Source organism: Streptococcus respiraculi (assembly GCF_003595525.1).
GTDB lineage: Bacteria > Bacillota > Bacilli > Lactobacillales > Streptococcaceae > Streptococcus > Streptococcus respiraculi.
Genome location: NZ_CP022680.1, coordinates 1,382,480 through 1,843,852 on the forward strand (window position 1 = coordinate 1,382,480; position 461,373 = coordinate 1,843,852).

Annotated in this window: 416 protein-coding genes, 4 tRNA genes, 14 pseudogenes, 2 riboswitches and 2 other annotated features (2 of these 438 only partly in view); of the genes and pseudogenes, 127 read left to right on the forward strand and 307 right to left on the reverse strand. The window is 41.8% G+C overall.

Features of this window, described 5'->3' with window-relative positions; all coding sequences use genetic code 11:
- The 5 genes from cydD to CHF41_RS06740 all read right to left on the reverse strand — a co-directional run.
- Positions 1-1,169, reverse strand: the 5' portion of a protein-coding gene (gene cydD / locus CHF41_RS06720) for a thiol reductant ABC exporter subunit CydD (RefSeq protein ID WP_119876555.1). The gene continues 550 nt to the left of window position 1, outside the view; only the first 1,169 of its 1,719 coding nucleotides appear in the window; it begins with the start codon at positions 1,167-1,169; its stop codon lies beyond the left edge, outside the window.
- On the reverse strand, positions 1,159-2,187 hold the full coding sequence (gene cydB / locus CHF41_RS06725; protein WP_119876556.1) for a cytochrome d ubiquinol oxidase subunit II: 1,029 nt from the start codon (positions 2,185-2,187) through the stop codon (positions 1,159-1,161). The genes cydD and cydB overlap by 11 nt, the downstream gene beginning before the upstream one ends.
- Positions 2,188-3,615, reverse strand: a complete 1,428-nt coding sequence (locus CHF41_RS06730; protein WP_119876557.1) for a cytochrome ubiquinol oxidase subunit I — start codon at positions 3,613-3,615, stop codon at positions 2,188-2,190. It abuts the gene before it with no gap.
- Positions 3,616-3,756: 141 nt separating this feature from the next.
- Positions 3,757-4,965, reverse strand: coding sequence for an NAD(P)/FAD-dependent oxidoreductase (locus tag CHF41_RS06735; protein ID WP_119877159.1), 1,209 nt, complete (start codon positions 4,963-4,965; stop codon positions 3,757-3,759).
- 17 nt (positions 4,966-4,982) lie between these two features.
- Entirely contained in the window at positions 4,983-5,885 is a 903-nt protein-coding gene (locus tag CHF41_RS06740; RefSeq protein ID WP_119876558.1) for a prenyltransferase, read from the reverse strand.
- A gap of 232 nt (positions 5,886-6,117) precedes the next feature.
- Between CHF41_RS06740 and CHF41_RS06745 the strand changes: the two genes are divergently transcribed.
- The 18 genes from CHF41_RS06745 (at position 6,118) to CHF41_RS06830 (ending at position 22,729) form a co-directional block, all read left to right on the forward strand.
- The gene (locus tag CHF41_RS06745; protein ID WP_119876559.1) at positions 6,118-7,371 is read left to right on the forward strand and encodes a DUF2130 domain-containing protein; all 1,254 of its coding nucleotides are present in this window, start codon (positions 6,118-6,120) and stop codon (positions 7,369-7,371) included.
- The gene (locus CHF41_RS06750) at positions 7,371-7,793 is read left to right on the forward strand and encodes a GNAT family N-acetyltransferase (RefSeq protein ID WP_119876560.1); all 423 of its coding nucleotides are present in this window, start codon (positions 7,371-7,373) and stop codon (positions 7,791-7,793) included. The genes CHF41_RS06745 and CHF41_RS06750 overlap by 1 nt, the downstream gene beginning before the upstream one ends.
- A 111-nt stretch (positions 7,794-7,904) precedes the next feature.
- Positions 7,905-8,786 (forward strand): tRNA pseudouridine(55) synthase TruB, encoded by an 882-nt coding sequence (truB, locus tag CHF41_RS06755; RefSeq protein ID WP_119876561.1) that lies wholly within the window; start codon positions 7,905-7,907, stop codon positions 8,784-8,786.
- A gap of 36 nt (positions 8,787-8,822) precedes the next feature.
- On the forward strand, positions 8,823-9,746 hold the full coding sequence (locus tag CHF41_RS06760; protein WP_119877160.1) for a bifunctional riboflavin kinase/FAD synthetase: 924 nt from the start codon (positions 8,823-8,825) through the stop codon (positions 9,744-9,746).
- Positions 9,739-10,482, forward strand: a complete 744-nt coding sequence (locus tag CHF41_RS06765) for a potassium channel family protein (RefSeq protein ID WP_119876562.1) — start codon at positions 9,739-9,741, stop codon at positions 10,480-10,482. Before CHF41_RS06760 ends, CHF41_RS06765 begins: the two co-directional genes overlap by 8 nt.
- 76 nt (positions 10,483-10,558) lie before the next feature.
- On the forward strand, positions 10,559-10,966 hold the full coding sequence (locus CHF41_RS06770; protein ID WP_119876563.1) for a Spx/MgsR family RNA polymerase-binding regulatory protein: 408 nt from the start codon (positions 10,559-10,561) through the stop codon (positions 10,964-10,966).
- Between the two features lie 2 nt (positions 10,967-10,968).
- The gene (locus tag CHF41_RS06775) at positions 10,969-11,247 is read left to right on the forward strand and encodes a UPF0223 family protein (RefSeq protein WP_119876564.1); all 279 of its coding nucleotides are present in this window, start codon (positions 10,969-10,971) and stop codon (positions 11,245-11,247) included.
- Positions 11,237-11,995, forward strand: coding sequence for an inositol monophosphatase family protein (locus CHF41_RS06780; RefSeq protein ID WP_119876565.1), 759 nt, complete (start codon positions 11,237-11,239; stop codon positions 11,993-11,995). Before CHF41_RS06775 ends, CHF41_RS06780 begins: the two co-directional genes overlap by 11 nt.
- On the forward strand, positions 11,995-13,302 hold the full coding sequence (locus CHF41_RS06785) for an RsmF rRNA methyltransferase first C-terminal domain-containing protein (protein ID WP_119876566.1): 1,308 nt from the start codon (positions 11,995-11,997) through the stop codon (positions 13,300-13,302). Before CHF41_RS06780 ends, CHF41_RS06785 begins: the two co-directional genes overlap by 1 nt.
- Before the next feature lie 141 nt (positions 13,303-13,443).
- Entirely contained in the window at positions 13,444-14,313 is an 870-nt protein-coding gene (locus tag CHF41_RS06790) for a phosphate ABC transporter substrate-binding protein PstS family protein (protein WP_119876567.1), read from the forward strand.
- Between the two features lie 2 nt (positions 14,314-14,315).
- Positions 14,316-15,233, forward strand: coding sequence for a phosphate ABC transporter permease subunit PstC (gene pstC, locus CHF41_RS06795; RefSeq protein WP_119876568.1), 918 nt, complete (start codon positions 14,316-14,318; stop codon positions 15,231-15,233).
- A complete protein-coding gene (gene pstA, locus CHF41_RS06800; protein WP_119876569.1) occupies positions 15,223-16,110 on the forward strand; it encodes a phosphate ABC transporter permease PstA in 888 nt (295 codons plus the stop codon). The genes pstC and pstA overlap by 11 nt, the downstream gene beginning before the upstream one ends.
- 15 nt (positions 16,111-16,125) lie before the next feature.
- Positions 16,126-16,929, forward strand: a complete 804-nt coding sequence (gene pstB / locus CHF41_RS06805) for a phosphate ABC transporter ATP-binding protein PstB (protein WP_119876570.1) — start codon at positions 16,126-16,128, stop codon at positions 16,927-16,929.
- A 12-nt stretch (positions 16,930-16,941) separates the two neighbouring features.
- The gene (gene pstB, locus CHF41_RS06810; protein WP_119876571.1) at positions 16,942-17,700 is read left to right on the forward strand and encodes a phosphate ABC transporter ATP-binding protein PstB; all 759 of its coding nucleotides are present in this window, start codon (positions 16,942-16,944) and stop codon (positions 17,698-17,700) included.
- An 18-nt stretch (positions 17,701-17,718) separates the two neighbouring features.
- Positions 17,719-18,375 (forward strand): phosphate signaling complex protein PhoU, encoded by a 657-nt coding sequence (gene phoU / locus CHF41_RS06815; protein WP_119876572.1) that lies wholly within the window; start codon positions 17,719-17,721, stop codon positions 18,373-18,375.
- 300 nt (positions 18,376-18,675) lie between these two features.
- The gene (locus CHF41_RS06820; RefSeq protein ID WP_119876573.1) at positions 18,676-19,350 is read left to right on the forward strand and encodes a response regulator transcription factor; all 675 of its coding nucleotides are present in this window, start codon (positions 18,676-18,678) and stop codon (positions 19,348-19,350) included.
- Positions 19,340-20,719 carry a sensor histidine kinase gene (locus CHF41_RS06825; RefSeq protein ID WP_119876574.1) on the forward strand — a complete coding sequence of 460 codons (1,380 nt, stop codon included), beginning with the start codon at positions 19,340-19,342 and terminating at the stop codon, positions 20,717-20,719. Before CHF41_RS06820 ends, CHF41_RS06825 begins: the two co-directional genes overlap by 11 nt.
- A gap of 243 nt (positions 20,720-20,962) precedes the next feature.
- Positions 20,963-22,729 (forward strand): flavocytochrome c, encoded by a 1,767-nt coding sequence (locus CHF41_RS06830; protein ID WP_119876575.1) that lies wholly within the window; start codon positions 20,963-20,965, stop codon positions 22,727-22,729.
- 120 nt (positions 22,730-22,849) lie between these two features.
- On the opposite strand, the gene CHF41_RS06835 is transcribed toward CHF41_RS06830, so the two are convergent.
- From CHF41_RS06835 to coaA, 3 genes are read right to left on the reverse strand one after another with little or no spacing between them, the layout of a single operon-like run.
- On the reverse strand, positions 22,850-23,371 hold the full coding sequence (locus CHF41_RS06835; RefSeq protein ID WP_119876576.1) for a DNA topology modulation protein: 522 nt from the start codon (positions 23,369-23,371) through the stop codon (positions 22,850-22,852).
- Positions 23,372-23,425: 54 nt separating this feature from the next.
- Positions 23,426-23,674, reverse strand: a complete 249-nt coding sequence (gene rpsT / locus CHF41_RS06840; protein ID WP_012027069.1) for a 30S ribosomal protein S20 — start codon at positions 23,672-23,674, stop codon at positions 23,426-23,428.
- A 57-nt stretch (positions 23,675-23,731) separates the two neighbouring features.
- Complete coding sequence (gene coaA / locus CHF41_RS06845) at positions 23,732-24,652, reverse strand: type I pantothenate kinase (RefSeq protein ID WP_119876577.1); 921 nt, start codon at positions 24,650-24,652, stop codon at positions 23,732-23,734.
- A gap of 96 nt (positions 24,653-24,748) precedes the next feature.
- Between coaA and CHF41_RS06850 the strand changes: the two genes are divergently transcribed.
- The 9 genes from CHF41_RS06850 to tnpA (CHF41_RS06890) all read left to right on the forward strand — a co-directional run bounded on the left by CHF41_RS06850 (position 24,749) and on the right by tnpA (CHF41_RS06890) (position 33,187).
- Positions 24,749-25,339: a class I SAM-dependent methyltransferase gene (locus CHF41_RS06850; RefSeq protein ID WP_119876578.1), complete on the forward strand. Its 591-nt coding sequence runs from the start codon at positions 24,749-24,751 to the stop codon at positions 25,337-25,339.
- Complete coding sequence (locus CHF41_RS06855) at positions 25,336-26,613, forward strand: pyrimidine-nucleoside phosphorylase (RefSeq protein WP_119876579.1); 1,278 nt, start codon at positions 25,336-25,338, stop codon at positions 26,611-26,613. Before CHF41_RS06850 ends, CHF41_RS06855 begins: the two co-directional genes overlap by 4 nt.
- 16 nt (positions 26,614-26,629) lie before the next feature.
- Positions 26,630-27,292, forward strand: coding sequence for a deoxyribose-phosphate aldolase (gene deoC / locus CHF41_RS06860; protein WP_119876580.1), 663 nt, complete (start codon positions 26,630-26,632; stop codon positions 27,290-27,292).
- Complete coding sequence (locus CHF41_RS06865; RefSeq protein ID WP_119876581.1) at positions 27,279-27,668, forward strand: cytidine deaminase; 390 nt, start codon at positions 27,279-27,281, stop codon at positions 27,666-27,668. The genes deoC and CHF41_RS06865 overlap by 14 nt, the downstream gene beginning before the upstream one ends.
- Before the next feature lie 80 nt (positions 27,669-27,748).
- Positions 27,749-28,819, forward strand: a complete 1,071-nt coding sequence (locus CHF41_RS06870; protein ID WP_119876582.1) for a BMP family lipoprotein — start codon at positions 27,749-27,751, stop codon at positions 28,817-28,819.
- A 149-nt stretch (positions 28,820-28,968) separates the two neighbouring features.
- Positions 28,969-30,504, forward strand: a complete 1,536-nt coding sequence (locus CHF41_RS06875) for an ABC transporter ATP-binding protein (protein ID WP_119876583.1) — start codon at positions 28,969-28,971, stop codon at positions 30,502-30,504.
- Positions 30,497-31,558 (forward strand): ABC transporter permease, encoded by a 1,062-nt coding sequence (locus CHF41_RS06880; protein ID WP_119876584.1) that lies wholly within the window; start codon positions 30,497-30,499, stop codon positions 31,556-31,558. Before CHF41_RS06875 ends, CHF41_RS06880 begins: the two co-directional genes overlap by 8 nt.
- A 1-nt stretch (position 31,559) precedes the next feature.
- The gene (locus CHF41_RS06885; protein ID WP_119876585.1) at positions 31,560-32,513 is read left to right on the forward strand and encodes an ABC transporter permease; all 954 of its coding nucleotides are present in this window, start codon (positions 31,560-31,562) and stop codon (positions 32,511-32,513) included.
- 200 nt (positions 32,514-32,713) lie between these two features.
- A complete protein-coding gene (gene tnpA, locus CHF41_RS06890; protein WP_119876586.1) occupies positions 32,714-33,187 on the forward strand; it encodes an IS200/IS605 family transposase in 474 nt (157 codons plus the stop codon).
- A gap of 531 nt (positions 33,188-33,718) precedes the next feature.
- On the opposite strand, the gene CHF41_RS06895 is transcribed toward tnpA (CHF41_RS06890), so the two are convergent.
- Entirely contained in the window at positions 33,719-34,702 is a 984-nt protein-coding gene (locus CHF41_RS06895; RefSeq protein WP_119876587.1) for an L-lactate dehydrogenase, read from the reverse strand.
- 190 nt (positions 34,703-34,892) lie between these two features.
- Here CHF41_RS06895 and gyrA point away from each other — a divergent pair, with 190 nt between their 5' ends.
- From gyrA to radC, 3 genes are all read left to right on the forward strand, one after another.
- Positions 34,893-37,340, forward strand: a complete 2,448-nt coding sequence (gene gyrA, locus CHF41_RS06900) for a DNA gyrase subunit A (RefSeq protein WP_119876588.1) — start codon at positions 34,893-34,895, stop codon at positions 37,338-37,340.
- Entirely contained in the window at positions 37,341-38,108 is a 768-nt protein-coding gene (locus tag CHF41_RS06905) for a class A sortase (protein ID WP_119876589.1), read from the forward strand.
- 449 nt (positions 38,109-38,557) lie between these two features.
- Positions 38,558-39,238, forward strand: coding sequence for a RadC family protein (gene radC / locus CHF41_RS06915; RefSeq protein WP_119877161.1), 681 nt, complete (start codon positions 38,558-38,560; stop codon positions 39,236-39,238).
- Here the strand turns inward: radC and CHF41_RS06920 are convergent.
- The 7 genes from CHF41_RS06920 to CHF41_RS06950 form a co-directional block, all read right to left on the reverse strand.
- The gene (locus CHF41_RS06920) at positions 39,235-39,924 is read right to left on the reverse strand and encodes a gamma-glutamyl-gamma-aminobutyrate hydrolase family protein (RefSeq protein ID WP_119876591.1); all 690 of its coding nucleotides are present in this window, start codon (positions 39,922-39,924) and stop codon (positions 39,235-39,237) included. The two genes, radC and CHF41_RS06920, sit on opposite strands and share 4 nt — an antisense overlap.
- A 3-nt stretch (positions 39,925-39,927) precedes the next feature.
- Positions 39,928-40,566, reverse strand: coding sequence for a redox-sensing transcriptional repressor Rex (locus tag CHF41_RS06925; RefSeq protein ID WP_119876592.1), 639 nt, complete (start codon positions 40,564-40,566; stop codon positions 39,928-39,930).
- Between the two features lie 109 nt (positions 40,567-40,675).
- Complete coding sequence (locus CHF41_RS06930; RefSeq protein ID WP_119876593.1) at positions 40,676-40,891, reverse strand: DUF4649 family protein; 216 nt, start codon at positions 40,889-40,891, stop codon at positions 40,676-40,678.
- Positions 40,888-41,241 (reverse strand): DUF1831 domain-containing protein, encoded by a 354-nt coding sequence (locus CHF41_RS06935; protein WP_119876594.1) that lies wholly within the window; start codon positions 41,239-41,241, stop codon positions 40,888-40,890. The genes CHF41_RS06930 and CHF41_RS06935 overlap by 4 nt, the downstream gene beginning before the upstream one ends.
- On the reverse strand, positions 41,241-42,362 hold the full coding sequence (locus tag CHF41_RS06940; protein ID WP_119876595.1) for a cysteine desulfurase family protein: 1,122 nt from the start codon (positions 42,360-42,362) through the stop codon (positions 41,241-41,243). Before CHF41_RS06940 ends, CHF41_RS06935 begins: the two co-directional genes overlap by 1 nt.
- A gap of 9 nt (positions 42,363-42,371) precedes the next feature.
- Positions 42,372-43,349, reverse strand: coding sequence for a ribose-phosphate diphosphokinase (locus CHF41_RS06945; protein ID WP_119876596.1), 978 nt, complete (start codon positions 43,347-43,349; stop codon positions 42,372-42,374).
- A gap of 92 nt (positions 43,350-43,441) precedes the next feature.
- On the reverse strand, positions 43,442-44,020 hold the full coding sequence (locus CHF41_RS06950) for a CYTH domain-containing protein (RefSeq protein ID WP_119876597.1): 579 nt from the start codon (positions 44,018-44,020) through the stop codon (positions 43,442-43,444).
- Positions 44,021-44,102: 82 nt separating this feature from the next.
- Between CHF41_RS06950 and yjbM the strand changes: the two genes are divergently transcribed.
- The 7 genes from yjbM to mutY all read left to right on the forward strand — a co-directional run bounded on the left by yjbM (position 44,103) and on the right by mutY (position 52,471).
- A complete protein-coding gene (gene yjbM, locus CHF41_RS06955; protein WP_119876598.1) occupies positions 44,103-44,774 on the forward strand; it encodes a GTP diphosphokinase in 672 nt (223 codons plus the stop codon).
- On the forward strand, positions 44,758-45,576 hold the full coding sequence (locus CHF41_RS06960) for an NAD kinase (protein WP_119876599.1): 819 nt from the start codon (positions 44,758-44,760) through the stop codon (positions 45,574-45,576). The genes yjbM and CHF41_RS06960 overlap by 17 nt, the downstream gene beginning before the upstream one ends.
- On the forward strand, positions 45,576-46,472 hold the full coding sequence (locus CHF41_RS06965; RefSeq protein WP_119876600.1) for an RluA family pseudouridine synthase: 897 nt from the start codon (positions 45,576-45,578) through the stop codon (positions 46,470-46,472). Before CHF41_RS06960 ends, CHF41_RS06965 begins: the two co-directional genes overlap by 1 nt.
- 123 nt (positions 46,473-46,595) lie before the next feature.
- Complete coding sequence (gene pta / locus CHF41_RS06970) at positions 46,596-47,591, forward strand: phosphate acetyltransferase (protein ID WP_119877162.1); 996 nt, start codon at positions 46,596-46,598, stop codon at positions 47,589-47,591.
- A gap of 1 nt (position 47,592) precedes the next feature.
- Positions 47,593-49,326 carry an ABC transporter ATP-binding protein gene (locus CHF41_RS06975; protein WP_119877163.1) on the forward strand — a complete coding sequence of 578 codons (1,734 nt, stop codon included), beginning with the start codon at positions 47,593-47,595 and terminating at the stop codon, positions 49,324-49,326.
- Positions 49,316-51,055, forward strand: coding sequence for an ABC transporter ATP-binding protein (locus CHF41_RS06980; protein ID WP_119876601.1), 1,740 nt, complete (start codon positions 49,316-49,318; stop codon positions 51,053-51,055). Before CHF41_RS06975 ends, CHF41_RS06980 begins: the two co-directional genes overlap by 11 nt.
- A 258-nt stretch (positions 51,056-51,313) precedes the next feature.
- On the forward strand, positions 51,314-52,471 hold the full coding sequence (mutY, locus tag CHF41_RS06985) for an A/G-specific adenine glycosylase (RefSeq protein ID WP_162911957.1): 1,158 nt from the start codon (positions 51,314-51,316) through the stop codon (positions 52,469-52,471).
- A gap of 763 nt (positions 52,472-53,234) precedes the next feature.
- Here the strand turns inward: mutY and CHF41_RS06990 are convergent.
- From CHF41_RS06990 to coaB, 4 genes are all read right to left on the reverse strand, one after another.
- On the reverse strand, positions 53,235-54,956 hold the full coding sequence (locus tag CHF41_RS06990; RefSeq protein WP_119876602.1) for a phospho-sugar mutase: 1,722 nt from the start codon (positions 54,954-54,956) through the stop codon (positions 53,235-53,237).
- A gap of 88 nt (positions 54,957-55,044) precedes the next feature.
- Positions 55,045-55,614, reverse strand: a complete 570-nt coding sequence (locus CHF41_RS06995; RefSeq protein ID WP_119876603.1) for an ECF transporter S component — start codon at positions 55,612-55,614, stop codon at positions 55,045-55,047.
- Positions 55,601-56,149: a phosphopantothenoylcysteine decarboxylase gene (gene coaC / locus CHF41_RS07000; RefSeq protein WP_119876604.1), complete on the reverse strand. Its 549-nt coding sequence runs from the start codon at positions 56,147-56,149 to the stop codon at positions 55,601-55,603. Before coaC ends, CHF41_RS06995 begins: the two co-directional genes overlap by 14 nt.
- A gap of 1 nt (position 56,150) precedes the next feature.
- The gene (coaB, locus tag CHF41_RS07005; protein ID WP_119876605.1) at positions 56,151-56,840 is read right to left on the reverse strand and encodes a phosphopantothenate--cysteine ligase; all 690 of its coding nucleotides are present in this window, start codon (positions 56,838-56,840) and stop codon (positions 56,151-56,153) included.
- Between the two features lie 215 nt (positions 56,841-57,055).
- On the opposite strand from coaB, the gene CHF41_RS07010 reads away from it, so the two are divergent.
- From CHF41_RS07010 to CHF41_RS07085, 15 genes are all read left to right on the forward strand, one after another.
- Positions 57,056-58,726 (forward strand): formate--tetrahydrofolate ligase, encoded by a 1,671-nt coding sequence (locus CHF41_RS07010; protein ID WP_119876606.1) that lies wholly within the window; start codon positions 57,056-57,058, stop codon positions 58,724-58,726.
- Between the two features lie 89 nt (positions 58,727-58,815).
- Positions 58,816-59,430: a DUF5052 family protein gene (locus CHF41_RS07015; protein WP_067089964.1), complete on the forward strand. Its 615-nt coding sequence runs from the start codon at positions 58,816-58,818 to the stop codon at positions 59,428-59,430.
- A complete protein-coding gene (locus tag CHF41_RS07020) occupies positions 59,427-59,924 on the forward strand; it encodes a GNAT family N-acetyltransferase (RefSeq protein WP_119876607.1) in 498 nt (165 codons plus the stop codon). Before CHF41_RS07015 ends, CHF41_RS07020 begins: the two co-directional genes overlap by 4 nt.
- Positions 59,894-60,580 carry a DNA alkylation repair protein gene (locus tag CHF41_RS07025; protein WP_240622942.1) on the forward strand — a complete coding sequence of 229 codons (687 nt, stop codon included), beginning with the start codon at positions 59,894-59,896 and terminating at the stop codon, positions 60,578-60,580. The genes CHF41_RS07020 and CHF41_RS07025 overlap by 31 nt, the downstream gene beginning before the upstream one ends.
- A 426-nt stretch (positions 60,581-61,006) precedes the next feature.
- Positions 61,007-62,083, forward strand: coding sequence for an aspartate-semialdehyde dehydrogenase (locus tag CHF41_RS07035; protein WP_119876608.1), 1,077 nt, complete (start codon positions 61,007-61,009; stop codon positions 62,081-62,083).
- 32 nt (positions 62,084-62,115) lie between these two features.
- Complete coding sequence (gene dapA / locus CHF41_RS07040) at positions 62,116-62,997, forward strand: 4-hydroxy-tetrahydrodipicolinate synthase (RefSeq protein WP_119876609.1); 882 nt, start codon at positions 62,116-62,118, stop codon at positions 62,995-62,997.
- Between the two features lie 360 nt (positions 62,998-63,357).
- Positions 63,358-63,747 carry a stress response transcriptional regulator NmlR gene (nmlR, locus tag CHF41_RS07045; protein ID WP_119876610.1) on the forward strand — a complete coding sequence of 130 codons (390 nt, stop codon included), beginning with the start codon at positions 63,358-63,360 and terminating at the stop codon, positions 63,745-63,747.
- A gap of 2 nt (positions 63,748-63,749) precedes the next feature.
- Positions 63,750-64,166, forward strand: a complete 417-nt coding sequence (locus tag CHF41_RS07050) for a cupin domain-containing protein (protein WP_119876611.1) — start codon at positions 63,750-63,752, stop codon at positions 64,164-64,166.
- A 159-nt stretch (positions 64,167-64,325) separates the two neighbouring features.
- Complete coding sequence (locus tag CHF41_RS07055; protein WP_119876612.1) at positions 64,326-66,074, forward strand: ABC transporter ATP-binding protein; 1,749 nt, start codon at positions 64,326-64,328, stop codon at positions 66,072-66,074.
- The gene (locus CHF41_RS07060; protein WP_119876613.1) at positions 66,061-67,806 is read left to right on the forward strand and encodes an ABC transporter ATP-binding protein; all 1,746 of its coding nucleotides are present in this window, start codon (positions 66,061-66,063) and stop codon (positions 67,804-67,806) included. The genes CHF41_RS07055 and CHF41_RS07060 overlap by 14 nt, the downstream gene beginning before the upstream one ends.
- Positions 67,807-67,981: 175 nt before the next feature.
- Positions 67,982-69,322, forward strand: coding sequence for an FAD-dependent oxidoreductase (locus tag CHF41_RS07065; protein ID WP_162911925.1), 1,341 nt, complete (start codon positions 67,982-67,984; stop codon positions 69,320-69,322).
- Positions 69,312-70,784: an AcpB/EbpR/MafR family transcriptional regulator gene (locus tag CHF41_RS07070; RefSeq protein WP_119876615.1), complete on the forward strand. Its 1,473-nt coding sequence runs from the start codon at positions 69,312-69,314 to the stop codon at positions 70,782-70,784. The genes CHF41_RS07065 and CHF41_RS07070 overlap by 11 nt, the downstream gene beginning before the upstream one ends.
- A 196-nt stretch (positions 70,785-70,980) precedes the next feature.
- Positions 70,981-72,495 carry a glycerol kinase GlpK gene (glpK, locus tag CHF41_RS07075; protein WP_119876616.1) on the forward strand — a complete coding sequence of 505 codons (1,515 nt, stop codon included), beginning with the start codon at positions 70,981-70,983 and terminating at the stop codon, positions 72,493-72,495.
- 15 nt (positions 72,496-72,510) lie between these two features.
- Positions 72,511-74,337, forward strand: a complete 1,827-nt coding sequence (gene glpO / locus CHF41_RS07080) for a type 1 glycerol-3-phosphate oxidase (protein WP_119876617.1) — start codon at positions 72,511-72,513, stop codon at positions 74,335-74,337.
- A gap of 133 nt (positions 74,338-74,470) precedes the next feature.
- Positions 74,471-75,178 (forward strand): MIP/aquaporin family protein, encoded by a 708-nt coding sequence (locus CHF41_RS07085; RefSeq protein WP_119876618.1) that lies wholly within the window; start codon positions 74,471-74,473, stop codon positions 75,176-75,178.
- A gap of 56 nt (positions 75,179-75,234) precedes the next feature.
- Here CHF41_RS07085 and pepF read toward each other — a convergent pair whose 3' ends face one another.
- Complete coding sequence (gene pepF / locus CHF41_RS07090; protein ID WP_119876619.1) at positions 75,235-77,025, reverse strand: oligoendopeptidase F; 1,791 nt, start codon at positions 77,023-77,025, stop codon at positions 75,235-75,237.
- A 126-nt stretch (positions 77,026-77,151) separates the two neighbouring features.
- Between pepF and CHF41_RS07095 the strand changes: the two genes are divergently transcribed.
- From CHF41_RS07095 to CHF41_RS07225, 27 genes are all read left to right on the forward strand, one after another.
- Entirely contained in the window at positions 77,152-77,490 is a 339-nt protein-coding gene (locus tag CHF41_RS07095) for an ATP cone domain-containing protein (protein WP_075099752.1), read from the forward strand.
- 122 nt (positions 77,491-77,612) lie between these two features.
- A complete protein-coding gene (locus CHF41_RS07100; RefSeq protein WP_119876620.1) occupies positions 77,613-78,383 on the forward strand; it encodes a hypothetical protein in 771 nt (256 codons plus the stop codon).
- A 129-nt stretch (positions 78,384-78,512) separates the two neighbouring features.
- The gene (locus tag CHF41_RS07105; RefSeq protein WP_119876621.1) at positions 78,513-78,944 is read left to right on the forward strand and encodes an Rrf2 family transcriptional regulator; all 432 of its coding nucleotides are present in this window, start codon (positions 78,513-78,515) and stop codon (positions 78,942-78,944) included.
- Positions 78,945-79,026: 82 nt separating this feature from the next.
- Positions 79,027-80,025 carry an NADP-dependent oxidoreductase gene (locus CHF41_RS07110; RefSeq protein ID WP_119876622.1) on the forward strand — a complete coding sequence of 333 codons (999 nt, stop codon included), beginning with the start codon at positions 79,027-79,029 and terminating at the stop codon, positions 80,023-80,025.
- Positions 80,026-80,043: 18 nt separating this feature from the next.
- Positions 80,044-80,880 (forward strand): alpha/beta fold hydrolase, encoded by an 837-nt coding sequence (locus CHF41_RS07115; RefSeq protein ID WP_119876623.1) that lies wholly within the window; start codon positions 80,044-80,046, stop codon positions 80,878-80,880.
- A 1-nt stretch (position 80,881) separates the two neighbouring features.
- The gene (locus CHF41_RS07120; protein WP_119876624.1) at positions 80,882-81,763 is read left to right on the forward strand and encodes an SDR family NAD(P)-dependent oxidoreductase; all 882 of its coding nucleotides are present in this window, start codon (positions 80,882-80,884) and stop codon (positions 81,761-81,763) included.
- Positions 81,764-82,013: 250 nt separating this feature from the next.
- Positions 82,014-82,865 (forward strand): ribosome biogenesis GTPase YlqF, encoded by an 852-nt coding sequence (gene ylqF / locus CHF41_RS07125; RefSeq protein ID WP_119876625.1) that lies wholly within the window; start codon positions 82,014-82,016, stop codon positions 82,863-82,865.
- A complete protein-coding gene (locus tag CHF41_RS07130; RefSeq protein WP_119876626.1) occupies positions 82,852-83,643 on the forward strand; it encodes a ribonuclease HII in 792 nt (263 codons plus the stop codon). The genes ylqF and CHF41_RS07130 overlap by 14 nt, the downstream gene beginning before the upstream one ends.
- Positions 83,630-84,184 (forward strand): sugar O-acetyltransferase, encoded by a 555-nt coding sequence (locus CHF41_RS07135; RefSeq protein WP_119876627.1) that lies wholly within the window; start codon positions 83,630-83,632, stop codon positions 84,182-84,184. The genes CHF41_RS07130 and CHF41_RS07135 overlap by 14 nt, the downstream gene beginning before the upstream one ends.
- A gap of 469 nt (positions 84,185-84,653) precedes the next feature.
- Positions 84,654-85,496: a DNA-processing protein DprA gene (dprA, locus tag CHF41_RS07140; RefSeq protein ID WP_119876628.1), complete on the forward strand. Its 843-nt coding sequence runs from the start codon at positions 84,654-84,656 to the stop codon at positions 85,494-85,496.
- Positions 85,497-85,598: 102 nt separating this feature from the next.
- Positions 85,599-87,683, forward strand: coding sequence for a type I DNA topoisomerase (gene topA, locus CHF41_RS07145; protein WP_119876629.1), 2,085 nt, complete (start codon positions 85,599-85,601; stop codon positions 87,681-87,683).
- A gap of 300 nt (positions 87,684-87,983) precedes the next feature.
- Entirely contained in the window at positions 87,984-89,330 is a 1,347-nt protein-coding gene (gene trmFO, locus CHF41_RS07150; protein ID WP_162911926.1) for a methylenetetrahydrofolate--tRNA-(uracil(54)-C(5))-methyltransferase (FADH(2)-oxidizing) TrmFO, read from the forward strand.
- Between the two features lie 89 nt (positions 89,331-89,419).
- Positions 89,420-89,860 (forward strand): MerR family transcriptional regulator, encoded by a 441-nt coding sequence (locus CHF41_RS07155; RefSeq protein WP_119876631.1) that lies wholly within the window; start codon positions 89,420-89,422, stop codon positions 89,858-89,860.
- Between the two features lie 4 nt (positions 89,861-89,864).
- Positions 89,865-90,770 (forward strand): amidohydrolase family protein, encoded by a 906-nt coding sequence (locus CHF41_RS07160; RefSeq protein WP_119876632.1) that lies wholly within the window; start codon positions 89,865-89,867, stop codon positions 90,768-90,770.
- Positions 90,771-90,781: 11 nt separating this feature from the next.
- On the forward strand, positions 90,782-91,420 hold the full coding sequence (locus tag CHF41_RS07165) for a putative quinol monooxygenase (RefSeq protein WP_119876633.1): 639 nt from the start codon (positions 90,782-90,784) through the stop codon (positions 91,418-91,420).
- Positions 91,411-92,526 carry a low temperature requirement protein A gene (locus CHF41_RS07170; RefSeq protein ID WP_119876634.1) on the forward strand — a complete coding sequence of 372 codons (1,116 nt, stop codon included), beginning with the start codon at positions 91,411-91,413 and terminating at the stop codon, positions 92,524-92,526. The genes CHF41_RS07165 and CHF41_RS07170 overlap by 10 nt, the downstream gene beginning before the upstream one ends.
- 543 nt (positions 92,527-93,069) lie before the next feature.
- Positions 93,070-93,909, forward strand: coding sequence for a BglG family transcription antiterminator LicT (licT, locus tag CHF41_RS07175; RefSeq protein WP_119876635.1), 840 nt, complete (start codon positions 93,070-93,072; stop codon positions 93,907-93,909).
- Between the two features lie 16 nt (positions 93,910-93,925).
- Positions 93,926-95,770: a beta-glucoside-specific PTS transporter subunit IIABC gene (locus CHF41_RS07180; RefSeq protein ID WP_119876636.1), complete on the forward strand. Its 1,845-nt coding sequence runs from the start codon at positions 93,926-93,928 to the stop codon at positions 95,768-95,770.
- 10 nt (positions 95,771-95,780) lie between these two features.
- Positions 95,781-97,190, forward strand: a complete 1,410-nt coding sequence (locus tag CHF41_RS07185) for a glycoside hydrolase family 1 protein (protein ID WP_119876637.1) — start codon at positions 95,781-95,783, stop codon at positions 97,188-97,190.
- Between the two features lie 253 nt (positions 97,191-97,443).
- Positions 97,444-98,268 carry an alpha/beta hydrolase gene (locus CHF41_RS07190; RefSeq protein WP_119876638.1) on the forward strand — a complete coding sequence of 275 codons (825 nt, stop codon included), beginning with the start codon at positions 97,444-97,446 and terminating at the stop codon, positions 98,266-98,268.
- Positions 98,269-98,280: 12 nt separating this feature from the next.
- Positions 98,281-99,027 carry an esterase family protein gene (locus CHF41_RS07195; RefSeq protein WP_119876639.1) on the forward strand — a complete coding sequence of 249 codons (747 nt, stop codon included), beginning with the start codon at positions 98,281-98,283 and terminating at the stop codon, positions 99,025-99,027.
- Between the two features lie 14 nt (positions 99,028-99,041).
- Positions 99,042-100,208 (forward strand): ATP-grasp domain-containing protein, encoded by a 1,167-nt coding sequence (locus tag CHF41_RS07200; protein WP_119876640.1) that lies wholly within the window; start codon positions 99,042-99,044, stop codon positions 100,206-100,208.
- Positions 100,209-100,558: 350 nt separating this feature from the next.
- Complete coding sequence (locus tag CHF41_RS07205) at positions 100,559-101,311, forward strand: ABC transporter ATP-binding protein (RefSeq protein WP_119876641.1); 753 nt, start codon at positions 100,559-100,561, stop codon at positions 101,309-101,311.
- A 3-nt stretch (positions 101,312-101,314) separates the two neighbouring features.
- Entirely contained in the window at positions 101,315-103,282 is a 1,968-nt protein-coding gene (locus tag CHF41_RS07210) for an ABC transporter permease (RefSeq protein ID WP_119876642.1), read from the forward strand.
- A gap of 97 nt (positions 103,283-103,379) precedes the next feature.
- Positions 103,380-104,045, forward strand: a complete 666-nt coding sequence (locus tag CHF41_RS07215) for a response regulator transcription factor (protein ID WP_119876643.1) — start codon at positions 103,380-103,382, stop codon at positions 104,043-104,045.
- Entirely contained in the window at positions 104,042-104,980 is a 939-nt protein-coding gene (locus CHF41_RS07220) for a sensor histidine kinase (RefSeq protein WP_119876644.1), read from the forward strand. Before CHF41_RS07215 ends, CHF41_RS07220 begins: the two co-directional genes overlap by 4 nt.
- 324 nt (positions 104,981-105,304) lie before the next feature.
- On the forward strand, positions 105,305-106,816 hold the full coding sequence (locus tag CHF41_RS07225) for a phosphohexomutase domain-containing protein (RefSeq protein ID WP_119876645.1): 1,512 nt from the start codon (positions 105,305-105,307) through the stop codon (positions 106,814-106,816).
- A gap of 50 nt (positions 106,817-106,866) precedes the next feature.
- On the opposite strand, the gene xerS is transcribed toward CHF41_RS07225, so the two are convergent.
- The 6 genes from xerS to CHF41_RS07255 all read right to left on the reverse strand — a co-directional run bounded on the left by xerS (position 106,867) and on the right by CHF41_RS07255 (position 112,338).
- Positions 106,867-107,937, reverse strand: coding sequence for a tyrosine recombinase XerS (xerS, locus tag CHF41_RS07230; RefSeq protein WP_119876646.1), 1,071 nt, complete (start codon positions 107,935-107,937; stop codon positions 106,867-106,869).
- Between the two features lie 516 nt (positions 107,938-108,453).
- Positions 108,454-108,882: a hypothetical protein gene (locus CHF41_RS07235; RefSeq protein WP_119876647.1), complete on the reverse strand. Its 429-nt coding sequence runs from the start codon at positions 108,880-108,882 to the stop codon at positions 108,454-108,456.
- Positions 108,875-109,615, reverse strand: a complete 741-nt coding sequence (locus CHF41_RS07240) for a hypothetical protein (RefSeq protein ID WP_119876648.1) — start codon at positions 109,613-109,615, stop codon at positions 108,875-108,877. The genes CHF41_RS07235 and CHF41_RS07240 overlap by 8 nt, the downstream gene beginning before the upstream one ends.
- 22 nt (positions 109,616-109,637) lie before the next feature.
- Positions 109,638-111,203, reverse strand: coding sequence for a signal recognition particle protein (gene ffh / locus CHF41_RS07245; RefSeq protein ID WP_119876649.1), 1,566 nt, complete (start codon positions 111,201-111,203; stop codon positions 109,638-109,640).
- 12 nt (positions 111,204-111,215) lie between these two features.
- Positions 111,216-111,548, reverse strand: a complete 333-nt coding sequence (locus tag CHF41_RS07250; RefSeq protein ID WP_119876650.1) for a putative DNA-binding protein — start codon at positions 111,546-111,548, stop codon at positions 111,216-111,218.
- A gap of 91 nt (positions 111,549-111,639) precedes the next feature.
- Positions 111,640-112,338, reverse strand: a complete 699-nt coding sequence (locus tag CHF41_RS07255) for a GntR family transcriptional regulator (RefSeq protein WP_119876651.1) — start codon at positions 112,336-112,338, stop codon at positions 111,640-111,642.
- Positions 112,339-112,469: 131 nt separating this feature from the next.
- On the opposite strand from CHF41_RS07255, the gene guaA reads away from it, so the two are divergent.
- On the forward strand, positions 112,470-114,017 hold the full coding sequence (gene guaA / locus CHF41_RS07260; RefSeq protein ID WP_119876652.1) for a glutamine-hydrolyzing GMP synthase: 1,548 nt from the start codon (positions 112,470-112,472) through the stop codon (positions 114,015-114,017).
- A 580-nt stretch (positions 114,018-114,597) separates the two neighbouring features.
- Here guaA and CHF41_RS10190 read toward each other — a convergent pair.
- Positions 114,598-114,912, reverse strand: a pseudogene (locus CHF41_RS10190) (tyrosine-type recombinase/integrase); the annotation flags it as partial.
- Positions 114,913-114,957: 45 nt separating this feature from the next.
- On the opposite strand from CHF41_RS10190, the pseudogene CHF41_RS07270 reads away from it, so the two are divergent.
- Positions 114,958-115,200: pseudogene (locus tag CHF41_RS07270) on the forward strand (alpha/beta hydrolase); the annotation flags it as partial.
- 120 nt (positions 115,201-115,320) lie between these two features.
- Here the strand turns inward: CHF41_RS07270 and tnpA (CHF41_RS07275) are convergent.
- Positions 115,321-115,794 (reverse strand): IS200/IS605 family transposase, encoded by a 474-nt coding sequence (gene tnpA / locus CHF41_RS07275; protein ID WP_119876653.1) that lies wholly within the window; start codon positions 115,792-115,794, stop codon positions 115,321-115,323.
- Positions 115,795-115,908: 114 nt separating this feature from the next.
- Complete coding sequence (locus CHF41_RS07280; protein ID WP_119876654.1) at positions 115,909-116,145, reverse strand: hypothetical protein; 237 nt, start codon at positions 116,143-116,145, stop codon at positions 115,909-115,911.
- Between the two features lie 193 nt (positions 116,146-116,338).
- Here CHF41_RS07280 and CHF41_RS07285 point away from each other — a divergent pair, with 193 nt between their 5' ends.
- Entirely contained in the window at positions 116,339-116,791 is a 453-nt protein-coding gene (locus CHF41_RS07285; protein ID WP_162911927.1) for a helix-turn-helix domain-containing protein, read from the forward strand.
- 36 nt (positions 116,792-116,827) lie between these two features.
- Here the strand turns inward: CHF41_RS07285 and CHF41_RS07290 are convergent, their stop codons facing one another.
- The 9 genes from CHF41_RS07290 to CHF41_RS07330 all read right to left on the reverse strand — a co-directional run bounded on the left by CHF41_RS07290 (position 116,828) and on the right by CHF41_RS07330 (position 124,057).
- Entirely contained in the window at positions 116,828-117,256 is a 429-nt protein-coding gene (locus tag CHF41_RS07290) for a hypothetical protein (RefSeq protein ID WP_119876656.1), read from the reverse strand.
- Positions 117,256-118,026 (reverse strand): SDR family NAD(P)-dependent oxidoreductase, encoded by a 771-nt coding sequence (locus CHF41_RS07295; protein ID WP_119876657.1) that lies wholly within the window; start codon positions 118,024-118,026, stop codon positions 117,256-117,258. The genes CHF41_RS07290 and CHF41_RS07295 overlap by 1 nt, the downstream gene beginning before the upstream one ends.
- 111 nt (positions 118,027-118,137) lie before the next feature.
- Positions 118,138-118,737, reverse strand: a complete 600-nt coding sequence (locus CHF41_RS07300; protein WP_119876658.1) for a lysozyme family protein — start codon at positions 118,735-118,737, stop codon at positions 118,138-118,140.
- A gap of 1 nt (position 118,738) precedes the next feature.
- Positions 118,739-119,713: a nucleoid-associated protein gene (locus CHF41_RS07305; RefSeq protein ID WP_119876659.1), complete on the reverse strand. Its 975-nt coding sequence runs from the start codon at positions 119,711-119,713 to the stop codon at positions 118,739-118,741.
- Between the two features lie 5 nt (positions 119,714-119,718).
- A complete protein-coding gene (gene glyA / locus CHF41_RS07310; RefSeq protein ID WP_119876660.1) occupies positions 119,719-120,975 on the reverse strand; it encodes a serine hydroxymethyltransferase in 1,257 nt (418 codons plus the stop codon).
- Positions 120,972-121,577, reverse strand: a complete 606-nt coding sequence (locus CHF41_RS07315; RefSeq protein WP_119876661.1) for an L-threonylcarbamoyladenylate synthase — start codon at positions 121,575-121,577, stop codon at positions 120,972-120,974. Before CHF41_RS07315 ends, glyA begins: the two co-directional genes overlap by 4 nt.
- Positions 121,570-122,400 (reverse strand): peptide chain release factor N(5)-glutamine methyltransferase, encoded by an 831-nt coding sequence (prmC, locus tag CHF41_RS07320; protein ID WP_119876662.1) that lies wholly within the window; start codon positions 122,398-122,400, stop codon positions 121,570-121,572. The genes CHF41_RS07315 and prmC overlap by 8 nt, the downstream gene beginning before the upstream one ends.
- Entirely contained in the window at positions 122,400-123,479 is a 1,080-nt protein-coding gene (prfA, locus tag CHF41_RS07325) for a peptide chain release factor 1 (protein ID WP_119876663.1), read from the reverse strand. The genes prmC and prfA overlap by 1 nt, the downstream gene beginning before the upstream one ends.
- A gap of 8 nt (positions 123,480-123,487) precedes the next feature.
- Positions 123,488-124,057 carry a thymidine kinase gene (locus CHF41_RS07330; RefSeq protein ID WP_119876664.1) on the reverse strand — a complete coding sequence of 190 codons (570 nt, stop codon included), beginning with the start codon at positions 124,055-124,057 and terminating at the stop codon, positions 123,488-123,490.
- Between the two features lie 154 nt (positions 124,058-124,211).
- On the opposite strand from CHF41_RS07330, the gene CHF41_RS07335 reads away from it, so the two are divergent.
- Positions 124,212-124,397, forward strand: a complete 186-nt coding sequence (locus CHF41_RS07335) for a 4-oxalocrotonate tautomerase (protein ID WP_067090338.1) — start codon at positions 124,212-124,214, stop codon at positions 124,395-124,397.
- Between the two features lie 334 nt (positions 124,398-124,731).
- Here the strand turns inward: CHF41_RS07335 and CHF41_RS07345 are convergent, their stop codons facing one another.
- The 16 genes from CHF41_RS07345 to CHF41_RS07420 all read right to left on the reverse strand — a co-directional run bounded on the left by CHF41_RS07345 (position 124,732) and on the right by CHF41_RS07420 (position 141,416).
- Entirely contained in the window at positions 124,732-124,938 is a 207-nt protein-coding gene (locus CHF41_RS07345) for a hypothetical protein (protein ID WP_119876665.1), read from the reverse strand.
- Between the two features lie 122 nt (positions 124,939-125,060).
- Positions 125,061-126,407, reverse strand: coding sequence for an MATE family efflux transporter (locus tag CHF41_RS07350; protein ID WP_119876666.1), 1,347 nt, complete (start codon positions 126,405-126,407; stop codon positions 125,061-125,063).
- Positions 126,408-126,654: 247 nt separating this feature from the next.
- A complete protein-coding gene (locus CHF41_RS07355) occupies positions 126,655-127,686 on the reverse strand; it encodes a sensor histidine kinase (protein WP_119876667.1) in 1,032 nt (343 codons plus the stop codon).
- Complete coding sequence (locus CHF41_RS07360) at positions 127,687-128,373, reverse strand: response regulator transcription factor (RefSeq protein WP_119876668.1); 687 nt, start codon at positions 128,371-128,373, stop codon at positions 127,687-127,689. It abuts the gene before it with no gap.
- A 155-nt stretch (positions 128,374-128,528) separates the two neighbouring features.
- Positions 128,529-131,003, reverse strand: a complete 2,475-nt coding sequence (locus tag CHF41_RS07365; RefSeq protein ID WP_119876669.1) for an SSURE domain-containing protein — start codon at positions 131,001-131,003, stop codon at positions 128,529-128,531.
- A gap of 90 nt (positions 131,004-131,093) precedes the next feature.
- Complete coding sequence (locus CHF41_RS07370; protein ID WP_162911928.1) at positions 131,094-131,315, reverse strand: alpha/beta hydrolase; 222 nt, start codon at positions 131,313-131,315, stop codon at positions 131,094-131,096.
- Positions 131,316-131,360: 45 nt separating this feature from the next.
- Positions 131,361-132,053, reverse strand: a complete 693-nt coding sequence (locus CHF41_RS07375) for an alpha/beta hydrolase (RefSeq protein ID WP_119876671.1) — start codon at positions 132,051-132,053, stop codon at positions 131,361-131,363.
- Between the two features lie 66 nt (positions 132,054-132,119).
- Positions 132,120-133,103, reverse strand: coding sequence for a GMP reductase (gene guaC / locus CHF41_RS07380; RefSeq protein ID WP_119876672.1), 984 nt, complete (start codon positions 133,101-133,103; stop codon positions 132,120-132,122).
- 234 nt (positions 133,104-133,337) lie between these two features.
- Positions 133,338-133,961, reverse strand: a complete 624-nt coding sequence (gene nth, locus CHF41_RS07385; RefSeq protein WP_119876673.1) for an endonuclease III — start codon at positions 133,959-133,961, stop codon at positions 133,338-133,340.
- Between the two features lie 334 nt (positions 133,962-134,295).
- Positions 134,296-135,366 (reverse strand): ABC transporter substrate-binding protein, encoded by a 1,071-nt coding sequence (locus CHF41_RS07390; protein WP_119876674.1) that lies wholly within the window; start codon positions 135,364-135,366, stop codon positions 134,296-134,298.
- Positions 135,366-136,136, reverse strand: coding sequence for an ABC transporter permease (locus CHF41_RS07395; protein ID WP_119877167.1), 771 nt, complete (start codon positions 136,134-136,136; stop codon positions 135,366-135,368). Before CHF41_RS07395 ends, CHF41_RS07390 begins: the two co-directional genes overlap by 1 nt.
- Entirely contained in the window at positions 136,136-136,936 is an 801-nt protein-coding gene (locus tag CHF41_RS07400; protein ID WP_119876675.1) for an ABC transporter permease, read from the reverse strand. Before CHF41_RS07400 ends, CHF41_RS07395 begins: the two co-directional genes overlap by 1 nt.
- The gene (locus CHF41_RS07405) at positions 136,920-138,074 is read right to left on the reverse strand and encodes an ABC transporter ATP-binding protein (protein ID WP_119876676.1); all 1,155 of its coding nucleotides are present in this window, start codon (positions 138,072-138,074) and stop codon (positions 136,920-136,922) included. The genes CHF41_RS07400 and CHF41_RS07405 overlap by 17 nt, the downstream gene beginning before the upstream one ends.
- A gap of 140 nt (positions 138,075-138,214) precedes the next feature.
- A complete protein-coding gene (murB, locus tag CHF41_RS07410; RefSeq protein WP_119876677.1) occupies positions 138,215-139,117 on the reverse strand; it encodes a UDP-N-acetylmuramate dehydrogenase in 903 nt (300 codons plus the stop codon).
- Positions 139,118-139,264: 147 nt separating this feature from the next.
- A complete protein-coding gene (thrB, locus tag CHF41_RS07415; protein WP_119876678.1) occupies positions 139,265-140,128 on the reverse strand; it encodes a homoserine kinase in 864 nt (287 codons plus the stop codon).
- A 1-nt stretch (position 140,129) separates the two neighbouring features.
- Positions 140,130-141,416: a homoserine dehydrogenase gene (locus tag CHF41_RS07420; protein WP_119876679.1), complete on the reverse strand. Its 1,287-nt coding sequence runs from the start codon at positions 141,414-141,416 to the stop codon at positions 140,130-140,132.
- Positions 141,417-141,516: 100 nt separating this feature from the next.
- Here CHF41_RS07420 and CHF41_RS07425 point away from each other — a divergent pair, with 100 nt between their 5' ends.
- Positions 141,517-142,476, forward strand: a complete 960-nt coding sequence (locus CHF41_RS07425) for a polysaccharide deacetylase family protein (protein ID WP_119876680.1) — start codon at positions 141,517-141,519, stop codon at positions 142,474-142,476.
- 557 nt (positions 142,477-143,033) lie between these two features.
- Here CHF41_RS07425 and lacG read toward each other — a convergent pair.
- From lacG to CHF41_RS07540, 23 genes and pseudogenes are all read right to left on the reverse strand, one after another.
- On the reverse strand, positions 143,034-144,443 hold the full coding sequence (lacG, locus tag CHF41_RS07430; protein ID WP_119876681.1) for a 6-phospho-beta-galactosidase: 1,410 nt from the start codon (positions 144,441-144,443) through the stop codon (positions 143,034-143,036).
- Between the two features lie 9 nt (positions 144,444-144,452).
- The gene (locus CHF41_RS07435; protein WP_119876682.1) at positions 144,453-146,138 is read right to left on the reverse strand and encodes a lactose-specific PTS transporter subunit EIIC; all 1,686 of its coding nucleotides are present in this window, start codon (positions 146,136-146,138) and stop codon (positions 144,453-144,455) included.
- On the reverse strand, positions 146,131-146,454 hold the full coding sequence (locus tag CHF41_RS07440; RefSeq protein WP_119876683.1) for a PTS lactose/cellobiose transporter subunit IIA: 324 nt from the start codon (positions 146,452-146,454) through the stop codon (positions 146,131-146,133). Before CHF41_RS07440 ends, CHF41_RS07435 begins: the two co-directional genes overlap by 8 nt.
- A gap of 43 nt (positions 146,455-146,497) precedes the next feature.
- Complete coding sequence (locus CHF41_RS07445; RefSeq protein WP_119876684.1) at positions 146,498-147,331, reverse strand: PRD domain-containing protein; 834 nt, start codon at positions 147,329-147,331, stop codon at positions 146,498-146,500.
- Positions 147,332-147,502: 171 nt separating this feature from the next.
- A complete protein-coding gene (gene lacD / locus CHF41_RS07450) occupies positions 147,503-148,498 on the reverse strand; it encodes a tagatose-bisphosphate aldolase (protein ID WP_119876685.1) in 996 nt (331 codons plus the stop codon).
- 29 nt (positions 148,499-148,527) lie between these two features.
- The gene (lacB, locus tag CHF41_RS07455; protein ID WP_119876686.1) at positions 148,528-149,043 is read right to left on the reverse strand and encodes a galactose-6-phosphate isomerase subunit LacB; all 516 of its coding nucleotides are present in this window, start codon (positions 149,041-149,043) and stop codon (positions 148,528-148,530) included.
- Between the two features lie 26 nt (positions 149,044-149,069).
- On the reverse strand, positions 149,070-149,492 hold the full coding sequence (gene lacA, locus CHF41_RS07460) for a galactose-6-phosphate isomerase subunit LacA (RefSeq protein WP_119876687.1): 423 nt from the start codon (positions 149,490-149,492) through the stop codon (positions 149,070-149,072).
- A gap of 184 nt (positions 149,493-149,676) precedes the next feature.
- Positions 149,677-150,438: a DeoR/GlpR family DNA-binding transcription regulator gene (locus CHF41_RS07465; protein WP_119876688.1), complete on the reverse strand. Its 762-nt coding sequence runs from the start codon at positions 150,436-150,438 to the stop codon at positions 149,677-149,679.
- A 279-nt stretch (positions 150,439-150,717) separates the two neighbouring features.
- A complete protein-coding gene (locus tag CHF41_RS07470) occupies positions 150,718-151,557 on the reverse strand; it encodes an HAD family hydrolase (RefSeq protein WP_119876689.1) in 840 nt (279 codons plus the stop codon).
- 1 nt (position 151,558) lies between these two features.
- On the reverse strand, positions 151,559-152,170 hold the full coding sequence (locus tag CHF41_RS07475) for a histidine phosphatase family protein (protein ID WP_119876690.1): 612 nt from the start codon (positions 152,168-152,170) through the stop codon (positions 151,559-151,561).
- Positions 152,171-152,187: 17 nt separating this feature from the next.
- Positions 152,188-152,349: pseudogene (locus CHF41_RS10200) on the reverse strand (aldo/keto reductase); the annotation flags it as partial.
- A gap of 249 nt (positions 152,350-152,598) precedes the next feature.
- Entirely contained in the window at positions 152,599-152,967 is a 369-nt protein-coding gene (gene rplL / locus CHF41_RS07485; RefSeq protein ID WP_061564003.1) for a 50S ribosomal protein L7/L12, read from the reverse strand.
- 73 nt (positions 152,968-153,040) lie between these two features.
- Positions 153,041-153,541: a 50S ribosomal protein L10 gene (rplJ, locus tag CHF41_RS07490; RefSeq protein ID WP_119876691.1), complete on the reverse strand. Its 501-nt coding sequence runs from the start codon at positions 153,539-153,541 to the stop codon at positions 153,041-153,043.
- A gap of 37 nt (positions 153,542-153,578) precedes the next feature.
- Positions 153,579-153,707, reverse strand: a sequence feature (ribosomal protein L10 leader region).
- Between the two features lie 99 nt (positions 153,708-153,806).
- The gene (locus CHF41_RS07495; protein ID WP_119876374.1) at positions 153,807-154,760 is read right to left on the reverse strand and encodes an IS30 family transposase; all 954 of its coding nucleotides are present in this window, start codon (positions 154,758-154,760) and stop codon (positions 153,807-153,809) included.
- A gap of 117 nt (positions 154,761-154,877) precedes the next feature.
- A complete protein-coding gene (gene yihA, locus CHF41_RS07500; protein ID WP_119876692.1) occupies positions 154,878-155,465 on the reverse strand; it encodes a ribosome biogenesis GTP-binding protein YihA/YsxC in 588 nt (195 codons plus the stop codon).
- Positions 155,466-155,474: 9 nt separating this feature from the next.
- On the reverse strand, positions 155,475-156,704 hold the full coding sequence (gene clpX, locus CHF41_RS07505; protein ID WP_119876693.1) for an ATP-dependent Clp protease ATP-binding subunit ClpX: 1,230 nt from the start codon (positions 156,702-156,704) through the stop codon (positions 155,475-155,477).
- Positions 156,705-156,724: 20 nt separating this feature from the next.
- Entirely contained in the window at positions 156,725-156,895 is a 171-nt protein-coding gene (locus CHF41_RS07510; RefSeq protein WP_089503441.1) for a hypothetical protein, read from the reverse strand.
- Positions 156,896-156,897: 2 nt separating this feature from the next.
- Positions 156,898-157,410 (reverse strand): dihydrofolate reductase, encoded by a 513-nt coding sequence (locus tag CHF41_RS07515; RefSeq protein ID WP_119876694.1) that lies wholly within the window; start codon positions 157,408-157,410, stop codon positions 156,898-156,900.
- Positions 157,411-157,529: 119 nt separating this feature from the next.
- On the reverse strand, positions 157,530-158,369 hold the full coding sequence (locus tag CHF41_RS07520; RefSeq protein WP_119876695.1) for a thymidylate synthase: 840 nt from the start codon (positions 158,367-158,369) through the stop codon (positions 157,530-157,532).
- A gap of 257 nt (positions 158,370-158,626) precedes the next feature.
- Positions 158,627-160,846 carry an alpha-galactosidase gene (locus tag CHF41_RS07525; protein ID WP_119876696.1) on the reverse strand — a complete coding sequence of 740 codons (2,220 nt, stop codon included), beginning with the start codon at positions 160,844-160,846 and terminating at the stop codon, positions 158,627-158,629.
- A gap of 248 nt (positions 160,847-161,094) precedes the next feature.
- Positions 161,095-162,450 (reverse strand): carbohydrate ABC transporter permease, encoded by a 1,356-nt coding sequence (locus CHF41_RS07530; protein WP_119876697.1) that lies wholly within the window; start codon positions 162,448-162,450, stop codon positions 161,095-161,097.
- A gap of 9 nt (positions 162,451-162,459) precedes the next feature.
- A complete protein-coding gene (locus CHF41_RS07535) occupies positions 162,460-163,362 on the reverse strand; it encodes a carbohydrate ABC transporter permease (RefSeq protein WP_119876698.1) in 903 nt (300 codons plus the stop codon).
- A gap of 249 nt (positions 163,363-163,611) precedes the next feature.
- The gene (locus tag CHF41_RS07540) at positions 163,612-164,940 is read right to left on the reverse strand and encodes an extracellular solute-binding protein (protein ID WP_206269753.1); all 1,329 of its coding nucleotides are present in this window, start codon (positions 164,938-164,940) and stop codon (positions 163,612-163,614) included.
- A 224-nt stretch (positions 164,941-165,164) separates the two neighbouring features.
- Here CHF41_RS07540 and CHF41_RS07545 point away from each other — a divergent pair, with 224 nt between their 5' ends.
- Positions 165,165-166,007, forward strand: a complete 843-nt coding sequence (locus CHF41_RS07545) for an AraC family transcriptional regulator (RefSeq protein WP_162911929.1) — start codon at positions 165,165-165,167, stop codon at positions 166,005-166,007.
- 195 nt (positions 166,008-166,202) lie between these two features.
- Here CHF41_RS07545 and CHF41_RS07550 read toward each other — a convergent pair whose 3' ends face one another.
- The 25 genes from CHF41_RS07550 to pyrR form a co-directional block, all read right to left on the reverse strand.
- Positions 166,203-166,481, reverse strand: a complete 279-nt coding sequence (locus CHF41_RS07550; RefSeq protein ID WP_119876700.1) for a hypothetical protein — start codon at positions 166,479-166,481, stop codon at positions 166,203-166,205.
- Between the two features lie 26 nt (positions 166,482-166,507).
- Positions 166,508-167,467: an ROK family glucokinase gene (locus tag CHF41_RS07555; RefSeq protein WP_119876701.1), complete on the reverse strand. Its 960-nt coding sequence runs from the start codon at positions 167,465-167,467 to the stop codon at positions 166,508-166,510.
- A 65-nt stretch (positions 167,468-167,532) separates the two neighbouring features.
- Entirely contained in the window at positions 167,533-167,868 is a 336-nt protein-coding gene (locus CHF41_RS07560; protein WP_119876702.1) for a hypothetical protein, read from the reverse strand.
- 21 nt (positions 167,869-167,889) lie between these two features.
- Complete coding sequence (locus CHF41_RS07565; protein ID WP_119876703.1) at positions 167,890-169,761, reverse strand: ABC-F family ATP-binding cassette domain-containing protein; 1,872 nt, start codon at positions 169,759-169,761, stop codon at positions 167,890-167,892.
- Entirely contained in the window at positions 169,754-170,965 is a 1,212-nt protein-coding gene (locus CHF41_RS07570; RefSeq protein ID WP_119876704.1) for a CCA tRNA nucleotidyltransferase, read from the reverse strand. Before CHF41_RS07570 ends, CHF41_RS07565 begins: the two co-directional genes overlap by 8 nt.
- Positions 170,962-171,729, reverse strand: coding sequence for a 4-hydroxy-tetrahydrodipicolinate reductase (gene dapB, locus CHF41_RS07575; RefSeq protein WP_119876705.1), 768 nt, complete (start codon positions 171,727-171,729; stop codon positions 170,962-170,964). Before dapB ends, CHF41_RS07570 begins: the two co-directional genes overlap by 4 nt.
- 9 nt (positions 171,730-171,738) lie before the next feature.
- The gene (locus CHF41_RS07580; RefSeq protein WP_119876706.1) at positions 171,739-172,584 is read right to left on the reverse strand and encodes a DegV family protein; all 846 of its coding nucleotides are present in this window, start codon (positions 172,582-172,584) and stop codon (positions 171,739-171,741) included.
- Between the two features lies 1 nt (position 172,585).
- Complete coding sequence (locus CHF41_RS07585) at positions 172,586-172,960, reverse strand: DUF1149 family protein (RefSeq protein ID WP_119876707.1); 375 nt, start codon at positions 172,958-172,960, stop codon at positions 172,586-172,588.
- A gap of 100 nt (positions 172,961-173,060) precedes the next feature.
- Complete coding sequence (locus CHF41_RS07590) at positions 173,061-175,016, reverse strand: PTS fructose transporter subunit IIABC (protein WP_119876708.1); 1,956 nt, start codon at positions 175,014-175,016, stop codon at positions 173,061-173,063.
- Entirely contained in the window at positions 175,013-175,924 is a 912-nt protein-coding gene (gene pfkB, locus CHF41_RS07595; RefSeq protein WP_119876709.1) for a 1-phosphofructokinase, read from the reverse strand. The genes CHF41_RS07590 and pfkB overlap by 4 nt, the downstream gene beginning before the upstream one ends.
- The gene (locus CHF41_RS07600) at positions 175,921-176,673 is read right to left on the reverse strand and encodes a DeoR family transcriptional regulator (protein ID WP_206269765.1); all 753 of its coding nucleotides are present in this window, start codon (positions 176,671-176,673) and stop codon (positions 175,921-175,923) included. The genes pfkB and CHF41_RS07600 overlap by 4 nt, the downstream gene beginning before the upstream one ends.
- Positions 176,674-176,835: 162 nt before the next feature.
- Positions 176,836-177,066 (reverse strand): hypothetical protein, encoded by a 231-nt coding sequence (locus CHF41_RS10205; RefSeq protein ID WP_240622943.1) that lies wholly within the window; start codon positions 177,064-177,066, stop codon positions 176,836-176,838.
- 15 nt (positions 177,067-177,081) lie between these two features.
- Complete coding sequence (locus tag CHF41_RS07605) at positions 177,082-177,906, reverse strand: aminotransferase class I/II-fold pyridoxal phosphate-dependent enzyme (RefSeq protein ID WP_240622944.1); 825 nt, start codon at positions 177,904-177,906, stop codon at positions 177,082-177,084.
- Between the two features lie 244 nt (positions 177,907-178,150).
- Positions 178,151-180,982 carry a pneumococcal-type histidine triad protein gene (locus tag CHF41_RS10155; RefSeq protein ID WP_119876711.1) on the reverse strand — a complete coding sequence of 944 codons (2,832 nt, stop codon included), beginning with the start codon at positions 180,980-180,982 and terminating at the stop codon, positions 178,151-178,153.
- Positions 180,979-181,908, reverse strand: a complete 930-nt coding sequence (locus CHF41_RS07615; RefSeq protein ID WP_119876712.1) for a metal ABC transporter solute-binding protein, Zn/Mn family — start codon at positions 181,906-181,908, stop codon at positions 180,979-180,981. The genes CHF41_RS10155 and CHF41_RS07615 overlap by 4 nt, the downstream gene beginning before the upstream one ends.
- Positions 181,909-182,438: 530 nt before the next feature.
- Positions 182,439-183,164, reverse strand: a complete 726-nt coding sequence (trmD, locus tag CHF41_RS07620) for a tRNA (guanosine(37)-N1)-methyltransferase TrmD (RefSeq protein ID WP_119876713.1) — start codon at positions 183,162-183,164, stop codon at positions 182,439-182,441.
- Entirely contained in the window at positions 183,154-183,672 is a 519-nt protein-coding gene (rimM, locus tag CHF41_RS07625; protein ID WP_119876714.1) for a ribosome maturation factor RimM, read from the reverse strand. The genes trmD and rimM overlap by 11 nt, the downstream gene beginning before the upstream one ends.
- Before the next feature lie 89 nt (positions 183,673-183,761).
- Entirely contained in the window at positions 183,762-184,001 is a 240-nt protein-coding gene (locus CHF41_RS07630; RefSeq protein ID WP_067089824.1) for a KH domain-containing protein, read from the reverse strand.
- A gap of 22 nt (positions 184,002-184,023) precedes the next feature.
- Positions 184,024-184,296 carry a 30S ribosomal protein S16 gene (gene rpsP, locus CHF41_RS07635; protein WP_119876715.1) on the reverse strand — a complete coding sequence of 91 codons (273 nt, stop codon included), beginning with the start codon at positions 184,294-184,296 and terminating at the stop codon, positions 184,024-184,026.
- A gap of 224 nt (positions 184,297-184,520) precedes the next feature.
- Positions 184,521-185,291 carry a class I SAM-dependent methyltransferase gene (locus CHF41_RS07640; RefSeq protein WP_119876716.1) on the reverse strand — a complete coding sequence of 257 codons (771 nt, stop codon included), beginning with the start codon at positions 185,289-185,291 and terminating at the stop codon, positions 184,521-184,523.
- Positions 185,292-185,758: 467 nt separating this feature from the next.
- Positions 185,759-186,082 carry a DUF2628 domain-containing protein gene (locus tag CHF41_RS07645; protein ID WP_119876717.1) on the reverse strand — a complete coding sequence of 108 codons (324 nt, stop codon included), beginning with the start codon at positions 186,080-186,082 and terminating at the stop codon, positions 185,759-185,761.
- A 23-nt stretch (positions 186,083-186,105) separates the two neighbouring features.
- The gene (carB, locus tag CHF41_RS07650) at positions 186,106-189,285 is read right to left on the reverse strand and encodes a carbamoyl-phosphate synthase large subunit (RefSeq protein WP_119876718.1); all 3,180 of its coding nucleotides are present in this window, start codon (positions 189,283-189,285) and stop codon (positions 186,106-186,108) included.
- A 180-nt stretch (positions 189,286-189,465) separates the two neighbouring features.
- Positions 189,466-190,554, reverse strand: coding sequence for a carbamoyl phosphate synthase small subunit (locus CHF41_RS07655; protein ID WP_119876719.1), 1,089 nt, complete (start codon positions 190,552-190,554; stop codon positions 189,466-189,468).
- Positions 190,555-190,588: 34 nt separating this feature from the next.
- Positions 190,589-191,518, reverse strand: coding sequence for an aspartate carbamoyltransferase catalytic subunit (locus CHF41_RS07660; protein ID WP_119876720.1), 930 nt, complete (start codon positions 191,516-191,518; stop codon positions 190,589-190,591).
- Between the two features lie 16 nt (positions 191,519-191,534).
- Positions 191,535-192,065, reverse strand: a complete 531-nt coding sequence (gene pyrR, locus CHF41_RS07665) for a bifunctional pyr operon transcriptional regulator/uracil phosphoribosyltransferase PyrR (RefSeq protein ID WP_119876721.1) — start codon at positions 192,063-192,065, stop codon at positions 191,535-191,537.
- Positions 192,066-192,461: 396 nt separating this feature from the next.
- On the opposite strand from pyrR, the gene CHF41_RS07670 reads away from it, so the two are divergent.
- A complete protein-coding gene (locus CHF41_RS07670) occupies positions 192,462-193,427 on the forward strand; it encodes a DDE-type integrase/transposase/recombinase (protein ID WP_119876722.1) in 966 nt (321 codons plus the stop codon).
- Between the two features lie 214 nt (positions 193,428-193,641).
- Here CHF41_RS07670 and CHF41_RS07675 read toward each other — a convergent pair whose 3' ends face one another.
- From CHF41_RS07675 to parE, 23 genes are all read right to left on the reverse strand, one after another.
- Positions 193,642-194,316, reverse strand: coding sequence for a Pr6Pr family membrane protein (locus tag CHF41_RS07675; protein WP_119876723.1), 675 nt, complete (start codon positions 194,314-194,316; stop codon positions 193,642-193,644).
- A 75-nt stretch (positions 194,317-194,391) separates the two neighbouring features.
- The gene (locus CHF41_RS07680; RefSeq protein WP_119876724.1) at positions 194,392-194,727 is read right to left on the reverse strand and encodes a zinc ribbon domain-containing protein YjdM; all 336 of its coding nucleotides are present in this window, start codon (positions 194,725-194,727) and stop codon (positions 194,392-194,394) included.
- A gap of 77 nt (positions 194,728-194,804) precedes the next feature.
- Positions 194,805-195,704 (reverse strand): RluA family pseudouridine synthase, encoded by a 900-nt coding sequence (locus CHF41_RS07685; RefSeq protein ID WP_119876725.1) that lies wholly within the window; start codon positions 195,702-195,704, stop codon positions 194,805-194,807.
- Positions 195,688-196,152 carry a signal peptidase II gene (gene lspA / locus CHF41_RS07690; protein ID WP_119876726.1) on the reverse strand — a complete coding sequence of 155 codons (465 nt, stop codon included), beginning with the start codon at positions 196,150-196,152 and terminating at the stop codon, positions 195,688-195,690. The genes CHF41_RS07685 and lspA overlap by 17 nt, the downstream gene beginning before the upstream one ends.
- Position 196,153: 1 nt before the next feature.
- Positions 196,154-197,059: a LysR family transcriptional regulator gene (locus tag CHF41_RS07695; RefSeq protein ID WP_119876727.1), complete on the reverse strand. Its 906-nt coding sequence runs from the start codon at positions 197,057-197,059 to the stop codon at positions 196,154-196,156.
- On the reverse strand, positions 197,056-197,220 hold the full coding sequence (locus CHF41_RS10210; protein WP_119876728.1) for an exfoliative toxin: 165 nt from the start codon (positions 197,218-197,220) through the stop codon (positions 197,056-197,058). The genes CHF41_RS07695 and CHF41_RS10210 overlap by 4 nt, the downstream gene beginning before the upstream one ends.
- Positions 197,221-197,636: 416 nt before the next feature.
- A complete protein-coding gene (locus CHF41_RS07705) occupies positions 197,637-198,500 on the reverse strand; it encodes a GNAT family N-acetyltransferase (RefSeq protein WP_119876729.1) in 864 nt (287 codons plus the stop codon).
- 83 nt (positions 198,501-198,583) lie between these two features.
- Positions 198,584-198,877, reverse strand: a complete 294-nt coding sequence (gene rpmA, locus CHF41_RS07710; protein WP_067089616.1) for a 50S ribosomal protein L27 — start codon at positions 198,875-198,877, stop codon at positions 198,584-198,586.
- A 51-nt stretch (positions 198,878-198,928) separates the two neighbouring features.
- A complete protein-coding gene (gene rplU, locus CHF41_RS07715) occupies positions 198,929-199,243 on the reverse strand; it encodes a 50S ribosomal protein L21 (RefSeq protein WP_008808969.1) in 315 nt (104 codons plus the stop codon).
- A gap of 37 nt (positions 199,244-199,280) precedes the next feature.
- Positions 199,281-199,351: a sequence feature (ribosomal protein L21 leader region), on the reverse strand.
- Positions 199,352-199,464: 113 nt separating this feature from the next.
- On the reverse strand, positions 199,465-200,418 hold the full coding sequence (locus CHF41_RS07720) for an IS30 family transposase (RefSeq protein WP_119876374.1): 954 nt from the start codon (positions 200,416-200,418) through the stop codon (positions 199,465-199,467).
- The gene (locus CHF41_RS07725; RefSeq protein WP_119876730.1) at positions 200,382-201,062 is read right to left on the reverse strand and encodes a hypothetical protein; all 681 of its coding nucleotides are present in this window, start codon (positions 201,060-201,062) and stop codon (positions 200,382-200,384) included. The genes CHF41_RS07720 and CHF41_RS07725 overlap by 37 nt, the downstream gene beginning before the upstream one ends.
- 86 nt (positions 201,063-201,148) lie before the next feature.
- Positions 201,149-202,363, reverse strand: coding sequence for a tRNA uracil 4-sulfurtransferase ThiI (thiI, locus tag CHF41_RS07730; protein WP_119876731.1), 1,215 nt, complete (start codon positions 202,361-202,363; stop codon positions 201,149-201,151).
- Positions 202,364-202,374: 11 nt separating this feature from the next.
- Positions 202,375-203,517: a cysteine desulfurase family protein gene (locus CHF41_RS07735; protein ID WP_119877169.1), complete on the reverse strand. Its 1,143-nt coding sequence runs from the start codon at positions 203,515-203,517 to the stop codon at positions 202,375-202,377.
- A 97-nt stretch (positions 203,518-203,614) separates the two neighbouring features.
- Positions 203,615-204,643 (reverse strand): threonine aldolase family protein, encoded by a 1,029-nt coding sequence (locus CHF41_RS07740; RefSeq protein ID WP_119876732.1) that lies wholly within the window; start codon positions 204,641-204,643, stop codon positions 203,615-203,617.
- A 65-nt stretch (positions 204,644-204,708) separates the two neighbouring features.
- Positions 204,709-204,780: transfer RNA gene (locus CHF41_RS07745), tRNA-Arg, on the reverse strand.
- A 36-nt stretch (positions 204,781-204,816) separates the two neighbouring features.
- On the reverse strand, positions 204,817-206,022 hold the full coding sequence (gene rpsA / locus CHF41_RS07750; protein ID WP_119876733.1) for a 30S ribosomal protein S1: 1,206 nt from the start codon (positions 206,020-206,022) through the stop codon (positions 204,817-204,819).
- Between the two features lie 121 nt (positions 206,023-206,143).
- A tRNA-Gln gene (locus tag CHF41_RS07755) sits at positions 206,144-206,215 on the reverse strand.
- A 308-nt stretch (positions 206,216-206,523) separates the two neighbouring features.
- Positions 206,524-206,604, reverse strand: a tRNA-Tyr gene (locus CHF41_RS07760).
- Positions 206,605-206,656: 52 nt separating this feature from the next.
- On the reverse strand, positions 206,657-206,890 hold the full coding sequence (locus CHF41_RS07765) for a DUF2969 domain-containing protein (protein WP_119876734.1): 234 nt from the start codon (positions 206,888-206,890) through the stop codon (positions 206,657-206,659).
- A gap of 57 nt (positions 206,891-206,947) precedes the next feature.
- Positions 206,948-207,976 (reverse strand): branched-chain amino acid aminotransferase, encoded by a 1,029-nt coding sequence (locus CHF41_RS07770; protein ID WP_119876735.1) that lies wholly within the window; start codon positions 207,974-207,976, stop codon positions 206,948-206,950.
- Positions 207,977-208,254: 278 nt separating this feature from the next.
- Positions 208,255-210,705: a DNA topoisomerase IV subunit A gene (gene parC, locus CHF41_RS07775; RefSeq protein ID WP_119876736.1), complete on the reverse strand. Its 2,451-nt coding sequence runs from the start codon at positions 210,703-210,705 to the stop codon at positions 208,255-208,257.
- A 260-nt stretch (positions 210,706-210,965) separates the two neighbouring features.
- A complete protein-coding gene (gene fic / locus CHF41_RS07780; protein WP_119876737.1) occupies positions 210,966-211,571 on the reverse strand; it encodes a protein adenylyltransferase Fic in 606 nt (201 codons plus the stop codon).
- Between the two features lie 175 nt (positions 211,572-211,746).
- A complete protein-coding gene (gene parE, locus CHF41_RS07785) occupies positions 211,747-213,690 on the reverse strand; it encodes a DNA topoisomerase IV subunit B (protein WP_119876738.1) in 1,944 nt (647 codons plus the stop codon).
- Between the two features lie 151 nt (positions 213,691-213,841).
- Between parE and plsY the strand changes: the two genes are divergently transcribed.
- On the forward strand, positions 213,842-214,483 hold the full coding sequence (plsY, locus tag CHF41_RS07790; RefSeq protein ID WP_420852861.1) for a glycerol-3-phosphate 1-O-acyltransferase PlsY: 642 nt from the start codon (positions 213,842-213,844) through the stop codon (positions 214,481-214,483).
- A gap of 26 nt (positions 214,484-214,509) precedes the next feature.
- Here plsY and CHF41_RS07795 read toward each other — a convergent pair whose 3' ends face one another.
- The 10 genes from CHF41_RS07795 to CHF41_RS07840 form a co-directional block, all read right to left on the reverse strand.
- Complete coding sequence (locus CHF41_RS07795; RefSeq protein ID WP_119876740.1) at positions 214,510-215,781, reverse strand: dihydroorotase; 1,272 nt, start codon at positions 215,779-215,781, stop codon at positions 214,510-214,512.
- Positions 215,782-215,791: 10 nt separating this feature from the next.
- Positions 215,792-216,256: an NUDIX hydrolase gene (locus tag CHF41_RS07800; RefSeq protein WP_119876741.1), complete on the reverse strand. Its 465-nt coding sequence runs from the start codon at positions 216,254-216,256 to the stop codon at positions 215,792-215,794.
- Positions 216,257-216,264: 8 nt separating this feature from the next.
- Positions 216,265-216,918 (reverse strand): uracil-DNA glycosylase, encoded by a 654-nt coding sequence (locus tag CHF41_RS07805; protein WP_119876742.1) that lies wholly within the window; start codon positions 216,916-216,918, stop codon positions 216,265-216,267.
- Positions 216,918-217,916: a Gfo/Idh/MocA family protein gene (locus tag CHF41_RS07810; RefSeq protein WP_420852849.1), complete on the reverse strand. Its 999-nt coding sequence runs from the start codon at positions 217,914-217,916 to the stop codon at positions 216,918-216,920. The genes CHF41_RS07805 and CHF41_RS07810 overlap by 1 nt, the downstream gene beginning before the upstream one ends.
- Positions 217,917-217,926: 10 nt before the next feature.
- Positions 217,927-218,862, reverse strand: a complete 936-nt coding sequence (locus CHF41_RS07815) for a glycosyltransferase family 2 protein (RefSeq protein WP_119876744.1) — start codon at positions 218,860-218,862, stop codon at positions 217,927-217,929.
- Positions 218,859-220,346, reverse strand: coding sequence for a glycosyltransferase family 39 protein (locus CHF41_RS07820; protein WP_162911930.1), 1,488 nt, complete (start codon positions 220,344-220,346; stop codon positions 218,859-218,861). The genes CHF41_RS07815 and CHF41_RS07820 overlap by 4 nt, the downstream gene beginning before the upstream one ends.
- Before the next feature lie 118 nt (positions 220,347-220,464).
- Positions 220,465-221,094, reverse strand: a complete 630-nt coding sequence (gene pyrE, locus CHF41_RS07825; protein ID WP_119876746.1) for an orotate phosphoribosyltransferase — start codon at positions 221,092-221,094, stop codon at positions 220,465-220,467.
- A gap of 27 nt (positions 221,095-221,121) precedes the next feature.
- Positions 221,122-221,817 (reverse strand): orotidine-5'-phosphate decarboxylase, encoded by a 696-nt coding sequence (gene pyrF / locus CHF41_RS07830; protein ID WP_119876747.1) that lies wholly within the window; start codon positions 221,815-221,817, stop codon positions 221,122-221,124.
- Positions 221,818-222,007: 190 nt separating this feature from the next.
- Positions 222,008-222,958 (reverse strand): dihydroorotate dehydrogenase, encoded by a 951-nt coding sequence (locus CHF41_RS07835; protein ID WP_119876748.1) that lies wholly within the window; start codon positions 222,956-222,958, stop codon positions 222,008-222,010.
- A 14-nt stretch (positions 222,959-222,972) separates the two neighbouring features.
- Positions 222,973-223,746, reverse strand: a complete 774-nt coding sequence (locus CHF41_RS07840; protein ID WP_119876749.1) for a dihydroorotate dehydrogenase electron transfer subunit — start codon at positions 223,744-223,746, stop codon at positions 222,973-222,975.
- A gap of 399 nt (positions 223,747-224,145) precedes the next feature.
- Between CHF41_RS07840 and CHF41_RS07845 the strand changes: the two genes are divergently transcribed.
- From CHF41_RS07845 to glgB, 5 genes are all read left to right on the forward strand, one after another.
- Positions 224,146-225,057 carry a LysR family transcriptional regulator gene (locus CHF41_RS07845; protein ID WP_119876750.1) on the forward strand — a complete coding sequence of 304 codons (912 nt, stop codon included), beginning with the start codon at positions 224,146-224,148 and terminating at the stop codon, positions 225,055-225,057.
- A 133-nt stretch (positions 225,058-225,190) separates the two neighbouring features.
- Positions 225,191-226,318 (forward strand): glucose-1-phosphate adenylyltransferase, encoded by a 1,128-nt coding sequence (locus CHF41_RS07850; protein WP_119876751.1) that lies wholly within the window; start codon positions 225,191-225,193, stop codon positions 226,316-226,318.
- A 12-nt stretch (positions 226,319-226,330) separates the two neighbouring features.
- Positions 226,331-227,446, forward strand: coding sequence for a glucose-1-phosphate adenylyltransferase subunit GlgD (glgD, locus tag CHF41_RS07855; protein ID WP_119876752.1), 1,116 nt, complete (start codon positions 226,331-226,333; stop codon positions 227,444-227,446).
- Positions 227,447-227,454: 8 nt separating this feature from the next.
- Positions 227,455-228,900 carry a glycogen synthase GlgA gene (gene glgA / locus CHF41_RS07860; RefSeq protein ID WP_119876753.1) on the forward strand — a complete coding sequence of 482 codons (1,446 nt, stop codon included), beginning with the start codon at positions 227,455-227,457 and terminating at the stop codon, positions 228,898-228,900.
- Positions 228,901-228,975: 75 nt separating this feature from the next.
- Positions 228,976-230,823 carry a 1,4-alpha-glucan branching protein GlgB gene (gene glgB, locus CHF41_RS07865; protein WP_119876754.1) on the forward strand — a complete coding sequence of 616 codons (1,848 nt, stop codon included), beginning with the start codon at positions 228,976-228,978 and terminating at the stop codon, positions 230,821-230,823.
- A 365-nt stretch (positions 230,824-231,188) separates the two neighbouring features.
- Here glgB and CHF41_RS07870 read toward each other — a convergent pair whose 3' ends face one another.
- The 13 genes from CHF41_RS07870 to CHF41_RS07930 form a co-directional block, all read right to left on the reverse strand.
- Positions 231,189-232,004, reverse strand: coding sequence for a transporter substrate-binding domain-containing protein (locus CHF41_RS07870; RefSeq protein ID WP_420852850.1), 816 nt, complete (start codon positions 232,002-232,004; stop codon positions 231,189-231,191).
- 245 nt (positions 232,005-232,249) lie between these two features.
- On the reverse strand, positions 232,250-232,717 hold the full coding sequence (locus CHF41_RS07875) for an 8-oxo-dGTP diphosphatase (protein ID WP_119876755.1): 468 nt from the start codon (positions 232,715-232,717) through the stop codon (positions 232,250-232,252).
- A gap of 9 nt (positions 232,718-232,726) precedes the next feature.
- Complete coding sequence (locus CHF41_RS07880; RefSeq protein WP_240622945.1) at positions 232,727-233,212, reverse strand: GNAT family N-acetyltransferase; 486 nt, start codon at positions 233,210-233,212, stop codon at positions 232,727-232,729.
- 181 nt (positions 233,213-233,393) lie between these two features.
- Positions 233,394-234,935, reverse strand: coding sequence for a lipopolysaccharide biosynthesis protein (locus CHF41_RS07885; RefSeq protein WP_119876756.1), 1,542 nt, complete (start codon positions 234,933-234,935; stop codon positions 233,394-233,396).
- A 19-nt stretch (positions 234,936-234,954) separates the two neighbouring features.
- Positions 234,955-235,887, reverse strand: a complete 933-nt coding sequence (locus CHF41_RS07890; RefSeq protein ID WP_119876757.1) for an exopolysaccharide biosynthesis polyprenyl glycosylphosphotransferase — start codon at positions 235,885-235,887, stop codon at positions 234,955-234,957.
- Positions 235,888-235,923: 36 nt separating this feature from the next.
- On the reverse strand, positions 235,924-236,967 hold the full coding sequence (locus CHF41_RS07895) for a glycosyltransferase (RefSeq protein ID WP_119876758.1): 1,044 nt from the start codon (positions 236,965-236,967) through the stop codon (positions 235,924-235,926).
- Between the two features lie 10 nt (positions 236,968-236,977).
- A complete protein-coding gene (locus tag CHF41_RS07900; RefSeq protein ID WP_119876759.1) occupies positions 236,978-238,108 on the reverse strand; it encodes a glycosyltransferase in 1,131 nt (376 codons plus the stop codon).
- Entirely contained in the window at positions 238,095-239,222 is a 1,128-nt protein-coding gene (locus CHF41_RS07905; protein ID WP_162911931.1) for a hypothetical protein, read from the reverse strand. Before CHF41_RS07905 ends, CHF41_RS07900 begins: the two co-directional genes overlap by 14 nt.
- A gap of 10 nt (positions 239,223-239,232) precedes the next feature.
- Complete coding sequence (locus CHF41_RS07910; RefSeq protein WP_119876761.1) at positions 239,233-240,411, reverse strand: glycosyltransferase family 4 protein; 1,179 nt, start codon at positions 240,409-240,411, stop codon at positions 239,233-239,235.
- A 261-nt stretch (positions 240,412-240,672) separates the two neighbouring features.
- On the reverse strand, positions 240,673-241,356 hold the full coding sequence (locus CHF41_RS07915; RefSeq protein WP_119876762.1) for a tyrosine-protein kinase: 684 nt from the start codon (positions 241,354-241,356) through the stop codon (positions 240,673-240,675).
- Positions 241,357-241,365: 9 nt separating this feature from the next.
- Entirely contained in the window at positions 241,366-242,064 is a 699-nt protein-coding gene (locus tag CHF41_RS07920) for a Wzz/FepE/Etk N-terminal domain-containing protein (protein ID WP_119876763.1), read from the reverse strand.
- Positions 242,065-242,072: 8 nt separating this feature from the next.
- Entirely contained in the window at positions 242,073-242,804 is a 732-nt protein-coding gene (gene cps4B / locus CHF41_RS07925; RefSeq protein WP_119876764.1) for a capsular polysaccharide biosynthesis protein Cps4B, read from the reverse strand.
- Between the two features lie 662 nt (positions 242,805-243,466).
- Positions 243,467-254,791 carry a Rib/alpha-like domain-containing protein gene (locus CHF41_RS07930; protein ID WP_119876765.1) on the reverse strand — a complete coding sequence of 3,775 codons (11,325 nt, stop codon included), beginning with the start codon at positions 254,789-254,791 and terminating at the stop codon, positions 243,467-243,469.
- 674 nt (positions 254,792-255,465) lie between these two features.
- Between CHF41_RS07930 and CHF41_RS07935 the strand changes: the two genes are divergently transcribed.
- Together CHF41_RS07935 and CHF41_RS07940 are read left to right on the forward strand one after the other, a co-directional pair.
- Positions 255,466-255,825 (forward strand): helix-turn-helix domain-containing protein, encoded by a 360-nt coding sequence (locus tag CHF41_RS07935; protein WP_119876766.1) that lies wholly within the window; start codon positions 255,466-255,468, stop codon positions 255,823-255,825.
- Between the two features lie 179 nt (positions 255,826-256,004).
- Positions 256,005-257,273, forward strand: a pseudogene (locus CHF41_RS07940) (ISL3 family transposase).
- Between the two features lie 151 nt (positions 257,274-257,424).
- On the opposite strand, the gene CHF41_RS07945 reads toward CHF41_RS07940, so the two are convergent.
- The 11 genes from CHF41_RS07945 to cpsA form a co-directional block, all read right to left on the reverse strand.
- Positions 257,425-258,840, reverse strand: coding sequence for an MATE family efflux transporter (locus CHF41_RS07945; RefSeq protein ID WP_119876767.1), 1,416 nt, complete (start codon positions 258,838-258,840; stop codon positions 257,425-257,427).
- Positions 258,833-259,894, reverse strand: coding sequence for an NAD-dependent epimerase/dehydratase family protein (locus CHF41_RS07950; RefSeq protein ID WP_119876768.1), 1,062 nt, complete (start codon positions 259,892-259,894; stop codon positions 258,833-258,835). Before CHF41_RS07950 ends, CHF41_RS07945 begins: the two co-directional genes overlap by 8 nt.
- 2 nt (positions 259,895-259,896) lie before the next feature.
- On the reverse strand, positions 259,897-260,625 hold the full coding sequence (ispD, locus tag CHF41_RS07955; RefSeq protein ID WP_119876769.1) for a 2-C-methyl-D-erythritol 4-phosphate cytidylyltransferase: 729 nt from the start codon (positions 260,623-260,625) through the stop codon (positions 259,897-259,899).
- Positions 260,622-261,923, reverse strand: a complete 1,302-nt coding sequence (locus CHF41_RS07960) for an O-antigen polymerase (protein WP_119876770.1) — start codon at positions 261,921-261,923, stop codon at positions 260,622-260,624. The genes ispD and CHF41_RS07960 overlap by 4 nt, the downstream gene beginning before the upstream one ends.
- A 48-nt stretch (positions 261,924-261,971) precedes the next feature.
- Complete coding sequence (locus CHF41_RS07965; RefSeq protein WP_119876771.1) at positions 261,972-262,898, reverse strand: glycosyltransferase family 2 protein; 927 nt, start codon at positions 262,896-262,898, stop codon at positions 261,972-261,974.
- Positions 262,899-262,901: 3 nt separating this feature from the next.
- Positions 262,902-263,714 carry a LicD family protein gene (locus tag CHF41_RS07970; protein ID WP_119876772.1) on the reverse strand — a complete coding sequence of 271 codons (813 nt, stop codon included), beginning with the start codon at positions 263,712-263,714 and terminating at the stop codon, positions 262,902-262,904.
- Between the two features lie 99 nt (positions 263,715-263,813).
- Positions 263,814-264,665: a glycosyltransferase gene (locus CHF41_RS07975; protein ID WP_420852851.1), complete on the reverse strand. Its 852-nt coding sequence runs from the start codon at positions 264,663-264,665 to the stop codon at positions 263,814-263,816.
- A gap of 1 nt (position 264,666) precedes the next feature.
- On the reverse strand, positions 264,667-265,887 hold the full coding sequence (locus CHF41_RS07980; protein ID WP_119876773.1) for a DegT/DnrJ/EryC1/StrS family aminotransferase: 1,221 nt from the start codon (positions 265,885-265,887) through the stop codon (positions 264,667-264,669).
- An 8-nt stretch (positions 265,888-265,895) separates the two neighbouring features.
- Positions 265,896-266,585 (reverse strand): sugar transferase, encoded by a 690-nt coding sequence (locus CHF41_RS07985; RefSeq protein ID WP_119876774.1) that lies wholly within the window; start codon positions 266,583-266,585, stop codon positions 265,896-265,898.
- Between the two features lie 2 nt (positions 266,586-266,587).
- Positions 266,588-268,390, reverse strand: a complete 1,803-nt coding sequence (locus CHF41_RS07990) for a polysaccharide biosynthesis protein (RefSeq protein WP_162911932.1) — start codon at positions 268,388-268,390, stop codon at positions 266,588-266,590.
- Between the two features lie 258 nt (positions 268,391-268,648).
- On the reverse strand, positions 268,649-270,106 hold the full coding sequence (cpsA, locus tag CHF41_RS07995) for an LCP family glycopolymer transferase CpsA (RefSeq protein ID WP_119876775.1): 1,458 nt from the start codon (positions 270,104-270,106) through the stop codon (positions 268,649-268,651).
- Between the two features lie 283 nt (positions 270,107-270,389).
- Between cpsA and CHF41_RS08000 the strand changes: the two are divergent.
- From CHF41_RS08000 to CHF41_RS08020, 5 genes and pseudogenes are all read left to right on the forward strand, one after another.
- Positions 270,390-271,558 (forward strand): annotated as a pseudogene (locus CHF41_RS08000) (IS30 family transposase).
- A 788-nt stretch (positions 271,559-272,346) separates the two neighbouring features.
- Positions 272,347-273,591, forward strand: coding sequence for an MBOAT family O-acyltransferase (locus CHF41_RS08005; protein ID WP_162911933.1), 1,245 nt, complete (start codon positions 272,347-272,349; stop codon positions 273,589-273,591).
- A gap of 18 nt (positions 273,592-273,609) precedes the next feature.
- A complete protein-coding gene (locus tag CHF41_RS08010) occupies positions 273,610-275,019 on the forward strand; it encodes an alginate O-acetyltransferase AlgX-related protein (RefSeq protein WP_119876777.1) in 1,410 nt (469 codons plus the stop codon).
- A gap of 260 nt (positions 275,020-275,279) precedes the next feature.
- Positions 275,280-275,753, forward strand: coding sequence for an IS200/IS605 family transposase (gene tnpA / locus CHF41_RS08015; protein WP_119876778.1), 474 nt, complete (start codon positions 275,280-275,282; stop codon positions 275,751-275,753).
- A 260-nt stretch (positions 275,754-276,013) separates the two neighbouring features.
- Positions 276,014-277,323, forward strand: a pseudogene (locus CHF41_RS08020) (ISL3 family transposase).
- Between the two features lie 131 nt (positions 277,324-277,454).
- Here CHF41_RS08020 and CHF41_RS08025 read toward each other — a convergent pair.
- Entirely contained in the window at positions 277,455-281,627 is a 4,173-nt protein-coding gene (locus CHF41_RS08025) for a MucBP domain-containing protein (protein WP_162911934.1), read from the reverse strand.
- 574 nt (positions 281,628-282,201) lie between these two features.
- Here CHF41_RS08025 and CHF41_RS10225 point away from each other — a divergent pair.
- Positions 282,202-282,841, forward strand: a pseudogene (locus CHF41_RS10225) (transposase); the annotation flags it as partial.
- 123 nt (positions 282,842-282,964) lie between these two features.
- Here the strand turns inward: CHF41_RS10225 and nox are convergent.
- The 14 genes from nox to CHF41_RS08090 all read right to left on the reverse strand — a co-directional run bounded on the left by nox (position 282,965) and on the right by CHF41_RS08090 (position 297,469).
- Complete coding sequence (gene nox / locus CHF41_RS08030) at positions 282,965-284,335, reverse strand: H2O-forming NADH oxidase (protein ID WP_119876780.1); 1,371 nt, start codon at positions 284,333-284,335, stop codon at positions 282,965-282,967.
- A gap of 164 nt (positions 284,336-284,499) precedes the next feature.
- Positions 284,500-284,736, reverse strand: a complete 237-nt coding sequence (locus tag CHF41_RS08035) for a CsbD family protein (protein WP_119876781.1) — start codon at positions 284,734-284,736, stop codon at positions 284,500-284,502.
- Positions 284,737-284,853: 117 nt separating this feature from the next.
- On the reverse strand, positions 284,854-286,548 hold the full coding sequence (locus CHF41_RS08040; protein WP_119876782.1) for a cache domain-containing sensor histidine kinase: 1,695 nt from the start codon (positions 286,546-286,548) through the stop codon (positions 284,854-284,856).
- Positions 286,545-287,279 (reverse strand): response regulator transcription factor, encoded by a 735-nt coding sequence (locus CHF41_RS08045; protein WP_119876783.1) that lies wholly within the window; start codon positions 287,277-287,279, stop codon positions 286,545-286,547. The genes CHF41_RS08040 and CHF41_RS08045 overlap by 4 nt, the downstream gene beginning before the upstream one ends.
- A 196-nt stretch (positions 287,280-287,475) precedes the next feature.
- Entirely contained in the window at positions 287,476-288,594 is a 1,119-nt protein-coding gene (msrB, locus tag CHF41_RS08050; protein ID WP_119876784.1) for a peptide-methionine (R)-S-oxide reductase MsrB, read from the reverse strand.
- Between the two features lie 10 nt (positions 288,595-288,604).
- A complete protein-coding gene (locus CHF41_RS08055) occupies positions 288,605-289,264 on the reverse strand; it encodes a redoxin family protein (RefSeq protein WP_119876785.1) in 660 nt (219 codons plus the stop codon).
- 11 nt (positions 289,265-289,275) lie between these two features.
- The gene (locus CHF41_RS08060; protein WP_119876786.1) at positions 289,276-289,653 is read right to left on the reverse strand and encodes a hypothetical protein; all 378 of its coding nucleotides are present in this window, start codon (positions 289,651-289,653) and stop codon (positions 289,276-289,278) included.
- Positions 289,654-289,688: 35 nt separating this feature from the next.
- Positions 289,689-290,396 (reverse strand): thiol-disulfide oxidoreductase-associated membrane protein CcdA2, encoded by a 708-nt coding sequence (gene ccdA2, locus CHF41_RS08065; protein ID WP_119876787.1) that lies wholly within the window; start codon positions 290,394-290,396, stop codon positions 289,689-289,691.
- A gap of 133 nt (positions 290,397-290,529) precedes the next feature.
- Positions 290,530-291,855 (reverse strand): branched-chain amino acid transport system II carrier protein, encoded by a 1,326-nt coding sequence (gene brnQ / locus CHF41_RS08070; protein WP_119876788.1) that lies wholly within the window; start codon positions 291,853-291,855, stop codon positions 290,530-290,532.
- A 176-nt stretch (positions 291,856-292,031) separates the two neighbouring features.
- Positions 292,032-293,858: a heavy metal translocating P-type ATPase gene (locus CHF41_RS08075; protein WP_162911936.1), complete on the reverse strand. Its 1,827-nt coding sequence runs from the start codon at positions 293,856-293,858 to the stop codon at positions 292,032-292,034.
- Positions 293,859-294,340: 482 nt separating this feature from the next.
- The gene (locus tag CHF41_RS10325; protein WP_119876790.1) at positions 294,341-294,541 is read right to left on the reverse strand and encodes an SEL1-like repeat protein; all 201 of its coding nucleotides are present in this window, start codon (positions 294,539-294,541) and stop codon (positions 294,341-294,343) included.
- Positions 294,517-294,669, reverse strand: coding sequence for a hypothetical protein (locus tag CHF41_RS10105; RefSeq protein ID WP_162911937.1), 153 nt, complete (start codon positions 294,667-294,669; stop codon positions 294,517-294,519). Before CHF41_RS10105 ends, CHF41_RS10325 begins: the two co-directional genes overlap by 25 nt.
- Positions 294,670-295,026: 357 nt before the next feature.
- Complete coding sequence (gene eno / locus CHF41_RS08085) at positions 295,027-296,334, reverse strand: surface-displayed alpha-enolase (RefSeq protein WP_067085729.1); 1,308 nt, start codon at positions 296,332-296,334, stop codon at positions 295,027-295,029.
- Positions 296,335-296,458: 124 nt separating this feature from the next.
- Positions 296,459-297,469, reverse strand: coding sequence for a YeiH family protein (locus CHF41_RS08090; RefSeq protein ID WP_240622946.1), 1,011 nt, complete (start codon positions 297,467-297,469; stop codon positions 296,459-296,461).
- Between the two features lie 115 nt (positions 297,470-297,584).
- Between CHF41_RS08090 and CHF41_RS08095 the strand changes: the two genes are divergently transcribed.
- Positions 297,585-298,046, forward strand: coding sequence for a DUF1694 domain-containing protein (locus CHF41_RS08095; RefSeq protein WP_119876792.1), 462 nt, complete (start codon positions 297,585-297,587; stop codon positions 298,044-298,046).
- Between the two features lie 41 nt (positions 298,047-298,087).
- Here CHF41_RS08095 and serB read toward each other — a convergent pair whose 3' ends face one another.
- From serB to CHF41_RS08125, 6 genes are all read right to left on the reverse strand, one after another.
- Positions 298,088-298,756: a phosphoserine phosphatase SerB gene (gene serB, locus CHF41_RS08100; protein WP_276308846.1), complete on the reverse strand. Its 669-nt coding sequence runs from the start codon at positions 298,754-298,756 to the stop codon at positions 298,088-298,090.
- A 22-nt stretch (positions 298,757-298,778) separates the two neighbouring features.
- The gene (gene ezrA, locus CHF41_RS08105) at positions 298,779-300,503 is read right to left on the reverse strand and encodes a septation ring formation regulator EzrA (protein WP_119876794.1); all 1,725 of its coding nucleotides are present in this window, start codon (positions 300,501-300,503) and stop codon (positions 298,779-298,781) included.
- 88 nt (positions 300,504-300,591) lie between these two features.
- Entirely contained in the window at positions 300,592-302,544 is a 1,953-nt protein-coding gene (gyrB, locus tag CHF41_RS08110; protein ID WP_119876795.1) for a DNA topoisomerase (ATP-hydrolyzing) subunit B, read from the reverse strand.
- Positions 302,545-302,772: 228 nt separating this feature from the next.
- Entirely contained in the window at positions 302,773-303,312 is a 540-nt protein-coding gene (locus CHF41_RS08115; protein WP_119876796.1) for a DJ-1 family glyoxalase III, read from the reverse strand.
- 7 nt (positions 303,313-303,319) lie between these two features.
- Positions 303,320-304,546 (reverse strand): FtsW/RodA/SpoVE family cell cycle protein, encoded by a 1,227-nt coding sequence (locus CHF41_RS08120; protein WP_119876797.1) that lies wholly within the window; start codon positions 304,544-304,546, stop codon positions 303,320-303,322.
- A 307-nt stretch (positions 304,547-304,853) separates the two neighbouring features.
- Positions 304,854-305,078, reverse strand: coding sequence for a hypothetical protein (locus CHF41_RS08125; protein ID WP_119876798.1), 225 nt, complete (start codon positions 305,076-305,078; stop codon positions 304,854-304,856).
- Positions 305,079-305,450: 372 nt separating this feature from the next.
- Here CHF41_RS08125 and CHF41_RS08135 point away from each other — a divergent pair.
- Together CHF41_RS08135 and CHF41_RS10330 are read left to right on the forward strand one after the other, a co-directional pair.
- Positions 305,451-305,659 (forward strand): annotated as a pseudogene (locus CHF41_RS08135) (tyrosine-type recombinase/integrase); the annotation flags it as partial.
- A 225-nt stretch (positions 305,660-305,884) separates the two neighbouring features.
- Positions 305,885-306,068 (forward strand): annotated as a pseudogene (locus tag CHF41_RS10330) (tyrosine-type recombinase/integrase); the annotation flags it as partial.
- A gap of 108 nt (positions 306,069-306,176) precedes the next feature.
- Here CHF41_RS10330 and CHF41_RS08145 read toward each other — a convergent pair.
- The 5 genes from CHF41_RS08145 to CHF41_RS08165 form a co-directional block, all read right to left on the reverse strand.
- The gene (locus CHF41_RS08145; protein ID WP_067091298.1) at positions 306,177-306,419 is read right to left on the reverse strand and encodes a type B 50S ribosomal protein L31; all 243 of its coding nucleotides are present in this window, start codon (positions 306,417-306,419) and stop codon (positions 306,177-306,179) included.
- Positions 306,420-306,521: 102 nt separating this feature from the next.
- Positions 306,522-307,760 carry an NAD(P)H-dependent oxidoreductase gene (locus CHF41_RS08150; protein WP_119876800.1) on the reverse strand — a complete coding sequence of 413 codons (1,239 nt, stop codon included), beginning with the start codon at positions 307,758-307,760 and terminating at the stop codon, positions 306,522-306,524.
- Between the two features lie 17 nt (positions 307,761-307,777).
- Positions 307,778-308,380: an NADPH-dependent FMN reductase gene (locus tag CHF41_RS08155; RefSeq protein ID WP_119876801.1), complete on the reverse strand. Its 603-nt coding sequence runs from the start codon at positions 308,378-308,380 to the stop codon at positions 307,778-307,780.
- A 69-nt stretch (positions 308,381-308,449) separates the two neighbouring features.
- Positions 308,450-309,382 carry an FAD:protein FMN transferase gene (locus CHF41_RS08160; protein WP_119876802.1) on the reverse strand — a complete coding sequence of 311 codons (933 nt, stop codon included), beginning with the start codon at positions 309,380-309,382 and terminating at the stop codon, positions 308,450-308,452.
- Positions 309,369-310,307, reverse strand: a complete 939-nt coding sequence (locus CHF41_RS08165; RefSeq protein ID WP_119876803.1) for a DHH family phosphoesterase — start codon at positions 310,305-310,307, stop codon at positions 309,369-309,371. Before CHF41_RS08165 ends, CHF41_RS08160 begins: the two co-directional genes overlap by 14 nt.
- Before the next feature lie 99 nt (positions 310,308-310,406).
- Here CHF41_RS08165 and CHF41_RS08170 point away from each other — a divergent pair, with 99 nt between their 5' ends.
- Entirely contained in the window at positions 310,407-310,862 is a 456-nt protein-coding gene (locus CHF41_RS08170) for a flavodoxin (RefSeq protein WP_119876804.1), read from the forward strand.
- 47 nt (positions 310,863-310,909) lie between these two features.
- Here the strand turns inward: CHF41_RS08170 and CHF41_RS08175 are convergent, their stop codons facing one another.
- From CHF41_RS08175 to CHF41_RS08210, 8 genes are all read right to left on the reverse strand, one after another.
- Complete coding sequence (locus tag CHF41_RS08175) at positions 310,910-312,136, reverse strand: chloride channel protein (protein WP_206269754.1); 1,227 nt, start codon at positions 312,134-312,136, stop codon at positions 310,910-310,912.
- A 13-nt stretch (positions 312,137-312,149) separates the two neighbouring features.
- Positions 312,150-313,682 (reverse strand): ClC family H(+)/Cl(-) exchange transporter, encoded by a 1,533-nt coding sequence (locus CHF41_RS08180; RefSeq protein ID WP_119876806.1) that lies wholly within the window; start codon positions 313,680-313,682, stop codon positions 312,150-312,152.
- Between the two features lie 467 nt (positions 313,683-314,149).
- Positions 314,150-314,221 (reverse strand) — tRNA-Arg (locus CHF41_RS08185).
- A gap of 104 nt (positions 314,222-314,325) precedes the next feature.
- The gene (rplS, locus tag CHF41_RS08190; protein ID WP_067085767.1) at positions 314,326-314,673 is read right to left on the reverse strand and encodes a 50S ribosomal protein L19; all 348 of its coding nucleotides are present in this window, start codon (positions 314,671-314,673) and stop codon (positions 314,326-314,328) included.
- Between the two features lie 134 nt (positions 314,674-314,807).
- Positions 314,808-315,719: a DNA-binding protein WhiA gene (gene whiA / locus CHF41_RS08195; RefSeq protein WP_119876807.1), complete on the reverse strand. Its 912-nt coding sequence runs from the start codon at positions 315,717-315,719 to the stop codon at positions 314,808-314,810.
- Complete coding sequence (locus CHF41_RS08200) at positions 315,716-316,690, reverse strand: YvcK family protein (protein ID WP_119876808.1); 975 nt, start codon at positions 316,688-316,690, stop codon at positions 315,716-315,718. The genes whiA and CHF41_RS08200 overlap by 4 nt, the downstream gene beginning before the upstream one ends.
- The gene (gene rapZ, locus CHF41_RS08205; protein ID WP_119876809.1) at positions 316,687-317,574 is read right to left on the reverse strand and encodes an RNase adapter RapZ; all 888 of its coding nucleotides are present in this window, start codon (positions 317,572-317,574) and stop codon (positions 316,687-316,689) included. The genes CHF41_RS08200 and rapZ overlap by 4 nt, the downstream gene beginning before the upstream one ends.
- A gap of 10 nt (positions 317,575-317,584) precedes the next feature.
- The gene (locus tag CHF41_RS08210; protein ID WP_119876810.1) at positions 317,585-317,965 is read right to left on the reverse strand and encodes a RidA family protein; all 381 of its coding nucleotides are present in this window, start codon (positions 317,963-317,965) and stop codon (positions 317,585-317,587) included.
- A gap of 241 nt (positions 317,966-318,206) precedes the next feature.
- Here CHF41_RS08210 and CHF41_RS08215 point away from each other — a divergent pair, with 241 nt between their 5' ends.
- The gene (locus CHF41_RS08215) at positions 318,207-318,617 is read left to right on the forward strand and encodes an OsmC family protein (RefSeq protein WP_119876811.1); all 411 of its coding nucleotides are present in this window, start codon (positions 318,207-318,209) and stop codon (positions 318,615-318,617) included.
- A 28-nt stretch (positions 318,618-318,645) separates the two neighbouring features.
- Here CHF41_RS08215 and asnS read toward each other — a convergent pair whose 3' ends face one another.
- The 3 genes from asnS to CHF41_RS08230 all read right to left on the reverse strand — a co-directional run bounded on the left by asnS (position 318,646) and on the right by CHF41_RS08230 (position 321,912).
- Positions 318,646-319,992: an asparagine--tRNA ligase gene (asnS, locus tag CHF41_RS08220; protein ID WP_119876812.1), complete on the reverse strand. Its 1,347-nt coding sequence runs from the start codon at positions 319,990-319,992 to the stop codon at positions 318,646-318,648.
- Positions 319,993-320,236: 244 nt separating this feature from the next.
- The gene (locus CHF41_RS08225) at positions 320,237-321,418 is read right to left on the reverse strand and encodes a pyridoxal phosphate-dependent aminotransferase (protein ID WP_119876813.1); all 1,182 of its coding nucleotides are present in this window, start codon (positions 321,416-321,418) and stop codon (positions 320,237-320,239) included.
- Positions 321,415-321,912 (reverse strand): cell wall elongation regulator TseB-like domain-containing protein, encoded by a 498-nt coding sequence (locus CHF41_RS08230; RefSeq protein ID WP_119876814.1) that lies wholly within the window; start codon positions 321,910-321,912, stop codon positions 321,415-321,417. Before CHF41_RS08230 ends, CHF41_RS08225 begins: the two co-directional genes overlap by 4 nt.
- A 139-nt stretch (positions 321,913-322,051) precedes the next feature.
- Here CHF41_RS08230 and CHF41_RS08235 point away from each other — a divergent pair, with 139 nt between their 5' ends.
- Both CHF41_RS08235 and CHF41_RS08240 read left to right on the forward strand, forming a co-directional pair.
- The gene (locus CHF41_RS08235; RefSeq protein WP_119877174.1) at positions 322,052-322,495 is read left to right on the forward strand and encodes a MarR family winged helix-turn-helix transcriptional regulator; all 444 of its coding nucleotides are present in this window, start codon (positions 322,052-322,054) and stop codon (positions 322,493-322,495) included.
- 128 nt (positions 322,496-322,623) lie between these two features.
- Positions 322,624-323,169: an NAD(P)H-dependent oxidoreductase gene (locus tag CHF41_RS08240; protein ID WP_119876815.1), complete on the forward strand. Its 546-nt coding sequence runs from the start codon at positions 322,624-322,626 to the stop codon at positions 323,167-323,169.
- Positions 323,170-323,425: 256 nt separating this feature from the next.
- On the opposite strand, the gene yaaA is transcribed toward CHF41_RS08240, so the two are convergent.
- A complete protein-coding gene (yaaA, locus tag CHF41_RS08245) occupies positions 323,426-324,163 on the reverse strand; it encodes a peroxide stress protein YaaA (RefSeq protein ID WP_119876816.1) in 738 nt (245 codons plus the stop codon).
- A 102-nt stretch (positions 324,164-324,265) separates the two neighbouring features.
- Between yaaA and CHF41_RS08250 the strand changes: the two genes are divergently transcribed.
- The 3 genes from CHF41_RS08250 to CHF41_RS08260 all read left to right on the forward strand — a co-directional run bounded on the left by CHF41_RS08250 (position 324,266) and on the right by CHF41_RS08260 (position 326,682).
- Positions 324,266-324,718 (forward strand): DUF1836 domain-containing protein, encoded by a 453-nt coding sequence (locus tag CHF41_RS08250; RefSeq protein WP_240622947.1) that lies wholly within the window; start codon positions 324,266-324,268, stop codon positions 324,716-324,718.
- Positions 324,702-325,352, forward strand: coding sequence for a PAQR family membrane homeostasis protein TrhA (gene trhA, locus CHF41_RS08255; RefSeq protein ID WP_119876818.1), 651 nt, complete (start codon positions 324,702-324,704; stop codon positions 325,350-325,352). Before CHF41_RS08250 ends, trhA begins: the two co-directional genes overlap by 17 nt.
- Positions 325,353-325,413: 61 nt before the next feature.
- The gene (locus CHF41_RS08260) at positions 325,414-326,682 is read left to right on the forward strand and encodes an aminotransferase-like domain-containing protein (RefSeq protein WP_119876819.1); all 1,269 of its coding nucleotides are present in this window, start codon (positions 325,414-325,416) and stop codon (positions 326,680-326,682) included.
- 151 nt (positions 326,683-326,833) lie between these two features.
- Here the strand turns inward: CHF41_RS08260 and CHF41_RS08265 are convergent, their stop codons facing one another.
- The 3 genes from CHF41_RS08265 to CHF41_RS08275 all read right to left on the reverse strand — a co-directional run bounded on the left by CHF41_RS08265 (position 326,834) and on the right by CHF41_RS08275 (position 328,753).
- A complete protein-coding gene (locus CHF41_RS08265; RefSeq protein ID WP_119876820.1) occupies positions 326,834-327,274 on the reverse strand; it encodes a GNAT family N-acetyltransferase in 441 nt (146 codons plus the stop codon).
- Between the two features lie 15 nt (positions 327,275-327,289).
- Positions 327,290-327,784, reverse strand: a complete 495-nt coding sequence (locus CHF41_RS08270) for a rhodanese-like domain-containing protein (protein ID WP_119876821.1) — start codon at positions 327,782-327,784, stop codon at positions 327,290-327,292.
- Between the two features lie 123 nt (positions 327,785-327,907).
- The gene (locus tag CHF41_RS08275) at positions 327,908-328,753 is read right to left on the reverse strand and encodes a DegV family protein (RefSeq protein WP_119876822.1); all 846 of its coding nucleotides are present in this window, start codon (positions 328,751-328,753) and stop codon (positions 327,908-327,910) included.
- 183 nt (positions 328,754-328,936) lie between these two features.
- On the opposite strand from CHF41_RS08275, the pseudogene CHF41_RS10345 reads away from it, so the two are divergent.
- Positions 328,937-329,194: pseudogene (locus tag CHF41_RS10345) on the forward strand (TetR/AcrR family transcriptional regulator); the annotation flags it as partial.
- A gap of 338 nt (positions 329,195-329,532) precedes the next feature.
- Here the strand turns inward: CHF41_RS10345 and proC are convergent.
- The 4 genes from proC to CHF41_RS08300 all read right to left on the reverse strand — a co-directional run bounded on the left by proC (position 329,533) and on the right by CHF41_RS08300 (position 335,359).
- A complete protein-coding gene (gene proC, locus CHF41_RS08285; protein ID WP_119876824.1) occupies positions 329,533-330,318 on the reverse strand; it encodes a pyrroline-5-carboxylate reductase in 786 nt (261 codons plus the stop codon).
- A gap of 12 nt (positions 330,319-330,330) precedes the next feature.
- A complete protein-coding gene (locus CHF41_RS08290) occupies positions 330,331-331,569 on the reverse strand; it encodes a glutamate-5-semialdehyde dehydrogenase (RefSeq protein ID WP_119876825.1) in 1,239 nt (412 codons plus the stop codon).
- A 17-nt stretch (positions 331,570-331,586) separates the two neighbouring features.
- Positions 331,587-332,663 (reverse strand): glutamate 5-kinase, encoded by a 1,077-nt coding sequence (gene proB, locus CHF41_RS08295; protein ID WP_119876826.1) that lies wholly within the window; start codon positions 332,661-332,663, stop codon positions 331,587-331,589.
- A 233-nt stretch (positions 332,664-332,896) separates the two neighbouring features.
- Positions 332,897-335,359: a bifunctional DnaQ family exonuclease/ATP-dependent helicase gene (locus CHF41_RS08300; protein ID WP_119876827.1), complete on the reverse strand. Its 2,463-nt coding sequence runs from the start codon at positions 335,357-335,359 to the stop codon at positions 332,897-332,899.
- 128 nt (positions 335,360-335,487) lie between these two features.
- Here CHF41_RS08300 and CHF41_RS08305 point away from each other — a divergent pair, with 128 nt between their 5' ends.
- A complete protein-coding gene (locus CHF41_RS08305) occupies positions 335,488-336,123 on the forward strand; it encodes an MBL fold metallo-hydrolase (protein WP_119876828.1) in 636 nt (211 codons plus the stop codon).
- A gap of 197 nt (positions 336,124-336,320) precedes the next feature.
- On the opposite strand, the gene ftsX is transcribed toward CHF41_RS08305, so the two are convergent.
- The 11 genes from ftsX to CHF41_RS08360 all read right to left on the reverse strand — a co-directional run bounded on the left by ftsX (position 336,321) and on the right by CHF41_RS08360 (position 347,900).
- Positions 336,321-337,250, reverse strand: coding sequence for a permease-like cell division protein FtsX (gene ftsX, locus CHF41_RS08310; RefSeq protein ID WP_119876829.1), 930 nt, complete (start codon positions 337,248-337,250; stop codon positions 336,321-336,323).
- Entirely contained in the window at positions 337,243-337,935 is a 693-nt protein-coding gene (gene ftsE / locus CHF41_RS08315) for a cell division ATP-binding protein FtsE (protein ID WP_119876830.1), read from the reverse strand. Before ftsE ends, ftsX begins: the two co-directional genes overlap by 8 nt.
- A gap of 47 nt (positions 337,936-337,982) precedes the next feature.
- A protein-coding gene (gene prfB / locus CHF41_RS08320; protein ID WP_119876831.1) for a peptide chain release factor 2 occupies positions 337,983-339,078 on the reverse strand; the annotation gives its coding sequence in 2 pieces (ribosomal slippage) (positions 337,983-339,005 and positions 339,007-339,078; 1,095 coding nt in all).
- Positions 339,079-339,116: 38 nt separating this feature from the next.
- The gene (gene queG / locus CHF41_RS08325; protein WP_119876832.1) at positions 339,117-340,238 is read right to left on the reverse strand and encodes a tRNA epoxyqueuosine(34) reductase QueG; all 1,122 of its coding nucleotides are present in this window, start codon (positions 340,236-340,238) and stop codon (positions 339,117-339,119) included.
- 533 nt (positions 340,239-340,771) lie between these two features.
- The gene (locus CHF41_RS08330) at positions 340,772-341,269 is read right to left on the reverse strand and encodes a VanZ family protein (protein WP_119876833.1); all 498 of its coding nucleotides are present in this window, start codon (positions 341,267-341,269) and stop codon (positions 340,772-340,774) included.
- Positions 341,270-341,570: 301 nt separating this feature from the next.
- Complete coding sequence (locus CHF41_RS08335; RefSeq protein WP_119877175.1) at positions 341,571-341,924, reverse strand: TM2 domain-containing protein; 354 nt, start codon at positions 341,922-341,924, stop codon at positions 341,571-341,573.
- A 100-nt stretch (positions 341,925-342,024) separates the two neighbouring features.
- On the reverse strand, positions 342,025-342,621 hold the full coding sequence (locus CHF41_RS08340; protein ID WP_119876834.1) for a TM2 domain-containing protein: 597 nt from the start codon (positions 342,619-342,621) through the stop codon (positions 342,025-342,027).
- A gap of 132 nt (positions 342,622-342,753) precedes the next feature.
- The gene (locus CHF41_RS08345) at positions 342,754-343,554 is read right to left on the reverse strand and encodes a DUF2785 domain-containing protein (protein ID WP_119876835.1); all 801 of its coding nucleotides are present in this window, start codon (positions 343,552-343,554) and stop codon (positions 342,754-342,756) included.
- A gap of 181 nt (positions 343,555-343,735) precedes the next feature.
- The gene (locus CHF41_RS08350) at positions 343,736-346,432 is read right to left on the reverse strand and encodes a cation-translocating P-type ATPase (RefSeq protein ID WP_119876836.1); all 2,697 of its coding nucleotides are present in this window, start codon (positions 346,430-346,432) and stop codon (positions 343,736-343,738) included.
- A 191-nt stretch (positions 346,433-346,623) separates the two neighbouring features.
- The gene (locus CHF41_RS08355) at positions 346,624-347,010 is read right to left on the reverse strand and encodes a YwiB family protein (RefSeq protein WP_119876837.1); all 387 of its coding nucleotides are present in this window, start codon (positions 347,008-347,010) and stop codon (positions 346,624-346,626) included.
- Entirely contained in the window at positions 347,007-347,900 is an 894-nt protein-coding gene (locus tag CHF41_RS08360; protein ID WP_119876838.1) for a sulfite exporter TauE/SafE family protein, read from the reverse strand. The genes CHF41_RS08355 and CHF41_RS08360 overlap by 4 nt, the downstream gene beginning before the upstream one ends.
- Positions 347,901-348,005: 105 nt before the next feature.
- Between CHF41_RS08360 and CHF41_RS08365 the strand changes: the two genes are divergently transcribed.
- Both CHF41_RS08365 and yidA read left to right on the forward strand, forming a co-directional pair.
- Positions 348,006-349,319 carry an HD domain-containing protein gene (locus CHF41_RS08365; RefSeq protein ID WP_119876839.1) on the forward strand — a complete coding sequence of 438 codons (1,314 nt, stop codon included), beginning with the start codon at positions 348,006-348,008 and terminating at the stop codon, positions 349,317-349,319.
- Positions 349,309-350,118 (forward strand): sugar-phosphatase, encoded by an 810-nt coding sequence (gene yidA, locus CHF41_RS08370; protein ID WP_119876840.1) that lies wholly within the window; start codon positions 349,309-349,311, stop codon positions 350,116-350,118. The genes CHF41_RS08365 and yidA overlap by 11 nt, the downstream gene beginning before the upstream one ends.
- Positions 350,119-350,168: 50 nt before the next feature.
- Here yidA and CHF41_RS08375 read toward each other — a convergent pair whose 3' ends face one another.
- From CHF41_RS08375 to CHF41_RS08445, 14 genes and pseudogenes are all read right to left on the reverse strand, one after another.
- On the reverse strand, positions 350,169-351,425 hold the full coding sequence (locus tag CHF41_RS08375) for an ISL3 family transposase (protein WP_206269755.1): 1,257 nt from the start codon (positions 351,423-351,425) through the stop codon (positions 350,169-350,171).
- Positions 351,426-351,494: 69 nt separating this feature from the next.
- Entirely contained in the window at positions 351,495-351,683 is a 189-nt protein-coding gene (locus CHF41_RS08385) for a hypothetical protein (RefSeq protein WP_240622948.1), read from the reverse strand.
- A gap of 198 nt (positions 351,684-351,881) precedes the next feature.
- A pseudogene (locus CHF41_RS08390) lies at positions 351,882-353,084 on the reverse strand (IS110 family RNA-guided transposase).
- Positions 353,085-353,646: 562 nt separating this feature from the next.
- Positions 353,647-356,583 carry a GBS Bsp-like repeat-containing protein gene (locus CHF41_RS08395; protein ID WP_119876843.1) on the reverse strand — a complete coding sequence of 979 codons (2,937 nt, stop codon included), beginning with the start codon at positions 356,581-356,583 and terminating at the stop codon, positions 353,647-353,649.
- 77 nt (positions 356,584-356,660) lie between these two features.
- Positions 356,661-357,413 carry a triose-phosphate isomerase gene (tpiA, locus tag CHF41_RS08400; RefSeq protein WP_119876844.1) on the reverse strand — a complete coding sequence of 251 codons (753 nt, stop codon included), beginning with the start codon at positions 357,411-357,413 and terminating at the stop codon, positions 356,661-356,663.
- Positions 357,414-357,687: 274 nt separating this feature from the next.
- Positions 357,688-358,884, reverse strand: a complete 1,197-nt coding sequence (tuf, locus tag CHF41_RS08405) for an elongation factor Tu (RefSeq protein ID WP_067089207.1) — start codon at positions 358,882-358,884, stop codon at positions 357,688-357,690.
- Between the two features lie 123 nt (positions 358,885-359,007).
- The gene (locus CHF41_RS08410) at positions 359,008-359,976 is read right to left on the reverse strand and encodes an anti sigma factor C-terminal domain-containing protein (protein WP_119876845.1); all 969 of its coding nucleotides are present in this window, start codon (positions 359,974-359,976) and stop codon (positions 359,008-359,010) included.
- Entirely contained in the window at positions 359,957-360,427 is a 471-nt protein-coding gene (locus CHF41_RS08415) for an RNA polymerase sigma factor (RefSeq protein WP_119876846.1), read from the reverse strand. The genes CHF41_RS08410 and CHF41_RS08415 overlap by 20 nt, the downstream gene beginning before the upstream one ends.
- A 165-nt stretch (positions 360,428-360,592) precedes the next feature.
- Positions 360,593-361,672 (reverse strand): anti sigma factor C-terminal domain-containing protein, encoded by a 1,080-nt coding sequence (locus CHF41_RS08420; protein ID WP_240622949.1) that lies wholly within the window; start codon positions 361,670-361,672, stop codon positions 360,593-360,595.
- Complete coding sequence (locus CHF41_RS08425) at positions 361,653-362,150, reverse strand: RNA polymerase sigma factor (RefSeq protein WP_119876847.1); 498 nt, start codon at positions 362,148-362,150, stop codon at positions 361,653-361,655. The genes CHF41_RS08420 and CHF41_RS08425 overlap by 20 nt, the downstream gene beginning before the upstream one ends.
- A gap of 101 nt (positions 362,151-362,251) precedes the next feature.
- Positions 362,252-364,948, reverse strand: a complete 2,697-nt coding sequence (gene ppc, locus CHF41_RS08430; protein ID WP_119876848.1) for a phosphoenolpyruvate carboxylase — start codon at positions 364,946-364,948, stop codon at positions 362,252-362,254.
- Positions 364,949-364,984: 36 nt separating this feature from the next.
- Positions 364,985-366,205, reverse strand: a complete 1,221-nt coding sequence (gene ftsW, locus CHF41_RS08435; protein ID WP_119876849.1) for a cell division peptidoglycan polymerase FtsW — start codon at positions 366,203-366,205, stop codon at positions 364,985-364,987.
- Positions 366,206-366,386: 181 nt separating this feature from the next.
- Positions 366,387-366,758, reverse strand: a complete 372-nt coding sequence (locus CHF41_RS08440; RefSeq protein WP_119876850.1) for a DUF4430 domain-containing protein — start codon at positions 366,756-366,758, stop codon at positions 366,387-366,389.
- Complete coding sequence (locus tag CHF41_RS08445) at positions 366,739-367,245, reverse strand: hypothetical protein (protein ID WP_119876851.1); 507 nt, start codon at positions 367,243-367,245, stop codon at positions 366,739-366,741. Before CHF41_RS08445 ends, CHF41_RS08440 begins: the two co-directional genes overlap by 20 nt.
- 129 nt (positions 367,246-367,374) lie before the next feature.
- On the opposite strand from CHF41_RS08445, the gene CHF41_RS08450 reads away from it, so the two are divergent.
- From CHF41_RS08450 to lysS, 5 genes are all read left to right on the forward strand, one after another.
- Positions 367,375-368,220, forward strand: a complete 846-nt coding sequence (locus CHF41_RS08450) for a glycoside hydrolase family 25 protein (protein WP_119876852.1) — start codon at positions 367,375-367,377, stop codon at positions 368,218-368,220.
- Between the two features lie 26 nt (positions 368,221-368,246).
- A riboswitch (TPP riboswitch) is annotated at positions 368,247-368,342 on the forward strand.
- A gap of 64 nt (positions 368,343-368,406) precedes the next feature.
- A complete protein-coding gene (thiT, locus tag CHF41_RS08455) occupies positions 368,407-368,964 on the forward strand; it encodes an energy-coupled thiamine transporter ThiT (protein WP_119876853.1) in 558 nt (185 codons plus the stop codon).
- Positions 368,965-369,135: 171 nt separating this feature from the next.
- Positions 369,136-369,978, forward strand: a complete 843-nt coding sequence (locus tag CHF41_RS08460; protein WP_119876854.1) for a DUF368 domain-containing protein — start codon at positions 369,136-369,138, stop codon at positions 369,976-369,978.
- On the forward strand, positions 369,978-370,454 hold the full coding sequence (locus CHF41_RS08465; protein ID WP_119876855.1) for an aminoacyl-tRNA deacylase: 477 nt from the start codon (positions 369,978-369,980) through the stop codon (positions 370,452-370,454). The genes CHF41_RS08460 and CHF41_RS08465 overlap by 1 nt, the downstream gene beginning before the upstream one ends.
- 117 nt (positions 370,455-370,571) lie before the next feature.
- Positions 370,572-372,062, forward strand: a complete 1,491-nt coding sequence (lysS, locus tag CHF41_RS08470) for a lysine--tRNA ligase (protein ID WP_119876856.1) — start codon at positions 370,572-370,574, stop codon at positions 372,060-372,062.
- Positions 372,063-372,196: 134 nt separating this feature from the next.
- Here lysS and CHF41_RS10230 read toward each other — a convergent pair.
- The 6 genes and pseudogenes from CHF41_RS10230 to CHF41_RS08495 all read right to left on the reverse strand — a co-directional run.
- Positions 372,197-372,343: pseudogene (locus CHF41_RS10230) on the reverse strand (hypothetical protein); the annotation flags it as partial.
- Positions 372,344-372,358: 15 nt separating this feature from the next.
- Positions 372,359-372,742, reverse strand: a complete 384-nt coding sequence (locus CHF41_RS08475) for a hypothetical protein (RefSeq protein WP_119876857.1) — start codon at positions 372,740-372,742, stop codon at positions 372,359-372,361.
- 21 nt (positions 372,743-372,763) lie between these two features.
- Positions 372,764-373,042, reverse strand: a complete 279-nt coding sequence (locus CHF41_RS08480) for a hypothetical protein (RefSeq protein ID WP_119876858.1) — start codon at positions 373,040-373,042, stop codon at positions 372,764-372,766.
- Between the two features lie 208 nt (positions 373,043-373,250).
- Positions 373,251-374,495: an ABC transporter permease gene (locus tag CHF41_RS08485; RefSeq protein WP_119876859.1), complete on the reverse strand. Its 1,245-nt coding sequence runs from the start codon at positions 374,493-374,495 to the stop codon at positions 373,251-373,253.
- Positions 374,496-375,191 carry an ABC transporter ATP-binding protein gene (locus CHF41_RS08490; protein ID WP_119876860.1) on the reverse strand — a complete coding sequence of 232 codons (696 nt, stop codon included), beginning with the start codon at positions 375,189-375,191 and terminating at the stop codon, positions 374,496-374,498.
- Positions 375,154-376,329: an efflux RND transporter periplasmic adaptor subunit gene (locus tag CHF41_RS08495; RefSeq protein ID WP_119876861.1), complete on the reverse strand. Its 1,176-nt coding sequence runs from the start codon at positions 376,327-376,329 to the stop codon at positions 375,154-375,156. The genes CHF41_RS08490 and CHF41_RS08495 overlap by 38 nt, the downstream gene beginning before the upstream one ends.
- A gap of 233 nt (positions 376,330-376,562) precedes the next feature.
- Between CHF41_RS08495 and gorA the strand changes: the two genes are divergently transcribed.
- Together gorA and CHF41_RS08505 are read left to right on the forward strand one after the other, a co-directional pair.
- Positions 376,563-377,912, forward strand: a complete 1,350-nt coding sequence (gene gorA, locus CHF41_RS08500; protein WP_119876862.1) for a glutathione-disulfide reductase — start codon at positions 376,563-376,565, stop codon at positions 377,910-377,912.
- A gap of 130 nt (positions 377,913-378,042) precedes the next feature.
- Entirely contained in the window at positions 378,043-378,567 is a 525-nt protein-coding gene (locus tag CHF41_RS08505) for a biotin transporter BioY (protein WP_119876863.1), read from the forward strand.
- Positions 378,568-378,597: 30 nt separating this feature from the next.
- Here the strand turns inward: CHF41_RS08505 and CHF41_RS08510 are convergent, their stop codons facing one another.
- Positions 378,598-378,810, reverse strand: coding sequence for a YdbC family protein (locus CHF41_RS08510; protein ID WP_119876864.1), 213 nt, complete (start codon positions 378,808-378,810; stop codon positions 378,598-378,600).
- 101 nt (positions 378,811-378,911) lie between these two features.
- Here CHF41_RS08510 and CHF41_RS08515 point away from each other — a divergent pair, with 101 nt between their 5' ends.
- The gene (locus CHF41_RS08515) at positions 378,912-379,244 is read left to right on the forward strand and encodes a hypothetical protein (protein ID WP_119876865.1); all 333 of its coding nucleotides are present in this window, start codon (positions 378,912-378,914) and stop codon (positions 379,242-379,244) included.
- A 556-nt stretch (positions 379,245-379,800) separates the two neighbouring features.
- On the opposite strand, the gene CHF41_RS08520 is transcribed toward CHF41_RS08515, so the two are convergent.
- Both CHF41_RS08520 and CHF41_RS08525 read right to left on the reverse strand, forming a co-directional pair.
- The gene (locus tag CHF41_RS08520; protein ID WP_119876866.1) at positions 379,801-381,090 is read right to left on the reverse strand and encodes a peptidase U32 family protein; all 1,290 of its coding nucleotides are present in this window, start codon (positions 381,088-381,090) and stop codon (positions 379,801-379,803) included.
- Positions 381,091-381,098: 8 nt separating this feature from the next.
- On the reverse strand, positions 381,099-382,028 hold the full coding sequence (locus CHF41_RS08525) for a peptidase U32 family protein (protein ID WP_119876867.1): 930 nt from the start codon (positions 382,026-382,028) through the stop codon (positions 381,099-381,101).
- A gap of 154 nt (positions 382,029-382,182) precedes the next feature.
- Here CHF41_RS08525 and CHF41_RS08530 point away from each other — a divergent pair, with 154 nt between their 5' ends.
- Positions 382,183-382,503: a DUF3270 domain-containing protein gene (locus CHF41_RS08530; protein WP_119876868.1), complete on the forward strand. Its 321-nt coding sequence runs from the start codon at positions 382,183-382,185 to the stop codon at positions 382,501-382,503.
- Positions 382,504-382,809: 306 nt separating this feature from the next.
- Here the strand turns inward: CHF41_RS08530 and CHF41_RS08535 are convergent, their stop codons facing one another.
- From CHF41_RS08535 to CHF41_RS08575, 9 genes are all read right to left on the reverse strand, one after another.
- Positions 382,810-383,295: a YtxH domain-containing protein gene (locus CHF41_RS08535; protein WP_119876869.1), complete on the reverse strand. Its 486-nt coding sequence runs from the start codon at positions 383,293-383,295 to the stop codon at positions 382,810-382,812.
- Entirely contained in the window at positions 383,279-383,692 is a 414-nt protein-coding gene (locus CHF41_RS08540) for a DUF948 domain-containing protein (RefSeq protein ID WP_119876870.1), read from the reverse strand. The genes CHF41_RS08535 and CHF41_RS08540 overlap by 17 nt, the downstream gene beginning before the upstream one ends.
- Positions 383,693-383,763: 71 nt before the next feature.
- Entirely contained in the window at positions 383,764-384,540 is a 777-nt protein-coding gene (lgt, locus tag CHF41_RS08545) for a prolipoprotein diacylglyceryl transferase (protein WP_119876871.1), read from the reverse strand.
- A 3-nt stretch (positions 384,541-384,543) separates the two neighbouring features.
- Positions 384,544-385,470 carry an HPr(Ser) kinase/phosphatase gene (gene hprK, locus CHF41_RS08550; protein ID WP_119876872.1) on the reverse strand — a complete coding sequence of 309 codons (927 nt, stop codon included), beginning with the start codon at positions 385,468-385,470 and terminating at the stop codon, positions 384,544-384,546.
- A gap of 323 nt (positions 385,471-385,793) precedes the next feature.
- Positions 385,794-386,054 carry a PspC domain-containing protein gene (locus CHF41_RS08555; RefSeq protein ID WP_119876873.1) on the reverse strand — a complete coding sequence of 87 codons (261 nt, stop codon included), beginning with the start codon at positions 386,052-386,054 and terminating at the stop codon, positions 385,794-385,796.
- Positions 386,035-386,805 carry a hypothetical protein gene (locus tag CHF41_RS08560; protein WP_119876874.1) on the reverse strand — a complete coding sequence of 257 codons (771 nt, stop codon included), beginning with the start codon at positions 386,803-386,805 and terminating at the stop codon, positions 386,035-386,037. Before CHF41_RS08560 ends, CHF41_RS08555 begins: the two co-directional genes overlap by 20 nt.
- 49 nt (positions 386,806-386,854) lie before the next feature.
- Positions 386,855-387,307 carry a SprT family protein gene (locus tag CHF41_RS08565; RefSeq protein ID WP_119876875.1) on the reverse strand — a complete coding sequence of 151 codons (453 nt, stop codon included), beginning with the start codon at positions 387,305-387,307 and terminating at the stop codon, positions 386,855-386,857.
- Positions 387,294-389,423, reverse strand: coding sequence for a Tex family protein (locus CHF41_RS08570; protein WP_119876876.1), 2,130 nt, complete (start codon positions 389,421-389,423; stop codon positions 387,294-387,296). Before CHF41_RS08570 ends, CHF41_RS08565 begins: the two co-directional genes overlap by 14 nt.
- 402 nt (positions 389,424-389,825) lie before the next feature.
- Positions 389,826-390,341, reverse strand: a complete 516-nt coding sequence (locus CHF41_RS08575) for a QueT transporter family protein (RefSeq protein ID WP_119876877.1) — start codon at positions 390,339-390,341, stop codon at positions 389,826-389,828.
- Positions 390,339-390,422, reverse strand: a riboswitch (PreQ1 riboswitch). It overlaps the preceding gene by 3 nt.
- A 441-nt stretch (positions 390,423-390,863) precedes the next feature.
- On the opposite strand from CHF41_RS08575, the gene CHF41_RS08580 reads away from it, so the two are divergent.
- The gene (locus CHF41_RS08580; protein ID WP_119876878.1) at positions 390,864-391,310 is read left to right on the forward strand and encodes a GtrA family protein; all 447 of its coding nucleotides are present in this window, start codon (positions 390,864-390,866) and stop codon (positions 391,308-391,310) included.
- 57 nt (positions 391,311-391,367) lie between these two features.
- Here CHF41_RS08580 and CHF41_RS08585 read toward each other — a convergent pair whose 3' ends face one another.
- The 45 genes and pseudogenes from CHF41_RS08585 to CHF41_RS08800 form a co-directional block, all read right to left on the reverse strand.
- The gene (locus CHF41_RS08585) at positions 391,368-392,297 is read right to left on the reverse strand and encodes a YihY/virulence factor BrkB family protein (RefSeq protein WP_119876879.1); all 930 of its coding nucleotides are present in this window, start codon (positions 392,295-392,297) and stop codon (positions 391,368-391,370) included.
- Between the two features lie 22 nt (positions 392,298-392,319).
- Positions 392,320-393,180, reverse strand: coding sequence for a methionyl aminopeptidase (locus tag CHF41_RS08590; RefSeq protein WP_119876880.1), 861 nt, complete (start codon positions 393,178-393,180; stop codon positions 392,320-392,322).
- A gap of 1 nt (position 393,181) precedes the next feature.
- Positions 393,182-393,745, reverse strand: a complete 564-nt coding sequence (locus tag CHF41_RS08595; protein WP_119876881.1) for a GNAT family N-acetyltransferase — start codon at positions 393,743-393,745, stop codon at positions 393,182-393,184.
- Positions 393,746-393,825: 80 nt separating this feature from the next.
- Positions 393,826-395,091 (reverse strand): UDP-N-acetylglucosamine 1-carboxyvinyltransferase, encoded by a 1,266-nt coding sequence (locus CHF41_RS08600; RefSeq protein WP_119876882.1) that lies wholly within the window; start codon positions 395,089-395,091, stop codon positions 393,826-393,828.
- A 134-nt stretch (positions 395,092-395,225) separates the two neighbouring features.
- Positions 395,226-395,966: a PHP domain-containing protein gene (locus CHF41_RS08605; RefSeq protein WP_119876883.1), complete on the reverse strand. Its 741-nt coding sequence runs from the start codon at positions 395,964-395,966 to the stop codon at positions 395,226-395,228.
- Between the two features lie 143 nt (positions 395,967-396,109).
- Positions 396,110-397,303 (reverse strand): methionine adenosyltransferase, encoded by a 1,194-nt coding sequence (gene metK / locus CHF41_RS08610; protein WP_119876884.1) that lies wholly within the window; start codon positions 397,301-397,303, stop codon positions 396,110-396,112.
- Positions 397,304-397,876: 573 nt separating this feature from the next.
- Positions 397,877-399,094, reverse strand: a complete 1,218-nt coding sequence (locus CHF41_RS08615) for an ABC transporter permease (protein WP_119876885.1) — start codon at positions 399,092-399,094, stop codon at positions 397,877-397,879.
- Complete coding sequence (locus CHF41_RS08620; RefSeq protein ID WP_119876886.1) at positions 399,091-399,984, reverse strand: ABC transporter ATP-binding protein; 894 nt, start codon at positions 399,982-399,984, stop codon at positions 399,091-399,093. Before CHF41_RS08620 ends, CHF41_RS08615 begins: the two co-directional genes overlap by 4 nt.
- Positions 399,985-400,102: 118 nt before the next feature.
- Positions 400,103-400,570 (reverse strand): deoxycytidylate deaminase, encoded by a 468-nt coding sequence (locus tag CHF41_RS08625; protein WP_119876887.1) that lies wholly within the window; start codon positions 400,568-400,570, stop codon positions 400,103-400,105.
- Between the two features lie 191 nt (positions 400,571-400,761).
- On the reverse strand, positions 400,762-403,401 hold the full coding sequence (gene polA, locus CHF41_RS08630) for a DNA polymerase I (RefSeq protein WP_119876888.1): 2,640 nt from the start codon (positions 403,399-403,401) through the stop codon (positions 400,762-400,764).
- Positions 403,402-403,965: 564 nt separating this feature from the next.
- Positions 403,966-409,353 (reverse strand): SpaA isopeptide-forming pilin-related protein, encoded by a 5,388-nt coding sequence (locus CHF41_RS08635; RefSeq protein WP_119876889.1) that lies wholly within the window; start codon positions 409,351-409,353, stop codon positions 403,966-403,968.
- 377 nt (positions 409,354-409,730) lie between these two features.
- The gene (locus tag CHF41_RS08640; protein WP_119876890.1) at positions 409,731-413,090 is read right to left on the reverse strand and encodes an FtsX-like permease family protein; all 3,360 of its coding nucleotides are present in this window, start codon (positions 413,088-413,090) and stop codon (positions 409,731-409,733) included.
- Positions 413,091-413,260: 170 nt separating this feature from the next.
- Positions 413,261-413,962 (reverse strand): ABC transporter ATP-binding protein, encoded by a 702-nt coding sequence (locus CHF41_RS08645; protein ID WP_119876891.1) that lies wholly within the window; start codon positions 413,960-413,962, stop codon positions 413,261-413,263.
- Between the two features lie 309 nt (positions 413,963-414,271).
- The gene (tpx, locus tag CHF41_RS08650) at positions 414,272-414,763 is read right to left on the reverse strand and encodes a thiol peroxidase (RefSeq protein WP_119876892.1); all 492 of its coding nucleotides are present in this window, start codon (positions 414,761-414,763) and stop codon (positions 414,272-414,274) included.
- A 119-nt stretch (positions 414,764-414,882) separates the two neighbouring features.
- Positions 414,883-417,339 (reverse strand): heavy metal translocating P-type ATPase, encoded by a 2,457-nt coding sequence (locus CHF41_RS08655; protein WP_119876893.1) that lies wholly within the window; start codon positions 417,337-417,339, stop codon positions 414,883-414,885.
- Positions 417,340-417,466: 127 nt separating this feature from the next.
- The gene (tehB, locus tag CHF41_RS08660; protein WP_119876894.1) at positions 417,467-418,327 is read right to left on the reverse strand and encodes an SAM-dependent methyltransferase TehB; all 861 of its coding nucleotides are present in this window, start codon (positions 418,325-418,327) and stop codon (positions 417,467-417,469) included.
- 131 nt (positions 418,328-418,458) lie between these two features.
- The gene (smpB, locus tag CHF41_RS08665) at positions 418,459-418,926 is read right to left on the reverse strand and encodes an SsrA-binding protein SmpB (RefSeq protein WP_119876895.1); all 468 of its coding nucleotides are present in this window, start codon (positions 418,924-418,926) and stop codon (positions 418,459-418,461) included.
- Positions 418,927-418,928: 2 nt separating this feature from the next.
- Positions 418,929-421,271 carry a ribonuclease R gene (gene rnr, locus CHF41_RS08670; RefSeq protein ID WP_119876896.1) on the reverse strand — a complete coding sequence of 781 codons (2,343 nt, stop codon included), beginning with the start codon at positions 421,269-421,271 and terminating at the stop codon, positions 418,929-418,931.
- Positions 421,272-421,465: 194 nt separating this feature from the next.
- Positions 421,466-421,699 carry a preprotein translocase subunit SecG gene (gene secG / locus CHF41_RS08675; RefSeq protein WP_119876897.1) on the reverse strand — a complete coding sequence of 78 codons (234 nt, stop codon included), beginning with the start codon at positions 421,697-421,699 and terminating at the stop codon, positions 421,466-421,468.
- A 45-nt stretch (positions 421,700-421,744) separates the two neighbouring features.
- Positions 421,745-421,894 carry a 50S ribosomal protein L33 gene (gene rpmG, locus CHF41_RS08680; protein WP_119876898.1) on the reverse strand — a complete coding sequence of 50 codons (150 nt, stop codon included), beginning with the start codon at positions 421,892-421,894 and terminating at the stop codon, positions 421,745-421,747.
- On the reverse strand, positions 421,894-423,096 hold the full coding sequence (locus tag CHF41_RS08685) for a multidrug efflux MFS transporter (RefSeq protein ID WP_276308862.1): 1,203 nt from the start codon (positions 423,094-423,096) through the stop codon (positions 421,894-421,896). Before CHF41_RS08685 ends, rpmG begins: the two co-directional genes overlap by 1 nt.
- 4 nt (positions 423,097-423,100) lie before the next feature.
- The gene (gene coaE / locus CHF41_RS08690; protein WP_119876900.1) at positions 423,101-423,697 is read right to left on the reverse strand and encodes a dephospho-CoA kinase; all 597 of its coding nucleotides are present in this window, start codon (positions 423,695-423,697) and stop codon (positions 423,101-423,103) included.
- Positions 423,694-424,518: a DNA-formamidopyrimidine glycosylase gene (mutM, locus tag CHF41_RS08695; RefSeq protein WP_119876901.1), complete on the reverse strand. Its 825-nt coding sequence runs from the start codon at positions 424,516-424,518 to the stop codon at positions 423,694-423,696. Before mutM ends, coaE begins: the two co-directional genes overlap by 4 nt.
- A 10-nt stretch (positions 424,519-424,528) precedes the next feature.
- Entirely contained in the window at positions 424,529-424,960 is a 432-nt protein-coding gene (locus tag CHF41_RS08700; protein ID WP_119876902.1) for a GNAT family N-acetyltransferase, read from the reverse strand.
- Positions 424,961-424,989: 29 nt separating this feature from the next.
- Positions 424,990-425,223, reverse strand: a pseudogene (locus CHF41_RS08705) (NUDIX domain-containing protein); the annotation flags it as partial.
- 53 nt (positions 425,224-425,276) lie between these two features.
- Positions 425,277-426,176 (reverse strand): GTPase Era, encoded by a 900-nt coding sequence (gene era, locus CHF41_RS08710; RefSeq protein WP_240622952.1) that lies wholly within the window; start codon positions 426,174-426,176, stop codon positions 425,277-425,279.
- Between the two features lie 9 nt (positions 426,177-426,185).
- Positions 426,186-426,587, reverse strand: coding sequence for a diacylglycerol kinase family protein (locus tag CHF41_RS10235; protein ID WP_240622953.1), 402 nt, complete (start codon positions 426,585-426,587; stop codon positions 426,186-426,188).
- A complete protein-coding gene (gene ybeY / locus CHF41_RS08715) occupies positions 426,568-427,065 on the reverse strand; it encodes an rRNA maturation RNase YbeY (RefSeq protein WP_119876904.1) in 498 nt (165 codons plus the stop codon). Before ybeY ends, CHF41_RS10235 begins: the two co-directional genes overlap by 20 nt.
- A gap of 60 nt (positions 427,066-427,125) precedes the next feature.
- Positions 427,126-427,593 (reverse strand): VanZ family protein, encoded by a 468-nt coding sequence (locus CHF41_RS08720; protein WP_162911939.1) that lies wholly within the window; start codon positions 427,591-427,593, stop codon positions 427,126-427,128.
- Positions 427,594-427,733: 140 nt separating this feature from the next.
- A complete protein-coding gene (locus CHF41_RS08725) occupies positions 427,734-428,444 on the reverse strand; it encodes an HAD family hydrolase (protein WP_119876906.1) in 711 nt (236 codons plus the stop codon).
- Positions 428,445-428,534: 90 nt separating this feature from the next.
- The gene (locus CHF41_RS08730; RefSeq protein ID WP_240622954.1) at positions 428,535-429,878 is read right to left on the reverse strand and encodes a PTS sugar transporter subunit IIC; all 1,344 of its coding nucleotides are present in this window, start codon (positions 429,876-429,878) and stop codon (positions 428,535-428,537) included.
- Entirely contained in the window at positions 429,879-430,319 is a 441-nt protein-coding gene (locus tag CHF41_RS08735) for a DUF3284 domain-containing protein (RefSeq protein ID WP_119876907.1), read from the reverse strand.
- Positions 430,320-430,649 carry a PTS lactose/cellobiose transporter subunit IIA gene (locus CHF41_RS08740; protein WP_119876908.1) on the reverse strand — a complete coding sequence of 110 codons (330 nt, stop codon included), beginning with the start codon at positions 430,647-430,649 and terminating at the stop codon, positions 430,320-430,322.
- Positions 430,650-430,652: 3 nt separating this feature from the next.
- Positions 430,653-430,964 (reverse strand): PTS sugar transporter subunit IIB, encoded by a 312-nt coding sequence (locus CHF41_RS08745; protein ID WP_119876909.1) that lies wholly within the window; start codon positions 430,962-430,964, stop codon positions 430,653-430,655.
- A gap of 15 nt (positions 430,965-430,979) precedes the next feature.
- Positions 430,980-432,962 carry a BglG family transcription antiterminator gene (locus CHF41_RS08750; RefSeq protein WP_119876910.1) on the reverse strand — a complete coding sequence of 661 codons (1,983 nt, stop codon included), beginning with the start codon at positions 432,960-432,962 and terminating at the stop codon, positions 430,980-430,982.
- A 240-nt stretch (positions 432,963-433,202) separates the two neighbouring features.
- Positions 433,203-434,297: a DUF871 domain-containing protein gene (locus CHF41_RS08755; protein WP_119876911.1), complete on the reverse strand. Its 1,095-nt coding sequence runs from the start codon at positions 434,295-434,297 to the stop codon at positions 433,203-433,205.
- 8 nt (positions 434,298-434,305) lie between these two features.
- Positions 434,306-435,709 carry a glycoside hydrolase family 1 protein gene (locus CHF41_RS08760; RefSeq protein WP_119876912.1) on the reverse strand — a complete coding sequence of 468 codons (1,404 nt, stop codon included), beginning with the start codon at positions 435,707-435,709 and terminating at the stop codon, positions 434,306-434,308.
- Between the two features lie 240 nt (positions 435,710-435,949).
- Positions 435,950-437,692, reverse strand: coding sequence for an ABC transporter ATP-binding protein (locus tag CHF41_RS08765; protein WP_119876913.1), 1,743 nt, complete (start codon positions 437,690-437,692; stop codon positions 435,950-435,952).
- Positions 437,689-439,419: an ABC transporter ATP-binding protein gene (locus tag CHF41_RS08770; RefSeq protein ID WP_119876914.1), complete on the reverse strand. Its 1,731-nt coding sequence runs from the start codon at positions 439,417-439,419 to the stop codon at positions 437,689-437,691. Before CHF41_RS08770 ends, CHF41_RS08765 begins: the two co-directional genes overlap by 4 nt.
- A 446-nt stretch (positions 439,420-439,865) precedes the next feature.
- Positions 439,866-441,143, reverse strand: a complete 1,278-nt coding sequence (locus tag CHF41_RS08775; RefSeq protein WP_119876915.1) for a class II D-tagatose-bisphosphate aldolase non-catalytic subunit — start codon at positions 441,141-441,143, stop codon at positions 439,866-439,868.
- A 10-nt stretch (positions 441,144-441,153) separates the two neighbouring features.
- Entirely contained in the window at positions 441,154-442,200 is a 1,047-nt protein-coding gene (locus CHF41_RS08780; protein WP_119876916.1) for a PTS fructose transporter subunit IIC, read from the reverse strand.
- A gap of 20 nt (positions 442,201-442,220) precedes the next feature.
- Positions 442,221-442,535 (reverse strand): PTS fructose transporter subunit IIB, encoded by a 315-nt coding sequence (locus CHF41_RS08785; protein WP_119876917.1) that lies wholly within the window; start codon positions 442,533-442,535, stop codon positions 442,221-442,223.
- Positions 442,536-442,546: 11 nt separating this feature from the next.
- Complete coding sequence (locus CHF41_RS08790; RefSeq protein WP_119876918.1) at positions 442,547-443,005, reverse strand: PTS sugar transporter subunit IIA; 459 nt, start codon at positions 443,003-443,005, stop codon at positions 442,547-442,549.
- Positions 442,992-444,881, reverse strand: coding sequence for a BglG family transcription antiterminator (locus tag CHF41_RS08795; RefSeq protein WP_119876919.1), 1,890 nt, complete (start codon positions 444,879-444,881; stop codon positions 442,992-442,994). Before CHF41_RS08795 ends, CHF41_RS08790 begins: the two co-directional genes overlap by 14 nt.
- Positions 444,882-445,057: 176 nt before the next feature.
- Entirely contained in the window at positions 445,058-445,804 is a 747-nt protein-coding gene (locus tag CHF41_RS08800; protein ID WP_119876920.1) for a lysophospholipid acyltransferase family protein, read from the reverse strand.
- Between the two features lie 95 nt (positions 445,805-445,899).
- On the opposite strand from CHF41_RS08800, the gene CHF41_RS08805 reads away from it, so the two are divergent.
- A complete protein-coding gene (locus CHF41_RS08805; protein WP_119876921.1) occupies positions 445,900-446,649 on the forward strand; it encodes a tRNA1(Val) (adenine(37)-N6)-methyltransferase in 750 nt (249 codons plus the stop codon).
- Positions 446,650-446,656: 7 nt separating this feature from the next.
- Positions 446,657-446,908, forward strand: a complete 252-nt coding sequence (locus CHF41_RS08810; RefSeq protein ID WP_119877178.1) for a GIY-YIG nuclease family protein — start codon at positions 446,657-446,659, stop codon at positions 446,906-446,908.
- Between the two features lie 261 nt (positions 446,909-447,169).
- On the opposite strand, the pseudogene CHF41_RS08815 reads toward CHF41_RS08810, so the two are convergent.
- From CHF41_RS08815 to CHF41_RS08840, 6 genes and pseudogenes are all read right to left on the reverse strand, one after another.
- Positions 447,170-447,625 (reverse strand): annotated as a pseudogene (locus CHF41_RS08815) (GNAT family N-acetyltransferase).
- Positions 447,626-447,740: 115 nt separating this feature from the next.
- Positions 447,741-448,256 carry an isoprenylcysteine carboxyl methyltransferase family protein gene (locus tag CHF41_RS08820; RefSeq protein ID WP_119876922.1) on the reverse strand — a complete coding sequence of 172 codons (516 nt, stop codon included), beginning with the start codon at positions 448,254-448,256 and terminating at the stop codon, positions 447,741-447,743.
- A 134-nt stretch (positions 448,257-448,390) separates the two neighbouring features.
- A complete protein-coding gene (locus CHF41_RS08825; RefSeq protein ID WP_119876923.1) occupies positions 448,391-448,993 on the reverse strand; it encodes a DUF1648 domain-containing protein in 603 nt (200 codons plus the stop codon).
- Entirely contained in the window at positions 448,980-449,258 is a 279-nt protein-coding gene (locus CHF41_RS08830; RefSeq protein ID WP_119876924.1) for an autorepressor SdpR family transcription factor, read from the reverse strand. Before CHF41_RS08830 ends, CHF41_RS08825 begins: the two co-directional genes overlap by 14 nt.
- Before the next feature lie 321 nt (positions 449,259-449,579).
- Positions 449,580-451,145: a degradosome RNA helicase CshA gene (cshA, locus tag CHF41_RS08835; protein ID WP_119876925.1), complete on the reverse strand. Its 1,566-nt coding sequence runs from the start codon at positions 451,143-451,145 to the stop codon at positions 449,580-449,582.
- A gap of 280 nt (positions 451,146-451,425) precedes the next feature.
- Positions 451,426-452,334, reverse strand: coding sequence for a magnesium transporter CorA family protein (locus CHF41_RS08840; RefSeq protein ID WP_119876926.1), 909 nt, complete (start codon positions 452,332-452,334; stop codon positions 451,426-451,428).
- A gap of 128 nt (positions 452,335-452,462) precedes the next feature.
- On the opposite strand from CHF41_RS08840, the gene CHF41_RS08845 reads away from it, so the two are divergent.
- A complete protein-coding gene (locus CHF41_RS08845; protein ID WP_119876927.1) occupies positions 452,463-453,245 on the forward strand; it encodes a hypothetical protein in 783 nt (260 codons plus the stop codon).
- Positions 453,246-453,410: 165 nt separating this feature from the next.
- On the opposite strand, the gene CHF41_RS08850 is transcribed toward CHF41_RS08845, so the two are convergent.
- The 8 genes from CHF41_RS08850 to recR all read right to left on the reverse strand — a co-directional run.
- The gene (locus CHF41_RS08850; RefSeq protein ID WP_119876928.1) at positions 453,411-453,791 is read right to left on the reverse strand and encodes a PH domain-containing protein; all 381 of its coding nucleotides are present in this window, start codon (positions 453,789-453,791) and stop codon (positions 453,411-453,413) included.
- A gap of 14 nt (positions 453,792-453,805) precedes the next feature.
- Positions 453,806-455,350, reverse strand: a complete 1,545-nt coding sequence (locus CHF41_RS08855; RefSeq protein WP_119876929.1) for a peptide chain release factor 3 — start codon at positions 455,348-455,350, stop codon at positions 453,806-453,808.
- A gap of 292 nt (positions 455,351-455,642) precedes the next feature.
- Entirely contained in the window at positions 455,643-456,329 is a 687-nt protein-coding gene (locus CHF41_RS08860) for a YwaF family protein (RefSeq protein WP_119876930.1), read from the reverse strand.
- A gap of 23 nt (positions 456,330-456,352) precedes the next feature.
- Entirely contained in the window at positions 456,353-457,720 is a 1,368-nt protein-coding gene (locus CHF41_RS08865; protein ID WP_119876931.1) for a UDP-N-acetylmuramoyl-tripeptide--D-alanyl-D-alanine ligase, read from the reverse strand.
- 113 nt (positions 457,721-457,833) lie between these two features.
- Positions 457,834-458,502, reverse strand: a complete 669-nt coding sequence (locus CHF41_RS08870) for an ABC transporter ATP-binding protein (protein ID WP_119876932.1) — start codon at positions 458,500-458,502, stop codon at positions 457,834-457,836.
- Positions 458,503-458,512: 10 nt separating this feature from the next.
- Positions 458,513-459,586, reverse strand: coding sequence for an ABC transporter permease (locus CHF41_RS08875; protein WP_119876933.1), 1,074 nt, complete (start codon positions 459,584-459,586; stop codon positions 458,513-458,515).
- 406 nt (positions 459,587-459,992) lie between these two features.
- On the reverse strand, positions 459,993-461,039 hold the full coding sequence (locus CHF41_RS08880; protein ID WP_119876934.1) for a D-alanine--D-alanine ligase: 1,047 nt from the start codon (positions 461,037-461,039) through the stop codon (positions 459,993-459,995).
- A gap of 41 nt (positions 461,040-461,080) precedes the next feature.
- Positions 461,081-461,373, reverse strand: the 3' end of a protein-coding gene (gene recR, locus CHF41_RS08885; protein WP_119876935.1) for a recombination mediator RecR. It continues 304 nt past the right edge of the window; only the last 293 of its 597 coding nucleotides appear in the window; its start codon lies beyond the right edge, outside the window — the gene reads right to left on this strand; its stop codon occupies positions 461,081-461,083.

Genomic DNA, 461,373 nt, shown 5'->3' on the forward strand with positions numbered 1-461,373 from the left:
ATTTGCATCTTACCATCTTTAGGTCCTAAAAATCCGCTCAAGAGATTGATAAGACTGGATTTTCCAGAACCGCTCATACCGATAATCCCGATTTTTTGATAGCCAGAAAGGGTGAGTGATGTTCCGTCAAACAGCTTTTTGTCTTCGTAGGCAAGAGAAATCTTGTCCAAGGTGAGCTGACTATTTTCAGACCAAGGCGCAAGTTGTACTTGTTCTTCGCGGATACTTTTGGTCTGTAAAATCTGTTGAATACTCTGCATGGCATTTTTCCCGTCCAAGGTCGCATGATAGTCGCTTGAAAAATCACGAACTGGAAGGAAATACTCAGGAGCTAAGATGAGAATGGTCAAGGCAGGAAAGAGTAGCATCTGCCCGTTAATCAAGCGAAGTCCTAGAAGAACAGCAACGACCGCAATTGATAAGGTTGTAAAGAAGTCGAGTGCAAAGGTAGACAAAATGCCAATTCTCAAGGCGCTCATGGTTGCCTTACGGAAATTTTCGCTGGTCTGGTAAATGTTCTTCGCATAGGGCTTGCTGCGACCGAAGAATTTCAAGGTGTCAAGCCCACGGAGCGTATCCAAAAAGTGATTGGACAGTAGTTGATACTGGGCGTACTGACGATTAGCCCGCGCTTGCGCGGCATATCCCAAGATAATCATAAACAGGATGATAATGGGAAAGACGATGAGCAAGACCAAGCCAGATTTCCAGTCTAGGTAAAAGATAAAGGCTAAGATAACCCAAGGAATGATGCTCATATTCATCATTTTATTTAAAATTAGGTGTAGGTAATTTTCAACCAGAGCAATCCCGTCTAAGGTCATGGTGATGACATTTCCAGAGCCTTCTTTTTGCACGATGTGAGGGCCTAGTTCAAAGAGTTTGCGTAGCAATTGGCCTCGTAGAAGACGTGCTTGTTGGCTAGAGAAGCGATCTAAGCGTTCATCTTTGATGTAGTTGATGAGGTGGCGCCCCAGATAGGAGATGAAAAAGCAGGTAGCAGGTAGGAGTTGGCTTTGTAGGGCATTTCCCTCCCAGACACCTGTAATGGCCTGACTGAGTCCCGCGGCCTGTCCGATAATAAAGATTGCCTGAAGGATGTCTAATCCTGCAAGCAATCCGAGTAGTTTATGAACACCGGACAAGCGCATGACAGCTTTATCCAGCATGATGCTCCTCCGTTCCGAGACCTGGTAAGGTAATACGTTTTCTAAAGATGTAGTAGGTCCAAGCAGTGTACGCTAAGACAAACGGTACCAAGGTAAGAGCCACCATAGACATGATGCCAAGGGTGTAAGGTGATGAGGAAGCTGATTCAATCAGCAAGTCGTATTTGGAGCTGATAGAGCTAATCATCACACGTGGAAAGAGTCCTTGGAATAAGAGAACAACAACTGTGACAAGTGACAAGCCACTTGCAAGAAAGGCTGTCATTTCTGCCTTCTTAATAACAGACAGGTGAGCGACAACTGTAAGAACGACAATCGCAACCACCAAGACCAAGGTTGGTACAAGGTGTAGTTTAAAGAAGTCTGTCTTGAAAAAAAGCAAGACTGCAAAGGCTACTAAGCCAAGATAAAGGACAAGGTAGAGTTTTTGAGCGTATTGACGTGCACGCATGCGAATAGCTCCGTCTGTCTTGAGACTGATATAGTTCAAACCATGTAGATAGGTCAAGAGCACCATCGCCACGCCACCAACGATTGAAAAAAGGTTGAAGTAATTGCCAAAGTGGGCAGACATATTTCCATTTTCATCGATTGGCATGCCTTGCACCAAGCTGATAAACATGATACCGAAGAAGAATGGTACGACGAAGGAGCCTATTGATAAGGTCCAGTTCCAACGTTGCTTTTCATGACTAGGTACTTTGTGGCGGAATTCAAAGGAAACGCCACGGATAATCAAGCCGACTAAGATAACCAACAAGATGAGGTAGTAGCCACTAAACAGTGAAGCGTACCAGTAAGGGAAAGAGGCAAACATAGCACCACCTGCGGTTAAGAGCCAGACTTCATTTCCGTCCCAAACAGGGCCAATGGTTTCGACAATCTGATCTTTTTCCAACTCATTTTTGGCAAGTGATTGAACAGCCATTCCTACCCCAAAGTCAAATCCTTCAAGGAAGAAGAAGCCAGAAAAGAGTAGGCCAATGAGAAAGAACCATAATAATTGTAAGTTACTCATTTAGAATGCCTCCTTGTTAAATGCATCGACAGAAGAATAGCCACCGATGTGGAGTCCTTCATGTTGGTAGTCAGGTCCGTGTTGTAATTCACGGATAACGAGTGTGATCATCGTAGTTGCAAGACCAGTGAACAAGATGAAGTAGACGATGTTTGATACTGTCAAGGATGTAACAGACACGTTTGGTGATACACTTTGTTCAATGGTAAAGAGTCCGTAAACGGTCCAAGGGTAGCGACCTTGTTCTGCTACAACCCAACCGAAGGTATTGGCTAAAAATGGGGCAAAGGTTGTGAGAGCAACCAGCCAGAGCATCCATTTCTTTTCATATAGGACTGGATTTTTCTTTCTAGTCCAAAAGAGTCCTAATGCTGAGACAAGTAGCATCAAGGTTCCAAAGCCAGCCATGATACGGAAGCCGTAAAAGAGTAGGTTGACCATTGGGAAGTAGTTGCGGTCGCCATATTGGGCAATCAATTCTTCATTAGCAGTATCCATTCCTTTGACAGAACCAGACAGCTTATGGTAAGACAGGATACTGAGCATATACGGAATTTTGACACCGAAGACTTGTTTGTGCTTGGCTTCATCAGCCCAAGCTACAACAGTCCAGGCAGCAGGGTCACCAGAATCTTCATAGTCCCCTTCCATAGCTGCAAATTTCATCGGTTGATCTTCAATCAGAGCTTGCATCTGCACATCGCCTGCTCCAAGAACAGAGATAGAGCCGATGAGAGAGACGATTAAGCCGATACGGATTGATTTTTTATAGAGGGCTTGAGTGGTTTCTGTTAGGCTTTCCTTTTTCAAGAGACGGAAAGCAGACATACCAGCTACGAGAATGCCACCCATGGTAATCGCCCCTGTAATAACGTGGCTGTATTCGTAGATGAACTGTGGATTGGTAATCAAAGCACCGAAGTCTGTCATCTGCGCACGACCATTTACGACTTCATAGCCGACTGGGTGCTGCATGAAGCTATTGGCAATCAAAATCCACATAGCAGACATTAAGGAACCAAATACCACCAACCAGATGAAGGCAGCGTGGAGTTTTTTGCTGATTTTTTTATTTTCCCAAGTGAACATCCAAAGCCCTAAGAAAGTGGACTCCATAAAGAAGGCAAAGAGAGCCTCAACTGCAAGAGGGGCTCCGAAAATATCCCCAACGAAGCGGGAATAATCAGACCAGTTCATTCCGAATTGGAATTCCTGAATAATCCCTGTTACCACACCGACTGCGAAACTAAGCAGCATGATATTGCCCCAGAATTTGGTTAACTTTTTATATTCTTCTTTGTTGGTTACCACGTAGCAGGTTTCCATAATTGCTACAACCAAGGCTGTACCGATCGTAAAGGGTACAAAGAAGAAGTGAAAGATAGTGGTCATCGCAAATTGCAGACGAGCCAAGGTTTCTATCGTCATAATATCCTCCAATTCAGAAACGAGAGTGCGCTCTCATTTCTGTCCTAAAATTTCTTTTCTTAGAACCTGCATTCATAAGCTCTAGATTAGAGTTGCTGAGCTGTGAATACAGATTATTACTATAATAGTACGTTTGACGACTTAATGATAGAGGTCAAAGCGACCGTGAGCCATCAATTCTTTCAATCCTCCCATATCAAGGAGAGATTTGTTCATAATCGCCTTTTTAATCACTGAAGCAGGATAGCCTTTGACTTTTTTGTTAAAGGCAAGACCAAGGCCGTGGGTATTGCCGACAGAGGCGACCGTTCCTTGTGAGTGATAGACAAAAGGTTCAAGGGCTTCGCCTTTTAATTGGTGGAGCAGGTTGGTTGCGACGTGTTTACCCATCTGAGTGGCAATCTGAGCTGTCGTTGGATAAGGGCGATTGGTCTTAGGATCCATAAAGGCAGATACGTCACCGACAATATAGACATTGTCATAGTCGGGATCGCGTAGGTCAGGTTTGATGACGACACGACCACGACGTTGCTCAAAGCCTGACTCAGCCATTACAGGGCTACCGCTGACACCTGTTGTCCAGACAATCGTAGAAGCCTCAATCGCTTGCAATTCTTCACCAGTCTGCTCTGTTGCATAGAGGACTTGACCTGGTGTAATCTCCTTAATCATGCAGCCTGTCATAAGGCGAATGCCCAAGCTGTCAATCAAGTTCAAAGCATAGTTGCGCAAGTCGTCATCAAACATTGGTAGAATGCTCGTTGCTGCTTCCACACAGACAATCTCAATCTTTTCTGGGCTGACACCTGCTAAATCTGCGTAGCGTTTACGTTCATCGACGAAAGCCCCTGCTAGTTCAATTCCTGTAAAACCAGCACCACAAATCAAGAGGCGGAGATGACGTTCATCTTTTGTTGCACGATAGGTAGCCATTTGTTGAATAATATGTTGATGAATGGCTCCAGCTGTATCAATGTCGACCATTTGGAGGGCGTTTTCCATAGCCCCTTTGATACCGAAGGTTTCTGAAGTAAAGCCAAGAGCAACCACAAGGTAATCATAGCGAAGAGTGCCCTTTGTTTTCAAGTTCACAGTTTGCTCTTTTCGGTCAACAGAGAGGGCTTGGTCTTGAATAAAGGTTACCCGATTACTATTTACAACTTCTTGAATAGGGAAGGAAATCTTTTCCTTCGAGTGAGAACCAGCTGCGACTTCATGCAGTTCAGTCGCTTCATAGTGATAGGGATTACGATCGACGAGGGTGATATGGAAATCACCTGTTTCTTTTTGTAATCTGCGGACAGCTTTCAAGCCAGCGTAGCCCGCTCCTAATACTAGAATTTCTTTCATGTACAATACACTTCTTTCTAACATAAAATAATTCCAAGGGCGTAGGTGAGAACTTGAATCGTTGAGCCCAAGGCTAAAATCTTGATGGCACATGGAAATGTGTCTGATTTGACTTGTTTTTGCCAGAGGAGCCTAGTTTGCTTGATGACAAAGGGCAGTAAGAGTAAACTTACTAAACTCGTTATTGGAGCAATTTTCAACCAGACTTGACAGACAATCGCAAGTAGCGCCATTCCATTTGCAATCGCAAATAGAGAGAGTCCTCCTTTGATTCCAATATAATGAACCAGGGTATAGCGGTGATTTCGCTCATCTTCTTCCTTATCGCAGAGGTTATTGGCCAACATCAGATTGGCAATCCAAAGGGTATTGGGAAGAGAAATCAGAAAAATCTGCGCAAGAGCCCTGAAGCTCCAATCAAAGTCAGGAGCTGTATTGAGGTAGACACAGATGAGACTGATCATAAATCCCATTGTAAAGCCAGAAAATACTTCTCCTAAAGGCAGACTCGATAAGGGTTTTGGACCGGATGAATAAAAGATTCCAACAGCGTAGCAAAATCCTCCCATGATGAGTAAGGGCCAACCGACAAACCATGCTAAGATCAATCCAATGAGGAATGAAACAGTAAAGAGGACCAACATGATCCGTTCTACTGAGCGCAAGGATAGGTTTTCCCGCCCGATGATATTGGTTTTTGCTTGATAATCTTGATCCAAGGCATGCCGATAGTCGTTGTAATTATCCCACACATCGACAAACATGTTGAACAAGAGCATTGCGATAAAGTACCAGCCAACATAGAGGGGTTGTAATTCGCCATAGACATAGTAGCTAAAACAAATCCCAATCAAAAAGGGCAAGATACTCGCTGTTTTCGCTTTGATTTCCACCAACTCCAAAAAAATTGGTAAGGTCATTATCTCCACCTTTCTATCACATCTCTTAACCCTATTATTATATAGGAAAAGACTTGAAATTGGAAATAATTAAAACTGAAAAATGGACAAAATACGGAAATTGTTGAAAAATGCTTACTTCCTATTAGAACGGAGAGTTTATAATAGGAGTACGACACAACAAAACCTCGGAATTTTCGAGTGTTTTTTGCTATACTAGAGATAGTAGTTCGAAAGAAGCAAGGAGAAGAGTATGCAGACACTAACATGTCCTCATTGTGGGGTTGCCTTTCAAGTTAATGAAACAGAGTACAGTCAACTATTAGCACAAGTCCGTGGGGCAGAATTTGAAAAAGAATTGCATGAACGCTTAGTACGTGAAACAGAATTGGTTGAGGAAAAGGCTAAAAATGATTTGCACCGCCAATTAGCTGAGCGGGATAAAGAAATCGTAGAGCTGGCTGCCAAGTTGGAACAGGCAGAAAATAAGACAGAACTAGAAATTCGCTCTGCCTTGTCCCAAAAGGAGCAGGAAATCCTGTCTCTCGAAGCTCAGGTGGAGAAAATTCGTCTGGAAAAGGATAATGAGTGGCAACTGGCTCTCGCTTCAATGGAAAAAGAACGTGATGCGGTTAAAACAGAATTGCTCTTGCAGGAGCAAAAACAGGAATTGGCATTAGCCACGACCAAGCAAGAATTTGAACTCCAATTAAAGGCGGCGAATGAGCAGGTTGAATTTTACAAGAACTTTAAGGCCCAGCAATCCACTAAGGCGATTGGAGAAAGTTTGGAATTGTATGCAGAAGCAGAATTTAACAAGGTTCGTCATCTGGCCTTTCCCAATGCCTACTTTGAAAAGGATAATCTAGTGTCTAGCCGTGGATCAAAAGGTGATTATATTTACCGCGAAGTGGATGAGAGTGGGGTAGAAATTCTCTCCATTATGTTTGAGATGAAAAATGAAGCGGATGAAACGGTGAAAAAGCACAAGAACGAAGATTTTTTCAAGGAATTGGACAAGGACCGTCGGGAAAAGGACTGTGAATATGCGGTTTTGGTGACCATGCTTGAAGCCGATAATGACTACTACAATACAGGGATTGTCGATGTTAGCCACAAATATGAAAAGATGTATGTTATCCGGCCCCAGTTTTTCATTCAGCTGATTGGGATTTTACGCAATGCTGCCATGAATGCCCTCAAATACAAGCAGGAATTGGCTCTGGTCAGAGAACAGAATATCGACATCACCCATTTTGAAGAGGATTTGGAAGTTTTTAAAACTGCCTTTGCCAAAAACTACCAGTCTGCTAGTAGTAATTTCCAAAAGGCGATTGATGAGATTGACAAGGCCATTAAGCGCATGGAAGCGGTCAAGGCTGCCCTCACAACCAGTGAAAATCAGTTGCGTCTTGCCAATAATAAATTAGAAGACGTTTCCGTCAAAAAGCTAACTCGCAAAAATCCAACCATGAAAGCTAAGTTTGATGCCCTAAAGGAGAAGTAATGATTCGTAGCTACAAAGAGAAGGATGTTCTAGCGTGTCAGCAGTTACTACTAGAGTTGGGCTATCCTAGTCAGATTGAAGAGTTGAATGAGCGTTTGTCCTCCCTTTTGGCACAACCAGACTACGAATTGTTAGTCTATGAAGAAGAACAGGTTCTTGGTCTAGTTGGCTATGCCAAGATGTACTTTTTTGAAAGAAATGGTGCTTACTTGCGGATACTAGCCTTGGTTGTCGATAGTCAGTATCGCCATCAAGGAATTGCAACAGCCTTGCTCGATAGGGTCAAGCAGATTGGTAAAGAAACAGGCTGTCAGACTCTAGCCTTAAATAGTGGTTTGGGAGAGGAGCGACAGATAGCCCACCGGTTTTATGAACACTATGGCTTTGAGAAAACCTCAGTGGGGTTTGCTTATCCATTGTAAGAAATAAGAAGTGTGAAGCAAAGAATCTGGCAATCTGCTTTTATGAACCTTGATAAGTAAGAGGGAATTTTTTGTTCAACCTTAATTCCATTTCTATGCTATAATAGGACTATGCTTTCAGGAATTATCAATGTAAAAAAAGAAGCGGGGATGACCTCGCATGATGTGGTATTTAAACTACGTAAGATTTTAAGAGAAAAGAAGATTGGACACGGTGGCACCCTTGACCCCGATGTGACAGGGGTCTTGCCAATTGCAGTTGGAAAAGCGACCCGCCTCATTGAATATATGCAGGAAGAAGGGAAAGTCTACGAGGGCGAAATCACGCTTGGATTTTCAACAACAACAGAAGATGCGTCTGGTGAAGTGGTGGAGCGGACTGCAATTCCAATGACTTTGACGGAAGAAGAAATCGACCAAGCTATGCAAGGGTTTGTCGGAACAATCACCCAGATTCCTCCTATGTATTCGGCAGTTAAGGTCAATGGCCGCAAGCTCTACGAATATGCACGAGCTGGGGAAACAGTTGAGCGACCTGAGCGTCAGGTAGACATCTATCAGTTTGATCGGATTAGCCCACTCCTTTTTGAAAATGACTGTGTACGCTTTTCCTTTCGTGTGCGTTGTAGTAAAGGAACTTATGTGCGTACCTTGTCCGTGGACTTAGGAACTCAGCTCGGTTTTGCTAGCCATATGTCTCATTTGGTGCGGACAGGTTCTTCAGGCATGGTGATTGCAGATGCGTTGACCATTGAAGAAATTGCTCACTTAGTGGAAATGGATGATGTCACATTTTTGCAACCGATTGAGCAAGGAATTGGCGATGTACCAACAGTTTTGCTGACGGAAGAAGAAGTAACGGATGTAAAACATGGGCGTTTTGTGGTACTAGATAGGTCAGAAAATGTCCTTGCTGCTTTCTTTGAAGGGCAATTAGTTGCCATGTTAGAAAAAAGAGAAGGATCCTATAAGCCTAGAAAGGTTTTTATCTAGGTCTTTTTCAGAGCTTTATGATACAATAATACAATGATGAAACGGATAACCATAAACGATTATAAAGACATTCAGCCCCAAGGAGACACCGTATTGGTATTGGGGTATTTTGACGGCATTCATTTGGGACATAAGGCCTTGTTAGATAAGGCACGTGCAATAGCAGATCAACGTGGATTGACGGTAACTGTTCTGACCTTTCCAGAGTCACCTCGTCTGGCTTTTACCCGCTTTAGTCCTGACTTGCTTCGTCATTTGACAAGCGAAGAGCGCCGCTATCAACTTTTTGAAGAGTCTGGCGTTGACCAGCTTTACCTGACGGATTTTACGAGCGGTTTTGCTGCGACGACACCGCAAGCTTTTATTGAAAATTATATCCAGGCCTTAGAGGCGCGTGTCGTGGTTGTTGGCTTTGATTATCATTTTGGGAATACGAGGGCAACGGTTGTAGAGTTAAAAGAAATGTTTGACGGAGAAGTCGAAGTGGTCGGTGAAGTGCAATTGAAAGGCGAAAAAGTATCGTCCACTCGGATTCGTAAGGCAGTCCAAGAAGGAAATGTACACGAAGCCAATCAATTATTGGGCTATCCCTTTGAGACAAGAGGGATTGTTGTACATGGTGATGCGCGTGGACGGATGATTGGTTATCCCACCGCCAATCTAGCTCCGATTGACGCAGTACATCTACCGGGCGACGGGGTCTATGTAGCAGACGTTGCGATTTCTGGGAAACGCTATCGGGCTATGGCGAGCGTCGGAAAAAATATTACCTTTGATGGAACTGAACTACGTTTAGAAGCTCATATTTTCGGATTTGAGCGCTATATCTATGGAGAAAACATCACGATTTACTGGCTAGAAAAAATTCGTGATATGATTAAATTTGATGGCATTGATGCCCTCATGACACAAATGAAAGAAGATGAGCGGATTGCGCTCACTTGGAAGGATCATGATTAAGAAAATCATAAAAGATTCGCGCTATGAGGTAGCGATGATTGTGATGGCTGTGCTCTACGTTTTACTGATTGTTAGTGAAATGTTAGCACTTATTTCTGCTCAAAGTCTCTTTTATCATATTTTTGATACCATGCTTTGGGCTATTTTTGTGTTTGATTATAGTAGTAATCTGTATTATGCCGACAATAAAGGGAGATATATTCGCAATAATCTCCTTGACTTGATTGCGATTTTGCCTTTTGTTCAACTGGCAGCTTTTTTCAGAATTGGACGAATTGCGCGCTTTGCCAAATTGGTTGGTTTGCTAAAATTCACGCGCTTGATTGCGGTTTCCAGCAAGCTCTGGGAGATTTTGCGCAAACTGATGAATACCAATGGTCTTTCAAAAATCTTAGTCCTCAACTTTGTAGCAGTCATGGTAGCAAGTAGTGTCCTCACAATTGTTGAAAGGGAGTCCTTTTTAAACTCTCTTTGGTGGTCAATTGTGACCATGACAACGGTTGGTTACGGGGACATTGTGCCGCAGACGGCAATTGCAAAAGTCATTGCCATTGTCCTCATGCTGATTGGCATTTTGACCTTCGGGATGGTGACGGCCATTATCACACGCTTTTTCGTTGATAGTGAGCGGGATGCCAAGATTGATGAATTAAATCACAAAATTGAAGAACAAAATTTAATCTTACAACGTTTAGAAGCCAAATTAGATGATTTATCACGGGATAAACAAGGATAAATCGGATTTTATCTTGTAAAACGCTTTTATCTAGTGTATAATAGAGGTTGAGAGAATAAAATAGAAAGGTATGCTTATGATTACATTATTTTTATCACCAAGCTGTACCAGCTGTCGTAAAGCTAGGGCATGGTTAACCAATCATCAGGTACCTTTTTCCGAGCATAATATTATGACCAGTCCCTTGACGACAGAGGAATTGAAGAATATTCTAGCCTTAACTGAAAATGGTACAGATGATTTGATTTCGACACGTTCAAAGGTTTTTCAAAAGCTCAATGTTGATGTCGAAGAACTATCGATTTCAGAATTGATTGAATTGATTGCTGCCTATCCAAGTTTGCTACGCCGCCCCATTATTTTAGATGAAAAACGTATGCAAATTGGGTTTAACGAGGATGAAATCCGGGCCTTTTTACCACGGAAATATCGCAAGCAAGAATTAAAAAATGCAACATTAAAAGCGGAGATAGGACAAGTATAGATATGGACAAAAATTATTCCTATCCACTTGATTTTTCGTGGAGCACAGAGGAGCTTTCCTCCGTGCTTTCTTTTTTGAATCAGGTGGAAAAAGCCTACGAAGGTGGTGTGACAGCTCAAGCTCTTTTAGAAGCCTATGACCAGTTTAAAACCATTGTGAAAAGCAAGGGTGAAGAACGACGAATCGACCGAGAATTTGAAGTAGCCTCAGGCTATTCGACTTATCGCGCTGTGAAGCAGGCAAAAGAACAAGGAAAAGGAGTGATTTCTCTTGGAAGATAAATACCAATTTGCAAAAGAAATGGTCCTTGAAGCTGGAGATTTTTTAAGACAACACCTGCATGATGAGTTGGAAATTGAGGAAAAAGGACATTTTACAGATTTAGTGACCCAGCTGGATAAGGCGGTACAAACACGCTTGACAGATTGTATCTTGACACGTTATCCGACAGACCGCATTCTTGGAGAAGAAAGTCCTGAACACGAGCCTATGGGGCAAGGCAAGGTCTGGGTGATTGATCCGATTGACGGCACGACCAATTTCATTGTTCAGCAGGCTGATTTTGCGATTTTGCTGGCCTATTTTGAAAATGGTGTCGGGCAGTTTGGGTTTATTTACAATGTTATAGAAGATAAGCTCTATCACGGTGGCGGTCGTTTTCCAGTCTATGAAAATGATCGTCTTCTAGCGCATTTTAAATCTAAGTCCTTGAAAGAGGGTTTGGTCGGACTAAATGCTGGGCTTTATGCTCAGAATGTCGACGGGTTAGCTGATTTTGCAGACCAGACTTTAGGGACTCGCTCGATTGGTAGTGCAGGTATTAGTTTTTCTCATGTTTTGACCGGTCGATTGTTGGCACAGGCTTCCTATGTCTATCCTTGGGACTATGCCGCGGCGAGTATTTTAGGTGAAAAGTTGGGCTATACCTTGATGACGACAAAGGGAGCAAAACCAGCATTTTACGGCCGTGAATGTGTGATACTTGCTCCGACTGAAAAAATAAGAGAAATAAAAGGGTATTTACAGTGATGTCATTACCGAGAGACTTTAAAGAGAAATACGAACAATTGCTGGGTGCGGAAGCACCAGCCTTTTTTGAGAGTTTTGACGCACCTGCCATATCTGGTTTTCGGGTTAATCCTCTAAAGGAAAGCCAGCAGTCATTTGACGAAAAAATTGAACAAATGCCTTGGTCCTACTATGGAAAAGTGTCTGGGAAATCAGCAGCGCACGTCACAGGACTCGTTTATTCACAAGAGCCTGCTGCTCAAATCGTTGGACAGGTTGCAGCACCTGCACCTGGCATGAAAGTGCTAGACTTAGCAGCAGCACCAGGTGGTAAATCTACTCACCTTCTTTCTTATCTAGACAATAAAGGGATTCTCGTCAGCAATGAAATATCCAAAAAACGCTCGAAAATATTGGTTGAAAATATCGAACGCTTTGGGGCGCGCAATGTCCTTGTAACCAATGAATCTGCTGAGCGTTTAGCAAGGGTATTTGCAGGATATTTTGATATGATAGTTCTAGACGCGCCTTGTTCGGGAGAGGGGATGTTTCGTAAGGATCCAGCTGCCGTGGAGTATTGGTCAAAGGACTACCCGATTGAATGTGCGGTCTTGCAAAAGGAGATTTTGGCTTCTGCTATAGAGATGCTGGCAACAGGTGGGTACTTGGTTTATTCGACCTGCACTTGGGCACCAGAAGAAAATGAAGAGATTGTTCATTGGCTTTTGGAACATTATGATCTCGAATTAGTCGATATTCCGAAAATCAATGGCATGTCAGAAGGCATTGGCTTAAAAGAAGTAGCTCGTATGTATCCGCATCAGTTTAAGGGCGAAGGGCAGTTTGTCGCTAAATTCCGCTATACAGGTGAGGCACAAACGACCAAGAAAAACAAGGGCAACAAGTCCAATCTTAGTAGGGAACAAAGTCAATTATGGCAGGAATTTTCAACGAATATCCTCAATTTTCAGGAAGAGGGAATCTTGCAAGTCTTTGGTGACCAGCTGTATCTCTTGCCCCAGGGCTTGCCTGATATGTCAAAGGTAAAAATTGCCCGTAACGGATTGCATTTAGGGACCTTTAAAAAGAAACGCTTTGAGCCAAGTTTTGCCTTGGGATTAGCGCTACACAGTGGGGAAGTCAAGCAGCGGGTGGAGATTTCAGAAGAAGAGTTCATCCAGTATGTGGCTGGACAAACAGTAGCTGTTTCAAGTGATTTGCCAAATGGCTGGTACCAAGTTGCGGTTGCTGGAAATGGTCTCGGATTTGCCAAGATTGTCTCAGGAACCCTCAAAAATGCCTTTCCAAAAGGGCTCAGATTTTCCTAGAAAAATCGCTTAGAAATACTTTGCAACTTAAGATGTTATATGATATAGTGGAAATGTGGAAAATTCCTGTAAATGACTTGTAATCGTTAGTGAAAACCATTACAGGAAAAACCACAGAATAATGTAAAGGAAATATGAAAAATGAAACAAAAGCGTACGCTTGGCATACTGGCCTTATGTCTTTCAGCGAGCCTTAGTTTATCTGCTTGCGCTTCATGGATTGACCGTGGAGAATCGATCACAGCAGTCGGCTCGACAGCTCTTCAACCCTTGGTCGAAGCAGCAGCGGATGAATTTGGAATGGAAAACCAAGGTAAGACCATCAATGTCCAAGGGGGCGGATCTGGTACAGGCTTATCACAAGTTCAGTCAGGAGCTGTTCAGATTGGCAATAGCGATGTTTTTGCCGAAGAAAAATCTGGGATTGATGCGGACAAATTGGTCGATTATCAAGTTGCTGTAGCAGGTATCGCAGTCATCGTCAACAAAGAAATCGATGTGAAAAATATTAGCCTAGAAGACCTGAAAAAGATTTTTACAGGAGAAATCACCAACTGGAAAGAATTGGGCGGAAAAAATTTAGATATTTCCATTATCAACCGTGCGGTGGGGTCTGGTTCTCGAGCGACCTTTGATACGGTTGTTATGAAAGGGGAAGAAGCAGCCCAAAGTTTGGAGCAGGATTCAAATGGAATGGTAAAATCCATTGTCTCTCAAACACCAGGTGCGATTTCGTATCTTGCCTTTTCCTACGTTGATAATTCGGTTAAAACGATTCAGTTAAATGGATTTGAGCCAACTATGGACAATGTTGTGACCAATGACTGGCCAATCTGGTCTTACGAGCACATGTATACCATGGGTGAGGCGACTGGTCTTGAAAAAGAATTCTTAGACTATGTCATGTCTGACAAGGTTCAAAAAGGAATTGTCGTCGATATGGGCTATATCTCAGTCAATGACATGAAAGTCACAAAGACTGCAGACGGTACAGTGAAGGAGAAAAAGTAAGCATGAAAAATGAACAACTTGCCAAAGAATTGCTCTCTCCGTCCAAAAATTCTCGCTTAGAGAAATTTGGCAAGAGCATCACCTTTCTCTGCCTGGCCTTGATTGTCTTTATCGTGGCCATGATTTTGCTCTTTGTTGCCCAACGTGGCTTATCGACCTTCTTTGTGAATGGTGTTAATATCTTTGAATTTTTATTTGGGAGCACGTGGAAGCCAGCCATTAAGTCCTTTGGAGCTTTTCCGATGATTGCAGGCTCTTTCATCGTGACCATTTTATCTGCCATTATTGCAACACCGTTTGCGATTGGTGCGGCGGTCTTCATGACAGAAGTATCGCCTAAGTACGGGGCGAAAATCTTGCAACCCGTTATAGAGCTGTTGGTCGGTATTCCGTCTGTTGTCTATGGGTTTATCGGTTTACAGGTCGTAGTGCCCTTTGTTCGCTCAATCGTTGGTGGAACAGGTTTTGGTATCCTATCAGGGGTCTTTGTTCTCTTTGTTATGATTTTACCGACAGTGACCTTTATGACGGTTGATAGCTTGCGTGCTGTACCTCGTCATTACCGTGAAGCGAGCCTTGCTATGGGAGCGACTCGCTGGCAAACCATTTGGCGGGTGACCTTGCATGCTGCCAAGTCGGGTATTTTCACTGCAGTGGTATTTGGTATGGCACGGGCCTTTGGTGAAGCACTTGCGATTCAAATGGTTGTAGGAAATTCAGCCGTTGTTCCAACTTCTCTGACTACCCCAGCAGCAACCTTGACATCCGTTCTTACCATGGGGATTGGAAATACCGTTATGGGGACGGTGCAAAACAACGTCCTTTGGTCACTGGCTCTCGTCCTATTGTTGATGAGCCTCGTCTTTAACTTGATTATGAAATTTATTACGAGAGAAAGGAAGAGAAACTATGCACGCTAAAAAAGTTGATAAATTGGCAACTGGGATTTTGTATTCCATTGCAGGTATCATCGTTGCAATCTTAACTTCCCTTATTCTCTACATCTTGTTACGTGGTTTGCCACATGTTAGCTGGTCATTCCTTACAGGGAAATCGTCTTCCTATCAAGCAGGTGGAGGGATTGGGATTCAACTGTATAATTCTTTCTTTCTTCTTGTCATTACGCTTTTGATTTCTGTACCGCTATCAATGGGAGCAGGGATCTATCTTGCGGAGTATGCCAAAAAAGGTCGTTTGACCAACTTTGTGCGGACTTGTATTGAGATTTTGTCTTCTTTACCGTCTGTCGTTGTTGGCTTGTTTGGTTATCTTATTTTCGTTGTGCAATTCCAGTATGGATTTTCTATTTTATCAGGTGCCCTTGCTCTGACGGTCTTTAACTTGCCACAAATGACCCGCAATGTCGAAGATAGTTTGCGCCATGTTCACCATACTCAGCGTGAAGCAGGTCTTGCTCTGGGAATTTCTCGTTGGGAAACGGTCTTTCATGTGGTCATCCCAGAAGCACTTCCAGGGATTGTGACAGGGATTGTCCTTGCTTCTGGTCGTATCTTTGGAGAAGCAGCAGCCCTTATCTATACAGCAGGTCAATCAGCGCCAGCCCTTGACTGGTCTAACTGGAATCCGCTTAGTGTGACGAGTCCGATTTCGATTTTCCGCCAGTCAGAAACCCTTGCAGTTCATATCTGGAAGGTCAATAGTGAGGGAACAATTCCAGATGCTACTCAGGTGTCTGCTGGTAGTGCAGCTATTCTTCTGATTTTCATCTTGATTTTCAATGTTTCTGCACGCTATATCGGAAAGAAATTGCATGCGAAATTAACATCTGCAACCTAAATTAGAGGAGAAACAATGGCAGAATATAATTGGAATGAAAAGCATATCATCACCTTTCCAAAAGAGAAGATTGCCCTAGAAACCAAGGATTTACACGTCTACTATGGCGCTAAGGAATCCATTAAGGGTGTTGATATGCAGTTTGAAAAACATAAAATTACAGCCTTGATTGGGCCGTCAGGATCTGGTAAGTCAACCTATCTACGGAGTTTAAACCGAATGAACGATACGATTGATATTGCTAAGGTCACTGGGGAAATTCTCTATGAGGGAGTCGATGTCAACCGTCCTGAAATCAATGTCTATGAGATGCGCAAGCATATTGGCATGGTCTTTCAGCGTCCCAATCCATTTGCGAAATCCATTTATCGCAATATCACCTTTGCCCATGAACGTGCAGGTGTAAAAGATAAAAAAGTCTTGGACGAGATTGTAGAGACCTCGCTCAAGCAAGCGGCTCTCTGGGATCAAGTGAAAGACGATCTTCATAAGTCTGCTTTGACCTTATCAGGTGGACAGCAGCAACGCTTGTGTATTGCAAGGGCAATTTCAGTTAAGCCTGAAATCTTGCTGATGGATGAGCCAGCCTCAGCGCTAGACCCAATTGCGACCATGCAACTAGAAGAAACCATGTTTGAACTGAAGAAGAACTATACTATTATCATTGTGACCCACAATATGCAACAAGCAGCCCGTGCGAGTGATTATACAGCCTTCTTCTACTTGGGAGATTTAATCGAGTATGACAAGACCGCCAATATCTTCCAAAATGCCAAATTACAATCAACAAATGACTACGTGTCGGGACACTTTGGATAGAAAGGAACTTTGATGACAGCACCGATTTTACAAGTCAAAGACTTGTCTGTTTATTACAATAAGAAAAAGGCTCTGAACAATGTTTCCATTGATTTTTATCCGAATGAAATCACGGCTCTGATTGGTCCGTCGGGTTCTGGGAAATCAACTCTTTTGCGTTCGATTAACCGCATGGGGGATTTGAATCCTGAGGTGACCTTGACAGGAGCGATTGACTACAATGGTCGAAATATTTATAGTCCGCGGACTGACACGGTTGATTTGCGCAAAGAAATTGGTATGGTTTTCCAACAGCCCAATCCTTTCCCGATGACCATTTATGAAAATGTTGTCTATGGTTTACGCATCAACGGTGTCAAGGACAAACAGATTCTAGATGAAGCAGTGGAGAAATCCTTAATAAGCGCCTCCATTTGGGACGAAGTCAAGGATCGCTTGCACGATTCGGCGATTGGGTTATCAGGTGGTCAGCAACAACGGGTTTGTGTGGCGCGGGTTCTTGCAACCAGTCCTAAAATTATCCTCCTCGATGAGCCGACATCAGCGCTTGATCCGATTTCAGCAGGAAAAATTGAAGACACCTTATATGGCTTGAAAGACAAGTATACTATGGTCTTGGTAACGCGTTCGATGCAGCAAGCCTCACGGATTTCAGACAGAACAGGCTTCTTCCTAGACGGGGATTTAATTGAATACGATAAGACCAAGCAAGTCTTCTTGAACCCTCGTAATAAGGAAACCGAAGATTACATCACAGGAAAATTTGGATAATAAAAAGGAACAATCACAATGCTAAGAACACAATTTGAAGAAGAACTAGACAAATTGCACAACCAGTTTTATGCCATGGGAAATGAGGTTCTGGGGCAAATCAATAATACTGTCCAAGCCTTCATCACGCATGACCGTGAATTGGCCAAAGAAGTCATCGAATCAGATGCCAAAATCAATGCTTTTGAAATTAAGCTAGAGAAAAAGTCGCTTGAAATTATTGCTTTACAACAACCAGTATCAACTGACTTGCGTACGGTTATCACTGTTTTGAAGGCCACTAATGACTTAGAGCGTATGGGTGACCATGCGGTATCTATTGCAGAAGCAGCTATTCGAATGAAAGGGGAAGTCCGTATTCAGGTTGTGGAAGCTGAAATTAAGAGAATGGGACGAGAAGTTCGAAGATTAGTAGAATCTGCTTTGGAATTATACCTCAACGAAGGGGATATGGAGCAGGCCTATGAACTTGCAGCTCATGACGAAATCATCAACCAATACTACAATACCATTCAAGATTTGGCGACAGAAGAAATCAAAAAAAATCCAGAGGCCTTGATTGCTGGACGTGATTACTTCCAAGTCATTTCCTACCTTGAACGAATCGGTGATTACGCCAAAAATATCTGTGAGTGGATCGTTTATCTACGTACAGGAAATATTACAGAATTATAAAAAATCTTGACAGAGTCCAGATTTCAAAACGTAGACAAACCCTATCAGAGCTAGAAAAATGTTTATTTTTTGGCTTGACTACCATGTAACAGAAACTCTTAGAAATGCTGCTATATCGGCATTATTAAGAGTTTTTTTATTTCTCAAGTAAAAAGAAAAAAGATTGGAGGAAATTGTCAAAATGGACTTTTTCTTCAATCTGAAATCAGGCCTCTGTCCAGGTTTTTTAGCTTCTTTTAAGTTTAATGGGGTAAACTTATAGGAAATATCATGGTATAATGGAGAAATAGGAGAGGTAGAATGATTAAGATATTACTTGTAGAAGATGACTTGAGCTTATCAAATTCCGTATTTGATTTTTTGGCTGATTTTGCAGATGTCATGCAGGTATTTGACGGTGATGAGGGCCTGTATGAAGCCGAATCAGGGGTCTACGACCTGATTTTGCTGGATTTGATGTTACCAGAAAAAGACGGCTTCCAAGTTCTCAAGGAATTGCGGGCTAAAGGCATTACGACGCCTGTCCTCATTACAACTGCTAAGGAAAGTTTGGACGATAAGGGACACGGCTTTGAATTGGGAGCGGATGATTACTTGACTAAGCCCTTTTATCTAGAAGAGTTGAAAATGCGGATTCAAGCCCTTTTGAAGCGTTCGGGGAAATTCAATGAAAATGTGCTAACGTTTGGCGATTTGTCTGTTGATCTTTCGACCAATACTGCCACTGTAAATGGTAGCGAAGTCGAATTGCTCGGGAAAGAGTTTGACCTGCTGATTTATTTCTTGCAGAATCAGAATGTCATTTTACCAAAGACACAAATTTTTGACCGAATTTGGGGATTTGATAGCGATACGACTATTTCGGTTGTAGAGGTCTATGTCTCCAAAATTAGAAAAAAATTGAAAGGGACGACCTTTGGTGAGCAGCTGCAAACTCTCAGAAGTGTCGGGTATATCTTGAAAAATGCTGATTAAATTTCGCAAACTCTATCACACGGATAATTTTTCTTATTTTATCCGTTATTTTGCTGTTTTTACCCTCATTTTCGGCCTGATGACTGTGATTATTTTCCAACTCATGCGCTCGACCATGTATCAGACATCAGATGAGAATTTCAAGGAAATTGCGAGTTCGCCAGAGATGATCATGGAATTTGCACGAGCCCGTGGGCTATCGCCTGAGGCAGAAATCATTTGGGAAAAAAATACCAATGCAGAAAAGCCTGCTAAGGGTGCAAATGCGGATGACGATAAGCAGGAGGACAAGTTCTTTTATCCGACTTCCAAGATGCGTCTCAATGCCAATTACCACGTAATCCTCTATGACAGTAAGGGTAATCGTCTCAATCAAGTGGATTATTTTTCGGGGTTAGCCAGCTTAAAAGTGGGTAAAAATTCTTTAGACGCTATTACGGAGTGTGCAGTGACCACCCCTTTTGGTGAAAAAGAATATTATCGCTGCATGACGATTGCCTTGCCGACCAATGCCGTTTCAGCTTATACGGGTCTGGATATTAAGTATGCGACCATTCTCTTTAATACTAGCCAGATTAAGTCATCGATTGCCTCGTATGAATCAACCGTTATGATTGTCATGATTGGGTTCTGGCTGATTTCGATTGTGGCCAGCATCTATCTTTCGAATGTCAGCATGCGTCCGATTCTAGCGAGTTTCCAAAAGCAGAAGGAATTTGTCGAAAATGCCAGCCACGAATTACGAACCCCTCTAACAGTCTTGCAAAATCGTTTGGAAAGCCTATTTAGACATCCTGAATCAACCATTATGGATAGTAGTGAGAACATTGCCTCAAGCCTAGCAGAAGTGCGCAATATGCGGTTGTTAACGACCAATTTATTAAATCTCGCTCGGCGTGATGACGGCCTAAAACCCGAAATCGTAGAAGTCCAGCCTGCTTTCTTTGATGAAATCTTGACCAACTATAGCATCATGGCTAAGGAAAATGGGAAAATCTTGGAAGTCAATAATCAGGTCAAGGAGTTGATTCGGACAGATAAGACCTTGCTCAAGCAGTTGATAACTATTCTCGTGGACAATGCGATGAAGTATTCAGAAGAGGACGGGCATATCTGGATTGACGTCTTGCTAAAAGACCGCTTCCTAGTAATCAAAGTTGCAGATAATGGTCTTGGGATCAGCTCTGAAAATAAAAAGAAGATTTTTGATCGTTTCTACCGAGTTGACAAGGCTAGAACCCGCCAAAAAGGTGGTTTTGGACTCGGCTTATCTCTAGCCAAACAAATTATCGAAACACTACATGGTAGCATTAGTGTTCAAGACAATCAACCAAAGGGAACGATTTTCGAAGTTAGATTACCGAAGTAATACCGGAAATAATTATAAATGGGGTGAGATAGAAGTCGATTTCTAAGAAATGACGGCTTCCATCTCATGCCCATTTTGTTGCTGAAAAGACTGAAAAATAGCAATTTTCTGATTTTCCTCATAATCATGGAAAAGTTATGATAACGATTGCATTATTTCATTTTTATGCTAAAATAGGTGTGTGATTTAAAGCACACACTATTTCATATCTATTGGTTCACAATAGAAGAAAAGGAGATAAAAATGAAAAGAAGTTTGAAGGTTATACTGCTCAGCTTTGTAGCAGTATTGCTGATGATTGGCTGTTCCGCTGCGAAAAAAGGTGGAACCTTTGAAGGTGTTGGTAGTGGTAAACACGGCGACATCAAGGTAGCGGTGACTATTGAAGACGGTGCCATTACCAAGATTGATGTGTTAGAACAAGACGAAAACAAGGTCTTGTCCGAGCCTGTTTACGAAGAGTTGCAAGACATGATTATCGCACAAAACTCAGCAGATGTTGAAGCAGTATCTGGTGCTTCTGCAACCAGTGAAGGCTACATAAATGCGGTCAAAGATGCCGTTGAAAAATCAGGTATCACCCTCGTAGCAGCTAAAAAGTCAAAACAAGCAAAAGAAAAGGATCAAATCCCTACAGACCAAACCTTTGATGTAGTGGTTGTAGGTTCTGGAGGAGCAGGATTTAGTGCGGCGATTGAAGCAGCAGAAGCTGGTAAAAAAGTAGCCATTCTTGAAAAACTTCCTGCAATCGGTGGGAATACCCTCCTTTCTGGCGGTGAAATGAACGCACCAGGCAACTGGGTACAAAAGAAACTTGGTATCGAAGGTGACTCAGTGGAAACCTATTACCAAGACACCATGAAGGGTGGCGACAATGTCGGAGATCCTAAGATGGTTCGTCTAATGGCGGAAAAAGCCTTGGAATCAGCTGAGTGGCTCCGCGATGACATTAAGGTTGAATTTTTACCAGACCAATTGTTCCAATTTGGTGGACATAGCTACAAGCGTGCCTTGATTCCAGTTGGTCATACTGGTGCCGAATTGATTACTAAATTGAAAATGAAAGCTGACGAGTTGAAAATTCCCGTCTTCCTAAATGTCAAAGCTGAAAAATTGATGAAGGATGACAGTGGAAAAATCGTTGGTGTGACTGCGACAGATAAAGACAAACGTGAATTAACGTTCAATGCGAAAGATGCTGTGGTTTTGACAACCGGTGGTTTTGGTTCAAATGTTGAAATGCGTAAACAATATAACAAAGAGTACGATGAACGCTACCATTCTACGGATTCTGTTGGTACAACAGGGGACGGAATTGTCATGGCACAAGAAGTAGGTGCAGCCCTTACCAATATGGAAAGCATTCAAACCTACCCAATTGCTAATCCAAAAACAGGTATGATTTCCTTGCTAGCTGATACACGCTTTGATGGCGCAATTTTGGTTAACCAAGAAGGAAAACGCTTTGTAGAAGAATTAGAACGCCGTGACGTGATTTCTAAAGCAATCCTTGCGCAAACCGGTGGTTATTGCTACCAAATTTGGAATGACGATATCGATGCGATTTCTAAGACCAAAGAAGCCCACAAGGCAGAATACGATGAGTTGATTCGTGAAAAATTATTGGTTAAGGCTGATACGATTGAAGAAGCAGCAAAATTCTTTGATATTGATGTTCCTACCTTGAAAGAAACTCTTACTAAAGTCAATGCCTACGCTAAGGCAGGAGAAGATAAGGATTTCCACCACCGTGCAGGCTTGGTATCTCTTGAAAAAGGTCCATACTACATTGAAAAAGCTGCACCATCTGTACACCACACAATGGGTGGTCTTGTTATCAATGAAAAAACAGAAGTCCTAGATGAAAGTGGAAAAGCGATTCCTGGACTTTACGCAGCAGGTGAATTGACAGGTGTGATTCAAGGTAAAAACCGTCTTGGTGGTAATGCCATTACAGATATTATCACTTACGGACGCATTGCCGGTAAACAAGTTGGCGCGATGAAATAATATGCGATAAAAAAGGCTAAGTTTTACTGCTTAGCCTTTTATAGTGGATTGAATAAAGATTAGGACATTGTTAAGTCGCTTTGATGAACATCAGTTCTATCTGCAGCTCCTTGCCTTGTCCTATTCCTTTTTCAATCCACTATACTTATTCATAAATTCATCTAATTCTCTCTGATTGCGGAGGATAGTGACCTTATCCGCATAGGTTTGAGAGATTCTTTGGTAGCGCATCTGGGCTTTTTGAGAGCGGCCATCTTTTAGAATCCAACGGATAAACTCCCAGTCCAGTTTTTCGAGGCAGCCCTCCGCGCTACTCTCACGGACTCGTCCAGCATAGGTGATATAACGTTTTACAGCACGGTACAAACAATTCCAGCGTGAAAATGCCATCAGGATAATCTGATCCGCCTCTTCCATGCGTTCTTGATAGCAGAAGGCGCTATAATTTCCTTCAATGACCCATGAATCATTCTCTAAAAAAGTCTGGAGCTGGTTGCGCATGTCTTCATCTGGTCGTTCCTGCCAGTTAGGAAGAAATCGCAACTTATCCAAATGTAGACAGGGAATCCCATAATGTTTACTAAGATGGCTAGCTAACGTTGATTTACCAGAAGCACTGTAGCCGATGATTGCAATTTTCATGTCAAAACCTTTCTAGAAATTTGGATAAAAAAAGAAGCCAGAAGGCTCTTTTTATTAAGCAAGTTTTGATGCAAGACGTGCTTTGTCGCGGCTTGCTTTGTTTTTGTGAATCAAACCTTTAGTTTCTGCTTTATCGATAGCTGAGCTAGCAGCGCGGAAAAGCTCCTCAGAAGGATTTGCTTCAAATGCTTTGATTGCAGTACGCATAGCTGATTTTTGAGCTGAGTTTTTTTCGTTTTGTTTTACGTTCAATTCAGCACGTTTGATAGCTGACTTAATGTTTGCCAATGGTTTCACCTCCACCTTTTCTATACTAACTATACTATTATATCTGAAAAAATAGTTTTTGACAAGAGGAAATTATTTTTTCAAGTAAATTTCATCAATCTCATGATTTTTTGCCTTATGAAGAATGATATCTGCTCGATGTCGAGTTGGTTCAATATAATCTTTTAGATTGACCAAGTTAATTTTCTCCCAGATGTTATGGGCAAATGCGGTAATTTCGTCTTCAGACATGTCCAAAAAGCGATGATAGTAATTGCTAGGATTGCTTTCTGCCAGTTTCAACAATTTCTTAAAGCGCTCCAAGTACCAGCTTTCGATATGTTCTACTGTCGCATCAACATAAATAGCCAAATCAAAATAATCGCTGACATAGAGATGCTGGTTTTGAGGGTTCTGAAAGACATTTATGCCCTCGACAATCAGAAAATCAGGTGCCGAAATAGTCTGATGTTGGTCTGGAACAATATCGTAGACCTCGTGGGAATAGACTGGAATCTGGAAATCATGTCCATTTTCAATGGTGTTTAAAAAGTCGAGGAGCAACTCCATATTGTAGGACTCAGGAAAGCCTTTGCGATCGAGAAGGTTTCTCTCTTTTAGAACAGCATTAGGATAGAGAAAGCCGTCTGTTGTGACCATTTCGACCTTTGCATGCTTAAAGGTTCGTGTTAGCAAAATCTGCAAGAGCCTGCTGGTTGTCGATTTTCCAACAGCCACACTACCTGAAATTCCAATGATAAAGGGCTGGGTCTTGATTTTTTTCTGTAAAAAGAGACTTTTCGAGAACGAGAGGTCTTCACTAGCCTTCTTATAAATCCGAATCAGATTGATAAGCGGGAGATAGATATCAAGAACATCTTGGAGGCTGATCGTATCGTTAAAACTTTTAATCGAATTTAGCTCTTCCTGCGTCAGCGGAAGGGTGGTATTTCGATGCAATTGCTGCCAAGTTTGTCGGCTGATTTTTTCAAAATTGATCAATTCATTCTTCATAGCACTATTGTAGCATGATTTGTGGCAAGTGTAAAATGATTGGGAAGGGGAATGCAAATTCTTGTAAACGTTTTTATTAAATGATATAATAAGAGTATGGCAAATATGTATTACGAGAAAAATCCTAGTGTGGCTCATGATTTTCATGAGCTTCGTGTCACTCTGCTAGGTCAAGAAATGTTTTTCATGACGGACGCAGGCGTGTTCAGCAAGAAGATGGTAGACTACGGTAGCCAAGTGCTTTTAAATACAGTAGATGTAGACAAGGGGAAAAGATTATTAGACGTGGGCTGTGGATATGGCCCACTTGGTTTGACTTTGGGGAAGGTTTTTGGAGTAGTTCCAACCATGGTCGATATTAACAGTCGTGCCGTTGATTTGGCCATTAAAAATGCCGAGAGAAATAAGGTCGAAGCCACTATTTTTCAGTCCAATATCTATGAAGAAGTATCAGGAACGTTTGATTATGTAATTTCAAATCCACCAATTCGAGCAGGAAAGGCGGTTGTCCATGAAATTATTGAAGGTGCTTACAACTATTTGATAGATTCTGGACGACTGACCATCGTGATTCAGAAAAAGCAAGGCGCTCCAAGCGCCAAAGCCAAAATGGAGGAGGTTTTCGGCAACTGTACTATCTTGAAAAAAGATAAGGGATATTATATTTTAGAAAGTGTGAAAGAATGAGGACAGTCGACTTAATTCAGAAAAAGCGGGACGGTCATGAACTCACGACAGATGAAATCAACTGGCTGATTAGTGGTTATGCTACAGGTAGTGTGCCTGATTATCAAATGGCAGCCTTTGCGATGGCGATTTACTTCCGAGGCATGTCTACGAAAGAAATCTCTGATTTGACTATGGCCATGGTCGCAAGCGGGGAAGAAATTGATCTTTCGGCAATTTCAGGTATTAAAGTAGATAAACACTCCACTGGGGGTGTCGGTGACAAGGTCACCCTGATTTTGGCGCCACTGGTTGCTAGCTTTGGTGTACCTGTTGCTAAAATGAGCGGTCGTGGTTTGGGTCATACAGGTGGTACCTTGGATAAGTTAGAATCCATTAAGGGTTACCAGATTGAAGTGACCCAGGATCAGTTTATCAAGCAAGTACAGGACATTGGCGTATCGGTCATCGGTCAGTCTGATAATATGGTCAAGGCCGACAAGTTGCTCTATGCTCTTCGCGATGTGACAGCAACAGTTGATATCATCCCATTGATTGCAAGTTCTGTCATGTCTAAGAAAATTGCTGCTGGAGCCGATGCGATTTTACTAGATGTAACGGTTGGTGAGGGCGCCTTTATGAAAAACATTGAGGATGCTCGTAAGCTGGCAGAAACCATGGTTGAACTCGGAAAAGCAGTCGGCAGAAAAACGGTTGCGGTGATTACCGACATGTCTCAGCCTGTTGGAACCAGCATCGGTAATCGTCTTGAGATTCTTGAAGCCTTAGAGATTTTACAAGGCAAGGGACGCAAGGACGTAACCGAATTTATCTGTGAATTGGCACAAATCATGCTGGGACTTGCAAATGTCAAAAAGACAGTAGAAGAAGTCCTGGCGCATTTGCTCGACGGATCTGCCCTTCGAAAATTTGAAGAAATGATAGTTGCTCAAGGTGGTGACCTAGAGGACTTGTATCGTCAGGTCCGCGTTTCACATCAAGTGCCTGTTTTGGCGCAAGAAAGTGGCTACATTACAGCCTTGCCAGCCTTAGAATTTGGCCTGTTTGCTATGAAATTAGGAGCAGGACGGGCAGTCAAGACTGATTCGCTTGATTACGAAACCGGAATTGTTTTCCGCAAAAAAGTCGGGGAAGCAGTCGAAGCAGGTCAAGAAATCGCAACGATTTACGCAAATGAAAATATTTCGGAAAATATGCTTACAAATTTCCAAAAAAATGTTAAAATAGGAAATGCAAGTGTAAAGACGAAAGAAATTATAGAAATTGTTTCATAATGTACGGAGAAAAAACATGAAATTAAATAAATATATCGATCATACACTACTTAAACCAAATGCTACGAAAGAACAAATCTTAGCGATTATCGCAGAAGCAAAAGAATATGACTTTGCAAGCGTCTGTGTCAACCCAACTTGGGTAGCTCTTTCCGCTCAGGAGTTGAAAGAGACAGATGTAAAAGTTTGTACCGTTATCGGTTTTCCTCTAGGAGCAAATACGCCAGCGGTTAAAGCCTTTGAAACTAAAGATGCTATTGCAAATGGCGCAGATGAAATCGACATGGTGATTAACGTCGGCGCACTTAAATCACAAGATTACGAAGCGGTGCTAGCAGATATTCAAGCCGTTGTTGACGCAAGTGGCGATAAGTTGGTCAAAGTTATTATCGAAACTTGCTTGTTGACGGATGAAGAAAAAGTCAAAGCTTGTCAATTATCACAAGAAGCAGGTGCTGATTTTGTCAAGACCTCTACTGGCTTTTCAACTGGTGGTGCTACAGTAGAAGATGTAGCCTTGATGAGAAAAACAGTTGGACCAGATATGGGAGTGAAAGCATCTGGTGGCGCTCGTTCTTACGAAGATGCCAAAGCCTTTATCGAAGCAGGTGCAACTCGTATTGGCGCTTCTTCTGGTGTAGCGATTATGAAGGGAGAAAAGGCGGATGGCGACTACTGATTTGATTGATTTATCTATTGAAGTTAGTAAAAAAGCCTATGTTCCTTATTCGCACTTTCCGATTGGTGCGGTCTTAGTGGCAAAAGACGGTCAGATTTTTACAGGCGTTAATATTGAAAATGCTAGTTTTGGCTTGACCAACTGTGGTGAGCGCACAGCGATTTTTAAAGCTGTTTCAGAAGGTGTCTTGGAATTTTCAGAGCTCATCGTCTACGGTGAAACAGAAAAGCCAGTTTCTCCATGTGGCGCATGTCGCCAAGTCATGGCAGAATTTTTTAATCAGGATTTAAAAGTAACATTAGTTGCTAAAGATAAATCGACAGTCGAGATGACAGTCGGGGAGTTACTTCCGTATTCTTTTACAGACTTAACGTAAGTTTGTAAGACAGCCATTTGGCTGTATTATTTCCATTTTGCAACGAAAGTTGCACAAAGAATTTTTAGGAGGGTTCAGAAATGAACAAAAAACTTATTGGTTTGGGTGTTGCAACTCTTGCAACTGTAGCACTTGCTGCTTGTGGTAATCGCGCAGCTAAGAACGATTCAGCATCAAGCGATGCTTCATCAGCAGTAAAAGCAGCTGTTGTTACTGACGTTGGTGGTGTCGATGACCGTTCATTTAACCAATCAGCTTGGGAAGGATTGCAAGCTTGGGGTGAAGAAAATGGTCTTAAGAAAGACGCTGGTTACACTTACTTCCAATCAGGTAGCGAATCTGATTACGTAACAAACCTTGATTCAGCTGTTTCAGGTGGTTACAACCTTGTATTTGGTATTGGTTTTGCCTTGGAAAATGCGATTGCTGAAGTAGCACCAAACAACCCTGACACAAACTATGTCATCGTAGATAGCGTTGTAAAAGATCAAAAGAACGTGGCAAGCGTTGGATTTGCTGACCATGAAGCATCTTACCTTGCAGGTGTAGCTGCTGCAAAAGCTACTAAGACTAACCATGTTGGATTCATCGGTGGTGTTGAAGGGGTTATCATTGACCGCTTTGAAGCTGGATTTGTTGCTGGTGCAAAATCTGTAAACAAAGACATTAAAATTACCGTTGATTATGCAGCTTCATTTGCAGATGCGGCGAAAGGTCAAACCCTTGCTGCTGCTCAATACGCTGCAGGTGCAGATGTCATCTTCCACGCATCAGGTGGTACCGGTAACGGTGTATTTGCTGCCGCAAAAGCAGAAAATGAAACGCGTAATGAAGCAGATAAAGTTTGGGTAATTGGTGTAGACCGTGACCAATCAGCAGAAGGTAAATATACTTCTAAAGATGGTAAAGAATCGAACTTTGTATTGGCATCAACATTGAAGCAAGTTGGTACTTCTGTAAAAGACCTTGCTAATAAAGCACTCAAAGGTGAATTCCCTGGTGGTGAAATCATCACATTCTCACTTGCTGACAAAGGGGTAGACTTGGCTGAAACAAACCTTTCAAAAGAAGCGTCAGAAGCAGTAGCTGCTGCTAAGAAAGATATCTTGGATAAGAAAGTTGAAGTTCCAGAAACACCTGAGAAAAAATAACAACAATGTGTCATCCGAAACGGCGACCTGACTCGGTCGCCGTTTTAGGACTTGAGAGGAAGAATTATTTTCTCTCAGTAAAGCTTATCATATCGTGGGTTTGATAGGTTTTGCTGACAAAAAATAATAGTCTGAAAGGATAGAAGATTATGACAAAAGATTATGTCATTGAGATGCGAAGCATCACAAAAATCTTTGGAGATTTTGTGGCCAATGATCACATCAATTTGAATGTCAGACGTGGAGAAATCCATGCCCTTTTAGGAGAAAACGGTGCCGGAAAGTCCACCTTGATGAATATGCTAGCTGGACTCTTAGAGCCAACGAGTGGAGAAATTGCTATTAACGGAAAAAGTGTAACGATTGATTCTCCTTCTAAGGCAGCCCATTTAGGGATCGGAATGGTTCACCAGCATTTCATGCTTGTGGATGCCTTCACAGTTGCTGAAAACATTATTTTAGGAAGTGAAACGACCAAGGCTGGTATAATCGATCTAAAACAAGCTATCCAAGATATTAAAGAACTATCAGCTAGATATGGTCTGGATGTTGACCCGACTGCTAAAGTTGCAGACATCTCAGTTGGTGCACAACAACGGGTGGAAATTCTCAAAACTCTCTACCGCGGTGCAGATTTGCTGATTTTTGATGAGCCAACAGCGGTACTGACTCCTGCAGAAATCACAGAACTTCTAAAAATTATGAAGACTCTGGTTCAAGAAGGAAAATCAATCATCCTCATTACGCATAAACTGGATGAGATTCGTGCGGTGGCAGATAGTGTAACGGTTATTCGCCGAGGGAAATCAATCGAAACAGTCGAAGTTGCTGGTGCAAGTAACGAAGACTTGGCAGAATGGATGGTTGGTCGTTCTGTATCTTTTAAGACAGAGAAAATTGCTGCCAATCCAAAAGAAGTGATTCTTTCAATTAAGGATTTGGAAGTCAATGAAAACCGTGGCATTCCGGCTGTTAAAGGTTTGTCGCTCGATGTGCGAGCTGGAGAAGTGGTCGGAATTGCAGGAATTGACGGAAATGGTCAAAGTGAGCTGATTCAAGCTATTACAGGACTTCGTAAGGTTAAATCTGGCCAAATTCTTATTAAGGGAGAAGACGTTGTCGGAAAAACTCCTCGTAAGATTACAGAGATGAACGTCAGCCACGTACCAGAAGATCGTCACCGTGACGGTTTGGTCTTGCAGATGACTGTTGCTGAAAATATTGCCTTACAGACTTATTACAAAGAACCCATTTCTAAAAATGGCATTTTGAACTACGATACGATTAATAAAAAAGCTCGTGAACTTATGGCAGAATTTGACGTCCGTGGTGCGAGCGAGCTCGTGCCAGCTAAGGCGCTTTCTGGAGGAAACCAGCAAAAGGCTATTATTGCTCGTGAAATCGACCGCAATCCTGATCTCTTGATTGTCAGTCAACCGACCCGTGGTCTTGATGTCGGAGCAATTGAATACATCCGTAAACGCCTCATCGCAGAGCGTGATAAAGGAAAGGCGGTACTGGTTGTCAGCTTTGAACTAGACGAGATTTTAGACGTGTCCGACCGTATCGCAGTTATTCATGACGGTGTGATTCATGGTATTGTTGACCCTGCCAAGACCAATAAACAAGAACTCGGATTCTTAATGGCTGGTGGAAAACTGAAAAAGGAGGAAGCAAATGCCTAAGAAGTTACAAAATATCACCCTCCCTTTATTAGCAGTCGTATCTGGCTTGTTACTAGGGGCGGTCATCATGTTGATTTTTGGCTATGATCCGCTCTGGGGATATGAAGAATTATTTTATTCTGCCTTTGGTTCGGTGAAATCAATCGGTGAAATCTTCCGTGCCATGGCTCCCCTTATTTTTACAGCTCTAGGATTTGCTGTAGCAAGTCGTGCAGGATTTTTCAACGTTGGTCTTTCCGGTCAAGCCCTTGTCGGCTGGGTAACTGCTGGCTGGTTTGCCTTAGAAAATCCAGATTTACCACGACCAGTCTTGATTCTTGCAACAGTTATCATTGCCATGATTGCTGGAGGGATTGCAGGGGCGATTCCAGGGATTTTACGGGCCTATCTAGGAACGAGTGAGGTTATCGTAACCATTATGATGAACTATATCTTGCTCTATTCTAGTAACTATGTCATCCGTAATGTTTTTGCAGCAGATTTGATGAAAAATAAAGACTCAAGTATCAATATTTCGGCCAATGCCTCCTATCAGACGGAGTGGCTTCGTGCGCTGACGGATAATTCGCGGATGAATATCGGAATCTTCTTTGCTGTTATTGCAGTGATTGTCATCTGGTTCTTATTGACTAAGACAACGCTTGGTTTTGAAATTCGTTCCGTTGGTCTCAACCCAACAGCTTCTGACTATGCTGGAATGTCTGCTAAGCAAACGATTATTCTTTCTATGATTATCTCAGGTGCCCTAGCGGGTCTTGGTGGAGCAGTGCAAGGTCTTGGTACCTTCCAAAATGTCTATACCCAAGGTGGGAATTTGGATATTGGATTTAACGGGATGTCTGTTGCCTTGCTAGCGTCTAATTCGCCACTGGGTATTCCATTTGCAGCCTTCTTGTTTGGTATGCTATCAATCGGAGCACCAGGTATGGTCAAAGCACAGATTCCACCAGAATTGATTAACGTTGTAACGGCCTCAATCATTTTCTTTGTCGGTGTCAAATTTATCTTTGAACAATTACTGAAACGTAAAAACAAAGCGAAAGGAGCTAACTAATATGAATCTGACAATATTAACACTGCTAATTTCGCAAATGTTGATTTATTCTGCTCCGCTGATTTTTACTAGTCTTGGAGGAGTATTCTCAGAGCGTGCAGGAATCGTCAACGTAGGACTTGAAGGAATCATGGTTATCGGTGCTTTTGCGGGGGTCGTTTTCAACCTCGAGTTTGCAAGTACTTTTGGAAAAGCAACGCCACTGTTAGCTGTTTTAGTCGGTGGAATTGCAGGATTGCTCTTCTCGATTATTCACGCGGCAGCAACAATCAATTTCCGTGCGGATCACGTCGTGTCCGGTACTGTTTTAAACCTCTTAGCGCCTGCATTTTCAGTCTTTTTGGTCAAGGTTATGTACAATAAAGGCCAGACGGATAGTATCCCGCAGTCATTCGGAAAATTCTCTTTCCCGGTGCTTGAGAAAATTCCAGTTGTCGGTGATTTATTCTTTAAAAATACAAGTCTTATGGGCTATGTAGCCATTGCAATGGCTTTCCTATCTTGGTTTATTCTCTATAAGACAAAATTTGGCTTGCGTTTGCGCTCAGTTGGTGAACACCCACAAGCGGCTGATACCTTGGGAATTAATGTATATGCCATGCGCTACGCAGGTGTCCTCATCGCAGGATTCCTCGGAGGGGTTGGGGGTGCGGTTAGTGCTCAAACGGTTAATATCAACTTCTCGGCAACGACCATTGTCGGTTCCGGCTTTATTGCCCTGGCAGCCGTTATCTTTGGTAAATGGAATCCAATCGGTGCAATGCTTGCTAGTCTCTTCTTTGGTTTGTCACAAAGTTTAGCCGTTATCGGTGGACAGCTTCCAGGTCTTTCGCACGTACCGAATGTCTATCTCCAAATTGCTCCTTACTTGTTGACAGTTGTTGCTCTAGCTGCTTTCTTTGGAAAAGCAGTCGCACCAAAAGCAGATGGTGTTAACTATATCAAATCTAAATAATAAAAAGGGAGTGAGATAGAAGTCGTGATTTCGATGAAATCGACTACCCTCACTCCTTTATTATGGCTTCAAGCCAGTTCTTCTCGCAGAGAAGAACAAGAAAACCACCAGCTAAGCTGGTGGCTAACAAGGCTTCTAGCTTTCATTTATTTTTCCTAGTATAATCTAATTGTTCAGGTTAGACAAAGGAGGAAAAATAAATGACTAAAAGTAGTTATAGTTTATCACACACCAAATGGATGTGCAAATATCATATTGTCTTCACACCGAAGTACCGAAGAAAAGCCATATACTACAAAATTAGGCAGGATTTAATCGATATTTTCCGTCATCTATGCCAATATAAAGGAGTTGAAATTATTGAAGGTCACATGATGTCAGATCATGTTCACATATTAGTTCTCATTCCTCCAAAACTTGCGATTTCTGAATTTATGGGCTATCTGAAAAGTAAAAGTGCCTTAATGATATTTGATAAACATGCGAATTTAAAATATAAGTATGGAAATCGCAAATTTTGGGCAAGAGGCTATTACGTCAGTACGGTAGGATTAAACGAGAAAACTGTTGCGAAGTATATCCGTGAGCAGGAAAAGACTGACATCGCTCTTGATAAGTTGAGTGTTAAAGAGTATGAAGATCCATTTTCAGATGGAGGTTTTAGAACAAGATAAAAGCCCGTTGTTACGGGCATTAGTCAAGTAATAGAAGCTAACCTGAACGAAGTTCAGCGAGCGTCTTTAGACGCCCCGCTGGAGGGAAACGGCTTATAGCCGGTGTACAAGCCACCCGTTTTCACGGGTGGTTATGACTTCTAGGTTTGAATTAAAACAATCTACTGAATTATTTTATTCCCAGCACCGCAAGTTGACTTGCTTTCACAGTTGAGAATTGTGAAATGTTGGGAACAGGGCTAGCGTAGAAATTCTCGCTAGCTTCTTTATATAAAAGAAATGAGCCTGGACACTTTTTAGTCAAGGCTTATTTTTTTATTACAAATAGAAAAGAGACTAAGAAAAGACTCAATTAGTAGCCTTTCTCTTAAAAATTAAGCAATATAAAATAGCTTAGAGTCAACATTTCTTGACAATGTTCATCTAAGCCATTTATTCTTTTTAAAACTTTTTATACGTAATCTTCCAGACTACATTCCTTTGGAAGTGAGTGCGACGCGCTCATCATGGTTTGTCCAAAACTCTGTAAGATTAGTTTTTAATTGAAGCTGCAATTTCTGGATTAGCAAATGCGTCATCCATAATCTCTTTTAATTGTTTAGCAGATGCCTGCATTTTTTGCAATTCAGCATCGCTCAATGGGATATTTACTGGACGAACGATACCGTGTGCACCGATAATCGCTGGTTGTCCGATAAAGACATCTTCAACACCTTCGTATTGACCTGATTGGTAAACAGAAAGTGGAAGTACCGCATTTTCATCATCAAAGATAGCTTTTGTGATACGAGCAAGTGCAGCACCGATACCGTAGTAAGTTGCACCTTTTTTGTTGATGATTGAGTAAGCCGCGTCACGAACAGATACAAACAAGTCAACGAGACCTTGCTCATCAATATCACGGTTATCTTGCAACCAACGCTCTAATTTAACCCCCGCAACGTTTGCATGTGACCATACCGCAAATTCTGAGTCACCATGCTCACCCATGATGTAGGCATGGACTGAACGTGCATCGATACCGATTTTTTCAGCCAGCGCTTGACGGAAACGAGCTGAGTCAAGAGAGGTACCTGAACCGATAACACGCTCTTTAGGGAAACCTGAGAATTTCCATGTTGAGTAAGTAAGGATATCAACAGGGTTAGCAGCAACAAGGAAGATTCCGTTGAAGCCAGAAGCAACGATTTCGCTAACGATTTGTTGGTTGATACGGAGGTTTTTCTCAATCAATTGAAGACGAGTTTCACCTGGTTTTTGTGGTAAACCTGCTGTAAGAACAACAAGATCTGCATCGTGTGCATCAGAATATTCAGCTGAGTAGATTTTTTTAGGTGAAGTGAATGCAAGAGCGTGGCTCAAATCTTCTGCATCACCTTGTGTGCGGTCTTTGTTGATATCAACGATACCTAATTCTTGACCAATTCCTTGGTTGACAAGTGCATAAGCGTATGCAGAACCTACGGCACCATCACCGACAAGGATAACTTTTTTATGTTGTTTAGTTGCAGTCATGTTCTAAACATCTCCTTAGTTTTATTTGGGGACATACGTCCCAACCATTTATCATTCTAGCACTTTTTAAGGGGTTTGTCACTTGTGAAAGGCACTTTGAAAATGTTTACATTATAGCGTCTCGACAAGAAAATTTCTTCACAATATGTTATAATATAGTAGATACTTTCTAAGAAAAGAGACAGATTTAATGCATGATAAAAATTTAGTAGATGTAAATCTGACCAGTGAAATGAAGACCAGTTTCATTGACTATGCAATGAGCGTTATCGTAGCTCGGGCTCTTCCTGATGTACGAGATGGTCTAAAACCCGTTCATCGTCGCATTTTGTATGGAATGAATGAATTGGGCATTACACCAGATAAGCCGCATAAAAAATCAGCCCGTATCACAGGGGATGTTATGGGTAAATACCACCCACATGGTGACAGTGCGATTTATGAGGCAATGGTGCGGATGGCGCAATGGTGGAGCTACCGTTACATGTTAGTAGATGGTCATGGAAACTTTGGTTCGATGGATGGAGACGGAGCAGCCGCACAGCGGTATACCGAGGCACGCATGACCAAAATTGCCCTCGAAATGCTACGCGATATCAATAAGAATACCGTTAACTTTGCTGACAACTACGATGCTAGTGAGCGTGAACCAGAGGTATTACCAGCTCGTTTCCCAAATCTCCTCGTCAATGGTACGACAGGGATTGCCGTTGGGATGGCGACTAATATCCCGCCCCACAATCTAGGTGAAACGATTGAAGCGGTGAACTTGATTATTGACAATCCAGAGGCGACGACTCGGGATATCATGGAAGTCTTGCCTGGTCCTGACTTTCCAACAGGCGCCCTTGTCATGGGAAAATCAGGTATTCACCGTGCCTATGAGACAGGAAAAGGCTCTATTGTTCTTCGTTCCAGGACAGAAATCGAAGAGTATGGCAATGGACGTGAACGCATCGTTGTAACAGAATTTCCTTACATGGTTAATAAGACCAAGGTTCATGAGCATATTGTTCGCTTGGTGCAGGAAAAGCGCATTGACGGGATTACCGCAGTTCGTGATGAATCCAACCGTGAAGGTGTCCGCTTTGTCATTGAGGTTCGACGTGATGCGTCAGCTAATGTCATTTTGAACAACCTTTTTAAGCTGACCCAACTGCAAACCAACTTTAGCTTTAATATGCTAGCCATTCAAAATGGTGTGCCAAAGATTCTCTCAGTTCGTCAAATTTTAGATGCTTATGTAGAGCACCAAAAAGAAGTGGTAACTCGCCGTACACAATTTGACAAGGAAAAAGCAGAAGCTCGCGCTCACATTTTAGAAGGGTTACTGATTGCACTTGACCATATTGATGAGGTCATCAAGGTCATCAGAAATAGTGAGACCGATGCGATTGCGCAGGCTGAGTTGATGACTCGCTTTGAACTATCAGAACGCCAAAGCCAAGCCATTCTTGATATGCGCCTTCGTCGTTTAACAGGTTTGGAACGCGACAAGATTCAGTCAGAATACGATGAATTGGTTGCCTTGATTGCAGACTTGGCAGATATTTTGGCAAAGCCAGAACGTGTCGTACAGATTATCAAGGACGAATTAGAAGAAATCAAACGTAAATACGCGGATCTTCGCCGAACAGAGCTAATGGTCGGAGAAGTGTTATCTCTAGAAGATGAGGACTTGATTGAAGAAGCAGATGTCTTAATTACTCTCTCAAATCAAGGCTACATCAAACGCCTTGCACAGGATGAATTCCATGCGCAAAAACGTGGAGGTCGTGGTGTTCAGGGAACAGGTGTCAAAGACGACGACTTCGTCCGTGAATTGGTTTCAACTAGCACCCATGATAGGCTCTTATTCTTTACCAACAAAGGGCGTGTTTACCGTCTGAAAGGGTACGAAATCCCTGAATATGGCCGCACCGCCAAAGGGCTTCCAGTTGTCAATCTCTTGAAATTGGAGGAAAATGAGTTGATTCAGACTATAATCAATGTGACCAAGGAGCAAGAAGAAGGCCACTATCTCTTCTTTACCACCCGTCAAGGGATTGTCAAAAGGACCAGCGTTGCTGAATTTGGCAATATCCGTCAGAATGGATTGAAAGCTCTCAATCTGAGAGATGATGATGAATTGATTAACGTTTTCTTGACAGATGGCCAAACAGATGTTATCATGGGGTCTAAATTCGGCTATGCCGTTCGTTTCACAGAGACAGATGTCCGCAATATGAGTCGTATCGCGACGGGTGTGCGGGGAATGAAACTCCGTGAAGGAGATTGCCTAGTCGGAGCAGCGGTCATTTCAGACGAACAAGAAGTTCTTGTGTTGACGGAAAATGGTTTCGGAAAACGCACGCCTGCGATAGAATATCCAACTAAAGGTCGTGGTGGTAAAGGAATTAAGACTGTTAAAGTCGCTGAGAAGAATGGTTACCTAGCAGGATTGACAACCATTTCAGGTGATGAAGATATCATGGTAATTACCGATACGGGTGTCATCATTCGGACAAGTGTCGCTAATATCTCCCAAACTGGTCGTGCGACCATGGGAGTTAAGGTCATGCGTCTAGATGAAGAAGCAAGTATCGTCACCTTTGCCTTGGTAGACGCTGCAGATTCTAAAGATTCAGAGGAAGAATAGATGGCAAAACGAAGCAAAGAAAGTAGAAAAAACGGAAAGCGTGTCAGTAAGCTTAAGTCTTCGCTTGGACGAACAATCTTAACAGTTGCTTTGTTGTTTATTGCATTCTTATTGATTTTTAACACCTCTATTCGCAACATGGTCATTGCCTGGAATAGCAATCGCTATCAGGTGAGCCAATTTACAGAGGAAGACTTATTAAAAAATAAGAATGCTAAATCAACATTTGATTTTGAACAAGTAAATTCTATTTCGACTGAGGCCGTCCTAAAGGCACAGTGGGAAGCTCAAGAACTTCCTGTCATTGGTGGAATTGCTATTCCTGATTTGAATGTCAATTTACCAATTTTTAAAGGTGTGTCTAATGTTTCGCTCATGTATGGCGCAGGAACGATGAAGGAAACGCAAGAAATGGGGCAGGGCAACTATGCTCTTGCCAGCCATCATATTTTGGGAATTGTTGGCGCCAGTGAAGCTCTCTTTGCACCGCTCGAAAAAGCCAAAGAAGGGATGAAGATTTACTTAACCGATAAGCAGAACGTGTACACCTACGTTGTGACAGAGGTGAAGACTGTCTCTCCAGAGAGTATTGAGATAATCAATGATACTGAGGGACAAACTGAAATTACGCTCGTGACATGTGCGGATATGGATGCGACCATGCGAACAATCGTCAAAGGAAAACTGGAAACAAGTATTCCATATAAGAAAGTTTCCAAAGATATTCTGAAGCATTTTGAAAAGAAATACAACCAAGTTCAACTATAGGAGGCTGAGCCAAAATGGCTCAACCTCTTTTTTTATTTCTAAATGATTATGCGGAAATAATGGATGATACTCTACAAAAATCAAAATCTGACTACCTTCCACAGTCCACTGGACTAATGCCAGCGGAGGATTATTGCATAATCTTTATTTCCAACCTTCAACAGTCCACTGGACTAATGTCAGCGGAGGATTATTGCATAATCTTTATTTCCAACCTTCAACAGTCCACTGGACTAATGTCAGCGGAAGATTATTGCATAATCTTTATTTTCAACCTTCAACAGTCCACTGGACTAATGTCAGCGGAGGATTATTGCATAATCTTTATTTCCAACCTTCAACAGTCCACTGGACTGTTGAAGCAAGGTGAGTTAGCGACGTTAGACTTTGATTTTTGACGAGTATGAATTATTTTTTTGCGAATAAATAGATAAGGAGGAATGGAACAGATGTATAAGATTGCATTTAAAGAGGAACGTTTATTGCCACGGGAAAGGTTATTAGAAGTAGGAGCTGAGCGACTCAGCAACCAAGAACTGCTCGCGATTTTTATTCGTACAGGTACAAAAAAACAACCTGTTTCTGCTGTCTCACATAATCTATTAGCAAAGATTGACAACCTTGCTATGCTAAAGGATTTATCCATTGCAGAATTACAGGAGTTAACAGGAATTGGTCAGGTTAAGGCGATTGAAATAAAAGCGATGATTGAGCTCGGCAGAAGAATCAATCAGTCTGAGTTGCTTATCGAGGAACAAATTGTTGGTAGCGAGTTACTTGCAAGAAAAATGATTCAAGAATTTGGTTCTAAAAAACAGGAGCATTTAGTCGCAATTTATCTAGATACCCAGAATAAAATTATCAGTCAACGCACCATTTTTATTGGCAGTGTCAATCGTAGTATCGCAGAGCCACGCGAAATTTTACACTACGCTGTTAAATGTATGGCAACCTCCATCATTATTGTTCATAATCATCCGTCAGGTTTTGTTCAACCGAGTCGCAATGATATCGCATTTACAGAGGCACTAAAAAAGTCCTGCGATATGCTAGGACTCATATTGTTAGATCATTTAATTGTCGGAAAGTCAAGCTACTATAGCTTACGCGAGGAAAATCAGCTTGACTAATATTCTTGTACGAAGTATCTGAACAATTTTTGCGATTTTGGGCAAGTTTGGTAGAGCATTTCAGGATGCCATTGAACACCGAGAAAAGAGACGTTTTCCGTCATGAGAACAGCCTCTATGATTCCATCAGCCGCCTGACCGATGACTTGTAAACTAGGTGCGACTTGATCCAAGGCTTGTCTGTGGAAGGAATTGACTTGCGCTTGCTCTCCATAAATCCTAGCCAGTGCTGTCTCAGCTACTAGTTGGATGGTCTGAGAAGGAGTATTAGCAGCAATCGTCTGCCAATGATTGGGAATGGCTTGGTGCAAGGTTCCCCCCATAGCAACATTGAAGAGCTGCATTCCACGACAGATGCCTAAAATCGGTTTTTGCTGCGCTATCGCTTCTCGAATAAGAGCAAGATCAAAGGCGTCGCGTTTGGCGTGGTAATTATCACTATCAATCGTCTTTTCTTGTCCATAATAGTAGGGTAGGACATTCTGCCCACCAGTCAAGATGAGCTTATCAATCATGCTGATGTATATTTTTGCAGTATCAGGAGATACGATAGGTAGGATTAGCGGAACGCCACCAGCATCTTCAACGGCCTGTACAAAACTAGTAGCAGCATATGCTAAAAGTGGCTCTGTATCATCGCTAGCATTGTTAAACTCATTGCCCGAAATGCCGATAATGGGTTTCATAGGTTAACCCTTTCTCATGAAGTAAAGGAGGGTCTGTAATTCGCTTGTCAAATCTACATATTGAACGACAACATCTTTAGGAACAGACAGATTGACAGGAGAGAAGCTCAAAATTCCTTTGACACCCGCTTTTACAAGAACGTTGGCAACTTCCTGCGCCTTGCTACTTGGCACTGTCAAAATAGCAGTTTGAGCATTGGCTTCTTTGATTTTTTCTTCAATTTCAGAGATAGCGTAAATGGGTACATTTTCATCAATTGTACCGACTGCTGGATGCCCATCTGCTTCAAAAGCCATGACGATTTTCATTTTATTGCGTTCATGGAAACGGTAATGAAGGAGAGCACGTCCCATATTTCCGACCCCGATTAGCATGACGTTTGTAATCGAATTGTCGTTTAGGATATCTGCAAAGAAATCCATTAATTTTTTGACATCATAACCAAATCCACGCCGACCGAGTTCACCAAAGTAGGAGAAGTCACGGCGAACAGTAGCAGAATCAATACCGATAGCTTCAGCAATTTCTTTTGAACTAGCCTTTTCAATATTTCCAGCATGGAATCGTTTGAAGATGCGATAGTAGATTGATAAACGTTTGGCAGTAGCACGAGGGATAGCAGATTTTTTTTCGTTCTTCACAATCTTTTACTCCTTTAGGTTATTTATTCTATTTTAGTAAAAGTTTGTGAAAAAAGCAACAGATTACCCCTGGAAATAAAAGAAAAAAACAAGAAAATTTCTTGTTTTTCTACTCGTTTACAGAATTGATGGCTTGTAAATACCGATACAAGTCGCCGATTAATCCTTGATAGCCTAAGTCTTTACCATCTTGAGTTAAGGAGAGTACCTTGAGGTGATCCGGAATGGTCACGCAACCCGAGAAGGCAAGCAGTAGAGCATCAAAATTCTCAAAAGTTTGTGAGCGAATTTGTTGGTAAGAATCTTGATAACGTAATTCAATCATGATTTTTGGCTTTCTTTTGTGAAAATATCGCGGTCAACTAAACTATCCATGAGGAAATAAAATTTCTCTTGAATAACCGCATTTCCGCCGGCCTTAAAAATATCTACCAAGTGTAAACCTGACTTATCTGTTATGTTGATTTTAAAACCAGTCAAGTCTTTATTGATAATAATTTTGAGGAGGAATCCTTGGTTGGAATTTGGAATTTCTTCCAACATGCGGGTCAATTGATAGTTACCGACATGAGTTTGTTCAAACGTGTTGTCGCGCAAAGTGTATTTTTTAATTGCTGGACTGATAGAGTAGGTATAGTCACAATTTTTTAGCGTTACAGATGTTGCAAAAGCCATTAGTGAGTGCCTCCGATGATTTGATGTAATTGTTGTACGAGGAAGTCAAGTTCCTCCTTGGTATTTTCAGGTGAAAAGCTAATCCGAATGGATTCTTTTAGTCGATGCGAATCTTGACCATATAGGGCTTCAAGGACATGACTATTTTGAATGACACCTGCTGTACAAGCAGAACCGCTTGAAACAGCAATTCCTGCGAGGTCTAGTCGCATGAGAAGCTGTTCGTTGAGCTGATTAGGAAAGCCAATATTAACCACATAAGGCAAACTAGGATCTGTTTCATTGAGATAGTGGTCAATGGGTTTCAAGTTCTCTAATAAATAGTTCTTTAAATCAGTCACGGTCTGGAAATGCTGATCTAGTTGTGTAGTCTGTTCTTTTAAAGCGCTTGCCATAGCAGCAATTCCTGCAAGATTTTCTGTCCCTGCTCGGTGTTGGTCTTCTTGCCGTCCTCCGTGGATGAGTGAATCAAAGTTGGGAATCCGGCTGTAGAGGAAACCGACACCTTTTGGACCATGAAACTTGTGAGCAGCAGCAGAGAGGAAATCAATGTGTAGTTCTTCAGGTGAGATAGGTACTTTTCCAATCGCTTGGACAGCATCCACATGAAAAACAGCCTGGTGATTTGTGATAATTTCTCCAATTTCTCGAATAGGAAGTAGCAGTCCAGTTTCATTATTAGCATACATGACACTGACCAAAATGGTGTCTGGACGCAAGGCTTCCTTAATCTGCTGAGCAGAAATCACTTGATTGACAGGCTCAATATAAGTCACTTCAAACCCGAATCGTTCTGTTAAATACTCCATTGTATGGAGAACAGCGTGATGTTCAATAGCAGTTGTTATCAAGTGTTTGCCCTTATGTTGATGAGCAAGAGCATAGCCCTGAATGGCTAGGGTATCTGCCTCTGATCCGCCTGAAGTAAAGATAATCGATTCTGGCCTAGTTGCAAGAATCTGAGCAATGTCTGTCCTAGCTTGGCGTAAAATAGCATTTGCCTTTCTGCCTGCCCAGTGAATACTAGAGGGATTGCCATAGTATTCTTTTGAAATATCCATAAAGGTTTGAAGGGCAGCATCAGACAGTGATGTGGTTGCTGCATGGTCTAAATAAATCAAAGAAAACTCCTAGTTATCTTTATTGGGATTGGTAAAGTTAAAGAGTGGGCTGACTGGGCGACGTTCGTGAATACGGATGATTGCGTCAGCAATCAAGCCACTAGCGGTGATAAAAGCAATATTTTTTGGTAATTGTTCTTTGCTGGCTACGGAGTCTGTCACAAGAACTTCCTTAATCGGTGCCTGATCTAAGAGTTCAGCGGCCGTTCCTGCAAAGAGTCCATGACTTGCAACCGCATAAATTTCGGTTGCCCCACCTTCTTGGACGATACGAGCTGCTTCTGAGAATGTACGACCAGTATTTAAAATATCATCAATTAAAATAGCAGTTTTGCCAGCGACATCCCCGATAATATAGCCTTCTGAACGATCCGCATCATCTTGAGCGTAATCGATAATAGCAATCGGAGAATTGAGATATTCTGCTAGACTACGCGCACGTTTGATACCAGAATTTTTAGGGCTGACGATGACGACATCTTCACCGCACAAGCCTTTTTCCATATAATGCTCAGCAAACAATGGCACCGTAAAGAGGTTATCAACTGGAATGTCAAAGAAACCTTGTACCTGAACAGCATGCAAATCAAGTGAAAGTACACGATCAACACCTGCTTTGACGAGCATATTGGCAACGAGTTTTGCAGTAATTGGTTCGCGAGGAGCAGCTGTACGGTCCTGACGAGCATAGCCAAAATAAGGCATCACAACTGTGACAGAATGTGCACTGGCACGTTTACATGCGTCCACCATAATCAACAACTCCCAAAGGTGATTGTTGACAGGATAGCTAGTTGATTGGATGATGTAGACATCAACTCCACGTACACTTTCTTCAATGTTGACTTGGATTTCTCCGTCGGAGAATTGGCGAGTTGTCATTTTCCCAAGTGGAATTCCGGAGGCTTCGGCAATTTTTTCAGCAATTGCACGGTTGGAATTCAAAGAAAACAGTTTAATTTGTTTATCACCATAAGGTTGAACCATGATCAGAAATACTCCTTTTATTCGATAGTTCTATTTTATCAGAAAATCTAAAAATTTTCAGTAATGAAATGGATTTCTTGAATTTTATAAGGTTAGGATGTTCTGTTTATAGTAGCAGCGGTTCGGGCAACCTTGCTGCTGGCATATTTAAAGGAAATGTGGTGCTGTTTCAGATAGTCTTCAAAGTCTCGTTTCCCTTGTTCGGCATCTTGGACCTCGACTTCTAGCTCATAGTCTTTCTGGTCTTGATAGCTGTTTTCATCGAGAGCCATCAGACCGACTGTTGTCTCTTTTTCATAGCGTTTTGTGGTCAACTGTCCCCAAACAGTCAAGGCTTCAAGGGCTGTTTTGGTCTGTCGAATCAGTCTTAAAATATCGCCCTCTGGCAGCTCTACCTTTTGGAGAATGATTTGTGCTTGCTCCAACGTCAAGTCTTGATTGTATTCTTGATTGCCGATGTCCTGTGGGATTTTTAAGGTCAACTCCGCTCGGTCTTCTAAGGTGCGGATACGTAAGGAGTGACGGTGTTTTCTTAGGCTAAAATCTGGCGTATCAATGTAATAATTGGTCTGGATAACTGGCGTTACATCGGAAAAATCTGCTAACAGACGTTCAAATTCTGTCTTAGTCAGCAAAGTCTTGTATTCAATTTCTAAATGATTTTTTTTCATAGGATAAAACCTTTTCGTATGGTATAATAGTTCTTGTGTTATTCTATTACAAAAACAAGTATTTGACAAGAAAGGAGCAACCATGGAAATGAATTGGGAAGAGTTCCTAGACCCCTATATTCAAGCGGTTGGGGAATTAAAAATCAAACTGCGTGGCGTCCGTAAACAATATCGAAAAGCAAATAGGCATTCGCCGATTGAGTTTGTGACAGGCCGTGTTAAACCGATTGAATCGATTAAGGAAAAAATGGCGCTGCGGCATATTCAACTAGAAAATCTAGCTCAGGATATGCAGGATATAGCAGGAGTTCGGGTCATGGTGCAATTTGTCGATGACGTGGAAGAAGTACTTGAAATCCTTAGAAAACGAAAAGATATGCAGATTGTTCATGAACGGGATTATATCAATAATATGAAATCGTCAGGCTATCGTTCCTACCACGTGGTGATTGAGTATCCAGTTGATACGATAAATGGAAATGAAACGGTACTGGCTGAGATTCAAATTCGCACCTTGTCCATGAATTTTTGGGCAACGATTGAACATTCCTTAAATTACAAATATAAGGGGAATTTTCCAGAAGAAATTAGGCAACGCTTGGAAATTACAGCCAAGATTGCTTATCAATTAGATGAGGAGATGCGCAAAATCCGAGACGATATTCAAGAAGCTCAGGCTTTGTTTGACCCAGCTCACCGCAAGTTGAATGACGGAGTAGGAAATAGCGACGATACAGATGAAGAATACAGATAGAAAAAGAATCGCTCTGCTCAGCAGTAAAAATCCCAAAAGTCAAGCTGTTATGAATGAACTTTGGACCAAATTGAGAGATGCCCAGTTTATTTTGACACCGAAAAATCCAGATATTGTGATTTCAATCGGCGGTGACGGTATGCTCTTATCCGCCTTCCATAAGTATGAAGCCATTATGGATCGGGTGCGATTTGTCGGCATCCACACGGGGCATCTTGGTTTTTATACGGATTACCGTGACTTTGAAGTGGATAAATTGATTGAGAATTTAAAATTAGACTCAGGGGCGCGAGTGTCCTATCCGATTTTACATGTCAGAGTCAAGCTGATGAACGGACGTGAGATTGTTATGCGAGCCTTGAACGAAGCTACAATCAAACGCTTATCAAAAACAATGGTGGCAGATATCTTTATCAACGATGTGCCTTTTGAGCGCTTCCGCGGTGATGGTATTTCAGTATCCACTCCGACAGGCTCAACAGCCTATAATAAATCTCTAGGGGGGGCTGTTTTGCATCCGACTATTGAAGCCTTGCAGATTGCAGAAGTGGCTAGCTTGAACAACCGGGTCTATCGTACATTGGGATCTTCGATTGTAGTTCCTAAAAAGGACAAAATCGTCATTGAACCAAAACACGATGACAGGTACTCTATTTCGATCGATAATCGGACTTTTGTTTATGATAATATTGAGCAGATTGAGTATCAGATTGACAATAGCAAGATTCATTTTCTAGCGACACCTAGTCATACCAGTTTCTGGAATCGAGTTAAGGATGCCTTCATCGGTGAGGTGGAGTAATGCGCTTTGAGTTTATTGTGGATCAGCATGTTAAAATCAAGACCTTTTTAAAAAAACATGATATTTCTAAGGGCTTACTGGCAAAGATTAAGTATGAAGGTGGTGCCATTATTGTCAACGGACAGCCGCAGAATGCGACTTACCTACTGAATATTGGTGATCATCTGAGAATTGATATTCCAAGTGAGGAAGATTTGACAGGAAGATTAGAGCCGATTTCTCATCCCTTGGATATTGTCTATGAAGATGACCATTTCATGCTTATCAATAAGCCTGCAGGTTTTGCCTCGATTCCTAGCGTCCTGCATTCGTCAACGATTGCAAATTTTGTCAAAGGGTATTACATAGAGCAGGGCTATGAAAATAAGCAAGTTCACATTGTAACCCGTCTCGATCGTGATACGTCTGGTCTCATGCTCTTTGCTAAACACGGATATGCCCATGCAAGACTAGATAAGCAGTTGCAGCAAAAGCTGATTCACAAACGCTATTTTGCTCTCGTATATGGTACAGGTAAGTTAGAGAAAAGCGGCGATATTATCGCCCCGATTGGGCGACCAGAAGATAGTATTATCACGCGTTGTGTGACTTCGACAGGAAAATATGCCCACACTTCTTATGAAATTGTCCAGTCTTGGGGCAATGTCCATCTGGTAGATATTCGTCTTCATACGGGCAGAACGCATCAAATTCGGGTGCATTTTTCTCATATCGGTTTTCCCTTATTGGGAGACGATATGTATGGTGGCAGTATGGAGCATGGGATTGAAAGACAAGCTCTGCATTGTCATCGGATTGGATTTTTTAATCCATTTACAGAGAAAGAGTTAATTTGTGAAAGCGATTTGACAAATGACTTTAAAAGCGTTATCATGAATTTGCAAAATAAATTTTAGAAAGATGCATAGCCTTTCTGTTGAATTTATTACTAGGTAACGAGGCGCAGCCATAACTGGAGTTAGGCAAGACGCGTTAACGACGTAATAAAGAAAAGGGAAATGGCTATAAAGGTTAGAAAAATGGGAATTCGTTCACTATTTGGTGGTTTGCGTGAAAAAATTGTAGGACAACACGTTAAAATTGTCTTTCCAGAAGGAAACGATGAGCGCGTAGTTCGTGCTGCGGCACGTTTGAAATTTGAGGGCTTGGTAGAGCCAATTATCCTCGGTGATCCTGATGATGTGCGCGGTCTCTTGTCAGAATTCGGATTTGCAGATCCAAATTGTACTATTATCAATCCGAGTGATTATGCGGAATTTGAGGCGATGAAGGAAGCCTTTGTAGAAGTTCGCAAAGGAAAAGCTACCATGGAAGATGCTGATCGTTTGCTTCGCGATGTAAACTATTTCGGTGTTATGTTGGTGAAAATGGGCTTGGCTGACGGAATGGTCTCTGGTGCGATTCATTCAACTGCTGACACAGTTCGTCCAGCGCTTCAGATTATTAAAACAAAACCAGGTATTTCTCGTACATCAGGTGTCTTCTTGATGAACCGTGAAAATACGAATGAACGCTATGTTTTTGCAGATTGTGCTATTAACATTGACCCAGCTGCTCAAGAGTTGGCTGAAATTGCGGTGAATACAGCAGAAACAGCTCGTATCTTTGATATTGATCCAAAAGTTGCCATGTTGAGCTTCTCAACCAAAGGTAGTGGTAAAGCTCCACAAGTTGATAAGGTAGCAGAAGCAACACGCATTGCAAAAGAATTGGCTCCAGATTTGGCCCTTGATGGAGAATTGCAATTTGATGCAGCTTTCGTACCAGAAACAGCAGCTATCAAAGCACCAGACAGTGATGTAGCTGGTCAAGCAAATGTTTTTGTCTTCCCAGACCTACAAGCAGGGAACATCGGATATAAAATTGCCCAACGTTTGGGAATGTTTGATGCCATTGGACCTATTTTACAAGGCTTGAACATGCCCGTTAACGACCTTTCTCGTGGATCAAGCGCAGATGATATCTATAAGCTTGCTATTATTACTGCTGCACAAGCTCTAGAAAATGAAAAATAGCATAAAACGATTTAGGAAGTATGGGAAGGGCTACATCAAAGAAGCGATTCTTGCTCCCTTGTTCAAACTTATGGAAGCCTGTTTTGAACTCGCTGTCCCTCTCATCATTGCCTTTATTATTGATAACATTATTCCTCATAGCAATCACGGTCAGTTGATTGCTATGATTTTGTTATTAGTCCTTTTTGCAGTAATTGGTGTCATTGTGGCGCTCACAGCCCAATATTATTCAGCCAAGGCAGCAGTAGGCTACACCAAGGAACTGACTCAGGATCTTTATCAAAAAGTCTTGTCCCTCCCTAAGTCTAGTCGCGATAGCTTATCAAGTGATAGTTTATTGACGCGCTTGTCAAGTGACACTTTGCAGATTCAGTCGGGAATTAATATCTTCTTACGTCTCTTTTTGCGGGCTCCGATTGTTGTATTTGGCTCTTTGATAATGGCCTTCTACATCAGTCCTCGCTTGTCTCTCAATTTTTTAGGCATGATTACTCTCTTGTTCGTGATTGTTTCCATTGTTTCTATCATGGCAAGTAAGGTCTACCTGCTTATGCGCCAAAGTTTAGATAGTTTGGTCGGTCAGGTCCGTGAAAGTATTGCGGGGATGCGAGTCATTCGTGCTTTTGGGCAAAGCATGCGGGAAATAAATACTTTTCAACAGCTAAACCAGACCTATACCCGCCAGCAATTGACAGCGGGTTTCTGGGCTTCTTTACTGACACCTGCGACATTTTTAGTGGTAAATGGTACCTTACTTGTCATGATTTACCAAGGGAAGCTAGCAATCAATCAGGGATTTTTAAATCAGGGAATGTTGGTTGCCCTGCTCAATTATTTATCGCAAATTCTGGTTGAATTAGTGAAAATGGTCATGGTCATCTCTACTTTAAACCAAAGTTTTATCAGCCTTGGTCGATTGAATGAGATTTTTGAGCAAGATTCAGAAGATGTTGAACGGCCCTTTGAGTATTCGAGTGTGTCAGAGGGTTGGACGGTGATGGTTGACAATCTGTCCTTTGTCTATCCGAAAGCGGCTGAACATGCCTTAACAGGCTTGTCGTTTCGGATAAAAAAAGGAGAATTTTTTGGTATCATCGGAGGAACAGGTGCAGGAAAATCCACCTTGGTCGATTTGTTGTTGCGACTTTACCCAGTAGAGCCCCAACATCTCTCTATATTTAAATGGAATAATAACTCGCCAGTCAACTTGAAAGAATGGCGGGAGCAGTTTGCCTTAGTTGGACAACAGGCCCAGCTTTTTAGTGGGACAGTGCGTTCTAATCTTTTACTTGGCAGGCGGTCGGCTTCAGATGTTGAGTTGTGGTGGGCATTGGACATGGCGCAGGCCAAGGATTTTATCAGTGAAAAAGGTGGTTTGGAAGCAAGTGTCGAGGCTTTCGGGCGCAACTTTTCAGGAGGTCAGCGTCAGCGCTTGACCATTGCACGCGCCCTCTTGCAGGATGCACCAATTCTGATTTTAGATGATGCGACTTCAGCCCTTGATTATCTGACGGAAAGAAACTTATTAACAGCTATTCAGAGAGAACTGCCTGATAAATTGCTCATCATGATTTCTCAGCGGACCAACAGCCTCTCGCAAGCAGATCAGATTCTGGTATTAGATAAAGGACACCAGGTTGGCCTGGGGCGTCACAAGGAATTACTTCAGACTTGTGCGATTTATCAGGAAATCAATCAGTCTCAACATGGTCAGGAGGTAGCTCATGAAAACTAAGACAAGTTTCAATCAACTCTTGACTCGGATATTCCGACACCCTATTCGTATTGTGGCTATTTTACTGGGAAGTCTGGGGCAAGTTCTATTATCCGTTTATCTACCGGTCCTGATTGGTCAGACAGTAGATGCAGTGCTGTTTGAGGGAAGTTCAACTCTTTTTATCCAGTTATTGTTGAATATGGCTTTGGTAATTCTCATCAATACGGTGATTCAATTCTTCTTACCGCTTTTAGTCAATCAATTGATTTCCCGTATGATGAATGAATTACGCGAGGAGGTATATGAGAAACTTCATGCTCTGCCCTTATCTTATCTGGATCGCCAGAATATCGGAGATATTGTCGCTCGTATTGCTAGTGACAGTGAGCAACTAACCAATGGGTTGAACATGATTTTCAGTCAATTTTTGATTGGAATCTTGACGATTTTCCTGACTATTTTTAGTATGGCAAGGTTAGATATGACTATGATGATTTTGGTGGTCGTATTAACCCCCATTTCGCTCTTTGTTGCTCGTTTTATTGCCCAAAAAAGCTACGGTTATTATCAAAAGCAGACCAAATCACGAGGACAGCAGACCAAATTATTGGAAGAAAGTATCCGTCAGTTGCCACTGATTCAGTCCTTTAATGCCCAAGAGCAGTTTATCAGTCAGTTTGAAGAGTCCAATCAAGCCTATGCGGGCTATTCGCAGTCAGCGATTTTTGCGTCTTCTACTAGCAACCCCACGACACGCTTTATCAATGCGCTGATTTATGCCTTACTAGCTGGACTTGGTGCTATGCGGATTATGGCAGGGAATTTTACGGTAGGAGAGCTAACAACCTTTTTGAGTTATGCCAGCCAGTATACGAAGCCTTTTAATGATATCTCTTCTGTCCTGTCGGAATTGCAGAGCGCCCTTGTCTGTGCAGAGCGCCTTTTTGAAATAGTAGGACAGAAGTCTGTTGAGGATGGTGATGTGATACCGCTAATAGAAGAAGAGGTAGGCGGTCATATTCGCTTTGAAGAGGTTGATTTTTCCTACAATCCTCCCCAACCCTTGATTGAACAGTTGACGGTCAGTGTTCCAGCAGGTGCAAGAGTGGCTATTGTGGGACCAACCGGTGCTGGGAAATCGACGGTTATCAATCTCTTGATGCGTTTTTACGAGGTCAACAAGGGACAGATTTTACTGGATGAAGTTCCCATTTCACACTACAGCAGGGCGGATTTTAGACGTCAAATCGGTATGGTATTGCAGGAAACATGGATAAAAACAGGAACCATTCATGATAATATCGCCTATGGTTACCCTGAAGCGACACGAGAAATGGTAATCGCAGCAGCTAAGGCAGCCAATGCAGATTTTTTCATTCGTCAGCTGCCACAAGGCTACGATACAGAATTAACCGACGAAGGTGCCTCCTTGTCTCAAGGACAAAGGCAGTTGCTGTCAATTGCGCGTGTTTTTGTACATCTGCCAAAAATTCTGATTTTGGATGAGGCTACTTCATCCATTGATACACGGACAGAAATTCTTGTCCAGCAGGCTTTTGAACGTCTAATGCAAGGTCGGACCAGCTTTATCATTGCCCACCGCCTATCTACGATTCAATCTGCGGATATGATTTTGGTAATGGTAGCAGGGCAAATCGTCGAGCAGGGCAATCACGAGCAACTGATGAAAGCAAAAAGTGTCTATTACCAAATGCAAACAAGCCAAACAGTAGAAGAGTTAGACTGAATGTTCTATTCGGTCTTTTCTTTTTTCAACATCCAGACTTTAAAATCTGTATTCACAGCTCAGCAACACTATTCAGGGCTTAATTTTCGCTACTCATCGTTGCTTTTTTTCGAAATACAGGCAGTATTCCTTCAAAAAAGCGCCTAGATTATCGTAAAATAAGCTCCCGATTGCTTATGAATACAGGTTCCTAAAATTGACTGAAGATATCAGATTAGGAGCTAGAAGGATAGGACGTATTTGTGGTATACTGGTTATATGTTTGATTTTGAGAAATACGGCATTGAAATGTGGCCACAAGATAAGATAGTAGCCTTTAGAAAGGCTCTGCTGGACTGGTACGATGCTCATAAGCGTGATTTACCTTGGCGGCGTACTAAAGACCCGTATGCCATTTGGGTCTCTGAAATTATGCTCCAGCAGACGCGGGTCGATACGGTAAAACCTTATTATGAGCGCTTTTTGTATCATTTGCCGACCATTCGCGACTTAGCAGAAGCAAAAGAAGAAGTAATCTTAAAACTTTGGGAGGGGCTAGGCTATTACTCACGGGTGCGCAATATGCAGCAAGCTGCCCAACAAATGGTAGCGGATTTTGACGGAGCTTTCCCAAAAACTTATGCAGAAATTGCCAGTCTTAAAGGTATTGGTCCTTATACTGCAGGTGCGATTGCCAGCATCGCCTTTGATTTACCAGAGCCAGCTGTTGACGGAAACGTCATGCGGGTGATGAGCCGTTTGTTCGAGGTAGATTATGACATTGGTGTACCAGGCAACCGCAAAATTTTTCAGGCTATCATGGAAGAATTGATTGACCTAGACCGACCTGGAGATTTTAACCAAGCTCTTATGGATTTAGGATCAGATATCGAATCACCTGTCAATCCACACCCAGAAGACAGTCCTGTCAAGGAGTTCAGCGCAGCGTATCTTAATGGTACAATGGACAAATATCCAATAAAGGCACCCAAGAAAAAGCCTCGACCAGTTGCTTATCAAGCCTTTATTATCCGCAATGAAAAAAATGAGTTTCTGCTAGAAAAAAATCAGCAGTCCAATTTATTGGCAGGATTCTGGTCCTTTCCCTTATTAGAAAAAGGAGCTGTCGTGCCTCCGCAAGTGTCTTTGTTTGAGGTGGCAGAAGACGGTCCACAAATCGATGTTCGCAAGGAATTTTGTAAGCTTTATCCACTAGCAGTCGAATGGCAGGCAGATGAATTTTCGCCAGTTCAGCATATCTTTAGCCACCGTAAATGGCAGATCGAGCTTTTAGAAGGACGTACTTCAAGCGCAGAATTTCAAACAGACCGAGAAGTACAGTGGGTTGCAGTCGAAGATTTTCATCGCTACCCTTTTGCTAAACCACAACAAAAGATGTGGGATAGCTACTTGGCAGGAAAACAAGGTTTGAAATAAGCTACAAAAAAATCCTTCCTATCAGAGCATATAAATGCTTGAAAGCGTTTTACAAAAGTGATATGATAATGGTGAACGAAAATGAAATTGAATTCGGGCTAAAAGCTCGGAAAAAAGAGACGCAGATGTTCCAACTTTAGTTGGTTACAGCTGAGGCTCCCTTTAGGGATAAATCTCATTGGTTGCAAGCTAACCTGCTTCGATTTCCAGGAGTTGCTTAACGCTCTCGTATCTTGCGTAATTGAATTCGAGCTAAAAGCTCGGAAAATAGATAAACATTCCTAGAAGGTTTGCTTCTTCGTCATGTTTCCTAATTTTCATTCGCTTTTTTAACGCTCTCGTATCTTATGAAAGGAGCATTGATTCATTTGCTTACAAATTCTTCTCTAAGGAGAGGAAGTAAGAGGAAAAGTCTACCATGTTTTATTAATATCTAAATTGAGTTTCCTTCTCGAACTCAAATTGCACAAATCAAGCTGCCCTATATTGATTACAGTGTATGTATAAAAATGAAATTATTGAACGAACTGTAGAAATCGGTTTGTAATCTAAATAGATAAGTGTAGGTAAGTATGAACTTGTTAGGGTAGCTAACGAACACGTAACACAACACACTATCTTATTTTCCAAAATAATCACTTCCTTGCTGGTAGACTTTTCCTTATTTGATAGATAGAAAAAGAGGTGTATACGCCTTTTTTCTGTTGTGAAACGATAGCATTCTAAAAAAGCAATCCCTAAAAGGAATTGCTTTTTGCATTTATTATTCTTTCACGAATGCGTTGATTTCAGCCTCAATTGCAGCAATTTTGTTTTCTGCATCTTGCATGTCTGTGCCAACTGTCGCGATGTAGAACTTGATTTTTGGTTCTGTTCCAGACGGACGAACAGCAAACCAAGAATCGTCTGTCAAGGTATATTTCAAGACGTTGCTCGGTGGAGTGGTCAAACTTGCCACATTGCCGTCTTTGTCGGTTGCGGTTTGTTCTTGGAAATCTTCTAGCAAAGCAATGTCTGTTTGGTTGAATTGGGTTGGAGCATTGCCACGGAATTTATCCATGATTTTTTTGATTTCGGCTTTTCCGTCGACACCTGATAGGGTAACAGAAATGGTTTTCTCTGCGTAGTAGCCGTATTCTGCAAAAATTTGGTCGATACCGTCAGCCAAGGTCAAACCTTTAGAGCGGTAGTAGGCAGCGATTTCTGCAACAATCAGAACTGCCTGGATTGCGTCCTTGTCACGAACGAATGGCTTGATAAGGTAGCCAAAACTTTCTTCGAAACCAAACATGTAGGTGTGGTTATGTTTTTCTTCAAATTCTTGAATTTTCTCTGCGATGAATTTGAAACCAGTTAAGACGTTGAACATGGTAGCGCCGTAGCTTTCAGCAATCTTGGTTACAAGCTCAGTAGATACGATTGATTTCGCAAGGGCTGCATTAGCTGGTAACGTTCCTGCTTGTTTGTGGGCTTCCAAGATATATTTAGCGATGAGAGCTCCGATTTGGTTACCAGAAAGGTTACGGTAGCTGCCGTCTGCTTGACGGATTTCTACACCTAAGCGGTCAGCATCTGGGTCTGTTGCGACCAATACATCGGCGTCCACTTGACGGCCTAATTCTTCTGCAAGAGCAAAGGCAGATTGACTTTCTGGGTTTGGTGATTTGACGGTTGAGAAGTTTGGGTCTGGACTTGCTTGACTTTCTACGACTTGGACAGATTTAAATCCAGCTTGAGCCAAGGCACGACGAGCCAACATTTCACCAGTACCATGAAGCGGTGTAAAGACAATCTTCATATCGCGACCATATTCGTTGATGAGGTCTTGGTTGATATTCACATCCTTGATTTCTTTGAGGTATTCGCAATCAACTACTTCACCAATCACTTCGATAAGACCACTTTCTTTTGCTGCCTCTAAGTCAGCTACAGCAACGGCAAACGGGTCAGTGATTTCGCGGATGTAGTCTGTCAAAGCATCGGCATCTGCAGGAGGCATTTGACCACCATCTTCGCCATATACTTTATAACCGTTGTAAGGTGCAGGGTTGTGGCTAGCGGTAATCATGATTCCAGCAACTGTTTGGAGATGACGAACAGCAAAAGACAGCTCAGGTGTTGGGCGCAATTCTTCAAAAACATAGGCTTTAATACCGTGTTCAGCTAGTACGCGGGCCGAATCAAAGGCAAATTCTTGGGAGAAGTGGCGTGAATCGTAGGCAATGGCAACCCCTCTGGCTTTGGCTTCTTGACCTTTTGACTCGATGAGACGAGCCAAGCCCTCAGTAGCTTGACGAACTACGTAAATGTTGATGCGGTTAGTACCAGCACCAATCAATCCGCGCATACCAGCTGTTCCAAATTCAAGAGATGTATAAAAGGCATCTTCTTTAGTTTTCTCATCCATGCTACGCAAGTCTTCCTGTAGATAGTCAGGAAGCTCTGCATAGTTGAGCCATGCTTGATAGTGTTCTTGATATGTCATTGTAGTTCTCCTTTTTTAAATATTCTATTAACCGCTTTCATTATATCATTTTTGAAAAGAAAAAGCACGCTTTCACGTGATTTTCTGATTATTTTTTTGCTTTTTGCAGAGTGGGTACGATGGCTGCTGTTAGAAAGGCTGCAATGAGCATTTCAGCGATTGAATTTGTTCCGATAATCGTGGCTAACATCTTTTGAATATTTCCATTATAGACGGAAGAAAATAGGAAGAAGATACTTCCAAGAACAAAGACTGTATTGGTCATAGAACCAATTGCACCAGCGATTAATAGTCCTACCCGCTTTTGTGATAGGCAATAGATAAAGTATGGCGTTACCCCAATCAATATACGAGGAAGGATAGCAACAACCAAAGAATACCATTGTCCATTGGCAACAAAAGGAGAGAAAAGATAGCTGGTTGGTAAGAGCATAATTGTATTATGAACAACACTTAAAATGCCCATCATTCCTCCTAGTGTAGCCCCAATCTTTGGTCCGTAAAGGATAGAAGCCACGATAACAGGGATATGAACAATCGTTGGCTTGATTGGGACAGGAAAGAGGTTAAAGATGACAGAGCTAAGAATGTCAATGACAATCATCACCGCAAAAAAGATAGCCAAGGTTGCAACTTGGGTTGATTTAGTTTGTCTCATGAAGCGTCTCACTCACTTTCTCTAAAATAATATCAATATCTGCAAGGGCGCCAACTCCGACATCACCACAAGCCAGTAAGGATTCTCTCGGTGAAATTTCCTCAAAGCCATAACTCTGCAATCGTTTGAGGTTTTCCTGGGTAGCAGGATTGAGGTACATATTTGTATTCATGGCTGGCGCAATCAACTTGGGTGTAGTGCTAGGCAAGGCTAGGGCAACAGCAGTAACAATGTTGTCAGCAAAGCCATAAGAGAGTTTGGCAATCGTCTGGGCAGAAGCAGGCGCGACTAGAAACAAGTCGGTCTGCTTAGCAATGTCAATATGCTTAATCGAGCTAGGGTCTTCCTCAGTCATCACATCGGTATGCACCACATTTTTGGATAAAGCTTGTAAGGTCAGCGGGGTGATAAATTGGGTGGCAGCAGTAGTCATTAGGACCGTGACGGAGTGGCCGATTTTTCCTAGTTGGCTTGTTAAATCAGCGGCTTTATAAGCGGATATAGAGCCGGTAACGGCAAGGGTGATATGTGCCATACTATTTCTTTTTCTCCAATACTTTTTCGAGGATTAAATCTGCAATTTCATTTTTTGTCTGAGCGGGATAGACATGTTCTCTATCAACGAGATAGGCACCGTGTTTAGTCGGACTAATATCCGCTAAATCGTTGGCTAAGATGTAGTCTGCTTGATTTTTCACGAGACTAGCGCGTGCCACTTGAAAGAGTTCTTCCTTGGAAACATTGACTAAGAGTTTAAAGCCGATCAGCTGGATGTCTGGTTTCCATTGTTTGATAAAAGAAATCACCTTTGGGGTCTTTTTGAGAAAGAGAACTTGGTAGTCATCGTTTGACGAAATCTTTCCCTCGGCATTGGTCTCATCTAGCAGGCTTTCAATATTTGACGCAGCCTTTACTTGCTCAAGTCCTGTCATGTAAACAGGGCTGTAGTCAGAGACAGCCATGCTATGAATGATGGCGTCGTGCTGGGGAACAAGCCCTTCTAGTGTACTGACTAGACTTGCTACATTTGTGATTTCTACAATGGTCAGACCATTCTGCGGTTGCGGCTTTATGGCGGTCTTGGTGGTAACAAGGGTCACGTCAAGATGGGCAGCTAGGCATTTTTCAGCGATAATTTTTCCTAAATGTCCCGTAGCGTGATTAGTAATAGAGCGGACACGGTCAATCGCTTCACTCGTTCCGCCAGAGGTAATCAAAATTTTCATGCTTTTATTGTACTAGAAAATCTGCTTTAGGTAAAGTTTTAGGAATGCGTTGTTTCTTGAAGCAGAAAGGGAAGATAACTAATAAACTGAATGATTTTTGAAATATTGTTCTAAAAATGAGTAAAATCCGTATATTAAAAATAATATATAAGAAAAACGTGCGTTTTCATAAAAATTCTGATATACTATTTTCAATAAAAAGAGTGAGGGTTGCTATGAAAACAGATATTGAAATTGCACAAAGTGTAGTGTTACAGCCGATTGTAGATGTGGTCGAAAAAGTTAGCATTACTTACGATGATTTGGAATTATATGGAAAATACAAGGCTAAATTAGCCTTTGACAAGATTGAAGCCGTGAAAGAAAATGAGCTCGGCAAGCTGATTTTAGTAACGGCAATCAATCCAACGCCTGCTGGAGAGGGTAAGTCAACGGTGACCATCGGTCTAGCAGATGCCTTATCTAAAATCGGAAAGAAAACCATGATTGCTCTTCGTGAGCCGTCTTTAGGTCCAGTTATGGGAATCAAGGGCGGTGCTGCAGGCGGTGGCTACGCTCAGGTTTTGCCTATGGAGGACATCAACCTACATTTTACAGGGGATATGCACGCCATTACCACCGCAAATAATGCCCTCTCTGCCTTGATTGACAACCATATTCACCAAGGAAATAGCTTGGGGATTGACCAGCGGCGGATTATCTGGAAGCGCGTGGTAGACTTAAATGATCGAGCTTTACGCAAGGTAACAGTCGGTCTGGGTGGTCCTTTGAATGGTGTTCCACGTGAGGATGGCTTTGACATTACGGTGGCTTCTGAAATCATGGCTATTTTGTGCCTTGCAACGGACTTGAACGACTTGAAAGAGCGCTTGGCAAGCATCGTGATTGGCTATCGTTTTGACCGCAGTCCTGTCTATGTCAGAGATTTGGCGGTAGAAGGTGCACTAACCCTTCTCTTGAAAGAAGCCTTGAAACCAAATCTTGTGCAGACGATTTATGGTACGCCTGCCTTTGTACACGGAGGTCCTTTTGCAAATATTGCTCATGGCTGTAACTCTGTTTTAGCGACCTCAACGGCTCTTCGCTTGGCAGATTATGTGGTGACCGAAGCAGGGTTTGGTGCAGATCTCGGTGCGGAAAAATTCCTCGACATCAAAACACCCAATCTACCAAAAGCACCCGATGCTGTTGTGATTGTGGCAACTCTCAGAGCGCTTAAGATGCATGGCGGTGTAGCAAAAGAACATCTTTCAGAAGAAAATGTAGCGGCGGTGGAGGCAGGCTTTGCCAATCTCAAACGCCATGTTGAAAACGTGAAAAAATATGGTATTCCAGCAGTTGTTGCCATTAACGAATTTGTCACAGATACCCCAGCAGAAATTGCAGCTTTGAAAGAACTCTGTGCAAAAATTTCTGTTCCTGTTGAACTGACAAGTGTCTGGGCAAATGGTGCAACAGGTGGTGTGGACTTGGCTGAAACTCTCGTCAAAACGATCGAAGCACAACCTGCCAAGTATAAACGTCTTTATCAGGCAGATGATAGCTTGGAAACAAAAATTACTAGAATCGTGACAGAAATCTATGGTGGTAAGGGGCTTGTCTTTGAAAAGAAAGCCCGCACGCAATTGGGTGAATTTGCTAAGCACGGCTGGGACAAGTTGCCTGTTTGTATGGCGAAAACCCAGTACAGTTTTTCAGATGATCCAACTGCTCTCGGTGCCCCTGAAAACTTTGACATCACGATTCGTGAATTCGTACCAAAACTGGGAGCAGGCTTCATTGTCGCTCTGACAGGAGATGTCATGACCATGCCGGGTCTACCGAAACTGCCTGCGGCTCTGAACATGGACGTGGCAGAAGACGGAACTGCAATTGGACTCTTTTAAAAGCCGTTACCAATCATATTTTATCGTAAAACTGGGGATTTTCTCCAGTTTTTTGGTATAATACTTTAGATAAAGGAGGAAATAAAAACATGAAAAAGAAATGGTTGAAAATAGCTCTTGTACTCAGCTTATCGGTCGGTGTATTGGCAGGCTGTCAGTCTATTCAGAACTGGTGGAAAAATACCAAGGCAGAGTGGATTGGACTAGATATGACAGTACGGACCTATGATGAAAATTCACAACTGATTGATCAAATGTCTGGGAAATCCTTATCCATTGCTCGAAATGAAGAGTTTGATTCAGTGGATAGTGAAGGCAATTCAAAGGGAGATAGTTCCGTTTTGAAAATCACCTTGGGCAAATACGAAATTGACCACGTGGGATCATCCTTGATTGCAGTAGAAGATGGCTTAGAAGATATTTTCTTGAAATACCAAAAGAATGCGACCGCAGACGATCAGCAGGCAGCAGTTCCAATTCTCAATCGTATGGTTTCGAAATTTAAAAACGACTTTACTGGAAAAGCAAAAGTGATTTTGATTCGTTCACAAAATGGTACTCCGCTTGCAACCTATGCAGGAAATAAGGTTTCTTTATACGCTTCTGATGCACCAAAGACTTCAGAACTGCTAATTGATGGCAAACGCTTGATTATTTATCGTTGTGACTACACCATTTATGACAGGGAGTTGTTGGAGAGATGATGCTAATTCGCACTGCACAGACGACCGATGCGGCAGCTATTCGAGCAATCTATGCGCCTTATGTAGAGAAAACAGCCATTACCTTTGATTTGGAAGTACCGAGTGTGGCGGATTTTGAACAGAAAATCACGCATATTACGGAGCGCTATCCCTTTCTAGTTGTAGAAGAAAATACCTCTGTGGTAGGTTATGCCTACGCCTCCACCTACTACGATAAATCGGCTTACGATTGGACGGCAGAATTAACGATTTATCTGGATGAAGAGAAGCGTGGTTCAGGCGTGGGGAGCGCTTTGTACGATGCTTTGGAGAGTGAATTGACCCAGCGTGGTTTTAAGAACTTTGTAGTCTGCATTTCCCTGCCCAATGATGCCAGTATGGCCTTTCATAAGAAATGTGGGTATGTGCAGGTGGCGCATTTTAAAAAGGTTGGCTACAAATTTGACAAATGGCATGATATTGTTTGGTTACAAAAGAGTTTATTGGAGGAATAAGGAGGCGGGTAGAAGAACTTCAAGACCAATTGAAGGCAGTTGCGTCTGCCGAAGAGGCAGAGAAAATGACGACCTACCTTCGCAACCAATTTCTTTTTTTAGGTGTGAGAGCTGGCTTACGCAGGAAAATCAGCAAGGAATTTTTTAAGCCTTATCAGAAGAATCCTATTGATTGGAACTTTGTCGAGCAGGCATGGGCTAATCCTTATCGTGAAATTCATTATACAGTAATTGATTACCTCACTATGAATAAACGAAAGTTGACACCAGAGGATTTGCCACGCTTGGAATCCTTGATTACAACGCATTCATGGTGGGACTCAGTCGATGGACTAGATAGAATTGCAGGGGAGATTGCGTTTTCCTATCCCAAAGCCAAGTCTGTTTTACTAGACTGGAGTGTTTCTGATAATATTTGGCTGCGTAGGGTGGCGATTGATCATCAACTATTGCGCAAGCAAGATACAGATACGGAGTTGTTAGAGCAAATAGTGGTCAACAATCTCGGTCAAACAGAGTTTTTCATCACTAAAGCGATTGGTTGGAGTCTACGAGATTATTCCAAAGTGAATCCAGCTTGGGTGAGGGAGTTCCTTGCTAAGTATGAGGCGAAAATGGCGCCTCTCAGCATTCGTGAAGCAAGTAAGTATATATAAAACGGCAATATCTGTTATATTATTGGCAGCCCAAAAAAGATTCGCCAGAAAATTGAAAAAGATGCAGGAGATACGGTTGAAGTTGTTATTCAGCTGCTGGAATAGCTGATAGAGACTGCCATTCATGAACAAAAGAAAGAAAAATTTGCATTAGCGGTAAAATCTGCTATAATAGAACTATGCGATGAGCCGAATGTGGCTGTAGCCACTTTCACGCTAGGGAGGTCAAAACGCAGAAGCGGACCTTGATAAGTTGTGTGAACCTGCTTATCACACGAAAGTGCCCTTAGACTAGGAGAAATCTTAGTCTTTTTTTGTTTCTGCTTTCTCATCTTTTTAGCGTAAACATCTTTTCATTTACTGAAAAAAAGTGTATAATAACAAGCATAGACAAATTTTTAGAAAATTCGAAAAAAGAGGTAGTTTATGGGATATACAGTAGCTGTTGTTGGTGCAACTGGTGCGGTTGGTGCACAAATGATTCAGATGTTGGAAGAGTCAACTTTGCCGATTGACCAGGTACGGTATTTGGCGTCTGCTCGTTCAGCTGGTAAGGTCTTGCAGTTCAAAGGACAGGATGTGACGATTGAAGAGACAACCGAAGATGCCTTTGAAGGTGTCGATATTGCCCTTTTCTCAGCAGGCGGTTCCACATCAGCTAAGTATGCTCCGTATGCGGTTAAGGCGGGCGCAGTTGTGGTGGATAATACCTCCTATTTCCGTCAAAATCCTGCTGTACCATTAGTGGTGCCAGAAGTCAATGCGCATGCCTTAGATGCTCATAAGGGCATTATCGCTTGTCCAAACTGTTCAACTATTCAAATGATGGTAGCCTTAGAACCTGTTCGTCAAAAATGGGGCTTAAATCGTATTATTGTGTCGACCTACCAAGCTGTTTCTGGAGCTGGTATGGGAGCGATTTTGGAAACACAGGCACAACTTCGTGCGGTTTTAAATGAGGGCGTAGCTCCAAAAGATGTCGAAGCGAATATCTTACCTTCTGGTGGTGATAAAAAGCATTACCCAATTGGATTTAACGCTCTTCCACAAATTGATGTCTTTACAGACAATGATTACACCTACGAAGAGATGAAAATGACCAATGAAACCAAGAAAATCATGGAGGACGACAGCATTGCAGTTTCTGCGACCTGTGTCCGTATTCCGGTCTTGTCAGCCCATTCAGAATCTGTTTATATTGAAACAAAAGAAGTAGCGCCGATTGAGGAAGTCAAGGCAGCAATCGCAGCCTTTCCAGGTGCTGTATTAGAAGATGATGTGGCTCATCAGATTTACCCACAAGCTATCAATGCTGTTGGAAAACGTGAAACTTTTGTCGGTCGGATCCGTAAAGATTTGGATGCTGAAAAAGGGATTCATATGTGGGTTGTCTCAGATAACTTATTAAAGGGGGCGGCATGGAACTCTGTTCAAATCGCTGAAACCCTGCATGAACGTGGATTGGTTCGTCCAACAGAAGAAGTCGTTTTTGAATTAAAATAAATCAAATAGTTTCATCACTTAGGAGGAAAGCAATGTCTTTAGAAGAATTGAGAAAAGCACGCATTATTACGGCGCTTGTGACGCCTTTTCATGAAGATGGGAGTATCAACTTTAAGGCGTTGCCTAAGTTGATTGAGCATTTACTTGCACACCATACGGAAGGTTTGATTTTAGCTGGAACAACAGGAGAAAGTCCGACCTTAACCCATGAGGAAGAGTTGGAGTTGTTCGCAGAGGTACAGCGAATTGTTGCGGGTCGTGTGCCCCTGATTGCGGGTATCGGAACCAATGATACGCGGGATTCGATTGAATTTGCACGGGAGGTCGCAAGCTTTGGTGGATTTGCAGCAGGACTTGCAGTCACACCTTACTACAATAAACCAACGCAAGAAGGGCTTTATCAGCACTACAAGGCGATTGCGGATGCCAGCAGTTTACCGATTATGCTCTACAATGTACCTGGGCGTACCGTAGCTGGTTTGACTGTAGAAACCTCTCTACGCTTAGCGCAACATCCAAATATTATTGCGATTAAAGATTGTACAGGAGTAGCTGCTATTTCCCATCTAGTCGAGAATGCTCCTGAAGATTTCTTGGTCTATACTGGTGAAGATGGGGAGGCTTTCCATGCTAAGGCTCTAGGAGCGCAAGGTGTAATCAGCGTAGCAGCTCATACCAATGGAGACGATTTTTATACCATGTTTGATGCCTTGGATAAGGGAGATATGGCAGAGGCAGCAAGCATTCAGCGTAAATTATTGCCGAAAGTGGATGCTCTCTTTTCAACGACAAGTCCAGCTCCCCTAAAAGCAGTGCTCAATCACCAAGGATTTGAAGTAGGCCCCCTTCGTTTGCCGCTTGTTGCTTGTACAGAAGAAGAAGCAAAAGCGATTATCGCTGTTATGGAAAAATAGACAACCGAAACTCTGAAATGAACATTTTGGAGTTTTTCATTTTTTATAGTCTTTTTAGCCTTGTTTTATACTTGTTGAAATTCAAAAATAACCTACTTACCCACTATTTACAACCATAAAACATATAAATTGGTTATATTGATAACGTTAAGATAGTGATTGGGTCAGGTTGGAATACAATAAGCCGAAGGTATTTAAACATAGGAGGATACTGTTGCAGTACTGGTACTAGGCAACGGGTTGCAGGTATAGCTGAAGTTAGATAAGACGAGTTAACGACGTAATAGATTAAGACAAAATAATTATATTTGACTTGGAGTGCACTCTAAGGTATATACTAGTGGAGAAAGAGGTGATCAGATGAATATTAAAAAAGCTAGTGAGTTATCCGGCTTGTCTAGTGATACCATTCGTTACTATGAGCGGATTGGTCTGATTCCAAAGATTCCGCGAAATAGCGCAGGTATTCGTGAGTTTAGCAAGCAAGATTTAGCTGCATTGGAGTTTGTCCGTTGTTTTAGGAATGCTGGAATATCCGTTGAGAGCTTGATTGACTATATTAGCTTGTGCCAAGACGGAGAGGACCAACATCTTGAAGAACGCCGTGCGATTTTGATGGACGAACGCGAAAAATTACAGAAAAAGGCTGATGAGCTCTTAAAAGCTATCAGCAGATTAGACTATAAGATTGACAATTATGAAAAAGTCATGGTGGAAAAAGAAAGAAAACTGTTTAAAAAAGGAGACTAAAGATGGTAGATTTAGACCTATTGAGACAAGAAAGTCCCTTTAAAATGGGAGCAAAAAATGAGGCCTATCAGACAGTATTTACGGGTCAATCTTACTTGGAGATGCTGGCGCAAGCTCCAGATGGACAAGTCGCTGTTGCCAATGTGACCTTTGAGCCAGGCTGTCGCAATCACTGGCATGTTCACGTAGATGGCTATCAGATTCTCTTAGTAATAGGCGGAACAGGTTGGTATCAAGAAGAGGGGAAGCCAGCTCGCTTGCTAACAGCAGGAGATGTCGTTGTGACAGAAAAAGGAATCAAACACTGGCACGGAGCGACCAAAGATAGCTGGTTTGAACACATTGCCATTACTTCAGGAAAAAGTGAATTTTACGATGCTGTGAGTGATGATGAGTATGCTAAATTAGATGAGGGATGATTGGGATTTCTAGGGTTAATGGATTGAAAGATTAACAGAGAGGAAATGAGGATTTTATCTCTGTTCTATTTTGCCAAATCTCAGCATGAATCTTCTCTTTCGATTTATGTTATAATAGAAAAAGCCTGCTTAAACGGCACAGCAACAGAAAGGAAATTCATGTCGATTATTAAAAATCTCTGGTGGTTTTTTAAGGAAGAAAAACGGCGCTATCTCATTGGAATTGTTTCTTTGAGTTTAGTTGCTGTTTTAAATTTGATTCCACCCAAAATCATGGGACAGGTTATTGATGCGATTACACGTGGGAATTTGACGAGGACAGACCTGCTTTTGCAACTTTTGTATTTAGTGCTAGCAGCCTTTGCTATGTATGGTTTACGCTACATTTGGCGGATGTATATTTTAGGTACCTCCTATCGTTTAGGCCAAATTATTCGCTATCGTCTGTTTGAGCATTTTACTAAGATGTCTCCGTCCTTTTATCAGAAATACCGAACAGGGGATTTGATGGCGCATGCGACCAATGATATCAACTCCTTGACCCGTTTGGCGGGTGGGGGCGTTATGTCGGCTGTTGATGCTTCGATTACAGCTTTGGTAACCTTAGTGACCATGTTTTTCACCATTTCTTGGCAAATGACCTTGATTGCAGTAATTCCGCTACCATTTATGGCGCTTGCAACCAGCAAGTTGGGTCGTAAAACCCATGAAACGTTTAAAGAATCCCAAGTAGCTTTTTCGGAGTTGAATAATAAGGTACAAGAGAGCGTAGCGGGGATTAAGGTGACTAAGTCCTTCGGCTATCAAGAAGCAGAGGTAGCGGCGTTTCAGGAAGTCAACGAGATGACCTTTGCTAAAAATATGCGCACCATGAAATATGATGTTATGTTTGATCCTTTAGTCTTGCTCTTTATCGGAGCTTCGTACGTCCTAACCTTGACAATTGGTGCTTTTATGATTGCGCAAAATCAAGTAACAGTCGGGGATTTGGTAACTTTTGTGACCTATCTCGATATGCTGGTTTGGCCATTGATGGCTGTTGGGTTCTTATTTAACATGGTGCAACGTGGAAGCGTATCTCATGAGCGCATCCAGAGTCTTTTGAACCAAGAGTCAGACGTCAAGGAGTCAACACATCCTGTCGAGCTAGCTGTAAATGGTCGTTTGGTCTATAATGTGGACCAATTCAGCTACGGAGAATCCGCGACCTTGTCTGCTATTCATTTTGCCTTGGAAAAAGGGCAGACCTTGGGGCTTGTAGGGCAGACTGGTTCTGGTAAGACCAGCTTGATTAAACTACTGTTGCGGGAACACGATGTAACAGCTGGAAATATTCACCTCAATGGGCATGATATTCGGGACTATCGTCTATCTGATTTACGCCAGCTAATCGGCTATGTCCCGCAGGATCAATTCCTGTTTGCGACGACGATTTTGGAAAATGTTCGCTTTGGTAATCCTAATCTGTCACGAGAAAGAGTAGAAGAAGCGACAAAATTATCACAGATCTATGAAGATATTGTAGCCATGCCAGACGGCTTTTATACGCTGATTGGTGAAAAAGGTGTATCCTTGTCAGGCGGGCAGAAACAGCGGATTGCCATGAGTCGTGCCATGATTTTGAATCCAGATATTTTGATTTTAGATGATTCCTTGTCGGCAGTCGATGCTAAAACGGAGCATGCGATTATCGAAAATCTCAAGGAAACACGACAAGCTAAGACAACGATTATCTCTGCCCACCGCCTGTCAGCAGTGGTTCATGCGGACTTAATTTTGGTTATGCAGGACGGAAAAATCATTGAGCGTGGTCGCCATGAGGACTTGCTTGCGCAAGGTGGCTGGTATGCGGAAACTTACGCTTCACAACAGCTAGAAATGGAGGGAATGCCAAATGACGACAGCTAACCAATGGACTGTTTTTAAACGCTTATTGACCTATTTAAAGCCCTATAAATGGCTGACAGCACTTGCTCTTGGCCTCCTCTTGTTGACAACCATTGTGAAAAATATCATTCCTCTGATTGCCTCGCATTTCATCGACCATTATTTGAACCATGTCAATCAGACGGCAGTTATATTGTTAATCGGTTACTATCTGATGTATGTCTTACAGACCATTATTCAGTATTTTGGAAATCTCTTTTTCGCTAGAGTGTCTTATAGCATTGTACGTGACATTCGTAGAGATGCCTTCTCCAACATGGAGCGTTTGGGTATGTCTTATTTTGATCGAACACCTGCTGGATCGATTGTCTCTCGAATTACCAACGATACCGAAGCCATTTCGGAGATGTTTTCAGGGATTTTATCGAGTTTTATCTCAGCGGTCTTTATCTTTACGGTGACGCTTTACACCATGTTGATGTTGGATATTCGTTTAACAGCTTTAGTGGCTCTTTTGCTGCCAGTCATTTTTATCTTGGTCAATCTCTACCGTAAAAAATCGGTCGCAGTCATTGCTAAGACTAGAAGCCTTTTAAGTGACATCAATAGCAAACTCTCTGAAAGTATAGAGGGAATTCGAATTATTCAGGCCTTTAGCCAGGAAGAGCGCTTGAAAACAGAGTTTGAGGAAATCAACCGAGAGCATGTGGCCTATGCTAACCGCACGATGGCTCTTGATAGCCTATTTTTAAGACCTGCCATGTCACTCTTGAAACTCCTCGCCTATGCACTTTTAATGGCCTATTTTGGTTTCCGTGGTCTCAATATCGGGATTTCAGCAGGGATCATGTATGCCTTTATCCAGTATGTCAATCGCCTGTTTGACCCTTTGATTGAGGTAACGCAGAATTTCTCTACTTTGCAAACCTCTATGGTATCGGCAGGTCGAGTTTTTGACTTGATTGATGAGACTGGTTTTGAACCAGTTCAAGGAACTAGTGCTGCGCAGATTGAAGAAGGTATGATTGAGTTTCGTGATGTAGTTTTCTCTTATGACGGGAAACGGCGGATTTTGGATGGCATTTCTTTTCAGGTCAAGCAGGGAGAGACGATTGCCTTTGTCGGAGCAACCGGTTCTGGGAAGTCTTCGATTATCAATGTCTTGATGCGCTTTTATGAATTTGAATCGGGTCAGGTTTTGATTGACGGACAGGACATTCGTCAATTTTCACAAGCAGAATTGCGTAAGAAGATTGGACTTGTCTTACAAGATCCATTCCTTTATCATGGAACAATCGAGTCTAATATCAAGATGTACCAAGATATTTCTGATGAAGAAGTACGAGCAGCTGCAGCATTTGTCGATGCTGATCAATTTATTCAGAAATTACCAGAACGGTATCAAGCTACAGTATCCGAGCGTGGCAGCAGTTTTTCAACTGGTCAGCGGCAATTACTTGCTTTTGCGCGGACAGTTGCTACTCAGCCTAAGATTTTGATTTTGGATGAGGCAACGGCAAATATTGACTCCGAAACTGAGCAGATTGTCCAGCATTCCCTTGAAAAAATGCGTCAAGGACGTACAACAATTGCTATTGCTCACCGCCTATCGACTATTCAAGATGCTAACTGTATTTACGTTCTTGACAAGGGCAAGATTATCGAAAGTGGCACACACGAAGAACTACTCGAAAAAGCAGGTACATATCATAAAATGTATCAATTACAAGCTGGTATGCTTATTCATTCGTAAAACAAATAAAAAAGAAATGAATGTTTCAAAAAAATGTAAAAATTTTTTCTAGAAGCATTCGTTTTTTGATGGAAATAGCGAATAGATTAGTTGAAAAGGTAACATGTGTATAGAGAGCGTATCTTGTAATCCCTTACAATGTTTGTGGTATAATAAGGAAAACGGAGGAAGTACTATGAAAATCATCGTCGTAGGAGCATCGTTTGCAGGGATGAGTGCCGCTTTAGAATGCGATAAACTCTATCCTGAAGCGCAGATTGTCTTGGTCGATAAGGAAAAGGAAGTCGGCTTTTTTCCGAATGCACTGAATTGGCAATTAAAGGGTGAGTTAGGGCATATCGAAGCCGCACGGAGTGATTTGTGGAGACAAGTGCAGCGGACGATGATTGATATTCGATTAGAAAGTACATTAGTTCAAGTGGATGCTGACAAGCAGTTGCTTTGGCTTCAGCAAGGCTGTCAAGTCATCGAAGAAAGTTATGATGTGCTCATTTTAGCCATGGGAGCAGGGCAAGTCTGGGAGGTCGAAGATGAGAGGCTAAAAGAGCGGATGTTATCGTCCAAGTATTTTTCAGATGCCCAAGAAAGCCAGAAAAAGATAGAAAAGGCTCAGTCTGTCATTATCATCGGTGGAGGACAGATTGGACTAGAGAGTGCAGAAGCTCTGAGCCAACGCAAGCTCTCTCTCAGGCTATTTGAAGCTGAAACGTCACCCTTAGCCAAATATATAGATGATGATCTAATGGTCGGTATTGAAGATGAGCTGAAAAAGCGCAAGATTGACCTACATACGGCAGAAATCGTAGAGAAAATTAGTGTGTCGCCTGCTGGTGATAAGATCAAGGTTGACACCTTAAAAGGCTGCTACGAAGCGGACTATTTGCTGGTGGCGACGAATTTTCAACCCAATACAGATGTCGTAGCCGAAATCCTTGACCGTAATCCTGACAAGACCATTATCGTAGATGACTATTTGGAAACCAGCAAGCCCCATATCTTTGCGATAGGTGATTTGATTCAACTGCCGTTCGCCTTTTTTGGAAAGGCGTATCTGCCTCTCATCAATCATGCTATTCTGACAGGACGCTTGGTGGCTTATAATTTGGTAACAAAACGTCGACCATTGCAAGAAGTGCAACGAATTGTTTCCAGTCATCTTTTTGGCTACAATATTACGAGTGTCGGCTTGACGGAGCGTCAAGCGCAACTCTGGACAGACGTGGATACGATTTTTTTACAAGCGCCTTTCAGCCAGTGGGAAGCAGAAGAATTGACCTTTAAACTGATTGTGCAGCGTTCAGACGGTCGTCTCTTAGGTGGACAGTTGATTTCCACCTCGCACCATATTCATCAAATGAATACCTTAGCTCTTGCCATTTCAAATGGGATGACAGCGCAGGATTTGGTGGAACAAAGTTGGCTTTGTTTGCCACGTTATACCAATCTAGTTCCTATTGTAACAGAAGCTTGCCAGCTCTATCTTCGTCGCAAAGAGGAGGCTGTGTATGAGGATTGAGGACCTTTTTGAAAAGCGAGAGCGGGCCATTTATCTTCTGGTAGAGCGTTTAAGGGATAGTCGAACAAGCCTCTCATTAAAGAGTCTATGCCAGGAATTGGAGTTATCACGTACGACCTTAGTTCGTTATATTGAATCATTTGACGAAGAAGCAAGACAGGACCAACTGGGTTTATCTTTTCAGGTCAGAGACGAAGAGGTCAGTTTTACGAAAAAGGATAGTCTATTACATGCGGAATGGTTAGCATATTTGTGCCAGTTTAGTACCAAATATCAGATTTTAGTCTATCTTTTTGAGAAGGAAGAATTTGTCATTCAGGCGCTAGCTCAACACTTGCTAATTAGTGAGGCCAGTCTCAATCGGCAATTAGCTGCCCTGAATCACCTCTTGCAAGATTTTCAAATTAGTATACGCAACGGTCGTCTCAAGGGAAGCGAGTTGCAGATTCGCTATTTTTATTACCAGCTCTTTTTGCAAACTAAGAGCTTATCTCATATCAGCACATGCTCACATTTCCGTCAGATAGCAACCTATCTTCCACTTTTTGAACGATTTTTTGATACCAAGTTCAATACTTACCAGTATCTCCAATTGTGTCTCTGGTTTGGGATTTCTCAGCGGCGCATGAGGGGACATGATGTAGATTTTAGTGAGTTAATCCAGCTGATGCAGCCCTATGTTGAGCAGAAATGGTATCAGGAATTGCGCTCCTTTGCCTTAACCCTTTATCAATATCAGCCTTCGACTGTCCGCGAAGGGGAGGTAATGAGTCTGTTTGCTTTTCTAGTTAGTCAATCCATTCTAGCACCACCGAAGATTGAACACATCTTAGCCTTTGGTGGTCCGATTCGTGAGGCGACTACATGGTGCTACCAGACTATTCGTGAAGAAGTGGGGCATCAGTTACCGGTCTATGAACAAATTTTATACTATCTCAATCAGTTATTAGGCAACGTGTATTTTTTCAAAGGAAGCCTGGATCAGATGGTCTTCCATGAAAATCAGTATCAAATGTCAAGTGCCCAATTCTTTTTGTCTACTGTTGTAGAGCGATTTTACCAGCCTCAGTGTCCAAAACTTATCTTTCAATCTGACGATGAATTGGCTCATTTGGTAGAGCTTTTTGACTATCTCAAGCAAGTGCAGCCAGTAGTGGTGCGAATTGGCTTTATTTCCTGTCAGTCTCCAGTTATTGCCGAGCTAATTTTATTCCAACTGCAAAGAGAATTTGAACGAAAACAGGCTGTTGTCATTGAACCTTTTTCAGCTTCTAGTGATTATGACCTGCTGATATCAGATGAGCCAGTTCATCTAGCAATAGCCTCTTATTCTTTCCATAGAAAGTTGTATACAAGTGATTTGTTGGCATTGAAAAAGAGGATTGCTGCGCTTCAGGAAGAAAAAGAAAAACGAGCTCATCGTCGTCTAGAAACTAGTATGTTTTCGATTGAAAGGCGTTGAATACTCAAAAATATAATAAAAAGGGTAGGACATAGCTTGTCAGATGAGGGCTAAGGTCTTACTCTTTTTATTCTTATCAAAAATTTTTTAGAAATAATATTTTTTGATAGGAGATAGGTGAGGAAATAGGTTACAATAAGGATGAGAAGAAAACGGAAGCGTTTTCAAAAAATAAAAAAACTAATGGAGGTCTCCTATGACACAAGAAAAATACATTATGGCTATTGACCAAGGCACGACAAGCTCACGTGCGATCATCTTTAATAAAAAAGGTGAGAAGGTCGGAAGTTATCAGAAGGAATTTCCGCAAATCTTCCCAAAACCAGGATGGGTTGAGCATAATGCCAATCAGATTTGGAACTCAGTTCAGTCAGTTATTGCAGGAGCTTTTATCGAAAGTGGTATCAATCCTTCTCAAATCGAAGGAATTGGAATCACCAACCAGCGTGAAACTACAGTTGTTTGGGATAAGGAAACAGGGCTTCCTATCTACAATGCCATTGTCTGGCAATCTCGTCAAACCGCCCACCTAGCGGACCAGTTGAAACACGACGGCTACTCTGACATGATTCATAAAAAGACCGGTCTTGTTATTGATGCTTACTTCTCAGCGACCAAGGTGCGTTGGATTTTGGATCAAGTACCTGGCGCTCAAGAACGAGCTGAAAAGGGCGAGTTGCTCTTTGGGACAATTGATACCTGGCTTGTTTGGAAACTGACCAACGGTCGTTGTCATGTGACAGATTATTCTAACGCCGCACGGACTATGCTTTACAATATCAAGGAGCTCAAATGGGATGATGAAATTCTTGCCCTCTTGAACATTCCAAAAGCCATCTTGCCAGAAGTCAAGTCTAACTCAGAAATTTATGGTAAGACAGCGCCATTCCATTTCTACGGTGCAGAAGTGCCGATTTCGGGTATGGCAGGTGACCAGCAGGCAGCCTTGTTTGGACAGTTGGCTTTTGAGCCTGGTATGGTGAAGAATACCTATGGTACAGGTTCTTTCATCGTCATGAATACAGGTGAAAACATGCAGTTGTCTGAAAATAGCCTCTTAACAACAATTGGTTATGGTATCAATGGCAAGGTCTACTATGCTCTTGAAGGTTCTGTTTTCATTGCAGGTAGTGCAGTTCAATGGTTGCGTGACGGTATGCGCATGGTCAAAGAATCTCCTGAATCTGAAGAATTAGCGCGCAAGTCTACCAGCAATGATGAAGTATACGTAGTACCGGCCTTCACAGGTCTTGGCGCACCTTATTGGAACTCAGATGCGCGTGGATCAGTCTTTGGCTTGACACGTGGAACAACCAAGGAAGACTTTGTCAAAGCAACCCTTCAATCCATTGCCTACCAAGTTCGTGATGTCATTGATGTCATGCAGATTGACTCTGGCATGCCAATTTCTGTCTTAAAAGTGGACGGTGGTGCAGCGATGAACAGCCTTCTCATGCAGTTCCAAGCAGACATCTTGGGTATTGAAATTGCAAGAGCTAAAAACCTAGAAACGACAGCGCTCGGAGCTGCTTTCCTTGCAGGACTAGCAGTCGGTTTTTGGAAAGATTTAGAAGAGTTAAAGAGCTTGAATGCGGTTGGTCAATCCTTCCAACCAGCTATGAACGATGCGCGTAAAGAGCAATTGTACAAGGGCTGGAAGAAAGCTGTTGCAGCGACACAATTATTTGCTGAAATAGACGAAGAAGAATAGAAAAGAGAGTACAAAATGGAATTTTCAAAAGAAACAAGACGATTAGCCATTGAAAAAATGCAGGACAGACAGCTTGATTTGCTGGTTATCGGTGGAGGAATTACTGGTGCAGGTGTAGTGCTTCAAGCAGCAGCAAGTGGAATGGAAACAGCCTTGATTGAAATGCAAGACTTTGCAGAAGGTACCAGTAGCCGTTCGACAAAATTGGTTCATGGTGGCTTACGTTACTTGAAACAATTTGACGTGGAAGTCGTATCAGACACAGTTTCAGAGCGTGCCGTGGTACAACAAATAGCCCCTCACATTCCAAAACCAGACCCAATGCTTCTTCCAGTCTATGATGAAGAAGGTTCCACTTTCAGCATGTTCCGCCTAAAAGTTGCGATGGACTTGTACGACCTCCTAGCAGGTGTCAACAATACAGATTTAGCTAATAAAGTTTTAACAAAAGAAGAAGTTCTAGAGCGTGAACCGCATTTGAAACAAGAAGGTCTTGTGGGCGGCGGTGTCTACCTTGACTTCCGTAATAACGATGCCCGTTTGGTCATTGAAAATATCAAACGGGCAGCCAAAGATGGAGCCTTGATTGCGAGCCGTGTCAAAGCAGAGCACTTTATCAAGGATGAAAATGGCAAGATTGTAGGAATTGTCGCACGTGATCTTTTAGCTGACAGCACCTTTGAAATCCGTGCCCGCCTTGTAATCAACACAACCGGACCATGGAGTGATGAAGTACGTAATCTCGGTGGTGAAGGTAGCGGTGTGTTCCAGATGCGACCGACAAAAGGCGTGCATTTGGTCGTAGATAGTGCTCGCTTATCTGTTCCTCAACCAACTTACTTTGATACAGGAGAAGCAGACGGACGAATGGTCTTTGTACTCCCTCGTGAAAATAAGACTTATTTTGGAACGACTGATACAGACTATACTGGCGATTTGGCAAATCCAATGGTGACACAAGAAGATGTTGACTACTTGCTTACCATTGTCAATAATCGCTTCCCAGAAGCAAACTTGACCATTGATGATATTGAAAGTGGTTGGGCAGGGCTACGTCCATTGTTATCTGGAAATGGTGCTTCAGACTACAACGGTGGAAACAATGGTAAACTGAGTGATGAGAGTTTTAACAGCCTAATTGATACGGTCAAAGCCTATCTCAATCATGAAAAATCACGCGATGATGTCGAACACAATTTGACACAATTAGAAGGTAGCGTATCTGAAAAGACCTTAGATCCGTCAGCAGTTTCTCGTGGCTCATCGCTTGACCGTGATGATAATGGTTTGTTGACTCTAGCTGGTGGAAAAATTACGGACTTCCGTAAAATGGCAGAAGGCGCTCTGGAAAAAGTCGCAGAAATCCTTGAAACAGAGCACGGTCGCAAATTCAGATTGATTAATTCAAAAACCTATCCTGTCTCAGGCGGAGAATTAAATCCAGCTAATGTAGCAGAAGAAATCGAACACTTGGCACAATTGGGTGTGAAAAAAGGTCTGAACTATGAAGAAGCGCTCTACCTAGCGAATTTGTACGGTTCAAATGCGCCAAAAGTGTTTGCCCTTAACCATAAGGTAGAAGCTGTAAGCAATCTAAACCAACGTGATTTACTCTCTCTTCATTATGCAATGAAAGAAGAGATGACCTTGACTGCGGTAGACTATCTTCTCCGTAGGACAAATTATATGCTCTTTATGCGGGAGCAACTAGATAGCATTGTTGAGGACGTGCTCCTTGAAATGGCAGCTTACTACTGCTGGTCTGAGGAAGAACGGATAGCACAACGTGCATTATTGGATGAAACCTTAGTCAAGAATGACTTGGCTTACTTAAAAAAATAACGAAACGATAACATTATAGTGGACTGAGAAAGGAATAGGACAAGGCAAGGAGCTGCAGATAGAACTGGCGTTCATCAAAGCGACTGAACAATGTCTGAACCTTTATTCAATTCACTATATAAAAGGAGTTTATATGGAAAAAGAATTATTAGGTGAAGTACTCGGGACTGCCCTGCTGATTTTGTTGGGAAATGGTGTTGTAGCAGGCGTGGTACTTGATAAGAGTAAGAGTAGAGATGCTGGTTGGATTGTCATTACAATTGGTTGGGGGCTTGCAGTTGCAATGGCAGCTTTTGTGAGCGGTGTATTAGGTCCTGCTCACTTGAACCCTGCTGTATCGATTGCAATGGCTTATGCAGGCAATCTCCCTTGGGCATCTGTTTTCCCATACATCATTGCTCAATTTGTCGGAGCTTTTATCGGAAGTATCTTGGTGTATTTGATGTATAAAGATCATTATGATGCGACAGAAGATACTGGAGCGGTGCTTGCGACCTTCTCAACAGGTCCTGCAATCCGCAACACTATAAACAATACCATCAGTGAAGCAATCGGTACATTCGTTCTTGTCCTTGGTTTGCTCGCATTTGGACATTACGATATGCCAGCAGGTCTTGGAACTTTGACTGTTGGAGCTTTGATTGTTTCCCTCGGAGTATCTCTTGGCGGTCCAACAGGATATGCCTTGAACCCAGCTCGTGACCTTGGTCCTCGGATTATGCACGCCCTTCTCCCATTGAAACACAAAGGTGATTCAGATTGGGGCTATGCACTTGTACCAGTTCTTGGTCCAATCATCGGAGGTTTACTCGCAGCCATCTTTTATGGATTCGCTTTCTAATTTGTTAGAAAATGCAAAAAACTGTCTCAGCTGAAAAACTAAGGCAGTTTTTGTTTTTAGACTAATTTTTCTAATTTATCAACCAAGGAACCAACATAGGCAATGGTCTCTTTTAACGGTTTATCAGTTGACACATCAACACCCGCATGCTGAGCCAATTCTTGAGCCGATAAGCTAGCACCTAATGAAAGGGTTTCAAGCCATTTTTCGACAACTGCTTCTGGATTTTCCTCAAGCTGTTTCGCCATGGCTGTACCAATGGTGAGACCTGCAGAGTAGGTATATGGATACAAGCCCATGTAGTAGTGTGGCTGACGCATCCAGATGAGACCGGCATCTTCTCCGATTTCAAAGTCTTCACCCCAGAATTTCTTGATGATATCCAGTTTAATCTGGCAGAGAATATCTCCGTTGAGGTATTCATCTTTGTCCAAACGAGTGTAGACTTCACGTTGGAAAGCCGCTTCTAATAAGTGAGTGACCATATTGTGGAAGTAGGTCCGACTAATCAATTCACTGATGAGATAGGCTTGGAAAGCTGGATCTTGATTTTGTTTCAAGAGAGTATTGCAAGTCAAGACCTCATTAGCAGTAGACGGTGCTTCAATGAAGTAAAGCGATGGATCATAGTTGAGAATGCTTTGTTTTTTCGCTAGTTGGAAATGGCCCGCATGTCCAAGTTCGTGTGCAAGAACAAGCACCTCATTCATCAAACCAGTCCACGATAAGAGAATGTAAGAAGGTCCATCATAAAGGGTTGCACAATAGCCACCAGTTGCTTTACCTTCATTTTGAGCAAAGTCAATCCAACGCTCATCAAAGGCTTGTTCAATCATCTTGATATAGTCCTCACCCAAGATACCGAGACAGTCAATCAAGAATTGTTTGGATTCTTCTGGGGTAATTCGTTGGTTGAAATCAGAAGGAAGACTAATTTTTAAGTCTGCATGGGTAATCTTTTCAAGACCGTGTGCTTTTGCAACTAATTTGACATAGCGACGCATGTGGGGTGCTAATTCGTTCATAATCACATCGATTTGGCGGTCAAATAAATCACGGGACACATTTTGACCAAAGAGAAGGTAATCAATGGTAGAATCAAAACCGCGTAATTTGGCTTCGATTTGCTCATTTTTGATATGAGATAAGTAGTCTGCGGCTGTAGTATTTTTGTATTTGCGAAGAGTTGAGTAGAAGCCAGCTGCGGATTGACGACGAATCTCCGTATCGTGGTTGATTTCGTAGTCATTTTCAAACAAAACGTAGCTGTTTCCGTATGATTGACCATTTGCAGTGAAGTTTTCAAAGGTCATATCTTCGAATTTGGTCGTTTCATAATTGCTGTAGGCTTGACCAAATGTTGGAGCAAAGTTGGCCAACAATTCTTCTTGTAAGGGGTGCAATTGATGTGGTTTTTGACGAAGAATATCCTCAATATAGCTAGTCCACTGTGGCTCTTGATTGCTCACTTGTCTTAGAACTGCTTCATCAAGCAGGCCTAGTTGAGTTGGTAAAAAAGCGACTTTTGGATAGCTATAAGCCATGGTTACTTGGTATTCGTTTGCAAGGGCAGCAAGCTCTGTATTCATCTTGTCAACATCAAGATTGAGTAAAGCATAGTGGCTCAATTTGCTGTTAATGGTTTCAATCATTTCGTACTCTTTGAGAGCCTTGATAATCACTTCAAGAGAAGTAAGCTTATCTTTGTAGTCGTTTTCAAACTGCTCAACCTGTACCTTGTAGGCAGCAAGACCTTCTTGATAGGCTTGGTGAGACGGATAAATAAGGGACGTATCCCAGGTTAATTGCACGTCAATTTCTTGACGTTTTGGCATAGCATGTGACATCTGAATTCTCCTTTTTTGTATTGAAAATATTATATCATATATCGGGGAAAAAACTTGACAAATCTGTATAATCCTTGGATAATAGTAGTATAAAAGGGTTGTGAAACCTCAAGAAAGGAGCTTTTTATGCAAGTCATTAAACGGAGTGGAGAAGTCGTTGACTTTGATCCAGAAAAAATTTACCAAGCGATTATAAAAGCTGCTCGTACTGTCTATGTCATCGATGATACTTGGCGTCAAAACTTGGCTCAAGTAACCAAGAAAGTAGTTTTAGACTTGGAAGAAGCTCATACAGAGCGCCCAACAATTAGCATGGTGCAATCACAAGTAGAACACCGTCTGATTGATGCAGGCTATATTGCGATTGCTGAGCACTATATTTCTTACCGCCTCCAGCGCGACCTTGAGCGCAATGGCTACGGCGATCGTATCAATGTACATCTGCGCTTTGAACAAGTACGATAATCAAGAAAGCTATCTATCGATGGCTTTTTATTTTTTACAAATCGAGCAAAAGACTTGCCAAGTTGATTTTCTTATGCTAAACTTGTTCTTGTAATCGATACAACAACAAAGAGGGGAAAACCATGACAAAAGAATACGACAAAAAATTTTCGGTATCTATTTTACTTTGGATGAGAGAGGACAAGCCTCGGCAAGAGGGAATGGACTATTGGTCTGGCCCACATTCACAGATTATTGCCGCCTCACCAGGGCTGTCAGAATACCGCCAACAACATCTTAGTGAAACCCAGCATAGTTTTTGGCCAAGTACAGCTGGTCTTGAAACAAGTATTTCACCTGACCGCCGGATAGATGGCATTGCAGAAGTCACCTTTGACAATCTGTTGTCACCAGTTGCAGGTCGTCATCAAACCGCCTTGGCTTTTAAAGACGAAGTAAATGTCTTTCGTCGGACACTGATGCACATGGGCTTTCCCTTTTCGTCCAGATGGTTTAAAACTGCTGAGCAGTCAGGTAGTCAGCTACGAGATGTCCTTTACATCCGTCGAAAAGAAGGGGTCAGCAGTGCTTCCTTTAAAAAATTTATCAACGACAGTTTAGCTCCTGAAATTTCAAAAGTAGCTGGAGTAACGGAAACACGCTCTCAAGTCTACATGCCTTGGAACAAGGCAACTTGGGATACGCCACACGTTGCGCATGACAATCCCAAAGCAGAACACCTACATGCCTCCATTATCATTGGTTTTAGAAATCAGGAAGCCAGAGAGCAATTTTACAAGACAGTTGCTCCTAAACTGAACAATCAACTGATTTCCCATGCCTCAGCAGTTCATGCCTATCAAATTGATCAGACCTTGACCTATGTTGAAAATGGGCAGAAAACATCCCTGTAGTTGATTTTCAGGAATTTTCTTGATAGATTGCTCGATATTTTTGAAAAAATTGAGCAAAAGACTTGCCAAGTTGATTTTCTTATGCTAAACTTGTTCTTGTAATGAATACAAGAACAGAAAGGAGTCACTATGGATACAAAATTTTCTGTTGCACTCCATATTTTAACCATGATTAGTGAAAGTAAGGAAGTCCTGAGTTCGCAGGCCTTGGCTGTGAGTGTTGGAACCAATGCAAGCTATATTCGGAAGGTCATTGCGCTCTTGAAAAACGCAGGATTAATTACGTCCCAGCAAGGTCGCTCAGGCTATCAGTTGAGCAAGAACCCTAAGGAAATATCCTTATTAGAGATTTATTTGGCTACTCAGGAAGTAGACCATATCCGTCTTTTTCAAATTCATCAACATGCCAATCAAGACTGTCCAGTTGGTCAGCATATCGAGGGTGCAATGACCCCGATTTTTGCCAGTGTTGAAAAACAATTGGAAGTAGATTTAGCTCATCAAACCCTCGGCAATGTGATTGATAACCTTTATCAAATCGCAAAGAAAAGCCGTATCTGACCTGTGTGTCAGATTTTCTTAGATATCAGATATACCTGTAATTGATACAAATACAAATAAAGAGAAGAGAAAAGAGAAAAACATGAAAGCAGCACAACACACAAGCTATGACAAACAGAATATTACACTAAGCGTAACTGAAATTGCTAAACCGTCGATTACTAGCAATCAAGTTCTTATTAAGGTAACAGCAGCAGGAGTCAATCCGCTCGATAACATGATTTCACGTGGAGAAGTCAAGATGATTGTTCCTTATAAGCTACCACAAACTGCTGGAAATGAAGTGGTTGGCTTGGTAGAAGAAGTAGGATCTAATGTGACGAAATTTGCAGTTGGAGACCGTGTTTTTGGTCGTCTTCCTCTCAATAACATCGGTGCTTTTGCTGAATACGTAGCAGTTGAGGTTCAAGCATTGGCGAAGGTACCAGATTATTTGACAGATGTGGAAGCAGCTGCGGTTCCGCTCACAGCATTGACCATTATGCAGGCCTTGGATTTGATGAAAGCTCAAGCAGGTAAAACTATCTTTATCTCTGGAGGAACAGGGGGTGTTGGTGGTATGGCTATTCCAATTGCGAAAGCTAAGGGCTTAACCGTTATCACTAATGGTGACGGAGTAAATGGAGAGCGTGTCTTGGCTCTAGGAGCAGATCGTTTCATTGATTACAAGACAGAAGATTATACCGAAACCGTGAAAGATGTAGATTACGTTTTGGACACCCTTGGCGGAGCAGAGACTGAAAAGCAAATGTCAATTATGAAAAAAGGTGGGCAATTAGTTTCCCTTCGAGCGATGCCAAATGGGGACTTTGCCAAACGCATGAATCTACCAAAATGGAAGCAGATTTTATTACAACAAGTTGGACGTAAGTTTGATAAAATGGCAGATAAGTACGGTGTTCACTATTATTTCATCTTTGTTGAAAGCAATGGGGAACAGCTACAAGAAGTCGCAGATATTTTCAGCAAACTGCAAATTAAACCTTCTATTGATACGGTCTATCCATTTGAGGAAGTGAATGCAGCACTCGATAAGGTCGCTAATGGACGTTCACGCGGAAAAACAGTCCTCAGTTTTTAGAAAGAATAGGAGAATTACATGTCTTACATCACCACAAAAAATCAATATGTGACAGTCGCAGGCCAGCAGATTGCCTATCGTGAGCTTGGGCAAGTGAAGTCAGCTCTTCCCTTGGTCATGTTAGTGCATTTGGCAGCGACTTTGGATAATTGGGATCCTAAGTTACTGGATCTACTAGCTGAAAAACAGCATGTCATCGTAGTAGACCTTCCTGGTGTTGGAGCTAGCCAAGGAAAAGTAGCCCCGACTATACCAGAAATGGCAGAACAAGCTATCGAAATTCTTATGGCACTAGGCTATGAGCGGATTAACCTCCTTGGTTTATCTATGGGAGGTATGATTGCGCAAGAAATTGTCCGCATCAAAGGTGGTATGGTCAATCGCTTAATCCTAGCTGGAACAGGTCCCCGTGGTGGACTTGAGATGGATAGGGTGACGGGCAAAACCTTCCGTTACATGCTAAAAGCAGGAATTGAGCGCATTGATCCCAAACGTTATATCTTCTATAATCACGATGAGGAAGGCAAAATCGAAGCCAATAAGGTGTTAGGGCGTATGGGCATGAGAAGGGCTGAACATACAGACAAGGATATGAATATTCCTGGTTTCTTGACACAATTAAAGGCAATCAAACGTTGGGGCAAGGCTGCTAAAGACGATATGCGCTATATTACCCAGCCGACACTGATTGTTAATGGGGAAAAGGATATGCAGGTTCCGACAGAAAATTCGTATGTGATGCATGAGAAGATTGCAGGAAGTAAGTTAATCATTTATCCTAAGGCAGGGCACGGTTCTATCTTCCAATACGCAGATGAATTTTCCAAAGAATTGCTAGCATTTTTGGAGGCCTAGAATGTCTAAAACTATTTTAATCACAGGTTCTACGGATGGAATTGGAAAGCACTTGGCTCTGAAATTAGCCAGTGAAGGACATGAAGTCATTCTCCACGGTCGAAATCCGCAAAAATTGGACCAAGCGTTGACGGATATAAGAGAACAAGTTCCTGTAGCTCGCCTTCATACGTACTTGGCTGATTTATCCCAACTGTCGGATATTTACCGTCTGACGGCTGATCTGAAGCGTGATTTTACCAAGCTAGATGTTCTTGTGAACAACGCTGGGATTTTTGCAGGTCAAAACCGTCAGCTGACGAAAGAAGGGGTAGAAGTGACCTTTATGCTCTCTGTACTTGCACCTTATGTCTTGACGACAGAGTTGCTACCGCTATTAGAGAAGGCTGATGCAGGTCGTGTCATTCACACGTCATCCTATATGCATCATTTTGCTAGGATTGAGGAAGAGGATTTTTCACTGGAGGAGAACTATACTCCAAGCTTAGCCTATAACAATGCTAAACTCTACACTATCTGGCTGACCCGCTACCAAGCTGAGCAGTTGGAAAAAGTTGGCTCAAAAGTGACGGTGAATTCTTATCATCCAGGCTTGATTGCCACTAATTTAGTGAAAAATTCGAGAGATGAAAAATCTCAGAAGTCTCCGTCTGATAGGAGCAATCAGTTTGTCCCTAAGGGCTTAGATGAAGGGATCAAAACAGGCTATTATTTAGCACTCTCAAATGAAGTAGAAAGCCTTAGCGGACGGTATTTTGACGAGAAACAGGAAAAACGGGTCTCACTCCATGGGTATACTCCTGAAAAAGCTGCAAAACTCATGGATTATTGCCAACAAGCGGTAGCCAATTACTCAACTTTCTCGGTAAATAAACCTATTTGAGAAAGACTTTGCCTATAATTAGAAAACAAGATTTGAAATGTAGTGCAAATCTTGTTTTTTATTGCTGTTTTAAGAGTGTTTGTGATAGGACAGCACGATTGTCGGTTTATAGCTTGACAAATCACATTGGGAACGAGTGATTAGCTGATAGAAATAAAAAGAAGCCCACTCAAAATCGGAAAATCGTGATATAATAGTAGTTGATTATCTAGTGATGAGCGATAGATTAAAAGAAAAGGAATGATATACAATGGCTACTATTCAATGGTTTCCAGGCCACATGTCTAAAGCAAGACGGCAGGTGCAGGAAAATCTTAAATTTGTTGATTTTGTAACGATATTGGTGGATGCACGATTGCCCTTATCGAGCCAAAATCCGATGTTGACAAAGATTGTGGGGGACAAGCCAAAATTATTGATTTTAAACAAGGCAGATTTAGCAGACCCAGTGGCGATCAAGGAATGGCGAGCTTATTTTGAAGCACAAGGCATTCCAACCTTAACTGTCAATTCCAAGGAACAATCTACCGTCAAAAAAGTAACAGAAGCCGCCAAAAAATTGATGCGTGAAAAAATCGAACGTCAAAAAGAACGAGGGATTCAGATTGAAACCTTGCGTACTATGATTATTGGGATTCCCAATGCAGGAAAATCGACGCTGATGAATCGCTTGGCTGGTAAGAAAATTGCGATAGTTGGCAATAAACCCGGAGTTACCAAGGGGCAGCAGTGGCTCAAGTCCAATAAAGATTTGGAAATCCTTGATACACCGGGGATTTTATGGCCAAAATTTGAAGATGAGCAAGTAGCTCTCAAATTGGCTTTGACTGGGGCGATTAAGGATAATCTTCTACCAATGGACGAGGTCACGATATTCGGATTGAATTATTTCAAGACACATTATCCAGCAGCCTTGAAAGAACGCTTTAAGCAGATGAATCTGGATGATGAAGCCCCTGAAATCATCATGGATATGACGAAAAAACTTGGTTTCCGTGAGGACTATGACCGCTTTTATACCTTGTTTGTGAAAGAAGTAAGAGATGGTAAATTAGGTCTCTATACCCTTGATACAGTTGGTGATGAAGATGGCAACGATTAAGGAAATAAAAGACCTCCTTGAGACCATCACAGATAAAGAGGACACGCGTTTAGAGGAACTGGCTAAGGATACTCGAGCGGGGGTGCAAGCCCTACTCCAGAAGAAACACAAGGATTTTCTGGCAGAAGAAGCAGAAGATGCTCGTTTAGAGCACATGCTTTCCTATGAAAAAAACTTGTATGCGCAAGGAATTGAATTGATTGCAGGCATTGATGAGGTCGGTCGTGGCCCCTTAGCAGGTCCTGTTGTAGCAGCTGCCGTTATATTGCCAAAGGGTTGTAAAATTCGCTTTTTAAATGACTCAAAAAAAATTCCCAAAAACAAACACCAAGTCATTTATGAAGAAATCATGGATCAGGCAGTAGCAGTAGGAATTGGAATTAAGGACAGTCAAGTCATTGACCAAGTAAATATCTACGAAGCGACCAAGTTAGCCATGCTTGAGGCTTTAGAGCAATTAGCTGTTCGTCCACAGCATTTGCTGATTGACGCAATGAGATTGAATACGCCGATTGCACAGACCTCTATTATCAAAGGAGATGCCAACAGCCTGTCCATCGCTGCTGCTAGCATTGTCGCAAAGGTGACAAGAGATTGTTTGATGGCTGAGTTTGAGGCGAAGTATCCAGGATATGATTTTGCTAAAAACGCAGGTTATGGAACCGCCAAACACTTGGAAGGCCTGCATGAAAAAGGTGTGACCCCCATTCACCGTAAGAGCTTTGAACCGATTAAATCAATGCTTAAGAAGAAAGGGAGCAAATATGACAGAACGTGAAAAAATGCTAGCGGGCAAACTATACGATGCTAGCGATGCAGAATTAGTCCAGTTACGCAGCTTGGCACGTCGCTATCGCATGGAATTTAATCAAGAACTAGATAGTACAAAACGGAGCGAATTGCTTAAATCATGGTTTGGGAAAACTGGTAATCAGATTTATATTGAGCCAGATTTTGCTTGTGACTATGGTTGTCATATTTACGTAGGAGAAAATTTTTACGCTAATTTCAATTGCACATTTTTAGATGTTTGTCCGATTAGGATTGGTGATAATGCCATGTTAGGCCCCAATGTACAACTTCTTACTCCGCTTCATCCCTTGGAGGCAAACGAACGGATTTCAGGTATGGAATATGGTAAACCAATTACAATTGGAGACAATTTCTGGGCTGGTGGTGGTGTGACGATTCTCCCAGGCGTTTCTTTAGGGAATAACGTTGTCGTGGGTGCTGGTTCTGTTGTGACCAAATCTTTTGGAGATAATCTTGTCCTAGCGGGTAATCCTGCTCGTATTATCCAGACACTTGACTTTCCCTAAAGCCCTCGATTGTGTGATTCTAGAAAGAACTAGGCTAATTTGATTAGCATCAGAATGTAGACAAACCTCACAATTCAGAAAAAATACAAATATATTTAAGTTTCTGTAGTTTTAAGATTAGAAAATTTGCGAGCACAATACCGCCACCTCCGCCGTGCTAAAAGTGGGAGTGAGACAGAAGTCGTGTTTTCATTGAAATCGATTATCCTCGCTCCTTTGTTTCTGGGCTCGGGCTAAAATAATCCACTGGATTATTTTACTACGAAGGGAATCGCTGATGTCCGAAAGCACATGAGGATGGTGGCAATAAAAAGGCTTTTTCTTCAAGCTGAGGCTAATTTGATTAGCATTACTTGAGGTTGCCAAAAAATCTTAGCATACGATGTTAGGATTTTTTCTTTTTGAAAAATATGAATAATTTATACAGAAAAATAAATTTTTTTACGAATAAAGAAGGAGAGGTGAAAAAATGAATAACTTTGAATTATTTACATTAAAAAAAGCAGGATTAACAAATCTGCAAATCCATAAGGTATTGGCAGCTCAAGATAGTCATAAAAAATCATTATCGCTTAAATCAATAGCTCTTTATTCCACGTGTAAAAATCCTGTCATATTCATCGAAAAATATAAACAGCTGGATCTTAAAAGATGTCGAGAGGAGTTTAATCGCTTTCCTTCTTTTTCCATTTTAGATGACATTTATCCATTAGAGCTAAAACAGATGTATAACCCACCGGTTTTGCTGTTTTATCAGGGAGATCTTAGTTTGTTGGAACATCCTAAACTTGGAGTAGTTGGAGCCCGTTCAGCAAGTACAACGGGTACTCAGTCAATCAAAAAAATCATCAACGAATTGAACAACCGTTTTGTGATTGTCAGTGGTTTAGCTAGGGGAATTGATACAGCAGCTCACATGGCTACTTTAAAAAATGGTGGTAAGACGATTGCTGTTATTGGGAGCGGATTAGATGTCGCTTATCCAAAAGAAAATAGAAGATTACAAGCCTATATTGCCAAACATCACTTAATCTTATCCGAATACACAGCTAGAGACCAGCCACTCAAGTACCATTTTCCTGAGCGAAATCGGATTATCGCAGGTTTGTCACAAGGAATTATTGTGGCAGAAGCAAAAATGCGCTCCGGTAGCCTGATTACCTGCGAGTATGCATTAAATGAAGGACGGGATATTTTTGTTATTCCAGGCAGTATTACAGACGAAAAATCTGTAGGTTGTCATTTTCTAATTCAAGAGGGCGCAAAGTGCATTACATCAGGGATTGATGTCCTTTCAGAATACAAAATCTAAAATGAGTTTTCCTATAGGAAAAGAAAAATCTTGACACTTACCTAAAAATAGTATATTCTTTTTGGTGCTATACTAGTTTAAAAATATTGTAAAGGTAAGAATATGGTAACAACGAAGAAAAAAGCAACTACTAAGAAAAATTTAGTCATCGTGGAGTCGCCAGCAAAGGCCAAAACGATTGAAAAATATTTAGGACGCAATTACAAGGTTGTTGCCTCAGTCGGACATATCCGTGATTTGAAAAAATCCAGCATGTCGATTGATTTTGACAATAATTATGAGCCAGAATATATCAATATTCGTGGAAAGGGGCCACTCATTAACGACTTAAAAAAAGAAGCCAAAAAAGCCAAACAAGTCTTTCTCGCCAGTGACCCGGATCGCGAAGGAGAAGCAATTTCTTGGCATTTGGCTCATATTTTGGGGCTGGATGAAAAGGATAAAAACCGTGTTGTTTTTAATGAGATTACAAAAGACGCAGTAAAAAACGCCTTTAAAGAGCCACGTGCCATTGACCATGATTTGGTTGATGCCCAGCAGGCTCGTCGTGTTTTAGACCGCATTGTGGGGTATTCGATTTCTCCTATTTTATGGAAAAAAGTCAAAAAAGGCTTGTCGGCGGGTCGTGTGCAATCCGTAGCCCTAAAACTAATTATTGACCGTGAAAATGAAATCAACAATTTCAAACCAGAAGAATACTGGACCATTGACGGAACCTTTAAAAAGGGGACCAAGAAATTCCAAGCTAGTTTCTATGGTGTAGATGATAAGAAGCTCAAGTTAGAGAACAATGAGCAGGTCAAAGAAGTCCTAGCACGTATTAAAGGCGATGAGTTTTCGGTTGATAAGGTAGAACGCAAGGAGCGTAAGCGTAATGCACCATTGCCGTATACAACTTCAACCTTGCAGATGGATGCGGCTAATAAAATTAATTTTCGGACCCGTAAGACCATGATGGTCGCTCAGCAATTGTATGAAGGAGTGAGCCTTGGAACAGGTGGGACACAAGGTTTGATTACCTATATGCGTACCGATTCAACTCGAATCAGTCCAGTCGCTCAGGCACAGGCAGCAGATTTTATTACTGAGCGTTTCGGGTCTAAGTATTCTAAGCACGGTAGCAAAGTCAAAAATGCTTCTGGAGCCCAAGATGCCCATGAAGCGATTCGTCCGTCCAATGTCCAATTAACGCCTGAGTCCATTGCTAAATATCTAGACAAGGATCAATTGCGCCTCTATTCTCTAATTTGGAATCGATTTGTAGCTAGTCAAATGACAGCAGCAATCTTTGACACCATGAGTGTGCGTTTGGAGCAAAATGGTGTCTTATTTACCGCAAACGGTAGCCAGGTTAAATTTGACGGTTATATGGCTGTTTATAATGATTCAGACAAGAGCAAGATGTTGCCGGATATGGAAGTCGGTGACAAGGTGCAGCGTGTCTTGACCAAGCCAGAACAACATTTCACTCAGCCACCTGCCCGCTACTCAGAAGCAACCTTGATTAAGACGTTAGAAGAAAATGGTGTTGGCCGTCCGTCAACCTATGCGCCAACCATCGAAACCATTCAAAAACGCTACTATGTGAAGTTGGCTGCCAAGCGCTTTGAGCCGACAGAACTAGGTGAGATTGTCAATAAATTGATTGTCGAATTCTTCCCAGATATTGTCAATGTAACCTTTACGGCTGAAATGGAACAGAAACTCGATGATGTAGAGGTTGGAAAGGCGCAATGGCAGAAGATTATTGATAGTTTTTACCAGCCGTTCAAGGTTGAATTAGCCAAGGCTGAAACAGAGATTGAAAAAATTCAAATCAAGGATGAGCCCGCTGGTTTTGATTGTGATGTTTGTGGCCATGAAATGGTGATTAAATTAGGGCGTTTTGGCAAATTCTATGCTTGTAGCAATTTCCCAGATTGCCGTAATACCAAGCAGATTACGAAAGAAATAGGTGTAACCTGTCCTGAATGTCACAAAGGGCAAGTCATCGAACGCAAGAGTAAGCGCAATCGTGTTTTTTATGGTTGCGATCGCTATCCAGAATGCGAATTTACTTCATGGGATAAGCCGATTGGGCGTGATTGTCCAAAATGTCAACACTACCTTGTTGAAAAGAAAGTACGGGGTGGTGGCAAGCAAGTTGTCTGTCCAAATGGTGATTACGAAGAAAAAAAGGTTAAATAAGAAGGAACCGCTAAATCGTAAAAATGGGTCAATGATTAAAACTAAGAACTGATCCTCTACCATACAGGTTCTTCTTAAAAGATTACCTTGTCTGCCATAGGTGGAATCCTATGGTAGATTTTTTGATTTCATCATTTGATCAAACATATTGCTTATTCTATTTAATTGGTCTTTGATCGAATTTATGTTATGATAAACAAGTATCAAATTAGAAAGGTTCAGATGTGGGTAGCCCCCACATCTGGGAAATGAATGGTAGCATAATCTCCTTTTCCATTCATTTTTAGAGGTATTAGTCTATTGTCTCAATCCTATATTACAGTCATTGGAGCTGGTTTAGCTGGCTCTGAAGCAGCTTATCAAATTGCAAAACAGGGAATTCCTGTCAAACTTTATGAGATGCGGGGCGTAAAAGCAACACCCCAACATAAGACAGATCACTTTGCAGAATTGGTTTGTTCTAATTCTCTGCGTGGCGATAGCTTGACCAATGCAGTCGGTCTCTTAAAAGAGGAAATGCGCCGTTTGGATTCGATTATTATGAAAGCAGCGGAACAGACCCGCGTCCCAGCTGGAGGAGCCTTGGCTGTTGACCGAGAAGGTTTTTCACAAATGGTGACAGATGAATTGCAGCAACATCCTCTGATTGAAGTCATTCGTGAGGAGATTACAGACTTACCAACTGACGGCATTACCGTTATTGCGACAGGTCCTCTGACGAGCGATGCCTTGGCAGAAAAAATCCACGCATTCAACGGTGGAGCTGGTTTTTACTTTTATGATGCGGCGGCGCCGATTGTTGATGTCAATACGATTGATATGGACAAGGTCTATCTAAAATCCCGCTATGACAAGGGAGAAGCTGCCTACCTTAATGCTCCAATGACCAAGGAACAGTTTATGGCCTTTCACGATGCTCTTGTCAATGCAGAGGAAGCGCCTCTTAATTCTTTTGAAAAAGAAAAGTATTTTGAAGGGTGTATGCCGATTGAGGTCATGGCAAAACGCGGGGTGAAAACCATGCTTTATGGACCAATGAAACCAGTTGGACTGGAATATCCAGAAGATTATACCGGTCCACGTGATGGAGAATTTAAAACACCCTATGCTGTCGTTCAACTACGTCAGGACAATGCCGCAGGCAGCTTGTATAATATTGTCGGCTTCCAAACTCATCTGAAATGGGGCGAGCAAAAGCGGGTCTTCCAAATGATTCCAGGACTTGAAAACGCTGAATTTGTTCGCTATGGGGTGATGCACCGCAATTCCTACATGGATTCGCCCAATCTTTTGACGCAAACTTTTCGTTCTAAGAAAAATCCGCAGCTCTTCTTTGCTGGTCAAATGACAGGGGTTGAAGGCTATGTTGAGTCTGCGGCGTCTGGCCTCGTAGCCGGTATCAACGCAGCTCGCTTGTTCAAAAATGAAGAAGAAATCATCTTCCCTGAGACAACGGCAATTGGAAGTTTACCGCACTATGTCACTCATGCAGATAGCAAGCATTTCCAACCGATGAATGTTAATTTTGGCATTATCAAAGAGTTGGACGGTCCTCGCATTCGTGATAAAAAAGAACGCTATGAGAAAATCGCTGAACGCGCCTTGGCAGACTTGAGCCAGTGTATAGAAGTGTTGAATAATCAGTAAAGGCTAGGTTTTCCTAGCTTTTTTGACAATCTAGCTTGACTTATAGTTCACTTCAAGTGATATAATGATTTGGATAAAGGAGAGGTACAATGACCAATACAGAGAAGACCTATACGATTACAGAAGTCAGCGAACTTTATCAAGTTAACTCCAATACATTACGCTATTATGAGCGTATCGGATTATTGCCGACTATTCCAAGAAAATCAAATGGAAATCGTTATTTTACAAGAGAAATGCTGAACTGGCTTGAAATGGTGATTTGCCTGCGGCATTCAGGAATTCCAATAGAAGCTTTAAAAACTTATGTCAAACTACTACAACAAGGAGAAGAAACCCAAAAAGAGCGAGAATGGCTTCTAAAAGAACAATTAGAGACTCTATACCAACGAAAAGAAAATTTGCAACGCTCCATCGACCGCTTAGAGCATAAAATTTCCCTTTATGAGAGTGGTGAGATCAATCAAGCTACCTCTTATTTTGAAGAATATGCGATTTTAGAAGATCAGGAAAATAGTTGGAAGGAATAAAAAGATGAAAATTGATGTATTTGCCCATGTTTTATTACCAAGGTTTTACCAAAAAATGCTTAGGCTAGATCCACATTTGTCGGATAAAATGCCCTTTTTACAGAATCCAGTTTTGACAGATATGAAGAGTAGAGCACAGTATCAACACAAAGATACCCAACAAATTATATCTTATGTTAATGTCAATCCAGAAGATTATGTAGAGGCCGATGAGGCTTTAAAACTCGTTCAGGAAGCCAATCAAGAATTGTTAGAAACGCTGCAAGCTCATTCGGAGCAATTTGCAGGAGGTGTGGCGATGCTCGCCCTCAATCACATGGATGGAAGTCTTGAGATTTTAGAAAAATTTGTTACCCAAAATCAAAATATTGTAGGTGTCCAATTATTTAGTCGCCATCTTGGTCAGTCTGTTGCTGCACCAGAATTTGCACCTATTTTTGAAACTTGTGCAAGGCTAGAGATTCCAATTTGGCTTCATCCTGTATTTGATGCGAGAAAACCTGACAATAATATTGTCTTTTCATGGGAGTACGAGCAGACACAAGCCATGCTTGAAATAGTAGAAGCGGGCTATTTTAGAAAGTACCCTAATCTGAAAATTATTGTTCACCATGCAGGGGCAATGGTTCCTTATTTTGCAGAGCGGATTCGTCATATCCTGCCAGAAGAGATGGTGCAGGATTTTAAGAAATTTTACGTCGATACAGCCTTATTAGGCAATCCAAAAGCTCTGGAATTAGCTGTCGACTATTTTGGTATTGAAAAGGTTCTTTTTGGAACAGATGCTCCTTTAGGAATTTTACCTGCAGGTCCTACCAAAGAGATTATTGCTGCGATTGAAGCGATGGCTCTCTCAACAAAAGAAAAACAAGCTATCTTTGCGGATAATTGGTATCGCTTATTGAAATAGAAAGGAAGCGAATGCAGCCTATTTTTAACGTATTTAAGCTAAAAGTAGCTGAGAATCATGTAGAGGAATTTTTCCAGATTGGACAGACAAATTTCAATCAATCCATCACAAAAGAAGAAGGAACTTTAGCGATGTATTTGACAAAAGTTGATGATCAGCAAACATTTTGTGTGATAGAAGTCTATCGTGATGCTATGGCCTATGAAGCACATATCACTTCTTCTCATTTTAAGGATTTTGCTACTTTTGCACAAGATTACATTCCTTACAAAGAACGTGTAGAACTGATTCCTCAAATTTTGTATGAACAAGAACAGCCGGTTCAAGAAGATTTGTCTAGTCTATTTGTCAGATTGATATCTGTACGTGTGAAAGAAAGTAGGGAAACGGCATTTAAAGACAAGCTTTTTGATGTGGTAAATCAGGCAAAAGACACGAAGACTCTCTATGCAGGCTTTGTTGCAGATTCTCCCAATACATGGTATATCATTGATATTTCTAGTACAGAAAATAGCATAGTAGCAGCATTTTTAGAACAAAACGCTTCTATTGAGCAGCAGTTCAAACAGAACTTCTCACTGCTTGAATGTGTCAACAAAGGGAATTTGAGATATAGAGCTGTCACAGAAAAGGAGGCAAAATGTCACTAATTCGCCATAAAAAGGTAGAACTAACAGAACTCTTTTATGATTTAGTCTATGTCTATGCCATCTCTCAGATGACTCATCTGTTATCCCATGTTCGCCATGGAAGGTTCCTTTTAGAAAATGTGATTGTCTTTAGTATTGCACTGATTATTTTTATCAATTCTTGGATGATTCAGATGGTTTTTACCAACCGTTTTGGAAAAAATAGCTTGACGAATACTGTCTTTATGTTGCTACAGATGATATGCCTGCTAGTTGCTGCAGGTTTGCTATCCAATGATTTCCAAAGCATGGTCATCCCTTTTTTTAGCACGATGGCAGTTCTCACGGTACTCTTACTTGCACAATATGGTCTCGAGTATCGCATCACCAGAAATACGGCCGATCAATACTTCATCAAGCAATTTTTCTCTATTTTGGGAGTACGAATCCTGAGTCTCTTGTCCTGTCTTTTTCTCCCTTATTCATCTAGTCTAGTAATTGCTGTTTTAGGAATCATTGTGACATGGCTCATGCCGTCTTTCGTACTTAATCCAGCAAAAACCAGAGCTTTAAAGGAATTAACTCCAATTTCGTTTCCTCACCTTGTTGAACGTTTATCTCTGCTTGTGATTATCACCTTTGGCGAGATGATTATTGGGATTGCTCCTTATTTTTCTATCGATAAATTGTCACTTTCTTCCTTCTTTCCTTTTTTGATTGTGGCAAATTTATTTCTCTTTTATATCACAGAGATGGATTACAGGATTGATGTCAATAAAACGAATGTATCAGGAAACGGAGCTATTTATTATCATTACTTTATTTTCTTTGGTTTAAGCTTTATTACGGCGGCTTTTACCTTATTGCAGGAACATCAGCTATCAAACAATGCTATTGCGTGCCTTCTCTATAGTGGTATTTTCTTGTTTTTGGTTGGAATTCTCCTACATGCACCTTATAACAAGGCAGACTTTAGCTGGACTCCTAAATTTTACCTTGCCGAATTGGCTTTGCTGACTATCGGTTTCCTGCTTAGTCTACTGGTTGCTGAAAATTCTCTGATGTTCACCTTGGTTACTTTCTTTGTGACAGTAGGAATAACGAGTTTAATGATGCGGCAAAGATGATCATGTAGATTTATGAGTGAGAGGAGCGCATTCTCACTCCTTTTCTGTTATACCAGAGTAGCTGAATCGTAGTATATAAAGGAACTTTGCAACGAAATATGAGAAATAGAAATCAATCATTTTTGCTAAGTAAGGACTTACGAAATCCAAAACGGTAGAAGAAATTTGCCAGAGTTTGAATGGATTGCAGGCACAATGTCAACCCTATATTGATGTTAGATTTAAAACACGTCTTTCGGAACAAAAGTTCACAGCTGAGGTGTGGATGGAAAAATTGGGCCGAGAGCATTTTCATCCAATTCCGTTGAAAAGACTATGAGGAACAGCTTTTAGAAAAAAATAAAAATTTTTCTTGACAAAGTTTTGGCTTTAGGATAAAATTAAAAACGGTTACAATGTTATTACAGATGTAAGCATGATGTAGCTGAATCTTATAATATTATAAAAATGGATGTTATCGCTTTATTGCGAGCAGGAACCTATTTATACGATGCTTTTTGCGTACGATAAATAAGTTCCTTTTTGTTTTTAGGGAAACACTTTATGATCATAAAACGAATTTTAAACCATAATGCAGTTATTGCGACGAATAAAAAAGATGTTGATATTCTGTTATTTGGTAAGGGAATTGCCTTTTCAAAAAAGGTTGGCGATACGGTAGAAGTAGATGCGATTGAAAAAAGTTTTCTATTGAAAAATAGGGATAATATGACTCGCTTCACAGAATTGTTTATCAATGTACCGCTAGAGCTAGTCTATGTGTGCGAGAAGATTATCAATCTTGGAAAAATCAAATTAGGAAATAATTTTGACGAGATTATTTATATCAATTTAACTGACCATATTCAATCGAGCATTGAACGACACAAGGAAGGGATTGTTATTGCAAATCCTCTAAAATGGGAAATTGCCAAATATTATCCTGAAGAGTATAAGGTTGGAAAGCAGGCGCTAGAGATTATCAAAAAAGAAGCCAAGATAGAGTTGGCTGAAGACGAAGCTGCTTTCATTGCTCTTCATTTTGTGAATGCGAATCTGGAGAATAATTTTCAAGAATCGTACAAGATTACTGAAATTATCATGAATATTGAGCAAATTGTGAAAAACTTTTATGTCACAGAATTTGATCAAGAATCAATTGAATACTATCGCTTTATTACCCATATCAAACTTTTTGCCCACCGCTTATTAGCGCATGAATATTATCAAGAAGATGACGACGATGATTTGCTTGCTTTAATGCGGAAGAAATATCCTAAAGAATATGACTGTGGAGAAGAAGTTGCTCGCTATATTCAGAAAGAGTATGATTACCGTCTGAGTTCGAGTGAATTGCTCTATTTAACTGCACATATTCGAAGACTAACTAAGAATCTGTACTAGAATAAAGGAGAACATGATGAAATATAAAGATACTGCTAAAGCCATTTTAAAAGCAGTCGGAGGAGAAGCAAATGTTGCGAGTGCAACTCACTGTGTTACTCGACTACGCCTTGTTTTAAAAGATGAAGAACTGGTTTCGGATGCGGTTGTTAAAAACATTCCTAATGTCATGGGTGTGATGCGTAAAAACGGTCAGTACCAAGTGATTTTGGGAAATGATGTAGCTAACTATTATCAAGCCTTTGTAAAATTGGGGAACTTTGGTGGCGAACAGCCTGTTTCTACCGAAAAGAAAGGATCTGTTTTCGGTAACATTATTGAGTATATTGCCGGATCCATGACTCCTTTAATTCCAGCAATGCTGGGTGGCGGAATGCTCAAGGTTCTTGTGATTATTCTCCCAATGTTGGGATTGTTGTCTGCTGATTCACAAACGATTTCCTTTTTGAGTATCTTTGGTGATGCGCCCTACTATTTCATGCCAATCTTCCTAGCATTTTCAGCTTCGAAAAAGCTCAATGTTACACCAATTTTAGCGATGTCTGTAGCAGGAATTTTGCTTCACCCAAATTTTGTACAAATGGTAGCAGATGCGAATCCTATGGCTCTCTTTGGTGCCCCAGTTACACCGGCTAACTATGGATCATCTGTTATTCCAATTCTCATTATGGTTTGGTTGATGAAATATATTGAAACAGCGGTTAATAAAGTTGTACCAGCTGTGACCAAAAGTTTCTTACAACCAACGATTGTCTTGCTTATTTCAGGTTTTATTGCCTTAGTTGTAGTTGGTCCTATTGGAGTGATTGTAGGAGAAGGACTATCTACCCTCATTCAGCAAATGTATGGAACAGCAGGTTGGTTGACCTTGGCAATTTTAGGGGCTATTATGCCATTTATCGTTATGACAGGAATGCATTGGGCATTTGCTCCGATTTTCCTAGCAGCTTCTGTCGCAACACCTGATGTACTCATTTTACCAGCTATGCTTGGAGCAAACCTAGCTCAAGGAGCAGCTTCTATGGCAGTAGCCCTAAAAAGTAAAAATCCAAATACCAAACAAGTCGCATTTGCAGCAGGTTTTTCAGCTCTTTTAGCTGGAATTACAGAACCAGCTCTTTATGGGGTTACCTTGAAATACAAGAAACCAATTTATGCAGCGATGATTGGTGGTGGTGTTGCAGGATTGTTTGCTGGAATTGTCGGAATAAAATCTTTCTTGTTTGCAGTACCATCTTTGATTGCCTTACCACAATTTATCAATGCTGATCAGCCAGCCAACTTTACAAATGCATTGATTGCGACAGCTTTAAGTGTTGTTATTACTTTCATTATTGCTTACATTTTGGGTATCGATGAGGAAGTACAGCCGTCTGATTTGGAAAATGTTCCAACAGGTGTGTCAAACAAAAAAAAGATTGCTTCACCTTTAAAAGGAACCCTTCTTCCACTTGAACAAGTTAATGATGAAACCTTTGCAGGTAAATTACTCGGTGAGGGGATCGCTATTGTCCCTTCAAATGGAAAAGTCGTTTCCCCTATTGATGGAGTGATTGCCTCTGTCTTTCCTTCTAAACATGCCATTGGGTTGATTAGTCAGGACGGAGTAGAAGTACTAATCCATGTCGGATTAGAGACTGTTAATCTTAACGGTGAGGGCTTTACAAGTTTTGTAAAAGAAGGGGACAAGGTCCAAAAAGGAGATGTTCTTCTTGAAGTCGATATTGCCTCGCTTATTGACAAAGGATATGATGTCACAACACCAATTATCGTAACCAATACTCAAAACTTTTTAGATGTTTTACCGATGAATGAAAAAGCAACTGTTGAGGCAGGAGAAGACATACTAGCTATTTTATAAGGAGGAAACAATGGGAGTATTTCCAGAAAATTTTCTATGGGGTGGCGCATTAGCTGCTAACCAAGTTGAAGGAGCTTATAACGTTGACGGAAAAGGACTTTCTGTGCAAGATGTACTACCAAATGGCGGTCTTGGAGCTTGGACAGAGTCTCCTACTCCAGATAATTTAAAACTTGACGGTATCGATTTTTATCATCGCTACAAGGAAGACATCGCTCTAATGGCAGAAATGGGATTTAAGGTCTTTCGGACATCCATTTCGTGGAGTCGGATTTTTCCAAATGGAGATGAAGAAACGCCAAATGAAGCTGGTCTTCAGTTTTATGATGATTTATTCGATGAACTTCATAAATATGGAATTGAACCATTGGTGACGTTATCACATTATGAAACACCGCTCTATCTTGCACGCCAGTACCATGGCTGGATCAATCGAGACATGATTGGCTTGTTTGAAAAATATGCCCGCACAGTGTTTGAACGGTATAAACATAAGGTTCGTTATTGGCTCACATTTAATGAAGTGAATTCTGTGTTAGAACTCCCATTTACCAGCGGTGGTATTGATATTCCAAAAGAGCAATTGACAAAACAGGATTTATACCAGGCGATTCACCACGAATTGGTTGCTTCTAGCTTAGTGACCAAACTAGCTCATGAAATCAATCCAGATTTTAAAGTCGGTTGTATGGTGCTAGCTATGCCAGCTTATCCAATGACTTCTGATCCCAAAGATGTCTTAGCTGCTCATCAGTTTGAGAATTTGAACTATCTCTTTTCTGATATTCATGTTCGTGGAGAATACCCGAAATATGCTAACCGATTCTTCAAGGAGCATGGAATTGAGATTCAATTTGAAGAAGGGGATGCTGAACTGCTAAAAAACTATCCTGTCGATTTCTTATCCTTCAGTTATTACATGAGTATTACTGAAGCCTTTGACAAGAGCAAATACGCTTCTGGACGTGGCAATATCTTAGGTGGCTTAAGTAATCCATTTTTGGAAGCCTCTGATTGGGGTTGGCAGATTGATCCAATTGGTCTACGCTTGGTACTCAATCGTTACTATGACCGCTATCAAATTCCCTTATTCATTGTTGAAAATGGTCTGGGAGCCAAAGACGAACTAGTTGTTGGTGCAGACGGCACAATGACTGTTCTTGATGACTACCGTATTGATTATATGCACAAGCATTTAGCACAAGTAAAAGAAGCGATTTTAGATGGGGTAGAGATTATGGGCTACACATCTTGGGGCTGCATTGATTGTGTGTCGATGTCTACCGCAGAAATGTCCAAACGCTATGGCTTGATTTATGTCAATCGACATGATGATGGAAGTGGTGATTTGGAGCGGTATCGGAAAAAATCATTCTTCTGGTATCGCGATGTGATTGTAAGCAATGGTGAAAACTTGTGAGATAAGTGATACGAAGCTGAGCAGTAAATGCTTGGCTTCTTTTTGCATTTGAGCTAAATATAGCTGGTCTATGTTCCCTAGCAAACCCTCATTTCTACCAATGAGGATAAACAGTTTTTTAAGGAATGACAAGAGATTTTGAGGGATTTCGTTCGTTTTTTCTGGCTATTTTTAAAAATAATAACTAAATTTTCTGAATATTTCATCAAAAATATGCTATACTAGTCTTAATTGAAATGGAAATGAGAATGTGATGAATAAGTCTTACTTTTATCTTGAGATGAAAACCCACGAATTGGAGGTTCCCTATTCAAAGGAGAAGCGGCGTGTCCGTGTTTTGCTCCCCAAAAATTATGAAACAGATACAGAGCAAACCTATCCTGTCGTTTACTTCCATGACGGACAAAATGTCCTTTATAGCAAGGAAGCATTTAGCGGACATTCTTGGAAGGTGATTCCGACGATTAAACGCAATCCTGACATCGCCAAGATGATTGTTGTCGCTATTGACAACGACGGTTTCCAGCGCATGAATGAATATTCTGCTTGGAAATATAAAGAACTCAATATTCCCGGTGTTCAATTTGGTGGTAAGGGAACAGAATATGCTGAATTTGTTATGGAAGTAGTCAAACCCTTCATTGACAATACCTACCGTACTAAGGCTGACAAAGCCCATACAGCCATGATTGGGTCTTCCTTGGGCGGCAATATTACCCAATTTATGGGCTTGGCTTATCAAGAACAGATTGGTTGCTTGGGGGTCTTTTCATCTGCTAACTGGCTCCACCAAGAAGCCTTTGACCGCTATATTGAACGCCAAGAGCTAGACAAGGAGCAACGTGTCTATATTTATGTAGGGACAGAAGAAGCAGATGAGACCGATAAAACATTAATGGCAGGCAACATCAAGCAAGCCTATATCCACTCATCACTTTCCTATTATCGCCAGTTGATTGCAGGAGGAGTGGAATTGGACAATCTCACGCTAGAGATTGTTTCAGGCGCTATTCACAATGAAGAGGCTTGGGCAAAATATCTACCCGATTGTCTGCGATTTTTAAGTGAAAAATGGTAAGGAGATAAATAGATGCACGTAGAATTTTTAAGTCATTGGTCAGGGAATTTAGGTCGAGAGATGAATCTCAATCGCTATGGACATGCTGGTATTCCAGTCGTTGTTTTTGCTTCATCAGGCGGTTCCTATACCGAATATGCCGATTTTGGCATGATTGAGGCTTGTAAAGGATCCATTGAAGCTGGAAAAGTACAGTTTTTTACCCTAACTAGCGTTGATAAAGAGAGCTGGTTGGCAGATTGGAAGCCAATACACGATCGTGCAGAAGCTCATCGTGCTTACGAACGGTATGTGATTGAAGAAGCTATTCCGTTTATCAAACATAAGACAGACTGGTTTGAGCCAATGATGACAACCGGTTGTTCGATGGGGGCTTACCATGCCTTGAACTTCTTCTTGCAACATCCTGATGTGTTTAATAAGGTTATTGCGCTTTCTGGTGTATATGATGCCCGTTTCTTTAATGGGAATCAAGATTATGGCCAAGATGATGCCGTTTACCAAAATTCCCCTGCGGATTACATTTGGAACCAAAATGATGGTTGGTTTATTGATCGCTATCGCCGATCTGACATCATTGTCTGCTCTGGTCTTGGGGATTGGGAGCAGGATGGTCTGCCAAGTTTTTACACTCTCAAAGCAGCCTTTGCTGAGAAAAATATCCCTGCCTGGTTTGATGAATGGGGAAGCGATGTGGCTCATGATTGGGTATGGTGGAGAAAGCAGATGCCTTATTTCCTACGTACACTAGATTTATAGAAAGGTAATCTTATATGAATTTCATTGTTATTTCGCCCTATTATCCTGAAAATTTTCAACCCTTTACGCTTGAATTGGCTAAAAAAGGAATCAATGTCTTGGGAATTGGTCAAGAGCCATATGAACAGTTGGGTCCTGATTTACAAGGGGCATTAACAGAGTATTTCCGTGTCGAAAATCTAGAAGATATTGAGGAAGTCAAGCGTGCAGTTGCCTTTTTATTCTATAAGCACGGACCAATTGACCGAATCGAATCCCACAATGAATATTGGCTAGAAAATGATGCGGTTTTGCGGGAGCAATTCCATGTCTTTGGTGCTAAGCCAAAACACCTGCGTAAGACCAAGTTCAAATCAAAAATGAAGAAATATTTCAAGCAAGCAGGTGTTCCAGTCGTTCCTGGTCAGGTCATAAAGACTGAAAAAGACATTGCTAGAGCAGTAAAAACAATTGGTCTTCCGATGATTGCTAAACCCGATAACGGGGTCGGTGCAGCAGCAACTTACAAATTGACTAGTCTAGCAGATGTGGATCATTTTGCAGAGCAATGGGATCATGAAACCGTCTATTTCTTTGAAAAATTCGTTCATTCAAGTGAAATTTGTACCTACGATGGCTTAATAGATGCTGAAGGAAATATTGTCTTTGAAACAACCTTTGATTACCACTATACTCCGCTTGAGCTTTTAGAAGGTCAAAAAGACAATGCTTACTACATTTTAAAAACGATTGATCCAAAACTCCAAGCCTATGGTCGTTCGATTGTCAAAACCTTTGGCATGAAAGAGCGCTTCTTCCATATTGAATTTTTCCGTGAAGGCGATGACTATATTGCGATTGAGTACAATAATCGTCCTGCAGGCGGTTTTACAGTAGACGTTTATAATTTTGCTCATTCGATTGATTTGTACTGTGATTACGCTAGTATTGTCGTAGGAGAAGAAGTAGCTGAACGTCGCTTTGCTCCTCAGTACTGTCTTGCTATTACACGTCGTGACCAAACCCAGTATCAACATAGTGAAGAGGAATTGCGTGAGCGGTATGCCAATCAACTAAAAATGGAAAAACGCATGCCACGCGCCTTTGCTGCTCTTCAGGGAGATACAATCTACCTTCTCACAACGGATAGCCGAGAAGAACTCGATGATATGATTGCTTATATCAGTCAAACTCGCTCCTAAAAAGCTCGTCCTGCGCTTAGCAGGCGAGTTTTTTTATGGTATACTCTAAGAAAGAAAATGAGCGATTGCAAAATCTTATACTCTATAACAATGAACATCTGATTAGACAACGACATCAGATGTTCATTGTTGACGAATATTACAAAATTGTAAGGTAGAGTGACAAGTCTGTAAGGTAAGGCTCTATGAAATAAGAGTATAATAAAAGCATAAAAGGAAGTAGGAGAAGTACTAGTTGAAGGAGCTTGAGCAAGCACTATGAACAGCAGTCGCATAGCTGCAAAGTCCTCATGTCAAGCAGGGTCATCTTTCTCCTACAAATACATACTGCAAAAGGAAAAGGAGTTTTTATGTTTTTAGAAATCAATCATTTAGAAAAAGTCTATCGTACCCGTTTTTCAAAAGAAGAAACACGCGCCCTTCAAGATGTCGATTTTAAGGTCGAAGAAGGAGAATTTATTGCAATCATGGGAGAAAGTGGCTCTGGTAAAACAACCCTACTCAATATCCTGGCTACCCTTGATAAACCAAGCAATGGCAATGTTATTCTCAAAAATCAAGACATTACCAAAATCAGGGAAAGCCAACTAGCGGATTTCCGCCTGCGTAACCTCGGATTTGTCTTCCAAGATTTTAATTTATTGGATACCCTGTCAATACGGGATAATATTTTTCTGCCACTGGTACTGGCAAGAAAATCCTATCACGAAATGGAAGCACGACTAGCGCAACTTGCTCCAACCTTACGGATCGAAGACTTACTCAACAAGCGTCCCTTTGAACTTTCAGGTGGACAAAAGCAGCGAATAGCCATTGCCCGCAGTTTGATTACCCAACCTCAATTGATTCTTGCTGATGAGCCAACAGCAGCACTTGACTATCGTAATTCAGAAGATCTATTAACTCTCTTTGAAGAAATCAATACCGCAGGTCAAACCATTCTAATGGTAACCCATTCAGCCAATGCAGCTAGTCATGCTAGACGAGTCCTCTTTATCAAGGACGGCCGTATCTTTCATCAGCTTTATAAGGCTAATAAATCAAGTGGCGATTTCGCTAAGGAAATCTCACTCAGCATGTCTGCACTTCTAGGAGGTGAGTAAGGTATGTTCTATCTCAAATTAGCTTATGGGAATATTCGGAAATCCTTTCAAACTTTTGCGCCCTTTATTCTAGCGACTTTAGTCCTTTTTGTGCTAAATTGTTCGATTATCCTCTTGATGCTAAGTCCTATTGCAAAAACAATGGGAACAGGAGCGCTGGCGCTTGGTTTAGGTAGTGGAGTTCTTACGATTTTTTCTCTCATCATGGAAATCTATAGCTTTAATTTCCTAATGAAGCAGCGTGGTAGAGAATTTGGTTTATACAATATGCTTGGCATGAATAAGAAAAAGCTGGCCCTGATTGCAACGCTTGAATTGCTGATGATTCTTATTCTGGTCATTGTTCTAGGAAGTATCTTGAGTGTAGCATTTGCCAACCTAATGTACTTGATTTTTGTCAATCTACTCCATGGAACCAATCTGCATTTTGAAATCTCTTTCCTGGCTCTTTTCCTCAATAGCCTTATTTTCTCAGGGATATTTTTCCTTTTGGAACTCTTAACTATTTATAAAGTACAGTTCTCATCTCCTCTTATTTTGTTCAAAAGTAAGGAAGAAGGTGAGAAAGAACCCAAAGGGAATCTGCTTCTTGCTATTTTGGCCCTCATTTGTCTTGGTGTAGGGTATTATCTATCTCTTTCATCTAGTCAAGTTACGCCGATTGTCGTTTTATACAGATTCTTTATTGCGGTTTTATTCGTCATTGCAGGAACCTATCTCTTTTATATTAGTTTTATCGCCTGGTATTTGAAACGTCGTCGCAAGCAGAAGAAGTATTTCTATACACCGGAACATTTCATCGCAACATCCCAGATGATTTTCCGTATGAAACAGCACGCAACAGGGCTTGCCAATATTACTATTCTTGCTATTATGGCCTTTGTGACGATTGCAACAACTACGTCGCTTTATACTAATATGACAAATACTATGGATGTGCTCTTTCCGAAAGAAAGTAGCATTACCTACCACGTTCAAAGCAGGCAAGAAGGAGAAGCAGTTTTTCAGAAAACGGTGCTTGATACCTATCCGGAAAAAGCAAACGATAGTATCCGTTATCTGAGTTTTGCTGAAACGATTTCCTATGACGGTAGTAAGACCCTTCCTTTAAATAAAGAGACTCTGAATCATCCTTCTATTACTGGAATGACTTCATTGTATATTATGACCCAAGAAGATGTTCGAAAATTGGGCAATACAATTCCTGAGTTAAAAGAGCAGCAAGTTGCCTTTTATCTACCACATCGGACCAGTCACCTAGAATCAGTTGTTCTTGGAGAAAAGACCTTTGACGTCGTAGAAGGTGTACAAAATATTCAGGTTTCTGACTTGCTAAACACCTATAATCCTGCTCTACTTATCGTCAGCAATGATCAGGTACTCCAAGAATTTGTCCAAGTCTTTAAAGAAAGTAGAGACAACGGAGAACAGTTGATGAATTATCAAGTCCAGACCAATCTAAGCCGTGAGGAATTTCAAGCCTTGGTCGGAGCAACTGCTGGAGATTTCATGACAGAAGACGGTAGTCAGAGTCTGGGGGTTGTTGTCCAAAAAGAAGACTTCCAAAATGAAATACTAGGTTTTGTAGGTGGTTTCCTCTTTACAGGCTTCCTACTCGGTATCAGCTTCTTATTGGGGGCTGCCTTGATTATCTACTATAAACAGTATTCTGAAGGGCATGAAGATAAGAAATCTTACAAGATTCTTCAAGAGGTGGGAATGAGCCAAACCGCCGTTAAAAAGACCATTAACTCTCAGGTTTTACTTGTCTTCTTTATGCCGCTAGGTATGGCCATTCTCCATTTTATCGCCTCCCTTACCATGTTGAAGCAGATGTTGCTCATGTTTGGCGTAACCTCACACAGGATGATTTATACCGTAAGTGGCATAACAATTCTCCTTATCTGCCTGCTGTATTATATCATTTACAAATGGACAAGTAGGGCTTATTACCGCATTATTGAAAGATAGGCCTTGTTCATTAACAACTGGATATTAGGCGTATTCTGTATAGACTAGATTACAGAAAAAGTGGCTTTGTCGGTCACTTTTTTGATACAATAAGACTATGAACAAAGACAAAATTTATATCGTAGAAGATGATGAAACGATTGTACAGCTATTGATGAGTCATCTGAGCCAAAACTATCACGTGAAAAGTGTCCATAATTATCGTGCAGTGAGCCAAGAAATAGCAGAATGGCAACCCGATGTGGTTCTTATGGACATCAGTCTTCCGTACTTTAATGGCTTTTATTGGACGACAGAAATTCGCAAGACCATGACCATGCCGATTATTTTTATTTCCAGTAGCGATGATGAAATGAACGCTGTCATGGCTATGAATATGGGAGGAGATGATTTTATCGCCAAACCCTTCTCCCTTCCTCTTTTGGATGCTAAAATTGCTGCCTTTTTGCGCCGCATCCAACAGTTCACACAGATTAATCACCTTGTCTTAGAGGGCTACCAATTGAATATGGACGGGCGTTTCAGCTACCAAGATAAGCACATCCAACTCTCACCGACGGAGACTAAAATTCTCACTACCCTTATGCAACAACAAGGACAGGTTGTAACCAAGGAAAAGCTACTGGAACAACTGTGGGAAAACGAGGAATTTATTGATCAAAACACCTTGAATGTCAATATGGCACGTTTACGTAAAAAAGTCAGCGAACTAGGATTTGATCGCATTCATACCATTCGTGGAGTGGGGTATATTGTTCAATGATGATAAAATTTTTAAAAGAATATGCTGGTTGGTACCTCGTGTATTTCATCATCGGGATCAGTATAGTAGTCCTGTTTCTTCTCTATCAGCTTCCATTTGATTTCCTCTTACAAAGTCTCTTTTTTACCAGTATCCTCCTTGCTATCTGGACTGTTTGGCTATTTTTTCATTTTAAACGAAAACAAGAAATCATTGAAAACTTTACGGGAGAAATAAAAGGAACAGAGCTCAATTTGCCATCTGATTTGGCTTATTTAGCCTTGTTAGAACGCGAGAAAGAAGCAAGTAACGCCCTCATCCTTGCCTACAAATCTCGTGAAAATGAGTGGCAGTCCGTGGTCAAAATGTGGTCTCACCAGATGAAAGTCCCCTTGGCTGCCCTCTCTTTGATGAGCCAAACAAATCAGCTTTCTCAAACTGAGGTCAATCACCAATTACTGCGACTTGACAATTATATGACAAATCTTCTCAATTACATGAAGTTGTCCAATCAGACCAGTGATTTTCGCTTTGAGATGATTGAGGTTCGAGAACTGATTGTCGACTTGGTTAAAAAGTACCGCAGTCAGTTTTTGCAAAAGGAGTTGAGTCTTGACATAAAAGGGGAATGGCAGGTAAAGAGCGATCGGAAGTGGCTATCCTTTGCCCTGTCCCAAGTGATCGATAACGCTATTAAGTACAGTCAAAATAAAAAATCCATTATCATTCATCTGGAAAATGGCGTCACGATTATCGATCAGGGGATTGGAATTTTACCAGAGGATCTTCCCCGCTTATTTGACGAAGGATTTACCGGTTACAATGGGCGTGAACATCAGAAAGCCAGTGGATTTGGTCTTTATTTGACCAAACGGGTGCTCACCCAGTTAGCCTTATCGATTGATATTAGCAGTCAAATTGATCAAGGAACTCAGGTTCGTATTTGGAAGAAGTAGGAGAAGCAGATGAAGCTAGCCCTTGTCTCTGCTCTCAGGACCAGTCTCATGCAGTTGCAACAGCCCAGAAGAATGGCAGATTTTACCGCATGAATATATGAAGTAGATAAGAGACTCTCTAAGCCTATCTCGCTTTAGAAAATCAAGGAATTATAAAAATAGAAGGAGTATGCTATTTACATAATATAAATTACGTAAATAGCATACTCCTTCATCTTTTTTTGCTATACGCTTCAAAAGGGAGAAATCTTTCACTATATTGTTACTTAAGATTTGAAAACGGTTTAAAAGATGATATACTAGGAGTAGATAAAGGAGGAAGTTATGTCACATCATGTTTTGCAAAATGGTTCAGATATTCGCGGGATTGCGATTGCAACAGACGAATTAGCAGTTAATTTGACTCCAGAAGCGGTCACAAAGATTGTGCGCGGCTTGGTCTACTGGCTTTGTCAAGATGACGAGCTAGATAAGATTTATCAGGCTGGTAGACTGACGATCGGGATTGGACGAGATAGCCGCCTTAGCGGTCCTAGTCTAGTTGAAGCCTTTACAACAGAAGCGGTGCGACTAGGAGCTCAAGTCATTGATTTCGGTCTAGCTACCACTCCAGCCCTCTTTATGAGTACCCAATATGAGGAATTTGCCTGTCATGCTGGCGTTATGGTAACGGCTAGTCACTTGCCGTATTATTTCAATGGAATTAAAATCTTTAGCCGAAAAGGTGGCGCAGAACACGAAGATATCGCCTGCATTCTAGAGCACGATCAAGATTTAGGGGAACAAGCAGGTGGAGCAGTGACAACCGCAGATTTGTTAACACCATATGCCGCAGATTTGGTTGGTAAAATTCGCCAAGCTAACCAAGGACAAGAAAGACCGCTTGATGGCTTGCACATTATTGTTGATGCAGGAAATGGGGCAGGAGGCTTCTTTGCAGACAAGGTTCTTCGGGTCTTGGGAGCTGATACAACTGGCTCACAATTTCTAGACCCAGACGGCACTTTCCCAAATCATATTCCAAACCCAGATAATAAGGAAGCCATGGCTAGTATTCAGGCTGCTGTATTGAAACATCAGGCGGATTTGGGGATTATCTTTGATACCGATGTCGACCGTGCTGCCTTAGTGACTAAATCAGGCGAGATTTTAAATCGAAACAATCTCATTGCCATCCTTGCTCAAATCATTTTGCAGGAACACCCAGGCACAAGTATTGTCACCAATTCACCAACTTCAGAACATTTAAAACGCTTTATTGAAGAGTTGGGTGGCAAGCAGATTCGCTATATTTCAGGTTATCGCAATGTCATCAATAAGGCTATTGAGACCAATCAAGCTGGCATTGATTGCCAGTTAGCGATTGAAACTTCTGGGCATGCGGCCTTTAAAGAAAATTATTTCCTTGATGATGGTACCTACGCCGCAGCAAAAATCCTCATGCTCTTGCCACGTTTACAAGCAGAAGGAACTAGCTTAGATGACTTAATTGCTCAATTGAAACAGCCAGTAGAAACGCAAGAAGTCCGCTTTAAACTAGAAGCAGAAGACTACAGAGCGCTTGGTCAACAAGTGATTGCAGACTTACAAGCTCAAACGATTGAAGGCTTCCAATTTAATCCTGAAAATGAAGAAGGAGTGCGTTTTGATGTAACTGCTCCATACGGTGACGGTTGGTTCTTGTTGCGAATGAGTCTCCATGAGCCGCTTTTGGTCCTCCAAGTAGAAAATGATCATTCAGGCTACATTTTGCCAATTCTCAGACGTCTCTCTGAATTTTTAGCCACCTATCCTCAGGTAAATCAAACAAAGATGAAAGAAATTATTGAGCAATAATACAATAAAAAATTTACATAATATTTGTTATGTAAATTTTTTTGTTGTTTTTATAATTTATCCAGAGCATTTTTTTGTTCATCATTGACGATATGGGTATAAAGGTCTGTTACCTGAGTATTGGCATGCCCCAGTTGGTGACTGACCAAAACCTGAGACTTGGTCGCATCATAGAGACGGGTAGCTAGTGTATGTCGGAGTTTGTGAGGGGTCACCCGAATCTTGAAGTCGGCAGAGTATTTGGCAACCATTTTTTCGATACTTGAGGCATCCATACGATTGGGTAGACCACGGTATTCAGATAAAAAGAAGGCGATGTCGGTCTTTTCAGCCTTGTACCGTTGCTGACGAATGGCAAGATAATTCTCCAGGTAGGTTTTGGCGAAATTTGCCACGTTGACCGAATCCCGTTTGCCACCTTTTCGAGTCACCTCAATCATCATCATCTTTATATTAACATCAGAGAGATTGAGATTAACCGCCTCTGACAGCCGCACACCAGAAGCAAGGAGAAGTGCCAAAATCGCCAAATCACGCTCCTTATTTTTCTGGAAAGAAGAGAGTGCACGTTTCGATAGGTTGACCTGATACTGGGTGTCCACATAGTCCAAAAAGTCCATTGTTTCATCGCCTAAAAAGAGCTTTTGCTTGATGTTTTCCGCCCTAGCAGCAAGGGTCTCTTTTTTCTTCTTGGTGGAAACTTTTTTCATGACATTGCGGTAAAAATAGGGCTCGCCTTGCTCGTTTTCGACCTCTTCAGTCAAATATTTATAAAGGCTCGAAAGGGCAGACAAGGTGCGGTTTATCGTCGTCTGCGAGACCCCATTTTGAGTCGTATTAGCATTCAGCAAGGGCCTTTCGCGTAAATACAAGATAAAGGCTTCCATGTCTTTCTTGGTCAAATGTTCCAGAGTATCCAAAGAAATTTCTGAAATGCTTGTTACAGATACCAAGTCGGCCTCCATCAGCCATTCAAAAAAACGACGATATTCTTTCAAGTATTCATACAAGGTAGTAAAACTGTACGGAACAGCCAACTTGGATTGGTAGTAGTCTAAAACATACCAAGGCATGACCTCCTTTAATTGCTCAATTTTTTCCAGTAATAATTCACGACGCATAATAATCTCCCCATTTGTTCTTATCTATAGTATAGCACAAGTATAAATATATTTCAAGAAAATTATAGTTTTTCGGAAAGATATATGGAGGACTATCAGAAATACTCGTGATAATCAAATTAGCCCGTGTTTTACCATAGTATGTAACTCATCAAGAATTTTTTATAAAACTGTTCTACCTTTTCTTAGATAGACTTAACCATTGTATCTCACCTATCTTCCTAATGAAAATGAAATAGAACAGACTTTCTCATATTTATCTTAATTCTTTAACGTTCTTACATGCTCTTCAAGTACTTTGTTTAATATTTGTGTAAAAACAAGTTGACATAAAATCGAGATAGATATCCACCATAAGGATCTTCATCGCGTATTTCAGTAGCCTTAGTAACCGTTATGCACTTTTATTTTTGAAGAAAATGCTAACGATAATCCATTTATTTCGCGTATACCATTTTTCAATAAGAAAAAGTTTACATAATCATTATTACGTAAACTTAGCTTATTCCTTATCTACTAATAATCTTGCTCTATGATTTTATCATCTCGATACCAGACTTCGATGTGATTTGTATATTGAGCAGCCTCGTTTTTGTCGAATATCTGACGAAGCCAAGTTGCAAAACCCTTGTCAAGCTGCTCACGGTCAATTACCTTATTGACCAAGTCAACATTTTTTCCTGATACATTATGTCGGCTTAGATCATCGTTTGCAGAGGCTAACGAGGGAATGCAAATAACAATCCGCTGATAGGGTTTATCTGAAAAGAAACTACTTTGGGTTGTCCGAATCTCAACTCCCGGCACATTTTCAAAAATCCCGTTCAAATCGAGGCGCTCTCGTAAGGTTGCATGCCTCGTATGATTGAGAAATGCCATACCAAGGGTCAGGAGAAAAATGATGAAGAAGCATAGCCATAGCCAGCGTTTTTGGTACTTAGTCATTTTTTTCTACCTCCAGACTCTCTGCACGTAAGTGCCATTTGCCATCCATCTTCTGATACTGGGCTTTGACATGATAAGACTCGCTGTCAAACATTCCTTTGGAACTGAGAAAAACGCCTTCCAGATAAATAACTTCTTCCATTGGATCGTAGCTGAAGTCAACATTTTCCTTGCCAAAGAGAAAATCCCAGCGCTTAAATTCGATTTTTTTATCCTTAGCCAAGGTTTTTCGCAGGGCCTCTTCTACTTCTCTTCTGACATCTGCTGGAGTATTACGGAAAGTTGAGGTCTTACGACCGTATGCCCAAGTTGCAATCGTTGCGCCATTATAAAATAATGTAAACTGCTCCGTTTGATCTTCGACATTGTCTGTATTGATAGAGGCAATCAGCGTGTCTTTGAGTAAATCACGGTACTGATCATCGCGAAACAGGGCTGAAGTATTACTTAATTTGGGAATATAAAAATCGATTTCCTTGTATTCCCTACTGCTAAACCAGCCTGAAATACTGTCTTTTGAAATGGCATCTACTTTTGAGCCCAAAACGCCAGAAAAAGCATCGTCAACCTGATTTCGTTTTGAAATTGCAACCTTTTCTTGATACCAGGGCGAGGCCGTCTCAATTATTTTTCCAAATGCAGGAAAGAACAAGAATCGAATACCCGCTATCGCAACGAGAATGAGAACGATAAAGACGATTAGGTCGATGATTTTTTTCTTCATTTTTTTCATAATTGATATCAAAAGAAGAGAATTATTTTCTCTTCTTTTTCGCTTTCTTCATTTTGTTGGCCATGCGTTTCATGGATTGTTCCATGGCAAATTTACCGATTTTACCTTTCAGACCTCCGCCGAACATCTGACTCATATCTGGCATACCAGCGCCACCTAGGGCTGATAAATCAGGCATTCCACCTTGTCCCATCATGCCTTCAAGGGCTGACATATCCATGTTGTTTGGCAGATTTTTCGGAAGATTGTTAGGGTTGATCCCCATTTGCTTCATCATCTTGTTCATATCACCAGACATGACACCTTGCATCATAGCCTTAGCTTGGTTAAAGTCCTTGATGAATTTGTTAACCTCGACAAAGGTATTTCCAGAACCGTTGGCAATACGACGGCGACGGCTAGGTGTGAGCAAGTCAGGATTTTCCCGCTCAGCTGGTGTCATAGACGATACAATCGCCCGTTTTCTCGCAATATCCCGCTCATCGACCTTGAGATTAGCGAGAGCAGGATTTCCTGCCATTCCTGGAATCATCTTGAGCAAGTCTTCCATTGGCCCCATGTTTTGGACTTGGTCCAATTGAGAAATGAAATCGTTGAAATCAAAGGTATTTTCCCGCATTTTTTCAGCAAGTTCAAGCGATTTTTTCTCATCGTATTCTTGAGAAGCCTTCTCAATCAAGGTCAGCATGTCTCCCATACCGAGAATACGGCTGGACATACGGTCTGGGTGGAAGGTTTCGATATCGGTAATCTTCTCACCAGTACCTGTGAACTTGATTGGTTTTCCTGTAATGTGACGGACAGAAAGGGCCGCACCACCACGAGTATCCCCATCAATCTTGGTCAAAATCACACCAGTTACTTCGAGCTGGTTACTGAATTCACGAGCGACATTAGCTGCTTCCTGACCAATCATAGCATCAACTACAAGGAGGATTTCATTTGGCTGAGCAAGTGCCTTCACATCTCTCAATTCGTTCATCAATACTTCGTCGATTTGCAGACGACCCGCCGTATCAATCAAGACATAATCATTGTTGTTTTGAGTAGCAACTGCAAGACCTTGTTTGACAATCTCAACTGCTGGCACACCTGTTCCCAGCTCAAAGACAGGCACTTCAATCTGTTGTCCCAAGGTTTTCAACTGATCAATGGCTGCTGGACGGTAGATATCTGCCGCAATCAGCAAGGGACGAGCATTTTCGTCTTTTTTGAGCTTGTTGGCTAATTTTCCTGCAAAAGTCGTTTTACCAGCCCCTTGCAGACCGACCATCATGATAATGGTTGGAATCTTTGGAGACTTGATGATTTCCGCAGTGTCAGATCCTAGAATCGCAGTTAACTCTTCATCAACAATTTTGATGATTTGTTGAGCAGGATTCAAGGTTTCTATTACTTCGTGACCAACTGCGCGCTCGCGAACTTTCTTGATAAAATCTTTTACGACTGGTAGGGCCACGTCCGCTTCAAGTAGGGCGAGACGGATTTCCTTGGTTGCTTCTTGAACATCGCTCTCACTGATTTTTCCCTTGCGACGTAGGTTTTTAAAGACGTTCTGTAAACGTTCGGTCAAGCTTTCAAAAGCCATAGTATACTCCTTTTATTCTCTATTATCAATGCTACTTAGTATAGTGATTTTTTCTTGCAAAAATTCATCTGCTGGATAGCGTTCTAAGATTTGATCAAAAATTTGACTACGGACAATGTAATCTGAATACATGTGCAATTTCTTCTCGTAATCTTCTAAAATCTTTTCTGTCCGCTTGATATTGTCATAGACCGCTTGACGGCTGACCTGAAATTCTTCTGCAATCTCAGCCAAGCTATAATCATCAGCATAGTAGAGCTCGATATAATTCATCTGTTTATCGGTCAATAGTGCCGCGTAAAATTCAAACAAGGCATTCATCCGATTTGTTTTTTCAATTTCCATACCTTTTATTATACCAAATTTTTCCTAGAGGATAAAGCCTATCTATATCATTTGATCTATAAAAAAGTTTACATAATAAATTTTATGCAAACTAATTATTTTCTAAGTAAAATTCAAAACGTTCACCAACGTACTGGCTGTTCACATACTCAAACGGTTGACCATCTTCTAAATAGGAAACTTGACGGAGGGCTAAAATGGCTTGATTCTTTGTGATTTGTAGGTGTTTAGCTACCTGTTCGTTGGCCAGACGGGCATAAATCGTCTGGTGACTTTTACCGATGCGATAGCCGTTTTCCGTCAAGGTTTTAAAGAAATGGTTGGTCACATCGCTCTTTTTGACATTTTGAATTAAGCGTTCTGGGATACTCGCTACTTCATAGACAACAGGAATATTATCCGCAAAACGCACACGTTCCATCCGCACGACATACTCTCCCGCCTGTAAATTCAATTGGCTCACTTCTTTATCATTGGGCTTTGTTCGGATATAGGACAACAATTGACTGGACGGTGTTTTTCCCTGAAGCTGAATAATATCTGTAAAAGACATGGTTCCACGCATTTTTTCTTGCACACGAGTGCTTGCCACGTAGGTGCCCGACCCGACTTTGCGCTGCAAAATCCCTTCTTCTACCAAAAGCGTAATCCCTTGGCGCAAGGTCATTCGCGACACACCAAACTCATCGGCCAAGTCCCGCTCACTCGGTAGGCGCTCGCCGATTTTCCAGACTCCACGGTCAATTTCTTCTTTTAATTTATCATGAATGGCAATATAAGCAGCTTTCATACTCACTCCTCTTTGTTTCTCTTTCTATTGTACCAAATTTCTATCTTTTTAACCATTCTTACTGCAAATTGTTCGTTTTTATGATAGAATAAGAAACATCAATTTGATATTTTTATTTGAAAGGAAATAACATGACACTCCAAGACGTCGAAAAAATCATCGTTCTGGACTACGGTAGCCAGTATAATCAGCTGATTTCACGCCGTATTCGTGAGATTGGTGTCTTCTCTGAACTCAAGAGCCATAAGATTTCAGCAGCTGAAGTCCGTGACATCAATCCTGTCGGACTTATTCTCTCAGGTGGACCAAACTCTGTTTATGAAGAGGGCTCTTTTGGTATTGATCCTGAAATTTTTGAATTAGGCATTCCAATTTTGGGAATTTGCTACGGTATGCAGTTGATTACTCATACACTAGGCGGTAAGGTCGTTCCTGCTGGAGATGCTGGAAATCGTGAATACGGTCAGTCTACGCTCACTCATACTCTTTCTCCTCTCTTTGAAGGCACACCTGATGAGCAACTGGTCTTGATGAGCCATGGCGATGCCGTCACTGAAATTCCTGACCACTTTATCCGTACAGGAACGTCAGCAGATTGTCCTTATGCAGCGATTGAACATTCAGATAAGAAGATTTACGGCATCCAGTTCCACCCAGAGGTTCGTCATTCTGTTTATGGAAATGATATTTTGCGCAACTTTGCGATTAATATCTGCGGAGCAAAAGGCGACTGGTCCATGGATAATTTCATTGACATGCAGATTGCCAAAATCCGTGAAACTGTCGGGGACAAAAAAGTCCTTCTTGGGCTTTCTGGTGGGGTTGATTCATCCGTTGTTGGCGTTCTTCTTCAAAAAGCAATCGGGGACCAGCTTATCTGTATCTTTGTTGACCACGGACTTCTTCGCAAAGGCGAAGCTGACCAAGTCATGGAGATGCTAGGTGGAAAATTTGGCTTGAACATTGTCAAGGCAGATGCTGCCAAACGTTTCCTTGATAAATTGGCAGGCGTATCTGACCCTGAGCAAAAACGCAAAATCATCGGAAATGAATTTGTCTATGTCTTTGATGATGAAGCAAGTAAACTGACTGATGTTGCATTTCTTGCCCAAGGAACGCTCTATACAGACGTTATCGAATCAGGAACAGATACAGCTCAAACCATTAAATCGCACCACAACGTAGGTGGTTTGCCAGAAGATATGCAGTTCAAATTGATTGAACCACTCAATACCCTTTACAAAGACGAAGTTCGTGCCTTGGGAACAGAGCTTGGTATGCCTGATGAAGTCGTGTGGCGCCAGCCATTCCCTGGACCAGGACTGGCTATCCGTGTCATGGGGGAAATCACTGAAGAAAAACTTGAAACTGTCCGTGAATCCGACGCCATTCTCCGTGAAGAAATCGCAAAAGCTGGACTTGATCGCGATATCTGGCAATACTTCACAGTGAACACTGGTGTACGTTCTGTTGGGGTTATGGGAGACGGTCGTACCTATGACTATACGATTGCCATTCGAGCCATTACTTCTATCGACGGCATGACCGCAGACTTCGCCAAGATTCCATGGGAAGTCCTCCAAAAAATCTCCGTTCGCATCGTTAACGAAGTTGACCACGTCAACCGCATCGTCTACGATATCACCAGCAAACCACCAGCAACTGTTGAGTGGGAATAGAGTTAATAAGTATAAAAAGCCTATGAAATCAATATTTCTAAGGCTTTTTATCTTGTATTGACAACAGTTTAACAACAAAAACAGATTATTTTTTTATCAACTGCGTTGAGGACTCCTTTTTTCGTTCAACAGACTACGCTAGTCAAACTTCAAAAAGGAGTGTCAATAGTTAAGGTTTATGATATAATCATGTGGCAATGCTTTTCCTCAAGCAAATCTTTTGCTAGAGAGGAGGTGTTCATTAATGGGCTACTTCTCGGAGCTCCTTATTGCCATTACGGCAGAAGTTGTGGCAGGAATTATCTTGTACTTCATCTGCAAATGGTTGGATGGCAAAAAATAATAAGTATTGCCAACCTAAAAACACCCGTTAATCTGAAAAGAACGTAAAAAAAGCCCTCAACTATTGGCACTAGTTGGGGGCTTTGGTGTTCTAATGAACTACTTCTCAGTATCTAAAGTATACAGTATTTTACTAGGATTGTCAAATAAAAAAATGCTAGAGATAGAACTCCAATATTTCTTTATAAACTTCGTTACAGTTCTTGCATGATTATTATCACATAAATTGAGATAATTGTCAAATTTTACTATCCAAATTGATAGTATGTTGGTTGCCGTTAAACTTACTTTTTCTAACGTTATTTTCCGTCACTACTACTTGCCCTGTCATTCGATTAGCAACTTCTTCGATAGCATTAGGACGTAGATGAGAGTAAGTACCAAGTATAGTCTTAATATCTGCCATGTCCTAAGCGATTTTGCATTTCTAAGTCATTCATACCGAGCGACAACATAAAATTTGCATGAGAGTGCCTTAAATCGTGAATACGAATCGTTTTTATACCTATGAATTCACATGTACTTGTAGAACGCATTTCAATGTTGATTTTACTCGCTTCTTATCCGTCTGATAAGATAGACTTCAAAGAGCGACCTTCCTGTCCTCTCACTGACTGCGTCAGAAGACAAGGTTTTACAATGGGGCAAATACGAAAACGAGAAAAAACAACTACCAGCAGATACCCACTTTGTGACCATTGAAGGGGGCAACCATAACGGATTTGGTCTCTACAGCCAACAACGAAAAGATGGGATTGCCACTATTTCTGCTTCTCAGCAACGAGATATGAACATTCAAGAAATAGTAGATTGTGTAGAAACAAGTCATAACCACCCGTGAAAACGGGTGGCTTGTACACCGGCTATAAGCCGTTTCCCTCCAGCGGGCGTCTAAAGACGCTCGCTGAACTTCGTTCAGGTTAGCTTCTATTACTTGACTAATGCCCGTAACAACGGGCTTTTATCTTGTTCTAAAACCTCCATCTGAAAATGGATCTTCATACTCTTTAACACTCAACTTATCAAGAGCGATGTCAGTTTTTTCCTGCTCACGGATATACTTCGCAACAGTTTTCTCGTTTAATCCTACCGTACTGACGTAATAGCCTCTTGCCCAAAATTTGCGATTTCCATACTTATATTTTAAATTCGCATGTTTATCAAATATCATTAAGGCACTTTTACTTTTCAGATAGCCCATAAATTCAGAAATCGCAAGTTTTGGAGGAATGAGAACTAACATGTGAACATGATCTGACATCATGTGACCTTCAATAATTTCAACTCCTTTATATTGGCATAGATGACGGAAAATATCGATTAAATCCTGCCTAATTTTGTAGTATATGGCTTTTCTTCGGTACTTCGGTGTGAAGACAATATGATATTTGCACATCCATTTGGTGTGTGATAAACTATAACTACTTTTAGTCATTTATTTTTCCTCCTTTGTCTAACCTGAACAATTAGATTATACTAGGAAAAATAGTGGTTTTCTTGTTCTTCTCTGCGAGAAGAACTGGCTTGAAGCTATAATAAAAAAGGCTTGCTAGCCTTTTTCTTCTGACAGGAACTCTTTTACTAATTCCATCGTTTCCATGATAGCTTTGTAGCGCGATTGGTGGAGATTTAGCTCTTCCTTGTCTAGTTCATTATACATTTCATTGGTCAAGAGGATTCTTTTCCTCAATTTTGGCGAATACATAATATAGCCGACCAGTTCTAACTCGGTCAATTTTCCGATAATATCTGTCAATGTCTGAGGCTCTGTAGTGCAATGTTCCATCTTCTCTCTCCTTTTATGCTTTCAAGCACTGTGCAAACTCTTTATCTGATTATAGGCAATTAGCCTAATTTATGGTAAAATAAATGTACAATATTTAGATACATTAAATACCAAACGGTATATCTATATTATACTAGTTGGTATCGAATTTGTCAATCAAAATATACGATTGTGAATAAAAATGGAGCCAACCATGGATACGAGTAAAAACCTTTTTACCCAGCGATTGAAAGAGTTGCGAAAAAATGCAAAACTGACTCAGCAACAACTATCAAATGAACTCAATATCAAACAAGGTACCTATTCCCGTTGGGAACGTGGTCTACTAGAGCCAAATCTTGCTCAGATTACTGATTTAGCGATTTTCTTTCATGTCAGTGTCGACTACCTAACAGGAAAACGCGATAAGGAATATAGCACCATTTCAGCTCAGGAACGCGAAGCCATGTCTGTCGAAGAAAGCAGCAAAATTGCAGACTATGTCATTTCAAGCATCTTTACGGCCCTTTCTTCTGCTAAAGAAAAAGGCATTTCTGAAGCCGCTATGGTGGCACTACTTTCTGAACTCGGTTTTGAAAAAGAAGCCCAGACAAGTCTAATTGAGCAACTTTATGAAACAGGTACATTGAAACAGGCTGAAAAATAAGAAAAGCTCCACGAATGGAGCTTTTCTTATGTCATTTTACGGTTGATGTACAACCGTGTCATTCATATCAACGATTACACCATTTTGATAGACACGATAGAGCGACCCGTCTGTTCCTTGAAGAAGATTATAGGGAATAGAGTCAGTACGATTGTAATTATCTTCTAGGACTGTCCAGCCCTTATCTCCAAGAATACTATTGGCATAGTCAATCGTATCTTGACCGCTTTCTAAGGTCACACCGCTATTTGTATTTTGGAGGGCATCTGTAGTATCTGTATCAGACAGTGTAGATGAGCTAGCAGGAACAGAGCTTGCCTGCTGACTCGTAGAAGATGAACTTTTAGATACTTGACTAGCCGTTGTACTGCTACTTGAATCGCTTTTATCCGTCTTCTTAGAGCAACCTGTAGACAAGGTCAAAACAGCCAGTAATGAGATAGCAAGAAGTGTATACTTTTTCATCAGTGATCCTCCCTTTCTCTGTGAATCGTAAATCCTGTCGCTTGCTTGGTTGCCATAATGGTCATATCAGAAATCTGTACATGACGGGGTTGATTGGCAACAAATAGGACGCTCTGGGCAATATCTTCTGCCTGCAAGGCTTCAATTCCTTGATAAACAGTCGCTGCCTTCTCCTTGTCCCCGTGAAAACGCACCTGGCTAAAATCCGTCTCGACAATCCCTGGCTGAATGGTTGTCACCTTGATGTTCTTATCAATAGTATCGATACGGATACCGTCACTCAAAACCTTGACAGCTGATTTTGTTGCTGCATAGACTGCTGCACCTGCATAGGCATAGATTCCTGCTGTTGAGCCAATATTGATGACATGTCCTTGATTACGTTCAACCATGCTTGGTAAAATCTGTCGGGTCACATATAGCAATCCCTTGACGTTGGTATCGAGCATAGTGACCATATCTGCCACCTCATAGTCCTGAAATTTTTCAAGTCCTAAAGCCAAGCCTGCATTGTTGACCAAGATATCAACCTGCGGAACCTCTTCCAATATTTGCCCACACACCGCTGCCACTTCTGCTGCTTGCGTGACATCCATTTGGTAGTAATGGACAGTGACACCATATTTTGCTGTCATATCTGCCTGAATCTCTTTTAACTTCTCCACTCGTCGTCCGGTAATGATCAGATGGTCTCGGTTTTTAGCAAACGCATAGGCAATTGCCTTTCCAATGCCACTTGTTGCACCCGTAATCAGTACGTATCGTGTCATATCGCACCTCCCTTTTTTAGCTTCATTATACCACTTTTTTTGAGAAAGGAAAAAAGGAAAGCAAAAAAGAGCAGGAAACACGAACATTGTGCCACTGCTCTTTCATTATGGCTAAAGCAGGCTCATTAATCGAATCAGATAAACATTGAATCGTACCTGTCTGGAATAATAGATATTGCCTCCGTTTACGTAGAGTTTGCCTCCGTTGATAAGGGCAATCGGATGGTAATAGATGTAGGTCTGTCCCGTCGTATTCCCAAGGCTGGGGGCTACGATGTCTTTTGAATAGTTCGTTGACAGTTCAATGGTATTTTTTCCACCATTTTGGGCAACGTAGCCAATATAAGCTGGACCGTAATTATAGGCCTGAACGGCTGTCCAGACATCAACCCCTGCATCTTCAGCTAAAGAGAGATTTTGACTCAAATACTCCACCCCTTGACGGATGCTTTCCTTGCTGTCTGTAATGGTATCAGCATAGCCTGAAGCAGACTCGCTCGACTGCATGACATCAGCTTGTTTTCCTTTCGTTTCCGTGTAGATCATCGCTAACACCAATTCTTCGTTGGCTTTTGTGTCGTTTTCAGCCAAGATTTCCTGCACCATAGGTTGATAGGTCATGACTTGTTTGACATCTCGGTGAGTTTTATAGAATTGGTAAGCTAGAAAAACAAGGACGATGAGGGCAATCGTTCTTGCTAGTTTTCTCATGTTATTTGCTCTTAATATCTTCTATATTCTTGATGAGGATAGAATAAGTCCCATTATCGTTCTGAATAAATTCAACAGCTTCTGCATCCTCGTAAATAGTGGTCGGCACAATCAATTCAATCCCGTTTGATAGGGATAGTTTTTGATTTTCAAATTTTTTCAATTGGCGACTGCTGTCAATCTCGTCAAAGCTAACCTTTTCTGGAATCACCTCTTTCAGCTCATCGACAAAGCTGAGACGGGCTGTCAGATTGGTGTCAAAGAGTTGATCGGCCAATTTTTCAGGTGACAATTCATTGTCTTCTTCCAGATGATTAAAAATGGCGGATTTGACCTTAGAATGGAATTGGAAGTCTGCCTGATTAAAATTCTCCGCAATTTTCTGAGCTGTCTGCTCAACTGCCTTGATTGATTTTTTGGCAGAAATCGCTGGACAATCTTGCAAGACATTGTCCGAAAAATAGTTCAAAAAAGTCCCGTTGTACTTAATCCGCTTTTCAATCAAGTGGTATTTGCGGGTTTGCAGGTTGAGAATCAGAGCCTCATCAGGTGCTGAACCTGCGCTTGGCAGATTGTTCTGCGTGAGTTTCAAGGGACTATCACTTTCAGCTCCGACATGAACCAAATTTTCACGAAGGGAAATCCGTAAAAAAGCAAACTGCTCCACCCCATTTTTCTCAAAACGAACAAAGACCAAGTCATTGGTCTTGAGATTTTCAGAAACAGAAAACTCTTCTTTCCAAAGTTTGGCAATGGCAATGGAACTCTCTAGCAAATCATCAGACAGATAGTCAAGAAAGGGGCTTTCAGCCCCCAATTGCCCCGTTTTTGCTTCATCTGAATAGGACCGTTCAATCTTCTTACGCAGATACTCCTCAATCTTGGGGCTAATGGTCAACAATTTGTTTGCCAAGTTTAATTCCGTATCTTCTGGAGAAAACTGGTGAATAACAGCTTCTTTAATGTAAATATCCATGAATATTATGCCTCATAGAGCGGAAAGGCATCTGTCAAAACACGCACTTCCTTACGCACTTCATCAAGGACAGCTTCATTATCCGCATTTTCTAAGGCTTTCACCGTCAGTTCTGCCACCTTACGTGCTTCTTCAACACCAAATCCACGAGCCGTAATCGCCGCAGATCCAATCCGAATACCGCTTGTCTTAAATGGCGACAAGGTCTCAAATGGAATCGAATTTTTGTTCAAGGTGATGTGTACTTCGTCCAAAAGATTTTGGGCTACTTTTCCATTTTCAACGACCTTGGTCACATCAACAAGGAAGAGGTGATTGTCTGTTCCGCCTGTAATGACACGGAATTTGTCATGTGCTAGGAAGATATCTGCCATAGCCTTACTGTTGTCAATGACTTGTTGGGCGTATTCTTTGAAAGCAGGGTCTAAGACTTCTTTAAAGGCAACTGCTTTAGCAGCAATCACGTGTTCCAGCGGTCCACCCTGGATACCAGGGAAGATAGCAGAGTTGATTTTCTTTGCCAAGTCCTCATCATTTGTCAAAATCAAACCGCCACGAGGACCACGGAGGGTTTTATGGGTCGTTGTTGTCGTGATATGAGCATAAGGTACTGGATTTGGATGTAAACCAGCTGCGACAAGTCCAGCGATATGTGCCATATCGACCATAAGTTTTGCCCCAACGCTATCTGCAATTTCACGGAATTTAGCAAAATCAATGATACGAGAATAGGCAGAAGCCCCTGCGACAATGAGTTTTGGTTGTACTTCTTTTGCTTGGACTAAGAGGGCATCGTAGTCAAGCAAGCCTGTTTCTTTATCAACGTTGTAAGCAACAAAGTTGTAGGTTTGACCAGAAAAGCTGACAGCAGCCCCATGGGTCAAGTGTCCGCCAGCTGCCAAGTCCATTCCCATGACCGTATCGCCTGGCTCAATCAAGGCCATATAGGCTGCACAGTTGGCTTGGCTACCAGAATGAGGTTGGACATTGGCAAATTTAGCGCCAAAGATTTCCTTAGCACGCTCAATAGCAAGGCTTTCCACGATATCTACGCACTCCGTTCCACCATAATAACGGCGGCTAGGATAGCCTTCTGCGTATTTATTGGTCAAGATGGAGCCTTGTGCTGCCATGACCGCTTTTGAAACAACATTTTCTGAAGCAATCAATTCAATATTGTGCTGCTGACGCTTTTCTTCTGCAGAAACAGCTTCCCATAGTTCTTTATCAAACGCCTTGTAATCTTCTTTATCAAAAATCATGCAATTTCTCCTTTAAATGTGAGTTCTGGTAGCTGGGCGAGGAGGTCCTCGCGAGTGATGGCGCCTTGGCGTAAAATCTGGGCTTTCTCCCCTGACAAGTCTAAAATGGTAGAATCTTGCCCTGTTAAGAAATCATCATCTTTTACCCCGGTAACCTCATCATAGAAGCCCTCGATAATCTGGTCAAACAAGACACCGCTGGTCTTGCCAGAAAGATTCGCAGACGGTCCAATCAGAGGTCCAAAGGTTTTGATCAAATCAAGTGTTACTGGGTGGCTAGGAATGCGAAAACCGACCGTAGTCATGCCTGAGTTAACCCAGTGTGGGACTTGTTCATTTGCTTGTAAAATAATGGTCAAGGGACCTGGTAAGAAAGCTTGAAAGAGTTTTTCGAGATAATCTGGCTGATTCTTAGAAAAAGCACGGACATCCTCTAAACTCGCCACATTCAGATTCATAGCTTTATCTAAGGGCCGCTTCTTGAGCTCGTAGACACGCTGAACAGCTCGTTCATCCAAGGCACGACCAAACAAGCCATAGACTGTTTCCGTAGGGAGCACGACTGCCCCACCAGCTTCTAAAATTTGTGCAATCTTATCCATGATCCACCACCACCATCCTATCTTGTCCAAATTGGTCTTTGAGAATGCGGACACGCTTGTCTGGAAGGGCTGTTTTGAAAAGGTCTTTTACTTGTTGCCCCTGTTTATACCCGATCTCTAGGTAAATTTTCCCTTTTTCCGTCAGAAATTCTGTTGCTCTTTTGGCAATCTGTCGGTAAATGGCAAACCCGTCTTCTTCTGCAAATAAGGCTATGTGTGGCTCTGAATGAAGCACATTTAAGCCCACTTCTTCCACATCTGCTCGTGCGATATAGGGCGGATTGGAGACGATGATATCATACTGTCCCTTGATGTCCTGCCAAACATTGGACTGGACAAAGGCAAGTTCAACTTGGTTTCGCCAAGCATTTTCCTGAGCAACAGCAAGAGCATCTAGTGAAATGTCTGAGGCTGTTACCTTCCAGTTTGACTTCGCCTTAGCAAGACTAATCGCAATCGCTCCGCTCCCTGTCCCAATGTCGAGTACCGCAAGGTTCGTTGCATTATTTTCTGTCAGAATAAGGTCAACTAGCTCTTCTGTCTCAGGACGGGGAATTAATACTCTTGGATCTACCGAAAATTCCAAACCATGAAAATTTGTCTTTCCGATAATGTATTGAGCTGGAACATGCTGGGATAGCTGTTGAAAAATCAGCTCTAACAGCTCCTTATCGTCTTTCGTTACTTCTTTCGTTAGCAATAAAACGAAAGCTGTCAGAGTCAGCTTCTTCAATGCACGAAAGGTATAAGCTAGACTTTCTGGCTCTTCTCCTATCTCATCCAACTTGCTTTCATAACGTGAAAACAATTGCGCGTAATTCATTATTTATTCAACTCTTCTAATTTTTGCGTTTGGTCATAGAGCACCAAGGCATCAATCACCTCGTCCATTTTACCAGATAAAATCGTATCGAGTTTTTGAAGCGTTAAACCAATACGGTGATCCGTCACACGGTTTTGAGGGAAATTGTAGGTACGAATTCGCTCTGAACGGTCTCCTGTACCAATGGTTGATTTCCGCTCTGCATCTTGCTCATCTTGAGCAATTTGGGCAAAATGATCTGCCACACGAGCCCGAATGACCTTCATTGCCTTATCACGGTTTTTCTGCTGGGTTCGTTCTTCCTGCATTTCGACCTTGATATTGGTTGGCAAATGGACAATCCGCACGGCTGTTGCAACCTTATTGACGTTCTGTCCACCAGCACCTGAGGCATGGTAAATGTCAATCCGTAAGTCTTTTGGATCGATGTCGTACTCGACTTCTTCGATTTCTGGCATAATCAAGACTGTTGCCGTTGAAGTATGGACACGACCTTGGCTTTCTGTAACCGGTACACGCTGCACACGATGAGCGCCTGATTCATATTTCAACTTAGAATAAACCGATTGTCCAGATACCATAGCAACAACTTCTTTAATCCCACCAACACCATTATAAGAAGCCTCCATGACTTCAAAGCGCCAGCCTTGACTTTCTGCAAATTTCTGGTACATGGTCAGCAAGTCTCCTGCAAAGAGGGCTGCTTCATCTCCACCAGCTGCTCCACGGATTTCCAAAATGATGTTCTTGTCGTCGTTTGGATCTTTCGGCAGGAGCAAAATCTTCAATTTTTCTTCATAGGCTTCCTTATCAGCCTTGGCTGTCTTGAGTTCTTCCTTGGCCATTTCTTCTAAGTCAGCATCGCCAGAAGCATCCTTAATCATCTCTTCTGCATCAAGAATATTTTGCAAGACTTTTTTATACTCACGGTAGGCTGTCACAGTGTCACGGGTTGCTGCTTCTTCTTTTGATAACTCCATAAAACGCTTGGTATAGCTGACCACATCTGGGTCACTCAGCAATTCCCCAAGCTCATCGTAGCGGTCTTCTACCGCCTGCAATTGATCGTAAATATTCATCTTTTCTCCTATCTTTCTGGTGCAAAATAGTGTCTGCGACACACAGGGATATAGGTTTCATTTCCCCCGATTTGAATCTGCTCGCCCTCATAAACAGGCTCACCATTCACTGTCCGCAAGACCATGGTTGCCTTTTTGGAACAATATTGACAAATGGTCTTAATCTCATCTAACTTATCAGCTAAAAGAAGCAAGTGCTTAGAGCCCTCAAATAAGTCATTGCGAAAATCATTTTTGAGACCGAAGGCCATGACCGGCACATCTAATTCATCAACCACACGCGCAAAATCATACACATGCTGCTTGGTCAAAAACTGAGCCTCATCAATAAGTACACAGTAGGGTTTTAAGGACAAATTTGCAATGTAATCATAGACATTCATCTCCGTTGTAATGGCAACTGCTTCTCGTTGCATTCCGATACGACTAGCAACCACTCCTACACCTGCCCGTGTATCCAGCGCGGAGGTCATGATAACCACATTCTTGCCCTGTTCCTCGTAGTTATGCGCCACTTTCAAAATCTCAATGGTCTTTCCAGAGTTCATCGAACCATATTTAAAATAAAATTGAGCCACTTTTTTCTTTCCAATCTATCAAACTCATTCATTTCATTCTACCATAAATTCACCAAATGCGGTACTAGAGAAAATGAAAAAAGCGTTTCCGTTCGGCTATCGCTCTATCAAGAAATATGCTATACTAATTCTAGTAAAGAAAAAGGAGAATCTTATGCCATTTGTACGAATTGACTTATTTGAAGGACGGACTGAAGAACAAAAAATTGCCTTAGCACGTGAAGTGACAGAAGTCGTCTCTCGTAATACCAATGCCCCAAAAGAAGCCATTCATGTCTTCATCAACGACATGCCAGAAGGCACCTACTACCCTCACGGCGAAATGAAACGCAAAGGGTAAAACATTCTAGACTAATTTTAGACTTATCCACGCAAGTCTCGGATTGAAGAAAAAGCCCATCTTGGATAATTTTCTTCAATCTTTTTTCTTTTGCGTGAAAAAATAAAAACTCTTAACAATACGGTTCTATCAGTATTTCTAAGTGTTTCTGTTATATGGTAGTCAACTTCAAAAATATGATGAAGTATTTTCGATAACATCATGCAGATAAGCAACTGCCTGTTCTTCATCTGTTTTTATAAAACTAGTCACCATTTTGGGATGATCAATATAACTTTATCCGTTTGACCTTTAAGAGCTTTAGTTGTAGCTCTTAAAGCTAGATTAGTAGCATTCATGTAGCATTTACTCCTGAAATGAACATATTAGCTTCTCGTTCGGTCACTTCCTCGTAATCTGAAAAATCTCCAAAAAATAAACGGTCATACCATGCCTCATTCTCCACCCAACCATCAGACACAGAATAAACCTCCGTTATCCCATTACAATAACGAACAATTTTAGGATGTTTCGTTTTAATAAAGAAATACTTTGCTTCCATAGTCTATCTCACCAACCTATACTTGTCCTGCTGTTATACGCATTAGCTACTATTCTATAATAAATATGATTCTATTATACCCAAAAAAGCCTTGGAAAGCTCCAAAGCATTGGTGTATTGTCTTAAACTTTTTCTGTTCGTTTGGCAATACTACGCAAGCGCAGATTCAGACAGATTCCACATATGAAAATTCCCACAACAAGGCCAATCCAGTAGGCGAATGGTCCGAGTGTGGTCCTACTATCAAGGAAAAAAGCGATTGGGAAGGTCAGACTCCAATAGGAAACAAGACCGATGATAAACGGCATGGTCGTATCCTTGTAGCCACGTAAAATTCCCTGAATCGGTGCTGTAAAGGCATCTGCCAGCTGGAAAAAGAGGGCATAGGTCAGAAATTGAGACGTCAGCCCAATAAAGGCTGAATCATGACCATACAGAGTTGCCACCATTGGTCTAAAGAAATACAGGAAAGACAAGGTTAAAGAGGCAAAACCGATGGCACTCAAGCGGCCCAATCGACTATATTCTCTGACATCTTGATAGCGTTTTGCACCAATTTCATAAGAAATCACAATTGGTAGAGCTGAAGAAATACTCAATGGGAAGGCATAGAGCAAGGTCGCAAAGTTCATCGCGGCTTGGTGTGAGGCAATGACCTGTGAAGAGAATTTAGACATATAGAGTCCAACAACGGCAAAAATCGCTACTTCCGCAAAGATTTGTAGCCCAATTGGCAATCCTAAACGCACATCTTCCTTGATAAAGGAAACATCGAAGGAACTCTTTTTCCAAATCTGATACTCTCTTATCTTGGGGTGGCGGTGCATCACCAAGAGTACAACTCCCAAAACAGCCCAGTAAGCAAGAGCCGTTCCTAAACCTGTTCCTGCACCACCCAGCCTTGGTAGTCCAAAACGCCCATAAATCAAGAGATAGTTGAAAAAGGAGTTAAAAGGCACAATCAGGAGCATCAAATACATGGATAATTTAGTCAAGCCAAGCGAGTCAAAGAAGGATCGAAAGACACTAAAGAGTAACAGCGGTAAAATCCCAATCGAAATGTAAAAAAGATAGCGCTCTGCAACTTGAAAGACTGCCTTTTCCAGATGAAGCATTCCCAAAATAGGCACTGCTCCTCCAAAGACTAGGATAAACAACAAAAGGGCTAAGCCGATTGCCAAGTAGATAAAATGGTGCAACTCCTGCCGAATCCGCTCTTGATTTCCACGTCCTAGGTGTTGTCCGACAATGGGAACAAGGGCTGAAACAATTCCTGTCAAAAGAGCAAAAAATGGATTCCACAGACTGGTCGCCATGGACACACCTGCGAGGTCTACGGTACTATACTGCCCTGTCATCATGGTATCGATGAAGCTAGCTGAAAAATTCGCAAATTGATAAATTAAAATAGGCACAAAAATCTGGATAAATAGGCGGATTTTTTCTCGCCAAGTTGCTGTTTGGTACATGAATACTCCTAGTTTCTAACATATACTATGTGAATTGAATAAAAGTTAAGACACCGTTAAATCGCTTTGCTGGATGTCAGTTCTATCTGCTGCTCCTTACCTTATCCCATTCCTTTCTAAATCCACTATAATACCTCATTTTAAGAAAGAAATGCACAAATGTCAACTTAAAGAACATAAAAAGGAAGGTCAAGCATTTCTGCTAACCTTCTGATTCTTGTATCCTACTTTCTTTCCATGGAAAAAGCTACTCTCTCGTCCGTAAAGTGAGCGAAAAAGTCGATCCCTGACCCAATTCACTTTGTACCGTAATCTGTCCATTGAGTTGATGAGCCAATTCTTGTGCAATATACAAGCCCAAGCCATAGCCACCTGTATTCATATTGCGAGAAGATTCTACGCGGTAGAGGAGTTTAAAAATCTTAGGCAATTCGTCCTTAGGAATACCCTGTCCTTGGTCTTCAACGGTGATTTTTAACTGTTCATTTGTTAAGACAGCATGAATTTGCAAGGGCGATCCACTCGGAGAATATTTGAGTGCATTGCTAACGAGATTGACTAAAATGCGCAAGAGCTTATCATAATCACTTATTATTTTAGCAGAAGCAGGTTCTACCTGAATGTCCACCTCTCGACCTTCTTGGTCCAACTTCAATTGAAACTCTGACAAGGTATCAATTAGTAGCTTATCGATAAAAATAGCTTGCAAGGGACCTTCTTCTCGCTCAAGAGCGTTGAGAGTGACATTATTGAGAGATTCGACCAATTTATTGAGCCGATCTGTCTGCCTACGAATGGTTTTGAGATAATAATTGCGTTCATTTTCTAAAATCAGACCATCCAGCATTCCCTCAACCGTCGCCTGAATAGAGGTAATCGGTGTTTTAATATCGTGCGAGAGCTGCGCAATCATCGTATTTTTTTCTTTTGCACTGATCTCTAATGACTGAAAACTATCCTCTAACTTTGAAGTCATGGTATTTAAGGTTTGAGCAAATTCCTGAAATTCAATCGGGCTTTGAATATCATCAATGGTTTCAAAATGATTTTGAGAAATTCCTTCAATATGCTTAGCTAGCTTTTCTAAGGATGTAAACACCCGACTCATCAACATCAGACTGACAAAAGTACCAACAAGACTAGCAACAAACGTTGTCAACAGAATAAAAATTTCCCCTTTTTCAGGAATCAGCATCCGATTGACAGCCCACATGAGTGATAAGAAAATAATCAAGGTGGAGGTCAAATAGCCGATAAGAATAAAATATTTTAATTTCATTTATACCTCCAACTTATACCCTAGACCCCAAACCGTCTTGATAGTCGGCGTTTCAGAGGTCGCATATTTTGCAAGAGCATTCCGAAGACCATGGATATGGACATTAAGCGTATTAGTATCATCAATATATTCTTCCTGCCAGACACGGTCATAAAGCTCTGTTTTTGAAAAAACACGTTGCGGATTGCTCAACAAAATCCAAAGGAGATCAAATTCCTTATTGGTCAAGTTTAATTCCTTATTTTGGATAAACGCTTGATGCGTGATCTGGTTAATTTTTAAATCACCCACTTGAATATGGTCTTCCTGATGCTGATGACGATGAATACGACGCAGGATATTATTGACTCGCAAGACCAATTCTCGTGGACTAAAGGGTTTACTGATAAAGTCATCTGCTCCCAAGCTGAGCGAATAAATCTTATCCATATCAGAGGTTTTTGCGGTAATAAACAAAAATGGCTGGTCAGGCGTGATAGCTTGAACTTCACTCATCAAGTCATAGCCATCCATAATAGGCATCATGATGTCCGTGATAATCAAGGCAATGGATTCTTTTTTATAAAGTTCTAGCGCTTCGGCTCCATTGTTGGCAATATGAACTGTATAACCTTCTTGAGACAAATAGCGACAATTGATTTCTGTAATCTCAATCTCGTCATCGACCAATAAGATTGTTTTATTCATCACAAATCCTCCTTTATGCAAAATAGTGCTATACTTCTGCAAGTATAACACTATTGTGGTAAATCTTTCAAGTCATACTCTCAAAAAAACTTAGTCAATATCCTATTCTTATTGGACAAGCAAATTTTTCTAAGTAGACAAGAAATCATTGAATGTCATTCGTTTTCTGATTTTTTACGTAAAGCAAATCCTGCAAAGCTAGCCAAGGCCATTCCAATCAGCGTAAGGGTAGCTGAACTTTCTGATCCTGTCTGTGGCAACTCTTTTTTCATCATCTTGTCATCCATCATTGCTGCTGTATTTTGTTTCATATTAGTCATTGGATGAGCTTGATCTACTTGAGCCTTCATATTCTCTTGCATAGGAGTTTGAGAATTTTGCACCATGTTATTTGGCATGGCTGGTGCAGTTGGAAGCTGATTTTGTTCAGTTTGTTTTTCTATCTTGCGAGTAGAGCCTCCAAAACCAAATATAGATAGGGATACTTGGCGAGTTGCTACAACATTGCTTTCATCAGCTTTACCGTCTTTGTTTCCGAAGACCTTAACGGTTGCAGTATAGGTATGAGTTCCAGCTGCTTTTAATGCGTTAAGCAATTCTTGACCAGTTTTGCCAGTTGCAGGTCCGTCAAGGGCTACTTGGTAGAAGTATTGACCATTTGTCAAACTTTCAAGTGCTTGTAAAGCTGGGTTCATCGCTGAACCGTTGTCAGACCATGGAGCTGTCTCAGAAGCCTTAAGCAGTAAGCGAGTGAGCATGCCATCGCCACCGAAGAATTCAAATGGAATTGTTCCATTAACACCTGCAAGGAATGGACCTGTGCCGTCTGCGTTGGCCTTTTCAAGATAGGCTGCTGGAACTGTTGTTTCTTCTTTGATATTGCCCTCGACAGCTTTCTTCACATCTTCAACAGCAGTCAAGCCATTGATTGTCACTTTCACTTTGCGAGTTGCCACAACATTGTCTTCGTCAGCCTTACCATTTTTGTTTCCAAATACATTGACTGTTGCAGTGTAAGTGTTCGTACCAGTTTTTTTCAATATGTCAAGCAAGTCTTTACCAGTCTTACCTGCTGCTTCTCCGTCAAGAGCTACTTTATAGAAATAGCTATTTTTACTGAGGTTTTTAAGAGGGGGAAGAGCAGGATGTTTAGCAGAGCCATTGTCTGACCATGGTGCTTTATCAGATTCTTTCAGAAGGGCACGAGTAAGCATGCCATCGCCACCAAAGGCTTCAAATGGAATGACCCCATTAACACCAGCAAGGAATGGACCTGATCCATCTGCATTTGCTTTTTCAAGATAAGCTGCAGGAATTTCTGTGTCTGCCTTGATATTTTCTTCGACTGCTTTCTTCACATCTGTTGCGGCAGTCAAACCATTGATTGTCACTTTCACTTTGCGAGTTGCCACAACATTGTCTTCGTCAGCCTTACCGTTTTTGTTTCCAAATACATTGACTGTTGCAGTGTAAGTGTTCGTACCAGCTTTTTTCAATGCATCAAGCAAGTCTTTACCAGTCTTACCTGCTGCTTCTCCATCAAGAGCTACTTGGTAGAAGTATTGACCATTTGTCAAACTTTCAAGTGCTTGTAAAGCTGGGTTCATCGCTGAACCATTATCAGACCAAGGAGCATTTTCAGATGCTTTAAGGAGCAAGCGAGTAAGCATACCGTCTCCACCGAAGGCTTCAAATGGGATTGTTCCATTTACCCCTGCAAGGAAAGGTCCTGAACCATCGGCATTTGCTTTTTCAAGGTAAGCCGCAGGTAGAGTGGTTTCTGCTTTAATATTTTCTTTAACAGCTTTCTTCACATCTTCAACAGCAGTTAAGCCATTGATTTTAACTGTTACTTTGCGAGTTGCCACAACATTGTCTTCGTCAGCCTTACCGTTTTTGTTTCCAAATACATTGACAGTTGCACCATAAGTGTTCGTACCAGTTTTTTTCAATATGTCAAGCAAGTCTTTACCAGTCTTACCTGCTGCTTCTCCGTCAAGAGCTACTTTATAGAAATAGCTATTTTTACTGAGGTTTTTAAGAGGAGGAATAGCCTCGTTTTTATCTGAACCATTATCAGACCATGGAGCATCTTTAGCTTCTTTGAGGAGGGCACGCGTCAACATACCGTCTCCGCCAAAAGCTTCAAATGGAATAATACCATTAACACCTGCAAGGAATGGACCTGTGCCGTCTGCGTTGGCTTTTTCAAGATAGCTTGCGGGAATTTCTGTGTTTGCATTGATGTTTTCTTCGACAGCTTGTTTTACTTCGTCAGCTTGTTTTTCCTCGTCAGCTGTTGTTTCATTTGCTGCTCTAAATCCGCTTCCAGCTGGGATTGATTCAGCTTCTTTTTTTACAGCCTCTGTCTGAATAGCTGTTTCTGCTTCAGCAACCTGTTTTTCTACATCTGCCGCGTTTTCCTGTTCTTCTGTGGTAGGAATAAGTTCATCAGTTTTCTCATTTACTGGGGAAACTACGGCTTCTGCTTGTGGAGCTAGCAGTTCGTCTGCCTGTGCAACAGTCTGATGCCCTAAGAAAATAACTAATCCACTAGCAATCAAAACAGAAGCAACTCCTGCTTTAAACTTACGAATTGAAAATACTGTATATCGTTCTCTATTTGCCATTTCTGGTCTCCTTTAGTATTGATACACGTATTGTAGCAGAATATTCTTAAACAGATGTAAGCGAATTATTAAGTAATTCTTAAGTGTTTCTTATTTATTACTTATCTCGTTTTGTAAGAGATTTTGCAAATAGTCATCAATTGACATCAAAACCTCTGTAATTTCCTGACCACTAAAGATATGGTTTGCTCCGTCTACCACCTTTAATTGTGCATTCGGTATGCTCTCTGCTGCTCTCTCAGCATAAGGTAAAGGAACAACATCATCTTGATTTCCTTGGATAATCAGCGCAGTTGCTTGAATTTTTGACATTTGTTGGTAAATATCATAATCCAAAAGCCGTTCAAAATAGACTTTTCAAAGATTCGTCCCTCTATGATTGTAAATATCTGGAATGCTAGCTGTATCTTTAAATAATTCCCGTGCATCATCAAACAATACAAAAGCGGCATTTAAGGTCACAAGCCCCTTAATCTGCGGATTTTCACCCGCTACAAGGGTTGATACAACACCTCCCTGACTATAACCCATAAGAATGAATGCATTCGTATCCACATAGTCCTTATTACGCCAATAATTTAACACCGTCTGCAAATCTGATTGCTCGGTAAAGACAGACATATCCAGCATACTGCCTCCACTTCTACTTTGAGTGCTGCCGCCGACAAAGTCAAAAGCGTAGACCAAGTAACCCTTATGAGCAAACTCTTCAGCATAGGAAGCGACAAATTCCAAGGTATTGTTAAAGCCGTGTGAAAAAATAATCATAGGCAACTGCTTGTCTTGATACCCTACTGGCGCAAACAGACGACCGTAAATCTGATTCTTATCCCGTGGAATGAGCACTTCTTCCTGCACAATTTCCTGACTGGGTGTTACCTTATCTGTTTTGGCATTTTCTTTTCTTGAGCTACTTTTAGCATCTGATTTCCTGGTCGAGGAATGACTGGATGAACTAGTAGCAGAAATAGATTGCTTGCTACAAGCACTCAGTAGCAACCCCATCCCAAGTATGGAAACCATAGAAAGTATGACAAATTTTCGCTTCATCTTTCCTCCTATTCAAAAAAGAATCTGCTGAACGCTCTATCCAGCAGATTCTTATCCTATCTAGTATTAGTGGGCATCGCCATTCCAAATCGAATTTTTCACGATGACGTAGTCTACATGTTTGAGACTTGAGATGTCTTTTCCACCTGCGTAAGAAATCGAGCTTTGCAAGTCTTGTTCCATTTCAATCAAGGTATCTTTCAAATGTCCTTTAGCTGGCAGCAAAATTTTCTTGCCTTCTACGTTCTTATAAGCTCCTTTTTGGTACTCAGATGCAGAGCCGTAGTATTCCTTGAATTGCTCACCGTCAACTTCGACTGTTTTTCCTGGGCTTTCAATATGTCCTGCAAAGAGTGAGCCAATCATGACCATGCTTGCACCAAAACGAATGGATTTGGCAATATCGCCATGGGTACGAATACCGCCATCTGCGATGATTGGTTTACGAGCAGCTTTGGCACACCAGCGTAGGGCAGCTAATTGCCAACCACCAGTACCGAAACCTGTCTTCACCTTGGTGATACACACTTTTCCTGGGCCAATCCCAACCTTGGTCGCATCTGCTCCCGCATTTTCTAATTCACGAACTGCCTCAGGTGTTCCAACATTTCCTGCAATGACAAAGGTTTCTGGCAATTCTTTTTTGATATGTTGAATCATTCGAATCACACTATCGGCATGACCATGAGCAATATCAATGGTAATATATTCTGGTGCATCGTCTTTCAACTGGGTTACAAACTCATACTCGTATTCTTTAACACCAACTGAGATAGAAGCAATCAGGCCCTGTTCATGCATACGCTTGATGAATGGAATCCGTCCAGCCTCATCAAAACGGTGCATGATATAAAAATAACCATCTTTTGCCAATTGTTCTGCAACTTTTTCATCAATAATGGTCTGCATGTTTGCAGGCACAACAGGTAGTTTAAAAGTATGATTGCCCAAAGTCACCTGAGTATCCGCCTCTGAACGGCTCTTAATGATACATTTGTTTGGAATCAATTGAATGTCTTCATAGTCAAAAATAGGGAATTCGTTAAGCATCTCAGCTCTCCTTTATGATAATGACCTACCTATGCCCTTTGGCATCGCTACGTCTTTCCAGACGCTTCCTTAACTTATTATACAAGAACGTTTGGTTTTTGTCAATTTTGAAACTATATAATTTTTAAATATTCGTCATTTTAGATATTTACGTTCTTTTCAGTCCGGAATCATTCGTTTTTATTGTGTTTTGATTCAAAAAAATCGCAATCTGACAATTGCGATGAGAGAAATTTAATCAAATTCATATAGCTGAGGGTAGTTAGAACATTCGGGATTCTTAGGATGACACACCTCACGACCAAAGTAAATCATCGCCTGATGAGCTTTGAGCCACAATTCTGGTGGCAATACTTCCATGACACGCTTTTCGGTTTCAAGCGGTGTAGCTGATTTCTTAACAATATCATGGTGTTTACATATCCGACCGACATGGGTGTCAACCGCAAAGGCTGGAATACCAAACCCAACACTCATGACGACATTTGCTGTCTTGCGTCCCACGCCTGACAAGGCTTCTAACTCTTCTCTCGTCTCTGGCACCACACCAGCATGTCTATCAAGCAACTGCTGGGCGCATTCTTTAAGGAATTTTGCCTTATTGCGATAAAGCCCCAGTCGTGAAATATAACTAGCTATTTCAGATTCGCTAGCTGCGGCCATTTTCTCAGGAGTGGGGAGTGCTGCAAAGAGAGCTGGAGTCGCCTTATTGACCGCTGCATCCGTTGTCTGAGCAGATAGCATGACCGCCACCAACAGTTCAAAATGATTCCGAAAATCTAGACTAGGCTTGGCATCGGGATATAAGGCAATAATTTCTTCAATGACTTTTCTAGCGCGTTTTTTCGATAATACCATACACTCTCACTTCTTCTCTTCTTCCTTCTATCCTATTATACCATATAGGATAGAAGAAAGAAAAAAAATGACTTGACAGATCGAGTTCTTCCAGGTTTTGCATTTTTTCATCTGGCATTGTATAGTGAATTGAATAAAGATGAAGACATCGTTAAGTCGCTTTGCTTCAAGAGTCCAGTGGACTGTTGAAGGTTGGAAATAGGGATTATGGAGTAATCCTCAATTCACGCCAGTTCTATCTGCCGCTCCTTGCCTTGTCTTATTCCTTTCTCAATCCACTATAAAAATACTACAGAAAGTCTGTCAATGCGACGTCGTCTCTGCAGTGTTTTGCTTATTTGCGGTACATTTTAAATTGTAGATAGAGATCGTTGTAGTCACCTAGGAGTTTGCGACCGAGGTTATCGTAGACTTCTAGGTTTTTCAAGGTCTCTTCTGAAGGGTAAAAGGCCTTATCGTTTTTGACTTCATCTGGTAGCATTTCCTTGGCCTTGGTATTAGGTGTTGCATAACCGATATACAAGGCATTCTGGTAGGCATTTTCTGGACGCAGCATAAAGTTAATAAAAGCATAGGCACCCTCAATATTTTTCGCAGTTTTTGGAATGACCATATTATCAAACCAAAGATTTGAACCTTTTGAGGGCACAACATAATGCAGGTTCTCATTACCGTCTAGCATTTCACTTGCTTCACCAGAGAAACTGACGGCAATGGCCGCTGCATCTTGAATCATGTAACCTTTGATTTCATCAGAGACAATCGCCTTGATGTTAGGGGTCAATTCGTACAAGTAATCCGCTGCTTTTTCTAGCTCGTCTTTGTTACGAGAATTAAGACTGTAGCCAAGGGTCTGAAGACCAATGCCCATTCCCTCACGAGCACCGTCTACCAACATGATATTGTCACGGTATTCTTCTGACCATAAATCTTCCCATTCCCGAGGAGGATGTTCGACCATCGTCTCATTGTAGACAATTCCTAGAGTTCCCCAGAAATAAGGAATGGAGTAATCATTGTTTTTATCAAAGCTCAAGCCTAGAAACTTCGGATCGATATTTTCAAGCCCCTTGATTTTTTTCTTGTCGAGCTTGACCAGCAGATGTTCATCCATCATCTTAGAAATCATGTACTCAGACGGAATGGTCAAATCGTAAGTTGTTCCACCCTGCTGAATCTTGGTGTACATAGCTTCGTTCGAATCAAAGGTCTGGTAATCAACTTTTATACCTGTCTCTTCTGTAAATTTCTCTAGCAAGTCAGGGTCGATATAATCTCCCCAGTTGTAAATGACTAATTTTTCGGTTGTTCCCTCGTTGGACTTACTTTCTAGCTTGTGGCTAATTCCAAAGAGAGCAAGAACAATCACGACAATACCGATTAAAAAAGAATATAATCGTTTCATTAGTTGGCCTCCTTTTCACGTGAAATAAAATAATAGCCCACTACCAATAAGATACTAAACAAAAAGACTAGGGTTGATAGGGCATTTATTTCAAGGGAAATTCCCTGACGAGCACGTGAATAAATCTCAACAGAAAGGTTGGAATAGCCATTTCCTGTTACAAAGAACGTCACGGCAAAATCATCTAATGAATAGGTAAAGGCCATAAAGTAGCCGGCGATAATGGCTGGTGTCAAATACGGCAACATGATTTCCTTGAGCATTTGGAATTGACTAGCTCCCAAATCATAGGCTGCAAGCACCATATCATCATTCATTTCCTTGAGTCGTGGTAAAACCATCAGAACAACGATTGGAATCGAAAAAGCCACATGGCTCAAAAGAACAGAGACAAATCCAAGTTGGAAGCCAATCACGGTAAAGAGAATCAGGAAGCTTGCCCCAATCATCACATCTGGTGCTACCATCAGAATATTATTGAGGGACAATAAGGTGTTCTGCCATTTTTGTTTGCTTTGATAGATATAAATGGCTCCAAACGTTCCAATGATCGTTGCAATCAAGGAACTAAGAAAGGCTAGTAGGAAGGTCTGAGCTAAAATCAGCATTAAACGGCTATCCCCTAACATAGAGGCAAAATATTCCGTAGTGAAACCCGTAAATCCATTCATATCACCGCCTTCATTAAAAGCATAGGTAATCAGATAAAAAATCGGGAGATACAAAACAAGGAAGGTAATGGTGAGGTAAACTTTTCCAAATTTTTTCATCATTTCTTCCTCTCTTTCGTTAACCACATGGTCAAAAGCATGGCCAAAATTAAGACCACACCTACGGTTGAACCCATTCCCTGATTTTGAGTTGTAAGGAAATGCTGTTCAATCGCTGTACCAAGTGTAATGACACGATTACCACCAATCAAACGGGTCAGCATGAACAAGCTCAAACTTGGAATAAAGACAGCTTGAACCCCACTTCTGACACCATTCATTGAGAGAGGAAAAATAACTTTTGTAAAGGTTTGCCAAGAACTAGCCCCCAAATCACGACTAGCATAGATGAGATTTTGATCTAAATCATCCAAAGCATTGAAAATTGGCAAAATCATAAAAGGAATTTCAATGTAGCTAGCAACTGTGATAAAGGAAAAATCAGTAAAGAGAATCTGCTGCGTTCCCAAGCCTAAAAAACTCAAAAATTGATTGATTGACCCGTGTTGGCCAAAAATTCCGATAAAGGCATAGGCTTTCAAAAGTAAATTCACCCAAGTCGGTAAAATAATCAACATCAACCAGAGCTGCTTGTGTTTTAACTGAGTAAGAAAAAAGGCAGTTGGATAGCTAATCACTAAGGTCACAAGGGTAATGATCCCTGCATAGAGAATCGAGTTCATACTCATCCGCAAATAGGTCATATTGGGCGAGTTAAAGTAAGTATAGTAATTATCGAAGGTAAAATGCCCATCAATCCCCAAAAATGATTTATAAATAATCATGACAACAGGCGCCAAAACAAACAAGGCAATCCAAAGGACATAAGGAAGGACGAATAAGCTAGAGGTTTTCTTCATTTCGTTCCTCCTCAATGGCATTGATCAAGCCATCTTCGACTTCTTCGACCTCCACATATTCTTCAATACGAGCATCAAACTCCTCTTCTGTCTCGTTAAGACGCATGATATGAATATCTTCAGGTTCAAAGTCTAATCCGATCACTTCTCCTTCAATGGCTTTACGAGTAGAGTGAATCATCCATTCATTGCCTAAATCATCGTAGGCGATAATCTCATAGTGGACACCACGGAAAAGCTGGGTATCGACTTTCACCTTTAATTTGCCCTCATCTGGCAAGGTAATTTGCAAGTCTTCGGGACGAATGACTACCTGAACATGTTCGTTTGGTTTCATTCCTCCGTCAACTGCCTCAAACCGTTTGCCGTTAAATTCAACCAAGTAGTCTTCAATCATGCGACCAGAAATGATGTTGGATTCTCCAATAAAGGTCGCAACAAAATGGTTGATTGGCTCATCATAAATATCGACCGGTGTCCCTGATTGGACAATCTCGCCTTCATTCATGACAAAAATCCAATCACTCATGGCTAGCGCTTCTTCTTGATCGTGCGTGACAAAGACAAAGGTAATACCAAGTCGTTGCTGCAATTCACGAAGTTCATACTGCATATCAGTCCGCAATTTCAAGTCAAGCGCTGACAAGGGCTCATCTAGCAAGACCACTCGTGGCTCATTGATAATAGCGCGTGCAATAGCCACCCGTTGGCGTTGCCCACCAGATAACTTTTGAATAGGGCGTTTTTCATATCCTGCCAAACGAACCATTTTCAAGACTTCTGTTACCCGTTGTTCGATTTCTTCCTTAGGGATTTTTCGTAATTTAAGGGGAAAAGCCACGTTTTCAAATACAGTCATGTGCGGAAAGAGCGCATACGACTGAAAAACTGTATGGACATCACGTTTATTGGTTGGTACATCGTTGATTCGCTCACCATCCAGATAAATATCACCTGAAGTGGCATCTAAGAGCCCAGCGATAATATTTAAAATCGTTGATTTTCCCGAACCAGAAGCACCTAAAAGGGTATAAAACTTCCCTTCTTCTAGCTCAAAGTTAATATCCTTTAAAACGACTGTTCCACTGTCTTCAAATACTTTTGAAACGTTCTTAAATTCGATAATTGGTTTCTTCAATTCTCATAAATTCCTTCTTTATATGGATTACAGATTAGAGGCTCTGTTAGGCCTTTTCTGACTCTAAGGTATGATAACTACCTTCTATACTACCGGCTACGATAGGCTTCACCTCCCTTACTGCGAATATTGTTTTGATTTTATTTTAAAGAATCACCTAAAATCCGTACTTCACGCTCGAGTGTAATTCCTGAGTGCTTTTCGACTGCTTCAATGACATAGGCCACTAAGTCTTCGTAATCTTGCGCAGTTCCGTCTGCGACATTGACCATAAATCCTGCATGTTTTTCAGATACTTCAACACCGCCGATACGATGACCTTTCAAGCCTGCTTCCATAATCAACTGGCCTGCAAAGTGACCCATAGGGCGTTTGAAAACGGAGCCACAAGACGGATATTCCAAGGGCTGTTTCAGTTCCCGTAGGTGGGTCAAACGTTCCATTTCTTGTTTAATTGTTGTATGATTTCCAGGTTTCAAAGCAAATTTTGCTGACAGGACAATCGCACCATTCTCTTGTAAAATGGACGAACGATAGCCAAAGGTCAGTTCACGAGCGTCCAGCGTTTCCACATAGCCTTTCGGTGTTAAAATCTGCGCCGAAACTAGGATATGGGCAATTTCGCCACCATAAGCACCCGCATTCATAAAGACGGCACCACCAACGCTTCCTGGAATTCCGCAGGCAAATTCAAAACCTGATAGAGAATGGTGAGCAGCTACCTGCGTTGTCTGGATTAGATTGGCTCCTGCTTCTGCTTCAATCGTGTAGCCCGATACAGTAATGCTGTTGAGCTTGTCCATACGAATGACAAAGCCTCGAATCCCACCGTCACGCACGATGATATTACTGGAATTTCCCAGTACCATCCATGGAATGTTTTCCTGATTGGCGAATTCAACAATCCGCACCAATTCATAACGATTGCGAGGAAAGGCCAGATAATCCACTTTACCTCCAACCTTGGTGTAGGTATAATCTTTCAATGGTTCATCGAAACGAATATCTATTTCTGTTAGTGTTTGTTTTATTTTCTCTTTCATATTTTCTTACCCCAAAAGTGCATTCAGTCCATTATATCAAAAATCCTAGTAGAAAACGATAAAAAAGAAACAAAAGAATTGATTCCCTGTTTCTTTTTGAGATATTTTTTCGTTGATGTTTGATACTCGTTCAGTTAGATGACAGGCTTAGTTTTCCACCCGTACACCTTGCTTATCTACCGCCAAGATAAAGCTCTCACCTTCTAGTTGCAGGGCATCAATGGCTTCTTTAATCACAACTTCTTTGGTCTTTTCTGCTAAGACCATGATAGTTGGCCCTGCTCCTGATAAATAGGTCGCATAAGCTCCCAATTCCCGCCCTAATTGACGGATTGGATAAAATTCCTGCACCAATTTTTGACGGAAGGGCTCGTGGAACAGATCTGATTCAATGGCTTTTCCAGCCTCGACCAAGTCTCCTGTCAACAAGGCTGCAATCGCGACATTGGCAATAGCGCTTGCTGCAACAGCCTTTTTAGCTGAAAATTGTGTCGGCAAGACCCCACGACTTTCACTTGTCCGCAACGGATAGTTGGGAATGAAGGCGATGAAACTTGCTTCTGGAAAATCAGTCATAACCTTCGCTACCTGTTTATTGACATAACTTGAGATGACCAAATTTCCAAAAATCGCAGGTGCTACATTATCAGGATGTCCCTCGATTTCCGTTGCAAAATGCAATTTTTCATCGTCGCTCAGCTGCAAATCCGCTAGTTGATTGGCAAGCTCAATCCCTGCTACAATAACAGAACTTGATGAACCAAGCCCACGCGCCAGTGGAATGTCGCTTAGCATACGAACATGATGTGGTTGCAAGTCTGGACATACTTTTAGAGCTGTCTTTATCAAAAGATTGTACTTGTCTGACGGCACAAATTCTAAATCATGCTCAACAAACCACTCTTCCTGCTCTTTCACAACTTCAATAGTCAAATATTTAGACAAGGCCACACCGAGAGAATCAAATCCTGGACCGATATTGGCACTGGTTGCTGGTACAATAATTTTCATCTTATTCTCCCAGCACTTTGAATGTATTTTGAAGCTTGAAGTCTGTTGCTTCTGCTAGCTTAGCCGTGACATTTTCCAATTGCGTTTTGCTCATGCTATGAGTGACAACGACTAAACGTGCCTGCAGGCCGTCAGAAGCCTGTTGGAGAATTTGCTTGAAGGAAATTTCTTCTGCATTGAAAATCTCCGCTAATTGCAACAAGGTCCCATTTTTGTCAGGTGCTAGGATAGAGAAATAATATTCGCTACGCACATCAGCAGGCGCTGCCAGTTGAAGCGGACGAGAAAATTCATTGAAAGCCTTGCCGATTGTCTGGTCTTTCAAACGGCGAACAATGCGAATAATATCGGCTGTAACACTTGCTGCGGTCGGTTTTTGTCCAGCCCCTGGTCCATAGTACATGGACTGACCGATACCGATTGACTCAACAAAAACCGCATTCATTACACCATTAACGCTTGCTAATGGATGATTTTTCGGCAAGAAAGTTGGTGAGACTTCCGCCGATAAGCCAGAATCTGTCTCGCGAATATCTCCGACCAATTTGATGACGTAACCCAATTCTTGTGCGACCGCTACATCGTCTGGGGAAATCGTTGAAATGCCCTTGTGTTCTACATTTTCAAAATCAATGGTCATCCCAAAGGCGAATTGACTGAGAATAACAGCCTTATAGGCAGCATCGATTCCCTCTACGTCATTAGTCGGGTCAGACTCTGCATAGCCCAATTCCTGAGCCGTTTTCAAGGCTTCCTCATAAGTCCAGCCCTCATCAACCATTTTGGTCATCATGAAGTTAGAAGTTCCGTTCAATACTCCAAGGATACGAGTGACTTTGTCAGATACAAATGAGTTTGACAAGGTCCGCAAAATCGGAATACCACCTGCAACGGCTGCTTCATAGTAAAGCGCAACACCGTACTCTTCTGCAAGCTTGCGCAACTCACTTCCATGTACGGCGAGCAAGTCTTTATTTGCTGTCACAACGTGCTTACCTGCTTCTAAGGCACGGCTGATAAAGGTCTTAGCAGGCTCGATACGCCCCATTAACTCAACGACAATCTGAATCTCGTCATCTGCTAAAATCTCATCGACATTTGTGACAAAATGATATGCGTGTCCTGCTGCTTCCAAGCGTGATTTTTCCACATCATCCCTTACCAAAACCTTAGCAATTTCGATGTCATCTTGGGCGGCTTGCTGGATCTTTTCTGTGTTTTCTTTCAACAAAAAAGGAATACCGCTTGCTACTGTACCAAATCCTAATAATCCAATTTTTACTGTCATGCCTACTCCTTTAAAAACTATTTTTACTATTATATCAGATAATTAAAGCAGTTGGCAAAAAATTTGCTATAATAGAGGAAGATATCAAAAGGAGGTCCTTATGCCAGCACAAAGAAGTCGTTCGACTCGAAACCACAAAAAACGCCGCAACCATACAAAAGGTCTATGGGCTGCAATCAGTACCTTACTACTCATTCTACTGGCTATCGTTTTTTATCTCAATCGTGACAACATTCTAGCAGTTATACAGCCAAGCACTCGAGAAAGCCAAACAGTAGCTACAAAGTCAGCTGCCACATCCACTAGCCAAGGAGCAACTAGAGAGACAAGTGAAGCAAGTTCGTTAAGTAGTGAGGACATTACCTGGGAAAAACAAGCCGAACCTGTCAAAATTCCCATACTCATGTACCACGCTGTCCATGTCATGGCGCCTGAAGAGGCTGCCAACGCCAACCTGATTGTTGATCCGACGACATTTGAAAGTCATCTCAAGGCCTTTCAAGAAGCAGGCTACTACACACTTACTCCTGAAGAAACCTATAAAATCTTGACCGAAAATGTATTACCAAAGGGCAAAAAAGTCGTTTGGCTCACCTTTGATGATAGCTTGTGGGATTTCTACAGCATTGCTTATCCACTGCTCAAGCAATACAACATGAAAGCAACCAATAATGTCATCACAGGGGTGACCGACACCCAGCCAGACCATCTGACCTTGGAACAAATCAAAGAAATGCGAGACAATGGCATGTCCTTCCAGAGCCATACCGTCAATCACCCGGATTTGGAATATAGCTCGCTAGAAGCTCAAAATACGGAACTAAAAGATTCCAAGTCCTACCTTGACCAAGAGCTCAATCAAGACACCATCGCAATCGCCTACCCCGCAGGTCGCTATTCTGATCAGACTATCAAAACGGTCGAAGAAGCTCAGTACAAACTCGGGGTAACCACCAACGAAGGACTTGCTTCTGCGGCAAATGGTCTCCTCACCCTCAACCGCGTCCGCATCCTCCCTGTCACAACGGCCGAAGGACTGCTACAGACGATTGGGCAATAAATGAAAGCTAGAAGCCTTGTTAGCCACCAGCTTAGCTGGTGGTTTTCTTGTTCTTCTCTGCGAGAAGAACTGGCTTGAAGCCATAATAAAAAACGAGCTTGGGACAAAAAGTGTCCAGGCTCGTTTTTTTATACTTTGAATAGTTTGGCATATATCAATAGTCAGAGAAGTAACTATTAATACCTAAACCTAGAAACTAGAGAGCGAGGACAGTCCACCGAACCGTTAATACTTGAGCCTAGAAATGAGAACGCAAAATTAACAAAATCGATTTCATCGTAAGGCGTCTGCCGTATAAAGTGCAGGAGCAATATCAGAAGCCTCAATCGTCACCACTTTCTGCGATAACTGCTCTGTCAATATGCAACCAATTTCTTTCATCGATGATGTGTCAAAAAGAATCGACTTTAAAATCGTGTCTCCTAAAACCTCTCCCTAACTTTTCATCTTAACCTATTGTCACTAGCCTTTTTCAGCGCCCTTTGTAATGTAAAAACAAGAGACCGTGCTCAAAACCAGTCTCTTGTTATGTCAAAACGTTGACTATTAAACAATTTCTATTCGATTATCTGACTTTCAGCAACCTGCTTGTACCAGTAAGCACTTTTCTTGGGATAGCGTTTTTGGGTGTCAAAATCAACATAGAAAAGCCCGTAGCGTTTTTCATAGCCGTTTGACCAGGAGAAAACATCCATTAAGGACCAAAGGAAATAGCCTTTAACATTCGCTCCAGCAGCAATGGTATCTGAAACCACGCTGAGATGCTGTTTCACATAATCAATCCGTGCATCGTCATAAACGGTACCGTCTACAAATTCATCCTTATAGCCCAGACCATTTTCGGTAATGTAGATTTTTTTGTAGTTTGGATAGTCTGTCTTGACCCGCATAATCTGGTCGTACAATCCTTGCGGATAAATCATCCAATCCCAGTCCGTCCTTGGCACATCCACCTCAAATTCTCTGCGGCCAACGCCTTTAATCTGATACTTGGATCCGCCTTTTTCTCCTTTTCCGTTATGAGTAATTTCTGTCACATCGACTGCGTCTCCCCGCATCCAATCACTCATATAGTAATTGATACCTAGGAAATCATTCAAATCTTTAGCAGCTTGTAAATGTTCAAAATCTTCATCTAGTAATTCAATCTGACCCCCATTTACAGCTAAGATGTGGTGTACACCCTCCATGGTCTCATCTGAATATTTTCCAAGATAAGTCGCATCCAAAATAAAGCGATTGTGAATAATGTCTTCTAAGGCTGCTGCCCGAACATCAGCTGGATTTTCAGGATTGTAAGGATATTTTGTCGGCAAAGCATGGACCACTCCGATCTCGCCTGCATAGCCCTTATCCTTAAAGAGTTTGACTGCACGTGCGTGAGCCACCATCATATTATGGTGAGACTGAAAGACTTTCTCTAAATTGTATTGGATGCCTGGAGGAAATTTTCCGACCAAGTACTGTCCATCACCAATCGGACCAATCTCGTTAAAGGTAGTCCAGAAATTCACTTCAGAGAATTCTTCAAAGCAAAAAGCTGCATAGTCCACAAAATGATTAATCGTTTCTCGGTTGAGGAAATCCCCTTGAGAATGCAAGGCTTCAGGTGTATCAAAATGATGTAAGGTTACAAAAGGCTCTACATGTCGTTTGTGGCACTCTGCAAACAAACGATGATAAAACTCGACTCCCCTCGGATTTACCTTGCCATACCCTGTTGGAAAAATACGCGACCAAGCAATGGAAATCCGAATACCATTCACTCCGAATTTCTCTGCCAATTCCAAATCAACTGGATAGCGATGATAAAAATCACTAGCAGGGTCTGCACGGTACCAATAATTATCTTCTAAATATTTATCCCATGCAACAGGACCCTTACCGTCTAGCTTAGTCGCTCCTTCTGCCTGATAGGCTGCTGTCGCTCCACCGAAAATAAAATCTTGCGGTAATTGTTTCGCCATACTTCACTCCTAATTTTCTAACTGTTGCTGAACAAAAGCAAGAGCTCCCTTACCGTCACGCGTTAACTTAATGTACTCAGCCCCTTCTGTTTTCGCCAATCGAATATTTAGCGCATCTGTTTCTTGTTTCATATCGGCATAGTTTGAAGCCACTTGAGGCGCAAGGATGACTAGGTCATATTCTGGTAGGATCTCACGGTGAGCACCATAACTTCCTGCCGCAGCTGTTACAGGTACGCCATATTCTTTTGCTGCTTTGGTGAGAGCATTGGCCAATAAACCACTGGTTCCACCACCTGCACAGAGCACCAACACATTGGTTTCCTTGGTGATTGTCTTATCAGACAACTGACGTTCAAGAATAGCATCTGCTTTTGCAGTATTAAAATTCGCTGCTACTTTTTCATGAAGCTGATTATTTTCCTTACCTGCTTTTTCCTCAGCCAAAATTTGGTGGTCATACACCTTTAAGAATGGATAGTAAATCACAATATCTACTACGACCAACAAAGCAGCAAGAACAAAGGCTAGAGGTGCAAAGTTTGTCCCCATAATGATACCCAGTGGTCCAGGTGTTGTCCACGGTAAATTAACACTGAAACTGTTCATGCCCAATGTATCAACAAAGAATTTGAAAATCCAGACATTAACAATCGGCGCGAAAATGAAGGGAACAAAGAACACAGGATTCAAAACAATTGGCGCTCCAAACAAAATCGGCTCATTGACACCAAAGAAGGTCGGAACAACGGAAGCACGTCCAATCGCCTTATTACGCTCGGATTTACAAAACCACATAAACATGAACGGTACGACTAAAGTTGCTCCTGTCCCCCCCATGGTAACAATAAACATCTGTGTACCAGAAGTAAGCACTTTATCTGCATGCTGACCTGCTTGTAACAATTGAAAGTTTGTTTCAATATTGGCATAAGTAATGGCCGCAATGGCAGGCTCAACAATAGACGGACCATGAATTCCGACAAACCAGAAGAGGGCATAGGCACCAAAAATAATGGTAATGCCTAAGTAACCGTCTGCTGCTGTAAATAATGGTTCAAAGAGTTTTAAAATAGCTTCAGCTACGCTCGTTCCCACAGCATGACGAATTCCCAAATCAATAGCATAGATGCCTAAAATAGTAATAGCATATGGAATAATGTCCTTAAATACTTGTGAAATATTTGGCGGTACTTCCTCTGGCATCCGAATCGTGATATTATTTTTTACACAAACTCGATAAACATTTACTGTAACAAAAGCGGCTACAAAGGCTGTTAACAAACCTTTTGTCCCCATATAGCCATTTGCAAAACCACCTTCAATACCATCTGAAGCAAGGAGCAAGAAGCCAGAGATTGATGCAATCATTGTAGAAATAAAGTTGATTTGATTTGTTTTAGGCAAATCACGGTTGATATTATCTGTCAGAGATTTTGCAGTTGTCCCTGCTACTAATACCGCCACAATCCCCATGGTATAGCCATAAGGCTTCATAATCATACCGACTGCTTCATCCGACCACTTGAAACCAAAAATATTTGGCACAAAAGCAACGAGTAAGAAAATACTTGAAAATAGAATGGCTGGAATAGCTGCTATAAAACCATCACGAATGGCACGCAAGTAGATATTCCGTGAAATTTTCTCAAAAAGAGGTTTTCCTCTCTCAATTTGTTCAATCAGTTTATTCATGATTTAATCCCCTTTTATATAATTCAATCATATGTGACATCATATCTTTTAACAATAAGGTCGTCATCAAATGATCCTGACCGTGCATCAAGGTCACGCTAAATGCTAAATCTTCTCCAGCTGCTTCTTTTTGAAGAAGAGCTGTTTGGGTGTGGTGAGCTTCTACAATACATTCATTTGCCGCGACAATCAACTGCTCTGCGCGGTCAAACTCGCCTTTTTGAGCCGCTGTCAATGCCTCCAATAATTTGGATCTGGCGTCTCCTGCAAAGGCAACAATTTCAAAACCAAGTAATGTAATTTCTTCTCTATTCATGTTATTTCCTCCTTGTGATATGGTTGATGAAAGAGTATTTTATTTATAGTAAACGTTGAATATGAAGGACGATGTACATTTTTTCGCCTTCGTTTGAGGTCATTCCCAGTTCGTGTGTAATCAAATCATGGATTCGTGTCCCTAGAGCATAGGCCTTAGGATAAGCTAGTTTCATGGTAGCTACCATTTGTTCTAATGAGGAAGTGCCATCCCTTTCCTTATCTGCATAGCGGATAAAGTAGGTCAAATGAATCATCAAACGGTCATAGAACTTGCTATTTTCTTTGGTTCTCAAAATACCATATGTGGCTAATTCTCGCTCAACCAAGGACAAGACCATCTGCAAAGTTTCTACTTTTAGGATTTGCTCTTCTGTTTTCTCACCTTTCGCATTAATGAAATGCAGGGCAATTCGACCGATTTCATCATCTGGAAAGTCTTGGAGAATTTTTTGACGGAAAATAGCCAAGGCTTCTGCTGCAATTTGATATTCAATCGGGTAATCTTGCAGCATATTCGGGAGCTTGCTTTCCTGATAGGTCTGATCTAAGACTGCTTTATAGGCACAATGGATATGAGTTGTTAAGGTAATATAGATATAATCTTGTACAGGATAGTCATATTGCTGTGATAGCTGATCAATAGCCTGATAAGTAACTGTAATAAAGTCGAGTGGAACATCTTTTAGCAACATCAAGAAATGGTCCTTGGATTCGGAATTTTTGAGGGAAAAGACCTTTTCAATTTTATGAGCAATCACTAGGTCTCCTTTTTTCTTCTGAAAGGCAACCCCCATCCCCATAACAACAGACTGCTCTCCTCGTTCATTTTTGACTAAAGCCGCATTATTATTTAAAGGTTGTACAATACGATACATCTACAAAATAATCTCCTTTATCTTTCAAAATACAAAAGACCACAAATGAGCTAAGGATGTTCCCACCCCTATTCATCTGCGGTCTTGCCTAATTTTCTTAGTTACAATCCACTCTATACAAACTAATGAAACAATTATATCACGAAAAAATATTCTTGTAAACCTTTACATTTATCCGCGTAAACGGACTCTTTCTTTCCATGAGGACGCTGTTGCAGCAAGCACTTCATTCAGAGACTCAATATTCTTGCGCCCTGTTGTTCTCAGCCAATTTCGAGCTGCTTCTTCGCCTTCTTCCATGTAAATTTGAACGGAGTCAGCCCAAGTCGCGCGTCCGCACAAGACACCATTGAAAGCCGCTCCAGATTCATGAGCAAATTGCAAGGTTTCTTGGAAAAGGCTAGCCGACACACCCGCGCTCAAATAGATATAAGGCAGGGGAGTTGCCGCATCTTGCTCTTTGAAGTAGGCCGCAGCTTCTTCGCGTGTATACACGATTTCATTGCCTTGTGCAAATCCTTCAACATAAGCCATATTGACTGGGACTTCTACTTTCAAGACATCTACTCCAAAAGATTTATCAGAGAACACTCTCATTGCTTCAATGACTTTTCTCGGTTTGACCTTAGCAAACTCTGGACTGCTAGCATCTGGAATATGTTCATCGTAGCTCAAGATTTCCAAGAAGAAAGGAAGACCTTCAGCAGCACATTCTGAACCCAAGCGTTCGATGTAGGCATGCTTTTGTAAATTAACGTATGGATCTCCGTCTACATCATAGTACAAAAGGAACTTGATAGCATCTGCCCCCTCTTTTTTGAGGCGTTTGACCGACCATTCGACCAAGCAATCCGGTAAGCGGCTAGTGCTAGTTACATCGTAACCTGTCTTTTCGTAGGCTAATAATAATCCTGACTGACTATCACGGATATGAGAAGCCGGAAGACCGTACTCTGGATCAAGCAAGATAGACGATGAATACGGCGTTAGCTCTTCTGATACAATGCTTTTTAAGAGTTCAATATCTTCAACTGTAGGCTCTGTAGCCTGGTACTTGGCCATCATTTTTTTCAGAGCACCTCGCTGGTCAAAGGCAAGAGCAGAGATAATTCCCTCTTGGTTACTGACCTTTTCCATTAGGGTATACTTTTGATTTTCTATTGTCATCTTCTATTCCACCTATCTAGTCTCTCGACCTAGTCATGGTACTCGCCGCGATTCCATTTTTCAATGAATTCGTCAAAGAAAGTACTGTCTGTTTGATCCTGGTTGATGGTTTCGATTTTAGCTAGTTTTTCAATCAGATGTTTGTTTTCATCTGTCGGTTGGTATTCTGCTTGAATGAAGGCATCAATGATATCACACATTAACAATTCACCAGTCACTTTCGCACCAAAACCGATGACATTTGCGTTTAACTCTGTTTTGGCATAGAGAGCTGATGTCATATCTCGAACAAGTGCTGAACGGACACCTGGCACTTTGTTTACTGCGTTGTTGATTCCAACACCTGTTCCACAAATACAGATTCCCAAATCCGCCTGACCACTGACAACGGCTTCTCCAACCTTTTTCCCAAAAATCGGATAATGGGTTCTGACACTATCATAAGTCCCACAATCAAGCACCTCATAGCCTTGATTTTTCAAATAATTGACCACTGCGATTTTTTCATAGGTCACAATATGATCGCATCCAATTGCAATTTTCATCTTTTTCTCCTTTATCTACGCTAAACCTAACACATCTTATTTAGCATATCGACACGAATCTGGTGACGACCGCCGTCATAGACACCTTCGACAAATCCTTTGACGATATTTTTTGCCAAACTTTCCCCAACAATCTCACTACCGATGGTAATGATACGGGAGTTATTGTGACCTCGTGTCATATAGGCAGAGCGTTCGTCTGAGACTTCTGCTGCAATCATGCCCTTGATTTTGGTAGCGGTCATGAAAGAACCGACTCCGTAAGCATCAATTGCAATTCCTAGATTTCCCTCTTGTCGATTAACTTCCTGCGCAATAGCTAAGGTAGTATCGACAAAATCTTTGCCACTACTTACATCAAGCACGGGATAGCCCAACTCAATAAGAAAGACTTGAAGAACGTTTTTTAGCTTTTCTCCTGCTGGATCAGCACCAATAATAATTGTCATTGTTTTCTCCTTGTAGGTCTTGTATATTCTTCCGGAAAAAATGTTTTGCAAAACAGGTAAAAGCAACTCGCTTTTATGTTTGTATTATACATAAAACTCAACACAAAGTCAACATATTTTGTTTACATTTTTGTTTATTTCAACAATAAAACAGCAGGTTGTTCCAATCACTGCTGTTCAACTATTATTCACTAATCACTTCTGTATAGGCTGTTAGGTGGCGATACTGTTCTTCGTCCGCTAAATGTGTACTAATCACAGCGGTTACATCTTTTAATTGACAGAAAGTGGTAAAATCTTCCTTGCCAATTTTACTGGAATCAATCAGCAAATATTTCTCCAAGGAATGCTTGAGGGCGAGCTGTTGAGTGTAGGCTTCTGTCAGAGTAGAGGTCATGACGTCATTTCCTTTAACAGCATTGCTACTAAAAAACATCTTACTAAAGTGCATTTTTTCTAGGATTGTATTAGTCATCTCACCAACAAATGATTCGGTTACTTGGCGCCATTCACCGCCAAGAAGAAAGACTTGAAAATCTTCTGATTTCTTCTGAGATAAGATGGTAAAAATAGGGAGGCAATTAGTAATCACTGTTAGTTTTGAATTGCTAATAGCCTCTGCAAGACAGGCAACAGTAGTACCTGGTCCCAAGAAAATCGTATCACCATCTTCAATCAGACTGGCTGCTGTTGCAGCAATCGCTCGCTTGGTCTCAATATTTTGCACATGCTTTTCTGAATGAGAAAACTCCCTCAACTGAAAGGCCTTGTTGCTTCTCGCACCACCATGAATCTTGGTTAACACTCCCTTGTTCTCAAGCTCGCTGAAGTCTCTTCGGACAGTCATGTCCGTCACATTTAGCAAATCGACAATCTCTGAAATGCGAATTGTCCCTTTTTTATGCACTAATCGAGTAATTTCTTCTAGTCGCTCTTGTTTGTTCATCTCTTGCCCCCTTGTTTTTTACTTTATTATATCAAATTTTGATAAAAATGTTGAAAAAAACAACATCGAATGTTTGATTTGGGAAAATAACAAGATATGGAAAACGGATGGTTACGACTTAGAACCTGTATTTATAAACGAAGTAATTCTAATCGGGATCCTATTTTACAATAATCAAGGCGTTTTTTTGAAGGAATACTGACTGTATTTCGAAAAAAGTAATGATGAATAGCGAATAATAAGCCCTAAATAGAGTTGCTAAGTTGTGAATACAGGTTCTTAAATCAAACCTAACCTTTCAAAAGCATGATAAAGCCCGTCGTGTTCAACATCATCTGTCACCATATCAGCCATGGCTAGAATTTCAGAACCTCCATTTCCCATTGCTACACCGATAGCACAATACTCCAACATCGGAATGTCAATTTTCGCATCTCCAAAGGCAATGGTATCTTCTTGAGGGTGTCCGAGATGTTCCAATAGAACCTTAATAGCGCGTGCCTTATCTAAATTTTTGATTCCTAAGTCACCAAAGAGTGCAGTCTCACCACGACCACCCCAGGTATTGGCTGCTAATTGTGGAAAGGCCTCTTTGGAGTCCAAATGGTCTTGGTAAGAAGAGAGAATAAAGCTGATTTTATTGAGGTCATCGCGGTAGAGTTCCTCACCAAAAACCAGACCGTGAATCATGTCACCAACTTCTAAATCTTCTACTTGTTCAGCTGGTATCCCCTTACCAAGCATGTAAGTGTGAAGAACTGGCTTTCCCTTTTCTTGAAACTGGTTACTCGCAAAAAGTCCGTTATTGCTTTCAAGATAGAACTCGAGTCCTCTGTCGTAAAGCCAGTCCACGACTGCAATGGCATCTTCTTTTGCAATTAACTGGTGCATGATGACTTGTCCATGGTGTTCTACATAGGAGCCATTTCCCCCAATCATACCATCGATGCCGATTTCCCAAATGTCTGTCTGCATCTCTGCTCGGCTACGTCCTGTACAGACATAGACCAAGTGACCATTTTTTCTTGCCTTCTGAATGGCTGTCACCGCGCTAGATGGAATGCGGTTGTGATAGTCCACCAAGGTACCATCTACATCTAGAAAAATGATTTTTTTCATCCTATTCTCCTTCTTTAAAGGAATGCACCTTAAACTCTTCTGCCGGAAGAATTACTTCTGCCAAGGTCAAGTAATCGTCTGTCAAGGTCCATTTTAGAATTGCACAATTACTAAATCGAAGTTCTGGTGGAAATTCAAGCTTCAATAATTGAATTAGGCCCCACATAGCCGCTCCGTGGCTGACAAATAAGCAAGGACCGTGGCGATGAGACATCGTGTCCAAAAGTGTTTGACGAACACGCCTTCCGACTGCGATAATATCCTCTCCACCATAGGGAACCAACAAATCCTCAAACGATTTCGCATTTGGTCGATGTTTGGGCAATAACATTTCAGATTGGGCTTCAAAAATCCCAAAGTTCATTTCTTTAATGCCCTTTAATTGTGTTATTTCATCTGTCCTTGCTACAATTTTTGCCGTATCTGTTGCCCGTTCTTGGGTGGAGCTGTAAACAGCTTCAAAATGCACCCCTTCCCGCTCAAAGTAGTCTGCAACGGTTTGTGCCTGGGCGATTCCATTTTCTGTCAAGGGAGAATCTGACCAGCCCTGCACACGTCTTTGCGTATTAAAGAAGGTTTCTCCATGCCTCATTACATAAAAGGTCTTTGCCATTATCTATCCTTTCTCGATTAAACTGCCCCTACAATCGGATGGGGAAGATAACATTCTTCTAGATAAGCTATATCTGCATCGGATAAGCTCACCACAAAGGCTCCCATATAATCATCCAAGTATGTTTCTTTGGTTACCCCCACAATGGGTGCTACTACCCCTTTTTTCCATAGCCAGGCCTCCTCAAAAATTATGGAAGAAACACGGTTCGAGTAAAGAGAACGATAGAATGATCATGCACCACCAAATAGGCTGGTGCTTTGCTTTTGAAAAAATGAAGTGATCTACTCAAAATTAAAATACACTATTTTCATTTTTTGAAAAATAGTATATTTAGACTGGCTATATGATTCACTTCTAACTATGTCAATTATTTGACACAAAAAAACATGGAACAAGATTCCATGTTTTGTGAAATTGGTACTCTATTATTTAAGAGTAACTGAAGCTCCAGCTTCTTCCAATTTAGCTTTGATTTCTTCAGCTTCTGCAGTTGCAACGCCTTCTTTAACGACTGCAGGTGCACCGTCAACAAGTTCTTTAGCTTCTTTAAGACCAAGACCAGTAATTTCACGTACAACTTTGATAACGCCAACTTTTTTGTCGCCGGCAGATGTCAATTCAACGTCGAATGAATCTTTAGCAGCACCAGCGTCAGCAGCACCAGCTGCAGCAACTGCTACAGGAGCAGCCGCAGTTACACCAAATTCTTCTTCGATCGCTTTTACAAGATCGTTAAGCTCAAGGATTGAAGCTTCTTTAATTTCAGCAATAATGTTTTCAATGTTCAATGCCATTGTTATTTCCTCCAAATAGTTTTGTTTTTAATAAATAATAGATGGGTGTAGCACTAGGCTACGCGTTGACGCATTAAGCAGCGTCTTCTTTGCTTTCTGCAACAGCTTTGACAGCGTATGCAACGTTGCGAACTGGTGCTTGAAGTACAGACAAGAGCATAGAAAGCATACCTTCTCTGTTTGGCAATGCTGCAAGGGCTTGGATTTCTTCTTTAGAAGAAACTTTACCTTCGATAGTACCACCTTTGATTTCAAGGGCTTCAGCTGTTTTAGCAAAGTCGTTCAAGATTTTTGCTGGCGCAATAACATCTTCATTTGAAAATGCAATGGCAGATGGTCCAACAAAAACTGATGCAAGTTCTTCAAGACCAGCTTTTTCAGCTGCACGACGTAAGATTGAGTTTTTGATGACCTTGTACTCAACTTCGCTTCCGCGTAAGTCACGACGAAGAACGGTATCTTGCTCAACTGTCAAACCACGTGCATCCACAACTACGATAGATGCTGCAGCTTTCATCTTCTCAGCAACTTGATCAACTAATTCTGCTTTTTTAGCGATAATAGCTTCACTCATTAGTGTTTTACCTCCGTTATTATTTTGGGTTTGAGCTTGTTCCAATAAAAAAACGCGCCAAACCTAGACACGAAAGTACAAATACGTTTTCTATCCGTTTTGTGCCTCGGTAGGATGTTTATGAGTTGAACTCCCCTACTGTCTTAGGTCAGTTTTTTCAAACCTTATTCATACTATCATACTTTTTGCGTCTTTGCAAGAGTTTTTACTCAAAAAAATTAAAAAATGTAGCATGTCTTACTACATGGCAAATTTCAAGTTCAAGTTAGCCAGTCTGTAAAAATTCTCTAGGAGATTTGTAACCCAATATCTTCTTTGGATAGTTGTTAATCCAGTTTTCAATAAATGTGACTTGTTGTTGAGTCACATTTTTGCTTCTCTTAGGCAACCAACGCCGGATGAGTCTATTATGATTCTCATTAGTTCCCCTCTCCCAAGAGGAATAAGGGTGGGCATAGTAGATATGATCGGGGTCAAAAACTTCTGCTAAACGACTGAATTCAGTCCCGTTATCAGCTGTGATTGAGTTAATTTGATAATCTCTGAGGATCATTTTCAGAGCTTGATTGACTGAAGACGCGGACTTATCGGGAATAAGTCGGATGATTTGATAACGACTCTTTCTATCAGTTAGAGTCAACAGACACTCATTTTTTGCCCGTGTTTGAATAACTGTATCAATTTCAACATCACCAACATTCTCACGTTGATTAATGCTTTCTGGTCGTTCCTCAATCGATTTTCCAGCCGGCTTAAAGTTAGGACTCGCTTGTTTTTTCTTCGTTTTCTCTTTCCGAGGATAAAGCATGTCAGCCTTGGTCAACCCTAAGTGCCCACGATGAATCCAGTAGTAAATGGTGGAGACGGAGGCAGGTATCCCTTTTACTTTTACCATCATCTCAGGAGAGTATTTCTGTTTGATGTAGTGAAGAATTTTTTCTTTGAGTTCCTTGGTTAGGGAAGTTTGCTTCACAGAATGTTTGCGATTATTTTGATAGGTTTTTTGAGCGAAGTCAGCTGAGTAGATTATTTCAAATTTTCCTTTACGCACTTGTTGCCTAACCTGACCACGTTTGACTTCGTTGTGAATGGTTTGAGGAGCCTTCTCTAATCTTCTAGCGATTTCACGATTTGAGAACCCTTCTTGAAGCCAACGCTCAATCATTCTACGCTCAGCTAGTGTCAAATGTTTCCTTTTTGGTGTATAATAGTGTTGCATCTCAGAGTCTTTCTAATTGTTCTTGTGGTGATTACAATTATATCTCTCTGAGATGTTTTTTTATACCCTTGACTGGCTAACTTCATTGTAGAACTTTCGATGTCTTACTACATTTTTTTAAATTTCATTCAAAATGCTCTCCCAAGCTTGGTCAAATCCATGTCTAGTTTCAGATGAAAAAACGACAAACTGGTCATTCTTATCAAAATCTAGTTTTTTCTTAATCATCGATTCATGCTTATTCCATTTGCCACGGGGAATTTTATCCGCCTTTGTTGCCACAACGATGACGGGAATGTCATAATATTTCAAGAACTCGTACATTTGAACATCGTCAGCAGATGGTTCATGGCGCATATCAACAAGACTGACCACTGCTCGTAGATTTTCACGGCTGGTCAGATATTCTTCAATCATTTTCCCCCATTTAGCACGCTCAGTCTTTGAAACCTTCGCATAACCATAACCCGGTACATCAACAAAGCGAATCTTATCATCAATATTATAAAAGTTTAACTGCTGTGTTTTTCCAGGCTTGCTAGAAGTACGTGCTAGATTTTTACGGCCGAGGAGCGTATTGATAAAGGAGGATTTGCCAACATTGGAGCGACCTGCAAGAGCAATTTCTGGCATCTCATCTTGTGGATATTGTGCCTTAGATACAGCACTCAAGAGGATTTCAGCATTGTTTGTATTGATTTCCATGTACTCTCCTTATGCCGTCTCTAAGATAGGCTGGGCCTTTCCATCTACTGCTTCTTTGGTAATCCGAACGCGCTTCACCTCGTCTTGGCTTGGTACTTCAAACATGACATCAAGCATAGTTTCTTCGATAATCGAACGAAGACCGCGCGCGCCTGTCTTGCGCTCAATTGCCCGTTTGGCAATTTCTTCAAGAGCTTCTTTGTCAAAGTCTAACTCCACACCGTCATAAGACAATAGAGTCTGATACTGTTTCACAAGGGCATTTTTCGGCTCGGTCAAAATGCGAATCAGGTCTTCTGTCGTCAACTGATCAAGAGGAGCAAAGACTGGTAAGCGACCGATCAACTCAGGAATAATACCAAATTTTTGGATATCGTCTGCGATAATGTGCTGCATATAGGATTCTGTTTCATCAATGGCACGGTTGTTGTGTCCGAAACCGATGATTTTTTCTCCCATGCGCTGCTTGACAATTTCTTCGATACCGTCAAACGCTCCACCTACGATAAAGAGGATATTTTTGGTATCCAGCTGAATCATCTCCTGCTGCGGATGCTTGCGTCCACCTTGTGGTGGAACACTAGCCACAGTTCCCTCAATGATTTTTAGAAGGGCTTGCTGTACTCCCTCTCCTGAGACATCTCTTGTAATCGATACGTTTTCCCCTTTTTTAGCGATTTTATCAATTTCATCGACATAGATGATACCACGCTCTGCACGGTCAATATTAAAATCAGCCGCTTGGAGCAGTTTTAAGAGGATATTTTCAACGTCTTCTCCGACATAACCAGCTTCTGTCAAGGCTGTCGCGTCCGCAATGGCAAAGGGAACATTCAGACTTTTAGCCAATGTTTGAGCAAGAAAGGTCTTTCCAGAACCGGTCGGACCAATCATGAGAATATTGGACTTTTGCAAATCCACATCATTTTCTTCGCGACTATCTTGAAAGTTAATCCGTTTGTAATGGTTGTAAACCGCTACTGCTAGGGCACGTTTGGCACGGTCTTGTCCGATGACATAGTGGTTTAAAATCGTAAGTAGCTCCTGCGGTTTAGGGGTGTCAGCTAAGTCTGTCAAGACTTCTTCTGCTAATTCTTCACGAATAATTTCTTGGGCTAACTCCACACATTCATTACAGATAAAGACATTATTTCCTGCGATGATTTTCTTTACTTCTTCTTGATTCTTTCCACAAAATGAGCAGTAAATAAGCTCTGATGGATGATGATGTTTTGGCATTTTTTCTATCCTATCCCTATCTAAAATAATACGCCATAAAAGGCATGAATACTATTCACTAAATTGGTCACTGCATTTAAGAGAAAGAGGGTGGCTAGCCCGTACCGCTTTTTTTGGAAAGCTTGGATGGAGCAAAGCACACAGATACCGCATAAAATCGCAGTAAATAAACCAAATAAACTTTTCTGCATGATTAGTTCTCTTTTCTTTCAAATATTCTCACGGTGAAATCAACTGGATTTTCTGCATCTCGCTCGTGTCTTATCGTACTAACTTCCTCAAAAACAGACCAATCAAAGGTCACTGGAAAATAAGTATCTCCTTCAAAACTGGCATGAATATCCGTCGTTACAAGCTCATCTGTATAGGTTTCAAAAGCTGTAAAAATCTGTCCTCCGCCAATCACGTAGAGATTCTTATCCTGCTGATTGTACCAGTCCAAGACTTCCTCAACGCTATGCATCACAAGGGCACATTCATGCTCGACTTGATAATCCGCATCATGCGTCAAGATAATCGAGATACGGTTTGGAAGAGCGCGCTTGCCCATACCGTCAAAGGTGATACGCCCCATGACCATGGCATGACCAGTTGTCGTCTGCTTAAAATGCTCTAAATCAGCTTTCAATGACCACGGAAGACCACCCTCTTTACCAATCAAACCTTGTTCATCCTGTGCCCAAATGGCAGAAATCTTCTTTGTCATTGTCTCTTCCTTTTTTATTTTAATTTGACTATATTCTATCAAAATTCGATAAAAAATGCAGAGACTAGGCATGACCTAGTACCCTGTCATTATTCTATTGTTGCTATTCACCCATTACATTAAATCGCTAAATCAAACTTCAGTTGTGGTTTCACTGGGTCATAATCGACTAACTCAAAATCTTCTGGCTTGATGTCATAGAAATTAGTTCCGTCTGGCACATTCAAGACGAGTTTTGGTTGACAGCTACTTGGCTTGCGACGTAGAAGCTCTTCTGCTTGCTCAAATTGGTTGTCATAGATGTGCAGGTTATTGATGAAATAAAAGAACTTCCCAACCTTCCAGCCGAAGTGTTTAGCAATCATCATCTGAAGCGCCACATACTGCATGGCATTGATGTGATGAGCCACCAGCATGTCATTACTGCGCTGGGTCAATGTTGCGTCAAGATAGATATCGCCGTCCACACGCCGTACATCAAACATGGTCTGAAAGGCACAGGGCAAGAGCCCCTCTGACTCCTCGAAAGCCTCATAATCCCAGAGCGAGATGATATTGCGACGATTCCATGGATTTTTCTCTAATTGCTGAAGAATTTTGTCCATAATCTGATGTTTTTTAACAACAGCCCCATAGCGCTCCCCGATAGTACCTGTTTCTCCCACTTCCCAGTCATTCCAGTAGGTCACGCCATACTTGTCATTTAGAACAGAAAGACTATTGGTCTGGTCTTGGTAAATCCAGCAAACTTCCTTAACGGCTGACTTGATGGGAATCGGGCGTAGGGTGGTAATGGGAAACTCGCCCTTTGATAAGTCATACTCAGCAAAAGCGCCTGTAATGTACTTGGAATTCGCGACATTTCCGTCCTTATAACGAGGGCGGGCATTTTCTGAAAAGACACCTTCGTTCATGATTTTTTGGATATTTTCTTTAAAAATAGTATCTGCTTTTGTCATGAATCTAGTATATCACTTCTCTACTATTTTGTCTTTTTTCTAGTGTCTTAAAAGACTAGAAAAGAAAAGTAGCTAGTACGTTCCTCCTCTAAATGAGACAAAAGAAAGACACTCCTGTTGATTTCTAGTAAACTAGAATCAAGGAGTGCTCCGGCTTCTTATTTAAAATACTTGCAAGACGTTTATTCTAAAAGAATGTATTGCAAGAAGCAAAAATAATGATTTGACATATTCACCTTATCAGGACTTAACATTTCTCATAGAGCTGTATATTCATTCAAAATAAATAACCAGGATTTGAAATCTGGGACACTAACCACTCTTTCTCCTGCATATGGAGAAAGCGGAAGACAAACACCTGCATTCATCAATTCTTCACCTGTAAAAACATCATCGTATCCCTTTATTTGATAATATTTGTGACGATCTAATCCCTTAAATATAAGATGGGCAGGTGCTGGATTCGCTTCACTCAGTATCTGATAACGAGCCAATATCGAGCAAGTTTTATCTTGTGATACCACCTGCCAACTAACGATATTTTGAGTAAACGGACTCAAAATCCGATAGAATGTTCCATATTGAAATAAATGACGGTAAGTTTTATAAAAAGTAATTCCTTCTTTTATCTGTTCATATGCTTCTTTATCTAATTGAGTGAGGTCAAATTCATATCCTAATACAGAAAAGTATGACACGTGTTCTCTATAAGTTAGCGTCGTCTCCCGACCTGTTTGGTGATTAGGAGAAGCCGATACATGGCCTGTCATCATTGATAAGGGGTAACCGTATGACGTCCCATATTGAATTTTCAGACGTTCTATTGGATCAGTATTATCACTTGTCCATGCTTGCGGTGCATAATACATCATCCCCAAATCAAAACGTCCGCCACCAGAAGCACAGGATTCAAACAGAATGTTTGGAAATGCTTTTATCAATCTATCATACAGTTCATATACACCTAAAATGTATCGATGGGCAAATTCTTGTTGTCTATTGTTTTCTAAAGCTAAACTGTACAAATCTGTAATATGCCTATTCATATCCCATTTAATGTAATCCAAGCCTGTTTCTTTAATCATTTTTCCCATTTGAGAAAACAGATTGTCTACGACCTCTTTACGGCTAAAATCTAAGACAAATTGTTGTCGACCTAAGCATGGCTGACGATTCGGCGCCGCAATTCTCCAATCGGGATGACTGCGGTACAGATCGCTATCTTCTGAGATCATCTCTGGTTCAAACCAAAGACCAAATTTTAATCCAATCGAATGAATGTAATTCGCAATATGAGCGATTCCTTCTGGAAACTTCGTCTGATCATCAACCCAGTCTCCTAAGGAAGTCTGATCATTGTCCCGGTGACCGTACCAGCCATCATCAATAACAACCAACTCTATCCCTAAATCCTTAGCCTTGTCGGCCAAATCCTTAATTTTTTTTGTGGAAATATCAAAGTAAGTTGCTTCCCAACTATTAATTAATAGTGGTCTATCTTTCTTGCTAAATACAGGATTTATCAAATGCTCATGATAGAAATTAGCCAATAGTTGACTCATGCTATTAAAACCATTTGATGTATAACATTGTAAAGCTTCTGGAGTTTGAAAAGTTTCACCAGGTAATAAGGTCCAAGAAAAATCAAATGGATTCATTCCGACCAAAACACGTGCACAACCAAAATGATCTACTTCAATTTGTTCAAGGTGATTCCCTGAGTAAATCAGATTAAAACCATAAACAGCGCCTGAATCCTCAGTTGTTTCTTTACTAGCCAACATAATAAAAGGATTTTGCTGCGGGCTAGAACTTACTCTTAAACTATCTACGCTTTGAAGTCCATATCGTAATGGCGTTCTTTGAACATAGCGTTCTCTCAACCATGCACCAGAAAAATGTATAAAATCATAATCACTAGCTCGCAAATCCAACTGCAAACTCACCGTTCGCAATAGTTTTATTTCCTGTTGACTATCATTTTTAAATTTAACACTACGAGCAATCACATCTTGATCTTTAAAAATAGTATACGATAAATATACTGTCAATCCAATCGTTGGATCCACCATCTTTATTATTAAAGTGGTGGCGGATTCGTCACTTGCAAAAGTTGCTGGAAGACCATCTAAGCAGCTCTTCCCAGGCAACAACTGATACGAATCGAAGATTAAATCACTAATCCGACTTCCGTTTTCTAGTATTATTTGATAAGCTGGTTGCCTAAAATCTCCCCTACCATAGGAACTATATTCAAATCTCATCAAATTAGGCTGAGAACTCGTGTTCTTAACATCAGTATATGGTTCGAAGCCACGCTCCTCTACTACAGTTAGATAGGGATAGCTGTCTTTAATTGGTATTTTTTTTCCATAATAGACATGTCCTAAGCCACCATTCTCTAAAACTCTAAAAATATAACTTGTATTCTTTGTTTGTAAATGAAAATATTGGCTGTCTGAAACTGAAACTTTCATTCTTTACTCCTTTACAAAGTCACTCACGCTTTTCTCTACTAGGAAAATAAGTTCATACTTTGCTCATCCAATACACTTTTAATTCGTACCATCGTTTGACACTAATAACCACTCATCGTCGGTATCTACATGATCATTTTCATAAGTCAAATTTCCATTTGGGACCATATCAGTCTTAACAGCTCTGTCAGATGCGCTCTGTCCTGTCAATGTATTCATCTTCTACAATCGATGAAAGCAGTATCTCTTTACCCTTTGACACCTGAAGCAACGATACTTTTTTTCAATTGTTTTGAAAAAAGAATAGATAGTAAAATAACTGGCATACTAGTTAGCACAGCCAAGCCCATCATAGCATTTTGCTTTGTTGCCACATTGTTTGAAATATTAAATAAAGCAACATTTAATGTCCATAATTTCTGATCCTCTGTTACCAACCAAGCCCAGAAAAAGTCGTTCCAGTTCCCAATAAATGTCTGAAGAGCAATCAGAGAAATAATCGGTTTTGAAAGAGGCATGCAAATCTTACTATACAAAAACAAACTACCTGCTCCATCCAACTCAGCTGCTTCGAAATAACTTCGGGGAATTTGATCAAAAAATCCCTTGTAAAGATAAATGTAGAACCCATAAGGATAAAGGAAAGGTAAGAGTAAAGCCCAATAATTATTGTAAGCCCCCATTTGCTTATACATCACTAGTTGCGGTAACATAATACTAGCAAATGGAACCATCATTGCTCCTAAGAAAAAGAGTAGAACAATTCGTCCAGCCCGCTTAGATAAGCGTTGGCTAATGATAAAGGCACAGATTGAGCATAAAAAAACTTGAACAACAATCGCAAATCCAATCACAATGAAACTATTGAATATAAAAGTCATAAACCCAAATTTTTGAATCGTTGGATGTTCTGAATACATGTAAGCCGGCATTTGGAAATAATAGAGGAAAGTTTCCAGATTAAGCAAAGCCTTCTCTTCATTTCCAACACTTAACAAGGTCCCAACTGTTTGATATTTTTCATCTAATAATTTTTTAACCTTACTTTGGAACGTTGTTTTTAATTCAGTAGGAGCTTTTTTATTAACTCCTTTCAGATTAAAGCTATAGCCAATCGACTGACTAGCACGAAGGTAGCGATCTTCATACAAAACAACATCTTTTTTTATCGTTGTTCCCTTGTAGATGCCATAATCTTTTTCCAGCTGTAATTTCATTTGATGGGCTCGCGAATAATAGATTGTCTCCCCATCCTTAGTGCCATAAATATTGATCTCCATGATTGAGTCTTTGGGCAACTTATAACTAATTCCCATCATCACAAGGACACTATCTCGAAGAATCTGATCTTTTAACTGCGCTTCATCCTTACTTTCTTTTGAATAATCCAACACAACAGATATACTATTTGCTGTGTCAGGAAGTAATTTAGGCGGAACTTCATATATTTTCGCATTGTCTTTCATAGCGCTAGAAACGGCAAATAGCATTGGGTACAGCATTAAAGCCGCAAACACGAGCGAAAAAATAGTTGCTGTCCATTTTAAATAACGCTCAGACTTGCTAAGAGGGATTCCCTTGTTTGCTTTCTTTCTAAATAGCATATTCTCTCCTTATTCTCCATTTGATTTTTCAAAATGCATCTGAACCATTGTCACAACAGCAATGACAAGCAGTAAAATAACAGAGGCTGCCGATCCACGACCATAATTCAAATCTTTGTTAAATGAATCATAAATAAAAATCCCTTGGGTTGTTGAAGCTCCATTTGGACCTCCAGAAGCGTACATATAAGGCACATCTAGCATTTGCATGGTTGTAATCACTGCCATAATTAGTTGAATAAAAATCATAAAGGAAATATTAGGAAGAATGATGTGGCGAATCCTACCAAAGCCTGTACAACCATCTAGGGCTGCTGATTCAATAATATCTCCAGAAATTCCCTGAATCGCAGATAAATACAAAAATACCGTCAAGCCACCACCCAAGACTCCCGGGAAAATAATACAGAATTTTACTAAAGCTGGATCACTCAACCAAGCCTGTGGACTACCGCCAAAAAATTTAAGTATCTGATTCGCAACACCATATTCTGGATGCCAAATCCATTTCCAGATAATAACATTGACAGAAGTTGGAATCAAGGCAGGCAAAATATACAGGGTGGTTAATGATTTTCTTAAACGAACTAATTCATTTAAGAAAAGCGCTTGAATCAACGGAATGACGAAACACATCACCAATTGGAGACCTAATAAAACAAAGGTATTACGCCAAGCCCCCCAATAATGCTCCATCTTAAACATTTCTACATAATTAGCAAATCCGACAAATTTCCCAGGCGGATTTACTGGATTATATTGAAATAATGAAATATAAAATGCACTAAAAATTGGATAATATTTCAGCCATAGGGTAAACACAATGGGCAAAAATAAAATGAACCAAGGGGTGAGTTTTCGTCTGAAAGAATGCCTTGTCGATTTTATTTTTTTTACTGATTGTAGATACATTTTATCGCTTCCTTTTACTATTTTCTTTTTTATAAGATTTTTTCTGAATAGAACGGACTTCTTTTAACAGTTTTTATGGTCGTTCATCAAAAGGAGTTTTATACCAAATCCAATTGGGATAGAAAAAGAAAAGAACCGTATGATGTAAACATATTTCCTGAAAAGCTAGTAACATTACTAACTTAGAAAATTCAGATCATCATCGGTTCACTTTCTTTTATGAGAAAAATCTATTGACACAGATTACTATTATTTTTTATTCGCTTCATTAAATTTATCCAAAACTTCTGCTTCACACAATTTTTGAGCTTCAGCAAAAACTTTTTCTGGATCTGCGGATGGATCCGATAAAATTTTCTGTACAGCACGATCTACATATGAACCAAAATCACCTTTTCCATAAAATTCTAAACGACCAATCGTTTTCACTTTTTCTAGAACAGCGGCATATTCTTCTGGGAATTCGTAAAAATCAGTCACATTAATGTCTGAACGTGGGACAATAATTGGATTTGGTGCACCTTTCGTAGCTAAATTTTCAAAATAAGAAGAGATATACTCCTTACTTGAGTAGAATTTGATAAATTCCCATGCTGCATCTTTTTTGGCCTGGTCAGATTTTGCGTTTATAAGCCAATTCACACCACCGATAGCTGTCACTGGCTGTCCACCAGGTCCTACAGGTGGCAATGCAAGTCCAATATCATCAGGATCAATCCCATTTGTAATTGCCTCAGATACCCAGTCACTAGCAAAAGGCATCATCCCCACTTTACCAAGACCAAAGTTTGTTACTAGATCAGTAAATTTCAAGGTTAAATCACTTTGAATTACTCCTTCTTTCTTCAGCTCTTGATAGTATTTTGCTGCCTTAATAACCGCCGGATCCGTAAAGGTTAACGTTGCTGTACCATCTTCATTTTGCTTCGTCAAATCGCCACCAGCTTGCCATACATAGTATTGGAAGAACCACTCTGTCCATTCCGCTGCCAATGTCGCATAACCAGTTGTTTGTTCTGAAAGCGCAGAAATCTTCTTAGCTGCTGCTAACGCTTCTTCCCATGTTTTAGGTGCTTCATTCAATCCTACTTCTTTAAACAATGCTTTATTGTATCCAAAAAGCATTGGTGACACCCGTGTTGGAACGGCATAGATTTTACCATCCTTAGTAAACATATCAGTATAGTCTTTGGTAAAATATTGCCACTCATCCCATTTATCTGTATAGTTATTTAAAGGCTCCAAAATGCCTTTAGCTATATAAGAGTTCGTTACTGTAAATGAGGCTTCTACCAAGTCTGGAGCTGTACCAGCTGCTACTCCCTGATAAAATTCATTCCCTGGATCACCTTCTTTGACAACTTTATTCAATTTAATATTTGGATGCTCTTCTAAAAATTTTTTCTCCATAGAAGCTGACCAGTCATCTGCATTTCGACTCGTAACCCAAAGTGTTAATTCTACTTGCTCATTACTGCTGTCTTTCATTTTTTCAGCAGTTGAAGAGCCACAGCCGAATAAGGAAGCAGCCAACAAAGTGGTGCATAGCGCTGTCGAAAAGAATTTCTTTGTCACCATAACCCGATCTCCTTTTTTCTTTGTCTAAACTACACAGAACAATCCTGTGTGGTTTATTCTAATGATATTTCCTAAGAATAGAATAACAAAAAAGCGCTTCCAAGACCATAAAAAAATAGGATGACTTTTATATTATTTATTGTATAAATTCATATTTTACAATATAAAATGTCACAAAATCATATAAAATGATATAATAATAATTAAGATAAGGGGGTATTGTGGTGAGTAAACAAGAATTTCATATTTTTAATAATCGTTCCTATATTGATTTATATCCTGTTCAATTTGGTAAAGAAATCTGCCAACCTTTGCATTCTTTTGGACCAACCAAAAAACAACATTACCTCTTTCACTATATTGTATCTGGATCAGGAGATTTCTATCTCACCGAAAAGCAAAAAAGTTTTCATCTGACTGCTGGCCAGGGATTTTTGATAGCACCCGATAGTATTTGTAGCTATGAAGCAGATTTGACTGATCCTTGGACCTATATCTGGATTGAATTTGATGGTCTAAAGGCCGAACATTTTTTACACCAAGCAGGTCTATCAAGGAACCAGCCCATTTTCTCATCTTCACACCCCCCTGTAGAAAGTGATGTTTACAAAGAGATAGACTACATCCAACAACTTCATAACGCTAAAAGTGCACAGCTCATTGGGCATCTATATCTATTTATTGCTGCCTTGATTGAGGAATCTGCTACCAAACAGATAAGTAAACATAGTGATGCCAAAGACTTATATATTCGAGAAGCTATTAATTTTGTTGAACGTAATCTTGACAGACCTATATCCATTGATGATATTGCGAAACAATGCAATCTAAATCGTCATTATTTCAGTCGTCTCTTCAAAGAGCAAATGGGAATCTCTCCCCAACAATTTCTCATTCAATATCGTATGAGCCGAGCCTGTGAACTATTAAAAGATACCGATAAGCAACTCAAAGAAATTGCAGAACTAGTCGGTTATTCGAATCAGTTTAACTTTTCAACTGCTTTTAAAAATCACTACCAACTTTCTCCTAATCAATGGCGCCAAAAAAATAAAGGTGCTAGATAAAAAATGAAAGAGTTCGTGATGCCTAGATAAGTAGCAAGACAAATCAAAAAGAGGCTGGGTAAGAAGTCTTAAAAATAATAAATGGTTTAGAATCAACGTTTCTTGATAACGTTGATTCTAAGCCATTTTATGTTGTTCAATTTTTAAGACAAAGTCAAAAAGGCTGAGCTTCATGTCAGCCTTTCATCAACATATTTACGGACCAAAAAGAGCATAGACTAGCCCAAATGAAATGGGAAAGGCAAAGATGAGCAGGATACTGATGAGAAGCCACCGCCATTTTCGGTACAAAATCGAAAGGATCAAGCTCAAAAGTCCAATGGTAGGCACGATAAAGAACGTTGCATAAGCAGCCCAACTAGCTGGCCAGAACCATTCTCTAGGAACTGGTAAAAAGGCAGACCCCCAGATCATTAGGCCCAAATAGATAAGATAGTGATAGCGTTCTTTTAGTAAGGACTGTCCCACTTTCATATTCGTTTCCTTGTTTTTTCTAGTCCCTATTTCAAGACAAGAGATGCAGCACCTAGAACACCCGCATCATTTCCTAGATTTGCTAGGGTTAATTTTGTTGATTGGGCAATTTGAGGGAAAGAATTCTGAAGATAAACTTCATTGACCCCTTCTAGTAAGAAATCACCAGCTGCTGACACACCGCCACCGATGACAATATAAGCAGGATTTAAGACAGCTGCAATATTGGCACAGGCTGTTCCTAAATAGCGACAAAAATGACGGTAGACGATTAGAGCAAGGTCATCCCCTTCTTTTGCAAGATCAAAGACATCTTTTGCTGTTACATCCTGACCATCGTCAATACGTTTTTTCAATTCAGCATCGCCAGCATAACTTTCTGCATAACGACGGGTTAAGTTCACGATACCAGTTGCTGAAGCCACTGTTTCCAAGCAACCTTTTTTACCACAGGTACAAGCAATTGGCTCTTCAAAGTCAACTGTAATATGCCCTAATTCGCCACCAGCGCCGCCAAATCCACGAATCAAGTTGCCGCCAGCAATAACACCGCCACCGACACCAGTTCCTAAGGTCATAAAGACAACATCTGGATTGTTATCTCCAGCGCCGACCCACTGCTCACCTAAGGCTGCGACATTGGCATCATTGTCAATGAAAAATGGCAAACCAATAGCAGATTCAATTTGTTCCTTGACCTGTTGAAGTGTCTTCCAGTTGAGGTTATAGGCTCCGATAACTGTTCCAGCCTTGCTATCTACTACACCTGGCGAGCCCATTCCGATTCCTAGAAAATCATCTTTCGTTAATTGGTGCGTGTCAAATTGGTGCTGGATACTCTCAATAATATCTGGCACAATGTGACTACCTTCGTCTAAAATATTGGTCTTAATGGACCATTTTTCTTGGATTTCACCTTGTTCTGTTAGAATCGCAAATTTAACAGAAGTCCCACCAAGATCAATACCAATTATTTTCTTTGCCATAAGATACTCCTCATAAATTATTATTTCGCCTTATTATACCACATTGCAAAGGCTTGCACTACTTTTTACCGAAAAATATATAGTAAAACCAAAAATTGCAAATGCAAGAGAAACCGTCCCGCACTAAATAAGAAGGTATAGATAAACTGAGTTCCCTCTCTCGTGCCGTTATAAAGAAAGAGACTCGAAATCAGGGTGAATCCTAGAGCAAAGCCCATCATTTGTAGGGGATTGTAGCCTTGACTGTAGGAAATCAAGGTCACAAGCAAAAGTAAGCAAGCTCCTAGGGTCAGAACAAGGCAGAGACGGTTCATCCGCTTAGTCTTGAAATAGCTATAAGCTGCAGCTAGTAAGGTCACAATCAGATAAATCCCCATATAGACTACCATGATGATTTTCATATCAACTTGTCTCCTATCTTACTAACCTTCACTCAATTCACTGAGGTACTCATAGCGTTCATATTTTTCAAGTAGGGCTTCATTTTGCGCATCTAATTCCTTTTGCAAGTCTGATAGCCGTGTAAAGTCACTACCACAGGTCTGCATGGCTGCCTCGATTTCTGCTATGCTTTCTTCCAAGGTAGCAATATCCTCTTCAATAGTCGCCCATTCCTGCTTTTCAAAGTAGGACATGCGTTTTTGTTTATCACGCACCTTTTCCTGCTTTTCTTTTACAGGAGTCGTTGCAGTTGCTGCTGCAGAAGCTAGAAAGGCTTTTTCATCCAGATAATCCGTATAATTTCCAAAAAAGGTCCGAACCCCCTCCTCTTCAAAGGCTAAGATTTTGGTTGCTACCTTATCTAGGAAATACCGATCGTGGCTGACCGTGATGACGGGACCCGCAAAGCCTTGAAGAAAATGCTCCAAGACGGTCAAGGTCGCAATGTCAAGGTCATTGGTCGGCTCATCAAGTAATAAGACATTCGGTCGTTCTAACAAGATTTTTAAGAGATAGAGCCGTTTTTTCTCACCGCCAGACAGCTTTTGAATCAGTGTTCCATGGGTGTTGCGTGGAAAGAGAAACTGCTCCAAGAGTTCTGCAATCGAGACCATGCCTGAGTTGGTTTCAGCTTCTTCTGCCACTTCTTGAAGGAAGCTGATGACCCGCTTATTTTCATCCAATCCTTGGTTCTGCTGGGAGAAATAGCCGACGCGAATGGTCTCTCCTACAATCAATTGACCGCCTGTAGGCTGTATTTGACCTGCAATCAGATTGAGTAACGTAGACTTGCCTCTTCCGTTATCGCCGACAATCCCAATTCGATCTTTGTTTTGAACCAGCAAATCAAAGTGGCTTAAAATCGTCTTAGTCGGATAGGCAAAATCCACCTGCTTGAACTCGATGACTTTTTTTCCGATACGGCTGGTTTCAAAATTGATTTCCAGATTACTGTCATCACTCTTATGAGCCAAGTCCGACTTCAAATCATGGAAGCGATTAATCCGTGCCTGTTGCTTGGTTGCTCGTGCCTGAGGCTGCCTGCGCATCCAGTCCAATTCCTGCTTATACAACTGTTCTTTTTTGTGACGCAAAGCCGCATCACGCTCGTCCTGCTCGGCTTTCAAGCGAACATAGTCCTGATAATTTCCTTGATACTCGGTTAGGCTAGCGCGGTCTAGTTCAAAAATGCGGGTTGCCACATTATCCAAGAAATAGCGGTCATGGGTGATGAAAAGAACTGTCTTTTTAGCCTGTTTCAAAAAAGTCGTCAGCCACTCAATGGTCTCAATATCGAGGTGGTTGGTCGGCTCATCTAAGAGCAGTAAATCATCATCTCCTAATAAGACTTGTGCCAACTGAACTCGGCGTCGTAAGCCACCTGACAAATCTCCCACACGTTGGTTGGTATCGTTCAAGCCAAGTTTTGACAAAACAGTCTTAATTTGATGCTCAATTTCCCAAGCATTGAGAGCATCCATTTCTGTCATGACCTTCTCTAATCTTGTTTGGTTTTGCTCGCTATAATCTGCGACGAGGTGCTCGTACTGACGGATGAGCTCGATTTCCCGCAAGTCTGATGACAAAACTGTATCTAAAACCGTCTTGTCATCCTCAAACTCAGGCTCTTGAGTCAAATAGGCAATCGTATAGTCATTTTTCGTCCGAAAAGGAGACACATCACCATCAAACCCCAGCTTACCAGACAAGACATCCAGTAGTGTTGTTTTCCCTGTTCCATTGACCCCGATAATCCCGATACGGTCGTATTGATGAATGATAAAGGAAATAGCTGAAAAGACAGTCTTATCTCCGACTGACTTGCTTAGTTGTTCAACGATAAAATCACTCATTCTCTATCTTCTCCTTTAGAAAGGCCATGATTGGCGCAATCTCATTGGCCAAATCTCCCTCAACAATCGCATGCTCTACCTCATTTAGTAGGTGACCAAGAAGCGGTCCTGGTTTAATCTGGAAGGCCGTCATCACATCGTCCCCCTTGACCACAATCTCATGCTTATCGTGAATGGTCAAAGACTCATCAATCGTATCAATCAGCTCGTAATCAACAGCCAGTCCTTGAGCCTGTCTGACTTCTTCTACTAGATAGAGCAACTCCTTTCCATAACGATAGCAGGCCTGCTTGGTTACGGAATGTTGCTTACGCAAATGGTAAATCTCTACTAGCTTTATCACCGTCCGCTGAAAATCATTGCTGGTTTTCCAGTGCTTGAGAAAGGATTTGGTGTTTTTTATCTCCAGATAAGCCATCAACATCGCCCAGGCCTGTTCAGATGTTTGAAAGACAAAATCTTCTACAAGGGAAGCAAGAAAAGCTGTTAACTGCCTCTCTTTCCCCTTCATATCCGGCAGATAATCATAGGCTTTTGACGCAAGCAAGGCTTCCATTCCCCTGCGCCAGCCTTTTGCTAGTAAAAGTTTATCAAATTCGATGAAAATACGCTCAACTGATATCTTCTCTAGGAGCGGAGCTGTTTCTTTCATGGCCTCAAAAGTCGCTTCTTCGATGCTAAACTCAAGGCTTGCCGCAAATCGAAAACCACGCATAATCCGCAAGGCATCTTCATTAAAACGCTCGGTCGCAGTCCCCACAGCCCGCAAGGTCTTCTGTTCTAAATCCCGCAAGCCGTCAAACTTATCAATAATTCTCGCTTCTTCATCCAATGCAAAGGCATTGACTGTAAAATCACGACGTTTCAAGTCCTCTTCCAAAGAGCGCACAAAAGCCACCTGACTTGGACGACGGTAATCGACATAGACATCTTCTGTCCGAAAAGTCGTGATTTCATATTCGCCATGGTCTTCTAAGACCAATACGGTCCCATGCTCAATTCCCACGTCAATCGTACGTGAAAAAATAGCTTTCGTTTCTTCGGGATAACTCGATGAGGCAATATCTACATCGTGAATGGGTCGTCCTAAAATCGCGTCTCGCACCGAACCTCCGACAAAATACGCCTCAAAGCCCGCTTGTTTTATTTTCTCTAAAATCGGCAAAGCCTCCTGAAATTCAGAAGGCAGATTGTGTAATCTCATAATAACTGTTCCAAACCATAAACGAGTTGTTCTCGTTTGACTACTTCTTTTATTCCTAAATTCACACCACTCATAAAGGAGATGCGGTCATACGAATCATGGCGAATGGTCAATCCCTCACCCTGTGCTCCAAAGATGACTTCTTGATGCGCAACTAAGCCTGGCAAACGAACCGAGTGAATCCTCATGCCGTCAAAGTCTGCACCACGAGCTCCTGCAATCAACTCTTCCTCATCTGCTAGCCCTTGCTGCCTGCTCTCACGAACCTGAGAAATCAACTCTGCCGTCTTAATCGCTGTTCCGCTCGGTGCATCTTTTTTCTTGTCATGATGAAGCTCAATGATTTCCAGATTTGGGAAATACTTGGCTGCTTGCGCTGCAAATTGCATGAGTAAAATGGCTCCAATAGCAAAATTAGGAGCAATCAGCCCACCGATTTTTTTCTCGGCAGACAAAGCAATCAATTCTTCGATTTCTTCTGGGGTAAAGCCCGTTGTCCCCACAACAGGTGCAAAGCCGTTCTCTAAAGCAAATTTAGTATTTTCATAGGCGAAGGCTGGCGTTGTAAAATCAACCCACACATCTGCTGAAAAACCAATCAAGGCTTCTTTTGAAGTAAAGACAGGCACACCGTCAATCTCTGTTTCTGTCGCAAACGGATCAACCAAGGCAGCAAGTGTTAAACCCTTGTCCTCTTTGACCATATTGAGGGCAGTCGAGCCCATTCTTCCCTTAAAACCTGCGATAATTACTTGAATTGTCATCCACTACTCCTAGTCAATAATCGGTGAAATACCAAAGGCAATCGCCCCTTCACCTAAGTGCGTACCAATGACTGAGCCCAAGGACACAATTGGCAAGGGCCAATCGATACCATTTTCCTGTAATAATGCTTTAAATTCTTCCGCTTTTTGCGGTGCATTGGCATGAATCACGGCAATCTGATAAGAGCCATTCTTGGTCTCTTCCTGCAATATCTCTAACAAACGCTTGACTGCTTTTTTCTCTGTACGAACCTTCTCATAGACCTCAATCTTACCCTCGTCTGTAAAGTACAAAATCGGCTTGATACTGAGCAAGTTTCCTAAGAGCGCAGCTCCATTGGAAAGACGCCCTCCCTTGACCAAATGATCCAGATCATCAACCATGATAAAGGCTTTAGTCCCTGCAATCTCCTGCTCCAACTTATCTAAAATCTCCTCAAACGGCATACCAGCTTCATAACGTTTAAAGATTGTCTCCAGCATCATACCAAGCGGTGCTGAGGTAATCTTGCTGTCTGGAAAGGCAATCGTCAGCCCGTCAAATTCATCCTTAAGATACTGGATATTTTGATAAAAGCCAGAAATACCAGACGACAAGAAAAGACCAATCACATGTGTATAACCTTCTTTTTGTAAGCGAGCCAGCGTTTCTTCTAATTCTGAGAGGCTTGGCTGGCTGGTCTTTGGTAACTCCGCTTCTGCTGCCATTTTCTGGTAAAATTCTTCAACACTTAAATCTCTTCCTTCGATATAGGTCGTATCGCCAATCGTTACAGGAATATCCAACACAAAAAGATTCTCTCGTCCTGCTATTTGTAGTACAGCTGAAGAGTCTGTAATAACGGCTAATTTCATTCTAAATCTCCAAATTCACACCCGGGGCATCCAGGGCAATCTCTGTTACTTCATACGTTAGGCGTTGCAAAATATCCAAGAGTGGATTGACCAAGAAGCGTTTATCTTGCTCGCTAAACTCTTCTACTTCTTGGACAAGCTGTTCTAAAATATGTACACCTTGGCTCATAGCTCCTGAAATCACAAAGTAATCCAAGACAATCATAAAACGTAAGATTACGACGATTGACGTTTTATTTTCCTCTGTATTTCGCTCAATCAATTGAAAATCGACAGTTAATCGAGAAGTTGGTACACCATTTTGTTCTTCCCATTCTCTATTGCGGGTATCAAAATGATACTGATTGACTAGCGCCTTATCACGAATGACGTTCATATTATTCTCCTCAAAACGGTAATATGAATATTATACCATATTTTTTGGTAAACAGATAAAAAACCTTATCCATGCAACGATAAGGTTTACTATTTTTTATCTATTTCGCCTTGCGTAAAGCACCGAATAGGACACCTGATACAATTGCTCCGATAAGGACAAAGACGAGGTAAAGAAGCGGATTACTGGTGAGTGCGATGACAAAGATTCCACCGTGTGGCGCCATTAACTTGATACCAGACAAGCCGACCAAAGCTCCTGTAAGGGCGGAACCTGCGACAAAACTTGGAATGGCACGTGCTGGATCAGCTGCACCAAATGGAATCGCGCCTTCTGTAATAAAGGATAAGCCCATAATGATATTAGTCAAACCTGAGTTGCGCTCTTCCTTGGTGAATTTATCCTTAAACAAGAGAGTCGCAACAAAGACTGCAAGAGGAGGTACCATACCACCTGCCATAACAGCTGCCATTGCCACAGAGCCACCATTTGCAACGGTTGCTGCAAGGGTTCCTGTACCAAAGACGTAGGCTGCCTTATTAACTGGACCACCCATATCTACGGCCATCATACCTCCAAGGACAAGTCCTAAGATGATAGCAGAGCTTCCTTCTAATCCACTTAGAAAATCATTCATCCCTGTATTGATAGCAGCCATTGGGATATTGACGAAGAACATCACAAATCCCGTAATCATGGCACCAAGCAGTGGCAAAAGGAGAATTGATTTGATTCCTTCGAGGGATTTTGGTAAATATGCTAAGACCTTACGAAGTCCGATAATTACCGCACCGGCTAAGAAACCACCGACAAGAGCACCTAGGAAACCAGAAGATACTGCTGCTGGAATTTCAGTTGTCGCTGCACCAAATGGAATTTTTCCATAAGCCAGACCATCTTTTGCGATTGCACCTGCTACGAAACCTGCAATCAAACCTGGTTTTTCAGCAATAGAGTAAGCAATGTAACCTGCAAGCAGTGGCAGCATGAAGCCGAAGGCTGCGCTACCAATCTGCATGAACATCGATGCTAATTCATTGTAAGAGCCAAGGCTAGAGAGACTATCTTGGGGCACACCCATGACATTATCGACGAGAAAGGCAAGTGCAATCAAGATACCGCCACCGATAACGAATGGCAACATTTGTGACACACCGCTCATCAAGTGCTTGTAAAAGGCTTTTCCAAGACTCAATTTCTCAGTTGCCTCTTCTACGCTAGCCCCTTCTTTCGCTTGATAGGTATTTGCTTCGCCTTTTAGGACGATGTTGATCAATTCTTCTGTCTTTTTGATACCGTCTGCCACTGGACGAGATACGAGTGGTTTGCCATTGAAACGTGCCATTTCAACTGCTTTATCTGCTGCGATGATAACGCCCTTAGCACGCTTGATATCGTCTGCTGTCAATTTATTGCCAACACCCGATGCACCGTTAGTTTCCACCTTGATGTCAATTCCCATTTCAACAGCTTGTTTTTTGAGAGCCTCTTCTGCCATGTAGGTATGGGCAATCCCTGTCGTACAAGCTGTAACAGCAACGATAAAGTCTTTTTCTCCAGTGCTAACATTTGCTGTTTCAACCACTTGACTCGCTTTATCAGCTGCTTCAGCTTCATCAAAGACAGCAATCACATCCGCTGGGGATGAAACCTGACGGAGTTTATCTGCAAATCCTGGCTTCATCAAGTATTTAGACAATTCTGCCAGAGCAGCCAAATGGGTATCGTTAGCCCCTTCTGGTGCTGCAATCATGAAGAACAAGTCTGTTGGCTGACCGTCCAAACTTTCGTAGTCCACCCCCTCGTTTGATTTAGCAAAGAGGACAGTTGCTTCCTTAACCGCTGCATTTTTACTATGAGGCATGGCAATTCCGTCACCGAGCCCTGTTGTGGTCTGAGCCTCACGGTTCATAATACCTGTCTTAAAAGCTGTAGCATCACTGACCACTCCGTGCTCAGCAAGGCTAGTAATCATTTCATCAATCACAGCTTCTTTTGTCGTTGCTTGTAAATCCAGCAACATCACGTCCTGTTTCAAGACATCTTGAATTTTCATAGGGTTTCTACCTCCACTTTTTCATACATTTCCCGAATAAAATCAATACTTGCTAAATCATCTGAGAAAGCTGTTGCGGTCCCGCAAGCTACTCCCCATTTCAGTGCTTCAATCGGATTGTGCGACTTGGTGTACGCGCCTGTAAAGCCTGCAACCATTGAATCTCCTGCTCCGACTGAGTTTTTTACTGTACCCTTAATCGGTTTAGCAAAATAGGTCACATCTCCTGTCACAAGGAGCGCTCCGTCCCCTGCCATGGATACAATGACATTTTTAGCCCCCTTGACAAGAATTTCTTTGGCGTAGCGTACGATGTCCTCGCGCGAATGGAACGTCACACCGAAAATTGCTTCGAGTTCATGATTATTTGGTTTGACCAAGAGAGGCTCGTGTGCCAAGGAATCGAGTAAGGTTTGACCTTCAAAATCACAGACCACTTCTGCACCCGCTTTTTTCGCTTGCGGAATCAAGCGATTGTAAACTTGATTGCCCAAACTAGCTGGAGCAGACCCTGCAAAGACGACGGTGTCGTCTGCTGTCACATGTGACAAAATATCTTCCAATTCTGCCAACTGCTCATCAGTCACGACTGGACCTAACCCGTTGATTTCCGTTTCTTGGTCCGCCTTGATTTTGACATTGATACGGGTATCTTGGTCCACTTGGACAAACTGTGTGCCAATTGCTTCTGCTACTAGGCCATTTTTGATAAATTCTCCCGTAAATCCACCGATAAAGCCAGTCGCTGTACTGGCATAACCAAGCCGTTGTAAAATCCGGCTGACATTGATTCCCTTACCACCAGCAAACGTATCACTGCTGTCCATACGATTAACTGCGCCTGATTCGATATGCGTGAGACGTACAATATAGTCAATCGCAGGGTTTAAGGTGACTGTATAAATCATACTTCAATTACCCTCGTTTTTTTCTTTATAGTTGTCATCAGATTGCTGTCGGTAGCGAGGCAAATCAAATCTGCCCGCCCAATTTCCGCTACTTTTGTGAAGGAGATGTGCCCCAGCTTGGACGGGTCAACCAGCACATACGCTTGACTAGCATTGTGCAACACCGTCCGCTTAATGGCTGCTTCTTCTACATCCGGCGTCGTATAATCATTCGTGTCAACCCCATTCATACCAAGAAAGGCTTTCGTGAAATGTAGCTGACGAATCTGCTCCAAGGCAACTGCCCCAATGGAAGCATCCGTTGAGCCCTTGACCTTACCACCGATGATAATGGTATAAAACCCTTTATCTACCAGCTTAACAGCATGGTGAACCGAGTTGGTGACAATCGTCAACCCCTTTGCTGACAAATAATCAATCAGTAGCTCCGTTGTCGTTCCCGCATCGAGAAAGACCACATCGCCGTCCTCTACAAAACTGGCAGCCTTTTGAGCGATTTGCCGTTTTTCTTGAATGTTTTTGACAGATTTTTGAACAATCGACTCTTCTGCCTGTAAATTTGGGAGACTTTCTGCCCCACCATGTACACGGCGCAGTTTCCCAGCTAATTCCAATTCATCCAAATCACGTCTAACCGTTGATTCAGAAGAATGAAGCAAGTCAACCAAATCCTCTAAGCGGACAAATTGCTGTTTTTTTATTGTGTCTAAAATGACTTGTTTACGCTCTGATTTGAGAATGATTTCCACCTCCTGCAATCGTTTACAAGAATTATTATACACGTTTTTCTTCCATTGTCAATCATTTTCTATCAAAATCTTCCAAAAAAATAAAAAAAGAGTAGAAATTCGTCAGAAAACCATAGTCCTGATGAATTCCACTCTTCTATGACTCATTTGGAAAGCACCTTCTTATCCTTCATCGGCTTTGATGCTGTTGATGATCAAGGCTTTGAGCAATTCCATCTCCTCAGGCCGACCAATTGTCATACGGATATAGCCTGCTAAGATGCCGTCAGAATAGTATTTAAAATCAAACTGATTGGCAAGTGCCTCATGGTAAAATGGCTCTGCCTGCTGAAAAGTAAAGGTGACAAAGTTGGTCTGACTAGGAAGAACATGACAGCCCTCTAGCTCTGTCAAAAAGCAATAAAAATCCTATCTTGTTGCCTTGATTTGCTCAATGACTGTGCTCACTTCTTTTTGGTAATCAAGGGCTGCTGAGCCAATCTTTGCCACAACATTTGACACACTAAAAGGCGGGATAGCCTTATCCAGTTCATAAATCAATCGCTCATTAGCGATGGCAAAGCCTAACCGCAGACCTGCTAAGCCAAAGGCTTTTGAGAGGGTACGTAAAACAATGAGATTAGGGTAAGTCTCAATCAAACTGACAAAACTTGGACTATCTGAAAATTCGATATAGGCCTCATCTAAGACAACCAAGCCCTTGAAGGATTGTAGAATTTGCTCAATTTCTTTAGAATCAAAGGCTACGGAAGAAGGATTATTGGGATTGGATAACATGAGAACCTTAGCCTTCACTCGCTCTGCATAAATCAAGAGTTTTTCTGCCGACAAGTGCAGGCTGTCCTGCTCCCACTCTAAAGGATAAGCCTCGAATCTCGAATCATGTAACTGATTATAGACTTGATACATGAAAAAATCCGGATCAAGGGTCAAAAAGACATCTCCCTTTTCTAAGAAGGTCGTTACAATCATGTGAATGAGAAAATCTGATCCTACACCGGCTGTAACTTGTGTAGTACGCACACCAGCATAGCTGGCATATTTTTCAATCACATCACGATAGCAATTATCACCATAGTACATCAAATCAGAGAGACTCATATTGGCTTGAATATTCTCTAACAGTCCTGTCCAATCCATTAAACGATTCTCATTATTGGCCAAATCATGGTCTGCAATACGCTCTAGCTTATACGGTTCCCAACCCTTTAATTCTTGTCTAAACTCTACCATTTTAAACTCTCCCTCAAAATGTATTATTATACTGTTTTTTAAAACAAATCTGTATAATAATACACATTATAGCATAGAATTTCTAAAAATCAAGAAGGTATGGCAAAAAACTGCGAGCAGGAAACTCTAGACTTAGTTGCTTATGCTGTCTTTGGAGTTTAATAATCAAAATAATTACTGCATCAATATAGTTTATTAACTCTAAAAAGCTAGGCTGGACGTACGGCCAGTCTAGCTTTGTTATTTATTCCTTCGTTGGAATTTCTTCTAGTGTTTCTAAGGAAACAAGAACTGATTTGCCATCTTTTGTCACCAATGAGACTGTCTTTTGCTCTGGTTGGTAGTTAAAACTATCCATCGCTACCTTATATTTCAACGCAATTTTTACAAGTTTATCTTGGAAATCATCAACTGACATTCCAAATTCGCTTGCTAGTTTACGTTGGGCAAGTTCGTCCTCATCTGGCTCATCAACTGGCTCTTCTTCTTCCTTGTCTACAACATCTTCTTTACCATAATTACTTGAACTACCAAAGCCATCTTCTGAAATCGGACGATCTTCTGGATGCAGAACATAGTATTTAACCGTTGCAAGAAATTGTTCCAAAGTATATCCTTGTGGTGCGTGATAATGATCTTCATCAAACCAAGAAAGAGCTATGTTGTGATAATGATCATAGTGTGGAATAATCATCTGTCCGTTTTGGAAATCAACGACGTAAGCAGAGTTATACGGCATCGCTTCTACTGGAACAATCTTTTCTGGTGTCACACGATTATAGATGTCTAACGCTGATTCCTTTTCTGGGGTAGATGGCTTTTCTTCTTTCTTATCTTTTAAACCAGCTTTTGCCACATAATTACGGGCTTCTTCTTGCTCTTTTTTAGACAAATATTTTTTGGGAATATAATGACTGTGACTCATGTGAGGCACTAGATAACCATCACCAAGATCTTCAACAATATCTCGTGCATCAAAAATATAACCGTCTGAAGTAGTATAACGACCAGCTGCTTTTGCAGCCGCTATTTCCTCTGCTGTGTAAACAATTTGTGAATTCGGTTTACCATCGCGATCTGGATGACGAGGAGTCTCCGTAGGTTTGTTGCTTGAGGTAGTTGGGCTTTCTTGCTTTCCTTCATCTAGCGTTCCCCAACCATATTGAGAATATGGACGTTCCTCTGGATGAGCGAGATAATATTTAATCGTCGCAAATAAATCCTCTAGACTATAACCACTTGGCGCCTTGAAGAAATCTGAATCATTGAACCAGGCCACATCTAAATTATGATAATGATCTCTGTGCGGGATAATAATTTTACCCTTCTTCACCTCAGAAGCATATCCTACATTGTAAGGTAAGCGTTCAAATGGGATGATTTTCTTAGCTGCTACTCGTTCAAAGACTGCTTCTGCTTTTTCCTTGCTAGCATCAAAATAAGAAATATCGTCTGCTGCTGGTGCTTTTAGTCCTTTCTTCTGACAGAAAGCCTTAGCTTCTGTCAACTCTTTTTCAGATAGAGATTCTTTGTCCACCCAATGCGTATAGTTATCACGGAAAATGATGTAGGAGTCTCCCTCATCACTAATAATATCTTCTGCCTTAAAGATATATCCATCCTCGACTGATACATACCGCCCTGCTGCTTTTGCTGCATCCACCTCTTCTTGCGAATACATGGTTTTTTTATGAGGTTTTTCAGTTCCAGCAGGCTGGGTTGGTTTACTTGGTTGAGTAGAAACTGGCTTCTCTGGTTTTGTTGAATGAGATGGCTGGCTTGGTTTGCTTGGCTGAGTAGGTTGGTTCGGTTTAGCAGGTTTCGTAGGTTGCTTAGGCTTAGCAGGTTGATGCGGTTTGGCAGGTTTTGCAGGTTGCTTAGGCTTAGCAGGTTGAGGTTTTTGCGGTTGACTGACAATCCCCACTCCCTTCGGATCCTTTAAGCCTGGGAAGCTACGTCCAATCGGAATCATTTTGGCAATTTTCTGTTCAAGCGCCGATAAGCGGTCATATGGAATAAAATGATAATGATCCCCATGAGGCACAACGACACCACGATCCGTACGATTAGTAATCTGCACAGGATCAAATACCAATCCATCTTCTTCCATATAGCGCTGACTCAACGGGAGAGCATACAATTCCTTCAACAATCGAATAATTTCTTCTTCGACAGGCTGTACCACTTGCCCTGTCTGAATCGGCTGTACAGGTGTTCCTGGACGATTTGGCTGAGCTGGATGATTTGGCGCTGGACGACCTTGCTGCACTGGCTGTTGTACCAAAGCAGGAGGAACTTGGCCAATATGGATTGGAACCTGCGGAGTTGTCGTTGTTTTTGGACTGGCTACAGTAGCTTGATTCCGACTATTCCAAAAGGCTTGAGCAGCACGCAATTCGTCTGGCGATAGAGCACTCTTGGGAATATAGTGGAAATGATTCCCATGAGGAACAATATAGGCATCGCCGGTATCTTCAATAATATCGTTAGGATTAAAAATATAACCGTCATCTGTCGTATAGCGTCCCTGTTGTTTAGCAACAGCTACCGCTCCTGTGACAGGTCGATTAGCTTTCGCTTGTGCTTGAATATGCTGGCGTCGTTGCTGATCAATCGCATCTTTACTCCGCACATTTACAGGATTTTCCTTATTTTTCAAATACAGATAATATTGGCCGTTAACCTTAATAATATAGCCATCTTTTACTTCATTAACAATATCTGAATCCTGTAATTGGTAAACAGGATCTTTCATAATCAAGTCTTCACTGATAATCGCATCGAACGGAACTTTTCCATTATAGTAATGATAATGGTCTCCATGAGACGTAACATAGCCTTGGTCGGTTATTTTGATGACAATTTGTTCTGCTGCAATATTTTCTTTTGCACTAACCTGTTCTGGCGTTAATTCCTCAACTCTTGTCGGATTATTTTCTGTAGAAGTGTCCGTTTTATCTACATAGGCTACCCGATGACTTTCTGTTTTTGTCCCTCCTTGCTGCCGTCCTAGTTCATAACTGCACAGACTAAGAGCAATCATGGCAACACTCCCAATGATATATTTCTTTTTCATTTTGTTAATTCCTTTGCTAGTATAGCGATATTTTCTTCTAAATTTTCTAAATAAGATTGATCATTTTCTGGATCAGCTTCCAGAGGATTCAAGGTTTTCAAGTCAACACCCGTTGACTTCACAAGTGTTTCTGCTACTTTTGACGAAGCATTGCTTTCGACAAAAATCGTTTTTACCTGATAGCGTTTGACAAATTCTTCGATTTCAGCCAGCTGACGGGGGCTAGGCTCCTGCTCTGGTGAAATTCCTGCAATCCCCAATTGTTCTAAGCCAAAGCGCTTCGCCAAATAAGAAAATGCTGTATGCTGTGTAACAAATGTCTTTTGCCGCGCTTTTTGAAACACCGGCTGATATTTTTGAGTCAGATTTTGTGCCTCTCTGCTCAATTTATCTGCATTTTTCTGATAAAGTTCTTTGTGAGTAGGATCAGCCTTAGCCAACTCTTTAGCAATAATTTGTGCTTCTTCTGCCACTTTTTCAGGGTCTAACCAAGTGTGGGGATCGTAGAGCGTTTTTTCGTCAATTCCATCACCAGCCTCCATATCTTCGAGGCCTGCCACCTTATCCAAACTCATCCCTTGAGAGGCTTCAATCACCTTGACTTCAGAATTTTGTAAATTTGGATCAAGGCTTCCTGCCCAAGATTCCAAAGTTCGTGAATGATAGACAAAAATATCTGCATCATAAATTGCTGCAACATCATTAGCTGAAGGTTCAAAGGAATGGATACCATTACCTGATTGAATCATTCGAACATCGTTCACGTCTCCTGCAATTTCCTTAACCATGGAGTAGATTGGATAAAAACTAGTCACAATCTTCAAGCCCTGTTCTTTTTCTGCTGTCTCTTTACTACATGCCGTAGTCCCCAAGCAAACAATGAGGCCGAGAAAGGCAAGAAAAAGAAACCTCTTTTTTCTTTTCATACAAACTCCTTTACCGATTATGAACCAGTTATCTTTATATGCCAAAATAAATCCAGCTATATACTTAACTGGTTTTTAAACTAGTTAATAATATACCACTCTATAGAATAACTGTCAAGCCTTTTTCAAAAAAATTATAGTGGATTGAGAACTGAATACGGACCGAACTAGTGGTTCAAAGGGGCGAGCTGCGCTCAGTCTATTTCCAACCTTCCACAATTCTCAATTGCAAGGGGCGAGCTGCGCTCAATCTATTTCCAACCTTCCACAATTCTCAATTGCAAGGGGCGAGCTGCGCTCAATCTATTTCCAACCTTCCACAATTCTCAATTGCAAGGGGCGAGCTGCGCTCAATCTATTTCCAACCTTCCACAATTCTCAATTGTGGAAGGTTGGCAGATTTTGATTTTTATAGAGTATAACGATGTCCTAACCTTTATTCAATTCACTATAAAAAAAGAGAAAAGAAACAAATGCCTCCTTTCACTCTCTATAGTGTATCATCAAATCCATCGCACCAAACCTTAAACCTAGTCAGCATATTCTAGACTCTTGATTTCTTCTAACATATTTGCTTCTTCGGCAGATAGTTTGTAATATTCTAGCAGGTCGGGTCTACGCTGGTAGGTTTTTTTGAGACTTTCATAGAGGCGCCATTTGCGGATATTTTCATGATGACCACTCATGAGGACATCTGGCACGACCATTCCACGAAAATCATAAGGCCGAGTGTATTGGGGATATTCCAATAGGCCTGATGAAAAGCTATCATCAGTATGACTGGCTTCTTTGCCAATAACCTCTGGAATCAGGCGCACAGTGGCATCGACCATGGTCATGGCAGCAAGCTCTCCGCCTGTCAACACGTAATCTCCCAGCGAAATCTCATCGGTCACCAAATACTTAATTCGCTCATCATACCCCTCGTAGTGACCACAAATAAAAATCAGATGCTCTTCCTTCGCCAATTCTTCGGCATAAGCCTGATTAAATCGCTTACCAGCAGGATCCAGTAAAATCACCCTGGGTGCTGTCTTTTCAATCTGATCATAGGCATCAAAAATCGGCTGCGCCCGCAATAGCATGCCCTGACCACCTCCGTACGGCTCGTCATCAACATGGCGGGATTTCTCCGCATTTTCTCGAAAATTATGGTAATGAATCTCTAACAAACCCTTTTCTCGAGCCTTACCGACAATCGAGTGCTCCAAGGGCGCAAACATTTCTGGAAAGAGGGTCAAAATATCAATCTTCATCGTCTAACCCTTCTGGAATCTCTACTTGGACGCGACCTTTTTCCACATCCACCTCAAGGACAACAGGGGGAATATAAGGGAGCAGCAAGTCTCGTTTGCCTTTGCGTTTGACTACCCAAACATCGTTAGCACCAGGCTGTAAAATCTCCTTAATGGTCCCAAGCAATATCTCGCCTTCATAGACTTCTAAACCAATGATTTCATGGTAGTAAAATTCTCCCTCATCCAAATCAGATAAGTCCTCTTCAGCTACTTTGAGGGTAAAATCACGGTATTTTTCAATATCATTGATATGGTACATCCCCTTAAACTTGATGATATCAAAGTTTTTTGCCTTGCGGTGGCTGGCGATTTCCACATTCATGACAAACTGGTCTTTGGTGTCGAACAAGGCCAAGTGATTGCCTTTTTTAAATCGTTCTTCCGCAAAATCTGTTACAGACAAGACCCGCATTTCTCCTTGGAGTCCTTGAGTGTTGACGATTTTTCCAACTTTAAAATAATTCATGTGCTCTCCAAAACTCTATAATATGCCTTATTGTACCATTTTTTAGGCATTTTCTCAAGACAAGAAAAAGAGCGGACTAGCCACTCCTTTTACTTTTCATCAATGACAAGACGAACTTTTTTGTCACTTGTTGGAACAGAATAAACAATCGTCCGAATCGCAGAAATTGTGCGTCCTTTTCTGCCGATAACGCGACCAATATCAGACTGTTCTAAGTCCAAGTGATATTCTAAAAATTCAGGTGTATCAACGATTTTTATCGTCAAGCTATCTGGCTGTGAAATCAAGGGTTTCACAATTGCAATAATCAGATTTTCTATCATGTCCATAAGTGCTCTCTCTTAATTCGTTTTATTTTGAGAATTTTGAATCGTGGAATTTCTTCAATACTCCAGCTTTTGAAAGGATGTTGCGAACCGTATCAGAAGGTTGTGCTCCGTTTGCCAACCATGCAAGAACGCGGTCTTCTTTCAATGTTACTTGGTTTTCAGTAACAAGCGGATTGTAAGTTCCAACTGTTTCGATGAAACGTCCATCACGTGGAGCACGTGAATCTGCTACGTTAATACGGTAGAAAGGTTTTTTCTTAGAACCCATACGAGTTAAACGGATTTTTACTGCCATTTTCTATAAGTCTCTTTTCTTTTATAATTTATCGGTGAAATAGCAGGGCTATTGATCACATGTTCTATTATATCAGATTTTTAAAAGGTGTCAAGAAAAAAACTTGACACTGGATATTTTTTATAGACAGCACTGTACTGCTACTACTTAGAACCTGTATTCATAAGCGAAGTAATTCTAATCAGGAGCTGTGAATACAGCTTCTTAATCTCTAGCTCGTTGCTCTAGGGTATCTCCTTACCTTTTGGTTTACACCAAACACCATAGTGAAATTTCTGGTTAGGGCGAATTAAGCGTGTAAAGCCCAAATCTTCAAAAATCCTATCTCTGAAATGAGCCTTGAGGATAATCTTTTCTCTGGCGACTCGCTTGGCTTCTTCCAAGAGTTCTTCAGTTAAACGTGACGGATTGGCAAGTCCTGCAAGGCCTGATAAGTTCTGTGATTCACGAATCGTTTCAGAAAACATGGGGTCAAAATAGACAAGGTCAAAAGACTCGCTAGGTTGCTGTCGTAAAAAGGAGAGGCTGTCCATTTCCACCACTTCAATCGAGCGCATGGCAGCATTAACCTTGAGACTTCCTGCCTCACATTCTTTCAAGCCTTGGCTAACAATAAAAGCAATGAGACGAGAAGATTCCACCGCTGTCACCTCGTGACCTGCACTTGCCATGACGATACTGTCAGAAGCAAGCCCCATGGTACAATCGCAAATCCTTTGGGGACGACTCCCGATAAGCTCTAGCAAGGGATCACGCCCAGATTTGATACGCAAAAGGGCTGTATCGGGGTGGAAAAAGAGACGCTCGCCTCCCACTTGTTCAAAGACCAGTTTATCCTGATAGAAGACCAAAACGTGACCATAGCGTTCTTGTAGTTTCTTGACTGAATTTTTCTTGCGCTCCACATAGGTCACACCAAAAGACTGGGCGAGGGCTTCTGCACGCGCTACTAGTTCTTCATTCATACCGAGACTTGTTGTGATAATCCATTTCATACTGTCAGTATAGCAAAAAAGATGACTTCTGTCGAAATCATCTTCTGATATCATCTAGTTGCTATTGATGATCCATTAAAATCAATCTATCTTTTTAATACTTTCTTACGTAATGCGGACGCAAGCAAATTCCTCTTGCTAGCAACAGCAAAACAGTTGCCAGTATGTTCACTACAGCGAAAGTATTATCTTTGAATCACTGCGTTTGCTACTTTTCTAAAACGAACGATATATTCTGATGCTAGAAGAAAAAAATACAAGACTCTAAGGTGAAAATTGAGTTTTTCAGTGAAAAATTTGATGACTACTTTGTTGCAGGGTGCTTCAAAAAAAGAAGCTGGGCAAAAACTCAATTTTTGACCTTTCTCTTAAAAACTGAACAATATAAAATGGCTTAGAATCAACGTTTCTTGACAACGTTAATCTAAGCCATTTACTATTTTTAAGACTTTTTGCACAGTCTCTTTTTAGTCTATTATCTTTACCTTTGTGCGAATAACTTCTGCATCAAAGTCTGTTGCTGGTTTATAGCCTTTAGCAAGAAGTCCTTGGATATAAAGTTTGTTATAAGAGAATCCCCACATCACTAAAATGACAATAATAATGAAAATGTAGATATCAGAATTAAAGAATAAAGCTCTATATATTAACTTCACTACAAACATAATAGCCGCCCACTTCCAATCCTTACGAAATAGCGGAACACAAAAAGTGAAGAAAAAAGTTGTCCACGAAAAGCCTACTGGCGCTTGTTTGATTTGTCCAACTGGGCTAACTAAATTGACTTTCATTTACATTCCTTCTTGAGAAAAACTTAAATCGCATTAGTGGTAAAGCTGCGACTTTCGAGCACTTTTAGCATAGCATCTGCTGTATCAAGGGCGGTAAAGAGCGGTGTGCCTGTTTCGATAGCAGAGCTACGGATGATTTGCCCGTCTCCTTCTGCCACACGTTTGGTACCGACCGTATTGATAATAGCCTGTACTTGACCTTTACGGACTAGAGCAGGAATATCATTAGCCTCATCTTCTCCTAATTTATTAACCGCAATCGACTCGACCCCATTTGCCTTGAAGAACTCGCTGGTTCCTTCTGTCGCAAAAATACCATAGCCAATCGCTTCAAATCGTTTGGCTAACGCAAGAGCCTCTTCCTTAGTTTCATCTGCAATTGTAAAGACGACATTTCCAAATTCTTCCAAGTGGAAATGACTAGCTTCAAAGGCTTTGTACAATGCTTTTTCAAGGGTTCTGTCTGTTCCCATAACCTCACCAGTTGATTTCATTTCAGGACCTAAGAGGCTATCAACCTTAGCTAGTTTGGTAAAGGAGAAAACGGGAGCTTTGACATGGACATTTTCTGATTCAGGATACAAGCCGTCCTCATAGCCCAACTCCGCCAAGGTTTGACCCAAGATAAGCTTGGTTGCAACCTGCGCCATTGGGACATCTGTCACTTTCGACAAGAATGGCACGGTACGGCTGGCACGTGGATTGACCTCGATGACATAGACCGTTTCATCCTTGATGACAAATTGAATATTCATCATTCCGATACAGTTAAGCCCAATCGCTAAACGCTTGGTATAATCTGCAATCGTTGTTTGAATTTCTTTTGATAAGGTCTGCGGAGGATAGACCGCCATAGAGTCTCCTGAGTGGACACCCGCACGTTCAATATGCTCCATAATTCCTGGAATCAGCACATCTTTACCGTCAGAAATGGCATCGACCTCACACTCACGTCCGACAATATAAGAATCGACAAGGACAGGGTGCTCAGGGCTTGCCTTTACAGCAGTCCGCATGTAACTACGCAAATCTGTTTCATTTTCAACAATTTCCATGGCCCGACCCCCAAGGACATAAGACGGACGAACAAGGACAGGAAAGCCAATCTTGCGGGCTGCTTCAACTGCTTCTTCTTCATTGGTTGCCGTTTGCCCTGGCGGTTGTGGAATTCCTAAATCTTTCAAGGCCTTTTCAAACAAGTCACGGTCTTCTGCACGGTCCAAGTCTGCAACCTGAGTACCGATAATCCGAACACCTGCCCTTGACAAGGGTTCTGCCAAGTTAATCGCTGTTTGCCCACCAAATTGAACAATGACACCGATTGGCTGCTCCAGCTCAATCACATTCAAGACATCTTCGAGGGTCAAGGGTTCAAAATAGAGCTTGTCCGACACTGAGAAGTCCGTAGACACCGTCTCTGGGTTTGAGTTCATGATAATCGCTTCATAACCCGCTGCCTGAATGGCTTTTACAGAATGGACCGTCGCATAGTCAAACTCGACCCCTTGACCAATCCGAATCGGACCCGAACCTAAAACAAGGACTGATTCTCTTTCTGAGCGAATGGACTCATTTTCCCATTCATAGGTTGAATAGAAATACGGAGTAGCACTTTCAAACTCGGCTGCGCAAGTATCTACCATTTTATAGACTGGAACAATGCCATTTCCCAAGCGGAATTGGCGAACTTGATCTGGCGTTTGCTGCCACAATTCTGCAATCTTGCGATCTGCAAAGCCATTTTGTTTGGCACGTTTTAAGACATCGACATCGCCAATGTTGTTCGCTAGCTCTACTTCTATTTCAATGATATGGACCAGTTTATCCAAGAAAAAGACATCAATCTTCGTCAGATGAGCAATTTCTTCCACCGTAAACCCACGACGAAGAGCTTCAGATACATAGAAGAGACGATCGTCCTGCGCTTTGACAATCTTTTCAACAAGGACATCGTCTGTCACATCAGCCAAGTCCTTCATTTCTGTATGATAGACACCGATTTCAAGCGAACGACAAGCCTTTAAGAGACTTTCTTCAATGGTGCGACCAATGGCCATGACCTCACCTGTCGCCTTCATCTGAGTTCCCAAACGGCGCTCGCCTTTTTCAAATTTATCAAATGGGAAGCGTGGGATTTTCGCTACAACATAGTCCAAGGCAGGCTCAAACATGGCATAGGTCGAACCTGTCACAGGATTCACCATCTCATCCAAGGTCAAGCCCACAGCAATCTTAGCTGCGAGTTTGGCAATCGGATAACCTGTTGCTTTTGAAGCAAGGGCAGACGAGCGAGACACGCGCGGATTAACCTCAATGACATAGTATTTAAAGCTGTGCGGGTCAAGAGCCAGCTGCACATTACAACCTCCCTCAATCTTGAGGGCACGGATAATACTCAAGCTAGCATCGCGCAACATTTGGTTCTCAATATCAGATAAGGTCTGCGTTGGCGCAAATACAATGGAATCTCCTGTATGAATCCCGACAGGGTCAAAGTTTTCCATGTTACATACGACTAAGGCGTTGTCTGCACTATCACGCATCACTTCGTATTCGATTTCCTTAAAGCCAGCAATTGAACGCTCAATCAAACATTGGGTTACTGGAGAGAGTTTCAAGCCGTTTTCTGCAATCTCACGGAGTTCCTCTTCACTCGCACACATACCGCCACCAGTTCCCCCAAGGGTAAAGGCAGGACGGACAATGACAGGGTAGCCGATGCTAGTTGCAAAGGCAACGGCTTCTTCAACCGTATTGACAATTTCTGATTCTGGAATGGGTTGGCCCAAATCTTCCATTAACTGCTTGAACAAGTCACGGTCTTCCGCCTGAGCAATAGCCGATAATTTTGTCCCTAAAAGTTCCACACCTAGCTCATCAAGGATACCTGCTTTGGACAATTCCATGGCCATGTTGAGACCTGTCTGACCACCCAAGGTTGGCAAAAGCGCATCAGGGCGCTCCTTGCGCAAGATACGAGATACAAATTCAAAGGTAATCGGCTCGATATAAACCTTATCTGCAATCTCCTTATCCGTCATAATCGTAGCAGGGTTTGAGTTAACCAAGACCACACTATAGCCCTCTTCCTTCAACGCAAGACAAGCCTGCGTCCCCGCATAATCAAACTCCGCCGCCTGACCAATAATAATCGGACCAGACCCAATCACCATAATTTTCTTAATATCACTACGTTTTGGCATAATTAAGATATAAAGGGCGTCAAACGAACACAGTCAAAATAGGAGTTTGTTCCGCAGAACAATGAGTTCTAGGACAAACTATCTTTTTGACAAAGTTCGTAGCCCGTATTCAATTTTGCAAATACGGCTCCCTTTGTTTCTCCTTTCTATTCGTCAGCTCTCTGGCTGCCATTAAATATGTTATTTCTTACCTGTCTCAGCTTGAAAGGCATCAATCAATTCCATGAAATCATCAAATAAATAGCTGGCATCATGTGGACCAGGCGCTGCATCTGGGTGGAATTGGACTGAAAATGCTGGTTGATAACGGTGGCGAACTCCCTCGACAGATTTGTCGTTAATTTCTTCATGGGTAATCATCAAGCAGTCTGGCAAGTCCTCGCGCGACACTGCAAAGCCGTGGTTTTGGGAGGTAAAGTCTACACGACCTGTTGCAATTTCACGAACCGCATGGTTAAAGCCACGATGACCGAATTTCATTTTGTAGGTACTAGCCCCGTTGGCTTTGGCTAGCAACTGGTGCCCCATACAGATACCGAAAATAGGAATCTTCCCTTGAATACCGCGAATCATCTCTAAAGCCTCTGGCACATCGTCTGGATCTCCAGGACCGTTTGAAAGCATGACACCATCTGGTGCAAGATTTAAAATCTCCTCTGCGGTCGTATCAAATGGTACTACGGTGATGTTGCAGTCTCGTTTTGACAATTCCCGTAAAATGGAATGCTTGAGACCGAAGTCGACCAAGACGATATTGCGCCCGATACCCGGTGCAGGATAGGCTGTCTTGGTAGAAACTTGAGCGATATTGTTGGTCGGAAGCACCGTTGCCCGCAGTTGGTCAGACAGATGTTCCACTGAATCTCCTGCGTCTGCCAAGGTCGCCCGCATAGTACCGTGCTGACGAATAATCTTCGTCAAGGCGCGCGTGTCAATACCTGAGATGCCCGGGATTTTCTTAGCTTTTAAAAATTCATCCAAGGTCAACTGGTTGCGCCAATTACTAGCACGGCGTGCCCATTCACGAACCACCACCCCCTTGCAGGTTGGGATAATTGATTCATAGTCGTCACGATTGACCCCGTAATTCCCCACCAAGGGATAGGTGAAGGTCAAGATTTGCCCATTATAGGATTGGTCGGTAATGGACTCTTGGTAGCCCGTCATCCCTGTATTAAAGACAATCTCGCCTGTCACTGCAATATCTGCTCCAAAGGCTTCGCCTTCAAAAATTGTTCCGTCTTCTAAAATTAACAATCGTTTTGCCATCATTTTCCTCCTCGTCTGCTCTCTCTGAAGCTTGTTAACGTTTGTTGGCTCTTGCATGTAATACTGCTTCTAAAATTGCCATCCGAACAAAGACACCATTTTGCATCTGCCGAACAATCCGTGATTGAGGTGCCTCAACCAAGTCATCAGCAATTTCTACATCACGATTAACGGGCGCTGGGTGCATGATAATGGCTGTCTCTTTCATGCGTCGGTAGCGTTCCTGCGTCAGCCCATGCAAGCGGTGATACTCTTCTTTTGAAAAACTTTCATTTCCATCATGGCGCTCATGCTGCACCCGCAAGAACATGAGGACATCTGCTTCTTCGACAATGTCATCTAACGCAACATGCTGACCGTAGGTATCAAATTCTGCTGCATACCATTCACTTGGACCTGCAAAGAATAAGTCAGCCCCCAAGCGTTTTAAAATCTGCATATTGGACTTGGCCACACGTGAGTGGGTCAAGTCACCCGCAATCATAATCTTCAAGCCCTCAAAACGCCCAAATTCCTCATAAATGGTCATCAAGTCAAGGAGTGACTGACTTGGGTGTTGACCCGAACCGTCTCCCCCATTGACAATCGAAGCCGTAATAGTCGGACTTTCAATCAATTCTCGGTAATAATCGACTTCCGAATGGCGAATTACACAAATATCCACGCCCAAGGCACTCATGGTCAAAATGGTATCATAGAGGGTTTCCCCTTTATTGACCGAGCTGGTCTTCGCATCAAAATCAATCATGTTAAGACCTAGACGCAACTCCGCCATTTCAAATGACTTGTGGGTCCGTGTCGAATCTTCAAAAAAGAGATTCGAGACATAGGCCGTTTGAGGAAGCACTGCTGCTCCATTTTTAAAAGCAAGTCCTCGCTTGATCAAGCCCATAACCTCTTCATTAGACAGACTTTCCATGGTCACTACATGCTGGAGCGACACTTTTTCATCGATGATTGGCATCTCAATCCTACCTCTTTTATTTTGCCTCATTCGCGTCGAGTAACAAAACGGAATCCTTACCGTCTGACTCAGCCATGTGAACAATGATTTCCTCGCTTCGACTAGTTGGAATATTTTTTCCAACATAATCTGCCCGAATCGGCAACTCACGGTGACCACGGTCAACCAAAACTGCAAGGCTAACCCGAGCAGGACGACCAAGAGAGACGATATTGTCAATCGCTGCACGAATGGTCCGACCTGTATACAGCACATCATCAACCAAAATAACATCACGGTCATTGACATCTGCTACCATCACCGTCGTATCTTCTTCTACTTTCATATCATCACGGAAAGGCTTGGTATCGAGCTCTCCCAGCGGCACCTCAATCCCCTCCAGCTGTTTCAACCGCTCTTGAATGCGTTTTGCGATATAAACACCGCGAGTCTTAATCCCTGCTAGGACAATATTATCCAACTTTTTATTCCGCTCGATAATCTCGTAGGTAATCCGTGTAATGGCCCGTTTCATGGTCATTTCATCAACTATTTCTTTGGTTTTCATGACTAACCCCTTTCTTGCCTGACAGCACAAAAAAATCTCCTTGACACAAGGAGATTCCAGAAAATAAGCTCAAGAAAGTCTTCCAAAACCTGTACCATCAGACAACCTGCACCTTGCCTAGTGGCAGGTTTATCTGCGGTGCACGTTCTCACGATGATACGAGGTTTTGATACAATCCATCACCTGTTTTAGCTGATACTCCTTGCCTGTTTCTCGGAACAGTCCTTAAAGGATTCATTTCAACTAGTATAACAGAATTTTTCCCAAAAGACAAATACTATATCACCAATGACCATTGTATTTTTGTTACCTTACAATAGATGTGAGACCTGAGTACAAAAAAGAAGAAACCTGATATGATAAAAGTAACCACACTTCTCATAAAGGAATCTTCTCATGACTAGTATACCACAAAACCTTCGTTATTTGCCACACACGCTCGACACACGTTACCACGCGGTGAAAACGTATCGTGGTGGGGCTTCTGTCGCATTCATCTGCAGGCGGTATAAGGTCTCAAAAGCCTCTCTCATGCGCTGGAATAAGCGATTTGACGGAACCAAGGACTCTCTCAAAGATAAGTCCCACAGACCACACAAAACTCACCCCAAAGCTCATACTGAGCAAGAAATCAGGTGGATTAAAAACTGCATCCGCAGAAATCCAAATGCAACCCTCATCGAGATTTTCTACAAGCTAAGAGCCAACAAGGGATACGACAGACACCCTTGCTCTCTCTTTCGGCTCTTGAGAAAAATGGGATTCTTCAAGGCGGCTGAAACCAAGAAAGTGGCCTATGTTCCTAAACCCTATGATACACCCACGAAATTAGGAATCAAGTGGCAAATGGACGTGAAGTACGTCCCTAAGCACTGTTACACTGGCACGATGCCTGAAAAATTTTACCAGTACACTGTCATTGACGAAGCAAGCAGAGAGCGATTTATCTATCCCTTCAAGGAACAGTCCTCTTACTCCACTGTCCAGTTTGTCAAAATGGCCATCAAACACTTTCGCTACAAGCCACAAATTATTCAGACCGACAATGGATTTGAGTTTACTCACTTCAAGGAAACCAAGCAGATTCACCCCTTGGATGTGCTTTGTAAAGAGCTGGGCATGGTGCACAAGCTCATTCGACCGCGAACACCTAGACACAACGGCAAAGTGGAACGCAGCCACAGAAACGATAACAGACGCTTTTACCAACACTTGCGATTCTACTCCTACGATGACCTCATCAGGCAGATGAAACGATACCTCTACACCTCTAACAGACTCCCCATGCAGAGCCTAGGTTGGAAATCCCCTATTGAAACAAGAAAATATCTCCAAGGAGCTAGCTCCTTGGAGATAGAATAGCATATCATGGTTTCTAAAAATAAAAGTTTGGTCTCACATCATTGACAAAGGTACATATATCACCAATGACCATTGTATTTTCTATTTCCAACCTTCAACAGTCCCCCGGACTGACATTAGTTGAAGATTATTTCATAATCCTTATTTCCAACCTTCAACAGTCCCTCGGACTGACATTAGTTGAAGATTATTTCATAATCCTTATTTCCAACCTTCAACAGTCCCCCGGACTGTTGAAGCAAGATGAGTTAACGACGTCAGACTTTGATTTCTGACGAGTATTAATCGCTTTGACTAGGAGCAGTCCATATCCTGCTAGCAGATAAGCGATAAAAATAGTAGCTGCATAGGTCAAGACATAATGCCAGCCATACTTGGGTACATTTAAGAAGAAATAGGCAAAAGGACTGTCTTTGGCATCAGGAATCGGTAGCTTGATAACAAGACCATTGATGAGAGCAAAGGCCAAGTAGGCAACAGGTAAAGCAGTCCACCAAATAGGGTCAAACCACTTGTACTGACCTTGCTTGTCCACAAATAAGGTATCCAATAGAAAATAAAGAGGTACAATATAGTGGCAGAGAAGATTTTCCACCCGCCAAAAATCTGTCGCTAAAGGCGCCAGCATAAAATGGTAAATAACACAGGTAATCATAATCGACATGGTTACAGCTGCTTTCAACCGCAGAAAACTCTGGCGCTGCAAGTCTTTCTTCTGATACATGGCATAGACCATATAGACTGAAAAAAGCGAGACTAATAGATTCGATTGAACCGTATAGTACATCAACATACCGATACTATGCTTAACGATTTCAAGAGTCGTTCCGATGATGGCAAGTACAGCCAACAAACAGCGCGAATAAAACAATTTACTTTGATACTTCAATTTATTCCTCCTAAAATAAGAAGAGGGAGCGAGACAAGATGCTTGCCTTACTCCCAACTAGTAAAATCTATCGTATTAGATTTTCTTCACAAATTCTGATTTTAATTTCATGGCACCAAAACCGTCAATCTTACAATCGATGTTGTGGTCACCTTCAACGATACGGATGTTTTTCACACGCGTACCTTGTTTCAAATCTTTAGGCGCACCCTTGACCTTCAAATCCTTGATGAGGGTCACTGTATCACCGTCTGCCAAGCGATTTCCGTTGGCGTCGATTGCTACCACACCTTCTTCTTCTGCGACTTCTGCTGGATTCCATTCGTAGGCGCATTCTGGACAGATGAGCAATACTCCGTCTTCATAGACATATTCTGACTGACATTTTGGGCAATTTGGTAAAGTTTCCATACTCTCTCCTCTTATTTTTAACCTATCTAGTATACCATGCTGACGCCAATTGAGCAAGCCATACTCTTCTTTTCAATTTACAACAAATTCGTGTTTCTGAGCTTGTCGAGGGTTTCACGGAAAATAGCTGGGGCTTCTGCCGTAAAGGTCACGACCTCTCCTGTCCGAGGGTGGGTAAAACCGAGGGTCTTGGCATGTAAAAACTGACCGTGCCCTTTCAAGGTTTTCCGCGGTCCGTATACCTCGTCACCCGCTACGGGGTGACCGATATAAGCCATGTGAACACGAATCTGATGTGTCCGCCCTGTTTCAAGAGTTAATTCAACCAGAGTATAATCTCCGAAGCGCTCCAAGACCTGAAAGCGGGTGAGAGCTTCTTTTCCCTTAGCGGTTACCGCCTGCTTCTTACGATCCTTGTCAGAACGACCAATTGGCGCTTCAATCACACCACGGTCATTTGGCAGATTGCCATGGACAATGGCAATGTATTTCCGTAAGGATTTCTTGGCTTTTAGTTCCTCTGCTAATTTCTGGTGGGCTTCATCGTGTTTGGCAATCATTAACAGCCCTGATGTATCCTTGTCAATCCTGTGAACAATCCCAGGCCGCATGACCCCATTGATACCCGACAAATCCTTGACGTGGTACAAAAGCGCATTAACCAAGGTACCTGAAGTATGACCCGCCGACGGATGAACGACCATGTCTTGTGGCTTATTGACAACCGCCACGTCCATATCCTCGTAGACAATCTCAAGGGGAATGTCTTCTGCTACATAGTCAACTTCTTCCACCTCTGGAATTTCGTACTGGATACAATCCCCATGCTGAACAGTATATTTGGCTTTTTTTGCCTGACCATTGACAAGGACCAGACCAGCCTTGATTTGCTCATTAGCTACCGAGCGCGATAGAGGGGTAAAATCCGCCAAGGCCTTATCAAGACGCATTCCGCCTGTTTCAACTCTTACTTCCATTTTTCTCTTCTTTCATAATGTAGATAAATAAAGCCATCACACCGACTGTCAAGCACATGTCTGCGACATTAAAAACTGGAAAATCGATAAAATCAAGATGAAACATATCCACAACGTAGCCCAAACGAACACGGTCGATAAAATTCCCAATCCCCCCCGCAATCACAAGCGCAAGGCTAGACAAGAGCCGCAAACTCCCCTTGATATGCTTGATAAAATACCAAATAGCAGCCGTCATCACAACCAAGGTCACGATGGTAAAGAACCACTGCTGATTCTGGAGAATAGAGTAGGCTGCGCCATAATTACGCAAGTAATAAAAGTTGACCAATCCAGGAATAAAAGCCCGCTGTTCATTCAAGGCGATAGTGGCTACTGTCCAAGCCTTGACCCATTGATCTAAGGCAATCAAGCCCACAATTCCTAGTGGAAATCCAATTTTTCTCATACTATCCTTTCTTCTTGGCAAAATAGCCTTCCATAACACGGATAAAATCTTGCGCACACTGGCTTAGTTCCGTATCTTCTCGCTTAACATAGACCATGCGGTTGCCTTTTCCTTCCTTGAAAGGAATCACCGTAATCCCGTGCACACTCTCACTGTCTAAAAAACCTGACCCCGTTGCATAAGCATCCGTCCGCTCCAAAATCCCATTTAAGGTTGCTCGGTCTGTCACATCAAAGGTTACAGACGAATCGGACGTATCAAAGAAATTCTCAGAGTAGTAAAGATATTCGTCCTTTTCTTGGGTAAAACGAACAGTCGGAAGCCCCGCCAAATCGGCCAATTCAATCTCAGCTTTTTGCGCCAAGGGATGACCTTTGCGGATGTAGATATGGGTTTGAAAGGGGATCAAATCGACCACTTCCAAGCGTAATTTTTCCAGCTTTTGCATGATGCCCTTGGTGTTGCGGTTGTTCAGATAGATAATGCCCAACTCGCTATGGCCTTGCGACACTTCATCCAAAATCTGTACCGTCGTTGACTCAAAGAGACGAAACTTGGGATATGCTGGAAATTGCTGCGAAAACTCTGTAATCAGCGGTGGTAAAAAATCATAGTGCTGACTGGAAATCGAAAACTCAGCTTCTCCCTCATCATGCTGTAAATAAAGGTGTTCAAAGCTATCAAATCCCTTGACCAAACTCTGAGCCTTATCATAAAATTCCATTCCCCGACGAGTCAAAAACGTCCCTGAACTAGTCCGACTAAAAATTTTAAAGCCCAATTCTTTTTCCAAATCACGTACAGAAATGGATAGACTCGGCTGTGAGACAAACATTTTTTCTGCTGCTTCTCGAAAAGTCCCGCTATTTGCAATCGCCACAACATAGCGCAATTGTTGAATATTCATGCTGCCACTTCCTTTGTAAAATACTCTTTATTATACCATAATCCATTGCAAATGATATAGCGCACGTCGTACAAATTACACGCCGTACGCATGAAAACTTTCTCTTCATCCTTTTGTGCCCTGACATCAATTTTGAAAAGATAGCTTTTTAAATCAATCATCTGCTTAGCCTCTTTCTCCAAATAATTGGACTAAATAATCTTCTAAATGAACAGAAACACTTGCAAAAACAAGTATGTTGGAGTATGTTATTTTAGCAAACTGTTAAACTAGCTTGTAAATCCCCCTTTAGGTCAAGGGTAGAAAACGGGTAAAGATTATGAGAAGTCGTAAAGACCTCAAAAGGAAAGAGCACCTAGAACCTATCAAGCTAGCGATTCCCGTCGCTAAATTGATGAAAGAGTTACTAAACGCCCTAAATTAATCTTTAATAGCAAGTAGGTATTCGTCTACTTGCTCCCTTGACATTGGTTATAACATAGCTTGCTATCTTGTGCAAGGACTACACCGCTCAAGAAACTATTTCATCCACTGATAGCCCCACAAGGCTTTTTCTTTTGCTCTGCTGTATGCTATTCTAGTTCTTAGCAGCTAGGTAAACGACTTCTGTAACATCTGTGAAGCCTAGTTTGCGATACAGAGTGGCAGCTACTATGTTTTCTTTTTCAACGACAATCTGAAAGGCTTTATCATTTCGAGAAAGCAACTGACAGATGACCTCTTTCATTAAGTAACTCCCCAGTCCCTGCCCTTGATGAACAGGTGCTACTCCCAAGCCAAAAATATGGTTATAATCAGATGTCGTATCGATTGTGACCGAAGCAAGCACTTCCTTGTCCTTCATCAATACATATAACAAGGTGTCGTCTCCTTCAAGGCTAGCATGTGCATATTGCTCACTATTATCAATGCTCTTCTGAAAGGCTTCAGCTTGAACCTTGGCAATGGCTCTAATCATCTCTTTTTCAGCTAAGACGACTTTACAATCATCACGACTCTCCAGATTATAGGGCTTTAGCTCTCGCCGCAACCACAGTTCTGCATAGTCTTCCTCGACCAAGTTAAAGTGAGATAGCAACCATGGATTTTTCTCGATAAAAATTCGCTCTGTCTCATAGGAAATCCCTGACAGTTGATACTCTTTGGCAACTTGGATAAATGCTGCTTCCAAGGCTCTTGCAATTCCTTGATTTCTAGCTGACGGTAAGACAAAGAGTGATACACTTACATCCTCTCGTTCGTCCGCATAAACATAAAGACAGCCCAATAATGTCTCTTCTTCATAGGCCAGAAAGATGCAAGGCATATCTGGATCAACATTATAGTCATTCGCCAAATAAGGGATACTAGCTGTTCCATCATATTCATGACAGGTCTCTAGCAAGTTCAAGACCTGCTTCATTTCTTCATCTGGTAAACAATTCCTTTTCCTAATCCTCATATCGTCCTCCTGAACAAAAAAGAACCTGCCAAAAGGCAAGTTCTCAGGTAAGCTTTCTAAAGCCAGTAATAAGGTGTTCCTTATTATTTCGCGATAGGGTAAACAGATACTTGTTTTTTATCGCGTCCTTTACGTTCAAAACGTACTACGCCTTCAACTTTAGCGTAAAGTGTGTCATCTCCTCCACGACCTACGTTAGCTCCTGGATAGATTTTTGTACCACGTTGGCGGTAAAGAATTGAACCACCTGATACAGTTTGACCGTCAGCCGCTTTAGCTCCAAGACGTTTTGCTTGAGAGTCACGACCGTTTGACGTTGAACCTCCACCTTTTTTGTGGGCGAATAGTTGCAAGTTAGCAAGATTCAAGTTTAACATAATGTTAGTCCTCCAATATTCTGTGATGAGTGTTGTTGCGCCAGGCTAAAATTAAGCGTTGATAGCGTTGATAACAACTTTTGTATAAGGTTGACGATGACCTTGTTTACGGTGGCTACCTTTTTTAGGTTTGTATTTGAAAGTAACAACTTTCTTTTGTTTTCCTTGTTTTTCAACAGTTCCAACAACAGTAGCACCTGCTACAAGTGGAGTTCCGACAACAGTCTTTTCACCACCAACAAGAACAACTTCGTTAAATGTAACGTCTTGACCAGCTTCTACGTTCAATTTTTCAACGTAGATTGCTTGACCAACTTCAACTTTAACTTGTTTTCCGCCAGTTTTAATGATTGCGTATGTGCTCATTATGCACCTCCTATGATAATATGGGACTTGTCCCGAATTTTTTGTGAAGACTCGCCTAGCATCGTGGGACGAACCTCTTAAACGATGATCGAGCGGTTGCACAGGCTGTGCATAGTCAACATTCTTATTCTATCACTCTTAGCGGAATTTGACAAGTATTACCACTCAATAAATACAATTTTCTTCTGTGAATTGAGGGAAAGGCAAATTTCAAGTTCAAGTTAGCCAGTCTGTAAAAATTCTCTAGGAGATTTGTAACCCAATATCTTCTTTGGATAGTTGTTAATCCAGTTTTCAATAAATGTGACTTGTTGTTGAGTCACATTTTTGCTTCTCTTAGGCAACCAACGCCGGATGAGTCTATTATGATTCTCATTAGTTCCCCTCTCCCAAGAGGAATAAGGGTGGGCATAGTAGATATGATCGGGGTCAAAAACTTCTGCTAAACGACTGAATTCAGTCCCGTTATCAGCTGTGATTGAGTTAATTTGATAATCTCTGAGGATCATTTTCAGAGCTTGATTGACTGAAGACGCGGACTTATCGGGAATAAGTCGGATGATTTGATAACGACTCTTTCTATCAGTTAGAGTCAACAGACACTCATTTTTTGCCCGTGTTTGAATAACTGTATCAATTTCAACATCACCAACATTCTCACGTTGATTAATGCTTTCTGGTCGTTCCTCAATCGATTTTCCAGCCGGCTTAAAGTTAGGACTCGCTTGTTTTTTCTTCGTTTTCTCTTTCCGAGGATAAAGCATGTCAGCCTTGGTCAACCCTAAGTGCCCACGATGAATCCAGTAGTAAATGGTGGAGACGGAGGCAGGTATCCCTTTTACTTTTACCATCATCTCAGGAGAGTATTTCTGTTTGATGTAGTGAAGAATTTTTTCTTTGAGTTCCTTGGTTAGGGAAGTTTGCTTCACAGAATGTTTGCGATTATTTTGATAGGTTTTTTGAGCGAAGTCAGCTGAGTAGATTATTTCAAATTTTCCTTTACGCACTTGTTGCCTAACCTGACCACGTTTGACTTCGTTGTGAATGGTTTGAGGAGCCTTCTCTAATCTTCTAGCGATTTCACGATTTGAGAACCCTTCTTGAAGCCAACGCTCAATCATTCTACGCTCAGCTAGTGTCAAATGTTTCCTTTTTGGTGTATAATAGTGTTGCATCTCAGAGTCTTTCTAATTGTTCTTGTGGTGATTACAATTATATCTCTCTGAGATGTTTTTTTATACCCTTGACTGGCTAACTTCATTGTAGAACTTTCGGAATTGAGGGAAACAGGCACCATAGCTCCCTGAGCTGTCTCAGCTTCTCTTGCTTTTTGTTTTGTAGAGTTGGAAACATTCACTAGATGTTGCTCGCCATTTGACGCTTCAAGAGTCATTAAGATTGAAGAATAGTGGCTACGACTATAGCCAATCCTTGTTGTTACTTCCTTTACCTGCATCACCTCTACTTGGACAACTGTTTGGTTGGCAAAATACTCATAACGCTGCCATACAGTGGATAAACGGTAACATTCGTATGCAGGATAGAAAAGTGCCAAAAAGGGTAAGCCAACAAGTAGCTGTAATTTTTTCTTTGTCATGTGGCTGTCAAATAAGTTCTCTCTTATAGTAAAAAATACTGCTCTCCATCCTCGCCTTCGTAGCTTTCGATAACAGAAAAGATAGACAAGTAAGATGAGCAAAAACCGAAGAAAAGCTCCTACTACATAATACTTAGACGGCACCATTCCCATAATAGCATTTTCAACTTCTGCCTTCCAAGATAGTGTATTCCATAGCCCATCTAGCACATCTTTTCCCATTCTGTATGTTTCCTTTTCAACTCCTGATTCCTTGTCAAAGCCCTTCTTTTCGTTAATATCTACTATGTGGCAATCTCAGATGATCATTACAACAAATCGCTAATCAAGTCATCAACTTCATCTTTTTCTGCCTGAGGGGTAATTTCTGTTACCATAATACCACGAACAGCCCGCTCTACCAGCCCCTCTACATCCAGACGGCTTTCGTACTGCTCGACATTTTTTATCTTAGGATTGGTCTTTGGACGGTCTGGAGCAAAAATCGTACAGCAATCTTCAAAAGGCTGAATGGAAATCTCAAAGGTATCGATTTTCTCAGCGATGTCAATAATTTCTAGTTTGTCCATGGTCACAACAGGGCGAATGACGGGGGTATTGGTCACCGCGTTAATGGCCTGCATACTTTCTAAGGTCTGACTCGCCACTTGTCCTAGGCTTTCTCCATTGATGATCACAAGACCACCACGTTCTTCACGAATGCGGTCGGTAATCCGCATCATGAAACGACGAGTCAGAGTCATCAGATAGGCTTCGGGCGCTTTTGCCTTAATTTCTTCTTGGATTTCTGTAAATGGAACTTCGATAAACTGGATATTACCACCAAACTTAGTCAATTTCCGCGTCAAATCTTGTGCTTTTTTGAGCGCACCTGGACTGGTATAAGGAGGACTGGCAAAATGCACTGCTTCAATATCTACACCACGTTTAAGAGCTAAATAACCAGCTACTGGCGAATCGATTCCTCCAGATAGCATGAGCATCCCCTTTCCAGACGTCCCGACAGGAAGCCCACCTGCCCCACGAATGGTTTCGTAGGAAATATAGGCTGCTTCTGAACGAATCTCCACTCGCAACTCAATGTCTGGCGCCTTCATCTTGACTTGAACATGGGGAATCGCATCAAAAATGGCATTTCCCAAGGTTTGATTGAGCTCACGGCTATCCAGTTCAAAGCCATGGTCGCTTCGCTTGCTAGAGACCTTAAACGTCATTCCTTCTTGGTAGATGTCTGTCATAATTTCTTGTACCGCTGCAATCAAGGCTGGAACAGATTTCTCAATCTTATAAGACGGAGAAAAATTTTGAATCCCAAAAATCTGTTTGAGACTTTCTGCGACTGGCTTGTAGTCGGTTCCGTGGAGATAAACATGGGCCCGATCGCGATCTGCCATGACCTTGACTGCTGGATAGATGGATAAGACATCCTGAATATTATTTCTGAGTTTGTTGATAAAGTGCATCCGATTTTTGCCTTTGGTAGACAATTCTCCGTAGCGAATCATAATTTCTGAATACTGCATAGTTTCTCTTTCTATCTTACTTTTTTCGTTTGTTCATAAATGATTTTAAAGGTCGTCAGTACCTGCTCTATTTGGCTCATATCATTTTCTAAATCCAAACTCATGCGAACGGCTGTTGTTGCAAGCTGAGATTGAACCCCCATGGATAAGAGCGTTCCAGCGGGTTTTCCTGCCTTAGATGAGCAAGCTGAGGTCGTTGAAACATAGATACCATACTCCTCAAAGGCATGAACTAGGACCTCTCCCCGAACTCCTTTGAGACCAAAGGTCAGAATATGCGGGGCAAACTGGTCTTGACCGGAGAAAATTCGAATATCTTCATAGGCGGACAGTCCTTGGAGCAACACTTGCTTCATCTGACTAGTTTTGTGGGTAAATTCTTCCTGCCGCTCCATTGCTAGTCGAAGAGCTTTAGCTGTTGCTGCAATCCCTGCTAGATTTTCAGTTGTGGAACGCTTATCTGTTTCCTGCCCACCACCTGTTAGCAGAGGGGTGATTTTCTTTCCATTTTTAATGTAAGCAAAGCCGACACCTCGAAGACCATGAAATTTATGGCTGGAAAAAGTGGCAAAATCAACACGATCCGTTAAATAAGTAGCTACCGGAATCTTAGCCAAGGCCTGTACGGCATCCACATGAAAAGAAATCGTTGGTTTATCTTTTAGTAAATCCGAAATACCCTGAATGGGCTGAATCGAGCCAATCTCATTATTGACTGCCATAACGGAGACCAAGATTGTATCTGGGCGTAGTAAGGTTGCCAATTTCTCCACATCGACAAAACCTTGCTGATCAACAGGGGCAAAATCCACTTCATATCCTTGTGTTTTCAGCCAAAGTGCAGATTCCTTGACCGCAGGATGTTCAATATCAGACACAACGATATGCTTGCCAAACTGCTCCTTTTCAAAAGCAACACCCTTGATAACCCAATTATCCCCTTCTGTCCCACCAGAAGTAAAAAAAATTTCCTGAGGCATGACGCCAAGTAAGTCTGCAATTTGCTTCCGAGAAGCCTGCAAGATTCGTGTTGCTTGACTGCCCAGATGATGCAAACTGGACGGATTGCCCCAAATCTTAGTAGCAACTTCTGTATAGGTCGCAAGCGCCTCAGAATACGGTCGGGTCGTTGCCGCATTATCTAAATAAATCATCATCTATCCTCTTTTCATCTATCTTCCTATTATACCAAATTTTAGGGCCCGAGAAATAGAAAAAACTCTGTTGCGACAGAGCTTTTCGCTATGAATCCTATAAGACCTGCGCCAAGGCATTGATATCTTCCTGCGTAGTCGACCAGCTAGTGGCTAGACGGATAATGGTATCGGTATCATTATGCTTTTCCCAAAAGCCATAGCGTACACCCGCCCGATCCAGTTTCTCCAACTCTTCTGCTGTCATCAGCAAAAACTGCTGATTGGTCGGGGACTTGAGATAAAAGCGGTAGCCTTTTTCTTCTAGTAAGACAATCAGCTGCTCTGCCATTTCAATCGCATGCGTCCCCAACTGCAGGTACAAATCATCTGTAAAAAAACGGTCAAACTGGATACCTGTCAAACGTCCCTTGGCTAGAAGAGCGCCATGCTGCTTGACAATGGTCGTAAAATGCTTGGGTTGATTGCATTTTGTAAAGACAACAGCTTCTCCCATAAGAGCTCCCATCTTGGTCCCACCGATATAAAAAACATCTGTTAAGGCAGCAATTGTCGGCAAATCAAGATCCGTTGTGCTGGCAGCCAAGGCATATCCCAGACGTGCACCGTCTAAAAAGAGGGGAATCTGATAGTTCTTACACACCGTTGCTAAATCAGTCAGCTCCTCTTTGCTATAGAGCGTTCCGTATTCTGTTGGATGCGAGATGTACACCATTCCTGGAAAGACCATATGTTCGTGATTGGCATCTGCATAAAAACTTTCCAATAGGCGACGGACAGCGCTAGCCTCGATTTTTCCATTCGTATGTGGCAAGGTCAAGACCTTATGACCTGAAAATTCAATCGCGCCAGCCTCATGCACAGCAATGTGACCAGTGTCTGCTGTAATGACTCCCTCGTAGGAAGCAAGTAGGGCATCAATGACCACTTGATTGGTCTGAGTGCCTCCCGTCAAAAAGGTGACCTCAGCATTCGGACAATTAGTCGCCTCGCGAATTTTCTCTGCTGCACTCAGGCTGTAGTCATCTGTCCCATAACCAGCTAACCCCATATCGTTGGTAGCTACTAGGGCTTCTAAAATTGCTGGATGAGCTCCCTTATTATAGTCATTTTCGAAATGTAGCATGCTTCTCCTTTTTCTCCTACATAAGTCAAAAAGCCTTGAGTTTCAAGGCTTTCCATGTTCAATCATCCGTCCTGAGGGAATCGAACCCCCATCTCAAGAACCGGAATCTTACGTGATATCCATTACACTAAGGACGGCAAGAGAAAGACTTGCTTTTCGCAAGTCATTCAACATTACAACTCAATGTCACCGAAAAGGTCAGCCATTGAGAATCCAGTTTGAGTTTCTGGAAGTTCAAAATCACGTTTTTCTTGACGTTTTGGACGACGTGGACGTGATTCACGTTTTTCAGCTTTTTCTTCGCCTTCAGCTGCAGCTGGACGCTCTTCTAAAGCTTTGATAGAAAGTGATACACGCTCATCAGCAGCATTTACTTCAAGCACTTTAACAGTTACATCTTGACCAACTGTAAGGGCATCTTTTGGATTTTCAACACGTTTGTGTGAAATTTGTGAGATGTGTACAAGTCCGTCAATTCCTGGCAATACTTCTACGAAAGCACCGAAGTCAGTCAAACGTTTTACTTTACCTTCAATAACGTCACCAGCAGCTAATTTTTGTTCAACACCATCCCATGGTCCAGGTGTTGTAGCTTTCAATGAAAGTGATACACGACCTTCTTCTTCGTCAATCGCAAGAACCTTCACTTCAACTTCTTCACCAACAGTTACAACTGATTTAGGTGATACGTTGCGCTCATGTGACAATTCAGTCAAGTGAACAAGTCCGTCTACACCACCAAGGTCGATGAAAGCACCGAAGCTTGTGATACGAGCAACTTTACCTGTTACATTTTCACCAACAGTCAATTTGCTAAATACTTCTTGACGAGCTGCAGCAGCTACTTCTTCTACTACGTCACGACGTGACAAGATGAAGCGGTTTTCTGCTGGATCAACTTCTTTGATTTTCGCATCAAATTCTTGACCTACAAAACGTTCAGTGTTACGAGTGAAACGAGTATCAATCATTGAAGCTGGAATGAATCCACGTAAACCTTCAAATTCAACTGAAAGTCCACCTTTTACTGCGCGAGTTGCTTTAACAGTAACGACTTCACCTTCACGTCCAACAAGTTTGTCCCATGCTTTGCGTGCTTCTAAACGTTTTTTAGATACAAGATAGGTAACAGTGTCTGTATCTTTACCAACTACTTGGCGAAGTACAAGCAATTCAAGTGTTTCACCAACTTTAACAAGTTCGTTGATGTCAGCTTCACGGTCGTTTGTCAACTCACGAAGAGTTAGGACACCTTCAACACCAGTTCCAGAAATAGCTACATTCGCTTGACCAGCATCAACTGTCAATACTTCTGCAGTTACCACATCACCAGGTGCAACTTCACTTACACTGTTCAACAAATCTTCAAATTCGTTCATTATAAAAAAACCTCCGACAATCAAGTCTCTCGACTCAACATAAAATATATTTTATTAAGGCACACGCAAGGACTAACAAAAGAGCATCTTTGACGAATTAGGAAAATTCCTAATACCTTGACTGGGGTAGCTGGATTCGAACCAACGCATGAGGGAGTCAAAGTCCCTTGCCTTACCGCTTGGCTATACCCCAAAATTGATACTAACTATCCAGTTCATTTAGAACTGAACTCGTGCTAAATCCCTAGTAAAAAAGAGACGCAACTATTCCGGTTTTAACCGGATTACAGATGTGGCTACCTTTAGGTACAGACTTCCTTGTGTCTAAAGACTCAGCGTCACTCTTCTATTTTCATACGGGATTTTTAACGCACTCGTATCCTATCTAATTGAACACGACCTGAAATTTCGGAAAAAAAGATAAATTGTCTCTTGAACAATGTTCAATTCGCCAATTTCCTATTTTTTCTGTCAATTTCCGCGGTCTTTGTATCTTAGATATGGAGAGAGAGGGATTCGAACCCCCGAACCCGAAGGAGCGGATTTACAGTCCGCCGCGTTTAGCCTCTTCGCTATCTCTCCTTTAGCACTAACAGTCACTATTCTATCATAAAATAGTGACTATTACAAGAGGTTAATGGTGCAAATTGTAATTTTCAATGACATTTCCGACAGCTTTTTCGAGCTTTTTATAAAAACTCTCTGTATTTCCATTTTTTACGACCGCAAAATGATGTTCTGCCAGTTCTGCAATCTCACCAATGACCTTTTTCCCAATGGTTAGAGTGTAGCCTGAAAATGTTTCTCCATTGACTTGTACACTGCTTTCTTCTAGTTGGATTTCAATTTTTTTATCTTTTTTACTCATATCAAACCTCACTTTCTCCATTGTACACAAAAAGAATAGAGCTTGCAAGTGCAAGCCCTAGTTTTCATCCACTTTTACAATCCAGCCTTCTGGCGCTTCAATATCGCCGAATTGGATCCCTGTCAATTCTTCATAGAGTTTGCGTGTAACAGGTCCCACTTCTGTTTCACTGTAGAATACATGGAAATCATCTCCGTGTTGGACACCGCCGATTGGAGAGATCACAGCAGCTGTTCCGCACGCTCCTGCTTCAACAAATTGGCTCAACTCTTCTACAGAGACCTCTCGCTCTACCGCCTTCATTCCCAAGCGATGTTCCGCTAAGTACAATAAGGAATATTTAGTGATAGACGGTAAGATAGACGGACTGATTGGCGTAACAAATTCGTTGTCTTTGGTAATCCCAAAGAAATTGGCAGATCCAACCTCTTCAATCTTAGTATGTGTTGCTGGATCCAGATAAATCACGTCTGAAAAGCCTTTTTTCTTAGCATATTGACCAGGCAAGAGAGAGGCGGCATAGTTTCCGCCAACCTTAGCTGCTCCTGTTCCGTGAGGCGCCGCACGGTCATACTGATCTTGGATGAGGAAATTGGTCGGCGCCAATCCACCTTTGAAATAATTGCCAACTGGCATGGCAAATACTGTAAAGATATACTCCTCTGCGGGCTTGACTCCAATAATATCACCAACTCCAATCAAAAGTGGACGCAGATAGAGCGTTCCTCCTGTTCCATAAGGTGGTACGTAATCGCTATTAGCACGCGCTACCGCTTTACAAGCCTCCACAAACAACTCTGTCGGCACCTGTGGCATCAAGAGACGGTCAGCAGTCCGCTTTAAGCGCTCTGCATTTTGGTCTGGGCGGAACAGTTGGATAGAACCGTCCTTGGTTCGATAAGCCTTTAAGCCTTCAAAAGCTTGCTGTCCGTAGTGGAGGGCTGGAGAGGATTCGGACAGGTGAAGAGTCGCATCTTCTGTTAGACCACCTTCATTCCACTTTCCGTCTGTATAAGTTGCTAAGTAACGATAGGGTAATTTCATATAGGAAAATCCGAGGTTTTCCCAGTCAAGTGATACGTTCATAGACTTCTCCTTTTTAAGAACCTGTATTCATAGCGAAGTCATTCTAATCGGGAGCTTATTTTACGATCATCAAGGCGTTTTTTTGAAGGAATACTGACTGTATTTCGAAAAAAAGCAACGATGAGTAGCGAAAAATAAGCCCTGAATAGAGTTGCTGAGTTGTGAATACAGGTTCTAACTCTGTGCTTCCTATTGTACACCTTTTTTTAAAATTTTCAAGCATTATTTTCAATTTTCAGATAATTTAATTTAAAGAAAAATCAGCACGAGGCTGATTTTTACTTCATATAAGCTTCGCTGACTTCTTCATCTGAAATCGTATCAGAGATAAAGCTGCCATTGCTGGTGCGTTCTGAGAAAGAAAGGTCTGAAAGGTTGATCTCGTATACTTGAGCTGTGGTCGAAATCACTTTCAACATTTGACTTTCTTCTGAGGTTTCACCTTGGTGAAACAAGTCAAAATCAATTGCCTCTCCCTGCACCATTCCTGCGGCAAAGACGCGGTGCGGTTTGGCTTTTAATTCCCGTAAGACTTGCAAGCCTCGGTTGGCACGGCTGGTTGCTGGAATCTCCTCAACCGCTACTTTCTTCAATGCCCCTCGATGGGTCAAAAGATAGAAGGCCTTGCTGGATACAAGGAAGGCTGCTGCCACGGTATCATCTCCTTTTAGGTTAATCGCTTTGACACCAGCTGCCTTAGCTCCTACAACGGGCACTTCTTCGCTATTAAAGCGCAACGCATAGCCATTTTTCGTGATGATCATAACATCTTCTAGCTGGGCTGGTGCGACCAAGACCACTTGGTCATCATCGTTTTTCAATTTGGCAAATTTGAGCGATTTGGACTTATAGGTCCGCCAAGGGCTAAATTCGCTACGTTCAACCCGCTTGATTTGTCCCATTTTGGTTGCAACAACATAGACACCTGCATCAAAATTGTCTACTAATTCCGCATAGATGATTTCTTCACGAACCTCAAAATTGGAAACAGTCTGGCTGAGGTGTTCGCCAATCTCCTTCCACTTGATGTCTGATAATTCATGAACAGGTCGGTAGATAACATTTCCTAGACTCGTGAACAACAAAAGCTGCTGGGTAGTTTTTGCTGGGCTCATGAAGATTACTCGATCATCATCACGCTTGCCGATTTCCTCAATCGTTGAAGCCGCAAAGGAACGAGGGCTAGTGCGTTTGATGTAGCCTGCCTTGGTGATGCTGACATAGGTTTCTTCTTCGACCACAAGACTCGCTGTATCGATTTCAATGGTCTTAGCCGTATCTTGCAATTCACTTAGACGTGGATTGCCAAATTTCTTTTTAACCTCACGGAGTTCTTTTTTCATGAGGTTGTACATGGTACGCTCATCGCCAATAATCGCTGCCAAGTAGGCAATTTGCTCGCGGAGCTCTGCTTCTTCTTCCTCAAGAACCACAACGTCGGTATTGGTCAAGCGGTAGAGTTGCAAGGTCACGATTGCTTCTGCCTGCTCCTCAGTAAACTCATAGCTAACCTTAAGATTTTCCTTAGCATCGGCCTTGTTTTCGCTGGCACGAATCAGGGCAATGACCTCATCCAAGATTGAAATCACCCGAATCAATCCCTCAACAATGTGGAGGCGCTTTTCAGCTTTGGCTTTATCAAATCGGCTACGGGCTAAGATGACATCTTTACGATGGGCGATGTAACTCGTCAAAATCGGAACAATCCCAACCTGACGGGGAGTGAAATTGTCAATGGCCACCATGTTGAAATTATAATTGACTTGTAAATCCGTATATTTGAAGAGATAATTCAAAATCAATTCACGATTGGCCTCTTTTTTGAGTTCAATGGCAATCCGCAAGCCCGTCCGGTCTGACTCATCACGGACTTCGGCAATCCCTGCCACCTTGTTATTGACCCGTACATCGTCAATCTTTTTGACTAGAACAGACTTGTTAATTTCATAAGGAATCTCAGTGACGACAATCTGCTCTTTGCCCCCTTTTAACTGCTCAATTTCGGTCTTAGACCGCACAACGACACGCCCTTTTCCAGTCTCATAGGCTTTCTTGATTTCATCGCGCCCTTGGATAATCGCTCCTGTCGGGAAATCTGGTCCCGGCAAGAATTCCATGAGCTTGTCCACCTTGGCTGATGGGTGATCAATCATGTAAACGACCGCATCGATGACCTCTGAGAGATTGTGGGGCGGAATGTCCGTTGCATATCCAGCAGAAATCCCTGTCGCCCCATTGACCAAGAGATTTGGAAAGGCAGCAGGCAGAACGGTCGGCTCTTTTTCTGTATCGTCAAAGTTCCAAGCAAAGGGAACGGTCTTCTTTTCGATATCCTCTAGCAGGAAGCCTGCCATTTCAGACAAGCGTGCCTCGGTATACCGCATGGCAGCAGGAGGATCCCCGTCCATAGAACCATTATTTCCGTGCATTTCGACCAAAATCTCGCGGTTTTTCCAGTCCTGACTCATGCGGACCATAGCATCGTAAATCGATGAATCCCCATGCGGATGGAAATTCCCCATGATATTTCCGACAGACTTAGCTGATTTTCGATAGGATTTATCAAAGGTATTGCCATCCTTATTCATCGAATAAAGAATCCGCCGCTGAACAGGCTTCAAGCCATCACGAATGTCTGGCAAAGCCCGCTCCTGAATGATGTATTTGGAATAGCGCCCAAAACGCTCTCCCATAATGTCCTCAAGGGACATGTTTTGAATTGTACTCATAAGATACTACGGGCCTCAAGCAAGCAGTTTTGACGAAGAACCTCACATTCTTATCTTTTTTTGCACAGCTCCTAGCCCAAGTTCAGTTATTAAAAAATAACTAAACCGCTCCTTTCTCTGTTTCTTAGCACTAACAGGATTGAATCCTTTTTTGGTGTTATATAATGAACTGAATAAAGGTGAGAACATTGTTAAGTCGCTTTGATGAACGCCAGTTCTATCTGCAGCTCCTTGTCTTGTCCTATTCCTTTCTCAGTCCACTATAGTTTGTCAGTCTGATAGAGGGTGTAGCCTTCGTAGTAATAACTATAGTCAATCCCCTTCATATACAGCTCGCGACTAGTAATCTTATCTGTTAACGCTTGCTGTAAAACATACTTAATTTCTGTATCTCGAATGGGACTTCTTTCCATAGCAAGTAGGTAGTCTTCTTTGTCGACTTTTGACCAATCAATCATTTTTTTCAACTGATGTTTCAGAATATGGTCCAGCCAGATACGCATGCTTCTACCATTCCCCTCTCGAAAAGGGTGTGCAATATTCATCTCCACATACTTCTCTACAATCTCTTCAAACGTCGTTTGGGGCATTGATTGAATATGAGCCAGTGATGTCTCTAAATACATAACTGGAGCAAATCGAAAACTTCCTTTCGCCATATTGACAGTACGAACCTTGCCCGCAAAATCGTAGATTTCATCAAACAGAAATCGGTGGATAAAGGCAAGTGTATCAAAAGTCCCCACTGTTTGATTCGCTAAAAGATTGTCGTCAAATAAGCGTTTCGCACGACTTTTACTGATTTTTTCTTCTTGTTTGGCTAGCTCGAGAGAATCTGTTAACCCCAGTCTATTTTCTAAAACCATAATAGCTCACTTTCTGACATGACTTTACAAGCTCACATTTCAAATGGAAGACGACACTCTGACACGTAAAACGATATTTTTTACGGGTCAGAGTTAGTAAGGGAGTTAGCTTGACCGCCTGATAGCGGCAAGCGTCGTTTCATTAGGAGCCTTCGCTCCAATGAAGCGTACTTCATTAAAACACTCCACTCTCCTCCAAGGTAAACTTGACATTATCTTCAATCCACTTGCGGCGAGGTTCGACCTTGTCTCCCATGAGGACAGATACACGGCGCTCGGCGCGCGCTAGATCTTCAATGGTCACACGAATCAAAGTGCGGGTGTCAGGATTCATGGTCGTTTCCCAGAGCTGGTCTGCGTTCATCTCTCCAAGTCCCTTGTAGCGCTGCAACATAGCTCCCTTGCCGAAGTCCTTACGGAGTTGCTCGAGTTCGTTGTCTGACCAAGCGTAGGCAATCTTTTCCTGCTTGCCTTTTCCCTTACTCATCTTATAAAGTGGCGGTAGCGCAATATAGACTTTTCCTGCCTCAACCAAGGGCCGCATATAGCGGTAGAAAAAGGTTAAGAGGAGAGTCTGAATGTGGGCTCCATCCGTATCCGCATCGGTCATAATGATAATTTTGTCATAATTGGCATCTTCTAAATTAAAGTCAGAACCAACACCAGCTCCAATGGTATAAATCATGGTATTGATTTCTTCGTTTTTGAGAATGTCTGCCATCTTAGCCTTGGCGGTATTGATAACCTTTCCTCTAAGGGGCAAAATAGCCTGAAATTTACGATCTCGTCCTTGCTTGGCCGATCCTCCAGCTGAATCTCCCTCAACCAGATAGAGTTCGTTTTTAGCTGCATTCTTCGACTGGGCTGGGGTTAATTTCCCTGATAAGAGCCCCTTGTCTTTCTTGTTTTTCTTGCCGTTTCGGCTTTCATCTCGGGCTTTGCGTGCAGCTTCTCTGGCATCTCTTGCCCGAATCGCCTTGCGAATGAGATTAGAAGCTAATTCGCCATTTTCCAAAAGAAAGAAGGTCAATTTTTCGGATACAATACTATCAACCGCTGGACGAGCAAGGGGACTGCCTAACTTGTCCTTAGTCTGTCCTTCAAACTGCAAATGCTCCTCGGGTACCAAGATAGACAGGACAGCTGCTAGACCTTCTCGGTAATCGGATCCTTCCAAGTTCTTGTCCTTTTCCTTGAGAAGGCCTGTCTTTCTGGCATAGTCATTCATAGCCTTGGTAATGGCGGTCTTGAGCCCTGTCTCGTGCGTTCCACCGTCCTTGGTGCGGACATTATTGACAAAAGAAAGGATATTGTCTGAATAACCATCATTGTACTGAAGCGCAACTTCAACTTGAAATCCACTTTCTTCCCCATCGAAATATAGAACAGGTGTCAAGGTTTCCTTATCTTCATTTAGATAGCTGACGAAATCCTGTACGCCATTTTCATAGTGGAATTGGCTTTCTTCTCCTGTACGCTCATCTACTAACGTAAGAGTGACTTGTTTCAAGAGAAAGGCGGATTCGTTCAAGCGCTCGGCAATCGTGTTGTATTTGAAGTCCGTCGTTGAAAAAATACTGCTGTCTGGCATGAAGCGAACCTTGGTCCCTGATTTAGACTTGGGCGCTACTCCAACCTTATCAAGACTTGTTACGGGCTTGCCACCATTTTCAAAACGCTGACGGTAGACAGCACCATCACGGGTAATTTCGACTTCAAGCCAGCTAGATAGGGCATTCACGACAGAAGAACCTACCCCGTGCAGACCACCTGAAGTCTTGTAACCACCTTGACCAAATTTTCCTCCAGCATGGAGCACTGTAAAAATGACTTCTACTGTCGGAATCCCCATGGCGTGCATACCGACTGGCATTCCCCGACCGTGGTCAGATACGCTCAGACTTCCGTCTTTGTGGATGGTGACATCAATCTTGTCACCGAATCCAGATAAGGCTTCATCGACTGCATTGTCCACGATTTCCCAAACCAAGTGATGGAGTCCAGCCCCGTCGGTTGACCCAATATACATACCAGGGCGTTTGCGGACTGCATCCAACCCTTCTAAGACTTGGATCGCGTCATCATTGTAATTGTTAATATTGATTTCCTTTTTTGCCACAAGGAACCTCCTGTGTTGTTCATCCTCACTATATTACAAGTTTTTTACTATTTTTGCAAATGGTGATTGTTTTCCGCTGTCACATTTTCCTCAAGATATTTTGGTTTATAGAATAGGTCTCCTAGTGATTTCATGGTATAATGGGAATATGATGAAAACGATATTACTTTTATTGATTGCTTATGTACTAGGTTCTATCCCGTCTGGCTTGTGGATTGGGCAGATTTTTTTCCATAAAAACATCCGTGAATACGGCTCAGGAAATATTGGAACGACCAATACCTTCCGTGTTCTGGGCAAACAAGCTGGCATTGCGGTCTTTATTGTAGACTTTTTAAAAGGGACCTTGGCTGTGCTTCTGCCCATCTTCTTTCCTGCTGAAGGAGTGTCTCCTGTTATATTTGGCTTGGTGGCTGTGCTAGGACATACCTTTCCACTCTTTGCCCAGTTTAAGGGAGGCAAGGCTGTTGCAACATCCGCAGGCATGCTCATGGGATTTGCGCCACTCTTTTGCTGCTATTTAATTATCGTGTTTGCGGTAACCCTCTACTTGACCTCCATGGTATCCCTGTCAAGCGTCATCGGAGCAATCCTCGGTATGCTAGGCGCTCTGATTTTTCCAAGCATGGGCTTTCTCATTGGTGGCTACGATCTCATCTTTACTCTAGTCATCCTCTTTTTAGGAAGCTTTGTCATTGTTCGACACAAAGAAAATATCGAGCGCATTCTCAAGAAAGAAGAAAACCTCGTCCCATGGGGCTTAAATCTGACCAAACAAAACCAAAAAATCTAAGGACATTTTCCTTAGATTTTTCTTTTCTAGTCTACCTCATAGACAATCTCACCATCGCAAATCGTGTAGCAGACCTGACCTACCAACTCTTCACCGACAAACGGCGAATTGCTAGCCTTAGATCGAAAATCAGGCGCAACGGTTCGTTCCGCATCTGGTGCGAAAATCGTAATGTCTGCTGGACCATTTTCTGCCAAGTAACCCGCATCAAACTGATAGAGCTTAGCAGGATTCACTGTCATTTTTTCCAATAACTCCATTAAGGTCAAGTGACCTGCCTGAACCAAATAGGTCAAGCCGAGCGAGAGCGATGTTTCAAGACCTGTCATACCAGACGGAGCCTGGGTAATATCAGCTACATTTTTCTCATCCCGATGATGAGGAGCATGGTCTGTTGCAATAATGGAGATAACTCCTGATTTCAAGCCCTCAATAACAGCCAAGCGGTCAGATTCCAAGCGCAAAGGCGGATTCATCTTGGCATTGCTGCCTTGAGTCAAGAGTAGATTTTCTGTCTTTGAAAAATGCTGCGGTGCTACTTCTGCCGTGACCTGAGCCCCCAATTGCTGGGCAAATTCGACTACCTTGACACTTTCTTCCTTAGACAAATGCTGAATATGGACAGGTGCCTTAGTCGCATAGGCAATCATGACATCACGCGCCACCATGCTATATTCTGCCACACCTGTCGCCCCGCAGACGTGAAAATGCTTGCGGGCAATTTCTTCATTAAGCCCTAAAATACCATTTAGTTCGGGGTCTTCTTCGTGGAGACTGATAAAGGTTCCTAATTTTTTCGCCTTTTCCAGAGCCTCACGGACCACGCGACTACTGGTCAAGGGAATGCCATCATCTGAGAATCCTGCTGCCCCTGCTTTCAATAAGCCCTCAAAATCCGTCAAGTGTTGCCCATCAAAATTCTCCGTAATGGTCGCCACCGAATGAATATGAATATCTTCACGCTCGGCAGAAGCTAGTACCTCTTTCAAGGTTTCAATCGTAGAAATGGTTGGATTAGTATTGGCCATCATGACCACCCGTGTAAAGCCACCAGCAGCTGCTGAAAGCGCTCCTGTGTGAATATCCTCCTTGTGAGTCTGACCAGGTTCTCTAAAATGCACATGAATATCAATCAAACCAGGAGCCACAACCATACCTGTCGCATCCACAACACGAGTTGCTTCTGCCTCAATATCCTTTGCAATTTGCACGATGTTTTTGTCTTTAACCAAGACATCACAGACCTGATCAAATCCTGTTTTAGGGTCCATCACTCGACCATTTTTGATAAGTAACATGTCTACTCCTTTATTCATAAAAATCTACCTGACTATCTACCAGTTCATCACCCTTGTAACTAAATTTAGCAGAAAAGAATGGTTTATCATCTAGTAACCAAGAAACAAAGGTGTGATCACCCTCCCAAGTCGGTTTATCTAACACTTCCCCGTAAGGGACCCATTCAAGCGTTCCTTCGTCACAATCCCTCAACTCACCCTCAAACTCTGTTGCCTTAAACACATAAGTATACCAGTCATGACCTGGGGTAAAATCTGGAAAGGTGATAATGCCTTTTAAGACGGGCTTTGCTCGTAATCCTGTTTCTTCAAATATTTCTCTCACAGCGCATTCCTGCGGTGTTTCACCTGCTTCTAGCTTGCCACCAACGCCAATCCATTTGCCTGCATGAACATCGTTTTTCTTTTTATTACGGTGTAGCATGAGCACTTCTTTTCCGTTGTCAAGATAACAAATCGTTGCTAACTTTACCATTTTTCCTCCTACAAGAGCCAGTTGATTGGTCTTAAGCCCTTACTTTCTAAAAAGTGATTAGTCTGTGAAAAAGGTTTACTCCCCAAAAATCCACGATAGGCCGACAAGGGACTTGGGTGAGCTGACTCAATCACCAAGTGCTGAGGATTGGTCACCAAAACTTTTTTCTTACGGGCATAAGAACCCCAAAGAATAAAGACAACAGGCGTTTCCTTTTGATTGACTACCTTGATAATGGCATCCGTAAACGGCTCCCAGATTTGGCCGGCATGGCCATTGGCTTGACCAGCTGGAACGGTCAAACTAGCATTGAGCAGTAAGACTCCTTGCTCCGCCCAAGGTGTTAAATCGTGCTGGGCTTTTTCACCCACATCATCTGCCAGTTCTTTTAAGATATTTTGCAAAGATGGAGGTGCAGGTAAATCATTGGGTACGGAGAAACTCAAGCCCTGTGCCTGCTTGGGCCCATGATAGGGATCTTGTCCTAAGATGACCACTTTTACATCTTCTAAGGCCGTGGTCTGAATGGCATTGAAAACTTTTTCCCTCGGCGGATACACCACTCCTTGTCCATAGGCGGAATCTAAAAATTGATTGATTTTCCCAAAATACCCTTTAGGGAGTTGCTGTTTGATTAAATCATGCCAGGCCGAATGTTCCATTAACTGCCTCTTTCTTCCTCTTCTTCTGGATAAGTTAAGCCCCAGTTACTACGTAACTTTGTCATCATCTCCATAACATCACAACTATAAGCCAGATACATCTGATTATCATCACCTGCTACCGCTCGCTCCATATCAAGAACTTCATAACGAAGGGCATCTTTTGTATTCCCTGTTTCAATCACTTCCTGATGACCATCTTCTGTGTAGGTGATGACTGCTTTTTGACCTCTTGGGTATTCATAGAGTTCGATATAGCCCTTGTCATAAGCTAGCATTCCCCTTTTTGGTTGTTTAGCATGAAGACTCAAGCTAATGGTTGCCATTTCCTTTTCTTGATTGGTCAACAAGATTCCCACCTGTTCATCAACACCTGTCGGAGCAAATTGTACTTGAGAAAGGATATTCTGAGGACAAGAAGACATAAACCACCTCACAAATGATAGGGCATAGACACCGATGTCTAGTAAGGCCCCGCCTGCTAGTTCTCGATTGAAAAACCGATTGGTCATGTCATAATCTTTGTAGCTACCAAAATTCATCTGAATCATTTTGAGCGGTCCAAGTTTCCCTGAATCTACCACATCTTTCAACTGGCGATAAATAGGCATGTGGTAAATGGTCATTGCTTCGGCTAATACAAGCCCCTTTTCTTCTGCAAGTTGAATCGCTTCTTCCAATTCAGCACTATTTAGGGTTATCGATTTTTCACATAAAACGTGCTTCCCTGCTGCTAAGGCCTTGCGCAGAAAGTTGATATGCGTATTATGGGGTGTTGAAATATAAATAATATCTACTTCGTCATCTGCAAATACTTCATCAATCTCACGGTAGACTTTTTGTATGCCATATTGTTCTGCAAAAGCTAATCCTTTTTCATAGGTACGATTGGCGACAGAATAAAGATTTCCACCCAATCCTTGCAACGCTTGAGCAAGTTCATGCGCAATCACACCTGTTCCCAGCGTTGCCCACTTTAATGATTTTTCACTCATCATCTCTCCTTTCTCACACTTCCTTTTTCTTACTTCTTTCTTTGACTAAATAAATCGGACGTTTCTTGGTTTCGAGGAAGACTTTTGAAATATATTTCCCTAAAATTCCAATGGTCATCAGCTGCAAGCCGCCTAAGAATAAAATGATGCAAATTGTTGACGGCCAGCCGATAGTCGGATCGCCAAACACCAAGGTTTTAACGACAATCACTACCATCATCAAAATAGAAAAGAGGAAGGTCAAAAATCCCAAATAAGAGGCGATATTAAGTGGAACTTCTGAGAAATTGATAATCCCCTCAATTGAATAGGACAAGAGTTTCCAGAAAGACCAGCTGGTCTCACCAGCCACCCGCTCGACATTTTCATAGGGCAGATATTCCGTCTCAAAACCAACCCAGGCAAAAATCCCTTTTGAAAAGCGATTGTACTCGGATACTTCTAAGATTCCATCTACCATGTGGCGACGCATCAAACGAAAATCACGGGCTCCGTCCACCACCTCAACCTGGCTGATTTTATTCATTATTTTGTAGAATAGAGTCGCAAAAGCACTGCGAATCGGAGGCTCACCAGCACGGGTCACACGGCGTGTTCCGACACAGTCCAAATCAGGATTGACATCGAGCATGGCCTTCATTTCAATTAGCATCTCAGGTGGGTCTTGCAGGTCCACATCCATGACCGTCACCAAATCACCCTTTGCTTCCTTGAGACCTGCATAGAGCGCTGCTTCTTTTCCGAAATTCCGAGAAAAAGACAGATACTGAACCGCCTCATCGTGACTGGCCAACTCTCGTAAAACCTCTAAGGTTCGGTCTTTTGAGCCATCATTGATAAAGAGGTATTCAAAACGTTCCTCCATTTGCGCGCGGATATTCTCCATTTCCTGATAAAAGAGGGGAATTGCTTCTTCTTCATTGAAGCAGGGTACAATGACTGAAATCATAGTTTCCTTTCCTTGTTACATAATCTTGTTAATCCAAGACTGGATAGCAATAAAATCTGTGGAAAAAATTGCAAGAGATAACGGGTCTTTCCTCCTTCAAAAATCATGAGAAACAAAAGACCACCAAAAATGGCTAGACTTAAAAAGTTGATTGTGTCATCGGCACGATAGCGCCACACAGCTCCAACTAGACCAAGCACCGCCATAAGCCAAACAACTTGTTTTATCGCTTTGTAAGTAGCATAATACTTCCCGTCATACTCAATGACTGACTGACGAATAACTTCTGCAACTGCATGATCTTTTGTAGAGACATAAAGTGGTGAAACCAAGGGTGTTTTCTCATCTTCAGGCTTGGTATACAACCAATTCAAGGCACCGTCATACAGGGTGTTTTCAAACTTGTAGCCTAAATGGCCCATGAATGAAACAGGGGTATAAGCATGAAGACGACGTTTGATTTCTTTGAGTTCATTTGCTTGGGCAAACATTCCGTTATTGTAGTCGCTTCTGCGTTCTGGAGCAATATACTGCAACAACCCCTTTTTCATATCTTCTTGGTCCGTCCCAGAGTAAGTTAAACCTAAATTGATAAAGGTTGTCAGTCCCTTTGCCAAGGCTTCATCATGGACAATCTTTACTTCTTTCTGCTGATTCATTCCATAGCTCAGGCTGCCAAAGACTAGCCCAAAACCACAAACCAAGATAGCCATAGCATGGGCAAACCGTTTCCAGTTTCCCTTAAAAAACAAGACCATACTAAAGGCAATCACACTAATCAAGGCAGTTGGTCGAAGAAGACTAGCAACTGCTGTGACCACTCCTACCCCTATTAAACGTTGATGAATAGGCCTGTTTTCTTGCAACAAGGCGACCATTACATAAAGCTGGCCCGCCAAAAATGGAAGGGAGGTAATATCTGTATAGGTCTGAATGACATAAGGCGAAAATCCAAGCAAAACGAGATACAGGCTAAAGAGGCAATCTGCCACCTCTTGGCTAAAGAAATCACGACCAACTCGGTACAGAATATAAGCCGTCCCATTCATATAAAGGATTCCTAAAACTTGGAGTACCCAAATAGTAGCTTGTCCAAACAGATGATAAAGTCCTCTGGCATATAAAAACAAGGCAAGATTATTGGGATTGCGTGTCAGATAGTTGGAAATCGACTGCCCATCCAACATCTCTAACGCGCCCATTATCACTACCGCTGCATCTCGCCTGACCAGCAGATTAGCAGAGAGAACTACTGCAATTTGAAACAAGAAAGCAAGGGTCAACAAGACTTTTTTATGACACATGGCATAGGCATAAATCCTACCTAGCAGCTCTTTTTTGACAAGGTAGAGAAGGACAATAACAACAGTAAGACCTATCCCAATCCAAGGCAGAATCAATAAATGCTTTACCACAACCGCTAGCCAAAACAGAAGTAAGAGCCACATTATTTTTTGCAGACACTTAAAAAATAACTGATACATACTGCTCATTATAGCATTTTCGATAAAAGATTTCTATTCTTACAAAAAAAGAGGGGAAATACTGGCAAGCCGCCATTTCCGCACTCTTTCCTTCAAGACTAGCTTAGAATACAGGTTCTTAATCCTGCCAAGTTTCTTGATTTTCTTTAAATTTCTTCAACAAGGTCAAGCCGTCCGCATTGATGTAGCCTTGGACCTTGGCAACTTTGATGAGTTCGCTATAGTTTGATAGGGTCACCAGTTTGACACCAGCCTCTTCAAAGTTGGCATCTGCCTTTGGCAATTCATAGGTGAAAATGGCCACCACACCTAGCACATCTGCCCCTTCACGTTCTGCAGCTGCTACAGCATCTAGCACTGAACCACCCGTCGAAATCAAGTCCTCAATCACGACCATTTTTTGCCCCTTGACAATACGACCTTCTACCTGATTCCCCGCTCCATGGTCTTTTGGTTTGCTACGAATATAAGCAAATGGCAAGTTCATTCTGTCTGCAATAATCGCTCCGTGAGGAATTCCTGCAGTTGCCGTTCCTGCAATCACTTCTACTTCAGGAAATTCTTCTTTGATTTTTTCAACAAAACCATTTTCAATCAAGGTACGTGTGTCTGGATAAGAAAGCGTAATCCGATTATCTGTGTAAATTGGTGATTTAATACCAGATGCCCAAGTAAATGGCTCTTCTGGTTGCAAATATACTGCCTTAATATCGAGCAAGTGTGCTGCAATTTCTCTTGATAATGTCATCGTATACTCCTTTTTGATTCCTTTATTCTATAGTTGGTTCCATTCTTTATAAATAGCGCGGTAGGCTTGAACAGGGTCTTCTGCCTGAGTAATGGGACGTCCGACCACAATGTAGTCACTTCCAATTCGGTAGGCATCTGCGGGGCTGACCATCCTCTTTTGATCACCTGCTGTAGCACCTTGCGGACGAATGCCAGGTGTCAAGCAGATAAAGTCATCAGAAGTCACTTGTTTGATGGCTTCTGCTTCTTGGGCAGAGCAGACAACACCATCCAGACCCGCTTCATAGGTTTTTTGCGCGTAGTGTAACACCGACTCTTTCAGACTAGTTTGAATGTTTTGGTAGTCTCGCATCTGCTCTTCTGACGTTGACGTCAGCTGAGTCACTGCGATGAGTCTTGCACCGTCGCCTAAGCCACGTTTTGCAGCCTTCATCATCTCCACACCACCTGCTGCGTGGACGTTGGTCATATCTACTCCAAAACCTGCCAAGACACGCATGGCGGACTCCACAGTATTTGGAATATCATGCAATTTCAAATCAAGAAAAATGCTATGCCCTAATCCCTTGATATAGGTCAGCATCTCAGGGCCTACTGCGTAGTATAACTCCATCCCCACCTTGACGTACAAGCTCTCATCGCTTGGAAACAACCCTAAAAAGGCTTTCACCTGCTCAAAACTTGGAAAATCAAGGGCGATAACTGGTCGTTCTTCTCTCATTCATTCTTCCTTTCTACAAAAATAACCTTGTCCACAACTAGACAAGGTTACACGAAAAGAAGGGCAAGCCCCCGCTTTTACCATGAACACCTTTCTAGCCTCTCTGGACTGAGTTAAAGGTTTTATCGGATGTTTACTGTTTGCATTCTACTACACACATTATACTAATGTATTTGGCGATTGTCAACCGCTATCCTAACGAGGAACACAAGTCTTGACGAATATCACGGCGCAAGTCTTCCAAGCTTGTAATACCATATTTGTCCATCTCCCTTGGCAAATCCTCGATAATGCTTGGACAAGCAAATGGGTCGGTAAAATTCGCTGTCCCAACACCAATAGCTGAAGCACCTGCAATCATCATCTCAATCGCTTTTTCAGCAGAATCAATCCCGCCCATGCCAATAATAGGAAGGTCCGTTGCCTGTGCTACCTGTCGAATCAATTTGAGCGCAACTGGAAAGACCGCAGGACCCGACATGCCACCCGTTCCATTTGCGATAATCGGTTGGCGATTTTTCAGGTTGAAGCGCATGCCAACCAAGGTATTAATCATGGTCAATCCACTTGCTCCCGCATCTTCTGCCGCCTTAGCGAGTAAGGTAATATCTGCCACACTAGGGGTCAATTTGACATAGACTGGAACACTTGATGTCTCAACTGCTGCTCGGACTGCTTCATAAGCCAATTCTGGTACTTGACCGATCAAGAGTCCGTGATTTCCGTGATCCACATTGGGACAGGAAATATTTAGTTCGATTGCTTTTACATTCTTAGCTTGGGAAATTTTTCCAGCCACATAGCCATATTCTTCATTGGAGAAGCCGGCGACATTCGCAATAATAGGAAGATCTGGAAAATGCTGTTCCAACCACGGTAATTTCTCAGTCAAGACCGCTTCCACACCGGGATTTTGCAGGCCAATGGCATTGAGCATACCAGAAGGAGTCTCAGCGACCCGAGGCGTCGGATTACCAAAGCGTGGATACTGGGTTGTCGCCTTGATCATAATCGACCCCAGACGATTCAAATCAAAATAATCGGCGTACTCCTGACCAAAGCCAAAGCAACCCGAGGCTGGAATAATCGGATTTTTCAACTCAAGACCCGGTAAGGAAATGCGTAAACAATTTTCTGTCATCTCATGCTCCTTTCTCACAAGACGAGACTACCTGTCGTAAAGACGGGTCCTTCCTTGCAAACACGTTTGTTTTCATATTCCTGCCCTCCCTTAGGACGAACCACACAGGCATAGCAAGCCCCCATTGCGCAGGCCATACGAGCTTCAAGCGACAGATAGGCATGCGGGTGATGTTCAAACCGCTCATCCACATAGGTCATCATGGCAGGCGCCCCGCAAGCATAAACGGCATCAAAAGACTGAGATAAGTCATCCACTACCGTAGAAACATAGCCTTTTTGACCATAGCTACCATTATCCGTCGTGACAAATACTTGACCGTAGCGTTGTAACTCCTCTTCTAAAATAACCGCCTGACGATCGGCAAACCCAATCACAGAAACCACCTTAACTCCCCTTTGATAAGCCTGTTTAGCCAGTTCCACCAAGGGAGGAACACCGATTCCACCACCGATGATAAGAATGGTCTGACTTGCCTCTAAATGCTCAAGCGGAAAACCGTTACCGAGCGGTCCCATCACATCGATTTCGTCTCCTGTTTGCATCCGAGAAAAAACGTCCGTCCCCTTCCCTTCTACCCGATAAATCAAGCGGGCCTCTCGCTTATTGGAATCAATCTCAGAAATAGAAATCGGTCTGCGCAAGACCATGGACTGGTCTGGCACTTTTAAATGAACAAATTGTCCCGGCTTCATCTCCAAAACCATGTCTCCTTTTAGAACCATAGAAAAGATGTTGGGTGCCAAGCAATCTTGACGGACAATGGTCATCATTTCTTTTAAAATCATGTTTCCTCCTACAAAAAATAACCCTGCCAAGGGGCAAGGTTACACGAAAAGAATGAGAACATGGACCTTCCAAACCGACAGACCTGCTTTGGTCTAACAAACAGCTTGGTACGGAAATCGCTCGTCTCTTAGAACCTGTATTCATAAGCGAAGTAATTCTAATCGGGAGCTTATTTTACGATAATCAAGGCGCTTTTTTGAAGGAATACTGACTGTATTTCGAAAAAAAGCAACGATGAGTAGCGCAACATAAGCCCTGAATAGAGTTGCTGAGCTGTGAATGCAGGTTCTTTATATCTGTATTCGCCTTTTTTGCCTCTCTGGACTCAATTAAAGGTTTTGTTATTGTGCATTATACATTTTTCGCCTTTTTTTGTCAAATCATGATACAATAGAGCTATGAGAATCCAACAATTACACTACATCATTAAAATTGCTGAGACAGGTAGCATGAACGAAGCTGCCAAACAACTCTTCATCACCCAGCCGAGCTTATCAAACGCCGTCCGTGATTTGGAACGAGAAATGGGAATCGAGATTTTCTATCGCAATCCCAAGGGTATTACCCTGACACGAGACGGTATGGAGTTTCTCTCCTATGCTCGTCAGGTGGTCGAACAGACCGAACTCTTAGAAGAACGCTATAAAAATCCCGGTGCCAAGCGCCAGCTTTTTAGTGTGTCTTCTCAGCACTACGCCTTTGTCGTCAACGCCTTTGTTTCCCTCCTCAAAGAGACTGACATGGAAGATTACGAGCTTTTCTTGCGGGAAACACGGACCTGGGAAATTATCGACGACGTCAAAAATTTCCGCTCTGAAATCGGCGTCCTCTTTCTCAACAGCTTTAACCGAGATGTCCTGCTTAAGATGCTCGATGACCATCGTTTGAGTCACACCCATCTCTTTACTGCACGCCCCCATGTCTTTGTCAGCAAGACCAATCCTCTAGCCAAAAAGTCGCTGATTACCCTAGAAGACTTGACAGATTTTCCATATCTAAGCTATGAGCAAGGGATTCACAATTCCTTCTACTTCTCAGAAGAAATTCTTTCACAAGAGCACCACAAAAAATCCATTGTCGTGTCTGACCGTGCCACCCTCTTTAATCTCCTAATCGGTCTCAACGGCTACACGATTGCAACAGGGATTTTAAATTCCAATCTAAACGGTGATAACATCGTCTCCATTCCGCTTGATTACGACGACGAGATTGAATTGGTCTATATTCAGCACGAAAAAACCATTCTCTCTGAAATGGGAGAAAAATTCATCAACTACCTCCTTGATGAGGTCAAATTCGATACACACTGACGATTTTTTAACATAATGAAAGCGTACCGCAAGAAAAGGTGAAAATAATTCATCTATTCTTTCGGAAAACGCTTCCATTATGTTTTTATTTATGCTATAATAAGTCTATCATATATATAAGGAGTGATCTATTTTGGCACAAAATAAATTATTAGCAATGATTCTTGCTGGCGGACGTGGAACACGCTTGGAAGGGTTGACCAAAAAGGTTGCAAAACCTGCTGTTGCATTTGGTGGAAAGTACCGTATTATTGACTTCCCACTCAGTAACTGTGCAAACTCAGGGATTGACATTGTTGGTGTTTTGACCCAGTACGAGCCTGTCCTACTCAACTCTTATGTTGCCCAATCGCAGCGTTGGGGATTGGATGTGCAAGGTTCAGGTGTCTTTGTGCTTCCTCCAAGTGAAAAAATTGAAGGATTCGGTCTTTATAAAGGAACGGCTGACGCCATTACCCAAAATATCGACTTCGTAGACCTTCACGACCCTGAATATGTCCTCATTTTATCGGGTGACCACATATACAAGATGAACTACGACAAGCTACTTGACACCCACATTCAAAATGAAGCTGATGCAACGATTGCCGTTATCGAAGTCCCAATGAAAGAAGCATCTCGCTTTGGTATCATGAATACAGACAGCGAATACCGCATCGAAGAATTTGAAGAAAAACCAGCCAAACCTAAGAGCAATCTAGCTTCTATGGGAATCTACATCTTCACTTGGAAAACCTTACGGAAATATCTCCTTGAAGACGATAAACTTGACACCTCATCGCATGACTTCGGCCATGACATTATTCCAAAATATTTAGCAGACGGCAAACGCCTCTACGCTCACCCATTCCGTGGCTACTGGAAAGACGTGGGTACTGTCAACAGCCTCTGGGAATCCAACATGGACTTGATTGACCATGCAGATGATTTGGACCTCTCTGATTCATCTTGGAGAATCTACTCAGAAGATTCTGGCTCACCAGCCCAAGTCATCGGCAGCAACGCAACTGTCCGTAGTGCCTATATTGACAAGGGAGCGATTATCGAAGGAAATGTCGAGCACTCTGTTATCTCTACCGATGTAGTCGTTAACGAAGGAGCCTCCGTGAAAAATTCTGTCCTCCTTCCAGGAGCTGTTATCGGAGAAAATGTTCAACTAGACTATGTCATCGTGGCAGAAAATATCAAGATTGCCGAAGGGACAAAACTCTCTGGTACTGCTGATGCTATCCTCTTAATCGATAAAAACGTAAGCAAGTAAGAAAGGATTACCATGCTAAGAAATACATTAGGAATTGTAAATATTGAAGGAAATAATGTCCATTTTGGAGATGTTATGGATCACCGTGGGATTCAAGCCTTCGGATTTTTAGGACGCTACCGCTTGATTGACTTTGTCCTTTCCAACATGTCCAATTCTGGTATCAGTGATTTCCAAGTCTACATGCCTGCAAAAATGCGCTCCACTATTCAGCACGTTGGGACAGGTAAGCACTACAATGTCAACAGTAAACGTGGCAAATTGCGCCTCTTAAACAGTGTAACAGACCCAAATTCTATCTACCAACATGATATCAAGGCCTTTTCAGATAACATTCACTACATTGAAAATTCTCATAAAGAATATGTCTTGATTGCCCCATCCTACTTCATCTACAGCCAAGATTTTTCAAAACTAATGGATGAACATTTAGAAACCAAGGCGGATATTACAGTCTTGTACAAGAATGTCACCAACGCTAAAGAAAACTTCATCGGCTGCCAAACCCTTAAATTTGGAGAAGACAAGCGAATCGTCGAATTTGAAGAAAACCACGGGAAATACAAAAACCGTCCTGTTTCTCTTGAAGCCTACTTCATGAAACGCACGCTTTTCCTTGAATTGATCAAACGTGCCAATAAAGTATCAGCCCTTTACTGGCTCAAGGATATTTTACGCGACGTGGTTGATCAATACCGCATTGTCGGCTATGCTCATCGTGATTTTGTCGCTTGTATCAACACAGTTGAAGCCTACTTCCAAACCCAACTTGATTTGATTGATCCAGATACGCGCAAGCTCCTCTTCAAACATAACTGGCCGATCCATACACAAACCAGCGACAGCTCACCATGCCTTTACGGACCGCTTGCCGAAGTCAAACGTTGCCTCATCTCAAATGGGGGTACTATCAATGGTCAGGTCGAAAACTCTGTGATTGACCGTGATGTGGTCATCGAAGAAGGGGTGGTCATTAAAAACTCAATCATCTTAAACGGCGTGAAAATCAAGAGCGGTGCCAACATTGAAAATGCCATTATTGATAAAGCAACTGTGATTTCACATCCGGTTGATATCAAAGGAAGTGCATCAGCACCCGCCTATTTGAAAGCCTATCAAGTTATTTAGGAGGAACTATGTCCAAAAAATCTGTTCTCTTTGTCGCCTCAGAAGGTCTTCCCTTTATTAAAACGGGAGGTTTGGCAGATGTTATCGGCTCCCTCCCCAAAGAGCTCGTCAAGCAAGGCATGGACGTTCGCGTTGTTCTTCCACTCTATCTCAAAGTCGCTGTCAACAATCACGCTGATTTTGACTATGTCTCTAGCTTTGATGTCCGAGCAGGCGATATTCAGTCTATGGCTAATGTCTATCAGCAGGTCGTAGACGGAGTAACCTTCTACTTCATCGAACATCGAGACTACTTCGAACGTAAGGACTTATACGGCTACGACGATGATGCCATGCGTTTTGGCTTCTTCCAGCATGCAACTTGTCGCTTATTAGAAGCTCTCAACTACTTCCCAGACGTCATTCATAGCCATGACTGGCATACAGCTGCGATTCCCTTCCTTTGCAGGACCTTTTATAGCTATCGTGAAGAATTTCGTACGATTAAGCATGTCTTTACCATTCACAATCTAGCCTTTCAAGGGATTTTCAACAAGCAAGCTCTCTGGTCTGCCTTGGGGATGGATTACAGCTACTATGTAGACGGTATTGCCCGCTTCCATGATGACTGTATCAGCTTTATGAAATTAGGGATTCTCTACGCAGATAAGGTAACTACCGTATCTGAAACCTATGCGCAGGAAATCCTAACAGAAGAATTTGGCGAACACATGCAGCATGTCTTAGAATTACGCCGCCATGATTTACTAGGAATTGTCAACGGAATCGACTACGATACGTGGAATAGCCAGACAGACAGCTATCTGGCTCATAACTACAGCCTTGAAAGCATTCACGAAAAGAAAGCAAATAAACTCGCTCTCCAAGCTCAGTTTGGTCTGCCTCAAGACGAGCATGTCATCTTGATTGGAATCGTCTCCCGCTTGACCTGGCAAAAAGGCTTCTATCTCTTGACCGAAGTTCTCAACCAGCTCTTGCAGGCCCATGTCCAATTCGTCATTCTCGGCAATGGAGAGGCCGACATTGAACATGCCTTCCACTATTTCAAAGGTGCTCACCCGGATAAATTTGCTTTCTACCAAGGCTACAATGAGCCTTTGGCACATCAGATTTATGCCGCAAGCGACCTCTTTCTCATGCCATCCATGTTCGAACCATGTGGCATCAGCCAGCTCATTTCCATGCACTACGGTACGCTTCCGCTCGTTCGGGAAACAGGTGGATTACGCGATACCGTACACCCTTACAATTGGGTGACCAAGGAAGGATGCGGCTTTAGCTTCTGGGGCAAGGATGCCTACAATATGAAACAAGTCTACGATTTAGCTCTTGATACTTACTATAATCGCCCAGAAGATTGGCAGCGCTTGATCCAACAAGCCATGACAGCAGATGTCAGCTGGACAGCCTCTGCGAAACGCTATATTGATCTCTATAAGGAAATTACCTTCTAGAATTGACATCTATTTATACAGCAACGGTTGGGGCAACCTTGTCCCAACCTCATCATTTTCTAGAAAGGAGAATCTATGACCTTCACAGATCTTGATTTATATTATTTGCATACTGGTGAGCACACCAGTCTCTATGAAAAATTCGGAGCCCACATCATCAAGGAGCGTAATAAGATTCTTGGGACAGCATTTCGCGTCTTTGCTCCCAATGCGGAAGCAGTCTTTCTAGTGGGCGCATTTAACAACTGGCAAAAGACCCATCCCATGCAGAAAGAACAAGACGGAGTCTTTCAGCTCTATGTTGAGGGGTTAAAATCACTGGAGGACTATAAGTACCTCATCGTGACTCGTGACGGACGAGAGCTATATAAGGCAGATCCTTATGCTTTCTTTAGCCAACTACGCCCCAACACTGCGTCAACCACCTACAACTCTCGCTATAAATTTAAAGATGATACTTGGATGTATGAGCGGGTCAACTACGACTTCAGAGAAGCACCAGTTTCGGTCTACGAAGTCCACCTAGGCTCTTGGAGACAAAAAATCGCAGGTAATGCCGACGGAACAGACGCCTTTTATTCCTATAAAGAAATCGCTCCGCTCCTCATTGACTATGTCAAAGAGCACCAGTTTACCCATATCGAACTCCTGCCCATTACCGAACATCCGCTGGACGCTTCTTGGGGCTACCAAGTGACCGGTTACTATAGCCCGACCAGCCGCTATGGCAAGCCTGATGAATTGAAATACCTCATCGACCAATGCCACCAAGCAGGAATCGGGGTCATTCTGGACTGGGTACCACTTCATTTTTGTAAAGATGCACACGGACTCTACCAGTTTGATGGCAGCTGGCTCTACGAGTACGAAATGGAAGGCGACCGTGAAAATCAACAATGGGGAACGGCCAATTTCGACCTTGGAAAAGGGGTGACCCGTTCTTTCCTCCTCTCCAATATCAAATACTGGCTTCAGGAATACCATTTTGACGGCATTCGTGTCGATGCGCTTTCCTACCTCCTCTATTGGCGAGGAGAGACAGAAGACGACAAGCTCAACCACACTGCCATTGACTTTATCAAACGGGTCAATGCCTTGATTCATACCGAATTTAAGGGTGTGGTCATGATTGCAGAAGACTCCTCCAGCTATCCAAAAGTCACCCATACCCTTGAAGAAGGCGGACTTGGCTTTGACATGAAATGGGACTTGGGCTGGATGAATGACACTCTCAAGCACATGGAACGCCCGTCCATTTACCGCAAGCATCATACCAATGAAATCACCTTTGGCATGTACTACAATCCAAGTGAGCAATTTATCCTGCCACTATCACACGACGAAGTGGTTCACGGCAAGCTCTCCATTGTCAATAAGATGAATGGCGACTATGAGGATAAATTCCACCTAGCGCGTGCCTACTATAGCTATTTCTTTGCTCACCCTGGTAAGAAACTACTCTTTATGGGAAATGAATGGGGGCATATCCGTGAATGGCACGAATATACCCAAATGGACTGGAATCTCCTTGACTTTCCAATCCACCAATCCTTTGCCCAAATGATGAAGTCGCTCACCAATTTCTACCGCAAACATGATGCCTTCTGGAAATACGACTACCAAGCCCACGAAAAAGGCTTTAAGTGGGCAAAAATCCTAGAAGAAGCCAATTGCTACGCCTTCTGTCGCTACAGCGATGTCGAAGAAATCCTCGTGGTCAACAATTTCAATGACCAGGAAATCTACGATCTACCACTTGATTTACCAGAAGGCGCTGAGTACAAACTGGTCTTTTCATCAAACGCCATTCCAACCGCAGACTTTACCCTAAAAGCAGACGACAATGGCGCCCGCATCACCATTCCGCGGCTGACCACCTATTACCTCGAAAGGATAAATCCTGAACAAGCCAAAAAGGACTGATATGCAATTAAAACAACGTTAGCATTTTGGGGTACTTTCTTAAATAGTGCGGTCGCAAGCAACCTTGTATTTCCGACCTTTAACAGTCCACTGGACTGTTAAAGCAATCTTGAGCCTAAGGTCTCAAAAATGCCGAGCAACTACTTTGCTGTTGCTCGGCATTCCATTATTTCAAATCTATCGTCTTGGCTCACTTCATTCAATCCAGTTTCTTAAAGAGTGGATATGTATAAGATGAAATAACTATTTTTGAAATTTAGTGAGTATGAAATAGGGCTACAGAGCGAGCCTCATCAGCTGCTTTTTGCTAGAACTTTTTCATCACTCTAAAACCCCAATCCAACATGTTGGACTGGGGTTTTATTCTATTCAACTGCTGTGTACTTGGCTACATCTTTCAAGTAGTTTTCGTATTCGCCTGACTCGACCAATTCTTTCACGATTTTATCGATTTCTTCTTTTAAGCTACCGCTATCTTTTGGCATCACAATCGCTTTGGTATTAGCCTCTGTCTCAGGAAAGCTCACTTCTGCCATTGCGAGATCCTTATTTTGGGTAATGTAGCCCAAAGCTACTGGAGAATCAAGCAAGACCGCATCAACCTGACCAGATTTCAACTCGTTAATCGCTTCACCCATTTGCGTCAAGGAAACGATGCTAGCATCTTTCACATTTTCCTTAGCGTAAACTTCTTGAGTTGTTCCTTTTTGAACGGCTAATTTTTTACCAGCTAGGCTGTCAATAGAGGTGTAGCTGCCCACTACATCTTTTTTTACCAACAAGATATCCTGAACTTTGTAGTAGGCTTCCGAAAAGTCAAAGACTTTCATCCGATCTTCTGATACAGAGAGCCCTGCAATCGCAATATCTGCCTTGCCATTTTGGACGCTATTTAAGACATTGTCAAAGCTCATAGAAGATACCTCAAGCTTAACACCCAACTTCTCAGCAATCTTTTCTGCTAGTAAAATATCTGCTCCGACAACCTTGTTTTTTCCATCCACCAAGGTCTGGAATTCAAATGGTGCATAGTCAGGACTGGTCGCAACCACCAAGGTCCCTTTTTCCTTAATCTTATCCAAGGGTGCCTTGCCTGCGTCCTTACTGCCTGAACCACAAGCTGCCAAGGTCAAACCCGCTACAAGAGCAACTGCTGCTGTCATCATCTTTTTCAATTTCATGTTTCTTCCTCTTTTTCTATTCTTCAATCCTATTTGCTACTCTTAGAACCTGTATTCATCTTCTCAAAACATCATCGGACTTTCCATATCTTTTTCATTGTATTTTCTCCCCTTTTCAAAAGATAATCCTATTGTACGGTATTTTTATTCATTTGTCAATCACAAAATGTATTTTTATTCATTTTTATAAAAATATGCATATTCAAAAAAAGAAGACCTAGCATTGCTGTTAAGTCTTCTCTTTCTTACCGAAAATTCCGATCCCACTCCCCATCTGCTCCTTTTTGGGTATAAAAGAATTCCGACAGACTCGGGTCATCCATGACCTTTAGAATTTCAAGGAGATCGTAGGCCAAATCCATCTGAGGCAGGTCTACTTTGGGGAGCCAGAAAACTTCTCCCTCAACACTCGACTGGAGTTGCCCGGAAAAGCATGTCGCCTTATAAAGAAAGACCAGATAGCGATGTCCATCCTTGTCTGGCCAATGCTTAATCCCGACTAACTGCGGATTTTCAATAGTCAAGCCCGTCTCTTCTTTCACCTCTCGTATAACAGCATCATGGAAGTTCTCATACGCTTCGACATGGCCTCCTGGGAATGCAAGACCAGACCACCGATACATTTTTGAATCCCTGCGCTGCACCACCACGCGCCCCTTGCTATCTTCGATTAGACACATATTGGTCAATGTGACCATCTCTTTTCGTGACATACACCCTCCTTATCGTTGATACACCATTCTTTTTTCGAGCATTTCTTTTCCTAGGTGGACAATCTTGGTGGCTCCATCAAAGCGAAATCCAACTCGCTCGTAGAAGCAGATAGCCCGTTCATTGCCGTCCAGCACCCAGAGGACTACTTGCGGAAAATCTTTCAGTTGCTCCAAGGCAAACTGCATCAAGCGGTAGCCGATTTGACGTCCGTAGTATTCTTCCAAAATATAGATAGCATAAATCTCCCCTGTACCTTTCAAATCTTCCTGAAGAGAGGCTGCGCAGCAAACAAAGCCGACAATCTTATCCTCTATCTTCGCGACAAAAACATCATTTGGGTAATCAAAAGCCCATTTACGGCAACGTTCCACGGTATACTCTTGACAGAAATGTTCAGGTAGTAAATGTGAATAAGCTTCTGTCCAAGCTTTCCAGTGAACATAGGCTTTTCCTTCTTTTTCATCATCTGTTAGCATTTGGGTAATGGTTAGCATAGACAGACCTCCTTTTAAGAGAGATAAAATAGCATTTACTTTCTTACATTATGCATTAAAAATGTAGAAATCGCAAGGTGTTTCCTATTTTTATTTTAGACAAGCTTGGATTCTAATGAAAAAATAGATATAGCCCTTGACAATCATCAAAGACCATATCTTTTACTTAGCATAGCATTCATTAGTCATGTTTTCGTAAAACCTTTTTTGAAATGAAGGCTACCCACCATTTGAACTCCTCATTTTGACAGAACACAAGGAAGAGTATCGCCAGCAAGGAAAGTCCTGACACCAGAGCCAGCAAGAACCAGCTCAGCACATTGTTTGAGAACCACTGCTGAGGAGATAGGAAATAAAGGGCAGCTAAGGTAGTGAAAAAGAGCAGCCACTGTTTGGTATTGATCCATACGTATTCTCTTACCAGACGCTTCAGACCGTATTTAAAAATAATATAGGGTTCAAACCAGGTATTAGTCAGAAGAGTCGAGCCAATCGTTCCCAATAAAATCCCCTCAATTCCCCTTTTAAACCCTACCAAAAAGAGCATGGAGAAAGCCAGATTCAACACTGCTTCAGCAATCGGCTTATAGCGCGATTCCCAGTATAGACCGTAGGCACCATATAAGATAAATCCAGCATACCGATAGGTTTGAAGAAACAAATAAATGCTTAATAAAGCTACTACTTCTACTGGAAACAGATATTCTTTTCCCAACCATAAGGTAACAAATGGATTAATCAGGATAAAAATAAGGAGCGAGACCAAATAAGAGATTATAAAATTTACAAACTGATAACGCTTAAATACAGTATACACTTTATCTGAATTAGAAGTATGAATTAAATTACCAACAGAAGCTATTTGTGAACCCATTACCTGAGAAAGCATATTGGTAAAAGAGTTCGTAATCATTGTGTAATTGGAATATAAGCCGACTGTCGTTACACTAATAAAGGATGAAATGAGGATATTATCTGTGCTAAAAACAACAACGCTTGCAATATTGCCTGCGAGATTGCCCAAGACATTCTTCTTCAAGGAAGTCTTTTCCTCTTGGGTTAAGGGCTCTGGTACTATATTCTTTAAGGAATGTCTGTTATCCGCCACAAAGGCAACTACGAGATTCGATAAAATCGTCGAGGTCAGCGTTAAACACAGCACAAAAATATAGTTATGTGTCAACCACATAACACCCCATTGACAAAACGTCACAGCAGCAAAAAATCCGAAATCAAGCCAAGAAACAATGTAATTCTCTTGGTGAGCAATCAAGAGACTTCTTTTGTATGAAAACAGTAAATAACCAATAATCGAATTAACTAGAAATAGGAAATAGATCATTGTCTCCTCGGTACTCAACTGAGAAACCTGCAGGATAGCTGGCAAAAATGGAAAAACTAGTATTCCTAACCCCAAGATAATAAAAGCAATGAATTTATACACCTTCCTGTACAGATTCATATAAACCAATATTTTTCCTTTACGACCTTCTGCAATCGGCTTATAAAGTGCAAAGACTATCGAAGTTCCTAATCCCAGCTCAGCAAGAGAGAGCATTCCTAAAATATTAGCAAATACTCCATTCAGCCCTAAATAATAAATTCCGAGAAGAGTAATAAACAAAGTTCGGTTGATAAATTGCAGTATCAACTTTGCTACAAAAAGAACGAGACTAGAAGCAGAATTATAAAATGCCCGCTGTGTCCTAGTTTTTGTTGTCATGTTACTTATTTCCCCATCTTTAGTCGCTAATTCCTTCGGCTTTCACTTTGGAAAACAAAACCCATATTGTTTTCAACATAATTTTCATATCTAGCAATAAGTTAAACCGAGTTATATAAAGTATATCTAATAACAACTTATCTTTTAAATCTGTATTGTATTTTCCTTCGACTTGAGCCAGTCCTGTCAATCCCGCTTTTACTTTTAATCGTTCATTAAAATCAGGGATTTCAGCTAACTTACTAGCAACAATCTCTGGCCTTTCAGGTCTAGGACCAACTAAAGACATGTCTCCGACAAGAACATTGAATAACTGAGGCAGCTCATCAATACGGGTATTTCTCAAAAAACTTCCGATAGGCGTTATTCGGCTATCGTTCTTTTGGGCAAATTGAGGTCCCCCTACTTTTTCAGCATCCGTAATCATGCTTCTAAACTTAAAAATTTTAAAGACTTTTCCATTCAATGTAAGTCTGTCCTGTGAATACAACACTGGACCTCTGTCTTGTAATTTTATGCCTATTGCTACTAGTAGTAATAGCGGACAAACTAGTATTAGGGCTATAGCACTCAGTACTATATCGATAAATCTCTTAATGGCCAGTTGAATCTTCTTAGAATTTCTCACTGAATACCCATAATTAAAAACAGGTATATCGTCTACATACGAAATCTTTGGATTTGTTAATAATAGTTGTCCCTTGTTTGGAATAACTACTAAATTATAATTTTTAGCAAAAGTATCTATAGCTAATTCTTCCAATAAATCAGATGTTAACTTATAAGCTAGTATCGTATCATTTTCATTCAGGCTACCTCTTCTTCCTAGCCATTCTTCATACGTCATACAAGCTCCTATCTGACTTGTTGGATAGTTGAGCTTTACAAATTCTTTCACTTCATTTTCACAAGATACCTTATCTGCTTGATGACAAATAATCACAACTTTCATAAAAAATTCCTACTTTATTTTTCAACTACCACGACCTTAACCGTCATACTTTCGGTATATCCTATCCAGTTGATTTCTATAGTTTGCAATATCATTGATTTTCTCAAAATTTTTTGCAGCTCCTTTTGATAATCTCTCTCTGAGGGCTTCGTCAGAAACAATCTCGAATATCTTGTCAGCTAATGCCTGACTGTCTTCTGCTAAGAAACCATTAAGACCATTTTCAACAACCTCTTTCAATCCATCAACCGGAGTCGAAACAACAGGCGTTCCTAGCGCTAAAGATTCCAAAGCAACCATAGGTAGCCCTTCAAATTTAGACGTCATCACCATCACCTTAGCATTCTTTAAGTAAGGTAAGGGATTAAGGATAAAGTCATAAAAGGTTATATGTCTTAACAATTTTTTCTCTTTAGCCACTTCTAAGACTTTTTCTTTCATGTCTCCACTACCTATTACAGCAATTTTGACATCAGACTGTTTAACAATAACCCTTTCCAAAACGTCTAACAGTTTTAGAGGATTTTTTTGAGCGGTTAATCTACCTACATAGATGATATCGTAGTTTTCAGTTTTTACTAATTCACTTCTTTTCTGAATATCTTCTCCATCAACTACATTCGCTAAAACAATACTCTTTTGAGCAATCTTATCTTTAAAGCGGTACTCTTTATAACAGGAATCAGAGACCCAAATTATCTTGTCAAATCTCTTGGAAAACGAATGATATAGCAATGTTTTTACATTTATTTTTGCCATATTCGCGTGATTGACATGAATATGAGAGATGATTCTAATCGATTTAGGACACGCTAGTGCCGCTACAATACTAGCCGTCACATCATGCGCATGAACAACATCCGGACTATATTCTTGAACTAGCTTCATTGTTTCTGTTATACCTAGTTTTTCCAGAGATAAATAGTCAATGTTTTTTTCTGCTAGTGCCTCCTGTATCGGCCCTTTAGGAGAAGTATAAACCATTTGTATGTCCGTTTTCGAAAAAAATTTTATAATTTGGCATACGACATTTTCTGCTCCTGAAAATACATTGCTTCTCAACAAATGCAGAACTTTCATTTTCTTTCTCCTATGATTTAGTTTTCAATAAATCACTATACAACCTATTCAATTTATCCATCGCTACAGTATCATTAAATTCACTAGTACACATTGTTTCGTAATAATCAGCTCTATTATTTTCTGTCTTTTTAAAATGGACATGCCATGCATTTATTGGGGCTGTCAACTCAACAAAAGATACTAGATCAGTTGCTTGAGTATCTTTAGAGATAGCTGTGCTGAGTACACAAGAAAGCCCCGTTGTCTGCGCTTCTAAAGCAACTAGCGGCAATCCTTCCGAAAGAGATGGTAAGACAAACACATCCATTGCCATCAGATAGTTTTTAGAATTTTTAACCTGTTCGATTCTTAAAATACGATTTTTAACAGTACTTTCCAAAATCCGTTTATCAACAATTTCTTGCATATCTCCTTTACCGATATACAAAAATTTCGCTTTAGGATGTTGCTCTAAATAAGGGATAATAATATCTAATAGTTGCAGTGGATTTTTAGACATCGCTACTCGACCGATGTGGCCTAACAATAACTCATCATTTTCAACACCTAAACTTTTTCTAGTAGATTCTCGAATGTGTTCATCAAATTGATAGCCCTGCATATCGATTCCTGCATAAAAGATACTCGCTTTCGATACTTGAATATCCTGCTTAAAAAAAGCATCCTCAAGCACTAGTTTCGAAACGGCTAAACTTTTATCAACAAAAAATCGTGACAAGTAACCCACTCCTAAACGATCCAACCACTCTCTTACTTTTAATTTAAAAGTTCCATCGCTTAGTGATACTGTGTGACAATATACGATTACTTTAGCTCTTGGAAAAGCAAATTTCGTAATAATCGCCTTAGCATTTTCAACTCTATGCGCCGTATGAATATGAACAAGGTCATATGACTGTTGAGAGGCCACATTTTTCAAGCCCTTGCTAATACTTTTTTCTTTATTGATATAAATATTGACGTGATGTTTTTTTAATAGCGTTTCATAAATATTATCATTCATATAATTGCGTGCGACAAATAAATCATGTTGATATTTGTCGCTTGTTTTTTGTATGATGTTCGTAATAATTTTCTCTACACCACCATTCCCCCACACACTAACATAGTGTAGTATTTTTCTTCTAGATTGCTTCATTATAATTATTTAACCTTATTGTTTTCTGTTCCTTATCATAAAGAGAGACAAACACCCCAATAATAAGTATCCAGGAGATGACTCTAAGCCTTGACGCTGTTCCTATATTATCATTTGTAAAAGCTATCATCATGTTCCATACAAAAGCCTGAATCAACGTATATTTTCCTAATTGAGAGATTGAACTTTTCCTTTTATAAATATAGAATAACATGGCAACCATGAAGAAAAACTCTGTTACAAAAACTAAAAGTGTCCCCAATCCTTTTATTTGCCAGGGAAAAGGTGATAGCAAATTATATAAATAAGATTGGGCATAGTTAAACAAAAACACAAAAATATTTTCTACATCCAAGCGTATATTTAAATTAGATCCCCCTGAGAACTCTGTCATATTTAAATTTCTGTATTCCAACGCATTTGTCAGACTAAAGCCGGCTATTTCAAAATGTTTAAAAAATGTATAATAGATGGCAAAAAGACCAATTGCTAGGAGCAATAAACGTCGATAGTTTGTGACATGTTTAAAAAATAAATAGACGCACATGCCAAGTACAGCAGAAAACGCTGCATATCCCCTAAAACCAAATAGAAAATAAAAACTAACAGCAAGCATTACCAACGATGCTACACGTCGAGTAGATAAAACATCGTAACTATAATAAACAGTCATCATAAAGAATAAATAAATCCATACATCTCTATAAATCCCCAGTGTAACAATGGTTAATAAAGAAGCGTAAAACATCAGAATCATATTGGAAAATTTTACAGCTGTCTCACTAGCTGATTGCAACCGAACTAATCGATTACTATAAAGGATAAGTGTTGCTAGAGCAACTATATTTAACATCCTGACAAAGTAAGGAGAGTTAAAACCTGTTATTTGAATAAAAAAACCTATAAAATCAACATAGATTGATGTTTTTATGTAGGGGAGCCCTTCCAATTTATTTTGAAGAAAAGACCAATAAACGAGGGAGTCATCCCCTTTTCCAAAAAGAGCAAAGGATACTCCCATATTTTTTTCTAGCGATAATAAGAAAAAAATACTTGTCATTGTGAAATAGAAGAGAACAGTAAGCAAGCTATATTTATTGATTTTAAATTCCACTACCATCCTCCTATATCTTGCTACTCTCGTCACCTAGTATAGACAAATAAATTGATGTCATTTCTTCTCTTATGATTTCTAACGTATATCGCTTGCTAAGCTCTAAAGATGCATCTGACATTTTTTTATATTCCGTTTCATCTGATAAGATACCGAGAATTTTATCGGCAAACACTTCAGCCTCAAAAGGGAGTACGTAGCCATTTTTTTCATTTACGACTAAATCTCTATTACCTCTAACGTTACTTACAACACAAGGCAAACCAACTAGCATGCCTTCGATAATATTAACAGGTAAACCTTCTCTTTTAGAGGTAGATACTAACACATCGCTACTATTCATTAGCTCATTAATACTTGAGGTATCCCCTACAAATTTTATATGGTCTTCCAAACCTTTTTCGGAAACTAGCGCTCTTATTTTGTTTTCTTCATTTCCGCTGCCAGCTAAAAGGAGCAAAATGTTTGGATTTTGTGCTTTCATTTTATCAAGCACCTTAAGTAAGAAAGCATGGTTTTTTCTAGATGTAAATGATGCGACATACAACAACACTTTTCTATGTGGTGTGATGCCCAGCTCATTTTTGATTTCATTGATTTTTTCTTTAGATAGTCTATAAAATATTTGATCACTAACGCCTACACCATTTATCAGATACGATTTCTTCATCGAGAACTTTTTATCCGTCAAAAGAGTATAATCTTCATGATTAATGGTAATCAAAACGTCTGTATACTTCGACATATATTTTTCTATAGGGTAAAATATGAGCCAATCTAATTTTGAACTCCCTTTAGTAAACTGGAAACCATGTGCTGTATAAATTTTCTTGATATCTTTAAAGTGCCGAAGCGCTAATCTTGTGATAACACTCGCAAACGGTGTATGTGTATGCACAGCAACGTATTGATTGCTTTTTACTAGTTCTTTTATTTTCCTATAAGCCGTTACATGTTTTCCTACGCTACTAATAGAGTTTGTAAAAGGTACCTCATAAAATCTAACACCAATATCTGACAAGCTCTTTTTGAAATTCTCGATACTTTGTTCATCCATAGGATTTCGAGACTTATCAAAGTTTACTGCAACTTCTACATCATATCCCATATCTTGCAATAGTTGAATATTAGGGATTTCAAAAGACTTTATCATATAAGCTGTCGTTGCTGTAATTAAAATTTTTTTCATATATCTCTCATTATTTATTTCTCAACATCTAGAACTATATTTTTTGCGCTTCGTTTTACAATGTTGGCTAATTATAAAATTGCTATTTTTTATCCCCAATCTACCCGTTAATCATACATAGTACCGTGAGCATTTCAGAATCAAATCAAATTCATTGTGACTGGCTGCAACGATAATTGAATGGTTGCATACAATTATTGGCACTCAAAATTGTAGTGTCCAAAAACTTCGACAGCATAAGTATTCGATTCCTAAACTTTCTTATCTCTTCCCATAATCCCCGTAGGAGCCATACGATCCATACTTATCAAGCTGTGCATTGTACTTGTTTAAAATGACGCCCAAAAATGGTTTACGTGTCTGTTCCAATTGCTCTTTCGCTTTTGCTAATACTTTTTGATGAACACTTCCAGCTTCCGTTACCAAAATACTTGCATCACAGTTTTGCGTAATAATTGCCGCATCAATGACCAAACCAATCGGCGGTGTATCAACAATGACATAATCGTAATGCTGATGCAAAATCGTCATCATGTTGCCGAACTGTTTACTTTGTAGCAAAGCAGTCGGATTGGGCGAGGTGCTTCCTGCCGTAATCACTGACAAATTTTCAATAACTGTATCACAGAGTCCGTACGACAAATCGGCTGTTCCAGCTAAATACTCTGTTAAACCAGTAATGCGTTCACGTGCCTTGAAAACACCGGATAAAGCTGAATTACGAACATCAGCATCCAATAACAAGGTACGATAACCTGCACGTGCAAAGGAAAGGGCTAGATTAGTTGAGGTAGTTGATTTTCCCTCGCCCGGATTGACAGAGCTGACGGCTATACTTTTTATATCTGCCCCACTTAGCTGGATATTCGTTCGGAGAGCATTGTAATATTCTTCTGCTTTTTTAAAATCAGCTAATTTTTTATGATTTAATTCTAAAACTGGCATTTCTTCCCCTTACTTCAGCTTGTCAATATTTGGTACGATTCCAAGCAATGTCATTCCCATTTCTTCTTCGATGTCTTCAGGACGTTTTACTCGATCATCAATCAGTTCAACAATTACTACTATAGCTGTCATCAAGGCAGCACCGACCAAGAAACTGATTGCTGTATTTTGCTTTACTTTAGGCGCTGAAGGAGTCGTTGCCGCAACCCCTTCATCAACTAATGTGACATCTGAAGCCTTTGTTACTTCAAGGATTTTTTCAGCTGCTTTTTGTCGAAAAGTATTCACAATCTTTGCTGCTATTTCCGGATCTTTATCCATTACAGTAATGGATATAATCCGTGTATCTGTCGGTACAACTACCTTGATTTTAGCCAATAGTTTATCAGGCGCGATATTAAGGCCCAACTCATCGATAGACTTTCTCAATACATCTTGCGACAGGATAATCTCTTGGTAGTCTTTTACAAGGTAGGATCCTGCTTGCAAATCTTGATTGGTAATCGTAGCCCCCTCATTATTTTGACGACCAACAACATAAATTCGTGTTGTACTCTCGTAGCGTGGCGTTACTAATAATACATTGTAAGCAAACGAAAGAATTCCTGCCAAGAAAGCAGAGGTGAGGATTAATACCTTCTTTTTCCAAATCATTCGAAATAAGGCTAGAATATCAATTTCTAGCCCTGGAGTGGCTTGTTGATTCATTTTTTCTCCTATACTAGTTGATCTATTAACAACAATTGTTGATTTTCTTTAAATAACTTCTGGGCATACGACTCTCCATATTGCGCTGAAATGCTTTCATAAGCCTGAGCCATATAAGTGGTTCGATGATCGACACTATGCATATCACTTGCTACAAAATGGACCAGACCGTGCTCAAGGAAAAAGCGTACCCGTCTTTTCATAAACTTGTACCTATCCCCAAATAATTTAGGTTTGAGAACACTGGAACTATTGACTTGCATGTAACAGCCCATGGCAATCAAATCTTGTACCTTTTTCGCATCCTTCTCTAAACAATGATAGCGTTCAATATGAGCTAGTACAGGTGTTAAACCCAAGCGTAATAGGTTACTAAGACCTGCTTGTATGTCCTTGTACGTTGTATTCATACTAAATTCAATCAAGACATAGCTCGTTCCAGCAAGGGTTGGAATGGATTTATTCTCCAATTTTTCCAAAATATCACTGGTATAATAGATTTCTGCCCCATATAAAATCGTTAAATCCGGTGCGATTTCGTGAGCGAGCTTTTGAACTTCTCGAAAATTCGTAGCAATTGTTTCTTCTGGGGTCTCAAACATCCCTTTCCTCCGATGTGAGGTCGAAATAATCGTCCGAACTCCTTGACGGTAACTTTCCTCAAGAAGAGCACGTGTCTCCTCAAGATTGCTAGACCCATCATCCACACCAAACACGATGTGTGAGTGAATATCAATCATCTTCTTTCCCTTCCATCACAGATTGAATGGTATTTTTAGCAGTATCAAGACTGGCTGTATCCAACTGCTTGTCATCTAACATATAGACTCCTACCTCATTTTTTGTACCATAAGCGATCTACTCTTACTATGTAGTATAAAATAAACATACTTCTAATAGAGGCTCTTGCTACTCATTAGTTCTGATTCAAACTCTAACATCTCATTATACCACCCCACCCCCTAATTATCAATTTATACCCCTTTAATTCCAAAAATAGCCATTTGGACTATCACTATTTATTTTTTACTATAATACAGGGCAAGCTAAGTCAGTTCAATAAGATGGTTTCTCAGTAAACGGAATAAATAGTGATAGAAAAGGATGTTTATGTCCGAATCATCTAAAAGGCTAAGTTTAATTTTCATTGAGTAGTATAACCTGTTGCTGTCCTATATGAAGGTTGCACTAATACAATTGCAAAAAGAAGATAGTAGATTTGACTAGCACACAAAAATACCTACTGACAAAATTGTCAGTAGGTATTTCAAACTTTAGATGAGTTTTTGGAGAGAGTATCGGTAATCTCCTTGTTTAAATATCGTGTGAGAGCTAATGTACGAAAAATTTTCTTGTCTGATAGTAGAAAATTTTCTCGTACAATCTACCTGTTCACCCGTTTTTATGATTCCTCATCTTTTTTAGCTTTGCGTGAAGCTAGGCTTGTAAGGGCTACGAGACCTACGATTCCTAAGCCGTATGGCAGTGCCTTATCTTCCTCACTACCAGTTCTTGGTAACATGAGATGTTTAGGATGAACCGAGATTCGTTTAGCCGGTACACCTTGACGTGGGCTGTCTTGGTCGCCACCCTTAGAGCCGCCTTGGTGGTCGCCACCCTTAGAGCCGCCTTGGTGATCGCCACCTTTAGAGCCGCCTTGGTGGTCACTACCCTTAGAGCCGCCTTGGTGATCGCCACCTTTAGAGCCGCCTTGGTGATCGCCACCTTTAGAGCCGCCTTGGTGATCGCCACCTTTAGAGTCGCCTTGGTGGTCACTGCCCTTAGAGTCGCTATGCTGATCATCACCCTTGTTTTGATCTGAATCGCCACCATTTGTAGCAGATGGTTTGCTTGATGGGTCTTTCGCATCAGTGCCTGCTTTTTTCTCATCGCCGTCAGACACACCATCTCCATCGGTATCTGGGTTGTTGATGTCAGTACCGTTTTGAAGTTCTTCACCGTTGGTTATACCATCATTATCATCATCACCTTCGAGATCGAGGACTGGTTTATCTGGAGTTTCGATACCTGTTCCAGTGTCATGATTTGGCTTACTAGTTGCAGCTTTTGGATCCGTTCCTTTGGCAACTTCCTCGCCGTCATTTACGCCGTCACCATCTGAATCTGCTTTAGTCGGATCTGTACCAAGTTCTTTTTCCTTACCATCAGTTAAACCATCGCCGTCGGTGTCAGTCTTCAATGGGTCAGTACTGTCTTGTTTCTCAACACCATCTTCAACACCATCACCGTCAGTGTCATGGTTGAGTGGATTTGTTCCATCTTGTTTTTCTTGGCCATCTTCAACTCCGTCCCCGTCGGTATCGTGTTTCAATGGGTCAGTATTATTGACTTTTTCTTCACCATCTGATAGACCATCACCATCTGTGTCAGACTTAAGTGGATCCGTATTATCAACTTTCTCATCGCCATCGCTTACACCGTCACCATCTGTGTCGACTTTAGTATAATCGGTACCGTTTTGAAGTTCTTCACCATTTGTAACACCATCATTGTCATCGTCTTCATCTAACTTCAAGACTGGCTTATCCGGAGTTTCGATACCTGTTCCAGTGTCATGATTTGGCTTACTAGTTGCAGCTTTTGGATCCGTTCCTTTGGCAACTTCCTCGCCATCGTTCACACCATCTCCATCGCTATCAGCTTTCAACGGATCAGTTCCAAGGTCTTTTTCCTTACCGTCAGATAGACCGTCTTCATCGCTGTCGGATTTCAATGGGTTAGTGCCAGCAGCTTTTTCATCGCCGTCTGATACACCATCACCATCGGTATCATGGTTGAGTGGGCTTGTTCCATCTTGTTTTTCTTGGCCATCTTCAACTCCGTCACCGTCTGTATCGTGTTTCAATGGATCAGTATTATTGACTTTTTCTTCACCATCTGATAGACCATCACCATCTTCAACACCATCACCGTCAGTGTCATGGTTGAGTGGATTTGTTCCATCTTGTTTTTCTTGGCCATCTTCAACTCCGTCCCCGTCGGTATCGTGTTTCAATGGGTCAGTATTATTGACTTTTTCTTCACCATCTGATAGACCATCACCATCTGTGTCAGACTTAAGTGGATCCGTATTATCAACTTTCTCATCGCCATCGCTTACACCGTCACCATCTGTGTCGACTTTAGTATAATCGGTACCGTTTTGAAGTTCTTCACCATTTGTAACACCATCATTGTCATCGTCTTCATCTAACTTCAAGACTGGCTTATCCGGAGTTTCGATACCTGTTCCAGTGTCATGATTTGGCTTACTAGTTGCAGCTTTTGGATCCGTTCCTTTGGCAACTTCCTCGCCATCGTTCACACCATCTCCATCGCTATCAGCTTTCAACGGATCAGTTCCAAGGTCTTTTTCCTTACCGTCAGATAGACCGTCTTCATCGCTGTCGGATTTCAATGGGTTAGTGCCAGCAGCTTTTTCATCGCCGTCTGATACACCATCACCATCGGTATCATGGTTGAGTGGGCTTGTTCCATCTTGTTTTTCTTGGCCATCTTCAACTCCGTCACCGTCTGTATCGTGTTTCAATGGATCAGTATTATTGACTTTTTCTTCACCATCTGATAGACCATCACCATCTGTGTCAGACTTAAGTGGATCCGTATTATCAGCTTTCTCATCGCCATCGCTCACACCGTCACCATCTGTATCTGCTTTCAACGGATCTGTACCAAGTTCTTTTTCCTTGCCATCAGATAGACCGTCACCGTCGGTATCAGATTTAGCTGGATCAGTGCCGTCTTTGGCTTCGTCCTCATCAGACACGCCATCGTTGTCGCTGTCTTTTGGTGTTTCAGTTGGAGTGCTAGTTATTGCTTTTGGATCAGAACCTTTGTCTACTTCCTCGCCATCGTTCACACCATCACCGTCGGTATCAGCTTTCAACGGATCGGTTCCTAGCTCTTTTTCTTTACCATCAGATAGACCATCGCCATCTGAATCTGCTTCATTTGGATTAGTGCCGTCTTTGGCTTCGTCCTCATCAGACACGCCATCGCCGTCGCTATCTTTCGGTGTTTCAGTTGGTTTGCTAGTTATTGCTTTTGGATCAGAACCTTTGTCTACTTCCTCGCCATCGTTTACGCCGTCACCATCTGAATCTGCTTTAGTCGGATCTGTACCAAGTTCTTTTTCCTTACCGTCAGATAGACCATCGCCGTCTGAATCTGACTTCAATGGATCAGTGCCGTTAGCTTTTTCATCACCATCATTTACACCGTCGCCATCTGAATCTGCTTCATTTGGATTAGTACCATCTTTGGCTTCATCTTCATCAGATACGCCATCGTTGTCGCTGTCTTTCGGTGTTTCAGCTGGTTTGCTAGTCGCAGCTTTTGGATCAGAACCTTTGTCTACTTCCTCGCCATCGTCCACACCATCGCCGTCAGTATCAGCTTTCAACGGATCGGTACCAAGTTCTTTTTCCTTGCCATCAGATAGACCATCTCCGTCTGAATCTGCTTTAGCTGGATCGGTGCCGTTGGTCTTTTCATCGCCGTCGTTAACACCGTCACCATCAGTATCTGCTTTCAATGGATCGGTGCCGTTGGTTTTCTCATCACCGTCATTTACACCATCGCCATCAGTATCTGCTTTCAATGGATCGGTGCCGTTGGTTTTCTCATCACCGTCATTTACACCATCGCCATCTGAATCTGCTTCATTTGGATTAGTACCATCTTTGGCTTCATCTTCATCAGATACGCCATCGTTGTCGCTGTCTTTTGGTGTTTCGGCTGGTTTGCTAGTCGCAACTTTCGGATCAGAACCTTTGTCTACTTCCTCGCCATCGTTCACACCATCACCATCGGTATCAGCTTTCAACGGATCGGTACCAAGTTCTTTTTCCTTGCCATCAGATAGACCATCGCCATCGCTATCAGATTTCAATGGATCAGTGCCGTTGGTCTTTTCATCGCCGTCGTTAACACCGTCACCATCAGTATCTGCTTTCAATGGATCGGTGCCGTTGGTTTTCTCATCACCGTCATTTACACCATCGCCATCTGAATCTGCTTCATTTGGATTAGTACCATCTTTGGCTTCGTCTTCATCAGATACGCCATCGTTGTCGCTATCTTTCGGTGTTTCAGTTGGTTTGCTAGTCGCAACTTTTGGATCAGAACCTTTGTCTACTTCCTCGCCATCGTTCACACCATCACCGTCTGTATCTGCTTTAGTCGGATCCGTACCAAGTTCTTTTTCTTTACCATCAGATAGACCATCGCCATCGCTGTCAGATTTCAGTGGGTCGGTGCCATCGGCTTTTTCATCACCATCATTTACACCATCGCCATCACTATCAGCTTTCAATGGATCGGTGCCGTTAGCTTTTTCATCACCGTCATTTACACCATCGCCATCGCTATCAGATTTCAATGGATCGGTGCCATTAGCTTTTTCATCACCGTCATTTACACCGTCACCATCGCTGTCAGATTTCAGTGGATCGGTGCCGTTGGCTTTTTCATCACCGTCATTTACACCGTCGCCATCGCTATCAGATTTCAGTGGATCGGTGCCGTTGGTTTTCTCATCACCGTCGTTAACACCATCGCCATCGCTATCAGATTTCAATGGATCGGTGCCGTTAGCTTTTTCATCGCCGTCGTTCACACCGTCGCCATCGCTATCAGATTTCAATGGATCGGTGCCGTCGGCTTTTTCATCACCGTCATTTACACCATCACCATCTGAATCTGCTTCATTTGGATTGGTACCATCTTTAGCTTCGTCTTCATCAGACACGCCATCGCCGTCGCTATCTTTCGGTGTTTCAGTTGGTTTGCTAGTCGCAACTTTCGGATCAGAACCTTTGTCTACTTCCTCGCCATCGTTCACACCATCACCATCGGTATCTGCTTTCAACGGATCTGTACCAAGTTCTTTTTCCTTGCCATCAGATAGACCATCGCCATCGCTATCAGATTTCAATGGATCAGTGCCGTTGGTCTTTTCATCGCCGTCGTTAACACCGTCACCATCAGTATCTGCTTTCAATGGATCGGTGCCGTTGGTTTTCTCATCACCGTCATTTACACCATCGCCATCTGAATCTGCTTCATTTGGATTAGTACCATCTTTGGCTTCGTCTTCATCAGATACGCCATCGTTGTCGCTATCTTTCGGTGTTTCAGTTGGTTTGCTAGTCGCAACTTTTGGATCAGAACCTTTGTCTACTTCCTCGCCATCGTTCACACCATCACCGTCTGTATCTGCTTTAGTCGGATCCGTACCAAGTTCTTTTTCTTTACCATCAGATAGACCATCGCCATCGCTGTCAGATTTCAGTGGGTCGGTGCCATCGGCTTTTTCATCACCATCATTTACACCATCGCCATCACTATCAGCTTTCAATGGATCTGTGCCGTTAGCTTTTTCATCACCGTCATTTACACCATCGCCATCTGAATCTGCTTCATTTGGATTAGTACCATATTTGGCTTCGTCTTCATCAGATACGCCATCGTTGTCGCTGTCTTTCGGTGTTTCGGCTGGTTTGCTAGTCGCAACTTTCGGATCAGAACCTTTGTCCACTTCCTCGCCATCGTCCACACCATCGCCGTCAGTATCAGCTTTCAACGGATCGGTACCAAGTTCTTTTTCCTTGCCATCAGATAGACCATCGCCGTCTGAATCTGACTTCAATGGATCTGTGCCGTTGGTCTTTTCATCGCCGTCGTTCACACCATCACCATCGGTATCTGCTTTCAACGGATCGGTACCAAGTTCTTTTTCTTTACCATCAGATAGACCATCGCCATCTGAATCTGCTTCATTTGGATTAGTACCATCTTTGGCTTCGTCTTCATCAGATACGCCATCGTTGTCGCTGTCTTTTGGTGTTTCGGCTGGTTTGCTAGTCGCAACTTTCGGATCAGAGCCTTTGTCTACTTCCTCGCCATCGTTCACACCATCACCATCGGTATCTGCTTTCAACGGATCGGTACCAAGTTCTTTTTCCTTACCGTCAGATAGACCATCGCCATCGCTATCAGATTTCATTGGATCTGTGCCGTTGGTCTTTTCATCGCCGTCATTTACACCATCGCCATCTGAATCTGCTTTAGATGGATCGGTGCCATCAGCTTTTTCATCACCATCATTTACACCGTCGCCATCTGAATCTGCTTCATTTGGATTAGTACCATCTTTGGCTTCATCTTCATCAGATACGCCATCGTTGTCGCTGTCTTTCGGTGTTTCAGCTGGTTTGCTAGTCGCAACTTTCGGATCAGAACCTTTGTCTACTTCCTCGCCATCGTTCACACCATCACCATCGGTATCTGCTTTCAACGGATCTGTACCAAGTTCTTTTTCTTTACCATCAGATAGACCATCGCCGTCTGAATCTGACTTCAATGGATCAGTGCCGTTAGCTTTTTCATCGCCGTCATTTACACCATCGCCATCTGAATCTGCTTTCAATGGATCGGTGCCGTCGGCTTTTTCATCACCGTCATTGACACCGTCACCATCTGAATCAGCTTTAGATGGATCAGTGCGATCTGCGATTTCCTGATCATCTGATACGCCATCGCCATCTGAATCTGACTTCAATGGATCGGTGCCATCGGCTTTTTCATCACCGTCATTTACACCGTCGCCATCGCTATCAGATTTCAATGGATCGGTGCCAAGTTCTTTTTCCTTGCCATCAGATAGACCATCGCCGTCTGAATCTGACTTCAATGGATCGGTGCCGTTAGCTTTCTCATCACCGTCGTTCACACCATCGCCATCTGAATCTGACTTCAATGGATCGGTACCGTCAGCTTTTTCATCGCCGTCGTTCACACCATCGCCATCTGAATCTGACTTCAATGGATCGGTACCATCAGCTTTTTCATCGCCGTCATTTACACCATCGCCATCGCTATCAGATTTCAATGGATCGGTGCCATTAGCTTTTTCATCACCGTCATTTACACCGTCACCATCGCTGTCAGATTTCAGTGGATCGGTGCCGTTGGCTTTTTCATCACCGTCATTTACACCGTCGCCATCGCTATCAGATTTCAGTGGATCGGTGCCGTTGGTTTTCTCATCACCGTCGTTAACACCATCGCCATCTGAATCAGCTTTAGATGGATCAGTGCGATCTGCGATTTCCTGATCATCTGATACGCCATCGCCATCCGTATCTTTATTAGCATCGTGAATAATCTCAACTGGAACATTTACTATTTCCTTAGAGCCATCACCGTATGTAACTTCAACTGGAACTGTATGCTCACCGACTGTAGTTGGAACATCGCTCTTCAATTCCTTGTTAGTAATTTCAGCACCGGCTGGGGTTGGAATAGCATTCTTGATGTCATCTTCCGTAACGCCTTCGGTTTTTGGCTTGGTAACCTTGTTAGCAGTTGGTTCATATTTCTCGTTGTCGGCTACCTTAGTGATTTCAACTGGAACATTAACTGTATCTTTGGTGCCATCGCCGTATGTAACTTCAACTGGAACTGTATGCTCACCTACAGTAGTTGGAACATCACCTTTGAGCTCTTTATTGGTAATTTCTGCACCGGCTGGTGTCGGAATGGCATTCTTGATGTCATCTTCCGTAACGCCTTCGGTTTCTGGTTTGCTTACCTTGTTAGCAGTTGGTTCATATTTCTCGTTGTCGGCTACCTTGGTAATGGTAACAGGAACATTTACTGTATCTTTAGTACCATCACCGTATGTAACTTCAACAGGAACTGTATGCTCACCGACAGTAGTTGGAACATCGCTCTTCAATTCCTTGTTGGTAATTTCAGCACCGGCTGGTGTCGGAATGGCATTCTTGATGTCATCTTCCGTAACGCCTTCGGTTTCTGGTTTGCTTACCTTAGTAGCTGTTGGGTCGTATTTCTCGTTATCATCTACCTTGGTAATCTCAACAGGAACGTTAACCGTGTCTTTGGTGCCATCACCGTATGTAACTTCTACTGGTACTGTGTGTTCACCGACTGTAGTTGGAACATCACTCTTCAATTCCTTGTTGGTAATTTCTGCACCAGCTGGTGTCGGAATAGCATTCTTGATGTCATCTTCCGTAACGCCTTCAGTTTCTGGTTTGCTTACCTTGTTAGCAGTTGGTTCATATTTCTCATTGTCGGCTACCTTGGTAATGGTAACAGGAACATTTACTGTATCTTTAGTACCATCACCGTAGGTGACTTCTACTGGGACTGTATGCTCACCTACAGTAGTTGGAACATCACTCTTCAATTCCTTGTTGGTAATTTCAGCACCGGCTGGTGTCGGAATGGCATTCTTGATGTCATCTTCCGTAACGCCTTCAGTTTCTGGTTTGCTTACCTTAGTAGCTGTTGGGTCGTATTTCTCGTTGTCGGCTACCTTGGTAATGGTAACAGGAACATTCACTGTATCTTTAGTACCATCACCGTATGTAACTTCAACAGGAACTGTATGCTCACCGACTGTAGTTGGAACATCACTCTTCAATTCCTTGTTAGTAATTTCAGCACCATCTGGTGTTGGAATAGCATTCTTGATGTCATCTTCCGTAACGCCTTCGGTTTCTGGTTTGCTTACCTTGTTAGCTGTTGGTTCATATTTCTCGTTGTCGGCTACCTTGGTAATGGTAACAGGAACATTCACTGTATCTTTAGTACCATCACCGTATGTAACTTCAACTGGAACTGTATGCTCACCGACTGTAGTTGGAACATCACCTTTGAGCTCTTTGTTGGTAATTTCAGCACCATCTGGTGTTGGAATAGCATTCTTGATGTCATCTTCCGTAACACCCTCAGTTTCTGGTTTGCTTACCTTATTCGCTGTTGGCTCATATTTCTGGTTATCATCTACCTTGGTAATCTCAACAGGAACATTAACCGTATCTTTAGTGCCATCGCCATACGTTACAACAACTGGTACTGTTGTTTCACCTACTGCGGTTGGTAATTCTCCTTGGATAGCTTTATCTGTGATGGTCGCTCCATCTGGTGTCGGAATAGCATTCTTGATGTCATCTTCCGTAACGCCTTCGGTTTCTGGCTTGGTCACCTTGTTAGCAGTTGGTTCGTATTTCTCGTTGTCGGCTACCTTAGTGATTTCAACTGGAACATTAACTGTATCTTTAGTACCATCGCCGTATGTAACTTCAACAGGAACTGTATGATTGCCAACTGTGGTTGGAACATCACCTTTGAGCTCTTTGTTGGTAATTTCAGCACCGGCTGGGGTCGGAATGGCATTCTTGATGTCATCTTCCGTAACGCCTTCGGTTTCTGGTTTGCTTACCTTGTTAGCAGTTGGTTCGTATTTCTCGTTGTCGGCTACCTTGGTAATGGTAACAGGAACATTTACTGTTTCCTTAGTACCATCGCCATAGGTCACTTCAACAGGAACTTCATAGTTTCCGATTTCGGTTGGAAGAGTACCTTTGATCTCCTTGTTGGTAATTTCTGCGCCGTTTGGAGCAGTAATAGCGTTCTTGATATCGTCTGCCGTTAGTGGACTAGTTTCTGGGGCACTAAGTGATGTAATATTTGGATCAAATTGATCTCTATCTGGAACTTCAAATATCTCTACTGGTACCTTAACTGTTTCCTTAGAACCATCGCCATAGGTCACTTCAACAGGAACTTCATAGTTTCCGATTTCGGTTGGAAGAGTACCTTTAATCTCCTTGTTGGTGATTTCTGCACCGTCTGGAGCAGTAATGGCATTTTTGATGTCGTCTGCTGTAACAGAGGCATTCTCTGGGACACGAAGTGATGTAATATTCGGATCAAACTGGTCCTTATCAGACGGATAATTTACAACAACCGTCACAATCTTTTCTTGCCCACTTGGAGTAGTTAATTTGACATATACCGAATTGTTCTTACCTTTTGTTGGTAGGGTAGTGGTTGGTTGTGCAGTAGCAACATCAGCCGAATCAACGATTTCAGCTTGGATTTGATCTCTTGTGATGTTGTATCCAACATTTCCATCTGCTTCCGTTGTGGTACCAAGGTAGTTTTCAAATACCTTATCCTTGATTTCTTGCTCAGTAACTGTTTGATTTGCCTGCTTTTCAATCGGACTTGCTGGATTAGTTACACGTAAGGCTGCAATCTTAAACTTCTCAGAAACCGCCTCTTGGTTGGAAGAACTAGTCTCTGCAACAGCTCGAACCGTGTAGTATGGAAGAGCATTTGTATTTGGGAAATGGTGAATAATATTCCCTCTACCAAAGGTAACTCGGCTCTTATCTTCTGGCTGCGTGAAATTCACTACATCGTCATGTACAAATGCTTGTGGATCATTCGGATCGCCCTTACCTCCGGTCAAATGAAGACCAGTAATCGGACGTTCACTCGCAGCTGTAATCGTTCCTGTCGTAAATTCTTTGGTCGTTGGTGTATCTTCCCAAACAAAATAATTTTCAAAATTTGTCGCCTTCGCTACTGCCGTAATCGTAACGGGCACAGTCAATTCATCCCTTGTCTCATCTGCGTATGTCACGACAACTGGCACTTCATAATCTCCAGGTGCACTTGGAAGTGTTGTGCCTTCTTTGAGCGTAACGGTACCATTTCCCTTGTTAATTACAGCACCAGTCACATCAGCTTCTGTCAACCCACCTTCTGGACGCGTCACACGAGAAGCGGTTGGATTGTAGCGGAGGTTATCCGGCATTGGAACAGCTCGAGTACTTCCCATAATACGGTTAAATGGATTGGCTACACCACTTGATGTCATACCAGCTAAGAATGGTAAATCTTCTTTAAGATTATCTGGAATTTCTGCAGTTACAACCATTCTATATGCATTGTCACCACCACCTGTTTCCCAAGAAGCATAGACTGCTCCCATTTTGTCCTTAACGTTGCTATCAAGAAATCCTGTTAACGCTTCATCCCCACGGGAGACACGAGTCCCCCATTCTCTGTCAAATTTTCCATTTTCTCTCGAACCAACAAAACGGCTATTGGTGCTTTTATCAAAATCATTCGGATTAACAGACCATCTGTGAGACCATTCATGCCCATAGCCATTTCGACCATCATATTTTGCAATCGAATCAATGATCACACCTTTTGGCACAGCAAAGTAGATAAGTGGTCTAGTGTTCCATTGCTCATTACTAAGGTTATACTTAATATCCCAAACAACTGAGCGTTTCCCAGTTCTTGGATCTGTCAGGATTCTTTGATCATATACAACGGAACGTTCAACGTAGTTCGTACCATCTTCGCTTCTTGCTCTTAAACCTTTGGTATTGGCTAACTTGAAGTTCCCATTGTCTTCTACACTAGCTGCACGGAAGCCTGTTCCTTCTGGAATTGACTCTGCTGCATGGACAAGTTTTGCCCCTTCAATGACATAGGTTGCACCATTGTAAACAATTGTTGCAGCCCCATCAGAAGCGATAGTGACCATTTCTGCTGTTAATTCAGGATTAGCCTTTAAGACACGTTTTAGAACACGCTCACGGTCATCGTCTGTTAAGTTGGAACTATCTGCCACACTGACTTGTTCCGGTTCTTTGGGTACAAATTCTCCTGTGGATAGAGTAATTTCAGATGCAGCATTGCCCAATGCCTTATCGCTTTCGCTGACAATTGTTGCAACAACATCTGAAATGACCGACTCTGGAGTTTCAGCTGATACCGTTGGTACACCGATAATGGCAGCCCCTAAAAATACAGAAAAAACTCCAATCTTAAACTTTCTTATTGAAAATCGTTCTTGTCGTTTAAAAAACATTCTTTTCTCCTTTTTTATTGATTTTTAACGAACGAATAATGATTCATCACTATTTTCCGAACAACTGCATTCCACCTTTCTTTGATTTATAAAAAATAGAGGCTTGATACAACCCCTATTTTAAAAGTTAGATAGGCAAGAGTAACAGGAACTCTCGTCTACCTTGACATTTAGGCAGTAACACGATACAATAAGAATACCACTAATTATTGTGTGTTGGTCAGCCAATCAAGCCCGGTTGTCTGACGCACTTTTTACTTGCTGCCAGATTCCGAATTTGACACTTCTCCCCTCGGATACCTCCCAATACTGTTATTTTTTGAAAGGGAAGGATTGTGAACTGTATTCCTTACATATATGCAACTGATTTAGGGATTTGGATGATCACTCTGCAAGTATATGCGAAAAAGTTTAATAGTAAGTGGGAGTTATCCGCAGAAAGAGATGTACATTTTATACCTACTCTTCAATAGGTATAACAAAAAAATCAAAAAATTGATTTCTTTATTATAGCTATTGACCATTTCCCACCCCTAAGGAATAGTTGCCACACAAGCTAGAATAGCTACATCTATGATTTGTGTAATCAAATGATTACACAAACATTATATAATCATTTGATTACCTTGTCAACACTTTTGCCTCAATATTTTGTATTTTTAGAAAGAAAACCTATGTTTACCAAACGATTGAAAGATTTACGCCTCAAAGCAGGCCTAACACAACGCCAAGTCGCAAATGATTTCAAGACCAGCCCCCAAAGCTATGCTCAATGGGAAAAAGGCCTGCGCAAACCCTCAAGCGAAAGTTTAGAAAAACTAGCTCAGTATTTTGATGTCTCAACAGATTACCTCCTTGGAAAAACCGACCTCAAACAACCTACTATAGCTCTCCTTCACGAAGCTGAACAAGCCTTTCTAACTGCAATTGAGACCCATCACCTCTCAGCAGCTGAACAAGAAACCCTCAAACAAGACCTCACCACCTTCATCGAAGAACGAGCTAATGAACTAGCCACAAACAACAAAGCGTGATTCCACCGAACCACGCTTTTCCGGCTCTATAATTTCTGTAGTGGGTAACTCCACTATGGAGATTATAGAGCTTTTTGACTATATCAAAAAGTCCCATAAGACTTATAATGAAAAGCGACCAAACTATCATTAGAAAGACTCTTATGGAACACCTCAATAATACCACATTACTCATCTGAATGAAAGACAAAAATATTACCTTGAATCATGCCATTCAACACGAGACCCATATCGAACTCATCGCTACACTTGATTATCACCCTCCCAAATGTAAATACTGCAAAGGGAAACAAATCAAATACGACTTCCAAAAACCTTCTAAAATCCCCTACTTAGAAACTGCTGGCTACCCGCTACTTATCCGCCTTCGAAAGCGTCGTTTCAAGTGCAAGGAATGTGGGAAAATGGCGGTCGCTGAATCTCCTCTTGTTAAGAAGAACCATCAAATCTCTGTCGCTGTCAACCAGAAAATCGCACAATTACTCATCGAAAATCAAGCAATGATACATATCGCACACAGACTCTCCATTTCAGCTTCATCTGTAAGTCGAAAGCTAAATGAGTTTAAATTTGAAACGGATTGGGGTAAGCTCCCAGAAGTCATGTCCTGGGATGAGTATGCCTTCAAGAAAGGGAAAATGAGCTTTATTGTTCAAGATTTTGACACAAATAACATCATCGCTATCCTTGATGGGCGGACGCAGGCGGTCATCCGAAATCACTTTCTGAGATACCCTAGACAGGTTAGAAACCGCGTCAAAGTCATTACCATGGATATGTTTAGCCCCTACTACAAATTAGCTAGGCAGCTTTTTCCACATGCTAAAATAGTGCTTGATCGCTTCCACATTGTGCAACGTCTCAGCCGTGCTATGAATCGTGTCCGCATACAAATCATGAATGCTTTTGACCGCAAATCGCATGAATACAAGACGCTCAAACGCTACTGGAAACCTCGCTTTTTTATTTCTAGGCTCAGGCTAAATCAGTCCACTGGACTGATTTACTTCAACAGGACAGTCGAAAACTCAGTGACAAGCGCTTTTACCGCCCTACATTTCGGATGCATTTGACAAACAAGGAAGTAGTCGAACGTCTTTTGGGCTGCTCTGACGAACTTAGGAGGCATTATGACCTCTACCAGCTCTTGCTTTTCCATTTTCAAGAGAAACAAGCTGACTATTTTTTCGACTTAATTGAAGAACAGATAGAGGGGGCAATCCATTCTTTCAGACTGTTTTTAGGACATTCATGAAAGACAGGGACAAAATTGAGAAGGCTTTGGTTTTACCCTATTCAAACGCCAAACTGAAGGCTACAAATAACATCATCAAAGTCATCAAGCGTAATGCCTTTGGATTTCGGAAGATGAAAACTTCAAAAAGCGGCTTTTGATTGCCATCAACATCAAAAAAGAGAAGACCAAGATGGTCCTCTCTAGATGTTAGCTGACATCTACCCACTACAGTTGACAAAGAGCCTAGAAAGAAAGAGACAGCTAGATTCTCTCTCGTATGGGATAGTACATCACCCACTACAGTGGACAAAGTACCACGATTACGAAGCATCATATTTTCATGAATCTTTTAAAACCAAATCTCAAGACATTAGTTTTTTTAGATTCTTATGTGTATCACAGAATGAAGCTTTTTTTACAAGTAAATATGCTCCATAGAAAATTATATATAAAGTAATTGCTATCATTGGTTGTAAAAACCATCCTGCTAAGATAAATATTATTGTCAAAATGACTTCAAAATAGATATCATGCTTAACGTCTACTTCTAGCTCCCTTGTGACCACAATTTCTGCTATTATACATCTGAAAGCCAGTAAAACCACTATGCTCACTATCGCTAAATCTAAATTCTTTAATATAAAAGTAGTAAACAGTGTCAATCCCAAGCTTAAACAAACTGTTCGAATATTAACTCTAAGAATGAATTTCTCCATTCTCAATGCTTTTAAATAGGTATTAATAAGTAAAGACATTTTACCTTCATAAATAGCCATTGGAAAAATGAGAACCATGTATTTTATGCTTTCCATATAATGGGGAAGCCAATTTACGAGTACTAATTTTAATGGGTAGTAAAGGAGCAACATCCCTAACATAAGAGGCATTAATAAATTTCGTAAATTTTTATACAAAAATGGTAATCTACTACGTTCTAAGCGTTTTAACATTGGAAAAATTACAATACCAACTGCATTAATAAAAATCATCATGAGATTAGAAATGCTTAAAGTTAACGATACTTTGCCAAAAGTAGCAATATCCCATTGTCTTTCAATTCCTAAACGTACTATTCCAATAATCAGTAGACTAGCTACATTAGACAGCATTAGGTTACTTCCAACCTTAATATTATCAAACGTCTCAAAATAGTCTAGTTCAAAATAAGAAAAATTTTTTAATAAAATAGATCGACATAAATAAAGACCATATAATAATGAAATAAATCTCGCAATGACATCTACATAAATCATCATACGATAATTTTTTATATCTACTATGATAAAACCAATTAACAAAACTGTATACAGAAATCTATCTAAGATAGTAATTGCTGAACTTTGCTTGATGCGATTAGTTGTTTGTAAGATATAAATTACAAAAAAACGCAAATTTGTCAATAGCAATGTAATTCCTAATTGTCCAAAAATAAACTTCTTATCACCATCAGTAGTACAAATCAAGCCATACAGAAAGATTAAAAAAGCTATAATAGTTTGGAAAAGGGTATACATCACAAACTGCGAATAAAACTGCTTTTTGTCTAAATCTTCAAAATGGGATCCGCCATACTTTAAATAGATACCATCAATCCAGCCAAGATGAAAGAATCCGACATAACTCACATAAAATAAGTATAGCTGCCAGTAACCATAGCTTGCTACTCCTATCAACTTTGGCAACACTAAAATAACCAAAGTTGAGACTAGCATACTTAGCAAATTGGAAAATATTGCATAGCCAGAATTGACTAATATTTTTTTTATTTTATTATTCATTTTGCTTCACTCGACTGTGTCTCATAGATTGAATCAACCCAGTAAAAATAGTAGGTAAATCAACAGTGGGTTTCCATCCGAGATTTTCTAACTTTTTAGTCAGCAATTTCAATTTTACCTCGGGATTATAACCAAGCTTATTAATATCTTGGAAATCAAATACTACTTTTGTAGCTGATGACTCTTCCAAAGAGGTTACTAATTCTGCCATATCTTTAATTGAAATAAGAGTATTTTCGTTTGCAACATTATACGCTTCTTCACTTTGACCTAAAATCAATACGTATAATATACCAGCAATTGCATCCTTAATAGAACAATAGTTTCTCTCTGTTCTTCCCGCTGTATGCAATACAATATCTTTTTTTTCAATTATGGAACGTGCAAACTGTGCGAATACTCTGTTGTCTTCATAGTTCACACCAGGTCCAAAAGTTTGGCACAGTCTAGCAACTTTTACAGGCAAATGATACTGCGTCGCATAGGATATACTTAAACTTTCAGCTAAACGCTTTCCCTCCGAATAGCTACTACGAGCATTGGCAGGATTTAAATATCCAAAGTCATCCTCCGAAACATCTTTTTGACCATCAAAAGAACCATATACTTCCAGTGAAGATAGTAATACAAACCCCGTAATACTTTTTACTTTAGCTAATTCTAACATATTACGAGTACCATCAACCACTGTAAAAATAGTATCCACTGGCTTTTGGACAAAATCTAAGGAATTTGTCACGCTTGCTCCATGAATAATGTAATCAATAGGGTCTGCAACTTCGATTCTATCTCTAACATCCCCTTCTACTACCTGAAGCTCAGCGATATTATCACCAAAAATAGATTTAGCTTTCAATAACGAACGAACCAAGATAGTAATACTTATATTCAAATCATACTTCTTATTTGCGGTTAATAACGCAAGGACGATTTGTGAACCAATCAATCCTGTAGCACCTGTTACAAATATTTTTTTCGTATGCAAATGCTCAAAAAGATCTTTATTTTCAGACACTAGTGCCTCTATCTCTGTAACTACATATTTATCAAACATTTTTATCCAAATACCTGTTCATTTTCTCTAGAATCATAAATAGCCTTAAAAATATAGAAATCGGAAGGTGTTGTAATTTTAATATTCTCTGCTCCCCCCATTACCGTATGTAATTTCATACCATAATGTCGCACCAATGTCGCTGAATCCGTCATATTGAATAGATTATCTTGCTGGGCTTTTAAATGCAATCGAAAAATGTCTTTAAAATAAAAAGTTTGAGGAGCAACTGCTGTTTGACAACTATCTCGATCAACAACATTCGTAATCGAATTATTTTCATCAACTTGTATTACGGTTTCAATAACAGGCTTAACAGTAACTGTTGCACCATACTTTCGAACACTTTCGAGGTTTTTACTAATAATGTCCGCATCTATAAGAGGACGAACTCCATCATGGATTAACACAACATCATCATCACTTTTCACTAATTTTTGAACAGCCTCTAAACCATTAAAGATTGATAATTGCCCGGTTCTACCACCTGATACAATTTCTCTAACTTTTGATATTTGAAATTTAACTAATAAACTTCGTAAATAATCATGCCACCCATCTACGCAGACAATAATAATATTATCAATCTTCGGATGATTTTCAAAATGCTCAATCGTATGAATAATAATAGGTTTTCCGTGCAACTCGAGAAATTGTTTCGGTTTTGCTGTTATCTTCATTCTTGTACCGGTTCCACCAGCAAAAATAACTACTGAATTACTTCCATTCATTTGTCTCCTCCTTCAGATACTCTTCTTTTTCGAATATACCAATAAAAAATAGCTACCCATCCAATTTCATAAAGTGATCCTAAATGAAATCTATTAAAAAATTGTTCTAAAATAGTGAAGTAGGCTAATGGATAAATAGTTAGAGAATAAAAAATCCATGAAAACATATACTGAGTTTTTCGAGTCCATGAATACAGCGTTTCAAAAAATAAGCCCATAATAAATGGAAAGATTACCGTTCCAAAATAACCAAAATCCTCTACAAAAGGACGCATAGCTGAGTAAATATTGGACTCATAAACAAAGCCTGTTTTAGATTTATAGATAATAAATTCAGAAAAAACAGAGCCTTTATACACTAGACTTTCTATTCCCAATCTTCCTAAGACACCTAAAAATGAACGAAAAGTTACCAATCCAAATTTATAATCTATTGGTAATGACTTATCAAGATAAAGATTGAAATTATACAAACCTGACCCACCATAAAGACTGATAGCACGACTAAAATCTGATTTATAGCCCTTTAATTTACCAAAGATATAAAAAATACCTACAGCCAATACTATATAAAATGCCAATTTTACCAGTAGTCTGAAGTGAGCTCGAGTTATTTTTCCCTTATTAGTAGCTGTAAAAAACAGTATCCAAAGTACAATACAATAAATAAAAAAGCGTAATAGTATATTGCGATCAGTTGAGATAGCAGCCATTAATAAAAATATGCTAATAACAACAAAATGGAGCAACTGGCTTTTACTTGTTTTTACTACATATTTATCCAATAAAAATTGAAAAAAACTAATATTTGCAAGAGCTGTTAAAATTTTTACTAACTGATTAACTATAAAAGTATTTGAACCACTATGCTCAACGTTTCTATCATAAATTTGACGTAGCATAAAGCTAAAATCCGTTGATAACTGAATTCCTCTAAAAATAAGAAGGACATAGACTATCATAGCAATTATGGTTATCCAAAATAGCAACTTACTAGGACTAGCCACGATAAATAAGCTGCTATCCTTAGAGCTTTCCGGTATAACAAGAGACTTCTTCCTTGCATTAAAATAATCTATGACGAGAGTTCCTATATAAAAAGACAAAATCGCAGTCACAGTATAAATCATGAAACGATTATTCAAAGCTACATCCCAGTTTTTCTGATTAACCATTATAATGCTAGAAGCTAAAATAAACGATAACAAAAAAATAATGTTCGGCCTTATTAAGCTTCTCCACTTATAGAAATCGATTCCTAACAAAACAAAGGATACTATTAATAATAGATAAATCATAATTCTCCTTACAACCTAAAATTTTATTCAAATATATTTATATGTGCTCTAAATCAGATTGAAGATAATTTTTAATCTGATTGCCCACTTAGGCTCATTAGATAAGGAAAATAAACGACTATTTCTTATCAAAGCCAGTTTAGATGAGAAATCCTGTTGGTAGCCACTTAATATTTTTAAATCTGATAGAATCGTTCTCTCCATCATATCTTCAAATTTCTCAACTAATTCCGTCGCTAGTAGACTTCTGCCATTTCTTTTTGATTTATTGCGTAACTTTTTACACCAGTTAATATAAATATTTTCTTTTTTGACCCCTACTACATTATTTTCATGTTGTCGATAATAAATAAAGGCATCCGTGTCATATATTATTTTGCCGATAAGACTAGCAACCATGGCAACCCAAACATCATGAATCCTAACTTTTAGTAAATCGCTCGATGGCCTACGTTCCTTAGCAATTAAAGTAGTTTGAAGTGGTTTATTCCACACCATCGTACAGCCTGTTACTAGATTATTCGTTAAAATTTGAAGACTACTTATATTTATCAACTGCTGATGTCTCAGTCCAATAACACGTGTCTCTTGATCAACTAAAGTTTGATTTGAGCAATATAATATTGGTTTTTGTGTTTCTACATTATCTATAGCTTTTATAGCCTCAAACAATTTCTCTGGTAACCATATATCATCTTGGTCGCAAAAAGCATAATAATCATAATCTATCCCAGCCTGATATAACACTTCCATAAAACTATTACCAACTCCAAGATTAAGCCCATCATTCTTTACAAAAATGAGCCTATCCGCATAAGACTCTAATATCTCTAACGTTGTATCTTGAGAACAATCATCTCTAACAAAAATGCTTACCTCAACTCCTTCTTGTTGCAATAAACTATCTATTTGTTCTCTTAAATAGTTTTCGCCATTGTAGGTACTCATGATAATGGCAACTTTTGGTTTATTCATGTATTATCTCCAATAGTATTGTGACCTATGGTGCGAAACTTGCTGGTCTATAGGGGGTAGATGCATATAGTTTCCATAATGTTTAGTCAAGTAAGCATCATAGTCCAAAATGATGTCGAAATCATATCCTTCAAATTGAATAGTTTGGTAGTCCTTAAACGTAGAGGCTAGCATAATCTCCTTCTCACGATAGACCCCACTAATACAGCCTGCAAAGCGAGAAGTCTCAAAGTCATTTAGTTGACAAGTTGCATCTACTGACTGACATAGCTTTTGCTTATTCACAAATCTACTTATAAAAAAGAAGAACATGCGCACGGGCTCAAATACAATCGATCTTGTTTCACTTCTAAAGTACTTTTTCCATTTTGAAGCAACTAATAATTCTCTTTTAAAGCGTCCCTTATTAAAGTTTCTTAAAGCGATAGAATCATTATTACCTAAACCATCAATTGGAAAAATATCAATGCTAACCCCCATCTTATAATCTATCTCGCGTGAGTCATCGACAAGACATGTTCTTCTATCACTAATTCTAGTAAATAAATCAAAATAATCTTCTGTATAATTCAATGATAAACAGTCAAACCCACAATTATGATGATGGCAATATTCTAAAAATTTTTCATAATCAACGCGAGGCATCATAATATCAATATCATCATCCCACGGAATAAAACCTCCATGGCGGATAGCTCCTAAAAGTGTCCCTCCCCCTAATGAATAACGAAAAGAATTTTCTTTACAAATCTTATTAAATTCAATTAGTAAGTCAAGAGCAACTCTCTGTACTTCCTTTAGCTCTAGTTCTGCCATTATTAACTGATACCTTCTTACATTCTCTACTATTTTTATAATTTCATTTTTATATATAATATTAAATATATTATTCTAGTGTTACATGTTTTACCTACTCTATAGCTCTGATAATTCATTTTTGTTACGCAATAATTTTGTAAAAATCCACAAACGGATTTCATTAGGAACCAGTGCTACAATTGTTTGAATCGCAACAGTTTTATAATAATCAAAATGACTAATAAACCCTGTTTCTAAAATCTTTTTACGGCCGTTACAATATTTTTTCAGATATGCAAAACCGCCACGTCTTTCAATCATACCAGCGCCTGTTCGGACATCGACTAGATAGTCATCAATGTTCATACCTTTAGCTCCTGAAAGTAACATTCTTACCCAGAGCATATCATCCTCCATCAGAGGAGCATCTTCATAATTTCCTGCTTTTAAAACGCTACTCTTCTTAAACATGACTGTTACATGATTAAATGCACTTCTGCTCTTTTGATAGCGCATAATCTCATCATGCTCTAAAGGAACCTTACGGACCGCGTTAGGTTGCTGAGGATCTGTATCAAACTCAAGTATGTGACTGCCACAAATGTCTAGTCCAGTATCCTTCTCAAAGCATGCCAACTGCTTTTCAAATCGATCTTTATGCGCAATATCATCCGTATCCATCCGCGCAACCAATTCATAGCTACAATGCAACATCCCTTCTCTCAAGGCCAATCCTAGACCAACATTCCGCTCAAGTGGCACCCGTTTGATGAGCCCTGGATATCGGTCCTGATAGTTATCCAATACCTGGTACAATTCTTGTGACAGTGGTCCATCTTCTACAATAACCCACTCCGCAGCAGGCAAAGTTTGGATCAATAAACTATCAAAACACTCCTGCAAATAGCGAGGATTTTCTTTTATATACAAAGACAGTAAGACACTAAACTTTTTTCCTATTCCTATCATATCATACGGTTCCTTTCACACTCGCCACAATCCGATTTAGATTGTCTGTAATATACTCTACATCTTCATCACTTAGTTGGGTATGGAGTGGTAGAGTGAGTGTCTGTTCAAAATAATGGTAGGCATTTGGATACTCTTTGATGTCAAATCCCATATTAGCATAGGCTGTTAGAAGTGGTAAGGGTTTATAATGTACATTGCAAGCAATACCTGCTTCTGCCATTTTCTCAATAATTTGATTGCGTTCTTCCATTGTAATGCCTTCAATATAAGTGATGTACAAGTGCATTGAAGAAACATAATCATCGTGAAAATGATCTAAGGAATGAATAGCTGTTCCCTCAAATGCTTGATTATAGGCTGCAACAATTTCTGCTCGACGCTCTAGCAATCCTTCATAGCGTTTCAACTGAGCTAAACCAATAGAGGCCATGATATCTGTCATGTTGCATTTAAATCCTGGAATCACAATGTCATACTCCCACGCTCCTAGCTTAGTCTTAGCCAAGGCATCCTTGGTTTGCCCATGAAGCGAGAAAATTTGAAATTGGCGATACAAGTCTTCATCATCTAAGTTTGGATGAGATTTCCAGGTCACCGCTCCACCTTCTGCCGTCGTCAAATTTTTAACAGCATGGAATGAAAAGGCAGTAAAGTCTGCAACATTTCCAATCTTTCTTCCCTTATAAGAAGCACCAAAAGCGTGTGCACTATCTGACAGTACAACAATGCGTCCAAAGACTTCTTGAAGGGGAGATTCAGCTACGAATGTGGAACGATATTTCTCAACTATCTCAAAAATCCGATTATGGTCGCATGGAATCCCTGCTAACTCAACTGGAATGATGACTTTTGTGTGACTCGTAATGGATTTTTCTACAGCAGCATAATCCATTTCAAAATGGTCTGCTTGAATATCAACAATCACAGGTCTTGCACCGACATGTTCAATCACACTACATGACGCAGTATAAGTCATGGCTGGAACAATGACCTCATCTCCAGGTCCGACTCCTAAAACACGCAGTACCAGTTCCAAGCCCGCAGTCGCTGAATTGAGGCAGACTGTTTTATTTGTTCCAGTATAATGTGATAATTCTTGTTCAAATTTTTTGGTTTTCGGTCCCGTTGTAATCCAACCTGATTTTAGGGCATCGACAACCTCTGCAATTTCTTCCTCTGTAATATCTGGAGGAGAAAAGGGGATATTTTTCTTTTTCATTCTTTGTCTCACTTTACTACTTTAATGACGGTCTGAAACATAATCTGAATATCATTCCAAAACGAGAACGTTCGAATATAGTCTAAGTTATAGACCATCTTGTCAGGCAATACCTTCTGCACATAGGCTTCATCCGCTGTCATCCCAAGATCCATGTATTTTTCCATGAGCATATCTTCATCGCTATAGGCGATACTTGCTGGCGAGGTAATCCCTGCTGGCAATAGCAGGGTCGCATTCATCTCATCTGTGTAACAATCTGTATATTTTTCAACTTCAGGTCTGACACCGACAAAGCTCATATCTCCGGTCAACACATTAAAGAGTTGTGGAATTTCATCCAGGCGGTATTTCCGAATCAAGTTACCTACTCGGGTAATCCGACTATCATTTCCGACTGTCACTAAACTGCCTTTTTTATCGGCATCTGCCACCATTGTCCGAAATTTATAAATTTTAAATTTTCTTCCATGTTGGGTAATGCGCTCTTGGCGATAGAAAACAGATCCCGGACTGTCGAGTTTTATCCAAACAGCAAAAAATAATAACATAGGTGAAAATAGGATAATCAAGAGGATGGCCATCACTCTATCGAATAGGTATTTACAAGCCAAATCAACTTTTTTCCCTGCAAGAATCGTTCGATAGGGAGCCAATACATCCTTCTCTTCTTTAACCATCAACGTTTCATTAATCATCCTTACTCCTGTTTTGCGAATTCTAATAGTCTGTCTTTTAGCGTTTCGGGATCGTCATCCAACAAGGTGCTGATAAATTCTTCAATTTCTTCTGGTTTTTTATAGGCAACGCGTCCTACAAAAATTTTCTCATAGATTTGATCTGTTGTGCGTTCCTTGGTCGCTAAAAGCTCTTCATAGAGCTTTTCTCCTGGTCGAATACCGCTCTCAACAATTCCAATCTCCTCTTCTGAGTAACCACTGAGTGAAATAATCTTCTTAGCCAAATCAAGAATTTTGACAGGTTCTCCCATGTCCAAAATGAAAATCTCTCCACCGTTCATCAAGGCTCCTGCCTGGATTACCAAGCGACTGGCCTCGGGAATCGTCATGAAAAAGCGTGTCATACGAAAATCAGTCACTGTCACTGGACCACCTTTGGCTATTTGCTCTTTAAATAGTGGAACCACACTACCACGACTTCCTAAGACATTTCCAAAACGAACAGCTGCAAAGCGGGTTTTACCGGGCTCATTAAGGCTAGTCACAATCATTTCGGCTACCCGTTTGGTTGCTCCCATGATATTAGGCGGATTCACAGCCTTATCTGTAGAAATCATGACAAATTTTTCAACGCCATATTCCTTGGCTGCCTCAGCCACATTCTTTGTCCCATAGATATTATTTTTTACTGCTTCTTTTGGATTATATTCCATCAGAGGTACATGCTTGTGTGCTGCTGCATGATAGACCCTGTCTGGATGATATTGAGCCATGATTTGGAAAATTCGATCTCGATCTTGAATATCTGCAATAACAGGAATAATTTCAATATTATTGCGATAGCTCATCGATAGTTCTTTATGGATTAAATAGATCGAATTTTCCCCATGTCCCAAGAGCAACATTCTAGCAGGTGAAAAGCGAATCAACTGACGGCACAGTTCTGAACCAATGGAGCCTCCAGCACCCGTTACCAAGATGGTTTTCCCTTGGATGTTCGAGTAGAGACTAGATTGATCCAGCTCAACCTCTTGACGACCTAGCAAATCAACAATATCAATTTCACGTAGTTTGCTGACGCTCACTTGCCCAGACAAAATATCTTCTTGCCTTGGAATAGAATAAACTTTGACTTTTGTTTTTTTACAAATATCATATACCCGTGCATACTCTTCTGAGTTCAGCGACGGGATTGCAATGACGATTTGATCGATTTCATAATTTTTGACAATCTCTGGTATCTTCTCTTCCGCTCCTAGAACTCGGACACCATGCAGCAAGGTGTGCCACTTGGCTGAATCTTTATCAACAATTCCTATGATATCCATATCTTTAAAAGAGCGAATCGCCGTTTTTAAAAATAAATCAGCTCCCTGTCCCGCTCCGACTACCAAGGTTCGTTTTGCCTTAGCAGACTTACGTCTCATCAAGTCAACATCCTTCAATTCATAGGTCATCCGCCAAATCAAGCGTGACGCACCAATGAGTAATAGGGAGAAAATATAGCTAAGCAAAACAAAGCGATAGCTAAATACAATCTTCTGACTAAAGATAACAAGTACTGAGATAGCATAACTCACCAAGAGGTTCTTTGCCATTTGCCAAAGTGCGATGTAATCTGTAAAACGATTCAAAATAGAATAGACATGTGTCACATAGCCACATATTAGATAAACCAACCAAATCGCTGTTAAGAACACCAACATTCGTTGTAAGGATAAATCGATATAATTATCTAAGAAAAACTGAGTGATAAAACCACTCGTATAGATAATTAGAGCATCTACCATGATTAAAATAAAACGTTTTTGACCACGTGTCAATTTGTATTCCCCCTCTTACAGTTTGAGGAAACTTTCCAAAATCCTCTAAGGCTCACTTGATAATAGGCCTCCTGTAATGTTAAACGAACCGCTTCTAAAATTTTCTTTTCGAAAACCATTCATTTTTTCTATTTATATAGTTCGTTATCAATTTCATATCAGATGAGTTCAACTTCCCATTTTCAGGAAAGTTGAACTCAATATCTTTCTCTAACTGGTAAATCTATGATTTCTCCAGCTTCTTATTTGTGTCATATCCTACTTACCAGCCATAACATCTTGGATAGCCGCTTTTGTAGCGTTCAGGCTTTCCTGATCAATTTGCATCATATAAAGAGTGGCATCAGGCATGGCATAAGATGGCAAGCCCATAACACCTGTTCCCGTTAAGGCTTGTGAAGTGACACTATAGCTTCCGCCAGATTCCAATTGACTATTGATTAGACTAATCATTGTTTCAAGACTCATGTTGGTTTGAACCGAATCTTGAATACCATCTAAAATTTCATTGTAATTTTTCAAGACAGCAGGCGAACTTAATTTCTTAATTAAGCCTGCAATGACTTTCTCCTGATTTTTACCACGGTCATTATCACCACCTTGGAGAGAGTAGCGTTCTCGGACAAACTCCAATGCTTGGTTCGAATTCAGATGTACTTCTCCTACTGGGAAGAATGTGCCGTCATAACCTGTAAATTCTTGGTCATTTGTGACATCTACCCCTCCAACCACATCAATGAGTTTTAGGAAGGATGTAAAGTTTAAACGAACATAGTAGTTTGTCTTAATATCATAAAGATTTTCAAGTGTGTGAATCGATGCTTCTACCCCATAGATACCAGCATGAGTCAATTTATCGTTTTGGTCATTTCCGCCATCAGCAATTGGAACATAGGCATCGCGCGGAGTTGTAGTCAACAAGACTTTCTTGGTCTTACGATTGACCGTCATGATGATGTTCACGTCTGAACGGGAAACCGAAGAAATTGGTCCGTAGGTGTCGATACCGCTGACATAAATATTGAAAGCATCACCACTGATTTCTGTTCCTTGGATATTTTCTACTTTCTTGCTCACTTTAAGAGTATAAAGTTTTTTAATTTTTGATGCATCATAATCTGCAATGATGTTTTCAAATACACTATTTAAAACAATCACTTTTGCTTCACCGTTCATCAAGGATTGGTAAGCAGATAAATAAGATGGAGCAGCGTCTACTGTCAGAGATACTTGCTTCTCCTGTTGGAGACTTTCTGTTAGTTTGGTGATATTTTCTCCATCTGTTCCAGTTGGAGCCAAGACATTGGTCACCTGACTAATATCAGTAATGTCGCTGTCTGCTAATGTAATGACACTCATCTCGTATTCTGAATAGTCAACAGTTGAGTTGAGCTTCGCAGAAAAGTTCGTTACTTCTCGGATAGCAAACAGGGTTGCACCACTCACTAGAATGGATAGAATCAGAAAAATCAACGTAAAACGTGGTGCTTTCTTTTTGAAAGCCAAACCACCAAATAGTAATACAGCAAGAATTAAGATAGCTGTTATGATAATATTCAGCTTGCGGAAATCCAGTAGATTATAGCGGAAAATGGCAAAGAGAATGATGGCTGCCATCACCGTAAAGATAACTGCAAGTATACGGTTGACAATACTGAGTTTGCCACCTACTTGTTTTTCTTTTTGTTTTGTTGCTCTTCTCGAACGCTGTTCCATTTTTAACCTCCAAAACAGTATCTCATTAGTATGAGTATACCATAATCTTGCTTCCATTCATATGCTAAAACAGGGCATTCCCCTGACTAGATATTGAAACCATTGGTATTTTATCATATTTTATAGTTTTTTTCCACTCCCAACTTATTTTTAAAAAGGGGGTAGGATATGGTAATTTCCCAAAGTAAGTTCCACTTTAATTTTCGAATCGGAAGTTAGTCTAAAACGGATTTTTATGGTGGAATTAAGTCTGAGACGTTTGAGTTAGAAATGAGCCCTTACGATGACAAAATACAAACATCTTGCCCTATCAGACCGCAATGACATCCAGCTAGGCTTAGAACGAGGAGAATCCTTCAAAACCATCGCACAATTCATCCTTAAAGATCCTACTACTGTTTCCAAAGAAGTCAAATGTAACAGACAGTTCAGGACGTCTACTAGTGATGGGCTTCCTTGCCCTCTCCTTAATAAAGCTCCTTGTGTCTGTAACGCTTGCCCTAAGAGAAGACAAAATTGTGGCTATAAAAAATATTCTACTTCGCTAAACATGCTCAAAAACAATACAAACAAACTCTCGTTGAAGCCCGTGAAGGGACTCCCTCCTCAATTCTCAAACGTTCTGGTACATGGATAAAATCATTTCAGATGGAGTGAGAAAGGGACAAGACATCTATCACATCCTTAAAACTCATAATCTGGATGTCAGCTCCTCAACCGTCTATCGACACATCCGTAAAGGATATCTTTCTATCGCTCCTATTGATCTCGCTAGGGCCGTAAAATTCAAAGAAAGACGCAAATCGACACTACCTTCTACCCCTAAAGAAGCTAAAAAAGAACGGTCTATATGAGGAATTCCAAAAGTATTTGATGCATAACCAACTAACTTCATGGTTAGAAATGGACACGGTTATGGGCCGGTTCGGTGGGAAACTACTCCTCACCTTCAATGTCTCTTTCTGTAACTTTATCTTCGCTAGACTTCTGGACAATAAAACAGCTCTTGAAGTCGCTAAACACTTCTATGCCATCAAGAACACTCTTTATGAAGCTGAGAGGGATTTCTTTGAAGTCTTCCCTGTCATTCTTACTGACAATGGTGGGGAATTCGCTAGAGTCGATGACATTGAAATGGACGTGAGAGGAGAGGTAAAACTCTTCTTCTGTGACCCTAACCGGTCTGACCAGAAAGCAAGAATCGAGAAAAATCATACCCTCATGCGAGATATTCTCCCTAAAGGAACGAGCTTTGATACCTTAACTCAGGACGATATCAACCTGGTCTGTTCGCATGTCAATAGCGTGAAACGCGCTGCTTTGAATGGAAAGTCAGCTTATGAACTTTTTACTTTTACCTATGACGAAGAACTGGCTAAGCTTCTCGGTATTTCCCTAATTCCCGCTGAAGACGTCTGCCAGTCTCCTAAAGTATTGCAACATAAAGCCTAAAAACGAACTGAATAAAACCCACTCAAACGTCTCACACTAACTTCCACCATAGCGGAACTTCATCTGAAACTCTTTCAGATGAAGGGATTTTGTGCGCTCATTTTTTCAACTAACATTCGCCTAAAAAAGCAATGAAGTCAACAATTATAAAAAAACAGTGGAATTTACCCTCACATGGATTTCCACTGGTTTTTAGCGGTTTTATCAGACTAAATGCCACTTTAAGAGGCAATGGAAGTTAGTTTGGGAATTTAGCGAGGGTAGGATGTCATAGTGATTCGCTTCCTTCATCACTTCATTTTGCTCGATTTTTACAATCGACTCATTCTAATACTACATATCGTGCTAGTACGTTAGACAGAGACAGCTTTCCCTGTATAGCCCTGTGTAGCGCTCCTGTTCTCTCTCCTTGGTATACTTGACATCTAGAGGTAGAACTGTCATAATAAACAAGTGGCGGGTGCGCTCTTGCTTTTAACAAGATTGTACTTGACATCAATTATCCGAATTATCGAGGCCTATCTATGTTGTTTACAACGCAAATATTTTTATTTATCTTTTTCCCACTCTCTGTGTTGGGCTATACTATCATCAATGGACTAATCTCTCTCAGAAGCGTTCGTGGTCTGTTTGGTAAGAATGAAATCTATTCGATGTATATAAGAAACCTATTTCTGATAGGATGTAGTCTTTTCTTTTATATGTGGTCTTCATTTGATAATGTATTCCGATTTTTATTTTATGTCGTTGTTGTCTATCTTATCGCTTTATGGATTGAGAAGACAAGGGTGAAAGGATATTATCTGAACATTTATCAATCTTCCATCAACCAAAAACGCTTCTATTTGACACTCTTGCCACTATGGATTGGGATATTCCTTACAACTTTCGCTTTAATTTACTATAATTATTCCAATTTTCTGATTCAGTGTTGGAACCTGTTGTTTGGAGACAATATTCCTCCTAAATCCTTACTCACTCCTCTCGGAATATCTTTCATCACCTTTTCTAGTATCTCCTATTTGACAGATATTTACCGAGGACAGGCGTCAGCAGGTCATTTTCTTGATTGTCTTCTTTATCTTTCCTTTTTTCCAAAAGTAATTTCAGGTCCCATTATTTTATGGAAAGATTTTCAGAAACAGATTGGAAAAAATACGCTATCCCTGACCTTGGCTACAGACGGTATCAATCGTATAATGGTTGGTTTTGCTAAAAAAGTGATTCTAGCAGATACCTTTGGTGCTTGTTTAGCTCAAATTTCAATCTCTGCAATGGATCAAGTGACGGCACTTGGAACTCTTGTACTCTATATGTTACAAATTTATTATGATTTTTCAGGATATTCAGATATTGCCATTGGTATTGCTAAAATCTTTGGATTTGAATTCAAGGAAAATTTCAATTTCCCATATCGTTCTACCTCTATTTCTGAATTTTGGAGACGTTGGCATATTTCCTTAGGAAGCTGGTTTAGAGAATATATCTATATCTCTTTAGGAGGAAGCCGTAAAGGACAGCGACAAACGTTACGTAATTTAATCGTTGTTTTTGCTTTAACAGGGATTTGGCATGGTGCAGGATTCAACTATATTCTTTGGGGTGGCATCAATGCACTATTTGTTGTGACCGAGCGCATTATTCGCGATAAGGACTTCTACAAGAAAACGCCCACGATTATAAAATACATTATTACAATGGGAGTTGTCTTACTATCTTGGCAATTATTCCGATTCCAAAAACTTTCTGACATTTCCATCGTATTACATGCAGTATTTGGAAAAGAGACAGGCCAGCCTATAGCCTATAGTTGGCAGCATTATTATGATTTAAAAATCATCGCACTCACTATGGTCGGCATAGTCGGAGCAACCTTGCTAGGATATCAGAGATTGAAAAACTGGTATCATAATGTAACTTCTACCTCTATTGGTTACTTACTGCAGGAAATAGTCTTATTGGCCATTTTTATCATTGCAATCTTGTTTATGGTCAATTCAACCTACAGTCCATTTATCTATTTCCAATATTAAATAGAAACGGAGAGATTGATGAAAATTATAAAGCTTCTTACAATAACTGTATTTTCAATGATTGTGCTTGTCCCCGTTGCGACTTTTCGCTTTGCACCACATATTTCCTCTGAGATCGATAACCGAATGTTGATGGAAAACCCATTTTCAACAGAGGCAAAGCAAGACGGCAAGACAGATCTAACAGATAATATTGAAAACTATGTCAATGACCGAATTGGCTTTCGAGATGAAATGATTCTAGGATATACCCTCTTAAACGATCGTTTGTTTCATAAGATGGTCCATCCTAGTTACCAGTATGGAAAAGATGGCTACGTCTTTGGCTCCGGCCTTACCACATCGACCTATCAATATTCTGACTATCACGAGACATTTGCAGATATGGTCAAGGCTGTACAGGACTATTGCAATGAGAGAGACATTCCCTTCTTGTTTGTTTTAAATCCAGCAAAGCCTGCTGTGTTAACAGACCATCTCCCTGCTGGTATTAACTACAATCGCGATTGGGTAGAAAAATTCCTTGCCGCTCTTGATAAACGCAAGGTTCGGTATGTGGATAATACCGTCACTCTTCGTGCAGAGACCCAAGAAGGTAAAGCTGTCTTTAATCAAAAATATGATGCTAACCATTGGAACGATTTGGGAGCTTTTTACGGGACTAATGCCATTTTGTCTGAGGTAAAACATGACTTTCCTAACGTGCAATTAAATCAACTCGAAAAGCTTGATGTGTCTAGTCGGTTAGAAGTCACTTTACCCGTATCTCAGTTTCCAATCCACGAAGAGGTTCCTGTTATCCAAGTCCCTGCTGGAGATATTACAAGCGCTAAAACCGATGCATTCAAAGATGAATTGCAATTTGACCCAGCCTACCATACCTTTGCTTACTACCAAAATCGCTCTAAAATGAACACAAAAACACCAAAGGTGCTCATGTTCCAAGGAAGCTATATGAATAACTTTGGTCACAAATATTTAGCCAATGCTTTAGGGGAATACATCACTATTCAGGATTATCAAAATATTTTAAACTTTCCCTATTATTACAATATTTTCAAACCTGACATGGTCATCTTTGAAGTTGCTGAATATACTTTTTCAAATACCTACTTTAACTATGACAAGATGAAACAAGTGGATTTCAATCCTGTACTTTCCGCCATCAATCATACCGAAGACTCTACAACTAAACAGGCTTTACCAACCAATCAACTGAGCATTGACAAAGGAGAAGCCCTTACTAAGATAAGCTGGAGAACCAATGCCGCTTACCAGTATGTGTGGCTAACATTAGATGAGAAAGTATATGATATGGAAAAAACCGAGAACGGATATGTTACAACACTTCCAACTGAAACTCTCTCTGAAACTCCCAAAATAGAAATCATTTCGCAAGATGAGCAAGATATCTTATGGTACCAATAAACCCCTACTGAAAAGTATACCTAGTCCATCATAGACAAATAATCATCTTTAATCTTTGAAATATTTCAAGTTGAGCTTGTTAGTGATTCAAAAGCTGCATCACTAACAAGCTCACTTTTTTTATGGTTTCAAGCCAGTTCTTCTCGCAGAGAAGAACAAGAAAACCACCAGCTAAGCTGGTGGCTAACAAGGCTTCTAGCTTTCATTTATTTTTCCTAGTATAATCTAATTGTTCAGGTTAGACAAAGGAGGAAAAATAAATGACTAAAAGTAGTTATAGTTTATCATACACCAAATGGATGTGCAAATATCATATTGTCTTCACACCGAAGTACCGAAGAAAAGCCATATACTACAAAATTAGGCAGGATTTAATCGATATTTTCCGTCATCTATGCCAATATAAAGGAGTTGAAATTATTGAAGGTCACATGATGTCAGATCATGTTCACATGTTAGTTCTCATTCCTCCAAAACTTGCGATTTCTGAATTTATGGGCTATCTGAAAAGTAAAAGTGCCTTAATGATATTTGATAAACATGCGAATTTAAAATATAAGTATGGAAATCGCAAATTTTGGGCAAGAGGCTATTACGTCAGTACGGTAGGATTAAACGAGAAAACTGTTGCGAAGTATATCCGTGAGCAGGAAAAAACTGACATCGCTCTTGATAAGTTGAGTGTTAAAGAGTATGAAGATCCATTTTCAGATGGAGGTTTTAGAACAAGATAAAAGCCCGTTGTTACGGGCATTAGTCAAGTAATAGAAGCTAACCTGAACGAAGTTCAGCGAGCGTCTTTAGACGCCCGCTGGAGGGAAACGGCTTATAGCCGGTGTACAAGCCACCCGTTTTCACGGGTGGTTATGACTGCTCTATAATTTCTGTAGTGGGTAACTCCACCGCAGAGGTTATAGAGCTTTTTGACTATATCAAAAAGTCCCATATGACCTATAATGAAAAGCGACAAAACTATCATTTTAGAAAGACTCATATGGAACAAACTCATTTTATCACACAACTGCTGGGAATTAAAGACCCTAATATCCTATTCGACAAGGAAATACTCGATATAAGAACCCATAAGGAATTGAAGGCAATCTTAGATTACCTTGCACCGCCTTGCCCTTACTATCAAGGACAGATGGGAAAATACGATTTCCAGCGTGAATCTAAGCTTCCTTTTCTTGATTGTGCTGGCTATAGGATTTTGATTCGTCTCAAAAAGCGTCGTTTCAAGTGCAAAGACTGTGGAAAAATCGCTGTCACAGAGACTTCGCTTGTCCCTAAAAATCATCAGATTCCAACCATCGTCAAACAGAAAGTTACCCAGCTTCTCATCGAGAAAGTATCCATGACTGAAATAGCCGACAGACTTTCCATCTCAACATCTACAGTTATTCGAAAACTCAATGAGTTCACGTTCAAGACTAACTTGAATCGTTTGCCTGAAGTGATGAGCTGGGACGAGTATCCCTTCAAGAAGGGAAAGATGAGCTTTATTGTTCAAGATTTTGACACAAATAACATCATCGCTATCCTTGATGGGCGGACACAAGCAACCATCCGAAACCACTTTCTGCGTTATCCTAGAAAGGTTAGAAATCGGGTCAAAGTCATTACCATGGATATGTTTAGCCCCTACTACAAATTGGCTAGACAGCTTTTTCCACATGCTAAAATAGTGCTTGATCGCTTCCATATTGTACAGCATTTAGCTCGTGCTATGAACCGTGTCCGTACCCAAATCATGAATCAATTCGATAGAAAATCTCTTGAGTATCGAGCCTTGAAACGCTACTGGAAACCTCGCTTTTTTATTTCTAGGCTCAGGCTAAATCAGTCCACTGGACTGATTTACTTCAACAGGACAGTCGAAAACTCAGTGACAAGCGCTTTTACCGCCCTACATTTCGGATGCATTTGACAAACAAGGAAGTAGTCGAACGTCTTTTGGGCTGCTCTGACGAACTTAGGAGGCATTATGACCTCTACCAGCTCTTGCTTTTCCATTTTCAAGAGAAACAAGCTGACTATTTTTTCGACTTAATTGAAGAACAGATAGAGGGTGTCAATCCATTCTTTCAGACTGTTTTTAGGACATTCATGAAAGACAGGGACAAATTTGAGAAGGCTTTGGTTTTACCCTATTCAAAAGCCAAACTGAAGGCTACAAATAACATCATCAAAATCATCAAGCGTAATGCCTTTGGATTTCGGAACTTTGAAAACTTCAAAAAGCGGATTTTGATTGCCATCAATATCAAAAAAGAGAAGACCAAGCTGGTCCTCTCTAGATGTTAGCTTTTCATCTACCTACTACAATTGACAAAGAGCCAGAAAATTGTCCAAAATGGACTTTTTCTTCAATCTGATGTATCTGCTGATTTGATGATGACATCATCAAACTCACCATTAAAGTCTCAGAAATCGAATTATTTTTCGTCTTCTGATTTCTTCTTGCCGAGTCCGAGAAAAGCCGCAAATCCTAACGCAGCAACGCCGTATGCAAATGCAGCATTTCCTGGAGTATCACCTGTGCGTGGCAATTTTCCTTTCGCTACTCCTACTGGTTTTTCTGGCGTTGGTGGAACCTGTGTTGTTGGTGGTGTTATTGGAGGTACTGGTATAGTTGGCTTCTTCTTGTACACATAGGTAACTTTCTTCTCACCATTGATGTAGCGACCGTTTGGCTCATCATCTTCTACACGTACCAATTCATAGCCATCAATCTCTTTTGGAGTTGTTGTATATGGATCATTTGGTTTACCTTTACTCTTATCTTGTGGTGCTAATGGAGTACCATTTTCATCCACATAGTTAACTTCAAGTTCACCTTTTTCAATAACTGGTGTAGATTTCAAGCGGTAGATATAGGTAACATTTGTAATACCTCTTACAACTTTACCATTTTCCACATCGCCGTCTTTCACTTTGACAAGTTCATAGACTTTGCCACCTTCCCCTGGGATTTCCTTTGGAATTTCCTTACCATTTTCGTTCGTGTGGTACTCAGTTCCAACTGGTGATGTTGGCGTATCAACGGTTGAATTTTTAATGACATTTCCGTCTTCGTCTACATAATGAACAGTGACTGAACCTGTTGGTACATAAGGAATTGGTGTATCTTCCTTCGGATTCTCTGGTGTTGGTGGGACATATTTTCCATTAGGATCTTTTGGCAATGGCTTGCTTGGATCTTTTGGATCGACTGGTACAAATCCATCAATATCTGGTAAACGTGGATCGTCATTTGGATCCTCTGGAGTCTCATCATAATCCACTGGTGGGATATTTTCACCAGTATTTGGATTTACTGGAGGAGTTAGTGGGTCATTTGGATCTGTTGGCTTAGATGGATCCACTGGGATGTATGGGATGTACTTACCTGGTTTATCCGTAGGTGTCTCACGTTTCTTGTACTCGTATTGGATTACTTGTTTGCCTTGGGCTACCTTGCCTGTAGACTTCGCTGAGCCGGCTTTCACCTTTGGAGCTCCATCCGCATTTCTTACAAGAATGTATTCTACTCCTTTTTCGTCAAATAGGCTTTCTGGAGCTTCGTCTGCGTAGGCTGTGCCAACTGGGGTGTCTTGGGGTTGGACTACTTTATCTGTTTTGTTTTTGTAGTCTTTGTATAGACGTGTTTCACTGCCTTCTACGAAGTATTGAGCTGTTACTTCGCCACCAAGTTCTTCGTAGACATAGGTAACTTCTGTCGTTCCTGGTGTAACTTTACCGTCTTCCTTTCCTTGAGTCAAGTTTGGTACAAGTCTATACTTCTTGCCGTCGTCTGTGGTGATTTCGGTCGGACGGTTATCAGTCGTTGTATAGTCTGTTCCTGTATCTGAAGATGGAGTGTCAATTACTGTACCTTTTAGTTCTGGCCCCTTCTTATCATCTTCCTTGTCTTCGGTAACTGAAGTCGAGATATTGCCAATTGTTTTGCCATTGTTTCCAACTCCTGTGAGCGGATTGCCTTCTTTATCAACATAGTGAACGATGACATCACCTTTTTGAAGTTCGTAGTAGTACACAACACGAGTAGTACCTTCTACGACTGTTCCAGTTTCTTTTCCAGAAACTCCTTCGGTTCCTTCGACTCGTTTGTAGACCTTGCCATCGTCTGTGGTGATGGTTTCTGGGTGATTATCAGCCGTTGTATAGTCTTCACCAGTTGATGAAGCGGGGGTGTCAATGACTGCTCCCTCCCATGTTGTGCGCTCAGTATCATCCTTCTTATCTTGGGTATCCGAGGTTGAGACATTTCCGATTTTTTGGCCCTTGTCTCCAGTTCCTGTGATTGGTGTTCCTGTCCCCTTTTCACGGTAGAGAATCACAACATCACCCTTGACTTCACGATATACATAGGTGATTTTCTTAATCTTATCTGCTGCAATATCACCAGTTGGGGCATCTGTCCCTAAGGCTGTCTTTGTCTCTGTCAATGCACCATTGGTTACTTTTCCTACTGGATAATCACCAGTTGGGACAAGTTCATAGGTTTTCCCTTCCGTTTTTCCTTCAGGAGCAGGCGTTTTGACAATTTTTGGATGGTAATCCTCTGTATCTGTATTGTAAGGGGTGTTTGCTTTTCCATCTGTAACAACTTTTTGGTTACCTTCGATAAGCTCATCTCCCTTTTTAAAGATCAATGGGTTTCCATCTTCATCCACATAGTTGACAATGACTGAACCTGGTTTTGCTTGGTAGTAGTAATAAACAGCAGAACCGATTGACCAGCTATTTCGGAGTGCAGTAGTTACTTCAGATGTGCTTAAAATAAAATTAGTTGTATTGTCTTTTCCACGAAGAATCGGGCTAGCAACACGATATGGTTTTCCTACTTCAACAACAGTACTATTTGGCAAGTCCGCATACTTTTCAACAGCAAAATCACCGTTTGAAAGAGCTCTAGACTTATCTTCAAATCTCCCACGGAAGTAGCGGGTATTGTCTTTACTAATCAGAAACGCTAATTCAGGTTTTGCTACTACATCCGCATCTGAATAATTTCGAGGGTCGTACAGCTTGTTCTCTTCAATCGAAAACTCCTCTAAATGGTTAAAGAAATACTCTGCTTCTGCTTTTTTCTTAGCCTCTGCCACTGTAGCTAAGGCTGCTTCTTTTTCTGGACCATCTACTAAAGCTTTTGCTACTTCTTCTTGCCTTTTTAGCTTAAGCTCTATATTATCTGGCAACACATAGGCTTCTACTTCCATTGTTCCATTATTATCAAGATAGGTTATTTTTCGATAAAGCGTAATATTTCCAGTTTTTTCTTGTCCTGTAGTTTCATCTATTTCTCTAATTCCTGAAGGCCCCCTTACGACATTGCGGAGATACTGAACAGAACCTTTTCTTAAATCTCTAGTCGGAATCAAATCTCCCGAAGGATTACCTACTGTGTTGACATAATCGTAACCTTCGATGGTGATTGGGACTGTCTTATAATCAGAACCTCGCCAACCATATTGATTATACGGAGGGTGAATCTCCTCATTTGTATCAATATCAAAATAACGGGACGGCTGTACCAACCATTCTGGCGCAGCAGTGACAACCTCCCTTGCCCAATTTATGTTACCAGATGAATTCACACTAAAAGATCTACCAACAAAATAAGTTGAATTAGCACTGGTTGCAGCGATATCACCGTCTTTCACCGTGAAGTTAACCGTAAAATTATCAACCGTCAGTGGTACAACTGTCGTAGAATCAGAAAGGTCGAGTGTGGCATTGCCAACAGGCTTACCGTCCTTGAAGGCTGTAATATAGATTTTGCTTGGTTTTCCATCATCAGACTTTGGATCTTCCGCATCAACAGAATAAGTGAATTTTATCGGATGTTCTGTATCTCCATGGGCCTCTTTTAATCCTAGAATAGCCGTAGTGTAGCGAGATGGTTCTGGGTCTTTCGGATCCGCTTCATTGACTGGCTTAACAGAGTAATCCGTTTTCCACTCTGGCGCTCCTTCTTCTACACCATTTTGGTTGGTTGCTCGTAAGGCCGAAGTTCCTGAAGTTACAAATGGTTGACCTTGGTTTGGAAAGGCTTCTTCTCTGCTCGGTGCTTTTGGCCAGCTTGCACGTCTTTCCGATTCATTGCTTTCAGCGACTGGTTTTGTATCATTTGCAGAATCCTCTGAAGTAGGCTCTACCCCACGAACTTCCACTACTTCAGCACTTGTCAGACGACCGACAAGGACACTATTTTCTAATACCGTGACTGAACCATCGCTATCTACAAGAACTTGAAAGCCTTCTGTTAAGTTATTATCTGAACGAACAGTCGCTACAACAGCTGCTTTCTCAGCTTCGCTGAGATTAGCTACGTCCAGTACTTTCACTTTTTTCTGAACAGCTAACTGACGATCGGTTGAATTCACTTCTTCCACCGGGGAGGCTACAATATTTGTCCTATCTGTAACATCCGCATCTGATGTCTCATCTCCTCTTTGCTCTAGTGCTGGAGAAAACACTTCAATTGAGGCTTCTTCAGCCGCTACCTGATCTAAGCCTGCTATGAATACTGTCCCTAAAAGAACCGAACACGTACCAATCGTAAACTTGCGAATTGAAAACCGTTGTTTTTTCTTGAAAAACATCCATTTTCCTCTACTTTCTATAAAAATATATCTATCTGACAAGCAGATGTCCCTCTCTGTGTGTCGACAGAAAAGAACCATAGCTATTATAGCACCATACCCCGAAAAATACAACTATTTGAATTGTAATTTAAAAAATATAATTTCTAGCAGGTTTGAACCGCAAGCCATTTGTTAGACAAAAAATCTAACAAATGGCTTGCTTTTTGATGAAATTAAATTACAAAAATAAACTAAAGATATATGAACTTGAGAAAAAATGGGAGGACATGGTCTCGGATTGGTAAGATCTACGATGTTAGAGTTTCCGATCTCAAATACATGATAAAACTCATGGCTAGATATGGCATTAAGGCAGGTAGGAAGAGGCTGGGCAAAAAGTCTTAAAAATAGTCAATGGCTTAGATTAACGTTGTCAAGAAACGTTGATTCTAAGCCATTTTATATTGTCCAGTTTTTAAGAGAGGTTAAAAATTGAGTTTTCGCCCAGCCTCATTATTCTCCAGAACTGAAACAGGAAATAATGTATAAAGTTCTTCTTGAAGGCCAATCTCAACTATCCCTCTCTCTTGCCTATGAGCTCCTTAAATACCACGATTGGCGTATGGTTAGTCCTCACCCTAAACTCCCTAAAAAAGCAGACGTCAAAACCATCTTAGCGTCTAAAAATAAAATCTTTATTCGAGAAGAGAGCAAGTAAGCGCTTCATCGCTGAGAAATCCTACCAAAAGACCTGCTTTAGGTATCAAGATACGACAGGATTTGGTCGTATTACTAAACTGGGTTCTTGTTGCTCACTAAAGAGTTGCCGTCCTCGCGTAGCTAGTCGAGTATCGCTATTCTTATGGTGCTGTAGATGCTCATACAGAAGACTCGCTTTTCATAATAGCAGGTAGATGTAATAGCCATTGGATAAATGAGCTATCAACGGCCTATCCAGATGATTACCTTATTTTAGTCATGGATAATAAATATCAGACCTTAGCTATCCCTAAGAATATAGAATTTACCTCCATTTCACCTTATACTCCTGAAATGAAACCTATTGAGCAAGTATGGGTTGAGATTCGAAAACGTGGGTTTAAAAATAAGGTATTTAGAACACTAAACGAGGTCATTGATCAACTTCAAGAGGTGATTCAAACCTTGTTCTTTGCCAACTAAATTTGATTGTACACAGAGGCTGGGTGACCGCTATTTTTGATTTTGGGTGAGTATTACTAACAGTATACTGGAAAAATGACGATCTCGGTAGATACCTCGTTATGGCGATTACGCTCATTATTTGTGAAAGACAGAAAAAATCTGGAGACATTCCCTCCAGATTTTTGGATTCCTTATTCCGCACCCAAGGCTGCCATTGTGATGTAGTTGTATGGCTTGTTGAAGTGTGGCAAGAAGAAGATATCAAGAAGCGCTAAGCGTTCGATTGTTACTTTTTCTTGGATAGCTAATGAGAACATGTGGATACCCATTGACATGTCTTCTTTCGAAGCCATTTGCGCTCCAAGAACAACACGTGTATCCTTATCATAAACGATTTTAAGGGTTACTGGGAAGTTATCATGTTCGATAAATTCTGGTTTTTGGTTATCTGTAAATTCAGTAACAGCTGGATTGTAACCAAAGCGTTGCGCTTTTTCAAATGTCAAACCAGTTGAAACCATCTTAAGATCATAGATTGCAATACCATTTGAACCTTGAACACCGATTGATTCAAGTTCAGTTCCACATGCATTGTGAGCTGCTACGATACCTGAGCGAACAGCGTTTGTTGCAAGAGCAATGTAGTTTGTATCACCGATTGAGTTGTCATAGACAGTTGCACAGTCACCGATTGCATAGACATCTTTCAAGCTAGTTTCTTGTTTTTTGTTTACAAGGAAGGCACCATTGCGGAAGAGTTCAATCTTACCATCGCCAAGACCAGTATTTGGACGGAAACCAACAGCCAAGATGACCATATCTACATCAAATGTTTCTTTGTCTGTTACGATACGTTCTACTTTGCCGTCACCTTCAATTGCTTGTACAGTTTGACCAAATGCCAATTGGATACCGTGGTCTTCAAGGTTCTTGCTCATCATATCTGTCAAATCACGGTCGTAGTAACCTGCCAAGCAAGTGTCCACAACATCGATCAAGATGACTTCTTTCCCTTTGCGTTCAAAAGCTTCTGCAAGTTCAACACCGATATAACCTGCACCAACAACTGCTACACGCTTAATTTCTTCATCTTTCAATTTCTCAATTACATCTGCTGAGTTTTGGTACAACTTAACAAATTGAAGATTTTTAAGAGTCGCTTCAAATTCACGTGAACCTTCTTTGATTTCAGCACCTTTGATTGGTGGCAAGATTGGTTGTGAACCAGTTGCAAAAATCAATTTGTCGTAGCTTTCAACATGTTTGCTACCATCTTCTAAAAGAACATGTACTTCTTTTTTGTCATAGTCTACAGACTCAACTGGTGAGTTCATGTATACTTTTGCGCCAAGGCTTTCCAATTGCTCTTTGTCAGAATAGAACAAGCCTTCTGGGCCAGAGATTTGCTCACCAATCCATAGCGCCATTCCGCAACCGAGGAAAGAAATATTTGAGTTTTGGTCAAATACAACAATCTCGTTATCCGCACCATAGTTTGTTAACATAGTTTTGATACAAGCTGTACCAGCGTGGTTTGCACCAACAACAACGATTTTAGACATAAGTAAATCTCACTTTCCTAAAAAATATTTTTTTACAAGTTACATTATACTATATCTTTGGTACCGATTACAATAATTATGCTCAGAAATTCACAACATTTTTTTAATAGGCTATCTCCATAAAAAATACCCCTTGCGGGGTATTAGGTGATCATCATAATTGATTATTTACCAAAAACATTTTTAAGACCTTCTACAGCGCCTTCTACTGCACCTTTTGCATCATCTGCAAGATCTTTGGCTTTATCTGTTGCTTCATCGGCTAATTCTTTTGCTTTACCAGCAGTTTTTTCAATAAGGCCTTCAACTTCTGTTTTCTTATCACCAACGACTTTTCCAGCTGCTTCTTTCAAACCACCTGTTACTTGGTCCAATTTTGCTGACAATTTTTCTTCTGACATATGGCTGTCCTCCTTTTATTTTATAGTTATTATAATAACATAATATCGGAATCGCTTCAACTATTCTGCTCACTATGCCCTATTTTTAAACAGTTTCCCATGAAATGTCCAAAAAATTTACTTTTTAGGAAAGAATAACGAGATAGCTGTGTGAGAATCCTTACGAGAATCAATCTCCATACGATAATCCTTACCAAACTGTAGTCGCAAGCGTTGGTCCACATTTTTTAAGCCGACACCGCCGAGTTTTACAAGAAGATTTTCAGTCGTATCATGCGCAATAAAGCCACGACCATTATCATAGATAGACACGACAAGAAAATCTCCTCTTTCTTCAACGAGCACACGCACCAAGCCCTGTCCCTTGACTTCTTTAATCCCATGGTAAATCGCATTTTCCACCAAGGGCTGCAAAACCAGCTTAGGCAGTTGAAAATCATCAAATCGTGCGTCTTCTTTGATTTCATAGGTCAACTTGTCCCCGTAGCGCTGTTTTTGGATAAAAAGATACTGACGCACATGGTCAATCTCATCTTTTAACGCAATCTGCTCATTCCCCTGATTCAGCGCCAAACGGAAATACTTGGCTAGCGATTTGGTCACCTCAACTACTTTCTCACTATTATTAAACTCCGCCATCCAAACAATTGTGTCTAAGGTATTGTACAGGAAATGAGGATTGATTTGACTGGAGAGAGCTTGTAGCTCGTATTTGCGGACATTTTGCTCTTCTTCTTTGACTGCAAGCATCAATTTGTCAATCTGATTCAACATACGATTAAATTGACGAGCTAAATCAACCAATTCAGGTGCCCCCTGCTCATTAGCACGTAAACTGGCATTTCCATTTCCAATGGCCAAAATCGTTTCCTGTAAATCCCGCAAAGGTTTGATCCAGTGGCGCAAGATAAACCAAATCCCCAAGAGACAAATAGCAAGTGCCAAGAAACCTGTCCCTACAAAGGATAGCAGAATCTGCCTTTGCAAGTCGTGAAGAGTTTCCAGAGAAGCCACTCCAATCATCACCCAATCACTCTGAGGAATCTTGTACTGGTAGACATAGGAGGCTCCTTGATTGACATAGCCGTTTTTCGCTAAGATGTAAGGCTCCAAGGCTTTCATCTCCTCACTAGATGAATAGACACTCTTTTTGGGATGATAGACAAATTCATGATTGCTATTGATAATAAAGGTAAAGCCGTCTTCTCCCAGCTGCAAGCTATCCAAATAGTGCGACAGGGTATCATAAGCAATATCCAAGCGAACAACAGCGAGATTCTCGCCTTTTTCATCCACCACTTCTTGGGTAATAGAAACTACCCACTTGTCGCTTGATTCTGATAAGTTTTGCCGGGCTGGTGTCAGGACAGGCATAGCATGCTCATGGATAGCTGCTTGATACCAAGCCTCTTTCATCATATCGCTAGATGTTTTCATGCTGACCGCCTCATCTGTTGCTACCAAGTGACCTGATTTTGTCACAAGAACAGCTGAGACCAAGTCGCGGTCGGTTGATAAAATCGTATCAAATAGTTTGCGAAGATTGCCCTCGTTTTGAGCGCTAGAATCTTCTGCGTAAGTCTTTACCAAGTCATTCGTAGCAAGACTACTGGTCGTTTCCTTTAACTTTTCCAAATAAGACTGGACGAATTGACCACTTTGAGAAATGGTATGTTGCGTACTTTGCTCAGTTGTTTCACGAATCACATCCGAACTCGTATGATAATAAACTGCACCAACAATACCCAGAAGCAATAACATGGTAACAGCCACATAAACAACTAACTGAACAAAAAGAGAAAACCGCTTCATCTCTGCTCTCCTTTTTTAAATTGGCGGGGGGTGACACCAACAACCTGTTTGAAACGCTGAGAAAAATAGTTCATATCTTCAAAACCGACCTGCTCTGCTATTTCATAGATTTTTAAATCGGTTGTTAACAGTAACAATTTGGCTCTTTTCATCCGCTCTTGAATGAGATAATCTTGAAAGGGCAGTCCTAATTCTTTTTTAAAAATAACACTGAGGTGTGAGGGACTAAATCCGAGATTCTGAGCCAGAGATTTGAGGGATAAATCTTGGTCTGCCAAGCGTTCTTGGATGAGTTGTGCGAAACTGGATTCTTCACTTTGCTGAACTAAATCACGAATCTGCTGCCTTTTGTCTTCCCTATCTAGTTTCTCCTTAACCTTGAGTAACATCTCCTCCACATCTGCTTTGGAAAAAGGTTTGAGAAGATAGTCATCTGCTCCTAACTTAACAGCGGACAGCGCATAGTCAAAATCATCATAACCAGTCAGAAAGACAATATGCGTCTCTGGATAATGCTCTTTGACCAGTTGCGCCAATCGGATACCGTTCATGTGCGGCATGTTGATATCGGTAAGAAGGATGTCTGCCTGCTCTTTCTGAAATAACTCCCAAGCCGCTAGGCCATTTTCAGCTTCTGCCACAACTACCATGCCCAGTTTGTCAAAATCAATCAAAGACGAAATCCCCTGCCGGACAAGGTATTCATCTTCTACAATCATCATTTTATACATAACTTTCTCCTGTTGTCTCTAGTATAGCAGAAAACCGACCATCTTCCTATACAGTCTTGTCTATTTTCATATAAATAAGGCGAGTTTCCCCGCCTTACCTTCATATAATCAATTGAAACTGACAATTGTTACGTTGCTAAAATTGCAAGCATAATCGGAGTTAGGAAAGATGATGCCTCAGTTTCAAATGAGTATATTACACATAGTTTAAGAGGTAGCCATAGCCTTGACTTTCCATTTCTGCTTTTGGAATAAACTTGATTGAAAGGCTATTGATACAGTAGCGCAGACCACCTTTATCTTTCGGGCCGTCTGTAAAGACATGACCCAAATGAGAGTCGCCAACTCGGCTTCTTACCTCAGTCCGCACCATGTTGAAACTGGTATCATCTTTATACGTTGCTACGTCTGGACTGATTGGTTTTGAGAAACTTGGCCAGCCACATCCTGAATCATACTTGTCTTTTGAAGAAAAGAGAGGCTCGCCTGTTACAATATCCACGTAGATTCCATCTTCAAATTGATCCCAATAACGGTTTGAGAAGGCACGTTCTGTGTCATTCTTTTGCGTTACAGCGTACTCTTCTGCCGTGAGCATCTTCTTGATTTCTTCATCACTTGGTTTGTGGTACAAATTTTCATCAATGACAGGATAGCTAGCTTGGTTGACGTTAATATGACAGTATCCATTTGGATTTTTCTTGAGGTAATCTTGGTGATATTCTTCTGCTTCTACAAAGTTTTCCAAAGCACCTTTTTCAACGGCAAGTGGTTTATCAAATTTCTTAGCTTGTTCATTAAAAACTTCTTCAATGACAGCTGAATCGTCCTTATCCGTGTAATAAACACCTGTTCGATACTGGGTTCCACGGTCATTTCCTTGTTTGTTGACACTGGTTGGGTCAATGATACGGAAATAGTGGAGCAAGATTTCACGGAGGGATACTTGATTCTTATCGTAGGTCACTTTAACTGTTTCAGCATGACCTGTCTGGCTAATCAATTCATACTTGGTGGTGCTTCCTTTACCGTTAGCATAACCAGATACAGCATCTGTCACTCCCGGAACACGTGAGAAGTATTCTTCTACACCCCAGAAACAACCGCCTGCAAGATAAATTTCTCTAAGATCTTCTTTCATATTGTCTTTTTTATCCTTTCTTGTGACTTCGTTGGTCTGGCTCATGGCTGCATCTTTAATTTGCGAAGTAGATGATGTGGAAGATCCAGTCAACAAACGACTTCCCAATACAAAGGCTACAACCACAATCAACACACTGCCAAGGATGAGGAATAATTTGGACTTATCTTCCATATCCTACCTCCTACTTGATTTCTTTGAGCTTGTCTTCGATACCAGCTTTATCCATAAATCCTGGATGGACTTCTACCAAAACGCCATCACTACCGATAAAGGCTGAGGTTGGGTAAGCACGGACACCGTATTCTTGCAATAATTTTCCGCTTGGGTCAAGAAGGACTGGCATGTGTTTGTAGTCAAGTCCATCATACCATTTTTTGAAATCTTCTGCAGACTTTTCACCCATGTGATTAGGAGAAACAACTGTTAAGATGACATAATCCTTACCTTCTTCCTGACTCGCAAGTTCTTCTGTGTCATGCAAGGTTGAAAGACAGATTGAACACCATGATGCCCAGAATTTCAGATAAACTTTTTTGCCCTTGAAATCAGATAGCTTATAGGTCTTTCCATCTACACCTTCTAAACTAAAATCAGGTGCTGGTTTCCCATCATTCATCGCTTTTGGTTCTCCTTCTTTCATATCGTCTTTCTTCATGTCCTTGTTGTCATCAGACATCTTGTCATCTTTCATATCTTTCTTTTCATCGGACATCTTATCTTCTTTTTTCATCATAGCACTATCATCTGTTTTTTTCATATCATCCATCTTCTGGTTGGTTGAGCAGGCAGTTAAAACACCTAAACAAATGAGGCTAGTGAGTAGCAGGTTGCGTTTTTTCATACTGTCCTCCCTTATTTATCCTTGTCGTCCATTTTTTCGTCTTTCATATCCTCTTTGTCAGACATCTTATCATCTTTCATGTCTTTTTTCTCGTCAGACATGTTATCTTTCATTTCGTCTTTTTTCATGTCATCTTTATCAGACATTTTTTCATCCTTCATGTCTTTTTTCTCGTCAGACATGTTATCTTTCATTTCGTCTTTTTTCATGTTGTCTTTGTCAGACATTTTTTCATCCTTCATGTCTTTCTTTTCATCAGACATCTTGTCTTCTTTTTTCATCATCGAGCTGTCATCTGTTTTTTTCATATCGTCTGTCTTTTGAGTAGAGCAAGCAGTTAACAATCCAACTGACAAGAGGCTAGCGAGTAATAATGTTTTTGTTTTCATGAGATTTCTCCTTTTGTAATGAATGATTTTTTTGTTTATCCAAATAGTTGTGTAAAAATGTTTAAATTGCCTAACATGAGCAAGATTCCCATTAAGATAATGATGGCTCCACCAATTTTCTTCAAGGTCCCCATGTAAGGTTTGAGTTTACTGAAGTAGCGTAAGACAAATGATGAAGCCAAGGCTACTAATAAGAATGGAAGGGCAAGACCTAATGTGTAGAGCAACATCAAGATTGCTCCCTGCCAAGCACCATCTCCTCCAGATGCTGCAATGGCAAGCACTGAACTGAGGACCGGTCCGACACATGGCGTCCATCCAAAGCTAAAGGTCAAACCGAGCAAGAAAGCATTGTAGAAATCGTTGCGTTTTTTATTCTGCTTGAATTGTACACTTTTTTGTTTTTGCAAATGGGCGATATTGATAATCCCCATTTGGTGAATCCCAAGGACAATGACGATTGCTCCAAGAACATACCGGAACCAGTCAGTATAAAGAAGATTTCCAAGGAAGCCTGCTCCGTAGCCTAAGGTGACAAAGACCATGGATAGTCCTGCGATGAAAAAGAGAGTCTTGACAATACCATACCAGGCAATCTCAAATCCTAAAATTCTCACGGTTCGCGGTTCATCTGAGTCGAGTAAGACACCAACGTAAACTGGCAAGAGTGGCAAGATGCAGGGTGAAAAGAAGGATAAGATTCCTGCTAAAAACACCGATAGTAAAAATACAAGTGAGGTCATTTCGTTACTCCTTATCAATTTGTAAGTCTAGTATAGTCCTATTCCACCCCAAAAACTAGAGAATTTGATGCGGAAAAACTTGAATTTGATAAGATACGAAAAAAATCTACCACTTTCGTGATAGATGACGCAATTATTCCATATCAAAACTCTCTGCTGTTTGCCCATCAGGCATACAAATAGAAAATAAAATTCCCACAATTGCTGGTACAAGCCACGGAAGCGATGCATCTGCAAATGGCAGAGCAGCAATAAGCTTACCTAATCCGTCCAATTTGAATTGCGCACTGATGATGGTCGCAAAAGCGACAATGGTAACCAAGGAAATGGTCAGCTGCATACCGATTTTCGAGAGCGGAACCAAGCGATTGACAATGACTAAGAGAACAATGGCAATGGTAATCGGATAAAGAATTTGCAAAACTGGTACTGAGTAGGCAATAATGGCTGATAGACCGATATTAGCAATTCCAAAGCCAATCAAGGTAAAGAGCGTTGCATAGACCTTATATCCTAAGCGTGGGAAGGTTTTAACAAAGAACTCCGAAGTTGACACAATCAAGCCAACTGTTGTTGTAAAGCAGGTCATGGTCACCATGATCGCTAGGAAAATCTGCGCACTTGAACCAAAGATAGCTTGCGTTGCTTGCGATAGCACATAGACCCCCTTGTTGGAATCAGATGCCATAATCTCTGCCGGAATTGGGAAATGATTGCCCAAGAACCCCAGTCCGATATACAGAGCACTGAAACCTAGAGCCACAACGATTCCTACAACCCAAATCGTGGATACATATTCTTTTTTAGAAGCAAAACCAAGCTGGTTCATGGTTTCTACAGCAATCACACTAAAGGCAACTGAGGCAAGGGCGTCAAGCGTATTATAACCTTCTAAAAATCCTGTTCCAAAGGCCGATGTCACATAGGTACCTGATGCTGTCATCGGAGTACTACTGCCGTATTTTGTAGCTCCTAAAACAACCAAGACCACAATCAACAAAGCAAAGACCGGTGTCAAAATTCTTCCTACCAAGTCGAGAATTTTAGAGGGATTGAGCGAAATCAGATAGGCTGCAGTGAAATAGATGAGGGTAAAGATGAGCAAGCCCCACTGACCGTTACCAGCTAAAAGCGGAGCAACTCCTACTTCATAGGCTGTCGTTGCTGTCCTAGGAATGGCAAAGAATGGTCCAATTGACAAATAAAGGGCCACCAGATAAGTCGTTGCAAACCACGGCGCAATCTTGCGTGAAATTTCATAGACATAACCTTTAGGATTTAAAGTCCCGATGATGAGAGTCAAGACAGCAATTCCTACACCTGAGAGGACAAATCCACTAATGGCTGACCAAAAATTCTCGCCTGATAAGGCACCCAGTGTAGGGGGGAAGATTAAATTTCCCGCTCCAAAAAATATACCAAACAGGAGCAAACCTGTTAAGGAACCCTTTTTAATCATGTAAATCTCCTTTTCATTCAATAGTCTCTATTATATCAAAAACTCTCTATCAGATGATACTTCCTTTCGATTTTTAAAGGTTTTGTCAATTCTGAATTTTCACACAAATTTATTCATTTTATCATTAAACAACAAAATCAAGACTAGACACTTTTGTCTTAGCCTTGACTCTCTTTTTATCGGAAACGCAACAATCTCAAACTATTTAAGATGACCAAAATCGTTGATACTTCATGGAAAAAGACACCTTCTGTCAGATCAAGGATTCCTAGAAAATTCAGCAAGATTAAGAGAATGATGACCGTAATCGAAAATCCGATATTAAAACGGGTAATCCTGCCGTATTTCCAGCTAAGTTGGTAGAGCAAGCTCACATTATCTAAATTGTTGTGAATGATGATAACATCGCTCATCTCAAGCGCCACATCTGTCCCACCACCCATGGCAATTCCAATGTCTGCATGCGCCAGAATCGGAGCATCATTCAGACCATCACCCATCATACCAACGATTTTTCCTTCTTTCCCATACTCTATCAGATAAGCCACCTTGTCCTCAGGCAGACACTGGGCATGGACACCTGTAATCTGCAACTGTTCCGCGACAAATTGGGCTGTCTCTCTCCTATCTCCTGTTAACATGACAACTTCCACCCCTGCTTGTTGCAAGGCCGTAACTGTCGTACCTGCCTCATCACGTATCGTATCGACTAATTCAATAAACCCGACAATCTGCTTGTCCTGTGCGACAAACAATAAGGTTCCATAACTTTCTTTTGACAAATAGCCATGCGGATCAGCAGCATTTCCCATAAACTGCTGACTACCAATCGCAATATCCCCCATTTGGATACCGTGTCCCACGTGTTCCTTGACTGGTAAGACCGTTTCCGGTGCGCTATGAGATCGATCTTTAAAATAAGCCAAGATTGATTTTGCGAGCGGATGAGCAGATCTACTTTCCATATATAAAATAAGGGGCAGCAGCTCTGGATCTTCCAACTGATAGTCATTAAGCCGGAATTCTCCCTTGGTCAGAGTACCTGTTTTATCCGTGCAAAGGACCGATAACTGCATCATATTTTCCAAAACTTGACCATTTTTGATTAACACCCCATGCTTCGCACCAAAACTCATGGCGCTCAGCATGGCAGGCGTAATGGAGGCAATCAAGGCACAAGGACTTGCTACCGTCAACAAAATCATACCACGGTAAAAGGCTTCAACAAAGGATTGCCGTTGAACAAACATTAGGCAAGCAATAAAAACTACAACACCAACCAAGACCAGTATGACATACTTCTTTTGAAGCTGGTGAATACGTCTATCCCGTTTACTCTGACTGTTACTAGCTGCTTGGATAAGAGAAACAATCTGGGCATATCGGCTCTCACTACTTTCTTTTGTAACCTGATAGGTTGCAGTCTCTCCGACATTCAGCGTTCCTGCAAAGACCTGCTCCCCTTTTTCTTTCATGACAGGAAGACTCTCACCTGTCAAAAGACTTTCATCAACCAGCATTTCTTCCTCAGCCTGTCCGTCTAGGGCAATCTGCTCTCCCTTTGTTACTACAAGAATATCATGGAGATGGATCGCTTCAATGTCTTTCAACTCTACTTGTCCGTCACTTTTTAGGACACTAGCCTGCTTAGGAATCTGGGTCATCAAACTTTCCATAGTAACCATCGATTTACGATAAACATAGTCTTCCAACACCTCAGAAGCTGCAAAGATAAAGAGCAATATGGCTGCCTCACTAAAATAAGCAATTGCAACCGCTCCAAGGGCTGATAAAATCATCAATAAATCAACCTGAAAATCTCCCGTACCCAGCATTTCTTTGATAACATCTTTTCCAATCGGTCCACCAAGCGATACAATCGCTAAACAGAAAAAACCGATACTCCAGCTACTTGAGAGATGCTCCAAGGCTAGTCCTATCCCCAAACTCAGTGTCCCCAGAAGAAACAAGATTCCTCTTTGCGTTTTGACAATAGCTTTCATTGTTACTCCTCCTCTTTGATATGAAAACCGAAAAAAGAGCATACCTATGGACAGTTCGTACTGTCTCACAGATATGCTCAGCTAATCACCAAACAAGTTTCTGCTGTCTAAACCCTTATAGACCCGGCTACGCAACTATAGGTTGCTGCTTGTTCATATGCTATTTATTTTACAAGGCTAGTATAGCATAAATTCATAGGACTGTCAAGAATTTCTCAATCTTTCTTATTCAAATTGCTCATCAAACTCTGCACATAAATCATCAAATTTCGGATTAGCTAATAATGGTTGAACATCCATGCCGCCTTCGTATAATACTGCTCAGTGCCATTTGATAACTCATTGACATAGCCTATTTTCTACATGTTTTAAAAATTGATAAGCAAAAGCCAAATCAAACGGTAAATGTTCCCCTTGAAAATATTCTCGACCCAAAGCTAGACTTATCTTGTAAATCATCCTACCAGCTAAGAACGCTCCAATCATCTCCGATTAACTGATAAACCGTACGATGATAATAATAGATAGAAACAGCATGATTTTGAATTCCCACTTCTAGCAGCCATCTTAAAGTACATCATTGCAAGGGATAAATTTGGTAATACAGATCTTCCATATAGGTAGTAATACCCTAGGTTCGCAAGAGCTTGGTCTTGTCCTAGCAGTACCGCAATCGATAATATTCAACGGCAAGCGTATAGTTTTCTTCATGATAAAATGATGCACCTTTATTCAATAAATAATCTACGTCAGCCAATTCAATCGCATGTAAATCAGCTTCATTCAATACCATCATCTCTTGTTCTATCATACTATCCACTCTTTCTATTTTCATCGACTCACTTCAATAGCAGTATCATTATCCTTTATTAGTTATCTTCTATACATGTATATTTTTGTATTGCTGTAATATATTTTGAGATGATTGTCAATATCATCATAACAAACTCACATGGACATTTAGCCATCTATCGAAAGAAAAGGCAAAAAACATTTCACTCTTTGAAATAGCGTCAAAAATCTATACGTAATAAACAGTTGCACTCTTTCAGTATGCAAAAGTCAGTAACGGATAACTAAAAGGGGATTAAAAATAAAAAAGCACCTTGGGATAGTGCCCCAAAGTGCTTAATATTAAGGCTTTTCAGCCCTTAACTCTCTAAAGAGATTATTTTTTCAAGTTGTAGAAAGAGTTCAACCCTTTGTAAACTGCAACTTCACCAAGTTGATCTTCGATACGAAGCAATTGGTTGTATTTCGCGATACGGTCAGTACGTGACAATGAACCTGTCTTGATTTGACCAGCGTTTGTTGCAACCGCGATGTCAGCGATTGTTGAATCTTCAGTTTCACCTGAACGGTGTGATACAACCGCAGTGTAACCAGCTTCTTTCGCCATTTCAATTGCTTCAAATGTTTCAGTAAGTGTACCGATTTGGTTTACTTTGATAAGGATTGAGTTAGCAGCACCTTCTTTGATACCACGTGCAAGATAGTCAGTGTTTGTAACGAAGAAGTCGTCACCAACCAATTGAACACGTTTACCAAGACGTTCAGTAAGAGCTTTCCAGCCATCCCAGTCATTTTCATCCATACCGTCTTCGATAGTGATGATTGGGTATTTGTTTACCAACTCTTCAAGGTAGTCGATTTGCTCTGCAGAAGTACGTACAGCAGCTCCTTCACCTTCAAATTTAGTGTAGTCGTAAACTTTACGCTCTTTGTCGTAGAACTCAGATGATGCACAGTCAAAACCAATCATGATTCCGTTTTCGCCAGCTTCGTAACCAGCTGCTTCGATTGCTTCGATGATTGTTTCAACACCGTCTTCAGTTCCTTCAAATTTAGGAGCAAATCCACCTTCATCACCAACAGCTGTTACCAAACCACGAGCTTTAAGGATTTTCTTCAAAGCGTGGAATACTTCAGCACCCCAACGAAGACCTTCTTTGAAAGTTGGCGCACCAACTGGCAAGATCATGAATTCTTGGAAAGCGATTGGAGCATCTGAGTGAGAACCACCGTTAACGATGTTCATCATTGGTGTAGGAAGAACTTTTGTATTGAATCCACCAAGGTAGCTGTAAAGTGGGATTTCAAGGTAGTCAGCAGCAGCACGTGCTACAGCGATAGAAACACCAAGGATTGCGTTTGCACCCAATTTACCTTTGTTTGGAGTACCGTCAAGAGCGATCATTGCACGGTCGATAGCTTGTTGGTCGCGGACATCGTAACCGATGATAGCATCTGCAATAACGTTATTTACGTTATCAACAGCTTTTTGTGTACCAAGACCAAGGTAACGAGATTTGTCTCCGTCACGAAGTTCTACTGCTTCGTGCTCACCAGTAGAAGCTCCTGAAGGAACCATACCGCGACCGAATGCGCCTGATTCAGTGTAAACTTCTACTTCAAGTGTTGGGTTACCGCGTGAGTCTAGGACTTCGCGAGCGTAAACATCAGTAATAATTGACATTTTTTACTCTCCTTTGAGTTAATTTTATTTACTAAACCATGTTACCTCAAAAACGCTTTTTTTTCAAGGAAAAACTCGTTTTTTTCGTATATATTAAAATGATAACGTTTCCTAGTTTCTACTTCTAAGCAATTCTGAAACTAAAAATCAATACCAAAGCCATAACCAGTTGAAATACACCAATCAAGCCCATGTAAACGAGAAATTTCGGGCCTTCTTGAAGGAATTTCTTAAAATCCAATCGAAGACCAATCGCGGCAAGAGCTGTAATTTCAAACCACGTGCTAAACCATTTTGATCCACCACTGAAAAAGCTCGGTAGTGGTAGGCTGCTGTTTACACAGCAAAGAATTAGAAAAGCGAGAATATACCACGGAATGCTCGCTAAAACAGACTTGTCCGCAGACTGTTCTGCTGTAAGACTCTGCTTTTTCCGATTCATAAAACGCTCAAAAGTAAAGACGACAACCACTAAAAAGAGAATGCGTGTAATCTTAAAAAGGGTAGCATACTGGGTGACTGTTTCATTAATCAAACTAGCAGAAGCCACAACCTGACCAACTGACTGCAATACTCCACCTGTCAGAGCGCTATTTTCCAAGTCTGAAAAAGCAAACAGCTGCACCCCAACCAAGGGCAGGACAAACATTAAAATGGTCCCTAGGAGATTGATGAGGACAATCGCCTGCCCCTTATCCTTACTGTCTGCCTTAATAGCTGGTGCAATAGCTCCAATCGCTGATGAGCCACAAACTGCATTTCCACCCGCAATCATGAGAGACATTTCATCCTTAAAGCCCAATCTTCGGCCTAAAAAATAGGCAAAGAGAATGACACTGGTCATCATGAGGATAATATACATCAATCCTGAAAGACCTAGGTCTCCAATGGTCTGAAAGGTCACCGTCAGTCCTAATAAAGCTACTGAAAACTCCAGTAATTTACTTTCTGAAAATTTAGTCCCCTTTTCCAGTCGTTGGCTTCTACAAACTGTGTTTCCTAGAACAATCCCAATACAAATAGCCAAACTAGCCGCACCAATACTGGGAAAAAAGGCTGCTAAACCTTTTGCAATGACCGCTACCAGAAATGATAGAATAAAACCCGGTAGAATATCCCGATTGAATTGTTTCATAATTGCCTCCTTTGTCATACTTGCCCTTATTGTACCATAGTTTACTCTCTTTTACTGACTCAAGGCTACAATTCCCTCTATTTCCCAAGCTCTCCTTTTATGGTATACTAGAAGTATGAAAGATATCAATGACCTTATTATGCAACAAGCTGCTGGCGGTTTGAAAATCAATCCTGACGAGCAGCGCACATTTTTAAATACCTTTGAAGAACGTGTGATTGGCTTATGTAGCATTGAAGAAGCCAATTCGCAACTACTAGCAGATCATTTCAAGAAAATTCTAGGACAAATAACCCATGACTATAAACCCGTCTTGGTCAAAATCTCGCCCTTTATGGATAGCCAAAAGCAGATTTTCTATTTGAAAGCGGCTCAAGAATTGGGCTGTGAAGCTACTATTGTGGCGGAAGACTGCGCAGCTATTTTCGGTCTGGTCATTCACACGGATTGTCCGAGTCAGGTTGAAAACCAGGAACTGACTACTCAATTCGCAGAAATCCTCTACCCCACTCCTGCAAAAACAGTGAAAAAGTCCTCATTTTGGGAGAAATTATTTGGTCAGTCTAGAAAAGACTAGGCAGGAATAGTTCGTTCCTGCCTAGTCTTTTTTACACCTATTCACACATCCTTATCCAATAATTCAAGGACTTTTAATAGATTTCTTTCATTGATTTGATATGGAGCTTGTTCTTGGACAATGGGCTTAGCGCAAAAGGCAATTCCAAGACCAGCTGTCTGAATCATGGGCAAATCATTTGCCCCGTCCCCTACAGCAATGGTCTGCGCCAAGGTTAGACCATTTTCACTCGCCCATTTCTCAAGATAGGCTTTCTTGGTTTCCTTGGTGACCACATCTCCTAAGACACGACCCGTTAGAATGCCCTCCTCTACTTCCATACGGTTGGCTTTTATGTAATCAATTTCTAGCTTTTCAGCCAGCACATCCACCGTTTCATGGAAGCCACCTGAGACGACCGCAATCTTATAGCCTCTCGCGTGCAATTCTGCAACCAACTCTCTTGCCCCAGAGGTGAAATGAATCTTTTCTAAAATTCGGTCAAATACACTTATAGGAAGCCCCTTTAAGAGGGCAACCCGTGCAGCTAATGCCTCTTTGAAATCCAATTCTCCCCTCATGGCACGCTCAGTGATATCTGCAACTTGACTTCCGACGCCTGCTTCTTCTCCAAGCAAATCAATCCCTTCTTCTAAAATCAAGGTGCTGTCCACATCCATGACTAATAACCCTTTTACTGTCATTTTCTTCTCCTTATTTGTATAAAACAAAAAGCCCGAGGGCTTTTTATGTTTAGTAACGAATGGCTTCTCTCGTTTTTTCGTAGGAACGTACAAAGCGCTCTGTTACTCCTGGTTCAACAGCTTCTAAGGCAAATGAAATTTCTTCGAAAGCCGCTTGATAATCGTAGTCCTTCTCAAAAATCGCTAATGCGCGAGTAAAGGCTTGCTGAATCGAAGCATTTGATGAACGGTAGCGGTTTGAATACTGAAGTAGCTGCTCTGTTAGAGCTGCATTTTGAACGATGGTATAAGCTACTTCTTCCAATTCATTCATGTCAAATGTCGCATTTTCCAACAAACGATTGACGATTTCAATATTAATCCGTTTATAATCTAACTCTGCCAACAAGGCTTCCACATGGCCACTCGTTCTGAAGAAGACAGATAGGAAATCTTCTGGAATACCTGGCAAACTACGTTTTTCCATGTAGCGTTTCAAGGTATGCAACTGATTGATATAAAGAGTTGCTTTCTTACGCGCATTGGTCTCAGATACTTCTTGGGATTTCAAATAATCCGCTAATACAAGCTGTTCTTCCTCCATTTGTTTGAGGGTTGTAAGAGCATGCTCTAAACGCTCCTCAAGGATGGAATAGGCAACTTGTGGTGTTTCTAATTCTGCAATGCTGTCATGAACGACCGTTTCCATCGATGATAATTTAGTTGCTAGTTTTGAAATACGAGATAGCTTGCTTTCCACCAAAATGTAGGAATGATTGAGGCGTTCTGCTTCTTCTGTCAAAATACCTGTGTTATGCACAACATGTTCAAGGAATTTTGGCAGGTTTTTGCTAATCTTAACAGCTCCCTTGTGAGCTTCGATTTCACGAGTAAAGATTTGGTATAGGTAATCAATCTTAGCTTGGATTTCTCCAATTTCTGCCTCAGCAGCATCCAAATCAAATGAGACGATGAGGGCAGTTGTTTCACGAATGGCTACTCGAATTTCTTGGAAATGAGATTCAACATTTCCTTCTGTAAATAGGTAACCTTCTTCGACTAGTTTGCGATAACCAGCTTCCAAGTCTTCCAATTGATCTGGTAAGGTCTTGTTAACCTTTTCAATCAAGGCAGGAATGCGATCCATAATTTGATTGAGGGCAATCATGTGCTCTTCTGTCTTATCCAAAATGCCTGCAGCTTCAATTGGGTCACCTGATGAGTTGAGCATGACAAATTCAGAAAATTCAACTTCGATATTTTTGAGTTGTTTTTCCAATTCTGGCAAGGTTTCTCCGTATTGCTCAGCCTTTTCACGGACAGATTCTTGCAAGCTATCAAAGAGATCCAAGGCATGCTTGACACGACCCGAATTTCTCTCTTCTTGTTCCTTTAGGTCTTTTAATCCTTGACGGATTGCCATGATATCTTCTTCAATCAAGTCGATTTGGCTTTCGATGCTGTCGATAGCGCTTTTAGCACGAACAAAACGAAAAGAGTTGTTAAAAGCTTCTGCTTCAAAAATATGATTTTCAATATCTGCAAAAGAATTGAGAGATAAGTCAACCCACTTTTGATTCCACTCACGGAAGGATACCTGACTCTGACCAATCAAATGCAAGCTTTTTACTGCTTCCACTTCATCGTTGACAGGTAAATTGAATAAATCTTCTTTTCGATCTTCTAATGCAATTAATAAATTATCATTTCGTTTACGGGCGATAAGGCAAGCAATATAGGCAATAATTAAGATAACAACAATCGCAACGATTAAAATGATTGTTCCTCTAGACATGTAAATCTCCTTAGATAATAGTTTGTACTGGAAAATATCGCTTTATTATATCATACTTTTGGGCGATATGCACTTGTTTTTTCGAAAATCAAACATCGAGTGTCGAATAGACCGCATTTTCTTCGATAAATTCGCGACGAGGTTCCACCTTATCCCCCATGAGCATGTCAAAAATTTTATCCGCTTCTGCTGCATCATCAACAGATACACGGGCCATTAGTCGATTTTCTGGGTTCATCGTTGTTTCCCATAGTTGGTGATCATCCATTTCTCCAAGCCCCTTGTAACGCTGAATGGTAGGCTTAGAGCGTCCTTGGCTATGCCGCGCTAGTGCTTCCTGCAATTCCTGCTCTTGATTAACACCAGGTTGAATATACTCTTTGACATCACTTCCAACCTTAACCCCGTAAATCGGTGGTTGGGCAATGTAGACATAACCGGCTTCCACAATCGGTCGCATATAACGATAAAAGAGGGTTAAAAGCAGGGTTCTGATATGGGCACCATCAACATCGGCATCGGTCATGATGACGAGTTTTTGATAGCGCGCCTTGCTAACGTCAAAATCCGCTCCAAAGCCTGTTCCCATAGCTGTGAACAAACTGCGGATTTCCTCATTGGCCAAGATTTTATCCATGCTGGCTTTTTCAACGTTGAGGATTTTCCCACGGATTGGCAAGATAGCTTGGAATTCACGATTACGTCCTGATTTTGCTGAGCCGCCCGCTGAATCTCCCTCTACAATAAAGAGTTCTGTTTGAGCTGAATCGTTTGAGGAACAGTCTGCCAGCTTCCCAGGTAGATTGGAAATTTCTAGCCCTGATTTCTTGCGGGTCACTTCACGCGCACGCTTGGCCGCAATCCGAGCCTTACTTGCTAGGATTCCTTTTTCTACGATACGGCGGGCAATTTGCGGATTCTCCAATAGGAATTCTGAAAAAGCTTCTGAGAAGAGGCGGTTGGTAATTTTCACGACCTCGCTATTTCCGAGTTTGGTCTTGGTCTGCCCTTCAAATTGCGGTCCGGGATGTTTTACAGAGATGACAGCAGTCAACCCTTCTCGGACATCCTCACCTGTCAAATTGTCTTCGTTTTCCTTGAGGATTTTATTTTTCTTAGCATAATCATTGATGACGCGAGTCAAAGCTGTACGGAAACCTTGCTCATGCGTTCCACCCTCATGAGTATGGATGTTATTGGCAAAGCTGACGACATTTTCGTGATAGCTTGTCGTATACTGCATGGCTACTTCAACCGTGATATCATCCATTTCACCGTCTGTATAAATCGGTGTTTCAAAAATGACATCCTTATTTTCGTTGAGGTATTCCACGTAAGAAGCAATTCCGCCTTCATAGTGGTATTCCTTACTTTGCTCCAAACCCTCACGCTTATCGGTAATTGACAAGTGCAAGCCACGATTGAGGAATGCAAGTTCCTGCACGCGTTTGTTGAGTTTGGCAAAATCAAACTCTGTCGTTTCTGTGAAAATTTCTGGGTCTGGTGTAAAATGAACAGTCGTCCCTGTCTTGTCGGTCTGATCGATGATTTCAAGATCAGCCACCACTTCACCTCTGCGGTATTCTTGGTAGTAGACATTGCCATTCTTGTAAACACGCACATCTAGTTGCGTTGAAAGGGCATTTACAACGGATGAACCTACCCCATGCAAACCACCTGAAACCTTGTAGCCGCCACCGCCGAATTTTCCGCCAGCATGTAAGACCGTAAAGACTGTTTCAACCGCTGGACGTCCTGTCTTTTCTTGAATATCAACTGGGATACCGCGTCCATTATCAACGACCGTAATTGAATTATCCTTTTCAATATAGAGTTCAATATGGGTCGCAAAACCAGCCAAGGCTTCGTCAATTGAGTTATCAACGATTTCCCAGACCAAATGGTGCAAACCTTCTTTTGAGGTCGAACCGATATACATTCCTGGGCGCAAGCGTACCGCTTCAAGACCTTCTAAGACCTGAATCTGACTGGCATCATATTCTTGAGCTTTTTCCTGTAAATTAGTGATTTCTTCTGTCATTCTTCTTCCTTTATTTTTTCTGGTAAAATAGTCTTTAAACCTTTGTATCCTCTGGTTTTAGCAGCTATTCTACACATCATCTACTCATAATCAGACTAGCTGAACTAGTACCCTTTATTATATCATATTTCTCGCTATATTCCTACAAAAAAAGGAGGGAGAATCCGACCTCATCTCTTCGAAATCGATTTTCTCCACTCCCTTATCTGTACAGACAATTATCAATGGCTATTGCTTATATACCATCGCTCGGGCTAGGCTATCTCCATCACCACCAAGAAGATCTACCAACTGATACGCAAAATCTAACGCCGTTCCTGCCCCTCGACTGGTTACAATATTGCCGTCAATGACAACTGTTTCTGTCACATGCCGACCTGACGAAATCGTTTCTTCTTGACCAGGATAGCAAGTATAGCGACGCTCCTTTAGAAGCTCTGCTTTTTCTAAAACAATCGGTGCTGCACAAATGGCCGCCACATATGTATCTTGCCCCGCAACTGCTTGTAAGGCTGCAATCAAACCTGCATGGTCGCGCAAGTTAACAGAACCCGGCATACCACCTGGCAAGACCACCATGTCATAGGCTGATAAATCCCCGTCAAAGACCCTATCTGCCTGCACTTTAATACCGTGAGAACCCTCGACTTCTAAGCCTGTCAACCCCACCATATCACACTCCATCGAAGCCCGACGCAGAACATCTACTGGGGTTAAAGCCTCAATTTCTTCAAAGCCATTTGCTAGTATAACTGCTACTTTTTTCATAAGACACCTATCTTTCTACACGTTTAATCGTGATTTTTTTGTATGCCCGCGACTTATTATAACGCTGTTCGTTGAACAAGGTATATTGGTAACTCATGGATAACATCAAGCCAACTCCGATGAGATTGGAGATGATGGAGGAGCCACCTTGAGAAATAAAGGGGAGAGGAATCCCTGTCAGAGGAAGAACGCCAATAGCTGCGCCGATATTTTCAAAGACATGAAAGAGCAACATCATGATGTAACCTGTCGAGATGTAAGTATAAAAACGATTGTTCGATTGTAGGGTAATCCGCAACATGCGGTAAATCAACAAGGTATACAGCCCAATTAGGGTCACCCCACCGATAAATCCAAAGTCTTCTCCAATGACAGTAAAAATCATATCACTCTCCCGAACGGGAACGAGGAGATTTGTTTTATTAAAGCCTAAACCGGTTAAACCACCGCTGCCAATCGCTACTAAGCTTTGCGCCTGCTGATAGGTCGTTGATTTGGCATTTTTAAAAGGATCTAGCCAAGCTGCGATACGGTTGATTTTATAGGTATCCATCCCCATATTATGCAAAAAGGTTGTCCCACCTGGAGCGATAAAAAGAAGCAAAAAGCCCCCTACCAAGACAACCGCAGCAATAAAGGTCGGTAACAATATCTTCCACGACACACCTGATAGTAGGACCATACCGCTAAAAATAGCCAGAAAGACCAGCGATGTCCCTAAGTCTTTTTGGAAATAAAGGAGTAGCAAGACAGGAACGGTCCAAAGTGTCAAATAACCAATCAGCTGAAAATCTTTTTGAATACTCTTTACAGGATACTTCTTCTGAAAGCTAACAATACTGCGGGCCATCATAACAATGTAGGAGATTTTCATAAACTCCGAAGGCTGAAAGAGAGTCACTCCACGAATGGTCACCCAGTTCTTGGCTCCAGTTGATGCAACCAGTGCTGGACTATAAAAAAACAAGGGTAAGATCATTAAGCCGAGGCCTAAAACGTATAAAATCGGCGTTACTGTCCATAAGAATTTAGTGCTAAAGAGCATGACCAAAAAGGCCAGACCAATCCCCAAGAGAATCCAAATCAACTGCTGACCGACAATGGAAGTAACATTGGTTGGATAATCTTGACTTACAGCAATATAAACCGAAGCAATTCCAATTAAGAGCAAAAACAACACAGGTAAAATTAAGGCATAGTCAACACGGCTCTCCAGAGACGGAGTCTTCTTCATTTTTCATCCTCATACTTTCAATCAATTCACTTTTCCAGTATAGCAGAAAATAGGAAAATTTTGAACTGAGAAGCCAAAGAAAGTTGAGCAGCATTTTCTGAAAATCATTATTCTAAAAAACAACCCATCGGGGTTGTTCCAGAACGTAGACAAACCCTATTAGAGATAGAAACATGTCGCAACCCTTGGATGACTTGTCACTAAATCAAACTAGCTTTAGCTTTTACTTTATTTTACAAATTAGGGTGTATAAATAAAAAACGGAATGACCACAATCAATCCAATCACTTCCATCACCAATCTGAACTTAACATATATTTCCACACTGCCTCCTGTTTTCGAGTACAAAAAAGAACCTAGACTGTTCTAAGCGCTTATTATTGTAGCGACATAATCGACTGTCTAATTTCTTCAATAATTCTTTCTTCTTCTCTTTAGATACAGAAATAACCTCAATATCTTTTTTCAATTCAGGCTCATCTGGTTGAGAGAGCCAGAATTTCTCTTCTTCTTTTGTTAAAGTATAAGCCATGGCTACTCAATCCTTCCAAACTTAAAATCAAACTTTTCGGATAATATTTTCAAAGTTTCTTCTTGTACGCTAACTTCAGTATACCCTATCTTCATAAATTTTTCAATAGAATTGAGGTACTCTTGTTCAGCGCTTCTTGGTATTCGTTTGTTTGCTCTAGTGTACCAGTAAACACTACCATCATGTCCTGCTGTCAAGCAGTATTTGACTGAGTTCTCTTTGCTATGTTGATGCAGAGAAACTAAATCGCTCAATGATGATTATGAATTGAAACAAGTCCTTTTTCTGGACTTTCTCTAAAGGCATTTTTTACTTGTTCATTGTAAACAACACCTTTGGTCTTTCTTGCCTTGTTTGAAACTGCTACAATCTTATATCAATGCTAACCTAGAGCAAATTATGACGAAGCATAGTCTGAAAAAAATAACTCCTCAGAGTTTAAGGCATACTCATGCTACCTTGATGATTGAAATTGGAATTGACCTAGTCAACACTGTGCCAAACGATTAGGACATGCAGGTAGCCAAATGACACTTGATACATACAGTCACACAACTAAGGCTGGCGAGAATAACGCTGTCATCTTCCAGACTCCAAAAACGAAAAAGAGCAAGCGGACAATTTCCCTTGACCCTACTACAATCAAAATACTAAAGAAATGGCGACAAGAAAGACAATTTTTTAACTTTCCAGCCTGTTTAAAAGATACGGATATTCTTTTCCCGACAGAAAAAGGCATGCCTAGAAGTTTTGACTTTATCAATTATCATTTTAAAAAGATATTGACCAAATATAAACTACCCTATATCAAGCCCATGGGTTTCGTCATACTCATATTTCGCTATTATTTGAAGCTGGAGCAAGTCTAAAAGAAGTCCAAGAGCGTGTAGGCATGAAGATATTAAAACGACAATGAATATTTACACCCATGTAACCGAAAGTATCAAGGAGCAAACGGCGGAAAAATTTGCCCAATTTTTAGGGTCGTAAGCCCCACCCGTTACTTTTTCCGTTACTCTTAGAAAAAGAAAAGCCATTCCCGAAAACGGAAATGGCTTAGTATCAACATTTTTAAGTTTAAGCAATAAATGCGGTTGATTATTTGAGACCATATTTTTTGTTGAAACGATCCACACGTCCATCTGCTTGCGTGAACTTTTGACGTCCTGTGTAGAATGGGTGTGAGTCTGATGAAATTTCCACACGAATCAATGGGTATGTTTCACCTTCAAATTCGATAGTTTCTTTAGAGTTCTTTGTAGAACCACTAAGGAACTTGTAACCAGTAGTTGTGTCCATGAAGACAACAGTGCGATATTCTGGATGGATATCTTTTTTCATTTTAAAAATTCCTTTCTGCCATGGACTCTTTGTCGAGCCATAGATAATACCAATATAGTCTATCACATTTTACAACACTTGGCAACTATTTTTTTCTATTTTTTACTGAATAGAGGCACCTGAATCGGCATCCGTTGACAGTTCTGCTCCAGAACCAGTCTCATCAGTACTAGAAGCTCCTGAATCAGCATCTGTTGCGCCATGCACCGTTTGCATTCCTGTACCACCAACCAAGCGTTGGCCAGTTTCTTTTAGGTACCAGTCTAACCAAGGTTTAAAGTTGAAGATAATCTCATTAATGCCAGCATACGATCCGTCTGGATAATACATTGCTTGATAGTTATGGGTATTAATTACTTCTGGAGGGGTTCCTGGAACAATCGTACGAACATATTCTTGGTTACCATTTCGCAAGGTACCCACAACCCATTCCACATTCTTCATACGTGCTGGTGGTAAGGTGCCGTGAACCGTACCAAGGCGATTTCCCACCTGTTCTTTTACACGTTTACCTAACATAGTATTTGGATCTGGATGAGCATCGTTATAGTACAAGAATTGGTTGTTATCATCAGCATAGGTCAGTTCAAATGGCATAGCATTTAAAAACATATTCAATTGATTAACCGTTAACAAACCATTGTCTAGCTTGACATAGGTATCTCCTTCTACTGCATTGACTTGTTTTGCAGCCTTTTCCAACCAGTCTGGATCATCTGGATCAATACCAAGAATAGTTGTATCAATCGCTCCCTTACAATAAAGGTCTTCTGCTTCAATTGGTTTAGGTTTTTTCAAACTAGACACAACTCCTACGTATTTGATGAAATTGTCAAGGCACATTTCTAGAAATTTCACTGTTCCTTGATCGATAATATTTCCATTTCCGTCAAAGGCTTCTTTTGCCTTTCCAAGCAAGAACTCATTTCCTGGTAGTGTGAAAGCATTAACTCCTGGAGCATCTAAAATCTTGCGTAAATGCACTTGAGCCCGAGATGTTCCTTGATCATAATAAGAAGCGCCTACAATCATAACAGGTTTATCTTCGAAAGGATGAACCTTAAAGGACAGCCATTCAAGTACGCTTTTTAGAGCAGCTGTAATGGTATGATTGTGTTCTGGTGTCGCAATAATGACACCGTCTGCTCGAGTAATTTTATGATAGAGAAGACGCAATTGGAAACATTCTTCCCAGTTTTCATCTTGGTTAAAGATCGGGATATCATCAATTTCCATTACTTCCAATTCAAATTTTACTTTGAATTGTCTTCTGATGAATTCTAATAATTTTCGATTGTATGATTCGTCCGCATTTGACCCTACAAGTCCTACAAATTTCATGGTTCTACTCCTTTTTCCTATAAACTTTCCCAATCAAAATTTTCAGCTTCTTTGTGCAATAAGGCTTTGGCATTGGATAATTTACCTGTAATTTTCACAAAGAGTCTAAAGTCATCAAACAAGGCTTCCAATTTTTGAATGGTATCTAGATCAATGAGGTCGCCATCCTGATTAAAGGCTTGAAGAGAATGCGATAATAAAAATTCCTCTGGGATAACATTCGCTTTAATCTCAGGAGCATTCAAGATTTGGCGCAATTGGAGTTGCGCACGCGATGATCCTAAGGTTCCATAAGAAGCACCTGTAATCATCACAGGTTTATTTAAAAGCGGGAAAATACCATAAGATAACCAAGCAAGAGCACTCATTAAGACAGCTGGAATAGAATGGTCATATTCTGGTGTTCCAATGATGACGCCATCTGCAGCTGTAATTTTTTCTGCAATTTCCGTCACAATTGGCGGAACCGTTTTATTGGCAGGCTTATTAAATAAAGGAATATCTTTGATTTCAATCAATTCAATCTCTGCGACATCCGCAAAATGTTTTTGGATGTATTGAAGTAATTTTCGATTGGTTGATTGGGCAGAATTCGTCCCAACAATAGCAATGAATTTCATATTTATACCTTCTTATCTAATATATATTCGTATTCATTTTATCACTTTCGCTATTGTTTGTAAACGCTTTTATATCACCAGAGCATTTCGCAGACCATCTGTCACTAGCATTTCATTTTTAGTTGTCAGAATAATCGCTTCAATCCCTTCTTGGTCTTGAACTGTTTGGTAGATTTCTTGGATAGGTCGTCCAAATAAACGAGTGGTCCAGATTTCTCCGTCAACTGATTGTTTGGAAACGATGGTCAGACTTGCGACATCACTTGTGACGGGATAACCTGTCTGACTATCAAAGATATGGTGGTAGGTTTTTCCTTCATAGGTAAAGGTCCGTTCGTAGATACCTGAGGTGACAACAGAACCGTCTTCAATTTTCACAATGGCAATATTATTTCCTCTTGGAAGGTGTGGATGTTGAATGCCGATATACCACTGACCATCTGGATTGTGACTAGCGTGACCAAATGTCAGGACATTGCCTCCCAGATTGATAAGACCTTTTGATACGCCAACACGGTGTAGGTGTTCGACAATCCGATCCGCAATGTAGCCTTTTGCAAGGGCCCCTAAGTCAATAGCCATTCCTTCTTTTTGTAAATAGACGGACTGGGTTTCCTCATCTAATTCAATGTCTTGCGGATTGATTAAGGCTAATTTTTCATCAATCTCTGCTTGGCTCGGAACACGCGCATCTGAAAAGCCAATCCGCCAAGCTTGGACCAGGGGACCAATAGTAATATTTAAACGGCTATTGGGAGCGCAACTATGAAGCTTTCCAAGTGCAATCAATTCAAATAAATCAGTCGCAACAGGAACTGCTTGAACCCCTGCATTATAATTCACTTCCATAAGCTCAGATGTTAAATCGTTGGCCGAAAAGCGATCCTTATACAGATATAAGAGCTCCTCTACTTGATCTAAAATTGGCTCCGCCTCTTGGTGCCAAATTTTAATATCAATGACCGTTCCCATGAGACGAAGTTGTCGACTACTCGCTTGCATCTGCTGCCACCTGCTTCAATTCTTGGTAAATTTCCTCATTTTCTTCAGTCGAATATGAGTTGGCACCGCTGGCTAAAGGATGACCTCCTCCATGATGGCGCTTGGCAATTTCATTGATAGGAAGAAACTTACTGCGCAACCGCACCCGATAAGAACCGTCAGGTTGCTCCACAAAAACACCCCAACTTTTGACCGTGTTGACACGACCTGGTACTCCTACGATAAAAGCGGTATCCGAATCTCCAATGCCAAATTCCTTGAGCAAGGCTTGGCTGAGCAGAACACGTGCTGCTCCATTTTCATCAATTTCCAAATGATCATAGACATAGCCAATTAACTTAGCAACACTATAATCAACTGACTCCATTTGCCGCGAAAGACCTGCAAAATCAAACTCATACTGACGAAGTTTTGCCACGATTTCAAATGTTTTTGCTGAAGTCGCAGGATACAAAAAGCGTCCTGTATCCCCTACAATACCTGCATAGAGTAAATAGGCAATGTCCGCATCTATTTCCAACCCCATATCAAAGGCAAACTGCGCAATCATTTCACTACAAGAGCTAGCATTGGTATTGACCCATGAAAGATTTCCGTAAACTTCATCGTTGGGGTGGTGGTCAATCTTGATGAGAAAATCGCCTTGATTATAGCGTTTGTCATCAATTCGCGCCTGATTAGCTGTGTCTGTCACAATGACCAATGAACCCTGGTATTCCTCATCCGCTACCGTTTCCATTTGCGCCAACCAAGCAAGATTTGGCTCTGTGTAGCCAGTCACCTTAATCGTTTTTTCTGGAAAATTCTTCTGCAATAAGCGCTGTAATCCAACTTGACTCCCTAGAGCATCTGGATCCGGCCGCATATGACGGTGAATGATAATGGTTTGGGACTCTTTTATTTTTTCTAACATCATTTCTAGCATTCTAAGCACTCCTTTTTTTCATTCTATCATAAAAATGGCGCTTTTGAAAATTTGGAGAATGTGGTATACTAGTGCTATCATCTATTTTTGGAGGAAACTATGGCACTGGCAAAAATTGTCTACGCTAGTATGACAGGCAATACAGAAGAAATTGCCGATATTGTCGCAACAAAACTCGAAGAGCTTGGTCTTGAAGTGCACAATGACGAGTGTACTACTGTCGAAACAGAAGAAATCTTAGACGCAGATATTATCATCGTAGCAACCTATACCTATTCTTATGGGGGCGACGGGGAATTGCCAGACGAAATTGTAGATTTCTATACAGACCTAGCTGATTATGACTTGACAGGAAAAATCTACGGGGTCTGCGGATCTGGCGACACCTTCTATGAAGATTTCTGTAAATCAGTAGACGATTTTGACCTCATGCTCGCTTCACGTGGGGCAACTAAAGGGGCGGAAAATGTCAAAGTCGATTTAGCAGCCGAGGAAGACGATATTGTAAATCTCGAAAAATTTGCAACAGACCTCGTTGCAGCTTTGGAAGCTTAGTCATTGTAGAGTAAAAAAAGAAGCCTATTGCAATGCTTCTTTTTTATTTATTTTTCTTCGATATTTATCGCTTTTTGCAAACTATAAATGGATTGCTTGCGGTTGAGCATGTAGCTGATTATCACTGTAATAGTAAAAAATGGGAGATTGTGAAATCCAAAGACTTCTCCACCAATCAGAATCGGAGCAAGTAGAGTATTGGTCGCACTGGCAAACACAGCAATATAACCCGCTGCTGCTACTAATTCAATTGGCAAGCCAACTGTAGGAGCAAGAACAACACCGAGTGAAGCTCCAATCGAAAATAACGGGGTTACTTCGCCACCTTGAAAACCTGCCGCAAGCGTCAAGGTAGTAAAAAGTAATTTCAGCAAAAAATCATAGCTGTAGATATGGTGAGTAGAAAAACTAGCTTCAATCAAATTCGTCCCAAGACCTGTATAACGCCCTAAATGTGCAAACCAAAGAACCAAACTAAGTGCACCCCCAATAAGCGCAATCCGCCAATAAGGATTTTTCAAATAATGAATAGCCTGTTTTTTGAAGAAACTTTGTAGGGAGATAAAGACATTCCCCGTCATCCCAAACAAGAGCCCGAGTAGCAGGCATTTCAGAAATACTTCAACTGTAATGGTCTGCGCGAAAGGAAGAATATGGGAAAATTTTTCTAATCCCAAGAAATGTGAGAAGCTACTAGCTGTATAGACTGCAAAGAGGCTAGACAGTAAGGCATACAAGTTCAACTGTCCGATAGTCACGACCTCCATGGCAAAAAAGAGAGCCGCAAGCGGTGTTTGGAATAATCCAGCAAATCCAGCCGCCATTCCAGTCACCACCAGCACCTGAGAGGAATTGGGAAAGTGAAAATAGCGATTGAAGCGATGCGAAATAGTGGCTCCTAGCTGAACTGCCACACCCTCACGGCCAGCACTCCCGCCAAAGAGATGCGTCAACCAGGTCGAAACAACAACCAAGGGAAGCAAACGTAAGGGAATTGCTTCGCGTTCTCCATGCGCCACTTCAAATACCAAGCCCATGCCCTTCTGCGTGTCTTTACCAAAATGCTGGTAGAAAAAGACAATCAACAGTCCTGCTAATCCTAGAAAGGGCAAGAGGTAAAAAAGCGCAGCTGAGCGTATCTCCCCCACAAGGAGCAAGACCCGTCCAAAAATTGTATCCATCATCCCCACAAGAAGACCTATCAACACTCCAACGACTGCCAAGCGCAAACAAAGCCCGTAGGAATACTGATACGTCTCTTTTATTTGTTTCATCACCGCTCCTTTTTTACATCAATAATTCTTTTACTCTGCCCAATTCTTTTTCATTCACAACCACGAAAATGGTCGCTCCTGCATGCAGAAGGGTATCCCCGTCCACCAATTCAGACTTCTTATGATGAATCTGGGTCGTAATGAGGATATTTTTCGGTAGGGTCAATTCTCTCACTTTTTTCCCCGCAATCTTCTCTGAGACAATCAGCTCAATCAAGGTTGGCTCAACAACATCAGTTGTGTGCGCAATGGTCATCTTGGCAAGCATGGCTTCATAAATTGGCTCCCCTTTTAACAAATCCATGGCAATATAAGCAACCAGAGTTACAACGCCAATCGCCATTAACTGCTTCAAATCACCCACCATTTCCGTTACCAAAATCATGGCAGTCAGGGGCGCTTTTGAAATCGCACCGAAATACCCCGCCATTCCCAAGACGATAAAAAGTGGCAAGGCATCTACGGAAATCAGATGAAGCTGGACTAAAACCAAGCCGAAGGCCATTCCTAAAAGAGATCCCAAGGTCAGCATGGGCAAGAAAATACCGCCCGGCAAACCACTACTGTAGGAAATCATGCTCCAGATAAATCGAATAAGAAAATAGAAACAAACTGTGGTCAAAAGCAGGTTTTCCTGAGCCAGAGAAATAATCAGGCGATGCCCGCCACCTAGTAACTGCGGATAGAAATAGCCAATCGGAATCACGAAGAGAATGCCGATAAACCCATAAGCGTACGGCGGAATCTGGAATTTTCTTCCTAAGAAGTCATAAAAACGGTGGAAGTTTAAAATCACCTTTTCATAGCCAAAGCCCATAGCCCCCAAAAATATGCCCAGAAGGATAAAAATCCAATATTGCTCTAAGGAAAGAAAAGGCAACTCTTGATTCATGGAAAGAACAGGGGTCAACCCAAAGATGTTCAAGGAAATAAAGTTGGCCACTAGACTGGCAACCAAGGCTGTCACCCATACCATGCGCGAAAAATGGTGATAAATTTCTTCGACAACAAAAAGGAGACCCGCAATTGGAGCATTAAAGGCTGCTGAAAGACCTGCAGCTGCTCCACTTGCAATAAAGGCTCTGGTTTCCATACGACTAGCTTTCAGAAACTTGGCTATACCTTTTGCCGACATAGCCCCCAACTGAATACTTGGTCCCTCACGTCCGAGCATAAACCCCATTGAAATCGCACACACTCCTGCAATAAATTTCTTCCAGAGGACACTCCACCAGTCGGTCCGAAGAAGGCCCTTCAATTCTCCCTCAATATGGGGAATACCAGACCCCTTGATGTCTGGGTCTGATTTAACCAATAGACCAATCAACCATGCCACAGTAAGACTAATCAAGGTAATTGGGACTAGTAATGCGGGATTTGTCTGAGCTCTATGGTAGACAGCCGTGACCTCTTCAAAGAGCATTTCAATCGCTAGTCGAAACAGGCTGACCACGACACCCGACACAATCCCCACGATAATACCGCGCCAGACAAAGCTCATAATAGAACTCACCGAAAAACGGAATTCCCTATGATGATTTTCCATAATCGTTCTCCTCTCTTCATACTCCAAGAAATAACAACGGCCTTTTTTAAAGAGTACAAACCATCTTCTTTTCCCATTTTATCAAATATAGACAAATTTTTCGAGGGAAAATTGTTACATACATAATGAAAATTATAACTAGCCAATCTTTTTATTCAGTAGATTAAAAAAACAATTCTGTCTTTGCTTTTTTAAAATACTCTTTTTGTAGCAATCGTTGTTTTTTCTGATATAATCAAACTGTCGCACTCACGATACTGCGCTAGCAGGAGATGATTCTATATGCGTGTATTTACCGAACTTGTCTTACTGCCACTATTTATTAATGCGGATTCCCAACTCATTGCTGAATGGCTAATTCGTAAGCTAGTAAGCAAACGCAAAACACAACAATAAGCCTGAATGCCTCGATCAAGCATAAAACCCTCGTAAACACTGATGTTACAAGGGTTTTTAAAAATTTAATATCTCCCCTGCAGGAATCGAACCTGCAACTAATTCTTAGGAGGAATTTGTTATATCCATTTAACTAAGGGAAGGGGTTCTTTTATTGTATCGTAGACGGAGCAAGATTGCAAGCAAAAATGAAAAAGCACCCTTTCGGGTGCCCATATCCGTAGTGGATTGAAATACCAACCGTTGATTAACGACGGATTTCTTTGATACGCGCAGCTTTTCCTTGCAATGCACGTAGGTAGTACAATTTCGCACGACGTACTTTACCGTAACGTACTACTTCGATTTTATCAACACGTGGAGTGTGAATTGGGAATGTACGTTCTACACCGATACCGCTAGAAATCTTGCGGACTGTGTACATTTCTGAGATTCCTTGACCTTTACGAGAGATAACAACACCCTCAAAAATCTGGATACGCTCGCGGCTTCCCTCAACAACCTTCGCGTGAACACGCACAGTGTCACCAGGACGGAATGCAGGGATATCAGTACGTAGTTGACCTTCTGTCAAGCTTTGAATTAATGGATTCATGTTTCTTTATTCTCCTATCTTGCCAATCATGGGAGCCTTGTCCCAGCGGATTAACCGTTTTTTGTGCGTCCATTACACACGCTCTCTATTATATAAAAAGATTCGATAATTGTAAAGCAAAATTGCTGATTATTTTATAATTCATCGGCAATTTTATTGAGTTTACGCAAGCGGTGATTGAGACCACTCTTGGTAATGGGTTTTGTGAGACTGTCTGCCAGCTGCTGAATAGAATAATCTGGATGCGTTATTCGCAGTTGTGCGACTTCTTGCAGGTCAGACGGCAATTGATCAAGGCCAATCGTTTCCATAATTTTAGAAATGTTGTTAATCGTCTTCATGCTAGCAGTCACAGTGCGGGCAATGTTAGCGGCTTCTGCGTTGATTGCTCGGTTGAGGTCATTTCGTGTCTCGCGCAGAACTTTAACATTTTCAAATTCGGTCTTAGCTTCTTCTGCTCCGATAATCAAGAGAAAGTCCATGATATCTTCTGCCCGTTGCAAGTAAGTAATGCTTCCTTTGGAACGTTCGATGACTTTTCCGTCCAAGAGAAATTTTTGCAGGAGATTGGCTAAATCATAGGCATGATCCTCATAAATAGAGGCGATTTCCAATTGATACTTGCCTGTTTCTGGATCTTTTACAGAACCGCTGGCTAAAAAAGCGCCCCGCAGATAGGACTGACTCCAGCTATCATTTTCTAAAATCGCAGGGGCAATTCCTGTTTCCAAGCCAAAAAAGCTATCTGCTAGATAGAGATCATTTAAAATCTCATTGACCCCATTCTCTAAAAATACGGTATAGACCCGGTTTTTTCGCAGATTGGTCTTTTGGTGGTGACGGATTTCCGCCTTGACTTGGTAAAACTGATAGAGCATTTCATAGAGATGACGGGCGATTTTTGCATTCTCACTGCTAATCGACAAGGTAAGCCCAGACGAGGCTAGCCCCAAACTGCCCGATAGCTTAATCATGGCTGCTAATTCACTCTTTTCTGGCCGTCCCTGACTGATAATTTCTTCTTTTACCTGCACACTGAAACTCATGATTTCACCTGCAAGATTTTCAAGAGTTCTTCGACCACTAAATCCCCGTCATGGAAGGCTCCACCATTTTCAAGCCGTAAGAAATTAGAGGAAATAACACGCTGAGCTTGCGCCTGCAAACCTGGAAAGTCATGCTTGACTTGCACCAAGTATTCGTCAAACTGGTGGGTATTCATGTATTCTTTCGGGACTGGTTCGATATTAACCAAGACCATATCGATAAAATTCTCTCCCAAGTGCTTGTTCAAGACTCGCACATGGTCTGCATCGCTGAAAAATTCGGTTTCCCCCCGCTGGGTCATGATATTGCAGACGTAGGTCACATCGGCCTTAGTCTCTTTTAAGGCCTGACCGATTTCTGAAATCATCAGATTAGGCAAAATCGAGGTGAAAAGAGAGCCAGGACCAAGAACAATCATGTCGCTTTCGAGAATGCTTTCAACCACCTTCCGACTGGCAGTCGGCTCATCTTGATTGTAGGAATTGGTCACATAAACATGGTCGACCATGCCCTTGTATCCTGCAATCTTGCTCTCGCCTACCACCTCATGACCGTCTGTAAACACAGCATGGAGGGTCAGGGCATTTTCGCTTGAGGGATAAATTTTTCCTGTCGTATGAAAGAACTTGGATAAGAGCTGCATAGCATGATAGGTTGACCCCTGCATTTCAGAGATGCCCGCAATAATCAGATTTCCCAAGGGATGACCCGCTAATGCTCCGTCTGTCTCTGCAAAACGATACTGAAAAATGCGTTCATATAGCTTGGGCATGTCAGACATGGCAAGCAGGACATTGCGCAAGTCCCCGGGTGGAGTCATCTGTAAGGCCTGACGGATCTCGCCCGAAGAGCCACCGTCATCTGCTACTGTCACAATAGCGGTAATATCCACATCCTTATCACGCAGACTTTTGAGAATCACTGGAATACCTGTTCCACCTCCAATGACTGTAATTCTAGGCTTTCTCATGAACGATTAACCGTTTCCTTTCGTCTGTCTTTATCACGGTGACTGAGGTTGACCGTCCAGTCTTTCCCTAAATCGTCCGCTAGGCGCTTGGCAAAAGCAACACTGCGGTGCTGACCGCCCGTGCAGCCAACGGCAATGGTGAGGACAGACTTACCTTCCTTTTGATAGCCTGGCAAAATCGGCTCAATCAACCCCAGTAAATGGCGATAAAACTCTTCGGACTCGTCATGCGCCATAACATAGTTGAAAACCGGCTCATCTAATCCTGTCAGATTCCGCAAATCAACCTGATAGTAGGGATTGGGTAAGAAACGCACATCAAAGACCAAGTCCGCATCGAGTGGCAAACCATATTTGAATCCAAAAGAGATGACCTCCACACGAAAAGAGGGCTGACTATTTAGACGCGCAAACTGATCTGAAATTTCCTTACGAAGATTACGCGGTGTCAATTCTGAGGTATCAATCACATTCTGACTCATGTTTTTGAGCGGTGCAAGCAATTCACGTTCCAATTGAATTCCATCAAGAACTCGGCCGTCTGCTGCAAGCGGATGCGAACGACGTGTCTCCTTATATCGAGCCACCAATTCACTATCCGTCGCATCTAAAAAGAGAATTTTAAAGTCCAGATCATCAGCTGATTCAATCTCGTCTAAGACCTTACGAATTTCCGCAAAAAAGGAACGGCTACGCATATCAACAACAACCGCTACCTTGTCATTGTCTTGACTATGGCGCATTAGTTCTAAGAATTTTGGTAAGAGAGCTGGTGGCATGTTATCAACCGTAAAATAGCCTAAATCTTCAAAAGACTGAATAGCTACGGTTTTCCCAGCACCCGACATTCCTGTGACAATCACAAGATGAAGTTTTTCAGACATGATTTCTCCTCTAGTTTTCCACTACTGCAATGACTTCGATTTCCACTTTAACATCGCGTGGCAGACGAGCCACTTCAACTGCTGACCGTGCTGGAAATTCAGCCGAAAACGCCATTTTATAGACCTCATTAAAGTCTACGAAATCATCCATATCACTCAAGAAACAGGTCGTTTTTATCACATGTTCAAAATCTGTTCCTGCTTCTGTTAAAATAGCTTGAATATTTTTCAAAACCTGAGTCGTTTGTTCCTTAATGGTTGTACCGACAACCTCACCCGTTTCTGGAGACAAGGGTATCTGACCTGATGCAAACAAAAAATTTCCGATAATCTTCCCTTGGACATAAGGTCCAATGGCTGCTGGTGCTTTATCTGTATGAATCGCTCTCATCTTCCTACCTCTTTTGTTTTTTCTTTATTATAGCACATTTTTAGGAAATGAGAGGCAAATCGTTCTTATCCACTTCTTTACTTCTTTGGTGTATAATATAGTGGATTGAGAAAGGAATAGGACAAGGCAAGGTGCTACAGATAGAACTGGCGTTCATCAAAGTAACTTAACGATGTCCTAACCTTTATTTAAGTCACTATAAAGTATTGATGAAAAAGATAATGATAATTAGGAGGTTTTGATGCTATATTCCGTCACCGCTACCAACCAAGAGGGCATTCATGGACAAGTTACCTTATCCAGCCCAAAATCCGTCCAAACCGCTCATCCCCTCACTGAAGAAGAAGGATTTAATCCAGAAGAACTCATAGCAACCGCTTGGGCTACTTGCCTCAACGCAACCATTCAAGCTCTCTTGGAAAGCCAGAAACAAAGCAACCAATCACGGGTTGAAGTGACCTGTGAACTCCACCGAGAAGCTACTATTGGTAAAGGGTACTACTTTCAGGTCAATGCCAAGGCTAGCATTGAAGGATTCTCACTTGAAGAAGCTGAAAGTCTCGTCCAGCAGGCCCATAGTCGATGTCCCGTTTCAAAACTCATTGCTCAAAGTCAGACTATTGCACTTCAAACCACTGAGTGGAACACATAAAAAAGCGCTTGAGGCGCTTTTTTTGTATTTACGGTTTAATCCGATGCAACATGCGTGGGAATGGAATGGCTTCACGGATGTGCTTGGTACCAGCGACGAAAGTCACCATCCGCTCGATACCAATTCCAAATCCTGCGTGGGGAACTGAGCCATATTTACGGAGGTCAAGGTAAAATTCGTACTCTGAACGATCCATGCCAAGACTTTCCATTTTGGCAACAAGGGCATCGTAGTCATCTTCACGGACAGAGCCTCCGATGATTTCGCCATAGCCTTCTGGCGCAAGAAGATCCGCACAAAGAACGCGGTCTGGATTACCAGGGACTGGTTTCATGTAGAAAGCCTTGAAGCTAGCTGGGTAGTTGACAACAAAGGTCGGTACTCCAAAGTAGTTTGAAATCCATGTTTCATGTGGAGAACCAAAGTCATCTCCATGCTCTACGTGCTCATAGTCCGTATCTTCGTCTGCTTCATGCTCTTGTAAAAGACTAATCGCATCATCATAAGAGACACGTTTAAATGGCTCTGCAATGTATTTCTTCAAGAGGTCCGTATCCCGTTCCAAGGTCTCAAGCGCCTGCGATGCACGGTCTAGAACACCTTGGATAAGTGCCTTGACATAGGCTTCTTGCAAATCAAGCGATTCTTCATGCGAAAGGAATGAATACTCGGCATCCATCATCCAGAACTCGGTCAAATGGCGGCGGGTTTTTGATTTTTCCGCACGGAATACTGGACCAAAGTCAAAGACACGACCGAGCGCCATTGCTCCTGCTTCCAAGTACAACTGACCTGATTGGCTCAAGTAAGCAGGTGTGCCAAAGTAGTCGGTTTCAAAGAGTTCTGTTGAATCTTCTGCGGCATTTCCAGACAAGATTGGGCTGTCAAACTTAATAAAGCCATTCTTATCAAAGAATTCATAAGTCGCATAGATAATAGCGTTGCGGATTTGCATAATGGCCATTTGCTTACGAGAACGCAACCACAAATGACGGTTGTCCATGAGGAAATCCGTTCCGTGTTCTTTTGGTGTAATTGGATAATCTTTTGATTCACCAACCACTTCAAGGTCTGTAATATCTAGTTCGTAGCCGAATTTTGAACGCTCATCTTCCTTGACAATCCCTGTCACAAGAACAGATGTTTCTTGGCTCAAACGTTTCACAATATCAAACTTAGCTGTTCCTTCTTCTTCACCAAATGTTTCAATAAAGTTTGGCTTAAAAGCAACTGCTTGGAAAAAGGCAGTTCCGTCACGGAGTTGCAAGAAGGCAAGTTTTCCTTTTCCTGATTTGTTGGCAACCCAAGCACCAATCGTTATTTTTTCACCAACATGGTCTTTGACATCAATAATCGATACTAAATCTTTAGACATAATTTCTCTTTTCTTTTTCTATTGTAATTGTTTATAACTCACATCTATAAAGCAGCAAATTTGCTTTATTCGCTATTTATGTTTGACATGGTAGACAGCTTGATAAACCAAGGTCACTTCTTTATGCGTTTTAGCATTATCAAATCTTATTTCGTAGCCAAGCGGAGCGAGTGTTTTTTATAAAAATCTCTGGAAATGTACAAGCCCTTGACTCGCATACTCAAATGGTCAGTCATAGAAGCACTTAATCCTGTTCCATAAATGCTTTTAGGCGGTTAACAGCTTCTTTTAAGGTCTCAAGATCAGTCGCATAGCTAAGACGGACATTTTCTGGTGCGCCAAAACCTGCTCCTGTCACCAAGGCAACTCCTGCTTCTTCCAAGATGGATGTTGTAAAATCGGTCACATCCGAAAAGCCCTTCATTTCCATAGCTTTCTTAACATTTGGAAAGAGGTAGAATGCTCCTTGCGGCTTCACCACTTCAAATCCCGGCACCTCTGCAAGCAAAGGATAAATGGTATTGAGACGTTCTTCAAAGGCCTCGCGCATGCGCTCTACCGTATCTTGCTCACCGATAAGTGCTTCAATGGCTGCATATTGGGCAGCTGCTGTCGGATTGGACGTTGTCTGTCCTGCAATCTTACTCATGGCAGAAATGATTTCTGCCTCACCCACTGCATAACCAATCCGCCAACCCGTCATGGCATAGGTCTTCGACACACCGCTGATAACCAGCGTCTGCTTCCGAATCGCTTCAGATAGACTAGAAACCGGTGTGAACGTATTCCCATTATAGACGAGCCGTCCATAAATATCATCTGCTAAAATGAGAATATCATGCTCTACAGCCCAATTTCCGATTGTGAGTAGCTCGTCCTTGCTGTAAATCATTCCAGTCGGATTAGACGGTGAATTGAGCACGAGGACCTTGGTCTTGTCTGTCCGCGCCGCCTCTAATTGATCTACCGTCACCTTAAAATCATTTGCTTCTGTTGCCTGAACAAAGACCGGCACACCTTCTGCCATTTTGATTTGATCTGCGTAGCTGACCCAGTAAGGTGTTGGAATAATCACCTCATCAAGCGGATTAATAACGCTCATGAAAAAAGTATAGAGAGAGAATTTTGCCCCTGTAGCTACTGTCACCTGATTTGGAGCGACTGCATATCCGTAAAACTTCTCAAAATACTGGCTAATCGCTGCTTTCAACTCAGGAAGACCACTTGCAACCGTGTAAAAGCTAGCACGACCGTCTTGAATCGATCGGATAGCTGCTTCTTGGATATTTACTGGTGTGGTAAAGTCAGGCTCCCCTAGGGTCAAAGATAAAATATCCTGTCCTTGTGCCTTCAACTCCTTGGCCCGCGCTCCCGCAGCCAGGGTCACACTCTCTTCCATTTCAAGCACTCGCTTTGATAACTTCATATTCCCTCCTTACTCAGCAATTTCCCACCTTCAAAAGTAATAGCATAGTAGATCTGACCAGATTTTACTTCCCAAATCGGTTGATTTTTAAAGTAGCCAAAGGTCACTTTTGAAATCTCACCAGCTCCATTTTCTTTGGCAATCGCCTCCGCTTTTTCTTGAGAAATCCCTTCTACCGCCTTATAAACAAGAATTTCCGACGATTCTTCTGGTATCAAGACTAAGACGTCTTCTGCTGCCTGATTTTTTCCAGTCACACTATAATAGCTCTTTTCGCCATTGTAGCGAGCGACCTTAGAAATAGAGGTCACGCCTGCATATTGGATTGCCACCTGCTCAGCCTGCTCTTGTCCCTGTAAAAAAGGACGGGCCGACACTTCCAAAATATACAAGATTGAAAAAACAATAACAGATACAAGGACAAATACTCCGATAAGAGACTGCTTGCCAAGCGTCATGCTGGATTTACTGGTGCGATTTCTCATTTTTGCCATAATAGAATTATTATACTATAGATTAGCTCAGAATGCCATTTTTTCTGGCAATTTGCCTGAATTTTTTCAACAGCTCTTCACCGCTATTCCAAAAGCCCTTCCTCTTGCAGTTCTGCTCAATTCTTGCTACACTATCCCTATGAAAGAAAATGTGAAAAAAGCCCTAGAAAACAACAAAGAAGCCCTGCATAGTCTGGTCATTCTCCACCGCGCTTCCGATACCATTTATAAGCAAGAAATTGAAACCATGAAAAAATACAAACTGACCATGGGACAATTCGGAGTATTAGAAGCTCTCTACAATAAAGGAGGTCTCCGTATTCAAGAATTGATTGATAAGCTCCTCAGTACATCTGGCAATATGACAGTTGTTATCCGAAACATGATGAGAGACGGCTATATTACAAAAGTACCTGATTGTCATGACAAACGAGCTTTTCGAATACATCTGACCGATCTTGGTCGCCAGACGATTGAGGCTATTCTACCTGAACATTATGACAATATTGGACGAATTTTTAATGTTCTCAGCCTTGAAGAACAGGAAAATCTCAATAAGATTTTAAAAAAATTTAAAAGATAAATCAAAAATATTGCTAATTAGTGATAATTTTGTTATCCTAGTTTTATCGCTTTCAAAATCAAAAGATGATTGTTGTGATAATCTTTTGGTTTTGAAAGCACATCAGACATATAAAGGAGACCATACTCATGGCAAATGTATTATTTTTAGTCGGTTCACTTCGTGAAGGTTCATTCAATCACCAAATGGCACAACAAGCTGAGGAATTGTTAAAAGGAAAAGCAACTGTGACTTACCTTGACTACAGTCAAGTGCCTGTCTTTAACCAAGACCTTGAAACACCTGTCCTTCCTGCTATTGCAGCAGCTCGTGAAGCTGTCAATCAAGCAGATGCTATCTGGATTTTCTCCCCTGTTTATAACTATGGCATTCCTGGTCCAGTGAAAAATATTCTTGACTGGCTCAGCCGAGCGCTTGACTTGTCAAATCCAAAAGGGGTTTCTATCCTCCAAGATAAATTGATTACTGTATCTGCTGCTGCGAACGGCGGACATGAGCCACTCTTTGCAGCCTACAGTGCCCTTCTTCCATTTATCCGTACACAAGTTGTGGGTGAATTTACAGCTTCACCAATCAATCCAGACGCATGGGCAACTGGTCAATTCGTCCTTTCGGAAGAAACAGCTGCGAAATTAGAAAAACAAGCTACTGACCTTCTTGCAGCGATTGGATAAACAATAAGGAGATCGGACAAAAAGAGTTTTCTGTTAGAAATTCTATAATTTCATGTAGCATCTTCTACTAAAAAATATATAAAAAGCGAACAAAGAGAGTTTTTAAGATTTCAACTCCTCCTTTGTTCGCTTTTTATTTTTCTAATCAGACCTTTTATACGTAATCTTTCAGATTACATGCTTTTGTGGGTGAGCGCTACGAGCTCATCCTGGTTTGTCCCACTCCCTATCTGAATTCGGAAACGCGTGGAACGACTCAGAATGCAGCATGTTTTCGTACAAAAATCAACTTTGCGTCTTCTGACAGATCCGCCCGATAAGCAAAGTCGTCAAAGGTCAACTGACGAATCTCATCGAGGGTCTGAACATTCTTTTCTGCCATGAGTGACACGAGGCGCCCCCGCCCTTTCTTAGAAATGGTGGAGTGAACTTTCAGTTCTCCCTCTTTATCCTCCATAAAGACAATCTGTACCATGCGCTTTTGGATAGCTGGTGAAAAGACCTGCTCAAACTCAGACGAAGCAAGAGAAATAATCAAGTCTTCATCTGCTAACTGTTCATCGTACTGCGCCCGCCAAAATTGCTTGAGCGATTGCCCTTCTACTTTTAGCTGTCCTTGAAAATCCAAGCGATGCGGAGAAATCAAGGTAAAAGGTGCGATTAAGCCATAAAAACCAGTCGCAATCAAGACATGCTGAGCGAGATAAGCTTCTTCAACCTCACTCAAGTCCCGGCGTTTCATATAGCGGTACATGAGGCCATCGTACAACATCCAAGCGGGATAGGACTTAGCTTGCTGATGAATCATACGATGCCAACGGTCGGCTTCAAGCTCTGCCTTATCTTCCTTTAATTTGTAGAAAGCTGCCAAGTCTGCGGCTGACATCTGGCCTAGAGCCTCCAGAACGGCCCTACTCTTTTCAGACAAAGGAGCAAAGGGATGATTTTCTAAATTAGTATTTAATTCTTTTGCATTTGGAAGGATGATTTTCATAGTATGATTATACCATATTTTTTTCTATCATTTACCCTTTCCTTGCTTTTTCGTCATTAAAATTATATAATCTAGTTATGATAACTAGATTATAAGGAGTTTATGATGAGTTCTTTACCTAACTGGCAGCAATTACCTAATTTGGAGCTGTATCTGGATCAAGTCCTACTCTATATCAACCAAGAGACCAGTCCTTTTTTAGCACATCATGAAAAGCCACTTACGGCTTCTATGGTCAATAACTATGTTAAGCACGGCTATATTCCCAAGCCTGTCAAGAAAAAGTACAATCGTGCACATCTGGCTCGTCTCATTATTCTCAGTATCTGTAAACCAATTTTTCCGATTGCAGATATTCAAGAAATCATTGATCTTTTGAAAAAGGACCACGAAGCAGCTGAGCTTTACAATGCTTTTGTCGCTTGCTTTTCAGGTAATGAAACGGCGGAGTATCCGACCATTTTGCAAAAGGCTTGTCAGACCATTCACTTTTACCAAGAAACGCTTGCACTCATTCCAAGTTTAAAAGGAGAAGACTATGAACCAAAGCTTTAAACTGTCCCTCCCCCTCTCCTTTGGTGAAGAGGTGGGCAATGCCGTCACCCATGCGGTTAGCGCATTTTTAATGTTAGTACTACTCCCGTTCTCAGCCATTTATAGCTATGAAAGGGGTGGCTTAATTCAGGCGATTGGAGCCTCTATTTTCATCATTAGCCTCTTTCTGATGTTTCTTTCCTCAACCATTTACCATTCTATGGCTTATGGTTCGACTCACAAGTATATTTTACGAATCATCGACCATAGCATGATTTACATTGCCATTGCAGGTAGCTACACTCCAGTTCTGTTGACACTCATGCCCAACTGGCAGGGCTACCTAATTTTGGTCATTCAATGGGCGACGACGATTTTTGGTATTCTCTATAAAATTTTCGCCCAAAAAATCAACGAGCGCTTCAGTCTCGCTCTCTATCTCATCATGGGCTGGTTGGTGGTGCTGATTGTACCGCAGGTGGTCAGCCAAACGGAACCTACATTCTGGTTTCTCATGCTGGCAGGCGGGATTTCCTATAGTATCGGCGCTATGTTCTATGCCAAGAAAAAGCCTTACTTCCACATGATATGGCATTTGTTCATCATTCTAGCCAGCCTCTTGCAGTACCTTGCGATTGTCTTTTACATGGTCTAATCCAACTGCAAGACTTGTTTCTAGGATTAAAAGACAGTATACTATCTGTAGGGGGACAGTTATGACTACTAAATACCAAACAATCATTCAGGATATTATCACAGGAATTGAGCAGCATCATTTTAAACGAGGGCAAAAACTGCCTTCTATTCGCAGGCTGAGTGAGCAGTATCACTGTAGCAAGGACACCGTTCAAAAGGCCATGCTCGAGCTGAAATACCAAAATCGGATTTATGCAGTGGAAAAAAGTGGCTACTACATTTTAGAAGATCAAGATTTTCAAGACAAGACGGTCTCGCTTAATCCAGAAGATTTCTTGCAGCTGCCCTACGAAGATTTTCGGACCTGCGTTCATGAAAGTCTGATTGGGCGAGAAAATTACCTCTTTAATTACTATCATCAGCAGGAAGGTCTGGAGGAATTGGTTGCTTCTCTCCACCAGCTGCTCATGGATTACCATGTCTATTGTAAAAAAGACCAGTTGGTCATTACGGCTGGAAGCCAACAGGCACTCTATATTCTGACCCAAATGCAGTTGGCGAATGGGAAAGAAGAAGTCTTGGTGGAAGAGCCGACCTACTATCGGATGAGAACCCTCTTGGAACAACAGTCACTACCATTTCAGACCATTGAACGAACCTTGGACGGGATTGATGTGACCCAGTTAGAGCAGATTTTCAAGAGCGGGAAGATAAAGTATTTCTATACCATTCCTCGTCTCCACAATCCCTTAGGAACGACTTATGACCGTGACACCCAGCAGGCTATTGTTCAACTAGCTGACCAGTATGACGTCTATGTGATTGAGGATGATTATCTGGCAGATTTTGATAGTGCAAAGACCCTGCCACTTCATTATCTTGATAGCCACGACCGTGTCATCTATATCAAGTCCTTTACACCGACCCTTTTCCCAGCCCTACGCTTGGGTGGAATCGTCCTGCCACACCACCTACGTGAGCCTTTCTTAGAACATAAGAGGTTGATTGATTATGATACCAATCTTATCATGCAAAAAGCCTTATCGCTCTATATTGACAACGGCATGTTTGCCCGCAATACGCGCCACCTTTATCAGCTAAAAGAGGAACACCAAGCAGAGATGAGGGAACTTCTAACCCAGTATCAACTCCCTTATCCCTACCAGCTCGCCCAAGAACAGCTGACCATTCAGCTTCCTAAAGGAAAGCTCACAGCCCGTCTCAAACATGGCGTAAGGCAAGGAACAATCATGGGAGCTAAGTCCTACGACTACCTCCAACTCCCCTATAGCACGGATTTTGCGAAACAGCTCCGACACATCCTTGAGGAACTGACCGAGGCTAGGTAAATACTCTTAAACTAAAAACGCATACTATCAACTTCTCTAAAACCTTGATAGATGCGTTTTTATATAAACCGTTGTCAGATTTTGACTCAAAATAGAATTTTGCCCAACCTCACTTTATCTCTTATCCATTACTAGTTTTACGACAATCGTTCTACGAGTAAGAGGGGAAATATCTCATAAACAAATAGAAATCTTCAATGTTGTCAGACGGGTGAAAACCTTGCTTGATCCAAAATTTCTTGGCCTTTTCATTTTTGATATGAACAGGGAGTGATATGCGCTTCGTATGGTGCTTTTCTTGCAAATACTGCATCGAATGTTGGGCTGCTTGGCTGCCATAGCCTTGACCTTGAAAAGCATCATCAATCAAAAAGTTGATGATCTCAGAGTGTTCATTATGAATATAGAGTGACACAAAGCCAATTAACTGGTCTTGATGATAAATGCCAAAGGCTTCCATGCAATTACGGTAAAGCCAGGCTTCTGCTAGCGAATACAAGACAGGGTCTACAAAATCCTCCTCTGCAACGCTCACTGTCAACGCAATACAAGCCTGAAAATTGTCCTCATCAATTGGTCTGAGTGTAATCATATTTCCTCCCTAATCTTATCCGACAGATGACCACCAACCCTGAACGGTCGCACCAATCGCCTTTATCTGGTCTACACTTCCTAAATCATAGACATAGTGAAAGCCCTCATCGCGCAAGAGCTTGGCTGCCTGAGCTGACGAGCCATTATCTGAACCATAGAGATAAATAGGTACATCGTGGACCAAGGCTGGAAATTCTTGCTTGCCTAGGGTCGCTAACGGATAATGTTCTGCAATCTCCACATGCCCTAGCTGGTATTCGATAAAAGAGCGCACATCATAGCACTTAGCGCCATTTTTGACAGCCTCAAGCACCTGCTCAAAGCGAATTTGATACTTCTGCGCATCCTTACTTGCCTCTGACCACTTGATTCCTATCTCCACACGACCAATCGGCCATTGCCCTACTCTACTTGTCTCCTCCGGTTTGGTCGCTTTTTCACCATGCCTATAAGCAAAGAACGCAACGATACTAATTAGAATGACTAGGACGATACTTGTTTTTCTCATTCAACTCCTTATGTTCATCACGTAAAAAGGCAATGACCAACTGTCACTCGCCTTTTGTTGTCTTAGAACCTGTATTCACAGCTAGCTCAGCAACTCCAATCGGGAGCTTATGAACACAGATTCTTAAATTTCATACCCCATAAGAAGACCATTTTCTTCTGCGTAAAAGCTACATAATCCAGAAGTTGGTAGGGCTTCAATCAGGGCGTTGGGATACATGTTGCGCACCAATTCCGAGAATTGGTGGCAGAATTTGTCATTGTTACGGTGGGCAATCACGATTCGTCCACCCTTATAACCTGCTTTGAGAATTTCTTCAAAGGCTGTCGTGACAGATTTCTTATGACCACGCGCTTTTTGAAGTAACTCGAGCTTGCCTTCGCTACTTGCTTCACCAACCATACGGATATTAAGAAGCCCAACGACTGCTCCAACCAGCTTACTCAAGCGTCCATTTTTGACTAGATTATTGACCTTAGCAAGAACAAAAAGCAACTTGGTTTTTGTCTGATAGTCGGTAATAGCTGACACCACTCCCTCGTAATCAAGACCTGAAGCAATCAAACGATTGATTTCTCCGACTAGCAAATCCATTTCCCCACCAGCCGAAAGTGTATCAATCAAATGAATATTAACCTCTGGATGTTCTTCCAAAAACATCTCTTTCGCAACACGAGCGCTATTGTAACTACCAGACAGAGAGCCAGTTAGGGTTAGGACAATCACGTTGTCAGCACCTTGATAGGCAGCCTCGTAGGCCTGCGGACTCGGGCATGCTGAACCTGCTGCGTCTGATGAAGCATACATAGCTTCCATCATCTGATCAATATCAAGGCTTGCATCATCAAGGAAATGCTGATTTTCAATGCGTACTGTCAAGGGAACAATTTCAAATAGGGTATCTGGCGCGAGATTCGCTAGTTCTTTATAATCACACCCTGAATCTGCGACAATTTTCCATTTAGCCATAAAGGTATTTCCATTCTATTTAAGTAATAAGGCTAAGATTTTTATTTGACAAGCAAACTATCTTACTTTACAATTATATCATGAAATGATATGAAGTGAAAGCATTTTCTTTCAGCTGTCACATACTGCCAACACGAAATGAACAAGCTTCAGCTTCTCGATTTATTTTAGGAAAGGCACGCTATGCAAAAACGGACAATTTCTCCTAAATCCTTAAAAAATTTAACCCAATCCAATAAAGAAATCAATCAATTAACCCGTGAATCCATTGAGACAGCCCTACTTTTTTTGCTGGAAAAAAAGGATATGCGGCAAATCTCGATTTCCGAATTGGTTCGAAAAGCAGGGGTTTCCCGCAACGCTTTTTACCGCAACTATAAATCAAAAGAAGAAATTTTAGAATTGGCTTATGAAAGAACCTCACAACATCTCATGGACAAGTGGCAACAGATTCAAAAAAAGGTCCACGAAGATGGGATTCAGCAGAGCTTTTCAGACTTTATCCAGCAGCAAAAAGACAAGGTCGAAGATACCAAAACCTTTTCAAACATCAGTCAGTGGATTAAGGATAAGACCAATCAGTTGAATAACAGATAAGCTAAAACGGTAGGAAAATCTTCCTACCGTTTTAGCTTATCTAGCTTTCGAGTTTCTAGGCTCGGGCTAAAATAATCCACTGGATTATCCTCGCTTTTGTGTTTCTAGGCTCGGGCTAAAATAATCCACTGGATTATCCTCGCTTTTGTGTTTCTGAGCTCGGGCTAAAATAATCCACTGGATTATTTTAGTCCCAAATCTTTCGTCCGTTTAATGGCTGCTTTTATGGCTGCCATAATGGCATAGCGAAAGCCTTCTTTTTCGAGTTCGATAACTCCTGCAATGGTTGAGCCTCCTGGTGAGGTGACTTCCTGTCTCAGCTGGGCGGGGTGCTTGCTGCTTTCCAACACCATTTGGGCCGAACCTAGTAAGGTCTGTGCAGCCAAGTGTTTAGCTTCAGAAGCGGTCAAGCCGTGCGCTACTCCTGCATCCATCATGGCTTCAATCAATTGATAGACAAAGGCTGGGCCACATCCTGCAAGAGCAGTCGCAGCGTCCATCAGCTTTTCATCTACTCGTTTAACCTGCCCTGATTGGGATAAGAGTTGCTCGGTCACATCCGCCAATTCAGGATTGATGAGAGCATAGGTTGTCATCCCTTGGCCGATTGCAACAGGGGTATTGGGCATAATCCGAACCACTTGACTAGTTGGTAAATACTGAGTCAGCTGGTCTAAGCGAATACCTGCTGCCATAGAAATCCAAATGGCGGACGCGTTTTCCGCAATAGCATCTTCCATACCCTCAAGAAGAACCGTTAGCAAATGAGGTTTGACCCCTAAAAAGATGATATCTGCTTGCTGAACAATCTCAAGATTGGAGAGAAGCTGCCCTCCGATTTGCGCTTGCAATTTCTCTGCACGCACTTGGTTATGATTGCTCAGTAGTAATTCTACTCCCTCTTGTTTCGAGATGGAAAGGGCGATAGCCGAGCCCATATTCCCCAGTCCGATAAATCCAACTTTCATAGACATTCCTTTCTAGCGTAGCTGCCCTGTACCTGTAATAATATACTTGTAGGTGGTCATTTCACGCAAACCCATTGGACCTCGGGCGTGCATTTTCTGGGTAGAAATACCCAGTTCGCAGCCTAGACCGAATTCACCTCCATCTGTAAAACGGGTCGAAGCATTGACATAGATGGCTGCTGAATCAACCATTCGAGTGAAATAGGCTGCTGTTTCCGCACTTTCTGTTATGATGGCTTCGCTATGACCTGTTGAATGTGCCGCAATATGGACAGCCGCTTCTGCCACATCTGCAACGACTTTCACGGCTAAGATATAGTCTAAAAATTCTGTATCAAAATCAGCAGTTCCTGCCAATTGAGCATGATGCAAATAAGTAAGAGCTTGATTATCTGCCCGCAATTCGACTTGACCTGCCAATTGCTCTTCCAACATCGGCAAGAATGTTGCTGCGATATCTTGATGAACCAGAAGCACTTCTGCCGCATTGCAGACAGATGGACGGCTGGTTTTAGCATTGAGAACAATCGATGTCGCCTTTTCCAAGTCCGCTTCTTGATCCACATAAACATGGCAAATCCCTGTCCCTGTTTCAATAACAGGGACCGTTGCCTGCTCCACCACCGCTTGAATCAAGCCTGCTCCACCTCGTGGCACTAACAAATCAATCTTCCCTTTTGCAGTCATCAGCTCAAGAGCCGAAGCGCGGCTGGTGTCCTGTACCAGTTCCATCACTTCTGGCGCAATTCCTGCTTTGACAAGACCTGCTTTTAAGGCGGTGACAATAGCTTGACTGGAATGAAAGGCTTCTTTTCCACCGCGGAGAATGACCGCATTTCCACTCTTAATCGCAAGCGCCGCCGCATCTGACGTCACATTTGGTCTGCTTTCATAAATCATGCCAATCACTCCAAAGGGAATGGAGGTTTTCTGAATCCGAAGACCGTTTTCTGCCTGATAGTCATCAAGAGTCAGACCGACCGGATCTGGAAGAGCAACCAAGGTCCTAATCCCGTCTGCCATTGCCTGTACCCGCTCTGCTGTTAAGAGCAGTCTATCCTGCATAACTGGAGCAATAAGGCCTTGTGCCTGCTCCATATCACGGCTATTTGCTACTAAAATCTGCTCACAATCTGCTTCAAGCTGGTCTGCCATCGCCACAAGTGCCGTATTTTTTTGCTCTGTACTTGCCAAGTTGATAGCCGACTTATGTCCTAAAAGACTGTCTAATAAGGCTTGTGTTGTAGTCATAACATCTATCGTCCTTTCTATAGGCTGACCCAGTCGTTGCGGTGAATAAAGATACCTTCCGCTTTTTCAGTGGAGAGTTTCTGTTCTAATTCTTCTGAGGAGAGCTTGACCCGACCTTTTCCAATTATACGGTGCGTCTCCTGACTGTAGACAGACACAATATCACCCGACTGAAATTTCCCTTCAATTGCTTTGATCCCTGCAACCAGTAGGCTACGACCCTTTCTCAGCATGGCTTCTGCTGCCCCTCTATCAATCTCAACAGAGGCTTCAGTCCGTGCATAAAAGGCCAGCCATTGCTTGCGCTGGTTCATTGCTTGTCTATCCGCCAAGAACAAAGTCCCTTTATTGGCTTGGGTAACTGCCTGTAAGAGAGCCGTATCTTCCTTTGAAGAGCAGATAAAAACTGGTACACCTGATCTGGTCGCAATCTGCGCTGCCTGCAATTTTGTCGTCATACCACCTGTTCCGTTGGAAGATCCTGCTCCAGCTGCCATGGCAAATAATTCGTCGCGAATCTCTGCAATTTCTGACAAATGCTTGGCGTTAGGATCTGTATTTGGATTGGCTGTATAAAGACCATCCACATCTGTCAACAACACCAGCAAATCTGCTTTTAGGAGCGATGCAACTTGGGCAGACAAGGTATCATTGTCTCCGACCTTGATTTCTTCAATCGCAATCGTATCATTTTCATTGATAATGGGAATGGCATGTTGATGCAGTAAAACCTGCAAGGCTTGGGAGGCATTTTGGTAACGTCTTGCGTCTGCAAAATCGTCTTGCGTTAGAAGAACCTGAGCTGATACAATCCCGTCTTTCATAAGATTTTGGGTATATTCCTCAATCAAGAGTCCCTGGCCCACCGCAGCACTAGCCTGCTTTTCTGCAATCTTAATCGGCCGTTTGTCAAACCCCAAACGACGAAAACCAGCCGCAATCGAGCCTGACGTCACTAAGACCAACTGGTAGCCCTGCTGATGTAGCTGGGCCAATTGATTGGTAATACGGGCAATTTTGATACGATCCAAACTACCATTTTCCTGTGTGAGCGAGCTAGTCCCCACCTTAAAGACGATTAGCATATCTTTCATACCTGCTTCTCATTTCCTAACTAGATAAGGAAAAGTATAGCATACTTCCTGCATTTTGACCACCGATTCTAGTATGTAAACATGGATATTCTAACAAGAATCGGAAGGAATTATATGAAGGAAAAGCTATACCAAAACGGAATAACTATAAAAAACTGGGGATTTCCCCCAGCTTTCTTAGAACCTGTATTCACAGCTCAGCAACTCTATTCAGGAACTTATGAATATAGGTTCTACATTTCTTCTAAAAATTGTTCCATTCGCTCTACTAGGTGTTCTGGCTCAAGGCTTTCTAACTGGTATTCTGTCTTGAGGAATGTTTTAATCTGCTGACCATACTGCTTATCAATCAAACGATTGTCCAAGAGGATCACACAGGATTTCTGACGTGCCGAGCGATTGCTTCGTCCAATAGCTTGTTTCAACTTCAACATCATCATCGGCAGATGATAGTCATAAAAGGGGTTTTTCCGCTCTGCTTTCAGATGTCGATTCACCTTGCGGACAAAACGGTCCTGAGGATTTTCAAACGGTAGACGGGGAATCAGCTGAATCATTTGCGGTTGACTGGCAAAGTCTACTCCCTCCCAGAAAGCTCCAGTTCCTAACAAAACAGGCACTTCGCCTTTATCAAATCGGCGTTTCAGCGGCATTTCAAGACCATGGCGATGCTGAGCCAGATGAGGAATCTCAGACTCTTCCAAGATTTTCGACAACTCCAAGAGCAGGTTAATCGAAGTCAGCAAGACCAAGATTGGTCTACCGAGCTCTAACAAGTCTTGAATCTGCTGAGCTATGAATGCTGCATGCTCTTCCTTATTGAGAGAAACTAAATCAGGTAACTTACGGGGGTGTGTAATCAGTTGATTACTTTTTTGATGATTAGGCAGTCGATCAAAGGTGATTGATTGAAACCCTAGTAAGTCTGCCACATTCACCTTTTTACTAATTTCCAGAGTGGCACTGATACAGCATATTTTACTATTTGGCAAAAGACTTGCCACATCAAGCACATCTTCCTGACTGGCTCTTAGGAAACTCAGGTGCTTCTCATCTACCTTGCGTTCTTCCAGCCAAAACTCCCGTTTCTGACCTAACAACCATAGCCAGTCTTGAAAATCGCTGTCGCCCAGCTCTTCCAAATTTTGTCTGAGAGCTGCAAGGTCTTGTGGTGCTAATTCTCGCTGGCCAGTTGCTCGGAACTGTTCTAAAAGATGAGTTAACTCAAAAGAACAGGCTTCTAATAAGCGTTTTTCAAGAAGCAGGCTAGTTCTGTCCAACTTGCTCTGGATTAGGGCTTCACAGTCTGAAATCGATAATTCCTGACTGGCATATTCTTCTGCTGCTAGGGCCAATTTTTGCGCTTCATCGATGATCAAGAGCCGATTCTGCATCCAAGGAGTATCTGATACGTGCTCCAAAAAGTAAGCATGGTTGGTCAGGGTGACATGGCTTGAGCGGGCAGCCTCTTGCGCTCTGTACCAAAAATCCCACTCCCCAAACAAGGATTGCTCATCCCAGTTGCCGTCATGCCGTAGCTCATCGAAATAAGCTTGATAGCGCTGCTGCTTAAGCTCATCTAAATCTCCCGTCTCCGTCTCACAAAGCCAGACCAAGAGGTGCATTTTATAACGATTCAAAAGTCGGTTCTCATCTTGCCGCTCCAAGGTTCGCCAAAAAGTATCCAGCTTGAGATAATGGCGAGGAGACTTGATACTAGCAAGCCCTATACGAAAAACCTCTGACAGCCTTTTCCCCTCATTTTCCATAATCTGCTGCTGCAACATCTTAGTCGGTACCACTGCAAGAACAGGGCGCTCACTATGGGCTAGCGCTGGAAGCAAGTAGCCATAGGTCTTACCAATGCCTGCCTGCGCCTGAATGAAATGCACATGTGCATCCGCGTCTTGCAGGCGTTTTTCCATGATCTGGGAAAATGCCTGCTGCTGTGGCCGCTCATCCAGCCCTAAAAGAGCGAGATTGGTCGCAAAATCTGTTGATAGATGATAAGGTGCTTGTAGTGCAGCTGGTTTCTTCAAACAAAGACCACCTACTGACACCAGATTTTCAGGCAGATAATCTGATAAGATAGGGTATAGCTCATCAATCACCAAGCGAGATTCGTAGAGCAGATAATCCGCAAACTCAAGAATATGCCCCACAGTCTGCTTTGGTAATTGTTGAATCTTCTCTTGAATTTTTAAGAGGAGCCTTGCAGTTGCAGTTGCATCTGAAATAGCCGTATGGGCCTGCTCCAAATCAAGGGTCAACTCCTTTGCAAGATTGCTCAGACTATACTTGTCTAAAGTCGGGAAAAATAGCTGGGCCAATTCGACCGTATCAACCCGCGGGGTGTGTAAATCGTAACCTTCAAAAAAGAGGGCTTCTGCTAATAAATTGGCATCAAAAGACACATTATGGGCTACAAAAATGGTTCCTTCTAATAAGTCATAAATCTCTTTTGCCACCTGACCAAAATCAGGAGCTACTGCTAATTGCTGGTCGGTAATGCCGGTCAATTCGCGGATATGGTAGTCCAATTTTTCATAGGGATTAATGTCTGTTGCGTAGGTTTCGACAATCTGCCCTTCTTCTACAATGACAATCCCAATCTGAATAATCTTAGCATAACTACTACTGCTCGTCGCTTCTAAGTCCACAACAGCATATCGATTTGCTTGTTTTTTCTCTGTCATAACAGTAAAATTATACCATATTTCCCTCAAAATCCGTCAGCTTTTCATCATTGTCGATAAGAAAAAGCAGACAAGCGCCTTATTTTTTGCTAGACTAGAGGAGAAAGACTGTCCAAAGGAGAAATGAAATGAAACTGCATAAAACCGTAAATCCTGTCGCCTATGAAAATACCTACTATTTAGAAAATGATTCTCACCTTATCGTGGTGGATCCAGGCAGTGATTGGGCAACTATTCGACAGACGATTGAACGGATTGGAAAGCCAGTGGCGGCTATCCTCTTGACCCACACCCATTATGACCATATTATGAGCTTGGACTTGGTGCGAGAGCATTTTAGCATGCCACCTGTCTACGTGGCTGAAAGTGAGGCTAGTTGGCTCTACACACCTGAAATGAATCTCTCAGGACTTGCCCGCCACGATGATATGGAAAATGTCGTCTGCCGACCTGCTGAGAAAACCTTCCAATACGACCAAGATTACCTGTTGGATGGATTTCGCTTTTCAGTTGTTGAGACACCAGGACATTCTATCGGCGGTGTATCTTTTATCTTTCCAGATCAAGAACTCGTCATCACAGGCGATGCCCTTTTTAGAGAATCAATCGGCCGCACCGATTTACCAACTAGCAATTTTGATGATTTACTATCCGGTATCAAAAACAACCTCTTTACCCTACCAGGGCATTACCAAGTCTATCCTGGACATGGGCACTCTAGCACCATTTCCCATGAGAAAAACGTTAACCCGTTTTTTAGATAGTCACAGTTAGGGAAATGACTGTGACTACCCAATCTGATAAATTAGAGAGCGAAGATCAGCCTGTGATTATTTTAACCCGAACCTAAAAAATCAAGAACGCGGATAAGCTAGCGAAGAATTTTAACCCAAGTTAGGAAATAAAAATATGAGCAGTCAAAAAGCGAAAGTTTTTCCAACTTTCGCTTTTTAGTTCATCACTAAATCTTCAAGAATCGTCTCATGGAAATCACTGATCCCAATGCTCCAATCACAATTCCAACAACAAAGAGGCTGGCAATCATGGCTGGAACAAAGACATTCATACTAATCAAAGACAGATTTTGCGATGCTAGAGAAGCATTAATTGATGTATAGAGCATCTGATAGGCAAAATAGACCAAAGCAGACGGCACAATCGCACCGAGCAAGCCGACCCAAGCTCCTTCAAGCAAGAACGGTCCGCGAATATAGCTATTTTTTGCTCCAACCAAGCGCATGATTTGAATTTCACGACTACGCGAGATAATGGTAATCCGAATAGTATTTGAAATCAGGAAGACCGCCGTAAAGAGCAAGAGCCCTGTTGCTGCAAATCCCCATGTTTTCACAAGACTATTTAACTTGAAGATTCGTTCTGTTTCCACTTCACCGTCACGAACTTCTGTGACACCATCGATTTTTGCAATTTCTTTTCCAACAGATTTCACATATTGCGGGTCTGTCGTTTCAATGATGTAGGCATCATACAGCGGATTTGCATCTCCTTTAAAGAGATTCCAGGTTTCCCCTAGGGTTGCAGTCAAATGCTCCAACTGCTCTTCCTTACTTGAATAGTCCACACTTTTGACATTATCCAAGGCAAGAATTTGTTTATAAACCGCTTGAAAGTCAGGGTTTTCAACCGTTTGTCCTTGATCATTGACAATCGTTTGGGCATTATCAGTCGAATTCGCACGCAAGTAGACATTGATGCGAACATTGTTGGTCAAATCAGCTGTCAGCTTGGTCGCATTTAAAATAACAGAAGCGAAAATTCCGACCAAGGTCAAGGTAATCGTCACTGATGAGATGGCTGCAATCGTCATCCATCCATTTCGCTTGAGGCTCTTTAAAGACTCAATAAAATGTCTAAAAAATCGTCTAATCATCGTATCCGTACTCTCCTTCTACTTCATCACGTACCACTCGACCGTCTTCGATTGCGATAACGCGATGGCGAAGTGTATTTACGATTTGGCTATTGTGGGTCGCCATTAAAATCGTTGTCCCTTGGAGATTAATCCGCTCCAAAAGATTCATAATTTCCCATGAATTTTCAGGGTCCAAGTTTCCTGTTGGCTCATCGGCAATCAAGACTTTTGGATTATTGACAATGGCACGGGCGATCGCAATACGCTGTTGCTCACCACCAGAGAGTTCATTTGGAAAAGAGCGAATCTTGTGCTTCAATCCTACTAAATCTAAGACTTCCATGACCCGTTTTTTGATGCTACGTGGTTTTTCTCCAATAACTTCCATAGCATAGGAAATGTTTTCAAAAACAGTCTTTTTCGGAAGCAATTTATAGTCTTGGAAGACAACTCCGACACTGCGGCGCAACATTGGAACATCCTTTTTCTTGATTTTAGCAAGATCAAACTTTCCAACTTTAAGCGAACCTTTATCCAACTTTTCTTCACGATACAAGAGCTTGATAAAGGTTGATTTACCAGCACCAGAAGGTCCTACGATGTAGGCAAATTCACCTGGTTCTACATTTACAGACACGCCTCTCAGCGCGGTTGTTCCGTTTCCATATTTCTTGGAAACGTCTTTCATTTCAATAATTCCCATAAGGTATTCTGTCGAAGACAGTTCCTTTCTTTTGATTTTATAGAGTACTAGCTAATACGCCATTTGAGATAGGCATCAATAAATCCTTCAATATCCCCGTCCATGACCTTGTCCACCTGAGCGACTTCGTAGCCTGTACGATGGTCTTTGACCATGGTGTAAGGAGTAAAGACATAGGAACGAATCTGGCTACCCCAAGTGATTTCTTTTTTATCTCCTTTAAGCGAATCGACTTCAGCTGCTTTTTTTTCTTGCTCTAATTGATAGAGTTTGGCTTGCAGCAACTTCATAGCCCGATCCCTGTTCCCATACTGGGTACGGTCAACGGTTGATTGAGTAACAATTCCGGTTGGAATGTGGGTCAAACGAACCCCTGTTGACACCTTGTTGACGTTCTGTCCACCAGCACCACCGCTGCGGAAGGTATCCATTTTGATTTCATCATCCCGAATCTCAATTTCAATCGTGTCATCGAGTTCTGGCATGACTTCAACCGATGTGAAGGAGGTGTGACGGCGTTTCGCCGAATCAAATGGTGAAATACGCACCAAGCGATGCACACCCATTTCTGACTTGAGTAAGCCGTAAGCGTTTGGACCTGTAAAGCTTAGGGTAACAGACTTAATTCCTGCTTCATCCCCTGCCTGATAGTCTAGGGTTTCCACCTTAAATCCTTTGGCATTCCCAAAACGGGTATACATCCGTAGCAACATCTCGCCCCAGTCCTGAGCCTCTGTTCCACCTGATCCTGGGTGAATTTCCAAGATTGCATTGTTGTTATCATAAGGTTCTGACAGGAGGAGAGTCAACTCGTAGCTGGTCATCAACTTGTCCAACTCGAGTAACTTTTCTTCCAATTCATCTTGGACAGACTCGTCTTCTGCGAGAAACTCTAAGAGAATCTCTGCTTCATCTAGCAAGTCCAGCATCTGATGAAAATTCTGATAGGTTGCTTTTAAATCATTCAACTCCTGCGATGTTTTCTGAGCTGCCAAATTGTCATTCCAAAAGTCTGGTTCTGTCATCTTGTTTTCCAAGATAGCAATTTCTTCTTCCAAACCTTCTAAGTCAAAGAGACCCCCTGAATGAGTTCAATTTAGTGGTCAGCTCTTCAATTTTTTGTCGAATTTCTGCTATATCCATAAGTACCTCATTTCTTTATTCTGCTTATTATATCATATTTATACCCCTTTGGCGAATGATAGAAAGGCGGCCCGCTCTGCAATAACATCTGGATGGTCGCTCTTGATAGTTTCAATGAAAGCAATCAGCTCCTCATTGGGCTGTTTGACCAACTGGCTAAGTGCCCATATGGCAGCTGCCATATGAATGGGATTTTGCTTCTTATCAATAATTTCTAAGAGTTTAGGGATACTTGACTTGTCATTGGCATTGGCAAGAGCGATAATGGCATTTCGCTGAAGAATGTTTTTCCCACGCCAACTACCCGCAATCATACCAAATTTCTCTTTGAATTGCCCGTTTGATAGCTCCAAAAAGGGAATCAGCTCTGGCTCGGCCAAATCTGGGTCAATGTCTACAACGGGTGGACTATCAATTCCCTTATTATAAGGGCAGCAAATCTGACAGATATCACAACCGTAAATGACCGTCTTAATTTTCTTGCGAAACTCCAATTCCATCATGCCCTTGTCCTGAGTCTGAAAGGACAGACAGCGCCTCGCGTTCATTGTCCCGTCTCCAAGTAAACACGAGGTTGGACAGACCGTAACACAGCGATTGCAGTCACCACAATCATAATCCACTGGCTGATCAGGCGCTATTTCTAAATTCGTAATGAGTTCGCCTAAGAACATGTAAGAGCCAAATTCTTTTGAAATAACGAGGCCATTTTTGCCAATAAAGCCTATCCCTGCCCGCCTTGCGACTGCTGTATCGACCAAGGCTCCGGTATCCACCATGCCCTTGTATTCAAAATCAGCCGTCAACTCTTCAATCCCACGCGCCAGGCGCTCCAGCTTATCTTGCAAGATATAGTGGTAATCAAGTCCCCATGAATTGGGAGTAATCTTGCCTCGTTTGTACTGAGTTTTCTGTGGCTTTTGCGGTAATCTTCTCGGATAAGCAACCGCAATCGAAATAATGGTCTTGGCAGAAGCCAGGCTCAACTTTGGCCTGATACGCTCTTCAATATTCTTGTGTTCAAAGCCAGACGTTCGTCCTTCTTCGACTGCGGCCCGCAGGGATTTCTCCAAATAAGCAAAATCGTCTGCTGTTGTAAATCCAATCTTAGAAATTCCAATTTCCTTTGATAATGCGATAATTTGTTCTTTTAGGTTCATTTCTTTTATTGTAACAAAATTAAGAAAGTTTGCAATATCTAAAAACCTATATTCATAAGCGAAGTATAGTGAAGTGAGAACTGAACACGAACTAAGAGCTATATAATGCCTTGTGTTCATCGAACACATCGTCACTCTCCTATCTTACCGTAGCTATTACGAGCTCGCTCGTTCTACAGATACGGATGCCCTAAGGGTACACTTTGTGCTTTATACGCCCTCGTGTCTTATGAAATTGAACTCGGGCTAAAAGCTCGGAAAAAAGAGAAATACTCCTAGAAGCTTGCGCTTCTTTGTCATATTTCCTATTTTTCATTCGCTTTTTTTACGCCCTCGTATCTTATGAAATTGAACTCGGGCTAAAAGCTCGGAAAAAAGAGAAATACTCCTAGAAGCTTGCGCTTCTTCGTCATATTTCCTATTTTTCATTCGCTTTTTTTACGCCCTCGTATCTTGACTATATTTCAAAAAAAGCAACGATGAGTAGCGAAAAAGAAGCCCTGAAGAGAGTTACTGATCTGTGTATACAGGTTCTAACTAAGCAAAAGTAGCTCTGCGACAACGATTGTCAAAATTAGAGCGATTCGATTGACCCGTTCATAGGCTTTTTCGTGCCAAATACTGGTCAGGACATACATAATATTGATTCCAATGGCACCACCAAAGCCGTTGGCAAGGACATCTGTGATGTCTGCGACGCCGATTTGGAAGGTATACTGCAGCACTTCATAGACAATACTGACCACTAACATCACGGCTAGATTTTTAACCCAGGTCGCCTTTTTATCTAGCATTTCCATGTAAATCCCAAAGGGAATAAAACAAAGAACATTTAAGCCAATTTCTTGGTAATCCAGCACCCCATCATAGACAGCTGTTCCCGCAAAGGGAATCAGATTGATGCTACGCCCCATTTCGTGATAGTAGGCCAGCTGGAGGGTGGAAAAGACATCTAATTTGAATAGGATAATCCATGTCAGAAATGAAAGATAGATTCCAAATAAGAAAATGGTCATATAACGAGACTTCATCTAACTTCCCTCCTTTACAAGCATTGTACCATTATACCAAAAAATCGCCCAAGAAACGTTACACCTTGATGACAAATAGGGAGTCATATTACAGATTGTTTGCAAAATTAAACTAATAAACTAGAAAATATTTCTATTTATGATATTTTAAACTCATTTCGCTCGCACGCCTGCGAAACGATAAAACAAAATGACCAGATCATATAAATGAAACACTGCTATCAATGAGCAGAACTGTTTATTTTTTATATAATGATAGCAAAAAAGAGGAGAATTATTTTCCCCCCTTTCTATCTTCTATCTACTTATAAGAAGTAGCCATTAGTGCCATATTGAGTTTCTCAAGATTAGCACGTTTCGTTGCGCCCATAATCAAGAACCAGTCAATGAGTGGCCAAATTCCAAATGTCATCCATGACAAGAGCAACTTTGCAACTCCAAGTCCAACTTGACCGATATAAAAACGGTCAGCTCCCAAACCACCGAGTAAGATTGAAAAAATCAAGGCAGTTGTTGGATTCTTCAATTCGGTCGCAAGGATATAAGATACTTGAGACTCATCTAAAGCCTCCAAACGTTGGCGTAGAGCAGGAATCGCTTCTGCTGGAAAATTGCTAGCATTGGCTGCAATATAGGAATCAGAAAATGTTGACATGGTATCTCCTCTTTTAAAAATAGTATATTTTCTATGATAATATAAATGGACGTATTTGTAAAGAGCTATTTTCATCGTCATCTTTTCAGCTGACATACTCCTACTCGCTCATCTCCTCTTCACTGACAAGGGTTTGCTCTTTTACAGTTTCATTCACTTCTTCACCGACAAGGGGGATTGTCTCTGCTTCTGCGTTTGCTTCTGCAACTACAGACATTTCTTCTTCACTAATTACTGATACTTCTTCAGCAGCTTCTACAACGACACTTGCACTATTTTTTGCAGATGTAGACCGTGCTTGCTGAACCATTTCTGCCTGATTGATTTGCCACATGAAGCGTTCAAAATTAGTCTGCTTACAAGCCTTCATAATCAAGAAACAGTCAACTAACTTCCAGATATAAACACCAATCAACAGGAAAAACCCCAGTACAATAACGAGGGTGGCATAACCAATCACTGTCAAAGCAAGTTTTGCAATCCCAAGTTCTTTATTGCCAATGTAAAAGCGATCAACTCCTAATTCTCCAAGGAAGATGGAAAATAACAGAGCAGTCATCGGATTTTTGATATCTGTCATCATAAGCATGCTGACAGATTTCTCATCCAAGCGTTCGAGTTCTTCTTTGATAATAGGCAAGGTTTCAGGGGGAAAGGCACTCATATTCGCCATTAAAAAGGCTTGGGCATAGTTCATATTCATCATCTCCTAGATATGTTTATTGAAAAACGGACTCCGTCTTTCTAGTATATACAGTATTATTTTATCACTTTCTGCTTCTGATGACCAGCAAGAAAAGGTACTGAATCCTCACAAATGATATGCCCTTTAGCTCTCGGCTGAGCCCCACGCTTGAATAACGGTCTTTACTCTTTCTGCAAGCAGGCCTTCCTTGTCTAATTGCAGGTAAATATCCAATAAACAAGACCGCATGGCTGAAAAACGATAAAAATCAAAATTTGTTTCGAGTGGAAAATCGAGCGACTCGACCCACGCTACTAGGCTGTCGTCTTGTAAGTGTCCGCATTTTATCGCCTCATACACCACGCGCGCCAAGCGCCATTCCTCGTCATCCACAAAACGCTGAGGCAAACGCTTGAAAATCGCGGTCAGAATCGGAAAAATCCTCTCCCAGTCTTCTTTTTCAAAGTAGGGATGACAGACTAGCGCGACCAACAAATCCGCCCCATGCGCAAAAGCATGTACCCAGCCATAGTCGTTCGAATAACCTGTAAAATCCTGCTCCTCTGCTAGATAGTTATATGCTTTCTGACAGATTAGCTGATACTCAGCCTTTACAATCTGTTGAAAATAAGGACTATCAGGCATACAACTGACTTCTACTAGATGCCCCAAGAGCAAGGCAGTAAAGGATCGTGTCAAAGTTGGAAGCCCAATCTCATCTATCTTGTAGAGCAGAATGCCCCTCCGCAAACTATCCTCCAGCAAATATCGAAACTGCTCCCTCGTGAACAAACCTTCAAATAAACCACGCCCTAGACTATTGTAGACTAAGACATCTCGAATCTCGCCGTCAGAATGCCCGATATTGTCTAACAACCAGACCACTTCACTGTCTGAATAGGTAGGCTTTTTTGATTGTAATTTTTCTTCTAGTGTCTTTTTCATAGGCAACCTCCTATATATTATAGTGGATTGAATAAAGGTTAGGACTCCGTTAAGTCGCTTTGATGAACGCCAGTTCTAGCTATAGTTCCTTGCCTTGTCCTATTCCTTTCTCAATCCACTATAGTGTACCATAAATAGAAAGGAAAAAACCACCCTCTCAGGTGGCTTTCCGATAAATCGTTTAAATCGCATTCTTATCCATGCCCAATGTCCGTTGGACGAGCTTGACAATTTCTACAATGATAATCATAGAGAAACTTCCGATGAGGACAACAGCCCATTGGCTAAGGTCAAGATGTGTCACGTGGAAAATCGCTTCTAGTGGCTCAATAACAATGGTTGCAGCTAGAAGAATGAAGGATACAAGGATAGACCAGTTGAAGGTCTTAGACTTGAATGGACCGACCGTCAAGATAGACTGGTAAACAGACTTGACGTTGTAAGCGTGGAAGAGCTGAATCAATCCAAGGGTTGCAAAAGCCATCGTAAGCGCATCAGCATGAATCGCTTTTACATCACCCACATGAACTGGATTTGAAATAGCATAGCCGTACACGCCAAGTACCAAGATACCTTGTAGCAATCCTTGATAAATAATTGAGCTCATGACACCACCTGAGAAGAAGCTTGACTTGCGTCCACGAGGTTTGTGGCTCATGACACCAGGTTCTGCTGGCTCAACGCCAAGCGCAATAGCTGGGAAGGTATCCGTTACCAAGTTGATCCACAAAAGGTGGACAGGTTGTAACACGTCCCAACCAAAGAGAGTGGCAAGAAAAATGGTCAAAACTTCCGCAGTGTTGGCTGAAAGGAGGTATTGAATGGTCTTTTGGATATTAGAGAAGACCTTACGTCCCTCCTCGACAGCTACGATAATGGTTGCAAAATTATCATCTGCAAGGACCATATCAGAGGCACCTTTTGAAACTTCTGTCCCCGTGATCCCCATACCGATACCGATGTCAGCTGTTTTAAGAGCTGGAGCGTCATTTACTCCGTCTCCGGTCATAGCAACGACCTTCCCTTGGTTTTGCCATGCTTTCACGATACGTACCTTATGCTCAGGCGACACACGGGCATAAACAGAATATTGACCAACGACCTTTTCAAATTCTTCATCTGACAAGTTGTTCAACTCAGCCCCTGTCAATACGTGGTCTTCTGTATCATTGGCATCGATGATTCCAAGACGTTTTGCAATGGCTTCTGCTGTATCTTGGTGGTCACCTGTAATCATGATTGGACGAATTCCTGCTTCTTTTGCCACACGAACTGCTTCACCAGCCTCAGCACGTTCAGGGTCAATCATCCCAATCAAGCCAGTGAAAATCAAGTCACTTTCAAGCGTTTCAGTTGTGAGTTCTTCTGGAATGCTATCAACAATCTTATAAGCGCCTGCAAGAACACGAAGAGCTTGATGGGCCATTTCAGAGTTGTTGGCTCTGATATCTGCTGCAATCTCGTCTGTCATCGAACTAACAGTTCCAGACATATCGACCATGGTTGAACGGTGTAGGAGCTGATCTGGCGCACCTTTTACTGCCACGAAGAATTTCCCGTCTGGCAATGGGTGAACCGTTGACATGAGCTTGCGATCTGAGTCAAATGGTAACTCAGCCACACGAGGGTATTGAGCTAGAAAGGCTTTAACATCGTACTCTTTATCAAGTGCATATTGGATAAAGGCAGTCTCTGTTGGATCACCAATTAGTTTACCGTCTGCATCAATCTTCGTATCATTTGCCAGAACAACCGCCCCCAATAATGGTAAATCTAGTCCTGCTTCAATGGTTTCTTTGGCATTAACTAATTGACCATTGTAATAGACTTTTTCAACAGTCATCTTGTTCATTGTAAGAGTCCCCGTCTTATCAGACGCAATAATTTCTGTTGAGCCAAGTGTTTCTACTGCTGGCAACTTACGAACAATCGAATTGCGTTTTGCAAGGACCTGCGTCCCAAGTGACAAAACGATGGTGACAATGGCTGGAAGACCTTCTGGAATCGCTGCTACCGCAAGGGCAACTGAGGTCAAAAGACCTGTCAACGGATGCTCACCACGGACAAAGACAGCAACAGCAAAAGTAATCGCAGCAATGACCAAAATGACGTAGGTCAAGACTTTTGATAAGTTATTGAGGTTCTGCTTGAGCGGTGTATCAGTTTCATCCGCATCTTGGAGCATACCTGCAATATGACCAACTTCGGTAAACATCCCCGTGTTCACAACCACACCAAGTCCACGACCGTAGGTCACGTTGGAATTTTGGAAGGCCATATTGACACGATCACCGATTCCTGCATCTTCTGCTAGAGTCACACGGACATCTTTTTCAACCGGTACGGATTCCCCAGTCAAAGCAGCCTCTTCGATTTTTAACGAATTTGCTTCTAATAAGCGCATATCAGCTGGTACTACATCTCCCGCTTCAAGGCTCACAATATCCCCTGGAACCAATTCTTTTGAGTCAATCTCTGTCACATGACCATCACGTAAGACGTGAGCAGAAGGACTGGACATAGATTTCAGAGCATCGATCGCTTCTTCTGCTTTCCCTTCTTGATAAACACCAAAGAGCGCATTGATAATGACAACAGCAAGAATGATAATCGCATCTGCAATATCTTCACCACCTGATGTTACAACCGATAGAATCGCTGCAAGTAGCAAGATAATAATCATGAGATCTTTAAATTGATCTAAGAATTTAGCTAAGAGGGAGCGTTTCTCGCCTTCTGCTAATTCATTACGCCCATATTGCTCCAAACGCTTGCTTGCTTCACTCGTTGTTAAACCTTGCTCACTCGTCTCTAACTCACGCAAAACAAGATCGGCATCTTGGGTGTAAAAAGCTTGGCGCTTTTGTTCTGTTGACATGTTTTTCTCCTTTTCGTCCCTTTTTGAAAACACAAAAAGAGACTTGTTTTATTCAAACAAGTCTCGCTATTTCATACAAGGCCGGAAATTTCTTTCGGATTGACGACCTTGTAACGGATACTTCCGTCAGCTACTCCCTTGATATGTTGACCATTATAGCAAATTTCCATCCCATTTGCAAGGAATTTTTCCTAAAAACTTCCCCATTTGATGTTCAAATGGTAACGGGCTAAGTCTTGCCCTGTTTGGGGAATTTGAAGAGCGTAACGAATGGTCACGTGATTTTCCTTTTTTTGATAGGTATCCGTCACCACATGCAGTATCTGAATCCCGACTGGAGTTGCAATTTGTGTCACGGTTGTTTCCTGGTTGATAAAGTACATAACGGATTTAGGAGTCGAAAAGCGGGTCATGGTACAGTCCGTATCCTTGATTTTCAAGACCACGCGCTCTTTCTCATCATTCTGATAGGTCAAATAGAGAAATCCTCCCTTTTCGACGACTTCTGCATCACGAATTTCCTCTACTACTTCCAGTTCACCGTCAAGGTCGATTTCATTTTGAATGATAATCTTCATTTTTTCTCCTTTATCTGTGATACAAATGATGAACGTAGCAAGGTCAGACCTGTATAAGATGCGATGAAAATCACGAGGATTTTCAGGTTATTGACATCTAAACTACTCAAAAACTTAGCTGCTGTCAACACTCCAAAAACTCCGCCAACAATAATCCCCAGCACACCAGACCAATTGACCCGACCTGACTGGATGAATTGCTTAGCGCCCGCTGTCATAATCATGGCTGCATTTAACATCATCACAGGGAGGGCAATCGCTGGGCTAATCCCCATGAGAGAAAAGAAAATCAACTCTGGTGCATAGTTTCCCAAACCCATGCTCATCAGCATCCCAACGACAAAGTCAAAGATTACACCAACTAGTAATTTCCAGCCTGTGAGACCTCGCACATCATTGGTCAAATCAGCTCCAGGATTGGTCACCATGCGATAGACCATAAAGAGGGCCGCAATCACCAGCAAAATCCCTAAAATTCGCTGAACTTTCTGGGTGTTCCAATGCTGGGTCACTCTTGCTCCGACAAAAGCTCCAGAAAAAGCCGCTGTTGCCATAGCAACCAAGGTCACCAAGTCCACTTGGACAATGGTGATAAAGAGCAGGGCTTCTACCAAGACCGGAATGATATGAGCGGTTGTCATGGTCGCAGGAATCTTCCTGTCATCTTCCACCAATTTAGTCGCTTTAAACAAGGTCGTAGTGGTCGCAAAGGTCCCAATCCCCAAGGTATCAAGCAAATCCGTAATAAAGCCGATACCAAGTCCTGTTACAAATCGTTCCTTCAGGTTAATCTGGTACTTTTTTGCATAAGAAAAGATCGTCCATGCGATCCACAAAATCAGCCCGATCAAGAGGGCCTGAATAAGGTGTAAAATCATCTGTTCTGTCATACTCTTATTATAATATGAAATCCCTTTTTCGTAAACAAGTTTTAACGGGAAATCGTCAAATAGTTCATAAAAGCACAATCGCTGTTTTTTTGATATAATGAAAGAATGAGTGAAAAAGTATTTCGTGACCCTGTTCATAATTATATTCATGTAGACAATGAATTGATCTACAACCTAATCAATACCAAGGAATTTCAACGGCTGCGTCGCATCAAGCAACTGGGAACGACCTCCTATACCTTTCATGGTGGTGAACATAGCCGTTTTTCGCATTGCCTTGGTGCTTATGAAATTGCACGGCGCATTGTTTCTACTTTTGAGAAAAAATATGCGGAAATTTGGGACAGCAACGATTCGCTCTTGACTATGGTGGCGGCTCTCTTACACGATGTGGGACACGGAGCCTATTCCCATACCTTTGAGCGCTTGTTTGACACAGATCACGAGGAGATGACCTGTCTAATCATCACTAATAGTGGCACAGAAATCAATGGCTTATTACGACAGATTGCTCCTGATTTCCCTGAAAAAGTGGCTAGTGTCATCCGCCATTCCTACCCCAATAAGCAGGTGGTTCAACTGATTTCTAGCCAGATTGATGTGGACCGTATGGATTATCTCTTGCGAGATTCTTACTTTACAGGAGCCAATTATGGTCAGTTTGATCTGACACGGATTTTACGGGTCATTCGTCCGACTGAAAACGGGATTGCCTTTAAAGAATCGGGCATGCATGCAGTGGAGGACTATGTGCTCAGTCGCTATCAAATGTACATGCAGGTCTACTTCCACCCTGCCAGCCGCTCTATGGAGGTCTTGCTGCAAAATCTCCTCAAGCGGGCAAAGATGCTCTATCAAGACCAGCAGGAGTTCTTTAGCACCTCTTCTCCCCGCCTGATTCCCTTCTTTGAACAGCATTTCGCCTTAGAAGATTATTTGGCCTTAGATGATGGCGTCATGAATACCTATTTCCAGTCTTGGATTAACGGACCTGATACGATTTTATCTGACCTAGCCCAACGCTATATCAACCGTAAGGTCTTTAAGTCGATTACCTTTGATACCCAGACTGAATCACACTTGTCCGTCTTAGAAGCAATTGTTAATCAAGTCGGATTTGAACCTAGCTACTATACAGCAATTCATCATAATTTTGATTTACCCTATGATATTTACCGACCAAATGCCAAGAAAAAACGGACCCAGATTGAGATGCTCAGAAAAGACGGTAACCTTATTGAACTGTCTCAGCTCTCTCCAATTGTCCATTCCTTGGCAGGAACGGTTCACGGCGATAGCCGCTTCTATTTCCCAAAAGAAATGCTGACGAAAACAGGAATTTTTGCTACACAAAATGAAACTTTCCTAAGCTATATTCACAACGATCAATTTATTTACGGAGAACATGATGAGCATTAAACTTGTCGCCATTGATATTGATGGCACCCTATTAAATAGCAAACATGAAATCACCCCCGAAGTTTACCAAGCCATTCAAGATGCGAAACAAGCGGGCGTGAAAATAGTCATCGCAACGGGACGTCCGATTTCCGGTGTCAAACGTATTTTAAGACAATTAAACCTCTTAGACGAGGGAGACTATGTCATCACCTTTAACGGTGGACTAGTCCAAGAAACGGCAACTGGAAACGATGTTGTCAAAGAAGGCTTGAGCTACACCGACTACCTCGAATGGGAATACCTCGCACGCCAACTAGCACTTCCCATGCACGCAAGCACCAAAGACGGCATGTATACTGCCAATCGCAATATCGGCAAATACACCATTTACGAAGCGCAACTTGTTGACTCCCCCGTCTTTTACCGCACGCCTGAGGAAATGGCAAATAAAGATATCATCAAGGTCATGCTGGTTGACGAGCCTGAAAAACTTGATATTGCGATTCCACAGATTCCAACACTACTGACAGAGCGCTTCAATGTCGCAAAATCTGCTCCTTTCTACCTCGAAGTGACCCCAAAAACGGTCAACAAGGGCGAAGCCATCAAGAAACTCAGCGCTTTATTAGGTCTTACTATGAATGAAACTATGGCAATCGGTGACCAAGAAAATGACCGTTCCATGCTAGAAGTTGTAGGAACTGCGGTCGTTATGGAAAATGGCAGTGCTGAACTCAAAAAAATCGCGACCCATATTACCAAATCAAACGATGAAAACGGTGTCGCATACGCCATTAGAGAGTGGGTATTGAAGTAACACACCGATCAAATAAGGCTCTTTGTCAACTGTAGTGGGTAGATAAAAAGCTAACATTTAGAGAGGATCAGCTTGGTCTTCTCTTTTTTGATGTTGATGGCAATCAAAATCCGCTTTTTGAAGTTTTCAAAGTTCCGAAATCCAAAGGCATTACGCTTGATGACTTTGATGAGATTATTCGTCGCCTCAAGTTTGGCATTTGAGTAAGGTAATTCCATGGCGTTAAGAATCTTCTCCTTGTCCTTCGAAAAGGTATTAAATACGGTCTGGAAAATCGGGTCGACAGTCTGCCGAGCGTCTTGGATAAGTCCAAAAAACTGGTCAGCTTGCTTCTCCTGGAAGTGAAAAAGCAGTAGTTGATAGAGCTCGTAGTGTTCTCTCAGTTCTTGAGAATAGCCGAGCAGTTTAGCGACAATCTCCTGGTTGGTTAAGTGCATGCGAAAAGTCGGGCGATAGAACCGCTTATAACTGAGTTTACGGCTATCCTGTTGTATCCATTTCCAGTAGCGTTTCAAGGCTCGATACTCAAGAGATTTTCTATCGAATTGATTCATGATTTGTATGCGGACACGATTCATAGCACGAGCTAAATGCTGTACAATATGGAAACGATCAAGTACGATTTTGGCATTCGGAAATAGCTGTCTAGCTAATTTGTAGTAGGGGCTAAACATATCCATGGTAATGACTTTGACGCGGTTTCTAACCTGTCTAGGGTATCTCAGAAAGTGATTTCGGATGACCGCCTGCGTCCGCCCATCAAGGATAGCGATGATGTTATTTGTGTCAAAATCTTGAACAATAAAGCTCATTTTCCCTTTCTTGAAGGCATACTCATCCCAGGACATGACTTCTGGGAGCTTACCCCACTCCGTTTCAAACTTAAACTCATTTAGCTTTCGACTTACAGATGAAGCTGAAATGGAGAGTCTGTGTGCGATATGTGTCATTGCTTGATTTTCGATGAGTAATTGTGCGATTTTCTGGTTGACAGCGACAGAGATTTGATGGTTCTTCTTAACAATAGGAGTTTCAGCGACCGCCATTTTCCCACATTCCTTGCACTTGAAACGACGCTTTCGAAGGCGGATAAGTAGCGGGTAGCCAGCAGTTTCTAAGTAGGGGATTTTAGAGGCTTTCTGGAAATCGTACTTAGCCATTTGTCCCTTGCAGGAAGGGCATTTAGGGGCTGTGTAATCCAAGTGACCGTGGAGTTCTAAGTGAGTTCCCATGTCGGATTCATTAGTGATAGTGATATTTTTGTCTTTCATTCTGAGAAAATTTGTGATAAGATTTAGTTGTTCCATATGAGTCTTTCTAAAATGATAGTTTTGTCGCTTTTCATTATAGGTCATATGGGACTTTTTTTCTACACTCTAAAAGGCTCCATAATCTCTGCGGCGGGCGTACCCACTACAGATATTATAGAGCCTAAGTTCGATATGGGTCTCGTGTTGAATGGCATGATTCAAGGTGATATTTTTGTCTTTCATTCCGATGAGTAATGTGGTATTATTGAGGTGTTCCATAAGACTCTTTCTAATGAGGGTTTGGTCGCTTTTCATTATAAGTTTTATGGGACTTTTTCTACCATTTGTCAAGTATACCAAGGCTTTAAAGCGAAAATATTTTGAGGACAGTCGCTAAATGTCGGTTATTACCCTCTTTTTCTGTGCTAAGGAGCGATAAAAGTGCACACAAAAGGAACAGCTTATCTAGCCTTTTTAAAAATAAGGTGTTAGAATAGTATGGCATAGACAACTTTACTGATTTTGGGTTGAAGTATAATCGTAAAGTTTGTTATGCGTTATGAGGTAATACATTGTCCTGATGAGGCGATGTATAGAGGCAATCGTATGTGACTTAGTTGAAGTCATCTGCGATTGTCTTTTTCGTTTCTCATAAAAGTCTGCGATGTGACAAGGATTCGTGTGACTAGCTGAAGCGATGTTGTGAATGCATTTGAAGAGAATCTTTCTTGCGTAAGGATTGCCACGTTTGGTGATGTGTTCCTTGGCAAGGAAGTTCCCAGATTCATAATGTCTCAGGTCAATACCGATAAAAGCGTTGATTTGGTTGGCAGACTGAAAACGGCGAATGTCCCCAAGCTCGCCAATGATACTTGTCGCTGTGGTTTCCGCTATTCCAGGAATAGAGAGAAGGATCTCATATTCTGGTAATGGCTGAGCGAATGAGACCATTTCATCCAAAACCGTTTGTCTCCGATTAGATAGCCTGAACAGTTCTTGTGCATAGTAACGGACCTCTTCCATCATTGGAGAGGATTTTTTGACCGCACAGTAGGACTGTTTAGCGAGTTCTGTCAGTTTATCAGCCAGATATTCGACACGTTTTTCGGAAATGCGTTTGGTCGTAGATTGACGAATGCTATCGATTAACTGACTTTGAGTTAAACTTAACACAAAGTCTTTAGATGGAAAAGCGATTACCAAGTTCCAGTACTGTTCACCGTTTGGTGTTGATAAGAGGCTTTCCAACTCTGGAAAAGTGACCTGCAATACCTTGTGGAGACGGTTCTTTGTACGGACAATATCTTCTGTCAGATTCTGGTAAAAGCGACTTAAATCACGTAGATGTTGATAGATTTCTTGTTGTATATAGCTTGGTTTTCGATTCAGTACAAACTGAGACTGCGCTAACTTTTCAGCGTCAATTTTGTCGGTTTTACGGACACGTAGGTTGTCCAGTTACTTCTTAGCTTCCAGCGGATTGAGTCGAGTATAGGCGTAGCCATTTTCCTCAAGAAAAGCCTGAAGACGACGAGAATAGACACCTGTCGCTTCAAAGACAATCTCAGGATTAGAGACAGTTTTCAAATCGTCCAACAACCGATTAAAGCCGATGGCATCACTAGGCATGGTATAGCTATGAACCTTCTCACCGTTGACTAGAATAGCCACTTCTGAACTTGTTTTACTCACATCAATCCCAAATACTGTACGCATGATATTACCTCTTTATCTTGTTTGGTTCCTTGTTTTAGTGATGTCATTTTCAATACTCGACGTCTAGCGTCCCACATACTTTGATAACATTCTCTCTAAAACAGGTGTCTTGCCAGTTTTTGATGCGACGTCTAGCGTCAAAAAGTCCCACGACTTAACAAGACACCTCTACTTTAACATAAAGAAAAAGTAGTGAGTACTCTCTCCCGTCGGAGATTTTCTCACTACTAATCTTAGTATGTTTTTGATACTCAAAAAGATCTATAATCTCCATAGTGGAGTTACCCACTACAGAAATTATAGAGCCATGAAAGCATGGAGTTTGGGACAAAATTCTGATTAGAAAAGTAAAAAAGCGAACAAAGGAAGAGTTAAAATCTTAAAGCTCTCTCTTTGTTCGCTTTTTGTATATATTTCAGTAAAAGAAACTATATGAAATTATAGAATTTCTAACGTGAAAATCTTTTTGTCCCAAGCTCTTTTTTCACCCTGTTCTCTCAGTTTTTTCCGTTTTACTAGGTTCAAATCTACCAAATCAAACGAAACTGACAGAGGATCGTTTTTAATCTGTAAAACGACCTGTATAATCAAGGTTCAAGTCAAATACATGACGACCCGATAACAATTGAGCTGATGATGTAAATTGCCATGCAGCTGCTAGCGGATGCATATTCATGTTTCTCGCTTGTTGAACAGATAAACTATTGTACGGATATTGAGCAACCCAAAAATTCTTCAAACCAAATTGACCTGTCTGAATGGGACCTGCATAACCTAGCGTATTAACATCGATCCAACTTGCACTCGTATAGTGAACCAAGTTGTTGTATCCTAGACGGTGCATTTCATTTTCCCACGATTTCATGTTTGCATTGATATTGTTACGAGTCTTGTATTCCTCAATATCATTGACCATAACAATATCTTTCGATAATCCTAGTCGCTGAGCTGCCGCCACAAAGTAACGTGCCTCTTCTTGAGCTGATCTTGCATCTGTAAAATGTGAATAGTGGTAAACAGAAACCTTTACACCAACTGCCTGTGCATTACGAATCTGCTCCGCTGCAAATGGATTGATGTAAGATGTTCCTTCCGTTAATTTCACCACAACACCAGCTACACCTTGGTTCGATAAATTACGATAGTCTGACACAGAAAGGCTGCTATTATGGCTACTTACATCGACAAAGGCCTTAGGAGAGCGACTACTAACATTCAAATGCGTCTTTGTGCCACTCACTCTGTAACGCTTTCCTTGGCTCAAAATATAGAGCTCTGCGTGATAGATACCTGATTCAAACTGATGATTTCTTGCATGAACCATCACCCTATATGAACCATCTACTTGCTTATTAGCCTTATACCATATAATATCATTTTGACCATTTATATCAGCCCAAACAGGAACATAGACAGCATCCACACTGGTAGAGGCACGAAGATTAGAGATATGAACCTCAAAACTATCATCCACATGATTCATTTTTTGAATCGCTATATCTGCTCGTGCTACTACGTCTTTTATACTTACCGTTGTTCGAGTTGTACCAGCCCCTACTCTTGTTCCATCTGTATACTGAACATGCCAGTGGACATGATAAAGCCCTTGATCATAGCTATGATTACCCGGATCAACTGACACCGCATAACTTCCATCTTTTTGCTTGGTAGCCTCATACCAACGAAGGTCATCTCGTCCTTTTTTAGCAGACCAAACAGGTATGAGAATACGTTGAATTTTTTGGGGACTTCGCAAATTGGAAATTACTACATCAAAACGGCCATTTGCGCTATTTTGATTGTGGATTTCTATCTTTCCACTTGGTCTAGTCGGCACTGGAAGCTCCGTCCGAATCGTACCAATCCCCTCCTGGCTGCCATCTTTATAGCGATAGTAATAATGCACATGATAGCTGCCTGTTTCATAGTGGTGCAGACGGTTATCAATTCGGAGATGATAAGTCCCATCCAGTTGTCGTTCAGCGTCATACCATCGCAAATCATCTTGGCCACCTTTACTGGTCCAGACAGGAACACGTACTCCTTGAACCTCCTGAGAGGCACGAATATCGCTAATTAACACATCAAAGGTCCCATCATTTTCATTGATACGCTGAATTTCAATCTTCCCACTTGGTCTAGTCGGCACTGGAAGCTCCATCCGAATCGTACCAATCCCCTCCTGGCTGCCATCTTTATAGCGATAGTAATAATGCACATGATAGCTGCCTGTTTCATAGTAGTGCAGACGGTTATCAATTCGGAGATGATAAGTCCCATCCAGTTGTCGTTCAGCGTCATACCATCGCAAATCATTTCGGCCACCTTTACTGGTCCAGACAGGAACACGTACTCCTTGAACCTCCTGAGAGGCACGAATATCCCTAATTAACACATCAAAGGTCCCATCATTTTCATTGATACGCTGAATTTCAATCTTCCCACTTGGTCTAGTCGGCACTGGAAGCTCCGTCCGAATCGTACCAATCCCCTCCTGGCTGCCATCTTTATAGCGATAGTAATAATGCACATGATAGCTGCCTGTTTCATAGTGGTGCAGACGGTTATCAATTCGGAGATGATAAGTCCCATCCAGTTGTCGTTCAGCGTCATACCATCGCAAATCATCTTGGCCACCTTTACTGGTCCAGACAGGAACACGTACTCCTTGAACCTCCTGAGAGGCACGAATATCGCTAATTAACACATCAAAGGTCCCATCATTTTCATTGATACGCTGAATTTCAATCTTCCCACTTGGCTTTATTTCTACTGCTTCAGTCGGATCTTGTCTCAGTTCTTGAGATAATTCCTCAGAAACTACGGTTGTCCTAGACTCTGTTAAAGACAAAGGGGCTTCCTGTTTAACCTTTGGCTTACTTTGGGGTGCGGTAGGTCCGTTAGACGCTTTTCGAAATGCACTTCCTGTCTGAGTAGAGCTGCTCGAACTAGTTACTGCTGAACTGGTTGAAGTCGAGCTACTCAAGCTCGGTTCTACCCTAGAAACACTCGCAAGGCTACTGCTGCTGGATGACACATCATCTGCGCTTGATGCAGGAGACGATGAACTTGCTGAACTTGTTGGCGGAGTGAGAGCCCATTGAAATGGATAAGGTTCCAAGTTTTCAACCTGTCCTTCTTTGTTTCTTACTTCGACTTGAAGATAAAAGGTATCTGCTGTTACAGCAAAAGCATCTCGCACGAGAACCGCCTCATAGTCCCCAGTCTCAGTTTTCTCAAATGAAGAAATGGTTACCTGGTCACTCTTATCCTCTTTTGTCCACAAAGTACCAGCAGAAGGCTCATAGCCATCTGGTAACTGAGACAAGATAGCCTTGACCTTACCATCTTCTGCCACCACTTGTAGATTTCCTACAGAGACTTCGTGACGCGCTTGCGTCAGTGGCTGTAATGGTGTAATCACACTATCTGCGGTCACAGGGCTCATCCAACAAGCCAGTACCATCCCTGATAGGCATACAAGAGATCTTAGTTTCATGTTTTCTCCTATTGTTGCAATAAAAACTTCTAGCGAAATGTTAGAAGTTTTTATCGTCTATTATCTATTCTTTGATTTTAAAACTCAAGCAAAGCAAGGAAGCTTTCTGGATCAAGTGAAGCTCCACCTACAAGCGCTCCGTCCACATCTGGACAAGCCATGTAGTCTGCTACATTTTCAGGTTTTACAGAACCACCGTATTGAACGCGAACTTTGTCAGCCACTTCTTGTCCGAAGTCTGCTGCAACCACGTCACGAACTGCTTTACACATTTTTTGTGCATCGTCTTGAGTCGCTGATTTACCAGTACCGATTGCCCAAATTGGCTCATAAGCAAGTACCAATGAAGCTACTTGCTCAGCAGACAAACCTTTAAGAGCTGCTGATACTTGCGCACCTACAAACTCTTCTGCTTTACCAGCTTCGTAAGTCTCAAGGGATTCACCACAACAAATGATTGGAGTCATACCATTTTTGAAAATCGCATGTGCTTTTTTGTTGATGTCTTCATCTGTTTCATGGAAGTAATCACGGCGTTCTGAGTGACCGATAATAACATAATCCACTTCAAGCGCTGCAAGAGTTGCAGGGCTGTTTTCTCCAGTGAAGGCACCAAAATCTTCAAAGTAGCAGTTTTGTGCTGCAACTTTTAATTCCGTATTGCGCACACCTTTTTTCATACCTTCGATGAAAAGAGCTGGTGAACCGATAACAGTTTCTACGCGTTCACCTGAAGGGACTTTTGTTTTTACCGCTTCGATAAATGCACGCGCTTCTGCTGCTGTTTTGTTCATTTTCCAGTTTCCGGCGATAATTGGTTTACGTGACATTTCACATACCTCTTCTAATTTTATTTTCAGTGTATATTTTATCACAAATTAGGAAAGAAATAAAGCATTGATAGGTAAAAAACACGTTCTACACATAACAAAAAGCATACACGTTCTTGCTGCCACCTTCTTTCTTTAGGACAGAAAAGGTCGCAGGACAAAAAGAAACCCACTGGGCGTACTCGCTTTCGTATTTTCAAGCTCGTGAAAAAACAGCCCACTGGGCTGTTTTTTTTGTCTGTTTATAATTGTTATTTCTGGGAACGTAATCGAATTAAGCTTCGATTTCTGTAACCATACCTGAACCAACAGTACGTCCACCTTCACGGATAGAGAAAGTAGTACCTTGTTCAACGGCGATTGGGTGGATCAATTCAACGTCGATTGTTACGTTATCACCAGGCATTACCATTTCAGTGCCTGCTGGCAATTTGATTGAACCAGTTACGTCAGTTGTACGGAAGTAGAACTGTGGACGGTAGTTATCGAAGAATGGAGTGTGACGTCCACCTTCTTCTTTAGTAAGGATGTAAACTTCACCTTTGAATTTAGTGTGTGGGTTGATTGAACCTGGTTTAGCAATAACTTGTCCACGTTCGATTTCATCACGTTGTACACCACGAAGAAGAACACCAACGTTGTCTCCTGCAAGACCTTCGTCCAATTGTTTACGGAACATTTCAACACCAGTAACAACTGCTTTAGAAGTTTCTTCTTTAATACCAACGATTTCGATTTCGTCGTTGACACGAACAGTACCACGGTCGATACGTCCTGAAGCAACAGTACCACGTCCAGTGATTGAGAATACGTCTTCGACTGGAAGAAGCAATGGTTTGTCAGTATCGCGTTCTGGTTCTGGAATGTACTCATCAACAGTATTCATCAAGTCCATGATGATGTCTTCAAATGCTGAGTCACCTTCAAGAGCTTTAAGAGCTGAACCTTGGATAACTGGAAGGTCATCACCTGGGAAATCGTATTCTGAAAGAAGGTCACGGATTTCCATTTCAACCAACTCAAGCAATTCTTCATCGTCAACCAAGTCAACTTTGTTCATGAAGACGATCAAGTGTTTAACACCAACCTGACGAGAAAGAAGGATGTGCTCACGAGTTTGTGGCATTGGTCCGTCAGTTGAAGCTACTACAAGGATAGCTCCGTCCATTTGAGCGGCACCAGTAATCATGTTTTTAACGTAGTCCGCGTGTCCTGGAGCGTCGATGTGCGCATAGTGACGTTTTTCAGTTTCGTACTCAACGTGTGCAGTGTTGATGGTGATTCCGCGTTCGCGCTCTTCTGGAGCAGCATCGATAGAAGCGTAATCTTTTGGTTGGTTAACTGATGAAGGCAAGCGACGTGCCAATACAGTTGTGATAGCTGCAGTCAAAGTAGTTTTACCGTGGTCAACGTGTCCAATTGTACCAATGTTAACGTGTGGTTTACTACGATCGTATTTTTCTTTTGCCATTTTGGTAAAAGCCTCCAATAAAATATATTTTATAGATAGACAGTAGGCAATACAGTCTAACTTTACCTTACTATTCTATCAAATTGTAGCAGAAATGCAAGTATTTTCTATCTTTTTTACGATTTATTCCACATCAAGCTGATAATAAGGCTGATTTGGGATAGCTGCACCAATGCTTGAGGCAAATATCCAATCCTGATTTTCCAACTGGGCAAAGTTCTCTGCCTTACCTGTTAGAATAACACCTCCGAAGCTGGCTTTTCCAACTTTACCTTTTGAAGCAAGATGTGCTGTTACATCTTCTGCTAGGCCTTCTTGCCCCATCTCCTTAAATTCCTTACTCTGGCTAAATGCTTCCAATAATTCATAAAATTCCTGATAGGAGGAATCTAACCATTGTTTTCTTGGTGTCCAGCCAAATAGGTGACTGACAGCCTTTTGCGCTGTATTTTCATCGCTCATACTACCAATCCAATACCAGTTGGCCTTGAGATTTTTAGGCAATTTTTCCTCTAGTTCTGCCAAGGTGTACTGCTTATCAAAGCTAATAGCCACTTCTACCAACTGCCCTTTCATCTGTGACAAATAGGACAGTTCCTTAGCAGGTTTTCGGATAATATCCTCAGTTCCATAGCTAGCCTTAGGATTGAAAAACAGAGCTGCCTTCTGATAACTTTTGTAACTATAAGCCATCTCTGTACTATCTTGCTCGACAGATGCGGGCAATACAAAAGAAGCTAAGGCATCCTGATTCTGGTTCATGACCGTAAAATTTGCTGCAATCTCTTCATATTTTACGGAAATACCATCTATATCCTTAACGAGATTAGCCTCGTAAGTTCCACCAAGATTATTGGCAAATACGACGCGCACATTGTCTCGTTGCATATTCGGAAAGGCAATACTGGTCTGTCGATAGTAATAATCGTCTAATTTATGATACTGCTGTGCAGATAAAAATCCGAGTCCCATCCAGATAAGAAAAGCGACTCCACTTGCCAACAAAACAGATCCAAAACTAATGAGAAGCGTCCGTTTTTTCCATTCTCTTCTCGTTTTCTTCGCCAATACTTCAAATGTTTCCATAATCATATCCTTTCTCTTTCAGAGCTTGCTTTAATTTTTGACGACTGCGATGAAGACCGACCTTGACCTTGCTGACGGAATAAGAAAGAAGCTCTGCTATTTCACGAATGGTAAAGCCTTGAAAATAAAAGAGTTCCAAGAGAAGTGCATCCTGCTGTGGCAATTTTTCTACTTCTTCCAAGAGAAAGTCATATTGGTCTGTTTCGAAGGGGGAAAGTTCATGTGGCTTGAAAAATTCTTGCCGTAAAATTTCCATGTAACGTTTGTCTCTGCGATACTTATCAATGTAGCGACGAATGGCAGAGCGGTACAGGAAGGCTCGAATCTTCTCACCAGGGATAGCAACTGGCATTTCAAGGAGCTTGACAAATATATCTTGGACGACATCTTCTGCCTGCTCTTTTGGAACACCTGATGCCATCAGATAGGCGATGACATCTTTGGCAAACTCAATCAAGACTTTTTCATACGCGTCTAGTTTAATCGTACTTCCCTCCCTTCTTCACTAATAAAACGAAACGAGACCCGTAAAAGTTACAGGTCTAGTCTTATTGTACCATATTTATAACAGCGCATAACAGCGCAAACTGAAAATCTAAAAGAACATGAGGTTCAAAAAGAATTATCTGTGAGTATTGAGCTGATGATAAGGCTTGACTTCCACATCCTGACCGATATTAGAGGCAAAAATCCAGCTGGCTTTTTCAAGTTGTGCAAAGTCTTCTGCCTTACCAGTTAGAATCACACCAGCAAATGTAGCTGTTTTTCCGTCTTGATTCTTTTTAAGATAGTCTTTGACATCATTTGTCAAATCATAGTCTTTCCCATCTTCGCCCACACTATAACCAAGCCACTGATTTGCCAAAGCCTTCTCTAGATATGCTTGGAAGAAGGTATAGCTATTACAAAAAGCTTGACTAGGCGTCAAATCAGCCAGTTTCTTTTGATAGTCCTCATAGGCTTTTTGAGCTTCTTCCTTAGACAGATTTTCTGGTTTTTCCTGTTTTTTCATCTCGTCATAGGTTTCTAGTTGAGTGAGATTAGGCTGAAAACCAATCTGAGCATTGAGCTTTAACTCGCTCGTATCATAGATACTAGTGCTACCAATCCAGTACCAGTTGATGTTCAAATTACTAGGAATCATGGTTTGAATTTCATCAAAGGTATAGGGCTTATCAAAGGTCACTGCCATTTCAACTACACGATTGGGCATTTTGGACAAGAGAGAGACGTCCTGAGTGACGATATCCCCCATTTGCTGATAATTGCGGTTGGTATTATAAAAAAGTGGCACCTTATAGCTATTCCCGTGGGTATACCCCCCTTTATTATCTGATGATTTATAGAGATTGAGATGCTGATTTGAGTCATAGCCCCGACGCAAGCCATAGTGGGTCTCAAAAGCTTCAAACGGAACAGTAATGCCTGCAATATCCTTAACCTGATTAGCATAATAGGTCCCTGTAAATTCCGAGTCTGCAATGAAGGACCAGTTTATATAACTAATATTAGGATAACTGATTTCTGTCATCGTTTGATGATAATCACGTACTTCGTTGGCATTACGTGAGGTAATCCAAGCCAGTCCCTTCCAAGCCACGACCAACAGTACAACCCCTGTCACAATCGAAAGCAAGACCGTTTTTACCCTATTCTTTCGTTTACTTTTCTTTGCTGCAACTTCAAAAGTCTTCATATTCATATCCTTTCTCCTTTAGCAATCTTGCTAACTGCTTACGACCACGATAGAGGTTCATCTTAACCAGGCTTTGGCTGATTCCTAAGACCTGTGCGACCTCCTTGGTCGTCATTTCTTGAAAATAATAACAGTCCAGCACCGACTGGTACTGAGTGGACAATTCTGCTACCGCCTCATACAGTGGCCCATAATCTGATGTATCGTACTTTAGCACCTTCTCCTTTTGGAAAAATTCCTGCTGGATAATCTCATGGTAGCGTCTATCCCTACGATACCGATCAATATAGGCTCGAATAGCTGAGCGATAAAGCCAAGCCCGCAATTTCTCGAAGGGAAGAACAATGTCTGCCTCGAGAATTCTAACTAAAATGTCCTGAGCAATATCATCGCTGTCTGCTTGATTGGCGCCTGATTTTTGCAGATAATAGGAAATTTCTTTCGCAATGCCCATGACTTCTTTTTCATATTCGTCGAACCGAATCTTTCTCCCCTCCTTTCACTAATAGAACGAATGAATTGGCAATTGGTTACAGCTTTTTTAGCAAATAGACAAAAAAATCGGTAAAAACCGATTTTTTGTTCTTAACCTGAATTCCGTAAACCAGTTGCAACACCGTTGATAGTAATATGAATCAGACTTTCCTGTTCCGCACTTAATTCTCCACGACGGAGGCGATTAATCAATTCAATTTGAATGTAATTCAAGACGTTGAAATACGGCATGCGATAGGCAAGACTGGATTTCAAGGATGGCAATTCTGCCAGCAATTCGTCATTTTGCTCAATTTCCAGAATCACATTCTTGGTCAATTGCCATTCGTCTAATATTGTATGGAAAATCGCACGCACTTCTTCGTCTTCACACATTTTCGCATATTCAAAAGCGATGTTCATATTGGACTTGGAGAGAACCATGTCGACATTTGATAAGAGAGAACGAAAGAATGGCCAGTTTTCATACATGGTTTGCAACTTGGCTAGGTTTTCTGGAGCCTTGTCTATGAAGCGTTTGAAGCTAGAGCCAACCCCGTACCAACCCGGAAGCATAATGCGGTTTTGTGACCATGAGAATACCCACGGAATGGCACGGAGACCCCCAATTTCGGTGATGGTTTTCCGGGCTGCTGGACGCGAACCAATATTAAGACTTGACACCTCACGAATCGGACTTGCTGCAAAGAAGTAATCATAGAAATGTGGATTGCCAAAGACCAAATCACGGTAAATATGGTAGCTATCTTCAACAATATCATTCATCACCTCACGGTAGCCACCGATTTCGTTTGTGTCCACAATCATCTGGGTCACCATGCGATCCAAGGTCGCAGATACTAACATCTCAAGGTTGTAGTAGGCAGCATCTTTATTTCCATATTTGTTCCAAATCACTTCTCCTTGCTCGGTCAAGCGAATGCGGTCTTTGATTGAGCCAAACGGCTGAGAGGTAATGGCGTCGTAAGACGGACCACCACCACGACCAACTGTTCCACCACGACCATGGAAGAAGGTAATTTTCACCCCGTATTCCTGACCGATTTGGGTCAATTCATTCTGGGCCTTATAGAGAGTCCAGCCAGATGACAAATAGCCACCGTCCTTATTAGAATCCGAATAGCCCAACATGATTTCTTGGTAGTTGTTGTTACCTGCAATCCAAGACTTGGCAACGTCTAGCTGCAAGTAATTGCGCATAGTGGTAGGCGCATTGTCCAAATCTTCAATCGTCTCAAAAAGGGGCACAATCTGTACACGCGCACGCTCAGCATCAACCAAGCCAACTTCTTTTAAGAGAAGAGCCAACTCCAGCAAGTCAGAGACGTGTTCAGAGTGAGAAATGATATGCTGTTTGATGACCTCTTCACCCAACTTATCTTTCAACTCACGGGCTGCTGCAAAAATCGCCAATTCCTTTTCCAGCTGCTCAGATTTCGGAATGTGAGTTGCAGACAAAATCCGTGGATCTTCCACCAATTCCTTGAGCAAGATCTGACATTTTTCTTCTTCTGATAAACTACTATAGTCATCGACAATCTTCGCTGACGCTAGCAACTCAGCCACACTTGCTTCATGAATACTCGAATCCTGGCGCATGTCGATACTTGCCAAGTAGAATCCGAAAGCTTCAATGGCTTCTAGTAACTCGGTCAAGTCCCCTTTTAAGAGGGCCCCACCTTTATTTTCTTCCAAGGATTCTTTAATCGCAATGATATCCGCCTTAAATTCACGGACATTGGCATAGCGTTCATCGCTTTTTTGGTCGTGAATGAGGTAATCCCGGGTATTCCCTAATTTCATTTGGATGTAATGAAAGGCTCTACGATAAGGCTCATATTCACGATAGACAGACGCATCTGCCGACAAATCTGCCAGAGCCTGAACGGCAGGACTGACTGCTACAATCTTGGTAGATAGGGAAAAATTACGGTAGAGTTTTTCCAGCTGCTCATGGTAGTAATTCATAATGACCTCACACTGGGTCAATGCTGACAATTTCAAAGTCTCAGCTGTTACAAATGGATTGCCGTCACGGTCTCCCCCAATCCACATGCCCATAGTAATCGGACGCGGATTGACTAGCTCAATGCCGCGTTCAGCCGCAAGATTCTTGTACTCGCGTTGCAATTTGGTCACTGCTTCGATGAAGGAACTGTTGTAGTAGTCCATGACATTGGTGATTTCATTGGTCACCTTAAGCTTCTTCTCACGGATCATCTCGGTCTGCATGATGATTTCCACGTAGCAGCGCAACTCATCCAGCCACTTAGCCCGATTGATAAGACCTAGCTTAACGTCACGATAGCGACGGAGCAATTCATGGATATGCTTTGTCAAATCAAGCATGGACTGGCGTTGCACCTGAGTCGGGTGAGCTGTTAAGACGGGCACCACATTGAGATTTTCCAGAATTTCAGCTGCATCTTCACGCTCAGCAACCACATCAATGGTCGTTGAAATTTTTCCGAGGTAATCTTGACCTAGGTTGTTTTGGTGATTGATTTCATAAGCCAAATCGACATCTTCTGAAATGTTAATCAAGAGTGGTAAGACCGCGAAATAGCGAGCAATCACTTCCAGTTCATCGTTAGTCAATTGGCTGATAATATCCATTAGCTGGCTGTAGTCATCCTGCTTTGAGAGGTCTCCAAGTTCGATAATCTTATCAAATGCTTCTTCTGACATCAGCTGACGGGCTACATCTTGTAAGATATCCGTCAGAATGCCGACTTCTTCTTGGATGGTTTCCTTGTTGGTGTAGTTTTCTAATTTTTGAATCGTCATATCTTCCTTTTCTCCTACCTATTTTTCCTAGTATTCCTAAACCATAGTTCGTTCAATCTCTTCTTGAATCAACTCGCGTTTTTCATTGGCATCAATATTGAGCACAAAGGCTATTCCAATAGAAATGATGAGCAAGCTATTTCCCCCCTGAGAAATAAAGGGAAAAGTTACACCTGTCGCTGGAATCAAACCCGCAATCCCTCCGATATTGACAAAGGTCTGAACGAGAAGCATGCCAGCTACTCCAAATGCCATCATAGCATTAAAGGAATTTCTAGCCCGAATCCCCACGACAATAATCCGCAAAATCAAAAAGAACAAGAGAGCCAAAATCAGACTGGCACCAAAGAACCCCAATTCTTCAATGACAATCGAAAAGGCAAAATCCGTATGGGCTTCTGGTAGATAACCTTTTTTTTCAATCGAATTGCCCAAGCCTAAGCCAAACCAGCCACCATTGCTCATGGCATAGTAAGAATTGGTCAACTGCAAGCCTGATTCTGTCGCATTTTCAAAGGGATTAAAATACGCCGCAAACCGTCTAGCAATATAACCAAAGAGTGGAATCTTTGCCACCACCTCAACACCAAGCATTCGGATAGAGCCAAGGAGTAAGGCAGAGACTGAGACGAGCCCAATCAGCCCCGTTGAAAACCAGCGATAGCCGATTCCACTGCTCGTAATCATAATCATCATAATCAAGGCAACAATCACCGCATTTCCCAAGTCGGGAAGCGAAGCAACTAGACCTAGAGACAGCAGACTCACCATCCGCCAATCGTTTAACTTATTAGGAATCCAGCGCCCCTTGGTCAGAGCTTGATAGTCATATTTTCGAATATCACCTTGAATCTTGGCAAACTGATGTGCTAGATACCAAACAATCAGCAATTTTAGGTATTCAGCTGGCTGCAAACCGATAATTCCCTTAGGTCCTAAGCGAATCCAGCCATGGGCACCATTGACTGCATCAAAAAAATGGGAAATAATTAGCAAAAATCCATTGATTAAGAGCGTTATAGAAATCAAGCCCGATCTACGTAGAAAGCTCAATTTCATGCGATAAATGATAGCAATAGCGACCAAGCTAAGCACCCAATAGCCAGCCTGACTGAGCAAGAGTTTAAACGGATTTCCTCCATTTTGAACCTGCAAAGCACTAGTCGTAGAGTAAATCATAATCAAGCCAACGACTGATAAAATTAAATACGGAATTAAAATAGAATAGTTCAGCAAATGCTGTTTATCAATTTTCATCTATTCTCCTAAGCATCTTCTAGAGTATTGCTCTCATTATACCATATTTCCCTAGTAAATACGGAAAAATCTGACAATTTTAGGGAAAAGCGTTTCCAAGTATTAGCCCAAGTGTTAGCAATCCCCTTCGCAAACAAAATACCCAGTCATCTACTGGGTATCCTCTTCTCCTATTTACTGGTTACTGGAAAGTTTGCAGGTAGAAGGCAATCGTATCGCCATCTGAGACATGCATTTCCTTGGCACCTTTTGGAGCTAATTCGTCATTGACATCATACATCCAATAGGTGTTTTTTTCTGGATTCTGGCTGACCTCATCAATAGAGGTCACTAGACCATCTTTTTCTTCAATTTTGTGGTGGTCTTCTAGAATATCCATCACCGAGTCATCTTTTTCAAATGTCACCTTTTCCTCAACAACTTTATTATCTGGGAAAGTAACTTTCAAAGTCGCTGTATAGGTTTGCTCTGTTTTTGAAGCGGTTTGTGGTTGGCAAGCTACTAAAAAGAGACCTGCGATGACGGTTATGACGCTAAACATCCATTTTTTCATAAGGGTAATATCTCCTAAATATAGAATAAATAATGGGGTAGAATAAAACAGTTGAAATGCTATGTAACACATCAAACGATAGGCCGTTTAACCAATAGAGAATCGGATTTGTCCCGAATTGCCAAGCAGTTGGAAGGCTAATCGAAAAACCATAGAGGAATAAGATGATTCCTGCAAGGATACTTTGTAACTCAATCCCCAACTTCCCCTTTCGAATAAAGGGAATCACAAGGATACGCCACAAGAGCATGACGACAGCAAAACTCGCTATCTGCCAAAAAACGACTAGGCCAAATCCAAATATAAGACTGCTTCCCAACATGGTCAAGGCCATAACCCAGAGGCTATCACTCAAGGGTAAAAAGCAAAGACTAACTAGAAAGATAGCCGAAATCGGCTTGATATTTGGTAGGGCTCCAAATGCAGCACGAAGCGCAATCGATAGGGCTGCTAGAATGACAATCTGGCTGATTCGTCTCGTCGACATGATACATAGTACTCTCTCTTTTATTTCCTTTTCTAGGGTAACGAATTCTCAGCCCGCTGTCAAGATAAATTCTTCTGCTTTCAGCTTATTTTTTTGATTTTTCCCTCTATTTAGGATAGAATAGGAGCAATGAGAAAGAAAATACATCCTATCCTTGTTGCCTTGTTTTTCCTCTGTTTTACAGGGATTATTCTTACAACAAAAGCAACGCTTCAAGAACAAGACAAAGACAAGCAAGAAGTTGTTCAACAAACAGGTGACAGCACACCGACCAAGCCGAGTTACCATGCCAGCGCCATTCATATCACCAATGCGCTGGACATGAAACCGATTATCGATGTCTCTGGCTGGCAACGTCCATCTGATATTGACTACGATACCCTCTCCGCCAACATATCGGGTGCTATTATTCGTGTACAGAGTGGTTCGCATACCCGAAAGGATAACAACGCATCTGACGAAAAGGGAATTGACAAGCATTATCAGACCCATATCAAAGAATTTCAAGCACGTGGCATTCCCGTCGCCGTCTATGCCTATGTCACTGGAAATAGTGTGGAGTCTATGAAAGAAGAGGCCAAATCCTTCTACGAAGCCTCCTACAAGTTCAAACCGACCTACTACTGGCTCGATGTCGAAGACAAGACCATGGAGGACATGAATGTCGGTGTCGAAGCCTTTCGCCAAGAGTTGGAAGACCTCGGGGTGAAAAATATTGGAATCTACATCGGGACCTACTTCATGGCAGAGCACAATATCTCCGTAGATAAGTTTACAGCTCTTTGGATTCCGACCTATGGCACCAATTCAGGCTACTACAATGCGGCTCCTGAAACCAATTTAGATTACGATTTACACCAGTATACCTCTGTCGGCTCTCTCAACGGATTTGCCCACCATTTGGACCTCAATCTGATTACGACTCTTAAAGATCCAAATGAAGTTTATCAAAAATTGTTTACAAACCCAGAATAATATGCTATACTAACCGTAATTAAATACCTATCACAAAGGAGTGCTTCGGCTGAGATCGCATCTGCGAAATCCTCGAACCTGATCTAGTTAACACTAGCGTAGGGATTGTGTTTGAAACGATACTTGTTTTTCACTCGTATTATCAAAGACCAAGGCTCCTTTTGTGAAGAAAAGGAGTCTTTCTTTATGTCCAAAAATCTCAATGCCCTCGTCGAAGTTGCTCTCTTTGCAGCACTTGCCATGGTTCTTTCTTTCATCCCCGATTTCATGGGCTGGTTCAATCCGTCCTTCGGTGCCATTCCCTTAATCTTAATTTCCCTGCGCAGAGGTGCGAAATACGGCTTACTAGCTGGTCTAATTTGGGGACTGCTCCACTTTGCTTTAGGCAAGGTCTACTACCTCTCCTTCTCCCAAGTCTTGCTCGAATACATCCTAGCCTTTCTAGCAATGGGACTTGCTGGCTATCTATCCTCCCAATTTAAACAGGCACTAAAAGAAAAAATGCAAACACAAGCACTTGGGTACGCCTTTCTAGCAGCTAGTCTGGCTGTATTCGTCCGTTATCTCATTCACTACATCGCAGGTGTCATCTTCTGGGGGAGCTATGCACCTGAGGGCATGTCTGCCTACTGGTACTCCTTTACCGTCAACGGTACAGCTGGAGGCTTGACCCTCCTTGTCGTTGTCATCGTCCTAGGCATTCTCATTCCGACCAGTCCACGATTTTTCCTGCCCAATAGATAGCGACTAATCGATTTTCCTAAATAAGATATAAATGTGGTATAATAGTATCGCTTTGAACGTTTTCTCGTCATTCAGTTTCTATCTTAACGTCGTTAACGCGTTGCCTAGTATAGTGAATGACGGTATGTTTCAGTTGATATTCTTATACCTTTTTGTTTTTTGGAGGAAATAATGACATCTTTTATTGCAAGAATTGTAAAAGGAATGATTATCGCCCTTGGCTTCATTTTACCTGGTGTTTCAGGTGGGGTCTTGGCTGCGATTTTGGGTATTTATGAGCGAATGATTCGCTTTCTCGCACATATCAGGGAGAATTTTGTCGAAAATGTTCTCTTTTTCATCCCCGTAGGAATCGGTGGTATCTTAGGAATTGCCCTCTTTTCTTACCCCGTTGAGTATCTTCTCAAGCACTATCAAGTGATTGTTCTCTGGGGCTTTGCGGGAGCCATTGTCGGAACCATTCCGAGTCTCGTCAAGGAATCCACTCAAAAGACTGCGCGCGACAAGGTGGATGTAGCGACCCTCTGGGGAACCTTTGTCATCTCTGGTCTTCTTCTCTACTTCCTCAACGATCTCGTAGGAACTCTACCTGCCAGCTTTGCTAGCTTTGTCCTAGCAGGTGCCTTGATTGCCTTGGGGATCTTAGTTCCTGGCCTTAGTCCGTCTAACCTGCTCCTTATTTTAGGGATTTACAGTCCCATGCTCAATGGCTTTAAGTCGCTTGATTTACTAGGAACATTTCTGCCGATTGCAATCGGTGGGGCACTTGCCATGCTAGCCTTTTCAAAAGCAATGGACTATGCACTTGAACACTACCACTCTCGTGTCTACCATTTCATTATCGGAATTGTCCTATCAAGTACTCTGTTAATTCTCATTCCACAAGCAGGCAATGAAGAATCCATTTCCTACGCTGGTACAGGATTTTACACGTGGATGCTCGCCATTCTCCTCTTTTCACTCGGCATTTGGCTAGGGCTTTGGATGAGTAAACTGGAGGAAAAATACAAGTAATGAGTAAGAAAAAGAAACTCAAGAAAACCTTGGTCGACCAAATCTTAGACAAGGCAGGCATTGTCCATGACAGTCTTGAAATCAATGCTCTTGAGGGAAAACTACCAGACCATGTCCTAGAGCATCAGATTTACAAAACCTTAGCCTTAACAGGTGACAAGACAGGGCCTATCATTGGAATTGTGCCCATTACCGAACATCTTTCTGAAAAAGCCCTAGCCAAAATCTCAGGTAATAAAAAAATCAGCATGATTCCGCAGAAAGACTTGGAAAAAACAACCGGTTACGTTCACGGAGCTAACAACCCTGTCGGCATTCGCCAAAAACATGCTTTTCCAATCTACATTGACCAGTCGGCCCTAGAATTGGGACAGATGATTGTCTCAGCAGGAGAAATCGGGCGATCCATTCGCATCGATAGCCAAGCACTAGCTGATTTTGTCAACGCAAGCTTTGCGGATTTGACCCTTAAATAAGCATAGAACAATGATCACAAAATCGTATATTTATCAGAAAAATTAGCTATCCTAGCTGATTTTTTTTATCTTTTGTGCTAGAATGAATGAGATAGACTTTGGAGGAATGAAACGACTATGTCAAATGAACATTTTGAAGAATTAAATGACCAACAACTAGTTCGGCGTGAGAAAATGACTGCCTTGAGCGAAAAAGGCATTGACCCATTCGGAAAGCGCTTCGAACGTACTGCCAACTCCGCAGAATTAAAGGCACAGTATGAAGAGAAATCTAAGGAAGACTTAGCTGACTTAGGCGCTACTGCTATCATCGCAGGACGAATGATGACCAAGCGCGGAAAAGGTAAGGCTGGCTTTGCCCACATTCAAGACCGCGAAGGGCAAATTCAAATCTACGTCCGTAAGGACGATGTCGGTGAAGAAAACTACGAACTCTTTAACAAGGCTGACCTTGGAGACTTTATTGGGGTTGAGGGAGATGTCATGCGGACCAATATGGGAGAATTATCCATTCATGCCCGCAAATTGACCCACTTGTCAAAAGCTCTTCGCCCGTTGCCAGAAAAATTCCACGGTTTAACAGATACAGAGACCATTTACCGCAAACGCTACTTGGACTTGATTTCTAACCGTGAGAGCTTTAATCGCTTTGTCACTCGTAGCAAGATTATCTCCGAAATTCGCCGTTACTTGGACGGACTTGGCTTCTTGGAAGTAGAAACACCTGTCCTTCACAATGAAGCTGGTGGTGCTGCTGCTCGTCCATTTATTACCCACCACAATGCTCAAAATATTGACATGGTCCTACGGATTGCAACCGAGTTGCACTTGAAACGCCTCATCGTTGGTGGTATGGAACGTGTCTATGAAATTGGTCGCATCTTCCGTAACGAGGGAATGGATGCTACTCACAATCCAGAATTTACATCGATTGAGGTCTACCAAGCCTATGCCGACTACCTTGACATCATGGACTTGACCGAGGGCATTATCCAACACACTGCAAAAGCCGTTGTCGGAGACGGACCTGTTACCTATCAAGGAACAGAAATCAATATCCACCTGCCATTCAAACGCGTCCACATGGTTGATGCAATTAAGGAACAAACGGGTGTTGATTTCTGGCAAGAGATGACCTTTGAAGAAGCAAAAACTGTTGCAAGTGAGCATAAGGTCCCTGTTGAAAAGCACTATACAGAAGTTGGTCAGATCATCAACGCTTTCTTTGAAGAGTTTGTCGAAGATACACTTATCCAACCAACTTTTGTCTACGGTCACCCCGTTGCAGTATCCCCACTTGCAAAGAAAAACGATGAAGATCCTCGCTTTACGGACCGTTTTGAGCTCTTTATCATGACCAAAGAGTATGGAAATGCCTTCACTGAGTTGAACGACCCAATTGACCAATTGGAACGCTTTAAAGCACAAGCCAAGGCCAAAGAATTGGGAGATGACGAAGCGACTGGTATTGATTATGACTACGTAGAAGCCCTTGAATACGGCATGCCACCAACAGGTGGACTCGGTATCGGAATCGACCGCCTCTGCATGCTCTTGACTGATACGACCACAATCCGTGACGTCCTTCTTTTCCCAACAATGAAATAAGGATGTCTTTATCGATTACTGAACACCTAAAAGACCCCCAGTAGCTACATACTACTTGGGGTCTTTGCTTAACCTGCTCGCTTAAAAAATCCTTTGTCCATAACTTTGTGTTATATACTCTTACTGTTCGAGCCTTACTCTACATTCCAAGCGACACCTTCGTACTGCCATCCGCGGGTCGAACGGACGTTTTTCTCGTTGGCATCTCGTGTGTAGAGGTGCTTTTTAATACCTGCGTGGTACAAACGATAAACTGGTGTCTTCCCACTTGATTTGTAGGCTTCACCCTCTTGGTTCTAACCCCGAGTCGCAAGGATTTTGTATTCGTTTGTATCCATAGTGTAGAGATGAACCTTTAGACCTGGGTGATAGAGGCGATAGACAGTAGTTCCAGAAGCGTTGTTACTAGTCCATGCTTGCCCCTCTTGGTACCACCCCCGTGTTCCAAGAACACGATATTCATTTTCGTCCATGGTATAGAGGTGAACTTTTAAATCTGGTTGATACAGGCGGTAGACAGGGCTACTTGCTGGTACAACTTCTACAGAGAATTGACGCTCTATTGGTATTCTAGGCCTTTCGAGATTTGTAGCAGGTTCATGCTTATAAGTGATATCATGCTTGGTTATATAATCAAAAAATGGTTGTGTGGAATCATTTAGATAGAGGACAAGTGCCACCTTTCCAACATTGACTGCTCTTCAGTTCCCTATTTCATCCACCTCTAAAGCATTAGCAGGTGAACTCTTCGTCAAACCATAACCATAGGTGTATTGGAAGTCTTTCAACGGTCCATCCTGTAAGGGGCGGATTTGTCCAGATTGCCCAAGGATGATTTTTCCCTGCGGTACTGTGCTTTCATCTAAATAAAATTCATTATAGTCAATGTAGGTTGTCGCTTCTGCACTTTGAATAACCACAAAAGACATACAGAAGACGGCAAATAGCGCAGTTAGATAAATAGCAAGTTTTTTCATCATCAAAAACTCCTTTATTTTTAGTATATCACATGCTCAAAAGTAATCAGATGATTATATTTAAGTTGTTCCATTTTTATCAGACAAAAGCAACCAATAAAAAAACGAACAAGATAAGACTTCAAACAGTTGAAAGATCTTATTTGTTCGTTTTTTAGACTTGAGACTATGTCTCAGCCGGATATGTTTTACTTAAAATTTAGACAGTATACTATTCATAACGAAGCGCTTCGATTGGGTCTAGCTTAGAAGCCTTGTTGGCTGGTAGAACACCAAATAGAACACCGACTGCGGCTGAGAATGCGAGACTTCCAAGCACAACTGGAAGGGAAATCACAGCCGTTATCTCGGCTCCGAGCGCCTTGGTCAGATTGATGGTAGTCACTGCTAATTGGGCGATTCCAAGGCCAATAAGACCACCAAGGCTAGTCAAGACCATTGCTTCAATCAGGAATTGCAAGAGAATATTGCCACGAGTCGCACCGAGGGCTTTCCGTAGACCAATCTCACGTGTCCGCTCTGTTACAGATACCAGCATGATATTCATAACACCGATACCTCCTACCAGTAGGGAAATACCTGCTACCGCACCGATAAAGGCAGTAATTCCTGAGAGCTGCGTATTGAAGGTCTCTAAGAATTGAGAGAAATCTTGAATATCGTATTGTGCCTCTCTGAGGTGAGTCGCACGAGTCAAGTAAGCAGCTGCTGCGCGTCCAACTTCTGAAGAGCGCGCAACATCTTCGACATGAACGAAAACTTGGGCATTTTCAGAGGCTCCAGTCTCAGCTGCAACTTGGGTATTGGTCATCAAAGCAGCACCACCTACTCCAAAGTTAGCAATACCACCACTGGTTTCTTCTTTATAGACACCAACAACTAAGTAAGCTTTATTGGCAAGACTAACCGTCTGATTGAGGGCTGATTTTGCATTGCCAAACAATTTTTCAGCAACTTGTTCATCTAGCATAATGATGCGGGCAAATTGCGTATAGTCAGTTGCAGTAAACTTACGTCCTGCTAGAAGAGAAATGTCCTTTACATCAAAGTAATTTCTGCTAACACCTGTAATAAAGACACTATCTACTTTTTTTGCACCAACACTAATTTCACCGTTGTTACTGTTGGTTGTGTAATAATTGCTGACTCCATCGACTTCAAGTAAACCTTTCAAAATACCGTCTGTCAAAGTTGGTTCTGGTTCATCCGTTACTTGCGTTTCAGAAAAATAGGTTGATAAGCCGTCTTGTTGTGTTTCTCCCTTCGTATTTGAGAAATACAGTTGCACATTATTGCGGTCGCCAGCCAAGGCTTCTGACAAGCTTCGTTTAAAACCTTCTCCCAAGGCTACAATGACCACAACAGAAGCAATCCCGATGATAATCCCTAACATGGTTAGAAGTGAGCGCATCTTGTGGGCAAGGACAGATTTTAAGGCAAATTTAATATTTTCCATCTAGTTCTCCTCCTTGCGAATATCTTCTGTAATGACCCCATCACGAAGGACGATGCGGCGTTTGGCATAGGCTGCGATTTCTGGCTCGTGGGTCACCATGATAATGGTCTTACCTTCACGATTTAACTCGGTTAAGAGTTCCATAATCTGGTCACCGGTCTTGGTATCAAGAGCCCCTGTTGGCTCATCCGCTAAAATGATGGATGGACTATTGACCAAGGCACGCGCAATCGCAACCCGCTGCTTCTGACCACCTGATAACTCAGACGGCAAATGCGTCATTCGCTCGCCTAGCTCAACCTTTTCTAAATATTGTTGGGATAGGGCCTTGCGCTTGCTAGCCGGTACACCTGCATAAATCAAGGGCAATTCCACATTTTGTAGCGCATTCAACTTGGATAAGAGGAAAAATTGTTGGAAGACAAAACCAATCTGGTTGTTTCGAACATGGGCCAACTTGTTTTCCGAAATCTGGCTGACTTCCGTATCTTCCAAGATGTACTCACCAGTTGTCGGACGATCCAAGAGTCCGATAATGTTCATCAGAGTGGATTTCCCTGAACCTGACGGCCCCATGATGGCAAGAAACTCTCCTTCTTCTACCTCCAAGTCAATATCTTTTAAAACGCGTAGTTCTTGATCTCCATTTTTATAGCTCTTATTGATGTTGGTCAGCTTGATTAGTTGTTTCTTCATTCGCTTCTACCTCTTTTCCATCTTCTAAGCTATCGTTTGGATTGGAGATGACATGATCGTCTGCTTTCAGACCTCCTGTTACTTCTTGATACATCGCATCTGAGCTACCAAGCGTAACTTCCACTTTCTGAGCTTTTCTATCAACAATGGTCCAAACAAAGTTTTTATCTCCTTCTGGCACAACTGCAGTAACTGGTACAAGGATTGATTTACTGTTATTCACCACCTCAATATTGACAGAGAAGCCTTGTTTCAACTCTCCAACTTCACTGGTAATAGCTACTTTGAATGGATACTTAGCATTTGAAGTGCCACCACCTTCACCAGGAAGAGCTGCTGAGGCTTGCCCGTTTTCAGGATAGTTTGAAATATAGGTAATTTTTCCAGTCCATACTTTATCAGGGTAAACTTTTGAGGTAATTTTCACTTCTTGATCAACTGAAATATTTGCCAAGTCATATTCAGAAAGTTCGCCTGTTACTTGTAGGCTACCTTGGTTGACAATATGAACGACCGTTTGGTTCGTGCTGGTATTTGATTTTGAAACAGATTTATTGACTTCGACAACAGTTCCAGCAACATTACTAGTCACAGTTGCTTCGTCAAAAGCTGCTTGGGCCTTATTCACTGCTGCTTGGGCATCGGCATAGGCATCGTTCAAGTCTTGCATCTGCATGTCGACAGTACGTTGCGCAGTCGCAGTCGATTTGCTATCGACAGAAGAATCTCCTGTCAAATCAACGCTCTGACCATTTACTCGAAGATCTTCAATCTGACGTCCTACCTTGTCACGGGCCCGCACCGCTGTATCGTAAGCTGCTTGTAATTCAGATGTATCATATTGAACGAGCGGTGTGCCAACTTGCACCTGATCACCTTGGGCCACCAAGACTGCGTTCAAATCTCCTTTTGAAATATCATAATAAACATATTGCTCATCAGCTGCAGCAACTGTCCCTGATAATAGTGTTGAAGAAGCAATCGATCCTTCCTTAACTGTCGTATACATCAAACTTTCTGCTGCAACAGGCGCTTCTGTCTTCTCACCTCCAAATAGTAAGGCCCCTCCAATAAGAGCAACTGCTGCCACTCCTAAACTGGAAAACAAAATAATTTTGCTTTTCTTTGTCTTAAACATATCTTCTCTCCTTTTATGATGAACAATTATTGTACTATGTATATAATACATCGATACAAGAAAAAATGCAAGCATTTTTGATACTATTTTACAAAAAAATCTATTTTTTGACTATCACTTCTGCTGACATTTACCTTACACTTTTGTAAGATTAGTGAAACGTAGCCGATTTTTGCAGGAAGTCTAAAAAAGCGTTACAATAGAAGAAAATAGGAAATTAGAAGGGAAAGCGTATGAAAACATTTGATATCATTGCAATTGGTGGAGGTTCTGGAGGGATTGCTACTATGAACCGCGCCGCAGAACATGGCGCAAAGGCTGCTGTCATTGAGGGAAATCTCCTTGGGGGGACCTGCGTCAATATCGGTTGTGTTCCCAAGAAAATCATGTGGTATGGCGCTCAGGTGGCAGAAACCCTTCATACTTATGGGTCTGAATATGGTTTTTCAGCTGAAAATATCCACTTTGACTTTGCAACCTTGAAGAAAAATCGTGATGCCTATATCGAACGATCACGAAATTCCTACAAGGGAACCTTTGAGCGCAACAAGGTTGAAGTCATCAAGGGCTATGCTCGCTTTGTCGATGAGCATACTGTTGAAGTAGGCGGAGAGCATATCTATGCTGAGAAAATTGTCATTGCAACAGGTGCAAAACCAATACTCCCAACTATTCCTGGTGGGGAGTATGCCAATGTATCTGATGATGTCTTTGCCTGGGAAAAACTTCCTGCGTCTGTAGCCGTCATCGGCGCTGGCTATATCGCTGTTGAAATGGCGGGCGTCCTCCATGCACTCGGAGTAAAGACAGACCTCTTTGTCCGCCGTGACCGTCCCCTGCGTCGCTTTGACAGCTATATTACAGACGCCCTCATGGCTGAAATGGAGCGGACTGGTCTGCCCCTACACCCTCATAAAATTCCGCAACGGATTGAAAAAAATCCAGATAGTAGCCTAACGATTTTCTTTGAAGACGGCAGCCAGCATACTGCAGAGAAAATCCTCTGGGCCGTTGGTAGAAGAGCTAATATTGATAACTTAAATCTAGAAGCTGTAGGCATCACCACTACCTCAACGGGGCATATTGCAGTCAACGAATTTCAAGAGACGAGTACCCCTCATATCTATGCCCTTGGTGATGTAACAGGTGAAAAAGAATTGACCCCTGTTGCGATTAAGGCTGGGCGCACCCTATCAGAACGCCTCTTTAACAACAAAACAAATGCTAAAATGGACTACCGCTTCATTCCAACTGTTGTCTTTTCACATCCTGCCATTGGCACAATCGGCTATACCCAGGAAGAAGCAGAAAAAGAATTTGGTGCTGAAAATGTCAAGGTCTATACTTCTGGCTTCACTTCCATGTATACTGCTCTGGGAAGCCACCGTCAAGCGGCTAAATTCAAGCTAGTCACAACTGGACCAAAAGAAAGAATCGTCGGACTTCACGGTATCGGTTACGGTGTGGACGAGATGATTCAAGGATTTGCTGTCGCAATCAAAATGGGCGCTACCAAGGCCGACTTTGATGCAACAGTCGCCATTCACCCCACAGGTGCAGAAGAATTTGTCACTATGCGGTAAAACTCCAGTGAGACAAGATGTAACCATCAAATTTTGTTTCTCCGTGTGACAGCCGATAGAAAAAGGATTGACTTTTCAGGTCAATCCTTTTATAATTTCGTTACCCTTCAAAAATAGAAAGGATAACAGTATGCATTCTTCACACACTAAATCCCTCATCTATCCTGCCATTGGAGCTGGATTGATTGCGGTTCTATCTCAGATTGTCATTCCGCTTGGTCCTGTCCCCTTTACATTACAGACGCTTGCGGTGGGGCTGATTGCTAGTCTCTATCAATCGAAGGAAGCTACAATAAGTGTCATCCTCTATCTCTTACTAGGTGCCATTGGTCTGCCTGTCTTTGCAGGATTGTCAAGTGGCATAGCAACACTTTTTGGCCCAACTGCGGGGTTTCTCTGGGGATTTTTGCTTTATGCAGCTGTGACTGCGTTCCTCACACCGCCTAAGTCCACTCTCGTACAGGTTTTCCTTGCGAATCTCTTGGGCGACGCCCTCTGCTTCTTGTCAGGAGGCCTTGTCTTTTCCCTAATTACTCAGAGCAACATGGGAAAAACACTGGCGCTGACTGTGCTTCCCTTTCTAATTCCTGACTTGATTAAATTGGTCATCATTACCCTAGCATACCGGCCACTCAGTCGAATTTTCAAGGTGTAAAATCACTAGACAGACCATTCTAGGTTTTGCTTAATTGCGAAAGGCATCGACCAAGACTTGAAATTCTTCATTAGATAGGGTAATGCCCTTGCCCATTTTACTATGGTCTGGGCTCCAAGTGCGGATATCGTACTTAGCAGGTGCGCCATTAAAGCTAACCCTATTCAATTCCTTAGTCCAGCCCTTCTCGTTTTCAGACAAAACGAGTAACTTTTCTTCAATTTCAAATGTAAATTCTGCCATCTTATTCCTCCTCAATACTTTATTCGTAAAAATTTATAAAAACTTGTCTTTTCTAAACATTTCCGATATGATAATTGTATCAATCTTTGGAGCATTTTACCATGAAAAAGTTTTTGTCCATTCTCTTTTATCATCTCAATGTCTTTTTGGGCAATCAGCCAGCCCAAAAAGAACTGTCAGACGAAGAAGATTCACCCTATCGCGACATAATCGAGCTGGCTCTCTATAAAAAAGCAGCAATTCACGTCATCTATGCTGATAAGAGCTTCACAGGCGAGATTGTCACATTTGACCCTGACAAAAATCGGATGATTGTTAAAAACTTCAAACGAAACGTGACCAGTATTATCCCCCTGAGCGATATTCAGCGCATCTCTCTCGTACCAGACAACATCCGAAAATCTCAACAATATAGCGAATTGAATAAAGGTTAGGATAGCGTTATACTCTATAAAAATCAAAATCTGACTAACTTCCACAATTGAGAATTGTGGAGGGCTGGAAATAGAATGAGCAAGTTGGTTACATCTGCGTCCCCGCTAAAGGGAGCCTCTGTTGTAACCAACTAAAGTTAGAACATCTGCGTCTCCGCTAAAGGGAGCCTCTGCTGTAACCAACTAAAGTTAGAACATCTGCGTCCCCGCTAAAGGGAGCCTCTGCTGTAACCAACTAAAGTTAGAACATCTGCGTCCCCGCTAAAGGGAGCCTCTGCTGTAACCAACTAAAGTTAGAACATCTGCGTCCCCGCTAAAGGGAGCCTCTGCTGTAACCAACTAAAGTTAGAACATCTGCGTCCCCGCTAAAGGGAGCCTCTGCTGTAACCAACTAAAGTTAGAACATCTGCGTCCCCGCTAAAGGGAGCCTCTGCTGTAACCAACTAAAGTTGGAACAGCTGCGTCTCTTTTTTACACTGCTCTTAGTCCGTGTTCAGTTCTCAATCCACTATAAATGAAACACCCGATTAACATCAGGTGTTTTTTCTATCCTAATTTACACACGAACAGTTAGGGACTGACCATCTTCCTGATAAAGATTGATTAGTCCTGACTTGCAGGCACGAACCATGTCCCCAGGATAGACTTCCTGCGGCAGACGAATAGCCAAGAGTTCCATCGGACGGTTAGCACGCTCGATTGGCAGACCGTCCGAATCACGCAAGTCCGTGATAGTAGTCTCAAAATGGCGGAAACCTGGACCGTAAAACTCGACCTCATCCCCCTCATTGATAACATTACGTTGGCGAATGGTTGCCGTCATCGTTGTCTTATCAAAAGCCACAACCTCTGCAATGAATTTATACTCAGGAATCTTGCGACGAGCGCCAAACAATTGCTCATTTTCTGTCGGCGGATTGTAGTAGAATCCTGTTGCCAACTCACGCTGGGCAACCTTCCATAGCTCGTCAATCAAGTCCTGTTTAATCGCTTCGAATTTCTCTGGACTTTCCAAGTAGGCATCTACCGCTGCCTTGTAGCAATTGGTCACGGTAGATACGTAGTGAACAGACTTCATCCGTCCTTCAATTTTGAGACTATCCACCCCATTTTCAATCATATCTGGGATATGGTCAATCATACACATATCCACTGCTGACATGGAAAATTCTTCAGGTACTTGTCCCTTAATGCTTCTGCGCTCTTCTCCAAATGGCAAATCATAAAGATTGTATTTCCAGCGGCAGGACTGCGAACAACCACCACGATTGGCATCACGGTTACTCATGTGGTTAGACAAAACACAACGCCCTGAGTAGGAAATACACATGGCTCCGTGAACAAAAGCTTCAATCTCAACGCTGGTACGCTTACGAATTTCGGCCAATTCTTCCATGGTCACTTCCCGCGCCAAAACGACTCGAGTCAAGCCCAATTCTTTCCAAAATTCAAAGGTTTCATAGTTGGTCGATGAGGCTTGGGTAGACAAGTGAATCTCAAGACCTGGCGCTTCTGTCGCACAAATCACAATCAAAGCAGGGTCTGACACGATAACGGCATCAAGTCCCATATCTCGCAATTCCCGAAACCAAGCTCCTGCTCCCACTTCATTTCCCTCGTGGGTCACCATGTTTGCTGCCACATAGACCTTAGCACCACGGGCGTGAGCATACTCAATCCCTTCTTTCATTTCTTCCATTGAGAAATTTCCAGCTCGGCTCCGCAAGCCGTAAGCCTGACCGCCAACAAACACGGCATCTGCCCCATAATCAATCGCTACTTTTAATTTTTCTAAGGTTCCAGCAGGCGACAAGACCTCTGGACGTTTCAATGTTCTTTCTGTCATATCGTTTCCTATTTTACCTTATCTCTATCGTATTCGTAAAAACCTGTATCTAGCCCACGCTCTTTAGGATGCAATTTACGTACCTGTTCATCCAATAAGAATGCCCGATCATAGGTCAATTCTCCAGCTTCTGCCAAGTCTCTTGCTTCCACAAAACATTTGGCAATTTCCACAAAATGTTCACCCGGACAGTAAATGCCATCCAATTTCCAATGCAGATAGTTGTGCTCAACCAGCTCTGTCAATTTCATCATCATGTCAATATCATTATTGATGAAAATGTGGGTCCCATGTTTGTCTTCGTAAATCGAATAATGGCTTTCTGGATCACTCGGTTCTGCTAGGAAAAGCCCCCGTTCTCGTGACAAATCCGTTTCATCAGCTTTTGTAAAATTGTAGTAATTCTGTAAAAGAGTCCGCTTGGAATGGTGAATCACTGATGCGCCATAGACTAAAATTTCCGCTGGGATTTCAAGATTTTGAGCAATATCAAAGAGTTCTGCAGAAGGAATCTCGCGGGCCAGCACCGCACCAACGGCACCATGGTCCTTCCAGAAGTTAATCTGGCGACTCGATGTAACAAAGACCGATGTATCGTAAATCAGCTTAAAATTGTAACCATCACGTTTGTTGATGTAGAAGATTCCCGTGTCACCCACAACCAAATGATCCACCTGGATTTCCTTCATCAATTCCATGAAGGGTTTGATGTTATCCATTGCTTCTTGGTGCATGAGGGCGTTAGCCGCAACAGTAAGTTCCTTACCAGCCTCGTGCGTCAAACGGGCAATCTCCCGCAGTTCATCATAGGTAAAGGAATGCGGAATCCGCAAGGCATGGTCTTCTTCTCCTACGTAAATGCGGTCCACACCCGCTTCTAATAGTTGTTTGACTTGTTCAATACTTTCAGCAGTTGCTGTAATCACAATTTTTTCCATAACGTTAATTATATCACACTATCGAGCCTTCTTCAGCACTTCCCTTCATTTTAATGTTCAGACTTTTCTCATTTTTTTGTAATGAAAATGTAACAATTCTGTTACAGAAAACTAGCATTGTTATGATAATCTTAATAAGCACAAAGGAGACGATATGGCACTTAGACAATATCGGCCTGACTATTACCAGTATGACGAGTCTATCCCGAAAGAGAAACAACAGGCCACCTATCAAGCATATCACGTAACCGATTCAGCTAGAGAACGAATCAAGGAATTTTTCTTCTTTTTAAATATCGCTATTTTTAGTGTGATTACAGTGGTTGCTACGTACATTTATCTTTCAAACGGCGTTCCTGTCTTTTTGGCCTTTATCTTAGCAATTTTAACAGGACTAGTCGGATTAAAGCTCGTTCAATTGTTCATCAAGAAAAAGCTCTATAAATCAAAAAACAGAACCAAAGCGAAACAATAAGTAAGGTTCTGTTTTTTTGTAAGTAAATAAATGACTATAAAAAAGAGTGAGGCAAAAGTCATAATTTCACTGAAATCAACTTCGTCATCTTCGCTTTCTCGTTTCCACTCTCAGGTATTCACAGTCCTCTGGGCTAGCCTCACTCTCTAGTTTCTAGAATCAGGTATTCATATTCCACTGGACTATCCTCTCCTTCTAGTTTTCGAGCTCAGGTATCAATAGTCACTCCCCTGACTATTGATATACGTCAAACTGTTAAATCTATAAAAAGAAACGAGCCTGGACACTTTTAGTCCAGGCTCTTATTTATTCTTCTTCTACCACTGGCAGGTCAATTTCAATGTCTTCTGTTGTAACAGCTAACTCTTCTGCCACTTCTTCTACTGAAGGAAGGGATTTAGCTTTTTCCTTGATTGACTCCACCAAGTCACCTGTTGTCAGGTTTTGCTCGGCAATTTTTTCTTTGATTTGCTCAAACTTTTCAAGGGATTGCGCCTTGACTAATTGCGCTTTTTCTTTACCGGATTGAACCAAGTCATCCACCGTCAATTCACCTGATTCCAATTGACCTTTGACAGAGTCAAATGTATCAACGGCTTGTTGACCCAAATCTTGTGCTTTTTGAATCAATTCAGCATTGATTTCTTCATGATTTTCTTGGTAATCTTTGGCAAAGCTAACCACTTTGTTTTTGACTGCTTGACCTGTCTTGGTTGCAAGAAACGCAGCAGCTGCGGCGCCACCTGCTGCACCCAACAAGATGCTTGTGAAAATACTAGATTTTTTTACCATGTTTTTCTCCTTTCTTTCCTAAAATGGAAGATAACTTACTAACGGCTGCCAAAGCGCCACCTGCTTTGACTGTATGTTGACCTGCTGTGCGAGCCTTAGCGGTTAAACCACGAGCAGAGGTGTTGAGGTCTGATACGGATTCTGATAAATCAGCAACTGCTACAAAGAGCGGATCAAGTGTGGCAACCTTACCATTGACATCTTCGACAAGGACATTTGTTTTTGCCAACAATTCATTGGTTTGATAGAGGGTTACATTGACATCACTGGTTAAAATCGTCAAACTTTGTTGGGCTTCATCCACCACATTTGATACTTTCTTTAACAAGAGAATAATGTAAACTGCAACAGCAGCAAGAGCTACTGCGATGATAAAAACAGATACTTCAATCAACATAAAAATCTCCTTTTCTGAGAATCTGTATTCATAAGCACTGAATAGAGTTGCTGAGCTGTGAATACAGATTCTTAATCTTGATAGTAGGGCAACGCTTTCCTGCGGCGATACATACCGAGAATAAGCGCCAGGATAATCAACAAGGCTGAAAGCCATTGGGAAACACGTAAGCCTAGTAACATCAGGCTATCTGTTCGCATCCCTTCAATGACAAAGCGACCAACTCCATACCAGGTAAGATAAAAGAGCGTAATCTCACCCTGCTTGAGTAGGCGCTTGCGCCTGCGTAAGATGCAAATCAGAACAAAGCCCAATAGATTCCATAAGGATTCGTATAAGAAGGTCGGTGTGCGATAGCTCCCGTCAATATACATTTGCTTGCGGATAAAGGCTGGCAAATAATCAAGCTGTGCCACACTTGCTCCGTAAGCCTCTTGGTTGAAGAAATTTCCCCAGCGACCAATCGCTTGAGCAAGCATGACAGACGGCGCTGCCACATCGAGAAAATCCCATGTTTCAATAAAGCGATGACGGGTAAAGAGAACCAAAACGAGGAAGCCCATCAAAAGACCACCATAAATGGCAATGCCTCCCTCCCAAATAGCAAAAATAGACAGTAGATTGTTCTTGTAAAGGTCCCAAGAAAAGGCTACATAGTAAATTCTCGCACCAATAATAGCTAGTGGAAAGGCAATCAGAATGAAATCTAAAATGTCTTCGGACAAGATCTTTTTCCGCGGTGCTTCTTTTGAAGCTAGAAAGACTGCTAAAATCAAGCCTGTAATGATACACAAGGCATACCAACGGATTTCAAGTGGTCCTAATTTTACAGCAACTGGATCAATCATCGGCTACTCCTTATTGCTTTCAATCAGTCTACCAAGGCGTTTTTCAAATTCCTTGGTTGCATCAAACCCCATTTGCTTAGAACGATAGTTCATAGCTGCGGCTTCGATGACGACGGAGATATTGCGCCCTGTTTTAACCGGAATTCGAATCTGCGGAATAGTAATCCCTGCAATTTCAATCGAATCACCACTATTTCCTAGACGGTCAAAGACCTTGCCTGTTTCATAGTTCTCAAGATAGATAGCAAGCTGTACTTCTGATGATTCCTTGACAGCACTTGCTCCGTAAAGGCTCATAATATCAATGATCCCAACTCCGCGAATTTCAATCAAATGTCGTAAAATCTCAGCAGGCTCGCCCCAGAGAGTGACATCGTCTTTTGCATAGACATCCACTCGGTCATCAGCGACGATACGGTGGCCACGTTTGACCAACTCAAGCCCCGTCTCGCTCTTACCGATTCCTGAATCTCCTTGAATCAAAACGCCCATACCATAAATGTCCATGAGCACTCCGTGGACACTGGTACGTTTTGCAAGACGAGAATCCAAGTAAGAAGATAATTCGCCTGCCAAGCGGCTGGTTGCACTCTGACTTTGGAAAACTGCAATACCTTTTTCTTTAGCTGCCTGAAACATCTCCTCAGGAATTTCCAAGCCGCGCGCCACAATCACTACTGGCGTTTCAGGCTGAAACATCCTCCGCAAGACCTGATAACGGTTGTGAGATGTCATAGCCATTAAGTACGACCATTCTTTCATTCCCATGAGCTGAATCCGCTCTGGAGCATAATAGTCAAAATATCCTGTCATCTCAAGTCCAGGACGTGTGATATCAGATGTTGTAATCTCTTTTTCCAGTAACGCTTCTGTGCTGTAGGCACTGCTCACACGCACATTGTCAATCAAATCTTTGACAAAAACTGCCATATCATACCTCTCTACTCTCTAAACATCAAAATCTGACTAGCTTCCACAATCGAGAATGGTGGAATGTGGGAGATAGTGCTAGCAAAGCTAGCCACCTCTAAACCGAAAGTAGTCGAAAGAGTTGAGAACTATTTCAATCCGGAAATAAGAAAAGGGTCTACTTTTCTCAACCTTTCAGCAAGGTGAGCTAACGACGTTAGCATTTGATGTTTGACGAGTACTATTTCTTTACAGACTATTATATCATAAGACAGGAGGATAATACAAAAAAGGAAGTAGCAAACATCAATTTCCGAGAAGTCAATGCTTGCTACCCCTACCATTTATTTATGAATTTTCTCTGCGTCTTTTATCTTACGAGGTCCCGTTCCGTAGCGTTCTGCATAAACATCTTCTTTAAAGGGAAGTAGGACAGCAGCGAGGATATACGCCGCAATCGCAAGTAAGCCGATACGACCAAACAAGCAGATGATTACAAAGATGATTCGTGTTAGGTTTAGCTCCCAATGGAAGCGACTGGCAAGTCCTGCTAACACGCCAGAGACGAGCTTGTTGTTTCGCTGTTTATAAAATCCGAATGGCATGTTGTACTCCTTTCACGATAATCGGGCTAGTCACTGTTTTGATATGAAGGTGGAGAATATTGTCTCCTTTCTTTTCACAAAAATAGGGACTGGTCTTCTTTTTCTTATTAATCACCAGTTGACCGACTGAGCTTTCAACCTTGCCACGCAAGCCCTGCTGTTTAGGGACTTGGAGATAGATAGGTGCTTCGACGAGTTGTAAGAAGAGGTGCTGAGACATCTGGCTTATGGCTGTTATACGGATATCCTGTTGTTTCTTATCCGTCGCACTATGGATAGACACATCTTCAAATGGAAGATGGTCTAATCTCGCATCTGCTCTTCCCAACTCTAAATTTAAAATCGACATCCACTGATTCGGCAGGGAAACGGTCATATGGCAGGGAAGATTGGAAGCAAAATGCAACCCTTGATTTTCAACATAAATCTGAGGTAAAAAGGCTTGATGGGTCTGTTGAGGATAGACAAGGTGAATCTGCACCTGCTCAGACTTGCTTTTCACAAAGGCAATTTTTCCCTCTGAGACACTGATAAAGAGAGATTCAATGTCCGAAAAGGCATAGTCTTGTTTCAACTTGGAGGAAGAAAAAATCTTCAAGCTCGGAAGTGTAAAGCTTAAGCGTGGCTTTTCCTCCTCGACTAAAAAATCTGGCTCTTCATCAAACTCTAAAAAGCAGGCACGTGCTTCTTCTTTTGTTAGAACACCTTTTTCATATAATTCAATCAATCGTTTTTGTGGTTCTCGTGCCATTTTCTCACCTCGATTCTCTTCTATTATACCATAGACAAAGCAAAAGAAATCAGCCCAAGGACTGATTTCTTTGATTAACTACTGTCAGGAGGCCACGGCACTTACCGCAACGATATTTTACTGTATTCACACGCCGTTTTCGTGGGTAAACTTGCCCGCACTGCTGGCAGCGGTAGAGATAAGGAGTTTGTGTAGGAAATGCTAGTTGCGGGGCATAGCGCACTCCATCTACTTTCTTTAATAATTCCTTGAAATCCCTGTCCGTGTGGCGATAGCCTTTTTGCTCAAAATACAGATGATAATGGCAGAGTTCGTGGCGGACAATCTTGCGAAACAAGTCCTTGTCTGCTTCATAGTAGCGGGGATTGAAGTCCAAATGTCCGTCCTTGGGAAAGAACCGTCCCCCTGTTGTTTTCAATCGACCATTCCAATGGGCCTCATGGCAAAATTCTTTTCCAAAATCCTCACGGGAAACTTTGCATACATACTCAGTGAGATTCATGAGGCGGCACCAAGCTGAGATTGACTTTTTCACGAACCGTATCCAATTTGTAGACCCAGACTGTTACCAAATCTCCAACTGAGACCACTTGACTCGGATGTTTAATGAAGTTTTTGCTCATATTTGAAATATGAATCAAACCATCTTCATGGATACCAATATCAACAAAGGCCCCAAAGTCAACCACATTCCGAACAACACCTTCTAGCTTCTGTCCAATTTCTAAATCTTTAAAATCCAGAACATCTTGACGCAATACAGGTGCTGCAAAGTCATCCCGCAAATCCCGACCCGGCTTGAGCAAATCAGCAAGGATATCTTTCAAGGTTTCGTTTCCAAGACCAAGCTCTGCAGCCATTTCCGTCACTTTTACCGCTTTTAATTTTTCCTGCGCGGCTTCATCTAATTGCGCGATTCCTAACAGATCAAAGAGTTTTTGGACAGCTGGATAGGACTCTGGGTGAACTCCTGTATTGTCCAAGAAATTGCTTGCTTCTGGAATCCGTAAAAAACCAGCCGCCTGTTCAAAGGCCTTGTCTCCTAGACGTGGAACTTTTTTCAGTTCAGCTCGTGAGGTCAAAGCTCCGTTTTCTTCGCGGTATTTAACAATATTCTCTGAAATCGTCTTGTTGAGACCAGCCACATGGGCAAGGAGGGCAGGACTCGCAGTATTGATGTTAACACCGACCTGATTAACCACCGTATCGACTACGAAATCAAGGCTTTCAGATAATTTTTTCTGATTGACATCATGCTGGTATTGACCGACACCAATTGATTTGGGATCAATTTTGACCAGCTCCGCAAGTGGGTCTTGCAGACGGCGGGCAATGGAAATGGCCGAACGTTTTTCAACGGTTAACTCTGGAAACTCATGTCGTGCTAACTCAGAAGCCGAATAGACAGACGCCCCACTCTCATTGACAATCACATAGCGGACATCTGGAAAATCTTGGAGCACTTCTGCCACAAAACTTTCTGATTCCCGGCTAGCCGTCCCATTTCCAATCGCAATAATTTCGATACCATATTGACCAATCAAGGCTGTCAAGTCTTCTTTTGCCTGTGCAATCTGTGCCTGTAAAGCTGGCTTAACAGGGTGAATGACCTGAGTTGTCAGAAGTTTTCCAGTCTGATCGACCACCGCAAGCTTAGCCCCTGTCCGAAAGGCTGGGTCAAATCCTAAGACCATTTTTCCCTTAAGTGGTGGCACCAAAAGAAGGTTGCGCAGGTTATCTGAGAAGAGGGAAATCGCTCCTTCTTCAGCTGTTTCTGTCGATTCTGTCCGAATGCGACGCTCCATGGCAGGCAGAATCTTCTTCTTGACCGCTTGGCTGATAGCCTCTGTAATATAGGCATTTTTCTGCGGGAATCGCACTTCAAAAAAGCGAAGAATTTTCTCGATGTTGTGTTCAAAAGAGACTTTTAAAGCACCTAATTTCTCCCCACGATTGAGAGCAAGTGTTCGATAGCCTTGCATATTTGCCACTTTTTCAGAAAAGTCATAGTACATTTGAAACACTTGCTTTTCATCGGCTTCTTGGTCCTTTAATTGTGATTGAAGACTGGAATATTGCAAGACTTCATGGTAGGTCCAGGCCCGCAGTTTCACATCTTCTGAAATCGCCTCAACCAAAATATCCACCGCACCAGCTAAACAAGCGTCAGCTGTATCAAAACCTTCGCAGATAAAGGCTTCAGCCTGTGCTTCTAAGTCTGCGATATTTTGCAAAATGAGCCGCGCCAAGGGAAAGAGACCTGCTTCGCGGGCAATGGTCGCCTTGGTCCTACGTTTTTCCTTATAGGGCAGGTAAAGCTCTTCCACATCGGCTAATTTTTCAGCTTCTTCAATAGCCTTGCGTAGCGCATCGGTTAATTTTCCCTGCTCCTCAATCTTAGCTAAAACAGTCGACTTGCGCTCGCTTAGCGCTGTCAAGGACTTGTCCAAATCGATGATGGACTTGATGACAACCTCATCTAGATTTCCTGTCATTTCCTTACGATAACGAGCGATAAAGGGAATGGTATTGCCCTCTGCAGTCAGGGTCAAAACCGTTTCAATTTGCTTTAAACTAACACCCAAATCTTGGGCAATTTTCAAATATTTTTCTTCCATAATCCTTATTATATCATGGATGTTGAAAAGAAAAAAGAGCGAGCTATGGTCTATAACACATAGACCATACTCCTCTTTCTTATAGTCTTTTCATTTTGATTTAGTACTAGGCAACGAGTTGCAGGTATAACTTAGGTTATCTGAGGATTATTTCATAATCCTTATTTCCAACCTTCAAAAGTCTCCCAGACTGTTGGAGCAAGACGAGTTAACGACGTCATCAATTAAAACGAATAACTATCTATCATAAAAAAGCCGAGCAATGCCCAGCCTCATGTCCTTCCTGTTGTGACCTAATACTCATTTACATTCAAGATAAATTCTTTGGCTCACTTCGCTCGCTACTTCTCCAACATTGATCGAAAAGCAAATGTACGAATGATATGCCATTTTGGATGAGTATTAATTTGTAAAATCAATTCTCTGGGCCAATCGGTCAATGACCAGAGATCCTACGATGAGGGAGGCGAATTCTCCTACAGCAGTTGTAAACCATGTTGCTAAGAAAGGGGTGCTTGCTAGAAAATACAATTCAAGAGCAATGGTAAACATGGATAAAGAAAAGAAGATAGAAAAGTAGAAAAATGCTTTATTGATTATCCCATTGAAGAGATACTCTTTTTGATATTTTTTAAAGAAATAAACACCTAGTGCTACAAAGACGAGGGTCGACCCTCCACCGACAAAAACATCAATCACTCCAAATCCAATGAAATTCGAAATCATACAGCCAATCGTAACAGCAATAAGATATTTACGATTATAAAAGGCTAAAAAATTCAGCATTTCTGACAAACGGAACTGATAGGCTCCGTAGGAAATCGCATTGAGAGGTGGCGTTACTGTTAACACCACGTAAATCGCCGCAACTAAGGCAATGTGTGCCATGTCACGAACTGTCCATTTTGTTTGATTCATATAAGACTCCTTTGGCGGCTAAACCGCGTGTAATATGCTTGGCTAAAGGAAGGAAGTGCCAAGGGTTGCTAAGATGAGAGGCTGTTGAAAAGTCTCCGCAAAATTAGGACGGTGAGCGCTGGTTCGATGAACCTAGCGAAAACGGACCCCTAAAGGGAGCCAAATCTGTAGGCAGCTAAAGCCACAACACCTTTGTCTCTATTTTGCAAGACTTTTAGCACGAACTCGATTCACAGGATGTGAAGTCGTGGAAAAACCGAATGTACTCAAGAGCATCCATATCCGTAATGCGAGCAAAGCTCACAACGGCTACAGCAAAAATAGGGGATTGACCGTCGAATCAGTAATTCGAGGACAAGACATCTTTTTTCCGAGGTTTTAGGCTGAACTCAGTTCAATAAGATGTGAAGCCGTGGAAAAACCGAATGTACTCAAGAGCATCCGTTTTTTCGGCCAAGGGCTTCTCATTTTCACAACATTTCTAGTATAGCATAATCAAGAATAATATGATAGACTTAGAGTATGAAAAAACATCTAAAAGCATTTTTTGAGAATGAAATCCTATCCTATTTGTTTTTTGGAGTAGCCACTACTCTTGTCTATATCCTTACGAGGACCAGTCTTTTCTTCCTAATTCCTCAAACCCTCCTTGTTGTCTTTATTGCCAACTGTGTTGCCATTTTATTTGCCTTTGTCACAAATGACCAAATCGTCTTTAAACAAGAATGGCCAGGCTGGCCAGCACGGCTAGTCAAATTTATCTCTGCAAGGATTACGACCTTGTCGCTTGATATGCTACTGGCTTACATTCTTGTCGATGCCTTTCCACAATTTATTGGGCAATTTGTCAATCAAGATCCTCCCCGTATCAATGCTATCGCAACCCTCATCTCACAGGTTCTCGTCATTGTGCTGAACTATGTGTTGAGTAAAGTATTTGTCTTTCAAAATACAAAAAAGGACTCCTAAGTCTGAATCACACCCCCATTTGTTACATTTTCTATCTAACAAATGGGGCGGTTCAAGTCAGGAGTTCTTTTTGTCATTATTTTTTAAAAATCGTGCTTTGATGCGCTGTATAATCGATGCAATATCACCTGGTCTAGTGTCAAATTCGTCCACCTGCAAGCTCTGGACAGTAGCATTTAAGACTGCCCCGATAATGAGGATATCAGCCACAAAAATAAACCAAAGCATGAGTACCAAAATAACGACCGAGGTCACAAGGCGAAAGTCCAGAAAGCGATTAGTATAGGAATCAATATAGATGCCAAACACTTGACCCACCGTCGCCATAATCGCTAGAACAAAGAAGGAACCTGGAAAAACATAGCGGATTTTTTTGATGCGAACATTGGGAAGGAAAAAATAAAGCATGACCAGCGCAAAAAAGAGAGCGATGTAGGCAACCAGTTGGGTCTGATCAATCAGATTATCAAATAGGGGATCAAAATGAAACTTGGTAGACAGTAATTGGAGCAAGGTCTTACCGAATGCCAACATCATCACGCTAAAAATGATAATCCCTTGTAAGCCAATACCTAGAAACATGCCAACTGCCCGACTGATGATGAAATCGCGATGCTGATCGACACCGTACGCCTTATTGACTGCCTTTTGAAGAGCTGCCATGCTTTTTGAAAGGGTCCAAAGCGTTGTCACAATGGCAATTCCTAACCAAGACGATGATGGACGTGTCAAGATACTGACGACCATATCTGCTGCTGGCGGATAGAGTTTTTCAGGAAAAACCTCCGCCAAGACCTCTAAAATTTGTTTGACATCAATCTGTAAATAGGGTAAGAGGTTGGCTAGGGTCAGCAAAATGGGAAAAACTGAGATAATCAGGTAGTAAGCCACTGCCACACCTGTCAAATCAAGCTCAGCCGATTGGTAAAAATCTAAAAAGGAGGTGACAAATAACTTGCAGCTGCTCCAGAGCTTCTTTCTGTTCATTGTTCCTCCTTTTTCAATCAGACTAATAAGTCCCTTCTTCTCCCTGACTAGTCAAGATGACTGGACCGTCTTTAGTGATGACAAACTGGTGTTCGTATTGGCAAGACAAGCCACCATCTAAGGTTTTATGCGCCCAACCAGTCTTTTCATCGGTATCAATTTCCCATGTGCCGGTGTTAATCATTGGCTCAATGGTCAAGACCATACCCTCACGCAAACGAAGTCCTCGACCTGCACGACCGTAGTGAGGCACCATTGGTTCCTCATGCATAGTTGGTCCAACACCATGACCGACCAAGTCACGCACAACGCCATAGCCTTTGCTCTCTGCATATTCTTGAATCGCAGCACCAATATCACCAATACGGTTGCCGACCACTGCCTGCTCAATTCCTCGATAGAGACATTCTTTGGTCACATCCATTAAATCTTTAACTTCTTGGCTAACTTCTCCTACTGCATAGGCCCAGCAAGAATCCGCTAGACCACCAGCATATGGCTCAGTATAGGTTTTCATCAGAGCGACATTATCAAAGTCTAGTTTAGAAACATCTACTATCTTTTTATCAAGTGGTTCGCTCAAAACCATATCAACCTTCAGTAAATCCCCTTCTTTTAACTTGTAATGACGTGGGAAAGCATGTGCTACCTCATCATTCAAACCACAACAAGTCGCATAAGGGTAATCCATTAAATGTCCATCTACTCCAATTTGAAGCGGCAAAACATTTTCTTCCTTACAGCGTCTGCGGACATATTCTTCTACTTCCCACAGGTCAAGACCCGGTTTAATCAGGTCACGCAAGCCAATATGAATACCCGCAAGAATATCTCCTGCCCGATTCATAGCGTCAATTTCTCTTTGTGATTTAATCGTAATCATCTCATCCCTCTTCTAATAGCTCATACTGTGAGACAAGTAGCTGAAACTCTACATACTCACGCATTTTCCGACTGTAGCGGTCACTCCCCTTGTACTGGCGGAGCTTTTGAAAACCTGCTTTTTCTGCCACGCGCTGACTGCCCCGATTTTCTAAATGGGTCACGATACACAGTTTTTTAAAACCGACATAGTTAAATCCAAGATATACAAGGGTTTTTAGGGCTTCTGTCATGAGACCTTGCCCCCAGAAATCTTGATGCAGAAAATAGCCGATTTCTGCTTCTCTTTCTCGTTCGTCGATACTTTCAAAACGAATACAGCCAATCATCTGACCCGTTATCCTATCTTCTATCGCCCAAACTCCCAGCGGATGTTGCATAAAGGTGTGAACCAACAAATTGGTCGTCTCCTCAATCGCCACTCTGCTAGGTATAATGTAGGTCGTGTTCTGGTGATTCGAAAGAATGCGGTGCAAGTCCTTCCTATCCTCATAGGAAAAGGGGCGGAGCAAGAGACGGTCTGTTTCAAAGCTGGCATACTGCGCTAAGGGTTCCCAAATTGTCATTTTCTGTCCTTACTAAAAAGCGAGCAAGCTAATCGTCCACCGTGTCTTCGATTGTCCTTGCTCACTTACCTGTTAAGAGGCTACTCAGCTCCATCAATGAGCTCAATATCTGCTCCTAAGTCTTTTAATTTCTCAATGATATTTGAATATCCTCGAAGAATAAATTCAACGTTTGTAATTTCAGTTTGACCTTCGGCCATCAATCCTGCAATAACCATCGCAGCACCTGCTCGTAAGTCCGTTGCCTTAACACGTGTACCATTGAGCTTGTTTGGTCCTTGGTAGCTGATGCGGCTACCCAATACACGAATATCTGCTCCCATATTGGCCAATTCTTGTACATGACCGACACGTTTTTCATAGATGGTATCTGTAATAGTACCTGTTCCTTCAGCCTTGAGCAATAGCGGTGTAATCGGTTGTTGCAAATCCGTCGCAAAGCCTGGATATGGTGAGGTTTTCACGCTAACGGCTTTCAACTTGTCCTGCTTTTCAACAAAGATACTGTCTTCTGACACCGTCATGCGAACACCCATGGCTTCTAATTTGGCAATAAAACCTTCCAAATGTTCATAGAGAACATTGTCGATTCGAATGCCTGCACCAACAGCTGCGGCAAGTGCGATGTAGGTCCCTGCTTCAATGCGGTCTGGAATGACCTGATGGCGAGTACCGTGTAAGCGATTAACACCCTCAATCGTAATCACTTCTGTACCTGCACCACGGACATGGGCTCCCATATTGTTCAAGAGCGTTGCAACATCAATGATTTCTGGTTCACGAGCTGCATTTTCAATTACCGTACGGCCGTCTGCCTTAACAGCAGCAAGCATAGTATTGATAGTTGCACCAACACTGACTGTATCCATGAAAATATGCGCTCCGTGGATGCGTTTGCCATTGGTAGACAGGTGCATATTCTGCCCTTCATAGGTCATGCTTGCACCCATTGCTTCAAAAGCCTTTAAATGCAAATCAATCGGACGCGGCCCTAAATCACATCCTCCAGGCAAGCCCACGATAGCTTGACCAAAACGACCTAGCAACGAACCGTAGAAATAATACGAAGCACGTAGGCTATTGATTTTCCCAAAAGGCATCGGCATGTCTTTGACACCACGGGGGTCAATTTCCAAAGAATCTCCACTACGCTTAACCGTCGCTCCCATGGTCTCCATGATGTCAATCAAGCTGTCAACATCAGAAATATCAGGTACTCCGTCTAAACTTACAATGCCATCTGCTAAAATAATTGCTGGAATCAGAGCTACAACTGAGTTTTTAGCCCCACTGATGGTCACATTTCCTTTCAACGGACGACCACCATTAATCACAATTTTTCTCATACAATTCAAATCTCTTTCTCAAATTCGCCAAAATAGGCATACAGTTTATTGTATCATATATCGAACTAAATAGCTAGTTTTTCAGTTTGGAGAATGAGAAAGAGCCAACTAAATGATTGGAGATAGAGGACTCACTATACCAACCATTCTTCTTGAATGCCGCACTCGTCTAAGATTTGCTCAATACGGTCAAAATGCAGACGAAAATGACTTTGAAAATGTCCGTCAGAACCAATAGAATAGCGTTTGCAACCCATTTCCTGCAAGATAGAAAGGGCATAGAGATAGAGTGACTCATTGTCATACAAGTACATGGACTTGCTGTTTAATTCAAAGGCTAGATTGTAATCCATCATCTTCTGAAAGAGCCTACGTAATTGTGGTTCAAACTCTCGTAATTCATCGACTGTAAGCGAAAGTTTTCTGAAACCATAATCAAAATGAGCCAGCACATCTGCTGGAATTCGCTCAATGGCTTGTTCTACCTCTTGCAAGTAAGACACAATATGCTCTTTTTGATTCAAAGATAAAACGTCGTCCTCCAAATAATCAAAACTACCATTATGATGGACAGAAAGCAGTTTCAAATCGAATTCTTTTCCTTCTAAATAAGCTAAAGTATCCGCTTCTCGAGGAGCATAATAACCAATTTCAATTCCCTTTTTAATCCTATTTCCATACTGCTGATTCAGTCGCTCAATTTGCTCTGTGTATGCTTGATAATCTGGTACATCATCACGAGGACCACCTAGATAAGGATTGGACAAATCAAAATGTTCTGTTGTCACAATTTCTCCCTCATAAATAGCTAAATAATCTTCAAATTGTGCCTCTGCATCGTAAGAAAAATAGGTATGCAAATGGTTATCCCGCATGATGTTCTCCCTTATTTGGAATAATAAGCCCAATCATCTAGGTAATTGAACGAGCTCCCATACTACTCTTTCCTCATGATTGCCTTATTTTCAGTATATCATATTTTTTATAAAAGAAAAGACTGGATAGTCCAGCCCTTTCATCAAGATTCTATTTTCTTTTTGAGCGCTTCAACCTTATCTAATCGTTCCCATGGTAGGTCAATATCTGTCCGACCCATGTGCCCGTATGCTGCTGTTTGGCGATAAATTGGTCGTTTTAAATCCAGCATTTGAATAATGCCCGCCGGGCGAAGGTCAAATAATTCACGAACAGCCTCTTCAAGGCGACTTTCTGCCACCGTACCTGTTCCAAATGTATCAATGCGCACCGATACAGGATGTGCTACTCCAATGGCGTAGGCTAGCTGAACTTCTGCTTTCTTCGCAAGACCTGCTGCAACAATGTTTTTTGCAATGTAGCGTGCTGCATAAGAAGCCGAGCGATCGACCTTGGTTGCATCTTTTCCAGAAAAAGCACCGCCACCGTGGCGAGCGTATCCGCCGTAGGTATCCACAATGATTTTACGACCGGTCAAACCAGAGTCTCCCTGAGGTCCACCGATGACAAATCGACCTGTTGGATTGATGAAATACTTGGTTTTGTCATCGAGGTATTTTACTGGAATCACTGCTTGAATGACTTGCTCAATGACATCTTTACGAATTGTTTCCTGACTCACTTCTGGATCATGCTGGGTTGAAATCACCACCGTATCCACGCGCAAGGGTTGGCTATCTTCATCATATTCAACTGTGACTTGGCTTTTGGCATCTGGACGCAGATAGGAAATAACTCCCGATTTCCGCAAATCCGCTAATTTCTTCACCAATTGGTGACTGAGTGAAATCGGTAGTGGCATCAATTCAGGTGTTTCATCCACTGCAAATCCAAACATGAGTCCCTGATCCCCCGCTCCAATCTGATCCAGCGGATCTTGATCACCATTTTCACGCACTTCCAAAGCCTCATTGACCCCTTGAGCAATATCAGGTGATTGCTCAACCAAAGACGGATGAACCCCAACCGTTTCAGCTGAAAATCCATACTCGGTATTGGTATAGCCAATTTCTGCAATCGTATCACGCACAACGCGATTGATATCAACATAAGCCGTCGTTGAGATTTCCCCAAAGACATGGACAGACCCTGTATACACAGCCGTCTCAGCCGCCACATGGGCCTCACTATCCTGCTCCAAAATCGCATCTAAAATCGCATCGGAAATCTGATCCGCAATCTTATCCGGATGCCCCTCAGATACCGATTCAGAAGTGAAAAGTTTACGTTCTGACATCTTCATGTCCCCCTTTAAATAAAAATGATCCTAGAAAAACAACTACTAGCTGACCCATTCCCCTACAACCGCTCAACATCCTAATAGCGACTATTGTACAATGACGTATGACTTTACTACTAATTACTATATTCAAGTTACGACGCTTTCCCCAAGCGAACGAGATTTTCGCTTGGGGAAAGCTAGTAAGTCGTTTAGGTTGACCGCAGGATAGCGGCAACCGTAGAAAAATGTGCGACGAAGGAGCCGTTTTTCTTAGCGAGTTAAAAGTTACAAAGCACCGATTGTCCTCTTTGGAGTAAACAATCGCCTTTTCGGGACTTATAACTCCTCTAGTATACCATGTTTATCAAGAAATTTCAGAATTTTTCAAGTCATTTTTGTATTTCATACAAAAAGAAAGGCTTGCGACAAAAGTCTGATTAGAAAAGCAAAAAACGAACAAAGGAAGGGTTAAAACCTTAACGCTCTTCCTTTGTTCGCTTTTTACATATATTTTAGTAGAAAATGCTATATGAAATGATAGAGTTTCTTATGTGAAAATCTTTTTGTCTCAAGTTCTTCACATCTTTTTTATCGACTCTTAATGGCACGTTGGAAATTTTTCCATAGGCCTGCATCATCTGTTTGGAGAATGAGGGGCGCATAGATCTTGCCAATATACCAAATACTAGTTGAAGTTGTCGCTAACAAAATGAGGAGCGACAAGAATCCTTCGAGGCTAGATGCTTCTTCATGAATCAGGCGAATCGGCATGAAAAATGGTGAGAAAAATGGAATATAAGAGCCAATGGTAAGTAAGATATTCTCCCCCTTCACTCCCAAGGTCACGCTCATCATCATAGCCACAACAACCAGTAAGACAAGGGGTTGAACCGCCTTATTGGTATCTTCCACACGCGTTACCAAGGCGCCACAAGCTGCTGACAGGACAATGTAGAAAATCAAGCCTAATAGCATGAAGAAGACTGTAAAGACGGTAGAAGGTTGGAATAAGAGCGCTACTATTTCTTGGTATTGTTCCAAGAACATCTGAACAAGTGGAATACGACCAGCGACAAAGTAAGCAAGGAGAAAACCAACTACATAGATGGAAATATGGGTCAAGACAACTGCCACAATCCCCAACATACGCCCGTAAAAATAATTAGAAGCACGAACACTGGAGAAAATGACCTCCATGATCTTGGTTCCTTTTTCATTCGCAATATCCTGCGCTGTTGTCGTTGCGTAAATGATAAGGAGCATATAAAGTGCCATCGATAAGACAAAAACCAAACCTGATTGCAATGTCTGAGCTAATTCTGTATTTTTCTCAATGACTTCATCATAGCTGATTTCTTGAGATAGGATTTTTTCTTGCTCCCCAGTCAACCGAGCGGCTTTCTGGTTCAAATCTGCCTGAAGTTTTTTCAGACTGCTCAAGATAGATTCCTTAGCAAACCGATTCATGCTCTCCTTACCATGATAAGCAGCATGCACTTGATCTTCTTTGACATCTAGCACGAGGTAACCATCAATTTTTCCATCGTCTAATGCTTTTTGGGCAGCCGTTTGATCTTGGTATTCAAAATCGTACTTATCCTTATCCTCTCCTAGGGCTTGTGCAATCTCAGGACTGGTCGAAACGATTGGGAGCGGTTCAGAAGAAGATTGGGACATACTAACAAGAATACCCCCACCGACAGAGAACCCTAAAAAGATAAAGGGACTCAAAACCATAAACAAGAAACTCCATGATTTCACATGACGGAGATAGGTTTCTTTCATGACAATACTCATTTGTTTCATAGGGCTACTCCTGATTCTAACTTGAAGATTTCATCAATCGTTGGGGCTTGCTGGTCAAAGGTTGACACGTATTGTCCCTGAGTGAGAATATCAAATAAGGCTGGGCCTGCTGACTCATCATCCAAGACGAGACGCCAAGTCCCTTGCTTGGTCCGACTGGCACTGACCACATGCGGGAGAGCTTCCAATTCTTCCTGCGTTTTCTCACTTGCGACAAAGATTCGTGTCTTACCGTAGCTATTCCGAACGTCCTCAATCGTACCTGAGACAACCACTTTCCCGTCACGAATCATCAAAATATCATCACAAAGTTCTTCGACATTGGTCATGACATGGTCTGAGAAAATAATGGTCGCACCACGTTCTTTTTCTTCAAAAATTACCTGCTTGAGTAGCTCCGTATTGACAGGATCAAGTCCGCTGAAAGGCTCGTCTAAGATAATCAAATCAGGCTGGTGCATGAGAGTGATAATCAACTGAATTTTCTGTTGATTTCCCTTAGATAGGCTTTTTATTTTATCAGTTGGATTGCCTTTTACCTGCAATTTTGCCATCCAAAGTGGTAATTGTTCCTTGATATAGGAGGTCGAAAGACCTTTCAAGCTAGCTAGATAATGCACTTGATTATAGACCGTTAATTTGGGCATCAAGCTGCGTTCTTCCGGTAGATAGCCGATTTTCTCGTAGGTTTGCTGAGAAATTGCCTCTCCGTCTAAGCGAATCTCTCCCTCATAGTCTAAGAAATGTAACATGCTATGGAAAATCGTTGTTTTCCCCGCACCATTTTTCCCGACTAGACCGACAATCCGTCCCTTCCCTGCTTGGAAATCAATTCCATGCAAAACAGCCTTGTCACCAAAACTTTTCTTCAGTCCCACTACTTCTAACATTGAAGCCTCCTTTTTGTGCCATGACGATATGTGAGCGTTTCCAAAATAATACATCTATTATACTCCGAATGGCTTAAAATCACAATAGCCATTTTCTGAAGGAGCGCAGCACGAACCATTAAATCCAATCCGTCTGGCTAATCGCTTCTTGGACCTTCTCAATCGGTAGCTGAACAAGTTCGCATTGTTTTTCCTGATAGAGATATTTGGCATAATCGTCTATGCGGTATTCATTGATATAGACTACGCGCTTGCAACCTACTTGAAGGAGCTGCTTGGAACAGTTAAGGCAGGGAAAATGCGTCACATAGGCGGTAAAACCTTTTGGAATCCCCCGCTCTGCACCTTGTAAAATAGCATTGACCTCAGCATGAAGCGTGCGTACACAATGACCGTCCACCACCAGACATTCCTGCTCCAAACAATGTTCGGTACCTGAGACAGAGCCGTTATAGCCTGTTGCCACAACTTTATTGTCCTTGACCAAAACGGCTCCAACCTTTGCCCGTTTACAGGTTGCCCGATTGGCAATCAAGAGGGCCTGAGCTGCAAAATATTCATCCCATGCTAACCGTTTTTCTGCCATTTTCTATTCTCCTCCTAGCTATTTTCCTTATTATACCATGTTTTTTTGAAAAAGGAGAGAGATAAAAAGACAAGTCACCTCTTACAATAATCTACCCCAGATAGCACAAGTTGACACCATCAAGTAGCAAATCTCAGCGCGGAAAGCAAGAAAAGAATGAGCCACGTATCGCCCATCCTTTCCTTGTTCTATTATTTAGCTTCATACCAAGTCTTGCCTGCATTTTCATCGGCAATGAGAGGAACAGACAATGAGATGGCTGCTTCCATGACTTCCTTGACCATGATGCGAACCGTGTCTAGCTCATCATTTGGTACTTCAAGGACAATTTCATCATGCACCTGCAAGAGCATACGGGTACGTAGACCTGCTTCTGTCATAGCTTTATCTAGGTTAATCATGGCTACTTTGAGCACATCAGCAGCCGAACCTTGAATCGGTGAATTGATTGCGGTTCGTTCAGCAAAGTTGCGTACATTGAAATTGCGTGAATTGATGTCAGGAATTTCCCTGCGACGGTGATAAATGGTCTCTACATAGCCCTTATCCCGCGCTTCACGGACAATGCTCTCCATATAGTTTTTGATACCTGGGAAGCGTTCAAAATAGGTATCAATATAAGCTTTTGCTTCCTTACGAGTAATGCCCAGATTATTGGACAAGCCAAAGTCAGAAATCCCATAAACCACCCCGAAATTGACTGCCTTTGCATTTCTACGGTCGTTTGCTGTCACATCTTCTGGCTTATCGATGCCAAAAACCCGCATGGCAGTCGAAGTATGAATATCTGCCCCCTGACGAAAGGCTTCAATCAAGTGTTCATCTTGAGAAATATGCGCTAAGATACGTAATTCAATTTGCGAATAGTCCGAGCTGAGTAGGACACTATCTTCCCATTCTGGCACAAAGGCCTTACGAATCAGGCGACCTTGCTCAAGTCGAACAGGGATATTTTGCAAGTTGGGATCAGTACTGGACAAGCGACCTGTCTGAGTTAAATCTTGAACATAGCGGGTACGGATTTTCCCGTCTTCCATAATGGCTTCTTGAAGACCAATCACGTAGGTCGATTGCAACTTGGTAATCTGACGATACTCAAGAATTTTTGACACGATAGGTGCAATCGGAGCCAGTCGTTCCAGGACATCGACAGCCGTTGAATAGCCTGTCTTGGTCTTTTTGGTAAATTCAAGTGGCAACCCCATTTTCTCAAAGAGGATAACGCCTAGTTGCTTAGGTGAGTTGATATTGAACTCCTCACCAGCTAGTTCATAAATCTCCTCAGTCAACTGATTAATCAAGACATCATTTTCAACCTGCATGGCTTTTAAGGTTTCTGCCTCAACCTTAATCCCGGTCATTTCCATTTTAGCAAGGACATTTGAAAGGGGTAGCTCCATGTCAAAGAGGAGGTCTGACTGCTGATTTTCAGCCAGCTTAGTCCGCATAATTGACTCAGTCTCAACCAGAACGGCCAACTTATTAGCCAAGTGTTGATAGAGATCTTCTTGGTCAGGTAGTGCACGCCTCACTCCCTTGCCATAGACTACCTCATCCGCATCTAGACTATATGAACCGTAGAGCTTCGCAATCGTTGCAATTTCATTGTCTTCAACCGTTGTCAGCAAATATTTTGCCAAACGACTATCAAAAGCCGCGAGTTCTAGGTCAATCCCGTAATGGGAAAGAAGAACCTTGCTACGCTTGAAATCGTAGGTCTTAATGGCTGTATTGGTCAGAAATTCTCGCAAAATATCTTGTGAGAGCAGCGCTTCTCCGCCTGCGTAAATGGTCTTTTCATCTCCCCAAACTAGACCGATAATCGACTCTTTATGATAGTTATCCCCAAATATTTCAAAGTAGAAGAACTGGTCTGGATGAAGCATATCGGCTTCAACTGTCTCAACTGTTACAAATTCATTCTTAGTCGCAGTCGGCGCTGTCGCCTCACCTCCTAGCTGGGAACGAAGAAGTTTGAAGCCCATATCCTCATAAAAGCGAGCGAGTTCTGCCATATCTGGCCCTTGATAGACAAGATCCTCTAAGCCAATGGTAATCGGAGCCTCTGTATCAATTGTTGCGAGCGTCCGTGAGAGAAAGGCTTGCTCTTTGTCCTGAATCAGATTATCCTTCATCTTGGACGGCTTCATGCTGTCGATATGTTTGTAAATACCGTCTAGCGATCCGTATTCGGTCAGGAGTTTAAGCCCTGTCTTCTCTCCAATTTTAGTCACACCAGGGATATTATCTGACTTATCTCCCATGAGAGCTTTTAGGTCGATGAACTGGGTCGGAGTGATGCCCATTTTTTCCATGAGGTAGGCTGGGGTAAATTCCTCAAATTCTGCGACACCTTTTTTAGAAATTTCAACAATTGTATTGTCATCTGTCAGCTGAATCAAATCCTTATCACCGCTGACAATCGTTACATCAAAAGGCACGCTGGTCCGCTCTGCCATTTTATCCAAAGTCCCGATAATGTCGTCGGCTTCGTAGCGCTCCAAATCATAGTGACGAATCCCCATGACCTCAAGCATCTGGCGAATGAAGGGAAACTGCTCGCGGAACTCGTCTGGCGTCTTGGCACGACCCGCCTTATAGTCCTCGTACATCTCTGTACGGAAGGTCGTCTTGCCCGCATCAAAAGCCACCAACACATGAGTGGGCTTGATTCGCTTCATCATGTGGTCCAGCATGAGATGAAAACCGTAAATAGCATTGGTATGAAGGCCTGTTGGGCTCTTAAAGCGATCAATTTGATTGTAGAGTGCAAAGAAAGCACGAAAGGCTACCGATGAGCCGTCTATTAGTAATAATCTATTTTTATCCATAGCCTTATTATATCATACCTAGCCTCATTTTCTTGCTTGGACTCGCCAAAAATTACATTCTGACCTTGCTACCCCAGTTAAAACCAAAACGACTATATGACTATATATAGGTTAGAACATCGTTAAGTCGCTTTGATAAACGCTAGTTCTATCTGCAGCTCCTTGCCTATCCTATTCATAAGATACGAGGGCGTTAAAAAAGCGAATGAAAAATAGGAAATACGACGAAGAAGCGGAAACATCTAGGAGTATTTATCTTTTTTCCGAGCTTTTAGCCCGAGTTCAATTCCGCAAGATACGAGGCGTTAAAAGCACACAGTGAAAATAGGAAGTCTGACGAAGAGTCTAAGGAGAGTTTGCTCTGTAAACTCCTATCACTCACCTCCAAAGGTATACTATACCTTTGGAGCTAGGAAGACTTATCCCTAAAGGGAGCCTCAGCTGTAACCAACTGAAGTTGGAACATCTGCGTCTCTTTTTCACACAGTGCTTAGCCCGAGTTCAGTTTTCAATCCACTATAAAAAAACTAGTTCTATCAGATAGAACTAGTTTTTAGTCGGTGTTTATTTGCTACGTTTACCTTTACCACGTTTGCCTTTGCCACCTTTATGACGACTGACATAAAGAGCGATGATAATGCCTAATAAGAGGACACCACCAACACTTGTTAGCATCGAAGCACTTTCACCGGTCTTCGGTAAGATACGTTTGATAACTGAGCGAACACCACCCATCTTCGGCTTATCTGTTGAGCTAGATGGAGGAGTAACTGGAAGTCGATGATTTTCTACTTGACCGAGATCAACCGTTGCACCATCTTCTGTCACGTTCACATCAAGTGGTTTATCAAGGAGTACGTAACCATCGAGCGCCTTGGTCTCAACAACTGTGTAGTCACCATAAGCGACATCTTTAAAGATTATCATACCCTTGTCATCTGTCACTTGGGTGTCAATGACCTTGTCTCCTTGACGGAGTTCAAAGCTTACTCCTGCGAGGACTTGCTTAGTTGTCGCGTCAACCTTCTTCAAGACAACAGACGATTTCTTCTTGCGATTGGTCATGGTCTTTTCAATCACTGCCTTGTCTTCCGTAACAGAAACTGAAATTGGTGTAGTATCAAGGACATAGCCAGGGAGCGTTTGGGTTTCTACCAAGGCATACTCACCGTAGGCAACATCTTTAAAGGTCACCACACCCTGGTCATCTGTCTCCCCACTTGCAATAACCTTGTCTCCTTGACGGAGTTCAAAGCTTACTCCTGAGAGGGCTTGTTTTGTTGTCGCATCAACCTTCTTCAAGACAACAGACGATTTCTTCTTGCGGTTGGTCATCATCTTTTCAATCACTGCCTTGTCTTCCGTAACAGAAACTGAAATTGGTGTGGTATCAAGGACATAGCCTGCTAGAGTTTGGGTTTCTACCAAAGTATACTCACCGTAGGCGACATCTTTAAAGATCACCACACCCTTGTCATCTGTCTTCTCACTTGCAATAACCTTGTCTCCCTGACGGAGTTCAAAGGTCACGCCTGCTAGAGCTTCACCTGTATCGGCATCCGTTTTTGTAAGGACAACCGTTGAACGTTTGAAGTCATTTGTGATTTCACCCAAGTCAATGATTGCGCCATCTTCTGTCACGTTCACATCAAGCGGCTTATCAAGGAGTGCGTAACCATCGAGGGTTTTGGTTTCAACAACTGTGTATTCACCATAAGCGACATCTTTAAAGGTTATCATACCCTTATCATCTGTCACTTGGGTGTCGATGACCTTATCTCCTTGACGGAGTTCAAAGCTTACTCCTGAGAGGGCTTGTTTTGTTGTCGCATCAACCTTCTTCAAGACAACAGACGATTTCTTCTTGCGGTTGGTCATGACCTTTTCAATCACTGCCTTGTCATCAGTCACAGAGACAGAAATTGGTGTGGTATCAAGGACATAGCCAGGGAGCGTTTGGGTTTCTACCAAGGTATACTCACCGTAGGCGACATCTTTAAAGGTTACCTTACCCTTATCGTCGGTCTTCTCAGTCGCAACAACTTTGTCTCCTTGACGAAGTTCAAAGGTCACGCCTGCTAGAGCTTCACCTGTATCTACGTCGCTCTTGGTAAGAACGACGGTTGAACGTTTGAAGTTGTTGACGACATCTACGCTGATGGTTGGTTTTTCAAAGCTGATGGTTACTTCTTTTTCCTTCATATCAAGGACATAAGCACTACCAGTCTTATCTTCCGTCAAGGTGTAGGTGCCAAAGTCTAGGCCGTCTGCGCTTGCTTCTCCTTTATCATCTGTTGTTAATGTAGTAGAGAAGTCTCCTTTCTTCAAGGTAAAGACAACATCTTTCAAGGCTTGTTTGTTTTCATCTACTTTGATAAGCTTGATGCTACCTTTTGGTATGATTCCGACGTTACGAGTCGCAAGGAGACTGTTGTTAGTCTCTCTGACAAGTTTTGCAAAGTCTTCCTTGCTGGTATCCTCTGTACGGTTTGGAATGTTCAGCGGATTCAAACTTAGACTGCGCGTCTTACCTAATTTGGTATTAGCTGTATCCTCACTAGCGTCATTTCCGACAAGTTTGTCTTTTTCAAGGCGAGTGCCTGTTGTGTCATGAACTTTGGTAAACTCTTCGTTTTCATGTTTCTTGATAATCTGTACATAGTAATTACCACGTTTGTAGACATTCATATGGTAATAACCATTTTCGTCTGTTGTAGCAGTAATCTTTTGTCCTGCTTGATTGAGGGCTTCTGTACCATCTTCGTTCATCAATTGAACTTGGTAGTCCTTAAGTAAGACTTCATCTTCACTGCGTTCACCATCACGGTTGGCATCATAGAAAATGGTTCCATCTACTTCATACTTGATGATTGGCGAGCTGACTTGGTTTCCTTCAATGTAGTCTATCTTGTTTAAGCTGACTGCTTCAGAGTTGTTAGCCGCTGAGAAGTTATCAAGAGCTTCATCATATGGCAATTTGCCATGGAGAATAAATTCAGCTTCTTCTTTCACTGCAAGGACTTGCCCTGGTTTCAAGGCGATTTTGACAAGTTTGACTTGCGTGAAATCAGCAATGTTAGCTACTGGGACAAAGTTAGCGTCGCGGGCACTTGCAAGTGATGGTCCTTGTGCATCGGTTGAATAAAGGACATCAAATTTTTGTAGCATAGCTGCATTTTCTGGGACAGCTTCAAGACTTTCTACCAATTGGACTGGAAAGACAGACTCACGTGGAAGGTAGTCGCCTGTATCGTTTGGTACTATCTTGTGATCCCCCACATATGGAAGGGCATCAAGGACGGATACATCATCTAAATCAATCAAGGAATTGTTCAAGACGCTAATCTTGTAGTATACGTCTTGATCTAGGTCTGCATATGGAGAGGTCAAAAGCCAGCTTGCTTTATCAAGTGATACAAACTTCTTGACGAGGACTTCGCGCGGTGGAATAAAGTTGATGTTATTGGTACCACGGAGGAAACCTTCTTCAGTATTTCCGTCGCCATCCAAGTCGAGTTCATCTTTATACTCTTCTTTTCCATACCTTCTCTTGTACTCATCATTGTTATCCCAAGTGACAAAATGTTCAATTTCGTTTGTCCCTGTCTTGGCATAAAGAGTGGTATTGACGCTAAAATCAACTCTTACTTCATGGTTACGCACAACATCTCCAAAGTCATAGATAACCGCTGTCTTACCGGTATTTTTATAGTTTGGAATAACGAGTGCTTTATTTTTAAATTCAGCTTGTCTCTCACTACCTGGTACAAACTCAATACCTGGTGGGAGCAGGGTGATATGCTTGACATTTTTCAAGACATAGTTGGTCTCTGGATTTTGTTCGGTAACAGGAGCTAAGTTGCCATCAACCTTTATAGAACCATAAAGAGTTCGTACGTTATTATCAGAATAAGGAACCGTGTGATTATTTCCATTATAACTCGTAATTCCTAAGGGCTCGTCACGGAAGAAGTTAGATCCCTCTGCAGTCTGTGAGCGAATTGTTCCATCTGTGCTAGAAGAGGCACGAACTTCCAGAGAGTTATAGAGCCTGCGTGCTTGATCTCGACCATAAGGTACATCATCACGTCCGACACCTGTCTTCTGCCACTCTTTCCAAACATCTTCTTTGACTGTTGTACCAACATAGAAGTAGAAATAGTGACCACTTTTGGAGAGTGGAAGGGCCTCGTTAAAGACAATCACAATCTTTTCATACTGATCGGCTACATCATTGATTTCCTGTTTGGCAGATATATCTCCATTAAAAAGGAAGACTCTCGTGCCATCTGCCTTTTCCCCGTAGACCTTGTAGCCTATTTTCTCGATGAGGGCCTTTACCTCAGAATTACCATAATTCCAATTGAGATAATTGTAGTAGAGACGATTGTCTAGTCCATAATCAATCACCTCTTTGACGTAAGTGGTATACTGTTGACCATTCTCACCTTCTACCCCATTTGTATTGTGATAGGAATACAAAGTATATCGAACATCTACATCGGTATTCTTGTTTTTTTTATTGAAGGCTATACCCTCCGAAGGGGAATAATTATAGCCCCATTTGCCAATATTCAGGCTTCCACCTGGAGTTTGCACTTTGACATTGAACTTGACTTTTTCCTTGACAGAAGGAAGAGTCACTTCATTATCTGTTCCTGGCTCAGCAACAATGGTTGCCTCATTGAGATGGGTGGTATCATAGGATTGTTCTGGGAAGGCTAATTTAATTGGAACTGCTTGATAGATATTGCCATACGCTGAATACTCACTCAGGCTTCCTTGATAGGCCGCTGTATGGGTCGCCTTGTCATAGCTCCACTTACGACCACTATAATTGTAGAGTCCATCCGCATCAGGCTCACCAAACATCACAGCACCTGCTGGAAGTTTCTCTGTGATTTTGACCTTATTTGGACGATACTTTCCGTAGCTCCCGCTTCCGTTCTCAATACCAACTAGGTATTCCACCCAAGGAGCCTTGTCCCCAGTCGCTGTTTTCTGGGTTGCATCTTGAGTAGCTACTACAATATCAGACATAATGACGGTTTCACCATTCACATCAACCCGCACCTTATTGGTACCACTCATATTCGAATATTGACCCGAATAACCACGAGAATAGTTAACCTCTTTAACGGGTTTTGCACCATTGGTCTTACCGATATAGGTATTTGACGCTACCTTTAGGAGCTTGCCTTCCCCATCAAAGAGTTCGTACTTGATTGGCACCTTAAAGCCATCTGGTGTAGTCGGCTGGCGCATCCGAAATGGCATAGGAACTGCAACAATTTGCCCTCCTGTAAGGTTGTCAAAGTTATAGTCAACGTACCAATTATCATCATCTTCTGTTATCTTCCAACTAGAAGCTGACGCTGCCTTCACAAATTGAGGTCTTCCATCAATATTCTTTTTCGGGAAGGTGATTCGCGTTCTAGCATTTTTGATATTGACACCAGTACCAGAAATACGAAATTCTGCATAAGGATTAAGCCCTTCACCAGTCAGATATTCCAGCTTTTCAGTACCGTCTGGATTCTTGTCTTCTGTGAAGACCCGTACTTCTGCAGCAAATGTAGCATCTACAGTTGATGATGGTCCTGTGCTATCTGATGCTGCTCGAAAACCTGCACCAGGCGTGATTGTCTTTGGTTCTACTGAAGAACTACTTGATATCGTAGTGCTTGTAGCTGCTGAAGAGCTATCTTCTGCAGTAGAAGAACTGCTGTTTGTAGATGACGGCTCGTCTGCTACGCTAGGCGAGATTGATGGGCTACTCGCTGTTGCACCTGTATCACTACTTGGCGCTACAGTCGGATTTTCCGACGATACTGCTGTGACTATATTATTTGTACTATCTTGTGCAAGTACAGTTACAGCTGGAAGCACATTTCCTGTAATCAACAGCACATACATGAAAGCATGAAATACCCTTAGGAATTTCTTTTTCATTATCGTTTCTCCTTTCAAAATTGCATATCCACTTTTGAAAACAATAGCGTATACACGTATATTTTATTATACCCCGCCCCTTATACGTCTGTCAACTCTTTTGTACAGGAAACACCCCGACTTATAATCAGGGTGTTTTCCTTGTATATAGTTGCTTTTTCTGTAACACACGACCGTATTATTCGCCTTGCATCAAACGTTTATCCTGTTTATACAATTACAAACTAATCCTCACTCTCTTGTTTTCAGGCTCGGGCTAAAATAATCCACTGGATTATCCTCGCTCTTTTGTTTCTAGGCTCGGGCTAAAATAATCCACTGGATTAACCTCGCTCTTTTATTTCTAGGCTCGGGCTAAAATAATCCATTGGATTATTTTAGTCACCCGATTTAAGTGCTTCTAGCATGTCGAGTTTACTCAAGTGATAATGGACATGGACTCCCAGAATGGTCAAGATACCCAGCACTGCGCCAATCGGTACTAGGTAGACGCCGATAGACACGCTTGGGGCAAAGAGAATGGCTGGAGAGGCAATCACGACTAGAAGCAGTCTATGGAGGAAGAAGCCTGCAAGTAAGCCTAGACCAATCCCAATTACTGACAAGATCATGGTCTCCCGATAGATATAAAAGGTCACTTCTCGGTTATAAAATCCTAGCACTTTAATAGTAGACAATTCTCGAATCCGCTCTGCCATATTGATATTGGTCAGATTGTAGAGTATCACGATTCCAAGGAGAATCGATAAGACAATCAAGATAATCATGACTGACTGAAGCGACTGAACAATGGTTTCAAGGAGGGTAATAAGAGACGTATTTTGCACGACCGCTACTACCCCTTTCAGAGCAAGAAGGTCTGTCGCGACCTGCTCCACCGTCTTCTTATCTCGGTTTTTTAAAACTAAGAGGGCTGCATTAGATTGATAGGACTGGCTTGTAGCCTCTTGATAAGCTGTATCTGATAGGTAGATAAAGTGCCCTGCATACATTTCTGAAATGCCTGCTACCTTTAGCGTCACTGGCTCTTGATTGAGGTGAATCTGTATGTCATCACCTACTTCAACTTGATACAGCTGAGCTAGTTTTTGGGAAATAAGGGCACCCTTTTCCGGCAAGGTCAGAGCTTCTCCAGTTACTGGATTGCGCAAGCTAACAAAGGAAGACAGATTCTTTTCCTGGCTGATAAAGAGGCTGATAGCAAGTGCTTCTTCCTGCCCTTTGACGTTCTCGGTCAAGCCATAGTAGGCAATCGGCAAGGTCTTTTGAATCACATTAGAGTCCAACGCTTTCTTGACTTCAGTCTTTTCTTCTTGACCAGCTCTTGTCTGCTCAACCACGACCATCTGATAATGGAGGAGCTGACCAAACTGCTGGTCAATCACCTGAGAAATAGAGGAGCGAATACCCAGTCCTGCAAAAAGAAGGGCAACAGATCCTGCTACTCCAATAATGGTCATGAACATACGCTTCTTATAGCGGAAAATATTTCTTGCTGTGACCTTTTGAGTAAAGCTCATGCGGCGCCAGATACAGGATACATGTTCCAAGAAAATCTTAGCTCCTGAAACAGGCGGCTTGGCCTGCAATAACTGGGCGGGCTTTTCTCTTAGTTCCTTTTGTGCCACCAAATAAGCTGGTAAAACAGAGGAAAGAAGAGAAAAGATAAGTGCAAGAAGAATCCATCTAGGATAGAGATGTAGCTGGCTCTCTCCGATAACTGTCGTATCTGTAATAATCCGACTAATCATGGGAGCAAGAAGAAAGTTCCCCAAGAGGAGACCAGCGATAGTCCCTAATAAGCCAGAGGCCAAGCCATAGATAATAAATTTGGTCAACACCTGCCCATTCGTGTAGCCCAACGCCTTTAAAATCCCCACATTGGCGCGTTCTTCATCAACAAAGCGGGTCATAGTCATAAAGGTTACAAGAGCTGCAACCACATAGAGAACAGCAGGAAAGATATTGCCCACTGCTGAAATACTCTTGGTACTGCTACCATAATTGGCATAACCATTGCCACCAGGGAAACTATCTCTAGTATAAGTTTTGTATTCCGGTGTGTTAAGCCGAGCCAAATCAGCTTGGGCCACTTGTAGATCTTTGCGAGCTGTCTTGATGTCTTGCTCGGCTTTTACGCGCTTATTTGCAAAGTCGTCCTTAGCTGCTTGAAGTTCAGCTTTCCCTTGCTCTAGCTCTGCCTTTTTATCTGCTAAGCTAGTACGAGCAGTCGCCACTTGTTCTTGTCCATTTTCATAGGCCAAACGACCCGCTTCGTACTCAGAAAGACCCTCCTCATAAGCTACAAGTCCATCTTGATAGCTCTTTAGAGCCTGCTGATACTGAGCTTCACCGTATTCATACTGCCCCTTTGCACTTTTATAAATTGTTTCTTGCTGCTGGTATTGAGCTTGCCCTGTTTCATATGCAACTAGACCCGTTTGATAAGCCTGCTGCATGGTGGCAAGCTCTGTGTCTATTTGCTGTAAACGGTGTTGGAGTTCAACCAACTCTGGAATTTCACCTTCTTGGCCTGTAGCTGCTGCAAAGGCAATTTGATCCTGAATAGCCTGAATCGTTGCTGCGTAATCGCTTTTTGCTTGATCGATTCTGGCAACTAATTGTGCTAATTTCTCTTCTTGGGCTTTTAAAGTAGACTGAGCTGAGAGAAGCTGCACCTCTACCTGCTCCAATTCCCGCTTGCTCTGGTCTAACTTGGCACGATGGGCAGCCAGTTCCTTTTTGGCGGCCTGCAATTGGCTATGGTTTGTCTCCAATTGTTTTTTGGCAATCATTAAGTCTGCAGCAGTTGCCTTTAATCTCTCGGCATTCTGTTCTACCTCTACCTGACCTTGCTCCAATTGTTCTTCAGCTTCTGCCAAACTCGCTTCATTGCTCACAAGCTGATTCTCTGCTTCAGCCAATTGATTTTGGGCGTCTGTCATTTTTCGCTCGGCATCCTGAATCTTTGTGTTGCCTTCCTTTTTGATACTCGCTAAGCGCTCCCTGCCATTATCTGCCAGAAGCTGATTGAGCTCGTCTTGGTGGGCAATCATTTTTTGCTTATATGCCGCTTGGTAGTAGGAAAGTTCTCCCACATCATCATAGCAGATACGGGCGATCATGTAGACTTCAGAATCAAAGGCCTCTTCCGGCACAAAAGCGTAGGCTGCTAGCTGTCCAGTTCCTGCACTAGCTGGGCCGAGATTGATTTTCCCCCAAATTTCAGACGAATCTGCAAAACCCGTTACGATAAATTCTGTCTCTTTTAAAACTGAAGCCTGCTTATTGCCCTCTTTGACAGCGATTCTGTCACCAATCCGATACCGACCTTCAAGATTGCTTGATAGTAGAATTTCCCCTGTCGATGAGGGGGCCTTGCCCGCTTTTAGCTGATAACGCGAGATGATCTTTGGAATCGAGAACAAACGAATCGCTTCGCCTCCTGTCCCAAGGGTCACATCCTTGAAATAGGCATATTCAATCTTAGTACCTGCAATGCTATCCAATTCTACCTTATCTGCCTGACTGATTCCCAAATCAGACATGACGGCTAAATCCATCATTTGCCCTTTATCAATATAGGCTTGTGCTGTTTTTTCCATATTAGGAGCTGCCACTTTTAAACCCACAAAAGCCATTGAACCAATCAGCATCAGATTAAAAATGGAGAAAAAACGGCCCTTTGATGATAGCAAGGACTGCCAAATTGTTTTCCAATACATCTTTTTTTTCATCTTCTTTTCCTAAGGACCTGTATTTATAAGCGAAGTCATTCTAATCGGGAGCTTATTTTACGATAATCAAGGCGCTTTTTTGAAGGAATACTGACTGTATTTTGAAAAAAGCAACGATAAGTAACGAAAAATAAGTCCTGAATAGAGCTGCTGAACTGTAAATACAGGTTCTAATATTCTAAAGTTATAATGTCTTGCGGATTGGGATTGACCTGAATCGAATGCACGCTGGCATCCCGCATCTGAATCACCTTGTCTGCAATCGGTGCAAGGGCTGCATTATGAGTCACAATAACCACCGTAGCCCCTTCCTTTTTTGACATATCCTGTAAGATTTGTAAGACCTGCTTGCCTGTCTGATAATCAAGAGCCCCCGTCGGCTCATCACACAAGAGCATCTTGGGGCGCTTGGCAACAGCCCGTGCAATCGCTACCCGCTGCTGCTCACCCCCTGATAGCTGAGCAGGAAAATTATCCAAGCGGTGTCCCAATCCGACCTTCTCCAATACTTCAATCGGGTTCATAGCATCACGTACAATTTCTGAAGCCAACTCAACATTTTCTTTGGCAGTCAGGTTGGCTACCAAGTTATAAAATTGAAAGACAAAGCCGACATCCTCACGGCGGTACTTGGTCAACTGCTTATTTGTGAACTGAGCGATATTCATGCCGTCAATCTTGACTGTACCTTCGTCATTAGTATCCATACCACCCAAGATATTGAGCAAGGTTGACTTTCCAGCGCCAGAAGAACCTAGAATAATGACCAGTTCTCCTTTTTCAATCTCAAAGGAAATATCCTTGTTTGCTACAATGCGATTGCTGCCCATAACATAGGATTTCGAACTATTTCTAACTTCAATATAAGCCATATCCTACCTCTTTCTTCCTTTTTTATACTTTCACGAACATAGTCACTCTTTACCCTTATTATACCATGTTTTCGCTTTCAATGGAAAAATGAGGACTTCTATTGCCCTGTTCTTAGTAACTGTTCTGCGCATAAAAAACGAGGCTGGGCAACAGTACCCTACCTCGTTACATGTTATAGTTCTAACAGTTTGACGCATATCAATAGTCAGGGAAGTGACTATTCATACTTGAGCCTAAAAATTGGAAAGCGAAGACGACAAAATCGATTTCTGCGAAATAACGATTTTTGCCTCACTCCCTCTTCATTTTTAAAGATTCTTTGCAACTTCAAGAGCTGCATCGTAGTCTGGGTGAGCATTGACATTGTCCAAATACTCAACGTAGATAATTTCATTGTGTTCATTGAGGACAAATACTGCCCGTGCCAGTAAATTCCACTCCCGCATCAAGAGGCCGTAAGATTTTCCAAAGGCATGGTCATAATAGTCCGATAGGGTCACCGCATCTTCAAGACCTGCCGCACCGCACCAACGAGCTTGCGCAAACGGTAAATCTACTGAAACAGTAATGACAACCATATTGTCTATATCTGCCAACTCTTGATTGAAACGACGGGTCTGCGTGTCACAAATACCTGTATCAATGGACGGAATGACACTGATTACCTTGCGTTTTTTACCAAAATCATTGAGACTTTTAAGAGTCAAATCATTGGCCATCAACACAAAATCAGGGGCTTGATCTCCTACGCGTAATTGAGGTCCAACAAGCGTAACTGGTTTTCCAATAAATGTTGTCATAGTAGGCTCCTTTTTTCTAATACCTCTATTGTAAGCGTTTTTCCTCAAAAATGCTACTGTTTTGATTGAGATTTTTGATTATTTTTTATCAAACTGGACTGAACAACCCTCTTTACAGCTTATTTCCACATCCGCATCTTTTTTAACCGAAGCGCATTGGCTAGGACAGAGACTGAGCTGAGAGACATGGCTGCTCCTGCTAACATAGGATTAAGTAAGGGACCGCCAAATAGGTGTAAAACGCCCATTGCAACTGGAATCCCAATGACATTATAGGCAAAGGCCCAAAAGAGATTTTGTTTAATGACCCGCATGGTGGCCTGACTGAGCTGAATAGTTCGTGCCACATCTACCACGTCACTCCGAACCAGAACAACATCCGCCGATTCAATAGCGACATCCGTACCTGATCCAATGGCAATGCCGACATCTGCCTGTGCCAGAGCTGGTGCGTCATTGATCCCATCTCCGACCATGGCAACCACCCTACCTTTTTCCTGAAATTCCTTGACAACAGCTGCCTTGTCTTCAGGCAAGACCTGACTGATGACCATGTGAATACCGGCTTGAGCAGCAATGGCCTTAGCTGTCGCCTTAGTATCACCTGTCAGCATCACGACTTCTAAGTCCATTTTCTGTAATTGTCTCACGGCCTCAGGACTGGTTTCTTTTAATTTATCCGCAATACCAAGGAGACCAATCACCTGCTTGTCCAACGCAAGAAAGACAGGCGTTTTCCCTTGTTCTGAAAGCGCATGAGCAGCAGCTTCTGACTGCCCAAAATCTACCTGATGAGCCGCCATTAAGGAACTATTTCCAAGAAGAATCTCTACTTTATTGATATTTCCCATGAGGCCTTTTCCAGAAAGAGCTTGAAAATCCTTGACCCTTTGCAAGGAAAGACCTTTCTCTTTGGCTTTGATCAGAACAGCCTCACCCAGTGGATGCTCTGAATCATACTCCATGCTGGCTGCCAATTGCAAAATCGTATCTTCAGACATGTCTTGATAGCTGATTATATCTGTCACATGAGGTTTCCCTTCTGTCAATGTTCCCGTCTTGTCTACAATAACCGTGTCCAGTTTCTCAGCTCTCTCAAGCACCTCACCTGACTTAATCAACATGCCGTTCTCTGCACCTTTTCCTGTTCCTACCATAATAGCTGTTGGCGTTGCAAGCCCCAAGGCACAAGGACATGCAATGATGAGAACCGCAATCATCATTGAGAGTGAAAAAGCCCACGATTCGCCCGCAAGGATCCAGAAAATTCCTGCTCCTAGCGCTAAGGCCATAACCACTGGTACAAAGATTGCAGCCACCTGATCTGCCAACTTGGCAATCGGAGCTTTCGAGCCTTGCGCTTCTTCCACTAAGCGAATAATCTGCGCTAGAGCTGTATCCTTGCCAACCTTGGTAGCGGTCATGCGAAAGGCTCCATTTTTATTGATAGAGCCACCAAAAACCACATCACCAACCGTTTTTGCAACTGGTAGACTTTCTCCTGTCAACATCGTTTCATCGACCGTTGATTGGCCTTCTATCAACTCTCCATCAACAGGGATTTTTTCACCCGGACGCACTCGAATCTGGTCACCAACCATGACTGCTTCAAGCGCTATTTCAACTTCTTGACGATTTCGGAGGACACGGGCAATTGGGGGTGTGAGAGCCATGAGGTGCTGAATAGCTGCAGAAGTTCGACTTTTTGATACCGTTTCTAAATATTTCCCAAGTGTAATCAAGGTTAGGATAACAGCAACTGACTCCAAATACAATTCCGCATGGTCACCATGCGCCACCTCTACTTTCCCTAAGCTCAAGAGACCTGTCATGGCAATCCCTTGAAGCAAGGCCGCACCCGTCCCAATCGCAATCAAGGAGTCCATATTGGGATGTCCCTTCACCAAGGTTTTCAGCCCCTTTTGATAAAAGGCACGTCCCAGATAGACAATCGGTAGCACTAAGACCAGCTGAACAAGAGCTGAAATCTGTTCCTTGCGAAGAATAGCTGGAAGCAGGACGTCCCCCCAGGCAAGCATCGGAGCCATAGCGAGATAGACAATAGGAAGAGCAAATAGCGCCGACCAGATAAAACGTTGCCATAATATGCTAGCCTGTTCTTGTTGTTCAATACTCTTATCAAGAGGCTGACCTGCCTCCTCCAAAAAGGCTTCGTAGCCTGCCTCTTTTACTGCCTGCTGAATATTAGCTACAGACTGCACGCTCGCATCATAGCGAACATAAAGGCTTTCGGTTGCTAAATTGACTGTAGCTTCTTCTACTCCGTCAAGCTGGGCAACACTTCGTTCAACAGCCATAGCGCAAGAGGCACAGCTCATGCCCTTGACTTGATAGGTCTCCTCGATTGCGTTTGAACTTAACTGATATCCAGCCTTTGTCACGGAAGCTAAAATGTTTTCCTCTTCAATGCTGTGTGCGTCGTAGATAACCGTTGCCTGCTCAGTTGCCAAGTTCACACTGGCTTTCGTCACCCCTGCTAGAGACTGGAGCGTTTTTTCAACTGTCATGGCACAAGAGGCGCAACTCATACCCTTGACCTGATAGGTTTTCTTCATTTTCATCTCTCCTTTCGTCTACACTTGTAATCTCTATTATTCAGTATACCATTCGTTGACTACATTTGTAAACAAAATAATTAAAAAACTAGGAAATAATCCTATTCCCTAATTTATATATACTTATTTACGGCTTACGAGCCAACATGGTCGCAAAACGGAAACGCAAGAAATTCCCCTTTTCATCCTTGCGGTGCAGCTGACCAAAATCCTCGTTGTACTTGACCAATTCCCAGTCCTTATAATAATACCGTAACTCATCTTTGCCAAACGTAAAGGAAAAATTCATCGGACACGGTGCATCGTCTGTACTCATGGCAGCAACAATCAAATTGTAACCACCGCTCCTAGTCTGCTCCTGCATATTTGTAATAATGGCAGGAATCCGCTCACGTTCTAAAAACATCAACACAACTGTTGAAATAATCCAGTCGTATGTCTGCGTGAGACTAGCCTGATTGATGTCGTACTGCCCGACCTGCAACTCCAAATCCTCAGCTTCCATGACGGTTAACAGGGTCTCAAGACTAGGCAGATGATAATCTACAGCCGTCACCTCAAATCCTTTTTGAGCCAAATAAAGGGCATTTCTGCCTTGACCACAGCCTAAATCTAGGACCTTGCATGGCTCAGTAATGGTTTCTAAGGCTTCAATGACTTCCGAATGCGTACGAGTAAAGCCGTATTTTTTAGCAAAATAATCCTCTGGTTGACAGAAAAACTCGACAAAAAAGCTAGTATCATCTGTCAACAACGTCACACGGTGCCAAGCCTGCGGTTCTACCATGGGAATGTCATCAGTAGCTCGGTAATGGTGGATAGCAGTAATCTCATTTTTGTCTGAAATGGCTTCATACTTGATTTCACCTGTCAACACCTTGATTTTTCCCCAAGTACCAACCTTGGTATTGTGCTTATGGGTAATTTCTGTAGGCACCGTCTCCTTGGTCCATATAGGCATGCGTTTGTAGGCTACTAAATCTGACATCACTGTTCTCCTTTTCCACTCTCCACCACCAGTACCGTCTCTTTGATTTGATTTCAGACGAGACAAGACGTCTTAATCCTGCATAATAAAAACGAAAAGACGGTACGACCAACTAGCACTTCTCTAACTTTCTACCTCGCATTGATGGCCTTCATTGTGCGGGCAATGTCACGGTTTTGTTCACGGCGTTTGATGGACTCTCGTTTGTCGTAGTCGTGTTTTCCCTTAGCAAGACCAATCAAGACCTTGGCAAAACCGTCTTTAAGGTAGACCTTGAGAGGAACGAGGGTCATCCCTGTTCCTTTGACTTGATTTTCAAGGCTTGTAATCTGCTTTTTGCGCAGGAGCAATTTGCGGGTTCTAGTCGGATCTTGATTCCAGATATTGCCCTCATCATAAGGTGCAATATGAACATTATTAAGCCAGGCTTCCCCTTTTCGAATCTGGGCAAAGCCATCCTTTAGGTTGATACGTCCTGCGCGGATAGACTTGATTTCTGTCCCTGTCAAAACCAGCCCTGCTTCGATGGTATCGATAATACTATAGTCATGACGGGCTTTCTTATTTTGTGCGAGGACTTTTCCTTCACCCTTGGCCATTTCTATCTCCTTTTTTTGCGTTTTCCTTTGGCCATTTCCTTATAAAATGGCTTCTTTTTCTTGTCTTTTGACTTGACTTTTTTACTAGAACGATGAAGTGTCTCTTCTTGCTTATGTCCCTTGCCCTTGCCTCGTCCTGTGCGGTCTGAACGGTCACGATTGGCATGGCTCTTGGTCTTTCGGGTCGCCTTGAGCGGTGACTCAAGGACATCAAAATCAGACGGTACATGGGAAAAATCAATCTCTCCAGTCAGCTTGTCAGCCCTCATCAACTTGATACGAATGCTTTGTCCGACTCGAAAAACACGTCCTGATTTTTCCCCTTTAAGGGTCAAGCTCCGTTCATTGTAATGGTAAAATTCAGGCAGATTTTGGATATGAATCAAGCCCTCAACGGTATTTGGTAACTCGACAAAAAGACCAAACTTGACAATGCTCGATACCACACCGTCAAATTCCTGCCCAACAAATTCCTGCATGTATTCCGCCTTTTTCATGGCTTCCACTTCACGCTCCGCATCAATCGCACGACGTTCTAAACTAGATGTCTGCTTGGCAATGGCAGGAATGACCGTTTCAAAATGCGCTTGCTTTTCTGGCGTGACAGTGCTGTATTCCCGCACCATACGATGCACCAAAAGGTCCGGATAGCGCCGAATCGGGCTAGTAAAATGCGTATAGTAATCCGCACCTAGACCATAGTGACCATGATTATGCTCTGAATAGCGGGCCTGCTGCATGGAGCGCAGAAGCATCATATTCAAAACATCCGCATACGGTTCATGTGCCACACGGGCCATTAAATCCTGCAAAACTTCTGAGCTAATCGTGCTTGCCGTTCCTGTAATTCCAAGACCAAAACTGCTAGCATAGTCAATAAATTTCTGCAATTTATCCGCCTTTGGCTCTTCGTGAATCCGATAGATAAACGGCAACTCTAACTTGCTAAAATGTTCTGCGACCGTTTCATTTGCGACCAACATAAATGACTCAATCATCCGCTCTGCAATGCCACGTTGTCGCAATTGGATATCAACTGGCAGCCCGTCCTTATTGACAATAATCTTGGCTTCATGGGTATCAAAATTAAGCGCTCCGCGCTTGAACCGCATGGTTTCTAACGTTTCGTGGAGTAGGACCATCTTCTCTACACTTGGCACAATTTTGGAAAAGGCTTCCAACTTGGCCTTGTCCCCCGCAATCATCCGATTGACATCAGCATAAGTCATGCGGTAGGTGGTCTTAATCACGGTCTGACCAATCCAGTGTTTGACCACGCGCCCCTTGCGGTCAATCTCCATGATTGCCGACTGGGTCAAGCGATCCACATTGGGATTCAAGGAACAAATACCATTTGACAAGCGCTCAGGTAGCATCGGAACTACACGATCTGTCACATAGACGGATGTTCCTCGACTCAGTGCTTCTCGGTCAAGCGCAGAGCCTTCTGTCACATAATGGGAGACATCTGCGATATGGACTCCCAACTCCAGATTGCCGTTTTTGAGTTGCTTGATATGCACCGCATCGTCCAAATCCTTGGCATCTGCTCCGTCAATCGTAAAAATAATCTCCTTACGCAAATCCAAGCGACCTTCATAGTCTTTTTCGGTAGGCTGGTCTGGAATTTGATTGGCTTCTGCCAATACCTCATCGGGAAATTCGGATATGATGTCCATGGACTCTAGTACCTCTAAGACATCAATACCAACATCGTCCTTGTGTCCGATGACATCCCGAATGGTCGCTACGAAATAATCCCGTTTTTTATTCGGGTATTGCTCGACATCAACCTTGACAATTTCTGTTCCGTCTAATACCAAGGCTGATTTTTTCAGATAAATTGGCTGGCTAATCTTTTGATTTTTCGACTTGATGTAGCCTGCGTATTCCTTTTTATCCTCATCAAAAATGACCTGACCGACCGCGGTCTTTAAACTGTGTTCTAGAATATCGATCACTTCCGCTTCTGCCATGGTGCCTTTGAGGCGGTCTGCAACCTTTTTAATCGCAATTTCCACCCTATCACCCTCAATGGCATAGTTGACGTCATTACGACTCACAAAAAGATCATCTTCAACCTCATCAACCGTGACAAAGCCAAAACCATTTTTATTGGCACGAAAGATACCTGTCAAAGTCACGCGATTCGTCTTCTTCTTTTTAGCTGATACGGCAATTCTCCCCTCATCATCAAACCGCACTTCTCTGCGCCCCTCCATCTTGGAGACCTGCTTGACCAAATTCGTAAAGTCTTTAGCAGATACCGCTTGAAAATGGTCTGCCAACTGGTCCATGGTCACCGGACCAACTGTCTCGATATACTCAATAATTTCTTTTTTCATTTCTCTCTTTTCGTTGTTTTATATGTACACCTAGTGACAAATAGTAATTCTTCTTTCTGATGGTTTCTCTCTGCTGTACTATGTCGTTTCATTTTGATTTAGCACTAGGCAGGACGAGTTAACGACCTAATAAATGAAAACGAAACAACTATAGCATACGATAAAAAAGAGACCAAGAACGAGTCCCAGTCTTTTTATTTACTTGAAATAACTACTAAGGCCAGCGCAATCAACATCCAACAAAAGACGAGAATAGCTGTCAAGCGCTGCATCACAGCTTCAAAGCCACGTGCCTTTGTCCGTTCAAAAAGGGCTCCTGAACTTGCGTCAAATACGTTGCTTGATTGATTTTTGGCTGGTTGCATAAAGATTGCAATCACGATAATAGCAGATAAAATTAAAAGAATGGTTAATAAAGCGTTATACATATTTTTTCTCTTTCTTTAAGAACTCCCCACAGTATACCACAAAATCTATTTTGTTTCAAGATGCAGCGTCACTTTTCTCTCTTTGGGGCAATATTTTAAGACTTCAATCTTCTGCGGATGTGTTTTACTATTCTTACTAGTTAGATAATTTTTACTGCCACATTCAGAACATTGTAAATTGATTTTAATTCTCACTAAATTTCCCTTACTTTCAAGTACTTTCTAAAACTAAAGAGCGACCAGATGAGATTGACCATCACAAGGCTACACGTCACATAAAAGACCCAACGATATCCAAGATAGGTCGCCACTCCTGACCCCAACATAGGTCCCAAGACAGAACCTATATACATAAAGGTTTGGTTAAATGAAAAAATCCGTGAAATTCCCTCTTTAGGTGTTAATTTTGCAAGTAGTGAATTGACAGACGGCAAGAGCGCCCCTGTCCCAAAGCCATATAAAAAGCGGAAGATGCCTAACTGTAAGGGCGTTATCGCATGGGCATTGAGCCAGTTCATCACAAAACTGTAAAAAAGTGCCACAAGCAAGAGCCGATGATTGCCAATCTTATCTCCTAGTTTCCCAAGCTGGGGCGAGCTCACCATAGAGGAGATTCCCAAAGCAGAGATAATCATCCCTGAAACAAATAAGAGATTTTCAGTCTGCCCCAAATAGCGAATATAAAGGGTCAAGATAGGCACTACAGACTGGGCCGCCATTTGAATAATCATACTGGTCACAAATAAGCTCAGTACAATTTGCTTGTCTTTGATCTGATGAAACACTTCCTGCAAGCTCATCTCCTGACCTGCCTTGATTGGTGTAAACTCTTCCTTGATGTAGAAGTAGGTCACAATGGTCACCAATAAGAGCAAAATCCCTACAATCAAAAAGACCAAGCGCATGCCAACCACTTCTGCTAAAAAGCCACCCAGCATAGGCCCAATCAAGGTTCCTGCAACCAAGCCTGTTGACAAGGTCCCAAGAGCATAGCCCGTCTTTTCTTTAGGCACCTGACTGGCAATCAAGGCGGTGGAATTTGGCACATATCCTGCAAAGACACCTGTCATAATTCGCAAGAGAATGAGCCAAAATACATTTGGTACAAAGGCTAGACCTCCCATACTGAGAAACATGACCGAGCTAGCACGAACCATCATCGGCTTTCGTCCGTAGCGGTCCGCAAGACTTCCCCAAATCGGCGACATAATGGCTGAGGCAAGAGCCGTGGTCGATACAGCCAAGCCTGCATAAAATTCTACCTGATTTTTCGGTGCGCCTAATTCCTCGACAAAGACCGAGATAAAAGGCATGACCATTGAAAAACTAGCTCCCGTCAAAAAATTTCCTACCCAAGCAATTTTTAAATTTTGCTTCCAAACATCCTGACTTAAAATACAATCATCTTCTTTCTATCTGCGCTAAAAGCTGGTCAACCTGTGCATAGGTTGCTTGCTTTTCTCCATCATTATCAATCTGATACGGAGTGCGCTTTTTCTTTTCTTCAAGAGGCATTTGGGCGGCGATTCGCTGCTTGGCGGCCTCCTGATCCAACTGATTTCGCTCCATTAACCGCTCCACTTGTAACTCAGGTGCAAGCACGATGAGCCAGACTTCAGACACGACCCCCTCATAGCCCAATTCAAAGAGCAAGGGAATGTCCATGAAGAAGACCTCCTCACACTCAGCCAACCTGTCACGTTCTGCAATCAAGGCTTCCCGAATGATACTATCTTGCAAGTACGAAAGACGTTTGCGAACCTCATCTTCCTCAAAAACCAAGCGCCCGAGTTGCGCGCGGTTCAACTCTTCGTCTTTCGTTAAAATACTCGTGCCAAATTCTTCGACCAAGACCTGATAGAGCCTGCCCCCCTTTTGTTGTAGCTGGTGAACAACGTCATCCGCATCAATGACCTCATAGCCACGTTTTCGCAAATAAGCTGTCACTGTGGATTTTCCCGAAGCAATACCACCTGTTATCCCGATTACCCTTGTCATGATATCACCTGACACTGGGGACAGATATGGGTCCCACGACCAGACAATTGAAACTTGACAATCTCTGTCTGGCAACGGGAACAAGCCTGCCCTTGCTTTCCATAAACTTGTAGATAATCCTGCATGGTCCCATCCATGCCAAGCGCATTTTTATAGGTTCGAATGGTCGAGCCGCCTTTTTCAACACCTAATTGCAAGACAGCAATAATGGCTTGGTGCAAGGCCTTGCTTTCTTTGGTTGAGAGACTTTTGCTAAACCTTGCAGGATGAATGCCAGCCTGAAACAAGGCCTCATCCACGTAGATATTGCCCAACCCTACCACTAAGGTCTGATCCAGCAAGTGGGCTTTAATGGGCTTTTTCGATTTAGCGAGCTGAACAGCAAAACGCTCATAGTCAAAATCTTTTGTGGTCGGCTCTGGCCCTAACTTTTTCGAGAGAAAATAATCCTCAACTTGTTCTTTTGTTAGCAACTCAAGAGTCCCAAACTTCCGCACATCTTGATAGACTAAATGACTGCCATCTGTAAAGGTGAAAAAGGCATGAAAATGCTTATTTTCTGGCACTTGATTAGGAAAGTAATTGTACTTACCTTCCATTCGCAGGTGGGAAATCAAGACAAAGTCAGTCAAGTAAAGCAGAAGATACTTCCCGCGGCGCTTGACCTCGCAAATCTCTTGTCCAACCAAGGATTCATGCAAACTATCTGCCCCAGTTAACACCATGCGTGGATAGGTGATCTCTACTTTCTGAATTCTTTTTCCAACGACCAGTTTTTCAAGTCCCTTGCGGACTGTTTCAACCTCTGGTAATTCTGGCATAGGGTTCCTTTCATATTTCTACTATGTAATGGACACTTCGACCTACTTCACAAAAGCCGAGTTTATGATGAAATTCCTGACTAATCGTATTCTCTAAAGAACAATCTGAAGCTAGTTGAGAACATCCCTGTGCTTTAGCCCATTGTTTAGCAAAGGCAAGCAATTCTCGTGCGATGCCTTTCTGTCTAGCTTCTCGTGCAACTGCAATACCTTCTAAATAAGCAATCGGTAGACTAGAGCAGCCCTCAACATATTCTGTTCGGATAGACAAACTAAGCCAAGCAAGTGCCTTTCCTCCACGCCAATACAGAAATTCATAGGGAAATTGTTGCCCTAGAAAACCCTCACGTAAGCGAGCTGGATTGCTGGTCCAGACCTGTTTTACAAAACCTAGCCAGATTTCGACTTCATCTGGTTGAACCAACCGAATCTTTCCACACATTCCTAGTACTTCACTCCTTACAATCAGCACAAAAAGTCAACGGGCTCTACCTCGATGCCCGTTTCTTCTAAAAATTCACGCTTGAGGGTATCAACAGAGGACTCCCCTAACTCCATAGCACCACCAGGAATAGCCCATGTTTTCTTATCTCCACGCAACTGTAGGAGAATCGCTCCCTCTGTATTGACCAAAATACCACCTGCAAAAGTCAAGATAACCTTGTCATGCCCGACTTTTGAACGGATATAGGAAATATAGTCCATAAATAAGGCTCCCACAATCTTTTTTCATCATTACTAGCTCAATGAACACCCCATCAATATTCCTTCTGATTATAGCCAAAGTCTGCTAGGTCTAGCTTTTTATCCCGCCAATTTTTCTTGACCTTGACCCAGGTTTCTAAGAAGACCTTGTCTCCTAGCATGAGCTCGATGTCACGGCGGGCCATGGATCCAATCTTCTTGAGCATAGCGCCACCTTTTCCGATGACGATGCCTTTTTGGCTATCACGCTCGACCATAATCGTTGCTCGAATATGAATCTTATCCGTCTCCTCATCTCGCTTCATACTATCAATGACAACAGCTACTGAATGCGGAATTTCCTCGCGTGTCAAGTGAAGGACTTTCTCCCGAATCATTTCAGACACCAAAAAGCGCTCTGGATGATCCGTAATCTGATCAGCAGGGAAATACTGGAAGCCTTCATCTAAGTTGTCTTTCAAGATTTCCATGAGACGGTTGACGTTATTTCCTTGGGTCGCAGAAATTGGAACAATTTCCTTAAAGTCCATTTGCGTGCGGAAATCATCAATCTGCTCTAGAAGCTGATCTGGATGTACCTTGTCAATCTTGTTGACCACTAAAATAACAGGTACTTTAGCAGATTTGAGGCGCTCCATAATCATATCATCGCCCTTACCACGTGGCTCATCGGCTGGTACCATAAAAAGCACTGTATCCACTTCACGCAAGGTGCTATAAGCGGAATCCACCATGAAATCTCCTAAAGCTGTCTTGGGCTTATGGATACCGGGTGTATCAATAAAGACAATTTGCTCGGTCTCTGTCGTGTAAATGCCCATGATTTTATTGCGCGTTGTCTGCGCCTTGTCACTCATAATGGCAATTTTTTGTCCCATTACATAGTTGAGAAAGGTTGATTTCCCAACATTTGGCCGTCCTAAAATAGCTACAAAGCCTGATTTAAATGTCATACATACCTCTTAAAAAATTACATTCCAAATTTTTGGAAGAAAAATCAGTAGCCCCGTCAAGAGGGCAAATCCCGATACAAACAAAACTGCTCCTGCTGCCATGTCCTTGGCATTTTTAGCCAGCATGGAGAAGTGATAACCTGACGCCAAGTCCACCACATTTTCAATGGCAGAATTGACGATTTCAAAGGCGATAACCAGGCTAATACTCAAGAGTAAAAAGAGCCATTCGGTCATCGACACTTGAAAAATAAATCCCGCTATCACGACCAAAATCGCAGATACGAGATGTTTGCGCATATTGCGCTCTTCCTTAAAAGCCGTAAAAAGACCTGTCACCGCAAATTCAAGGCTAGCAACCAGATCTCTATTTTTCCATTTTTTTTGTGGATTATTCTCGTGTAAGTCCATAAGCTGTCAATATTTCTTCTTGTAATCCAAACATTTCTGCTTCTTCTTCAGGCGTATAGTGATCATAGCCGTTGATATGCAGAAAACCGTGTACAGCTAAAAAGCCCATTTCCCGTTCAAAACTATGACCATAGTCTTTCGCTTGCTCATGTGCCTTATCAATGGAGATATACAACTCACCGATGTAGGCATCAAAATCTGCTAGCATCTCGCTCAACTCAGGATTGTCCAGCAGGTCTTCCTCATCAAAGACAATCTCTGTTTCGGGCTTATACTCTAGACTGACCACATCTGTCGGACGGTCAATTCCTCGATACTCCAAGTTCACCTCATGCACACGCGCATTGTCAACAAAGGTCACAGCCATTTCTTTTTGCTCTTTGCCAATCTTTTGAGCCGCAAACTCCAGTAAGTCGCGAATCTGCTGCTGCATCTCCTGCGTCACTTGCTGGGTCTCATCCACCATTTCAATATACATGTCTCACCACATTCTTTCTTAATTTCATTATATCACAAACTAGAAGGAAAGGAAAAAGTGCTAGTTTATCTTTCGTAAGAAGACGTTGAACAGTCCTATCCGTCTCATCGCTATTCCAATTAAAATCCCTACGCTATTTAGCACAATATCTCCTGTATCACAAATCCCAAGACTAAAAAGATACTGGGTAAGTTCCACTCCAGTCACACCTAAACATGCCAGAAAAAAGTGCTTTTTATCTGTTATAAGCGTACCTAACGGGACAAACATGAGAATATTCATCAAAGGAACAAAGCTGCTTCCTGCCTGAATGTCTCGCAAGGTTTCAATTGGATTTGGCTCAAACCCTCTAATGCCAAGATTTTTAAAGAAAAGTAGATAAGCTAAGCAGACAAAGTAAAGAACATAGAGCACTCTAATCTTCTTCCTACTCACTGTTTCTTGATAGAAAAAGCTCACAAAGACAAATACACTATAGCTCATGACGAGAATGATCAGCAATGGTCCCACAAAATCAATCTCAGGCATACGCACTACTATCCGAAGATAGTATTGAAAATAAAGATAGTGCATAAAGATGTAGCGACACACGAAAAAAGAAAGGAGGGCATTGATACTATCTAATAAAAGGGACTTCTTATGCATTGGTTTTTCCTTTCTGCTCTACCTCAAACTGAGTGACTGACTAATTGCTCAATCACACCGAGCAGATCTTCCCGCTTTTCCACCACCACATCTGCTTGGTAGGAACCATCAGGACTCTTTCGTTTGCGGTGATTGAGCCAAATGGCTTTCCAACCTGCTCCTTTTGCGCCAACAACATCATTTTCAAAGGAATCACCAACATAACAGATGTCCTCTGGTAAAAATTTCAGTCGCTCTGCCATTAAATCAAAGATAGCTTTTGCAGGTTTCGTAATCTCCACCTGACCAGAAATAATCGTTAACCTTTCTGGAATCCACTCAGTCAGTTCTAAAGACTGCAACTTGCGCAGCTGATGGAGATGTGGGCCATTGGTAATAATGCCTAGACGAATCTTGTTCTTATGGCAATAGTCAAAAATGGCTGGAAATTCTGGACTTAGGAGAAGCTTCCCTTGGTTTTCTTGATAGTCTTTTTGAATGGTCAGAGCCAGTTCGTCTGACACATCAAAACCAAAGTCTGCCAAGGCTCGTTTCATACGGTAAATATGGCTCGCTTCAAGCGTCATCTCCCCTGTCGTTGCCGCCTCAAACACTTCATCGGCATAGAAGCGAAAAGCAATATACAGAGCTTCCATGTCTTCATCGTGAACAGGGAGGTGAGCCTGAACAGCCCGCTTAAAAGGCTCTTCCTGATTATACAAGGTATCATCCAAATCAAAAATCAATGCTTTCATACTTCTATTCTAGCAAAAATTACGATTTATTGCTGAAACGAAACTATAGAATTGCAAAAGAAAAGAAGCTAGCCAAGCTAGCTACTTTTCCTAATTTTCCCCTACTTCGACCTTATTTGCTGCAATAACAAATGGAGTCCAGATAAGGAAAGCGACAAAGACATTAAAGAGTGAAATAGCACCTGCTAAGACATTTCCCCCTGTCGCAAGGAAGGCATAAAGCCCTGGAGGGGTAATCCATGGAATAGATACATAAACTGGAGGAATCATACCAAGAGCTGTCGCTGCATAGGCAATACCACAGCAGATTGGCGGAACAATCAACCATGGAATGACAAAGAGTGGATTCAAGACCATTGGAATACCAAAGGTTACTGGCTCATTGATATTGAAGATTCCCATCGGTGCAGATAACTTCGCAACTGCGCGATATTCTTGGCGCTTTGAAAAGAGAAAGACGGCAATGATAAAGGCAATGGTCACACCTGAACCACCCATTTGCCCATAAGCATCGAAAGAGCCACGGGTCCAGATATAAGGAAGAGCCTTGCCAGCTTCATGTGCTGCTGTATTTTCAAGGAGAGCAGGTAGGTAGATACCGTCCAAAACAGGTCCTAATACGTTGTGTCCATGAAGTCCAAAAAACCAGAATAATTGTACAAGGAACGAAAGCAAGATAACGCTGAACCAGCCTTGAGAAAGACCAAGCAACGGTTTTTGAATGTAGGCTGATACCAAGTCGTTCAAAGATTGACCAGATAATTGCATGGCCATAAAGCCGATAAAGGCTGAAACGTAGATGGCTACTATTCCTGGAATCATGGAAGCAAAAGCCTTGTTCACAGCTGGTGGAACCGTATCTGGCATCTTGATAGTAATTTTCTTTTTCATCAAGAAGCAGTAGATTTCTGCTGAAAGTAGACCGATAATCATAGCTGTAAATAAACCAGTCGCACCTGCATAGGCAACCTTGATGGCACCCCAATCAGAAGTTTCCAAGCCACTTTCTGAAATGGTCAAACCAAAGTCCGCCAAAGCTTTCACAACAGACTTATCAAGCCCTGCCACATCTGTCACAATGGTCATGGTTTGTGGAATGGTTGAGATGAAGGCTGCAAAAGAAACCAAGCCTCCTGCAATCGGATTAAGCTTTTCATGTTGAGCGCGGTTGTAGCCAAGCGCAAAGACAAAGGCCAAGGCCATGATGGCAATCGTTCCAAAGTATACGCAACCGTTTAGGGTGATGAGGGGCTGCATGCTTTCTGCAAAGCCGGTATTGCCCATGCTGTTTGGAATGTCCCGCACCAAGACATTGATTAAGACTGCAATCGCCCCTGCCATGGTCAGCGGGAACATAGCAAGAAAGGCATCCCTAATGGCAACTAGGTGCTTTTGCGAGCCAAGTTTGCCTGAAATTTTCATAAATGTGTCCATTTAATGAACCTCCTTTTTTGTTGCAAATTCTGCAAATTTTTTAATTTGAAGAAGCATTCGCTTCTCTAAACTCCGTTTCATCAGAGGAAGCAATAATTTATAGTTGAGCTTGTTCCAGCGACCTTCTGGCAGATAGTCTTCAGTGTAGACAATTTCTACCCCATCCTCTCCCATATCTTCCAAGCGGTAGGTCAAAAACTGTACACCACGGTTCGATTGAATCGCAACGGCGTAGCACTCATTTTCCACTAATTGCTGCAAGGTCACTTTGACGGACTGCTCCTCTTTTTTTCCGAAACGCTTGACGTAACTCAAGCCCTCTCTTATCTCAGATAATGGAAGGCACTTGCCTGTTGCTCGTTGATAGTCTTCCTGAAACAATTCTAAGTACAAAGCATAAAACTCTTCCAGTTGACCTGTTACTGTCAGACGCGCTTCCATCTACTGTCCTCCGATTTCCTCTATCTTGCGGTATAAATCAATTGTTTCCTTAGCCATATCCAAGAAGGTAATAGCATTCATCAAGTGGTCTTGACCATGGACCATTAAAAGGGAAACTTCGATTGACTGACCGGCTGCTTCTTCTGCTAATAAGGTCGTTTGTGATTTATGGGCAATGTTCAGAGCATGGTTGGCTTTTTCAAGGAAACTTGCCGCCGCATCAAAATCCCCTTTTTTAGCTGCACGAATGGCTTCGACCGCATTGCCCTTAGCATCTCCCCCATGCATAATGAGCCCCATAATAGCTTCAAGATTTGCTGGTTCTCCCATAGACTACTCTCCTAGTAACTTCAAGGCAAAGTCTAAGACGTTGGCCCCGTTCATAGTACCATAGTCAACCATATTGATGTCGCCAACCTTAATATCTGGCTCGTACTTTTCCTTGTACTCATCCAACATAAATTTGACCTGAGGTCCGACTAGCAAGGCATCAATTGTTTTATTGGCTACCTCATCTGCAACTTCAGAAATCGGAACAGCCCAAATACTTGCTGCTATGCCTTTATCGCTTGCTGCCTTAAGCATTTTGGTTACCAACATACTAGTAGACATACCAGCATTACATACTAACATGATATTTTTCATTGTTTTCCTCCTTCCCTATAGTAAAGGGATAAATAATTCTTTAAATTGTTGGACAGTTGGATTGTCCTGTAGTTTTTTCTGTAAATCAGGCGCGTGTACAAAAGAGGCGAGGGCTGGAGTGACCAGCTTCATCCGCTCATTTTTTCCTGTTGAAGGAGATAGCAGAAAGACAAACCGCACCTGGTCATGCTCCTTATCCCAGTAAATCGGATAACGGCATACGGCTATCACTACCTGTTCTTTTTGAGTCAACGCCTTTGGCGGATGCGGAAAGGCGAGGACTTCCTCATAGACAACGGAGCTAAGATTTTCCCGAATGGCAATCTGCTTGCGGAAATCCTGGCGAAATTGTGGGTCTTCTCCCTCGTCCAAGCAGTGAATCATCTGGGATAAGATTGTCTCCTTGTCCACCTGCTGATCCAGATACAAGAATTGCGCTTCCTGAAATAGTTGGGCCACATCTCCTAGCGGGAAGCCCTTCTTTTCTAGGTTCCTTGTAATCACGGTTGACTCTTCCCTCGTCCAGACCCTCTTGGTCATGTGGCTACGAATACGGGCAATATCTTGCGGTTGCAACAAAACACTGACCTTGACAACTGGAACGAGAAAGACCACATTGCTCAAGTCCACTGAAGAGATGATAAAATCAATGCCTGTCACATCTTGCTCAGTCAAATCGAGATAACTCGCAACTTCTACGATGTCTAACTCTGCTGGAAATTCATTTTCCAGTCGATGTTTCAGCATCCTAGCACTCCCGTAACCACTAGCACAAACGACCAGGACACGGTAGCGGACCTGTCCGCTCATTTTCTCCAAAGACGCCAAAACATGCAAACTAATGTAGGCATATTCATCATCTGTAATAGCTTGACCTTGTAATTCAGGCATAGAAGAAAATACTTCCTTGACTGCCCAAAGAACCTCGGGATACTGGGCTAAAATCTCTTTTGTCAAGGGATTGACTAGCTGAATATCATTGTGAATCCGATGCAGGAAGGGAATAAAATGTACCTTCAATGAATCAAGCAGATGTACATCCATCTCTAACGGAGTAGCTAGCTGCTGACCCAGTTTTTTCAAGCGTTCTCGTAGATGTCTTGTCACGCTATCTGTCACTTGATTGCTACCTACTTCTTCTTTTCCTCCATGCAAGTGAATGGAGATATAAGCCGCTTCTTTCTCCGGAAATTCGATGGAAAAGCGTTCTGCTAAGCGTCCTAAAATCCTTGTTGCTACTTGGTATTCTGGACTCTTTTTATCCTCCTGATGGGAAACCAGCTGAACTGGATTGCCCAGACGAATCCTGCTCATCATCAAAGCCAAGTGAACTACTAGATTGTGCAAGACAAAGTCAGGCAATTGCAACTGACCGTTTCGGCATTCATCGATGACAATCATGATAATATCCGAAAAATGACTTTCTTCAAGAACATCGTGCTGGAGTAGAGAAAAAACGGAATTTTGGAAGCTATCCATAAAGAAATAATCTTTGATAAAATGGCGGATAGCAGGCTCGCTTCCTACGACTTGAATGCCTTTTCTGCTAATTTGAATCTCAAGTCCATAGGGGCGAACCAAGTCCTTGATTTCTGTCAACAGCTGAGACACACTGGTCTTGCTTAGGTATAACTCCTGAGATAGGTTCAAAACGGTCGGACTACCTGCTTCCAAAAAAAGTTTATGAATAATGTAGTGACGCCTGTCTGTCGCTTCCTCCAATTGGCTTACGTCCTTGACCAACTTATCCGACTGCTGCCACTCCTGCCAGTAAAGCTGAAACTGCTCCTCATCTCGAAAAGAGAGCTGGTAGCCATAGCCTGATTTTGAAATCAGATCCGCCCCTTTTTTGACAATTTTATCCTCGATAATTTGCAGATACTTTCGGACGGTGCGGTCGCTCATCCCAATCGCTGCTGCCATCTTTTGACTAGAAATGTAATTTCCTTCCTGCTGCAGCAATACCTCCACAATCGCCGCTTCTTTTTTCGTTAGCATTTCTCACCTCCAATCTTTTTGTAAGCCTTTTCTCGCTTTCTATTGTACCAAATATTCATCGAGCCTTCACACTGCTTTTTTCCGCAATACTGATGAATTTAACCTTGCAAATAAACAAGAAACGACCTTGCTTGGTGATAGCTCGCCCACTTCCAAGTAAGAACCTCTGCAATAAAAACTAGCAGGCTTGTTCTAGACAGTGAAAAAGCTAGGCGTACAACCTAGCTTTTCAAATATTTATCACATCGCTGTTTCTTTCAAGGTAAAATCCTGCCATGGTTGCAGATAATCCAAAATCAGCAAGCTCCACGGTGTGAGTCGGGCAACAATATTGACTTTCTCGCTGACAGTAAAGGACTTAAGAGCAATCTGCAATTCCCCCTTGTAGCGCAGGTAGGCATCGTTATCTATCACAATCGTCCCTCTGCTGACCTCTTTGGACTGTGTGCGCGGTGGAATGCTCTCTTTTTGGTACCGTACCCGAGGTTCTGTTGAGCGGATAACAAAATCAGACACATCTCCCCGATATCGATGCGGAAAATCAAGAACAGCCTGTTCTACAGTAGTCAACTCCACCAAAGACTCATAGGTTAGCCCAATACTGTCTTGTTCCAAGACATTTACAAGACCTGTCAATTCGCTTTCTGCGACAAATTGATTGGAAATCAAAACCGTATCAAACAGGCCTGTCGCTTTCATCACTTCTGCCTGAACCATCAAGGGTGCATGGCGGATTTCTTCCAAGGTCGGAAGACCTTCTGTCACTGGCCATGGGCCTTCTGTTGCGGTCATTGCACTCAGAAAGACTGCCGTCTCAATCCCTCTTTCGTGATAGAATGTGGACATATCCAAAAAATGCTTGCGCGAAAGTCCTGTAAATTCATGGGGATAAAAATTGTGGCAGGCAATGATATTCTCCACATTTCCCCCTGCTTCTAGTAATTCTGTCAGCAGGCGCGTATCCGTACTCATGTTGAGTTCGATTTTAAGACCATCCGTATTCTGCGTCAAGAGTACCATCTCAGCTAGTGGCAACGCCTCATCCAGTCTGATACCTGCTAGACCAAATTCCCGGCATTTTTCCACCAAACAATCGTGCCAGCCATTAGCCGCTAAAAAGGCCGGACTGACATCTGCAATCACTCGAATGTCCTTGCAATTAGCATAGGCAATGATGTCCTGATAGAGCGAGCTATAGTCGTCCATACCATCTGTGAGCTGCAAGAGGCTCATGAAGAGTCGCTTAGCACCATACTTGGCCAGTAAATCGATATAAGCCAAAGACTGCTTGAGGTCGTATTTCTCAGGATAGAGCGAAAATCCAAGTGCTAGCATAACGCCTCCTATCTCTCAAAACCGTTATTTTGACTCAATTCTTTAAACCAATGACCTGACTTTTTGATCGTCCGCTCTTGGGTCTCTAGATTCAGTTCAATTAGACCATAGCGATTCTTATAAGCATTGAGCCAAGACCAACAATCGATAAAGGTCCAGAGCATATATCCCTTACAGTTAGCCCCAGCCTCTATCGCCTTGTGGAGCTCCACCAAATGGTCGGCGATAAAGTCGATTCGATAGTCATCTTGAATGGCTCCATTTTCACGGAACTTATCCTCTCCTTCGACCCCCATACCATTTTCAGTGACGAGCCATTCGATATTGCCGTAATGCTCCTTGAGGTTGATACCAATGTCGTAAATGCCTTTTTCATAGATTTCCCAGCCACGGTGCGGATTAATTTTCTTTCCAGGCATGTCGTAAGGCTCGTAGTAATAATGCGGTGTCAAAGGCTCGTCTTCACTTGGTTGAGTGCTTCTAGCTTGCACGCGCATAGGTTGATAGTAGTTGACTCCTAGGAAATCAACCGTGTTTTCCTTGATGATGTGGAGTTCCTCCTCGGTTGCTGGAGGTAAAATCTCATGTTTCTTTAAGATGTCCAGCAATTCAGGTGGGTAAACACCTAGAACAGATGGATCTAGAAAACTCTTGGTTTGGAACAATTCAGCAATCCGCGCAGCATCTTGGTCTTCTTTGCTGTCACTGCGTGGATAGGCTGGAGTCAAATTCAAGACAATGCAAATCCGGTGGTCTGGATGTGTTTCATGACAGGCCTTGACAGCTAATGAGCTTGCCAACTGCGTATGATAGGCCACTAAGGCAGCCGCTTTTGCATCGACCACACCAGGCAGATGAAAGTCTCCCAAATACCCACATTCGACAGGAACAATTGGCTCATTAAAGGTAATCCAAGTGTCTACGATATCACCAAACAAGTCAAAACAGGTTCTAGCATAGCGCTCATAAGCATAGACCGTCTCCTTGTTTTCCCAGCCGCCACGCTCCTGAAGAGCGTATGGTAAATCAAAATGATAAAGATTGACAATTAGCTTGATTCCCTCATCCACAATATCTTGAAACACCTGACGGTAGAAAGCAACTGCCTGCTCGTTGACCTTACCTGTTCCGTCTGCAATCAAACGTGACCACTGAATGGAAGTCCGAAAGACCGTATGCCCCGTTTCTTTCAAGAGTTTAATATCTTCTTTGTAATGCTGGTAGAAGGTAGAGGTATTTTCAGGACCTACTTGATCAAAAAAGCGTTCTGGCTCCCTTTCATACCAAGCGTCCCAGTTGCTTTTGGTCTTACCATCTCCTGCTACAATCCCCTCACTTTGGGGACCAGAGGTGGAGCTTCCCCACAGGAAACCTTCTGGAAAATGGTAAACTGTTTTTGCTGTATCTGACATAATTTCTCCTTTTGCACCTGTTTTTAACTCTAGTATAATCCTCCCAGTCACTCCTGTAAATGCTTTCAAAAAAGATATTTTTCCACATTCTTAAGGAAAATGACTAAAAAAGAGTGAAACAGTCGCTGCTGTCTCACTCTTTGGTCTCTTGAGGCCTTATTCAATCCTCTCTAAGAACCTGTACTTATAAGCTCCCGATTAGAGTTGCTGAGTTGTGAATAGAGATTCTAAAATTGGCTCTTAGCCCACTTTCTGCTGAATGGCTTGCATTTGAGCGTAGATACCCCCAAGGGCAAGAAGCTCCTCATGGTTTCCTCGTTCAACAATTTGCCCCTTATCCAAGACTAAAATCTGATCAGCATTTTGAATGGTGGATAGTCTGTGAGCGATGATAAAGGTTGTCCGTCCTTCTTTCACGACTTCCATGGCATGCTGGATGATTTCTTCTGTCTCTGTATCAATGTGCGACGTCGCTTCATCTAAAATCAAAATCTTCGGATCTGAGTAGAGAGTACGAGCAAAGGCAATCAACTGTCGCTCCCCACTTGAAAAGGCTGCTCCCTTTTCAACAACAGGCTCGTCAATCCCCTTTTCAAGCCGTCCTAGTAAGTCCATAGCTCCGACCTTCTCAAGAGCTTCTAGAATCTTCTTGCGATCCATGTCTTCCTCATTCATGCTGACATTGGTCGCAATGGTCCCTGTAAAGAGATAAGGGTCTTGGAGGACAATCCCCATGTGACTGCGGACACTTTCTCGTCGATAGTCTCTAATATCTTGTCCATCAATCTGGACACTTCCTTGTTGCGGATCATAAAAGCGATAGAGCAAGTTCATAATGGAGGTCTTGCCTGATCCGGTATGACCAACAAGGGCAATGGTCTCGCCCTTTTCTACCTCAAAGGAAATATCCTTCAAAATGGGCTTTCCTTCTTCGTAGGCGAATTGGACTCGATCAAAGACCACTCGACCGTCTGTTACGATAAGACTTTCATCACTATCGTCTTCGACGGGCTCTTCCAACAAGGCTAACAAGCGTTTTCCTGTCTCCAAGGAACGCAGCATATTAGGAAACTGCTGTACCAAGCGCCCCATAGCATCAAAGACATCTGTAATATAGTTGATATAGACAAAGAGGATACCAGCTGTCAACTGCCATTGACCTCCTAGGAAACGCTGACCGACAACCGTTAGGACCAAGGTGATGACCAAGTATTTGATGAGTTCTGTCATGTTCCAAGTCGCAATCGATTGGGCCCAGATGATTCGATTTTCCGACCGCTTCATCTTGTTAGCTGTCTCTTCAAAATCTTCCATAACCGCTTCTTCCTGACCATAGAGCTGAATCAAGCTTGCCCCATTCATGGATTCATTGACCTTGGTATTGAGGTCGCTTCTTGCATCATAAAAGTCTTTCATGGGTTGATCCGTCAAGCGTTTGTAGAAGACCTGCAAAGCATAAAAAGCTGGTAGAAGCGCAAGTAAGACCACACCTAGAATCGCATTCATATGGAAAATAATCCCGTAGGTAAAGAGCAAGCGCACCACGTTATTAAAAATATAGACCAAGGTTGCATAAAACTGATTGCGAAGGGTCTCCGTATCGTTGACAATCCGTGTGGCAATCTTTCCTGCTGGCTTATCATCAAAATAAGAAATCGGCAAGCGCTGCATGCGGTCATAAGCACGATTGCGCAAGGTTTCTGCAATCCGATTGGCACAATGCATCAAGATACGGGTTGAGAGATACAGAAAGAGGCCACCCACAAGATTCAATCCCAGATAAGCCGCTAATTGCAGAAGAAACCCAGCCTGATCAAAGGGCAAACCCTTGCTCAAATCCGTTACTGGACCGTCAATAATTCGCTGTAGGAGAATCGGCGATAGCCGCACCAAGGTCGATGCCCCTAGATAGATGAGAACACCTAGCACAAACAAGCCTGTAACACGGCGAATTTCTTTTAATAGGGTAATCAGTACTCTCATTCTTCTCCTCCTTCCTGACTTTGCTGACGTTGGTACTGCTCATAGTACCAGCCTTCTTGGGCTAGGAGCTTTTCTGGTGTCCCTTCTTCAACGATGCGTCCGTCTTCTAAGACCAAAACCCAATCCGCATGATGCACAGCAGATAGGCGGTGAGTCACGATGATATTGGTCTTGCCCTTTCGTTCCCGCTGGATATTTTCGATAATTTGACGCTCCGTTCGCGCATCCACCGCTGAGAGTGAATCATCTAAGATGAGTAGGTCTGGCTTACGCAAGAAGGCACGGGCAATGGAAATCCGTTGCTTTTGGCCACCTGAAATCGACACCCCGCGCTCCCCAATCGTGGTCTCGATTCCTTCAGACATCCGCTCCAAGTCCTTAGTAAAGTCTGCTGTCTCAATCGCCTGCACTATCTCATCTAGCTGACTATCCCCTTTTCCAAGGGCAATATTTTCTCGAACCGTTTTCGAAAATAAAACGTGCTCTTGAGGTACATAGCCAATCTTCTGCTCAATTGAAGTCCGTTTGAAAGCCAGTACCGATTGTCCATTGAAGGTAAATGTTCCACTGCCGATTGGGTATTGCCGCAAGAACTGCCGAATCAAGGTAGTCTTCCCTGAACCTGTTTTTCCAACAATACCGACTGTCTGACCAGCCTTCAAGGTCCACGAAATATCTGTCAAACTATTGCGCTCTGCCTGCGGATAGGAAAAATCGTAGTGCTCAAAGGATATCTCGCCTAAGTCTGCCAACCACTCATCTCCGTCTTCTTCCATATCATCACCCGTATCAATCAGCTCCTGCAATTTGGCAAAAGAAGTCTTTCCAGTTTGGTAGACAAAAATAAAATCTGACAGCATCCAAAAGGGTTCTAAGAGTGATACCGTGTAGAGTTGTAGGGCAATGACTTGGCCGAGCGACACCTGGGAACGTTCTAGGAAAACAGCTCCTAACCATAAAATAGCAATGATGGAAACCCCTAATAAAATAGTGCTTAGCGGATTGTACAAGGCTTGAAAGGCCATGATTGTATCCCCGCCACGCGCAAGCGCTCGGGTCCGCTCCTGAAACTTGCGTTCCTGCCGTTCTTTCTTGCTGTAGGCCCGTGTGACACGGATCCCTTCGACTACTTCTAGAACCTCGTCATTTAAACCAGCAACCGCTTCTCGGTTGGCCTCGACCGCCTGATTCTGCCATTTTCCAATGACATAAATCGCCGCAACCAAGGCCACCATCGGAATCAAAGCTCCAAGGCTAATCTGCCACGAAATGAAAAACATGGTCGGAACGATAAAGGCAATCATTCCACCTGCATAGACCACAATCATGAGCCCGTAGCCCACCATGTCCATTAAACCTTCCACGTCCGTTGAAAAGCGCGTCATCACATCACCCGAACGAAATTTCTCATAGAATGGCGTCCGCATTACGACTAGCTTACGAAATGAACGCTGCTGCATATCAAATTTAAACTGCACCGATGACTGAAACAGCTTCAAATGCCAAATATAGGCCATCACATAGGTCAAAATGGTCACTCCGAGCAACAGCAGCATGTCCTGCATCAAGCCCGCTCTAGTCAAGTTCTCCTGACCAATCTTGTCCACCAACCCCTGAATAATCTTGGTCGGTATCAACAAACACGCATCATAAACAATCAAGCTAATTGCAACCAACAAGTACAGCCACTTGTGTTGCTTTACGTACTGAATAATTAGCCCTATCATCATCTCCTCCTTAAAACCCTATCATCACCCAATCTTTATTTAATAGTAAATTGGATAAAGGTTAGGACATTGTTCAGTCGCTTTGATGAACACCAGTTCTAGCTGCAACTACTTGCCTTGTCCTATTAATCCACTATAATAGACTATAAATTAAACCGAAGTGACTAAAAAGCACACAAAAAACCCGAGATAGAATTGCTCCATCCCGAGTCCCTCAAGTCCACAAAAAGACACTAAGACCGATACTTAGAAAGGAGCCTATTCTGAAAAATAGTATTGTTAACTACTACATTGTTGTTCATTGTTGTTCTCCTTTCATTTGTTCTATATACGTACCATTCTAACAGAATATTTAAGGATGTCAAGAAATACTCGGATTTTTTGGAAAATAATTTTTGGGCGGGACAAGCAAGAAGAAGTCAGGAAAGGCCCAACTTCTCTCTAGCTTATTTTTGTAAGGCTTTGATACGGCTCGTTACACCTTTTAGATTGTAACACTCAGCATAATCTCGAATCGGACGCTTAATGTGGTCAATGACATAACGCTTCCCGTCAATATGATAGGTTGCTAAATTAGCATATAGTTTCTCGATTTGTTCCTTGACCGCTGCATCATTAAAGGTATAATGACCTGCTATATCTAGAATTTCTTCTTGCAACTCCTGATTGCCCCCTGCTAAGATTTGCTCAACTGTCAAATCTTTCTGGTCTCCCATCATCCACTTTCTCCAACGCTCACTTTTAATGGCATGCAGAAGAAGGGTTTGACGAATTGTTGACGGCTCAGCAATTAAGCCTTGCGCAACTAATTTCTCTTCTACTTTTCCTAGATTGAGATAAGCCCGTGTCTCTTCCGTACCATATTGAGGTGCTACATTTGTTGCAGTAATCGCTGACGGGATGTGTTCTAACAGAGTAACATCATCTAGATAGTCCCCATTATGCTCTTTCAAGCCAACACCATATTTCTTAGCCATCTGCGCCAAATCATAGGCGTTCTGGAAATTAAAGTGCCCTACTTGTTCTGTCTTACGCGTCAAAGTCCCTGTCTGACCAACAATAAAGGTTGGCATTGGCAATTGGCGTTTGCCTAGTTCTTCCTGTAACTGTTGAATAAAGGTCTCATAGGTCTCTGTAGAAGTCAAACCACCGTTTGTTTCCTCTGTTCCAACTTCGTAGCCAATTTCTGGCAATCCGCGTTTTTTGCGTTCCTCTTCACAAAAGGCAATCAAGTCAACAGTCCGCTCCAACACGACCTCAAGCGGAATCACTTTTCCAACTTCAAAAGGATCCTTTGTCGGATCAATCATTAGCAAGTCAAAACCTGCTTCAATATCTCCTACGTAAGATTGCTGACCTAAGCGCATGGCCTCCTCTACTGGTAAATGGTCATTTCTCTCTTTATCCCGTTGCCAAGGACCACCATGATCTCGGCAAAGATAATACAGATTATTATAGCCAATCTCTTCAGCCACTTCTTCTACAGCTTTTGCAAAGCTAAACTGATTCCAACCATTGACATATCCTCCGCCTAACTCATCCAAATCAACCTGATTGCGGCTGGCGATAAACATGACAGGATAGTCATCTTCTTTGGATAATTCAAGCGTTGCTTGGACACAATTGCGAGACATAGGACCAATCCCTAGTAAAGTAGCGGATTCTCCCTTATTTTGCAAGTCCAACAAGCCTTCTACGACCGATTTAATAGATAATTTCGACATATTTCTCTCCTTATTTTAATTCTTCATCTGCTAGATTTGGTTTTGTGAAGTGGATAATTGCAACGGATACCAGCGTTCCAATCAGCATGGCAAGAAAATACCACAATTTCCCATTGACGACAGGCAGAATAATCAAACCTCCATGCGGTACAAGGGCTTCTACATTGTTAATCATGCCCAAGGCACCACCAACAGCACTACCGATGATAATGGCTGGCAAGACCCGTTTCATATCTTTTACAGCAAATGGAATCGCACCTTCTGTAATTCCAATGAGCCCCATAAAGAAAGCGGACATTCCCAAATCTCGGTCTTCTTTCGTATATTTTTTTCGGTCAATAAAAGTTGAGATAGCAACTGCAAGCGGTGGAATCGCTACAGCAATCCGGTGAGCCCCATTTGGAGCATAGATTCCTTCTGCCATCAGAGCTAGTGTAAAGGCTGTCGCTGTCTTATTGATTGGACCTCCCATATCGACAGCAGTCATTGCTCCGATAATGAGACCAAGCACAATGGCACTACCACCTTGCAATTCACCTAAAGTAGCTACTAGCCAGGTCATCGCAGCACCAATCGGAACAGAAATGACATAAATGTAGAGCATTCCCAATAAAAAGACTGTTAGAATCGGAATGATTAAGATGGGCATCAAGGTACGAATAGTCGGTGTTACTTTCCAAGTTTTACACCATTTTACAAAGTAACCAGTTAATACCCCCAGCAACATAGCTCCTAAAAATCCAGTCTTGACTTGAGCGGATCCGATTGGATTATTGGCCACATAGCCCAAAATCATCGCAGGTGCAAGAGCAGGCTTTCCAGCAATAGAATAAGCAATATAGCCTGCCAGTAATGGAATCATGATTGAGAATCCCGCCACTCCCAAATCCAACAAATCCTGCATGAATTGGCTGCTAACTTCCATTCCTCCTTCGCCAGGTTTTCCTGTTGCTAAGGATAGGGCTATAAAAACTCCACCTACGACAACTGATGGCAGCATATATGACACCCCAGTATTAAAGGCTTTTTGCAAGTCTTTCCACAATGTCTTCTCCATTTTTTTCTCCTTTCGTCCTTCTATAGTGCTTCTGCTTGATCAACAACCTTATCAGGATGACGGATGGCCTCACCTGGATCAACCAGCAACACCTTGCCTTCATCACGCTTGTCATCAAAGCGATCCTGACCTTCAATTTCAACTGCAATAGCTAAAATCACAACATCGGCTTGGTCAATCTGCTCTTGCTCCAATTCCTGCTCGATTCCCATGCCTCCTTGTGTCTCCACTTGGACCTCATATCCTCGTTTACGACACTCTTTTTCAATGGCTTCTTGAGCCATATATGTATGAGCGATACCTGTCGGACAGGCTGTTACAGCAACGACTTTCATAAAAATTCCTCCTAAATGTCTATCGAACGCAATCGTTCGAAAAGAGTTGTTTTGTTTCCAATGGTTAGTAGTTGATGACGAAAGTCTTCATCTAGCAATTTTTTACTTACTTGCGAAATAAATCGTAAATGTAATTTTTCCGTTCCAGCATTAGGAACTCCGATGAGAAAGATAAGTTGGACAGCCTCTTCGTGCCCTTGTGTCCACTTAAACGGCTCACTTGTTCTTAGAAAAGCGATAAACGGTTTTTCAACGACATCCGCTTTCCCATGCGGAATGGCAATTCCATATCCAATCGCTGTCGGCACTTCTTCTTCACGTGCTAGCACAGCGTTCATAAATAAATCAACATCTGTCACATATCCCAGCTGACATGCTTGATTTGTAATCGCTTGAATCACCTCTTTTTTCGTTACAAGCTCCTCATCCATAAAAATCAATTCTTCATGTATAATATTATGCTCTTTCATATACAATTTTTAAAACCTCCGTTCTATTCTTAGCATGGCGCAGGGCAGTTAGCCTCTCATCTGTATTGATCAATTCATAAATTCCAGAAATGATTGATTTGGTTTTGGACATATCCTTAGGACTAATTCCAATAATAAATATAAGATCCACAAAGTAATCTTTCCACTTAAATTTTTTTGAACTCTTTACAATCGCAACAAATGTTTGCTGAACCTCTTGCGGTTTTCCATGAGGAATCGCAACTCCAATCGGCAAATCTGTATTACCAAATTCTTCTCGGTCTAACATAGCTTGTCTAAATCCGGGTGTTACAAAGCCTCTATCTGCTAACATATGACTCAAACTCTTAATAGCATCTGTCGAGGAATGATAGTGTTCATGATAGAAAACCAGTTCCTCTGACAGATAGGGAGCTAAATTAGCACTTTTCCTCTTAGGACTGATAAGCACTCTAGCTGCATGAGCATTCAGAAGCATCGATAATTCCTGCTCACTAATTAAAGGTGAAACGAAGTGGATATGCGAAGCTTTCTGCTGTAACGGAATAGTTGTCAGAATGACATCATAGGCTTCCAGATCTAACTGTGTTGCCTCCATCGATGAAGCAACCTCTACCTTATCAAGGGATGGTAAGGTATTTTTTATCCGATGAATTAGTAATTCGGAAGTCACAATTCCAGTTGCACAAACTACCAGGATTTTCCGACTCACTCCTATTTTTTCCAATGCTAATTGGAAGTAAATGGTCAAAAAAGCAATCTCATCTTCATTGAATCCCACGCCAATCGCTTCACTGAAATCCGAAACCGCAAGCCACAAAACATTGAAGACAATCGAAAATTCAAGTTTTATCTGCTCTGTGAAGGGATTCTTAACAAGAGTATGGGAACGTAAGCGTGATAACATGGGTGGAATATGCACTGTCAATTGTTCTAGCAGGGTCGTATCATTTGAAAAATCGACATTTAAAGCCTGTGAAACCTGTTTGATTAAACCTGCCACTAGGTTGCTATCGACATACTGACTTGGCATGGGTTCAAATCGATAGAGCAACAATTTTTGGGAAAGATACTCCACATCCTCGTTGGCATACTCCACATCTAACCTCAGAGAAATTTTATGAAGAATCTTTACTGCACTATCTATGTAAAAGGCATCTGCCTTCTTATGAAACAGGGACTCACTACCTGCACTATGCTCACCTTGAGTCAGTTGATAGACTTGAGCAATTAAGAAAGCTAGACAGTGCTGGACATAGACTTCTGATATAGCATGGACATTCTCCCTAACATAGGTATAAAGTACGTTGGAGCAAACTTGAATTATATCTCTAGCATAATAGGGAAGCAAACTATCGACAGTATCAGACGTTTTCACCCCATTTGCAAAGTCGCCCTGCTCAATAATATATTGGTTAAAATTCACAAATGCTGTAATCTTGTCCTCTGTCGTCGGAAAGACCAACCGAGTTCCATGATGATTACTTAACAGCTCGCCACTCGTTCCACGAAGTAGAATCAAGGTAATGGTTTCTAGGTCTTGCTTGATGGAACTCTTACTGACAAAGTAGCGCTCTGCTAAATCATTAAAACTTGTTTGCTTATTTTGAAATAACAAGTCTTGCATGATGTCAATACGGCGCGTAATTTGAAAATCCTGAGTATCTACTCCCTCCATTAAGTCTTCATAGCTCACTAACGAGATTCCAACCCCTCTCCGTTTTTCAAATACAATCCCTCTCTGTTCTAGATTGCGAATCTCTTTATGGATTGTCCTCACCGAAACACCTAGCTTATTTGCAAAATAAGCCGCTTGCTTGGCACTTCGTTCTTCTTTCATCATTCTCACTAATTTTAACTGTCTTTGGGTAAGCATTTCTCACCTCCATCTTCACTCAGCTCTGCTTGCTTATATACAAATTGTAACCGCTATCAATATCTTTGTAAATAACAAAAAGCTGCAAGAAGTTCTTGCAGCAAATCAGACACCGGTTATAAAATATGACTTTAAGACCGTTATCAAAAAACTCGCACAAAGCGAGGATTTTTCATTTATTTATCTAAATTGGTATCTGGTTGCCAGACAAAACTTGCGAGATAGCTAAAGAGGTAGGTCAAGCCCAAGATAAGAGTAACAAGTATTAGGACTGGCACACGGTAAATAAAGGTCCAATAAGGCAAGCGTTTCTTGCCTGTCTGGGCAGCACGAGCAAGGTCGTCCAGGCGATTGAATTCTGACTCAATGCGGTGAGTGACTTCTGCAATCCCTGCATCGTCTAGGCGTTTAATATCTGAAATATCAATCGGGTTTCCAAAAGCAACGTCAATGCGGTCTCCCAACAATAGATTTTTAAGGCTCATTGGTCCAATATAGGTGGCAGGCATGATTTTCACCTTAGCAGTCTTTGCAATGACAGCAACGCCCCCTTTTAATTTGGTAGAATGACGGGTTCCTGACGGGAACATCACCAAGGAACGATTGCTTTTTTTCAGCATTTTAACAGGGTATTTGATTGCAGCTGTTCCTGGATTTTCTCGGTCAATTGGAAAGGCACCGCACTTGCTAATCCACCAGCCAAATCCTCTATCCTTGAACAATTCTTTCTTCGCCATAAAAATAAACTGTTTGGGCGCAGAAGCATAGCCTAAAAAGACAGGATCCCAAAAGGTTCTGTGCGGCGCTACCAAAATGTAATTTTCATCCTGAGGCAGAATTTTTTCCCTATCATGATAGTGAATATTGCCGTTGACAGCCCATAATAAAAAGACTAATAAACTTCGTAAGTAGGAATAAAACATGGTACTCTCCTTTACTGATTTCCCTACTATTATACCATATTTTGAAAGCTAGCAAAGATTTTTCATCTGTCGTCACAATGTGCTATAATAGGTCTATGAACAAGCCAGAATTACAAGCAGGAGAGAGAATTGACCAGCTCTTCTCCACCGATGTCAAGATTATTCAAAATAAAGAAGTCTTTAGCTATTCTATTGACAGTGTTCTTTTGTCGCGCTTTCCAAAGTTGCCCCCAAAAGGTCTTATCGTAGATCTCTGTAGTGGAAATGGGGCAGTCGGACTCTTTGCGTCAACCCAGACCACGGCTAAGATTACCCTTATTGAAATCCAAGAACGCTTAGCGGATATGGCGAAGCGCTCGATTGCGCTCAACCAGCTAGAAAATCAGGTTGAAATGATTCACGATGATCTCAAGCACCTGCTCAACCATGTTCCACGTTCACAGGTTGATTTAATTCTTTGCAATCCGCCTTATTTTAAGGTCGAACAACAGCCTAATCTGAAAGCGAGCGAACATTACCTATTAGCTAGACATGAAATCACGACCAACCTTGAAGAAATTTGTGCGGTGAGTCGCCATGCCCTCAAATCAAATGGTCGTTTAGCCATGGTACATCGACCCGAGCGCTTCCTTGAAATTCTTGATACTATGAAAGCCTATAATCTAGCACCAAAACGAATCCAATTTATCCACCCCAAGGTAGGTAAGGACGCCAATATGCTGCTGATTGAGGCCATTAAAGACGGTTCTTTAGAAGGGTTGAAGATTTTGCCTCCATTGATTGTGCACCAAGAAAACGGCGACTATACCGCAGAAATCGAGGAAATTTACTTTGGAAAAGGCTAAACATTATATGTATGTGGTCAAATGTGCTGATAATAGCCTTTACACCGGCTATACGACTGATATTGACAAGCGGATTGCAACCCACAACAGCGGCAAAGGTGCCAAATACACCCGCAACCGTAGACCTGTTAAATTGCTCTATCAGGAAACCTTTCCCGATAAATCAAGTGCCATGTCAGCAGAAAGTTTCTTCAAACGCAAGACACGGCAGCAAAAATTGGATTATATTGCAGAAAGGGAGTGGGGCAGACTCCCATGATTGCTCCGCAATCACCTACAAAAGAATGTAGTCTGGAAGATTACGTATAAAAAATCGTGATTTCGTAGAAATCGATTTTGTCGCTCTCGCTTTCTCATTTTTAGGCTCAAGTATTAACAGTCCACTGGACTTTTAATACCCCGCAAGGTTGACTAGGTTTGTAGAATATTGATTTATCAACGTTTGACAAACCAGACAATCATCGCTTTCAAATTTCTAGGCTCAGGTATCAATAGTCACTCCCCTGACTATTGATATGCGTCAAACTGTCAAAGCTATAAAAGAAGCAAGGCTGGATACTTTTGTCCCAGCCTCTTTTTGCCTTTTTACATAAGTATAAGCTACACAATCTAGCTCATCTACTGCCTTAAATCCTAAGGATTCGTAGAAAGCCATTGTCTTTTCTTCTCTGCCTGTCAAGAGATGCAGTTGGTAAATATCAGGATAGCTGGCTAAAAGCATTCCCATCAGCCTTCGTCCAATACCCCTTCGTTGATAGTCTGGTAAGACTAGAATATCTTGCACAAAGAGAATGGAAGCACCATCTCCCACAGCTCGTAACAAGCCTACGAGCTTTTCTTAATCAAAGGCTGCACTGTTTGCTAAGGCCTGTTCTAACATCTGAGGTTGATTTGTATAATTAGTCCATTCAGCTGCTCTGTAAAACCCAAGAACGGATGTCATGTCTAATTTTGCTTGCTTCACATAGGTAATCATCATCTTCTCCTTTTCTTTTATATGATTTTAAAAAGAACATGCTGTATCCAAATTCCTGATACCCATAGAGGCCTCCTATTTACTGGTGAAGTGATACACTTTGCTCGGCACTACTCTAGCTATTTGGCAGAATAACGGTCTCTAACAGTTCTTCTTCCTCGCGAATCCGACGCCATAAAACAAGCGTGTAAAAAGGTGCGAGCACGAGGGCTGCCCACCATGAATGGCATAAAAGTGTCAAGCCAACAAGTTCTGGAATGATATTTAGATAGTAATTCGGGTGTTTGACAAGACGGAAAAGGATGTGGTCATTGTAGGTGTGGTTATTAGCAATCATTAGCTTGACTGTCCATATATCCCCCAAAATAGACTGCACAAGATACAGCATGCACATGGAGAATACGAGTAGCACAATACCGATGAGCCCAAGAATATCTACCTGAGTATGCTTGATCAATGCCTCTACGACACTCAAAATATAAAATAAGATATGCAAAAGGGTTAAAGCTTTTGTGTTTTTCACCCCATATTCTCTTCCACCATTTTTCAAAATCATTTGTTCATGCTGAACCGAAATCTTCAAAAACCATAGCCGTATTACAAATACAAGGGCAACAATACCAATAACCATTATCTTGTCTCCTTAATGAATAAAGTAGTTCTTTTATTATAAAGAGCAGAGATTTTGGGGTCAATAGATTTCGTATATTTTACACCTTGCAGAGATGAACCTTAGATAATCTATAGTTTTCCTACTCCACACCCTTAGTGATGAGTCATTTTATAGCCTTTATATCCACAATACATACTCCAAACAATCGCTGAAATTGTAAAGAAAATCAAAACCACGATAGATACGATTGGTTCAAAAAATAGACTAAGGAGAAGCGCGACAGCAGCACCTATGAAAAGATAGGCAGTTTTCTTACGAAGCCTTAAACTTTGCATTTCTGCCACTCCTGCTGTATCTTTTGGCATGTAATTACCTGTAACGAGATAAATACCTGCCAACAGGGCTATAACCAATCTTCGATAATCTAGCTCATTTCCTACATTCACCAGTAGAATACTGGTCGTTACAAGTGTCATAACGATAGGCAACACCCATTTCATCACTTTTACAGCAGGAATCCGACCACTTTTGGTCACATCAAGCGCTATGCATAAAAAGATGTGCAAGGTCAAGACCAGCAAGGGAGTACCAACAAGCGTAACCCATTTGCTACCTATCCCATTAGCTTCATTATCAATGCCGAAATGTATTTGCACGACCTCTGGCAACTGGCTGTAATAAATGACAACGAGAACAAGCGGTATCAGAAAAATCAAACTTGTCACAACGAGCATTTTCCAATCAATTTTTTTCATCTCTTTCTCCTCCAAAGCTGGCAATCCAGACCAGCACTTCTTCAAATACGGTATAGTTCAACCGATAGTAAATAAAATTCTTCTGCTTTTCTTCTAAAATGAGACCTGCCTTTTTTAATATAGACAAGTGATGAGAAACCGTGGCACCGCTCAAGTGAAAGAGCTCCACAATCTCACCCGCAGACTTGGGACCCGACTTCAAGCTATCTAAAATCTGCCTCCGAATTGGCGCGGAAATCGCCTTTAAGGTTTCTGATAGACCCATTTTATCTCCTTTCACTTTCTATTTAGAAATATTTCTAAATAGAATACTACTCCTTTTACTTCAACTTGTCAATAACTATTTAGAAAAAAATCGAAATAGAATACAAAAAACAGTCCCAACTATTTTTAGCTGGGACTTGCGCTACTATCTTTTGATAAGGCGATCAAGTGCAGTCAAGGTAAGAATCCAATTTCAGAGAAACTGGTCACGTCAACTATTGACGAAATCCACTAAATGAACCTCGCTTGCGAATTTCTGGGCTCGGGCTAAGGCTAAAATAATCCACTAATTTGTTAAGATAAACTGGTCCACTGGACCAGTTTATTTATCTCCCTTATTGCGGATGACGAAGCCTGTCTTTTTCTCGCTTGAGATACGTTTGCGTGGTTTTTTGTTGTCTTTTCCGAAACGGTCACGGTCGTTGGTGCGACGTTTTTCCTTGTAATCTCTGCGGCCACCAGTGCGACGGTCATCACCTCGGCGATTACCTGAAGATCTACCACTTTTTCCAGACTTGCCACGGCTACCGCCTTTATCACCTGGGACGTATTTGAACGGTAGTGGTTTTTCACGGGCGATTTCCACTTCTGGCATAGATTCTGGGTCTTGCACAGTAAGGCTCAAGATATACATCGCCAATTCTTCTGGTGAAAATTCGCTGGCTAATTTGATTGCATCTTTCCCAAATTTATCAAAGTTTTTGCGGATACTTTCATCGGCAAAATCACGTTCGATTTTCTTCAGCGCAATCTTTTTCTTGGCCTGAAAGGCTTCTTCTGCTGTTGCAGGCTTCATGCCAGTCATACGTTTTTTGGTCAAATCTTCAATAATCTTGAGGTAGCCCATTTCATTTGGCGATACAAAGGTAATGGATTGACCAGATTTTCCAGCACGACCTGTCCGACCGATACGGTGAACATAGCTTTCTGGATCCTGCGGAATATCATAGTTATAGACATGCGTCACACCTGAAATATCGAGACCACGAGCTGCAACATCCGTTGCAACAAGGACATCAAGACCGCCCGTTTTGAAATCACGAAGAACGCGGAGTCGCTTGCTTTGATCCAAATCACCGTGAATACCTTCTGCACGGAAGCCTCGAATTTTCAGACCACGGGTCAATTCATCTACACGACGCTTGGTTCGACCAAAGACAATCGACAATTCTGGTTGATCGACATCCATGAGACGAGTCATGGTATCAAATTTTTCCTGCTCTTTAACACGAACATAGTATTGATCCACTAATTCCGTTGTCAATTCTTTGGCTTCAATCTGAACATGTTCAGGATTTTTCATAAATTGAACGCCAATTCGCTTGATCGGAGCTGGCATAGTCGCTGAAAAGAGAAGGGTTTGGCGTTCTTCTGGAACACGAGAAATAATAGACTCAATATCTTCCAAGAAGCCCATGTTGAGCATTTCATCTGCTTCATCGAGAATCAAGGTTTCCACATGATTGAGTTTCAAGGCCTTGCGTTTAATCAAATCAAGAAGACGACCAGGTGTTCCAACCACAATATGAGCGCCAGATTTAAGCGCCTTGATTTGCTTTTCGATACTTGAACCACCATAGACAGAGCGTACCTTGACACCCTTGCTACGACCGAAGCGGAAGAGTTCTTCTTGACTTTGAACGGCGAGTTCACGCGTTGGTGCAATGACCAAGGCTTGAATGGTCAAGTCCTCTGTGCGGATTTTTTCAAGCGTTGGTAGACCAAAAGCAGCTGTTTTTCCTGTTCCTGTCTGAGCTTGACCGATTACGTCTTTGCCTTCAAGAGCAAGCGGAATTGTCTTTTCTTGAATCGGACTTGCCTCCACAAATCCTGCTGTTTCGATTTCTGCTAATAAGTCAGCAGATAACTGTAATTCATTAAATTTCATATTCTTCTTTCTAAGTTGGGAAAATCCCAACATCACCAATGGGACCTCAGCCCGCGTCTAAAAAATAAAAACCGTCTAAGTAGGACAGGTTTTTTTAGACATCACTCTGGTGCAAGAAGTGGAGCTTATTTCCCATATATACAATTCTGTTGCATGCAACTTACCTAGTATATCACAAAGAAAGTCCAAAAGATAGTGAAAGTCATTATTTTTTCACAAATACATGTTCGTCCTTCTTTTGAAAGCTCTAACAATAAAAAAATGACCAAAATGATCATTTTCATCGTTTATTCGCCACCCAGTTTAAAATCTGGGCAAGGACAACCCACAAGACAGCACTGAGGATGATAATATAAATCCAAGCGCGGCTATCATCAGTCCAAGGAAGTGGGACATTCATGCCGAAAAAGCCTGTAATAACAGCAATAACAGCCAGTAGAATGGAGATAATCGTCAAGAGTGTCAAGTTGTCATTCAGATTGTTGTTCAAGACATTATTGTAAGAACTGGACAACTGCTGCAAAACCTGAGAAACTAAATCAGTCATGGCAACCAACTGCTTGGCTTCAATCATAGCATCGTCAAATTGTTCATTTTCAATCTCATCAAAGCTACGGTAAACAGCATGTCCTTTGATATGCTCAAGCAACATCAGATTTTGCTTGGCTGCAGCAAGCAGATAGACCATACTGGTTTCCAAGTCAGACAGGGCAAACAAGTGCTTTTTTGTTGTCGTCTGGCGCAGCCGCATATTAATCTCATCCTTGGTTTTGTCCATTTTTTCAATGACAGGATAGTAGGAATTACTGATCAACTCGATACTGGCAAAGAGGAATTTATAGACAGATACAGGCTCATGGTGTTCGATATAACGGACCATATTACGCGTCACATAGGCATTATCCTGGTCAGTAATGGTTATGAGACGGTCTTTTTGGACAATGAAGGTCATGGGAATGGTTTCATAGTAGTCCTTTTCACGCTCCAAATCAAGGACATTGTAGATAAAGACAACTGTCCCGTCCTCGCGATTGTAGTCCATGTGGGCACGTTCATTCTTATCCAGTGCATATTCGACCGTTTCCGTATCAATATGGTATTTTTTATATAATTCTGGCGTTTGGTGCAAACTTTCAGCGTCTAAGTTAATCCAAGACATGCTATTCTTCAAGCTTTTTTCAATGAACATTCTCAGCCTCCACTTTTCTTCTGTCCTATTATACTATAAATCCTCGCTGATCATGCTTTCAAAGGCTATATTTGACAAAAAAAGGACGGTAAGGTACAATATTTAGGTATCAAAAAAAAGGAGTTTTTATGGAAAATCAACAATTAGATCCTCTTGCAACAATGGTCGAAACCAATAAGAAAAAACGCAAACGTGTCTTAAAAATCGTTTTAGGAGTTATCGGAAGTCTCTTTTTAGTAGCTGCCATTGCCGGATTCATCTTCTACCGAAACGGGAATATCACAGGTACTTGGGAAAATCCAAATCTTGCTGCTGAAATACGGAAATCCGCTATTCAGGAGGTTGAAAATGGTTTTGACGGCTTGAAGCTTAATCCTGAAGAAGTTGTTGGAGAAACAGGTGTAACATTTGAAGTCAAGGACAACAAAGCAGTCGCTACAACCTATTCTACGATTAATAAAACTGCCTTTCTAACTGCTTTTGATAAAGCTGTTCAAGAAGAATATACTAAAGTCATTACACAAGTAGAACAAGAAGCGCAAAAATATGGAATCAGCAAAGAAGCTTTGCTAAAAGAAGCATTTGGCGAAAACTATGAAGCGAAAATCAAGGAAAGCTTCCCTAAGCGTGAAGAAATTGAAAAACAATTCGATGACATGATGACCAAAGAAATAGCAGATAGTAGCAAGGGCCAGTATGATGCTACAACTGGCAAATTCTCTGCTGTCTATTTTGAAGGGGAAGTGAGCCCACTCACTCACACTATCGAAGTAACTAAGGTCAATACTGGATCTACCTTTGCTTCAGCTGCATCTAGCTTTAAAGTAGGGGATGTCCTGTTATACAAACATAACGGTGATACACTAACCTTTGTCGGAGCAGAACAATATCCATTTAAAGCAATGAAATAATACAAAACGAGCCTGGACCTAAAAGTGTCCTAGCTCGTTTCTTTTATCGTTTGAATAGTTTAACGTATATCAATAGTCAAGGGAGTGACTACTAATACCTGAGCCTAGAAATACAGGAGTGAGGTTCAGCGAAATCACGACTTCTGTCTCACTCCTGTTTTTAGCTTATCTCAGCACCGCTTTTGCCAGCGCTTTTTGAATGGCAATCACGCTTTTATCGCTCTTAAATTGCAGGATTTCTGCAGGTTCCATACTAGAGGAAATCCAGATTTTCAACTCTGCATCAAGGTCAAAATGCCCAGATGTTTCGACTTCAAAACGAGAAATGGAGCGATAGGGAATGGATTTATAGGATGTTTTCTTTCCTGTCATTCCTTGCTTGTCAACCAAAATCAAGCGTTTATCCGTAAAGACGATTAAATCACGAACCAGACTGAAAGCTGATGTCACTTGCTCGGTTGCTAATAACACGTCCTCCAACTGCGCTTCTACTTTTGCTGTATCTGCTTGAGCAGCATTGCCAATTAAACCTGATAATAGTCCCATTTGATAAACTTCTCCTACATCTTTTCTTCCAGCACCACATCTGGATACTTGTCCGCAAACCAGCGGAGGGCAAAGTCATTTTCAAAGAGGAAGACAGGATGGTCAAAGCGGTCTTTAGCAAGGATATTACGACTAGAGGACATCCGCTCATCCAACTGGTCTTGGGCAATCCAACGCACGGTCTTTTTCCCCATCGGCGTCATAACAACTTCTGCATTGTATTCATTTTCCATGCGGTGTTTGAAGACTTCAAACTGGAGCTGACCAACGGCTCCCAGCATATACTCTCCCGTTTGGTAATTGGTATAGAGCTGAATCGCTCCCTCTTGTACCAATTGCTCAATTCCCTTGTGGAATGACTTTTGTTTCATAACGTTTTTAGCTGAAACTTTCATGAAAATTTCAGGTGTAAAGGTTGGCAGGGGTTCAAATTCAAACTTGTTCTTGCCGACTGTCAGCGTATCTCCGACTTGATAAGTACCTGTATCGTAGACCCCAATAATATCACCTGCTACGGCATTTTCAACATTTTCCCGTGCCTCAGCCATGAACTGGGTAACATTTGACAATTTGGCTTTCTTACCAGTCCGAGTAAGATTGACATCCATACCACGCTCAAATTCTCCCGACACAATGCGGACAAAAGCAATGCGGTCGCGGTGGCGAGGATCCATGTTGGCTTGAATTTTAAAGACAAATCCTGAAAAATCATTGGACAACGGTTCCACGATTTCTCCGTCTGTTTTTAAATGTCCATGCGGTTCTGGTGCAAATTGCAAGAAGGTTTCAAGGAAGGTCTGCACCCCAAAATTAGTCAGGGCAGAGCCAAAAAATACAGGGGTCAGCTTGCCTTCCAAAATCGCTTCTTCTGAAAATTCATTGCCCGCTTCGCTCAAAAGCTCAATATCTTCTAAGACCTGAGCATAGAAAGGATTGCTACCAAAGAGGGCCTCACCCTCATCAAAGCTGGCAAAGCGCTCTTCGCTACGGTAAAGCTCCAAACGCTTGTTGTGCAAGTCATACAAACCTTCAAACGATTTTCCCATACCGATTGGCCAGTTCATCGGAAAACTTGCAATCCCAAGAACTTCTTCTAGTTCTTCCAAAAGATCAAGTGGCTCACGACCATCACGATCCAACTTATTAATAAAGGTAAAAACTGGAATATTGCGGTGTTTGACAACCTCGAATAATTTTTTAGTCTGGGCCTCAATCCCCTTTGCAGAGTCAATCACCATGACTGCAGCATCGACTGCCATCAGCGTCCGATAGGTATCTTCTGAGAAGTCCTCGTGCCCTGGGGTATCTAGGATATTGACGCGTTTACCGTCATAGTCAAACTGCATCACAGAAGATGTCACCGAAATTCCCCGTTGCTTTTCAATGTCCATCCAGTCAGACTTGGCAAAATTTCCTGTCTTTTTCCCCTTGACCGTACCAGCCTCACGAATTTCCCCACCAAAGTAGAGCAACTGCTCGGTAATGGTCGTTTTCCCCGCATCCGGGTGGGAAATAATCGCAAAGGTGCGGCGTTTTTTAATTTCATCTTGTCGTGTCATCTATTTCTCCTTGTTTATGATTGGTTATTTTGTCATTATTCACTTCCTACATTGGACAGCTCCTTTTTTCTCTAACCCATCTAGTATAGCTGATTTCAGCCATTTTTTCAATGATTTGTTTGGTCACTTTTTCGCTCAGGCATTTCGATGCTATACTACTATCTATTAAGGAAAGGGCTATCTTATGTATCTGATCCTTGGATTCAAAAAAATTTACTACTATCACGATTCCGTATGATGTAACATCAGATATTGATAAAGATTCCTCCCAAAAATAACAAAACCACTTTGATTAAGTGGTTTTTTCTACTATTTCTTGCTTGCTTTTCAAACTACGAAAGAGCCAGAAAAGTCCTGTTAGGATCAAAGTAAAGACACAGGTTTCAATCGCATAATTCCATACTAGCCCAAAATCCCCTAAGAGAGGCAATTTCCTTAAAAAGCCATAATCACCACCTGTCACCACATCAACCAATAGAATCATCGTATTGATGACAAAGGTCAGTTTGACAATCTTTCCTAGACTGAGCTGGTAGGCAGGTTTACGCAACAGGTAGTTCAAGGCATTGCCCAAAAGGGCAAGATGCCCAACGATAAAAGAGAAAATCGTCACATGAAATCCAGGAAACGGATCAAAGACAGGATAAATCAAGGCACACATAGAGCCAAAAAGACCCAATAGTGAAAAATATTCCTTGTACGGCGCATCGTCTGGCGCAAATAAAAGCACAAACATGGCCATGCGGCAATGGTAGAGCGGCAGTGCTTCAGAAATCGGCGCCATAATAGCCAGATACCAGCCGTAGAGCAGAACTAACTGTAGCACTTGCAGTCCTTTAAAAGTCAACTGCCACTTCTTGTTTTCATGATACTTGACGGAGCCAACCACCACCAATGCCAAGCCGATCAGGAGTAATAAATGCTCAGCAAAACCTAGCTCAGGCGGAAAACTGGGTTGGTTACTAAAAAATTCTTTCATTGTTTTTCCTTATCCGTTATTGCTTACGAGAGAGACTCCAAGATTACAACTAGCTGATCAAGGTGCATGGAATTGCTTCCTTTGAGCACAATCTGATCCTGTGCCCCAAGACTAGCTGTTACGTGCGCAACTAACTCTTCGAATTGGTCTTCAGTATCATTTTTTCTAAAGAAATACACCTTACCAAGCGGGAACATCTGTGCAGCCAATTGAGCTAGCCCTTCGATATCTTGTCCGTAGAAGAATAGCATGTCTAGACAATCAGGCGAAAGACTGGTAATCATTTCTTGGTGCAACTGAAGCGACTGGCCTCCTAGTTCTTTCATGTCAGCCAAAACCGCTATTTTCTTGCCATCTGCATTTGCAGGAATATTCGAAAAAGTCTCTAAAATCAGGCGCATAGCAGTAGGGTTGGCATTGTAGACATCACTTAAAATGTCTGCTCCATTTCCTGCTTTTTTCCACTCCGTACGGTTGCGGGTCAACTGTAGATGAGCAAGAGCTTCCTTGATTGCGGCATCTGAAACCCCCAAGCATTTGCCCACATAGCTTGCTAGCATGGCATTGGTCGCATTGTACTTGCCTGTGACAGGTAAGACAATCTCTCCGTCCATGAAGTTGACAGTAAAGCTCAAACTATCCTTTTTTTCGACGAGGCTTGTCACTTGCACATCGCCACCCTCGCCAAAGCGCATTAAGTGTTGCTGGCTTGGCAGATGATCAGCCACAATCGGATCATTTGGTACCAATAAGGTTGCACCTACTGGCATGCCGTCTGCAATCTGGAGTTTTCCTTGGGCAATCCGCTCTCGTGAACCGAAAAATTCCAGATGAGCTTCCCCAAAGAGGGTAATCACGGCTAGACTTGGTCTAGCGATCTCAGATAAAAGATGAATATCGCCTAGATGATCCTGCCCCATTTCAAGGACCAGTTTTTCGGTATTGTCTGGCATATGGAGGACCGTATAGGGTAGTCCGATTTCATTATTGTAATTCCCTTGGGTCTTGTAGGTAATAAAGGTCGTAGCTAGCACATCGTGAATCATATCCTTGGTTGTTGTCTTTCCGTTTGAGCCTGTCACGGCAATGACTTCAACCTGCATTTTTTTCAGGTAATAGGCCGCCAAGGCCTGAAAGGCAAGTAAACAATCGTCCACTAGGATATGGGGAACTGCTACTTCTTTTTCAGACAAGGTTATCGCGCAGCCATTTTCAAACGCCACAGGAATAAAATCATGCCCGTCTCGTGCACCCTTTAAGGGGATAAAGAGGTCGCCTGCTGTTATCAAGCGGCTATCAAACTCAGCCTTTTGCAGCAGCTGATCTTCATACGCTGTTATATCGTTTATCGCTCCAACAACCTGAGCGACTTCATATACTGTTAATTTCATTCTTTTCTCCAAAAATGCTCTTGTCTATTAGGGGTATACTTCACCTTTTAGCTTGAACCAAAACAAAAAGAGCGTATGCTCTTTTTATTATATCATATTTTTGGTAAAGACTCTTATCGAACCTGAGTTAAGACGCCGTCTTTCATTTCATAGACCTTATCACACTGCTCAATCATGCGGTGGTCGTGGGTCACCATGATAATAGCCTTGTTGCGTTCCTTACTTTCTTTGGCAAGGAGCGCTACTACCTCAAAGGCTCGATCTGTATCGAGGCTCGCTGTTGGCTCATCAGCGAGAATAAGGACTGGGTCATTGTATAAGGCGCGAGCAATCGCCACCCGTTGGCGCTCCCCTCCAGATAAATCTTTGGGAAACTTGGTTTTTAAATGCGCCACATCAAGTTCTGCTAATAAAGCTTCTCTCTTTTCCTTATTGGAAGATTTGTTAACACGATCGACTAATTCCAATTGCTTTTCCACCGTTAGGAAAGGAATGAGATTGGAAGATTGGAGGATAAAACCAATGTCCTTGTAACGAAGCTGGGCACGTTTCTTTTCAGGAAGGTTAGAGTAGTCCGCTTGATTGATTGTAATCCGTCCAGCCGACGGCGTTTGCAGCCCTCCTGCTAAGGTCAAAAAGGTACTTTTCCCAGACCCAGATGGGCCAATAATGGCTACAAATTCACCTGCTTCGACACTAAAGTCGGTGGGTTTCAGTGCGGTAATAGTCGCATCTCCATCCTTAAACTGTTTACTGATATGTTCAAATACTAAGGTACTCATTTTCTTCCTCCTAGGACAAATTCTGCAATGGATCGACCTTGAAAATCGAGCGCACAGAGAAACTAGCGCCGATTAGGGCAAAGAATACCAAGGAAAGACTGACAGTTCCATAGAAGAACCAGTTATTCTCAAAAGGAACAGCGCTTGGTAAAGCAATAGAAGATAGGTAAGTGAGCGACAAGCCTAGGAGCGTTCCGATACTTGATAGCAAGAAGGTCTGCGCTACCACGCTAGCCGAAATAAAGCGATTTGACAAGCCTTGAATCTTCATCAAGCCAAAAATCGGTGCTTTCTGAGTGGTCAGAACATAGATGAAAATCGCAATCACAATCGCCGCAATCACCACCAAAAAGCCGATCATGAAGCCAAAGGTCACGTTTTGCGCCTGGTAACCTGGCAAATGCTCAATGAAATCAGCCACGGCTAGCTTTTCCATATCCTCTTTCGGATAGCTTGTCACATCACCACGAACAATGACCGCACTGATTGAGGTCACATCGTCCTGACCTGGAATCTTGGTGGTCGTGTCCAAATCCTGAAAATCCATATAAACAACAGGTGCCACACTAAAAGCTGCATTTTCTGTATAGCCGACAATGGTCACCGGCTCATCAAAGACAGATAGATGAACGGTTTTTCCGATTTCAAAGCCTTCTTTTTCACCGAGGGCTTTGTCAATCACTACCTCATGCACCTTTTCAAAAGAACGCCCTTCGACAATATTGGGCTCTAAAAAGGTGCCTTTTTCAATAGCAAACACGCTGATTTTTTCCTTATCATCAGAAGTTGCCTCATCCTTGACCCACGCTGCGCCTGCTTGCTGCTTGAGCATAGTCTTTTCATTAGCTGTCACATCATCTGCCAATTTCATATCCAGATGCGAAGCACTCATCAATTTATTGGCCTCAGATGAGAGCAAAACAGAATCTGCCTGCCATTTATCAACCGCGGATCGGTTCTGCTGCATCAAGCCATAAGCCAAACCTGTCAGGAAAAAGACTAGGTAGGCAATCAATACCAATAATCCCAAGACCAAGCCATAGCGAAGCTTGTTCTGGCGCATTTCTTCAATCGCTAAAAACATATATCCTCATTTCTACTGATTACAAATTCATTCTACTATTTTCTCTTGTTCTCCCCTATTGCTGACTAGGTCGGTCCTTCAAATAGCTGCCACACGATTCTTCCCTCTCTCTTTTTAATTCTCATGAGAACTATTTTAGTTCTTATGAGAACAAATTGCAACCATTTTGCTCAAGAAATGAAAAAAGCGAACGACCAAGAGGTCACTCACTTTAATCCTATAGAACTATTATTAAAACAGCAAAGCTTTTAAAACTAACTTTATTTAAATGAGTTTCGGAATCAGATGACATAGCCTAGCTCTAAAATAGCCCTATGTTGTACGTTTGTAATGTCCTTGATTTAGAATCAGTTGAGACAGCACAGCTCTAATAAAAGCTCTACCCCGCTGTTATCTTCTACTGCTGTTAAATCAAATGTTGTTCACGTTTTCTAAAGGTTTCCTTGGCTAAAACGACGAGCTTTTCAATCAAATCAGGGTAGACAAGGCCCATATTGTCCCACAAGAGGGGGTACATTGACCACTGGGTAAAGCCTGGCATGGTATTTAATTCGTTGAGGAAAATCTCCCCGCTTTCTGTCAGGAAGAAATCACAACGGGATAGACCGCATCCGCCAATGGCACGAAAGGCACTAGCTGCGTAAGAGCGCATTTGCTCTGCAATATCAGCTGAAATGGCGGCTGGAATGGCCATGGTAATTTTATTGTCGATGTATTTGGCATCGTAATCATAGAAAGCCACGTCCTTGACAACTTCCCCAGGCAGGGTTGTCTGTACATCCGCATTCCCTAAGATGCCCACTTCAATCTCACGCGCATTGACCCCCTGCTCCACCAAAAGACGGCTATCGTAGCGGAAGGCGAGTTCAATGGCCGAGCGCAACTCAGCTTGATTTTCTGCTTTTGAAATCCCAACGCTTGAGCCCATATTCGCTGGCTTAACAAAGACAGGATAAGTCAGATTAGCTTCTACTGCACAAATCTTTGCTTCTATATCTTCACCTTCAATAACCGTTTCAAAGGCCACTTGAGGAATACCTTCTGATGCTAGCACCTGCTTGGTCGTAATCTTATCCATAGCTACACTAGAAGCCAGAACATTTGTTCCCACATAAGGCAGGCGCAAGACTTCTAGGAAACCTTGGATTGATCCGTCTTCGCCCATGGGACCATGAAGGACTGGAAAGACCACGGCATTTTCTTCATAAATATCGCTCGGACGAATCCCTTGACTTGGAACAATAGTGCTGTTCGTCATCAATTTCTCATCGAGAGACGGTGTACTGTCAAATTCTTGTGTCTTGATAAAATCTCCATTTTGAGCAATAAAGTAGGTTTTAACAAAAAACTTCTCATAGTTAATTGCCCGCATCACACTTTCGGCAGACAAGACCGATACTTCACGCTCAGCAGAGCGTCCGCCATAGAGGAGAATAATGGTTTCTTTTGACATGGATTTTCCCTAACTTTCTATTACGAATACTGGTTGTTCAACTATAGTTCAGTACGATTTTCAATCGCTCGCAGGAGGGTTACTTCATCAGCGTATTCAATATCAGAGCCGACTGCAAGGCCTCGGGCAAGACGCGTTACCTTGATACCAGCAGGCTTTAGAACCCGTGAAATATACATAGACGTCGCTTCGCCGTCTGCTGTTGCATTGGTGGCAATGATGACTTCAGTCACCTCGTTTTCCATCAAGCGCGTCAGCAAACTCTTGAGGTTGATATCATCTGGACCGACCCCATTCATGGGGGAAATCAGACCGTGGAGGACATGGTACAAGC

Coding starts and splice junctions, on each gene's coding strand:
- CHF41_RS08575 (WP_119876877.1), bottom strand. CDS start 390,341: ATGAATCAAACAAAATGGACAGTTCGTGACATGGCACACATTGCCTTA.
- CHF41_RS08750 (WP_119876910.1), bottom strand. CDS start 432,962: ATGCTAACGAAAAAAGAAGCGGCGATTGTGGAGGTATTGCTGCAGCAG.
- lacD (WP_119876685.1), bottom strand. CDS start 148,498: ATGACAATAGAAAATCAAAAGTATACCCTAATGGAAAAGGTCAGTAAC.
- rpmA (WP_067089616.1), bottom strand. CDS start 198,877: ATGTTAAACTTGAATCTTGCTAACTTGCAACTATTCGCCCACAAAAAA.
- thiI (WP_119876731.1), bottom strand. CDS start 202,363: ATGCAGTATTCAGAAATTATGATTCGCTACGGAGAATTGTCTACCAAA.
- CHF41_RS08450 (WP_119876852.1), top strand. CDS start 367,375: ATGAGAAAGAAAATACATCCTATCCTTGTTGCCTTGTTTTTCCTCTGT.
- lacG (WP_119876681.1), bottom strand. CDS start 144,443: ATGGCGAAACAATTACCGCAAGATTTTATTTTCGGTGGAGCGACAGCA.
- CHF41_RS08395 (WP_119876843.1), bottom strand. CDS start 356,583: ATGAAACTAAGATCTCTTGTATGCCTATCAGGGATGGTACTGGCTTGT.
- ezrA (WP_119876794.1), bottom strand. CDS start 300,503: ATGTCTAGAGGAACAATCATTTTAATCGTTGCGATTGTTGTTATCTTA.
- glgD (WP_119876752.1), top strand. CDS start 226,331: ATGCTAAGAAATACATTAGGAATTGTAAATATTGAAGGAAATAATGTC.
- CHF41_RS08840 (WP_119876926.1), bottom strand. CDS start 452,334: ATGTTCATTGAAAAAAGCTTGAAGAATAGCATGTCTTGGATTAACTTA.
- pta (WP_119877162.1), top strand. CDS start 46,596: ATGGGAATTCGTTCACTATTTGGTGGTTTGCGTGAAAAAATTGTAGGA.
- CHF41_RS06865 (WP_119876581.1), top strand. CDS start 27,279: ATGGCGACTACTGATTTGATTGATTTATCTATTGAAGTTAGTAAAAAA.
- coaA (WP_119876577.1), bottom strand. CDS start 24,652: ATGAAGAATGAATTGATCAATTTTGAAAAAATCAGCCGACAAACTTGG.
- CHF41_RS08505 (WP_119876863.1), top strand. CDS start 378,043: ATGCATTCTTCACACACTAAATCCCTCATCTATCCTGCCATTGGAGCT.
- CHF41_RS07975 (WP_420852851.1), bottom strand. CDS start 264,665: ATGATAGGAATAGGAAAAAAGTTTAGTGTCTTACTGTCTTTGTATATA.
- clpX (WP_119876693.1), bottom strand. CDS start 156,704: ATGCCAAAACATCATCATCCATCAGAGCTTATTTACTGCTCATTTTGT.
- CHF41_RS08060 (WP_119876786.1), bottom strand. CDS start 289,653: ATGAAAACAAAAACATTATTACTCGCTAGCCTCTTGTCAGTTGGATTG.
- CHF41_RS07235 (WP_119876647.1), bottom strand. CDS start 108,882: ATGACTAAGTACCAAAAACGCTGGCTATGGCTATGCTTCTTCATCATT.
- deoC (WP_119876580.1), top strand. CDS start 26,630: ATGAAATTAAATAAATATATCGATCATACACTACTTAAACCAAATGCT.
- CHF41_RS07800 (WP_119876741.1), bottom strand. CDS start 216,256: ATGGTAAAGTTAGCAACGATTTGTTATCTTGACAACGGAAAAGAAGTG.
- CHF41_RS07515 (WP_119876694.1), bottom strand. CDS start 157,410: ATGACAAAGAAGATTTCTGCCATTTGGGCACAGGATGAACAAGGTTTG.
- CHF41_RS06830 (WP_119876575.1), top strand. CDS start 20,963: ATGAAAAGAAGTTTGAAGGTTATACTGCTCAGCTTTGTAGCAGTATTG.
- CHF41_RS08605 (WP_119876883.1), bottom strand. CDS start 395,966: ATGCGGGATAACCATTTGCATACCTATTTTTCTTACGATGCAGAGGCA.
- CHF41_RS10155 (WP_119876711.1), bottom strand. CDS start 180,982: ATGAAAAAGAAATATATCATTGGGAGTGTTGCCATGATTGCTCTTAGT.
- ftsX (WP_119876829.1), bottom strand. CDS start 337,250: ATGATTAGACGATTTTTTAGACATTTTATTGAGTCTTTAAAGAGCCTC.
- CHF41_RS08855 (WP_119876929.1), bottom strand. CDS start 455,350: ATGACACGACAAGATGAAATTAAAAAACGCCGCACCTTTGCGATTATT.
- CHF41_RS07115 (WP_119876623.1), top strand. CDS start 80,044: ATGTCTTACATCACCACAAAAAATCAATATGTGACAGTCGCAGGCCAG.
- CHF41_RS08365 (WP_119876839.1), top strand. CDS start 348,006: ATGAGTGAAAAAGTATTTCGTGACCCTGTTCATAATTATATTCATGTA.
- nmlR (WP_119876610.1), top strand. CDS start 63,358: ATGAATATTAAAAAAGCTAGTGAGTTATCCGGCTTGTCTAGTGATACC.
- hprK (WP_119876872.1), bottom strand. CDS start 385,470: ATGGCAGTTTTTGTCAAAGATTTGATTGACAATGTGCGTGTGAGCAGT.
- CHF41_RS08600 (WP_119876882.1), bottom strand. CDS start 395,091: ATGAGAAAAATTGTGATTAATGGTGGTCGTCCGTTGAAAGGAAATGTG.
- CHF41_RS08145 (WP_067091298.1), bottom strand. CDS start 306,419: ATGAAAAAAGATATCCATCCAGAATATCGCACTGTTGTCTTCATGGAC.
- CHF41_RS06995 (WP_119876603.1), bottom strand. CDS start 55,614: ATGAGACAAACTAAATCAACCCAAGTTGCAACCTTGGCTATCTTTTTT.
- coaC (WP_119876604.1), bottom strand. CDS start 56,149: ATGGCACATATCACCCTTGCCGTTACCGGCTCTATATCCGCTTATAAA.
- CHF41_RS08780 (WP_119876916.1), bottom strand. CDS start 442,200: ATGGAGAAGACATTGTGGAAAGACTTGCAAAAAGCCTTTAATACTGGG.
- pstB (WP_119876571.1), top strand. CDS start 16,942: ATGACAGCACCGATTTTACAAGTCAAAGACTTGTCTGTTTATTACAAT.
- CHF41_RS07445 (WP_119876684.1), bottom strand. CDS start 147,331: ATGTATCGTATTGTACAACCTTTAAATAATAATGCGGCTTTAGTCAAA.
- CHF41_RS08755 (WP_119876911.1), bottom strand. CDS start 434,297: ATGCTAGCACTTGGATTTTCGCTCTATCCTGAGAAATACGACCTCAAG.
- CHF41_RS07195 (WP_119876639.1), top strand. CDS start 98,281: ATGCACGTAGAATTTTTAAGTCATTGGTCAGGGAATTTAGGTCGAGAG.
- CHF41_RS07840 (WP_119876749.1), bottom strand. CDS start 223,746: ATGATTTTAAAAGAAATGATGACCATTGTCCGTCAAGATTGCTTGGCA.
- tnpA (WP_119876653.1), bottom strand. CDS start 115,794: ATGACTAAAAGTAGTTATAGTTTATCACACACCAAATGGATGTGCAAA.
- CHF41_RS08590 (WP_119876880.1), bottom strand. CDS start 393,180: ATGATTACGATTAAATCACAAAGAGAAATTGACGCTATGAATCGGGCA.
- CHF41_RS07885 (WP_119876756.1), bottom strand. CDS start 234,935: ATGACAACAAAAACTAGGACACAGCGGGCATTTTATAATTCTGCTTCT.
- CHF41_RS07560 (WP_119876702.1), bottom strand. CDS start 167,868: ATGAAAATCATCATGGTAGTCTATATGGGGATTTATCTGATTGTGACC.
- fic (WP_119876737.1), bottom strand. CDS start 211,571: ATGGTTTTAGAAAATAGACTGGGGTTAACAGATTCTCTCGAGCTAGCC.
- CHF41_RS08870 (WP_119876932.1), bottom strand. CDS start 458,502: ATGAGTACCTTAGTATTTGAACATATCAGTAAACAGTTTAAGGATGGA.
- CHF41_RS07765 (WP_119876734.1), bottom strand. CDS start 206,890: ATGAGTAAAAAAGATAAAAAAATTGAAATCCAACTAGAAGAAAGCAGT.
- CHF41_RS07630 (WP_067089824.1), bottom strand. CDS start 184,001: ATGGACATGATAGAAAATCTGATTATTGCAATTGTGAAACCCTTGATT.
- CHF41_RS08865 (WP_119876931.1), bottom strand. CDS start 457,720: ATGAAATTAACAGTATATGAAGTCGCTCAGGTTGTTGGAGCGATAAAC.
- prfA (WP_119876663.1), bottom strand. CDS start 123,479: ATGAATATTTACGATCAATTGCAGGCGGTAGAAGACCGCTACGATGAG.
- gorA (WP_119876862.1), top strand. CDS start 376,563: ATGAAAACATTTGATATCATTGCAATTGGTGGAGGTTCTGGAGGGATT.
- asnS (WP_119876812.1), bottom strand. CDS start 319,992: ATGTCTAAAGATTTAGTATCGATTATTGATGTCAAAGACCATGTTGGT.
- thiT (WP_119876853.1), top strand. CDS start 368,407: ATGTCCAAAAATCTCAATGCCCTCGTCGAAGTTGCTCTCTTTGCAGCA.
- CHF41_RS07585 (WP_119876707.1), bottom strand. CDS start 172,960: ATGAACGTCATTCGTGATAAGGCGCTAGTCAATCAGTATCATTTTGAT.
- CHF41_RS08785 (WP_119876917.1), bottom strand. CDS start 442,535: ATGAAAGTCGTTGCTGTAACAGCCTGTCCGACAGGTATCGCTCATACA.
- CHF41_RS07960 (WP_119876770.1), bottom strand. CDS start 261,923: ATGATTTATCTATTATTAATAGTATCCTTTGTTTTGTTAGGAATCGAT.
- ftsE (WP_119876830.1), bottom strand. CDS start 337,935: ATGGGAATTATTGAAATGAAAGACGTTTCCAAGAAATATGGAAACGGA.
- xerS (WP_119876646.1), bottom strand. CDS start 107,937: ATGCGTCGTGAATTATTACTGGAAAAAATTGAGCAATTAAAGGAGGTC.
- CHF41_RS08025 (WP_162911934.1), bottom strand. CDS start 281,627: ATGTTTTTCAAGAAAAAACAACGGTTTTCAATTCGCAAGTTTACGATT.
- CHF41_RS08300 (WP_119876827.1), bottom strand. CDS start 335,359: ATGACAGAGAAAAAACAAGCAAATCGATATGCTGTTGTGGACTTAGAA.
- CHF41_RS08880 (WP_119876934.1), bottom strand. CDS start 461,039: ATGTCAAAAGAAACCATTATTCTCCTCTATGGCGGACGCTCTGCTGAG.
- CHF41_RS07685 (WP_119876725.1), bottom strand. CDS start 195,704: ATGGAAGTAAGAGTTGAAACAGGCGGAATGCGTCTTGATAAGGCCTTG.
- CHF41_RS07420 (WP_119876679.1), bottom strand. CDS start 141,416: ATGACAGTAAAAATTGGATTATTAGGATTTGGTACAGTAGCAAGCGGT.
- guaC (WP_119876672.1), bottom strand. CDS start 133,103: ATGCTTAACGAATTCCCTATTTTTGACTATGAAGACATTCAATTGATT.
- CHF41_RS08355 (WP_119876837.1), bottom strand. CDS start 347,010: ATGAAGATTATCATTCAAAATGAAATCGACCTTGACGGTGAACTGGAA.
- CHF41_RS08625 (WP_119876887.1), bottom strand. CDS start 400,570: ATGGCAGAAAAACGGTTAGCATGGGATGAATATTTTGCAGCTCAGGCC.
- CHF41_RS06870 (WP_119876582.1), top strand. CDS start 27,749: ATGAACAAAAAACTTATTGGTTTGGGTGTTGCAACTCTTGCAACTGTA.
- CHF41_RS08555 (WP_119876873.1), bottom strand. CDS start 386,054: ATGCCATTCGGATTTTATAAACAGCGAAACAACAAGCTCGTCTCTGGC.
- nox (WP_119876780.1), bottom strand. CDS start 284,335: ATGTCTAAAATCGTTGTTGTTGGTGCAAACCACGCTGGTACAGCTTGT.
- CHF41_RS08275 (WP_119876822.1), bottom strand. CDS start 328,753: ATGGCTAAATGGAAAATTGTCGCAGATTCAGGGTGTGATTATAAAGAA.
- CHF41_RS06875 (WP_119876583.1), top strand. CDS start 28,969: ATGACAAAAGATTATGTCATTGAGATGCGAAGCATCACAAAAATCTTT.
- CHF41_RS08615 (WP_119876885.1), bottom strand. CDS start 399,094: ATGAAACAAATGAGTATTGTCATGAAAGAAACCTATCTCCGTCATGTG.
- CHF41_RS07085 (WP_119876618.1), top strand. CDS start 74,471: ATGGAAAAAGAATTATTAGGTGAAGTACTCGGGACTGCCCTGCTGATT.
- CHF41_RS07375 (WP_119876671.1), bottom strand. CDS start 132,053: ATGAAGCGAAAATTTGTCATACTTTCTATGGTTTCCATACTTGGGATG.
- CHF41_RS08655 (WP_119876893.1), bottom strand. CDS start 417,339: ATGAAGAAAACCTATCAGGTCAAGGGTATGAGTTGCGCCTCTTGTGCC.
- CHF41_RS08515 (WP_119876865.1), top strand. CDS start 378,912: ATGAAAAAGTTTTTGTCCATTCTCTTTTATCATCTCAATGTCTTTTTG.
- CHF41_RS07740 (WP_119876732.1), bottom strand. CDS start 204,643: ATGCTACATTTCGAAAATGACTATAATAAGGGAGCTCATCCAGCAATT.
- CHF41_RS08875 (WP_119876933.1), bottom strand. CDS start 459,586: ATGTTTTTAGCGATTGAAGAAATGCGCCAGAACAAGCTTCGCTATGGC.
- dapA (WP_119876609.1), top strand. CDS start 62,116: ATGTCTTTAGAAGAATTGAGAAAAGCACGCATTATTACGGCGCTTGTG.
- CHF41_RS06735 (WP_119877159.1), bottom strand. CDS start 4,965: ATGAAAGAAATTCTAGTATTAGGAGCGGGCTACGCTGGCTTGAAAGCT.
- CHF41_RS07525 (WP_119876696.1), bottom strand. CDS start 160,846: ATGAAAGTTTCAGTTTCAGACAGCCAATATTTTCATTTACAAACAAAG.
- thrB (WP_119876678.1), bottom strand. CDS start 140,128: ATGAAAATTATTGTACCAGCAACCAGTGCCAATATCGGTCCAGGATTT.
- CHF41_RS06935 (WP_119876594.1), bottom strand. CDS start 41,241: ATGGCTTTTGCAACATCTGTAACGCTAAAAAATTGTGACTATACCTAC.
- CHF41_RS08520 (WP_119876866.1), bottom strand. CDS start 381,090: ATGACAGAAAGAACATTGAAACGTCCAGAGGTCTTGTCGCCTGCTGGA.
- coaB (WP_119876605.1), bottom strand. CDS start 56,840: ATGAAAATTTTGATTACCTCTGGCGGAACGAGTGAAGCGATTGACCGT.
- CHF41_RS08460 (WP_119876854.1), top strand. CDS start 369,136: ATGACATCTTTTATTGCAAGAATTGTAAAAGGAATGATTATCGCCCTT.
- CHF41_RS07205 (WP_119876641.1), top strand. CDS start 100,559: ATGTTTTTAGAAATCAATCATTTAGAAAAAGTCTATCGTACCCGTTTT.
- dprA (WP_119876628.1), top strand. CDS start 84,654: ATGAATAACTTTGAATTATTTACATTAAAAAAAGCAGGATTAACAAAT.
- CHF41_RS07255 (WP_119876651.1), bottom strand. CDS start 112,338: ATGAAAGCTGCTTATATTGCCATTCATGATAAATTAAAAGAAGAAATT.
- CHF41_RS08845 (WP_119876927.1), top strand. CDS start 452,463: ATGGAAAATCAACAATTAGATCCTCTTGCAACAATGGTCGAAACCAAT.
- rpsP (WP_119876715.1), bottom strand. CDS start 184,296: ATGGCAGTAAAAATCCGTTTAACTCGTATGGGTTCTAAGAAAAAACCT.
- parC (WP_119876736.1), bottom strand. CDS start 210,705: ATGAGTACAATTCAAAACATGTCCCTTGAGGACATTATGGGAGAGCGT.
- CHF41_RS07615 (WP_119876712.1), bottom strand. CDS start 181,908: ATGAAAAGAAAAAAGAGGTTTCTTTTTCTTGCCTTTCTCGGCCTCATT.
- CHF41_RS07555 (WP_119876701.1), bottom strand. CDS start 167,467: ATGGCAAAGAAAATAATTGGTATTGATCTTGGTGGGACTTCTGTTAAA.
- mutM (WP_119876901.1), bottom strand. CDS start 424,518: ATGCCAGAATTACCAGAGGTTGAAACAGTCCGCAAGGGACTTGAAAAA.
- ylqF (WP_119876625.1), top strand. CDS start 82,014: ATGGCTACTATTCAATGGTTTCCAGGCCACATGTCTAAAGCAAGACGG.
- CHF41_RS07795 (WP_119876740.1), bottom strand. CDS start 215,781: ATGTTACTTATCAAAAATGGTCGAGTGATGGACCCTAAAACAGGATTT.
- CHF41_RS06945 (WP_119876596.1), bottom strand. CDS start 43,349: ATGGTTCAACCTTATGGTGATAAACAAATTAAACTGTTTTCTTTGAAT.
- ispD (WP_119876769.1), bottom strand. CDS start 260,625: ATGAATGGAAGTAATTCAGTAGTTATTTTTGCTGGTGGAACCGGTACA.
- CHF41_RS07900 (WP_119876759.1), bottom strand. CDS start 238,108: ATGAAGCAATCTAGAAGAAAAATACTACACTATGTTAGTGTGTGGGGG.
- CHF41_RS08795 (WP_119876919.1), bottom strand. CDS start 444,881: ATGCTTACCCAAAGACAGTTAAAATTAGTGAGAATGATGAAAGAAGAA.
- CHF41_RS06990 (WP_119876602.1), bottom strand. CDS start 54,956: ATGACATATCAAGAACACTATCAAGCATGGCTCAACTATGCAGAGCTT.
- mutY (WP_162911957.1), top strand. CDS start 51,314: ATGTTTGATTTTGAGAAATACGGCATTGAAATGTGGCCACAAGATAAG.
- CHF41_RS08510 (WP_119876864.1), bottom strand. CDS start 378,810: ATGGCAGAATTTACATTTGAAATTGAAGAAAAGTTACTCGTTTTGTCT.
- CHF41_RS08495 (WP_119876861.1), bottom strand. CDS start 376,329: ATGTTTAAGACAAAGAAAAGCAAAATTATTTTGTTTTCCAGTTTAGGA.
- glpO (WP_119876617.1), top strand. CDS start 72,511: ATGGAATTTTCAAAAGAAACAAGACGATTAGCCATTGAAAAAATGCAG.
- CHF41_RS08485 (WP_119876859.1), bottom strand. CDS start 374,495: ATGGAAAATATTAAATTTGCCTTAAAATCTGTCCTTGCCCACAAGATG.
- cydB (WP_119876556.1), bottom strand. CDS start 2,187: ATGAGTAACTTACAATTATTATGGTTCTTTCTCATTGGCCTACTCTTT.
- CHF41_RS08525 (WP_119876867.1), bottom strand. CDS start 382,028: ATGGAAAAAATTGTGATTACAGCAACTGCTGAAAGTATTGAACAAGTC.
- CHF41_RS08305 (WP_119876828.1), top strand. CDS start 335,488: ATGAAACTGCATAAAACCGTAAATCCTGTCGCCTATGAAAATACCTAC.
- CHF41_RS07530 (WP_119876697.1), bottom strand. CDS start 162,450: ATGCTATTTAGAAAGAAAGCAAACAAGGGAATCCCTCTTAGCAAGTCT.
- CHF41_RS07360 (WP_119876668.1), bottom strand. CDS start 128,373: ATGAATAAAACAATCTTATTGGTCGATGACGAGATTGAGATTACAGAA.
- dapB (WP_119876705.1), bottom strand. CDS start 171,729: ATGACAATTCAAGTAATTATCGCAGGTTTTAAGGGAAGAATGGGCTCG.
- CHF41_RS08820 (WP_119876922.1), bottom strand. CDS start 448,256: ATGGTTATTGGTATTGTTGCCCTTGTATTTGTAATACGGCTATGGTTT.
- CHF41_RS08165 (WP_119876803.1), bottom strand. CDS start 310,307: ATGCTAGAAATGATGTTAGAAAAAATAAAAGAGTCCCAAACCATTATC.
- CHF41_RS07475 (WP_119876690.1), bottom strand. CDS start 152,170: ATGGCAAAGACCTTTTATGTAATGAGGCATGGAGAAACCTTCTTTAAT.
- CHF41_RS08860 (WP_119876930.1), bottom strand. CDS start 456,329: ATGAAAGAATTTTTTAGTAACCAACCCAGTTTTCCGCCTGAGCTAGGT.
- murB (WP_119876677.1), bottom strand. CDS start 139,117: ATGAAAGAGAAAATAAAACAAACACTAACAGAAATAGATATTCGTTTC.
- CHF41_RS07910 (WP_119876761.1), bottom strand. CDS start 240,411: ATGAAAAAAATTTTAATTACAGCAACGACAGCTTATATGATAAAGTCT.
- CHF41_RS07950 (WP_119876768.1), bottom strand. CDS start 259,894: ATGTTTGATAAATATGTAGTTACAGAGATAGAGGCACTAGTGTCTGAA.
- yihA (WP_119876692.1), bottom strand. CDS start 155,465: ATGGAAATCAATACAAACAATGCTGAAATCCTCTTGAGTGCTGTATCT.
- CHF41_RS08585 (WP_119876879.1), bottom strand. CDS start 392,297: ATGAACAGAAAGAAGCTCTGGAGCAGCTGCAAGTTATTTGTCACCTCC.
- CHF41_RS08175 (WP_206269754.1), bottom strand. CDS start 312,136: ATGAAACAAATAAAAGAGACGTATCAGTATTCCTACGGGCTTTGTTTG.
- tehB (WP_119876894.1), bottom strand. CDS start 418,327: ATGTCAGATTTAGTAGCCTACAAACGCATGCCTATATGGACCAAGGAG.
- CHF41_RS07695 (WP_119876727.1), bottom strand. CDS start 197,059: ATGAATATTCAACAATTGCGCTATGTTGTGGCGATTGCAAATAGCGGG.
- CHF41_RS08445 (WP_119876851.1), bottom strand. CDS start 367,245: ATGTCGACGAGACGAATCAGCCAGATTGTCATTCTAGCAGCCCTATCG.
- cps4B (WP_119876764.1), bottom strand. CDS start 242,804: ATGATTGATATTCACTCACACATCGTGTTTGGTGTGGATGATGGGTCT.
- pepF (WP_119876619.1), bottom strand. CDS start 77,025: ATGTCACATGCTATGCCAAAACGTCAAGAAATTGACGTGCAATTAACC.
- CHF41_RS08530 (WP_119876868.1), top strand. CDS start 382,183: ATGGCACTTAGACAATATCGGCCTGACTATTACCAGTATGACGAGTCT.
- CHF41_RS07970 (WP_119876772.1), bottom strand. CDS start 263,714: ATGGCAGAACTAGAGCTAAAGGAAGTACAGAGAGTTGCTCTTGACTTA.
- CHF41_RS08540 (WP_119876870.1), bottom strand. CDS start 383,692: ATGTTGATTGAAGTATCTGTTTTTATCATCGCAGTAGCTCTTGCTGCT.
- cpsA (WP_119876775.1), bottom strand. CDS start 270,106: ATGGAACAGCGTTCGAGAAGAGCAACAAAACAAAAAGAAAAACAAGTA.
- CHF41_RS07705 (WP_119876729.1), bottom strand. CDS start 198,500: ATGAGGATTAGGAAAAGGAATTGTTTACCAGATGAAGAAATGAAGCAG.
- CHF41_RS07770 (WP_119876735.1), bottom strand. CDS start 207,976: ATGAACGTATCACTTGACTGGGAAAACCTCGGATTTTCCTATATGAAA.
- CHF41_RS08260 (WP_119876819.1), top strand. CDS start 325,414: ATGACTACTAAATACCAAACAATCATTCAGGATATTATCACAGGAATT.
- smpB (WP_119876895.1), bottom strand. CDS start 418,926: ATGGCCAAGGGTGAAGGAAAAGTCCTCGCACAAAATAAGAAAGCCCGT.
- CHF41_RS08805 (WP_119876921.1), top strand. CDS start 445,900: ATGAACAAGCCAGAATTACAAGCAGGAGAGAGAATTGACCAGCTCTTC.
- tnpA (WP_119876586.1), top strand. CDS start 32,714: ATGACTAAAAGTAGTTATAGTTTATCACACACCAAATGGATGTGCAAA.
- CHF41_RS07345 (WP_119876665.1), bottom strand. CDS start 124,938: ATGGAAGCAAAGTATTTCTTTATTAAAACGAAACATCCTAAAATTGTT.
- CHF41_RS08850 (WP_119876928.1), bottom strand. CDS start 453,791: ATGGGACTATTATCAGGTTTAATTGGCAATGCTGCTCAAGCAGATACA.
- CHF41_RS07920 (WP_119876763.1), bottom strand. CDS start 242,064: ATGAATCAACAAGCCACTCCAGGGCTAGAAATTGATATTCTAGCCTTA.
- CHF41_RS06790 (WP_119876567.1), top strand. CDS start 13,444: ATGAAACAAAAGCGTACGCTTGGCATACTGGCCTTATGTCTTTCAGCG.
- CHF41_RS07535 (WP_119876698.1), bottom strand. CDS start 163,362: ATGTATCTACAATCAGTAAAAAAAATAAAATCGACAAGGCATTCTTTC.
- rapZ (WP_119876809.1), bottom strand. CDS start 317,574: ATGTCTGAAAAACTTCATCTTGTGATTGTCACAGGAATGTCGGGTGCT.
- CHF41_RS06930 (WP_119876593.1), bottom strand. CDS start 40,891: ATGATTGAATTACGTTATCAAGATTCTTACCAACAAATTCGCTCACAA.
- CHF41_RS08740 (WP_119876908.1), bottom strand. CDS start 430,649: ATGGGAGAACCAGCAAATCTTGAAGCTATTATGGGGCTCATTATGCAT.
- CHF41_RS07315 (WP_119876661.1), bottom strand. CDS start 121,577: ATGGATAAGATTGCACAAATTTTAGAAGCTGGTGGGGCAGTCGTGCTC.
- CHF41_RS07290 (WP_119876656.1), bottom strand. CDS start 117,256: ATGAAAAAGTATACACTTCTTGCTATCTCATTACTGGCTGTTTTGACC.
- gyrA (WP_119876588.1), top strand. CDS start 34,893: ATGCATGATAAAAATTTAGTAGATGTAAATCTGACCAGTGAAATGAAG.
- CHF41_RS06765 (WP_119876562.1), top strand. CDS start 9,739: ATGATTAAGAAAATCATAAAAGATTCGCGCTATGAGGTAGCGATGATT.
- CHF41_RS08635 (WP_119876889.1), bottom strand. CDS start 409,353: ATGAAAAAGAAATTCCTAAGGGTATTTCATGCTTTCATGTATGTGCTG.
- CHF41_RS06920 (WP_119876591.1), bottom strand. CDS start 39,924: ATGAAACCCATTATCGGCATTTCGGGCAATGAGTTTAACAATGCTAGC.
- CHF41_RS08340 (WP_119876834.1), bottom strand. CDS start 342,621: ATGAACTATGCCCAAGCCTTTTTAATGGCGAATATGAGTGCCTTTCCC.
- CHF41_RS07605 (WP_240622944.1), bottom strand. CDS start 177,906: ATGGTAGAGTTTAGACAAGAATTAAAGGGTTGGGAACCGTATAAGCTA.
- ccdA2 (WP_119876787.1), bottom strand. CDS start 290,396: ATGACCTCACTTGTATTTTTACTATCGGTGTTTTTAGCAGGAATCTTA.
- CHF41_RS06820 (WP_119876573.1), top strand. CDS start 18,676: ATGATTAAGATATTACTTGTAGAAGATGACTTGAGCTTATCAAATTCC.
- CHF41_RS07435 (WP_119876682.1), bottom strand. CDS start 146,138: ATGAATAAACTGATTGAACAAATTGAGAGAGGAAAACCTCTTTTTGAG.
- CHF41_RS07285 (WP_162911927.1), top strand. CDS start 116,339: ATGGATACGAGTAAAAACCTTTTTACCCAGCGATTGAAAGAGTTGCGA.
- CHF41_RS06785 (WP_119876566.1), top strand. CDS start 11,995: ATGTCATTACCGAGAGACTTTAAAGAGAAATACGAACAATTGCTGGGT.
- CHF41_RS08040 (WP_119876782.1), bottom strand. CDS start 286,548: ATGAAGCGGTTTTCTCTTTTTGTTCAGTTAGTTGTTTATGTGGCTGTT.
- CHF41_RS07390 (WP_119876674.1), bottom strand. CDS start 135,366: ATGAAACGATTATATTCTTTTTTAATCGGTATTGTCGTGATTGTTCTT.
- CHF41_RS08810 (WP_119877178.1), top strand. CDS start 446,657: ATGTATGTGGTCAAATGTGCTGATAATAGCCTTTACACCGGCTATACG.
- brnQ (WP_119876788.1), bottom strand. CDS start 291,855: ATGATTAAAAAGGGTTCCTTAACAGGTTTGCTCCTGTTTGGTATATTT.
- CHF41_RS06950 (WP_119876597.1), bottom strand. CDS start 44,020: ATGAAAAAAAATCATTTAGAAATTGAATACAAGACTTTGCTGACTAAG.
- CHF41_RS08215 (WP_119876811.1), top strand. CDS start 318,207: ATGCTATATTCCGTCACCGCTACCAACCAAGAGGGCATTCATGGACAA.
- pstA (WP_119876569.1), top strand. CDS start 15,223: ATGCACGCTAAAAAAGTTGATAAATTGGCAACTGGGATTTTGTATTCC.
- CHF41_RS08825 (WP_119876923.1), bottom strand. CDS start 448,993: ATGAAAAAAATTGATTGGAAAATGCTCGTTGTGACAAGTTTGATTTTT.
- CHF41_RS07095 (WP_075099752.1), top strand. CDS start 77,152: ATGCAAGTCATTAAACGGAGTGGAGAAGTCGTTGACTTTGATCCAGAA.
- CHF41_RS07170 (WP_119876634.1), top strand. CDS start 91,411: ATGTCACTAATTCGCCATAAAAAGGTAGAACTAACAGAACTCTTTTAT.
- licT (WP_119876635.1), top strand. CDS start 93,070: ATGATCATAAAACGAATTTTAAACCATAATGCAGTTATTGCGACGAAT.
- CHF41_RS07365 (WP_119876669.1), bottom strand. CDS start 131,003: ATGGCAAATAGAGAACGATATACAGTATTTTCAATTCGTAAGTTTAAA.
- rimM (WP_119876714.1), bottom strand. CDS start 183,672: ATGAATTATTTTAAAGTTGGAAAAATCGTCAACACTCAAGGACTCCAA.
- CHF41_RS07010 (WP_119876606.1), top strand. CDS start 57,056: ATGAAAACAGATATTGAAATTGCACAAAGTGTAGTGTTACAGCCGATT.
- CHF41_RS08375 (WP_206269755.1), bottom strand. CDS start 351,425: ATGGAACAACTAAATCTTATCACAAATTTTCTCAGAATGAAAGACAAA.
- CHF41_RS06745 (WP_119876559.1), top strand. CDS start 6,118: ATGCAGACACTAACATGTCCTCATTGTGGGGTTGCCTTTCAAGTTAAT.
- CHF41_RS08765 (WP_119876913.1), bottom strand. CDS start 437,692: ATGAGAGTACTGATTACCCTATTAAAAGAAATTCGCCGTGTTACAGGC.
- CHF41_RS08800 (WP_119876920.1), bottom strand. CDS start 445,804: ATGTTTTATTCCTACTTACGAAGTTTATTAGTCTTTTTATTATGGGCT.
- CHF41_RS07875 (WP_119876755.1), bottom strand. CDS start 232,717: ATGTCACGAAAAGAGATGGTCACATTGACCAATATGTGTCTAATCGAA.
- CHF41_RS07190 (WP_119876638.1), top strand. CDS start 97,444: ATGAATAAGTCTTACTTTTATCTTGAGATGAAAACCCACGAATTGGAG.
- CHF41_RS07550 (WP_119876700.1), bottom strand. CDS start 166,481: ATGAAAGTGGGACAGTCCTTACTAAAAGAACGCTATCACTATCTTATC.
- CHF41_RS07930 (WP_119876765.1), bottom strand. CDS start 254,791: ATGTTTTTTAAACGACAAGAACGATTTTCAATAAGAAAGTTTAAGATT.
- CHF41_RS07735 (WP_119877169.1), bottom strand. CDS start 203,517: ATGATTTATTTAGATAATGCGGCAACGACCCGACCGTATTCTGAGGCG.
- CHF41_RS07425 (WP_119876680.1), top strand. CDS start 141,517: ATGCCAGCACAAAGAAGTCGTTCGACTCGAAACCACAAAAAACGCCGC.
- CHF41_RS08465 (WP_119876855.1), top strand. CDS start 369,978: ATGAGTAAGAAAAAGAAACTCAAGAAAACCTTGGTCGACCAAATCTTA.
- polA (WP_119876888.1), bottom strand. CDS start 403,401: ATGGATAAAAATAGATTATTACTAATAGACGGCTCATCGGTAGCCTTT.
- CHF41_RS07870 (WP_420852850.1), bottom strand. CDS start 232,004: ATGAAATTGAAAAAGATGATGACAGCAGCAGTTGCTCTTGTAGCGGGT.
- tpx (WP_119876892.1), bottom strand. CDS start 414,763: ATGACAACATTTATTGGAAAACCAGTTACGCTTGTTGGACCTCAATTA.
- ybeY (WP_119876904.1), bottom strand. CDS start 427,065: ATGTATATTGAAATGGTGGATGAGACCCAGCAAGTGACGCAGGAGATG.
- CHF41_RS10235 (WP_240622953.1), bottom strand. CDS start 426,587: ATGGACTTACACGAGAATAATCCACAAAAAAAATGGAAAAATAGAGAT.
- tuf (WP_067089207.1), bottom strand. CDS start 358,884: ATGGCAAAAGAAAAATACGATCGTAGTAAACCACACGTTAACATTGGT.
- CHF41_RS07300 (WP_119876658.1), bottom strand. CDS start 118,737: ATGAGAAAACTAGCAAGAACGATTGCCCTCATCGTCCTTGTTTTTCTA.
- plsY (WP_420852861.1), top strand. CDS start 213,842: ATGAAAACGATATTACTTTTATTGATTGCTTATGTACTAGGTTCTATC.
- CHF41_RS07050 (WP_119876611.1), top strand. CDS start 63,750: ATGGTAGATTTAGACCTATTGAGACAAGAAAGTCCCTTTAAAATGGGA.
- CHF41_RS08790 (WP_119876918.1), bottom strand. CDS start 443,005: ATGAAAGAGCATAATATTATACATGAAGAATTGATTTTTATGGATGAG.
- CHF41_RS07640 (WP_119876716.1), bottom strand. CDS start 185,291: ATGAAATGGATTATCACAACAAGTCTCGGTATGAATGAAGAACTAGTA.
- nth (WP_119876673.1), bottom strand. CDS start 133,961: ATGGTATTATCGAAAAAACGCGCTAGAAAAGTCATTGAAGAAATTATT.
- CHF41_RS08240 (WP_119876815.1), top strand. CDS start 322,624: ATGGCAAATGTATTATTTTTAGTCGGTTCACTTCGTGAAGGTTCATTC.
- CHF41_RS08095 (WP_119876792.1), top strand. CDS start 297,585: ATGAAAGATATCAATGACCTTATTATGCAACAAGCTGCTGGCGGTTTG.
- CHF41_RS08180 (WP_119876806.1), bottom strand. CDS start 313,682: ATGGAAAATCATCATAGGGAATTCCGTTTTTCGGTGAGTTCTATTATG.
- CHF41_RS07540 (WP_206269753.1), bottom strand. CDS start 164,940: ATGGTGACAAAGAAATTCTTTTCGACAGCGCTATGCACCACTTTGTTG.
- CHF41_RS08160 (WP_119876802.1), bottom strand. CDS start 309,382: ATGCAAGCGAGTAGTCGACAACTTCGTCTCATGGGAACGGTCATTGAT.
- CHF41_RS08490 (WP_119876860.1), bottom strand. CDS start 375,191: ATGAAGAAACAACTAATCAAGCTGACCAACATCAATAAGAGCTATAAA.
- CHF41_RS08035 (WP_119876781.1), bottom strand. CDS start 284,736: ATGTCAGAAGAAAAATTGTCAGCAAAATTGGACCAAGTAACAGGTGGT.
- msrB (WP_119876784.1), bottom strand. CDS start 288,594: ATGGAAGATAAGTCCAAATTATTCCTCATCCTTGGCAGTGTGTTGATT.
- ftsW (WP_119876849.1), bottom strand. CDS start 366,205: ATGAAAATTGATAAACAGCATTTGCTGAACTATTCTATTTTAATTCCG.
- CHF41_RS10105 (WP_162911937.1), bottom strand. CDS start 294,669: ATGATAGAACAAGAGATGATGGTATTGAATGAAGCTGATTTACATGCG.
- CHF41_RS08200 (WP_119876808.1), bottom strand. CDS start 316,690: ATGAGAAAGCCTAGAATTACAGTCATTGGAGGTGGAACAGGTATTCCA.
- CHF41_RS08115 (WP_119876796.1), bottom strand. CDS start 303,312: ATGAAAAAAGTAGCAGTTATACTAGCAAATGGCTTTGAAGAAATTGAG.
- CHF41_RS08410 (WP_119876845.1), bottom strand. CDS start 359,976: ATGATTATGGAAACATTTGAAGTATTGGCGAAGAAAACGAGAAGAGAA.
- CHF41_RS07805 (WP_119876742.1), bottom strand. CDS start 216,918: ATGGAACATTCGGCCTGGCATGATTTAATCAAACAGCAACTCCCTAAA.
- CHF41_RS06775 (WP_119876564.1), top strand. CDS start 10,969: ATGGACAAAAATTATTCCTATCCACTTGATTTTTCGTGGAGCACAGAG.
- CHF41_RS08045 (WP_119876783.1), bottom strand. CDS start 287,279: ATGTATAAAATGATGATTGTAGAAGATGAATACCTTGTCCGGCAGGGG.
- CHF41_RS07890 (WP_119876757.1), bottom strand. CDS start 235,887: ATGAAAGTTGTGATTATTTGTCATCAAGCAGATAAGGTATCTTGTGAA.
- CHF41_RS07720 (WP_119876374.1), bottom strand. CDS start 200,418: ATGCAACACTATTATACACCAAAAAGGAAACATTTGACACTAGCTGAG.
- CHF41_RS07400 (WP_119876675.1), bottom strand. CDS start 136,936: ATGAAGAAAACCTCTAGCTTATTCGTCCTTCCTTATGTCCTTTGGATT.
- rplL (WP_061564003.1), bottom strand. CDS start 152,967: ATGGCATTGAACATTGAAAACATTATTGCTGAAATTAAAGAAGCTTCA.
- carB (WP_119876718.1), bottom strand. CDS start 189,285: ATGCCAAAACGTAGTGATATTAAGAAAATTATGGTGATTGGGTCTGGT.
- CHF41_RS07210 (WP_119876642.1), top strand. CDS start 101,315: ATGTTCTATCTCAAATTAGCTTATGGGAATATTCGGAAATCCTTTCAA.
- CHF41_RS07820 (WP_162911930.1), bottom strand. CDS start 220,346: ATGTATCAGTTATTTTTTAAGTGTCTGCAAAAAATAATGTGGCTCTTA.
- CHF41_RS07110 (WP_119876622.1), top strand. CDS start 79,027: ATGAAAGCAGCACAACACACAAGCTATGACAAACAGAATATTACACTA.
- CHF41_RS07880 (WP_240622945.1), bottom strand. CDS start 233,212: ATGCTAACCATTACCCAAATGCTAACAGATGATGAAAAAGAAGGAAAA.
- lacB (WP_119876686.1), bottom strand. CDS start 149,043: ATGAAAATTGCAATTGGATGCGATCATATTGTGACCTATGAAAAAATC.
- CHF41_RS07100 (WP_119876620.1), top strand. CDS start 77,613: ATGACAAAAGAATACGACAAAAAATTTTCGGTATCTATTTTACTTTGG.
- CHF41_RS07945 (WP_119876767.1), bottom strand. CDS start 258,840: ATGAATAATAAAATAAAAAAAATATTAGTCAATTCTGGCTATGCAATA.
- CHF41_RS07440 (WP_119876683.1), bottom strand. CDS start 146,454: ATGAATAGAGAAGAAATTACATTACTTGGTTTTGAAATTGTTGCCTTT.
- pstB (WP_119876570.1), top strand. CDS start 16,126: ATGGCAGAATATAATTGGAATGAAAAGCATATCATCACCTTTCCAAAA.
- yidA (WP_119876840.1), top strand. CDS start 349,309: ATGAGCATTAAACTTGTCGCCATTGATATTGATGGCACCCTATTAAAT.
- CHF41_RS08075 (WP_162911936.1), bottom strand. CDS start 293,858: ATGAAAGCTATTGTCAAAACGCAAAGAGGAATCTTGTTTCTTCTGGGG.
- CHF41_RS07915 (WP_119876762.1), bottom strand. CDS start 241,356: ATGCCAGTTTTAGAATTAAATCATAAAAAATTAGCTGATTTTAAAAAA.
- pfkB (WP_119876709.1), bottom strand. CDS start 175,924: ATGATTTATACAGTCACCTTAAACCCTGCGATTGACTATATTGTACGT.
- glpK (WP_119876616.1), top strand. CDS start 70,981: ATGACACAAGAAAAATACATTATGGCTATTGACCAAGGCACGACAAGC.
- CHF41_RS08560 (WP_119876874.1), bottom strand. CDS start 386,805: ATGGCACGAGAACCACAAAAACGATTGATTGAATTATATGAAAAAGGT.
- CHF41_RS07035 (WP_119876608.1), top strand. CDS start 61,007: ATGGGATATACAGTAGCTGTTGTTGGTGCAACTGGTGCGGTTGGTGCA.
- queG (WP_119876832.1), bottom strand. CDS start 340,238: ATGAACCTAAAAGAACAAATTATCGCATTATCAAAGGAAATTGGAATT.
- CHF41_RS08440 (WP_119876850.1), bottom strand. CDS start 366,758: ATGAAAAAATGGATGTTTAGCGTCATAACCGTCATCGCAGGTCTCTTT.
- CHF41_RS08830 (WP_119876924.1), bottom strand. CDS start 449,258: ATGGGTCTATCAGAAACCTTAAAGGCGATTTCCGCGCCAATTCGGAGG.
- CHF41_RS08335 (WP_119877175.1), bottom strand. CDS start 341,924: ATGTCAACATTTTCTGATTCCTATATTGCAGCCAATGCTAGCAATTTT.
- CHF41_RS06855 (WP_119876579.1), top strand. CDS start 25,336: ATGAGGACAGTCGACTTAATTCAGAAAAAGCGGGACGGTCATGAACTC.
- ppc (WP_119876848.1), bottom strand. CDS start 364,948: ATGACGATTCAAAAATTAGAAAACTACACCAACAAGGAAACCATCCAA.
- gyrB (WP_119876795.1), bottom strand. CDS start 302,544: ATGACAGAAGAAATCACTAATTTACAGGAAAAAGCTCAAGAATATGAT.
- CHF41_RS07725 (WP_119876730.1), bottom strand. CDS start 201,062: ATGGGAAAAGATGTGCTAGATGGGCTATGGAATACACTATCTTGGAAG.
- CHF41_RS07280 (WP_119876654.1), bottom strand. CDS start 116,145: ATGGAACATTGCACTACAGAGCCTCAGACATTGACAGATATTATCGGA.
- lacA (WP_119876687.1), bottom strand. CDS start 149,492: ATGACAATTATTATTGGTGCTGATCCAGCAGGAGAAAAGCTAAAAAAC.
- CHF41_RS08595 (WP_119876881.1), bottom strand. CDS start 393,745: ATGACAATTTGGGAACCCTTAGCGCAGTATGCCAGCTTTGAAACAGAC.
- CHF41_RS08055 (WP_119876785.1), bottom strand. CDS start 289,264: ATGAAAAAACGCAACCTGCTACTCACTAGCCTCATTTGTTTAGGTGTT.
- CHF41_RS07510 (WP_089503441.1), bottom strand. CDS start 156,895: ATGCAGAAAAGTTTATTTGGTTTATTTACTGCGATTTTATGCGGTATC.
- prmC (WP_119876662.1), bottom strand. CDS start 122,400: ATGAATTACGCGCAATTGTTTTCACGTTATGAAAGCAAGTTGGATGAG.
- trmD (WP_119876713.1), bottom strand. CDS start 183,164: ATGAAGATTGATATTTTGACCCTCTTTCCAGAAATGTTTGCGCCCTTG.
- CHF41_RS07980 (WP_119876773.1), bottom strand. CDS start 265,887: ATGAAAAAGAAAAATATCCCCTTTTCTCCTCCAGATATTACAGAGGAA.
- CHF41_RS07215 (WP_119876643.1), top strand. CDS start 103,380: ATGAACAAAGACAAAATTTATATCGTAGAAGATGATGAAACGATTGTA.
- CHF41_RS07060 (WP_119876613.1), top strand. CDS start 66,061: ATGACGACAGCTAACCAATGGACTGTTTTTAAACGCTTATTGACCTAT.
- CHF41_RS08150 (WP_119876800.1), bottom strand. CDS start 307,760: ATGAAATTTGTAGGACTTGTAGGGTCAAATGCGGACGAATCATACAAT.
- tpiA (WP_119876844.1), bottom strand. CDS start 357,413: ATGTCACGTAAACCAATTATCGCCGGAAACTGGAAAATGAACAAAACA.
- CHF41_RS07335 (WP_067090338.1), top strand. CDS start 124,212: ATGCCATTTGTACGAATTGACTTATTTGAAGGACGGACTGAAGAACAA.
- CHF41_RS08345 (WP_119876835.1), bottom strand. CDS start 343,554: ATGAAAAAGACACTAGAAGAAAAATTACAATCAAAAAAGCCTACCTAT.
- CHF41_RS07165 (WP_119876633.1), top strand. CDS start 90,782: ATGCAGCCTATTTTTAACGTATTTAAGCTAAAAGTAGCTGAGAATCAT.
- CHF41_RS07105 (WP_119876621.1), top strand. CDS start 78,513: ATGGATACAAAATTTTCTGTTGCACTCCATATTTTAACCATGATTAGT.
- CHF41_RS08725 (WP_119876906.1), bottom strand. CDS start 428,444: ATGAAAGCATTGATTTTTGATTTGGATGATACCTTGTATAATCAGGAA.
- CHF41_RS06895 (WP_119876587.1), bottom strand. CDS start 34,702: ATGACTGCAACTAAACAACATAAAAAAGTTATCCTTGTCGGTGATGGT.
- CHF41_RS07845 (WP_119876750.1), top strand. CDS start 224,146: ATGAGAATCCAACAATTACACTACATCATTAAAATTGCTGAGACAGGT.
- phoU (WP_119876572.1), top strand. CDS start 17,719: ATGCTAAGAACACAATTTGAAGAAGAACTAGACAAATTGCACAACCAG.
- guaA (WP_119876652.1), top strand. CDS start 112,470: ATGACACTCCAAGACGTCGAAAAAATCATCGTTCTGGACTACGGTAGC.
- pyrE (WP_119876746.1), bottom strand. CDS start 221,094: ATGACATTATCAAGAGAAATTGCAGCACACTTGCTCGATATTAAGGCA.
- CHF41_RS08565 (WP_119876875.1), bottom strand. CDS start 387,307: ATGAATCTCACTGAGTATGTATGCAAAGTTTCCCGTGAGGATTTTGGA.
- CHF41_RS07495 (WP_119876374.1), bottom strand. CDS start 154,760: ATGCAACACTATTATACACCAAAAAGGAAACATTTGACACTAGCTGAG.
- CHF41_RS07520 (WP_119876695.1), bottom strand. CDS start 158,369: ATGACAAAAGCAGATACTATTTTTAAAGAAAATATCCAAAAAATCATG.
- metK (WP_119876884.1), bottom strand. CDS start 397,303: ATGTCAGAACGTAAACTTTTCACTTCTGAATCGGTATCTGAGGGGCAT.
- CHF41_RS07240 (WP_119876648.1), bottom strand. CDS start 109,615: ATGAAAAAAATGAAGAAAAAAATCATCGACCTAATCGTCTTTATCGTT.
- eno (WP_067085729.1), bottom strand. CDS start 296,334: ATGTCAATTATTACTGATGTTTACGCTCGCGAAGTCCTAGACTCACGC.
- CHF41_RS08170 (WP_119876804.1), top strand. CDS start 310,407: ATGGCACTGGCAAAAATTGTCTACGCTAGTATGACAGGCAATACAGAA.
- CHF41_RS07655 (WP_119876719.1), bottom strand. CDS start 190,554: ATGGCAAAACGATTGTTAATTTTAGAAGACGGAACAATTTTTGAAGGC.
- CHF41_RS07835 (WP_119876748.1), bottom strand. CDS start 222,958: ATGACAGAAAATTGTTTACGCATTTCCTTACCGGGTCTTGAGTTGAAA.
- CHF41_RS06980 (WP_119876601.1), top strand. CDS start 49,316: ATGAAAACTAAGACAAGTTTCAATCAACTCTTGACTCGGATATTCCGA.
- CHF41_RS07580 (WP_119876706.1), bottom strand. CDS start 172,584: ATGAAATTAGCCGTTATTACAGACTCTTCAGCTGTACTACAAATAGCA.
- CHF41_RS07965 (WP_119876771.1), bottom strand. CDS start 262,898: ATGAATAAACCAAAAGTTGCCATTATCATGAGTACCTACAATGGCGAA.
- CHF41_RS07935 (WP_119876766.1), top strand. CDS start 255,466: ATGTTTACCAAACGATTGAAAGATTTACGCCTCAAAGCAGGCCTAACA.
- CHF41_RS08225 (WP_119876813.1), bottom strand. CDS start 321,418: ATGAAGTTATCAAAGCGAGTGCTTGAAATGGAAGAGAGTGTGACCCTG.
- CHF41_RS07180 (WP_119876636.1), top strand. CDS start 93,926: ATGAAATATAAAGATACTGCTAAAGCCATTTTAAAAGCAGTCGGAGGA.
- topA (WP_119876629.1), top strand. CDS start 85,599: ATGGTAACAACGAAGAAAAAAGCAACTACTAAGAAAAATTTAGTCATC.
- CHF41_RS07470 (WP_119876689.1), bottom strand. CDS start 151,557: ATGAAAAAAATCATTTTTCTAGATGTAGATGGTACCTTGGTGGACTAT.
- glgA (WP_119876753.1), top strand. CDS start 227,455: ATGTCCAAAAAATCTGTTCTCTTTGTCGCCTCAGAAGGTCTTCCCTTT.
- CHF41_RS08580 (WP_119876878.1), top strand. CDS start 390,864: ATGAAAAAACATCTAAAAGCATTTTTTGAGAATGAAATCCTATCCTAT.
- rplJ (WP_119876691.1), bottom strand. CDS start 153,541: ATGAGTGAAGCTATTATCGCTAAAAAAGCAGAATTAGTTGATCAAGTT.
- CHF41_RS06850 (WP_119876578.1), top strand. CDS start 24,749: ATGGCAAATATGTATTACGAGAAAAATCCTAGTGTGGCTCATGATTTT.
- CHF41_RS07070 (WP_119876615.1), top strand. CDS start 69,312: ATGAGGATTGAGGACCTTTTTGAAAAGCGAGAGCGGGCCATTTATCTT.
- truB (WP_119876561.1), top strand. CDS start 7,905: ATGCTTTCAGGAATTATCAATGTAAAAAAAGAAGCGGGGATGACCTCG.
- CHF41_RS07135 (WP_119876627.1), top strand. CDS start 83,630: ATGACAGAACGTGAAAAAATGCTAGCGGGCAAACTATACGATGCTAGC.
- era (WP_240622952.1), bottom strand. CDS start 426,176: ATGACATTTAAATCAGGCTTTGTAGCTATTTTAGGACGGCCAAATGTT.
- CHF41_RS07155 (WP_119876631.1), top strand. CDS start 89,420: ATGACCAATACAGAGAAGACCTATACGATTACAGAAGTCAGCGAACTT.
- CHF41_RS06880 (WP_119876584.1), top strand. CDS start 30,497: ATGCCTAAGAAGTTACAAAATATCACCCTCCCTTTATTAGCAGTCGTA.
- CHF41_RS07130 (WP_119876626.1), top strand. CDS start 82,852: ATGGCAACGATTAAGGAAATAAAAGACCTCCTTGAGACCATCACAGAT.
- CHF41_RS08350 (WP_119876836.1), bottom strand. CDS start 346,432: ATGTCAACAGAACAAAAGCGCCAAGCTTTTTACACCCAAGATGCCGAT.
- CHF41_RS07225 (WP_119876645.1), top strand. CDS start 105,305: ATGTCACATCATGTTTTGCAAAATGGTTCAGATATTCGCGGGATTGCG.
- CHF41_RS07355 (WP_119876667.1), bottom strand. CDS start 127,686: ATGAAATTAAAATATTTTATTCTTATCGGCTATTTGACCTCCACCTTG.
- CHF41_RS07680 (WP_119876724.1), bottom strand. CDS start 194,727: ATGGAAACTTTACCAAATTGCCCAAAATGTCAGTCAGAATATGTCTAT.
- CHF41_RS07895 (WP_119876758.1), bottom strand. CDS start 236,967: ATGAAAGTTCTGCATTTGTTGAGAAGCAATGTATTTTCAGGAGCAGAA.
- lspA (WP_119876726.1), bottom strand. CDS start 196,152: ATGAGAAAAATTGGATTTCCACTAGGAATTGTGGGCTTGATTGCCTTA.
- CHF41_RS06905 (WP_119876589.1), top strand. CDS start 37,341: ATGGCAAAACGAAGCAAAGAAAGTAGAAAAAACGGAAAGCGTGTCAGT.
- CHF41_RS08535 (WP_119876869.1), bottom strand. CDS start 383,295: ATGGTAAAAAAATCTAGTATTTTCACAAGCATCTTGTTGGGTGCAGCA.
- CHF41_RS07645 (WP_119876717.1), bottom strand. CDS start 186,082: ATGAAAGTCAATTTAGTTAGCCCAGTTGGACAAATCAAACAAGCGCCA.
- CHF41_RS08250 (WP_240622947.1), top strand. CDS start 324,266: ATGATGAGTTCTTTACCTAACTGGCAGCAATTACCTAATTTGGAGCTG.
- CHF41_RS07565 (WP_119876703.1), bottom strand. CDS start 169,761: ATGAGTGATTTTATCGTTGAACAACTAAGCAAGTCAGTCGGAGATAAG.
- CHF41_RS06760 (WP_119877160.1), top strand. CDS start 8,823: ATGAAACGGATAACCATAAACGATTATAAAGACATTCAGCCCCAAGGA.
- CHF41_RS07200 (WP_119876640.1), top strand. CDS start 99,042: ATGAATTTCATTGTTATTTCGCCCTATTATCCTGAAAATTTTCAACCC.
- CHF41_RS07185 (WP_119876637.1), top strand. CDS start 95,781: ATGGGAGTATTTCCAGAAAATTTTCTATGGGGTGGCGCATTAGCTGCT.
- CHF41_RS06825 (WP_119876574.1), top strand. CDS start 19,340: ATGCTGATTAAATTTCGCAAACTCTATCACACGGATAATTTTTCTTAT.
- CHF41_RS07305 (WP_119876659.1), bottom strand. CDS start 119,713: ATGGATATTTACATTAAAGAAGCTGTTATTCACCAGTTTTCTCCAGAA.
- secG (WP_119876897.1), bottom strand. CDS start 421,699: ATGTATAACGCTTTATTAACCATTCTTTTAATTTTATCTGCTATTATC.
- CHF41_RS08210 (WP_119876810.1), bottom strand. CDS start 317,965: ATGAGAGCGATTCATACAGATAAAGCACCAGCAGCCATTGGACCTTAT.
- CHF41_RS06960 (WP_119876599.1), top strand. CDS start 44,758: ATGAAGAATACAGATAGAAAAAGAATCGCTCTGCTCAGCAGTAAAAAT.
- rpsA (WP_119876733.1), bottom strand. CDS start 206,022: ATGAACGAATTTGAAGATTTGTTGAACAGTGTAAGTGAAGTTGCACCT.
- CHF41_RS07160 (WP_119876632.1), top strand. CDS start 89,865: ATGAAAATTGATGTATTTGCCCATGTTTTATTACCAAGGTTTTACCAA.
- CHF41_RS07295 (WP_119876657.1), bottom strand. CDS start 118,026: ATGACACGATACGTACTGATTACGGGTGCAACAAGTGGCATTGGAAAG.
- CHF41_RS08270 (WP_119876821.1), bottom strand. CDS start 327,784: ATGAGAAAAACAAGTATCGTCCTAGTCATTCTAATTAGTATCGTTGCG.
- CHF41_RS07015 (WP_067089964.1), top strand. CDS start 58,816: ATGAAAAAGAAATGGTTGAAAATAGCTCTTGTACTCAGCTTATCGGTC.
- CHF41_RS08775 (WP_119876915.1), bottom strand. CDS start 441,143: ATGTCGAAATTATCTATTAAATCGGTCGTAGAAGGCTTGTTGGACTTG.
- lysS (WP_119876856.1), top strand. CDS start 370,572: ATGTCAAATGAACATTTTGAAGAATTAAATGACCAACAACTAGTTCGG.
- radC (WP_119877161.1), top strand. CDS start 38,558: ATGTATAAGATTGCATTTAAAGAGGAACGTTTATTGCCACGGGAAAGG.
- CHF41_RS08645 (WP_119876891.1), bottom strand. CDS start 413,962: ATGGCTTATATTGAAGTTAGAAATAGTTCGAAATCCTATGTTATGGGC.
- CHF41_RS07465 (WP_119876688.1), bottom strand. CDS start 150,438: ATGAACAAACAAGAGCGACTAGAAGAAATTACTCGATTAGTGCATAAA.
- cshA (WP_119876925.1), bottom strand. CDS start 451,145: ATGAAATTTAATGAATTACAGTTATCTGCTGACTTATTAGCAGAAATC.
- CHF41_RS08120 (WP_119876797.1), bottom strand. CDS start 304,546: ATGAAGAAGACTCCGTCTCTGGAGAGCCGTGTTGACTATGCCTTAATT.
- CHF41_RS08420 (WP_240622949.1), bottom strand. CDS start 361,672: ATGAATATGAAGACTTTTGAAGTTGCAGCAAAGAAAAGTAAACGAAAG.
- CHF41_RS08230 (WP_119876814.1), bottom strand. CDS start 321,912: ATGGCAAAAATGAGAAATCGCACCAGTAAATCCAGCATGACGCTTGGC.
- CHF41_RS07590 (WP_119876708.1), bottom strand. CDS start 175,016: ATGAAAATTCAAGATGTCTTGAAACAGGACGTGATGTTGCTGGATTTA.
- CHF41_RS08235 (WP_119877174.1), top strand. CDS start 322,052: ATGAAAGAAAATGTGAAAAAAGCCCTAGAAAACAACAAAGAAGCCCTG.
- CHF41_RS08330 (WP_119876833.1), bottom strand. CDS start 341,269: ATGAAGTCTCGTTATATGACCATTTTCTTATTTGGAATCTATCTTTCA.
- lgt (WP_119876871.1), bottom strand. CDS start 384,540: ATGATTGATCCAGTTGCTGTAAAATTAGGACCACTTGAAATCCGTTGG.
- CHF41_RS07250 (WP_119876650.1), bottom strand. CDS start 111,548: ATGGAAATTGAAAAAACAAATCGGATGAATGCCTTGTTTGAATTTTAC.
- CHF41_RS07020 (WP_119876607.1), top strand. CDS start 59,427: ATGATGCTAATTCGCACTGCACAGACGACCGATGCGGCAGCTATTCGA.
- rnr (WP_119876896.1), bottom strand. CDS start 421,271: ATGAAAAAAGAAATTATTGAGTATATCGAGACAGTTGGTCCGGTGACC.
- CHF41_RS07370 (WP_162911928.1), bottom strand. CDS start 131,315: ATGTCAAAAATTCAAGCAACTGCGCTGATTATCCAAGGAAATCAAGAT.
- pstC (WP_119876568.1), top strand. CDS start 14,316: ATGAAAAATGAACAACTTGCCAAAGAATTGCTCTCTCCGTCCAAAAAT.
- proC (WP_119876824.1), bottom strand. CDS start 330,318: ATGAAAGTTGGATTTATCGGACTGGGGAATATGGGCTCGGCTATCGCC.
- CHF41_RS08760 (WP_119876912.1), bottom strand. CDS start 435,709: ATGTCAGATACAGCAAAAACAGTTTACCATTTTCCAGAAGGTTTCCTG.
- CHF41_RS06740 (WP_119876558.1), bottom strand. CDS start 5,885: ATGACCTTACCAATTTTTTTGGAGTTGGTGGAAATCAAAGCGAAAACA.
- CHF41_RS07055 (WP_119876612.1), top strand. CDS start 64,326: ATGTCGATTATTAAAAATCTCTGGTGGTTTTTTAAGGAAGAAAAACGG.
- CHF41_RS08720 (WP_162911939.1), bottom strand. CDS start 427,593: ATGCCTGAGATTGATTTTGTGGGACCATTGCTGATCATTCTCGTCATG.
- CHF41_RS08125 (WP_119876798.1), bottom strand. CDS start 305,078: ATGGCTTATACTTTAACAAAAGAAGAAGAGAAATTCTGGCTCTCTCAA.
- glyA (WP_119876660.1), bottom strand. CDS start 120,975: ATGATTTTTGATAAAGAAGATTACAAGGCGTTTGATAAAGAACTATGG.
- proB (WP_119876826.1), bottom strand. CDS start 332,663: ATGAAAGATATGCTAATCGTCTTTAAGGTGGGGACTAGCTCGCTCACA.
- CHF41_RS08735 (WP_119876907.1), bottom strand. CDS start 430,319: ATGGAAGCGCGTCTGACAGTAACAGGTCAACTGGAAGAGTTTTATGCT.
- CHF41_RS08360 (WP_119876838.1), bottom strand. CDS start 347,900: ATGACAGAACAGATGATTTTACACCTTATTCAGGCCCTCTTGATCGGG.
- CHF41_RS08745 (WP_119876909.1), bottom strand. CDS start 430,964: ATGAAAAATATCATGTTAGTATGTAATGCTGGTATGTCTACTAGTATG.
- CHF41_RS07815 (WP_119876744.1), bottom strand. CDS start 218,862: ATGATTTCAGTCATTGTACCCTGCTTCAATGAAGAAGAAGCAATTCCC.
- CHF41_RS07220 (WP_119876644.1), top strand. CDS start 104,042: ATGATGATAAAATTTTTAAAAGAATATGCTGGTTGGTACCTCGTGTAT.
- CHF41_RS07065 (WP_162911925.1), top strand. CDS start 67,982: ATGAAAATCATCGTCGTAGGAGCATCGTTTGCAGGGATGAGTGCCGCT.
- CHF41_RS08385 (WP_240622948.1), bottom strand. CDS start 351,683: ATGAAAAGCGACCAAACCCTCATTAGAAAGAGTCTTATGGAACACCTC.
- ffh (WP_119876649.1), bottom strand. CDS start 111,203: ATGGCTTTTGAAAGCTTGACCGAACGTTTACAGAACGTCTTTAAAAAC.
- CHF41_RS07670 (WP_119876722.1), top strand. CDS start 192,462: ATGACTAGTATACCACAAAACCTTCGTTATTTGCCACACACGCTCGAC.
- CHF41_RS08265 (WP_119876820.1), bottom strand. CDS start 327,274: ATGATTACACTCAGACCAATTGATGAGGACAATTTTCAGGCTTGTATT.
- CHF41_RS08480 (WP_119876858.1), bottom strand. CDS start 373,042: ATGATGAAAAAACTTGCTATTTATCTAACTGCGCTATTTGCCGTCTTC.
- CHF41_RS06965 (WP_119876600.1), top strand. CDS start 45,576: ATGCGCTTTGAGTTTATTGTGGATCAGCATGTTAAAATCAAGACCTTT.
- CHF41_RS06730 (WP_119876557.1), bottom strand. CDS start 3,615: ATGACGATAGAAACCTTGGCTCGTCTGCAATTTGCGATGACCACTATC.
- whiA (WP_119876807.1), bottom strand. CDS start 315,719: ATGAGTTTCAGTGTGCAGGTAAAAGAAGAAATTATCAGTCAGGGACGG.
- CHF41_RS08155 (WP_119876801.1), bottom strand. CDS start 308,380: ATGAAATTCATTGCTATTGTTGGGACGAATTCTGCCCAATCAACCAAT.
- CHF41_RS07570 (WP_119876704.1), bottom strand. CDS start 170,965: ATGAGATTACACAATCTGCCTTCTGAATTTCAGGAGGCTTTGCCGATT.
- trhA (WP_119876818.1), top strand. CDS start 324,702: ATGAACCAAAGCTTTAAACTGTCCCTCCCCCTCTCCTTTGGTGAAGAG.
- CHF41_RS06885 (WP_119876585.1), top strand. CDS start 31,560: ATGAATCTGACAATATTAACACTGCTAATTTCGCAAATGTTGATTTAT.
- CHF41_RS06750 (WP_119876560.1), top strand. CDS start 7,371: ATGATTCGTAGCTACAAAGAGAAGGATGTTCTAGCGTGTCAGCAGTTA.
- CHF41_RS07350 (WP_119876666.1), bottom strand. CDS start 126,407: ATGTACCAAACAGCAACTTGGCGAGAAAAAATCCGCCTATTTATCCAG.
- coaE (WP_119876900.1), bottom strand. CDS start 423,697: ATGACAAGGGTAATCGGGATAACAGGTGGTATTGCTTCGGGAAAATCC.
- yjbM (WP_119876598.1), top strand. CDS start 44,103: ATGGAAATGAATTGGGAAGAGTTCCTAGACCCCTATATTCAAGCGGTT.
- pyrF (WP_119876747.1), bottom strand. CDS start 221,817: ATGAGAGAAGAACGACCAGTTATCGCCCTTGATTTTCCAAGTTTTGAG.
- CHF41_RS08090 (WP_240622946.1), bottom strand. CDS start 297,469: ATGAAACAATTCAATCGGGATATTCTACCGGGTTTTATTCTATCATTT.
- CHF41_RS06835 (WP_119876576.1), bottom strand. CDS start 23,371: ATGAAAATTGCAATCATCGGCTACAGTGCTTCTGGTAAATCAACGTTA.
- CHF41_RS08640 (WP_119876890.1), bottom strand. CDS start 413,090: ATGAAAAAAAAGATGTATTGGAAAACAATTTGGCAGTCCTTGCTATCA.
- CHF41_RS08700 (WP_119876902.1), bottom strand. CDS start 424,960: ATGTGTGGAAAGATTCGGTTGGTTCAACCAGATGAAGTCGAAATCTGG.
- glgB (WP_119876754.1), top strand. CDS start 228,976: ATGACCTTCACAGATCTTGATTTATATTATTTGCATACTGGTGAGCAC.
- CHF41_RS07120 (WP_119876624.1), top strand. CDS start 80,882: ATGTCTAAAACTATTTTAATCACAGGTTCTACGGATGGAATTGGAAAG.
- CHF41_RS08770 (WP_119876914.1), bottom strand. CDS start 439,419: ATGATAGGGCTAATTATTCAGTACGTAAAGCAACACAAGTGGCTGTAC.
- CHF41_RS07985 (WP_119876774.1), bottom strand. CDS start 266,585: ATGATTAATGAAACGTTGATGGTTAAAGAAGAGAAGGATGTATTGGCT.
- CHF41_RS08570 (WP_119876876.1), bottom strand. CDS start 389,423: ATGGAAGAAAAATATTTGAAAATTGCCCAAGATTTGGGTGTTAGTTTA.
- rplU (WP_008808969.1), bottom strand. CDS start 199,243: ATGAGCACATACGCAATCATTAAAACTGGCGGAAAACAAGTTAAAGTT.
- tnpA (WP_119876778.1), top strand. CDS start 275,280: ATGACTAAAAGTAGTTATAGTTTATCATACACCAAATGGATGTGCAAA.
- CHF41_RS08010 (WP_119876777.1), top strand. CDS start 273,610: ATGAAAATTATAAAGCTTCTTACAATAACTGTATTTTCAATGATTGTG.
- rplS (WP_067085767.1), bottom strand. CDS start 314,673: ATGAATCCATTAATTCAAAGCTTGACAGAAGGTCAACTACGTACTGAT.
- CHF41_RS10210 (WP_119876728.1), bottom strand. CDS start 197,220: ATGATTGATTTAAAAAGCTATCTTTTCAAAATTGATGTCAGGGCACAA.
- CHF41_RS07660 (WP_119876720.1), bottom strand. CDS start 191,518: ATGCCAATCATCGATGAAAAAGTGTCGCTCCAGCATGTAGTGACCATG.
- yaaA (WP_119876816.1), bottom strand. CDS start 324,163: ATGAAAATCATCCTTCCAAATGCAAAAGAATTAAATACTAATTTAGAA.
- pyrR (WP_119876721.1), bottom strand. CDS start 192,065: ATGAAAACCAAAGAAATAGTTGATGAAATGACCATGAAACGGGCCATT.
- CHF41_RS08730 (WP_240622954.1), bottom strand. CDS start 429,878: ATGGACACATTTATGAAAATTTCAGGCAAACTTGGCTCGCAAAAGCAC.
- CHF41_RS08290 (WP_119876825.1), bottom strand. CDS start 331,569: ATGACTACAACACAAGCCTTATTAGACAGTCTTTTAGGACATAAGTCG.
- CHF41_RS08620 (WP_119876886.1), bottom strand. CDS start 399,984: ATGTTAGAAGTAGTGGGACTGAAGAAAAGTTTTGGTGACAAGGCTGTT.
- CHF41_RS06770 (WP_119876563.1), top strand. CDS start 10,559: ATGATTACATTATTTTTATCACCAAGCTGTACCAGCTGTCGTAAAGCT.
- CHF41_RS07810 (WP_420852849.1), bottom strand. CDS start 217,916: ATGATGAGTGAAAAATCATTAAAGTGGGCAACGCTGGGAACAGGTGTG.
- CHF41_RS07395 (WP_119877167.1), bottom strand. CDS start 136,136: ATGAAAAAATTTGGAAAAGTTTACCTCACCATTACCTTCCTTGTTTTG.